At 46.5% G+C, this 374,781-nt stretch carries 336 protein-coding genes and 1 tRNA gene; 178 read left to right on the forward strand and 159 right to left on the reverse strand.

Annotated features, from left to right (window positions below; genetic code table 11):
• Nucleotides 1-524: 524 nt before the first annotated feature.
• Nucleotides 525-1,088 carry a hypothetical protein gene (locus tag ACQ4M5_RS04805; protein WP_430674469.1) on the reverse strand — a complete coding sequence of 188 codons (564 nt, stop codon included), beginning with the start codon at nt 1,086-1,088 and terminating at the stop codon, nt 525-527.
• A gap of 115 nt (nt 1,089-1,203) precedes the next feature.
• Here ACQ4M5_RS04805 and ACQ4M5_RS04810 point away from each other — a divergent pair, with 115 nt between their 5' ends.
• The 4 genes from ACQ4M5_RS04810 (at nt 1,204) to ACQ4M5_RS04825 (ending at nt 4,501) form a co-directional block, all read left to right on the forward strand.
• Nucleotides 1,204-1,359, forward strand: a complete 156-nt coding sequence (locus tag ACQ4M5_RS04810) for a hypothetical protein (RefSeq protein ID WP_430674470.1) — start codon at nt 1,204-1,206, stop codon at nt 1,357-1,359.
• A 100-nt stretch (nt 1,360-1,459) separates the two neighbouring features.
• Nucleotides 1,460-1,969 carry an Hsp20/alpha crystallin family protein gene (locus tag ACQ4M5_RS04815; RefSeq protein WP_430674471.1) on the forward strand — a complete coding sequence of 170 codons (510 nt, stop codon included), beginning with the start codon at nt 1,460-1,462 and terminating at the stop codon, nt 1,967-1,969.
• Between the two features lie 305 nt (nt 1,970-2,274).
• On the forward strand, nt 2,275-4,185 hold the full coding sequence (gene dnaK / locus ACQ4M5_RS04820; RefSeq protein WP_430674472.1) for a molecular chaperone DnaK: 1,911 nt from the start codon (nt 2,275-2,277) through the stop codon (nt 4,183-4,185).
• Between the two features lie 106 nt (nt 4,186-4,291).
• Entirely contained in the window at nt 4,292-4,501 is a 210-nt protein-coding gene (locus tag ACQ4M5_RS04825; protein ID WP_430674473.1) for a hypothetical protein, read from the forward strand.
• Nucleotides 4,502-4,544: 43 nt separating this feature from the next.
• On the opposite strand, the gene ACQ4M5_RS04830 is transcribed toward ACQ4M5_RS04825, so the two are convergent.
• From ACQ4M5_RS04830 to trmD, 4 genes are all read right to left on the reverse strand, one after another.
• Entirely contained in the window at nt 4,545-6,152 is a 1,608-nt protein-coding gene (locus tag ACQ4M5_RS04830) for an ATP-binding protein (protein WP_430674474.1), read from the reverse strand.
• A gap of 980 nt (nt 6,153-7,132) precedes the next feature.
• Nucleotides 7,133-7,366: a DUF6737 family protein gene (locus ACQ4M5_RS04835; RefSeq protein WP_430674475.1), complete on the reverse strand. Its 234-nt coding sequence runs from the start codon at nt 7,364-7,366 to the stop codon at nt 7,133-7,135.
• On the reverse strand, nt 7,363-8,304 hold the full coding sequence (locus tag ACQ4M5_RS04840) for a DUF1517 domain-containing protein (RefSeq protein WP_430674476.1): 942 nt from the start codon (nt 8,302-8,304) through the stop codon (nt 7,363-7,365). The genes ACQ4M5_RS04835 and ACQ4M5_RS04840 overlap by 4 nt, the downstream gene beginning before the upstream one ends.
• Nucleotides 8,301-9,026 carry a tRNA (guanosine(37)-N1)-methyltransferase TrmD gene (gene trmD / locus ACQ4M5_RS04845; protein WP_430674477.1) on the reverse strand — a complete coding sequence of 242 codons (726 nt, stop codon included), beginning with the start codon at nt 9,024-9,026 and terminating at the stop codon, nt 8,301-8,303. Before trmD ends, ACQ4M5_RS04840 begins: the two co-directional genes overlap by 4 nt.
• A gap of 209 nt (nt 9,027-9,235) precedes the next feature.
• Here trmD and ACQ4M5_RS04850 point away from each other — a divergent pair, with 209 nt between their 5' ends.
• The 4 genes from ACQ4M5_RS04850 to ACQ4M5_RS04865 all read left to right on the forward strand — a co-directional run bounded on the left by ACQ4M5_RS04850 (nt 9,236) and on the right by ACQ4M5_RS04865 (nt 13,922).
• On the forward strand, nt 9,236-10,078 hold the full coding sequence (locus tag ACQ4M5_RS04850; protein ID WP_430674478.1) for a cyanophycinase: 843 nt from the start codon (nt 9,236-9,238) through the stop codon (nt 10,076-10,078).
• Nucleotides 10,079-10,323: 245 nt separating this feature from the next.
• Nucleotides 10,324-13,026, forward strand: a complete 2,703-nt coding sequence (gene cphA, locus ACQ4M5_RS04855; RefSeq protein WP_430674479.1) for a cyanophycin synthetase — start codon at nt 10,324-10,326, stop codon at nt 13,024-13,026.
• A gap of 198 nt (nt 13,027-13,224) precedes the next feature.
• On the forward strand, nt 13,225-13,494 hold the full coding sequence (locus ACQ4M5_RS04860; protein ID WP_430674480.1) for a GlsB/YeaQ/YmgE family stress response membrane protein: 270 nt from the start codon (nt 13,225-13,227) through the stop codon (nt 13,492-13,494).
• 164 nt (nt 13,495-13,658) lie between these two features.
• Complete coding sequence (locus tag ACQ4M5_RS04865; RefSeq protein ID WP_430674481.1) at nt 13,659-13,922, forward strand: hypothetical protein; 264 nt, start codon at nt 13,659-13,661, stop codon at nt 13,920-13,922.
• A gap of 25 nt (nt 13,923-13,947) precedes the next feature.
• Here the strand turns inward: ACQ4M5_RS04865 and ACQ4M5_RS04870 are convergent, their stop codons facing one another.
• Nucleotides 13,948-14,895, reverse strand: coding sequence for a cation diffusion facilitator family transporter (locus tag ACQ4M5_RS04870; protein WP_430674482.1), 948 nt, complete (start codon nt 14,893-14,895; stop codon nt 13,948-13,950).
• A 49-nt stretch (nt 14,896-14,944) separates the two neighbouring features.
• On the opposite strand from ACQ4M5_RS04870, the gene ACQ4M5_RS04875 reads away from it, so the two are divergent.
• On the forward strand, nt 14,945-15,769 hold the full coding sequence (locus tag ACQ4M5_RS04875; protein WP_430674483.1) for a Cof-type HAD-IIB family hydrolase: 825 nt from the start codon (nt 14,945-14,947) through the stop codon (nt 15,767-15,769).
• Nucleotides 15,770-15,846: 77 nt separating this feature from the next.
• A complete protein-coding gene (gene ftsE, locus ACQ4M5_RS04880; protein WP_430674484.1) occupies nt 15,847-16,578 on the forward strand; it encodes a cell division ATP-binding protein FtsE in 732 nt (243 codons plus the stop codon).
• A gap of 24 nt (nt 16,579-16,602) precedes the next feature.
• Here ftsE and ACQ4M5_RS04885 read toward each other — a convergent pair whose 3' ends face one another.
• Entirely contained in the window at nt 16,603-16,794 is a 192-nt protein-coding gene (locus tag ACQ4M5_RS04885; RefSeq protein ID WP_430674485.1) for a DUF2949 domain-containing protein, read from the reverse strand.
• Between the two features lie 273 nt (nt 16,795-17,067).
• Here ACQ4M5_RS04885 and ACQ4M5_RS04890 point away from each other — a divergent pair, with 273 nt between their 5' ends.
• Nucleotides 17,068-17,967, forward strand: a complete 900-nt coding sequence (locus ACQ4M5_RS04890) for a glycoside hydrolase family 19 protein (RefSeq protein WP_430674486.1) — start codon at nt 17,068-17,070, stop codon at nt 17,965-17,967.
• Here ACQ4M5_RS04890 and ACQ4M5_RS04895 read toward each other — a convergent pair.
• A complete protein-coding gene (locus ACQ4M5_RS04895; RefSeq protein ID WP_430674487.1) occupies nt 17,964-18,800 on the reverse strand; it encodes a helix-turn-helix domain-containing protein in 837 nt (278 codons plus the stop codon). The two genes, ACQ4M5_RS04890 and ACQ4M5_RS04895, sit on opposite strands and share 4 nt — an antisense overlap.
• A gap of 176 nt (nt 18,801-18,976) precedes the next feature.
• Between ACQ4M5_RS04895 and ACQ4M5_RS04900 the strand changes: the two genes are divergently transcribed.
• Entirely contained in the window at nt 18,977-20,365 is a 1,389-nt protein-coding gene (locus ACQ4M5_RS04900; protein ID WP_430674488.1) for a DUF3370 domain-containing protein, read from the forward strand.
• 120 nt (nt 20,366-20,485) lie between these two features.
• Nucleotides 20,486-21,283, forward strand: a complete 798-nt coding sequence (locus ACQ4M5_RS04905; RefSeq protein WP_430674489.1) for a hypothetical protein — start codon at nt 20,486-20,488, stop codon at nt 21,281-21,283.
• Between the two features lie 383 nt (nt 21,284-21,666).
• On the opposite strand, the gene ACQ4M5_RS04910 is transcribed toward ACQ4M5_RS04905, so the two are convergent.
• On the reverse strand, nt 21,667-23,301 hold the full coding sequence (locus ACQ4M5_RS04910; protein WP_430674490.1) for a CTP synthase: 1,635 nt from the start codon (nt 23,299-23,301) through the stop codon (nt 21,667-21,669).
• A gap of 174 nt (nt 23,302-23,475) precedes the next feature.
• On the opposite strand from ACQ4M5_RS04910, the gene ACQ4M5_RS04915 reads away from it, so the two are divergent.
• Together ACQ4M5_RS04915 and ACQ4M5_RS04920 are read left to right on the forward strand one after the other, a co-directional pair.
• Nucleotides 23,476-25,218 (forward strand): N-acetylmuramoyl-L-alanine amidase, encoded by a 1,743-nt coding sequence (locus tag ACQ4M5_RS04915; RefSeq protein WP_430674491.1) that lies wholly within the window; start codon nt 23,476-23,478, stop codon nt 25,216-25,218.
• A gap of 109 nt (nt 25,219-25,327) precedes the next feature.
• Nucleotides 25,328-25,756, forward strand: a complete 429-nt coding sequence (locus ACQ4M5_RS04920; protein WP_430674492.1) for a hypothetical protein — start codon at nt 25,328-25,330, stop codon at nt 25,754-25,756.
• 219 nt (nt 25,757-25,975) lie between these two features.
• Here ACQ4M5_RS04920 and ACQ4M5_RS04925 read toward each other — a convergent pair whose 3' ends face one another.
• From ACQ4M5_RS04925 to ACQ4M5_RS04950, 6 genes are read right to left on the reverse strand one after another with little or no spacing between them, the layout of a single operon-like run.
• On the reverse strand, nt 25,976-27,478 hold the full coding sequence (locus tag ACQ4M5_RS04925) for a GMC oxidoreductase (RefSeq protein ID WP_430674493.1): 1,503 nt from the start codon (nt 27,476-27,478) through the stop codon (nt 25,976-25,978).
• Nucleotides 27,479-27,488: 10 nt separating this feature from the next.
• Nucleotides 27,489-28,100 (reverse strand): cytochrome c oxidase subunit 3, encoded by a 612-nt coding sequence (locus ACQ4M5_RS04930; RefSeq protein WP_430674494.1) that lies wholly within the window; start codon nt 28,098-28,100, stop codon nt 27,489-27,491.
• Nucleotides 28,097-29,785 (reverse strand): cytochrome c oxidase subunit I, encoded by a 1,689-nt coding sequence (gene ctaD, locus ACQ4M5_RS04935; RefSeq protein ID WP_430674495.1) that lies wholly within the window; start codon nt 29,783-29,785, stop codon nt 28,097-28,099. Before ctaD ends, ACQ4M5_RS04930 begins: the two co-directional genes overlap by 4 nt.
• Before the next feature lie 25 nt (nt 29,786-29,810).
• The gene (locus ACQ4M5_RS04940) at nt 29,811-30,749 is read right to left on the reverse strand and encodes a cytochrome c oxidase subunit II (protein ID WP_430674496.1); all 939 of its coding nucleotides are present in this window, start codon (nt 30,747-30,749) and stop codon (nt 29,811-29,813) included.
• 5 nt (nt 30,750-30,754) lie between these two features.
• Nucleotides 30,755-31,363: a DUF2231 domain-containing protein gene (locus ACQ4M5_RS04945; protein ID WP_430674497.1), complete on the reverse strand. Its 609-nt coding sequence runs from the start codon at nt 31,361-31,363 to the stop codon at nt 30,755-30,757.
• Complete coding sequence (locus ACQ4M5_RS04950; RefSeq protein WP_430674498.1) at nt 31,360-31,857, reverse strand: DUF2231 domain-containing protein; 498 nt, start codon at nt 31,855-31,857, stop codon at nt 31,360-31,362. Before ACQ4M5_RS04950 ends, ACQ4M5_RS04945 begins: the two co-directional genes overlap by 4 nt.
• 485 nt (nt 31,858-32,342) lie before the next feature.
• Between ACQ4M5_RS04950 and ACQ4M5_RS04955 the strand changes: the two genes are divergently transcribed.
• From ACQ4M5_RS04955 to ACQ4M5_RS04975, 5 genes are all read left to right on the forward strand, one after another.
• A complete protein-coding gene (locus ACQ4M5_RS04955; RefSeq protein ID WP_430674499.1) occupies nt 32,343-34,664 on the forward strand; it encodes an S-layer homology domain-containing protein in 2,322 nt (773 codons plus the stop codon).
• A gap of 135 nt (nt 34,665-34,799) precedes the next feature.
• Nucleotides 34,800-35,003, forward strand: a complete 204-nt coding sequence (locus ACQ4M5_RS04960) for a hypothetical protein (RefSeq protein WP_430674500.1) — start codon at nt 34,800-34,802, stop codon at nt 35,001-35,003.
• 104 nt (nt 35,004-35,107) lie between these two features.
• Nucleotides 35,108-35,416, forward strand: coding sequence for a hypothetical protein (locus ACQ4M5_RS04965; RefSeq protein ID WP_430674501.1), 309 nt, complete (start codon nt 35,108-35,110; stop codon nt 35,414-35,416).
• The gene (locus tag ACQ4M5_RS04970) at nt 35,340-35,702 is read left to right on the forward strand and encodes a hypothetical protein (RefSeq protein WP_430674502.1); all 363 of its coding nucleotides are present in this window, start codon (nt 35,340-35,342) and stop codon (nt 35,700-35,702) included. Before ACQ4M5_RS04965 ends, ACQ4M5_RS04970 begins: the two co-directional genes overlap by 77 nt.
• Before the next feature lie 337 nt (nt 35,703-36,039).
• Nucleotides 36,040-37,119 (forward strand): response regulator, encoded by a 1,080-nt coding sequence (locus tag ACQ4M5_RS04975; RefSeq protein WP_430674503.1) that lies wholly within the window; start codon nt 36,040-36,042, stop codon nt 37,117-37,119.
• 167 nt (nt 37,120-37,286) lie between these two features.
• Here ACQ4M5_RS04975 and ACQ4M5_RS04980 read toward each other — a convergent pair whose 3' ends face one another.
• The 11 genes from ACQ4M5_RS04980 to ACQ4M5_RS05030 all read right to left on the reverse strand — a co-directional run bounded on the left by ACQ4M5_RS04980 (nt 37,287) and on the right by ACQ4M5_RS05030 (nt 55,461).
• Complete coding sequence (locus ACQ4M5_RS04980; protein ID WP_430674504.1) at nt 37,287-39,002, reverse strand: mechanosensitive ion channel family protein; 1,716 nt, start codon at nt 39,000-39,002, stop codon at nt 37,287-37,289.
• The gene (locus ACQ4M5_RS04985) at nt 38,971-40,560 is read right to left on the reverse strand and encodes a cation:proton antiporter (protein ID WP_430674505.1); all 1,590 of its coding nucleotides are present in this window, start codon (nt 40,558-40,560) and stop codon (nt 38,971-38,973) included. The genes ACQ4M5_RS04980 and ACQ4M5_RS04985 overlap by 32 nt, the downstream gene beginning before the upstream one ends.
• Nucleotides 40,561-40,596: 36 nt before the next feature.
• Nucleotides 40,597-41,748, reverse strand: coding sequence for a hypothetical protein (locus tag ACQ4M5_RS04990; RefSeq protein ID WP_430674506.1), 1,152 nt, complete (start codon nt 41,746-41,748; stop codon nt 40,597-40,599).
• A gap of 42 nt (nt 41,749-41,790) precedes the next feature.
• Entirely contained in the window at nt 41,791-42,198 is a 408-nt protein-coding gene (locus tag ACQ4M5_RS04995) for a response regulator (protein WP_430674507.1), read from the reverse strand.
• Between the two features lie 351 nt (nt 42,199-42,549).
• A complete protein-coding gene (locus ACQ4M5_RS05000) occupies nt 42,550-42,933 on the reverse strand; it encodes a response regulator (RefSeq protein WP_430674508.1) in 384 nt (127 codons plus the stop codon).
• Nucleotides 42,934-42,937: 4 nt separating this feature from the next.
• Entirely contained in the window at nt 42,938-46,828 is a 3,891-nt protein-coding gene (locus ACQ4M5_RS05005) for a PAS domain S-box protein (RefSeq protein WP_430674509.1), read from the reverse strand.
• Nucleotides 46,829-47,490: 662 nt separating this feature from the next.
• Nucleotides 47,491-50,298, reverse strand: coding sequence for a cyclic nucleotide-binding domain-containing protein (locus tag ACQ4M5_RS05010; protein WP_430674510.1), 2,808 nt, complete (start codon nt 50,296-50,298; stop codon nt 47,491-47,493).
• An 11-nt stretch (nt 50,299-50,309) separates the two neighbouring features.
• Complete coding sequence (locus tag ACQ4M5_RS05015) at nt 50,310-50,654, reverse strand: META domain-containing protein (protein WP_430674511.1); 345 nt, start codon at nt 50,652-50,654, stop codon at nt 50,310-50,312.
• Between the two features lie 295 nt (nt 50,655-50,949).
• Nucleotides 50,950-53,685, reverse strand: a complete 2,736-nt coding sequence (locus tag ACQ4M5_RS05020; protein ID WP_430674512.1) for an MGH1-like glycoside hydrolase domain-containing protein — start codon at nt 53,683-53,685, stop codon at nt 50,950-50,952.
• Nucleotides 53,686-53,721: 36 nt separating this feature from the next.
• Nucleotides 53,722-54,297, reverse strand: a complete 576-nt coding sequence (locus ACQ4M5_RS05025) for an HdeD family acid-resistance protein (RefSeq protein WP_430674513.1) — start codon at nt 54,295-54,297, stop codon at nt 53,722-53,724.
• Nucleotides 54,298-54,516: 219 nt separating this feature from the next.
• A complete protein-coding gene (locus tag ACQ4M5_RS05030; RefSeq protein WP_430674514.1) occupies nt 54,517-55,461 on the reverse strand; it encodes a YihY/virulence factor BrkB family protein in 945 nt (314 codons plus the stop codon).
• Nucleotides 55,462-55,612: 151 nt separating this feature from the next.
• Between ACQ4M5_RS05030 and ACQ4M5_RS05035 the strand changes: the two genes are divergently transcribed.
• The 3 genes from ACQ4M5_RS05035 (at nt 55,613) to ACQ4M5_RS05045 (ending at nt 58,865) form a co-directional block, all read left to right on the forward strand.
• Entirely contained in the window at nt 55,613-56,713 is a 1,101-nt protein-coding gene (locus tag ACQ4M5_RS05035; protein WP_430674515.1) for a linear amide C-N hydrolase, read from the forward strand.
• A gap of 1 nt (nt 56,714) precedes the next feature.
• Nucleotides 56,715-58,385: an MFS transporter gene (locus ACQ4M5_RS05040; RefSeq protein ID WP_430674516.1), complete on the forward strand. Its 1,671-nt coding sequence runs from the start codon at nt 56,715-56,717 to the stop codon at nt 58,383-58,385.
• A 144-nt stretch (nt 58,386-58,529) separates the two neighbouring features.
• Nucleotides 58,530-58,865 (forward strand): c-type cytochrome, encoded by a 336-nt coding sequence (locus ACQ4M5_RS05045; RefSeq protein ID WP_430674517.1) that lies wholly within the window; start codon nt 58,530-58,532, stop codon nt 58,863-58,865.
• Between the two features lie 167 nt (nt 58,866-59,032).
• Here ACQ4M5_RS05045 and ACQ4M5_RS05050 read toward each other — a convergent pair whose 3' ends face one another.
• Nucleotides 59,033-62,233 (reverse strand): MFS transporter, encoded by a 3,201-nt coding sequence (locus ACQ4M5_RS05050; protein ID WP_430674518.1) that lies wholly within the window; start codon nt 62,231-62,233, stop codon nt 59,033-59,035.
• A gap of 190 nt (nt 62,234-62,423) precedes the next feature.
• Nucleotides 62,424-63,761, reverse strand: coding sequence for a UDP-N-acetylmuramoyl-tripeptide--D-alanyl-D-alanine ligase (locus ACQ4M5_RS05055; protein ID WP_430674519.1), 1,338 nt, complete (start codon nt 63,759-63,761; stop codon nt 62,424-62,426).
• 178 nt (nt 63,762-63,939) lie between these two features.
• On the opposite strand from ACQ4M5_RS05055, the gene ACQ4M5_RS05060 reads away from it, so the two are divergent.
• From ACQ4M5_RS05060 to ACQ4M5_RS05075, 4 genes are all read left to right on the forward strand, one after another.
• A tRNA-Leu gene (locus ACQ4M5_RS05060) sits at nt 63,940-64,020 on the forward strand.
• A gap of 113 nt (nt 64,021-64,133) precedes the next feature.
• Nucleotides 64,134-64,733, forward strand: a complete 600-nt coding sequence (locus ACQ4M5_RS05065) for an SMI1/KNR4 family protein (RefSeq protein ID WP_430674520.1) — start codon at nt 64,134-64,136, stop codon at nt 64,731-64,733.
• 123 nt (nt 64,734-64,856) lie between these two features.
• Entirely contained in the window at nt 64,857-65,015 is a 159-nt protein-coding gene (locus tag ACQ4M5_RS05070; protein ID WP_430674521.1) for a hypothetical protein, read from the forward strand.
• A 103-nt stretch (nt 65,016-65,118) separates the two neighbouring features.
• Nucleotides 65,119-65,244, forward strand: coding sequence for a hypothetical protein (locus ACQ4M5_RS05075; protein ID WP_430674523.1), 126 nt, complete (start codon nt 65,119-65,121; stop codon nt 65,242-65,244).
• A 307-nt stretch (nt 65,245-65,551) separates the two neighbouring features.
• On the opposite strand, the gene ACQ4M5_RS05080 is transcribed toward ACQ4M5_RS05075, so the two are convergent.
• On the reverse strand, nt 65,552-66,013 hold the full coding sequence (locus tag ACQ4M5_RS05080) for a DoxX family protein (RefSeq protein WP_430674524.1): 462 nt from the start codon (nt 66,011-66,013) through the stop codon (nt 65,552-65,554).
• 196 nt (nt 66,014-66,209) lie between these two features.
• Between ACQ4M5_RS05080 and ACQ4M5_RS05085 the strand changes: the two genes are divergently transcribed.
• From ACQ4M5_RS05085 to ACQ4M5_RS05105, 5 genes are all read left to right on the forward strand, one after another.
• Entirely contained in the window at nt 66,210-66,566 is a 357-nt protein-coding gene (locus tag ACQ4M5_RS05085; protein WP_430674525.1) for a DUF1257 domain-containing protein, read from the forward strand.
• Nucleotides 66,567-66,722: 156 nt separating this feature from the next.
• Nucleotides 66,723-68,045, forward strand: a complete 1,323-nt coding sequence (locus ACQ4M5_RS05090) for a hypothetical protein (protein ID WP_430674526.1) — start codon at nt 66,723-66,725, stop codon at nt 68,043-68,045.
• A gap of 3 nt (nt 68,046-68,048) precedes the next feature.
• Nucleotides 68,049-69,233 (forward strand): MFS transporter, encoded by a 1,185-nt coding sequence (locus tag ACQ4M5_RS05095; RefSeq protein ID WP_430674527.1) that lies wholly within the window; start codon nt 68,049-68,051, stop codon nt 69,231-69,233.
• A 390-nt stretch (nt 69,234-69,623) separates the two neighbouring features.
• Nucleotides 69,624-70,121 carry a sterol desaturase family protein gene (locus tag ACQ4M5_RS05100; RefSeq protein WP_430674528.1) on the forward strand — a complete coding sequence of 166 codons (498 nt, stop codon included), beginning with the start codon at nt 69,624-69,626 and terminating at the stop codon, nt 70,119-70,121.
• Nucleotides 70,122-70,148: 27 nt separating this feature from the next.
• The gene (locus tag ACQ4M5_RS05105) at nt 70,149-70,475 is read left to right on the forward strand and encodes a hypothetical protein (protein ID WP_430674529.1); all 327 of its coding nucleotides are present in this window, start codon (nt 70,149-70,151) and stop codon (nt 70,473-70,475) included.
• A gap of 51 nt (nt 70,476-70,526) precedes the next feature.
• Here the strand turns inward: ACQ4M5_RS05105 and ACQ4M5_RS05110 are convergent, their stop codons facing one another.
• Nucleotides 70,527-71,351, reverse strand: coding sequence for a bacteriorhodopsin (locus ACQ4M5_RS05110; protein WP_430674530.1), 825 nt, complete (start codon nt 71,349-71,351; stop codon nt 70,527-70,529).
• 283 nt (nt 71,352-71,634) lie between these two features.
• Here ACQ4M5_RS05110 and ACQ4M5_RS05115 point away from each other — a divergent pair, with 283 nt between their 5' ends.
• Nucleotides 71,635-72,636, forward strand: a complete 1,002-nt coding sequence (locus ACQ4M5_RS05115) for a TIGR00341 family protein (protein WP_430674531.1) — start codon at nt 71,635-71,637, stop codon at nt 72,634-72,636.
• A gap of 85 nt (nt 72,637-72,721) precedes the next feature.
• Nucleotides 72,722-74,011, forward strand: coding sequence for an APC family permease (locus tag ACQ4M5_RS05120; RefSeq protein ID WP_430674532.1), 1,290 nt, complete (start codon nt 72,722-72,724; stop codon nt 74,009-74,011).
• A gap of 316 nt (nt 74,012-74,327) precedes the next feature.
• On the opposite strand, the gene ACQ4M5_RS05125 is transcribed toward ACQ4M5_RS05120, so the two are convergent.
• Together ACQ4M5_RS05125 and nfi are read right to left on the reverse strand one after the other, a co-directional pair.
• Entirely contained in the window at nt 74,328-74,693 is a 366-nt protein-coding gene (locus tag ACQ4M5_RS05125; RefSeq protein WP_430674533.1) for a hypothetical protein, read from the reverse strand.
• Nucleotide 74,694: 1 nt separating this feature from the next.
• Entirely contained in the window at nt 74,695-75,354 is a 660-nt protein-coding gene (gene nfi / locus ACQ4M5_RS05130; protein ID WP_430674534.1) for a deoxyribonuclease V, read from the reverse strand.
• A 65-nt stretch (nt 75,355-75,419) separates the two neighbouring features.
• On the opposite strand from nfi, the gene ACQ4M5_RS05135 reads away from it, so the two are divergent.
• On the forward strand, nt 75,420-77,648 hold the full coding sequence (locus tag ACQ4M5_RS05135; protein ID WP_430674535.1) for a protein kinase domain-containing protein: 2,229 nt from the start codon (nt 75,420-75,422) through the stop codon (nt 77,646-77,648).
• Between the two features lie 2 nt (nt 77,649-77,650).
• On the opposite strand, the gene ACQ4M5_RS05140 is transcribed toward ACQ4M5_RS05135, so the two are convergent.
• The 4 genes from ACQ4M5_RS05140 to ACQ4M5_RS05155 form a co-directional block, all read right to left on the reverse strand.
• Entirely contained in the window at nt 77,651-78,004 is a 354-nt protein-coding gene (locus ACQ4M5_RS05140; RefSeq protein ID WP_430674536.1) for a hypothetical protein, read from the reverse strand.
• Nucleotides 78,005-78,279: 275 nt separating this feature from the next.
• Nucleotides 78,280-79,443 carry an AGE family epimerase/isomerase gene (locus tag ACQ4M5_RS05145; protein ID WP_430674537.1) on the reverse strand — a complete coding sequence of 388 codons (1,164 nt, stop codon included), beginning with the start codon at nt 79,441-79,443 and terminating at the stop codon, nt 78,280-78,282.
• A gap of 32 nt (nt 79,444-79,475) precedes the next feature.
• Complete coding sequence (locus ACQ4M5_RS05150; RefSeq protein WP_430674538.1) at nt 79,476-79,937, reverse strand: single-stranded DNA-binding protein; 462 nt, start codon at nt 79,935-79,937, stop codon at nt 79,476-79,478.
• A gap of 77 nt (nt 79,938-80,014) precedes the next feature.
• Entirely contained in the window at nt 80,015-82,558 is a 2,544-nt protein-coding gene (locus tag ACQ4M5_RS05155) for a sugar phosphate nucleotidyltransferase (RefSeq protein WP_430674539.1), read from the reverse strand.
• Between the two features lie 221 nt (nt 82,559-82,779).
• Between ACQ4M5_RS05155 and ACQ4M5_RS05160 the strand changes: the two genes are divergently transcribed.
• From ACQ4M5_RS05160 to ACQ4M5_RS05170, 3 genes are read left to right on the forward strand one after another with little or no spacing between them, the layout of a single operon-like run.
• A complete protein-coding gene (locus tag ACQ4M5_RS05160; protein ID WP_430674540.1) occupies nt 82,780-82,959 on the forward strand; it encodes a hypothetical protein in 180 nt (59 codons plus the stop codon).
• Between the two features lie 5 nt (nt 82,960-82,964).
• On the forward strand, nt 82,965-83,642 hold the full coding sequence (locus tag ACQ4M5_RS05165; RefSeq protein WP_430674541.1) for a class I SAM-dependent methyltransferase: 678 nt from the start codon (nt 82,965-82,967) through the stop codon (nt 83,640-83,642).
• 2 nt (nt 83,643-83,644) lie between these two features.
• Complete coding sequence (locus ACQ4M5_RS05170) at nt 83,645-84,460, forward strand: TlyA family RNA methyltransferase (RefSeq protein ID WP_430674542.1); 816 nt, start codon at nt 83,645-83,647, stop codon at nt 84,458-84,460.
• On the opposite strand, the gene ACQ4M5_RS05175 is transcribed toward ACQ4M5_RS05170, so the two are convergent.
• The 7 genes from ACQ4M5_RS05175 to ACQ4M5_RS05205 all read right to left on the reverse strand — a co-directional run bounded on the left by ACQ4M5_RS05175 (nt 84,449) and on the right by ACQ4M5_RS05205 (nt 90,955).
• A complete protein-coding gene (locus tag ACQ4M5_RS05175) occupies nt 84,449-85,552 on the reverse strand; it encodes a saccharopine dehydrogenase family protein (protein WP_430674544.1) in 1,104 nt (367 codons plus the stop codon). The genes ACQ4M5_RS05170 and ACQ4M5_RS05175 overlap by 12 nt on opposite strands.
• A 49-nt stretch (nt 85,553-85,601) precedes the next feature.
• Nucleotides 85,602-86,360 carry a tetratricopeptide repeat protein gene (locus ACQ4M5_RS05180; protein ID WP_430674545.1) on the reverse strand — a complete coding sequence of 253 codons (759 nt, stop codon included), beginning with the start codon at nt 86,358-86,360 and terminating at the stop codon, nt 85,602-85,604.
• A 57-nt stretch (nt 86,361-86,417) separates the two neighbouring features.
• Nucleotides 86,418-86,777 (reverse strand): hypothetical protein, encoded by a 360-nt coding sequence (locus tag ACQ4M5_RS05185; protein ID WP_430674546.1) that lies wholly within the window; start codon nt 86,775-86,777, stop codon nt 86,418-86,420.
• Nucleotides 86,778-86,870: 93 nt separating this feature from the next.
• On the reverse strand, nt 86,871-87,230 hold the full coding sequence (locus tag ACQ4M5_RS05190) for a DUF5615 family PIN-like protein (RefSeq protein WP_430674547.1): 360 nt from the start codon (nt 87,228-87,230) through the stop codon (nt 86,871-86,873).
• On the reverse strand, nt 87,214-87,465 hold the full coding sequence (locus ACQ4M5_RS05195; RefSeq protein ID WP_430674548.1) for a DUF433 domain-containing protein: 252 nt from the start codon (nt 87,463-87,465) through the stop codon (nt 87,214-87,216). The genes ACQ4M5_RS05190 and ACQ4M5_RS05195 overlap by 17 nt, the downstream gene beginning before the upstream one ends.
• A gap of 391 nt (nt 87,466-87,856) precedes the next feature.
• Complete coding sequence (ftsH, locus tag ACQ4M5_RS05200; protein ID WP_430674549.1) at nt 87,857-89,677, reverse strand: ATP-dependent zinc metalloprotease FtsH; 1,821 nt, start codon at nt 89,675-89,677, stop codon at nt 87,857-87,859.
• A 36-nt stretch (nt 89,678-89,713) separates the two neighbouring features.
• The gene (locus ACQ4M5_RS05205; RefSeq protein WP_430674550.1) at nt 89,714-90,955 is read right to left on the reverse strand and encodes an MFS transporter; all 1,242 of its coding nucleotides are present in this window, start codon (nt 90,953-90,955) and stop codon (nt 89,714-89,716) included.
• Between the two features lie 102 nt (nt 90,956-91,057).
• Between ACQ4M5_RS05205 and ACQ4M5_RS05210 the strand changes: the two genes are divergently transcribed.
• The 3 genes from ACQ4M5_RS05210 to ACQ4M5_RS05220 are packed head-to-tail and all read left to right on the forward strand — an operon-like array spanning nt 91,058 to nt 93,764.
• Nucleotides 91,058-92,866, forward strand: coding sequence for a proline--tRNA ligase (locus tag ACQ4M5_RS05210; RefSeq protein ID WP_430674551.1), 1,809 nt, complete (start codon nt 91,058-91,060; stop codon nt 92,864-92,866).
• Between the two features lie 2 nt (nt 92,867-92,868).
• A complete protein-coding gene (locus ACQ4M5_RS05215) occupies nt 92,869-93,435 on the forward strand; it encodes a hypothetical protein (protein ID WP_430674552.1) in 567 nt (188 codons plus the stop codon).
• Complete coding sequence (locus tag ACQ4M5_RS05220) at nt 93,423-93,764, forward strand: hypothetical protein (protein ID WP_430674553.1); 342 nt, start codon at nt 93,423-93,425, stop codon at nt 93,762-93,764. The genes ACQ4M5_RS05215 and ACQ4M5_RS05220 overlap by 13 nt, the downstream gene beginning before the upstream one ends.
• An 83-nt stretch (nt 93,765-93,847) precedes the next feature.
• Here ACQ4M5_RS05220 and ACQ4M5_RS05225 read toward each other — a convergent pair whose 3' ends face one another.
• Together ACQ4M5_RS05225 and ACQ4M5_RS05230 are read right to left on the reverse strand one after the other, a co-directional pair.
• Nucleotides 93,848-94,942, reverse strand: a complete 1,095-nt coding sequence (locus ACQ4M5_RS05225; protein WP_430674554.1) for an aldo/keto reductase — start codon at nt 94,940-94,942, stop codon at nt 93,848-93,850.
• A gap of 6 nt (nt 94,943-94,948) precedes the next feature.
• Nucleotides 94,949-95,455 carry a bifunctional nuclease family protein gene (locus tag ACQ4M5_RS05230; RefSeq protein ID WP_430674555.1) on the reverse strand — a complete coding sequence of 169 codons (507 nt, stop codon included), beginning with the start codon at nt 95,453-95,455 and terminating at the stop codon, nt 94,949-94,951.
• Nucleotides 95,456-95,806: 351 nt separating this feature from the next.
• On the opposite strand from ACQ4M5_RS05230, the gene ribE reads away from it, so the two are divergent.
• Nucleotides 95,807-96,469, forward strand: coding sequence for a riboflavin synthase (ribE, locus tag ACQ4M5_RS05235; protein WP_430674556.1), 663 nt, complete (start codon nt 95,807-95,809; stop codon nt 96,467-96,469).
• Here the strand turns inward: ribE and phoU are convergent.
• Nucleotides 96,466-97,137, reverse strand: a complete 672-nt coding sequence (gene phoU, locus ACQ4M5_RS05240; RefSeq protein WP_430674557.1) for a phosphate signaling complex protein PhoU — start codon at nt 97,135-97,137, stop codon at nt 96,466-96,468. The two genes, ribE and phoU, sit on opposite strands and share 4 nt — an antisense overlap.
• 214 nt (nt 97,138-97,351) lie before the next feature.
• Between phoU and ACQ4M5_RS05245 the strand changes: the two genes are divergently transcribed.
• From ACQ4M5_RS05245 to ACQ4M5_RS05255, 3 genes are read left to right on the forward strand one after another with little or no spacing between them, the layout of a single operon-like run.
• Nucleotides 97,352-98,116 carry a hypothetical protein gene (locus ACQ4M5_RS05245; protein WP_430674558.1) on the forward strand — a complete coding sequence of 255 codons (765 nt, stop codon included), beginning with the start codon at nt 97,352-97,354 and terminating at the stop codon, nt 98,114-98,116.
• Nucleotides 98,117-98,122: 6 nt separating this feature from the next.
• Nucleotides 98,123-98,803: a cysteine hydrolase family protein gene (locus ACQ4M5_RS05250; protein ID WP_430674559.1), complete on the forward strand. Its 681-nt coding sequence runs from the start codon at nt 98,123-98,125 to the stop codon at nt 98,801-98,803.
• A 33-nt stretch (nt 98,804-98,836) separates the two neighbouring features.
• A complete protein-coding gene (locus tag ACQ4M5_RS05255; RefSeq protein ID WP_430674560.1) occupies nt 98,837-99,226 on the forward strand; it encodes a DUF2887 domain-containing protein in 390 nt (129 codons plus the stop codon).
• Here ACQ4M5_RS05255 and aspS read toward each other — a convergent pair.
• Entirely contained in the window at nt 99,223-101,019 is a 1,797-nt protein-coding gene (gene aspS, locus ACQ4M5_RS05260) for an aspartate--tRNA ligase (RefSeq protein ID WP_430674561.1), read from the reverse strand. The genes ACQ4M5_RS05255 and aspS overlap by 4 nt on opposite strands.
• Nucleotides 101,020-101,159: 140 nt before the next feature.
• Here aspS and ACQ4M5_RS05265 point away from each other — a divergent pair, with 140 nt between their 5' ends.
• The 9 genes from ACQ4M5_RS05265 (at nt 101,160) to ACQ4M5_RS05305 (ending at nt 113,583) form a co-directional block, all read left to right on the forward strand.
• Nucleotides 101,160-102,407, forward strand: coding sequence for a metallophosphoesterase family protein (locus ACQ4M5_RS05265; RefSeq protein WP_430674799.1), 1,248 nt, complete (start codon nt 101,160-101,162; stop codon nt 102,405-102,407).
• Nucleotides 102,408-102,626: 219 nt separating this feature from the next.
• Nucleotides 102,627-104,069, forward strand: a complete 1,443-nt coding sequence (locus tag ACQ4M5_RS05270; protein WP_430674562.1) for a mechanosensitive ion channel domain-containing protein — start codon at nt 102,627-102,629, stop codon at nt 104,067-104,069.
• Between the two features lie 150 nt (nt 104,070-104,219).
• The gene (locus tag ACQ4M5_RS05275) at nt 104,220-104,708 is read left to right on the forward strand and encodes a chemotaxis protein CheW (RefSeq protein WP_430674563.1); all 489 of its coding nucleotides are present in this window, start codon (nt 104,220-104,222) and stop codon (nt 104,706-104,708) included.
• Complete coding sequence (locus tag ACQ4M5_RS05280; RefSeq protein WP_430674564.1) at nt 104,705-105,880, forward strand: CheR family methyltransferase; 1,176 nt, start codon at nt 104,705-104,707, stop codon at nt 105,878-105,880. The genes ACQ4M5_RS05275 and ACQ4M5_RS05280 overlap by 4 nt, the downstream gene beginning before the upstream one ends.
• A gap of 21 nt (nt 105,881-105,901) precedes the next feature.
• Nucleotides 105,902-107,434, forward strand: a complete 1,533-nt coding sequence (locus ACQ4M5_RS05285) for a HAMP domain-containing methyl-accepting chemotaxis protein (protein WP_430674565.1) — start codon at nt 105,902-105,904, stop codon at nt 107,432-107,434.
• A gap of 15 nt (nt 107,435-107,449) precedes the next feature.
• Nucleotides 107,450-108,196 carry a chemotaxis protein CheW gene (locus ACQ4M5_RS05290; protein WP_430674566.1) on the forward strand — a complete coding sequence of 249 codons (747 nt, stop codon included), beginning with the start codon at nt 107,450-107,452 and terminating at the stop codon, nt 108,194-108,196.
• 4 nt (nt 108,197-108,200) lie between these two features.
• Nucleotides 108,201-111,101 (forward strand): response regulator, encoded by a 2,901-nt coding sequence (locus ACQ4M5_RS05295; protein WP_430674567.1) that lies wholly within the window; start codon nt 108,201-108,203, stop codon nt 111,099-111,101.
• Entirely contained in the window at nt 111,098-112,057 is a 960-nt protein-coding gene (cheB, locus tag ACQ4M5_RS05300) for a chemotaxis-specific protein-glutamate methyltransferase CheB (RefSeq protein ID WP_430674568.1), read from the forward strand. Before ACQ4M5_RS05295 ends, cheB begins: the two co-directional genes overlap by 4 nt.
• A 5-nt stretch (nt 112,058-112,062) precedes the next feature.
• Nucleotides 112,063-113,583, forward strand: coding sequence for a response regulator (locus ACQ4M5_RS05305; protein WP_430674569.1), 1,521 nt, complete (start codon nt 112,063-112,065; stop codon nt 113,581-113,583).
• Nucleotides 113,584-114,067: 484 nt separating this feature from the next.
• Here the strand turns inward: ACQ4M5_RS05305 and ACQ4M5_RS05310 are convergent, their stop codons facing one another.
• The 6 genes from ACQ4M5_RS05310 to ACQ4M5_RS05335 form a co-directional block, all read right to left on the reverse strand.
• The gene (locus tag ACQ4M5_RS05310; protein ID WP_430674570.1) at nt 114,068-114,790 is read right to left on the reverse strand and encodes a sulfite exporter TauE/SafE family protein; all 723 of its coding nucleotides are present in this window, start codon (nt 114,788-114,790) and stop codon (nt 114,068-114,070) included.
• A gap of 8 nt (nt 114,791-114,798) precedes the next feature.
• Nucleotides 114,799-115,860 (reverse strand): YeiH family protein, encoded by a 1,062-nt coding sequence (locus ACQ4M5_RS05315; protein ID WP_430674571.1) that lies wholly within the window; start codon nt 115,858-115,860, stop codon nt 114,799-114,801.
• A gap of 73 nt (nt 115,861-115,933) precedes the next feature.
• Nucleotides 115,934-117,022, reverse strand: coding sequence for a P-loop NTPase (locus ACQ4M5_RS05320; protein ID WP_430674572.1), 1,089 nt, complete (start codon nt 117,020-117,022; stop codon nt 115,934-115,936).
• Nucleotides 117,015-117,983, reverse strand: a complete 969-nt coding sequence (locus ACQ4M5_RS05325; protein ID WP_430674573.1) for a HEAT repeat domain-containing protein — start codon at nt 117,981-117,983, stop codon at nt 117,015-117,017. The genes ACQ4M5_RS05320 and ACQ4M5_RS05325 overlap by 8 nt, the downstream gene beginning before the upstream one ends.
• Before the next feature lie 9 nt (nt 117,984-117,992).
• Entirely contained in the window at nt 117,993-118,220 is a 228-nt protein-coding gene (locus ACQ4M5_RS05330; RefSeq protein ID WP_190376825.1) for a 4Fe-4S dicluster domain-containing protein, read from the reverse strand.
• Between the two features lie 26 nt (nt 118,221-118,246).
• Nucleotides 118,247-119,950, reverse strand: coding sequence for a fumarate reductase/succinate dehydrogenase flavoprotein subunit (locus tag ACQ4M5_RS05335; protein WP_430674574.1), 1,704 nt, complete (start codon nt 119,948-119,950; stop codon nt 118,247-118,249).
• A 266-nt stretch (nt 119,951-120,216) separates the two neighbouring features.
• On the opposite strand from ACQ4M5_RS05335, the gene ACQ4M5_RS05340 reads away from it, so the two are divergent.
• Nucleotides 120,217-122,160, forward strand: a complete 1,944-nt coding sequence (locus ACQ4M5_RS05340; RefSeq protein ID WP_430674575.1) for a LysR family transcriptional regulator — start codon at nt 120,217-120,219, stop codon at nt 122,158-122,160.
• Between the two features lie 197 nt (nt 122,161-122,357).
• Here ACQ4M5_RS05340 and ACQ4M5_RS05345 read toward each other — a convergent pair whose 3' ends face one another.
• From ACQ4M5_RS05345 to ACQ4M5_RS05390, 10 genes are all read right to left on the reverse strand, one after another.
• The gene (locus tag ACQ4M5_RS05345) at nt 122,358-123,173 is read right to left on the reverse strand and encodes an ABC transporter ATP-binding protein (RefSeq protein WP_430674800.1); all 816 of its coding nucleotides are present in this window, start codon (nt 123,171-123,173) and stop codon (nt 122,358-122,360) included.
• Nucleotides 123,174-123,202: 29 nt separating this feature from the next.
• Nucleotides 123,203-124,081 (reverse strand): ABC transporter permease, encoded by an 879-nt coding sequence (locus ACQ4M5_RS05350; RefSeq protein WP_430674576.1) that lies wholly within the window; start codon nt 124,079-124,081, stop codon nt 123,203-123,205.
• A gap of 88 nt (nt 124,082-124,169) precedes the next feature.
• A complete protein-coding gene (locus tag ACQ4M5_RS05355) occupies nt 124,170-125,672 on the reverse strand; it encodes an ABC transporter substrate-binding protein (protein WP_430674577.1) in 1,503 nt (500 codons plus the stop codon).
• 546 nt (nt 125,673-126,218) lie between these two features.
• On the reverse strand, nt 126,219-128,396 hold the full coding sequence (locus ACQ4M5_RS05360; protein ID WP_430674578.1) for a GumC family protein: 2,178 nt from the start codon (nt 128,394-128,396) through the stop codon (nt 126,219-126,221).
• Nucleotides 128,397-128,429: 33 nt separating this feature from the next.
• The gene (locus ACQ4M5_RS05365) at nt 128,430-129,641 is read right to left on the reverse strand and encodes a polysaccharide biosynthesis/export family protein (RefSeq protein WP_430674579.1); all 1,212 of its coding nucleotides are present in this window, start codon (nt 129,639-129,641) and stop codon (nt 128,430-128,432) included.
• A gap of 245 nt (nt 129,642-129,886) precedes the next feature.
• Complete coding sequence (locus ACQ4M5_RS05370; protein WP_430674580.1) at nt 129,887-130,558, reverse strand: cyanoexosortase B system-associated protein; 672 nt, start codon at nt 130,556-130,558, stop codon at nt 129,887-129,889.
• On the reverse strand, nt 130,539-131,438 hold the full coding sequence (crtB, locus tag ACQ4M5_RS05375; protein ID WP_430674581.1) for a cyanoexosortase B: 900 nt from the start codon (nt 131,436-131,438) through the stop codon (nt 130,539-130,541). The genes ACQ4M5_RS05370 and crtB overlap by 20 nt, the downstream gene beginning before the upstream one ends.
• A 4-nt stretch (nt 131,439-131,442) precedes the next feature.
• Nucleotides 131,443-132,609: a DegT/DnrJ/EryC1/StrS family aminotransferase gene (locus ACQ4M5_RS05380; protein WP_430674582.1), complete on the reverse strand. Its 1,167-nt coding sequence runs from the start codon at nt 132,607-132,609 to the stop codon at nt 131,443-131,445.
• A gap of 106 nt (nt 132,610-132,715) precedes the next feature.
• Nucleotides 132,716-133,330: a DUF3611 family protein gene (locus ACQ4M5_RS05385; protein ID WP_430674583.1), complete on the reverse strand. Its 615-nt coding sequence runs from the start codon at nt 133,328-133,330 to the stop codon at nt 132,716-132,718.
• Nucleotides 133,331-133,414: 84 nt separating this feature from the next.
• Entirely contained in the window at nt 133,415-135,457 is a 2,043-nt protein-coding gene (locus ACQ4M5_RS05390; protein WP_430674584.1) for a sensor histidine kinase, read from the reverse strand.
• A 351-nt stretch (nt 135,458-135,808) separates the two neighbouring features.
• On the opposite strand from ACQ4M5_RS05390, the gene ACQ4M5_RS05395 reads away from it, so the two are divergent.
• Together ACQ4M5_RS05395 and ACQ4M5_RS05400 are read left to right on the forward strand one after the other, a co-directional pair.
• Nucleotides 135,809-137,002, forward strand: coding sequence for a GNAT family N-acetyltransferase (locus ACQ4M5_RS05395; RefSeq protein WP_430674585.1), 1,194 nt, complete (start codon nt 135,809-135,811; stop codon nt 137,000-137,002).
• A gap of 32 nt (nt 137,003-137,034) precedes the next feature.
• On the forward strand, nt 137,035-137,418 hold the full coding sequence (locus tag ACQ4M5_RS05400) for a DUF4346 domain-containing protein (RefSeq protein ID WP_430674586.1): 384 nt from the start codon (nt 137,035-137,037) through the stop codon (nt 137,416-137,418).
• A 561-nt stretch (nt 137,419-137,979) separates the two neighbouring features.
• Here ACQ4M5_RS05400 and ACQ4M5_RS05405 read toward each other — a convergent pair.
• Nucleotides 137,980-138,213 (reverse strand): photosystem II protein, Psb35-related, encoded by a 234-nt coding sequence (locus ACQ4M5_RS05405; RefSeq protein WP_430674587.1) that lies wholly within the window; start codon nt 138,211-138,213, stop codon nt 137,980-137,982.
• A 176-nt stretch (nt 138,214-138,389) separates the two neighbouring features.
• On the opposite strand from ACQ4M5_RS05405, the gene ACQ4M5_RS05410 reads away from it, so the two are divergent.
• The gene (locus ACQ4M5_RS05410) at nt 138,390-139,157 is read left to right on the forward strand and encodes a methyltransferase domain-containing protein (protein WP_430674588.1); all 768 of its coding nucleotides are present in this window, start codon (nt 138,390-138,392) and stop codon (nt 139,155-139,157) included.
• On the opposite strand, the gene ACQ4M5_RS05415 is transcribed toward ACQ4M5_RS05410, so the two are convergent.
• Nucleotides 139,154-140,242: a response regulator gene (locus tag ACQ4M5_RS05415; RefSeq protein WP_430674589.1), complete on the reverse strand. Its 1,089-nt coding sequence runs from the start codon at nt 140,240-140,242 to the stop codon at nt 139,154-139,156. The two genes, ACQ4M5_RS05410 and ACQ4M5_RS05415, sit on opposite strands and share 4 nt — an antisense overlap.
• A 14-nt stretch (nt 140,243-140,256) precedes the next feature.
• Here ACQ4M5_RS05415 and ACQ4M5_RS05420 point away from each other — a divergent pair, with 14 nt between their 5' ends.
• The 12 genes from ACQ4M5_RS05420 to ACQ4M5_RS05475 all read left to right on the forward strand — a co-directional run bounded on the left by ACQ4M5_RS05420 (nt 140,257) and on the right by ACQ4M5_RS05475 (nt 150,417).
• Nucleotides 140,257-141,333, forward strand: coding sequence for a hybrid sensor histidine kinase/response regulator (locus tag ACQ4M5_RS05420; protein ID WP_430674590.1), 1,077 nt, complete (start codon nt 140,257-140,259; stop codon nt 141,331-141,333).
• Nucleotides 141,334-141,558: 225 nt separating this feature from the next.
• Nucleotides 141,559-141,891 (forward strand): rhodanese-like domain-containing protein, encoded by a 333-nt coding sequence (locus ACQ4M5_RS05425; RefSeq protein WP_430674591.1) that lies wholly within the window; start codon nt 141,559-141,561, stop codon nt 141,889-141,891.
• A 104-nt stretch (nt 141,892-141,995) separates the two neighbouring features.
• A complete protein-coding gene (gene hrcA / locus ACQ4M5_RS05430; RefSeq protein WP_430674592.1) occupies nt 141,996-143,066 on the forward strand; it encodes a heat-inducible transcriptional repressor HrcA in 1,071 nt (356 codons plus the stop codon).
• A gap of 17 nt (nt 143,067-143,083) precedes the next feature.
• The gene (locus tag ACQ4M5_RS05435; RefSeq protein ID WP_430674593.1) at nt 143,084-143,314 is read left to right on the forward strand and encodes a type II toxin-antitoxin system Phd/YefM family antitoxin; all 231 of its coding nucleotides are present in this window, start codon (nt 143,084-143,086) and stop codon (nt 143,312-143,314) included.
• The gene (locus ACQ4M5_RS05440; RefSeq protein WP_430674594.1) at nt 143,311-143,694 is read left to right on the forward strand and encodes a type II toxin-antitoxin system VapC family toxin; all 384 of its coding nucleotides are present in this window, start codon (nt 143,311-143,313) and stop codon (nt 143,692-143,694) included. The genes ACQ4M5_RS05435 and ACQ4M5_RS05440 overlap by 4 nt, the downstream gene beginning before the upstream one ends.
• Complete coding sequence (locus ACQ4M5_RS05445) at nt 143,645-144,727, forward strand: helix-turn-helix domain-containing protein (protein WP_430674595.1); 1,083 nt, start codon at nt 143,645-143,647, stop codon at nt 144,725-144,727. Before ACQ4M5_RS05440 ends, ACQ4M5_RS05445 begins: the two co-directional genes overlap by 50 nt.
• Nucleotides 144,728-144,838: 111 nt before the next feature.
• Nucleotides 144,839-145,588 carry an SDR family NAD(P)-dependent oxidoreductase gene (locus ACQ4M5_RS05450; RefSeq protein ID WP_430674596.1) on the forward strand — a complete coding sequence of 250 codons (750 nt, stop codon included), beginning with the start codon at nt 144,839-144,841 and terminating at the stop codon, nt 145,586-145,588.
• Between the two features lie 37 nt (nt 145,589-145,625).
• Nucleotides 145,626-146,189, forward strand: coding sequence for a nuclear transport factor 2 family protein (locus ACQ4M5_RS05455; protein ID WP_430674597.1), 564 nt, complete (start codon nt 145,626-145,628; stop codon nt 146,187-146,189).
• A gap of 55 nt (nt 146,190-146,244) precedes the next feature.
• Nucleotides 146,245-147,537 carry a glutamate-5-semialdehyde dehydrogenase gene (locus ACQ4M5_RS05460; protein ID WP_430674598.1) on the forward strand — a complete coding sequence of 431 codons (1,293 nt, stop codon included), beginning with the start codon at nt 146,245-146,247 and terminating at the stop codon, nt 147,535-147,537.
• 255 nt (nt 147,538-147,792) lie between these two features.
• Nucleotides 147,793-148,461, forward strand: coding sequence for a pentapeptide repeat-containing protein (locus tag ACQ4M5_RS05465; RefSeq protein ID WP_430674599.1), 669 nt, complete (start codon nt 147,793-147,795; stop codon nt 148,459-148,461).
• A 40-nt stretch (nt 148,462-148,501) separates the two neighbouring features.
• Entirely contained in the window at nt 148,502-149,938 is a 1,437-nt protein-coding gene (locus ACQ4M5_RS05470) for an NCS2 family permease (RefSeq protein ID WP_430674600.1), read from the forward strand.
• Nucleotides 149,939-150,246: 308 nt separating this feature from the next.
• On the forward strand, nt 150,247-150,417 hold the full coding sequence (locus tag ACQ4M5_RS05475; RefSeq protein ID WP_430674601.1) for a hypothetical protein: 171 nt from the start codon (nt 150,247-150,249) through the stop codon (nt 150,415-150,417).
• Nucleotides 150,418-150,482: 65 nt separating this feature from the next.
• Here ACQ4M5_RS05475 and ACQ4M5_RS05480 read toward each other — a convergent pair whose 3' ends face one another.
• Entirely contained in the window at nt 150,483-153,338 is a 2,856-nt protein-coding gene (locus tag ACQ4M5_RS05480) for a filamentous hemagglutinin N-terminal domain-containing protein (protein WP_430674602.1), read from the reverse strand.
• A gap of 412 nt (nt 153,339-153,750) precedes the next feature.
• On the opposite strand from ACQ4M5_RS05480, the gene ACQ4M5_RS05485 reads away from it, so the two are divergent.
• Nucleotides 153,751-154,014 (forward strand): hypothetical protein, encoded by a 264-nt coding sequence (locus ACQ4M5_RS05485; RefSeq protein WP_430674603.1) that lies wholly within the window; start codon nt 153,751-153,753, stop codon nt 154,012-154,014.
• Nucleotides 154,015-154,114: 100 nt separating this feature from the next.
• Nucleotides 154,115-155,218, forward strand: a complete 1,104-nt coding sequence (locus ACQ4M5_RS05490) for a catalase family protein (protein WP_430674604.1) — start codon at nt 154,115-154,117, stop codon at nt 155,216-155,218.
• Nucleotides 155,219-155,312: 94 nt separating this feature from the next.
• Here the strand turns inward: ACQ4M5_RS05490 and ACQ4M5_RS05495 are convergent, their stop codons facing one another.
• Nucleotides 155,313-158,069, reverse strand: a complete 2,757-nt coding sequence (locus ACQ4M5_RS05495; RefSeq protein ID WP_430674606.1) for an AAA family ATPase — start codon at nt 158,067-158,069, stop codon at nt 155,313-155,315.
• 349 nt (nt 158,070-158,418) lie between these two features.
• On the opposite strand from ACQ4M5_RS05495, the gene ACQ4M5_RS05500 reads away from it, so the two are divergent.
• Together ACQ4M5_RS05500 and ACQ4M5_RS05505 are read left to right on the forward strand one after the other, a co-directional pair.
• A complete protein-coding gene (locus tag ACQ4M5_RS05500; protein ID WP_430674607.1) occupies nt 158,419-158,895 on the forward strand; it encodes a hypothetical protein in 477 nt (158 codons plus the stop codon).
• A gap of 45 nt (nt 158,896-158,940) precedes the next feature.
• Nucleotides 158,941-159,636 carry an AIM24 family protein gene (locus ACQ4M5_RS05505; protein ID WP_430674608.1) on the forward strand — a complete coding sequence of 232 codons (696 nt, stop codon included), beginning with the start codon at nt 158,941-158,943 and terminating at the stop codon, nt 159,634-159,636.
• Nucleotides 159,637-159,848: 212 nt separating this feature from the next.
• On the opposite strand, the gene glcF is transcribed toward ACQ4M5_RS05505, so the two are convergent.
• Together glcF and ACQ4M5_RS05515 are read right to left on the reverse strand one after the other, a co-directional pair.
• Nucleotides 159,849-161,183, reverse strand: coding sequence for a glycolate oxidase subunit GlcF (glcF, locus tag ACQ4M5_RS05510; protein ID WP_430674609.1), 1,335 nt, complete (start codon nt 161,181-161,183; stop codon nt 159,849-159,851).
• Between the two features lie 2 nt (nt 161,184-161,185).
• Nucleotides 161,186-162,481, reverse strand: a complete 1,296-nt coding sequence (locus ACQ4M5_RS05515; RefSeq protein WP_430674610.1) for an FAD-binding oxidoreductase — start codon at nt 162,479-162,481, stop codon at nt 161,186-161,188.
• Between the two features lie 355 nt (nt 162,482-162,836).
• Here ACQ4M5_RS05515 and ACQ4M5_RS05520 point away from each other — a divergent pair, with 355 nt between their 5' ends.
• The 3 genes from ACQ4M5_RS05520 to ACQ4M5_RS05530 are packed head-to-tail and all read left to right on the forward strand — an operon-like array spanning nt 162,837 to nt 167,621.
• The gene (locus tag ACQ4M5_RS05520) at nt 162,837-165,770 is read left to right on the forward strand and encodes a PAS domain S-box protein (RefSeq protein ID WP_430674611.1); all 2,934 of its coding nucleotides are present in this window, start codon (nt 162,837-162,839) and stop codon (nt 165,768-165,770) included.
• A gap of 5 nt (nt 165,771-165,775) precedes the next feature.
• Nucleotides 165,776-166,918, forward strand: coding sequence for a hybrid sensor histidine kinase/response regulator (locus ACQ4M5_RS05525; RefSeq protein ID WP_430674612.1), 1,143 nt, complete (start codon nt 165,776-165,778; stop codon nt 166,916-166,918).
• Entirely contained in the window at nt 166,896-167,621 is a 726-nt protein-coding gene (locus ACQ4M5_RS05530; RefSeq protein WP_430674613.1) for a response regulator transcription factor, read from the forward strand. Before ACQ4M5_RS05525 ends, ACQ4M5_RS05530 begins: the two co-directional genes overlap by 23 nt.
• A gap of 46 nt (nt 167,622-167,667) precedes the next feature.
• Here ACQ4M5_RS05530 and rpe read toward each other — a convergent pair whose 3' ends face one another.
• Nucleotides 167,668-168,363: a ribulose-phosphate 3-epimerase gene (gene rpe, locus ACQ4M5_RS05535; protein ID WP_430674614.1), complete on the reverse strand. Its 696-nt coding sequence runs from the start codon at nt 168,361-168,363 to the stop codon at nt 167,668-167,670.
• Between the two features lie 125 nt (nt 168,364-168,488).
• Between rpe and ACQ4M5_RS05540 the strand changes: the two genes are divergently transcribed.
• From ACQ4M5_RS05540 to trpA, 5 genes are all read left to right on the forward strand, one after another.
• Entirely contained in the window at nt 168,489-170,090 is a 1,602-nt protein-coding gene (locus ACQ4M5_RS05540; protein WP_430674615.1) for a S8 family serine peptidase, read from the forward strand.
• A 138-nt stretch (nt 170,091-170,228) separates the two neighbouring features.
• Nucleotides 170,229-171,485 carry a serpin family protein gene (locus ACQ4M5_RS05545; RefSeq protein ID WP_430674616.1) on the forward strand — a complete coding sequence of 419 codons (1,257 nt, stop codon included), beginning with the start codon at nt 170,229-170,231 and terminating at the stop codon, nt 171,483-171,485.
• A gap of 534 nt (nt 171,486-172,019) precedes the next feature.
• The gene (gene ndhL / locus ACQ4M5_RS05550; protein WP_430674617.1) at nt 172,020-172,232 is read left to right on the forward strand and encodes an NAD(P)H-quinone oxidoreductase subunit L; all 213 of its coding nucleotides are present in this window, start codon (nt 172,020-172,022) and stop codon (nt 172,230-172,232) included.
• 4 nt (nt 172,233-172,236) lie between these two features.
• Entirely contained in the window at nt 172,237-172,545 is a 309-nt protein-coding gene (locus tag ACQ4M5_RS05555) for a DUF3007 family protein (protein ID WP_430674618.1), read from the forward strand.
• Between the two features lie 57 nt (nt 172,546-172,602).
• Complete coding sequence (trpA, locus tag ACQ4M5_RS05560) at nt 172,603-173,403, forward strand: tryptophan synthase subunit alpha (RefSeq protein WP_430674619.1); 801 nt, start codon at nt 172,603-172,605, stop codon at nt 173,401-173,403.
• On the opposite strand, the gene ACQ4M5_RS05565 is transcribed toward trpA, so the two are convergent.
• From ACQ4M5_RS05565 to ACQ4M5_RS05590, 6 genes are all read right to left on the reverse strand, one after another.
• A complete protein-coding gene (locus ACQ4M5_RS05565; RefSeq protein WP_430674620.1) occupies nt 173,400-173,810 on the reverse strand; it encodes a type II toxin-antitoxin system VapC family toxin in 411 nt (136 codons plus the stop codon). The genes trpA and ACQ4M5_RS05565 overlap by 4 nt on opposite strands.
• On the reverse strand, nt 173,807-174,073 hold the full coding sequence (locus tag ACQ4M5_RS05570; RefSeq protein ID WP_430674621.1) for a hypothetical protein: 267 nt from the start codon (nt 174,071-174,073) through the stop codon (nt 173,807-173,809). The genes ACQ4M5_RS05565 and ACQ4M5_RS05570 overlap by 4 nt, the downstream gene beginning before the upstream one ends.
• 128 nt (nt 174,074-174,201) lie before the next feature.
• The gene (locus tag ACQ4M5_RS05575) at nt 174,202-174,531 is read right to left on the reverse strand and encodes a sensor histidine kinase (RefSeq protein ID WP_430674622.1); all 330 of its coding nucleotides are present in this window, start codon (nt 174,529-174,531) and stop codon (nt 174,202-174,204) included.
• On the reverse strand, nt 174,492-175,301 hold the full coding sequence (locus tag ACQ4M5_RS05580) for an endonuclease/exonuclease/phosphatase family protein (RefSeq protein ID WP_430674623.1): 810 nt from the start codon (nt 175,299-175,301) through the stop codon (nt 174,492-174,494). Before ACQ4M5_RS05580 ends, ACQ4M5_RS05575 begins: the two co-directional genes overlap by 40 nt.
• Before the next feature lie 116 nt (nt 175,302-175,417).
• Entirely contained in the window at nt 175,418-175,861 is a 444-nt protein-coding gene (locus ACQ4M5_RS05585) for a hypothetical protein (protein ID WP_430674624.1), read from the reverse strand.
• 90 nt (nt 175,862-175,951) lie between these two features.
• Entirely contained in the window at nt 175,952-177,418 is a 1,467-nt protein-coding gene (locus ACQ4M5_RS05590; protein WP_430674625.1) for a DUF2079 domain-containing protein, read from the reverse strand.
• A gap of 196 nt (nt 177,419-177,614) precedes the next feature.
• On the opposite strand from ACQ4M5_RS05590, the gene ACQ4M5_RS05595 reads away from it, so the two are divergent.
• Nucleotides 177,615-178,424, forward strand: a complete 810-nt coding sequence (locus tag ACQ4M5_RS05595; protein WP_430674626.1) for a mechanosensitive ion channel family protein — start codon at nt 177,615-177,617, stop codon at nt 178,422-178,424.
• On the opposite strand, the gene ACQ4M5_RS05600 is transcribed toward ACQ4M5_RS05595, so the two are convergent.
• The 3 genes from ACQ4M5_RS05600 to infC all read right to left on the reverse strand — a co-directional run bounded on the left by ACQ4M5_RS05600 (nt 178,408) and on the right by infC (nt 182,804).
• Complete coding sequence (locus ACQ4M5_RS05600) at nt 178,408-178,884, reverse strand: Crp/Fnr family transcriptional regulator (protein WP_430674627.1); 477 nt, start codon at nt 178,882-178,884, stop codon at nt 178,408-178,410. The genes ACQ4M5_RS05595 and ACQ4M5_RS05600 overlap by 17 nt on opposite strands.
• Before the next feature lie 24 nt (nt 178,885-178,908).
• Complete coding sequence (locus tag ACQ4M5_RS05605; RefSeq protein WP_430674628.1) at nt 178,909-181,938, reverse strand: HEAT repeat domain-containing protein; 3,030 nt, start codon at nt 181,936-181,938, stop codon at nt 178,909-178,911.
• Between the two features lie 338 nt (nt 181,939-182,276).
• On the reverse strand, nt 182,277-182,804 hold the full coding sequence (gene infC, locus ACQ4M5_RS05610; protein WP_430674629.1) for a translation initiation factor IF-3: 528 nt from the start codon (nt 182,802-182,804) through the stop codon (nt 182,277-182,279).
• Between the two features lie 164 nt (nt 182,805-182,968).
• Between infC and ACQ4M5_RS05615 the strand changes: the two genes are divergently transcribed.
• On the forward strand, nt 182,969-183,913 hold the full coding sequence (locus tag ACQ4M5_RS05615) for an alpha/beta fold hydrolase (protein ID WP_430674630.1): 945 nt from the start codon (nt 182,969-182,971) through the stop codon (nt 183,911-183,913).
• Nucleotides 183,910-184,440, forward strand: a complete 531-nt coding sequence (locus ACQ4M5_RS05620) for a hypothetical protein (RefSeq protein ID WP_430674631.1) — start codon at nt 183,910-183,912, stop codon at nt 184,438-184,440. The genes ACQ4M5_RS05615 and ACQ4M5_RS05620 overlap by 4 nt, the downstream gene beginning before the upstream one ends.
• 216 nt (nt 184,441-184,656) lie before the next feature.
• On the opposite strand, the gene ACQ4M5_RS05625 is transcribed toward ACQ4M5_RS05620, so the two are convergent.
• The 3 genes from ACQ4M5_RS05625 to ACQ4M5_RS05635 form a co-directional block, all read right to left on the reverse strand.
• Complete coding sequence (locus ACQ4M5_RS05625; RefSeq protein WP_430674632.1) at nt 184,657-185,022, reverse strand: response regulator; 366 nt, start codon at nt 185,020-185,022, stop codon at nt 184,657-184,659.
• A gap of 208 nt (nt 185,023-185,230) precedes the next feature.
• On the reverse strand, nt 185,231-187,951 hold the full coding sequence (locus tag ACQ4M5_RS05630) for a PAS domain S-box protein (protein ID WP_430674633.1): 2,721 nt from the start codon (nt 187,949-187,951) through the stop codon (nt 185,231-185,233).
• Nucleotides 187,952-187,971: 20 nt separating this feature from the next.
• Nucleotides 187,972-189,801, reverse strand: a complete 1,830-nt coding sequence (locus ACQ4M5_RS05635) for a response regulator (protein WP_430674634.1) — start codon at nt 189,799-189,801, stop codon at nt 187,972-187,974.
• A gap of 86 nt (nt 189,802-189,887) precedes the next feature.
• On the opposite strand from ACQ4M5_RS05635, the gene ACQ4M5_RS05640 reads away from it, so the two are divergent.
• The gene (locus ACQ4M5_RS05640) at nt 189,888-190,625 is read left to right on the forward strand and encodes an ABC transporter ATP-binding protein (protein ID WP_430674635.1); all 738 of its coding nucleotides are present in this window, start codon (nt 189,888-189,890) and stop codon (nt 190,623-190,625) included.
• Nucleotides 190,626-190,821: 196 nt separating this feature from the next.
• Here the strand turns inward: ACQ4M5_RS05640 and ACQ4M5_RS05645 are convergent, their stop codons facing one another.
• Nucleotides 190,822-191,295, reverse strand: coding sequence for a type II toxin-antitoxin system VapC family toxin (locus ACQ4M5_RS05645; protein ID WP_430674636.1), 474 nt, complete (start codon nt 191,293-191,295; stop codon nt 190,822-190,824).
• Nucleotide 191,296: 1 nt separating this feature from the next.
• Nucleotides 191,297-192,082: a hypothetical protein gene (locus tag ACQ4M5_RS05650; RefSeq protein WP_430674637.1), complete on the reverse strand. Its 786-nt coding sequence runs from the start codon at nt 192,080-192,082 to the stop codon at nt 191,297-191,299.
• Between the two features lie 313 nt (nt 192,083-192,395).
• Here ACQ4M5_RS05650 and ACQ4M5_RS05655 point away from each other — a divergent pair, with 313 nt between their 5' ends.
• The 6 genes from ACQ4M5_RS05655 (at nt 192,396) to ACQ4M5_RS05680 (ending at nt 196,898) form a co-directional block, all read left to right on the forward strand.
• Nucleotides 192,396-193,736: an adenylosuccinate synthase gene (locus ACQ4M5_RS05655; RefSeq protein WP_430674638.1), complete on the forward strand. Its 1,341-nt coding sequence runs from the start codon at nt 192,396-192,398 to the stop codon at nt 193,734-193,736.
• 19 nt (nt 193,737-193,755) lie between these two features.
• On the forward strand, nt 193,756-194,052 hold the full coding sequence (gene rplY, locus ACQ4M5_RS05660) for a 50S ribosomal protein L25 (RefSeq protein WP_430674639.1): 297 nt from the start codon (nt 193,756-193,758) through the stop codon (nt 194,050-194,052).
• A gap of 141 nt (nt 194,053-194,193) precedes the next feature.
• The gene (locus ACQ4M5_RS05665) at nt 194,194-194,565 is read left to right on the forward strand and encodes a DUF433 domain-containing protein (protein ID WP_430674640.1); all 372 of its coding nucleotides are present in this window, start codon (nt 194,194-194,196) and stop codon (nt 194,563-194,565) included.
• A gap of 2 nt (nt 194,566-194,567) precedes the next feature.
• Complete coding sequence (locus tag ACQ4M5_RS05670) at nt 194,568-194,957, forward strand: DUF5615 family PIN-like protein (protein ID WP_430674641.1); 390 nt, start codon at nt 194,568-194,570, stop codon at nt 194,955-194,957.
• Nucleotides 194,958-195,090: 133 nt separating this feature from the next.
• Nucleotides 195,091-196,584 (forward strand): AAA family ATPase, encoded by a 1,494-nt coding sequence (locus ACQ4M5_RS05675; protein ID WP_430674642.1) that lies wholly within the window; start codon nt 195,091-195,093, stop codon nt 196,582-196,584.
• Between the two features lie 29 nt (nt 196,585-196,613).
• On the forward strand, nt 196,614-196,898 hold the full coding sequence (locus ACQ4M5_RS05680) for a hypothetical protein (protein WP_430674643.1): 285 nt from the start codon (nt 196,614-196,616) through the stop codon (nt 196,896-196,898).
• On the opposite strand, the gene ACQ4M5_RS05685 is transcribed toward ACQ4M5_RS05680, so the two are convergent.
• Nucleotides 196,859-197,095 carry a hypothetical protein gene (locus ACQ4M5_RS05685; RefSeq protein WP_430674644.1) on the reverse strand — a complete coding sequence of 79 codons (237 nt, stop codon included), beginning with the start codon at nt 197,093-197,095 and terminating at the stop codon, nt 196,859-196,861. The genes ACQ4M5_RS05680 and ACQ4M5_RS05685 overlap by 40 nt on opposite strands.
• A gap of 103 nt (nt 197,096-197,198) precedes the next feature.
• Between ACQ4M5_RS05685 and ACQ4M5_RS05690 the strand changes: the two genes are divergently transcribed.
• From ACQ4M5_RS05690 to ACQ4M5_RS05725, 8 genes are all read left to right on the forward strand, one after another.
• Entirely contained in the window at nt 197,199-197,420 is a 222-nt protein-coding gene (locus ACQ4M5_RS05690) for a DUF2945 domain-containing protein (RefSeq protein ID WP_430674645.1), read from the forward strand.
• Complete coding sequence (locus ACQ4M5_RS05695; protein ID WP_430674646.1) at nt 197,420-197,767, forward strand: DUF3140 domain-containing protein; 348 nt, start codon at nt 197,420-197,422, stop codon at nt 197,765-197,767. Before ACQ4M5_RS05690 ends, ACQ4M5_RS05695 begins: the two co-directional genes overlap by 1 nt.
• 10 nt (nt 197,768-197,777) lie before the next feature.
• Entirely contained in the window at nt 197,778-198,848 is a 1,071-nt protein-coding gene (uvsE, locus tag ACQ4M5_RS05700; RefSeq protein WP_430674647.1) for a UV DNA damage repair endonuclease UvsE, read from the forward strand.
• 144 nt (nt 198,849-198,992) lie between these two features.
• Nucleotides 198,993-200,072, forward strand: a complete 1,080-nt coding sequence (locus ACQ4M5_RS05705) for a DHH family phosphoesterase (protein ID WP_430674648.1) — start codon at nt 198,993-198,995, stop codon at nt 200,070-200,072.
• Between the two features lie 102 nt (nt 200,073-200,174).
• Nucleotides 200,175-201,302 carry an iron-containing redox enzyme family protein gene (locus ACQ4M5_RS05710; RefSeq protein ID WP_430674649.1) on the forward strand — a complete coding sequence of 376 codons (1,128 nt, stop codon included), beginning with the start codon at nt 200,175-200,177 and terminating at the stop codon, nt 201,300-201,302.
• Between the two features lie 70 nt (nt 201,303-201,372).
• Nucleotides 201,373-202,131: an SAM-dependent methyltransferase gene (locus ACQ4M5_RS05715; RefSeq protein ID WP_430674650.1), complete on the forward strand. Its 759-nt coding sequence runs from the start codon at nt 201,373-201,375 to the stop codon at nt 202,129-202,131.
• Nucleotides 202,132-202,315: 184 nt separating this feature from the next.
• Nucleotides 202,316-203,122 (forward strand): glycosyltransferase family 2 protein, encoded by an 807-nt coding sequence (locus tag ACQ4M5_RS05720; protein ID WP_430674651.1) that lies wholly within the window; start codon nt 202,316-202,318, stop codon nt 203,120-203,122.
• A 53-nt stretch (nt 203,123-203,175) separates the two neighbouring features.
• Complete coding sequence (locus tag ACQ4M5_RS05725) at nt 203,176-204,183, forward strand: isochorismatase (RefSeq protein ID WP_430674652.1); 1,008 nt, start codon at nt 203,176-203,178, stop codon at nt 204,181-204,183.
• A 110-nt stretch (nt 204,184-204,293) separates the two neighbouring features.
• On the opposite strand, the gene ACQ4M5_RS05730 is transcribed toward ACQ4M5_RS05725, so the two are convergent.
• The 7 genes from ACQ4M5_RS05730 to cruF all read right to left on the reverse strand — a co-directional run bounded on the left by ACQ4M5_RS05730 (nt 204,294) and on the right by cruF (nt 213,558).
• Nucleotides 204,294-205,625, reverse strand: coding sequence for an acetamidase/formamidase family protein (locus tag ACQ4M5_RS05730; protein ID WP_430674653.1), 1,332 nt, complete (start codon nt 205,623-205,625; stop codon nt 204,294-204,296).
• Between the two features lie 70 nt (nt 205,626-205,695).
• Nucleotides 205,696-206,532, reverse strand: coding sequence for a DNA-formamidopyrimidine glycosylase (locus ACQ4M5_RS05735; protein WP_430674654.1), 837 nt, complete (start codon nt 206,530-206,532; stop codon nt 205,696-205,698).
• 21 nt (nt 206,533-206,553) lie between these two features.
• Nucleotides 206,554-209,697: a PAS domain-containing protein gene (locus tag ACQ4M5_RS05740; protein ID WP_430674655.1), complete on the reverse strand. Its 3,144-nt coding sequence runs from the start codon at nt 209,695-209,697 to the stop codon at nt 206,554-206,556.
• Between the two features lie 442 nt (nt 209,698-210,139).
• Nucleotides 210,140-210,430 (reverse strand): photosystem I reaction center subunit IV, encoded by a 291-nt coding sequence (locus ACQ4M5_RS05745; protein WP_430674656.1) that lies wholly within the window; start codon nt 210,428-210,430, stop codon nt 210,140-210,142.
• A gap of 145 nt (nt 210,431-210,575) precedes the next feature.
• Entirely contained in the window at nt 210,576-211,355 is a 780-nt protein-coding gene (locus tag ACQ4M5_RS05750) for a ZIP family metal transporter (protein ID WP_430674657.1), read from the reverse strand.
• Complete coding sequence (gene cruG / locus ACQ4M5_RS05755; protein ID WP_430674658.1) at nt 211,345-212,559, reverse strand: 2'-O-glycosyltransferase CruG; 1,215 nt, start codon at nt 212,557-212,559, stop codon at nt 211,345-211,347. Before cruG ends, ACQ4M5_RS05750 begins: the two co-directional genes overlap by 11 nt.
• Before the next feature lie 75 nt (nt 212,560-212,634).
• Complete coding sequence (gene cruF, locus ACQ4M5_RS05760) at nt 212,635-213,558, reverse strand: gamma-carotene 1'-hydroxylase CruF (protein ID WP_430674660.1); 924 nt, start codon at nt 213,556-213,558, stop codon at nt 212,635-212,637.
• A 528-nt stretch (nt 213,559-214,086) separates the two neighbouring features.
• Here cruF and ACQ4M5_RS05765 point away from each other — a divergent pair.
• The 3 genes from ACQ4M5_RS05765 to ACQ4M5_RS05775 all read left to right on the forward strand — a co-directional run bounded on the left by ACQ4M5_RS05765 (nt 214,087) and on the right by ACQ4M5_RS05775 (nt 217,188).
• A complete protein-coding gene (locus ACQ4M5_RS05765; RefSeq protein ID WP_430674661.1) occupies nt 214,087-215,094 on the forward strand; it encodes a permease in 1,008 nt (335 codons plus the stop codon).
• A 2-nt stretch (nt 215,095-215,096) separates the two neighbouring features.
• Nucleotides 215,097-215,861, forward strand: a complete 765-nt coding sequence (locus ACQ4M5_RS05770) for a TIGR03943 family putative permease subunit (protein ID WP_430674662.1) — start codon at nt 215,097-215,099, stop codon at nt 215,859-215,861.
• A 109-nt stretch (nt 215,862-215,970) separates the two neighbouring features.
• On the forward strand, nt 215,971-217,188 hold the full coding sequence (locus tag ACQ4M5_RS05775) for a glycoside hydrolase family 5 protein (protein WP_430674663.1): 1,218 nt from the start codon (nt 215,971-215,973) through the stop codon (nt 217,186-217,188).
• 243 nt (nt 217,189-217,431) lie between these two features.
• Here the strand turns inward: ACQ4M5_RS05775 and rpaB are convergent, their stop codons facing one another.
• A complete protein-coding gene (gene rpaB, locus ACQ4M5_RS05780; RefSeq protein ID WP_058997053.1) occupies nt 217,432-218,163 on the reverse strand; it encodes a response regulator transcription factor RpaB in 732 nt (243 codons plus the stop codon).
• A gap of 175 nt (nt 218,164-218,338) precedes the next feature.
• Between rpaB and radA the strand changes: the two genes are divergently transcribed.
• From radA to tftA, 9 genes are all read left to right on the forward strand, one after another.
• The gene (radA, locus tag ACQ4M5_RS05785; protein ID WP_430674664.1) at nt 218,339-219,823 is read left to right on the forward strand and encodes a DNA repair protein RadA; all 1,485 of its coding nucleotides are present in this window, start codon (nt 218,339-218,341) and stop codon (nt 219,821-219,823) included.
• Nucleotides 219,824-219,926: 103 nt separating this feature from the next.
• Nucleotides 219,927-220,277, forward strand: coding sequence for a hypothetical protein (locus ACQ4M5_RS05790; RefSeq protein ID WP_430674665.1), 351 nt, complete (start codon nt 219,927-219,929; stop codon nt 220,275-220,277).
• A 36-nt stretch (nt 220,278-220,313) separates the two neighbouring features.
• The gene (murJ, locus tag ACQ4M5_RS05795) at nt 220,314-221,990 is read left to right on the forward strand and encodes a murein biosynthesis integral membrane protein MurJ (RefSeq protein WP_430674666.1); all 1,677 of its coding nucleotides are present in this window, start codon (nt 220,314-220,316) and stop codon (nt 221,988-221,990) included.
• Nucleotides 221,987-222,418: a thiol-disulfide oxidoreductase DCC family protein gene (locus ACQ4M5_RS05800; RefSeq protein ID WP_430674667.1), complete on the forward strand. Its 432-nt coding sequence runs from the start codon at nt 221,987-221,989 to the stop codon at nt 222,416-222,418. The genes murJ and ACQ4M5_RS05800 overlap by 4 nt, the downstream gene beginning before the upstream one ends.
• 38 nt (nt 222,419-222,456) lie before the next feature.
• Entirely contained in the window at nt 222,457-222,747 is a 291-nt protein-coding gene (locus ACQ4M5_RS05805; protein WP_430674668.1) for a hypothetical protein, read from the forward strand.
• Nucleotides 222,722-222,976: a Txe/YoeB family addiction module toxin gene (locus ACQ4M5_RS05810; RefSeq protein ID WP_430674670.1), complete on the forward strand. Its 255-nt coding sequence runs from the start codon at nt 222,722-222,724 to the stop codon at nt 222,974-222,976. The genes ACQ4M5_RS05805 and ACQ4M5_RS05810 overlap by 26 nt, the downstream gene beginning before the upstream one ends.
• Nucleotides 222,977-223,017: 41 nt before the next feature.
• Nucleotides 223,018-223,449 (forward strand): MEKHLA domain-containing protein, encoded by a 432-nt coding sequence (locus ACQ4M5_RS05815; protein WP_430674671.1) that lies wholly within the window; start codon nt 223,018-223,020, stop codon nt 223,447-223,449.
• 55 nt (nt 223,450-223,504) lie between these two features.
• A complete protein-coding gene (locus tag ACQ4M5_RS05820; protein ID WP_430674672.1) occupies nt 223,505-224,830 on the forward strand; it encodes an alpha-amylase family glycosyl hydrolase in 1,326 nt (441 codons plus the stop codon).
• A 47-nt stretch (nt 224,831-224,877) separates the two neighbouring features.
• Nucleotides 224,878-226,227 (forward strand): hormogonium tapered terminus morphoprotein TftA, encoded by a 1,350-nt coding sequence (gene tftA, locus ACQ4M5_RS05825; protein ID WP_430674673.1) that lies wholly within the window; start codon nt 224,878-224,880, stop codon nt 226,225-226,227.
• A 55-nt stretch (nt 226,228-226,282) separates the two neighbouring features.
• Here the strand turns inward: tftA and ACQ4M5_RS05830 are convergent, their stop codons facing one another.
• Both ACQ4M5_RS05830 and ACQ4M5_RS05835 read right to left on the reverse strand, forming a co-directional pair.
• A complete protein-coding gene (locus tag ACQ4M5_RS05830) occupies nt 226,283-226,657 on the reverse strand; it encodes a c-type cytochrome (protein ID WP_430674674.1) in 375 nt (124 codons plus the stop codon).
• Nucleotides 226,658-226,712: 55 nt separating this feature from the next.
• Nucleotides 226,713-226,850, reverse strand: a complete 138-nt coding sequence (locus ACQ4M5_RS05835) for a hypothetical protein (protein WP_430674675.1) — start codon at nt 226,848-226,850, stop codon at nt 226,713-226,715.
• A gap of 41 nt (nt 226,851-226,891) precedes the next feature.
• On the opposite strand from ACQ4M5_RS05835, the gene petG reads away from it, so the two are divergent.
• The 3 genes from petG to ACQ4M5_RS05850 all read left to right on the forward strand — a co-directional run bounded on the left by petG (nt 226,892) and on the right by ACQ4M5_RS05850 (nt 228,675).
• Nucleotides 226,892-227,005 carry a cytochrome b6-f complex subunit V gene (gene petG, locus ACQ4M5_RS05840; protein ID WP_017286270.1) on the forward strand — a complete coding sequence of 38 codons (114 nt, stop codon included), beginning with the start codon at nt 226,892-226,894 and terminating at the stop codon, nt 227,003-227,005.
• A gap of 119 nt (nt 227,006-227,124) precedes the next feature.
• The gene (locus ACQ4M5_RS05845) at nt 227,125-227,829 is read left to right on the forward strand and encodes a DUF1361 domain-containing protein (protein ID WP_430674676.1); all 705 of its coding nucleotides are present in this window, start codon (nt 227,125-227,127) and stop codon (nt 227,827-227,829) included.
• A gap of 33 nt (nt 227,830-227,862) precedes the next feature.
• Entirely contained in the window at nt 227,863-228,675 is an 813-nt protein-coding gene (locus ACQ4M5_RS05850; protein ID WP_430674677.1) for a hypothetical protein, read from the forward strand.
• 19 nt (nt 228,676-228,694) lie between these two features.
• Here the strand turns inward: ACQ4M5_RS05850 and ACQ4M5_RS05855 are convergent, their stop codons facing one another.
• Nucleotides 228,695-228,943 carry a hypothetical protein gene (locus ACQ4M5_RS05855; protein ID WP_430674678.1) on the reverse strand — a complete coding sequence of 83 codons (249 nt, stop codon included), beginning with the start codon at nt 228,941-228,943 and terminating at the stop codon, nt 228,695-228,697.
• A 72-nt stretch (nt 228,944-229,015) separates the two neighbouring features.
• Here ACQ4M5_RS05855 and ACQ4M5_RS05860 point away from each other — a divergent pair, with 72 nt between their 5' ends.
• Nucleotides 229,016-229,216 (forward strand): DUF4926 domain-containing protein, encoded by a 201-nt coding sequence (locus ACQ4M5_RS05860; protein ID WP_430674679.1) that lies wholly within the window; start codon nt 229,016-229,018, stop codon nt 229,214-229,216.
• Nucleotides 229,217-229,359: 143 nt separating this feature from the next.
• Here the strand turns inward: ACQ4M5_RS05860 and ACQ4M5_RS05865 are convergent, their stop codons facing one another.
• The 4 genes from ACQ4M5_RS05865 to ndhC all read right to left on the reverse strand — a co-directional run bounded on the left by ACQ4M5_RS05865 (nt 229,360) and on the right by ndhC (nt 231,631).
• Nucleotides 229,360-229,860, reverse strand: coding sequence for a hypothetical protein (locus tag ACQ4M5_RS05865; RefSeq protein ID WP_430674680.1), 501 nt, complete (start codon nt 229,858-229,860; stop codon nt 229,360-229,362).
• A 181-nt stretch (nt 229,861-230,041) separates the two neighbouring features.
• Entirely contained in the window at nt 230,042-230,557 is a 516-nt protein-coding gene (locus ACQ4M5_RS05870; RefSeq protein ID WP_430674681.1) for an NAD(P)H-quinone oxidoreductase subunit J, read from the reverse strand.
• Nucleotides 230,550-231,278 (reverse strand): NADH dehydrogenase subunit K, encoded by a 729-nt coding sequence (locus tag ACQ4M5_RS05875; RefSeq protein WP_430674682.1) that lies wholly within the window; start codon nt 231,276-231,278, stop codon nt 230,550-230,552. Before ACQ4M5_RS05875 ends, ACQ4M5_RS05870 begins: the two co-directional genes overlap by 8 nt.
• Nucleotides 231,269-231,631, reverse strand: coding sequence for a photosynthetic/respiratory NAD(P)H-quinone oxidoreductase subunit C (gene ndhC / locus ACQ4M5_RS05880; RefSeq protein ID WP_068387027.1), 363 nt, complete (start codon nt 231,629-231,631; stop codon nt 231,269-231,271). The genes ACQ4M5_RS05875 and ndhC overlap by 10 nt, the downstream gene beginning before the upstream one ends.
• Before the next feature lie 290 nt (nt 231,632-231,921).
• Here ndhC and ACQ4M5_RS05885 point away from each other — a divergent pair, with 290 nt between their 5' ends.
• The 6 genes from ACQ4M5_RS05885 to ACQ4M5_RS05910 all read left to right on the forward strand — a co-directional run bounded on the left by ACQ4M5_RS05885 (nt 231,922) and on the right by ACQ4M5_RS05910 (nt 234,170).
• The gene (locus ACQ4M5_RS05885) at nt 231,922-232,299 is read left to right on the forward strand and encodes a rubredoxin (RefSeq protein WP_430674683.1); all 378 of its coding nucleotides are present in this window, start codon (nt 231,922-231,924) and stop codon (nt 232,297-232,299) included.
• A 41-nt stretch (nt 232,300-232,340) separates the two neighbouring features.
• Nucleotides 232,341-233,342, forward strand: coding sequence for a photosynthesis system II assembly factor Ycf48 (locus ACQ4M5_RS05890; protein WP_430674684.1), 1,002 nt, complete (start codon nt 232,341-232,343; stop codon nt 233,340-233,342).
• A 111-nt stretch (nt 233,343-233,453) separates the two neighbouring features.
• Entirely contained in the window at nt 233,454-233,714 is a 261-nt protein-coding gene (psbE, locus tag ACQ4M5_RS05895; protein WP_068387018.1) for a cytochrome b559 subunit alpha, read from the forward strand.
• 20 nt (nt 233,715-233,734) lie between these two features.
• Nucleotides 233,735-233,869 (forward strand): cytochrome b559 subunit beta, encoded by a 135-nt coding sequence (gene psbF, locus ACQ4M5_RS05900; protein WP_058999377.1) that lies wholly within the window; start codon nt 233,735-233,737, stop codon nt 233,867-233,869.
• 11 nt (nt 233,870-233,880) lie between these two features.
• Nucleotides 233,881-234,009 (forward strand): photosystem II reaction center protein L, encoded by a 129-nt coding sequence (locus ACQ4M5_RS05905; protein WP_430674685.1) that lies wholly within the window; start codon nt 233,881-233,883, stop codon nt 234,007-234,009.
• A gap of 41 nt (nt 234,010-234,050) precedes the next feature.
• Complete coding sequence (locus ACQ4M5_RS05910) at nt 234,051-234,170, forward strand: photosystem II reaction center protein J (RefSeq protein ID WP_068387016.1); 120 nt, start codon at nt 234,051-234,053, stop codon at nt 234,168-234,170.
• 82 nt (nt 234,171-234,252) lie between these two features.
• Here the strand turns inward: ACQ4M5_RS05910 and ACQ4M5_RS05915 are convergent, their stop codons facing one another.
• Together ACQ4M5_RS05915 and ACQ4M5_RS05920 are read right to left on the reverse strand one after the other, a co-directional pair.
• The gene (locus tag ACQ4M5_RS05915; protein ID WP_430674686.1) at nt 234,253-234,381 is read right to left on the reverse strand and encodes a photosystem I reaction center subunit VIII; all 129 of its coding nucleotides are present in this window, start codon (nt 234,379-234,381) and stop codon (nt 234,253-234,255) included.
• A 110-nt stretch (nt 234,382-234,491) separates the two neighbouring features.
• Nucleotides 234,492-234,707 (reverse strand): hypothetical protein, encoded by a 216-nt coding sequence (locus ACQ4M5_RS05920; protein ID WP_430674687.1) that lies wholly within the window; start codon nt 234,705-234,707, stop codon nt 234,492-234,494.
• A 91-nt stretch (nt 234,708-234,798) separates the two neighbouring features.
• Here ACQ4M5_RS05920 and ACQ4M5_RS05925 point away from each other — a divergent pair, with 91 nt between their 5' ends.
• Nucleotides 234,799-236,952, forward strand: coding sequence for an AAA family ATPase (locus tag ACQ4M5_RS05925; protein ID WP_430674688.1), 2,154 nt, complete (start codon nt 234,799-234,801; stop codon nt 236,950-236,952).
• Here the strand turns inward: ACQ4M5_RS05925 and ACQ4M5_RS05930 are convergent, their stop codons facing one another.
• From ACQ4M5_RS05930 to rppA, 8 genes are all read right to left on the reverse strand, one after another.
• Nucleotides 236,953-237,219, reverse strand: a complete 267-nt coding sequence (locus tag ACQ4M5_RS05930; RefSeq protein WP_430674689.1) for a Precorrin-3B methylase — start codon at nt 237,217-237,219, stop codon at nt 236,953-236,955.
• Nucleotides 237,220-237,531: 312 nt separating this feature from the next.
• Entirely contained in the window at nt 237,532-238,371 is an 840-nt protein-coding gene (locus tag ACQ4M5_RS05935) for a DUF2382 domain-containing protein (protein ID WP_430674690.1), read from the reverse strand.
• 117 nt (nt 238,372-238,488) lie between these two features.
• On the reverse strand, nt 238,489-239,841 hold the full coding sequence (locus ACQ4M5_RS05940; RefSeq protein WP_430674691.1) for a glycoside hydrolase 100 family protein: 1,353 nt from the start codon (nt 239,839-239,841) through the stop codon (nt 238,489-238,491).
• Nucleotides 239,842-239,862: 21 nt separating this feature from the next.
• Nucleotides 239,863-240,444 carry a fasciclin domain-containing protein gene (locus ACQ4M5_RS05945; RefSeq protein ID WP_430674692.1) on the reverse strand — a complete coding sequence of 194 codons (582 nt, stop codon included), beginning with the start codon at nt 240,442-240,444 and terminating at the stop codon, nt 239,863-239,865.
• A gap of 232 nt (nt 240,445-240,676) precedes the next feature.
• On the reverse strand, nt 240,677-241,306 hold the full coding sequence (locus ACQ4M5_RS05950) for an SAM-dependent methyltransferase (protein WP_430674693.1): 630 nt from the start codon (nt 241,304-241,306) through the stop codon (nt 240,677-240,679).
• A gap of 4 nt (nt 241,307-241,310) precedes the next feature.
• On the reverse strand, nt 241,311-242,657 hold the full coding sequence (locus ACQ4M5_RS05955; RefSeq protein ID WP_430674694.1) for an APC family permease: 1,347 nt from the start codon (nt 242,655-242,657) through the stop codon (nt 241,311-241,313).
• Between the two features lie 149 nt (nt 242,658-242,806).
• Nucleotides 242,807-244,072, reverse strand: coding sequence for a sensor histidine kinase (locus ACQ4M5_RS05960; RefSeq protein ID WP_430674695.1), 1,266 nt, complete (start codon nt 244,070-244,072; stop codon nt 242,807-242,809).
• A 5-nt stretch (nt 244,073-244,077) separates the two neighbouring features.
• A complete protein-coding gene (rppA, locus tag ACQ4M5_RS05965) occupies nt 244,078-244,752 on the reverse strand; it encodes a two-component system response regulator RppA (protein ID WP_430674696.1) in 675 nt (224 codons plus the stop codon).
• A gap of 62 nt (nt 244,753-244,814) precedes the next feature.
• Between rppA and ACQ4M5_RS05970 the strand changes: the two genes are divergently transcribed.
• On the forward strand, nt 244,815-245,270 hold the full coding sequence (locus tag ACQ4M5_RS05970) for a hypothetical protein (protein WP_430674697.1): 456 nt from the start codon (nt 244,815-244,817) through the stop codon (nt 245,268-245,270).
• Here the strand turns inward: ACQ4M5_RS05970 and ACQ4M5_RS05975 are convergent.
• Nucleotides 245,267-248,671: a UvrD-helicase domain-containing protein gene (locus ACQ4M5_RS05975; protein WP_430674698.1), complete on the reverse strand. Its 3,405-nt coding sequence runs from the start codon at nt 248,669-248,671 to the stop codon at nt 245,267-245,269. The two genes, ACQ4M5_RS05970 and ACQ4M5_RS05975, sit on opposite strands and share 4 nt — an antisense overlap.
• 158 nt (nt 248,672-248,829) lie before the next feature.
• Here ACQ4M5_RS05975 and ACQ4M5_RS05980 point away from each other — a divergent pair, with 158 nt between their 5' ends.
• The gene (locus tag ACQ4M5_RS05980; RefSeq protein WP_430674699.1) at nt 248,830-249,993 is read left to right on the forward strand and encodes an MFS transporter; all 1,164 of its coding nucleotides are present in this window, start codon (nt 248,830-248,832) and stop codon (nt 249,991-249,993) included.
• Nucleotides 249,994-250,289: 296 nt separating this feature from the next.
• Here the strand turns inward: ACQ4M5_RS05980 and ACQ4M5_RS05985 are convergent, their stop codons facing one another.
• Both ACQ4M5_RS05985 and ACQ4M5_RS05990 read right to left on the reverse strand, forming a co-directional pair.
• Nucleotides 250,290-250,937 carry a response regulator gene (locus ACQ4M5_RS05985; RefSeq protein WP_430674700.1) on the reverse strand — a complete coding sequence of 216 codons (648 nt, stop codon included), beginning with the start codon at nt 250,935-250,937 and terminating at the stop codon, nt 250,290-250,292.
• Entirely contained in the window at nt 250,934-252,373 is a 1,440-nt protein-coding gene (locus tag ACQ4M5_RS05990; RefSeq protein ID WP_430674701.1) for a sensor histidine kinase, read from the reverse strand. The genes ACQ4M5_RS05985 and ACQ4M5_RS05990 overlap by 4 nt, the downstream gene beginning before the upstream one ends.
• A gap of 356 nt (nt 252,374-252,729) precedes the next feature.
• Here ACQ4M5_RS05990 and ACQ4M5_RS05995 point away from each other — a divergent pair, with 356 nt between their 5' ends.
• Complete coding sequence (locus tag ACQ4M5_RS05995; RefSeq protein WP_430674702.1) at nt 252,730-253,137, forward strand: hypothetical protein; 408 nt, start codon at nt 252,730-252,732, stop codon at nt 253,135-253,137.
• A 56-nt stretch (nt 253,138-253,193) separates the two neighbouring features.
• Here ACQ4M5_RS05995 and ACQ4M5_RS06000 read toward each other — a convergent pair whose 3' ends face one another.
• Complete coding sequence (locus ACQ4M5_RS06000) at nt 253,194-253,358, reverse strand: tautomerase family protein (protein WP_430674801.1); 165 nt, start codon at nt 253,356-253,358, stop codon at nt 253,194-253,196.
• A 47-nt stretch (nt 253,359-253,405) separates the two neighbouring features.
• Between ACQ4M5_RS06000 and ACQ4M5_RS06005 the strand changes: the two genes are divergently transcribed.
• The 10 genes from ACQ4M5_RS06005 (at nt 253,406) to ACQ4M5_RS06050 (ending at nt 261,961) form a co-directional block, all read left to right on the forward strand.
• Nucleotides 253,406-254,056 carry a hypothetical protein gene (locus ACQ4M5_RS06005; RefSeq protein ID WP_430674703.1) on the forward strand — a complete coding sequence of 217 codons (651 nt, stop codon included), beginning with the start codon at nt 253,406-253,408 and terminating at the stop codon, nt 254,054-254,056.
• 1 nt (nt 254,057) lies between these two features.
• Nucleotides 254,058-254,684: a hypothetical protein gene (locus ACQ4M5_RS06010; RefSeq protein ID WP_430674704.1), complete on the forward strand. Its 627-nt coding sequence runs from the start codon at nt 254,058-254,060 to the stop codon at nt 254,682-254,684.
• Between the two features lie 138 nt (nt 254,685-254,822).
• Entirely contained in the window at nt 254,823-255,173 is a 351-nt protein-coding gene (locus tag ACQ4M5_RS06015; protein ID WP_430674705.1) for a hypothetical protein, read from the forward strand.
• Between the two features lie 22 nt (nt 255,174-255,195).
• Complete coding sequence (locus tag ACQ4M5_RS06020) at nt 255,196-255,504, forward strand: hypothetical protein (RefSeq protein ID WP_430674706.1); 309 nt, start codon at nt 255,196-255,198, stop codon at nt 255,502-255,504.
• Nucleotides 255,505-255,767: 263 nt separating this feature from the next.
• Entirely contained in the window at nt 255,768-256,067 is a 300-nt protein-coding gene (locus tag ACQ4M5_RS06025) for a hypothetical protein (RefSeq protein WP_430674707.1), read from the forward strand.
• A gap of 12 nt (nt 256,068-256,079) precedes the next feature.
• Entirely contained in the window at nt 256,080-256,919 is an 840-nt protein-coding gene (locus tag ACQ4M5_RS06030) for an ABC transporter permease (RefSeq protein WP_430674708.1), read from the forward strand.
• Between the two features lie 13 nt (nt 256,920-256,932).
• A complete protein-coding gene (locus ACQ4M5_RS06035; RefSeq protein WP_430674709.1) occupies nt 256,933-257,892 on the forward strand; it encodes an ABC transporter ATP-binding protein in 960 nt (319 codons plus the stop codon).
• A 16-nt stretch (nt 257,893-257,908) separates the two neighbouring features.
• Complete coding sequence (locus ACQ4M5_RS06040; RefSeq protein ID WP_430674710.1) at nt 257,909-259,339, forward strand: efflux RND transporter periplasmic adaptor subunit; 1,431 nt, start codon at nt 257,909-257,911, stop codon at nt 259,337-259,339.
• Nucleotides 259,340-259,342: 3 nt separating this feature from the next.
• Nucleotides 259,343-260,539, forward strand: coding sequence for an ABC transporter permease (locus ACQ4M5_RS06045; RefSeq protein WP_430674711.1), 1,197 nt, complete (start codon nt 259,343-259,345; stop codon nt 260,537-260,539).
• Between the two features lie 3 nt (nt 260,540-260,542).
• Nucleotides 260,543-261,961 carry a TolC family protein gene (locus ACQ4M5_RS06050; protein WP_430674712.1) on the forward strand — a complete coding sequence of 473 codons (1,419 nt, stop codon included), beginning with the start codon at nt 260,543-260,545 and terminating at the stop codon, nt 261,959-261,961.
• 46 nt (nt 261,962-262,007) lie between these two features.
• Here ACQ4M5_RS06050 and ACQ4M5_RS06055 read toward each other — a convergent pair whose 3' ends face one another.
• Entirely contained in the window at nt 262,008-262,130 is a 123-nt protein-coding gene (locus ACQ4M5_RS06055) for a hypothetical protein (protein WP_430674713.1), read from the reverse strand.
• A 377-nt stretch (nt 262,131-262,507) separates the two neighbouring features.
• On the opposite strand from ACQ4M5_RS06055, the gene ACQ4M5_RS06060 reads away from it, so the two are divergent.
• From ACQ4M5_RS06060 to ACQ4M5_RS06070, 3 genes are read left to right on the forward strand one after another with little or no spacing between them, the layout of a single operon-like run.
• Complete coding sequence (locus tag ACQ4M5_RS06060; protein ID WP_430674714.1) at nt 262,508-262,846, forward strand: phage holin family protein; 339 nt, start codon at nt 262,508-262,510, stop codon at nt 262,844-262,846.
• A 12-nt stretch (nt 262,847-262,858) separates the two neighbouring features.
• Nucleotides 262,859-264,196, forward strand: a complete 1,338-nt coding sequence (locus ACQ4M5_RS06065; RefSeq protein ID WP_430674715.1) for a ferredoxin reductase family protein — start codon at nt 262,859-262,861, stop codon at nt 264,194-264,196.
• Between the two features lie 15 nt (nt 264,197-264,211).
• Nucleotides 264,212-264,358 carry a hypothetical protein gene (locus ACQ4M5_RS06070; protein WP_430674716.1) on the forward strand — a complete coding sequence of 49 codons (147 nt, stop codon included), beginning with the start codon at nt 264,212-264,214 and terminating at the stop codon, nt 264,356-264,358.
• 446 nt (nt 264,359-264,804) lie between these two features.
• Here ACQ4M5_RS06070 and ACQ4M5_RS06075 read toward each other — a convergent pair whose 3' ends face one another.
• From ACQ4M5_RS06075 to ACQ4M5_RS06085, 3 genes are all read right to left on the reverse strand, one after another.
• Nucleotides 264,805-265,266, reverse strand: a complete 462-nt coding sequence (locus ACQ4M5_RS06075) for a hypothetical protein (RefSeq protein WP_430674717.1) — start codon at nt 265,264-265,266, stop codon at nt 264,805-264,807.
• Nucleotides 265,267-265,498: 232 nt separating this feature from the next.
• Nucleotides 265,499-266,239 (reverse strand): glycosyltransferase family 2 protein, encoded by a 741-nt coding sequence (locus ACQ4M5_RS06080; RefSeq protein ID WP_430674718.1) that lies wholly within the window; start codon nt 266,237-266,239, stop codon nt 265,499-265,501.
• Nucleotides 266,240-266,246: 7 nt separating this feature from the next.
• Entirely contained in the window at nt 266,247-266,810 is a 564-nt protein-coding gene (locus ACQ4M5_RS06085; RefSeq protein WP_430674719.1) for a class I SAM-dependent methyltransferase, read from the reverse strand.
• A gap of 788 nt (nt 266,811-267,598) precedes the next feature.
• Here ACQ4M5_RS06085 and ACQ4M5_RS06090 point away from each other — a divergent pair.
• The 5 genes from ACQ4M5_RS06090 to ACQ4M5_RS06110 all read left to right on the forward strand — a co-directional run bounded on the left by ACQ4M5_RS06090 (nt 267,599) and on the right by ACQ4M5_RS06110 (nt 275,422).
• Nucleotides 267,599-270,325, forward strand: coding sequence for an MGH1-like glycoside hydrolase domain-containing protein (locus ACQ4M5_RS06090; RefSeq protein WP_430674720.1), 2,727 nt, complete (start codon nt 267,599-267,601; stop codon nt 270,323-270,325).
• A gap of 323 nt (nt 270,326-270,648) precedes the next feature.
• Entirely contained in the window at nt 270,649-271,590 is a 942-nt protein-coding gene (locus ACQ4M5_RS06095) for an S-layer homology domain-containing protein (RefSeq protein ID WP_430674721.1), read from the forward strand.
• Nucleotides 271,591-271,725: 135 nt separating this feature from the next.
• A complete protein-coding gene (locus ACQ4M5_RS06100) occupies nt 271,726-273,000 on the forward strand; it encodes a TIGR00341 family protein (RefSeq protein ID WP_430674722.1) in 1,275 nt (424 codons plus the stop codon).
• An 87-nt stretch (nt 273,001-273,087) separates the two neighbouring features.
• Complete coding sequence (locus ACQ4M5_RS06105; RefSeq protein ID WP_430674723.1) at nt 273,088-274,101, forward strand: mechanosensitive ion channel family protein; 1,014 nt, start codon at nt 273,088-273,090, stop codon at nt 274,099-274,101.
• Entirely contained in the window at nt 274,079-275,422 is a 1,344-nt protein-coding gene (locus ACQ4M5_RS06110; RefSeq protein WP_430674724.1) for a DUF2254 domain-containing protein, read from the forward strand. Before ACQ4M5_RS06105 ends, ACQ4M5_RS06110 begins: the two co-directional genes overlap by 23 nt.
• Here the strand turns inward: ACQ4M5_RS06110 and ACQ4M5_RS06115 are convergent.
• The 7 genes from ACQ4M5_RS06115 to ACQ4M5_RS06145 form a co-directional block, all read right to left on the reverse strand.
• Nucleotides 275,381-277,240: a cation:proton antiporter gene (locus ACQ4M5_RS06115; RefSeq protein WP_430674725.1), complete on the reverse strand. Its 1,860-nt coding sequence runs from the start codon at nt 277,238-277,240 to the stop codon at nt 275,381-275,383. The genes ACQ4M5_RS06110 and ACQ4M5_RS06115 overlap by 42 nt on opposite strands.
• A gap of 19 nt (nt 277,241-277,259) precedes the next feature.
• Entirely contained in the window at nt 277,260-279,950 is a 2,691-nt protein-coding gene (locus tag ACQ4M5_RS06120) for an HAD-IC family P-type ATPase (RefSeq protein WP_430674726.1), read from the reverse strand.
• A 93-nt stretch (nt 279,951-280,043) separates the two neighbouring features.
• Nucleotides 280,044-280,418 carry a response regulator gene (locus ACQ4M5_RS06125; RefSeq protein ID WP_430674727.1) on the reverse strand — a complete coding sequence of 125 codons (375 nt, stop codon included), beginning with the start codon at nt 280,416-280,418 and terminating at the stop codon, nt 280,044-280,046.
• A gap of 166 nt (nt 280,419-280,584) precedes the next feature.
• Entirely contained in the window at nt 280,585-280,896 is a 312-nt protein-coding gene (locus ACQ4M5_RS06130; protein WP_430674729.1) for a winged helix-turn-helix domain-containing protein, read from the reverse strand.
• A gap of 168 nt (nt 280,897-281,064) precedes the next feature.
• Nucleotides 281,065-282,282 (reverse strand): AAA family ATPase, encoded by a 1,218-nt coding sequence (locus ACQ4M5_RS06135; protein ID WP_430674730.1) that lies wholly within the window; start codon nt 282,280-282,282, stop codon nt 281,065-281,067.
• A complete protein-coding gene (locus tag ACQ4M5_RS06140; protein ID WP_430674731.1) occupies nt 282,269-282,700 on the reverse strand; it encodes a hypothetical protein in 432 nt (143 codons plus the stop codon). Before ACQ4M5_RS06140 ends, ACQ4M5_RS06135 begins: the two co-directional genes overlap by 14 nt.
• A 17-nt stretch (nt 282,701-282,717) precedes the next feature.
• Nucleotides 282,718-283,544, reverse strand: a protein-coding gene (locus ACQ4M5_RS06145; protein WP_430674732.1) for an IS5 family transposase whose coding sequence is annotated in 2 segments (ribosomal slippage) — nt 282,718-283,157 and nt 283,157-283,544 — 828 coding nt in all. Because the reading frame shifts where the segments join, the coding sequence is not laid out codon by codon here.
• A 265-nt stretch (nt 283,545-283,809) separates the two neighbouring features.
• Here ACQ4M5_RS06145 and ACQ4M5_RS06150 point away from each other — a divergent pair.
• From ACQ4M5_RS06150 to ACQ4M5_RS06180, 7 genes are all read left to right on the forward strand, one after another.
• Entirely contained in the window at nt 283,810-285,375 is a 1,566-nt protein-coding gene (locus ACQ4M5_RS06150) for an ABC transporter substrate-binding protein (RefSeq protein ID WP_430674733.1), read from the forward strand.
• Between the two features lie 59 nt (nt 285,376-285,434).
• Nucleotides 285,435-289,064, forward strand: a complete 3,630-nt coding sequence (locus ACQ4M5_RS06155) for a Yip1 family protein (protein ID WP_430674734.1) — start codon at nt 285,435-285,437, stop codon at nt 289,062-289,064.
• A gap of 380 nt (nt 289,065-289,444) precedes the next feature.
• Complete coding sequence (locus ACQ4M5_RS06160; protein ID WP_430674735.1) at nt 289,445-290,569, forward strand: GNAT family N-acetyltransferase; 1,125 nt, start codon at nt 289,445-289,447, stop codon at nt 290,567-290,569.
• Complete coding sequence (locus ACQ4M5_RS06165; protein ID WP_430674736.1) at nt 290,566-291,516, forward strand: NAD-dependent epimerase/dehydratase family protein; 951 nt, start codon at nt 290,566-290,568, stop codon at nt 291,514-291,516. Before ACQ4M5_RS06160 ends, ACQ4M5_RS06165 begins: the two co-directional genes overlap by 4 nt.
• Nucleotides 291,517-291,658: 142 nt before the next feature.
• Nucleotides 291,659-293,488 (forward strand): malto-oligosyltrehalose trehalohydrolase, encoded by a 1,830-nt coding sequence (gene treZ / locus ACQ4M5_RS06170; RefSeq protein ID WP_430674737.1) that lies wholly within the window; start codon nt 291,659-291,661, stop codon nt 293,486-293,488.
• A 10-nt stretch (nt 293,489-293,498) separates the two neighbouring features.
• Nucleotides 293,499-296,255 (forward strand): malto-oligosyltrehalose synthase, encoded by a 2,757-nt coding sequence (treY, locus tag ACQ4M5_RS06175; RefSeq protein WP_430674738.1) that lies wholly within the window; start codon nt 293,499-293,501, stop codon nt 296,253-296,255.
• 51 nt (nt 296,256-296,306) lie between these two features.
• Nucleotides 296,307-297,656 (forward strand): anthranilate synthase component I, encoded by a 1,350-nt coding sequence (locus tag ACQ4M5_RS06180; RefSeq protein WP_430674739.1) that lies wholly within the window; start codon nt 296,307-296,309, stop codon nt 297,654-297,656.
• Here ACQ4M5_RS06180 and ACQ4M5_RS06185 read toward each other — a convergent pair.
• Nucleotides 297,653-299,041, reverse strand: a complete 1,389-nt coding sequence (locus ACQ4M5_RS06185; RefSeq protein ID WP_430674740.1) for a PQQ-binding-like beta-propeller repeat protein — start codon at nt 299,039-299,041, stop codon at nt 297,653-297,655. The two genes, ACQ4M5_RS06180 and ACQ4M5_RS06185, sit on opposite strands and share 4 nt — an antisense overlap.
• Nucleotides 299,042-299,477: 436 nt before the next feature.
• Between ACQ4M5_RS06185 and ACQ4M5_RS06190 the strand changes: the two genes are divergently transcribed.
• Nucleotides 299,478-299,966, forward strand: a complete 489-nt coding sequence (locus ACQ4M5_RS06190; RefSeq protein ID WP_430674741.1) for a hypothetical protein — start codon at nt 299,478-299,480, stop codon at nt 299,964-299,966.
• 127 nt (nt 299,967-300,093) lie between these two features.
• Entirely contained in the window at nt 300,094-301,203 is a 1,110-nt protein-coding gene (locus ACQ4M5_RS06195) for a tetratricopeptide repeat protein (RefSeq protein WP_430674742.1), read from the forward strand.
• 133 nt (nt 301,204-301,336) lie between these two features.
• Here ACQ4M5_RS06195 and ACQ4M5_RS06200 read toward each other — a convergent pair whose 3' ends face one another.
• Entirely contained in the window at nt 301,337-301,783 is a 447-nt protein-coding gene (locus ACQ4M5_RS06200) for a hypothetical protein (RefSeq protein ID WP_430674743.1), read from the reverse strand.
• 216 nt (nt 301,784-301,999) lie between these two features.
• Here ACQ4M5_RS06200 and ACQ4M5_RS06205 point away from each other — a divergent pair, with 216 nt between their 5' ends.
• From ACQ4M5_RS06205 to ACQ4M5_RS06230, 6 genes are all read left to right on the forward strand, one after another.
• A complete protein-coding gene (locus ACQ4M5_RS06205) occupies nt 302,000-302,398 on the forward strand; it encodes a VOC family protein (protein ID WP_430674744.1) in 399 nt (132 codons plus the stop codon).
• 100 nt (nt 302,399-302,498) lie between these two features.
• Nucleotides 302,499-303,602 carry a glutamate--cysteine ligase gene (locus ACQ4M5_RS06210; protein WP_430674745.1) on the forward strand — a complete coding sequence of 368 codons (1,104 nt, stop codon included), beginning with the start codon at nt 302,499-302,501 and terminating at the stop codon, nt 303,600-303,602.
• A 189-nt stretch (nt 303,603-303,791) separates the two neighbouring features.
• Nucleotides 303,792-304,748, forward strand: coding sequence for a sucrase ferredoxin (locus ACQ4M5_RS06215; protein WP_430674746.1), 957 nt, complete (start codon nt 303,792-303,794; stop codon nt 304,746-304,748).
• Nucleotides 304,749-305,268: 520 nt separating this feature from the next.
• A complete protein-coding gene (locus tag ACQ4M5_RS06220; protein ID WP_430674747.1) occupies nt 305,269-306,297 on the forward strand; it encodes a chlorophyll a/b binding light-harvesting protein in 1,029 nt (342 codons plus the stop codon).
• A gap of 88 nt (nt 306,298-306,385) precedes the next feature.
• A complete protein-coding gene (locus ACQ4M5_RS06225; RefSeq protein WP_430674748.1) occupies nt 306,386-306,697 on the forward strand; it encodes a hypothetical protein in 312 nt (103 codons plus the stop codon).
• 46 nt (nt 306,698-306,743) lie between these two features.
• On the forward strand, nt 306,744-307,295 hold the full coding sequence (locus ACQ4M5_RS06230; RefSeq protein ID WP_430674749.1) for a Crp/Fnr family transcriptional regulator: 552 nt from the start codon (nt 306,744-306,746) through the stop codon (nt 307,293-307,295).
• Here the strand turns inward: ACQ4M5_RS06230 and ACQ4M5_RS06235 are convergent.
• Nucleotides 307,254-307,934, reverse strand: a complete 681-nt coding sequence (locus ACQ4M5_RS06235; RefSeq protein ID WP_430674750.1) for a hypothetical protein — start codon at nt 307,932-307,934, stop codon at nt 307,254-307,256. The two genes, ACQ4M5_RS06230 and ACQ4M5_RS06235, sit on opposite strands and share 42 nt — an antisense overlap.
• 274 nt (nt 307,935-308,208) lie before the next feature.
• Here ACQ4M5_RS06235 and ACQ4M5_RS06240 point away from each other — a divergent pair, with 274 nt between their 5' ends.
• From ACQ4M5_RS06240 to ACQ4M5_RS06250, 3 genes are read left to right on the forward strand one after another with little or no spacing between them, the layout of a single operon-like run.
• The gene (locus ACQ4M5_RS06240; protein WP_430674751.1) at nt 308,209-309,255 is read left to right on the forward strand and encodes a Fe(3+) ABC transporter substrate-binding protein; all 1,047 of its coding nucleotides are present in this window, start codon (nt 308,209-308,211) and stop codon (nt 309,253-309,255) included.
• Nucleotides 309,255-309,908, forward strand: coding sequence for a MotA/TolQ/ExbB proton channel family protein (locus tag ACQ4M5_RS06245; RefSeq protein ID WP_430674752.1), 654 nt, complete (start codon nt 309,255-309,257; stop codon nt 309,906-309,908). Before ACQ4M5_RS06240 ends, ACQ4M5_RS06245 begins: the two co-directional genes overlap by 1 nt.
• On the forward strand, nt 309,898-310,305 hold the full coding sequence (locus tag ACQ4M5_RS06250) for an ExbD/TolR family protein (protein ID WP_430674753.1): 408 nt from the start codon (nt 309,898-309,900) through the stop codon (nt 310,303-310,305). The genes ACQ4M5_RS06245 and ACQ4M5_RS06250 overlap by 11 nt, the downstream gene beginning before the upstream one ends.
• A gap of 10 nt (nt 310,306-310,315) precedes the next feature.
• Here ACQ4M5_RS06250 and ACQ4M5_RS06255 read toward each other — a convergent pair whose 3' ends face one another.
• From ACQ4M5_RS06255 to ACQ4M5_RS06265, 3 genes are all read right to left on the reverse strand, one after another.
• Nucleotides 310,316-311,029: an Rpn family recombination-promoting nuclease/putative transposase gene (locus tag ACQ4M5_RS06255; protein WP_430674754.1), complete on the reverse strand. Its 714-nt coding sequence runs from the start codon at nt 311,027-311,029 to the stop codon at nt 310,316-310,318.
• 327 nt (nt 311,030-311,356) lie between these two features.
• Nucleotides 311,357-312,529, reverse strand: a complete 1,173-nt coding sequence (locus ACQ4M5_RS06260; protein WP_430674755.1) for a M20 family metallopeptidase — start codon at nt 312,527-312,529, stop codon at nt 311,357-311,359.
• A gap of 49 nt (nt 312,530-312,578) precedes the next feature.
• The gene (locus ACQ4M5_RS06265) at nt 312,579-314,144 is read right to left on the reverse strand and encodes a peptide ligase PGM1-related protein (RefSeq protein ID WP_430674756.1); all 1,566 of its coding nucleotides are present in this window, start codon (nt 314,142-314,144) and stop codon (nt 312,579-312,581) included.
• Between the two features lie 84 nt (nt 314,145-314,228).
• On the opposite strand from ACQ4M5_RS06265, the gene ACQ4M5_RS06270 reads away from it, so the two are divergent.
• Nucleotides 314,229-314,777 carry a 5-formyltetrahydrofolate cyclo-ligase gene (locus tag ACQ4M5_RS06270; protein ID WP_430674757.1) on the forward strand — a complete coding sequence of 183 codons (549 nt, stop codon included), beginning with the start codon at nt 314,229-314,231 and terminating at the stop codon, nt 314,775-314,777.
• 216 nt (nt 314,778-314,993) lie between these two features.
• Here ACQ4M5_RS06270 and ACQ4M5_RS06275 read toward each other — a convergent pair whose 3' ends face one another.
• Together ACQ4M5_RS06275 and ACQ4M5_RS06280 are read right to left on the reverse strand one after the other, a co-directional pair.
• A complete protein-coding gene (locus tag ACQ4M5_RS06275; RefSeq protein ID WP_430674758.1) occupies nt 314,994-315,326 on the reverse strand; it encodes a hypothetical protein in 333 nt (110 codons plus the stop codon).
• Nucleotides 315,327-315,426: 100 nt separating this feature from the next.
• Nucleotides 315,427-316,008, reverse strand: a complete 582-nt coding sequence (locus ACQ4M5_RS06280) for a hypothetical protein (RefSeq protein WP_430674759.1) — start codon at nt 316,006-316,008, stop codon at nt 315,427-315,429.
• 99 nt (nt 316,009-316,107) lie between these two features.
• On the opposite strand from ACQ4M5_RS06280, the gene ACQ4M5_RS06285 reads away from it, so the two are divergent.
• Nucleotides 316,108-317,847, forward strand: coding sequence for a hybrid sensor histidine kinase/response regulator (locus tag ACQ4M5_RS06285; RefSeq protein ID WP_430674760.1), 1,740 nt, complete (start codon nt 316,108-316,110; stop codon nt 317,845-317,847).
• Between the two features lie 468 nt (nt 317,848-318,315).
• Here ACQ4M5_RS06285 and ACQ4M5_RS06290 read toward each other — a convergent pair whose 3' ends face one another.
• Together ACQ4M5_RS06290 and ACQ4M5_RS06295 are read right to left on the reverse strand one after the other, a co-directional pair.
• On the reverse strand, nt 318,316-319,008 hold the full coding sequence (locus ACQ4M5_RS06290) for a glycoside hydrolase family 24 protein (protein WP_430674761.1): 693 nt from the start codon (nt 319,006-319,008) through the stop codon (nt 318,316-318,318).
• Nucleotides 319,009-319,054: 46 nt separating this feature from the next.
• Nucleotides 319,055-320,689, reverse strand: a complete 1,635-nt coding sequence (locus ACQ4M5_RS06295; protein WP_430674762.1) for a dipeptide ABC transporter ATP-binding protein — start codon at nt 320,687-320,689, stop codon at nt 319,055-319,057.
• Between the two features lie 251 nt (nt 320,690-320,940).
• Here ACQ4M5_RS06295 and ACQ4M5_RS06300 point away from each other — a divergent pair, with 251 nt between their 5' ends.
• Complete coding sequence (locus ACQ4M5_RS06300; RefSeq protein WP_430674763.1) at nt 320,941-321,150, forward strand: hypothetical protein; 210 nt, start codon at nt 320,941-320,943, stop codon at nt 321,148-321,150.
• A 5-nt stretch (nt 321,151-321,155) separates the two neighbouring features.
• Here the strand turns inward: ACQ4M5_RS06300 and ACQ4M5_RS06305 are convergent, their stop codons facing one another.
• Nucleotides 321,156-322,214 (reverse strand): hypothetical protein, encoded by a 1,059-nt coding sequence (locus ACQ4M5_RS06305; protein WP_430674764.1) that lies wholly within the window; start codon nt 322,212-322,214, stop codon nt 321,156-321,158.
• A gap of 869 nt (nt 322,215-323,083) precedes the next feature.
• On the opposite strand from ACQ4M5_RS06305, the gene ACQ4M5_RS06310 reads away from it, so the two are divergent.
• From ACQ4M5_RS06310 to ACQ4M5_RS06320, 3 genes are all read left to right on the forward strand, one after another.
• Nucleotides 323,084-324,334: an Lpg1974 family pore-forming outer membrane protein gene (locus ACQ4M5_RS06310; RefSeq protein ID WP_430674765.1), complete on the forward strand. Its 1,251-nt coding sequence runs from the start codon at nt 323,084-323,086 to the stop codon at nt 324,332-324,334.
• Between the two features lie 176 nt (nt 324,335-324,510).
• Nucleotides 324,511-325,305, forward strand: coding sequence for a peptidyl-prolyl cis-trans isomerase (locus ACQ4M5_RS06315; protein WP_430674766.1), 795 nt, complete (start codon nt 324,511-324,513; stop codon nt 325,303-325,305).
• Between the two features lie 338 nt (nt 325,306-325,643).
• A complete protein-coding gene (locus tag ACQ4M5_RS06320) occupies nt 325,644-339,758 on the forward strand; it encodes a DUF4347 domain-containing protein (protein ID WP_430674767.1) in 14,115 nt (4,704 codons plus the stop codon).
• Here the strand turns inward: ACQ4M5_RS06320 and ACQ4M5_RS06325 are convergent.
• Complete coding sequence (locus ACQ4M5_RS06325) at nt 339,742-341,127, reverse strand: MATE family efflux transporter (protein WP_430674768.1); 1,386 nt, start codon at nt 341,125-341,127, stop codon at nt 339,742-339,744. The genes ACQ4M5_RS06320 and ACQ4M5_RS06325 overlap by 17 nt on opposite strands.
• Before the next feature lie 506 nt (nt 341,128-341,633).
• On the opposite strand from ACQ4M5_RS06325, the gene ACQ4M5_RS06330 reads away from it, so the two are divergent.
• The 3 genes from ACQ4M5_RS06330 to ACQ4M5_RS06340 are packed head-to-tail and all read left to right on the forward strand — an operon-like array spanning nt 341,634 to nt 343,429.
• Nucleotides 341,634-342,536 carry a helix-turn-helix domain-containing protein gene (locus ACQ4M5_RS06330; protein ID WP_430674769.1) on the forward strand — a complete coding sequence of 301 codons (903 nt, stop codon included), beginning with the start codon at nt 341,634-341,636 and terminating at the stop codon, nt 342,534-342,536.
• A 54-nt stretch (nt 342,537-342,590) separates the two neighbouring features.
• Nucleotides 342,591-342,896: a hypothetical protein gene (locus ACQ4M5_RS06335; protein WP_430674770.1), complete on the forward strand. Its 306-nt coding sequence runs from the start codon at nt 342,591-342,593 to the stop codon at nt 342,894-342,896.
• On the forward strand, nt 342,893-343,429 hold the full coding sequence (locus ACQ4M5_RS06340) for an HNH endonuclease (protein ID WP_430674771.1): 537 nt from the start codon (nt 342,893-342,895) through the stop codon (nt 343,427-343,429). Before ACQ4M5_RS06335 ends, ACQ4M5_RS06340 begins: the two co-directional genes overlap by 4 nt.
• An 82-nt stretch (nt 343,430-343,511) precedes the next feature.
• Here the strand turns inward: ACQ4M5_RS06340 and ACQ4M5_RS06345 are convergent, their stop codons facing one another.
• The 13 genes from ACQ4M5_RS06345 to ACQ4M5_RS06405 all read right to left on the reverse strand — a co-directional run bounded on the left by ACQ4M5_RS06345 (nt 343,512) and on the right by ACQ4M5_RS06405 (nt 356,442).
• Nucleotides 343,512-345,467 carry a tetratricopeptide repeat protein gene (locus ACQ4M5_RS06345; protein WP_430674772.1) on the reverse strand — a complete coding sequence of 652 codons (1,956 nt, stop codon included), beginning with the start codon at nt 345,465-345,467 and terminating at the stop codon, nt 343,512-343,514.
• Between the two features lie 26 nt (nt 345,468-345,493).
• The gene (locus ACQ4M5_RS06350; RefSeq protein WP_430674773.1) at nt 345,494-346,789 is read right to left on the reverse strand and encodes an ATP-binding protein; all 1,296 of its coding nucleotides are present in this window, start codon (nt 346,787-346,789) and stop codon (nt 345,494-345,496) included.
• A 56-nt stretch (nt 346,790-346,845) separates the two neighbouring features.
• Nucleotides 346,846-347,802, reverse strand: a complete 957-nt coding sequence (locus ACQ4M5_RS06355) for a methylenetetrahydrofolate reductase (protein ID WP_430674774.1) — start codon at nt 347,800-347,802, stop codon at nt 346,846-346,848.
• Nucleotides 347,803-347,943: 141 nt separating this feature from the next.
• Entirely contained in the window at nt 347,944-348,954 is a 1,011-nt protein-coding gene (trpS, locus tag ACQ4M5_RS06360) for a tryptophan--tRNA ligase (protein WP_430674775.1), read from the reverse strand.
• A gap of 57 nt (nt 348,955-349,011) precedes the next feature.
• On the reverse strand, nt 349,012-349,596 hold the full coding sequence (locus ACQ4M5_RS06365; RefSeq protein WP_430674776.1) for a Uma2 family endonuclease: 585 nt from the start codon (nt 349,594-349,596) through the stop codon (nt 349,012-349,014).
• A gap of 42 nt (nt 349,597-349,638) precedes the next feature.
• Nucleotides 349,639-349,926, reverse strand: coding sequence for an MSMEG_0570 family nitrogen starvation response protein (locus ACQ4M5_RS06370; protein ID WP_430674777.1), 288 nt, complete (start codon nt 349,924-349,926; stop codon nt 349,639-349,641).
• Nucleotides 349,919-351,016, reverse strand: coding sequence for an MSMEG_0565 family glycosyltransferase (locus tag ACQ4M5_RS06375; protein ID WP_430674778.1), 1,098 nt, complete (start codon nt 351,014-351,016; stop codon nt 349,919-349,921). Before ACQ4M5_RS06375 ends, ACQ4M5_RS06370 begins: the two co-directional genes overlap by 8 nt.
• Nucleotides 351,013-351,972 carry a sll0787 family AIR synthase-like protein gene (locus ACQ4M5_RS06380; RefSeq protein WP_430674779.1) on the reverse strand — a complete coding sequence of 320 codons (960 nt, stop codon included), beginning with the start codon at nt 351,970-351,972 and terminating at the stop codon, nt 351,013-351,015. The genes ACQ4M5_RS06375 and ACQ4M5_RS06380 overlap by 4 nt, the downstream gene beginning before the upstream one ends.
• Nucleotides 351,972-352,457, reverse strand: coding sequence for an MSMEG_0567/Sll0786 family nitrogen starvation N-acetyltransferase (locus ACQ4M5_RS06385; protein ID WP_430674780.1), 486 nt, complete (start codon nt 352,455-352,457; stop codon nt 351,972-351,974). The genes ACQ4M5_RS06380 and ACQ4M5_RS06385 overlap by 1 nt, the downstream gene beginning before the upstream one ends.
• A 3-nt stretch (nt 352,458-352,460) precedes the next feature.
• Nucleotides 352,461-353,537 (reverse strand): MSMEG_0568 family radical SAM protein, encoded by a 1,077-nt coding sequence (locus ACQ4M5_RS06390; protein ID WP_430674781.1) that lies wholly within the window; start codon nt 353,535-353,537, stop codon nt 352,461-352,463.
• A 1-nt stretch (nt 353,538) separates the two neighbouring features.
• A complete protein-coding gene (locus tag ACQ4M5_RS06395; protein ID WP_430674782.1) occupies nt 353,539-354,519 on the reverse strand; it encodes a Nit6803 family nitrilase in 981 nt (326 codons plus the stop codon).
• Between the two features lie 6 nt (nt 354,520-354,525).
• Nucleotides 354,526-355,008 carry an MSMEG_0572/Sll0783 family nitrogen starvation response protein gene (locus ACQ4M5_RS06400; protein WP_430674783.1) on the reverse strand — a complete coding sequence of 161 codons (483 nt, stop codon included), beginning with the start codon at nt 355,006-355,008 and terminating at the stop codon, nt 354,526-354,528.
• Between the two features lie 165 nt (nt 355,009-355,173).
• Nucleotides 355,174-356,442 (reverse strand): MSMEG_0569 family flavin-dependent oxidoreductase, encoded by a 1,269-nt coding sequence (locus ACQ4M5_RS06405; RefSeq protein WP_430674784.1) that lies wholly within the window; start codon nt 356,440-356,442, stop codon nt 355,174-355,176.
• Between the two features lie 258 nt (nt 356,443-356,700).
• On the opposite strand from ACQ4M5_RS06405, the gene ACQ4M5_RS06410 reads away from it, so the two are divergent.
• Nucleotides 356,701-357,630, forward strand: a complete 930-nt coding sequence (locus ACQ4M5_RS06410) for an NAD-dependent epimerase/dehydratase family protein (protein ID WP_430674785.1) — start codon at nt 356,701-356,703, stop codon at nt 357,628-357,630.
• Between the two features lie 209 nt (nt 357,631-357,839).
• On the opposite strand, the gene ACQ4M5_RS06415 is transcribed toward ACQ4M5_RS06410, so the two are convergent.
• Nucleotides 357,840-358,907 carry a LuxR C-terminal-related transcriptional regulator gene (locus ACQ4M5_RS06415; RefSeq protein WP_430674786.1) on the reverse strand — a complete coding sequence of 356 codons (1,068 nt, stop codon included), beginning with the start codon at nt 358,905-358,907 and terminating at the stop codon, nt 357,840-357,842.
• 170 nt (nt 358,908-359,077) lie between these two features.
• Between ACQ4M5_RS06415 and trxA the strand changes: the two genes are divergently transcribed.
• Nucleotides 359,078-359,395 (forward strand): thioredoxin, encoded by a 318-nt coding sequence (gene trxA, locus ACQ4M5_RS06420; RefSeq protein ID WP_068379272.1) that lies wholly within the window; start codon nt 359,078-359,080, stop codon nt 359,393-359,395.
• Here trxA and ACQ4M5_RS06425 read toward each other — a convergent pair.
• A complete protein-coding gene (locus ACQ4M5_RS06425) occupies nt 359,392-364,389 on the reverse strand; it encodes a translocation/assembly module TamB domain-containing protein (protein ID WP_430674787.1) in 4,998 nt (1,665 codons plus the stop codon). The genes trxA and ACQ4M5_RS06425 overlap by 4 nt on opposite strands.
• A 169-nt stretch (nt 364,390-364,558) precedes the next feature.
• Here ACQ4M5_RS06425 and ACQ4M5_RS06430 point away from each other — a divergent pair, with 169 nt between their 5' ends.
• Both ACQ4M5_RS06430 and ACQ4M5_RS06435 read left to right on the forward strand, forming a co-directional pair.
• Nucleotides 364,559-364,927 carry a type II toxin-antitoxin system RelE/ParE family toxin gene (locus tag ACQ4M5_RS06430; RefSeq protein WP_430674788.1) on the forward strand — a complete coding sequence of 123 codons (369 nt, stop codon included), beginning with the start codon at nt 364,559-364,561 and terminating at the stop codon, nt 364,925-364,927.
• A gap of 4 nt (nt 364,928-364,931) precedes the next feature.
• The gene (locus ACQ4M5_RS06435) at nt 364,932-365,258 is read left to right on the forward strand and encodes a helix-turn-helix domain-containing protein (protein ID WP_430674789.1); all 327 of its coding nucleotides are present in this window, start codon (nt 364,932-364,934) and stop codon (nt 365,256-365,258) included.
• A 327-nt stretch (nt 365,259-365,585) separates the two neighbouring features.
• Here ACQ4M5_RS06435 and ACQ4M5_RS06440 read toward each other — a convergent pair whose 3' ends face one another.
• A complete protein-coding gene (locus ACQ4M5_RS06440; RefSeq protein ID WP_430674790.1) occupies nt 365,586-367,223 on the reverse strand; it encodes an acetolactate synthase large subunit in 1,638 nt (545 codons plus the stop codon).
• 109 nt (nt 367,224-367,332) lie between these two features.
• Nucleotides 367,333-368,700, reverse strand: a complete 1,368-nt coding sequence (locus tag ACQ4M5_RS06445) for an NAD-dependent succinate-semialdehyde dehydrogenase (RefSeq protein WP_430674791.1) — start codon at nt 368,698-368,700, stop codon at nt 367,333-367,335.
• 571 nt (nt 368,701-369,271) lie between these two features.
• On the opposite strand from ACQ4M5_RS06445, the gene ACQ4M5_RS06450 reads away from it, so the two are divergent.
• The gene (locus ACQ4M5_RS06450) at nt 369,272-369,679 is read left to right on the forward strand and encodes a response regulator (protein WP_430674792.1); all 408 of its coding nucleotides are present in this window, start codon (nt 369,272-369,274) and stop codon (nt 369,677-369,679) included.
• On the opposite strand, the gene ACQ4M5_RS06455 is transcribed toward ACQ4M5_RS06450, so the two are convergent.
• Together ACQ4M5_RS06455 and ACQ4M5_RS06460 are read right to left on the reverse strand one after the other, a co-directional pair.
• Complete coding sequence (locus tag ACQ4M5_RS06455) at nt 369,642-370,064, reverse strand: DUF2294 domain-containing protein (protein WP_430674793.1); 423 nt, start codon at nt 370,062-370,064, stop codon at nt 369,642-369,644. The two genes, ACQ4M5_RS06450 and ACQ4M5_RS06455, sit on opposite strands and share 38 nt — an antisense overlap.
• A 106-nt stretch (nt 370,065-370,170) precedes the next feature.
• Nucleotides 370,171-370,350, reverse strand: coding sequence for a hypothetical protein (locus tag ACQ4M5_RS06460; protein WP_068379294.1), 180 nt, complete (start codon nt 370,348-370,350; stop codon nt 370,171-370,173).
• Between the two features lie 128 nt (nt 370,351-370,478).
• Here ACQ4M5_RS06460 and ACQ4M5_RS06465 point away from each other — a divergent pair, with 128 nt between their 5' ends.
• Complete coding sequence (locus tag ACQ4M5_RS06465) at nt 370,479-371,000, forward strand: SRPBCC family protein (protein WP_430674794.1); 522 nt, start codon at nt 370,479-370,481, stop codon at nt 370,998-371,000.
• A 67-nt stretch (nt 371,001-371,067) separates the two neighbouring features.
• Here ACQ4M5_RS06465 and ACQ4M5_RS06470 read toward each other — a convergent pair whose 3' ends face one another.
• Nucleotides 371,068-371,694 (reverse strand): DUF4142 domain-containing protein, encoded by a 627-nt coding sequence (locus ACQ4M5_RS06470; RefSeq protein WP_430674795.1) that lies wholly within the window; start codon nt 371,692-371,694, stop codon nt 371,068-371,070.
• A gap of 143 nt (nt 371,695-371,837) precedes the next feature.
• A complete protein-coding gene (cysE, locus tag ACQ4M5_RS06475; RefSeq protein WP_430674796.1) occupies nt 371,838-372,584 on the reverse strand; it encodes a serine O-acetyltransferase in 747 nt (248 codons plus the stop codon).
• A gap of 129 nt (nt 372,585-372,713) precedes the next feature.
• Here cysE and lysS point away from each other — a divergent pair, with 129 nt between their 5' ends.
• Complete coding sequence (gene lysS / locus ACQ4M5_RS06480; protein ID WP_430674797.1) at nt 372,714-374,213, forward strand: lysine--tRNA ligase; 1,500 nt, start codon at nt 372,714-372,716, stop codon at nt 374,211-374,213.
• 252 nt (nt 374,214-374,465) lie between these two features.
• Here lysS and ACQ4M5_RS06485 read toward each other — a convergent pair whose 3' ends face one another.
• On the reverse strand, nt 374,466-374,636 hold the full coding sequence (locus ACQ4M5_RS06485) for a hypothetical protein (protein WP_430674798.1): 171 nt from the start codon (nt 374,634-374,636) through the stop codon (nt 374,466-374,468).
• Nucleotides 374,637-374,781 lie beyond the last annotated feature (145 nt).

The raw sequence follows: 374,781 nt of genomic DNA on the forward strand, positions 1-374,781 counted from the left end.
GAAGCCCACTAAACTGGGCTAAGAACTCCGTATTGCTCTCTTAGCCCGCTTCAGCGGGGTTTCTTCCATTAGCCCGGAAATGAATCTCCGGGCGGACTGGCAACGCAGCAAAGCCGCTTTTTATACTTTTCAAACACCCTCTTAGAAGTGCCCAACTTGATTTAGATGCAATTAACAAACTTTTCCGAACATCTGCGGATTCGATTTTCCATTCGGCTCACTCTGTCGAACCGACCTTATGGCTTGAACAATTTCCAGATCTCTTTTTCTGATAGGTAAAGCCTAAAACCAGAGCCAACGCAGAGCGCAATACTCCCATCCCAATCTAGTATCTTTTGTAGATCTTCATTAAAAAGAGCTTTCTGCAAAACTTTGGCAAATACAATCAGACCACCATTTGCCAAAGCAAGAACGACAAATTTTTCAGACTTCAACAAAGGGAGTTGATGGTTCTTTCTCCAAACTAGAACTGCTCCAGTCAATACAATAGTCAAGATAAACCAAACAAGCAGTTCCGTCCGCATCTAGAGATTCGATTTTATTTTGCCGAAGCCAATATACCACCCATAGATTGCAGCCAAGACCGCACCGCCGATCGCGCCGACTGCGACGAATGCGTTTCCAGCGAGCAGGTGAGCGATCGCGCCTCCAAGAAATGCGCCGCCTGCGGTCATCACGGCAATACGATCGCTTCTGTCCCAGAAGGTTTCTCTAGAATTGCTGGGCTGTGAATTAGGGTGCTGAAGCGTTTGGCGAGCGGCTGAGACTGGATCATCTGCTGTAACAATTTGGATAAATCTATCCCACGGGTCGGCTTCTCTTGGAAACACGATGTCAAGACTTTTTGCTCTTTCCTGTTGCTGATAATGCGTTTCAAGCTCGTTGTAGGCATCCTCGTAAAGCTTTTTCAGGTGAGAGTTCTGCTCGACAAGCTGACGGATTTCGTCGTTAATCCATGGACTGTTGTTTCTCAGAGTCGTCATCAGTTGATGAACTGCTTCCTGTAGAGATTGTGACAACGGTTGATCAAGCCTTGACAGTGCCAGGATGAAAGCTTTGGCAGGAGTGGGATCAGCATTTGTCATCATACGAGTGTACCTGTATGGATAAACCCTGCCCAGTGATAAGGGTGGTGTAGGGTTGTGTGTTTATTTTACTGAGTCTTTCTGAATAATCCGAATTTCGCTTTCGAGGTTGGCATAGATGTCTTCAGTTAAATACATTCAAGCATCGTTACGAACAGGAGAGCGCTCAATCCTTGAACCCGATCGCTTAATTCATCGGCAAACCCTATTGATCGAGCGGCAGACCGTACCTCATCCCGCTTCCGCTTATCGGCAACTACCCCTTACCCAGTAGGGTTTGCCCCAATGCGATCGCGCTCTATTCTTCTTAAAGTAGAAACATCAAGAGCGGACAAAACAAACCGCTAATCACTCCTCTCTCTTAAACACTGATTATGTTGACTTCTCCTCGTTTGACTCCTTGGCAAGAAATGGAATTAGCGCGTCGTCAGTTTAATCAACTCTTCAATGAACTGATGCCGACCCGTGAAGCACTGTGGACACCTGCGATCGAGTTCCACACCACCGAAGACGGTTTTACCGTTCGCGTTCAACTCCCTGGCATCAAAGCCGAAGACGTTGACGTGCAAGTTGGAAGAGATGCGATCGCAATCACTGGCGAACGTCAGTTTGATCAAACCGATGCCAAAGGATTTCGCTCTGAGTTCCGATATGGCAAGTTTAGCCGCGTGATTTCGCTGCCCGCTGCCATTCAGAACGATCAAGTCAAAGCTGAATTCCTAGACGGTATCTTGACGCTCACGCTACCCCGTTTGCAAGCGGTGAAGCCTGCGATCGTCAAATTGAACCTCACTGGAACGGATATGCCTGCGGTCGCTGCTCAAGAAGCGCCTCAGACCGAAGCTGCTCCTGAAGCAGACACCGCTGATCTCTGGAATAGCTAGAGATAAGAGTGGGGAGTAGGGGGTGGGGATTGCGATTTCAGTTCCTTTACGCGAACGATACCGCTTATCCTACTCCCCACTCCCCACTCCCAACCGTCCCCCAATCGGTTCGGTAGGTACGGTAAACACCCCTTCATGGAACGCATGAAGCCGAACAGTATATTAGGTAGGGGATTGAAGGATGCTTTGGTGGCACTGAGCAAGCTTACCCGTTTGAGTCCCGCCGCCCCGAACCGATTCTGGCACTGATGCCAGTCCCCTACCCTGAACAAAGCATTTGATAGTGATGGAGCCGAAGCACCAATATGGCAAAAGTTGTTGGAATTGACCTAGGAACGACAAACTCGTGTGTCGCTGTGATGGAAGGTGGGAAGCCCACTGTAATTGCGAATGCAGAAGGGTTTCGGACGACTCCTTCCGTGGTTGGATACGCGAAAAATGGCGATCGCTTAGTCGGTCAAATCGCGAAGCGCCAAGCCGTGATGAACCCAGAGAATACCTTTTACTCTGTGAAGCGGTTTATCGGTCGTCGATTTGATGAAATCACGCATGAAGCGACCGAAGTGGCGTACAAAGTCCTAAATGCGGGCGGTAATGTGAAACTTGACTGTACCGCACAAGGCAAACAGTTTGCACCGGAAGAGATTTCTGCTCAAGTCCTCCGCAAGCTGAAAGAAGATGCTAGTAAGTATCTGGGCGAAGATGTCACTCAAGCGGTGATCACAGTTCCCGCTTACTTTAATGACTCTCAGCGCCAAGCGACCAAGGACGCAGGTAAGATTGCAGGTCTCGAAGTGCTCCGAATTATCAACGAGCCGACTGCTGCATCGCTGGCTTACGGTTTGGATAAGAAGAGCAACGAAACGATCCTTGTCTTTGACTTGGGTGGTGGTACGTTCGATGTCTCGATCCTAGAAGTGGGCGACGGAGTGTTTGAAGTTCTTGCTACCTCTGGTGACACTCACTTGGGTGGTGACGACTTCGACAAGAAGATCGTAGACTTCCTTGCTGATGGTTTTGCTCGTGCAGAAGGCATTGACCTTCGCAAAGATAAGCAAGCCCTTCAGCGTTTAACCGAAGCTGCTGAGAAAGCGAAGATCGAGCTTTCCAACGTGACGCAAGCGGATATTAACTTACCGTTTATCACTGCAACCCAAGACGGTCCGAAGCACCTAGATACGACTCTGACCCGTCAGAAGTTTGAGGAATTGTGTGCAGATTTAATCGATCGATGCCGCATTCCCGTAGAATCCGCACTGCGTGACTCGAAACTCGACAAGAGCAAGATCGATGAAGTCGTCCTCGTCGGTGGTTCGACTCGGATTCCGGCAGTTAAGGAAGTTGTGAAGCGCGTTCTCGGCAAAGACCCGAACCAGACTGTGAACCCGGATGAAGTGGTTGCGGTCGGTGCTGCGATTCAAGCAGGTGTCTTGGCTGGAGAAGTGAAAGACATTCTCTTGCTCGACGTGACTCCGCTCTCCCTCGGTGTTGAAACCTTGGGTGGCGTGATGACCAAGATCATTCCTCGCAACACTACGATTCCGACCAAGAAGTCTGAAGTGTTCTCGACTGCGGTAGATGGACAAAGCAATGTAGAAATCCATGTGCTGCAAGGTGAGCGCGAAATGTCGAACGACAACAAGAGCCTCGGAACCTTCCGCTTGGATGGTATTCCTCCCGCTCCCCGTGGTGTTCCTCAAATCGAAGTGACCTTTGACATCGACGCGAATGGTATCTTGACCGTTTCTGCAAAAGATAAAGGGACTGGTAAGGAACAATCGATTAGCATCACAGGTGCTTCGACCTTGCCGAAGGATGATGTCGAGCGCATGGTTCGTGATGCGGAAGTGAATGCGACCGCAGACAAAGAACGCCGTGAGCGGATTGATCTGAAGAACCAAGCGGATTCGCTGGCATACCAAGCTGAGAAGCAAATCGGCGAATTGGGCGATAAAGTGCCTGAAGCTGACAAGACCAAGGTGGAAGGATTGGTTAAGGATTTGAGAGACGCGATCGCACAAGAAGACTTCGATCGGATCAAGACCTTACAAACCGATCTGCAACAATCGCTGTACGGCATTAGCCAAAACCTTTATCAGCAAGCGGGTGGCGGTGAAGCTCCGGGCGCTGATCCAGGTGCAAGTGCAGGTGGCGGTTCGACAGGTTCGACGGGTGGTGATGATGTGATTGACGCTGACTTCACTGAGTCGAAGTAAGTTCTAGTGGATTGAATGATTAGGCTGGTAGATTCCTTTGCTGGGTCTACCAGCTTTTTTGTTGAGTGAACCTTGTATAATTCAGAAGTAGCAACTGACTAAGCGTATGCAAGATTCTTCTCGTCGAATAGTGCCAGTTGTTAGCAAGATTAGTATGAGAGCGCCGAATCGAGATGTCGCTTATTGGCGCTCTCAATCCTGTCAAGCGAGAATCGATGCTCTAGAAGAGATCCGGCGTGAGTATCATCTTTGGAAATACGGTGAAGCTGAACCAAGACTTCAGAAAGTTTGTACGATCGTTAAACTGTCAAGTTGATACGGCAGTAATCGTGATTCATCACTTTCACCATTTGTCGAATTCATGATAATGCCGCAGGAATTTGAATCACGAATTGAGTTCCCTCTCGTTCGACGGAAAGACAGTCCAACGTGCCACAGTGTCTCTCAGTAATAATTTGATAGCTAATAGACAATCCCAGCCCAGTTCCCTTACCCACAGGTTTAGTGGTGAAGAATGGATCGAAAATTTTTTGTTTCACGGATTCAGAGATGCCAGAACCATTGTCAGCGATGACGATTTTCACTTGAGCTTGGTTATTGATATCGGTAGAAATCCGAATTTGACCCGGTTTGATTGCTGATTTTTGCTGCATCTCATCGATCGCCTCGATCGCATTGCTGAGCAGATTCATAAATACCTGATTCAAAGGCGCTGGATAGCACTCGATCGCTGGTAACTGACCATAGTTTTTGATGACCTCGATCGCAGGACGATCGGGCGTTGCTTTCAGGCGATGTTGCAACAGCATTAAAGTATTATCAATGCCTTCATGCAGATCGACCGCTTTAGCACCATCCTCGTCTAAGCGAGAAAAATTTCGTAAGGCTAGAACAAGATCTCGAATACGATCAGAACCAACTTGCATCGACTGAAGCACACGAGACAGATCTGCTGCCAGAAAATCAAGTTCTGCTTGTTCAAGTTCCTGTTGAAGTTCTTGCGGCGCGTGGGGGTAGTGCGATTGATAGGCTGCAATAATATTGAGTAGTTGTTGAGTGTATTCATCGACGTATTGCAAATTGCCGTGAATAAAATTCACCGGGTTATTGATTTCATGGGCAATTCCGGCAATCATTTGACCCAAACTCGCCATCTTCTCAGCCTGCACTTGCTGTATCTGGGTTTTGTTGAGTTCTTCAAGGGCACTTTCTAATTGTTGAGACTTTTGACGTGCCACCTGCTCAGAGTCTCGCAGTGAAGCTTCTGTCTGCTGTTGGAGTTGATACTGTTTTTGGATAATGGTGTCAGCCCGTTTGACAATCAAAAACAAAACCAGATACACGCCTCCCCAAATTGCGCCACTGATGAGAAAAACGAATTTTTGCGTCTTCTCCACTTCGGCAACGAGCGGCGTGACATCACTGTATAGCTCAAACACACCTTCGATCTGAGTCGTGCCATCTGCGGCTTTCAATTCTAAAGGAACATAACTCGAAATTAATTGACGATCAACGATTGTTCCAGTGATTGCATTCAACCTATTCCGGTGATCAAGTTTAGTAGCAACTTCTCCTGCAAGCCCTTGGCGAAAACCAGGACGATCCGAGTAGTCTTGTCCGATGTTGTCCTTCTCGGTGGAAAAGATTGTGCGCCCTTTCAAATCAAAAATTTTGATCTTAACAACGGATAAATTTTGGGTTTGATTCCGAACCGCATCATGGAGCCGTTGCGTTTCTGAATGGTGTTTGAGTTGCTCGTCGCTCAGGTTACTCGCAGAAAGCAAAAACGGTTTGAATTCTGACCACAAAGAGTTTGCAAAGCTGCGAGTGAGCATAATATTTTCATGTTCGCCAAACTTAATCAGATCGTCGGTTGCGTGCTGCCGATACATCATGCCGGATAATCCTGAGGCAGTACCAAGGGCAATCAAACTGGTGATTGAAAAGTAACGAAGGAGCTTGAACATCGACCCGCGATTTTTTATTACGACTATGCTTGTTAGATTTCCCCCATTTAGGGAAAAATCGTTGTCTAACGTAAGACTTCATCGCTAACCCCCTTATTTTTTTGCTTCGATCGTGTATCCGATCGCATGAATCACGCCTATAATCCAGCCAATTCTCTTGCTGCTTATAGTCTCTTCACTATGCTGAACGCTCATAAACTCGAATTGACTGCTGCGATCGCTCTCCCAACAAAATGCTAAATTGAGCGTACCGTTTCACCGCTTGTTCTATAAAAGCGTTCGGGCGGTAGGACAGCGCTTACCGAACCGTCTAGCGCGTTGAGCAAGATACCGTGTGAAGCATTCTGCTCGTCAAAAAATAATTTCACAGTTTGAACTCGTGGAGAACCGGGAGGGTCTCTTACGTTCAGATTTGCCTAAGCGACGGGAACTTCGCCACCTTTGGGTTGTAATTTGCGATCGCGGATGAAGTTGCTGTGAACTCCCAGAGTGCATTCGTGAACTCCTAGAGACAATCCGTCAACTCCCAAGGTCAGTCCGAGACTTCATGGAGCGCATTTATAAACTCCCTGAGTGCATTTGTAAACTCCCAAGGTCAATCCGTAACCTGCCAGAGTCAATCTGCAAACTCCTGAAGCAAATTTCTAAACTCCTGGAGAGAATCTGAGATCTCCCGAAGCGTATTTGTAAACTCCCGAAGCGATCGCAGAGGGAGAAATGCCGAAGAGGAGGAGAGATCGAGTTCAGTGCTTTTTCAAACAATCCAGGTTCTAAATGCGTATGTCCCTTGTGAACAGAGCGAATTGCTAAAGCCAGTTCATCTAGCTCTGTGTCTTTGAGCAAATAGGCTTTCGCATCCAAACGCATCTTTCGGCTTCTCCGATTACCTGCATAGCAGAATTCGACTCCAGCATACTTTTGAGTCCTTGACGAATAATAGGGTGGAGTTCTTTACGCGAGTCAACCGAAACGAAATTGCGCTACGAAGAAGATCGATCGTTCGCGGAGTCGTATAAACTTTCTGACATTGCCTTTGGATAGATGAGCAGGAAAAAACCCATCCAAGTTAGCACTGGAATTGAAACTACGATCGAGATCCAAATCGAGTGCAACAATACCCAACTGCCACTGATCAATCCTACGCCTGTAAGTAGAATCGACCAGGGCTGACACCACCAAGGTTTATACTCCCAAATGTTTGTCGAGTGTTTCATACTTGCAGCATTTCAGGATATTCCAACAACATCTCATCGTAGGTCAAACTATCGCTTTCTACTTGCGGTGTCCATTGCAGTTCAAACCGCATTAGATAATCAGGATTGAGACTGGAAAGTTGATAAAGCACATCTTTCAAAGCTTCAGTTGTGCGGATTTCAGAGAACAATGGCTTGTCGTCTGCGGTTCCAACTAGCAAAGTAACCACAATGTAAGAAGCGGGATCTTTGTCTGGATCAAGATCGAACTCTTTGTGTACGAGCTTACCGTTTGCATTCGTGAGTGTTTCTGTGGTGTATTTTGTGCGTTCCGCGATCGACAATTGACCAAACAATTTTTCCGCTTCATCGCGCGTTTTCACCGTCTTGGAACTTGCCTGAACATGACTCCAGTTTTCCGGCATTCTCAACAGGGCTAACGCTGCCTCTTGCAATTCTGCGTGAAGTCCTTCGAGTGTTTCTGTATCTGCTTCTTGAACGATCTCAGCGAGTTGAGGTTGAATGGCGCGACCTTCCGCTAATAATCCCACCTGAACTTTGGTCACAGTCACCGTATCATTCTCAAGTTCGCCGCCTTTCTTCTTACCACTCTTGAGCAGATACCAAACAAAGAAACCCGCTCCCCCAATCAGAATCAGTGCCACGATGAGCAAGACAATGCTGCCACCACCGTAGTAAGAGCCGCCATATCCACCGTAGTAAACTCCACCGCCAGACGATCGAGGCGCGACTGACCCACCCGAATCTGATCCACCGCTGCGACGAGAGCCACTCGAAGGACGACTAAATGACCCACCTCCGCTGCGTCCTCCACTGCGTCTCGCATACGCCGCAGAATCGAGCAGCATCTCAGACGATCGGAACGGCATCGGAATCTGGAGCGAGTTTAATAGAGCAGTACTCGCAAGGGTGGCACACAGAAGAGAGAACTTTTTCATGGTTGGGGATTAATCTCATCTTGATTATTTTGCCCGGTTTGCTTTAGCCAGCATTGGTACAAATCCGGACGGCGGAGACGGGTTCGCTCAATTTGTTGTCGAGTGCGCCATTGATCGATCGCGGCGTGATTGCCCGATCGTAGAACGGCTGGAACCTCTAATCCTCTAAACACAGGCGGACGAGTATATTGCGGATAATCGAGCAAACCCGCTTCAAAACTCTCGAATTTCAGCGAATCCTCTTTCCCGATCGCACCCGGCAACAGGCGAATCGTTCCATTTAATAATGCTAACGCTGGAATTTCTCCACAGGTCAGAACAAAATCCCCCAGCGAAACTTCCCGCGTGACCAAACTCATCACTCGCTCGTCGATTCCTTCGTAATGTCCGCAAATGATGACAATCTGATCGAAATTTGTCGAAAATTCTTTCAGCATCGATTGTTGCATCGGCTCCCCTTGCGGAGTTACAAAAATCACTTCGCGCCTGGGCAAGACGGGTAAAGATTCCACCGCAGCAAAAATCGGCTCTGGCTTGATCAACATGCCAACCCCGCCCCCGTAAGGCTCATCGTCTACGCGGCGATGTTTATCCACTGCAAAATCACGTGGATTCGTTAAGTGAACCTCAGCAATTTGTTTCGCCAACGCTTTCCCTAGCAGCCCAGATTTTAGGGGCGACTCAAAGAAATCGGGAAATAACGTCACAATATCGAAGCGCATGTTGATAAGAAAAAACAGAATAGCGTTAACAAAGAATTAATAATTTGGCATGATTGAAAGTCATAGAAAAGACGATCGCACAATTTCAATATCTGATGCCAACCTCACCCACTTGATCCTAAACTGAATTCTCGATCGTCAATCGCCCTCCGTTCTTATATTCTTCATCCTTCATGCTAGAGTCAGTCTTGCAATCGTTGAAACCGCAGATGCCTCAGTCCCTCAAGACCGCCATTATGGTGATTGGCGGCGCAGAAGATAAACTCCACGGTCGAGAAATTCTCCGTGACTTCTTTTGGCGTTGCGGAGGGAGTGATGCCCGAATCGCCATTATTCCATCCGCTTCGCGTGAACCCGTCGTGATTGGTGAACGTTACCAAACGATTTTTACGGAGATGGGCGCACAAGAAGTCAAGGTGCTGAATATTCTCGATCGCGCTCAGGGCGATTTGCCAGAACTGCAAGGCTATGTGAGTGAGTGTACGGGTGTATTTTTGACGGGAGGCGACCAGTTGCGGCTTTGTGGCTTGCTTTCGGATACGCCCGTGATGGATATTGTGCGATCGCGTGCCCAATCAGGAGAAATTACGCTTGCCGGAACCAGTGCGGGCGCGGCTGTCATGGGATATCACATGATTGCAGGCGGCGGGAGTGGAGAATCGCCCAATCATTCTCTCGTTGATATGACGCTAGGGTTGGGGATCATTCCAGATATTCTTGTGGATCAGCATTTTCACAATCGGAACCGGATGGCGCGGCTTATGAGCGCGATCGTGGCACATCCGACGCTGTTGGGAATTGGCATTGATGAGGATACCTGTGCGCTGTTTGAAGGCGATGGGATTCTTCAAGTGCTTGGAAAAGGAGCCGTGACAATTCTTGATCCAGGCGAAATGACCTACACGAATCAGGCAGAGATCGAAAAAACTGATCCGCTGTGTATGGGAAATTTGCGGCTGCATGTTTTAAGTGCGGGTTGTCGATTTGACTTACGAAAGCGATCGATGCTGATTCGGAATTCTCGGAAGTCACCCTTCTGGGATCGTGCATAGATAGATGTTTTGAAAGCAAGTCGATCGACAAGTCTAGTATCGTGCGGTTAGAAACCGTTTCGCATTGGTGTAATTTGACCTAAAATTGCGACCTTTGGAGGCAACAGTTCTTTACACAAACTGTTTACCATGAACAAATCCCCGCTCAGATTGCCGCTGAAACTAGGAAGTTGGTCTTGAGGCTAATTTCCTGATTTCGATTTTCGTGTTCTCATTCCCAGCCAGTATCCCCGAATTGAAGCTTTATGAAGATACTCAAAGTTCAAACGTTACGCGGTCCCAATTACTGGAGCATTCGTCGCCACAAAGTTGTTTTAATGCGCCTGGATTTGGAGGAACTAGCTGAGTCACCTTCTAATTTGATTCCTGGGTTCTATGAAGGCTTGGTCGAATTGTTGCCTTCTCTAGTCGATCATTTTTGCTCTCCGGGCTATCGAGGCGGATTCCTGGAGCGGATGCGGGAAGGCACGATGATGGGGCATATCATCGAACACGTGGCTTTAGAGCTACAAGAACTGTCAGGAATGCCTGTCGGGTTTGGTCGGACTCGTGAAACGGCTGAACCAGGGATTTACCAAGTCGCGATCGAATATATTCACGAAAAGGCTGGACGGTATGCTGCCAGAGCCGCTGTGAGAATTTGCCAAACGATCGTTGAAACCGGACATTATCCGAAAAATGAACTAGAGCAAGATTTGAAAGATCTGCTCGATATTGCAGCAGAATGTTCGTTAGGTCCAAGTACAGAAACGTTGGTGAAAGAAGCCGAATCGCGGAATATTCCCTGGATGGAACTGGGAGCGCGATCGATGATCCAACTCGGCTTTGGTGTGCATCAAAAGCGGATTCAAGCCACTTTGAGCAATCACACTGGAATTCTCGGAGTTGAGCTTGCTTCGGATAAAGAAGGCACAAAACAAATGCTGCGATCGGCGGGTGTGCCTGTTCCTCGTGGAACTGTTGTGAACTATCTGGATGAGTTGGAAGATGCGATCGAGGAAGTCGGCGGCTATCCGATCGTGATCAAACCGCTGAATGGCAATCATGGTCGCGGAATTACGATCAATATTACGAGTTGGCAGCAAGCAGAAGCAGCTTACGACGCAGCAAAAGAAGTTTCTCGATCGGTGATTATCGAGCGGTTCTATCAAGGACGCGATCACCGAGTTTTAGTGGTCAATGGAAAAGTCGTTGCGGTGGCTGAACGAGTTCCGGCTCATGTTGTTGGGAATGGTCGATCGACGATTCAAGAGTTGATCGATGAAACGAATGGTGATCCGCGTCGAGGAACAGGACACGATAATGTTTTGACGAAGATTGAACTCGATCGAACTTCTTGGGAGTTGTTAGAGCAGAAAGGATATGACTTAGAAACGGTGTTGCCTGAAGGTGAAATCTGTTATCTCAGAGCCACAGCGAACTTAAGTACGGGGGGAATTGCTATCGATCGAACTGATGTGATTCACCCTGAAAATATTTGGTTAGCTCAACGAGTTGTAAAAATCATTGGTTTAGACATTGCTGGAATTGATGTCGTGACGGATGACATCTCTAAGCCCTTACGCGAAATGGATGGCGTAATTGTTGAAGTGAATGCTGCTCCTGGCTTCCGAATGCACGTTTCACCGAGTGAAGGAATTCCTCGCAATGTTGCAGAACCTGTGATTGATATGTTGTTTCCACAGCGGAGCAATGGACGAATCCCGATCATTGCAATTACTGGAACGAATGGAAAAACAACCACGACTCGTTTAATTGCTCATTTGTTCAAGCAAACGAATCAAGTCGTCGGCTACACCACTACAGACGGAACTTACATTGGTGACTATCTAGTAGAACCAGGAGATAATACTGGACCTCAGAGCGCACAATTGATTCTGCAAGATCCCACCGTTGAAGTCGCAGTGCTGGAAAGTGCGAGAGGTGGAATTCTACGATCGGGTTTAGCGTTCAATGCTTGTGATGTCGGTGTCGTTCTGAACGTTGCAGCAGATCACTTAGGACTGGGCGATATTAATACGATCGATGAAATGGCGCGAGTCAAAAGCGTTGTGGCTGAATCTGCACTACCCAAAGGCTATGTGGTTCTGAATGCTGATGATCCGTTAGTGTCTGCAATGGCAAGTCGAGCGACCGCGCAGATTGCTTATTTCTCGATGAATCCAGAGAATGAATTGATTCGATCGCATACTCAGCGCGGTGGATTAGCAGCCGTTTACGAAAATGGCTATCTCTCGATTCTCAAAGGGGACTGGACGCTGAGAATTGAGCAAGCAATCCATGTTCCACTTACATTAGGTGGACGCGCTCCGTTTATGATTGCAAATGCCCTCGCAGCAAGTTTAGCGGCATTTGCTCAAGGAGTTCGGATCGAAGATATTCGCGCCGCATTGATGACTTTCCAAGCATCGAGCAAACAAACACCGGGACGAATGAATCTATTCAGCCTTGGACATTTCCACGTGCTGATCGATTACGCCCATAATCCGCATAGCTATCAAGCACTCGGTGGATTCGTCCAGAACTGGAAAGAAGGAGAGCGCATTGGTGTCATTGGTGCACCAGGCGATCGACGAGATGAAGATTTTGTGCTGTTGGGACAACTCTCATCTGAATTGTTCGATCGCATCATTATCAAAGAGGATGACGACAACCGAGGACGCGATCGCGGTAATACTGCAACATTCATCGAGCAAGGACTTCAGGCAACGAAACCAGAGGCTCGATATGAAACGATTCTGGATGAAACTACTGCAATTCAGACCGCATTAGATAGTGCAACTCCAGGAAGTTTAGTTGTGATCTTGCCGGAAAGTGTGACGAGAGCGATCAAGATCATTGAGGAGCGTAACGCAGTTCAGGTCATGACTCCGGTAGCAACGGTGAGCGGTATGAATCATACACGATCGCAGTTTGTTACTTCCCGCGAGGCAATTCCAACTCCATAAACGCATTCATTTGTAGAGACGCGATTGGCACAATTGCACGATCGCGTCTTCGCCCTCAGATTGTTAAATAAAAATTTTATTCATTTGACAAAGACAAAAGCAGCGGTATACTACCTCCGTACATAGAAAAAGTCGATCGACCCTTTCTTCACCGTCGATCGAATCAACCGAGGCTTATAAGCTCTAGGAGAGACGAGCATGAATATTCTTGCATGGGCTGTACTTGGAATTGTCGCAGGTGCGATCGCAAAACTGATCTATCCTGGACGGCAAGGCGGTGGCATCCTCAGCACGATGATCTTAGGCATCATCGGTTCATTCTTGGGAGGTAGCTTATTCACTCTGCTGACTCAGGGGACGATCAGTTTATCTGCTGCTGGATTTAACTTGCCTGGATTAGTCGTCGCTGTGATCGGAGCCATGATCGCAATCTTCTTGTGGGGACTCGTGACCCGTAGCGCTGCTTAAATTTCACTGAAAGACTTCTTCATTGTGTGTGCGGGATCGCCTAAACGGTTACTGTCATCAGGCAGAGACACGCTAGGCGATCCCTTCTTTTTAGTAGAGGTCAAGCCGTATGCACAGCGCGTATTCTGTAATTCATTAAGACGCGGAGTTAGAGAGAAGCAGCTATGACATACCTTGGACAGCATGTAGAAATTACAGAACAAGATGCAGGCTGGATTGGCATCTGGTGGCATGAAGGTGGAATGATTCAGCTTGGCTTTTTCTCGAATGCACCGGATGCTTGGCAAGCCGTCACTGAATTGATTCAGCGCGATTTAGCAGTTCGTTGCTTGCTTGGTGTGATTGATGAATGGCGCGATCGCGAAAAGATTGATGATGTCGAATATGCTTTGGGCGTGAACTCTCTAGTCGAATTCGTTCTAGCATAAAAGATTGATTTGGTATTAAATCAGATTAGCTCCAGTCGATTTCGCGATTCGATTGATCCGATCGCAGTTGTTCAAACGGATGCTGCAATTCGTCTTGCGCTTCTTCGATAAAAATCATCACTTGCACCGGACCATATCGATCGCGAATTGCACCTTCAATTTGCTCTACGATCCAATCACTCGCACCCAAAAATTCTGGATGCACCATCACGCGCATTTCGACAAAGACTTGCCGCCCTACAATTCCCCGCGATCGCACTTCATAACACTGTGTGACTCCTTGAACTTGCCGTACAATTTGCCAGATCGATTCAGGCGCGATCGCGACTTGTCGCACCATTAACGGAAGCTGCCAATTCAACACACGCCAGCAGCTTAATCCAGCAGTCAGCACCATTGCGATCGTCAAAAATGGATCGAACCACGCATAACCCGCCCAAATTCCAAACAATCCAAGCAATAGAAATCCGGTAAGCCAAGCATCTTGGAGAATGTGACGGGCGTTTAATTTCAGGACTGAATTATCGAGCGATCGCGAAACTTTTCGCTCAAATAATGCCAGTCCTAAACTAGCAGCAAACACGACTCCTAATAATCCAATGACAGACAATCGCATCCGAACTGCGGGAAGCGTCTGAAGTGTTGGATCGATCGCCAGTTGTCCGACTGCGACACTCAATAAACTCAATCCTGCAAATCCCAGTAATGCGACTAATAACAGTGCGAGTCCTGTTTCTAATCGTCCATGTCCCCAAACTTCCCGTCCTGATTGGCGATTGGGAGCCGAGATTGCAATCAAGCTCAAAACTGTACTAAAGCCATCGATCACCGTGTGCAGCGATTCCGCCACGATCGACAAAGATCTCGTTGCCCAAGCTGCACCTACTTTCACTACCAACATCAGCAGCGTTAGCCAAAGTGTCATCAGCAAAATCTGACGACTTACAGCTTTTTGATTTTTGACTTCAGCCATGACGCGCTCTTGAGGTAGAACGATGAAGAGGAATCATCGTAAAAAATTTATGCAACACTCTGAAATTCGATTATTGGTTCTGGACATTGACGGAACGATCGCAGGCAAATCTAATCATATCCGCGAACCTGTCTTAGCAGCGATCGCCAAAGCACAGAACCAAGGGATTCAAATCGCGATCGCGACCGGGCGTATGTATCGCTCTGCACTTCGATTTCATCAGGCAGTCCGCTCGACTTTGCCGCTCATTGCCTATCAAGGCGCATGGATTCAAGATCCGACGACTGGGGAAGTTCTACGTCGTTGGTCGGTTCCCAAAGCTCAGGTATCAGAACTGCTCGATTATTTTGAGCAACCGAAACTCCGTGAATTATTGTCAATTCATTTCTATATCAATGATGAGTTGTATGTTCGATCGATGACTCCAGACACGACCGCATACGCGCAACGGACTGGAATTGTCCCGATCGAGGTGGGGGATTTGCGATCGACTTTTCACATGGAAACGACGAAAGTTCTAGCGCTCAGCGATGATACAGAGTTGATCAATTCGATGCTGGGCACATTGCAGAAACAGTACACGCCTGCCGAATTGTATTTAACGAAATCAGTCGCGACTTTTTTTGAGGCGACCAATCCTGCTGCAAACAAAGGAACCGCTGTGAAATATCTAACAGAGGAATTATTGAATCTGAAACCAGAGAACGTGATGGCGATCGGGGATAACTTCAACGATTTGGAGATGATTCAGTATGCGGGAATTGGAATTGCAATGGGGAATGCGCCCCCAAGAGTTCAGGAAGTGGCTCAATGGGTGGCTCCTTCGGTTGAAGTAGACGGAGCGGCAACCGCGATCGAAAAGTTCTTATTCTGATCTACCGCAATTTCTCGGAGGGATCGAATCGGATTCCGGTGTAAAAGAAGGGGGTTGATTTCCCCGTGTCGATCGATATGGCTCAGGTTCTGAATCGTCCGTCTTCTGTCCCTACCCGTGATGATGCTCAATCTCAGTCTGTGGGGGCGCTAATTCAACTCCGTCAGGTCAGTAAAACTTATCCGAACGGGAGTTCCGCCCTCACAGGTGTTTCGCTCGATATCAATGGCGGCGATTTTTTGTTTATTACAGGACCTTCTGGCTCTGGGAAATCAACCCTTCTTAAATTGCTGTATGGTGCGGAACTGCCGTCAGAAGGAGAAATTTTAGTCGATCGACAAAATCCCGCTCGACTCAAAGGAAACCAACTCGCATTCCTGCGTCGTCGAATCGGTGTGGTTTTCCAGGATTACAAATTGATTCCGCGTCGAACGGTGGCAGAGAATGTCTCGTTTGTGTTGTGGGCGCAAGGGTATTCTCGTGCTGAGATTCAACGGCGTTTACAGCCAGCGCTCAAGATGGTGGGATTGGTTCACAAAGCGGAATCCTTTCCAGAAGAGCTTTCAGGGGGAGAACAGCAGCGAGTGAGTATTGCAAGAGCGATCGTCGCAACACCTCCGATTCTTCTAGCAGATGAGCCGACTGGAAATCTTGATCCTGATAATTCTTGGCAGGTGATAAAAATTCTGAAAAAGCTGAACCAGATTGGAATCACGGTTCTAGTAACGACACACGATGAGAATCTGATTCGGTTAGCTAATCATCCGGTTGTACAGATTCGGAATGGTCGGCTCTATCAAAGTCAATGACTGGGCACTGTCCCGGAGATAGACTTAGGCTTGTTCTAACCAATCGAAGATTTGATCCAGTTGGTTCAGCGTGACTAAGCCATATTGCCAAAGCACCATTGGAAGCGGAGCGAGTTCAGGCTGACTGTGCTTTACAGCGAGATCGATCGCAGAAGTTGGAAGCGCCAGTTCTTCCCGCAGGAATTGAATAAATTTCGATCGCTTTTTCGCTTCCATGTCGTCGCCCTGCGTTTATGAGAATCAATTTAACTTATGTAAACAAATTCCAGCAATCTCGTAATCATCCAAAAGTTTAAGATTTTTCTCTAGGACATGTGGCTTCTCTCTATCCTCAATAACACGGATGCGCTTTTTAAGAGCTTCATCAGTTGCCCCAAAATTACGCAACCGCTTCATCTTGCCCACTGGCTAACCTGAGTGAATGAAAGTTTCGCAAAGAGATTAAAACCTCTTGAAACTGATTGTTCATTTTTCCAAGGAGACCGCAAGATGACCTCACGATCGCAACTGATAATTTGGCGAAAACAAGCCGCCGATCGCCTTCAGACAATCATTCTGAGCGCGACAACGAATGATTTTCAGCCGAATGATGCTCACGCGGACACGTTATTGCGGCAGTTAAGTAATCTTCCTGCTCGTCCGGGCGATCGCGCTCCTTACCAAGGCAGTTTCCCGAATGAACCTGTGAGCGTGGCAAGACTCAAAACGGCAAATCGGCTCAGACAGTTGATTTTGAATATTCGAGCAGGAGAATACCAATCTCAGGATTACGCGATCGATACAGCGATCCGATCGATGTCCGCCTTGCCTGAGAGAACGACTCAAAATCCTTATGCTTCACTGTTTCGCCCAACAACGCTGCCAGATCTTACTGTCGATCGATTGTTAGAAATTGCGCCTCATGCCAGTCGTGCTCAAGTGACTTCTCTTTTGCCGCACCTCTTGCTGACGATGGGACTGTACGAGATCACGACTCCGATCCGTCAGGCTCATTTTCTGTCTCAACTGATTCACGAATCGGGTTCATTCAACTATCTCGAAGAGATTGATCCGGGTGATTATCTTGAAGGCAGAACTGATTTGGGCAATACCGAACCGGGTGACGGTCGCCGTTTCAAAGGTCGGGGATTGATTCAAATTACAGGTCGATCGAACTATCAAGCCTGTGGGGAAGCACTCGGAATTGATTTGATCGCGGCTCCGACGCGATTAGCAGAACATGACTTGGCGTGTTTTAGTGCGGGTTGGTTCTGGTCGAAAAATCAGCTCAATCCCCATGCCGATCGAGATAATGTTGAGCGAGTCACTCGAATTATCAATGGGGGTTTGAACGGATTTGACGATCGGAAATACTATCTTGCCGCTGCTAAAGGCGTTCTGAATGTCTAAGCTTGCGATCTGAACTGTTTTGGAGTCATTCCCACGGTTTTACGAAACTGAGCAGTGAAATGGCTCTGATTAGAAAATCCAACTTGATAAGCGATTTCTGCGGCGGAGAGTTTTGTCACCGAAAGAAGCATCTTAGCTCGATCGATTCGACGCTGTGTGATGTATCGGTGCGGTGGCTCTCCGATCGCACCTTTAAACGCTCGTGCAAAATGAAATTGACTCATTGGAATCAGAGCCGCAAGCGTCGCGATCGACAATTCATCCGCCAAATGTTCTTCGATGTAGTCTTTCAATTGGTTCAGCTTCAAGCCATCAAGAACTGTGACCTCGATCGGTTTAACTAAAACGCCTGTATGATTTCGGATCAGATGAACCGCTAAGAGATTTCGCAACGACTCCACATAGAGATTTCCAGCAATTCCGCCATTCAGAGCTTCCGCCTTTAACAGTTGTGCAATGTGCAGAATCGTCGGGTCTTGAAAGATCACTTTATGTTCTAGCTCAGAAGACAAATCGTGATCTTTGGCAATTTTTTCTAACAAATCGTGATCGAGATTGAGATTGACATATTCGCTTGGTTTTTTACGTCGATGCCAAACGAATTCTCGATCGCCATAAACAAAAACACTTCCAGCAGGTAGTCCAGTTGTTTGAGTTCTACCATCGACCGACCAAACCACCTCTTCATGCGGCAAAAATGCAACACTCAAGCCGTTTTTAGGCATCGCAAAATCAAAATCACCAACAGAATCTAGCCGCCCATATTCCACGGTTAATCCTTCCCAGTCTTGAGTCGAAATCGCTGCGGTCTGATTGGATTGAACAGGCTGCATAAATTCTTTCTTGAAATCAGATTAGGTGCTTCTATGCTACTTGAGAAAATTTGGATTCTTGGATTGTTTTGATACAAACAAAGATTGAAAAAACTGATGGTAACAGTAGGCTCGATCGACATTGCAATCCCACTAATCCGGTATGATCTTGACCGCTCCTGATTTTGCGTTTCTCTATGTTGTCGCTTCTTTCCAGTTTGATTTTGTCACAAGCTACCCCAACGCCTACACCTACACCAACTCCGACTCCTCAACCTCAAACGATCGTAGAACCTCAAGAAATGCGATCGCTTCCAGGTGAGTTAGATTCGGTCTTCGTCTTTAACAGCAACAGTCCTGAAGTCGTACAGAAGGAAGGAGTTCTACTCTCAACGTTTCCGCCTGCTGGTAAACAATTTCCTACCGCGCATCTCGATCAAGCCTTTTCAGGACGTTTTGACATTTTCGCGCATCATATCGCCAGAGCATTGACTCCAGAGGATTTGAGAACCCTGTATCTGGGAGTGATTGCCAATAATCCAGGTAAAGAGCCGATTACGATCGACATTCTTCAGGGAGCAAGCTATCTCAGCCAACCGGATGCCCCGTTTATTACACTGCCTTCTTCGGCTGGAAATGATGACGGGCAGACGTTTTCAGGTCCTGGAAGTCGTGCAGTCGGCGATGTCTTGCGCGGACTCAGACAAGACATTTTCCCGGCTCAGATTGTGATTCCACCCGGTGAAAGTCGAATGTTGATGAACTTACCGATTCCAGTGAAGACCTTAACGCCGCCTTTGAATGGTCGATCGACGTTAATGAGACTCCGCAGCACTGGAAAAGTTTATCTTGCCAGCTTGGGAATGTTCGCAAAGCAAAATCCTGATGGAACTGAGCGTGAACCGAATTTGCAAGAATGGGAAACATTGCTTGAAACGGCTGATGTTTCAGGTCCGAGAGACAAAACTCCAACGCCGATCGAGCAAACTCAAGGCAATTTCATTTACAGTCGTGTGGCGGGAGTTGCGGTTGGTTCTCAATGGAATGGACGCATTGTGGATCAAGGTCGCGATTTTCTCACGGTTCCTGAAGCTGGAAAAGGCTTCTCGTATGGATTAGCAACTTTGCATCGCGGCACATTAGGCACAGATCAAAATCAAAGTGCAAAACTGATTCGTCGCTATCCAGATACGGCTTATCAAGCTCATGGGAACTATGCGATTCAGTACAGTCTCACGATGCCGTTGGAGAATACTAGCAATCAGGATCGAACTGTTGTTGTCACTGTTGAAACACCATTGAAGCGGGAAGATACGGATCAAGGACTGCGATTTTTGCAACCACCGGGACCGCAGATGAACTTTCGAGGAACAGTGAGACTTAGATATAACGACGATCGAGGTTTACCTCAAACGAGTTATGTTCACTTGGTTCAACGGCGAGGACAACAAGGCGATCCATTGATCACGTTACAAATGAAACCTCAAGAACGGCGGCTTGTGCAGTTTGATTTTCTCTATCCACCTGATGCAACACCCCCGCAAGTCCTGACGGTGAAAACCTTGCAACAACCCGCACAGCCTTAACTTCTCAGGATTGGGGAAAAAGCTCGATCGAGGGTTTTTGCCCTTGAAGAGATGCTGAAGTTTCCCCAATTTCCATTGACAAGGCGTATTATGAATGAACTGTCAGCCTAGCCTGCGCTTATGCAAGACTTATTCTTATTTGCGTCAATCGGACTGATGACGGCTCTCGTATACGTCGTGAGGCAGTTTCGACAAGAGAAGAGCCAGCATACGATCGTGCAGCAGCGATTGAAAGAGGCGAGGGAAGCTGAACAGCTATCCGAGGAAATGATTCGGCAATTGGAGAGGGAGATTCACCAACTGAATCAGGATAAAGAGCTTCTGAAACAACAGTCTGAAAAACTCTACAAGGAAATTGAAGTAGAAATTGAAGTAGAGACTAAAGAATTGCGAGAGCAAGTCAGGCGATTAGAAGAAAGAATTCAGCAATTAGAACAAACGAATTGTCAATTAACTCAAGAGAATCAAGATTTAACGCTGAGTAAGCTTTCAGGAACAAAATCATCAGCAGTTTCAGAGCCAGATGGAGCGATCGTTTTAACTGCGACTGAGCGCGATTTATACCCAAATGAAAGGGGTGAAATTTTAGTAGAAGTTCTGAAAGATTCGCTGAGAAACGTGCGGGAGAATAGTCGAAGGCAGCACATTATCGCTGATATTGTCGCAAATAATTCGTTTGATTCTAATCGCGAAAAAATGAAGGCAGAACTTCAAGAGCTATTTCGAGATTACCGAGATATGAGTCGGGGAACCCGTAGAGCGCTTGAACGGATGGGATTTGAGATTGTTTCTGAGAGTAATCACTATAAGTTAATTTTTCAGAAAGATAATCGTTATATGGTGGCTTTTGCTAAGACAACTAGCGATTGGCGGGCGGGAAGAAATATTGTGGGTCATATTTCTAATTTGTTGCTTTAGGAAAAAATGCCCTCTTAGATAGTTCATCAAAGGGCATGACGAACTATCTAAGAGGTGTTTGAAAAGCAATCGTTCATCGCATTCACCCGCCCGGAAATGAATCTCCGGGCTAATCAGGGGAAGCCCACTGAACTGGGCTAAGGAGATTTATCGAAAACAAATTACCCGCTGTCTTCGGCTTCGCTCAGTCAGCTAGAGATCGCGCCCTGAGCGAAGCCGAAGGGCAGTCTTTCAAGCGGTAAGCTCTTTCGTAGAAATCTCCTAAGAACTTCGTGTTTTACTCCTAGTCCGCTTCAGCGGAGTTTCCTCCATTAGCCCGGAGATTCATTTCCGGGCGGATTCGCAACGCAGCAAAGCCGCTTTTTATCCTTCTTAAACATCCTCTAAGCTTCTACTGGCACTTTCGTTTCTGAAAGCTTCATTTCTCGATCGAGTGCCGCTTGGACAAATCCTCTAAACAAGGGATGCGGACTGCTCGGACGAGACTGAAACTCCGGATGAAACTGCGTTGCAATAAAGAATGGATGCCCCGGAAGTTCGATAATTTCCACCAATCGACCATCTGGAGAGGTTCCACTCACCACATAGCCCGATTCTAGAAACAGATTGCGGTAGGCATTGTTAAATTCATACCGATGCCGATGCCGCTCGTAAATCACCTCTTTGCCATACAGCGATAGGGTTAATGTGTTTGGAGTCAGACGGCAAGGATACAATCCTAAGCGCATCGTTCCACCCAAATCGACGACATCTTGCTGCTCTGGTAGAAGATTGATCACTGCATTCTTCGCTTCAGGAACGAACTCAGCACTGTGAGCACCTTCTAGATGTGCCACATTTCGCGCCCACTCAATCACTGAGCATTGCATTCCCAAACATAGTCCTAAGAAAGGAATATTGTGAGTTCGGGCATATTCGATCGCATTAATTTTTCCATCCACGCCCCGAATTCCAAATCCGCCTGGAACAACGATTCCATCTACATTCGCTAAGTAGTGTTCGGCTCCCTTTTCTTCGATTTCCTCAGAGTTGATCCAGCGAAGATTAAGAGCGCTTCCGGTTGCGATCGCAGCATGTTTCAAGGCTTCGACAACGGAAAGATACGCATCAGATAAACGGACGTATTTTCCAACGATCGCGATTTCAAGCTCTTGGGACGGTTGATACAATCGCTCGACTAACGTTTGCCATTGAGCCAAATTCGGTTCGCGTTGTTCGAGTTGTAAAAGGTCGATCGCTTGAGTTGCGAGTCCTTCTTTTTCCAGTCGTAGCGGCACTTCATAGATACTTGCAGCATCTTGGCAAGTGATCACACATTCTGCCGGAACATCACAGAACTCGGACATTTTCTCTTTCATGCCAGAGGGTAAAGCTCGATCGCTGCGACAGACGAGAATATCCGGTTGAATTCCAATCGATCGGAGTTCTTTCACCGAGTGTTGAGTTGGCTTGGTCTTCATTTCGCCCGCTGCTGGAATCCAAGGAATCAGCGTCACGTGCATATATAAAACATTCTGCCGTCCAACTTCTTTACGAAACTGGCGAATTGCTTCTAAGAATGGCAGCGATTCGATATCCCCAACTGTTCCACCAATTTCAGTGATCACAACATCTGGATTGGTATTTTGAGCAACCCGCAAGATTCGCTCTTTGATCTCGTTCGTAATATGTGGAATGACTTGAACCGTTCCGCCGTTGTAATCGCCTCGACGCTCTTTATTGATCACCGCTTGATAGATCGATCCAGTCGTGACACTATTCAAGCGCGACATCGAAGTATCAGTAAACCTTTCATAGTGTCCCAAATCGAGATCGGTTTCGGCTCCATCTTCGGTTACGAACACTTCACCATGTTGAAACGGACTCATCGTACCCGGATCAACATTGATGTAAGGATCAAGTTTGAGAATCGACACTGAGTAATCTCGTGACTTCAGCAATCGTCCGAGACTCGCGGCTACAATCCCTTTCCCAATGCTAGAAACAACGCCACCCGTAACGAACACAAATTTAGTCATATCCCCCGTGCCGACCTCATGCCAAAACTTTATCCGGTCTATTCTGCCACAGTAGCGCAAAGGTGAGGGGAGAATGTCCGGAGTTTCTCAAGGAATTAAAGGCAACTGTTGAAACATTTCTCGCGTCAATGCGAACGGGATGTGGTACGGTATCTTGTTATTTCAAGGGCGACGATGAAGCGATTCCTGAGCGCGTTAATTCTGGCGGTGTTGACAATGGGGCTGATTGTTACGGCAGCCTGGTCAAAACCTTCTTTGGGCGTGGTGTATCCGCCTCCTGATCACGAGACGATCGCAAAACAAATTTTCTTTATTGGTTCTGCTCCGCCGACAGGTCAAGTGACGATCAATGGCAAGCCGATTCCACGCAGCACAGGCGGGCATTTTGCTCCAAGTTTCCCGCTGCAATTGGGAGAAAATTTGTTCTCAATTCGCTATCAGGATCAAGAAGTCAAACTGAAAGTGACTCGGAATTCCGCTGAACCGCCCGCACCGACTGGAACGAATTTTGGTAAGGATTCGCTGACTCCTGCGAGTGATTTGGCTCGGTTGCCAGGAGAGCCGATTTGTTTAAGCGCGATCGCGGCTCCGAATCAGATGGTGAGTGCGAGAATTGCAGGTCAGGTTTTACCGCTCATGCCACAAACCGCGATCGCGAATCTGCCTGCAAACTCAGGGGTTTTAACCGGACTGGTTCAACCAACGAAGCCTGAATCGACTCAGTACGCGACTTGTATTCAGCCGCAATCGATCGGGAATTTGGGAAAAGTGACGTATCTTTTAGGCAGTAATAGCCAAGAGGCTCCTGGAAAACTTGTGATTCTCGATCCGGCTCGATTAGAAGTGGCTGAAGTCACCGCAGAACAAGGAACCGCTAGAACCGGAGCGAGTACAGATTTTTCGCGTCTGACTCCGTTGCCAAGAGGAACTAGGGCAACAATTACGGCTCGTGAAGGCGATTGGGTGCGGCTCGATTATGGTGGATGGATTCGATCGAGCGAAGTCAAAATCGTTCCTGGGGCAACTCCAGTTCGATCGATGATCCGTGGAATTACATCTCGACGATCGAAAGATTGGACGGAAGTATTATTCCCATTACAAACACCAGTGCCAATCACCGTACAACAGGATCAAAATCGATTTATTCTCACGCTTCACAATACAACCGCGCAAACCGATACGATTCGATTAAGTGATGATCCGGTGATTTCTAGATTGGATTGGGAACAAGTTGAACCTGGAAAGATCGAATATCGGTTTAATCTGAAATCGAATCAACAGTGGGGATATAAGCTCAGATACGAAGGAACAACACTTATTTTATCGCTAAAACATCCACCTAAAACAAAAACGAAATCACTGTCGGGAATCAAAATCTTGATTGATCCGGGACATGGTGGACCTGAAGATCTTGGTGCAAGGGGCGGAACGGGATATCCAGAGAAAGAAGTCGCGCTCATTACCAGCAAAAATCTGCGCGATGAACTGGTAAAACGAGGTGCAACGGTTGTGATGACTCGTGAAGCGGATATCGATTTAGGTCTCGCTGAACGAGTTAAGAAAATCAACGAGACGGAGCCAGCGATCGCACTTTCGGTTCACTACAATGCACTTCCGGATGATGGCGATGCAATCAATACAAAAGGCATTGCAATGTTTTGGTATCAAACTCAGGCGCATGATCTGGCGCTATTTCTGCATAACTATTTAGTAGAGAAGCTCGATCGACCTTCGTATGGCGTGTACTGGAATAATCTCGCGCTGACTCGTCCAACTACCGCTCCCTCTGTCTTGTTAGAGTTGGGATTCATAATCAATCCAACTGAGTTCGAGTGGATTACCAACCCGCAGGAACAAAAGAGACTTGCAGCAACTTTGGCGGATGGGGTCGCTGAGTGGCTTTCCCAGGCTCGATAAAGCTTTTGTAAATCTTATCAAAAGCGGCTTATTGGAGAATTTTCGGATGCTAACTTATAGGGGAATGTGTTAGATGCAACAGAGGTGGGATTGGATCGTGAGTAAACGGATGAGTCTCGTGTTAGCTGTTTTAATCTGTTTGCCTTTGGGATTACTCGTTGCTAAAAAGCTTCAAGCTCGGACTCCTGGAGTCGTTTCAGCTTGTCCTGATCAAGTCCTAGAACAGATTGCGAATCCGGCAAACGTGATTTATCCAGAGAAGGTTGTCGTTGAACCTTGGCAAGGTAGACACAATGTATTTGCAACCTTCAAAGTTCCGGACGGGTATAAAGCGAGCGATGTTGTTGTTGTGACAGTCAAAGGCTCACATCCTTACTGTGGGATTGTGATGCCTTATTCGCCTTCTGGAGTGTCGATCGATCAACGAGTGTTTGGCTGGTTTAGAACTCGCACTGCACTCTGGTTGTTTACCAAAGGGCAACTCAGCCAGTTAGAACAACCCGCAAATTGGAAGTTAGTCGTCGTCAAAAATTCTTGAGAGTATGTTTGGAAAGGGATCGTTCATCGCATCAATCGCCCCTCGAATGGAATTCGGGGCTATCGGAACAAAGTCTGTTGAAACAGGCTGAGGAGCACACTAAAAGCGCCTTTCAGTCCCCTTTAATGGACTTTGATCCGATAGACCGTGATTTTTAATCACGGGCGGAATGCAATCGTAACGAACAATTCTTCTATAATTCTCAAACATCCTCTGAGACTATTTCAATCGATCGATTAAATGATCTCCCACCCGTAACGCATTTGCAATCACCGTGAGTGCTGGACTAACACTGGCACTCGATGGGAAGAAGCTACTATCGACCACATAAAGGTTATCAACTTCATGAGCGCGACAGTTCAGATCGAGTACTGAAATTTGTGGATCTTCTCCAAATCGACAGGTTCCACATTGATGCGCCACGACTTGAATCGGCATGTTACTACGCGGATGTGCGATCCGATTGAACATTCCTGGCTGTAGCGACTCAACTTGCTTAAGCACATCAAACCAGCGATACACTAATCGATCGTGTGCTTCTGCATTACTCACGGTGTAGTCAATGTGCAATTTATCGCCCACAAATCGAATGCGATTCTCTGGATTCGGTAAGTCTTCAGTTTGCAGCCACCAACCGAGCGATCGAGTGGCTAATTGTCGAATTCCCACACCGGGTAGCAATCGTGAAATCGGCGAAAAGACAGGAGGCGCTTCGGTGAAAATGACATCTCGCAGAATGCCACCAGAGTTTTGCACGTGTCCCATCGGATAGTCATAGTCCTTGTCACCCCAGTAGAAATCATTCACGCTGACACTTCGTTGGAACAGTGCAGAGTTTGGATCGGCAGTCAGTTGAATCACAACGGATAGCTGCTGTTTCATCAAGTTGCGACCGACGAGATCAGAACTGTTTGCAATGCCTTTCGGATGCTTCTCGTTCTGCGATCGTATTAATAAAGCGGCTGAGTTAATTGCTCCACAAGAGAGAACAACAATGTTCCCTAAAAATAGATAAGACTGTTCACCAATTTTTGCTTGTACGGCTTTAATCGAGTTGCCTGAAGGATTAGTGTGCAAGCAAACAACCTGGGCAGAAGTTTTTAAGGTGACATTCTCGTATTTGATTGCAGGACTAATCCCAGTATCTTCTGCATCAGTTCGACCTTGCTCGTTTATCCCGATCGGTAAATAAGCAGGATGTAAGTCTTGCTTGGAGAGTCCATCTACAACAGTTTGAATGTGCGACTCATGTTCCACCGGAGCAAAGGGATAGTCTTCGCTGTGAGTGGGTTCGGTGGGGTCATCTCCAAGCTTGCCGTGAACTTGATAGAGCTTTTCGGCTTCGGTGTAGTACGGCTCGAAATCAGAATACTTTAAGCCCCACGCAGGAGAAACGCCGTTTTGGTGCTGAACCGTTTCAAAATCGCGATCGCGCAGTCGCATCAAAACGCCGCTATAAATTTTCGTATTGCCGCCAACACAATAGCTAGTCTGTGGATTAAATGGCTCCCCGTCCCGGTCGTACCATTGTTCTGGAGCATGAAACGTTTCTTTCTTAAAGAGTTCTGTTCCCTGAGCTTCCGAGCTTTCTCGAAGCGGGAAAACGCCTCGTTCTAAAACTAGAATCTTCTTCCCAGTAGGAGCCAGCTTACGCGCCAGAGTACCGCCACCCGCGCCCGTTCCAACAATAATCACGTCATAGTACTGATCATCGACAATCATTGCATTGCTCCTACTGCCAAACGTAGATTAGAACGTACAAGATAATCCAGATAACATCGACAAAGTGCCAAAACAATGATGTCGCTTCAACCCCGAAGTAACCACTATCATAGTTACCCGGAATAAACGATCGACCAAACATCACAGCTTGCAGCAAGATCCCAGTGAGAACATGCAAGCCGTGAAATCCGGTTAATAGATAAAACAGTCCACCAAATACACCAGAAGTAAATCCAAAACTGAGATTGCTCCATTCGATCGCTTGACCCACCAGGAAGTAGCCGCCCATTGCCATTGTTGCTAGGAGAAATGCTCGAAAGCCCCAGAGCTTTTTATCGTGCAAGTAGCATTCAGCCACATAGATCACAAAGCTACTAGATACCAGCACGAGTGTGTTGATCAATGGATCTTTAGTCTCTAGCTGTGTGACTCCAGGCGGATACCAATCGGTTGGATTGTTGGTTTTGAAAACGCTGTAACCCACAAAGAAACTGAGGAAAATCACACTCTCAGATAGCAGGAACACAATAAAGCCGAACTTACTATTTTCAGCGGCTTCATGTGCCTGTTCTTCACGGATGTTGGCTTCAACGGATTCAGAGATCGAACGTTCTGCGGTCATGTTGTAACTCCATCAGCGGGGACAATTTCAGACTGATTCTCGATTAACGGTTGATTCTTGCCGTACTGATAAGGCGGAGAGATGACCACCGGAATTTTTTCAAAGTTCTCAACCGGAGGGGGCGAAGTCGTGAACCATTCAAGCCCGATCGCTCTCCAAGGATTGTTCGGTGCTTTTTCGCCTTGAATCCAGGAACTGACTACATTGAGAATAAACGGTAGCACTGAAATGCCGAGCAGAAAGCCACCCAGACTTGCTAACACATTCCAAACTGCGAACTCTGGATCATACGATGCAACTCGTCGCGGCATTCCCATCAGTCCCGAAAAGTGCATCGGGAGAAAACAAAGTGTTGTACCAATAAAAGTCAGTGCAAAGTGAAGTTTTCCAAGTCCTTCGTAGTACATACGACCCGTCATTTTCGGGAACCAATGATAGAGTGCTGCATAGATGCCAAACACGATCGTGCCGTAAATCACATAATGAAAGTGCGCGACAACGAAATAAGTATTGTTCACGTGAATATCGATCGGGACTGATCCCAACATTACGCCCGTGATTCCAGCAAAGACGAAATTCGTAATTCCAGTCAGCGCGAACAACATTGATGTGGTTAATCTCAGCTTTCCGCCCCAAATCGTTGCAACCCAGCCAAAGATTTTAATTCCAGTCGGAACAGACACGAGCAGCGTCGTAAACATGAATAGAATCCGCATCCAGCCAGGTGTTCCGCTGGCATACATGTGATGCACCCAGACCACTCCACTGATAAACGTAATCAGAAGCGATGAAGTTGCGACGACTCGATAGCCAAATAATGGTTTTCTCGCATACACAGGCAGCACTTCTGAGAACACACCAAAGACCGGAAGCACCATCACATAAACAGCAGGATGCGAATAGAACCAAAAGAAGTGTTGATACAGAACTGGATTTCCGCCGCGCTCTGGGGCAAAGAAGCTTGTTCCTACCGTTAAATCGAACAATAACATCACGGCTCCAGCAGTCAAAGCAGGCAATCCGTAAAGCTGAATCAGTTGGGCAGCGAAGACTGACCAGACAAATGCAGGAGTTCGATACCAGGTCATTCCAGGAGCACGCATTCTTACGATCGTAGTCACAAAGTTCACGCCCCCCAAAATCGAGGACACCCCCGAAATTGCCACCGCTAGAATCCATAACACCTGACCATTGATCAGATTCCCGGTCGGATTCTGTAAGCTCACAGGCGGATATGCCCACCAGCCCGATTGCGAAGGACCACCCGGAACAAAAAAGCTGGCAATCATCAAAATTCCAACGATCGGGATCATCCAAAATGACACTGCATTCAGTCGTGGAAATGCCATATCTCGCGCCCCGATCATCAATGGCACAAGATAGTTGCTTAATCCGACTAGCACCGGAAACGTCCACATGAACAACATGATCGACCCGTGCATCGTGAACAATGCGTTATAGACTGTTCGATCGACCACATCTGCTTCTGGAGTAATCAATTCACCGCGCATTACCATCGATAGCAATCCACCGATCAAAAAGAAAACATACGCGGTCACAATGTACTGAATTCCAATGACCTTGTGATCAGTGCTAAAGCTAAAAAATCGTTTCCAGTTGTCGGGTGCGCCTGGGTAAGGTTGGCGACGTGCCACCTCGATCGCTTCAATCGGAACATTCGTCATAGTCAGTAATCCTAAGTGATTTCTTCTAAGTCGGAGAGCTAGTGGGTTCTTGTTTCGGCGCAAAATTCACTACAGGGGGCGGCGCAGGTTCAACCGTTTTCCAACCGTGTACAACGTTTCTTTGAGCAATCCGAGCATGTTCAACAGCAGCAGGATTGTACGCTTCGGTTGGGGTTTGATTTGCAGCAGTCGCGAGCCATCGATCGTAATCTTCTCTCGATTCAACGACGACATCTGCTTGATTTGATGCGAAGTACGTCCCGCTGTAAATCGAATCGCGCAGTCGATACTTTCCGGTCTGAATTGGCGTGAATTCAAAGTCGATCGTTTTAGTCGGGATCACATCTTGCTTGAGTCGAAAAGCAGGCACATAAAAGCCATGTAGCACATCTTCGGAATGCAAGCTCAGATGAATTCGATGATCGACTGGCAAATGCAGTTCGGTACTGGTGACTTGCTGATCCGGATAGCGGAAAATCCAAGCCCATTGTTTTGCTGTGACATCAATGGTTTCAGTTGGAAGTTGCGGCTTAACATCATCAAGCGGAACCGCGTAAGCTGATTGCATTTCCATTGGATTGTGCAAATGAACGAGTTCCATCGGACCCCGAATCGCCATTGCATCATAGATTTGATAGCTATAAGTTGCAATCCAGAGGACTAACAACAATGGAGCCGCTGTCCAAATAATCTCGATCGTAGTATTCCCTTCAATATGTGGACCGTCCGTAAAGTCATACTTTCCAGCCCGTTGAAACACCATAGAATACAGCACCACCAAGGAAATCCCTAGCAAAATAAACGTGCCGATCCCCGTCAAAATGCTAAACAGTTCATCATACAGCTTGGATTCTGCCGAAGCTTGAGGAGGAAACCAAGAATAAGCCTGTTTTGCCATCCAAAAACTTGCGATCGACAAAAACGCAACAAAAGCACTAATCGATAAAATCGGGCGCAGTTTCATAAGCTCTATAGTCTCAAATCGGGATTTTCGCCTGCTTTAATCAACTGATCTGCGGTGATATGAATGCCAAACTCGCCCCCTAAATGCGCTCCTAAAGTTCCCTGTAGAAACATCAACAGAAAGATGACCAGTCCCGCAGCAATGTAGCTCCACTGCACCTGTCGCGCCATATCTTTTCGCCAAACATAGCGTTGGAATCCCCGCCACACGGTCATCCCAACAATCAATGTTAGGAGCAATACACCGCCAATCCCATGCCAAACCATCGTTGGAAGTGCCTGCAATCCCCAAATGCTCTTAATCTCAGGAATCGGATCAGCCAGCAGCATTTCATAAAAGCCAGAAGCAACCGTGAAAAAGGTAATCACACCCGCCCCAAGCAGATTGTACCAACCGACATCAAACAATCCCGATCGCGTGACTGGAATCGCCAAATACTTGAACAATGCTTTATCTACTGGAAATAGCACCCCGACGATATCAAATGAGATCGCGACGATGAACAATCCCAGTGTTAAATGGACGAGATTTGGATGAATCGGAATAATGTAGGGCAAATGATTTGCGCCCAACTGATCCGCCATTTGATCCAACAGTTCAGTTTTAGTCGTCATAGTTCCCCTCCTCTGGTCGCTTCAACGACTGGAATGCTATGCAAGCCGTACACCCACACCAGCAAGTCACCAAAATAAGTCTGAACGAGTACAAGTCCCACGAGCACGACACTTGCAACCAAATAAGGAACCGGAAGCGGTTTATTCTGCGATCGAATCACATATCGCCATCCCGTCACCGCCGCTAAAATTCCCGACAGTGACCAACCTAGCAGCGTATGAAAATTGAGGGCTGAAACCGCAGCGGCATAAGGTTCTGCTAAACCCGCCTCAATCTGTCCAAAAATCACCGCAATGAAGATAGAAACGGTCGCAAACACCAAATTCCACCAACTGACCTCAGCGAGTTTGGGATTGCGAGTGAAGTAGCTGATGATGTCGCACACGAACGCAAACAGCACCATTGCAATGACGAAATGTACCACGATCGGATGAATCGTATCGGGGTACGGGAGATTATGCTCATTGAGCGGGGGCAGGAGAGAGTCAAACACGGGTTCTCAAAGGTACAACGACGACATTCAACTATGACTAACTTAGAGGACGATCGAGGGTTCCAAGAGCGCTCTACAGTAATGTTTTAATCTTTGATGCTCGGTCAAACTGCCTCAGACATTACAATCACCCGGAGTATATCTTAAGGAATAGATAGAAAAATCCATCTAGAGAAGGGCATGAAAAATTCCTCTATAGCGATCCTATTTGAGTCGTAAACAAAAGAGTGGGGGGTAGGGAGTAGGGAGTCAGGCATCAAAACGGGAGCAACACCCCACTCCCCACTCCCCACTTCTTCACAACCCTCCCTACTTCACAACTCACTTAGGATTGCTATATATTTTCTCTCTCTCAAACTTTTCTTACAGATTGATGCTCGATCGCAATCCCAATGAGTATCATGAATTACTTTTATTAACTTTCCTGGAATCTCACATCTATTCTCTGTTGCATTCGTAGATTACCTATCCCCGATCAAAACGTTATGGTTCAATCAGGCTCCCCCATTCTTTTTGTCAATCCGAGTAGCGGCAATGATAGTGCGAATGGCACTCAAGCATCTCCCCTGAAAACGATTACTCGTGCGCTTCAACAAGCCCGATCTGGAGCAACGATTCAACTGGCTTCCGGAACTTACGACACGAATAGCGGCGAAGTCTTTCCGCTGACCGTTCCCACAGGTGTAGCAATTATCGGAAATGAAGCCAGCAAAGGTAGCGGTATTCTGATTCAAGGGGGCGGAAACTATCTCAGTCCGAGTTGGGCAGGACAAAATGTCACGTTCCGACTCGAAACCAATGCTCAATTACGCGGTGTGACGGTCACGAATCCAAATCAGCGAGGAACTGGAGCTTGGGCAGAATCGACCGCTCCCTCGATCGCGAATTGTACTTTCACAAACTGTAAGCGCGAAGGCTTCTTTGCGACTGGAACTGCGAATCCGATTATTGCAGATTGCGTTTTTGTTCAAAATGATGCAAACGGCGCGACTTTTTCCCGCAACTCAAAAGGTGAATTTCGGCGAAATGTCTGTCAAAACACTGGATTTGGAATTGCGATCGGCGATAATGCTGCACCGCTGCTCATTGAGAACCAAATTCGTCAAAACCGCTCTGGTATCGTTCTCAGTAATGCCTCTCGTCCGGTCTTACGCGGAAATACGATCGAGCGAAATACCGAAAGTGGTGTCGTCGTTTTAGCCTCTAGCGCTCCAAATTTTGGCAGCAGTCAAGATCCTGGAAATAATATCATTCGCGATAATGGCGAAGTCGATCTACAAAATGCGACCAATCCACAAATTTCGATCGTATCGGTTGGCAATCAGTTAAATGCGTCGAGAGTTCAAGGTGCGGTCGATTTTATCGTCAGTCAAGTTCCGACTCCAACACCCACGCCAGTTCCGGCTCCAAGTCCCACACCCACACCAATTCCGGCTCCAAGCCCCACACCGACTCCAATTCCGGCTCCAAGCCCCACACCAATTCCGGCTCCCACACCGACTCCAGTTCCGGCTCCCACTCCTACACCAACTCCTTTACCGCCACCCATTCCAGTTCCGCTGCCGACACCAGTTCCGGCTCCCACTCCTACACCGACACCAGTTCCCGCCCCAACTCCCACGCCAACTCCCGCTCCAACCGCAGGATTAACCGATATTCGTGGACATTGGGCACAACCGTTTATCCAAGCCTTAGTCAGTCGGGATCTAATTACTGGATTCCCGGATAATACTTTCAAACCAGAGAATTCTTTAACTCGCGCTCAGTTTGCAGCGATCGTGGCAAAAACGTTTAATCTTCCACTGAAACAAGCTGCGACGAGATTCTCCGATGTGCCGTCTAACTTCTGGGCAGCCGAAGCAATTACAAAAGCGAATCGGATGGGCTTTATCACCGGATTTCCAGATGGAACATTCCGTCCAGGATTGAATCTGACTCGGACTCAAGCGATCGTCGCTTTAGTAAACGGTCTCGGACTGACTGGAGGAACACAGCAACTATTGGGACTCTATAGCGATCGCGCTCAGATCCCCAGTTTTGCCACCGAAAAAGTTGCCACTGCAACTCAACGCCGCTTGATCGTGAACTATCCGAATGTGTCGCAACTTAGACCATTACAGGAATTAACTCGTGCTGAAGTAACAACGTTTATCTATCAATCTTTAGTTGCGTTAAATCAGGCACAAACGATCGCATCGGCTTACATTGTCAATCCCGATACTGCGAATACTGCTTTCGCGGATGTGACGAACCATTGGGCAAAAGATTTCATTCTGGGCTTATCCGGTCAGAACTTTATCCAAGGATTTGCGGATGGAACCTTCAAGCCAGATGCACCAATGACTCGTGCCCAATATGCGACGTTGCTTGCTCGTGCCTTTAATCCCTCTCCCAGACGATCTGGAATTAGTTTCCCAGATGTGCCTGGAGACTTCTGGGCGAGAAATGCGATCGACCAAGCGTATCGTGCGGGATTCATTTCGGGCTTCCCGGATGGCAGCTTTAAGCCAAATCAGAATGTCACACGATTGCAGTTGGTACTGTCGCTGGTGAGTGGATTTAATCTATCTCCTGCAAGTCCGAATCTACTGGCAGTGTTAGACGATCGTAGTTCGATTCCTCAATCGTTCCAGGATCGGGTTGCTGCGGCAGTTCAAGCAGACATCGTAGTGAACTATCCGAATCAGAAACAGTTCAGTCCCAATCGAGAAGCGACTCGTGCGGATGTCTCGGCAATGGTCTATCAAACCTTGGTGCGAGATGGACGAGTTGCAGCCCTTGATTCTCCGTACATTGTGACGGCATAGAGAGAAGATACGAGCGGCGATCGTTTTTTGGATTGTCGCTCGTATTCAAGCTTTCAGAGTCATATTATCCTCATATTTTTCTGTCCTAGCCTGAATGCAAACGAGACAGAGTTCGATGATTCGGAGATTCGTATCATGTCTACCAATCCTCTGCTATATCAGGTGAACACTCGCGTCTGGATACAACTGCTCTCGAAACAATTAAACCGCTCTGCGACCTTAGACGACATTCCAGATGCCGCCTTGGATGAGATGGTTAGCTTGGGATTTGATTGGGTTTATTTTCTGGGAGTCTGGCAGATGGGAGACGCAGGACGAGCCGTTTTTTTAAGTGGTTGATTACCTTTCCACCAATGCAAATATACTACGAAGCCGTGCTAGAAACACAGGGTTTTAGACCCATTCTTCTGATAAACGATTATTGGTTGATCTGAGCGATACTGATGCTCGATTTTGTGCCAAATCACATGGCTCCGGATCATCCGTGGGTTACAGTCTCATCCAGATTTCTTTGTGCATGGACACTGCAACAACTGGGATTTGATTACACTTACGATAAGCGATTGTACGATCGATTACTTGAGCAACACGCTGAACCTGTTCGGAAGCATTTTTGGGCAGATTTGAACTATCAGAATCGATCGGCTCGATTTTTAGAAAATCATGGTGAGCCTCGTGCTGCTGGTGCTTTTGTTGTCTTGCTTACAGTCGCCCATTTTACGAACAGGAACTTGGCAACTTCTGAACTGTAGTCCTGCCTGGGATAGCAATCCAACCTGGAATGACTTGATTAGCTTTGCTTGGAAAGATGCAGCACAACACCGAATGTTAGTAATCGTGAACTATGCGCCTCATGCAAGTCAAGGTTACGTGACAATGCTCGATCGTGATTTAGCAGGTAAGTTCTATTCCCTAAAAGACTTAATGAGTTCAACAGTCTATGAGCGCTCTGGTGATAGCTTAGTTTCAGGTCTTTATTTTGATCTGCCTGCATGGAGCTATCACGTTTTTGAACTACAACCCCAAACAACACTGTAATTCTATACGAACTACTTTGGGAACGTAAGACTCTGATCTAAAACAACCGAACCCGTACTAAAACGACCACCATCGGTGCGAGCTATAAGCTTGAATCGATGGCTTTGCGATGCTTACTACTTAATAAAAATCTAGTGTTATTGAGCAGAATGTATTAAGCTACTGATGGTTTTGATTAACACAATGCAAACAATAGAAATACAGGGAACAGTCCGCTTTATTAAAAACTATTTTCTGCGATCGCACTTTCATTTCGAGAATCAAGGTGCAATCGCACTTTAAAGTCCTGTATCTATACACTTTCGGACAGAGCAATGCTTATTCAAGGAAGTGCGTAATGAAAATTCTTTTGATTGAAGACGATTATGATACAAGTCAATTGCTTGCAGTCACGCTCACCGCTCAACGATATGCGGTAGACGCGATCGCAGATGGTTCCTCTGGATTAGAGTTAGCTGCGAATTGGAATTATGATCTGATTTTGTTAGATGTATTACTCCCGAAATTAAGTGGGATCGAAGTCTGTCGTCAGTTGCGTCGGCAAGGCTGTCAGACTCCGATTCTGATGCTCACTGTTAAAGATGCAGACGAAGATATTATTACTGGATTAGATGCAGGTGCAGATGACTATGTAGCAAAATCCTGTGCCCCTGCTCAACTTCTCGCCAGAGTTCGCGCTCTGCTTCGTCGAAATGAAAATTCTGCTTCATCGCCCGTTCTAAGTTGGGGCGAACTTTGCCTTGATCCCGCTTTAGTTCAAGTCACTTATGAGCAAAACATCATTCCCTTACGTGCTAAAGAATATAGTTTGCTAGAACTGTTTCTGCGTCATCCTCAACACATTCTAAGTCGCAGTAGCATCATCGATCATCTTTGGTCGATCGATGAAACACCCGTTGAGGGATCAGTCACAAATCTAATCAAAGACTTGCGACAACGATTAAAAGCTGCGGGAATAAAAGGCAATTTAATTGAAACGGTGTACGGATTGGGATATCGCTTAAAGCCAGCACCCCAGACTGAAATACCTCATAAGGTAGATGCAAAAGCAAACAACTTATCTGCGAATCGAATTGTACAAGGTAAAGCCGCGATCGAGAAAATCACCGAGCGATTTCGCGTTTCCCTCGAACAACGGATTGCCGTACTAGAAGCTGCACAGCGATCGCTCCAGACGGATGGATTAACAATACAGCAACGATTAACAGCGCAAACGGAAGCGCATAAATTAGCAGGTGGCTTAGGAACATTTGGCTGTACTGAAGCTTCAAAGACTGCCCACGAGATCGAACAGTTGTTGGATCAAGTGAGCAATCAGGAGCAATCTGTGAGACAGTTCACTCGACTGCTGGAAAAGTTAAAGCAAGATCTGGTTGAGCCGCATCAATCTGAAATTGCTTCGACGCGACACCGATGAGGAAACTGAGAGCAAGTCAAATTCGCATCCTTGACTTAACTCTTGATCTAAATCACTTTGGAATTAGAAAGCCTGTCATCGTCTGCGACTTTAATTTGTTCATGCGATCGACAATCAACATACATAGAAGAAGTGAAAAAATATGAAGTCGGCAGGAACAATTCCCATCAATGATGTTGATTTTGAGTGTGAACTTGGAAGGTTGGGGCAGCGTAATCATCCGGCAAATAGTCGCTTGGAATCGTGGAATGATTGCCATCTCGGAGCGAGGTAAAAGCTGGAGAGAGGATCTCGATATCTGCTTGATTACAATAGTCCTGAATGTTCTGGTGGAGTTCTGAATAGACTACAGGCATTAGCTCAGGATGATCTGTATACACATTCAGTTCATAGCTCACATTGAAATCATTTAAAGCAGTCTGTAAAACAAAGGGCTGCGGGTCTGAAACAATCCCGATCGTAGCTTCTGCCGCTTGGATCAGGACTTCATGAATCTTGCGCCACGAGACATCATAACCCAGTGTTACCGTAGTGTGAAGGAGTAGATAGCGCTTCGGTTGGTGAGGTGCTGCATTCAGACGGGAAACCGCACTGAAGTTAATCACATTGCTATTGAGAACCGAAGCATTTGGAATCGTGATCACCTGTTGTTTGAACGTAACCAAGCGAGTGACAAATAAAGATTTCTCAACAACTTCGCCGATCGTTTCACCAATTCCAATAATGTCCCCGATACGGAAAGCACGAGTGTAGATCAAAATAATTCCTGCGATCGCATTTGTCACTGCTGATGATGATCCAAGCGTGACTAATGCACCTAAAAACAGAGAAATCCCCTGGAACGCAGGTGAGTTAAATCCGGGAAAATAAGGCGTAGCAACAATACAACCAATTACTACCAGCAGAATGGTTGCTAGACGATTGGTAGGCTGAATCCATTCAGGATAGAACCAGGAATAAACATCATCTCGTCCTAGTTCGAGGATAACCAGTTTGACAAATTGAATCGCGTAATACGTAAAAATAGCAATTAGCGCAATGATCACCAAATTTGGTAAGTATTGCACAAAGGTTGCAACAGTTTGATTTAAGCGATCGATAGTACTTTTCAGAACAGATCTACCGATCGACCTTGTGGCTGGAAATTGACTGAGCACAAAGGGAATGTAGACATACAAGCTTGTTAATATAATGATCAGGCGAAACAGCCCTAGTAAATTCGTCAGTAAATAGCTTGTTGCACCTGCACCAAGAAGCTGGAGATTTTGAAATCTCAGACTGAGTGCATTGTCCCGTTGTGCCGATTCGATTTTGAACAGCAGTCGAGACACCGATCGCTGAAGGAGTGCGAGAACTCCAATGAGGACGATCGTGCTGAAAACGATGAGTCCAATTCCTTGAATCAGCTTGTTCGCACTTCGTTCTTGTCGATATTGGGCGATCGCGGATTGAATAATCTGAGCTTTCTGAGTTGCAGTATCGGATCGAGAAGCGTCGCCCATTCGATCGCTCTCTCGCACCGTAAATAGCACCTTATCTCCAGTAATAATCACAGAGCCGCTGTCTTGTTCTTCCACACGAATCGACTGAGACGAAATCGATTCATCTTCTGCAACTCGAATTAAGCGATCGTTGACGGTTCTGGCGCGTTCTTCAGCCGATGCAACACCCGGAATCCCTTGCTTGAGTCGAAATAGTTCATTCTGGTCAAGCACAATCGGATAGCCATCGATCGGATTCCCGGTTGGAATTTCTGATTGAGCGGGAGATTGAGGCGCGATCGCAAAAAACACCAGCGCAAAGCTCACCATCACCCAAACTTGTACGCGCCTCAAATAGCGGACTGGAGCATTACGATAGTTCTTCGGCATTTGACTTTTCATCCCTTAGCTCTTGCTGAATTGGATCGAGTAGACCAGGAAGTTCCTGATTTAACCGACCCGATCGCACAAAATCAGTGTAAGTCGCAAGCTCGATCGCGAACAAGTCCCGCTGAAGTTGTTGAGCACCGATTTCTAGTAATTCTGGATCTTGCTGACAAAGTTTACTGCTTTCGTCTTGCAGGACGGCTAACTGTTGGCGCACTTCGGTTTCTTTTGCCTGATGAATTGTAGGCTCGATTCCAGCTTTAGAAGCGGGCTGTTGTAAGTATTCCAGCACTCGACATAATGCTGCTTGTCTGGAAATTAATTCGAGATAGCGATCGCGCAATGGACTAATCTCAATTAGCTTTAGCGCTTCTAGAACAGGTTTAGCGGTTGCACCTTGGAGCAGCGTTGTAAGAAAGACGACACCAGAAACAGCAACCAATACCGCTCGTCGATCGGGTAGACTATCGGGGACACTCAAAGCAAGCGCGAGTGATACCCCTCCACGCAAACCACTCCACCACAGCATCGTTTGAGTCTGCCAATCAATGTCCGACTGAGTAAGCCAGTTATTGAGAAAGGTCAAACCGTAAATCACAACTACCCGTGTCAACAGAACGGCGACGAAGGCAAGACCGACTAAGGCGAGATCGGGACCCAGCAAATCTAAGCGAAACTGAGCACCAATCAGCAAAAATAAGATCGAATTTGCAAAAAAGGCGACAAACTCCCAGAACTCACTTACAGAGATACGAGTGCGGGGATTCATCCCAATGCGAGAACCAAAATTTCCTAAAATCAACCCTGTCGCAACGACAGCAATGACACCAGAACCGCCCAGTTTTTCGGCGACGAGATAGGCAGAATAGGCGCAAACCAACGTCAAAGACTGTTCAACTAAGGGAAGATCAAATCGCTGCGTAATGTAAGAGATTCCAAAGCCTAGAAGCAATCCCACCAGTAATCCCACACCGACTACAGTTAGAAAATTTACCAGCAAATTTTGGGGATCAAAGCGATCGATTCCCAGTGCGATCCCCAACATCAGACTAAAGGCAACGACCGCAGTTCCATCATTGAACATACTCTCACCTTCAACCAAGGCTTTGAGTCGCGGAGGTGCGCCCAATTCCTTCAGTAAAGCGCTTACCGAAACGGGATCAGTCGCAGCTAAACACGCTCCCATCAGCAACGCAACAGGCAACGAAAACCCGCCCCACTGTGATAGCGGCAAAGCGATCCCCAAAATCGTGATCGCAACCCCGATCGTGGCATAAAGCGCGATCGGGAGCAGATCCCGTCTCAAATCTTTCCAACTCAAATTCCAAGCTGCCTCGAACAGTAACGGGGGCAGGAAAATCCATAAGATTAGCTCCGGGGAAGGCGTGAAAAACTGAACATTCAACAGCGCTAGACCGATCCCTGCGACCACTAACATCAAGGTATAAGGGAACTGTCGAAGCCAGGGAATCATTTGGGATAGGGTAGCAACGACGAGCGCAGCGGAGATAATGAGCAAAAATTGCTGGAGGTTTTCTTCGATCGCGATCGAGTGGGTGAGAGTGAGCAGCATTGAATAAAGTGAAGGTAAACAACAGTTTTATTCACGTTAAACCACGATCGAAAGCCCTACAAGCATCAGAGGAAGCAAAAGAAATCCACCCATCATGTAAGCAAACGCAATGAAACTGTTTTCGCTCGCTGCTGCTGCAAGTCGTTCGGAGGCAATCATTGGAAGTGGACGCAGAACGGGAAGCCCAAAAATTACGAACACACTGAAGAGATTAAAAAATAAATACACCAGTGCAATTTCTAGCGCAGGTACAACTTGAGTTCCTCGAATTGCAGTTGCAGCAATCAAAGAAGTGACTGTCGCGCCGAGATTCGCTCCCAATGTAAAAGGATAAATGGCTTTTAGACTAAATACACCTGCACTTGCAAAAGGAACCATTAAACTCGTTGCCACAGAAGCAGATTGTACTAAAATCGTGACAAACATACCTGTGAGCAATGCCGCGATCGAGCCTCGACCAAGAGCCGAATAGATAGCCCTAATCCGTCCTATCATCAATCGCTGTAAGATCTTGCGAATGAAATACAGTGAGCTACAAATTAAGCTGATTCCAATCAGCAGGTGTAAAAAACCGTTGAATGGTTCTGGAAAAAGTGCGGTCATTGCTCTGATCAAAGAGCGAGCCGGATAGGTGAGCAAACCGACAATATCAAAGTGATCTACAGTAGGATTGGGATTTCTGAACAGAAATTGAGTCGTTGCAATACTCAAACGCTCAAACGGATGGAACAGGACTTCTAGGGGAAAAAAGAGCAGCACAGCAAACAGGTTAAACAAATCTAGAACGGTTGCGGCTGAGAAAGCATTCCTAAACCCCTGTTCGTCCGAGGGATAACTCAGACTCACCATACCAGCAGTCACAGAGGTTCCAATGTTCGCGCCCATGACGATCGGAACTGCGGAAGACACAGGAAATCCACCCGCAACCAATCCCACTACGATCGCAGTTGTAGTCGAGGAAGATTGAACCAGTGTGGTTGCTAGAATGCCGCTCGTCAGTCCTACCAGGGGATGGTTTGCAAAAGCAAAAAGTTGTTCAATTCCACCCTCGATCGCGGCTCTAAATCCTGAACTAATATCCCCAACTCCAACAATTAGCAAATACACCAAAGCAAGAACCGTCAACCAACTCAGAACCGCTTCTTTTCTTGCAAACGTATGAGACGACCTCATCAACGATGGACGCATGGCGAACTCCTGGTGATTCTCTTGATCGATCTGAATGCTCGTTCAATCGATGTCTGTGAGATGCTTTCCCAGTCCAGATTGCTTTAGCAGACCTAAGATTTGTCCAGACAGTGTGTGGGGATTGAAAGGTTTTGCGATCGCTCCCGCAAATCCCATCGCCCGAAGTTGCTCGAATGTGAACCAACTGGCTCTCGCAGTAATGAGCAAAATCGGAATCGATCGGATCATCGAATCCTGTTTAAGCTGCTCACTAAAGATCAGAGCATCCGTTTCCGCAGTAGAAGCATCGAGCAGAATCACATCGGGCTGAAAGATTCCACACTGTTCTATTCCCTGTTGAATTGAACTAGAAACTGCCACTCGCCAGCCTCCTAACTCCCGCAGGCAGATCTCCAGAACCTCACGAATACTCGCTTCAGGTTCGATGAGCAAAATAGTTTTATCGGACATGAGATCTCTCCCTTGCATGAGCAGAGGGAAACAGGATTTAGTGGGCTTGAAATGGGAGTGCAGCATATCTCGCTCAAGACTTGTCCTAATACCAAATCGATTTTTAAGTGCGGTAGATCTTGGAAGCCCCCTAAATCCCCCACGAGTGGGAGACTTTGAAGGGTAAATGATTCTTAGAACTTGAGGAATTCATCTGGCTCTTAGTCCCCCAGAATGGGGGATTTAGGGGGCGAAGGATCTGTAGCTTGAATAAATCGATTTGGCATAACCTAGTTAAATTCAGGACTAATTGATCGACCACGTTAAGGCAAAAAGATATGGAAAAAATATGAAAAGGGTAGAAATCGCAGTTCAAATCGCCCACCCCAAGATGTTCCCCACCTCTTGCCAAATCAACATCGGATCAAAGGGTTTCGTAATCACACCCACAATGCTCAGTTCTGCAAATCGTTGTCGATCGCTAGGTAAAACTTTCGCAGTTAAAAGAATGATAGGAATCGCCTGAGTTTGAGCGTCCTGTTTCAGCACTTCACACACCTGATAACCATCAAAATCAGGCATCGAAATATCAAGCAAAATCGCGTCAGGAACCTTCGATCGAGCCAGCGCTATCCCTTCAGTTCCAGATGAAGCAGCGATCGATTGCCATCCCCCAAACTCTTCGAGCGAAATTTGCACAACAGCCCGAATATCATCTTCATCATCAATCACTAAAATTCGCTTAGTGTCTTTCATAAGATTACTTAGTGAACGGCAATACAAAGTAAAAAGTGCTTCCTTCGCCCAGCCGACTTTCGACCCAAATCTCTCCTGTATGCTCTTGCACAATCTTTTTACAGATTGCAAGTCCTAATCCTGTACCGCCTTTTTGCCGGGAATCAGAGACATCCACCTGTTGAAATTGCTCAAAAATCATCTCAAGCTTATCTTCGGGAATACCACGACCTTGATCTTTCACCATAAAGCAAAAGTGCGACGGGTCTTCGTGCTGTTCTGCATGAATCCAGACAGTGCTGCCTGAGTCAGAAAATTTAATCGCATTGCTCAATAAATTCGTGAGTGTTTGCACGATCGCATCAGGAGCAGCGACGATCGTAGCGGGAACGGAGGTAACAGACAGAGTAATGCTAGATTGGTCTGCGAGTGCCCGAACACTGTCGATCGCTTGCTGAATCAAATCGCTCACCTGACACGATTCCTTGATCAGCGGAACTTTGCCACTTTGCAATCGCTCCAGCGTCAGAATGTCATTTACGAGACGAACTAATCGATCGCTATTGTTTAGCGCAATTTTGAGCATTTGATCGGCTTGTGCGGGTCGATCGTGGAATACGCCTGATGCTAAAATTCCTAGCGCTCCCCGAATCGAAGTTAACGGAGTCCGGAGTTCGTGACTAACCACAGAGATAAATTCGTCTTTCATTCGATCTACCTTGAGTCGATCGCGGATGTCCTGAATATGCGCCACAACATAGAGAACTTTCCCGGTCTCATCTCGCAGCGGTGCAGTACTGAGCAGAACTGGAACAGCCTCGCCTTGTTTGGTGATGTAGCGTTTTTGCATCTGGAAGGTAGAAATTTCGCCGTTCAACATCTGTTGAAATCCCTGCCAATCCTCTTCTTTGTCGGCTGGATGAGTCAGGTCGCGAAAGGTTCGAGTGAGGAGTTCTTCTTCGGTGTATCCCATTAGATCACAGTAGGTGCGGTTGACTCTGACAAAACGCCCTGTCAGCGAAACTAGAGACATCCCAATGGGAGCACCGTTAAAGGCACGTCGGAAGCGTTCTTCACTTTCGCGTAGCGCAGTTTCAATTCGTTTGAGTTCTGTAATGTCGATCGAGGTTCCAAGCAGCCGATAAACCTGTCCTTGCTCATCACACAGCGGCTCAACTCGACTATCCAGATAGCGAATCGAACCGTCTGAATGTAAAACGCGCAGAGTGAGCGAATAAGGCATTCCTTGAGCGATCGCGGCATTGTTGCGGATTTGTACAATGTTTCGATCGTCCGGGTGTACCATTTGTAGAACTTCGTCATAGCTCGGATTACCGAGTGCTGGATCGCGCCCCCACTGCTGATAGGTCAGTTCTGACCACGTTCGCTTCTGAGTTGCAATATCCCACTCCCAGATCCCGATTTGAGCGACACGTTGAGCGATCGATAAACGAGCTTCACTTTGCTGCAAAGCCGCTTCGGATTGTTTACGATCGGTGATATCTAACACGGTTCCATAGAGTTTGAGACGCTGCTCCTGTTCAGCAAAAATCGGCTGACCTTTGCTGATTACGGTGCGAACTGTTCCATCGGGGCGATGAAATTGATGTTCAATCTCATAGGGAATGTTCTGCTCAATTGCTCGATCGACCGCCGTTTCGAGTCGCTCTGTGTCTTCAGCGAAAAGATTCATGGCACTCAGTTCGGCGCGAGAGGGAGCGCCTTGACTCGGATCAAGACCTACAATCCGAAATAGTTCTTCCGACCAGATCAGTTTTCCGGTGACTGGATCAAGCTCCCAGCTTCCCAGGTGCGAAATTTGTTGAGCTTGGAGCAGTCTCGCTTCGCTCTTTCTCAGTGCTTCTTCAGTCTTCTTCAGTTCGGTGATATCCCGTCCCACCATCTGAAATTCTTTAACGTCGCCCTGCTCATCAAACAAGAGTCGATCGCTCCATTGCATCCAGCGCACTTGACCCTTTGCTACATTCCGATTTTCCATCACTAGCATTGGATTTGCGCGGCTCAAAGTACTAATCCGCTGCATTACTTCTGGTCGATCGGCTTCATAGATCATTTGATAAAAGCTTTTCCCTAGAACCTCTTCAGGCTGAACATCAAAATAGCGACAGAAAGCACCATTGACAAACGTAAGTGTGGTATCAGGCAGCGATCGAGCAATCAGATCAATTTGATCTTCAACAATGGCACGATAGCGAGCTTCACTCTGCTCTAAGGCAAGCTCGATCGCTTTACGATCGCTGATATCGCGCTGCATCATAATGACCCGATCTTGCCCTTCTAAAGTCAGCACTTCAGCCGAGAGCAAAACGGTTTTAATGCTGCCTGATTTGGTGAGCACTTGCACTTCTAGGTTGCGAACACTGCGATGCTGAGTTAGCAATGCTTTGTATTGTTCACGCTGGTCAGGATTATGCCAAAACTGTAGATCTAACGCTGTTTTATCAAGAACTTCATCAGATAAGTAGCCAAAAAATTGCAAGAGACTATCATTCACTTCCAAAATTCGTCCTTCTGCAAAACTCGCGATCGCGGCAGGTTCGGGGCTAGTACGAAAGATAATGGTGAACTTTTCCTGGGAGTCTGCTAAAGCATTTCTAATGCGATCGAAGGAATCTTGCAATTGATCTGCCATTTGATTGTAAGTTTCAGACAGATCGTTTAGCTCTTCAATTCGGGAGTCTAGTGGAAGTCGTCGATCGAGATCTCCCTGTGCAATACTGCGGCTGACTTGTCTTAATTGAGCAAAGCGCTGAGTTAGCAACCGACCTGCTAACAGTCCAAGCGCGATCGCAGTTCCCAACGTGAGCAAGCAGAGTGTAATTGTAGTGCGTGTGTTGTTCTGAATCGCTGCAAGAAAATAAGACTCAGGAATCACTGAAATGATTCGCAAGTTCAAACCATACTGATCTCGAAATGGTGTGATTTGAATGTAGTGCTGTTCTGAACGATGACGAAATTCTAAGAGTTGGGATTGATCAGCGGTTGCCAGTGCATTCGGATGAGTTTGCAAATATTCACCGAGCGATCGCGTTAATTCATTCTGACTTTGAGCAACTTTGAACTGATAAAACTGGTTTGGCGCTTTGAGTTTATCACCGAACGTGTAAGGTTCCTCATTGGTCGAGGTTGCAATCAGAGAGCCATTTTCATCAGTAATTAGAACTTGTCCCGCTTGAGCGATCGCTAAACTTCGGAGAAATTTGCTCAGATAGTCTAGTCGGAGATGCACAGCAAACACGCCCAATAGTTTTCGCGTGGTGCGATCGTACACGGGCTGAGAGGCATCTAACGTGAGTGCATTCGAGTTGCCGTAGCGTGTAATCGGACTCCATCCCGCTTGACCTGTGGTGACGGCTCTTTGATAAAATGGTCGATCGCGCCGGATATCAAAGTTTTTCACCTCATGGACAAGCTTTTGGGGTTTGCCCTGCTCATTTAGCTCATAGACCCGCAGAGAGTCAGTTTGAGGCGGGTCAGCAGAGACTAGAAAGTAATTGGGAAATCGTTCGATCGCTCTAAGTCTGCCCTCTGGACTGATAAATAACGAGGCGGATATCTGCTCGAACTGTCGCAAGCGATTAAACAAAGCCGTTTCCAAAGCTGGAAGATCCTGCGGATTGAGATAGCCTTGATCTACCAGAGCGATATTTAAGCGATTGACCAATAGCGGGGTTTGGAGATAGTTCTTGAGTTCCTGTGCAACTTGTACATTTGTTTGCTGGATTAGTTGTTGCCCTAAAGTTTCGACTGCGGTTTGACCACTCAAATAGGATAAATACCCAACTAGCCAAGTTGCTCCCACGATAAGCAGCACAAACGGAACCGTCAACGCCAAACGTAGCGGAACGGGGGTTAGATAGCGTCGCACTTTCCACTGTGAGATTATTGTTAGCATTATCGGCATGGGAAGGACTTGGAAGATATTTGAAAAGTATAGAAAGATTCTTCACTGCGATTGCGTTCCGCCCGTGATTAGAAATCACGGTCTATCGGAGAAAGTCCACTAAAGGGGACTGAAAGGCAGTCGTCATCTACTCTTCAGTCTGTTTCAACAGACTTTGTTCCGATAGCCCCGAATTCCATTCGAGGGGCGATTCAGGCGATGAACGACCACATTTAAAACATCCTCTAAGAGGGTGTTTGAGAAGGATAAAAAGCGGCTTTGCTACGTTGCGAGTCCGCCCGGAAAAAATCTCCGGGCTAATGGAGGAAACCCCGCTGAAGCGGGCTAAGGGCGTAATACGGAGTTCTTAGCCCAGTTTAGTGGGCTTCCCTGATTAGCCCGGAGATTTATTTCCGGGCGGATGAATGCGATGAACGATTACTTCTCAAACATCCTCTTAGAGAGTGCTTTAAATATGGTCATTTACTAGACTTCCTACCTGAATGCCCTGGCGAATAGAATTCGCGGCACTACATATCTGTCTGCCAAAGGCAGACTAAGAAAAAAGGCTGTTAGTGTGTGGACGCGCACTTTGTTTGTGTAGCCCCGAATTCTATTCGGCAGGCGTTTTATCTATCCCTCATAAAACACCCTCTCAAAGAACACTCATTTTTTCAAGTTTGCGCTCCTAGTTTTACAAGTCGTTGAAGTTGACGACCTTCAAGATCTAAGAATCGTCGGGCAAAATTAACATCGCGCTCTAACAAATCGTCGAGAGCATCGACCGGAATTGCCAGAATTCGAGTCCGATCGCTTTCTGCCAAAATCGTATTTTCTAACGTGCTATGAGTTAATGCTTCGAGTTCATCCAAGATTTGTCCGGGATGCAATCGATCGACTTTGGTAGTGGTATCTCCATCTGTGCTTTGAATACTAGCCGCCCCTTCGATTAGCAGCAGCAATTCTCGGCAAGTATCGCCTGCTTCAGTGATTACATTCCCTGTCGTGAAGGTTTTCATCTCTGCACGATCGCCTAATGCAATCAGAGTTTCGATCTGAACTCGATCGAAGAAATCACTATTCGATAGATGCACTAACTTTTCGAGCGCAGGAAACTCCGTCAAAGCGGGGGAAGCTGAGGAAGAGAGTAACCGTTCTGCGGTGTCGCGTAGCAAAGCGGAAGACGAGTCACCCTGGATCGTTTGAGCCAGAGTTTGAGCGCGTTTGGAATCGAGTTGAGCGATCGCAAATAGGGCTGTTGATTGCAGCACCGGATTGTAGTGTTCTAACAATGTTTCGAGATGGCTAACTGTATCTTGTGTGGATACACTGCCATTCGGAGATTCTAGCGCTTGAGGCTGAATCAGGATCTCTACAATGCTGCGGCTTAGATAGGCTTGCCAAGGTCTCCGACTGACCAATTCGCGTGTGAATTGTGGGGACAGTTGTTTGAGCGATCGAGCAAGGGTGATCGCGCTCGGATGGTCTTTCAGCGCAACGAGAAGTTCTAGAATCGATCGCACAATCAGTTCCTGCTTAGTTTGAACTCCTTGGTGCAAAAGCTTCGAGATAGCAGGATGAGATTGCAGACTCGAATGATCTAGAGCGCGATCGCATTGATTCCAATCATTCAATCGAGCTAGTAACGATTCTGCTTTTTGAGTGTTGCCTGCATCAGGCGCAAATCCGCTCAGTACCCATTCCTCTTCTTGAGGAGTGATCGAATAGTCACGCCGCAGAGCACGAATCGCTTCTGATTCTTCAGTCGATGGCGTGAACTCTGTCGAACTAATTTGCTGCTGCAATCGGAGAAATCGCTCTAAAGATTTCTGGTAGCCTGTGAGACGAATTTGATTTTCCAGCGATCGCTGATAGTTAGGATTGAGCAATTCTGGATCTTCTACACCCAATTCTTCTAAAACTTCTCGGTGCTCATCATCAGAAATGCCTAACTCATGACGCATCTGTTGGAGAACTTCAAGACTACTAGAGGTGCTGACATAGCCTTCTTCTAATGCTTCTCGAACTACACCTTTGTAAGCTTCGTGCCGTTTCTCCTGGCTGAACCCTGGAAGAACTTTTGCCAGCACATAGACTTCATTCGTGTTCAGATCATCGAGCGATCGACCATCGAGATACTGAGAGACATTAATCTGTAATTTCTGAAGCTGCTTACGAAATCGGCTGGCTAGATTTTCTCGTGAATAGAGATCAGCGCTCCGTCGCCAAGATTTTTGCAGCCATAGAGTACTGAGAAAAACAATGCTCAGATCAAAGGCGTATTGCACCCAAATCGGAGTGAGTTGAAGTAATGGGCGACCTGCGAACAAGAAAAAGAAATTGAAAGCGATAAAGGTGCAAATCACAAAGATCCGATGTCGAATGAGATCGGGATCGGAGTTCTTATGATGTTGTCGATCGTATTGTTTAACTTGCCGCTCGATCCAGGCTCCCAAAAAATACCCGATCGCGCTAAATCCGCCCAAGACGAGCGGCACAGCAAAGAGCTTCGGAATATTTATCGGCTGCCCAAACAAATACAATCCAGGACTCATCAATGAGGCAAGCTGGTTTGGATCGCGGTTCCACACTCCCGAAAAATAATAGTCCCAGTTCCCCGCATACAGATAGTAGTAAACGAAGTAGCCCACGACTAAACCAACATAGCCATATCGAATGACTGCTTCTTCAGGATTGTTCAAGCCATTCCAATAAGTCCGCTCCGAATCAATATCAATACAAGGACTCTGACAAGCAACACAGGCACTTTGTTCATTGCCATCAGACTCCACCGTTCGACACATCGATTGTGTAATCCGCTGTTCGCTCATGTGTGCTTTACTTCCGAGCAATCCTCGCGGTTCACTAAAAATCGTTTGCACTGGAGCCATCGGACAAAAATATTGACACCAGGACTTACCGCCATAGTAGTAACCCACTGCGATCGCGGCTCCAATTGTAAACAAGAGCCACAGTCCGAGAACTAATCGATCGGCATTAAAGAATAGAATTCTTCCGCATAGTCCGATAAATAAATACCCAAATTGCACATAAGGATAGTTCTTTCCCAACCAAGAATCAGCAGGTACTTTCGCAATTTCATAGCGAACCTTACCCGTTTTCGCATTTTCCCGTTTGAACTGTCGCTGTTTCCCCAATCCCCTTGGAATCTGGGACAGAAACGACAGCGGACAAATCCGCCGCCAGAGTTCATGTCCAAACACTAGCAAAATAAAAATTCCAGACGGAACGATCGCACCCCAAAATAATGTTGCACCTAGAGGATAAGGCTGTTGTTCCACACATCTGCCTTGCACCTGAACACACTGATCTGTAATCCGCAATGGACTCCAGGTATGATCGGGATTTGTCAGCGCTGCCGTCCAAGGGTCATAGAACAAAGAAGCGATGACGAGGAGCCAACCGATCGTTAAAACCCATCGTACCCAGTGCATCCGGCGTTCAGGCAGTTGTGCGAACATAAAAATAACTCCTACCACATTGCTGGAACAGGTTGGGAGCCTTGCGAGACAAAGCGCAAAACACCTTCTCCCTGTTCAGTTTTATAAAAAATCGTTAATTGTCCTTGATCAACTTCGTACCGTTCCGCACCTTGCAGTGCAGCGAGAAACCTCATTTCTTGGCTCATTATAGGTTCTTCACAAGCCATAAAGGTAGAAGCAAGAGTACTAATCTTAACGGTTCCTGATTTTGCTTCATAGCCGCCAATCAATCGGTTACATCCTCCTGAGCCAAAGATTTGACCGTTTGAAAATTCTGCACTTAAGGGAATGTTACCCGCAGGCAGCATCGGCATCGGTGAGCTACCTGCGGTCATGTTCGCGGGTTACCTTGCAATTGGTCGAGCAGCGTTTGAAAATTTATCGTTTGTCGCATGAATCGCCCTCGAATGGAATTCGGGGCTATCGGAACAAAGTCTGTTGAAACAGACTGAAGAGTTTGCTATGAGAAGCTTTCAGTCCCCTTTAGTGGACTTTGATCCGATAGCCCGTGATTTCCAATCACGGGTGGACTGTAATCGAAGCGCAAGACTTTTTATGCTCTTCAAACACGCTCAAGAGCACCCCATAGATGCAACTGAGAACGACTGTAGAATCAGAACGATCGCAGTTCTAAACCCGGTACTTTTCCAGTTCTCCGGGTGCGATCGTATTCAGCACTGTTTCTGGTGTGAAGTAACCCAATCCTTGAATAATCCGAGCCACACAGCCCGTCCATCCCGTTTGGTGACTTGCTCCCACGCCTGCTCCGTCATCCCCATTGAAGTACTCATAGAACAGAATTAAGTCGCGCCAGTAGGGATCAGTCTGAAACTTCTTCGTACCGCCATAAACCGGACGACGACCAGATTCATCTTTGAGGAAGATACTCACAATTCGTTCACTGATACATTGCGTGATCTCAAACAGCGTTCTCTGATTTCCTGATCCAGTTGGGTACTCAATTTTGAAGTGATCGCCGTAGTAACTATAGAGTTGCAACAGCGATCGCAGTAGCAACAGATTCACAGGCATCCAGATCGGACCTCGCCAGTTCGAGTTTCCGCCAAACATTCCAGAAGTCGAATCACCGGGAACATATCCCACTTTGTACTCCTGCCCGTCGTGGTAGAAGCGATAGGGATTTTCCAAGTGATGACGCGATAAAGAACGAATGCCGTAGTCACTCAGGAACTCTGATTCATCCAACATATAGTGCAGAATGCGTCGGAGTTTATGCTCGTTCAAGACCGACAACATTAATCGATCGCGTTCACCAAACTGATTCGGTAGGTGGATGTTGTGCGTGAGTTCGGGATGCTGCATGATGAACTTCTGAGCAGCTTCTTTAAAGCGAGGAAGCTGATCAAAGGCTTGTTTTGGAAAGACTGCAACTGCCATCAGTGAGAGCAGACCGACGAGCGATCGTACTTTCAATCGAGTCGATTGACCATCCGGGAAGTGCAACACATCATAAAAGAATCCATCTTCTTCGTCCCAGAGTTCATCATGATTGTCGCCAATCCGATCCATTGCTCCAGCAATCCACATCGTATGTTCAAAGAACTTGATAGCAAAGTCTTCGTACAAGGGATCATGTAAAGCAAGCTCGATCGCAATCTGGAACATTCGCTGGCTAAAAAATGCCATCCAAGCGGTTCCATCGGCTTGATCTAGATGACCGCCAGTAGGCAGAGGCGCACTCCGATCGAACACTCCAATGTTATCTAAACCGAGGAAGCCACCTTGGAAAAGATTGTTACCACCTTCGTCTTTACGATTCACCCACCAGGTAAAGTTAATTACCAATTTTGAAAAGGCATATTTGAGAAAATCGATATCGCCTTTGCCGTTGTTGCGTTCTCGATCGCGAGTGTAAATTTCCCAAGTTGCAAACGCATGAACCGGAGGATTAACATCGCCAAAGTTCCACTCATACGCAGGAATTTGCCCATTCGGATGCAGATAGTCTTCTCGCAACATCAGCATCAATTGATCTTTGGCAAAATCGGGATCAATCAAGCTAATCGGAATCACATGAAAGGCTAAATCCCATGCTGCATACCAGGGATATTCCCACTTATCCGGCATCGAAACAATGTCATCATTCAGCATGTGGAACCAATCATTGTTCCGAATATGCTGACGCTCTCTGATAGTTGTCCAGGGAGTTACGCCTCGTTCTCTGAGCCACTGAGCGACATCATAGTAAAAGTATTGTTTTGTCCACATCATGCCCGCGAGAGCTTGACGCATCACATTTGCTCGATCGTCATCTTCCTGAACCGCAGGCGGGATTACAGTTGCATAAAATTCGTCTGCTTCCTTGATTCGTGCGGCAAAGGATTGCTCGAAACCAATTCCAAACGGATCGCCCATCTCAGTTGGATTGTATTTCGTCAGCCGCAAGCGAATGACTTTGGTTTCTCCAGGCTCGATCGACATTTCGTAGTGTGGTGCAACTTTCGTTCCCCCATGATGCGGATTCACAGCATCTTTCTGCCCATGCACAACGTAACTGTTGATTCCATCTTTCACATAAGGACTAGCATTTGTTGTACCAAACAGCCGTTCATTGTTTGTTTCGTTTTCAGTGAACAGCAGCGGAGCTACACCATCACAGTAGAAGTAGTAGTCACGCACATGCTTATCGAGTAGCGTATCGCTGATGTGAGCATGAACGACACTGTTCCCTGTTCCCTCGATTCGAGTCATCACAGGCTTTGCGCCACCATTTTCCCAAGACCAGGTATTCCGGAACCAGAGTGTGGGTAATAGATGAATCGGAGCCGCTTCAGGACCACGATTTGCAATGCTGATCCGAATTAAGATATCTTCAGCATCGCCCTTGGCGTATTCCACGAATACATCAAAATAGCGATCGTCATCAAAGATCCCGGTATCTAGCAATTCATACTCTAATTCGTAGCGATTCCGATTCCGATTCGTTTCAACCAGATCGGCGTAGGGAAATTCTGTTTGAGGATACTTGTATAAGTATTTCATGTACGAGTGTGTTGGCGTACTGTCAAGATAGAAATAGTACTCTTTCACATCCTCGCCATGATTACCTTCACTGTTAGTCAACCCGAACAATCGCTCTTTAATAATCGGATCTTGACCATTCCACAAAGCAAGCGCAAAACAAAGCAGATTGTGATTGTCCGTGATGCCGCCTAAACCATCTTCACTCCAGCGGTAGGCTCTCGATCGAGCATGATCATGTGGAAAATAATTCCAAGCGTTGCCATCAGAACTATAATCTTCGCGAACTGTTCCCCATTGGCGTTCGCTGAGATACGGTCCCCACTTGTACCAATCGACTTGACCTGTACGGTTTTGATCGAGTCTCTGATCTTCTGCTGTCATAGTTCTGCTCTGAATATTTGAGGGGTTTGCTAAAACTTATAGTGCTGATCGGGTCGCCGATCGTCGGATAGCTAGGGCGGCAACAAGCAGGGAAGTACCGCTCATCAGCAAGCTAATTCCCATGTATAGACCAATGAGCCAAATCGCGCTGGAGGGAAACCGATTCAGCACCATAATGCCGAGAATCAGGGTCACGATCCCGTTTAGTGCAACGAGCCAAGACATTCGATGCCCTGAACGATTGGTAAACGCCATGATGATCGTGTAGATCCCTTCAACAATAAATAGAATGCCGAATGTGAGGGTTAGTACCAACACTGCGGCTCTCAAATTAAACAGGATATAGCAGCCTGCAATGGCATAAGAAATACCAACCAATAGATTCAACCAAAATCCCCGAACAGGCTTCGACTGAAACGATTGAACAATCATGATTCCGCCGCTAATCAGCGTAATCCAACCAATTATTGAAGTGAAAAAGGCTGAAGCAATTCCTGGAAGCAGAATCGCAGCAATTCCAAGAATGATTAAAGCAATACTGAGGGCAATAACCCAACCCGTTGATTTTTTAACAACATTGGCATCAAGTTGAAGTTCTGGTGGACTAATCATAGGAACCTCGCTTCTAAAACGGTTGCAAACTGAACGCGATCGTGTTTTGAAATGAGTGCCGGGTAGTACTTTCAGCTTAGGACAATAAAATATGAAACTGATATGATCTGATCTAGCAGACTTCCTGCATGAATTCAAATGCCTGCCGGATAGAATTCGGGGATCATCCAAACAAACTGAATTGATTCGAGGGGTGGTTCATACGATGAACGATTACCTTTAAAGCACTTTCCTAGAAAGTTGATCCAAACCTTGATGGCGACGACTGCCAAAGGAATGAGCATACATATAGGAAAACACACAGCCGAATAGAAAGATTTGAGCCGTCAGAAAAATCCATAACAGCAAAATCATCACACCCCCGATCACCCCATAAGACAAGAAATGACTCCCGATCGAGATCACACTGTTGCTCACCAATTGTTGAAGTCCAACCAGTAAGAGCGCAACTAACAGCGCACTCAGCCAAACATCATTCCACGCAACATAAACTGTAGGCAGGATTTTGTAGAGAATGCAAAGCGCGATCGCTAAAATCAAAAACGATGATCCCGTTTGCAATCCTCTAGCTAATTGAGCTTCATCGATTTGAATCCAAGGGAGCACTTCCTGAAAGGTTGTGACCAGTTGCAAAATTGCTTTGATCACAATACTGGAAATCAGTGAAGCAAACAAAAGAAATCCCGTTCCAAACACTAATAGAAACGAAAATAGCTTATTCGACACAAAGAAAAGCACTGTTTTCGCGATCGATCCCGTTTCAGAAGCGCGACTCGGAGACTGCCAAATCTTATTCACAGAGCTTCTAAGAATGCTAAACACTGCACTCGCAGTCCACAGTAAAAAACTAAATCCAATAATTCCAGCGCCCACACTGTTCTGATTTAGCGAAATCACTGTTTCTCTAATTAGGTCATGAACTTCTGATGGTAAATATTGCCGCACTGCGACCTGCATCTCTTGAAATGCTTCTGTTCCAGGTGCAATCAGCCGACCCACAACACTAAGCAAAATCAGCAGTAACGGAAACAAAGAAAACAGCGAAAAATAGGACAGCGAAGCCGCCATTCCCGGACAGTTATCTTGATCCCACTTCAATCCGGTTCTGATGAGCAGTTGAGCAGGCTTAGAGGGAAGAACAGTCGATCGAAAATATCGCAACATAGAACAGGCTCACAGCATCAGGGGCGCGATCAATTCAATGATTGGATCATAGCTCTCAGATGGACTCATAGTAGGGTTGGTTAGCAATCATTAGATTTTTGTCACGAACGATCACTTTGACAAAGTTCGATGTAATCTTGGACTAAGTATCATGATTCATCTACGATCGATATCCATGCTGCAATTTGCATTCGATTTCCATCTGGATTTCAACACACTATTCGATAGTTTAACGGGATTAACGATGCTCCCCATCTTTCTAGGCTGTACACGGGCAGTCTACAAAGGATTAGACGGTTTAGTGATCACTGGACGAACAATGGATTGGCTCAATGATCTCAAGAGCAATCTCTGGGCTTTTCCACGCGGGATTGAGCGAGACGGGGCGGCGGGTGCAAACTCGATTCGCTGGGTCTCAAAATATGGCAGTGTGGGAGTTGCAGGATGGGACGCTGGCATCTCTGACGGACTGAACGAGCAGGGACTCTTTGCGAATCTGCTGTATCTCGTTGAGAGCGAGTACCCGACTCCTACACCTGATGATTCACGTCAGTCCTTATCTTTATCGCTCTGGGCACAGTATCTACTCGATAATTTCGCAACCGTAAAGGAAGCAGTCACCGCGATCGCACAAGAACCGTTTTACATTGTGCCTGTCACTTCACCCGATGGGAAGCCTGGAACAATCCATCTTTCTATTTCCGATACCTCCGGCGATTCAGCGATCTTTGAATACGTTGAAGGTAAGCTGATGATTCACCACGATCCGAACTATCAGGTGATGACGAACTCTCCGATTTATAGTCAGCAGCTTGCTTTGAATGAATACTGGCGATCGATTGGTGGAACAACGATGCTCCCTGGGACGAATCGAGCCTCTGATCGGTTTGTTCGAGCTTCGTTCTACATCAATGCAATTCCTAAAACGGCAGATGCGATCGAAGGTGTTGCAGGTGTATTTTCAGTGATCCGAAATGCGTCAGTGCCAATGGGAATTAGTACTCCTGATCAGCCAAATATTTCCTCAACCGTTTGGCGAACCGTTGCGGATCATAAAAATAAGCGCTATTTCTTCGAGTCGGTTCGTAGTCCGAATGTTTTCTGGGTCGAGCTAAACAATCTAGATTTCTCCGAAGGCAGTCCAGTGAAAAAGCTGACGCTCACAGATGGTGCAATCTTTGCAGGTGACACCTCAGATCAGTTTGAGCCGACAGAACCAATGAAGTTTTTACAGGTAACTCCCGCTGCATGAAATGAGTGAATCGATCGCACCAGAGCCAAAAATTTGGAGCCGCACTTCTCCGCTGCGGGTGATTAGTCTAACGGTTTGGATGGTTTCCCATAACATTGGAGTCTTGCCCGCGATTATGCCTGCGATCGTGCAAGAGTTTGATTCAAGTATTGGCTCGATTCAAACGGTGCTAGTTTTGTTTTCGCTCACGACTGCCGCGTTTGCGCCCACGACAGAAAACCTCTGCCGCTATTTTGGTCGAACTCCTGTGTTTCTAGCGGGATTGCTGCTGTATGGATTGGGAATTAGTTTGACGGCGCTGAGTTCGTCGATCGTGATTTTGGCACTTAGCTTTGCGGTGTTGACGGGTCTAGCTGCAACTCCGCTAGTCAGTACGCCCTGGACATTCGTCGATCTGATTTACCGAGGAAAGATTGGAGAGCAAGCTACAGTCGGATTGATTGTGGTCTCTACGCTGGGCAGTTTGATGGGATCGCTGCTCGGTGGATTTCTCGCGTCTCAGATTGGTTGGCGTTGGGCATTTTTACCCTCGATCGTTGCGCTGATTTTGATTTGGTTGCGACGACGAACACTGCCGAACATTAGTATTTATTGCCAACAACCGATCGATTGGATTGGTGGACTGCTCTCGTTCCTGGGATTGGGACTGATTCTGAGCGGAGTTAGTCTGGCAATGGAATTTGGCTGGTGGGAGCCGAAGCGAGTGTTTTCAATTGGGCACGTCGTTCTGCCACCGTTTCCGTTGTCGATCGTGCCGACTCTGATTGCTGTTGGATTGATTCTGCTGGGCTTTTTTGCCTTCTGGCAGCGACGACAAGCTAGAAAAGGAGAAGCTTCGATTTTACGAGCAGGCTTGTTACGAAAGCCCGGATTTGTGCTGGGAACGTTGGCAGCGATGATCCATACTCTGATTCTTGCCGGGGTGCAGTTTAATCTATTTCAGTATGTTCCTCTAACCCTAGCGCTTAACCCATACCGCACTGCTTTAACAATCATGCCGTTGAACATTACAAAGATTGTGGTCGTGATTGGAGCGCTGAAGTTCTTGAAACTGGCGAGCGACCGTCATGGAGAAACTGTATTTCAGCGGGTATCACCGAAGTCGATCGTGTTTACTGGAACAGTGCTTTTCGCAGTTGGAATCTTCATGCTGTATCACAGTTTGAGCCTTCGTGTGTCCTCGATCGATTTACTTCCTGGTTTGGTTGTCATGGGAATTGGCTCAGGTTTGTTTAGTCCTTACGTGAGTCGATTGACTTATTCAGCCGCAGAGAACGGCAAAATCGAGGGAACGGGCATCTACAATCCGGTTCAGAATTTAGGGAATTCGTTGGGCAGAGCTATCTTAGGAACATCACTAATCTTCTACACTTCGCGAGGGGTTGTAGATGGTGTGTCACAACAGTTAGGGCAGACGCTCAATCCCGTCGATCGGGTTCGATTGATTGCGACGCTGCAAGAAATGATTCAGACGCTTTCTCGTCGCGACTTGAATACTGCTGTTGTGAATCAAGTGCCTGCATCGGTCGTTCCTTTTCTTCGCCAAATTAGTCAAGAAGCAGCAACTTCAGGACTACAAACTTCTTTGTTGCTTGCGCTGGTGTTTACTGGACTCTGTTTTCTGCTTGCCACGACCTTACCTAAATATCCATCCCGTCAAGAGAACAAGTAACTAACTGTATAAGGAGATTTATCGAAAACAAATTACCCGCTGTCTTCGGCTTCGCTCAGTCAGCTAGAGATCGCGCCCTGAGCGAAGCCGAAGGGCAGTCTTTCAAGCGGTAAGCTCTTTCGTAGAAATCTCCTAAATGCCATAATGAATAGAATTTGCGGCTTGATGATGTTTAGAATTCTCGCGATCGTACTCTGTGCAGTTCTATTGTTTGCTTCACCCGCTTGGGCTGAATCTGCCCAATTATTTGAATTTCACTGCTCAGGCTGCCACGTCAACGGCGGTAACATTGTGCGGCGTGGTAAGACTCTGAGATTGAAAGCATTGGAGAAGAACGGATATGGAACGGTAGATACGATCGCAGAAATTATCACAAACGGGAAAGGCAATATGTCCGCCTACAGAGAGCGAATGAGTGAGACAGAAATTCGGGATTTGGCTCAGTATGTGCTCGATCGAGCAAACGAAAACTGGAAATAAAAAATAAAGCTCGATCGCACAATAGAAAATGAACCTATCATCAAATCGCAAAAACCCAGGTAGAAAACTCACTACCTGGGTTCTTTTCATCCTGCCTTCAAAGGTTTCTCTTCTTCAAAGTCCCTCAAAATGGGGGATTTAGGGGGCACAAGCCGCCCCAAACGAGCCTACCATCCAACCGCCAGCGCACCTGCTAATGCTGCTGCACCAGCCGACACTAAAGCCGTTCCAAACAACCACCAAGCCGCCGATTCTGCTGCTTTGCGAGTTTCTTCAGCTTGCTTCATTGCTTGCCGTCTGACTTCTTCTAAACGATGCTGAGTCTCACTTTGAATCCGTTCTGCCCGACGCAAGACCGACGTTCTCGCATTCTCCACTTGATCGACAATCCGATTCGCTTCCGCTTCAGAGATGTCATCACGAGAAGACAACAGCGCAACCACCGTATCGCGATTGAAGTGCCCTAAGCGATCGCGCAAGGCATCAAATCCAGCCTGCGGATCGTGGAACATTGTGCGAATATCAGTCCGAATGCTGTCATAGTTCAACTCCGGTCGATCGAGCGAATTCAGATAGTTGCGAATGCGATCGAGAATGCCATCAATCACACCTTGAATTCGATGTTGGATCGCGTGGATTTGTGCCATGAATTGTTCACGCACTGACAGCACTTGATCCACAATCCGGTTCGCTTCTTCTTCGCTCATGTCATTGCGTTGAGCCAGCAATGCCACGATCGTCGAACGATCAAAGTGCGATAAGCGATCTGTCAAACTCCCAAAGCCACCTCGTGGATCGCGTAAAAGCAGTTGCAAATCGCGCTTGATGCTATCAGGATCGAGTTCGTCCTTGTGCGTATTCCGCAGATAGTTCTCGAAAGTCGATTGGAAATTTTGCACTCGCTGTTGAGTTCTCGATGCCAAACGACGCGGAGAACGTACCACACTCCGAATGGAAGCTAACGTTTGATCGACTAATTGGTTTGCCTGAGCTTCGGTCAGATCAGGACGTTGTGCTAACAGTTTGATAAGGGTGTCGCGATCGACTTGGGATAGTCTTCTTCTTAAGCGATAAGCTCCTGCTTTCGGATCACTCAGCAAGACGTTGAGATCGCGTTTGATGCCTTCTGGATCAAGTTCGTCGCGGTGTGTGTTGCGAAGAATGTTCTCGATCGCAGAAGTGGCATGATCAACCTGATCTTTCGCGGTGTGAACTGCCATTTGAGGCGCGTGAAGAATGTTATGGCGAACATCTTCAAGCTGAGTCACAATGCGATCGGCTTCTTCAGGAGTCATGTCCTGACGTTGCGATAACAATTGCACAAAGGTATCGCGATCGAAATGACTCAGGCGCGACCGGAGTGCACTCGCTCCCGCTTGCGGATCATCGAGCAATGTGCGGAAATCGCGCTTGATGTCGTCTGGATTGAGTTCAGATTTGTTGGTGTTTCGCAGATACGATTCCACTCTCAGGCGTAACGCTTCTGCTTCAGAACGAACGCGATTTTGAGCTTCCTGAGCCGAATTGAGAACACGATCGCGAGTGCCTTCAAATTGGCTCACAATGCGATCGGCTTCTTCAGGAGTCATGTCCTGACGCTGCGACAACAATTGCACCAAAGTATCGTGATCGAAGTGACTTAAGCGATTCTTGAGAGCGTCGTAACCAGCTTCGGGGTCTTCGAGCAGCAGTGAAAGTTCTCGCTCGATCGCATCCGGGTTAAGTTCATCTTTGTGGGTGTTTCGCAGATAGTTCTCAACACGGCTCCGGACATCCGTTGTTTCTCCCTGTTCTTCAGCCAGTTGAACTTGACCGAGAATCGAGGTGCGAACGGTTTCGAGTTGATCTGCAATCTCAGCGACTCGTGCAGGCGGTAAGTCTCCACGTTGAGTTAAGAGACTGACAAAATCACCACGGGTCAGACGTTCGAGTTCCCGACGAACAGCACCTGGATCAGCTTCCGGATCGTAAAGTACTTCGCGGAATTCAGTGTCCAATGTTTCCCGGTTGAAGTGCCAAGCATAGGTATTCAGCAGATAGTTCTCGACATCGGATTTGATCGGACTAAAGTTAGAAGAGACTTTCTGAGTAGCTTGCTGTGCACCGGACATCACTTTATCGCGAGCCGTCTGAATCTGTCCGATGATCTTCTCAACATCGAGATCATGCAGGTCGGTACGTCCGACGACTGTTCCCATCAGAGTCGAGAAACCCATTTGCATGGCTCGATCGATTAAGCTCGGTGATTGACCTGGCTTCGATCCTTGTTGAGTCATCGTTGAGAACGCATCTCGCATTCCAGACATTTGGTCTTGCTGCGTGTTCTGCAACGTTTGACCCTGACGACGCAACTCCTCGGTCAATTGATCCAAACGACGATTCAGATCATTGACATTGACTTGCCCGGATTGAACAGTCTTCAGGTATTCAACCAATTCTTGAGTCGGATCTTTGCGTTGCTGATAGCGTCCGATCGTATCTTTCCACACGGCATCCAACTGATCGACTAATCGATTCGCATCGCGTTTGGATAAGTCAGTTCGTTCGCTGATCAACCGCAAGAAAGTATTACGATCGACATTCCGCAATCGTTCGATCACATCTGCGGGCGAACCTCCACCCATAATATTTTGCAGTTCTGGATCATTCACCAATCCTTCGAGTTCACGGCGGACTCGACCGAAATCCATTTGTGCTGGACGGAGCCGCTCAATGTAGTCTTCGAGAGAATCGCGAATATTGGCAGGATCGATCGCCGATCCCAATTCGCGTCGAACGGCTGCCGCTGCTGCTTCTGCGGTCGAAACCACTTGCTGATTTACCGCTCTAGCTCCGAATGCTGCGGTCGCGGTTCCCACTAATGATTGAAACCCAGAGGTTGCAGCATTGACGACTGAACCGACGAGCGATCCAACCGTACTCGAACTGACCCAAACGAGAATCGTGAAATATGCTGCCCAAATTACGAGACCGACGATCGCACCTAACCCCGCAGTCGTCAGTAAGCTCAATTTCACCGCTAATAGACAAGCGATGAACAGTGAAATCGTGACTGTAATCAATGTCCAGAGTCCGACCGCAAGCCCGATCTTTTTAATCGTTCCGCCACCATTACTACTGGAATGATGATGTGAACTGTGATGATCATCCGAGGAGTGTCCCAGATATGAGATACCCGCTGCTACGGATAGGTTTGTGAACAGTAATTGAAATGCAAACGCTAATACAATTCCTGAAATTAAAGCAACGAAAAATCGAGGACCAGAGAACACCAAAGCGGCTTCCTCCGGGGTTGTCACGCCTCGATTGATTGGAACTTGTGCCAGGATCTGACCGAGTTCCCATGTTAAATTTGCGACTTGACTCATAGAAATTCCCTCATCAGACTCCGCCCAACACAAGTAACTGTGTCAGTGAGGCTGTCATTTTGAAACACTACTTTAGATGCCAGAATCGCCTACCGATGGGGAGAGTATCATCTTTCGGAGGGGGTAGGGGGGATCGACTGAAAGTAGGAACTTCAAAGGAGTGGGGAGTGGGGGGTGGGGGGTGAGGTATTTATTTAGACGGAATGAGAGCGGTGACGACGCGATCGAGTCCAACAGCGCGAGAAGCTTTGAACAGTAGTCGATCCCCAGGTTGGATTAGGTGATTTAGTCGATCGATTACTTCTGTATACGTGGTAAAAGTTTCAGCAGGAATCGGAGAAGCAGCACATTTCATTGCTTTCGCTTCGTCAGGGTCAGCAAGGATGAGTAATCGATCGAGTTTCAAATCTTTGACTTGTTCTCCGACTTGGCGATGATATTGAATTGACCAATCGCCCAGTTCTTTCATCGTTCCAAGTACCGCAATTTTGCGATCGCCTTCGGTTTGCGCGAGTAATTTCAATGAAGCTAACATCGATTCCAATCCGGCGTTGTAGCTCTCATCCAAAATCACCACATCATTAGAGAGTTCATATCGTCTCGATCGTCCTCCCAGCAATTCAACTTCAACTCCCGAAGTCAGTTTAGAAGCGTCTAGATTTAATGCTTGAATCACTGCTAATGCTGCTAGAAAATTCAGCGCATTATGTTCACCGGGAAGTGGTAAGGGGAATTGATCATTTCCAACTTTCAGCGTTTCAGTATCGATTAACTGTCCTTGCAAATCGCCGCCTTGCAATCCATAAGTAATCGATTTCCCTTGCCAAACTGTTTTCGCCGTTTCGAGTAGCAAAGGATTATCGTGATTGAGAATTGCGACTGAATCCTTCGGCATCTCTTCTAAAAGTTCACATTTTGCTTGTGCGATCGCTTCTCTCGATCCCAATCTCCCAATATGCGCCGTTCCCACATTTGTAATCACGCTAATATCAGGACTTGCAATCTGAGAGAGCAGCGCAATTTCTCCTAACGCTCTCATTCCCATCTCAATCACAGCAAAATCATGATCAGAGTTCAATTCCAGTAGCGTTTTCGGAACTCCAATTTCGTTGTTGTAATTTGCCTGCGTTTTATGTACTTTTCCGTACTTTGATAAAACCGCTGCAATTAATTCTTTAGTTGTTGTTTTACCAACCGATCCAGTAATCGCAATAATCGGAATCTTAAACTGTTTGCGCCACCAATGCCCGATCGCTTGATACGCCTGTAACGTATCCGACACAATTAGTACAGGCAAATCACCCGCCTCAAACTGAGAATCGACAATTGCCGCGATCGCGCCTTGTTCGATTGCCGATCGTACAAAATCATGTCCATCAAATCGCTCACCCCGCAACGCCAGAAAAACCTCACCCAGTTGAATCGATCGCGTATCCGTTGTAATGCCTTTGGCATCCGATCCGAGTAGATTTTGAGAAGATGCCCCAAGAATTGCGATCAACTGATCTAACGTTGCGTGAAACGACATGAAAAATTCTCTGGAAATTGATAAGGTCTGCGTGTACCGCGTTTCAGTATACAGCCTCGGTCAAATCAGAATGAGGTGAAAAATCTGCGATCGACCCTGCAAAACTGACGAACTTCGCAATTCTGAAAAATCTTTGTCACGATTTCGCCACTTCTCTGCTATTCTGAATAAGGCTTAGGCGGATGTGGCGGAATTGGTATACGCGCACGCTTGAGGTGCGTGTGGCATTGCCTTGCGAGTTCGAGTCTCGCCATCCGCATATAGTTAGATGGGGAAGCTTACCACTTCCCCTTTTTGTTTTTAAAAGATATTGCAGGCTTTTTTGTGAATTAGTAGAACAAGTATACTGAATTTAATGATTCAGCTTGAAAAATGTCTACTCGCTTGGAAAGATGGAAAAGTTTGCTGGAACAGGTAGAAGTCAAATTAAATACACTAGCCTTTAATTTAACGACTCTCACTATTGTAAGCGCTGAAGATTTGGCAATATTTGAATCGCTTCTTAACATCATGCTCCCACTTGGATACAAAGAGTTCTGTCAAACATTTGGAGAGGGCTCCTTTGGGCAAGGTTTTATTTGCATTGACTGTCCAAACGTTGAACATTTCAAAATCCAAGCTAAATCAAACACAGAAATTATTGAAGCTTGCAAATCGTCGTTTCGAGAGGCTCCCCTTACTCAAGCGCTACTTAATCACGCCTATCTATTTGGATTGGGATCAGGAACACTACTCGTTTTTGATTTGAATACTTATGAATCTAATGATCGAAGCTATGACATATACGCGATCGACGAAAACGGCGACGCTCATCAAATCGGCAGAGATTTCTACAATTTTGTGACTAACTTTTGTCTCGGTACAGAATTAGAAACAAAGTTCCCCTTACTTGCCAGCACAACAATGGGATACGATCGCCAAGAACCCAGAAATCAATTCACTGCGACTCAATCAAAATGGGTGCTAGATTAAGCAAAAATTAGCGATCGTCGAAATTGAATTAAGTTGACATCAGGTATTTGTGACCTGATAACGATATCCCGGTGGACAACTTCCAATCTGAAAAATAGCAGCGCTTACTCGTCGAGCCATTGTATGCCTCTAAAGCGGTGGTGCGATCGCAATGGCAACGTCATTCCTACTGGAGCCGAACGCGCTGAAGCAGCAGAATCACGGGCTGAAGACGCTGAGGCGAAAGCGCAACGACTGGCAGAACAACTTCGATCGATGGGAATTGATCCAGACGAAATCTAAGAGAGCTAACGAATTATGAACAAATGTTGCAATAGGTAGATCTAAGCGTGAAACCTTAGACAGAGTTCGCTACGCTCTAAGATAGAGAAGGAGGAATCAATCCATGACGACTGTGCCTGACAGCATTAGCTTACTAGATTTATCAAAACTGTGGATTCAGAAAGCATTAGAAGAGATTGCAGCAGAAAATCAGCAGGCTGAAGAAGAGATCGAACTGGAAGAAGAGTAATCTTCACCTTAGAATTCAAAAAATTTGATGGTCTAGAACTGTAGATCTACAAGGCTGAAGAGGTTTTGCAGATTTACAGATCTAGACCATTCGCTTTAAGAGAGTGTTTGAAAAGTATCGTTGATTGCATGACTCGCCCCGGAATGAATTCGGGGCTAACAGAACAAAGTCCACTGAAGGGGACTAATAACAAGATTAGGTAAGGTCTTCAGTCCTTTTCAAAGGACTTCGCACCGATAGCCCCGACTTCCAGTCCGGGGCGAGATGGAACGAAGCGAGAAAGCTTTTTATGCTTTTCAAACCCGCTTTAAGAGCGATCTTTCGATAACAGATAATCGATCGAATAATTTCCGCCTCCTCCGATCGTATACAACAGATAGATCAGCAGATAAAGCGAAGCGGTTTCTAAAGGTCCAATATCCAATCCAGTCTTTTTCAGATGAAAGTAAACCGCGATTAACATTGTGAATGCGAGTGACACAGCACTAATTCGAGTGAGAAATCCAAAGATTAATAAAATCGACGAACCGATTTCCGCGAAGGCTGCACAGTAAGTAAAGAATACCGGAAACGGAAAGCCAATCACCGTCATCACATGATCCACAAAGCCCTGCACATCCGCCAACTTACTAAAGCCATTGTGAATCATCAAAGCGCCCACGACGACGCGCACCGTCAGCCAAGCCGCTTGAAAGGTCGGATTCGGGCTAAGGTCAGAGTGTAAAAGAGAAGAAAGAATCGATCGTTGCTGAGACTGTGTAACGGTCATTGTCGGTTTCTCGCATACAGTTCTTGAATTTTAACGAACAATCGAGGTCTGAAATCGTAACATAACTCAACCCCGGTTTTTAGGGTCTGCCATAAGATAAAAAAAGAAGTCTTTAGATAGACGGTCGCCGCAATCCGCTGCTGCTACCGTTAACGGATAAGTAAACATCACTCAATTTCAAGCAAGGGATAAACGTATGTCGCACTTTAGTACACTCCGCAGCAAGATCACCGATGGCGAACTGCTCAAAGCTTCGTTGCGCGACCTTGGTTTCACAGTTGAATCAAACACCGAAGTTCGTGGAATGGGTTGTCAGCGCGTCCATGCTGACATTGTTGCTGTATTGGATGGCAGCTATGACATTGGTTGGGTACATAACGAAGATGGTACATACAGCATCGTGGCGGATCTGTGGGGTGTTGCAAGAAAGCACAACCTTGCAGAACTCATGACCTCTGTGAACCAAAAATATGCGGTACAGCAAACTCTGAGTGCAGTTGCAAAACGCCCTGGTTTGCAAAATGCGAATATCCAAGTGAAGGTTCGCGGCTAATTGCCCAACTTTTAGAAATCACTATAATCCTTTACGGAGTCCTAGTTGCACTCCGTAAAGGATTATTTTTTGAGCAGCTCCAAAAAATCTATCTCAAGATGCTTCGGAGCTACTACGGGTAAAAGCTAATCTGTGCAAGGACGATCGAGGTAACTTATGGTAGATGCAATTTTGGCGAGATCGAATGAACTCAAACAAGCGCTGACGGATTTTGTCTATGATGCAGAAGGTGAGTTAGCGATCGCGTTTGAGAAATTTGTCGCGGACAGGTTAGCTCAATCACAATCGAAAGAGACTAAACACCGAGATACTGTGGTGGATATCTTTCTCACGCATGGACAGGTTGGCACGAAAACCCCGCTGGAATTGTTTATCGAACAAGAACCGGAATTATCAGAGAGCGATCGACAATTGCTCCTAAACTGGAAGCGCAACTTTTCAGGATTGTTCGCGATTCAAGAAATCTTGCCGGATGGTTTCAAAGTGATGAACTGGCTCACCACCAAAATGTATATTGTGAAGCCCAGTGACTTAGAAGCGATGTCGCGATTAAAGCAAGGAGAAATGCTAGTCACGCGAATTGCACCTGTAGAGGACTATTGGACGATTTTTAGTCCGTATGTGCAGTTTGGGAATTTAGGAAAACCAAAGTTAGCAGTCGCGATCGGCAATTTTCGTCAGAACTATAAATCTGATCTCTATGGGGATGCTCCTGAACTCTTAGAAGAAGCTTGGAAATCGGTAGAGCGCTATCACCAGGACTTTCTCGACTTTTTTGGGAGCGATCAAGTTACGATGTCGGGCTATCACTTGGGCAAAAAGATTGCTGAGTTTCAAGAATTTCTCACTCAGAGACGGATGGACGAGGTGGGACTTGATTCTAATAAATCGCTTGCAGAACTCGCTCAAGAGGCAGGAATGAGCGACGAAGAACTGACCGAAATGGCGGAAGCAATGGGACTCGATGCTGAATCTGCTGCCAAAATGGTTCAGAACAAAGCAGCGGCAAAAATGGTAACACCGCAAGTTGATCTACCGCCAGAGTTGAAAAAAGCTGAAGAAGTAACAGTTCTTGCACATCCGCGTTGGGGACAGATGTTGCTGACTACCTACACGCAGTTTGAATCAGTGTTAAACGCTGAAGATTGGAAATCTATCAAAGGTGCAGATAAGCTGATTCGGAAGTATCTTACTGATGCTGAAGTGAACTATTTTGTTTGGCATCGGTTAACAGAACAGTATCCGACTCAGTTAGAGAACTTGCTGCGATCGTTTCTCGATCGACCAGAGTTCACCCTTGAGAAAGATCTCGATCCACTGTTGCAGGAATACCATAAACTTTTAGTGCCTGAACTTCCAGACATTGCTAGTGTTCCGCTGCATTTGCATAATCTCTTCCAGGAAGCATTAGCAGAAGTGAGTAAAACCAAGGCAAAAGAGAAAGCAAAACAGCCATCAAAAGGATTCAAACGGGGTTAGATTGTGCGATTAAAGTCTCGAACCAACGATCGATTATGGATTGGTGTTGCTCTAATCTTCTACTCGTTCGTTGCGATCGGGATCGCTGAAGGGGGCTTGGGTGTTCTTCTACCCTCAATTCTTGAAACATACAATCTCACACCTGGAACAGTAACACTATTGTTCATTAGTCAAGTTACGGGATATGCGATCGCGGCAACGACGACAAGTTTACTGACGCATCGATTCGGATTAGCTCGAACAATGTTAATTGGTGCAATCTTGCTCACCAGTGCTTTGAGTCTTTATGCTTCAACAACTCATTGGACGGTGATGATTGCAACCGGATCATTGTTAGGATTTGGGATTGGACTGATCGATGCAGGTGGCAATACGTTTATTGCAAGTGATCAACGCAATGCGAATTTGATGGGATTGCTTCATGCGTTTTACGGTGTAGGAGCGCTTTCGGGTCCAGCATTAGCGACAACATTACTGACTTTTGGAGTTCAATGGCGGCAGATTTATGGCGTGATTTCGATTATTGTAAGTTTGTCGATCGTAGGATTACTCTGGGCTGTTTCGCATCGATACTCACCGTTACAGCAAAAATTCATCGGTGAAAACAGTGGTCGATCTAACCTTGCAGCAGCAGCGAAAAATCCGCTTGTGGTTGTTTCCGCGATTTTATTAGCAATCTATGTCGGAACTGAGGCAGGCATCGGAAACTGGGCATACACGGTACAGCACGTTAGCCGAGGAATTCCAACTCAGATTTCAGGCTACAGCGTTGCAGGCTATTGGGTTGGATTAACGATCGGGCGATTGAGCTTTGGACAATTAGTGAACCGACTAGGAGCCAATCGAACAATCACTTATTCTTTAGTATTACTAATGGTTGGATTGTTCATCTGGTGGCAAATTCCAGGTGCATGGCTAGTCTTGCCAGTGTTAGGATTTGCACTTGCAACAATTTTTCCCGCAATCATGTGGTTGACTCCGCAACGAGTCGATCGAGCAATTGTTCCAGCCGCGATCGGCATTCTTGCGAGTATGGGCAGTGTTGGAGCCGCGATCATTCCCACTGGAATTGGCTGGATTGCAGATCAGGTGGGGATTGGTGTGATTCCGGGACTGATGTTACCGTTCGCGATCGTCATGTTCGGTTTACATAGCTGGTTAAAAGCTCAGAGATCATCGATCGCTTAAGAATTTTGAATCTAATCCACTCGAACTTCTGCTCTAGTGATGGGTTGAGAATGTCCAAATTTGTGTAGTGGATGAACGCCGTTGAAAAACTCATTGGGAATCTATCCTATGAGTTTCATATTTTCTTGTTCTACTGTGATGGCACATTAATCTCTGCTGCGCCCTAGCTTTGCTAGTGGCAAAGGCAGCTTAGGTTTTCGAGTGGAATTCGGGACTACACAGACAAAGTACGCCACGCACTAACAGCCTTTTTTCTTAGTTCACGAAGGTGGACTTCGTTTGCATAGATCTTTTGTATAGATCTTTTGTATAGATTTTTTCTCGAATTTTGACACATTGCGGAATTCTTCGGCAGAATAGCAAGAGTTGTGAGGTCAGGAGAAGCAATCTGTGATCGAAAAAATTGGGATCGGAGTCGCGTGTTTTACGATCGCGTTTGTTCTCGCGAGTTTGGTCGAATATTGGGTGCACCGATTAATGCACAAGCCCTACAAATTAGGAGAACGGCATCGCGACCATCATCGACGCAATGAAGGACAAGGGGTGCTTTGGGAATTTTTCGACTATCTCAAAGGCACAGTTTTGATCATGGGACTGTTATTTTTTGTCTCATTTGAGGCGGGATTCGGATGGTTCTTGGGCGGATTAGTCTATGCTGCCTTCTCGTCTTATGCTCATCAACTTCAACACGAGAATCCGACAAAATGCTTTTGGATGAAGATGCCTGTGCATTATGTCCATCACAAGTACGGAATGTGGCATCACAACTTTGGACTAGCTGTGGATTGGTGGGATCATGTCTTTGGCACTTACAAGCCTGTTGACTGGCTGACTGAGCAAGAATTGAGCCAGCCCGATCGCAGTTATTTCCAACTCCGCTGGTGGTAATCAAAAACCGCGATCGCGAATGGTGAAATGCGATCGCAGTTTTTGATTTATGGAGATGTGGTTGGAGAAGCGGTTGGGCTAACGGTCGGGGAGACGGTAGGCGAAACAGTTGGGCTAACAGTAGGCGAAACAGTTGGGCTAACGGTAGGCGAAACAGTTGGACTGGTTTCTGTTGTTGTTCCCCCTGTGCCTGTTCCCCCTGTGCCTGTTCCCCCTGTGCCTGTTCCAGTTGTTCCACAAGCACTAAATAGCAGTGAGAAACTGAACAGCGATGCCGACAATGCAACTATCTTCTTCATAACTCCTCGTGTGAGTGAAAAAACGATTTATTTTTTGAAGCAAACTGATTGCTGACGTTATTCTGGTAGGCTCTGTTCTGGAGTACGTCTACCAAATTGTATAGATCTACACTCCTCTAGAACTAACCCGCGATCGTCTCCGCGATCGTCTCGGTTGCCAAAATAGCGGAATTGCATTCATAAAGCGCATCGTGCTACTGACAAATCGTTCTTCGGCACTTTCCGCTTCGCGATGTCCCAAGCTACGAAGACCATTCAAATCGAGAAAGCTAAACACCACTTTCGAGAAGAATGGCACTAAGCAAAATAGGAAAGTATCCACGTTTTGATCAAATAATCGTAATCCTGAAGGTCCTAAAATCCAGATCAACGGATAGCAAATCCAAGTAATCGTAAAGAAAGTAGTCAATCCATTGTAAAAGCGAGAGAGTTCCGCATCGCCTCTAGTCTTATCTTTAAGCGGTCCCCAAATCCCCCAAAGCACAACCAAGAACGCAACACAGCCGATCGTATACCAGAGATAGCGCACCCAAGGTACGTTTGAAAGATCTGCAATCAATCCGGTCACAATCACAATGACCTGAGTTGCCATCAATGAGAAGGTAAGTGTCCAATCTTTTGACTTATGATGGTGCATTGCTGTCCAGGATAAAGACAGTAATAGCAGCGGAGTGGTCACAATCCAATCTGCATATCGAGCAAAGTGCGTAATTTGTCCTGCAACTTCAATCTTCCCCATTTCCAGACCGTTGCCGCTGGTCGGTACAGTCATGAGCAAATACATCAACCCTGACCAGATTGGAATAAAAGTTGCAACAAAATACTCTAGTTTCGGAAGCCCTTTTGGATCGCGTCCTAGCAATGCAAAATAGATTGCACCGATCGACATTCCACCAATGTAAAGCCAGTGCCACAGGCTCTGCCAATCCATATCTCATTCCTCCAGTAAACTTTAGTTACGCAAATCCAAATATCAATTTGTCTAACCGTTCTTCGACAGAACTTAGCCGATCGCAAACAAGTGCGTGTTTTTAGCATTAGAAACGAAAGTGACAGAAAAGTGACGCGAAAAAACCAGGAATAACTGAAAAATCTATCTAAGGACTGAAAGCAGTTCTGAATGCTGGAAAAATCGAGTCCAAAGTCCTATCTGGAGTCAGATGAAAAAGAGCAAGTGTGCTGCTAACTTCTGTATGTTTTAGTTAGAGAGCATTGTGCTAGAAAACATTCGCGATCGCTTTAAAAAGTCTCGTCGCAATCGCCGCGAACCGACTCAGGTACAGCAGCTTGTGACAGATTTGCAAGTAGAGTCCAAGCTCGATGAAGTCTACATCCTGCTGATTGTGGGTTCTTGTGCGATCGCGACTTTTGGCTTGTTGTCGAACAGTGCCGCTGTGATCATTGGCGCGATGATTGTTGCTCCGTTAATGCTGCCAATTCGAGGATTGGCATTAGGCGCATTGATCGGAAATCTTTCTTTGTTCCGTCAAGGTGCAATTTCAGTGTTTGCAGGTACAGTTTTGGCGATGCTGATTTCCTGCCTGATTGGAATTTTGGTTCCACTCCCAAGCTATGGCAGTGAAGTGTTAGCACGTTCTGAACCAACCTTACTAGATTTAGGAGTTGCTGTAGCAGCGGGGGCAATTAGTGGATATGCCAAAGTTGAACCGAGGATTGCAGGAAGTTTGGCGGGAACTGCGATCGCGGTTGCCTTGATGCCTCCGGTGTGTGTGATTGGATTGGGATTAGCAGCAACCGATTGGTCACTCAGCTTGGGTGCAACTCTGCTATATGCGACAAATCTTCTGGGCATTACCTTGTCTTGTATGCTCACCTTTTTGATTGCTGGATATACTCGATTGCGTCATGCTCAACGCGCTTTGACTTGGGCGACCGTTTTGACTGTGCTTCTTTTGATTCCGCTGGGTGCAAGTTTTGCTCGATTGGTTCGACAGGCACAACTTCAACACGGTTTAGAGCAGGCTTTGTTAAATCGAACGGTGACATTTCAACGACTAGAATTGCTCAGAACTGAAGTGAACTGGCTTTCTAGTCCGCCAACGGTTCGCTTAAATGTCCGAGCGAGAGAGCCAGTCACACCAAAACAAGTTCAGCTTTTGGAAGAATTTATCAGTCGGGAAATGCGTCAACCATTTCGATTAATTTTTCAGGTAGGGCAAGTTCAGGAGGTTCGTAGTTCAAATGATTCAAATTGATAGATGGAATGTATTGTTAGATGCTTCACAAGCCTGAAGGGTTCAGCTTAAACTACTATTCGGACTTCAAATCAAGAGAAACCGAATGTCATCCACCAACACTCTAAAACGCCAAATTGGACTCGTTGGCGCGATCGCACTCGGTTTAGGATCAATCATTGGGACAGGAGTGTTTGTTAGCATCGGAATCGCGACCGGAATTGCAGGATCGGCAGTGATTGTTGCGATCGCACTTGCAGCAGGAGTGGCGATTTGTAATGGACTCAATAGCGCTCAACTGGCAGCAAGTCATCCAGTCAGCGGGGGTTCGTATGAGTATGGCTATCGATATTTGAATCCGCAGCTTGGATTTACAGCGGGTTGGATGTTTCTACTCGCAAAATCTGCTTCGGCTGCGACGGCTGCTTTGGGATTTGCAGGCTATTTATTGAATGTATTGGGCATTGAGAATAGTGCTTTGTTAGTTCCGATCGCGTTTAGTGCGATCGTCATTCTTACGCTGATAGTACTAGGGGGAATTCGTCGATCGAATGTGGTGAACATGGTGATTGTTGCGATCACATTGCTTTCACTGTTGTTCTTTGTGGTTGCAGGATTCCCGATCGTGCTTTCGACTCGATTTGCAAACTTCACGCCGTTTCTACCTGAGCAACCGATTCAAGCAATATTACAAGCGACTGCACTCATGTTTGTGGCTTATACCGGATACGGACGAATTGCCACAATGGGCGAAGAAGTTCGGGAACCTCAGCGAACGATTCCCCGCGCCATGCTCGTGACCTTGGTAATTACGATGTTGCTGTATGTCAGTGTTGCAGTCGTGGGAATTGGAGTAGTTGATGCAGCAGTTTTAGGCAATGTCACGAATCGCCAAGTTGCACCGCTCGAAGTCGCTGCTCGAAGCTTTGGAATTCCAGGAAGTAACTTAATCCTTGCTGTTGGAGCGATGACCGCAACATTGGGAGTGCTTCTGAACTTGATTTTGGGATTGTCTCGTGTGTTGTTTGCAATGGGTCGCCGTCGAGATATGCCGAGAATTGTAGCTCGATTGAGTGGTTCGGAAGCTTCACCAAACATTGCCATTATCGTGATGGGAAGTGCGATCGCGCTTTTAGTTCTCATTGGAGATGTAAGAGTTACTTGGTCATTTAGTGCTTTCTCAGTGCTGGTGTATTATGCGATTACGAATTTTGCAGCTTTACGAGTTCCCAAGCACGATCGACTTTATCCCAAGTGGATTGCTTGGATCGGATTGTTCGCCTGTCTCTTTCTCGCGTTTTGGGTCGAGCAACAGGTTTGGATGATTGGACTCGGCTTGATTGCGGTTGGCTTACTTTGGCAGGATTTGTTCCGCAAATTGAATCAAGTAACTTAGCTGCTCTCGGCGTTGTTGAACTTGTCGATCGATTTCTTGAGGACTATAGCTGTACCTACTTCAGTTAGGACACTTCATAAGAAGCCCCCCAGCCCCCAATTCTGGGGGAGCAAGAGTCTTAAGCCCCCAGAATTGGGGGTTTGGGGGCAACTCCGAGGATGTCCTAATCTAAACTTCTACTGCTATATTCTGAGGGCATTTTCGATTTTTCCCAAACAAAACCCCGTATCAGAACGGGGCAAAAGACGCAGTTAGGAGGTATCTGCTATTCACACTATCGAAGGAAATATTAAAACCTTCAGTTCTTAAGGCGTTCTTAACGTCCAAGGTTGGGAATCGGATCGCTCACGCCCCGAAACGATCGCGGTTTTCCACTTGCGACCCCAAACGCATCTCTCGGCGGCTTGAAGAAACTACAGACGACTTCAGCCGTTCCATCTTGCTCAAACAGTTCAAGAACTTTGTTGTCTTGAACGGTGATTTTCTTGCGGCAATCGTACACTTGCAGCGGTCGAACTTCGCCATCGACTTGAACTTGAGCGCGATATTCCCAATAGTTTTTTGCACTGCGCTTGATAGTAAGAATACAGATTTCTTGATTGTTCAACGTTCGACAAGGTGCAGCTTGAACTGGAAGTGCGATCGTAAGCAATAGAAGTATCAATATGAATAATTTTTTCATGTCAACCGCTGGCTAATTTATGAGCGTGTCTAGTGGTTTCGGGTAATCGATATTTTGTCGTGCAACCCATCACGTAAGCGATCGCACTTTTCAAACTAATTCGATGCCCGGAAGAAATATACAGCGGATTCGTCTTGATTCGAGTTCTCAGAACCGCTCCGATCGTGTCTTCTTTGTGCAGCAATGGAACCCAAGCCCCCCGCTCGTCTGGAACTTCAGAATAGGTTCCAATCAGACGAGATTTTGCCACCCCGATCGCAGGTAAATTCGTCAAAATTCCCAAGTGACAAGCAATTCCAAATCGTCTTGGATGCGCCAATCCTTGACCATCACAGAGTAGAAGATCAGGAATGATTTTCAGTTGTTCAAGTGCATCCAAAACCGCAGGCACTTCACGGAATGAGAGAAAGCCTGGAATGTAAGGAAAAGTTGTGGGACGACGAGCGATCGCACTTTCACAAAGCTGTAATTCGGGATAGCTCAGAACTGCGATCGCGGCTCTTGTGATCGCTCCGTCTTCCTCGAATCCAACATCGACTCCCGCGACATAATTGACCGCGCCGAATTGATCTTGGGTGATCACTTCTTGGCGGAGATCTTGTTGAATCACGATCGCGGCTTCTGCGGTGAGTGCCCATTCGTGTCGCGGTTCAATTTTCATGACTGTACTGTGTCCGAATTTAGCGATCGACCTACAATGCACTATTATCACTTCCCAGGGTTGCAATGCTAGGACGACTTCTTGATGCTCGGTACAAGATTATTCAAGCGCTAGGTTCTGGTGGCTTCGGGCAGACGTACATTGCAGAAGATACGCGCCGCCCTGGGAATCCGCGCTGTGTTCTAAAGCATCTGAGCTTTTCTTGTCAGGATGAGGCGATTTTGCGCCAAGTGCGTCGAATGTTTTATGCGGAAGCTGATACGTTAGAGAAATTGGGTCAGCATGATCAAATTCCACAGCTACTCGCATATTTTGAAGAAAATAACGAGTTCTATTTAGTTCAAGAATTCATTCAGGGACATTTGCTGAGTGATGAATTGAGCGGAGGTCAGAAGCTTTCAGAATCCCAAGTGATCGAACTGGTGGAGGATGTGACGCGCATTCTCGCTTTTGTGCATGAACATGGCGTGATTCATCGAGATTTGAAGCCAGAGAATTTGATTCGACGCGATCGAGACCAAAAACTGGTTCTAATCGATTTTGGAGCCGTGAAAACGATCATTGATACATCGCTTGCAGATACCGCTCCCCAAACTCAAATGAGTGTTCCGGTCTACACTTCGGGCTATGCTGCCAGTGAACAATGCTTAGGACGACCGAGGTTTAATAGCGATCTCTATTCGTTGGGAATGATTGCGATTCAGGCATTATCTGGAGTTCGCCCGTCTCAACTGGCAATTGATCCCCGAACTTATAGTGTCGTCTGGCGCGATCGCGCCAAAGTCAGTGATAATTTCGCTGCGATCTTGGAAAAGATGACGCAGTTTCATTTTAACGATCGCTATCAATCCACAGCCGAAGTATTGGAAGCGCTCGATCGAGTAAAATCTTCTGTCTTCACGCAAATTCCGCTTTCAAAAATCGAGCGTCCGCGTCCGCGTCGATCGAGAAAACGCTTCAAACTCGCAGCATTCGGTTTAGGAATTGCGTCGATCATAGGAGTTTCAGCCTGGACGCTCACTCGAAACAATCCATCACCTGAACCGATCGAGCAAACTTTACAGCCTGTCAGTGTGGGAGAACTCTCGCTAAATCCGCTCTCAACTGCACCTTTGAAGCAAGCTGGGATCGACAAAATGAGGAGCGGCAATTTTCCCGAAGCCGTGAAACTGTTCGAGAGAGCAAGACAAGCAGACAAAGCTGATCCCGAAACCTTGATCTATCTCAACAATGCTCGAATCGGGAAAGAGCAAGCTTATACGATCGCAGTTGTCGTTCCAATTCGCAATCAGCCGCAACCATCGATCGAAGTTTTGCGCGGAATTGCTCAGGCACAGGATCGAATCAACCGCACCAAAGCAATGAGATTGAGAATCGCGATCGCGTCCGATGATGCGAATCCTGAGTTAGCAACCGCGATCGCATCCCAACTGGTGAACGATCCCAATGTTCTTGGCGTGATCGGACATGGAACCAGCGACACAACGTATGCAGCAGGCAAAATTTATCAAGCAGGTGAGCTGGTCGCAATTTCTCCAGTCAGTTCTGCTAAAGACTTATCAGGCTTCAGCCAGTATGTATTCCGAACGATGCCAAGCGATGAACTTCCCGCAAAACGGCTTGCTGCGTACATGATGCAGAACTTGAAAAAGCGCAAAGTAGCAATCTTCTTCAATTCCAAAAATCGCTATAGTCGATCGCTGACTGATTCGTTCAAAGATGCGCTCTATTACGGTGATAAAGGGCAAGTCGTGGCAGAAATTGATCTCAGCGATCCCGCGATCGAGATTGCCGAGAGTGTAAATCAAGCAATCGAAAAAGGAGCCGAAGCGATTTTGCTGGCTCCAAATAGTGAATTACTCGATCGATCTCTACTTGTAATCAATGCGAATCGAAAACGCTTACCAATTCTTGCAGGAGACGCACTCTATTCCTCTCGCATCCTGACCGAATTGGGGAATTCATCCACTGGAATGATCGTTGCGATTCCCTCGGCTCAAACTCAACTTCAGAATTCACCCTTTGAGCAGCAAGCTCGATCGATGTGGGGCAGACCTGCACAATGGAGAGCGGCACTCGGCTATGATGCCACCCAAGCGATAATTGCCGCTCTGCAAAAAGCCCCAACCCGCAACGGCATTCGAGCGACTCTTTCGACCTCGAATTTTGCTGCGATCGGGGCTGTGAATTCAGTCCGATTTACGGAGAATGGCGATCGAGAAATGGCGATTACCCTAGTACGAGTCAGTTCAACAAAACCAGGGCAATTCGCATTTCGAGCGATCGACAAATAACCTTATCGCAGCGGTTGAACCACGGGTGCAGGTGCAACAGGCGCAGTTTGAGTTTGCAGCAATTGTTGACGACGTTTCAGGAAGTTCGCAGTTGCAGCATCCAAATTCTCTTGCTGTTGCTGACGGAGCAGTTCGGGGTCGAGTGTCGGATTCGAGACGCGCTGAATCAAATCCATCAAGCCGCCCGTTGGATTATCGCCCCGATTATTAAACAAGTTATTCAGCGAATCTTGAGATTGCGGATCGCGAAGTAAATCTGCACTGCTTGGGACTTGTTGGGCGTGAGACGGTTGCGTGATAGCAAATGCAATCCCTAATCCTGCGATCGCTCCGAATGCAAGCGCTTTTCTAGACATAACGGTGACTTCTCCAAGTGTGGCTGATCGTTATTCTGCCCGATTGATTTTCATTTTACCTACGACGGCTGATTTTGGGAATTTCTCCTGAGTGGGGTATTGCAGATAAGGCAATCAGCGATTTGACGGAATTGTTGCACTCACAAATCTGTCACAAGGCGGATAGAAAATATTTTGCAGCCATGAGAACGTATAGGGGTGTGAGGAGCAAACTTGCAAAACCCCTTGAAGTCGAAACACGGACAGACGCTCAAGGGGTTTTGTTTTGGGCAAAATCACGCTGCCAGTTTCTCGAATTCTTGCCAGCAGAGATAGAGCGATCGAGGAACGTGAAAACAGCCTTTCCATTTGCCGCCTTTCAGATTGAGTAACACGTCTCCACGTCGATCGAGATAGCCAAACCATTCGCCATATTCTGAATCTGCAAAGTGCGCCCAAGTATAGTCATGCACTTTCTCATACCAGTTCCAGCAGTCTTCGCGCCCAGTGAGCCGATATCCCATCAGCAGCGCGACCAAGGTTTCAACGTGAACCCACCAAAGTTTTTGATCCCACTCTAACTGTTGAGTCGGATAGCCTTTCACATCCAGGAAATAGTAGATTCCGCCGTATTCTTGATCCCAGGCGAATTTCAATGTGTTCAAAACAACATCAGTACACTGATTAATCAGATCAAGATTATTTGTTCGGTTCGCAATGTCCATCATGAACCACATTGCCTCAATCCCGTGTCCTGGATTGATTAGTCGCCCTTCAAAGCTATCAATATGTGACCCATCTGGAGCCACATTTTCGTAGAGTAAGTTTTCATCCAGAAAATCCGTCATCACTTCCTGAACGGTTGCCGTTAGTACTTGTTCGAGTGTTTCTTTTGGCAATAACCATTCCATCTCTAATGTGAGATTCGCGAGAATCATTGGAACGGATAACCCTTTCATCGATCGCGTTCCTGGATACGCTTTGTTATAGCTCCCTTTCGGATTGTCCTGTCGCCGCAATACGTTTTGATACGCCTGAAGCGCCACATCCCGCGCCCAATCTTGACTAGATGCCAGCGCAAACTGACTAAACGCCATTGCAGCGAAACAATCAGAGAAAATATTGTACGGCTGAATCAAAGGCGCACCGGAACGATCGAGCGAAAAATACCAGTTCCCCTCTGCATCTCGTCCATGTTTTGCTAAGAATTTCGCGCCGTGTTCTGCGATCGACACCCAATCCGATCGTTTCTCTAATCGGTTGCACAACATTGAAAACATCCAAACCTGGCGATTCTGCAACCAAATGAATTTATCCGTGTCGTACACCTTGCCTGTGCGATCGAGACATGTGAAATAACCGCCTTGATTGTCGATCGAATGATTTTCCCAAAAAGGCAACACGTTATTGAGGAGCGCAGTTTTGTACTGGTCTGCCAATTGTCGAAAATCGCGCTCCATATCGTGTTTCTCCTAAAAATCCGACCTTGATTCTAGAACGGAATGTCGTCTAATTCAGGTTGGGATTCGAGTGCGGGAGCCGCAGGCGCTTTCGTCGTTCGCTTTGGAGTCGATGTTGCAGGAGGCGGAGTGCTAGGAGCGCGAGTTGGAGCCGCAGCAGCGGGAGCGGTTACAGAACTTGAAATCGAAGTGCCATTCAGTGAATGAATCTTCTGGATCGTCAATTCTGCCTGCTTTTCCTTGAAGCCTTCCGGACGATCGACCGTGTTCATCGTCAGTCGACCTTCAAGAATCACTCGATCGCCTTCGTGATAATTTGCCTGAATCTCTTGAGCCAAATTGCCCCAACCCACGGCTTTGAGTTGAGTTGTAGGATCTTCAGGACGCAATCCAGCAAATTCGACGCGCATTTCAGCGATCGGGGTTTGATTATCTGAAGTAAATCGCAGTTGCGGTTCTTGAATGATGTCCGCTAACAAAATGATGCTGTTCATGAGCTTGTGAAAAGTGAGTGAACGTTATTCTACTGCCGATCGCTAATTTGTTACGAGCGGATTTGCTAATTTCTATTTTAGTACACGTGCTCTATTCTGGCTTCCTCAATGCCCTGTTCTTGATATACGAACTCTTGCACTTTCAGTCGATATTCGCGCAAAATCTCATCGACCCAACCGCGATTCGGACTGTTTGCATACACGTGAATCAGTGGCTCAGTCGCATCCGGTAAGATTAACACCCAGCTATCTCCTCGATCGGGATTAAAAATCTTCACCCCATCAAAGGTTTCCAGCATTTCTGCGGGATGACTTTCGACCAGATGCCGCATCAATGCCCCTTTCACCGTCCAAGGACAGCGCACCGAATAAGTTTTGTGCGAAACCCGTGGACATTCTGCCCGAATTTGCGCCAGGGTTCGATCTTGCAACGTCAGCATCTCGATCAGTTTCGCAATGCAGAACATCGCATCGAATCCAGGATGCAATTGCGGAAAAATAAAGCCCATTTCGCCACTGCCACCTAAAACCGTATTGCCGTGAGCGTGACAAGCTTCCATGAGTGCAGTTGGATTGGCTTTGGTACGGACGACTTTGCCATCATGACGGCGGGCAATTTGTTCGATCGCACTTGAGGCATGAACCGGAACCACGATCGTTCCTCGCGGATTTGCTGTCAGAATCATATCGACCATGAGCGCTGATAGCGTTTCGCCTCGAATTGGGCTACCCGTTTCATCTACCAAAATGAACTGTTCACCGTTGGCAGAGACTTGTACCCCAAAGGTGGCTTTGAGGGCTTCGACCACATGACCGAGTTGGTTTAAGAGTGATTCTCGATCGTTAACCGAGGGAGCCGTTTGCGTCAAACTCGCGTTCAAGACGACCGCATCACAGCCAAATTTCGCCAACAATTGCGGTAAGACTGCACCCGAAACCGCATAAGCGTAATCGATAATCACTTTCGAGCTACTGTGCTGAACGGCTTGAATGTTCAAATGTCGCTCGAATCCACGGCTATAGATTTCGGTTGCTTGATTCACCGCGACTACGCCACCAATTTCTTGGATCGGGGCACGACGAAAATCTTCTTTGAAAAATGCGCCTTCGATCTTTTTCTCGATCGATTTCGAGACATTAATCCCGTTGCGATCGAAGAATTCAATCAAAATATGATCCGATTTTTCTGGATGAATCCGAATGTGTAATCCACCCGCAACACCTAACGTTGGAACGACCGATCGAGATACTGGAATTGCCGTCGCTTCGAGGTTTTGCACATTAATTCCAACCGACATCAAGCCAGCAATCAGAGATCGAGAAACCATTCGCGAAATCGTTCTCTGATCCCGTGAAACGGTCACTTGCGATCCCGATTTTAACGTCGAACCATACGCCGCTCCGAGTTTCACCGCAAATTCTGGAATGATATCGACATTCGCTAATCCCGAAACGCCTCGCTGTCCAAACAAATTCCGATGCGCGGTATATCCCCAGATCAGATTCGTGTTCAGAGTCGCGCCAGCTTCCACATTCTTACTGGGCCACACCCGCACATTTGGACTGATCAGCGCTTCCTCGCCCACGGTTGAAAGCGGTCCCACAACTGCGCCTTCTAGAACGTGCGATCGTCGATCGATCCTCGCCCCACGCGCAATTACACAAGCCCGGAGATGCACTTCATCCCCGATCATTGCCCCATTCCAAATAATCGGACGCTTCAAATCAGCTTCAGCCCCAATCGTCACGTTATCCCCGATCGCGGTTCCAGCTTCGATCGTGACTCGTGATCCAATCCGGCAATTATTTCCAATAATCGCAGGCGTTTCAATTCGAGCAGACGAATCGATGTAGGTGTTTTCTCCCACCCATAATCCAGGCGATCGCTCTGTGTAATCGAACTCTAATTTCACCCGACGCGATAATCCTGCATACTGCGCTTCGCGATACGCATCTAAGTGCCCCACATCGCACCAGTAGCCCTCTGCAATGTAGCCATACATCGGTTCACCCTTATCGAGCAGCAGCGGGAAAAGATCTTTTGAAAAGTCCGCCTCTTCGTTTTCGGGCAAATACTTCAGCACATCCGGATCGAGAATATAAATTCCCGTATTGACCGTATCCGAAAAGATTTCACTACTCGAAGGCTTTTCGAGAAAGCGACGAATACGATACTCTTCATCGGTAATCACCACGCCGAATTCGATCGGGTTTTGTACACGAGTGAGAACCAGAGTCGCCTTCGAGCCTTTGCGGTAATGAAACTCGATCGCGGCACTCAGATCAAAATCCGTCACGCTATCGCCGCTAATCACCAAAAACGTATCGTCGAGCAATTCTGCGATATTTTTCACACAGCCTGCCGTTCCAAGAGGCTGATCTTCCTCTACGGCATACGTCATTTGGACTCCGAACTCGCTCCCGTCCTGAAAATAATCGCGCATCACATCCGGTAGATAATGCAGCGTAGCGATCACTTCTCGAATTTGGTGGCGTTTGAGCAGATCGATAATATGTTCCGCGATCGGGCGATTGAGAATTGGAACCATGGGTTTAGGCAGGTCACACGTGAGCGGTCTAAGTCGAGTTCCCGACCCCCCTGCCATTAACACTGCACGCATACAGTCTCCTTCTTACTTTCTCGATATTAGATCGCTCTTTACTTAATTTGACAGTGCAACCTTTGTTCGGACACTGAACCTCACAATTATTAGCAATCGCGGGAATGTGGGGAGTGGGGAGTGGGATGTGATATTTCGTTTCCCTACCCCCCACTCCCCACTCCCCCATCTCCGAATTTCGATTGCTAAAATTTGAACTATATCGATCGAAGGATGGTTGTATGGTCAAATTACTTCTGTTTGTCGCTTTGGCGGTTTATGTGGTTGGCGCTTATCGATTCTGGAAAGGATTTCGACGCACCAATTTCAGTCAAGGCAAAGTGTATTTAGCATTACTTTGGCCCGCTTTGATGTTTAATCGTTCTTACCGCCAAAACTTCACTCGCGCACTCAAAGGCTAAAACACTTGACTGTACAAGACTGGAATCCACAACTTGTGGCGATCGCCGATCGCTTTAACCGAGAATATCGCGGTGAAGCGATCGCGCTGCCCGAAGAAATTGAATCGATGCCCATTTTCCGAGAACGGGTGTCGGGACAACTCCAAGCCAAAACGACTTCTCCATTCTGGCAACTCGCTCAACCTCAGAAGAATCAACGCTGTCTCGATATTGGTTGCGGCGTTGGTTTTTTAATTTACAACTGGCGAGATTGGAATGCGTACTATTTCGGTCAAGATGTCAGCAAAGTTGCGTGTGATGCGATGAATGCTCGCGCTCCTCAACTGAATTCCAAACTGTTTAAGGGCGTGAAATTGGAAGCGGCTCATCAATTGGACTACGAGGCAAATCAGTTTGATTATGTGGTTTCAACTGGCGTGAGTTGTTATTCATCGATCGAGTATTGGAGCCAAGTAATCTCCGAAGTGAAACGAGTCCTCAAACCGGGTGGAGTGTTCATTTTCGACGTGCTTGATCCCGACGCGCCTCTATCTGAAAGTTGGGCAATTCTCGAAACTTACTTAGGAACAGAGGTTTTTCTTGAATCCCTCGAAGACTGGAAGAAACTCATTCAATCTGAAGGCGGCAAGATTGCGAAGACACTTCCTGGAGAGTTATTTCAGTTATACAAGGTGACGTTTTAACAATGCCTAAACAACGGCTTGATACACTGCTCGTCGATCGCGCTCTTTGCACTTCTCGCCAACAAGCTCAACGACTGATCCAGGCGGGTGAAGTTCGCGTTGCTCAACAGTTAATCGATAAGCCTGGAACTGAAGTCGAAATCAATGCCACGATCGATATTAAAGCGCGATCGCCCTTTGTTTCTCGTGGCGGTGAAAAGCTGAGTAAAGCCTTGCAGGAATTCTCGATCGAAGTTCGCGATCGAGTTTGTTTGGATGGGGGCATTTCAACAGGTGGCTTTACCGATTGTTTGCTGCAATCTGGTGCAAAACAAGTCTATGGGATTGATGTCGGGTATGGTCAAGTTGCTTGGAGTTTGCGCCAAGATCCACGGGTGATTTTGAGAGAACGAACAAACATTCGGCATCTTAAACCTGAAGAGTTGTACACCGATGATCAACCAATTCCAGATTTAGGTGTAGTCGATGTTTCGTTTATTTCACTCGCTAAAATCCTGCCTGCACTTTGGGAATTGTTGCAGCTACCGAAAGAAGTGATTTTGCTGGTAAAACCTCAGTTTGAAGTGGGACGCGATCGTATTGGGAAAAAAGGCGTTGTTCGCGATGTGAAAGATCAAACGGGCGCGATCGTGCAAGTTTTGGAATCTGCTCGATCGCTCGGTTGGTATTATCAAGGTCTCACTTGGTCGCCGCTCTTAGGTCCTGCTGGAAACATTGAATTTTTACTGTGGATGCGATCGAATCCTGAAACGACTACACCCGATTTCGATCAGATCAAACAATTGGTACAATCCGCCCAGAAAGCTTTACTCCATTAACTCTTGTTGAATTTCAATTCCTCGATTTTGCATCGCTTTATCAAACAAGTCTGTCGGTAACGCTTGCTCGATCGCCCAAACTCCAGGCTTTTTCAATTCCCCAGATAGCAACAATTCTGCAACTGTTCCGGTTCCAATTCCTGCTGAAACTGCCGTATCTGGATGGGTCAAGGTTGAAACACAGCGCATCGATCGACCCTCTTTTTCTCCAGTGACTTCTGATCGAATCGCCACACCAATGCCACTAAAGCGATCGCTTACATCGGTCATAGAGTGGCTGACATAAGATAGAAATTCAATCACTGCTTTTGTTTGCAATAATCGCGGATGCCACCAACGCGCCACACTCCAAGTGAGATAGTTATAAAACCTTGGAACCGTTGCAAATTTAGTAATGACAGTCTTTACCGGAAAAGTATCGGGCAGTGTAAAGGCTTCGGGCATATCAAACCAGTAAACGCCAACTTTGCCGTATTTCGGAAATTCTACGACTTCTCGATCGCTATACGGCTTCACTATCTGCCAATCCCCACCAATCCAAGCCTCAAACGGTCGCTGTAATCCGAGAAACGTCGTTCGCATCACAGTCACACCTGCGCCACCTGAACCCGCAACGACATAACTTAAATGAATTTTTTCCGCATGGTCTAACTGTTCAACATCACGCCGAACCATACTATTAGAAATACCAGGAAAAATTCCAGTGTTAATAATTGCGGTAACACCCGCAGATTCAGCATTCGATCGAAAAGCCAATGCCTTCCGAGTAAATGACGGATGATCACTGACATCGATATAGTTCACACCTTGATCAATGCAAGTTTGTAACACACTCGCATCACGATAGTGAAACGGTCCCGCACAGTGAATTACTAGATCAGATTGCGCGATCGCTTCTTTTAATCCCACTCCTGTAAACAAATCGATCGCGATAAATTTGACTCGTTCTCCCAGTTGCCGACTTGCCTCTGCTCCAGAGATTAAATTGCGTCCTGCGATCGTAATTTCTGCCGAAGTATGAGCAATCAAATCAGCGGCAACTTTGCTCCCGATGCGACCTGTACCACCGAGAATAAGAACTTGCTTTGTCATGAGAGAATCTGCGCGTTACGTTTCTGATTCTCATTGTAGAGCTAGGCTGTTAGCGAATTCCCGTCTGACTTTGCAATGCTTCATATTGCGCCTTGAAATACGGGTCAGAACTTTCTTTCATTGCTTCTTTTGCTACTTGAAATGCTTCGTTCAATCGTCCTAGCTGCCGCAAGGTTTCGATTTGATAGTATCTTGCCTGAGTCAGAGAATAAGGATCACGCTGAGCAGTTCCAATTGCGGCATTCAGCGATCGTAGTGCTTCTTCGTATCTTCCCAACCGATACTGCGCCATTCCAATGTCACTAAAGATATGAGCACTTTCTCGAACATACCGCAGATAAAATTCGAGAGATACGATCGCTTCTTCATACCGTCCAAGCTGCAAGAGTGCATCGCCTCGCTCATGTGCCAAATCCCGACAGTCCGGACGCAACTCATAAGCGCGATCGTAACTCTGAATTGCTTCCTCAAACCGTTGATGTTTCGCCAATGCCAGTCCGCGTTCGTGCCAGAGTCGAAACTCATTCGGATGCTGTTTCAAACCTTGATCGTAAACTGCGATCGCGCCTTCTAAGTCCTTTGCCTTCTCCAGTTGCTTCCCATATCCAAGCCATTGAAGCGGTTGCGTAAAGGGTAACGGCTGATAAGGATCAAGCTGAGATTTGGAGCGATTTTTCTGTAGAGATTGACTTGCGATCGCAATACTCAGAGCGATCGCGACAATGCTCCAACCGACAACGGGCGAACTTGGAGATATCGAAATCGGGGTCGAAGATGGCTCTGAGGTCGTGGAGAGGGGATTCGACATACGGCAGACTCACAAAGGTGAATCCAATTTAGCATTTCATTTCAGAGTGTCCAACCACTAGCGCATTAGGAGATAGTAAAACACAGCTTGAGAGAATATTACAAAACAGCCTCCACAAAGTAAGCAGGTGGTAATTGCTCCAATCATTAGCCCTTTGAGCGTTTCAGATTGTCGCTGTCGTCGGAGCCAGAGCGAGATTGGGAGTAAATGAATAATTTGCGAAAATCCGATTCCCCAAAAGAGCAACATACAGAGATTAAACAGTTGCTTCGCCCAAGGTAATGAAGGGGAATAGACAAGCTTACTTTGGAGCAATACAACTGTGATCAAATAATAAATTGCAGCAGCAACAATGTTGGAAGCAAATGCAATCAAAGCTCCCTGATTAACCGGATTTGGTGTATTTCTTCGAGACATAGATTATGTGTTGACAGTGTAGGAAGCGATCGCAAATTTACTACTGCTCTCCTCGATTTAGGTGACTGTACCTTGCTGATTCTTGTGTCCTTTTCAGGGATGAATCTGATTGATGTCGCCTGCGTCATTGATAGCAATTACAGTTCCAGTGGGAATCTGCGGGAGCAAGGAACTCAATTGCACAAACAGTGGTAATAGATGATTAGGGCGTGTACTACTTGAATCAAGAATAATAAGCCTTAGCGATCGCTGTATCCAGCTTTGTTGATAAATCAAATTTTTGTCAGCAGTGATGAAAATATCGAAGGGATGAGCTTCTGCTAGATCAAGAATCTCACGGTCTTTGAATCCTCGCCAGCCCATATCATCTACATTACTAACTAAGTATCCAGCTTCTACTAATGGACGTTTGAGTTTTTTGCTCAACAAATTCTCGTCAAGTAGAACCTGCACTGGCGTTGCGTTCCTGTTCGATTAGAGTTTTCGCAATAATTTCCAAGACTTGAATGGCTTGGGATTGTAGATATGGAAAGTCTTCAACAAATTCAGCAAGCCCGTTTTCACCCTCTAGATAATCGAAGAAGGTTTGGATTGGAACACGAGTTCCTATAAAAACAGGCATTCCACTCATAATCTCTGGGTCAGAATGAATCAGTCGATAGCGTTGTAGGGTGTCTTGAACTGCCATAAAAGAAAGGTGGATTATCCTACTGGACTGATTGTAATGGACGCAACTCCAATTTGATTCTGAGTCTGCGGTGAGTATGTCCAAAATTTTGCGTGGCTCTGGATTTCCCGCTTCGTTGCAGTCCGCCCGGAAATGGAATCTCCGGGCTAATGGGTGAAAGGAGGCTGAAGCCCCCTAAGAGTTCGATTTCAGCCCACTTTAGTGGGGTTCCCTCTATCAGCCCGGAGATTCATTTCCGGGCGGAATCGCGGGTAAACAAACACGTCAAAATTTACAAACCCTCTGCGGTAAGGCAAGTCAGAGTCTAACAACATCGTACTCTAAGAATCATGCTGCTTTTGTATGAGACGCGATCGCAAAATCCCTTCCCTCTTGCGATCGCACTCCCATCCTAGATTTTCTCCGGCATTTGCACCTGTGCCAAAATTCGCTGTAACTGTTCGCCTTCCAGCACTTCAGTTCCTAACAGAGTTTGAGTCGTCGATTCGAGTAGCAATAGATTGTGTCGCAGAATCGACAATGCCGTTGTATAGGATTGATCAATCGTTTGTTTGATCAATCGATCGATTTCCGAAGCCACTTCTGCACTAATCGATCGACGGGTACTGCCACTCTCAAGAAACTGGGATTGCTGAGTTTCAAATGCGATCGGTCCCAAGGTTTCACCCATTCCATACTGTGTGATTGCTCGTTCTGCCAGCGTGGTTGCTTTTTGAATATCATCACTTGCACCACTCGACACCTTACCAAAGACAATCTCTTCTGCTGCTCGTCCACCGAGTAGAGTTGCAATCTGTCCACGCAGTTCATCTTCGATTAGCAAAAATCGATCTTCTTCAGGAGATTGCAAGGTATAGCCTAAAGCACCCAATCCACGAGGCACGATCGAGATTTTTGTAACTTTGCTACCTCCCGGCATCAATGCACCAACTAGCGCATGACCAACTTCGTGATATGCAACCGTTTGACGCTCCAATGGAGAGAGAATTCGCGATCGCTTTTCCAATCCAGCAATCACACGCTCGATCGCTTCTCTAAAGTCTGCCATTAACACTGCTTGGCGATTTTGGCGGGCTGCCATCAATGCCGCTTCGTTGACCAAATTTGCTAAATCTGCACCTGCGAATCCTACCGTTTGAGCTGCGATCGCATTTAAATCAACATCTTCCCCCAATTTCACAGCACGAGAATGCACCCGTAAGATGGCTTCTCTACCGCTTTTATCAGGACGATCGACTAACACTTGTCGATCGAAGCGACCCGGACGACGCAATGCAGGATCGAGAATTTCAGGGCGATTAGTGGCTGCAATGAGAATGACCCCTTGATTGCCATTGAATCCATCCATTTCGGTCAATAGCTGATTCAAAGTTTGTTCACGTTCATCATTGCCATTGAAATTGGAATTACCGCGAGATTTCCCGATCGCATCCAATTCATCAATGAAAATAATGCAGGGAGCTTGCCGTTTCGCTTGCTGGAACAAATCCCGGACACGAGAAGCACCCACTCCCACATACAATTCAACAAACTCCGAACCTGACATGCTGAAGAATGGAACGCCTGCTTCTCCTGCAACCGCTTTCGCCAGCAAAGTTTTACCCGTTCCAGGAGGTCCAACTAGCAACACACCTTTCGGAATCTTTGCGCCAATTCTGCGGTACTTCTCACCGTTCTTCAGAAAATCGACAACTTCTTGCAATTCCTGTTTTGCTTCATCAACGCCCGCAACATCCGCGAACTTCATCCCAGTTTTGCCCTGACTGTAGACTCTCGCTTTGCTCTTACCAATTCCAGTGAGTCCACCAATTCCGCCGCCTGCTTGACTGAATTTTGTTAACCAAACAAGTACACCCGCCATCGCTCCCATCGAAAGCAATAATCCCAGGATGTTACCCGCAGAAACTCGCTCATCGACAAAAGAAATTCCTTGACTACGAAGTAAGTTCGGGAGATTGGCTTGAGAACGATCGCTAATCGTGTAGTAACGCTGTCCTCCAAATTCGGGCTTGAGACTATATTCGATGCGATCGACTTTAATCGTAACTTGTGCAATTTGTCGGGCTTGGACTTGTTGCAGAAATTCGCTGTAAGCAGCTTGAGAAATCGTGTTCATGCTTGTGGAGCGTTGATGAGGAACTGTTAGAAGGTGTGAGCTTCTGTGCTTATTTTCAAGGTTCAATTGTACGATCGACAGAGGCAGTAACCGCACGATCGACGCGGGTTTACCGTAACTCAGGTATGGCTCCTACGATTGTTTGAGACGGATTCCCGCTGCTTCAGAACTGAGATCCAATTTAAACAACTGCTTTGCAAAGAGCAATGCTGCCAAGATGCAAACTGTACCATTCAGCATCAATGTGCTAGAAGCACCGATTGCGGTTGCTAATGTTCCTGCTAACAACTGACCAAATGGTGCAATTCCTAAAAAAGACATCGTAAACAAGCTCATAATCCGTCCTCGTTTATCATCTTCCACGATCGTTTGCAGGACTGTGTTACTGGCAGAAATTTGCAGAATCGTTCCGAACCCAGTGAGCATCATTGCTGGAATAGACAACCAAACTTGTGTGGATAGTCCAAAGCAAATCAATCCGATTCCAGCGAGGATTGGCGCGATCGCAATCACTTGATTCAATCCAACAACCGTCGATCGAGTACTCATATAACCTCCGCCGATCAACGCTCCAATGCCTGATGCTGCAAGTAAAAATCCGAGCGTATGAGCATCGACACGCAAAACTTGAAGCGCCATCACTGGAGCAAGAATCGTATTCGACATCACCATCAGACTGAAGATCGCCATCAAGGTCAAAATCGATCGAATAGAAGTCGATCGAAACGCATAGTTAAATCCTTCTCGAATGCTTTGAAGTGGACGAGATTGATTCATTGATCGCGGCTGTGCTCTAATTTGCATCAGTAACAATCCAGCAATCACAGCAATGTAACTTAGTCCATCAATCAAGAAACAATAGCCTGCACCGACTCTGGCAATCACAATTCCTGCGATCGCGGGACCGAGTAATCGTCCGCCATTTACCATCGTGGAATTAAGCGCGATCGCACTTGCCAGATCTTCCCGACGCTCGATCATGTCTTTTACAAACGTTTGTCGAGTCGGAGCATCTACGACAGTTATCAATCCCTGAAGAAATCCCAAGCCCAACAACAGCCAAAGATTGATTGTTCCGCTCAAAGTAAAACCAGCCAATAACAGCGATTGCACCATTGAGAAGGCTTGAGTCGCGATTAATAAAGAACGTCGATCGAAGCGATCGGCAAGTAATCCTCCAAACGGAGCAAGAAAGAAATTCGGAACCTGCCCCATAAAGCCCACTAATCCCAAAACAAATGCTGACTCAGTTAATTGATACGCAACCCAAACCGTTGCCAATTGCGTCATCCAAGTTCCGATCAGTGAAATTCCTTGTCCTGCAAAAAATAGCCGATAATTTCTCGATCGTAGTGCCGGAAGCGTGAGTTTCATGACCAAAATGCCAGAGAATCTTGCCTTAATCTAAACCACCATAGATTTGTTCAACGAACCCTCTAGAATAAAGAATGTTTTTTCAAACGAAGGGCACGATCGATGCGGCTATCTCAGATGCTATTTGTCACGTTACGGGAAGATCCCGCCGAGGCAGAAATCCCTAGCCATAAGCTTTTGGTTAGAGCGGGATATATTCGGCGGATTGGTAGCGGGATTTATAGCTATTTGCCGCTGATGTGGCGCGTGTTGCAAAAGATTTCTCAAATCGTGCGCGAAGAAATGAATGCCACAGGCGCACAAGAATGTTTACTGCCTCAGTTGCAGCCTTCGGAATTGTGGAAAGAATCCGGTCGCTGGGACACGTATACCAAGGCAGAAGGAATTATGTTTGCGTTGGTCGATCGACAAGATCGCGAATTGGGTCTGGGTCCGACTCATGAGGAAGTGATTACGACGATCGCTCGTGACATGATTCGTTCCTATCGCCAATTGCCGCAAAATCTCTATCAAATTCAAACCAAATTCCGCGATGAAATTCGTCCTCGATTTGGCTTGATGCGCGGTCGAGAATTCATCATGAAAGATGCGTATTCTTTCGATGCTGATGAAGCTGGACTGAAAAAAACCTATGAAAAAATGCACGATGCCTACTGCAACATTCTTCGCAGAACAGGCTTAGAGTTTCGTGCGGTAGATGCCGATTCGGGTGCGATCGGCGGATCAGGATCTCAAGAATTCATGGTGCTGGCAGAAGCAGGAGAGGACGAAGTTCTCTACACCGAAGATGGCAAATATGCAGCGAATGTAGAGAAAGCGATCGCACTTCCATCCGATGTTGAGCGTTCACCGTTCACGAGTTACGAAAAGCGCGAAACTCCTGGAACCGAAACGATCGAGAAACTCTGCAAATTCTTTGAATGTTCTGCCACAAACGTTGTTAAAAATGTTCTCTATCAGGCGGTATTTGATAGTGGAATGACTGCATTAGTACTCGTTCACATCCGAGGCGATCAAGATGTAAACGATGTGAAATTGCAGAATGAACTGACTAAAATTGCCGATCGCTTTAACGCAAAGACAGTCATTTCTCTCACCGTTCCTGATGCCGAAGCTCAACAAAAATGGGCAGAAAAATCGTTACCTTTGGGTTACATCTCTCCCGGAATTTCGGATAGTTATATTCGATCGACAAAAGATATCTCTCCCAAATTTGTTCGCTTCTTGGATCAAACCGCAGCCGAGTTAGAGAACTTTGTCACAGGCTCAGACGAATCGGGTTATCACGTCGTTGGAGCAAACTGGGGCAAAGAATTCCAAAAACCGGATCTCGTTGTCGATGTACGAAAAGCGAGAGTGGGCGATCGCTCAATTCACGATCCGTCTCAAACGCTGAAAACTGCCAGAGGAATCGAAATCGGGCACATTTTCCAGCTCGGAACCAAGTACTCAGAAGCGATGAACGCAACCTATACCAATGAGCAAGGCGAAGAAATGCCTTTAGTCATGGGCTGTTATGGAATCGGAGTGTCGAGACTGGCTCAAGCCGCGATCGAGCAATCCTACGACAAAGATGGAATTGTTCTACCCGTTGCGATCGCGCCCTACCATGCGATCGTTGTGATTCCAAATGTGAACGATGCCGATCAAGTCAGCACCGCAGAAAAACTGTATGCCGAACTAAATCAAGCAGGAGTCGAAACTTTATTAGACGATCGCAATGAACGTGCAGGAGTCAAATTCAAAGATGCTGAACTGATTGGAATTCCTTACCGGATTGTGACTGGCAAATCGCTCAAAGATGGCAAAGTTGAAATGGTAGAGCGATCGACCAAAGCCGTTCAGGAAATTGCGATCGGTGATGTCGTTTCGACCTTGAAAGATGCGATCGCAAATGCAACTCGTCCGTAAAGATGGAAGCAAAACAACTTTCCTCGCTTCATCTTGATGACCTCCGCCAAGAGAAAGCAGAACGTCCTGGATGGTCTGTCACATTCGGGGCGATGTGTGCAGAAGCCGCAGCCTTTTGTCTAGAGGATCAGGGACATCAAAACTGCGTCCTGCTTCAAATTGACGGCATTCAATCGAGTGAAATTGAGCTTCATTGGACAGCGATCGACGATACCATTCGCCGATTTCAAGCTGATCAGGAAGTTACTACCGAGTACGGAGCTTACGGAATTGCCGCGCTCGTCATGCCATTCCTCACAGGGCTAACTGTGATTGAACGCTCTATTAAGGGTAAAAGTTTCGGGTTTGATTTCTGGCTAGGTTCCATCGCGGATTCAGAGTCGCTCTTTCAGCGAAAAGCGCGGCTGGAAGTGTCGGGGATTCGTCGGGGCACTGAAACGATGCTGCAATCCAGAGTTAAGATGAAACTAAAGCAAATTACTCCTTCAGATCCAGTCGCCCCTGAGTATGTGTCTATCGTCGAATTTAGTACACCTCGATCGCGGATTGTCGAAAAATGCAGGACGTAGAAACGCTCCATCAAGAGGCAATGGCTTTGGTAGACCAAGCAGTATTAGCCCGACAGCGCGGCGACTCCGCTCAGACTGCCGAGTTGACTAGAGCAGCATTTGAGAAAGAACGGGCAGCATCAAATTTAGTGGCAAATCAGTTTGAGTTAGAGCCAACGCGCTCTGTGTTGCATCGAAGTGCAGCGGTTTTGGCGTTAGAGTGTGATGAACTTAGAGAAGCAGAACGGCTAATCGGTCGAGCTTTAGCAGGTAATCCGCCAGATGATATTGCTAATGAGCTACGTGATTTGTTATTGGATGAAGTCTATTCGCATCGGCAAGCAATTTGAAACTCAACTTCAGCTTAGTGGAAAGCATTAGCATTCCAAGAATAAGAAGTGTGGCATGTGTATCCAATCCTCAAATAAAGGACTTAATCCTGCCACAATCGTCGTCCAGGTTTGCCGTTTAATCGATCGTGTGTCTCCCGCAATAATTTCGGAATATCCAATTTCTCTGGGCATTTCGGCAAACAATCGCCACAGTCCGTACAGCGATTTGCTTTGTTACCCGGAAACCAGTGCCCCGCATTCTCGAACATGCGATAGCGATATTCTCCAAACTGAGTCATATCATAAGCAGTGGCTAGATTTCTCAAGCGGAGAACTTCAGGAATGTGGATCGATTCGGGACAAGGTAAACAGGCAAAACATTGGCTGCATTGATCAGGATCGATCGCTGTTCTAGCATTCAATTTGTCGATCGCCCTTGCAATACTCAAGTCTTGATCCAAATCAGGAAATGCTAATTCTTCAGGCTTCGCGGCTCCAAAACTCAACGTCGTAATTCTTGAATCGTTCAATAAAAATCGATAATTGAACTCTAGCGGCGAAAATGGCGCACAGAGATCGATCAAAGTCTGCGGGGGTGTGTGAAGCATTCCCGCTTTGTCCGCAGGCGAAATAATGAAAACGCCCATATCTTTCTGATGAGCAAGCTCGATCGCGGGAGCATTCCGTTGAAAGAAGAACGAATAATGTAAATTGACGAATTCAAATAAATTGGTCTCGATCGCTGCCAAAATCAATTCGAGCGATCCATGTGTCGAAAAGCCGACATGTCGAACTCGTCCATCTGAGATCGCGTTCTTGATCGCTTTGATTGAGCCATTCTCAACCCAATCGAGATGTTCCCAAGTATTTAAGCCGTGAATCGCAAGACAATCGATCGAATCGACTTGAAGGCGCTGTAAAGATTCATCAATCCATTGATCAGTTTGTGCAGCATCTAAACTCGGTGGAAGTTTCGTCGTGAGAAAAATTTGATCGCGATTCACTGATCGCAATGCCATCCCCAAAAACTCCTCACTTTTTCCGTAGCCTCTTGCGGTTTCAATGTGATTAATTCCAAGCTCGATCGCTCGTTCGACGGTTTGCTGCATCACTTGAGAAGAGGCTAAACAGCGCATCGTACCGAGCGAAAAAATCGAGTAAGGAAGATTCGTCTGACCGAATCGACGATATTGCATTAGAAACTACTGCGCTTCCCCGCTGCTAAATCGTCCTCGTTGAATCAGTTCATCTGGGCTAAGGTTCGATAAGAACTCTCGGAAAGCTCGACGTTCGGCTTCATCCGCATCTCGATCGACCGGAATAGACGCATCCGCAACGACTTCTTCCATCACCCAAATGGGGCTATTCGTGCGGAGTGCAATCGCGATCGCATCACTGGGACGGGAATCAATTTCGCGACGGACATCACCTTGCATCACGATCAAAACTGCGTAGAACGTATTATCTTGTAAGGAGTGAATAATGACTTTCTCGACGGTCATCTGCCACGCTTCGAGAAAATTCACCATCAAATCATGAGTTAGCGGGCGTGGAGGCACTTGACCTTCCAAAACGCTAACGATCGCTTTTGCTTGATCGGGACCTATGTAGATGGGAAGCGCTCGTCGATCGGTTGCATCTTTGAGCAATACGATCGGGCTTCGAGTCTGCGCGTCTAACGCAATGCCCGCAACCTTCATTTCAATCATGGTGTAGCCTCTAGAACTCCGGAAGCATAGTAAGGGTGGGAGATATCGGTCATCAGGTGAACGTACCGATCGAATCCGGGAGCGGGATTGTGGTCGAGCGATGCCGTTACGGTCTGTTGATCTTGAACTTGATCCTAAATGATCTCTCTCAGAATTTGACAAAATAAAGAAGACTTCCCGATTTCATCATTTTTTCAAGAGGAATATGAAACAAGTCCAAAGCCATATTGTGATTTTAGACTGTAATCTGTCTAAGGTTGCATGTCTATCAGGATTCTCAAAAATTGATGAAGCCTAGATGGGGACGGTTATTCCCAATTCCAGATTGATTTGTAAAAAGGATTAAGACTCGTGTTTACAGGATTGGTTCAAACGGTGGGTCGCTTGGTGATTCTGAATCCTGAGCAGGTAAGAATTTCCGGGTCGCACATGACAGCGATTGTGCAGGGTTTGGAGCTTGGCGATAGTGTCGCGGTCGATGGCGTGTGTCTGACAGTGACGGAGATTTTAGAGGATGGATTTGTCGCGGATGTGTCTCCTGAGACGGTAAATCGGACGACTTTAGGACAATCAGCAAGCGGCGCGAAATCGGTCAATCTAGAAACTTCTCTAAGAGTCGGAAGCAAGCTTGGAGGGCATTTTGTTACCGGGCACGTCGATGGGATTGGCACGTTTGAATCTGCGACTCAGACCGCAACTTCTTGGGAAATTCTGTTTAAGACAGAAAGTGAACAGGTGGCGCGATATATTTTGCCGAAAGGAAGTATTTCGGTGAATGGGATTAGTTTGACGATCGCGAATTGTGCATCAGATGGATCATGGTTCACGGTAGCGGTGATTCCCCATACGTATGCCGAAACGAATTTGTCGGAGTTGAAGCCTGGAGATTGGGTAAATCTTGAGGGCGATATTTTAGGCAAGTATGTGGAAAAATTTTTGCGGGGGGGCAAACCTGGGACGGAAGTACCCGATCGTATTTCGACGGAGTTTCTAGCCGAACATGGTTATTTCTAACGCTTTCCAGTGACGATGTAAGCGACTCGCTTGCCAATATTCGCGGCGTGATCTGCCATGCGTTCTAAATGACGAATCACGAGAACCTGAAGCACGATCGGTTCGATCATTCCTTTTACATCCGACTGACGCGCTAACAGGTTGTACAACGTTTCATAATCCAAATCGACTGCATCATCACGCTGGCGGACATCTAAACCCGATTCAGCATTCAGATCGGACAGCGATTCCAAACTCAACGCCAACATTGCACGACATCGATCGAACATTTGGCGAATTTGTCCCATGTGTGGCGATTCGGGGTACGGAAATAATTGAATCGCAACATCCCCTAGATTTTGGGCATAGTCTCCGATGCGTTCTAGATCGCGAACTAACTGCATCAAGGCGCTGAGGAGTCTTAAATCTTGAGCTACTGGAGACTGAAGCGCGATCGTATTGACACAATCCAATTCGATCTGTTTGTAGAGTCGATCGATTTTCTTATCCAGTTTGCGAATTTGGTCGGCTGCTTCAAGATTTCGTTCAAATAATGCCTCTCGTGCCAGACAACAGGAGCGCTCCACTAACGCACCCATGCGGAGAACATCACGCTGAATCCGTTTAATCTGACGTTCAAACTGAACTCGAATCGGTTCTTGACCCTCTGGCACGTTTTTATAAAACATTGATTCTTAGACCGAGAAATCTGGGGAACGGGCAACGAACGTTTAACTATAACAACAGAACTTTGGGAAGTCAGGTGTTGTAAAAAACGTTTCTATGATTTTCATTTTAGTGCGATCGATTTCGGACAGGATCTAGTAACCTATAGACTTTCCAATCAAATTCCCTACCACTTCTAAAATAATGATCGCGAACCTTATCCCGACAAATTCTGCTATGTTTTCACCCGACGAGTCTTTCGCTGCTTATTCTCAAGGTCACAGCCTGTTTGCCCAACTCCGGAGCCGATTTCCTCAAGGAGCACTGGTATCGGAATTAGTTCAGATCCATGACGGGCAATTCGTGGTAAGAGCGATCGTTCAAGTCGGTACGACGACGATGGCGACCGGAATGGCTGCCGCTGACAAAATTGAAGTGGCAGAAGATCGGGCACGAGTTCGAGCAATGGAAGTGTTGGGAATTTCTCCCACCGGAGGCGCGACGACGTTTGATGTGTCGGCACGATCTGAACCCGAACCCAGAAAAGAAGTCGAACCGAGTGTCACGGCTGACATTTCTGAAATCTCGCTGCCTGCGGTGGAAACGTTAGTTCCAGATTTGCCGAAGAAAGCGACCCGCAAGAAGAAAGAAGAATCGATCGAACCGCCTTCTGTGCCTGATTTGTTATCGTTTCCTGGCTTAGATATGCCAGAGATTAAGTCTGCACCTGTAGAATTTACTCGTGAGCCAGTAGAATTTACACCTGACTTTGAGGACGATGAGGTTGAACCGCCTGCACCCGAACCGATCGATTTATCCGATGCGATCGCCCAAATCGGTACGGAAATCGAACGAATTGGCTGGACAAAGAAACAAGGAAGCACATATCTTCAAGACACCTACGGAAAGAAAACTCGTGCAGAACTTGATGAAGATGAACTGATCGAATTCTTGCACTATCTCAAAGCGTTACCGTCGAAAGGACAGGGAATTCCCTTCTAAACACTTATGCCATCCATTGCCGCACAGCCTTACGAGTACGAGCTACCCACCGAATCAGAAATTGCGCTCATTGTGATTGATATGCAGCGCGATTTCTTAGAAGCAGGCGGATTTGGGGAAGCCTTGGGAAATGATGTGAATCGCGCAAACGCGATCGTGCCCACGGTAAAGCGACTCCTCGAAGGCTGTCGAGCAATGAATCTGCCGATTTTTCACACTCAGGAAGGACATCGATCGGATTTATCCGACTGTCCCCAATCGAAGCTGAAACGGGGACGAGGAAACTTATCGATCGGTGATCCTGGCAAGCTTGGACGGATTCTAATCTTAGGAGAACCGGGTAACGAAATTATTCCAGAACTTGCACCACTTCCCGGAGAAGTCCTAATTCCAAAACCAGGAAAAGGTGCGTTCTACAACACTGATTTAGAAGTGCAATTGATTGCGCGGAATATTACGCATTTACTCATTGCAGGCGTGACGACTGAAGTTTGTGTTCAAACCACGATGCGAGAGGCAAACGATCGAGGATATGAATGTTTGCTGGTTGAGGATGCAACCGAGAGCTATTTCCCTGAATTTAAGCAAGCAACCTTAGAGATGGTACGGGCGCAAGGTGGAATTGTGGGCTGGACTGCGACAACTGATCAAGTGCTGGAAGGATTGCGATCGTTAAAAGAAAAATAGTACAATTGAATTAAGTTTTTCACAGGGCGTTTCATGCACCGAGATTCGATCTTTTACGCTTTGTTTCGCCAATCGCCCAGCTTACTCTTTGAATTTCTAGAAAATCCGCCTGAACAATTACAGCAATATCGTTTTGAATCTGTTGCGGTAAAAGAACCAAGATTTGAGATTGATGGCGTGTTCTTGCCTCCAGAATCCGATCCCCCTGGAACTGTCTTTTTTGCAGAAGTACAAATGCAGAAAGATGACAAACTCTACGAGCGGATGTTTGGGGAATCGATGCTCTACTTCTACCGCAATCGAGACTATTCCTCAGATTGGCAAGCGGTTGTTATAGACGGTGAAACAGTTTTCGCAAGTTTACAAGAGAAAATCGCCATTCACTTGAACAGCGATCGCTTGACCAATTCTCGCGCCAGTTAAGCTGTACCTAGTTTGGGCTTGAAAGTAGAAGCCACGTGCAACTCTTTCAATTGTTTATCATCGACGCTAGAAGGAGCACTTGTGAGTAAACAACGCGCCTGCTGCGTCTTCGGAAAGGCAATTACATCGCGGATTGACTCTTCACCGGAGAGCAACATCACCCACCGATCGATTCCATAAGCCAATCCCCCATGAGGCGGCGCACCATATTCAAATGCCTCTAACAAGAAGCCGAATTTGTTCTGCGCTTCCTCTTCAGAGATGCCGATCGTTTCAAACACCTTCGCTTGCAGTTCCGGTTGATGAATCCGCACACTGCCGCCCCCAACTTCAAAGCCGTTAAAGGCTAGGTCATAAGCTTGAGCACGAGCAGTTTTCAGATCGTCTACATCGTCTGGATGTGGGGCAGTGAACGGATGGTGCAAGGCTTCTAATCTTTTCTCGTCAGCATTCCACTCGAACATTGGAAAATCTACGACCCAAAGCAAATTCATCTTGTCCGGATCGATCATGCCGAGTTCATTGCCGAGATATTGACGTAAGCGATCGAGGGTTTTATTCACGGTCGCTGCATCGCCCGCCGCGAACAATAAGAGATGTCCCGGTTTGGCTTCGGTGCGCTTGAGAATTTCTTGTTTCTGAGCTTCGGAAAGATTATCTTTGATTGCGCCGATCGTATCGATCTCGCCATCTTCTCGAACGCGAATGTAAGCGAGTCCTCTGGCTCCCGCTTCGGAGGCTTCTTTGAACACATCGCCGCCGGGCTTGATTCGCACATTCGAGATGGCATCATTCCCGTTTGGAATCGGCAGAATTTTGACGAGTCCACCTTTTTTCACGGCATCGGAAAAGACTTTGAAACCAGAGTCTTCGACCACATCGGAAACATTGACTAGCTCTAATCCAAATCGGGTATCGGGCTTATCGCTACCGTACCGATCCATTGCTTCCGCGTAAGTTAACCGTGGGAACGGACGCGGAATTTCCACACCTTTGATTGTCTTGATCAGGTGACAAACTAAGCGCTCGTTCAGATCGAGAATTTCGTCTTGAGTCATGAAGCTCATTTCCATGTCAAGCTGCGTAAATTCAGGCTGACGTTCTGCCCGCAAATCTTCATCGCGGAAACAACGAGCAATTTGATAGTAGCGATCGAGTCCCGATACCATCAACAACTGCTTAAATAACTGCGGCGATTGCGGCAACGCATACCATTCACCTGCATTTACCCGTGAGGGAACGAGATAGTCTCTTGCACCTTCGGGAGTCGATCGAGTCAAAATCGGCGTTTCAACTTCGACGAATCCCTCACTGTCTTCAAGAAATCGCCGCATTGATTTAATCAACTGATGCCGCAGTTGAAGATTGCGACTCATGCGATCTCGTCTCAGATCTAAATAGCGATATTTCAGCCGCAGTTCCTCCCGTACCGATTCACTCTCAGCCGCAGACACTTGGAAGGGAAGCTGTTTACGAACGGCATTGAGAATTTCGATTTCGTCTGCGTAGATTTCAACTTCTCCGGTTGGAATCTTTGGATTGAGTGATTCATCCGGACGCTTAGTGACTCGTCCAACGATTTTGATCACATATTCGTTTCGCAGATCGCCTGCTGCTTTGTAAGAATTCGGAGTGCGATCGGGATCACTCACGACTTGAACAATGCCTTCACGATCGCGTAGATCAATAAAAATCACATACCCGTGGTCACGCCGCCGATCCACCCATCCATAGAGAGTGACCGTTTCACCAATATTGCTCGCTCGTAATTGACCACAGTACAGAGTACGCATATCGCTTTGAAAGTTAGGGCTGAAAATTTGAAAACCTCCTCATTATGCCGTATCCGTGGCACGATCGCATCGCCCTATTTTTAAGTCAGCACGATCGGGAAATTAGCAGTAAACTTGTTCTTGCTGATGTGGTCAAGACTATGCCGCGATTTCTTCATCTTGCTGATGTTCACTTAGGATTCGATCGCTACGACAGCAAAGAACGCACCAAGGATTTTTATTGGGCGTTTGAAGATGCGCTGCGAAAATATGCGATCGATACCGAAGTCGATTTTGTGATTATCGCGGGCGATTTATTTGAACACCGAATCATTCAGCCGAACATTCTCAACCAAGCTAAGGTCTGTTTTCAATTGTTGAGAGAAGCTGGAATTCCGACGATCGCGATCGAGGGCAATCACGATAATCGCCCTTACGGAACAGTGACGAACTGGCTGAAATATTTAGCTGAGGATGATTTAGTCATTTTGCTCGAACCCGATCGCGCTGAAGAAGGGATGGTGTATGAGCCGTGGGATGGAAAAGCGGGCGGCTACATTGATCTCGCTTGTGGGGTGCGAATCTTGGGATCGCGGTGGTATGGCGCTTCAGCACCGAGAGCGATCGAGCATTTGGCAGAAGCTATCCAACAACTTCCACCCAGTCCTGATCACACAGTAATGCTATTTCACCAAGGGCTAGAAGGTCAGATTGCAAGATATCAAGGAGCCATGCGCTACACAGATCTCCTTCCACTCAAAGAAGCAGGAGTCGATTATCTAGCACTTGGGCACATTCATAAGAGCTACACCGAGCAAGGTTGGATCTTTAACCCTGGATCAACTGAAGCGAATAGTGTTGAAGAAGCGAACTATGAACGCGGTGTATTTCTAGTTGAACTGAGCGAACAAGGAATTGATGCTCAATTGAAGACCGATTACTATCAACGTCCTTGGGTGCGATTGAAGCTCAAAGCACGAGGGCAAGAAAGCACTGAAGAGATTGAACAAAGCTCGATCGCGCTTGTACAATCTGTGATTCAATCTGGTGAACTTGATCCAGAGATTCAGCCAATGGTAGAACTCCGAATTGAGGGACAAGTGGGATTCGATCGCTTAGATCTCGACATTCGTACTCTCCAGCAGCATCTCAAACAGTTAAGTCAAGCCTTAGTGTTCCTGCTCAAATACGAAGCGGATGCGGTGGAATATGCGTCTCCACTTGCTGAAGATGCCAGTAGAACTCAGATCGAACAAGAAGTGTTCACGGACTTGCTAACGGCGCACAATCACTATAAGAATCGAGCTAACGAACTCGCCAAAGGATTGATTGGATTGAAAGAAATGCAGTTAGAAGCGCGATCGGAAGATGAGCTTTATCAATTCGTCGAGGAACTATTGGGAAATTAATCAAAGCTGCTCAGAGCAGATGGCGTTATGCCCAGAGTGCAGCGGCAATACGATCGCGTAGGTGAAACAGATCGCTCAGACCACTCCAACTCATCCTGAAACATCGCTCGAAACCTTGATAAAGTTCTTTGACTTAAAAGCGATCGTCGGTCAGCTTTCAGTGATTTGCAGCGAGTGAAATCAGGGAATTCTGGCAGAAAATCGTTTTCCCTGAACATCATGATCGACTCTATTCATTTCGCAATCCTTAGCGAAGATGCAAGCTTACCCGTTCTCGTGAACAACTTCTTAGGATTGTTCAATTTTACTTTGGTACAAATTGGAGGAATTCGACTTTCTTTTGCGGCTTTGGCGCTGCTCGTTCTCCAAATCGGATGTGTACTTATATTTTCGCGCGTCGTTAAGCAAGTCATCAAGAAGCGCATTCTCCCAGGATTTGGATTAGAGCTTGGCACTCGTGAATCCCTGTCTTCGTTGGCAAGCTACATTATCTCGATCGCTGGAGTTTTCTTAGTGATCGATTCTGCTGGAATTAACCTGAGTTCGCTGACGGTGTTTGCAGGCGCGATCGGGTTAGCAATCGGGATTGGCTTACAGAATTTAGCCAATAACTTTATCAGTGGCGTTATTTTGCTGCTAGAGCAACCGATTCGAGTGGGTGATTTTGTCGAAGTGGGAGCCATTCTCGGAACCGTCGAGCGAATTTCACTGCGATCGACGATGATTCGCACCGGAAACGGACTCACCGTATTCGTACCGAATAGTAGTCTTGCGAACAATAGCTTGATCAACTGGACACACCAAGATCCAACCTGCTGCATTTCAATTCAAATTGCAGTTGCAGACACGAATGATTCAATGCTGGTAACTGAAGCCTTGTTAGCCGCAGCTCATGAAGAACCGAACATTGTTGCTTCACCCAAGCCTTTAGTTTTTTTCAGAGGAATTGATAACGGTGCGTTTCAGTTTGAGATGGAATTTTGGATTACGCAACCCAGGCGCAGAAGTTCGATCAAAAGTGCTTTATTGTTTCTGGTGCAAGCAAAGTTCCGTGACTATGGCATCACTTATGCGAGCAATCGCATGATGATCAGTGTCGAGAATGCTCGTCAGATATCGGCTTCGATTCCTGTTGAAGAACTCGCCACGAATCAGAAAATAACGCGATCGACTGCGATCACTCTCAAAGAGTTACTTCGCAAAGTTAGCTACTTCGCCAACCTGAGCGATATTGAACTCAGACACATCATCGAAGAAGGCTACCAAAAGAAACTTCCATCTGGTGAAGTGATTTGCCGCGAGAATGATCCGGGGGACTCGTTCTACATCATTCTGTCTGGCTCAGTAGATGTGATTGTGGAATCGATCGGGAAGCATGTAGCAGTTCGCGAGGCTGGAGAGTTTATCGGGGAAATGTCTTTGTTGATGGGAACGCCGCGAACTGCAACCTTGCAAACATTAGAAGAAACAATGCTGTTTGTCGTCGATCGTGGGAATTTGCAAAGCTTACTTAGAAGACATCAAGAGTTAGCCGATCGAATTTCAGAAGAGTTAGTGCAGCGACAAGACACTTTAGAGCGTCTGGGCATTAAGGTGGGAAGCCAAGAAGAACCGCCACTGATTCAAATCCGCAACCGTATTCGATCGATTTTCGGCATCTAGCTTTAATCGGACGACTACGAGAAAATACCTCGATCTCCGAAGTGCCACGGAGAAATTCAGTTCCGCAAAACTACGATATTCTCCGAAGTGATACTGAGGAATTGAGCGAATTGATGTGTTTCTGATGAAGTAGACGTGGGAACACTGGCAGTGTCACAAATCAGAGGCATTGAGATGCTGCTGTTATTGTTCTCTGTGGGGCGAGATTCCTATGCGATCGAAAGTTCTCGTGTGGTTGAGGTCATTCCCAGTGTGCCACTGAGGAAGCTTCACCATGTGCCTCAGTATGTTGCAGGACTGTTGAATTATCGAGGCACGATCGCGCCCGTTGTCGATCTGTCTCATCTGATTCAAGGCGTATCAAGCCGATTTCAATTAAGTACGCGCATCATGATTGTGAAATCATCCGAAGAAACGGCGATGCCTTATCTGGGATTGCTTGCTGAACAAGTCATCCAAACGCTGGATAAGTCCAAAGCGGAGTTTGTGAACTCGAAAACGGTTCACATGAATGCGGCTCCGTATCTCGGTGGAATGATTCTAGATGAACGCGGTATGATTCAGCAGATTCATGTCGATCGACTTTTTGCCGACGTGCAGCAAATTTACTTTGCAGCAAGAGAGGCACAACTCCAATGAGCATGAGCGCGATCGCAACCCTACTGAGTCAAACGATCGGGATTGATGTTGAAATCATTGGAACCCGCAATCTTATGAGAGCGATTTCAACACAGTGTGATTCGACTGATATTGATGCTTATTTCAATGTCTTGTGTTCATCGCCACAAGCACTCGAAGCATTGATCGAACAGATTGTTATTCCAGAAACCTATTTTTTTCGCGATCGCAAGCCGTTCGAGTTTTTGATTGAATCGGTGCGATCGCGCTCTCTTAAAACCGTTCGGGTGTTAAGTGCACCTTGTTCGACCGGGGAAGAACCTTACTCGATCGCGATTTCACTGATTGAAGCAGGACTATCGATCGATTGTTTTAGCATTGATGCGATCGATATCAGTAAGGTTGCGATCGCTAAAGCAAAGCGAGGAATTTACGGCAAAAACTCATTTCGCGGTGAAGCTTGGATTGATCGCGATCGGTATTTTCGATCGACGAAAGAAGGGCATGAAATTGATCCTACAATTCGCAAAACCGTGAACTTCCGTCAGGGAAATCTCCTCACAGCATTCTCAAACGTTCAGCCTACCTATGATGTAATCTTCTGCCGTAACTTACTGATTTATTTAGAGCGTGCTGCCTGCACTCAAGTCTTCAACACATTAGAACAGTTATTGTTACCGAATGGATTGTTATTTGTCGGAGCATCAGAAACAGCGAAAGTACCAGGAAACCGATTTACATCAGTGCGGCAACCATTTACATTCGCGTTTCAGAAAACAGATCCAGCCACAAAACCGAGCCGTTCTGAGTGTACAGAAGTACAGCAAACTCTCGATCGAACAATTGTGAAACCGAGCATCATTCGATCAAGCCCTCGAAAACAAGCCGCGAATCCCACTGATCTAGAACTTGCTCGACAGTATGCAGATGTTGGACAAATTGAAGCCGCGATCGCGCATTGTCAGGCGCATCTACAGCGAGATTGTACCGATGCTGAAGTGTACACGCTCCTGGGAACCTTGCATCAGGTGAAAGCTGAAATAAATCATGCTGAACGCTATTTCCAAAAAGCGCTGTATCTCAATCCCAATCACTATGATGCTTTAGTTTCGCTTGCCTTGATCAAAGAGGGTCGCGGCGATCTCAGTGGTGCAAAGATCCTTCAACAACGCCTTGGAAAGTTAAACCCTTAGCTCTTTAAACACACAACAACCATGATTAACAGTTTCGCGAAAGACAAATCTCTGAAAGGTCGGATTATGAGCGCCTTTATTTTTATGGGCGTGTTAGTTCTGATCGTGTCCTTTGTCGGTCTTGTCAGCACGATCCGCCTCAGTAGCGGCATTGATACGCTGGGAAACAATAGCTTGCCGAGCTTGGTTGGACTGTGGAAAGTCAACGAAGGACAAACCCAAATTGAATCTTCAGAACGTGCTTTGTTAATTCCGGGTCTGAGTCCACAAGAACGCCAAACCGAATTCGATCGTATTAAAAGAGCATGGACACAGATTGATGAGGGCTTCAAGCAGTATGAAGCAACACCGCGCACCGACGAAGAAGAGCGAAACTATAAAAAGCTATTAGAAAACTGGAACCGATGGAAGTCTGACCACGAAGAATATGTCAAGCTGAGCCAGAATCTAGACAGCAGAACTACCCCAACTGATTCGGATGCTCCAAGACCAGATGTTTTAACCCAACTGCGCGATCGAGCTAGAGCAAACCGCGTTTCGTTTGAAGCTGCAACTGGAGCACTACTCGAATCGCTGAAAATCAATGAAGATGTTGCAGAACAAGCTGAGAAAATTGCGGCTCAAGATGTGAATCAAGCAAGGTCTTGGACTATTTTAGCCATGCTGCTTGGACCCGCGAGCGCCATTCTACTCGGACGTTATCTCGGTGCTGCTTTGATTCGTCGCTTACAGCAATCGGTCGTGCAAATCACGACATCTGCGACTCAGATTGCAGCATCGGGTAAAGAACTCGAAGCGACGGTTGCCGAACAGCTTGCTTCAACGAATGAAGTGACCGCAACGGCTCAAACGATCGCGTCTACCTCCAGACAGTTAGTGAGAACAATGGAGCAAGTCGCAGAAATGGCGCAAACAACCGCAGTCTCGGCGAATGATAGCCAAGATGAACTCGTGGAAATGGAAGACGTGATGCGGCATTTAACCGATGCGACCGCAGCGATTTCATCCAAGTTAGGGGTGATGAACGCAAAAGCGAACAATATCAATAACGTTGTTGTCACCATTACTAAAGTTGCGGATCAAACAAGCTTGCTATCGCTCAATGCTGCGATCGAAGCTGAAAAAGCGGGAGAGTACGGAGCCGGATTTGCGGTGGTAGCACGTGAGATTCGTCGTCTTGCCAATCAAACGGCTGTCGCAACCCTCGAAATCGAGCAAATCGTTAAAGATATGCAGTCAGCGGTTTCTGTGGGCGTGATGGAAATGGATAAATTCAACAAATCTGTGGGTGATAGTGCCGATCGCGTTAGCAAAATTGGCGATCAAGTGGCGAAAGTAATTCAGCAAGTCCAAAGTTTGCCGCCCCGGTTTGAGCAAGTCAGCCACAATATGGAAGCCCAATCGGAAAGTGCCTCGCAAATCAGTGAAGCAATGGAGCAACTCAGCCAAGCTTCTCATCAGACCGTAGATGCCCTGCGCGAAACCAATAGCGCGTTGGATCAACTCGATGATGCAGCACAAGGACTCCGCCGCGAAATTGCTCGTGCTCGTTAATCAAGGAAAACGATGATGCGCGACTTAGCTACTTCAACGAATCAATCAAACCCATGTGCCGAAGGCATCGAGCAAGCTCAACTGAATGATTGCTGGAATCGCATCGGGGTGATGGGCGATCGATCGTGCGATCGATTAACAACCGTGATGCATTGCTATGATTGTCCGGTTTATGCGGCGGCAGGAGATAGTTTACTCAAGCGCGAACCGCCACAGAACTATCTCGATGAGTGGGTTGATATTCTGACTGAGATGCCTGCGGATTCGGAAGATGCTGAAAGTGATGGCACGATCGTTCGGACAGTGGATGCCATTTCTGTGATCATTTTTCGCTTGGGGAGTGAGCGGCTTTCGCTACCTGTGCGAGTTTTGCAGGAAGTCACACCGCCCTGTGTGATTCAACCTGTCCCGCATCGCAGCAACGAACTGTTCCTTGGACTCGTCAACATTCGCGGAGAAACTGTACTTTGTGCTTCACTCAGTCATTTGCTCAACTTAGAATCGATCGATGATAATTCATCGAATTCTAGTCATACTAAGCGGATGATTCTGGCGGGGCAAGGTGACGAAAAATGGGTGTTTCCCGTAGATGAAGTGTACGGAGTGTTTCGCTTTCATTTGTCTGAACTCCGCGATGCGCCGATCGTGGTTGCAAAAGCGGCGGAAGCATACACACAGGGGATTGTCCATTGGCAGGGTCAGAAAGTGAACTATCTCGACTCTGAGTTACTGTTTTACACGCTAAACTATAAGATTCTGTAGTCGGATGAACACTTACTCAAAGCTGGAACTGTTTTGCCGCGAGGTTGAAACTCAGGTTGGCATTTTAACCGAATCGCTGTCGGTTCTCAAAACACAGCCAGAATCGATGCCGGACCTCGATCGCGCTAGTCGGGCGGTTCATGCCGTTTGGGGATCTGCACGACTGATCAAGCTGGATGCGATCGCTGAATTTGCGAATCTAATGCACCGAAGCTTGCTTGCGGCGCAACACAAAACAATGACGCTTTCGGGTGAGCAAATTGAGAATCTGCTACACGCGAGCCGCTTATTGCTGAATATGAGCAAAGCATCGATCGACGACCTCGATCGATGGTTGAGTGAGCATTCCTGGAATCTCAGCATGATTCAAAAAGCGCTAGAAGCAACTGCGGCATTGAGTCCTGCCGTTTCGGAGATCAAAGAGCCTGCACCTAATCCGCCATTGATTGAAGCGTCGAGTGCTGCGATTCCGACTCTACCCGATGAACAATCAGTAGAGAACTCTAATGTTTCACTTCCAGTAGAAACGACTGCCGCAACGCTCGAAGCTCCTCAACCCTTTGAAGCACCAATGCAAGTGAGTGTGGATAGTTCAATGATGGACTTGTTTCGATTGGAAGCAGAAGCTCAGGTTGCCATTCTGAATGAGGGTGTGCTGGCATTAGAGGACAATTCACAATCGGGACAAGCACTTGAAACGTTAATGCGGGCGGCTCATTCGCTTAAAGGTGCGGCTCGAATTGTGTCGCTTGATGCGATCGTCCAGATCGCTCATGTGATGGAGGATTGCTTTGTTGCGGCTCAACAAAACACAATTACGCTGAAACCGGATGATGTGGATGTATTGCTGCAAGCTGTCGATTTAATTCAAGGGATTAGCAAAGTTAGCAATTCAGAACTTTCCGCATGGTTGAGTAGTCATCATCAAGCATTTGAAACAACACAATCAGCGATCGCAGCAATTCTTGATCCAAGTATTCAAGTGACTCGATCGACAAATAGCAATCCAACACCTGAAACTATCAATTCAGCACAAACTAACTCAAGCAACAATCACTCAACGAACGGCAAAACCTTAGATTCTCAAGCAACGAACGGTTCGCAAACTGCTCCGAGCAAAGTTCAGGAACGTTCTGCAAGCACTGAGAATTTAGAGCAGGTTGCCCAAGATCGAGTCGTGCGCGTTAGTGCTGAAAACTTGAATCGCATCATGGGATTAGCGGGAGAGTCATTGATTGAAGCGAACTGGCTGCAACCGTATGCAGACTCGATGATGACACTCAAGCGACGATTAAGCGAACTTTCCCGGAGTCTAGAACAACTCCAAACCTCACTCGATCGCGGAGTTTACGACCAAGAAAGCAAAGAGCAACTCAAAGAAGCTCGACATCGTGAACAAGAGTGTTTTAGTTTTTTGAGCGATCGCTTAACCGAATTAGAACTATATGCCCAGCGCACAGCAAATCTTTCCGATCGACTGTATCGAGAAGTCATCTCCTCAAATATGCGTCCGTTTGCCGACGGAGTGCAAGGCTTTCCGCGCATGATTCGCGATTTAGCTCACAAGTTAAATAAGCAAGTCAAGCTAGAAATTGTTGGAAAATCAACACCCGTCGATCGTGACATTCTCAAAAAGCTCGAAGCACCGCTGACTCACATTCTCAGAAACGCGACTGATCATGGGATTGAATCACCCGAAGAACGTACCGCAGCAGGAAAATCCGCAGAAGGAACAATTCGCCTCGAAGCGTTTCATCGGGGTGGAATGTTAGCGATTACGATCGTCGATGATGGCAAAGGTATCAATCCAGAACAGTTGCGCTCCAAAGTAATCAACAAGAATCTAGCTACACCAGAAATGGCAGCACAACTCAGTGATGCCGAACTGTTCGAGTTTCTATTTCTGCCAGGATTTTCGACTGCAAAGCAAGTGACTGAAATTTCCGGGCGGGGTGTTGGTTTAGATATTGCGAAAAGCATGGCACAAGAAGTAGGTGGAACCGTTCGCGCTGCTTCTCAAGTCGGGAAAGGGACGAGCTTTCATTTTCAATTGCCGCTCACGTTATCAGTCGTCAGAACGTTGCTGGTTGAGATTTCTGGTAAACCTTACGCGATTCCGTTGGCTCGAATTGATCAGATTGTGACGGTAGAACGATCGCAAATTTCCGATGTGGAAAACCGCGAATACTTCACCCTAAATCAACAGCACATCGGTTTAATCGCGGCTCATCAAATTCTTGAATTGCCTGAACCCACTCCTCAAAGTGGATCGCTTTCGGTTGTGGTCGCGAGTGATCAATCGAATGCTTATGGACTGGTCGTTGATAAGTTTTTGGGTGAACGCGATTTAGTCGTGCGACCGCTTGATCCGCGTTTGGGGAAAGTGCCTGATATTAGTGCTACCTCGCTACTGGGAGACGGATCACCGATTCTCATTGTCGATGTCGCAGATATGCTGCGATCGATTGATACGTTGCTGACTTCTGGGCGACTGGCAAAAGTCAAAACAGAAGCAACGGATATGATTGTCGATCGACGCAAAAAGATCTTAGTCGTAGACGATTCGATCACGGTTCGAGAAATGGAGCGTAAACTGCTCGAAAATCGCGGCTATGACGTGGATGTTGCAGTGAATGGACTAGAAGGTTGGAATGCGATCCGAACGCATCATTATGACTTAGTAATCAGTGATATTGATATGCCGAGAATGAATGGTATTGAGCTAGTCAAGCAGATCAAAAATCATCCTCGATTACAATCGCTCCCTGTGATTATTGTGTCGTATCGCGATCGACCCGAAGACCGAATCGGCGGACTCGAAGCAGGAGCCGATTACTACCTCACCAAGAGCAGTTTTCATGACGATAGTTTGATCGATGCGGTTGTGAGCTTGGTAGGTCGATGATGAAAATTGCGATCGTGAATAGTTCAACCGATGAAATCACTACACTGAAACAAGTGCTAATTTCTCAGCATCAACTGATCTGGACAGCCAAGGATAGTACAGAAGCAATTACAAAATGTTTGCAATCCGCGCCCGATCTGATTTTGGTAGATGCACGACTCTCGCGAACCGCGATCGAGCAGATTCTAAAGAAAGCACCTTGTCGTACTCTCATGACCACTGTTAGTCAACAAAACATCTCAACCGTGTATGCTGCGATCGAGCAAGGTGCGATCGATGTGGTCGATTTATCGGATCTAAAGAACACCGGAGCAGATGAGCTTTTAGCTAAGGTTTCAAGAATCAGCAAGCGATTAAATTCACCGCACGAATTTAAACCAGCAACTAGAGGCGGAATGGTTCCACTCATTGCGATCGGCTCATCGACCGGAGGACCAAAAGCACTTGCCACAATTCTCGCCCAACTCCCCACAAACTTCAGAGCCGCGATCGTCATTGTGCAGCACGTCGATGCTCACTTTTCGGCTGGATTTGCCGACTGGCTGAGTCAGTATACTGCCTTACCCGTCCGGATTGCCGTCACCGGAGATCGCCCCACACGCGGAACCGTCTTGATTGCAGGCACGAACGATCATCTCTACCTCAAACCCGATCGAACGCTTGACTATACACCGCACCCGATCGACTATGCTTATCGCCCATCGGTTGATGTCTTTTTCAAAAGTGTCGCGCAACACTGGACTCGTCAAGGCATCGGGATTTTACTAACTGGGATGGGGCGCGACGGTGCAGCCGGACTACAAGCCCTCAGACGACAAAACTGGCAAACGATCGCTCAAAGCGAAGAAAGCTGTGTCGTGTATGGAATGCCAAAAGCCGCCGTTGAGTTAAATGCCGCGATCGATGTTCTGTCTCCAGAAGCAATTGCAACGACATTATCCACCCTAAAATTCTAATCGCTATGACTTCTTTAGATGAACAAATTACAGTGCTATTGATCGACGATCAATCCATTATTGCTGAAGCGATTCGGCGGATGTTAGCACCAGAAACAGACCTTGTATTTCATTATTGTAGCGACCCTACCGAGGCGCTTGATGTTGCCCAACAGTGTCAGCCGACGGTCATTCTGCAAGATCTCGTGATGCCACAAATGGAGGGATTGTTGCTCGTGCAATTTTTGCGATCGCACGATGCCCCAACCTGCCATACTCCATTAATTGTGCTATCAAGCAAAGAAGATCCAACGATTAAAGCCAAAGCATTTGAACTCGGTGCGAATGATTATTTAGTCAAACTACCTGATCCAAGAGAGCTAATTGCTCGCATTCGCTATCACTCTAGAGCCTACGTGAACTTTCTCAAGCGGCAAGAAGCAGAATCTTTGTTTAAAGCAGAAATTTTGCGGCAGTCAGCATACATTGAGCAGGTTGGCAAAGTCACGACAGCCGCTTCGGATGTTGAGCGCGATGCGTTTCAGCCCGACAAATTAACTGAAGTCGCCCAGCGTAGTGATGAGTTGGGTCAACTAGCAAGGGTCTTTACTCACATGGTCAACACCGTGAAAGCGCGGGAAAAAGAAATGATCGAGGCAAATTACAAGCTAGAGGAGTTACTCAAAGCCTGTGGTCGGTTTGTGCCGCACGAGTTTATGCGCTTTCTGCGTAGAGAAAGCATTATGGATGTGCAACTGGGCGATCATGTCAGCAAAACAATGGCAGTCATGTTCTCTGACATTCGATCGTTTACCACTATCTCCGAAGGAATGACCCCAAAAGAGAACTTTGGCTTTGTCAATGCTTATCTCAAACGGGTCAGCCCTGAAATTCGCAACAATCACGGCTTGATTGTCAAATTTTTAGGCGATGGCTTGATGGGAGTTTTTCCTGAAGGTGCAGACGACGCGATCGCGTCCGGAGTCGCAATGCTCAGAGCCGTCGAGCAGTACAACCAAAAACGTCAACAAGATGGCTGGCTCCCAATCAATGTTGGGATCGGAGTTCACGTTGGGCACATGATGTTGGGCATGGTCGGTGAGGAAAATCGAATGCAGGGCGATGCGTTCTCCGATACTGTCAACCTCACTGCACGACTAGAAGGACTCACTAAATTCTATGGTGTGTCGCTCTTAATCTCAGAGCAGGCACTCGAACACATGAGTCATCCTGAAGCGTATCAGATTCGATTTCTCGATCGTGCGATCGTTAAAGGACGCAATGAGCCGATCGGAGTGTATGAAATTCTCGATGCGGAAGTAGAAATGGTGCGATCGCTTAAACTGCAAACCCAAGCGGATTGGAAACAAGGATTAGAGCATTACCGGGCTGGAGATCTAATCAATGCGAAAGCTGATTTTGAGCGAGTCCTAGCTGTCAATGCTTTCGACAAGACAGCAAAACTTTATCTAGAGCGAATCGAGATTTTGACTGACCGTGGAATTCCTGAGCATTGGAACGGCGTATGGGCATTTGATGAGAAGTAATTGGCGGGATTAGTTAGCCTAAGCCAGAAGTCGAGTACATTGCCAAAGCCCACAAAACTTACGAATTTGGTTGCAAAGTTGTGCTGACCACCACGAACGCGAGCAATTGAATTGTGGCAATGCTGTCCAGCATGACAATCCATACGATAGCTTCACCCTGATTCCCGCAATCAATTCGCAACTTGTTTCGCGCTTAGATATAGCAGTAGAAGTTTGGATTAGGGCATCCTCGGAGTCGCCCCCAACCCCCAATTCTGGCAGGGCTAATTTAAGGTCAAAAAGAATATTCATAACTTTGATTTCTCGTTTCAGCATCATTTGAGGTTAAACGAAGTAAAAAGCTTCCAGGATTTCTCTGACAATCTTAAATTAGCCCTGCCAAACTTGGGGGTTGCTTTGGAATCGGACTTAGGCATTGTGAATAGCCTCCAGGGAGACAAGGTTCGTCTGGTCTGCAACCCTGATTCATGCAATAATGCTAAAGTCATAGCAAAAATATGCAGCCAACTACGACCAGTAAGCCAAAGATAATCTGATTGAACATGGGCTGCGGAATGATGCGATTAATTCTGCTACCGATATATATACCAATACTAATGCCAGGAACTGACCACAGAAATAAACGCCAAACGAGCGGAGTCCATAGTCCTGCAAGTCCATGACCTGCGATCGTAGCAATCCCTGAAAACAGAAAATAGCACTGCATCGTTGCCCGGAAATAAGTCGCTGACCAACGCCGCAGAACTCCATAAATTGCGATCGGTGGACCATTGGTATTGTACGCACCTCCTAAGATTCCTGCGACGAACCCAAAGAAAATTGCGTATCGCTCATGGTGAAGTTGAGGGAATTTAGGAGAAGCGAGATTATATAGCCCATACAGGATTAAGATGATCCCTAACCCAACCTTGATTAGTTTCTCAGGGGCGTACTGTAATAGCAGTAATCCAAAGGGAACTCCGATGATTGTGCCAATAATCAGTCTCCAGGCTGACTTTAGATCAACACTATCTTGATCGAAAACCAGAATGATTAAACTGATGATAAAACCAGTGAATGCAACAACAGGAGTCGCTGTTCGCAAACTCATGATCATCCCTAGCAGCGGCATTGCTAAAAGCGCATCGCCAAAACCGATCGCTGAACGAACTGAGGTGCAAACAAACAAGATTAAAGCGGTCGCGATCGTTAAAGCAGTGAGTTCCATGCAAACGATTAGTAAAACACTTGAATTAAAGCATAGCTAGAAATCGAAATAAACAACCAAGACAAAGCACCTAAATACAGAGGTTTTAGCCCAATCTTTTGAATCTGATTCAACCTTGTTTCTAAACCCATTGCTGCCATCGAGATTGTCAATAGAATTTGATTCAGTTGTCCAATAGTTATTTTTAAGGGTTGCGGGATTAAGTTTAAGCTATTGAGAAGAATCAGAAGCATAAAATAAACGACAAACCAAGGAATTGTTACCCGTGATTTTGGGTTAGAAGCTTTAGACATTGACCCAAGCATGAGGATCATTGGAGCTAACCAAAGCACTCGTGATAGTTTTGAAATTGTGGCGATTTCTCCGCTCACCGGACCCGCCTGAAAAGCTGCTGCGACTACTTGAGCGACTTCGTGAATCGAAACCCCGCACCATAGTCCAAATGCTTCTGGCGTTAGTTGCAATTGTCCAGATAGCAATGGATACAAAAGCATCGATATTGTTCCGAACAGCGTCACAATGGCGATCGCATAAGTCACATCTTCATCCACACTTTCAGTTGTTGTACTGGCTGCAATTACCGCAGAAGCACCACAAATTGATGTTCCCGCAGCAATGAGACGAGTCAAGCTAGAACTCACTCCCAATCGTTGTCCAATTCGACAGGTCAGCCAAAAGGTACTCAATAAGGTGATCACGATGATGCTTAATCCTGTGATCCCAACCGAGAGAACTTGTACTAGGCTGAGTTGAATGCCAAGCAGAATGACCGCAAACCGGAGAAGTCTCCTCATTGTGAAATGAATTCCCGCTTGGCATTTTGGTGCTACTCCAACTGTGTTTCGCACTAAAATTCCTAGCAGGATTGCTAAAATGAGTGGACTAAACAGATTGAATCCGGGAGCTAGTCGGAGTAGATAAGCGATCGCTGCCAAGCCGCAAGCAAGCAGTACTCCGGATTGAATTTGTGCTATGCCCGATTTTGCCTGTGCGATCGCCTGAGAAAAGAAATCACCTTGCAATATCTTTACGCCTGCTAATGGCTTAGCGCTATTTACTTTTTGTCGCATTATTCTAGTTCAACTAAGAATTCGCCTTGCTTTGAGTTTTTTCTAACAAAGCAAGGCTGTTATAGACTTCAAATCAGCACAGAACTGCGTCTTTCTTCGAGCAGAATGTTCTATCAAGTGCTGAAGCGATGTTGAGAAAGACTTGCCCGACAGATGAAGTCGGATCAGCCATTGTTAGGGGTTGTCCAGAATCGCCACCTGCACAAATTCGAGCCTCGATCGGGACTTGTCCGAGTAGGGAAACTTGAAGTTCTTCGGCTAACTGTTGTCCGCCACCGCTACCAAAAATTGGTGTAGGTTCGCCGCAGTGTCCACAGAGGAGATAACTCATGTTTTCGATGATGCCGAGAACCGGAATTCCGACTCGACGAAACATATGAATGCTACGGCGGACATCTGCGATCGCAACTTGCTGCGGTGTGGTGACGAGTAGGACTCCGCAAATCGGACTTTCTTGAACGATCGTAATTTGAGCGTCTCCTGTGCCCGGAGGTAAATCAATCAGCAGATAGTCCAAATCGCCCCATTCAACCTCATGGATGAATTGAGTAATGATTTTGTGCAGAACAGGACCGCGCCACGCTAGCGGATGATCTGGCTCTGCTAAAAGTCCAACCGACATAACTTTGATGCCGTGTGCTTCTAAAGGGATAAATCGTGTTCCTTCAGGAGTCTCGATCGTATTTACCTGCGAATGTCCCAAGCCCAGCATTTGAGGAATATTTGGACCATACACATCTGCATCAAGCAATCCGACTTTCGCACCTTGCAGACTTAGCGCGATCGCAAGATTCACAGAAGTTGTTGATTTTCCAACGCCACCTTTACCACTCGAAATCGCTAACGTTGTTCTCACACCTGGAATCGTGCAGAGTTGGATGTAAGCCTTTTTGCACCAAGTAAGTTGTGAGAGTACCGTCTCAATCTGTGATTTCAAATCGTGCTGATGTTTGCCAACATAGAGACGCAGATAAACATAGCGATCGACAACTCTAAGATTGCGAACCATTCCTAAACTCACAATGTTGTTGTTTAGAATCGGCTCAATGATGGTTTTGAGCAGTTCTATGACTTCTTGTTGACAAGCTTCGATAATCGGATCAGATGTAGGGGCTGGAGAGGATTCGTGAACTGTCTGAAAGGGCGATCGATGATTAGGCATTGGAGGGTTCTTGCAAAGCTTCTTGAATGGTCTGGATAGAGCGTTGAGCAAAGATACAAACATCGCGATCGGGATCATCCAGGGCTTGCTGCAACGGATTCAAGGCAGCTTTATTTTTCAAAATGCCAAGCGCGATCGCGGCATCTCGACGGACATCCGAATACTCATCCGTTAAGGCTTGAATAAACAAAGGAAGAGAGCGATTGTCTGGAATTTTCTGCAATGCTTGTAAGCTAAATTTACGAACTTGCCAATGATTGTCTTTTACGGCAGTTTCTAGAGATGCGATCGCGTTTTTGTCGGCATGAATCGCGAGAGATTTGGCTGCATTGCGTCGAACTTCCCAATCTGAATCGCTCGTGAGTGCTTCACACAGTCGAGGAACGACTTCTACATCGCTTAAATGTCCCAACGTTAAAGCCGTTGCTCGTCGAACACTTTCATCTGTATCGGACATCAGTGCTAATGCAGGCTGGCAGCGTTCGACTTGGTTGAGATAGCGTAATGTTGTGATCGCAGACTCTCTCAGGGCTGGATTGGGAGACTCAAAAAAGGGCAACACATACGGCAAGGATTGAGCATCATGAATCTTCCGCAGCAGAAATAGAACATTCAGTTGAAGATTCGGATCATCTTGTAGTAAGGCATCTAGCAATATTAAGAGATGATCAGGAGCAACCAATTCACCTAATGCCGATCGCGCTTCGTCTCGGATTTCTTCATCGGGCGAAGCCAAACATTCAATCAGAGCGGGAACTGCTGCGGGATTGGCAAACTCCCAAAGTGCCGTAACTGCTAACTTTTGGACTAATAAGCTCTCATCTTTTAGAGCTTCGATCAAAGGAGTAAGAGCCTCTTCATCCCCAAGATGCTGCAAGGTTTTAATCGCAACAAGCCGATCTTCAACTTGTGTCGATCGTAGCATTTCCAACCAGGGAGCCAGTTCAGAATTCGTTTCCATCACTCTCTCCTAGCGCAACAAGAACGGAATTTGAACAGTAATCGCATTGGTGGGACATTCCTTTTCACAAGGTAAGCAGAACCAACACTCGTCGTACTTCATGTAAGCTTTGCCTGTTTCGGGGTCTTTCGCTAAAACATCCAGTGGGCATACCTCAATGCAAGCCACACATTTTTCAAGACATTTTGATTCATCGACAATGACCGGAACATCGACTCTTTGAGTTGCTAAAGCCATAGCAATTTCACACTCTTCTAAACAACTTAGCGAACGGCAACATCATAGACTTCAGTTTCGACATCCACATCGACAATGTAAGGCTCGATCGGACGCTTGAATAGCACCATGTTTCCAGCATCATCCTTTTTCAGATGCACATGACAGAACCATTCATCATTGTTCTTTTCGGGATAGTCTACACGATAGTGATACAGTCCCCAGCGACTCTCACGGCGGAACAGTGAAGCTCTCGCTGCCATTTCTGCACAGTCCCGAATGAAGTGAACTTCCATGCAGCGCATTAATTCATGCGGATCACGAGCGCCCATTAGCTCTAACGTGTCGTGGTAGCGCACAAAGTTGCTGAGTCCAATCTCCATCCGATTCGCAGATTTGGGAGGCTGTAGATAGTCATTGACTAAGCGACGGAGCTTGTATTCAACCTGAGTGTGCGGGATTCCATTTCGTCGATCGAGCGGTGCATAAATTCTCGCTTTCTCGGCGGTAAGGAACTCTGGATCAGGATCAACGTGATCTAAGCTCTGACTGTACTCGACTGCATTTTCTCCAGCAATTCGCCCGAACACAAATGCACCGATCATGTAGTTATGCGGCACACTTGCCATATCACCTGCTGCGTAGAGTCCTGGAACTGAAGTTTCAGCCCTTTCATTCACCCAGACACCAGAAGCACTATGACCGCTGCATAGTCCAATCTCAGAAATGTTCATCTCAACTCCACTGGTGCGATAGTTCTCACCTCGCCCTTCATGGAATCTGCCCCGACTGGGACGCTCGTTTGACCACAAAATCGACTCAATTTCAGAGATAGTATTCTCATCTAAATGAGTCATCTTTAGCTGAATTGGACCTTTACCAGAGTTAAGCTCTTTCCACACTTCCAGCATCATTTGACCGCTCCAGTAGTCGCAGCTAATAAAGCGATGTCCTTGTGCATTTGCAGTGTAAGCACCAAACGGACTAGCAACATAAGCACACGCAGGTCCGTTGTAGTCTTTCATCAACGGATTGATCTGGAAACATTCGATGTTGCTTAGTTCTGCGCCTGCATGATACGCCATCGAGTAACCATCACCTGCATTCGTTGGGTTCTCATACGTTCCATATAGATAACCCGAAGCAGGTAAACCTAATCGTCCACAAGCTCCAGTACAGAGAATGACAGCCTTCGCTTGAATGACGACAAAATCACCATTGCGAACATCAAACCCCACTGCACCGATCGCACGTCCATCTCGAACTAAAACACGAGTTGCCATTACTCGGTTCGTGACTTGTGCTTTGTGACGCTTCACTTGACGCGCCAGAATCGTTTTTAGATCTTTTCCCTCTGGCATTGGCAAAACGTACTTACCGACTCGATGCACTTGTTTGAGGTCATAGTTGCCTTGAGCATCTTTTTGAAACTTTACGCCCCACTTTTCGAGTTCTTGAATCACAGAAAAGCCGAGTTTCCCAGTTTGATAAACGGCACTCTGATTGAGAATTCCATCATTGGCGATCGTAATTTCTCTCACATACTGTTCCGGAGTCGAATTGCCGGGAATCACAGCCGTATTCACGCCATCCATTCCCATTGCAATCGCGCCACTGCGACGGATATTTGCTTTTTCCAAAATTAGCACTTCACCATCGGGATTCGCTTGTTTCGCTTTGATGGCTGCCATTGTTCCAGCCGTTCCGCCCCCGATGACTAGCACATCCGTCTTCATCCATTGAGTATTCACCCAAAAAGCCTCCTGATTGATGGACAGAATTTTAGTTTCGCGCTGAAAACTGTCTCAAACACTACAGAAAAAATCAGCGAAACCGACTTGATTAGAAACATCTTTCTACAAGAGAAGTTCACTCAGCAGAAGAGGTCATCAAACCCGACTGTTTTCATTGTGCGGCACATTTTTGATTTTCCTTATTGCGGTATTTTATGAACTAATAAACGAATTGAATTAATCGACTGATATGATCAGCAAACACCCCATGAGGTTGTAAAGCGATGGAAGTTTATCAGATTCGAGTTTTTCTAGAAGTCGCTCGTCATTTGAGTTTTACTGAGGCTGCCGATGCGCTCAATCTAACTCAGCCAGCCGTAAGCGCTAAGATTAAATCATTAGAATCCGAATTAGGAACATCGCTGTTTTATCGCTTGGGTCGTAAGATCCAACTTACAGAAGTTGGCGAGTTTCTATTGGAAGAAGGGGCAAAACTGATTCAAGTTGAAAATCAGCTCATTCAAAAGATTGAAGATATTAAAAAAGGGAAATATGGCAGTCTAAAAATCGGCTGCACGATGGCACTTGCTGAAGGTTGGTTGCCAAAAATTGTGTTTGAATATCGACAGAAATATCCGAGCATTCAGGTTCAATGTCTCGTGTTTGAGTCAGCCGAATTGCTGTATCAAGCTATGACCAGCCAAAGTGTTGATGTCGGCATTTCTGATGTGAACTTTGAGGAATTCTCAGAGCTTTCAACAACTGCGATCGACACCATCTCCTATCATCTATTTGTTGCTCACAACCATCCACTCGCCAAACAAAGATGGTTGAGCTTAACCGACCTAAGAAAGTACCGATGGGCACTACTTCCTCCAGGTACACCGAGCCGTTTAGTTTTAGAATCCCGATTGTCAGAGCTAGGGCATTCGCTCGATCGATTTCTTCAGTTTGAAACGGTCGATACGATGAGTTTGATGCGAACTTACATGATGCAGGGGAACTATCTCGGATTTGCAACAAACTTCGACTTTCAGCCAGAGTGTGAGCTAGGCACCATGACTGCGATTCCACTTCAGGAATTCGCTCTATCTGGCTCAATGTATCTCGTCACACCTCGACGTTTAAGCCAGACGAATACAGCGAATTCCTCAAGTCGTCGATCGCGTAATCTTAATCCCACCCAAAAACTAATCAATCTACTAGAAGCAAAAAAAGCAACCTCGACTGTGGTTCGTTTACGCTCTCCGAGTTTCATTCGTCGTAGCACTTCCTCCCAACGTCCTGAAGTTCTCACGCTTTCCATAGGAGTTCAAAACAATACGATTCCTGCCATTACAGCAGGGCTAATCATGCAGCGACTCGGATTGCTCGAACATTTCTTACCAAAAGAAGGTCGCTATAGTTCGACTCAGTACCAAATTCAATGGCAAGATTTTTCCACCGGAGCACCGATCGTCGATGGACTGCGATCGCAACAATTAAACATCGGTGTTCTCGGAGACTATCCCTTGCTGCTCAGTGCCGAAATTGAGCAAAAGACTCGCCTGATTAGCTTTGTCTCAACTAACCCTGATGGTTCTTGCAATGCAGTTGTTGTCCCGAATCGTTCTCAGCTTCAAAGTGTCGATGACTTACGCGGACGAGCGATCGCGGTTCCATTGCGCTCTTCTGCACATGGAATGGTACTACGATCGCTCAATGCGACCAAGCTTTTAGATCAAGTTAACTTGCTTCCCTTCAAGCAACAAGCTGATCCGTTCGAGTTCTCTGAACAATACGCAGATAGTTACGCGCACTTTGCGCCATTTCACGAAATTGCTTGTCGTCGAGGACAGTTTCGCTACCTTGAAGGGTGCAATCCTGAAGCGTTACCTGCATTCTATGGTGTAGTTGTAGCAAGTGAGTTTGTAGAACAATATCCAGAAATTGCGATCGCTTATCTTCGAGCGTTATCCGCAGCACAATACTGGTACGACACAACGCCAGCCGCACCCTCTTTAGTTGCAAAATGGACGCATCTCGATCCAGAAATGATTGTTCAAATCCTAAGCAATTCGCACCAGAACAACCAGTCGGGACGCTTCTTTTCAGAGATGCAAATCCGCCCGGACTGGCTGAAATTACACATTGATCAATTGAGCCAGATTCCGGGCAACCAGAATTTACAAACAATCAACTTGAATCAATGGATTCAGCCAGAGTTTTTGCAGCACATTGGAGCTTAGTCTAATGTGAATTCGATGGATTCTTCGAGTGGCAAATTCTTCGGGGTTCGCCCCCTAAATCCCCCATTCTGGGGGACTTTGAATCTGAGGGATTACTCGAATTGGAGAACTTTGTTTCACTCAAAGTTCCCCAATTTTAGGGGATTTAGGGGGCTGAAGCCGACCCAAACGAAGCGATCACCTCTGTAGTACTCACGTTAATCCAACTCCATGCTTTTCAGCGTTTCTTCTCGAATCAATTCAAAGATCTCACGATTCAGTTGTAGAAACTCTGAGGAAAGCATGATATCAGTGTGTCTTGGTCGCTCTAGAAACACATCAACCGTTTGCTTAATTCGACCTGGACTAACCCCCATCACAAAAATGCGATCGCTCAAAAACACCGCTTCTTCAATGTCATGTGTCACAAAAATCACGGTTGCTTTCAACTCACTCCAGATATCCAGCAGGAGTTCCTGCATCATGTGTCGAGTCTGAGCATCCAACGCCGCAAACGGTTCATCCATCAACAGCACCGAAGGAGAGTTAACCAATGCCCGAATGATGCTTGCTCGTTGTTGCATTCCTCCCGATAGTTGATAAGGATAAGAATGACGATGCTTGTACAAACCCACGCGATTGAGATAGTAGTTTACAATCTCTTTGCGCTTTTCAGCAGGAATGCCTTGAATCTTCAACCCAAATTCCACATTTTGAAACGTGGTTTTCCAAGGCAAGAGCGAATACTGCTGAAACACAAATCCGCGATCGGCTCCCGGACGCACAACAGCTTTACGATCGACCATCACAGAACCCCGATGAGGCTTGATAAATCCTGCGATCGCGTTCAGAATAGTCGATTTTCCGCATCCTGATGGACCGAGTAAACAAACAAACTCACCTGGTTCGATCGTAAAGTTGATCGACTCTAGCACCGGAATTAGCTGCCCTTTTCGCTTAAAACAGATTGATAGATCTTCGACTTCCACAAGTCCTTTGAGTGCTTGTTGTGGAGTTCCTTGCTCGATTAACATTGCCACGATTGCTATCCTCTACATCCGAATTAGTTGGCGTTTCCTTTCTTCGTGATGCGCCAAGGCATTAATACATGAGTGAGACGATCGACCGCATAGGAACTCAGCGATCCCATCAGTCCGATCAGCAACATTCCCATCACGATCGGCGGATAGTTAGAAGTCACATAAGATTCCCAAGTCAGATAGCCAATTCCAAAGCGTCCCGCCAAAATCTCAGCCGTCACCAAACAAAACCAAGAATTGCCCATTCCAATGACTAATCCGCTTGCAATACTCGGCATTGCTCCCGGAATCACAATGTCTTTGAAGACGTGCCATTGTTGCGCCCCCAAGCATTGTCCAACGCGCAGTAATAGTAAATCCGTCCCTTCAACCCCTTTGATTGTACTAATCAAGATCGGAAAGAATGCACCGATAAACGTAATGTAGATCATTCCCGATTCTGCATCAGGAAACATTAGAATTGCGAGCGGAATCCAAGCCACAGCAGGAATTGGACGCAGAATTTCGAGCGGCAGAAACACAAGATCTTCAATCTTTTGAAACCAGCCGATCACAATTCCTAAACTAACCCCCAACAATACAGCGATCGCATATCCCAACAATACCCGCAGCACACTCGCTTGAAGATGCACCATTGGATTGTTCGAGAAAAACTTAACCGTTGCACCCAGCACTTCTAGAGGAGAAGGCAGAAATGCAAAGTTAATAAAGAATTGAAACTTAATTGCACAAAGAAATTGCCAAATTCCAAAAAACAGAACCAGTGAAAGAACTCGTAGTAACAGTCTGACTGGATTGAGCCGTGAAGTACTTTCTGATGTTTGAAATACCTGTGAAAACAGAAGACTCCCGCGATCGGCGATACTCGCTTTTGTCGATCGTCCAGAAGACGAGCTAGACATAAAAATGCCTCCAATCGGTGAATAGAACAGTTAGGAACACATTGTTTCACCTCCAGTGCATTCCTGACTGTATCAAAGCGCATCGAATTTATCGCACTGCTAAACTAGGCTGGGGTTCCTGTGCGTAAAACTCCTGTAAACCTCTAAATCCGACCACCTGAGCGCCACTCTGTTGAGCAAAGGTTTGAGCCTCTTTCTCAGTCAAGAATGCAGAAATCCCGTCATTCCCGCGAACAAAGAACGAATTCTCCGCAAACAGCTTCCACCCATTTGTGCGATCGTGAACAAAGATCGCGCTGATTGCCTGCTTTCCGTCTGCCTGAAGCTTTTTCAATGCCGTCATCATATTCTGAATCGAGGCATAGCTTCTCACTTTATCTTCACCCTTGATCCACAGTTGCGCCGCCAGTTTAGCATCCTGAATCGGTTGCTTCGTTTCCGCATCTTCACCTGTAATGACGAACTTATCTGCATCTGTCGCAGCTTGCTCATCGTTCATCCCCATTTCTTGCATCGCCTGTTTTAGATAGCTATCATCAATAAACTTGGTGACATCCTCAGTTTTGATATTGGCATCTAGTCGCCCTAATTGCTTTAAGGTCGTCACACTGTTATTCAGCGCATCCAGATTCGGCTGTCGAATGCTGGGATTAAGCCGCTGCAATCCAGAAGGACCTAGAAACATATACACCACTTCCTTCTCAACCCCAGACCATTGCTCGACCTTGGCAGCAACCGCTTCAGGCTGTTCGCGGAAGAGTTTATTCGCTTCGAGCAGTGCTTTCATGTATGCAACGACCACTTCTGGATATTGTTTTGCAAAGTCCGATCGCACAACCACACCATGAAACGTCGGAACACCAAGTTCTGCACCATCATAGATCTTACGAGCAAACCCTCTGAAGGGAAACAGTTCACCAAAAGGAACAAAGTTTGCATGAGCATCAATCTGATTGGTTCGCAAACTTGTTCCACCCACTTCCGGTGCTTGACTCACCAACTTCACATCCTTATCTGGCTCGATTCCCGCTCCCTTCAATGCCTTGAGCAACATTCCATGTGCAGCAGAACCAAACGGAACAGAAACTTGCTTCCCTTTCAAATCTGCCAGCGTTTTGACCGAACTATCCTTTGGAACTAGCACTGCATTTCCAGCACCAGATGCACTGTAGCCTAATGTGCCGATATAGAGTGTATTTACACCCCCACCTTTTTGCTGAAAAGTGGTCATGTTGATGGTCAGTGGAAAATCACCCATCATACCAATATCAATCTGATTGGCAAGCATTTTGTTTGTGATTGGAGGTCCTGAAGTATAGCTTGACCACTCGATTTTGTATTCCACGTTTTCATACTTACCCGTCTTAGGCAAGTATTTTTCAAGCAATTTCTCTTCGCGAATAACAGAGCCTCCGGTTGCTGTATTAATCACTTGATCTTGAGTGCCGATCGCAATCCGAATTACCTTTTTAGCACCTGTATTGCCTGATAAATTACTGGCTTGAGTATTAGAACACGCGGCGACGAAAGCAAATGATCCGAGCGACAAAGAAAGCAGAAAGCCTCGACGAGTCAACCTCCGTCTATTCATGCTTAAAATAGCTCCAACGCTTGTTTTGTATCTCTTATTTATTCAGTCTCAGCATCTCTCAACTGTAGGGAAGGATACAGATATTGGCTTTCCTTTCTTTCTATTCATAACGGGATCGATTGAATCCATAAAACAAATTGATGAGTTTATTTTGGCATTGGTTCGTAAGACCTTTTTGATTTAAGTTGATGTTATAAATATCTAAAATATGTTTATCTTTTAGGAAGAGTGTCTACTCGTTCAAAGTAGAAGATGCTCTCTTCTGTGGTTATTTATCTTCTAATTACCTCACATAAAAGTGCATTTTTTAGGAAATACATAAAACAATTCTTAAACTTATTTCAAAGGTTTGATTTCTCCATCAGTTCTAGTTGCCGCGTACCAACTGTTACAGTTAAGAATAGCGATCGCTGATAAGATTTCGCAGTGTAATGCTGTGATTCATTGCACAAATAAACTGAGCTTTGCGACTTCTGCGAAATTGACTCTCAAATCCTAATCTGTCCAACTCAGGTGAGATGGATGGAATTTGCAGAGCGTCCGGGTTTAGTTCCGATCTCTCATCACCACACTTTCCGTTTCCGTATTCGGATCAAATAACCACTGTTTCGCGTCATTCATCAGGGCTTCTTCAGCCGCACGTGGGAGTTGCACATCAACGCCGCTCATCACTGCACCCAGTAAGCGTAAACTTGCAGTTTCAGTAAGTTGATCGATCGCTTCTTCCAGCAAACTCCGCTGTGTCACACCCGGACGAGTCACCAGTACCATTCCATCGGTGAACGGTTCTAGAATCAACGCATCATTACACTGGCTCAACGGCGGAGAATCAAGAATTACCAAATCAAATCGTCCTCGTGCATCTTCCAGCAAGCGGCGCATTTCGCTCGATTCGAGTAAGGATGCCGCAGCCATTTGAGGACCGGGACTCGGCACAACATAAAGGTTTTCTACATCAGGAGCGAGTCGAATACAGTCGCTAATTTGCCCTAGATAACGCAGCGGTTCGAGTTGGCTATCTGGATCAAGCGTGAGATTCACTTGATGAGCGGCAGAAGACGATCGTAAATCCGCTTCGATCAATAACGTCCGTTTTCCAGCACGAGCAGACGCGATCGCTAAGTTATAAGCCGTGGTCGTTTTGCCTTCATTCTCGATCGTGCTAATCATCATGATCACGCGCAGATTCTTCGATTCGGTCAGGCGCAAATTACTTCGGAATCGCTCATAGTACTCTGCATAAGGGGAATCGGGTTTCACTAGAATCGGATTGTCATTGGGAATAAAGGATTTCACCAACGGCAGAATTCCGAGAATAGCAACATCTCTTTGGCGAATCGCTTCTCGTAAATCTTCTGCGGTGTAGATTGTGCCCTCCAGTGTATCGAGCAGGAAGATTACACCTGCGCCAACGACTAGACCTACGATCGCGCCCACAGCTAACGTAATCGGAATACTCTTTGGTGCTTTTACACCTGTAGGAGAAACGGTTGGTGATTGAGCTAATCCTAAGCTACTGACGATTTCAACTTCAGCCGCTCTCGCATCTACGAGCTTTTGCTGCATTTGATCGTAGAGATTCTTCTTCAGCTTGACTTGATCTTCTAAGCGAGTTCGTTCCAGTTGCTTGTTTGGAATGGTGGAGAACTGTTGTCGAAGCTCTTGTTCCGATCGCACAGTTGAAACAATCTGCTGCTCTAAGGATTCTTTCTGAGTTTGTAAGTTAACCAGTGTGTTTGCTAATTGTTGACGTGCTGGATCAAGACTACTATCCTGTCGCACATTTCCAATCAATGGAGCAACTTGACCATTTCCGCCAATCACTTCGGTTGCCCGTTTACGAATTTCTTCTTCGTAAGCTTGCTGTTGTTTTTGTAATGTCACCACTTGCGGATGTTCAGGACGCAAATCTTTGAGCAATACAGACATTTGCGATTCGATTTGCTGTAATTGAGCGCGGAGACTTGCAATAATCGGATCAGCACTCAACGCAGATGAAACATACGCTTGATTGGGGTCGAGTCCGAGCTTTTCTTCGATGCTACTAATCTGAGCATTGATGCCATCTAGCTGTAATCTTAGTTGTTGCTGTTGTTGTTGACTGCCTGCGATCGACTTAATGATATTGCCGTCCTGAGCCGCAAACAATTGAGGTCCTTCGGTGCGATCGTATTGTTCAAGCGTTCTCTCCGCATCAGAGAGTTCTTGCTTTACTTTGGGCAAGCGTTGTTCGATCGCGCTAATAATCGATCGGAGTCGTGCCGAATTGTTCAATCGACTTTGTTCGACTAATTGCCGAGACAGTTGACTAATCACCTCACCTGCACGTTTCTGATCGCCGTCTTTGTAAGTGACTTGTACTTCCGCTTTTTGAGCCGTTGCGTCTTTTGGATCACCGCCGCCTTTAATTCTGATCGTGGCTCCCTTCCTTAAAACATCAGGCTTCAGTCCAACTTCTTTGGCAACGCCTTCAATGACTTGATCGGTTAGCAGCGTATCTTCTGTGAAAGCTTCGACAGGTTGGCGCACTTGAGAACCGATCGTAGAAAAGGTAATCGGAGGCGCATTTGAAACTAAGGTAGATTCTGCAAGAAAACTGGGGGGTGGATCGGGTTGAATTGCCACCACGCCACCCGCACCAAAACCCACAGCGACTCCGGCTGGAATCAACCACTTGTAGCGATTAACAGCTAAGAAATAACGTTTTACGATCGATGGAACCATAAGAAAGCCCTGACTAAAAATAGAAGTAACTAACTACTCGCGCCCAGTGGGACCAAATAAGCTATCGGCTCCATTTCGGAGTTCACGGAAGAACAATAAGAAGCCGAGCACATCTCGGAACGGTTGCGTGAAAGTGTTGAGCGCATAAGTGATTCTGCCCACGAGATTTCGCCCGATCACAATCACGTCATTGTCTTCAAGCTGAATGTTCTGAGCCATATTGCCGCTGAGAATACTTCGAGCATCTATGTCGCGGGTAACGGCTTTTTTCTGAATTGGATCAAATCGAATGAGCGCAACTCGACGAAGATTGGCAGTATCAGGTCCAGGTCTTGCAGCAGTAAGCGCGTCTAGAAAAGTACTGCCATTTGGAAGTGAGAGTGTTCCAAGTCCGTTGCTTGCGTAGGTAAGCAGTCGAACATTGATCTGCGGTTTTACTAATGTCGATCGAGCCATTAAAGTTCGATCGTAGTTCTGTTCCTGTTCGGATAGTTTCGGAATGACAACGACATCACCATCTTGAAGTTTCAAATCTGGTAGTGGTGTTCCTTCTTGTAAGGGTGTGACTAAATCCAGCTTTTCTTCCAGCATCGAACCGTCTGATAAGGGACGCTTGACGATGACCGATCGCAAATCTGCCTGTCCGGTTGCGCCTCCTGCTAACAATAAAGCTGTAGAAGTTCGCGGGAGAGATAGCGTATACAGTCCGGGTTTCGCAATTTCGCCTGTGACTGTCACCAGAACCGGACGCTGACTGGTTAGCGCTACGAATACGACGGGATTAATCACAAAGCGATTCACACCTTGTCGAATCCGGTCTTGGGCTTGTGCGATCGTTAATCCCTGAAGCGGTACTTTGCCCAACAATGGAGCCGTAATATTGCCTTCTTGGTCGATCGTCGCTTGAAAGTTCAAATCAGTAAATCGCTGCACTTGAACCGAAATCGTGTCTCCTGCTCCCAAGCGATACAGCCCGAAAGAATTCACAGGAGGAACGGACGGATTAGGAGTATTTGGAACTTGCTGCGTCGTAGATTCACGGAGTCTTTGTCGTGCTTGCTCAATCAGTTCAAGAGGCGACAGACGAGATTGAATCGGTAAAGGCGCAGAAGGTTGAGCCGAAACGCTTCGGGCACTGAGCCAAATCGAACTCGCAGGAGCGATCGAATACACGCCCGCCATCAGCAGCGAGGTGATCCATCCGCGTGGAGCAGACCGGAGAAATTGCAATTCAACTAAACGCATGGGATAAGCAATCCGTATCAAGCGGGGTTTCTATAGCAGTGGAAATTTAGAGTAGGACATCCTCGGAGTTGCCCCCAAGCCCCCAGAATTGGGGGCTTAAGACTCTTGCTCCCCCAAACTTGGGGGCTGGGGGGCTTCTTAGAAGTGTCCTAACTGAAGTAGGTACTGCCATAGCTCAGGTGAGCTACATTGTATTGAGATGCACCCGAATGACATCCGAGTTTTCCGCCTCAGTATGCCCAAATTTACGAGTTAGAACGCAGAACTTGATTCGTCAAGGTGGATTGTACGGTTTGCACTAAGGATTCGAGTTTGCTCCGATGCAGTTCGATGTCGTCTAATGGCTCGATCGGCAAACTGATATTTACAGCAATCCAAGCGGCTCGACGGTTTTGCCATTGAAGAGCGCGATCGCGAATAAACCACCAAAACGGAGCCGGATGCCCACCATCTTCCCAGGCATACCACCGCATCACGGCATAAGTTTGTCTCGGTGTCCAAGCTCGAAGAAATTCAACGGTGATTGAACCGACTTGGATTTGGCGATGAGAATCGGTTTTGAGACTTTGAGCACCGTCGAGATCTGACCATTCCACTTGAGGTTGATCAATCGATCGAGCTTGCGGCAAAAATAAAACGGTTGCTTGAGTTTGCGTGGAATCTTGGAGATTTTCTAACATCCATTTGCGTTCACCGATCGAGACTGAAGTTTTCTCGATCGATTGCCAACCTGGAATTTCGATGCCCTCTTTTTTCAGTGCTTTCAACTGATTTAGAACGGTGACTTGTGGGGGAGCCTTCCATCGCCATTGACCCCCAGATAAGTAACCGGGCAATGCACCAAAGCAAATCAATCCAATCAGAATCAGCAGTAAGGCAACTTTGGGGAAGTTGGACTTAGCGAATGAGGTCAGCATCAGGGTTGGGGCTGGATGGTGCGAAAAACTTTTCCATCTGGTTTGACAGCACTATTAGTAAACCCAGCATCGCTGCCGAGTAGACATCTCCACCCCAACCATCGTGAAGTAAATGGAAGGCTGAGTCTTGTCCTGTACCGTGGAAGAACGCGAGTAATGTATTGCGGATGATGTTTGCAGTAACGCTAATAAAGATAGTTCCAAGCATGAAGACGATCGAGAAAGAGCGCGATCGTAGATTGTTGCTCCAGTACAAAATCATCAATGCAACATACAAGCTAGTAAATAGCATCTTCAATCCCGCACAGTATGGAGCCACTTCAACTAAGCGATCGTTGACAAAGAGATAGATGTTCTGAACCGTCACATTCATGCCAAACTGATTCAGAATAAAGCCTGCGGTTCCAGCAATAAAGCTTTGAAGTGGCATTGTATAAGGTGCAAGCAAATAAGGAATTTCGTTTGGTGTTGCAAGCGCGACTAACAATAACGGAAACCATTGCAGTTTGAATCCAGGTAAGCCTTTGAGCCAGAGACAAATTGCAGTCAGCAGAATCGGAAATGAAAGATTGACCGGATCAGGAAGTCCACTCAGATACATTACTCCAGCAATCAACATCAATCCAATGCTGATAAATCTAGCTGAACCAACCTGATCAGAGAGTCGAACCCAACGCTTGCGATTGTACCAAGCAATATTCGCTGCAAACGGTAGACCGATGATGCCATGACTAAAATATTCATGTTCAATGCTGATCGATTTTCTGATCCAACCGTCATACCAATGAACCAGCAAGGGAACATACAAAACCGCAAGCAATCCGAGGAGAACGACATCGCTCCAATGTCGATCGAGAAATGAAAAACGCCGAATGTGCATGACTTTAGACCGGAAGTTGAACAATAGCGGGAGTTGCGAGACTTTCTTCGATCGCGCCAACTACTTGAATGACTTGGGCTTCAGTCAAACCGGGATACATGGGCAATGAAATAATTTCCTCACACAAACTTTCAGCAACCGGAAAATCTCCTTTGCGATAGCCTAAATTTTTAAATGCTGGCTGTAAGTGACACGGTAACGGGTAGTGAATCCCAGTTTGAATGCCTTGAGCTTCGAGTCGTGCTTGTAAGGTTTCTCGATCGACCGTTTCCGATTTCAACACTCGCATCACATACAAGTGGTAGACATGACCTTTCCCGCTCTGGTTAAAAATCGGAACTAATCCACGCGACTGTAACGGCTTTAAGAGCGCATTGTACTGTTCTGCGATTTGAGCGCGATCGCGATTCCAACTCGGTAAATGCGGAAGTTTCACATTCAAAATCGCAGCCTGAATCGAATCTAGACGGCTATTTGTTCCAAGCTCAGTATGAAAATATTTACGAGGTGCGCCGTAGTTTCTGAGCGTTCGCAATTTAGCTGCGATCGCTTCATCTTTGGTAACGACGATTCCCCCATCGCCCAACGCGCCCAAATTCTTACTCGGATAAAAACTAAAGGCAGCCGCAAGCCCGATCGATCCGGCTCGAATGCCTTCGCGTTCAGCTAAATGAGCCTGTGCTGCATCTTCAAAAATAATCAATTCGTAAGTATGTGCCAAATCTCTCAGCAAACAAGGCGAGACCATTTGCCCATAAAGATGAACAGGTACGATCGCTCTTGTTCTCGGTGTAATCGCTCGTTCTGCCGCGACTAAATCAAGTAAAGCGGTCTTCGGATCGCAATCGACTAAAACCGGAGTAGCCCCGCAGCGTAAAACTCCGATCAGCGTTGCTACGAAAGTATTCGCAGGGAGAATCACCTCATCGCCGTGACCGATTCCACAGGCTTGTAAACCGAGCGCGATCGCATCTGTTCCACAAGCTACCCCAACCCCATGCGACACCCCACAGGCTTTAGAAAACGCCTGCTCGAACTCGTTCACCGACTGCCCCATGACATAATCGCCACGCTGAAGCACCCCGTGAATTGCCTGCTCGATTTGAGCTTGAATTGGTCGGTGGAGAGGAGCGAGATCGACGAAAGGAACAGGAGGAGTGATGCTCTGCATACTGAAGCCGCTAGATAAATAAGCCAGCCGGGTAGATTTCCCGAATCGTCAGAGGAGCCTGACGGGTTCAGAGTACCCAGAGCAACAGAGTTCAATTCCAGCGCATTTACTGACGCGAGAGCCAATTTACAGTCGCGACTGATGCGATCGTTCCGAGAAAATGCGCCGTCACCGCGAGCATACTCGACATGGCGATGAAGACATCTAGCGGACGAATGATTCGAGTGGGATCATAAATTGCGACTCCTTGCGGCTGAGAAATCGCTTTCGATAACAATACGCCTAACGCTGATCCGCCCCCTAAAATTCCCAACGCCATTCCGATAAAACCTGCAATGATACCCAGTCTCAACACTTGTACGATGTCGCTTTTTTTCGGATGTCGATCGACATTGGCATGACGCAATCGACGCGCAAAAAGTAACTGTCGAAACGCCAGAAATGCGGTGTAGAGGAGTACCCCAATTGCCGCGACTGCCCAAAATGTAGCAATTCCTAATCCGGGAGTTGTACTTGCGACATTAGGTTCTTGAGCACCGATCGCGCTATTGAAATTTCGTCCCGCGATCGCAAAGAGTAAGAGAACTCCAGCGGCGACTCCGAGACCAAGCTGAGTGACGATTCCTGACCATCCAATTAGCCGCAAAATTCGCCCAATTTGTCCTAACTTATGAACTAGAGAATCACTTTCTGGGGCTGGAAGTTGTGTATGAGGCTGCATCTTTGTTTCCTCGATCGACTATCTATCTCACACGCTATTAAAGCGAGTTAAAAGATTCGACTCTCTACAGAACGATCTCGAAAATCAGCCTCGCGTCCCCAACTCTTCAATCTTTCTCAACGGTTGTTCCTGTGTGACCTCAGTTCCATCTGTCTTAGTCTTCGGAAGTTCTGCCTTCTCTACCCAAGGGAGCCAGATTCGGAAGGTGCTGCCTTTGTCTGGAACTGACCAGAACGAGAGCGTTCCACCGTGCATTTCTGCGAGGCGCTTGGTGAGGGCAAGTCCTAATCCTGTCCCTTCATGTTTTCTTGTCATCGAAGAATCTATTTGCTGGAAGGGTCTGAATAGTAGATGCCAGCGATCTTTGGGAATGCCGATGCCTGAATCTTCAACCTCTAAGCAAAGGTAAGAAGTCTCTTGATTGATTGGACTCCGATCGGGTCTCACATCCTGAGCGAGTTGATAGCCATATCCGATTCGAGCCACGAGCGAAACTGTTCCACCCTCTGGAGTGAACTTCACTGCATTCGAGAGCAGATTGATCACCATCTGACTGACTCGTAATTTATCGAGTGAAACTCGATCGCACTCTGCATTAAAGTGAAACATCAACTTGAGCCGCTTCAAATCTGCGGTGGGCTGCACCATTTTGAGACATTCTTGGCAAAGATGCTGAATCTCGATCGGCTGTAAATTCAAATCCGCTTTGCCCGCTTCGATCTTTGCGAGATCGAGTAGATCATTAATGATTTGTAGTAGGTGTTTAGCGGATTTGTCGGCTTGATTGAGAAATTCCAGTTCTTCTTCGCGGCTGTCACAAAACCCATCTCGCACCAGTTGGATACAGCCAATGATGCCGTTTAGCGGAGTTCGCAGTTCGTGAGATGTGGTGGCAAGGAATTCACTTTTGACTTGGTTGGCAGATTGGGCTTCTTGCCAAGCGGCTTCGAGTTCACTGGCACGTTCTTCTAAACGTTCGACCATGTTATCGAGCGCTTCAGCTAGATAGTTGAGTTCTCGCACTTTGAAATTCTTGGGAGCGCGTTCTCCGTCAAGGCGTTTGCGGATTTTGAGGGCATATTCGCTTAATTGCTCGATCGGTCGTGCGAGATCGCGAGTCAGATATAAAGTCGCGAGTAGAATTGCCGTTAACAATCCGAGCGTGAGAATGATCAGAACTTGCTTGATATCGGCTAAACCATAGAGAGCACTATCGACTGAAGTTGCTGCTAACACCACCCAAGTCGAAGATTCACCGTTCTTGAGTGCCACTTGAATCGCGCTACCGCCTGCCAACCATTCCGCACCATTTTCCTCGAATAAAACCGGATCAAGCGATTCCTGTTGATTGGTGGCACGATCGCCAACTGTGCTATTTGCGATCGCGTTCTCAAACACTTGCTGAAGTTGTTGGGCGTTAGCTTCTTGGCGAATATTGCGTCCGATCCGTTCTGCGATCGGGTGAGCCAAAATTACGCCCGTGTCATCGATTACGACCGTGTAACCCGTAGTCATCGCATTGAGCGCAGGTTCGGGTTTAGAATAGAGCGAAGCTTGGACACTGAGTGCATATCGAGTTGTTTGATTGTTCGATCGAACCGTTACAGGAGCACTCAGCACAAGATTTAACTGATGATCCATCGACGCTTCAGCTCCAACTCGTGACGGTTGAGCGAGTGCAACTTGAATATTTTTCGGATTTGCTCCATCGGAAGCAGCAGGACTGTTCCAAGGATCAAGCGGGAATTGTGCGATCGGTTGACTGCCACACGTGCTGGCTTTGACTGTTCTTTCGCGAATGTTGATTAATTGAATGCACTGAAGCGAGATTGGGGAAGTGCGTTGAAGCTGCTCTAGAAAATCGTAGGTCGATTGAGGAGAGTCGGTTTGAAGCGCTGAAGAGGTTGTGGCGAGGGCGAGATTCGATCGAAGATTCGCGATCGAGGTTTGGAGAGATTCGGATTTACGAACGGCACTGGCAGTAAGGTTATGACGGGCGGTTTCGAGTAGACCAGAGCGGGCTTTTTTGTAGGCGACGACTTCACCCGTTAATAGCACCGGAATACTGAGCAGTAATAAGCGTCTCAGCAGGATACGGCGGAATGAAGATTGTCGTGACTTTGCCATAAGCCCTTGGTGACTGGGTGAGGGAACGAATCAGCAGAGTAGAGCAGGACTGATGATGAAAGTAACGCACAGAAAAACGAATCACTGAAAAGCTTACCGCGATCGCGGAATCACTAGATCAAACGCAGAAACATCAGATTATCGATATAAAACCATCAAGTTCATCCGCTAGATCAGTGATTTCGAGCGAATTTGCGCTAAAAATCTGTCTTTACTTTAGCCGTGATATCGACTTCTTGCCATTGTTGAAGAAATTTTTCTCAATCACCATACCCCGATCGGGGAATTTCACTCTCTTATGCCAGATTTGGGCAAATCTATTACGCTGTATGAAGCTACTAATCTCTGGTTATGGTTGAACAATTCCAGCCCCGCACGTCGATCGCTTGGATCAATAAGATTTCTGAAGTTCCGCAGGCTGCCTGGGATGCGTTGGCAATGCCGCTGAAAACGCCGTTCCTGGAGTGGGACTGGTTGCACAATATGGAGATTTCCGGCAGTACAACGGCTCGATCCGGTTGGATGCCGAATCATTTAACGGTTTGGCGCGATCGAGAACTGATCGCTGCGGCTCCTTTGTATATCAAAGGTCATAGTTACGGCGAATTTGTGTTTGACCATCAATGGGCAGATTTAGCCGATCGATTGGGCGTTCAGTATTACCCAAAATTATTAGGAATGTCGCCGTTTACACCCGCTGAAGGGTATCGATTTTTGATTGCACCCGGAGAAGATGAGGACGAACTCACTGAAATGATGGTGAGTGCGATCGATCATTTTTGTTCTCGCAATCGGATTTCGGGCTGTAATTTTCTCTATGTTGATCCCGAATGGCGACCCGTGATGGAACGACATGGATTTAGCTCTTGGCTGCACCATAATTTCATTTGGGCAAATCAGAATTATCAGACGTTTGATGATTATTTAAATGCGTTTAATGCCAATCAGCGTCGCAATATTAAACGGGAACGAAAAGCCGTAGTCAATGCAGGATTAGAATTCAAAGTGCTGACGGGGGATGACATTCCGCGATCGATGTTTCCGACGATGTACAACTTCTACAGCGATACTTGCGATAAGTTCGGCTGGTGGGGCAGTAAGTATCTGACGAAGAAATTCTTTGAGCAGCTTTATTCCAACTATCGGCATCGAGTCGTTTTCTTTGCCGCATACGCAGAAGGAAATGAGCATCATCCGATCGGGATGTCGTTTTGTTTGACGAAAGGCGATCGCTTATACGGTCGCTATTGGGGCTGTACTCAGGAAATTGACTGTTTACATTTTGATGCCTGTTACTATGCCCCGATCGAGTGGGGAATTCAAAACGGCATTCAATTGTTTGATCCGGGCGCAGGCGGTAGACATAAGAAGCGGCGGGGATTTCCAGCGACTCCAAATCATTCGTTGCATCGGTTTTATAACAGTCGGTTGTCTCAAATTCTGCGATCGCACATTGATCAAGTGAACGATCTCGAACAGCAAGAAATTGATGCAATTAATCAAGAATTGCCGTTTAAGCAACAAACGATCGACTTCAAAATCTAGAATGGTTCAGTTAGATCCATATTTCTGATGACATGACTCAAGCAGTTTTTGATCCGGTAATGTTCGATGATAAGTTGTCAAATCGCTTCATCGAACTTGATCCCAATGGTTACTTTATTATTTATGTCGATCGAGCTTCTCGGCTGATCTGTGCAGAACACTACACGAACACGATCAACGAGAAGGGATTGGCTTGTGACCCAGAGACGGGTGAGCCGCTTCCTTGTGGGGTTGAATTGAAGCGCAGACCGAGCAAGATTTTCAAGGGTCGGACGGCGAAGGAATTGTGTATCGAAATCTTTGAGAAGCCGGAAACTTGTTGTATTAGTCGGCTCGATCATGCGGCGTATTTGGGACGGGAATTTGTTCGGGCAGAACAGTGTTTGTTAAGCGATCGAGATTATATCCAGGATTAAAATTACAAATGCCCTGGCGAATAGAATTCGCGGCTATACAAACGAAGTCCGCAATGGCGGACTAAGAGGGTGTTTGAGGAGTATAAAAAGCGGCTTTGCTGCGTTGCGAGTTCGCCCGGAGATCAATCTCCGGGCTAATGGGGGGAACTCCGCTGAAGCGGACTGGCAGCATCACTCGGAGTTCCTAGCCCAGTTTAGGAGATTTCTACGAAAGAGCTTACCGCTTGAAAGACTGCCCTTCGGCTTCGCTCAGGGCGCGATCTCTAGCTGACTGAGCGAAGCCGAAGACAGCGGGTAATTTGTTTTCGATAAATCTCCTTAGTGGGCTTCCCCTGATTAGCCCGGAGATTCATTTCCGGGCGGGTGAGTGCGATGAGCGATTACTTCTTAAACACTCTCTAAGACAAGATGGCTGTTAGTGCGTGCAGACGCACTTTGTTTGTGTAGCCCCAAATTCCATTCGGTGAGCATCTTCGATTTTCAGAACAAGTTTAATAAAAAACCCCTTGCCAGTCACAGCAAAGGGCGAATCTAGAAGAGAGAAGTCAAGACTAAAAAACCTTATCTATTCGGCAAATTTGCACTCGCGTAGGCATCTGCTACATCAAAGGCAGGAATACGAGTGCTGTAATCGATCGAGGTTCCGGTGATCGATTTAGAGAGCATTTCAAACTTAGTCGATCGCCAGTTTCGAGCGTGGATCGGCTTGCTTTGTTCGCCCAGAAAGTACGTCATCGAACCCAGCAAAGCTACCGCGACCCAGCCAACCACAAACAGACTGATGAGAATGACCATCGGAACCTCCTGTAAAGTTCTGTTTCTTTCTGTAAACTAATGTAACAGAAGATTGCAAAATTATGCAAATTGCTCTTGGGTAGGGAAAACCGAACTTCTATCTTTTGTCAGATGTTAAAGAGCGTGACTTGGTTTAATCGTAGTTAAACCTTCACAAAATTGTCGTTGCTTAATCTATGGAACTCAGTCAGCAGCTTGTCCAGCTTTATCGTGAGGAAGCTCGATCGAAAGACCTCGACTTTCCTGAAAATCTCGAATCGTTTCCAATGCTGCGGCGGCGGATTGAAGCCTTCGACTTGTTCAAGCCTTATCTGGAAGGACAGCATCGATTTTTGGATTGGGGCTGTAAGAGTGCTGAGACGGCGTTTATGATTCGATCGCATCTCGCAGATGACAATATCGAAATTCACGGCTGTGATATTGAAGCGGGCGATTTTGGCATCTTTTCACAGCGATCGAACTTAATTTATTCGCAATTGACGCATCCGTATCATTTGCCCTACGAAGATAATTCTTTTGATGTGGTAATTAGTAGCGGCGTTTTAGAACACGTTGCAAATGATTTTGAATCGCTGAAAGAGCTTTATCGGATTCTGAAACCGAATGGCTATTTTCTCATTACATTTTTGCCCAATCATTTGTCGTATACGGAATTTCTCAATCGTAATTTCTTTAAGGTGGCTCCCCATCAGCGATTGTATTCTCTGTCAGAAATTCGACGAATGTTGCTACATACCGGATTCGTTCCAGTGAAATCTGGATATCACCAAGTATTGCCTTCGTTTTCATCATTTGGATACACGCCAGATTCGCCATTTGCAAAGGTCTTCACGCCGTTGTTGAGTCAGATTTATCGGTTGAATCATTTAGCCGAAAGAACCTGGTTGTTGAATCAATTTGCAGCGAATTTGTATGTAATTGCACAACGTCGATCGATGATCTAATTCGTTTGAAATCGTTTCTGTAATTGACGTACCCGTTCTAAACGATTTAAAACGCGATTCGTCAATTCATGCGGAATGATCGGATCGTGAACAAAATCATCGGCTCCCGCTGCAAATCCTTGATTGACCATCTCTGGATCGGTTGTCGCCATCATTAACACGATCGGCAACCAGTTCCAGCGGCGATCGCGTCGGATAACTTGACACAAAGCTAACCGATTTAATCCAGTGGCATCTGCGGCTAGAACTAATAAATTGGGCTGGGTGAGATCCAGTGTTTTGAGCAAAGCGGCAGGCTCGATCGATAATGCGATCGACAAACCACAAGGTTCTAGCAATTCTTTCATCGTTTCGGCTGGTTTTTGCTCTGCCACAATTAGGACGGTTGGATGCGTCGATCGAGTTGGGGTTAAATACGCAGGATTAAGCCGATATCCAACCCCATAAACAGTTTCAATCAAATCTCCTGCTCCCACCGCTTTAAGCTTTCGACGCAAGCCTTTCACGTGCGCTCGAACCGCTTCCTCGCTCGGCAAATCACAGTCGAGATTCCAAAGCTGTTCCAAAATCACACTATGTTTGTGAACCCAATCGCCGTGGCGCAAAAATAATTTCAGCAACAAGTATTCTTTGAGCGTCAGCGCGATCGTTTTTCCTGCAAATGTCGCCTGATGACGCTCTGGATCAAGCTGAAGATTGCCCCATTCCAACCGGGTCGAAGCAATGAATGAAGGGCGACGTAATAACGCTCTTAACCGCGCCAAGACTTCCTGAAATCCCACAGGCTTGATCAGATAATCATCGGCTCCCGCATCGAGTCCGATAATGCGATCGTCGATCGTGCTTTGTCCGGTGAGCAACAAAATCCGAACCTGCTGTCCTGCCTCTCGAATGCGTTGACACAATTCAACCCCATTCAATTTAGGCAACATCACATCAAGAATCACCGCATCATAGTTTACAAGTTGCAACCATTTCCAAGCCGTTTCCCCATCAGTTGCAATGTCTACGGCATAATGCTGTTTGAGAATTTGACTGAGTTGTTCAGAAAATTCGACATCATCTTCGACAAATAACAGACGCATTTTTTTGTATGCTGATGAGCGCGAACCAGACGGATTTAGATTGTATGTCGATCGTTAAAGTGTTGGTTATTTCAAAAGAACATTGGATTGGATTAGATCTGAAATATCGACTACAGCGTTTAGGCTATAAAACGATTGTTGCATCAGAGAATCTAACAGATTTGATGGTCGATGAACAGCCTGATTTAGTATTAATCGATCGACAAAAAATCGAAAGTAAAATTGTGGGCGCGATCGAGGTCGCTGAAATTCCGCTCGTGTGTTTTGATTCAGAAAATCAGTCTTGTGAAATGTCGATCGATTTGCCTTGTTTGACGAATCCCTATCAAGAAACAGTGCTCGATACTGTCATTCGTGAGACACTTCGCCAACATCAAACACAGGTTAAATTAGTTCAACAATTAAATTCTAATCAAAAACAAAGAGAGCTTTTACATACAGTCGATCACGAACTCCGAACGCCACTGAGTACGATGCTCATTACCTTAGATTGGATTGAACTGATGGAGCAAGAAGAACTTTCGGCTCGATCGCTGCAAAAACTCGATCATTTAGCGCTGGCTCGAAGTTCTGTACAACGAATGGCAGAATTTCTCGATCGAGCATCAATTTTTTGTCGCTGCCAATCTGGAAAACTATCACTAAAACCATCTTGGATTGATCTCTCTACATTCTGCAATGCGCTTATTTTTGAAGTTGAACAAATCTATGCTCATACAGAAATTCAATTCGCCAATTTGTCTTTGCGATCGATGATTGAATTCGATGAAATGATGCTGAGGCAGATTTTGCTGAATCTCCTCACGAATGCCATTAAATATTCTGGACGCGAAGTTTATTTCAACGTAAATTGTCGTGCAGATCAACTCATTTTCGAAGTTCAAGATCAGGGCATTGGAATTTCAGAGCGCGATCGAGAATTCATTTTCACGCCAATGTATCGAGGGTCTAACGTCGAAACGATTCCCGGTTCAGGAATGGGACTTGCGATCGTGCAGCAATTAGTTTCTGCTTGTGGTGGCAGCATCACCGTTGACAGTACACTCAATCAGGGAAGTACTTTTACTGTTGTGCTACCGTTGCAATCTTAGAGGGTGTTTGAAAAGCAATCGTTTATCACATTCACCCGCCCGGAAATAAATCTCCGGGCTAATCAGGGGAAGCCCACTAAACTGGGCTAAGAACTCCGAATTACGCTCTCAGTCCGCTTCAGCGGGGTTTCCTCCATTAGCCCGGAGATTTATTTCCGGGTGGACTCGCAACGCAGCAAAGCCGCTTTTTATACTTCTCAAACATCCTCTTAGCCAAATTAAATCATGTCTTTTTCTCAAATCACAGTTCAAGATCTCGCCCAATGTCTCGATCGTCCGAACATTCAATTTGTCGATGTGCGCGAACCTTGGGAAGTCGAAACTGCCTCCCTTCCAGCGTTTCAAAACTTGCCATTAAGTGAGTTTTCCGAATGGTCTGAGCAGATTCACAGCAAGCTTGATGCTGAAACAGAAACTTTAGTGCTGTGTCATCACGGAGTTCGATCGGCACAAATGTGTAACTGGCTCGTACAGCAAGGATTTACGAACGTTAAAAATATTTCAGGTGGAATTGATGCGTATTCCGCAATGGTCGATCGTTCGATCCCGCGTTATTAATCAATTCGTCGGTTTTGCTACGATGCGCGACCGAAATCTAAAGTAAAAATGAGGAAAGTGCTATCTTAGTCTCAATTCGATTAAAGCGCGATCGTCATTTCAAAATGTCAATAAATCCCCCTCTTAATAATCGTCAACAGCAAGTTCTCTGGGCAACCGTTCGACACTACATCGCCACAGCGGAACCTGTGGGATCGGGCGCGTTGGTGAAAGAATTCAACCTGAGTGTGAGTTCTGCCACGATTCGCAATGCAATGGGGCATTTAGAAAAGGTCGGACTTCTATTCCAGCCGCACACTTCAGCGGGTCGAGTGCCTTCCGACTCAGGCTATCGAATCTATGTCGATCAGTTAATTCAGCCGTCTCCCGGAGTCGCGATCCAATTCGAGCAGATTTTGAACGATCGCTTAAATTGGGACAAATGGAGCTTTGAAGCGGTGCTGAAAGGCGCGGCGCAGATTCTTTCAACTTTGAGCGGCTATATTGCGATCGTCACGATGCCCATGACGCATACGACGCAGTTAAAACATCTCCAGCTTGTCCCGATCGATGCGAATCGAGTCATGTTGATTGTTGTCACTGATACGTATGAGACTCAATCGGTACTGATGGAATTGCCGCCTGTTGCTGAGGAACCGGATGCAGAAATTGTCGATCGAGAGTTGAAAATTCTCTCGAACTTTTTATCGGAACAGCTACGTGGTCGATCGCTCTCGGAAATCCAAACCTTGGATTGGGGTGAGTTGGGGCGAGAGTTCGATCGTTATAGTTCCTTATTGACTTCGGTGCTGTCGGACTTACTGCATCGGTTAGCACAATCATCTGTTCCGTCTCAATTGATGATTAGCGGTGTTTCTGAAGTACTCAGACATCCAGAATTTTCAGAGCTAAATCAAGTCCAAATGATTCTGCATTTGTTGGAAGAAGAACAGGATCAGCTTATGCCATTGATTTTTGATCAACCCGATGCAGAAGGGCGACGAGTTTCGATTCGGATCGGCTCAGAAAATCCATTAGAGCCGATTCGGGCTTGTTCGTTAATTTCATCAACTTACAATCGTGGGACTGTTCCGGTTGGAAGTATTGGAGTTTTGGGACCGACTCGAATGCTGTATGAAGATACGATCGCGCTTGTGGAAGCTACTGCGGATTACCTTTCGGATATGCTGAGTTAGAATCACGAGGCGATTTTATGCAAAGTGTATCGATCGATGAACTTCAACGTGATCCGCTCAAGTACCTTCAACAAGTCGAAGCGGGTGAAACGCTGATGATTGTTCGGGAAGATTTAGCGATCGCAGAACTTAAACCCGTTCAAAAACAACTTAGACCTTTTGGTTTGTGTGCTGGAGAGTTTACGGTTCCAGATGATTTTGATGCACCTTTGCCAGAAGATATTCTCAGTGCATTTGAAGGTCAATGAAAATTCTGCTTGATACACATATTTTCCTATGGTTCATCAGTGGAGACAGTCAGTTAACGGTTTCTACACGCGATGCCATTCGTGATCCAGATAATGAAGTCTATTTGAGCGTTGTTTCCATTTGGGAAGTGATTGTCAAATATCAGTTAGGTAAATTGCCTTTACCCAGTCATCCTGCAACCTATCTACCACAGCAGCGAGAGGCACACCAGATTATAAACCTTGATTTGGGTGAAAGTAGCGTAATTCAGCTAGAAAACTTACCATCTCTACACCGCGATCCGTTTGATCGAATGTTGATTTGTCAAGCTTCATATCACAATTTAGTAATTGCAACTGTCGATCCAGCAATTCGCACCTATCCGATCACTACGATTTGATGACGATCGCGCTTGTGGAAGCGACTGCGGATTACCTTTCGGATATGCTGAGTTAAAACCATTGAGGCGATCTCATGCTGATGCACGAGAGCATTCATCGATCCAGTATGTCCGAGGTGGCAGTATGAGCAGCGAGAAGGGATTGATCGTTGATCTGCAAGAGAAATCGCTAACAGAGGAAGCCCACAGGCGAATTGTAGTAGATGCGCCTACGCAGTCCTTTTCGATGCAGAAAAGGTTCTACTTCGGTCAATATGACGAACCTTTTCTTGAAACTCCAGAGCATTCACATCCCCACCACGAAATTGTCATCTTGCATTTTGAAGAGGCTACGCCCGTCGAATTTGCTTTAGATGGAAAGGTTCAAGTCGCAAAGGTAACACACTCGACGACACTCTTTCCTGCTGCGCTCTCTCATCAAGCAAAATGTGATGCACAAAGCCGCTTTTCCATCCTGACGCTTGACCTGGCTCAAATCTCCTTGAGCGCTTACGAAGAGACTGAAGGGCGATCGATGGAATTGCAGCCGCAGTTGACACACTTCGACCCCGTAATCGGACACATTGAGCAGCTTTTAGAACTAGAAATGCAGAGCGCTCAATCCATCAACTTTCTTTACGTTGACTCTCTGATGACCGCACTTTCTGTTCACTTGCTCAAAAAATACACCGTGGAAAAACCCAGGTTAAGAGACAACTTTGGGAATGGATCGAGTTATCAGTTACGTCCCGCTGTGGACTATATGCACGAGCATCTTGAAGAAACTTTGTCATTGGAGCGAATCGCGCAGGTTGTTGGCATGAGCCGCTATCATTTCATTCGCTGCTTCAAGCAGGCAATTGGTATTTCGCCTCATCAATATTTGCTTCGACAGCGAGTCGATCGCGCCAAACAGCTTTTACAAAACTCTCAAATGCCCCTATCTGACATTGCAGATTCCTGTGGGTTTTCCAATCAGAGTCATTTCACAACCTCGTTCAAACAGCAGACGGGCGCTACCCCTCGACACTTTCGTCAATGTACACAGCAATAATTCGCAAAAACCGCAACTATTTGAAAGACTTCCTCCAGCGAATCTTCTAATCTGATTGGGCAAACCGCTAAAAGCAAGCTGCTTGAATCCATTGCTAGGAGTTGAAGCACGATGACAGGAAATCTAACAGACAAAGTTGTGATTGTGACAGGTGCATCATCTGGAATTGGTGAAGCAACCGCGATCGACCTTGCCGCATCGGGGGCAAAAGTGGCGCTTGCGGCTCGACGCGCTGATCGATTAGCAAGTTTGCGCCAAAAGATTCAAGACCAGGGTGGAACTGCGATCGCGATTGAGGCAGATGTAGCAGATGAAGCTCAAGTGCGAAACCTAGTCGAGCAAGTTCAGGCAGCTTGGGGACGGATCGACATTTTGATTAATAATGCAGGCGTGATGCTACTAGGACCGATTGATGGCGCAGATACAGAAAACTGGCGGCGCATGGTGAATGTCAATCTTTTGGGGCTAATGTACGCGACTCATGCCGTTTTACCGCTGATGAAATCGCAGCAGGCGGGTCATATTGTGAATGTTTCCTCAGTTGCAGGTCGAGTGGCTCAACCCTATGGAGCCGTGTATTGTGCGACTAAGTTCGCAGTGGGTGCATTTTCAGAGTCGCTACGTCAGCAGGTTTCTAGCCATAATATCCGCGTCACGATCGTTGAACCGGGTGTGGTTGCGACTGAGTTGGTACAGCACATTACTCATGCTGAGACAAAGAACATGGCAGAAGCGTTCTATGGATCGATGAAAACGCTGGAAAGCAAAGATATTGCAACCGCGATCGTGTATGCGTTATCTCAACCGGATTACGTTGCTGTTAATGAACTCTTGATTCGTCCCACTGCACAAGAGCGCTAGTTCTCTACTTTCATTCATACAACGAAGGAGAAATTGCATGACCTCACAAATGATGAGTCAACTGGTACTGCCGCAAGCCTTTTTCGATCGCAAACCTTTGATCACGGCTGACGGTAAAGCACTAACGTTAGAAGACCGATTACAGATGATGGAAATCCTTCACCGCTTTGAATGGTCGAGTGGGGCGCTTCATCAAGACGCAGTGTTTGACTTACTCACCGATGACATTGTTATCAATCATGGCATGGGATATGCCCAAGGAAAAGGAGCAATGGTAGGTCTAGCGATTCCGACGTATGGACTTCGCCACTTGTTTGCGAATCATGTTTTGTTTATGGATGAGCAGGGTCGTCCTTGTATCGTGGCTCATATGTTGGTGATTCAAGTGGTGTCAGAACAGCCTTTACCCACTGCTTTTCCTGCGATTTTGGATCAGGGAATGAATCGGTTCATTTTCCGTTACGAGGATGGGCAGTGGAAGATCTGTGAAATGATTTTTGAGCAGCATAAAATCGCTGACTACATTGGTGTTCCTGTCGCGATTCAGAAATCGATGGCGCAAACTGCGATCGCACGAAATCAAGATCGATCGCATGAATGATTTTCTGGAGCTTATCAATCTTCGGTATGATTGATGGGTTGCGTTTCGATCGATCATGACTGCTTTTACTGGAATTTCACTCACAACTTTGGCACAGCAAACACAGAAGGCGGCACGACAGCTTGCAGTAACATCAACCGAAATTCGGAATGATGCGATCGCGAAAATTGCCGATGCTTTAGAAGCGAATTCCAGTGAAATTCTTGCAGCAAACGCAGCAGATTGTGAGGCGGCAAAATTGGACGGAATTGCATCTGCGTTGTATGCCCGATTGAAGTTGGATGAGGCGAAACTGAAAAGTGCGATCGTCGGTGTGCGCGATGTTGGCAAGTTAGCTGATCCAATTGGAGCCGTCCAGATTCATCGCGAACTCGATGAGGGTCTAATCCTAAAACGAATTAGCTGTCCTCTAGGCGTTCTCGGTGTGATTTTTGAGGCGCGACCGGATGCAGTGATGCAGATTTCCAGCCTTGCGATCAAATCAGGAAATGGTGTTATTCTCAAAGGTGGGAAGGAAGCAATTCGATCGTGTGAAGCATTAGTTAAAGCAATTCATCAAGGACTTTCGCAAACAGAAATTGATCCGTCTGTGGTGCAACTTCTGACAACACGAGAGGAAACACTAGAGTTATTAAAACTCGATCAATCTGTGGATCTGATTATTCCACGCGGATCGAATTCGTTTGTGAAATTTGTCCAGGATAATACTCGGATTCCGGTGTTAGGTCATGCGGATGGAATTTGCCATTTGTATGTCGATCGAGCCGCTGATATTCCGAAAGCAATTCAGATCGCAGTCGATTCTAAAACGCATTATCCGGCTGCTTGTAATGCGATCGAGACTTTACTCGTACATTCTGCGATCGCGTCTGAATTTTTGCTCGAAGCCGCTCCTGCACTCCAAGCGAAGAATGTTGAACTCCGAGGCGATGAACGAACTCGTGAGATTTTGAACATTCCAGAAGTAACGGATTGGGCAGTTGAGTATAGTGATTTGATTTTGGCGATCAAGATTGTGGATTCGATCAAAGACGCGATCGCACATATCAACACTTACGGATCAAAGCATACTGATGCGATCGTGACTGAAGATGCCAAAACCGCACAGCAATTTATGAATCAAGTGGATGCTGCGGGTGTGTATCACAACTGTTCGACACGATTTGCAGATGGTTTTCGATATGGATTTGGAGCCGAAGTTGGCATTAGTACTCAAAAGATGCCGCCACGGGGTCCGGTGGGTTTAGAAGGATTAGTGACTTATAAGTATCAACTGGTTGGAAATGGTCAGATTGCAGCAACTTATTCGGGTGAAAATGCAAAACCATTTACGCATCGGGATCTATGATTAACCGCCTAGCGTTAATCCGAACTCAGGTCTTTGAGCGATCGCCTGGGTCAAGTTCTCTTTAGCAAGAGGCATGACTAATCAACGAAAGATATAAGCAATTCTGCTGAGTCAATCAACGAAAGTGAATCGGATTGACTTTATTTAGTTGAATCGCAGTCGAGACTTTCTTCAGATGTTTCCCTTGCGCTGAATTTCTACGATAAAGACAGTTCAGCAAAGCGCTTCCCCGCTCAACTAGCAAGGTGGTTAATCATGGCAATCATCAACGAAGAAATCAAGGCAAGGATTGAACAGCACCAGCGATGGATTCAGTCGAACGGGAAAGAAGGTGCGATCGCTGATCTGCGGAATGCTAACCTGAGTTTTACTAACTTGAGTTCTGTTGATTTGCGGAATGCCAACTTGCGGAACGCCAATTTGCATCATGCCGACCTAAGTTCTGCAAACTTAAGTTCTGCCAATTTGAGTTTTACCGATTTGAGTTCTGCAAACTTAAGTTCTGCTGATTTGCATCATGCCAACCTGAGTTTTGCAAATTTGAGTTTTACTAACTTGAGTTCTGCCAACTTGCATTCTGCCAACCTGAAATACGCTGACTTGAGTTCTGCCGACTTGGATTGTGCCAATTTGAGTGCTGCTGACTTGCACTATGCGATCGGAAATATGCGCGAGGTGAAATCGATCAACTTCGAGTTGGTTTCTGTCGTGTGGTACTGCGATGAAGGCGAAATCATGGTCTGTATGAGTAGTCAGCGGAAGAGTTTGCAAGAGTGGAAAACCCTCGATCGAGAGATTCCTGTCGTTCAAGACGGAGATCCAAATCGGTGGAGACACCTTGCGCCGATTCTGTGGCAACTGATTGAAGCTTCCCCGCCCGACAGAAGTATAAGGTTGTCGTCTAGCACTGTAGAGGCTTTCTGAAGAATCGAAATTTGCCCCCATCCTGTATCGGTATCTTTCCATGCTCAAGCAAAGAACTGTTCCCTTCAAACCAACGTTGTTATCATTACCAGAACAAATCAGCCAGTATTTCCAGTTTGAGCAGCTAGGCACAAACTATCGGACTGAATGGCTGGCGAGTCTTACCACGTTTATGGCGATCGCTCCAACGCTGGTGGTGAATGCTCATATTTTAGGTAATGCTGTGTTTCTAAAGCAGCCTGGAGACTTATTTGAGCAGATTGTAGTCGCACTTGCACTTTGTTCAGCAGTTGCCAGCTTTTTAGTGGGTGTTCTTGCAAACTATCCTTTTGCGGTGAGTGCGGGGACTGGGACAGCGGCGCTCTTTGCTTTCTCGATCGTGCTTGGCATGGGAATGAATTGGCGTTTAGCCTTCACCGCTGCGTTTGTACAAGGCATTCTATTCACTGTGCTTTCAGTAAGTCCCTTTCGTCGCACCCTAAACGATGCCATTCCCAATTCATTGAAGCAAGCAATGGTGGTCAGTTTAGGCTTATTCCTGTCCTACATTGCACTATCGGGAAAGGTTGCTTCTCCCCATCTAGGCGCAGGTATTATTGCCGCAGGGACGACAACCCCGACGATTTTAGGGAACTTGGAGCAGCCTGCTACATTAATTGCGATTTTTGGGATTCTGTTAACAATCCTACTGATGATTCGACGAGTTAAAGGGGCATTGTCGTTGGGCATCGTTGGCACTGCTTTGCTGGGGTGGAGTTGTGGTGTGGCTCCTTTCCCTCAGAGCATTTTCACCTTGCCGCACTTTCCACAGGAATTGATGGGACAAGCGATCGCTGGAGTGCAGTATCTTAGTTGGTCACAGTTAGGGAACTTTATTGCAGTGGTGTTTATTTTGCTATTTGTGTCGCTGTCAGATTCGATTAGCTCGCTGAATGTATTGGGGCATCAGATGAACCAATTGAACGCCGAGGGTGAATTGCGCCGTTCTCAACCTGCTCTGCTGGCTAACGGGTTGGGTACAGCCTTTGGAGCATTGATTGGGAGTACTCCTACGATGCCCTATGTACTCTCGGTAGCCGGAATTATTGAAGGGGGACGGAGTGGATTTGTCGCGATCGTCGTTGCCGCTCTATTTCTAATTTCGACCGTGTTTGCTCCACTATTTGCCGCTGTTCCTGCTTTTGCAACAACTCCAATGCTCGTCATAATCGGTGTGATGATGATGAGTGGTGTCCGCTCGATCGATTGGACTGATCTATCAGAAGCCATTCCAGCATTTTTAGTGATTTTGATCATGCCGCTGACGTTTTCGATCGCAGATGGAGTTGCAGCAGGATTGATTGCTCATGCAGTTGCAAAAGTAGCTCAGAGAGATGTGCAAAAACTGCGACCCTTTGCGGGTAACTCGAAGAGATCGAGCTTAATTTTGGCAGGTATTTCCGTGGCTTATTTCACGTTAATCACCTTGCAAACTTAGAGTTTTTACATCATCAGAGTACTTTAAATCCTGCAATTGACAAACGGCTTAAGTAATCCTGCTCAATTCATCAACGAAGGTTACTGCCATATTACTGCTCATCAAACATAAGGAGCTAAGTAGGAGAGCCAAATTAAACTACTCGTTGGGTTTGGGTTTCGACTGCGCTCAACCCTCGAAGAATCGGGTGTTGCGCGTTGAGCGGAGTCGAAACGCATCTTACGATTAATCTCACTCATCTACTTATCATGATTACTCGCTGCATGGTAGTTCTTTACTCTAATCAAAACCCAAACTAGGAGAAAGCGATGTCTCAAGAAACCCCATCTCGTCAAGATGCCTATCAAGCTGGATATCTGCGGGGCTTTGCCGGGAAACCATCTCAACCAGAAAAATTTCCAGGGCAAGAGGACGAATATCGCAGAGGTCATCGCAAAGGATCGCAAGAGGGATATCTGAATCAGATTAGACCGTTTTAGATAGATTGCTCAATGAACGATCGCGGATTGAGTTGAATGATGAATCACTCGGTGAATTGTTCAACTCAGTTCGATCGCACTGCACACAGAAGAGAGCGAAACACTTGCGACGTGCTACTTGGATAGGTTGCAACCAGATGAATGCTTCCGTCGGGTTGCTTGATCCAGCCTTGCGCTTCGACGATTTCTGGAACAGGTTGAGCAGTCGGAAGTGAAGATTGGCTTGGAGCGCGATCGTCAATCCAAACTCGATCGCTCATCAACGGTTGTCGCGGATCGTCGGGCAGTCCACCGCGACCCGTAATCGCAAACGAATTGCCTTCATCTGCTGGACAAGTGGAGGCAATCAATCCACTCGTGTCTTGTAGCTCTGCGGGTAACTGCACTAAACCTTGACTGGGATCTACATCGGGAGTATTCAGCACGATCGTCCCACTGATGCCAAATTGGGAACTCGCGGTAATGCTGCTCAATCCAGTAGTGGTACTCGACCGAGGCTCAATCCCGATGAGTCCTTGCGTGGTAATGCGAATGTTGCCGCCGCGACCTGTAAAGGCATTGGCGGAGATAATACTGTTTTCTTCAGGCACCGCAACAATGAAGTTGCTATTCAGGGTGATATTACCTCCATTGCCGCCCGCTTGAGCCGTTCCCGCATCGGTCGAGATTCGCCCTCCGTTCCGTAATAGCAATACGTCCTGCACGTCTAGACCAATGTTCCCGCCATCGGTACTAGCAGTTGCAGCAGAGATGAGACCCCGATCGATTCTCAGCGAGTTAGTCTGAATGTCGATATTGCCAGCAGATTTGGTGCTTTGACGATCGACGATCGTTCTTGCATCTTCGACAGTGAGACTCGCATTGTTTCCGACAGATAGCGAGAGCGTTTCAACACGAATACTGCCGACGCTTCCGGTTGCCGTTGGGGTGATTTGTTGACTAGAGACTAGTCCCCCGTCCCCAAGCAGGAGTTGTCTGGTGTTCAACGTGATCTCTCCAGCATTGCCGCTAGCCCTTGTGTTTGCGGTCAAGCGGCTGCCAAACTCACCATCTCTTGAGATTCCAATGACTTGGATTGAGTCAGTGGCATTCACAGTCAAATTTCCACCTGCCCCCTCACCAAAGGTAGCAGATGATACTTGTGCCCCATCACGGACGATGAGCGTTCCCGTTTCAATGTTGATATTCCCGGCATTGCCCCGACTGTCAGCATCAGAATACAAGCCGCTGGGAGATTGAGCATCTGCCGACTCTCCAATGAGTTGAATTGAGTCAGTCGCTTTCACCGTCAAAGTTCCGCCTTCTCCTTCACCAAAGGTACCAACTGATACTTGCGCCCCACCGCGGACGATGAGCGTTCCCGTTTCAATGCTTAAATTCCCGGCATCGCCACGACCTGAGGTATCGGTAAACAAGTTGCTGCCAAACTGACCGTCTGCCGAGGTTCCAATCAGTTGGATTGAGTCAGTCGCTTTCACGGTCAAATTCCCGCCTGCTCCTTCACCAAAGGTTCCCGATCCGGCTCGTGCCCCATCGCGAACGATGAGCGTTCCCGTTTCAATGCTTAAATTCCCGGCATCGCCACGACTACCAGGATTAGTTTGAGCATACAAGCCGCTGCCAAACCGAGCATCTGTCGGCTCTCCAACGAGTTGAATCGAGTCCGTGGCTTTGACGGTCAAATTCCCCCCTGCTCCTTCACCAAAGGTACTAGCTGATACTATTGCCCCATCGCGGACGATGAGCGTTCCCGTTTCAATGCTTAAATTCCCGGCATCGCCACGACTTTCAGTTCGAGCATACAAGCCGCTGAAAAATTGACCATCTGCCGACTCTCCAACGAGTTGAATCGAGTCCGTGGCTTTGACGGTCAAAGTTCCGCCTGCTCCTTCACCAAAGATACTAGCTGCTATTTGTGATCCGTTAGTCAGGAACAGCGATCGCGCATTAATCACTACGTCTCCACCCTTCCCGATCCCGCCAGCAGCAATTAAATTTTCAATAAATGATTCGTCTCGCAGTGTGACATTTTCTGCCGCTTGAATAGTAATTCTGCCAGCTTGGGCTTGTGCCGATCCTAACCCTTCGCCAATTCCCGCTCGAAGACGACTGCCTGCACTCATGTCGAGATTCCGTGCCGAGATCGCAATCTCACCCCCGCCACCCGCCGTAACATCGACTGAAGCACCATTTGTCAGCACTACATTGCCTCGTGCAAGGGAATCAGGAAAACTCAAACTACCATCGGAGTTTGATACAACGGTTCCCGCTTCTGAAATACCGCCTAATGCGATTCGTCCTCCGGGTGCGAGTAATTGCCCACCGTCGATTGCCACATCACCACCGACTAGAGCTAAGGTTTGCCCATTCGGAACTTGTAAAATTGCACCTTGCGATCGCACTTCCCCCGATCGATTTTCATACTGCAACCCAATCGGGGCACTAATCGTGAGCAAGGGTGGAGACTGAGGATTGCTGGCACTGAACTCAAACTCATTATCAAACTTTAGACTCTCTGCGGTACTTGCTAGAAATGATCCACCAATTTCTAAACGAGCATTTGCACCGAATAGAATCCCGTTGGGATTGATTAGGAATAAATTTGCAGTTCCGTTTGCTCGAATCAATCCGTCAATGTTAGAAACATTACTTCCAGTAACACGAGTAATGATGTTTGTGATATTCGGAGCATTGTTAAAGGAGGCGCTACTGCCTGTCGGGATTGAGAACTGTTGGAAGCTGTGAAAGAGATTATTGCCACGGGTTGCGCCCCCCTCGATTTGAATGTTGGGATCGCCAGAAATTTGCGATCGCTCTCCTACAGGCAAGGTCAGATCCGGCACGACTTGAGCAATACTGCGATCGCTCAGTCCAACTCCGAACATTAGCGCCAATCCCAACATCCAAGCTTGAGTTTTCACAGGTGCATCCTCAATGATGTGCTTCAATCCGACTCCAATGCGTACCTGTGGTGATTCAAGCAGATTCGATCGAGATTAACAACACCTTTGCCGCTCAATGAGTTGGAATATGAGATTTTGTATGAGATTTATAGATATCAGAATTCTAGAGAAAACGCCAAGATGATCAGCAAGCAAACAAAAGCGCAAAAGCGAATCACAACAGCTTTGTGCAGAACCCTTCTTTGGGAAACTCAAATTGAGGCTCAAGTGGCAGAGTTTCTCGCAACTGAACGCCAACTGGCGGAATGCGCCTGAATCCAGATTTAGCGACACTACTCTACCGATCGATGACCACAGTTCTGCCTAACTACAGACCAAGCGGCTGCATCCAGTGCGTTAAGCTTTACAAAAGTTTATAACAACGCCTTTTATGACTCCGAATTTGTTAGAAGCAACCCATGAATACTGGCATAAACTGAATGAACTCGAAGCCTCTTACCAACGTGGGGAAATCACGCTTGAAGAAGTGGATGCCAAAGTTGAAGAATTGATGACAGAGTTGGGACGATCGCGACGAGCAGCGTTCAGCTATTTCTTCAGCAGTGTTCGTCGATTGTGGCAGGAGCAGCGAGAGACGATCGTGGGTGTTTTGGGATTGGGCGTTTTGACTTACGGGTGGGTGGTTGCTCATTAAACGACTCGCAAATTTCCGACGCAAGGAGGATGAAGAAAATAAGCACAGTCACGAATGATCAAACAGTAACCGTTTGAATTCGTTCCAGGCTTCTTATTGAATGCTCACCTCAAATCAATACGTTCGCTACTCCCCCGCTGTCGAAGTCAGGCAACCAGACGAAGATCGACTGATCCGCCAAATCCTCGACTCCGTTGCTCGGCAAGGACAAAAAGTATTCGACAAACATCGTCATGCAATGCGCGGCGCTCATGCGAAAAGTCATGGCGGACTGAAGGGGGAACTGCAAATTTACGACCACTTACCCACTCATCTGGCTCAAGGGCTGTTTCGCGAACCCCGCACTTATCCGGTGATGATTCGGTTCTCCAGTGTTCCGGGCGATATTCTGCCGGATAGTCTTTCAACCTATCGCGGCATAGGAATTAAAGTCATTGGTGTCGAAGAACCGAAGCTTCTCGCGACTGAACCTGGTGCGGTAACTCAAGATTTTCTGATGATTAACAGTCCGATTTTTCCATCCGGGAATCTGGCTCGCTTTCTGCCTGAACAGTTGCTTCAGGAAAAGGTTGTAGTGAGTGCCCCAGAAGAGGCGCAACAACTCTTGGGAATGGCTGCCCGTACCGTAAATGCAGTCACTCAAACCGTCGGTATCCCTCTCTATCCGACTGCGCTGGGAATTACGCAACCAGAGACGCATATCTTAGGAGAGACATACTATACCTCTGCTGCTCTACGGTATGGAGACTACATTGCCAAGTTAAGTGCAGTTCCCGTATCGACCAGTCTTCAGCCGCTTCAAGGTCAACGAATTGAGATGGAGAATGCTTCGACGCTGCGCGATTTGATTGTCGAGTTCTTCCGCAGACAGTCGGCTGAATATGAATTGCGGGTTCAACTGTGTACTAATCTAGAGACAATGCCGATCGAAGATTCTTCGGTGCGTTGGTCAGAGCAGGATAGTCCTTATCAAGCGATCGCTAAACTTACGATTGGGATGCAGGAAGCCTACAGTCCCGCCCGTCAGGTGTACGTGGACGATGTACTGTCTTTTAGCCCCTGGCATACGATCGCCGCGCATCAACCGCTTGGTTCAATTCAGCGGCTTCGCAGAGAGGTGTATGAGGCTTCGAGTCGTTACCGCCATGACATGAACCAACAGCCCAAGGGCGAGCCACGCAATATTGAGGAGATGCCCGATTAGAAAGAACGACAATCCTGCAAAGTTCAACTGGCTTGTGTTAACAATAATCTGAACGGTTTTTTGACCGAGAAAATCTAGTGCATTGTTGTGATTATTACGCCTCACGCTCGACTAGGATGACGTTCTCGGTGACTTTCTCAAAGGTATCGTCGTGACTGATGACGAAGAGTTGACGGAAGGATTTAATGTTTGCGATCGCATCAGCTAAACTTTCCCGCCTTGGTCGATCCATGTTCGTAGTTGGCTCATCAAAGAAAGCAATATTGATATCTGCAAGTACTTTCAGCAATGCTAATCGGACTGCTAAAGCAGCACACATTTGCTCTCCACCCGATAGATTGATAAATCTGCGGGAATGTGCACCTTCTTGCACCATGATTTCATAGTCACGTGTCCATTGCAGAGCGACATTCGGACGGTTTAATAGTTCTCGGAATAAGCGATCGGCTTCATGAGAAATCGTCTGCACATAGCGTTCGGTGATTCTCGGTGCAGCTTCTTTGTAGGATCTTCGAGCAAATTTGATGAATCGTTCTGTTTTTTGTTTCTGTTTGAGTTGGGTTTGAGCTTCGGTACGTTTTTGCTGTGTTACTTGTAGCTTGTCGAGTCGAGTTTGGCATTCTGCTAGACGCTGAACCTCGATCGGTAATTTGGTGCTGAGCGAAATCTTTTGGCGATTAGCTTCTTGATAGTCTGCATTGATCCGTTTAACTTCTTCTGGATCGTAGGTTTCTTCGAGTTGTGCTTTCTGATCGGTTAATGTTTTCAGTTGCGCTTGGTATTGTTCTAATTGTGCGATCGCGGTTTCGAGTTGCGTTTTTCGCCCTTTGTAATCATTCGCAGATTTTTGATGTTCGAGATAGATTTGATAGTCTGATCTGTAGCGATCGCGTAAATTTTGCTGTTCTTGAATTTGCTCTGCTAAGTTCTCAAACGCTTTCAAAGCTTCGTCAATTTTGCCGATCGCGTCTTGTGCTGTATTGAGTTCAGCTTGTAATAGAGCGCGTTCTGTGTCGAGATTGGCTAAAGTCTTCAGATCGCGAGTGAGATAACGACTGCGATCGCGAGGATTTTCCAAAGCTTCTAATTGCTCTGTAGTTTGTGCTAATTGGGTTTGAAGTTCGGGTTCTGCAATGAGTTGAGATTGATGTTCAGCAATGAGCGATCGTAGTTCTGCAACTTCAGCATCAAGCCTTTCCTCTTGGTCAAATTTGGCATCAAGTCCGCGATATTGAGATTCATGATCTCGATAGGTTTTAAGCTGAATTTGAGTTTCTTTGAGTGATTGTTTTAATCGATCGACGACGGTTTGCTGCGATAGATCATCGAGAATTCCTTGAAGGTCTTGCATCAAATGATCATTCAGCTTTGAACTATTTTCGAGTGTAGCTAGTACTGCTTCTAGTCGAGGCTGCCAAAGGGGTGTCGCTTGTTGTAGTTCTTTTAAGGTTGTTGTTGCAGCTTGAATCTGTTTCGTTTGAATATCTTCGCGCTTCTGGGCTTGTACTAGAATTTGTCGAAGATCTGCCTCAAATTGAGTGGCAGCTTCGATTCGGCTTAGTTGCTGTTGGTAGCGCTGTTGTAGTTCTTCAAGCTGAGGAATTTGTTTGACGATCGCGCCCAATTCTTCTAAGCGTTCAATTTCAGCACTTAGTTGTTGTTGACTGTCTTGAAGCTGTGCGAGTCGTTTTTGATCACGTTGAATGGTTTGTCTCCAGCTTTGACACGATTGAAGCTGCTCATTGAATTGTCTCTGTTGTTGCTCTAGTTCAGATTGTTGTTTAATTAACGGTTCTAATTGTTTGAGATCTGCTTCAAGCTGCGATCGACGTTCTTCTTTCTGAGCTAACACCGCAAACTTTGATTCAGAGGTGCTTAGAGCATTGGCACGTTTTGTTCGATCGCGCATTAGTTGTTCTTGCTGCGATCGCTGTTGATCCAATTCTCGAAGTGCTTCCTCTGCTTTCAGATAAGCTTGATAACTATCACGCCGCTCTGTGCAGATTTTGACAGATTTTTCAGCCGCTTCTAGCTCAGTTCTAAGGCGTTCTAGATTGAGTTCATCAGAGCGAATTCGACTTGAAAGCGATTCAAGATTTGCCGTTAGCTGAAGCACTTGAGCCGCGATTTCACTGTACTTCTCTTGATCGGATTTTAGTCGATCGTATTGTTCTTCCCATTGTTTCAGATCAGTCTGAATCTGCTGAATTGTGCTGCTAAGAGTTGCTTTTTGCTGACTGAGTTCATCCCACTCTAGTAGCAATTCATCATACTGCTGGATGTCCCGCTCTAGCTTCTCAGATTGAGCTTTCGCAAACTTTTCTAAGTCCCCTAGCTCCTTATAAACCTTTTTGTATTCCTCGACTTTTAGAATCGGATCAAAGACTTTCTTGCGTTCTTCCGCAGTTCCAAGAAAATCAACGGTAAATGTCCCTTGTGGAACCCCGATCGTATTCCGAAACAACTGTGCTAGGTTCGTTCCTGCTGGCACTCCTAAATGCTCTCGCAACCAAGGTAGAACATCCTCTTTTTTGGTGTAGTTCAGCTTTTCGCCAATCTCTGGATCAAAGATCGTATAGCTCGATCGAGTACAGCGACTAATCTCATACGTCCGCTGATCTCGACTCGAAATGAAGCTCACTCGTACTTGGGCACTATTCGCCCCATTCCGAATCAAATCCTCTTTCGTGTACGCGCCCGAATAGTCAAATAGCACCCATGCGATCGCTTCAAGAATGCTCGTTTTTCCCGCACCATTCTCGCCACAAATTGCATTCGTCCCCGGTTGGAACGAAAAAGCGCGATCGCTATGAAACTTGAAGTTTTTGAGGCTAACTGAAAGAATTTCCATACGTTGATTCTACGGCAGATCAGATGTTCTGATCCACAATCGGGAATGGAAACGATTCTAACGTCGATCGCTGCATTCGAGCCGACACCGACTCATTTATTTTCGGTCTAGCATTTTGCCTCGAATTTCCACCTGTAGGACTGTCCACATTGAAATGCGATCGCGCTTCATTTCATATAGATCTAAAGGAAATTGAATGTTCCTGAACTATAGCAATCCAATTTGAGTTGCAAAATTCGGGAAAGCCCCCAAACCCCCAATTCTGGGGGCTAAGAGTCTTGTTCCCCCAAACTTGGGGGCTAGGGGGCTAGATCAACCATACGCCTTACAACTAATTTAGGATTGCTATATGTGGAAAATCATTGCTGGAGTGTTGCTTTCACTGGGAGTGGGAGCCGCGATCGTCCTCAAACTAATCAATAATGCTGTCGCCGAATTTTACTCACCTGGATTCATATCGAATTCAGTTTCCGATGCTCGTTCTCGTGGTGTATTGATTGCTCAACCGCGCCTCGAAAGCAATGTAATTCGCTGGAAAGGGTCTGAATACGCGATCCGAAGCGCATGGATTGAACAAGCCACACGCATCAAATACGACTGGATTTTTTTCGAGCGAGTGATTCCGACAGGATATCGGTTAGTTTTAGCGATCGACAGAACCGGAAACCCTCCTGGTGAAAGCTTTCTCTACTTCATGGATGGACTGGTTTGCAATGATTCGATTCAGATCAACGCAACACGACCTGAAGATCCATTACTGATGTATGGGGAATTTTCAGCAGAGATTCCAGAGTCGATCAACTGTATGATCCGTAATCCAAATTGAATTGCTTGTGTTTGAATAACGTATCCAAGCTACCAGTGATTTGTTATGGCTCAATACTCGATCGATGAATTTATCAGTGCCTCGGCTCAAAGAGATCGGGGACAAGGCACATTCGAGCTAGAAAGTCCGCATTTATTAGAAGTCAAGCTGAATGGTCGCGTCTGGTCAAAGGTGGGCGCAATGATCGGCTACTTAGGCAACGTCAACTTCAAGCGGGAAGGCGTTCTCGAACACGGCATCGGCAACTTGATGAAAAAGATGGTGTCTGGCGAAGGAATGTCGCTGATGAAGATGGAAGGCAATGGGCGCATTTATTTGGCAGATTCAGGCAAGCGAGTGCACATTCTGAATTTGAACAATGACACGTTTTTTGTAAATGGTAACGATGTCCTAGCGATGGAAGACAGCATCAAATGGGAAATCAAGCTGATGCGACGAATTGCTGGCATGGTTGCAGGAGGATTGTTCAACGTTCGCGTATCAGGAACAGGAATGGTTGCAATCACAACCCACTATGAACCTTTAACCTTAGCGGTGAAGCCCGGTGTCCCTGTCTTTACTGATCCAAATGCCACGATCGCTTGGTCGGGATCGCTAGAACCCGAAATTGTGACCAATTTCACGGTTGGAACCTTTTTAGGTCGTGGCAGTGGAGAAGCGATTCAGTTAAAGTTCCAGGGCAATGGATGGGTTGTACTGCAACCTTACGAGGAAGTGTATAGTGTCGAAAGTGGAAGCTAAGAGGATGCTTTGAAGGTAATCGTTCATCGCCTGAACCGCCCCTCGAATAGAATTCGGGGCTATCGGAACAAAGTCTGTTGAAACAGACTGAAAAGACTACTACAACTTGCTTTCAGTCCCCTTTAGTGGACTTTGTACCGATAGACCGTGATTTCCAATCACGGGCGGAATGCAACCGAAGCGAAGGACTTTCTATACTTTTCAAACATCCTCTAATGATTCTCTAACTGAATTCCACGAATCGAATAGTCCAGCAATTGCATCGGATGTAGAACAGGTACAGATTTTCCTTGCAGTTTCAAATGGCGGGAGATCTGTACATAACATCCAATGTTTGCAGAAGCAATCACACTCGCGCCTGTATTCGTTAGGTTTTCTACTTTCTGCTGTCCCAATTCGTTCGCTACTTCTGGCTGAAGAATATTGTAGATTCCCGCACTCCCACAACAAAGCGCTGCATCGACAGGTTCTCGTAGTTTCACACCTGGGATTTTCCGCAACAATTGACGCGGTTGAACACTAATTTTCTGACCATGCAACATGTGACACGCATCTTGATAAACCATTGTTAAAGGCTTGTCTTGCAGCGGTGATAATTTTGCGGTTAATCCCACTTCAGCTAAGAATTCTTGAACATCTCGAACCTTACGAACAAAGGCTTCTGCTTTCTCGCGATAGTTCGGATCGTCTTGCAAAATGTGACCATACTCTTTCAAGGTATGACCACAACCTGAAGCATTGATTAAGACAAAATCGGCTCCAGTTTTATCAAAGGTATCGATCGTTTGTCGTGCGAATTGTTTAGCTTGTTCTTCTTGTCCTTGGTGATGGGATAAAGCACCACAACAGCCTTGAACTTGGGGAACGACGACTTCGCAACCATTGGCAGTGAGTACCCGCACCGTTGCATCATTGACATCTGGATTGAACAATCGTTGAACACAGCCTAGAAGCATTGCGACGCGATAGCGCTTTTCTCCTTGAGCAGGAATCAGTGCAGGAATTGAATCAGTGAAAGCTTTAGAAGGAATCTCTGGCAGAATCGCTTCCATTGCGGAGAGTTGAGGCGCGATCGCATTTAAAAATCCCATTGACCTCACAATTTTTTGAAGCCCCGATTTCTGATACAAGCCCAACGGACGCAACAGAGTTCGCATTCGATCGGGATATGGAAACACCGAGAAAATGAACTGTCGTAATAGTTTTTGAGCCAGCGATCGAGGTTCTTTCCGTTCGATCTGCGGACGAGTGGCAGCAATTAACTTGTCGTACTGCACTCCAGAGGGACAAGTCGTGACACACGCTAAACAACCTAAACAAGAATCGAAATGTTGTACTGTTGCCGGATTCAGCGGAATTTCACCTTCGTTGATGCCGTCCATCAAATAGATGCGTCCTCTGGGCGAATCCATCTCTTTCCCGATCACGCGGTAGCTCGGACAAGTCGATAAACAAAAGCCACAATGCACACAAGAATCGATCAGTTTTGGATCGGGAGGATTGTGAGCATCAAAGCCTGGATTGGTTGCTGGGTCAGAGGTTTGCATTTCTAAATTCCGCCTACAAAACGGTGAGGACTGAGTAAATTTTGAGGGTCAAATTGGGATTTGATTCGCTGCATGAAACCGAGCGCATTTCCAGAGTATCCCCAGACTTCTAGCTGTTGTTTGAACTCGATCGAGGCTTGCAACACCGAGAGATATCCACCTGTCGCTTCACAAATCGATCGTACTTCTAGAAGTTGAGTCGATCGAGCTTCTGAAATGCTCAATCGTCCAATGCCGCTTCCTGCATGAATCAGAACTTCCGCAGCGGGTAACAGTGCAGAAATTTGATCCAGCACCGAAACCGCTTCAGTGGGCTTTACTCCTATTTTGCAAACGATCGAGTCACTTTGGACAGATGAATTGATTTGATTTGTGAGGCGTTGCCATAGATCCGAATCGGCTGGCTCAGAAGTCTTTAAATTCAAAGCTTTTCCAACTTCGGTCAATCGTGCAATCTGTTGTTCAACACTTTCTGCAATGCTTTGGAATCGAACGAGCAAGCTAGAAGAGTTTGGCAATTCTAATACTGATGAGATTGATTCTGATAACAAATCAACACTTACAGGCGTTAATGCTGAACTTAATAGAGTCTGAGTCGCTTGCTCTAATGAATCTAAATCACCGCTGAGAATGATCGATCGAGAAACAGCAGGAATCGGATAGACCCGAACTGTAGCTTGCGCCAAAATCCCCAAAGTCCCATACGATCCGGTAAGTAGCTTCATTAAATCGTAACCCGCCACGTTTTTTACGACTCGTCCGCCTGCTTTGACGATCTCACCATCCGATCGCACAAATGTAATTCCCAACAACATATCGCGAACGCTGTTGTAACGATGTCTGAGCGATCCAGAATCCGCCGTTGCAATTACGCCTCCTAAAGTTGCACGATCGCTAAAAATTGGATCGATCGCGCAAAACTGCCCCGCTTTTCCGACGATCGATTGAAGTTCAGCAAACGAAATTCCTGCTTCAGCCGTCACAGTTAAATCGCCTTCAGCATGTTCAATTAAGCGATCGAGCTTTTCGGTACTCACAACCAAAGCGACTGAATCGATTACGCCACCCCAGTGCAACTTCGTCGCATGACCACAAGGAAGAATCTGCCACCGATTGCGATGAGCACAAGACACGATCGCGCTTAATTCCTCAACGGTCGAAGGAGACACCCACGCAACTCGATCGGGGTGAATCAGCGATCGACTTAATTGCGCTTGCTGAAATTCTGTCAGTGAATCCCACGTCCGTATCGGTACGGGCGCGATCGCGGATTCGAGCGTTTGAAAAAGAGTTGGCATCCGTAAAAATGGGGCAGACAACACAGAAATTGGGAAATCTCTTAGTTAGAAATAATGAGAGATTTATGAAAACATTTCGATCCAGATCCTATTATCTAGGGAATAATGCGCTTATGTTCAAGGCGAAAGGTAATCATGAGCATTGATATAGCAGTAGAAGTTTAGAGTAGGACATCCTCGGAGTTGCCCCCAAACCCCCAATTCTGGGGGCTTAAGACTCTTGCTCCCCCAAACTTGGGGGCTGGGGGGCTTCCTCGAAGTGCCCTAACTAGAGTAGGTACTGCTATAGAAGCGCAGAGTTTCTCTGTCTCCTACAGTCTCATGATTTCCTCTTTTTTACCTACAGCGACGATCGATGCAACAGATAGACGCGCCGCCCAGTCTAGTCCAACTCCAAACGCTTCTTAGTCAGTGCGATTCTGAAGCGTCTCAAGCTGCTTTTTCAGAGCTACAGGCAACGATTTCTGCTCTGCAACAAGAACTTCAAGCAGAACGATCGGCTCGACAACAAGCCGAGAATAATCAATTGCTCTTACAAATGACGATCGAGGGAGCAGTAGACGGCATTCTCGCGATCGATCAACAAGGAAATATCCTCAGTGCCAATCAACAATTTCGCCAGCAGTGGAATGTTCAAGAGCCTGTCCCCCTTCACGAGTCACAGCTTCTAGAACAAACCACTCCGATGCTCGTCGAACCTGATCAACTCCGAAATCAAGTCAAACTCGAATCGGAACATCCCAGGCTTGAAGGTCACAACGTTTTCCAACTCAAAGACGGGCGGATTCTAGAGCGATTTTCTAAACCCTTATGGCACAACCACGAGATTCGCGGTCGGGTGATTAGTATTCGCGATATCACCGAACAAACCCGCGCTCAGAAGAATCTCGCTGCCAGTGAGAAATTATTACGCACCGTTGTTACTAATACTCCGACGATTCTTTATGCGATCGATCAAAACGGCATTTACACGCTTTCTGAAGGGAAAGGTCTGGAAACACTGGGATGGAAGGCGGGCGCATTAGTTGGAAGATCGGTCTACGAATTTTACCGGGATTATCCGCAAATTATTCGAGACATCGATCGCGTTTTGGCAGGAGAAGAACATCGATCGATTCTCGAATTTCAAGGCGTTTTCTATGACAATCGCGCCACTCCGATTCGCAATTCTGATGGTGAAGTGATCGGCATGATTGGCGTTGCAACCGATGTAACCGCTCAACGACAAGCCGAAATCGAGCTACAGGAAACCAAACAAGATTTGGCGATTCGAGTTGAACTGAGAACCGTTGAACTGAAAGCGGCAAATGCGAAATTGCAGAAAGAAGTTGCCCAGCGAAGAGCGATCGAACAAAGTTTGCGAGATAAACAAAGCTGTCTGCAAATCCTCAATCAAATTTCGCAAGGGGTCACAGCCGGATTATCGGTGAATGACTTGATCAAATTAACGATCGATCAAACCGCTGCTCGGTTTACAAATGTTCGAGTGCTATACGGGGTCATCGACAATCGCCACTTTAACGCAATCTATTCGGCTCAACCTGCGGATATGCCTGCGATGAACGGAATTATCGAAGGACTATATCTGACTCCGCAGTATTTCGAGATCATTCAGCGACACGAACCTGCCTTAATTGAAGATGTCTTACAAGAGCCTGCCTTTGCGCCGATGGTGGGCGATATGTTGAGACGTAGAACTCGTGCGATCGCAATGGTCACAGTTCAACATTCAGCAGATCAGATCGGAATTTTGGCGCTGAACGCACCCTATCCAAAACGTTGGTCAACTTGCGAAGTCGAAACGATTCAAGAATTGGCAGATTATTTGTCGATCGTGCTGCAAAAAGTCCGGGCACAAGAAGAACGGTACAAAGCAGAAGAACGTCTGAAATTATTTGAATCCGTGGTTGTGAATGGAAACGATGGCGTGATTATCACCGATACAAATCTGGAAGACCCAAAGATTAGTTATGTGAACGCTGCATTTGTGCGAATGTCCGGGTACACCGCAGGAGAAGTGATTGGGAAAACGCCTCGAATTCTGCAAGGTGAAAAAACAGATCGATCGCAACTTGCTAAAGTTCGGACAGCGGTGCGAGAAGGACGATCGGCTCAAGTTGAACTAATGAATTATCACAAAGATGGCTCTGAATATTGGGTGGATTTAAACGTCGTTCCAATTTCAGATTCGCATGGAAATCTTACTCATTTTGTTGCACTACAGCGCGATATTACTGATCGAAAATGGTCAGAAAAAGCGTTGATTACGACTCAAGCACGATTGAAATATCTGCTGTCTTCGAGTCCTTCAGTCATTTATACCTGTCAACCGAATCGGAATCGTGCTTGTACATTTGTCAGCGAAAATATTACACAGCAATTCGGCTATGAGATTTGGCAATATCTCAAAGATCCACATTTTTGGATCGACCACATTCACCCGGAAGATTTATCGATCGTACTCGAACATGTCGATCGCTTACTAAAAGCTGGAGAAGCCACTTGTGAATACCGATTTTTACATCAAGATGGCTCTTATCGCTGGCTACGTGACAGCATGAAGCTGCTAAATGATCAATCGATCGAGGTAATTGGCTCTGTCATCGATATCAGCGATCGTAAGTGGGCAGAAGATCAAATTCGCGCCTCACTTGAAGAAAAAGAAGTGATGTTGAAAGAAATTCACCACCGTGTGAAAAATAACCTGCAAGTTGTATCAAGTTTACTCAAATTACAAGCAGGTTACATTCAAGATAAACGCATCGTTGAAGTATTTAAAGAAAGCCAAAATAGAGTCAGCGCGATGGCATTGATTCATGAGAAGCTATACCAGTCTGAAGATCTCGCAAAAACTCACTTTTCAGAGTATATTCAAAGCTTAACAACTGCTCTATTCCGCTCTTATTCGGCAAATTCTCGTGCTATTCAACTTCACTTAAATGTTCAGGATGTGAGATTGAGCATTGATACCGCGATCCCCTGCGGATTAATCATCAACGAACTCGTCTCCAACTCTTTGAAATACGCCTTTCCCAGTGGCGAAACAGGCTCAATTTATATTGAGTTACACGCTCAAGAAGAGCCACTATTCGATCGTATTCACTACTCACTAATCGTAGGTGATAACGGTCGTGGATTCCCCCCAGAACTCGATTTCCGAAATACGAAATCGCTTGGTTTACAGTTGGTCTGTACACTCATTCGACAGCTACGAGGGGAAATAGACCTCAGTAGTAAATCAGGAGTCTGTTTTACAATCACGTTCTGCGAACAAAAGATCAGGGTTTAAATGTTATGTCTACTGCCAGAGTGCTCGTCGTCGAAGACGAAAGTATTATCGCGCTAGATATCCAAACGAGCTTACAAAATGCCGGATATCAAGTTGTGTCGATCGCGACTTGTGCTGAGGAAGCACTAAACGATACAGCCGTACTGCAACCAGATTTAATATTAATGGATATTCGGTTGCGAGGCGAAATGGATGGCGTAGAAACTGCTGAACAAATTCGTCAAACTTGGCAACTTCCCGTAATTTTTCTGACTGCTCATGCGGATGAAAATACATTATTAAGAGCGAAAAAGACTCAGCCATTCGGCTATATTCTAAAGCCTTTTGAGGATCGAGAATTAATCACAATGATTGAAATTGCCCTATCTCGTCATAAGGCAGAATCTCTGATTAAAACTGCGCTGAGAAAAGAAAAAGAAATCAACGAATTAAAATCACGGTTTGTCTCGGTTGTTTCTCACGAATTTCGCAATCCTTTGAATACAATTTTGTTTTCAACTGAGCTACTTCAACGATACGGCAATCAAATTTCAGATCAAAAGAAAGAGACTTATCTTGAACGCATTCAAGGTTCAGTCAAACGCATGAATGAGCTTTTATCCGATGTTTTAACGGTTGGAGAAACTGAAGCCGGAAAGCTGCAATTCAGTCCTCAGCCACTTGATGTGATTCGATTTTGCAAAGAACTGGTTGATGAATTTCACTTAAGCGATCGAGGAAAAAGCCAGATCAATTTCTCGTTCCGCCAAACTTCAGATCAGGATCGCCCCTCACTTTCCTTACTCGACGAACGCTTATTGCGCCACATTTTAACGAACTTACTCTCGAATGCCCTGAAGTATTCACCTAGCGGCGATCCGATCGAATTCAAGCTGAATTTAAGCGATCGAACTGCAATCTTTCGGATTCAAGATCACGGCATCGGAATTCCTAAAGCCGATCAAATTGATCTTTTCCAATCTTTTCATCGGGCAAGAAACGCCAAGACGATACCCGGAACCGGATTGGGCTTATCGATCGTCAAACAATGCGTCGATTTACATGGGGGTACGATCACTGTGGAAAGTGAGGAAAATCAGGGAACTCTATTCACTGTCACGCTACCGTTAAATAGGCAGTCCACGGATGAAAACAATTCTCGTAATTGAAGATGAGCAAACGGTTCGAGAGTCGATCTTGGATTTACTAGAAGCTGAAGGCTTTCATGGAATTGGTGGAGAAAACGGTAATGCTGGAGTGCAACTGGCACACGAGTATCATCCTGATCTGATTCTCTGCGACGTGACGATGCCAGATCTCGACGGTTTTTCTGTGCTCGCCCAACTCCGCAAGTCTCCTGATACGGCTGGAATTCCTTTCATTTTTCTCTCCGCCCGCAGCACTAAATCCGACCAGCGACAAGGCATGGAACTCGGTGCGGACGATTATTTGACGAAGCCTTGTACTGCAACAGATTTGCTTGGAGCGGTGTCGGGTCGATTGGCAAAATATGAGGCGTTAGCAGAACGGTTAGCCAAAAAAGTAGAGGCAACCAGAGCGGAAAAACCGGAAATCAGTACGGATTCAACTCAAAGCGAAGTGCTGCCGATGTCTGGAACGCGAGATGGGTTGCTGAATCACTTTTACCAGGAGCTTCGCAATCCGCTTTCGACAATCAATATGACGCTGCATTTACTGAAATTGGAGCGCATTGGACATGAATCGACGATCGCAACAGTGCAGCGGGAATACAGTCGCGAATTGGCGATTTTGCAAGAGGTGTTCAAGCTTCAGGAATATTTGATGCCAGAAAGCGCTGAACTGCTGCGAGATTGCAATTTGGTGCGATTGATGAGCGAGGAAAGGGTTTAAAGAAAAGAGCGATCGCAGTTTTGCGATCGCTCTTTCTTGAGTTTGATTAAACCGTTGCTAATTCTGGGGTCGGACGCTTGCTATTCCGAATTCCTTCGATCGCAGTTGCATAATCCGGGGCATTGAACACCGCTGAACCTGCCACGATCGCATTCGCACCCGCTTCAATTACTTGCCAGGTGTTATTCGCTTTCAAGCCACCATCCACTTCAATCCACGGATCAAGTCCACGCTCATCGCACATTTGGCGCAGCTTGCGAATCTTCGGCAACACTCCAGGAATAAAGCTCTGTCCACCGAATCCAGGGTTGACGCTCATAATTAGAACCAGATCACACAGTTCCAAAACGTAATCGATCAGTTCCAAGGGGCTACCCGGATTGAGCACGACACCCGCTTTTTTGCCGTATTCCTTAATTTGTCCCAAAGTCCGGTGCAAGTGGGGCGAAGCATTATGTTCTGCGTGAACGTAGATGTGATCGGCTCCCGCTTTGGCAAAATCACCGACATACTTTTCAGGCTCTACAATCATCAAGTGAACATCGAGCGGCTTTTGGGTCACGGGGCGAATCGCCTCCACGATCAAAGGACCGATCGTAATGTTCGGGACAAACCGACCATCCATGACATCGACGTGAATCCAATCGGCTCCAGCAGCATCAACAGCGCGAATTTCGTCGCCTAACCGACTAAAATCAGCAGAAAGAATCGAAGGTGCAATGACGATCGGTTTATTGGACATGACGGTTAGTTCCCCTTGGAAAGCATGAGAATTTGTGATCAGTTTAACAAATTGTGAAGGATTTCTCTCAGTTTTCGGTCAGGGTTTGAACAAATCTTAGGAATTTATACTCAAAGGTGTGGCAGATGAAGTGGTGGGTTGGATTGAGCGGCATATTCGTGGCAGTGACAGCACAAGCGATGCCTGTCGCGGAATCATCGATCGGGAAAGAAGGAATCGACGCGCTGCGACTTCAGCAGGCTCCGTACAATCTAACGGGGAGGAAGATCGCGATCGGGCAAGTCGAAATCGGACGACCTCCGCAATTTGGCATCGATAAAGCTGCAAATACGAATCAGGTGGTTACGCTCACTCGCGTCTTTTTCCGCAATCAGCCCGCCAAAACCAATACGAATCTAGACACTCATGCGGCTCAAGTTGCAAGTGTGATGATCGGAGACAGTAAAGCAGTCCGGGGAGTGGCTCCAGATGCGCGATTGTTTTCTTCTGCGGCGGCAACTCCTCAACGCAGTGGACAATCTGAAGAATGTTTAGCATCTCAGCAGATCGCATTACAGAATGGCGGCGATGTGCGAGCGATCAATTTCAGCTTTGGTGAATCGTTGCAGCAAGATCCACGTCCGAATGCTCGATTAGATGGAAATGCGCTACTAACTCAATGTATTGATTGGTTGGCGACCAAGTACAATTCGCTGTTCATCATCGCAGGCAACCAAGGGAAAGGTGGCATTCCAATCCCGACCGATAACTATAACGGCATGGTAATTTCCTTTACGCGCCGAGTCAGAGAGGACTATTCAAAGATCGATTTCTCAAATATTGGCGATACGAATCCGCGAATTTTCAAGCGCAATGACGGAATCGAAACCAGTTTAGGCAATCGTCGATCGCTCTCTCTCACGGCTCCCGGCAGCAAAATCAATGTTGCCAATCTCAAAGGAGAGCAAACCACCTCGATCGGGTCAAGTTTCGCCGCTCCACACGTGACCGCAACCGTGGCATTGTTACAGGAATTTGGCGATCGACAACTCCGCACCAGTTGTAAAGGCGGCTGTAAATTGCCCTGGACAACCGATGCCCGCAGACACGAAGTAATGAAAGCAGTTTTGATGAATTCGGCTGACAAACTTCAGGACAAAGGAGACGGTCGCTTGCTCGGAATGTCACGCACGATTTTCGAGAAAGACAACAAAACCTGGATTGATTCTGATGCTTATAAAAATCGCAAAATTCCCTTAAACATTCAAATGGGTGCGGGTCAATTGAATGCGTTCCGGGCATATCAACAATTTAGCGCGGGACAACGGAAGCCAGGTAAAGCCGTTCCCGCGATCGGATGGAACTATGACAAGATTGGGACTAATCAAACGGTGCAAGATTACATCATCGATCGACCTTTATTGCAAGGCAGCTACGTTTCCGCGACGTTGACTTGGGATCGACTGGTGGAATTGAACGATCGCAACAAGAACGGCAATTTTGATGTTGGGGAATCATTTCGCGATCGAGGCTTGAACAAACTCGATCTCTATCTCATGCGAGCAGAAGACACGGATATTCGCAAAAGTATCTGGTCATCTGTTAGCGACATCGATAGTATTCAGCACATCTTTTACCCAGTTCCCGCCACCGGACGTTATAAGATTCGAGTCGTTTTCCGTCAGCAAGTGAATGCGCCAATACAATCTTATGGTCTAGCTTGGTGGTCGGCTCCGTCTCAAAAATAGTAACGCGCTCCTACGCAATCTTGAAGTTGACTAATGTAGTTAGTACATAGCGTGTTCATCGATACACGATTGAGGTCAAACACTGGTTGGAATTGGTCAATGTTTTGGTCAATTCCCAACTTTTTTGGAGAGAGGAGTATGAAAACAATCCAATGGAAACGATCGGGAATTGCTTTATTTGCGATCGTGCTTGCAGTTGGCGCAATTTCTTGTTCGGGTTCTGCCAATTCACAAAACCCAAAACCAGAGATCAAAAATAATCAAATCGCTCAACCAGTCCAACCTGTGAATCCAAAAATTGTGGAAGCAAATACGAGATTCGGGTTCAAATTATTTTCTGAAATTCTCAAGAAAGAAGGAAAAGAAAACGTTTTTGTGTCGCCTTCAAGTGTTGCGATCGCGCTTTCAATGGCGTATAACGGCGCAAGCGGTGAAACCAAGACTGCAATGGCAAGAGCGCTCGAATTTCAAGGCATGACGCTTGAAGAAGTTAACCAAGCACATCGCAATTTAAAGGCAGCATTAGAGAAAGCTGATCCAAAAGTACAACTCTCGATCGCGAATTCACTTTGGGCAAGACAAGGTGTTTCTTTTAATCCGAGTTTTCTCGATCGTAATGCCAAATTCTACGATGCCAAAGTGAAATCTCTCGATTTCGATCAACCTGCTGCGGTTGAAGAAATCAACGGATGGGTGAAAGAAAGTACGAATGGCAAAATTTCAAAAATTGTCGATCGTATTAATTCCAACGATGTGATGTTTCTGATGAATGCGATCTATTTCAAAGGGAAATGGACAAACGAATTCAACAAAAGCAATACAGAAAATCGCCCATTCGCATTAGTCAATGGCTCGAAGAAACAAGTGCCTTTAATGAAGCAAAAAGGCAAATATCGCTATCTCGAAACCAGTCAATTTCAAGCGATTAGTCTTCCTTACGGTGATGAACGTTTGAGTATGTATGTCTTCTTACCAAAGACCAATCTTGCTGCTTTTCAAAAGTCTTTAACGGCTCAAAATTGGCAGACTTGGATGAAGCAATTTAGCACTCGTGAAGGGCAGATTCAATTGCCTCGATTCAAGATGGAATACGATGTCGAACTGAAAGAAGCGCTTTCTGCTCTCGGAATGAGAATCGCTTTTGAAGACACAGCAGATTTCTCCGGACTCAGCAAAGGAACGAAGATCGATCACGTCAAACATAAGACTTTCGTTGAAGTGAATGAAGAAGGCACAGAAGCGGCTGCGGTAACTTCGATCGGGATTGTGCCAACTTCTGTCCAAATTCCACAAGAACCGTTCAGAATGATTGTCGATCGACCATTTTTCTCTGCAATTCGCGACAATCAAACAGGCGAAATTTTGTTTATGGGATCGATCGTCAATCCGGAATAAAAGAAGTGCGATCGCCAATTCAAAAACGATCGCACTTCTTTTATTTCTTAATGGGGGCGAAGGGACTTGAACCCTTACAACCTTGCGGTCAACGGATTTTCTTACTACTGTAGTTTTCACTACCGCACGTCTGCACGTTTGTAGTCTGGACTATGCCTTCACCTTTTAGCGAAATAAACGCCAGTCAGGTGGGAGCCGTCTAGTCTCTACACTTTCTTTGAATCGAAGATTCAAAGCTTAGCTCGGCGTTGGCAGATGAAAGCGTTCGCCGAATTTGACTCCATTCACACAGAGCATTTCTGCTCAGGTGCTCAAATCACTAAGTCCGTAGCGTCTACCATTCCGCCACGCCCCCAAGATTTAATGTTCTGAATTTCAGCCATGAAATCAGAAGCTTAACCAGAATATCACTAGAATTGCAGGATAGGTATAGAAATTTGTAAAAAGATCGTCGATCGAATTTCACTGCACAATTTCAAGAACGCGATCGCGCGGAAGCGATAGGATAGAGGAGTTGATATCCGGTTGGAACGCATGGACGTAGCACTTCTATACCTCGCTCTGGGCGGCGCTTACCTTGTGGTTGTGCCGTTAATCATCTTTTTCTACCTCAAGTCGCGCTGGTATGTGGCAAGCTCGATCGAGCGCGGATTCATGTATTTCATGGTGTTCCTTTACTTTCCAGGAATGCTCCTACTTGCACCGTTCTTGAATTTCAGACCGAAAGCGCGGCAGATTGAAGCTTAAAAAAATGCGACGAATTGACGCGATCGGGATTACGTTTGGTGTGTTTTTGGCTGGCGGGCTTGCGTTTCTGGTACTTCAGGGCGCAGGTCTCGACAGTATTAGCGCGGGAATTTGGAGTCAGTTGCTCCTAGTCGGCGGCTTGATTGGCTGGTTGGCGAGTTACCTGTTTCGGGTCGTGTCGAAGAATATGACCTACAATCAGCAGCTTCGAGAGTATGAGGAAGCGGTGTTGCAGAAGCGCTTGGAAGAATTGACTCCCGAAGAATTGGAGAAGCTTCAGGCAGAGATTGAACAGGAAAAGCAAGGTTCTTAGGATCTCGTGCCCGGATTTGCAGTAATCTACTGAAGTTGCGTTTTTTCAAGAATCGAAATGGCTTCAGTGTCGGAATGTTTTGAGCGACTGCGGGATCAAGGTCGGTGCGCGTTGATTCCTTTTTTGACTGCCGGAGATCCGGATTTGGAGACGACCGCTCAGGCGTTGCAGATTCTCGATCGCTCTGGAGCCGATTTGATCGAGTTGGGCGTTCCGTATTCTGATCCCCTGGCAGATGGTCCTGTGATTCAAGCAGCGGCGACTCGATCGCTTTCAAACGGAACTCGATTAGATGATGTCTTGCAACTGGTGAAGCAAGTTTCGCCGAATTTACGATCGCCAATCATTCTCTTCACTTATTACAATCCGATTCTGAATCGCGGTATTGAAACCTTTTTGAAAGAAATCTCCGAAGCAGGAGCGAAAGGTTTAGTGGTTCCAGACCTACCCCTAGAAGAAGCTGAAACGCTGTTACGTCCGGCAAAAGAGTTTGGCATTGATTTAACGCTATTAGTTGCGCCAACCAGTCCAGCCGAGCGGATTGCAGCGATCGCTCAACAGTCTCAAGGATTCATCTATCTCGTGAGTACAACGGGTGTCACGGGAATGCGATCGCAAATGGAATCGCGTGTCAAAGATTTAATTGCAGAATTGCGGCAAGTGACCGATAAAGCGATCGGCGTTGGATTTGGAATTTCGCAACCGGAACAAGCGCGGCAAGTGATGAACTGGGGAGCAGATGCGGCGATCGTCGGAAGCGCGTTTGTAAAGCGATTATCTGAAGGAACGCCTGCTGAGGGATTGAAAGCGATCGAGGAATTCTGTCAGACGTTGAGAAGTGCGATCGCAGCGGATTAAGTTACCGCTTGAATGAGTGCAGTGGGTGTAAAAATCTGAATCGTCGCTTGAGCGAAATCTTGGGTATCGCGAGTCACAATGCCATCAAGCTGATTCTCGATCGCTGTTGCATACTGAATTGCATCCTCAAAATCGGGAAATCCAAGTGATAGAGCTATTGCGATCACGGCTTGATCAACCGTTGCAATCTGACAAATTCTCGATAGTTTCCTCAAAAATTCCAATGTCCAAATATGACCTTGAGTTTTACGAATGATGTAGTACAAATCGCTGTATGTTGTTGCAGAAATAAACCCTTCTGCACGTCCTTGCTCAATGAGCGCGAAGGCACGATCGCTATCCTGAAAAAATGGCTGTCGTTGAAGCGCAATATCGATCAAAACATTCGTGTCTACTAAAACTTTCAAAGATCGTATTTCTCCTTAAGGGCCTCCCATCGTGCTTCATCTTCATCAAAATTCTCTGGGATCGGTTGAGCAGTCTTCCACAACTCTCGAAAAGCTTGGGTCTGAGGTTCGCTTGAATTTGCCGAAATTTGATTTTGGATATTTACGGGTTGCTGAGTCGGTAGTAAAAAAATCTCAACATCCCCAGGAGGAAGATCGATCGCTTCTGTGATCACCAACTGTCCATTGGCATCCACTTTTCCTTTGAGTTTGTAAGCTGACATAGTAACTCTCCGTGACTGGATTAGTTCGAGTGTACAGAAAATTTCGGGGGTTTGAGCGGAGGAATTTTGCCGATCGTTGAGAAGTGCGGTCACGCTCGCGTGAGCCAACAGCACCGCATCAGATTAACTCAACTTAGCGGCAATGTGAAATAGAATGCTGTTCCTTGATCAGAACTTTCTATGTTGATTGTTCCGCCATGAGCTTCTATCACTTGGCGACAGATATACAATCCGAGTCCTAATCCTGGTGAGTATTGAGTTTGCTTTCCAGGGGTATAGGGTTCAAAGATTGTTTTTTGCTGAGTTGCAGAAATTCCAATCCCATTGTCTTGAACTATCACCTTTAACAGTCTTGCACCCTGAATTGCTCTCAGTGTGAGCAATAAACCTGGTGGATTATGAACGATCGCATTATCAATTAGATTGTTAAAAACACGAGCAATTTGCTGAACATCCACCTCGACAAGTGGTAGATCAGTCGAAAGCTGAGAAGTTCGGAATAGTAAGGAGACCAGGGCGTGAGATTGAAATCACCTAAAAGAATTCGGGGTTGTTGCTGTTGTTGTTGCAAATAACTTCTAAGTTCAGCAAGAAGAGCATTGCGTCGCTTGAAAGTACTGGGTTTGACAGGAACAGAGGGATGCACTGAAATTAACTGAACTATCTTTTGATTGATGTTTAAAGACGTAACTAGAGCAGAACCATTCTTGAAGCCTTTGCGCTCAGGGGAAATCAGTGGAAATCGGCTAAAGAGAGTTAAACCGCCGCCAGAAGTCCGATAGGAAAAAGGAAGGCTCTTTAATCGTTGGGATAGTTCTGTTTTTGCTTCAGCACTACTTTCTTGAATTGCAGCAATGTCAGGCTTAACTGTCTGAATTGCATTGGCGATCGCATCCCATTGATTATTCGCAACATTGATGTTGAACGTTAAGACTCGAATGGAATTGCCCGAACTTTGCTGAGAATGAGGCAAGTACCAAGGAACAATCCAAGCACTATTAAAAGCGAACAATCCTAGAGACAGATAGAGCAAGACTTGAGTGCGGAATTTTCGGATTTTGCAGATTAGGCTAACGATCGCAATTCCACCTGCAAGCAACAGATAATACACTCGAAAATGGCTGAATAATTCCAGAGGATAGCTTCGCCAAAACAGGCTCCCGATCGACAAAATTGCGATCGTGCTCAAGACGATCGCTAGAACTGCTCTAATGATTCGCTCACTCATGTTGCTTCACGCTTTGATTTAAGACGTGCTACAACTGCAATTCATCCGATTCCGACAGAAAAAAAGGCACCCGATTGGATGCCACGATGAACTCTTAGAATGATGAACTCATTGGTCTATGCACCTTGACGATTTCCGCGTTGTCCTCGCTGACTGCGTTGCTGTTGAAGCTGATCCCGCTGTTGTTGGGTCAAAACTTCGCGCTCGATCCGTTCCCGCGATGCCTGCATTCTTTGGCGAATCTGGGTTCTTTGCGCCTCAGTCAAATTCAGCGATCGCATTGCGCCCTTCTTGTCTCCACTCTGAATCGCTGCATTATATTGAGTGCGTTGTTCAGCGGTTAGAACTTCGTTGACGATCGCATTCCGAGTTTGTTCGCGAATGGTTCGCATTTGTTGTTTCTGAGCATCAGTGAGATTCAGGCGATTGGCTCGTTCACGCTTTGGTTGCTGTTGAGTTTGCTGCGCTAACAATCCTGAAGGACGAGCTTGAACAGCAAACGGCGCTGCAACCATCAGAAGGGCAATTGCTCCGGGAAGAATCAGTGAAAATTTTCTCATTACATCAATCAAAATGGGACAGTTGAAGCCAAACAAACAAGCTTCGGGAGATTAGACCGGAGTGCGATCGCAAAGGTTCAATTGGGTTGATTACTTTCTTAAGAACAAATAGATATCGTCGCGCTGATATCTGAGATTAAAGCGATCGTCTGCCCGAACCTGTTGCAGAACTTGATTTAAGAACTCTAGAGGAGCCGTATATTCTGAGTTGGTTCGACGCACATCGAGCAAGACAGCTTCGTAATTCGGAATCGTTGTTAAGTCGAGAGCTTTCGCTGCATCAAACGCGATCGTAATCGTATTAATATTGGGTCGATGACTCAGGTGCGGAGCAACATCCATCACGGTTAAGACACTCGCTGAAGGTGGAACTAGCGCGACCGCTTCTCGTTTTGCCCGCCAGTTATCAAACATTGGGAAGTATTCATACGATCGACTTACGGCTGAGAAAAAGATGAATCCTGTGAGCAAACACAGCAAGATTAACCGTTTCTTCCGTATCCATCCCTGATTCAGTTTGAATGCTGTAATCACCGTCATGACAACAAACGGCAACACAGGCAGCGAATATTGAAACACTAAGCTTTTCTGTGGAGCAGAAATACTGAGCAAATTTAGAGAAATACAAGGAATAGCACCAATTAGCGGCACGATCGATTGAGGAGACAAAGCCCAGACGATCGGTAAAGTTAACTGAATCAAATACTTGATATTGGCACGTGATACGAGTTGATCAATTACTAACCAAGGTTTTGTAACAGCAGTAATCGCGACTTCCGAGAATGAATTTCCTAAGTCCCCATAGCGATAGAGATGGCGACCGATTTCTGCCGAATTTCCTCCGAAGTGCGGAATGATGATTTGAGTTGAAACCACAAACCAGAGCAGACCTGCGACGATCGCAATCAATCCATAGTTGCGACGATGTTCAAATTTCCAGAGCCAAATGCCCATTGCAAAGACAGTGAGTGAAAGAACCGCTTTGCAGCTTAGAATCAGCGCGATCGCGAAACTGAAGAGCCAAATTTTTCGAGTTTGCGCCGCCCAAATTGCCCAAAGAAACGCTGGAATCGCGATCGATTCTGGGTGAAAATGAAACTGATTTTTGCTGAACAAAACCGGATACAACAAATAGGTCAAGATCACCCATTTCGACTGTGAGACCGTCAATCCTGCGTGTTGAGCTAACTTCCAGGCTGGAATGATCCCGCTGGCTAGTGCGATCGCTTGCACAGCGAGTAACCAATTTGTACTTGGATAAATCTTATAGAGCAATGCCAACGGATACAGAATCAATGCTGCATGATCCCCCAACACATGAAAGCCCATATATGACGAGATCGGCTCTAATCCTTGGCTGATAAGATAGACGGCTTGATCGAAAATTCCCATGTCCCAAGCCGAGGACAGAAATATCAGATGCTTGAAACTGCTGGTGAGAAAGAAAAGAATCGAAACCGCGATCGCGAGATACAGGGCAGCATTAATCGGCTGGCTATGGAAATCTAATGCTTTGTTTACACGAGTCGAAACGCGAGTCGGGATGAAGTCCAGCATATCTCCAGATACATTCACTCAACAGCAATCGAGCTTACTTCTACCACTTGAGAACAAAATGAAAATCTTCACAAAGGGGGATTTCTTCTGAAATGCAATCTTAAAATCTCCGTAAAACGCGATACACTAATTGCCTTTGGAACTGCCCCAATTTTAGGTGTATCTCTAAATTCGGGAACAACAAGGAGGAGATTTCATGTTCATCATTAGCACTCAATCTGCGAATCTGTTGAGTCAAAATATCAATCATCTAATGCTGCAACGGAATCTAGTCGATCTCGCTCTTCAAGCCTTACCAAAGATAGTTTGGGCGATCGTGATTCTTTTGTTCACTCGCTGGGCAGCCAATATCATTCGCCCGATCGGGTTTCGTCTACTCAAATACGCAGAGCCAACCCTGCAAAAGTTTTTGATTCAGGTTGGCTCGATTTTGGTGTGGATGGCAGGAAGTGTTGCGGCTCTGAATGCACTTGGATTGCAGACCACTACGATCGTAACGGTGATTGGTGCGGCGGGTTTGGCGATCGGTCTTGCACTGCAAAACAGTTTGTCTCACTTTGCGGCTGGCGTGATGCTCGTGAGCTTTCGACCGTTTGAAGTGGGGGACGTGATCGAAGGAGCAGGCGTGTCTGGAACCGTGGACAGTATTGGATTGTTTTCGACCACGATCGTTTCTTCCGATAATGTTCGGATCACGGTTCCAAACAGCAATTTATTTAGTGGAACGCTAAAGAACAATACAATCATGGGCACTCGAAGAGTCGATTTGCAGATTGATATTGGCGATCGAGACATTGAATCTACAATCACACATTTACTATCTCTCGTTCAGCCGCATCCCTTAGTACTCCGAGAACCCAGACCGATTTGCCATGTAGAATCGATCACCGCAGAAACGACGATTCTCTATCTGCGTCCGTGGTGTGCAGCAACGCATCATGAACAAGTACGATCGGAGATTTTGCAACTCGTGAAAGAAGCACTGAAATCTAACGAATCTGTGTGATCGGTTCACCTTTGAGTAGACGGATTTCTTGTTCTTTCGCTTTAATTTCCTTGTTCATATCGCGCACCCGACCGGAAAGGATCTTGATCAGATTCAGAGCGATTCCGGGCGTTTCATCCACTGCCTCGTAGAGTTGCTGCTGAGTTAACACAAGACATTCACAAGGCTCGATCGCGGTTACAGATGCCGATCGCGGTTCTGAATCAAACAGGGACATTTCGCCAAAGAAGTCGCCTCGTTTGCAGAATGCCAAATCTCGACTGCCATTGTGAACGCGAACCGCACCTTTCGAGATTACATATAGCGATCGACCTTGTTGACCTTCAACTAAAATTGGCTCTCGTACCGCATACGATCGTTCTTCCATAATCGATGCCAATCGTACTAAGAAATCGTCGCGCAGTTCCTTAAAGATATCGACTCTGCGGATCAACAATAATCGTTCAAAACTGTTTAACATAGCTTCCCTCACAGACTGACAGAGTTAGTTCAAACTAGGACGTTGGAAAAAGACGACATTAGAAGATGGCTCTGGTGAAGTCATCCCTAACTGTTGCATCATCTGTTTCACTTGCTTAGAAACAATCGGATCACGGTCATTCTGATACTTCAGCAATACGCGCTTTATCCTATCTGGATGTTCTTGAGCAATGTAGCTGATAACAGCTTCTCGAACATAGCCTCTTGGGTGTTTCAAGCTGGCTCCAGTTGCGGCTTCATCTAGCTTCCAACGAGCGCGTTTTGCTAAGTGGAAACAACAGGCTAATGCCCAATCTGAGATGAAATGTCGCAGTTCTAGAAGATGATTTAATCGATCGTTCGGCTGCATCGGAGTGTAAGGTGCAAGGCTGGATAGACTTTGGAGCTTATCCATTGGCAATTCTCGATCGAGGACTCCGAGCAGTGCGCGTTTGTTTGCAATGTCCAAGGTACTATCAAGAATTTCTAATCCTTGTGCGATCGCGGCTCTCGATTCGGATTGGAAGTTAAATTCTGCGACTCGAATCGACCCGATCGGATAAAGAAATTTCATCAGCAAGAACAATCGCTCGATACTATCAGCAGGCAAGATTGCTAATGCTGACTGAAGCGAAGTTGTTTCATCACAGCGAATTCGCTCAAAGATCAAATCCGTCGAAGCAGCATAGATTTGACCCATGAACATTAACTCTTGATCAATCAGTTGTTCGATTCCTTGTCGTCCTAACTGTTCTGAAACCGCTTCGATTCCCTGTTCATTGGGGATTTTGAGCAAGATTCGGAGCAGTAACCGTCGATTGGTTCCCCAAGAAGTTAGCAAGCGAGAAATGAGAAGATCGATCGCTTCTGGTGTTCCAATTTGTCCGATCGCGCTAAATGCTTCACTCCGAACTAGCGGCGGACGCTCGATATCATCCGCAATCCAAATCAGCTTCGGTAAGACTTCATTGCCTAATCGAACTAACGCAGATTTCGCAGCTTCACGAGTGGGACGAACATATAAACCACTGAGAAGATAGCGGTAGAACTCTTCTGATCGAGTCGCTGCGATCGCTTCTAACGTGGCACACTTTACCTCGATCGACGGATCTTTCAATAGCTCTGCTACATAAGGTTTCAACCATAATCGAAGTCCTTGCAGATGAACTGCTCCACCGAGCGCCCGACACCCGATCACTCGTTCCTGGGTTTGCTTATGTTTTAACATCGCTTGCAACACATACGTTGCTTCTGCTTTCTCTGAAATTGTTCCTTGCCGCAGAATTAACGACGCTGCGGTTGCTCTCACGATCGAAGGATGATTTGATTTGAGATAGTGCCGTAGTTCACTAATCGAAGCCGTTTCTTCAGTTAGCCAAATGTATCTCAACGCGACTGCCATCACTTCCGGAGTAGGACGTTGAGAACATAGAGCTTTAACCGGATTGAGAAAAGCAGGATTCGGATGATTTAGCATTACTTCAATGCTTTTGTACTGCAATTCGGGTGTTAACTTAGCAAGCAGCGGGACGAGAACTTCACCTGCATTTTTGCCATCAATCTCACTCAGAAATTCGATGCAGGCACGTTTATCTTCATCGGCTCCGGGCTTTTCTAAAGTCTCGATCGTTCTTTGCCTCAAAGCTTTCATATCGACATCCGAAGTACTCAGTTGCCCGCGCCCCGCATTCAGCACTAATAGATTGAGATACTCTTTTTTGAGAAATACGATCGTGACTAACCACCCGATCGCAAACAAGATCATGATCCCGAAACTGAGATTTTGCTCTACGACTCCCATTCCATTCAAGCTCAGTTTCACCAGTCCCAAAAGCATAACTCCAGTCAGGGCAGTCGAAATGGGTTCTGCAATTCCTCGAACCTTTGCCTGTTCTCGATTTCGTAAGTGATCTGGAACCGAGTAGAACAAGAATGGAACACTCCCTGTAAGCAAAGTGTAATGCAGCAATTCATAAAGAAATCGCATCACGAGAATACTGACGAAAACTGGAGAAATGCCCGTAATCGAAATGCCAATGAATGCGATGATGATCATCGGCATCAACATGAGCGATCGAAATACTCCAACGCGATCGAGAACGCGACTAGAGAATGACCACTGCATGATCAATTCACAGACTCCCATCGCCCCGTTAAACACACCGAGAAATCCCGCGATATCGCCTTGTCCTAACCGCGATGAGATTTCAGAGTGTTGTCCAAGCTGCGTGAGAAACTGAAACTCAATCAGAAGGAGAAACACTTGCGCCAACGCAAAGAAAATCTGCAACAGAGACATATATCGCTGCATTTGTCCCTGAAGTCGAGTTCCAGAATTTTCAGCGGTAACTCCTTCTCGTCGCCGTCGCACCTCTGGAAAGAACTGCTGATACAGATGGCTCAGTCCGCCTAAAATGACTGCTCCAGACAGCATAAATCCAAAAGCGATCAGTAGAACTTGAGAGACCGCCACCTCACGCGGGAACAGTCCGAGCACAAAGGGAAGCGAAAATCCTCCTGCAACATCAGCCACCAGAATTCCGCTGCTGATCAGAGGATAGGTACGTTTGATTTCTCGAATATTGAAAAGCTGATTTGCTGTGATCGACGCATTCAAATCATTGAGAACGTGACTGGCTTCGAGCCAAAGCTGCATCGCAAAGACAACAATTTGCAGCACATAAAATTGACCAAAACTCTCTCCGAATGCACCCGATAAACCGAGAGAGAAGAAAGGAAGCGGAGACGCGAGCAGAACTGCGATCGCAACAATCACTGCTCTCAGCGGCAACACTCTCTGAAGTTCCGAATACAACCAACTCAGCCCAATCTTGATCGCCGCACTGACAATGTAGATCAACGGCAGATTTGCTGCGCCGAACTGGGAGAGAAACATCTCAACTGAACAGGCTTCGAGCCAGATCAACCCGGTTGAAGTGAAAGTGTAGAAGGCAAACATCCAAAACGTGCGATTGCCTTCACCAGAGCGGAGATTGATCCAGCGGAGAAAGGGGTTTTCTCCGGATTTGTCGGGAGCTTGATTTGTCGAAACCATGAGGAGGGCTGTTCTAGGTTGAATCGATGCACACGATTCCAAAACTTGCTGTGATCGATCGAATATAGCCGTACTTATTTCAGTTAGGACACTTCGAGCCAGCCCCCCAGCCCCCAAGTTTGGGGGAGCAAGAGTCTTAAGCCCCCAGAATTGGGGGTTTGGGGGCGACTCCGAGGAGGTCCTAATCTAAACTTCTACTGCTATAAATCAGAAATCGTACAAGCAGTCTCTAGAGGAATCCTCCCTAAGATGCCCAAGAGATTCCACGTCCAACACAAGCAAAAAGGACAGCGAGACTTGATCCCACTGTCCTTAGATTTAGTAAATGCAGATTTGGCTTATTTCTTCGGAGCCAAGAGCATCATCATATTACGCCCTTCTTTTTTCGGGGCTTGTTGCACTTCGGCAATTTCTTGGAGGTCGCCCGCCATCCGTTTCAGCAAGGTTTCCGCAAGATCACTGTGCTGGATCTCTCGTCCTCGGAACATGATCGTCGCTTTGACTTTATCTCCAGCTTTGAGGAAGCGTTCGGCTTGATTGATTCGCACATTGTAATCGTGTTCTTCAATCTTGTAGCGCATCTTGACTTCCTTCACGTCCACGGTATGCTGCTTTTTCTTCGCTTCTTTGGCTTTCTTTTCCTGCTCGAATTTGTGCTTACCGTAGTCGATGATTTTGACGACAGGGGGATCAGCCTTGTCGCTGACGAGAACGAGATCAAGTTCCTTTTCGTCTGCCATCGTTTGCGCTTCTCGCGAGGTCATGATTCCAAGCTGAGAGCCGTCAGCATCGATGACACGAACTTTCGGAAACCGAATCCGTTCGTTGATCACGGGCATATCTCGATTGGGTCTTTTTTCTATCACAAGCACCTGTGTTGTAAGTGAATAAGGGCGACAATGAAGAGACTAAAATCATTGTCGGGTTGTCTGTATCGCCATTCTACTCAGTTTGGCGAAATTTCTCTCTACTTTGTTACGTAAATTCTAAAGCAGGGATCGGGATTTGGGGATTCGGAGAACCGATTAAAATGAATAAACAGAGTGATATCGGTGAAATTGTGGTAGACGCTTTACCTTGGCGGCAACGAATTGGCAGTCAGCGCGATTGGATGTGGCGCGGTTGGCAGACGCGATATACGTATTTGCGATCGCAGAAATCCGAGAGTGATCCCCCGCTGATGTTGATTCACGGGTTCGGAGCTTCGATCGGTCATTGGCGGCATAATGTCTCGGTTCTGAGTCAGCATCATACGGTTTATGCGCTGGATCTGTTGGGATTTGGGGCATCGGAAAAAGCGATCGCACCGTATAACGTGGTGCTGTGGATCGAGCAGGTTCACGATTTTTGGCTGACTTTTGTGCGAGAGCCTGTGGTTTTGATCGGAAATTCGATCGGCTCAATGGTTTGTTTGGCGGCGGCGAAGGCGTATCCCGAAATGGTTAAAGGGGTTGTAATGCTGAATTTGCCGGATTCTTCGGTGTTAGATACACCAGAATGGGCGGGGACAGCGGTGAAAGTGTTTCGACCGATCGCGGCGGTGGGAAAAAGTGTTTTCACGTTTCCACTGATTTTTAACCCGTTCTTTCGAGTGCTGAGAAGTTCGAGTCTGATTCGATTGTGGGCGCGGCAGGCTTATACAAATTCGGACAGTATTAGCGATGAATTAGTCGAAATCTTGTCGATTCCAGCCCGCGATCGAGGAGCGGTGAAGGCACTGCGATCGATGGTGACGACTCCGAAAATTACAGAGTACAGAGCGCGATCGATTTTGCCTACGATCAAGATTCCAATGCTGTTGTTCTGGGGCAAGCAGGATAAGTTTGTGCCGCCGAGTTTGGCTGAATCTTGTGTCAAGCTCAATCCGAAATTGGAGTTAGTAGAAGTTGAGAATGCAGGGCATTGTCCGCACGATGAACAGCCCGAAATCGTGAATCGTAAAATTCTAAGTTGGATTGAGGAGTGTGTGAGATGACCGATACGTTTCGGATTTCGCCTTTGATTCGGATTACGTTGCTAAGTTTATATATTGCGTTAACGACTCCGCTTCCGTTTTTGGCAGAGGCGACGGATGCTCCGGTTCCAAGCCGTTGGCTTTGGGTTGGAATTGCGATCGGCTTTGTGATTCTGTTCGGGGCATTGAGTGAGCGTGTGATTGTAAATGATGAGGGAATTCAAGTGGCTTATCCAGCTTGGGTTCCATTTCGTAAAGGTTGGCAGCTTGCTTGGTCTGAAGTGAAAGCGTTGAAGCCTCGATCGACGGGACAAGGCGGATTAGTTTACTATTTCCTCAGCAAATCGGGAGAAGGTTATCTCTTACCGATGCGGATGGTAGGATTTGCGCGATTCGTCGATCGAGTTCAGAAAGAAACGGGGATTGATACAACGGATGTAAAACCGTTAGCACAGCCTTGGATGTATTTGATTTTGCTAGGGTTCACGGTGTTGTTGCTGTTGATTGATGCTTGGACGGTTTCAACAGCGATCGGGCTTGGACTGTGAATCTTGGCGTGTTTGTTCATCCGATAGCTCGCCCGGAAATGAATCTCCGGGCTAATGAAGGGAACCCCACTGAAGTGGACTAAAACCGCGTTCTGAGGGGGCTTCAGCCTCCTTTCTCCTATTAGCCCGGAGATTCATTTCCGGGCGGACTCTATCGCAGCGACAGACCTTTAGCAACACAAAATTTTGAACCTACTCACCAAAATTTGAGAGGATTCATTCCCAATGTAGAATGGCACGAATTTGAGCCGCCAGCGATTTAGCTTTGAATGGCTTTACGATCCAGCCTCTAATGCCCTGTTTCAAAAGCTGTTCAGATGGACTCGCCTTTGCAGTTAATAGAATCGTTGGGATATCACAGGTCTGTTGATTCACCTGCAATTGTTCAAACGTCATTGCACCATCCATCGTTGGCATCATCATATCAAGCAAAATTGCATCGGGCTGATGCAGGTAAGCGATCGTTAGTCCTTCTTGTCCGGATGCTGCGGTGAGCACGTTCCAATCTGTCACCGCAATCAGACTAAACCGGATAATATCGCGGATACCCGCATCGTCATCAATCACTAGAATTTGTTTCATTGTTTTGTAAGAGGGTGTTTGGGAAGGATAAAAAGCGGCTTTGCTGCGTTGCGAGTCCGCCCGGAAATGAATCTCCGGGCTAATGGAAGAAACCCCGCTGAAGCGGGCTAAGAGAGTAATACGGAGTTCTTAGCCCAGTTTAGTGGGCTTCCCCCGATCAGCCCGGAGATTCATTTCCGGGCGGGTGAATGCGATCAACGATGACTTCTCAAACACCCTGTAAGAAATGAAGTGGTATCCGGAAAACAAAGCAGGTCCCAATCCCGATCGTACTTTCTGCCCAGATTTGTCCTCCATGCTGCTCAACAATGCTTCGACAAATTGCCAGTCCTAACCCCGTTCCGCCTTTTTGCCGAGCATCAGACACATCGAGTTGATGGAATCGATCGAAGATTTTTTCCAGTTGATCTGCTGCAATTCCTCGACCTCGATCGCGCACCTGAACTAACACCGATTGATCTTCTACTTGAGCAATTAAATCCACCTGTTCACCTGTGGGTGAGAATTTGATCGCATTGCTTAGTAGATTGGTGAGGACTTGAATTAAGCGATCGCGATCTGCATCGATTTGAACAGGCAAGGGCGACACGAAAAGAAAAACCTCAGCTTGATCTGCAAGCATCTGCATTTGATCGATCGAATCGGTCATGATTTCTGCTAGATCACAGAACTGAATCGAGAGGCTGATTTTGCCTGATTTTAGGCGTTCGAGGTCGAGAATATCATTCACTAATCGAACTAAGCGATCGGCTCCTTCTGCGGCGATTTTGATGGTTCTTTGTTCCCATTCAGAGCCAGGCTCGATCAAACCTTCTGAGAGTAAATTCAAGGCTCCGTAAATTGAAGTTAATGGGGTTCTGAGTTCATGACTGACGATCGAGACAAACTCATCTTTCAATCGGGCAATTTCCGCCCGTTCTGTAATGTCGGTGCAGATTCCACAAACCATTTGCGGCACACCTTGATCATCGAAGATCGGGAATCGAACTGAAAGCGCAGTATGAACCAGACCATCTGCATAGAGAACTTCTTCCTCAGACTCGATCGGATGTCCTGCTTCGAGTACAGCCTGATTGCAGCGATTGAAAGTAGCCGCAAGATCGGGCGGAAAAACTTCATCGATCGTTTTACCAATAAAGTCCTTTTGAGAGCGATTAAAAACGCGATCGTGCTGCTGATTTACCAGCAAGATCTTACCTTTCGTATCGACGAGATAAATCACGGCTGGACTGTTCTGAATCACAGCTTCTAACAATGCCTGACTTTCTCGCAGCGCTTTGGTGCGTTCTTCTACACGAGCTTCTAACAGCGCATGTGACTGTCGAAGGGCAAGCTCGATTTGTTTGCGATCGGTGGTGTCCTGGAAAAAGACTACTAAGCCATCTGAAGACGGATAAATTCGGTTTTCAAACCACCGATCCCACGGCGGATAATAGTCTTCGAGTTGGATGACCATCTGTTCTAACATTGCACGATGGTAAACATGGTAGAACTTTTGCCCTATCCCCTCCGGGAACTCCTCCCAGATATGTTTTCCGATCAGATCTTCAGGACGACGATCGAGCATTTCTCCTGCTTTGCGATTGACGTAGGTATAGTGCCAATTCGCGTCGAGTGCAACAAATCCATCGGTGACGCTCTCTAGAATGCTGGTGACTTGCTGACGGGCAGTTTGCGCTTCGAGATAGGCAAATTGTTCTCGTTGGAGTGCGAATCGAAGCTGAGTTTCTGTGGCTTTTAGCTCAGTAATATCGGTGATCGTTCCCACGTAACCAACGATTTCTCCGATTGAATTCCTTTCGGCTACGGCTTGCCCATACACCCAGGTGATTGTGCCATCTGGACGCTGAAATCGATAGTTTTGTTGAAACGGGCGATGCTCTTGCGCCGATCGATACCATTCTTCAAAAATTCTTTGTCGATCGCCTGCATACAAAGCACTCACCCAACCTTCGCGCATCGCCTCTGAGATCGAGACTCCGGCGATTTCACTCCAACGATCGTTGACATAGAGACAATTCCCGATCGCATCAGTGTGAAAAATTCCGACGGGTGAAGCTTCAGTTAAAGTTTGATACCGCTGCCGACTCCTTTGCAGCACGATTTCCATCTGTTTGCGCTCATCAATATCAATGACGGTTCCAGTCATGCGAATGGGTTTCCCAAATTCGTCGTAGAACGCCTTTCCTCTGCCTGCGATCCAGTGAACGCTGCCGTTTTTCCAGATGACACGATATTCGCAGTGGTAAGTGGTGCGATCGCGAATTGCTTTCTCGACTGCTTGATTTAGAGTAGTTCGATCGTCGGGATGTAAGCGATCGTCGAATGTTTCGTATCGTCCATCAAAGGTATTCGGAGCCAGCCCAAAAAGCTGTTCGTGTCCACTTGACCAAGTAATTTGTCCTGTGATCATGTCCCAGTCCCAAATCCCCATTTGCGAAGCTTCTAGAGCTAATAGAAGACGAGCTTCACTGATTTCACGATCGCGAATTTGTTCTCGGAGTGAAATGTTTGCTTCATCGAGTTGGCGGGTTCGCCGATCGACTCTGGAATACAGTTGATCGCAGGTTTGACGCAGTGTTTGAGTGATGCGATCGCCGTTCAGCTTTTTGTTTCCTTGCAATATAACAAGCAATACGATCGCCAAAATTTCTAAAACAACTTGTAAAAAGCTATTGGGAACAACATCAACATCAAAAGGAAAAACGAATACATAGATTAAATACGTGATTCCAATAGAAGCACTGATTAGCCCAGATTGAATCCCTTTCAGGCTAGAACAAAGAGAGATAACTACAATAATGAGCAGAAAAGGAATTGCGGTGAAATTTTCAAAATAGCGTAATCCTTCAGTCAATAGAATCAATCCAGCGATCGCGGCTCCGCCAGTCCAAGAAGGAAGCGATCGCGCAAAGGATGGAGTTAACATAAGCACCTCGAACAAGATATTTAGCGAGCCGCTTGAGCGACACATTGGCGTAGAAGCTGAACTCGCTCCAACCGATTCAATACCCGCGCCACCAGTTCTGATTCAACAATCGGCTTCCGCACATAATCATCTGCTCCAGCACTAAACACTTGAGCAATCGTTTGCTCATCCGAATGTGCCGATAAAAACAGAATGGGGAGCGCGTCCCAACGTCGATCGTTGCGGATGACTTGACAAAGTTCGATGCCATTAACAGTCGGCATTTCGATGTTCAGGATCAGTAAGTCAGGATTGACTTGTTCTAACAAGTGCCAAACTTGTTCGGATTGATCAACCAGAGTGAGATGAAAACCCCAAGGCTGTAGGATCGTGCGGAGAAAGTCCAGCACTTGAGGATCATCATCGACAATCATCAACGTGGTTTGTATTTGATTTAATTGTTGCAGCACATGGCAGACATTGCCCATCACCTGACTGGATGAAATCGGCTTTTGTAAGAAACTGCGTCCGCCTAATCGTGCTACACGAATACGATCGCTAAAGGCATCACTCGCCGTAAAAACAATCACTGGAATCTCAGGCTGATTCTCAGAAAGCTCCGTCAATAAGCTAAAGCCATCTTCATCAGGAAAGCTCAGATCTAGCAAAATTACATCGGGCGATCGCGTTCTCAAAATCTCTCGTGCTTCTGCTACACTCGTCGCGCCTTCTGCTTGAATTGTCCAGGGATCACAACAAAATCTTTGACTCACTGTCGTTAATTGCTCGATTAGTGCAACATCATCATCTACGATCAACAACCGAGCGACGAGATTTTCACCAGTGTGAACTTCTAGCGGAGGTGAAGGATCGATCGTTGTTTTTAGCAAAGTCGTTTTTAGTGCAGCTACTTTTTGGCGCAACATTGGAATTTTTGTACGATCGCCCTCGGTACAAATTGTTTTCAACTGTTGCTCGATTTGGCTCGATAAAGCTGATCCAGTGTCAATCCCGAAACTTCCAAGTGAGCCAATCAGCGTATGAACTTCTCTAAACGCTTGCTGTTCGAGGTCAGGACTAAGCGTTTTTGACTCGATCGCATCGACCGCTTGTTCGAGAATGGCAACACGATCGAGATACTTTTGAGAATGTTCCTGCCAAGCAAACGAAAACTCAGGCTCGATCAACTCTTTTGCGGTTTCTAGGGCTTGAATCTTTAAGCGATAGCCAAATCCGTAAATCGTCTCAATGAATTCATCAATTCCCACTTTTCTAAGCTTTTGCCGCACACTTTTAATCTGTGCCCGAACTGCATTTTCTGTCGGCGTTTCATCGATCGACCAAAGATGCTCCATCAGAGCTTGATGGCTAAAAATTCGCTGCTGATTTCGGACAAAAAGCTCCAGCAAACTGTACTCTTTGCGGCTGAGAGACAGCGGAATTTCATCGTAAGTAAACTCACAAACATTCGGATCGAGCACTAACTTGCCCCAGGTCAGAATCGGCATCGGTAATCGACCCCGACGCAGCAAAACTTTGATTCGTACCAGCAATTCTTCGATCGCGATCGGCTTGACCAAGTAATCGTCTGCCCCCGCATTCAGCCCTTGGAGCTTGCTCGTTCCATCCGCCGTGAGAATCAGAACCGGAATTACATTTTTTGCACTCTTACGAAGTCGCTGGCAGAATTGAATTCCATCCAGTTTCGGCAACCGTAAATCGAGCAGAATCAAATCATACTCAGATGCTTGTAAGAAGTCCCAAGCCACCTCACCGTCTTCAGCGAGATCAATACAGTAGTTCTGTGCTGTCAGGAGTTCTCGCAAATTTTTAGCAAAGATCTCGTTATCTTCTACAATCAGAATCTTCACTTTGAGATCCTACGGTTGAGGGCTTCAGAATAGTTTATCAGCGAGAATAAACATAGAGTACGATCGTCTTCATAAGAATTAATTAGATGCTAATTCGGTTAGAGCAAGTCAGCTTTACGACGGGAAGGATCACCAAAAAGGGCACTCCAATTGCAGGGTATGAAGTTCTGCAAAATCTTTCATTTGAGGTGAAAAAAGGCGATCGGATTGCGATCGTAGGAGCCTCCGGTTCTGGAAAAACAACGTTGCTCAAGCTCTTAAACCGATTGCTCGAACCGAGTGCAGGAACAATTCAGTTTGAAGGCAAACCGTATTCGGAAATTCCAGTGCTGCAACTAAGACAGCAAATTCTCTTTGTTGCTCAAGAGCCGAAACTGTTCGGAATGACGGTCAGAGAAGCTTTGAGCTATCCGCTGAAACTGAGAAAGTGGAAAGATAGTGAACAGCGAATTAATAACATTACTGAGCGAATGAACATTCCGCGAGAATGGCTCGATCGATCTGAGCTAGAGCTTTCCACGGGAGAACGACAATGGATCGCGATCGCACGTGCTTTAATCTGTCAGCCGACGGTGTTGTTACTGGATGAACCGATCGCGAATTTAGATGCGAATCGGAGTGAAGCACTGCTGAGAATTTTGATGCAGGTCGATTCAACAGTTTTAGTCGTGACGCATCAGTTTGAATGGGCAGAACGATTCGGGGAGCGGGTTTTGCAGTTGCAGCGGGGGCGATTGATTCGGGACGATCATCGGGTCGATTGGCAAGAAGTAAAACGATCAATCTCACAAGTAGAAGCCGAAGAAGCGGCAGAATGGGATTGATTTTGACGCGGTAGAATTCGAGATTACAGCAGTTCCAAATTCAAAATCTTGTACTACCTCGTGATCTCTGCATCCCTTGATCTGTCATCAATTGATTGAGAATAGAGTCAAGAATTACGAGAGAAGTGACGAGAAAAGCCCTATTCAGGTTTGAATTTAGAATTGCTGGAATAGAGTCGTGCAAGTTGGGACTGAATCACAAGATGTCTTCCAAAGACATCTGCTTTTCAATACTAGGTAGAGACTTCACATCAATATAGTCCTGAGCAAATTTCTTAAGTCCATCATCTTCGCTGTATATACAACTGGCTCCTCTTGCAAGTGCAATAGCCGTAATCATGTAATCAGCTTTCATCTCAGCCCTTGATATTTCCCCTCTAGGCTGCCTCTTGTCATGCCATATTCTGGCAAAGTGCAGGGATGCTTGCGTATCAAAAGGCGGAACAATAAACCGACGGTGCATCAATTCGCTTACAGCGCTATGCAGCCTTGGCTCTAACGCACATAGCATTTCTGCAACAACAATTGACGGAACTATTACGTTGATTCCGTCCTCTTCACACTTGCTGATTAAATTCTTCGCTTTGGCTATTTTATCTTCCTGTCCAACAGTTGCTTTCCCTCTGACACCCCAGATTAGTATGTGTGTATCGAAACAAACTGAATTCATCCTATGCCTCCGAGAGTCCGTAGCGTATTTCGGAGACAAAAGAATCTACGTCATCAATCTTGTCAAAAGCATCGCCAATTAGGTGAGATAGTTCCTCAAAAGCCTGCAACATTGGAACTTCTTCATAGCTAGAAATGCCAGTTACATAAAAATCTTCGATCTCTAGGGTTTCAGTATTCCATTCCGCAAAACCACGTAATTCCACTTTTGTGTAGAGTCTAATACCTGCTTCTTTAGCTACCAATTTACTGGTGCTACAGTAGATAATCTTACTATCTAGGGTCTTAAATTGAATTTTAGGCTCTGAACCACCTACACGGGTTATTTCTCCGTATATCGCTGTTTCTCCAGATAATGGGTAGACATCAGGTATTTTGGTTTCTGGAGTCAAAACTGCCAGAGATTCTAAATTACCGTTCTGCGTTAGAAATTCGGCATTGCATTGATGTCGCTTCGTGAAAGCAGACAGCTTTCTCAGAGAGTTGATTGCGCTACTAGGCAGTACGCCAAAATCATTTTCTGCAATTGATTGCGTGATACGACGGGTTGCAGGCAAGGTTAATTCCACGAGGTTTGGAGAGAATTCTAGCCCAATACTGCCCTGCCGAATACCCTTCAATCCGACAACTACAACCTCTTTCTTGAGTTCTGGGTAGTCACGAATTACCACAGACGCAATCATATCCTCAACAGATTCGATCACCTCTGCAATCTCCTTAGAGCGAATCTTGCCTGGGGATATGCCTTCGCCAGTTAATAGAATTTCGACAGTTATATCGTGAGCCATACAACGACTTCACCGCCTCATTGCTATAGGACGATCCCTTTATAATAACATAATTCTAGGAAGATCACATTTACTAGTGCAAAACTTCAGCAATTCCAAATTCAAACCTGAATAGGGCTTTTCTCGTCACTTCTCTCGCAATTCTTGACTCTATTCTCAATCAATTAATGACAGATCAAGGGATGCAGAGATCACAAGGTAGTACAAAGTTTTAGATTTAAAATTGCGATCAAAATTTACGATCGCATTGACACAAATCACCTCACATGAGGATAATGGGAGTTTGTTGAAAACTCTAGACTCCTGAAATCCCTTGGCTAACGTAGTTGTTATAGGTGCCCAGTGGGGCGATGAAGGTAAAGGCAAAATCACCGATTTGCTCAGTAAATCGGCGGATGTCGTGGTTCGCTATCAAGGCGGTGTCAATGCTGGGCACACGGTGGTTGTCAAGGATCAAACCTTTAAGCTCCATTTGATTCCGTCCGGAATTCTGTATCCCGAAACCGAGTGTATTATCGGTTGCGGAACCGTGATCGATCCAAAAGTATTGCTCCAAGAATTGGATCAGCTTGAAGCGCTCGGTATTTCGAGTGAGAACTTGCTGATTTCGGAAACGGCTCATGTGACGATGCCGTATCACCGTTTGATTGATAAAGCCGCAGAAGAACAGCGCGGCAATCACAAGATCGGGACGACCGGGCGTGGAATTGGTCCAACTTACGCGGACAAGTCAGAGCGGACGGGCGTTCGGATCGTTGACTTGATGAATCCAGAGGGATTTCGCGAACAGTTGGAATGGACGATCGCACAAAAGAACGTCATTCTCGAAAAGCTTTACAATCTGCCGCCGTTAGATGCGGAGGAAGTCTTCACCGAATACATGGGCTATGCCGATCGCTTACGTCCCCATGTTGTGGATAGTTCGCTGAAGATTTACGATGCGATTCGCCGCAAGCGGAATGTCCTGTTTGAAGGCGCACAAGGAACGCTGCTCGATTTGGATCACGGCACTTATCCGTATGTGACTTCCTCGAATCCGGTATCGGGCGGGGCTTGTGTGGGAACGGGAATTGGTCCGACGGTGATCGATCGAGTCATCGGAGTGGCGAAAGCGTATACGACTCGTGTGGGAGAAGGACCGTTTCCGACCGAATTACATGAAGAAATGGGCGCATTGTTGTGCGATCGAGGAGCCGAATTTGGAACCACGACCGGAAGACAGCGGCGCTGTGGCTGGTTTGATGCAGTGATTGGACGGTACGCCGTTCGCATCAATGGTCTGGACTGTCTAGCGATTACGAAGCTAGATGTCTTAGACGCAATGGACGAAATCAAAGTATGTGTTGCTTACGAAATCGATGGGCAGCGCTGCGAAGATTTTCCGAGTAATTCGCGCTTGTTTGCTCGATGCAAGCCGATTTACGAAACGATGCCGGGATGGAAGCGATCCACTGAAGAGTGTCGATCGCTCGACGATTTGCCAGTCGAAGCGCTTGATTATCTCAAGTTTTTGGCAGAATTAATGGACGTGCCGATCGCGATTGTTTCTTTAGGTGCAAAACGCGATCAAACCATTATTGTCGAAGATCCCATTCACGGTCCGAAACGGGCACTGTTGTACACCAACGAAACGCCCCAACCCGCTAACGTTTAGTGATTTTTAGGTTTATCTTATGCCGTTCTCGATCGAAGCTCAAAAACGTCCTGAAGGAACTAAGCCGAATGCGCTCCGTCGCGATGGCAAAATTCCTGCAACTCTGTACGGTCACAATGGTGCAGAATCGATTCACCTTGTTGTGGATGCGAAACAAGCTGGGTTCTTAGTCCGTGATGCTGCCCCGAATAAGTCAGTTGTTGAAGTCAGCATTCCGGAGTTGTCTTGGAATGGTAAGACTGTAATGCGTGAAGTTCAGACCCATCCTTGGAAGGGTTCGCTGTATCACATCAGCTTCTTTGCTCAAAAAGGCTAGTCTTTGCGGCTTGCTGATGACTTTGATGTATATAAAGCTAGGGACTTTTCTCTAGCTTTTTTGATGTCATTTTTTCTGCGGAGTCGTGATCTTGAAGGCAAGGCTAGAATATGGACACAAGGTTGAAACAAGGTCAAAGAAATGACTTGGACTACAAATCGGCAAGCAGAAATTATCCGGACAGAGCGCGGGCTAACGATCGCAGGCACTCGCACAAGTCTTTATGATGTGATTGATCTGCTGAAAGCCGATTACCCTCCCAAGCTGATCCGTGACACGTTTAACCTTACGGATGCACAAATTGCTTCGGCTTTATCCTACATTGCGGCAAACCAAGTTCAGGTTGAGGCTGAATATCAGGAAGTTCTGCAAACTAGAGAGGAAATTCGTCAGTACTGGGAAGATCGAAACCGCGATCGCCTAGCTCATATTGCAGCAACTCCTCATAAACCTGGACAAGAAGCGTTCTGGACAAAGCTTGAGGAACAGAAAACGAAACGTGCTCCAGAGTAATCATGTTCCTAGTTGACTACAATCTGGATGGTTATGCGCTTATTTTTCTCGGCATCTTAACAAAAGGCGGTTGGCTAGAATTCGCACCTGTTCAATTTGTGACGTTTAGGGAAGCTGGACTCGCAATAGACAGTAACGATCGTACAGTCTGGCGCTACGCTCAAGAACACGAGATGATGATCCTGACTGCCAACCGAAACATGAAAGGTGAAGATTCACTAGAACAAGTGATGCGCGAAGAGAATACCGAAGACTCGTTTCCAGTGTTAACCATTAGCAATCTCGATCGTCTCAGTGAAGCGGATTATCGAGAACGTTGTGCTGAACGCTTGATTGAGATCGCTGTAGACATTGATAGATACAAAGGGGTTGGTCGGCTATTCATCCCATGATTCTGTTAGTCGCGTCTGAGTGCGCCTGGTTAAAGCTGCTGCAAGAGATTTGGAGTTTGTGACTGCTTACTGACCGATCTGATGTATATAAAGCTAGGGAGAGATCCCTGGCTTTTTTAATTTGAGTAAGTTTATGACGAATACGACTCTTCCCCCGATCGTTGAAGCGCTTCTCGATCCGGCAGTATATGATCATCCGGTTCAAGGCTCGATCGAGTTAATTCAGACGCACGTTTCCTATGTTTTTCTCACCGGGGACTATGTTTATAAGCTGAAAAAGCCCGTGAATTTCGGTTTCTTGGACTATTCGACATTAGAAAAGCGGAAGTTTTACTGCGAGGAAGAACTGCGGCTGAATAAACGGGGCGCGGCTGAATTGTATTTGGGAATTGTGCCGATCGCACAAGAGGGTGACAAGTTCGTTCTGGGCGGAACGGGTGAAGTTGTTGATTATGTAGTGAAAATGGAGCAGTTCCCACAAGAGACGCTGCTCAGTGCAATGTACGATCGAGGTGAACTGACAGAGCAGCATTTGATCGATTTAGCAAAAGTGTTGGCAGCATTCCACAAGTCAGCACCCACGAATGATTACATTCTTAGTTTTGGGGAAGTGTCGCAGATTCGACAAGCGATCGACGAAAACTATGATCAAACCGTCGGATATATTGGCGTTGCTCAGACTCAAGAACAATTTGATCAAACGAAAACTTACACTGATAAGCTCTTTACTGAAAGTGAATCATTGTTCAAGAGCCGAGTAGAACAGCGATTCATCCGGGAATGTCATGGTGATGTTCACCTAAGAAACATCTGTTTTTGGAACAATAAGATTTTACTGTTCGATTGCATTGAGTTTAATGAGCCTTTCCGCTTCGTCGATACGATGTTCGATATTGCTTACATCATCATGGATTTTGATGCTCGGAACCGTTCTGATCTAAGTAATTTGTTCTTGAATGCGTATCTCGAACAATCTGGAGACTGGGAAGGCTTGCAAGTTCTGCCGCTCTACAACAGTCGTCAATCGTATGTTCGAGCAAAGGTAACATCATTCTTGCTCAGTGATCCGACTGTTCCGGAGACAGTCAAAGAAGAGTCGAAGGAAACTGCAAGCCGTTACTATCGATTGTCCTATGAATATACCAAGCCAAAACAAGGCAAGATCATTTTGATGTCTGGACTATCGGGATCAGGAAAGAGTACGGTTGCTTCAAAACTTGCTCGTGAATCGGGAGCGATTCAAATTCGTTCTGATGCAGTTCGGAAACATTTAGGTGGAATTGCATTGGATGAGAAAGGTGATCAGTCGTTGTACAGTGCGGAGATGACACAGAAAACATACGATCGATTACTCAATCTCGGCACTACGCTGGCATCTCAGGGATATACCGTGATTTTGGATGCGAAATACGATCGACAAGCTTTACGTACTCCAGTAATTGAGCAAGCACAGGCGAAGGGAATTCCGGTTGAGATTTTGTACTGTGAAGCATCTGAAGAAGTATTGCGCGATCGACTTGCTCAACGTCAAGGTGACATTTCGGATGCTGATCTTGATGTTTTAGCTAAACAGTCGTTTGAAGCATTCACCGAAGCAGAGAAGCCTTTGGTTAAACCTGTGAGCTAAATTAGAGGGGCAGAGCTTTTTGCCCCTTGATGAAACCATCAGAGTTATTGCATGACGGAATTCAGATTGAAGAGGTTGACGGATTAAACCTCTTCAGATTTACGCCTGCACTGCAAGCGCGATCGGGTGAGCTACTAGAACAAAAGAAACTGCGATCGCTTTCTCCAGAAGAACAAGCAGAGTTAGACAGCATTTCAGAACTCTCTGATATCTTCAGCTATGCGAACTATTTATTAATCGGTGCTACGGTTGGAATATCACCGCCACCCGTTAACTATCCGATCGAAAATAGTTCTTCAGCGGATGAGGGATGAATCGCGATCGCACTATCAATCTCAGCTTTCGCAATCCCTTTCTTCATCGCTAAACTAAATCCTTGAATAATCTCCGCATCTTCCCCGACCCCGTGGATTCCTAAAATGCGATCGTCAAAAGTCACATACTTCACAACGCTCTGAAGCTTCTGCTTGATTAACGTCGAATGTAAGTTAAGACTACGCTTGATTTCCACTATCGAAAGAAAGGTTTACAGGCTGTGAAGGGCAACCACAGATAGAGGATAGCAAGCATTCAGACCGCTACGATCGATTTCAATGTTCTGACAGCAAGACTTTATGAGTGAGCAATTGAAAAAGGGAGACTCTGTAGAGTGGAATACCTCTGGTGGTAAAACGGAAGGCAAAATTAAAGAAATTATCACCGAGCCAACCGATTTTAAGGGACATCATTTTGAAGCATCGAAAGAGAATCCTGAGTATTTAGTCGAAAGTTCAAAGAGTGGAAAAGATGCCATTCATAAAGAAGAACAATTGAAAAAAACGAAGGAGAAAAATTAATGGCTCAACATACTGCGACTCAGAATCAGGAGACTCTCAAGGAGTTTCAAGAAGCAGTGAATATGTCCGCGAAAGAATTAGAAGCTTGGCTAAAAACTGAGGAATCGCTAGCGGTTGGAATGAAAAGTAGCGAGGATGCGGAATCAACCGGACACCAATCGGGTCGAAGAACCGTTGAGCTTTTACATAAGAAAAAATCAGATTACGATGAGTCAGACTTCAATCACATGAGACGAGTCGTAAGCTATGTTCATCGGCATTTGGCGGAAAAACCTGATGGCGATATCGAACATACTCGGTGGCGGTATTCGCTCAAAAATTGGGGACATGAACCGCTAAAAAATTAGTAATTTTTGAATGCGATCGCACTTTTTAGCGATCGCAATGTCCAACTTTATAAATGAAACGATTATGACCCCTGAACTTGGATTGGTGTGTATCTCTGCGTCGAAAACGGTGCGATTCAAAACGATTACACGCAAGCGGTTATTACAGTTTGATTTGGTCGAGCAGGAACGATTGTTGCGCGAATTGTACGCGGAGAATTTGCGACGATTGGGTGTAGCGATCGAGTTCTGTGCGGCGAATAAAATTGGACTGTATCGATTAAGTTCGGGGTTATTTCCGTTTGCGGATGATCCGATGGGAGCCGCAATTTTAGACGAGTTTGCAGGAGGAATGGGACTAATCGGAGAACAATCGAGACAACTTAACGTTCGATTAGTTCTGCACCCGGATCAGTTTGTGGTGTTGAGTTCTGATCGTCCTGAAGTCATTGAAAATAGCATCAAGATTTTAACGATGCACGCTCGAACCTTTGATTTATTGGGATTACCGCGATCGCCTTGGGCATTGATGAACATTCACGGTGGAAAGGGCGATCGAGCAGAGCGATTGATCGAATCGATTCAGAACTTACCGGAAAATATTCGATCGCGGCTTACCTTAGAGAATGATGAATACACTTACGGATCAGAGCAAATTGCTGAAGTCTGCAAGGCAGCGGGCGTTCCGCACTTGTTTGATGCTCACCACCATGTGATTCATGAAAAGGTTGAGAGCTATGAAGATGAGAGCGTGATTCGGGCGTTTGAAATTGCTCGATCGACTTGGGAGAATCCGGATTGGCAAGTGGTTCACATTTCTAATGGGGCTGAAACCTTTTTGGATCAGAAACATAGTGAATACATTACAGTGATGCCGAGTTGCTATCGGCAAGCTCCTTGGATTGAGATTGAAGCAAAACAGAAGGAGTTTGCAATTCAGAAGCTACAGGCAGAATGGTTGTATTCAGATTTGAATGTATTGCCGCCTGTGGTGGTTGAGACTGAGGAGCAGAAGGAGGAAGAGATTCAGGTTGAGGCAGTGACTCCATCAACTCAGGATGAGGAACCTTCGGATTTGATGGAGCAGGCGGTTTCGGTGTAGTTGGGGATTGTTCGATTCGTTGTCGATCGCTTCAGGTTGTTAGAAGTTATTTGCTTCGTTGCTCACCCGCCCCGGAATGAATTCGGGGCTAACAGAACAAAGTCCACTGAAGGGGACTGAAGAACTTAAATTTTGGAATGAGTTATGGCTTTTACAATAGATGCTACTGTTGGAACTCCGAATCAAGAAGCTGCAATTCAGGCTTTTAAGCAGTTCGTTTCGCAGATGTCGCATTCTTCGAGAATTGTTGCTGTTCATGATTCGGATGCGGATGGAGTTACGGCGGGAGTCGTTTGGCAACGAGTATTTGAGCGATCGGGATTTGCTTCAGTGCATCGCGTGATTCCCGATCGAGAACGCAATGCTTGGACTCCGAACAATCGGGCGATTATTCAATCCGCAAATCCGGCTTATCTCTTTGTGATGGACTTAGGCAGCCGTTCGGAGCCTGTGATTTCTGGTGTTCCAACTTGCTTTATTGATCATCATCATCCCGAAGGTGTCCCTGAGGGCGATACTTTGATTAGTGCTTACAATTGGGAGCCGATACCAAATACTTCGCTAATCATTTGGGAATTAGGGAAAACGATCGCGGATATTTCCGATCTTGATTGGATTGCCGCGATCGGGACTTTGAGTGATTTAGGCGATCGCGCTCCTTTTGAACTATTAACCACTGCAAAACGTAAGTACACCGCGAAGTATCTCAAAGAAGCAACTGCTTTAATTAATGCTTCTCGACGAGCTTCGCACTATGATCCTGAAGTAGCAGCGCGAGCATTGTTGAATCATCCAAATCCGAAAGCATTAGTCAATTCGGATAGTGCGGATGTGCAACAACTACGATCGGCAAGAGAGGAAGTTAAACTTGCACTCGATGAAGCTCGAAAAGCGGCTCCAGTATTTTCTGGCAATGTAGCTTTACTCCGCATGAATTCGCCCTGTCAAATTCACCCGTTGATTGCTCAGAGTTGGCGCGGTCGGTTGCCGAAATTAGTTGTAATTGCTGCTAACGAGGGCTACATGCCGGGACGAGTAAACTTTGCGGCTCGATCGAATAGCGTTAACGTGCTTGAATTTCTGCGGAGTCAACAGATTTCGGCAGGCGAAGGAAGTTACGGACATGGACACGATCGAGCATCAGGCGGGAGTTTGAGCATCGAACTTTGGAATGAATTGTTAGCAAAACTAGGCTTCCCAGAGACAGTCTTTGCAAAATCGTAAAACTACTCCTATGGAATGATCGATCTCTCTCTAAGGTAGATGCAACTTTAAGTTTGAATAAACGAGCATAGAGATGAAAATCGAGTCATCCCTGAAAGATAAATGTACGGTAGTCTAGTCGCTCCTCTGCCAACCCAATTGATGCCAGAGGCAATCGAATCCATTGTTAAAAGTAATCCTTACTATAAGGCGGAACAAACGTTTAGTGGACTGATCGAAGCTGAGAACTTAGATCAGCGACTCAATGAGTTTGAAGAGCAGATTCGGTACTTTGAAACCGCGCTGACCTTTGCACTCAAAGAAGCTTACGATCAGCCCAAAGGTTCGGATGCAGCACACCTTTTCTTGCAGCGTATTCTGTATAGAATCAATCGCTTGAACCTCTTTTGGTATGACGATTTGACGCATTATGCAAATGAGCGATCGACATATTTACAAAAGGTTCGCAACGAAATCGAAGCCGCTTGGCAAGCTTGGGAATTGAAGCAGATTGATACTGAGGCTTATCACTCAGTAGATATCAAACAGGCATTGCTCGATCGATATCAAGCCGATCTCGATCCTGAACTCTCTGAAGAAGCGATCTATCTTCGTAAAGAGATGCCATTTGAGGGATATCGCTATCTTCTAGCAATTACTTCTTTTGATGGATTAGTCGAAGCAAGCCGTTTATCTCGAATTCTAGGTGGTGCTGCGAATGAAGTTCAAGCCACTTTAACGAAAGTACTGCTCGAAGAATACGGAAATGGTCGTTTGTCGCGGAAACATTCCACCTTTTTCGCGAAGATGATGACCGAATTGAGCCTTAGCACTCAGCCTGAAGCATATTTTGATCTGGTTCCCTGGGAAGCTTTAGCAACCACGAATCATAACTTCTTGCTAACAGAGTGTAAGCGTCATTTTCTGCGCTACAACGGCGGATTAGCTTATTTTGAAGTAGCAGGTCCTTCAGCCTATCGGAACTATCTTGCTGCGGCACAGAGACTTCAATTATCTGAGGGTGCAATGGGGTATTGGGACTTGCACATCAAAGAAGACGAAAGACACGGACGCTGGATGATCGAAAACGTGACGTTGCCTTTGGTTGATATGTATCCGCAACAGGCTTGGCAGTTGTTGTTGGGCTATGACCAAGAGAAACTCATGGGCGATCGAGCCGGAGCCGCGATCGTATCAATGATCCGTCATGGTGTTGAAACTGAATCGCTTCCGACGATTGTGCTGAATTAGTCGAGCATTTGGGGCAGTTATGGTGACTGCCCTTCATCATTTGTGATTTGAAATTATAGAGGATAGTACCTTGACTGGGACATTAATTAGACCGACGCAAACAGTTACCGAAACTGAAGTATTTTTCTGCCCTGAAGAGTCGCATTTCTATTCGCATTGTTTAGAGCGATTGGTATTTTCGCAGTGTCAGGATTCGCGTTTGATCGTTGAATTTGGTTCAGGAGATGGCAGTCCGGTGATTAATTCACTGGTGCGCGCTGCAAGGCAGATCCCGGAGGGATCGCGCTGTAATGATGTGATTCATGGTTTTGAACTGAATCCCTCTGCGTATGATGTGGCGCAATCGAGAATCGAAAAGTGCAATCTGCACGATCGATATGTGTTGCACAATAAATCATTTTTTGATGCAGCACCGACCGATGCAGATTGTCTGATTGCAAATCCGCCTTACATTCCTGCTCCGGACAATCAGATTCGGATGCCGCTGTTGCATGGTGGTGTGGATGGTGCAACGTTGACCAACAAGTTGCTAACTCTGAACTATCCGCGTGTGATGGTGCTAGTGTCGAGCTACTCGAATCCATTAGGAACACTCGAATGTGCTGCTGAACAGGACTATGCGGTTTCAGATTTTATGGTGACACCCTTGCAGTTTGGTTGCTATAGCTCTGAGCCAAAAGTGAGAAACTGGATTGCTAAGTTGCGGGACAACGGGCAAGCGTTTTATTCAGATAACATTTACTTCCTTGCGGGTGTTCTGTTCGAGCATTCTAGTGTTGCATCTGTGGATATTGCAGATGAGCTAGTTCGTGTGATGACTGCGCTATAATTCTCGCTTTCGTTGCTGTCCCGCCCGTGATTAAAAATCACGGTCTAGCTGTGCGAAGTCCACTAAAGGGACTGAGCACTACCAGATCTCTAGTCTGTTTCAACAGACTTCGCACCGTTAGCCCCGAATTTCATTCCGGGGCGGAACAGAAACGCAGCTAGAAGCTAACAATTTTTCCATTGATATGTCCAAAGTAGATATTTTAATTCCCACCTACAATCGTGCTTCTGCATTAGCAGTAACCTTAACCAGTCTGATTGCACAAAGCTTTCAAGACTTCAATGTGATTGTTTCAGATCAAACCGATGATCCAAATACGATCGCATCAAATCTAGTGCAAACTCCGATTCGAGTTTTGAGATCGCACGATCACAAAGTCCAAATTCATCACCATCTCCCTCGTCGCGGACTAGCAGAACAAAGACAGTTCTTACTTGATCAAGCAACTGCTCCTTATGTTCTGTTTATTGATGATGATCTGATTCTCGAACCCTTTGTGCTTGAACAATTCGTGAACGCGATCGAACAAGAAAACTGTGGCTTTGTCGGCAGTGGACTCATCGGATTAAGTTTTGCTCAAGACATTCGACCGCATGAACAAGCGATCGAGTTTTGGGATAGTCCAGTGCAACCGGAAAAGCTCCAGCCTGGAATGCCTGAGTGGGAGCGCTGGAAATTGCACAATGCAGCGAATCTATACCACATTCAGCGATCGCACAACATCACCCCAGATCAGCCGCGTAAGTACAAAGTAGCTTGGATCGGTGGCTGCGTAATGTACAACACTGAGAAACTGCGGGATGTCGGTGGCTTCAATTTTTGGAAAGATTTACCAGAAAATCACTGCGGCGAAGATGTGTTCGTACAGCAGCGAGTGATGGCGAAATATGGCGGCTGTGGAGTGCTTCCGTCGGGAGCATATCACCAGGAATTGCCAACAACAGTTGTCGATCGTACTTACAACGCTCCTATTGTGCTGGCGATTCACTGAGCCATTTTTGAAAAATGCTTCTACGATCGAAGAAGATGAGTTGAGCCTAACGTATGATTCCTGAATTCTTCGATCGTGCTTCTGTCGGTTCTGTTTGGCGGGTTCCTTATCAAGAACGAGCAGTAGAAGCAGAACAATGGGCGAAACAGCATAGAATTCTGCCTGCCAATACCGATCGAGTTCGAGTTTGTCTTTTAGCGATCGATGTGCAGAATACGTTCTGTATTCCCGATTTTGAATTATTTGTGGGTGGTCGATCGGGAACGGGAGCCGTTGAAGATAACATTCGATTGTGTGAGTTTATCTATCGCAATTTAGGCAGCATTACTGAAATTGCGCCAACGATGGATACTCACACCGCAATGCAGATTTTTCATCCGATCTTTTGGATTAATGAAGCTGGAGAGCATCCAGTTCCCGCTGCGACGTTGATTCCTTATGAGGCAGTTCAGAAAGGCGAATGGCGCGTCAATCCAGCCGTTGCAGCTAGTCTGAAAACGGACTATGACACGCTGAACAATCATGCACTGCACTATACCAAGCAGCTAACCGACGAAGGGAAGTATCCATTAACAGTGTGGCCCTATCACTCGATGTTAGGTGGAATTGGTCATGCGATCGTGTCTGCTGTCGAAGAAGCGATGTTCTTTCACTGTATTGCGCGTAAGAGTCAGACCAGCTTTGAAATCAAAGGAAGTCATCCACTGACTGAAAACTATTCGGTGTTAAGTCCTGAAGTTTTGACGACTGTTGGCGGCGAACTGTTAGCACAGAAAAACAGTCAATTGATTGATAAGTTGCTTAAATTTGATGCAGTCGTGATTGCAGGTCAGGCAAAAAGTCATTGTGTCGCTTGGACGATCGATGATTTGCTCACAGAAATTCAAGCCTATGACTCTAGCCTGACTCAGAAAGTTTACCTGCTCGAAGATTGCACTTCTCCGGTTGTCGTTCCGGGCGTAGTCGATTACACCGAACAAGCCGATCGAGCATTTGCTCGATTTGCTGAAGCTGGAATGCACTTAGTGAAATCGACGGATGCGATTTCCGATTGGTTATAACGCAAATTCGATGATTTCTGTGCAATTCAGTCTCGCCCCGGAATGAATTCGGGGCGGGGCAGTGCAATGAACGGCGGGATTTTATTAAGTGGCAGATCCCTAACGTCCTGTTAAGCTTTCTTCACCCAAACCGATCGAGGCATCAGACTATGAATTGTTCTCGCACCCGGTTCAATGCGTCCGAGTCGTGCATCCATCGCCAAACTCGCCAGAGAATAACTATCTAACATCGATAGTTTCTTCAGTTGCGAAACTCGCTCGATCATTTGCAGTGAAGCCGCATTCATCGCCTTCTGCACATCTGCATCAGTGGCAACCGTGACATAACTATCGCGAGTGTCCTGAGTTGGATTTGCAGGAAGTTTCGGGCTGGCTTTCTTTGGCAACATACAATAAACGCCTTTCAACTGATTGACGATTTCAGCGACTCGACAATCCCCGTAGTCATTCATGAACTGTTGAGCTTCTTTGCTGGAAATCCGCTTCCAGTCAGAGACAAACTTAACTGTCTGCTCAACGAGCATATCGACCGCTTTGTTCATATCCCGATCGTATCCCATCGTAATCCAATGCGTCGGCGTTTCAATGCGCGGGAACGTGAGTGGCGTTTTCTTCAAAACTTCGACGGTTAAATTCAATTCACTAAACGCACCCTCGATCGCAGTTAAGTTAATCTCTCCATTCCCTTGTGCGATGTGAGAATCACCCGACCACAACAAAGCACCATCAACAAACACAGGTAAATAAATCGTGGTTCCCTGCACCAATTCGCGACAGTCTAAGTTACCGCCATAAGCTCCCGGTGGAACGGTACTATACTGACCGCTTTCTGCTCGTGCTACTCCAATAATTCCAGGGAACGGACGCACCGGAAGTTCAATTCCCGGCAAGAACTCTGTTACACCTCGACCGAGATCGAGATAGAAATGCTTCACCTGCGCTTCAGCGAACTTGTCTGGGAACTGTCCGAGCTTCAGACTGCCAGGAAGGTTCCAATTCGCGCCATAGCTGCGGGGAACAATTCGATTGATGCGAATCTTCAGCACATCACCGGGCATTGCACCTTCAACGAAGATGGGACCTGTGACGGAATGCGGACCTCGACCGGGGAAATCAGTCCGAAGTTTGGTAATTTGTTCGATCGATAATCCCGGCAAAACCTGATTCAGTGATGCCATCATCGTTTCCATAACGACGGTATCACCCGATTTAATCCGAGCGCGAGGCGGTTCTGCATTGTTAAACCAACCCCATTGAACGGTTTCATCGGTTGCAGGCAATAGATACACGCCGCCTTGATATTGACCGACAAAACCTTGGCGTAGAGCATTGATCTCAGGACGCTTAGTCGGTTGATTGTCTTGGGCATTCGCTTTAGAAAACATAGAGACAGCAGCAGCACTCGCAGCACTACCAATAAGAAAATCTCGACGCTTAGACATACGGAAAATTACGGATCAGAACGGAATTTATTATTTCTTACGGATTCGTTCTGAAATGTGACAAGCGTTACTATTTTTGAGGTTGGCAGTTCGGACAGTAGTGCGCCGATCGACCTGCTAATTTGATCCGCTCAATGGTTGTCTCACAAGTTCGACACTGATCGCCATCTCGCCCATACACCCAAGCAATCCCGCCATAGTTACCATTCACCCCCGATACATCCCGAAAATCACTAAAACTCGTGCCTCGTGCAGCAATACTATCTTTTAAAACTCGGATTACATTTTTTCGGAGTTTGGAAGTTTGCTCGATCGATAATTCCGTACACAGTGTTTCAGGATGAATCCCAGTTAAAAACAATGCTTCATCTGCATAGATATTTCCAATCCCTGCAACTAAAGCTTGATCCAGCAAAGCATTCTTAATCGGGCGTTTGCGGTTCTTCAATTGCTCATAGAAATAGAGATCTGAGAAATCTTCCGAAAATGGTTCATGTCCCAATCGCTGTAAGCCTGTAATGATCGTTTTCGGATCAACATCGCCCACAACGTGCCACATCTGTCCAAATGTGCGTTGATCAACGAATCGAAGTTCTCGATCGTGATTAAAAAACAATCTAACTCGCGTATGTTTCTGCAACGCTTCGGATTGTTTCATCCATAAAAGCTGTCCGGTCATTCGCAAATGCACACCGAGCCAGCCGATCGGATCGAGTTTCGCTAAAAGATACTTTCCGTATCGCTGCCATTCGGCGATCGACAATCCTTTCAAACTAAGAATAAATTGATCGGCACTTGGATAAGCAACAGTACGATCGAGTAACACTTCACCACCGACGATCGGCTGATTTAATGTCACTTGATTTAGACCTAATCGGACGGTTTCGACTTCAGGCAGTTCAGGCACAGCAACTTGATCCTTAAAACTCTATTGTCGCGTTAAAGACTTCACCGCAGCAATTAAACGATCAGGTTCAATCGGCTTCGAGAGGTGCATCTGAAATCCCGACTCGATCGCAGCAATCCGATCTTCCTGTCGAGCAAACGCTGTCAAAGCAACCGCTGGAATAGTTCCACCTCGATCGGGAGAGAGTGATCGAACCTTTTGAATCAGCGCATATCCGTCTTCATTCGGCATTCCAATATCGCTAATTAACACCGTTGGCGGCGATTGCTCGATTTGCTGAATGGCTTCACGACTAGATGCCGCAGCGGTGACGGTTGCTCCAGAAATCTCTAGAGCCGTGACTAAAAATTCGCGGGTGTCTAACTCATCATCTACGACTAAAACGCGCACACCATCAAGTGAAACATCATTGTCGATCGACAGTGTTAAGTCCCGAATGCCCGATCGAGCAGGATTGTTCTTAAGCAACGGAAGCTCCACGATAAACGTTGAACCTTTCCCTTCTCCCAAACTTTCGACTCGCACTGTTCCATTGTGCATTTCGACTAAGTTGCGAACGATCGCCAGTCCTAATCCTAATCCGCCCGTAGTTCGAGTCGTCACATTCTCCGCTTGACGGAAGCGATCAAAGACATACGGCAAAAAGTCCGAACTAATTCCTTTCCCAGTATCAATCACGCGAATTTGAGCATGAGAATCGGTTTGCGATAGTTCAACTTTGACGATTCCTGATTCGGGTGTGAACTTCACTGCATTGGTCAGCAAATTCCAAACCACCTGTTGCAGTCGATCGAGATCACCGGATACGATTGCGCTATCCGTTTCTATTCGTGATTCGAGATCAATTTGTTTGATATCCGCACTTGGTCGAACCGTGTCGATCGCAGCTTCAATCACTTGTACTAAATCCACCGATCTCAAATTCAGCCGCACTTTCCCGCGAATGATTCGAGAAATATCGAGCAAATCTTCGATCAATTGTGTTTGAGCTTCAGCATTCCGCTCGATCACCTGGATTGCTTTTTCCTGCATCGATTCGTTTAGTTTTCCGGCTCGAATTAATTTCGTCCAACCTAACATTGCATTCAGCGGAGAACGCAATTCATGAGATACGATCGCTAAAAACTCGTCTTTCATTCGACTCGCTGCTTCCGCTTCCGATCGTGCAGTTTGAGCTTCTGCCAATAGTTGAGCGCGTTCGATTTCAATCTGTTTTTGGTCGTGAATATCCGTACAAGTCCCAAACCATCGAACAATCCGACCCTGCTTGTTTCTCAGTGGTTGTCCCTGTCCCAAAAACCAGCGATATACCCCATCAAAACGACGGAAGCGATATTCGATCTCATAAAATTCGCCATCGCGCACCGCTGACATCCAGCGTTCCTGCGTGGAAGTGCGATCGTCAGGATGAATAATTTCCAACCAATCCAGCTTCGACAATTCGGCTTCAGTTTTCCCGGTGTATTCACAAAACTGCCGATTGGCATACTCGTTTTGTCCATCAGAATTGGTGACCCAGACAAACTGAGGAATCAGATCTGCCAAAGCCCGATACCGCGCTTCACTTTCGGTTAAAGCCGTTTCTGCCAATTTACGATCGTGAATATCGGTAATAGTTGCAATCCATTGCTCGACTTGTCCAGTCGCATCAATCGTCGGAACCCCATGTGTCAGATGCCAACGGTACTCTCCATCGAATCGACGGAAGCGAAATTCGACGAGATAGGGAATACGATCGCGCTTTGCAATTTCCCACTTTGTGCGACACAGTTCTCGATCGCCGGGATGCACGACTGTTTCCCAATCCTCAGCCGCTTCTAAAAAGGTGATGCCGCAGTAATCCCGCCAGCGATCGTTCGCGAACTGAGCTTCACCCTTACCATCTGTCACCCAAATAATTTGATGAATCGAATTCGCAAGCGTTTTGTACTGCCGTTCGCTTTCTTGCAGCGCAATTTCACTATATTTAGCATCGGTAATATCTTGATTCGTCCCAATCAACCGCACCGGATTACCATCAGCATCCAGAAATAACTTGCTTTGAGTTCTCAACCAATGAATCGTTCCATCGGGATACACGACTCGAAACTCTTGGGTATATCCGCGCTTCTCGTTCAGTGCCTCAGTTACACACTGCTTTACAGTCTCTCGATCGTCTGGATGAACACAATTCAGATAGGCTTCATACGTTCCATCAAAATCGCCCGGAACCAATCCAAAGAGACGCTCATTATCGCCTGCCCACGTGACTCGATCGTGTTGGACATCCCAATCCCAAATCCCTAGCCCCGTTGCTTCCAAAGCTAATCTCAGACGTTCCTCGCTCTCTTGTAACCGCGCTTCAATCTCTCGACGTTCCGTAATATCGAGAAAAGCTCCGATCGACCCTGTAATTTCATGCTGAGGGTTCCGAATCGGAGCCGCATAAGACAAAAGATGGCGCACCGTTCCATTCGGCTGCACAATCTCAAATTCCGTATCTCGCACCTCTACGCCTAAGCGGGCTGCAAGCTGCATCGGTAAATCTTCAGCCGCAAGCTCTTGTCCGTTCCGCATCACCCGAAAAGCGGGCTGTTCTCCATCTGGGGCACTTTTTGAAATATTGCGACCAGGACTGACTTCTAGCATTTGTCGCAGGTAAACATTGTGTCGCATCTGAGCGCAACTCGGATCGATCGCAATCCCAATTCCAACAGGTGCAAGTTCAATCAGAGTTTGCAGTTCAGTCACCGTTGCGCTTAATTCTCGATTCAGTTGTTCAACGGCTGGATCAGATTGCCTCGAAACTAGCGCTTGATCGATTGTCGATCGCAATAGTTCAGGACAAAGTTCTTCTTTAATCAAACAATCCTGAGCGCCCCGTTTCATCGCCTGCACGACTTGAGGCAATGCTGCATTTGATTCCGCTAGAAGAATGATCGCAGGCATCTGATCTTGTTGTGCTTGTAATCGATCGAGAAATGCGATCGCATCCATATCAGCCAGCGAAACATTCAGCAGCACCACGTCGGGAGAGCAGTTGAGGCAATACTCTAGCCCAACTTCACCGGATTCCGATGCCAAAATCTTGTATGAGTGATTAAAGTTCTGAGTCAAATCCTGTCGATAACTTTCTTGATCAGCAGAATCCGAATCGAGGATCAAAACAATAGTCGATCGCTGCATTTGTTAAATTTACGTTATATCTAGCTTGGGAACGACTGAAGGAAATGTACGTTGCTGCCGTTGCGAGAGCAAATCATTTTTTTCAGTGAAATTTGATGGGGCGCTGTGTCTGAGCGAAAAGCACTTTTAACTTAGTTTCCGCCAGAAACAATGCTCTAGAAATCAGTGTTTCTTCATCCTATCAATCTATAGCAATCCTGAGTGAGTTGTGAAGTAGGGAGGATTGTGAAGAAGTGGGGAGTGGGGAGTGGGGTGTTGCTCCCGTTTTGATTTCTTACTCCCTACTCCCTACCCCCCACTCTTTCTAATGTTTACGACTCAAATAGGATCGCTATATTTGATCAATGTCCAATCTCCAACACCTAACACCCCAGACCTAAAAAAATCGAGCCAGTCCCAACAGAAGAAAAGGACTGGCTCTACTCTAATTATCGCAGAGATTTTATTCTTCTGCTTTCTTTGCCGCAGGTTTCGCCGCAGGTTTTGCACCAGCCGCAGGAGCCGCCGCCGCTTTCTTCGCGGGTGGCTCAACTTCTTCGAGTTCGCTCAATGAGAAGTTGTTGGTGTTGACACCGCCCGATTGACCGCTGTAGCCCGTGTAGTTGACCTTCTCAAACCGCACAATCACCGGATATTTGATGCCGCTTTGGTCGATCGAGGCAACCGTACCGACATCACGATACCAGTAGGACTCTTTCCGCAGAATGCGAACTTTTGAACCACGTTGAACCATGATTGTTCTCTTCCTTTTGTTCTGAAAATTAACGAACCCGGATCGATGCAAAAGACAGATGATGCCGCGTCAATTTTCCCCAATTTACTACGGGAGTTGAACCGGAATGCGATCGCTGTTACGAGTTGAAACATTCTGAAATAAATCAGCCCAAGGTCACATCCAAAAACAGCATCAACACAAATCCAATCATCACTCCCAGAGTTGCTTGCTTTTCAGTTCCCAAGCTGTGCGACTCTGGGATAATTTCATCGCTAATTACAAACAGCATCGCTCCCGCCGCAAATGCCATTCCCCAAGGAAGTACGATCGATGCAACTGAAACGACTCCTGCTCCAATTACGCCGCCGATCGGTTCTGCAAGTCCCGTCAATAGTGCCACTCCAAACACATTCCGTCTGCGATATCCCTGGGCTAAAAGTGCGATCGCGACGACCAATCCTTCTGGAAAATTCTGCAATCCAATTCCAACAGTCAGAGCAATCCCATTTGCAACATCGCCACCCCCGAATCCAACTCCAACCGCCAAGCCTTCAGGAAAATTGTGCAGCGTAATCGCAATCACAAACAGCCACACTTGCCGCAATCGACTTGCATTCGATCCTTCTGCGCCTTTGATGAAATGTTCGTGCGGAAAATAGCGGTTTGCAAGCCAAAGAAACGCGCCACCGAGCAGAATACCAAGAACCACGATCGACGCAGCCGAAAGCTGATTTTGTGTCAGTTTCTCCGCCGCTTCAATCCCTGGAATCACTAGAGAAAAAGAAGTTGCCGCCAACATCACACCTGCTCCAAATCCAAGCAGCGCTCCTTGAGTTTGCGGCGTAATTTCTTTGATGAAAAAGATCGGGAGTGCGCCTGCTCCAGTCGCCAATCCCGCAACTAAACTACCCGCCAAGCCTAACAGCGTGACATTATCCGCCATAAGTTCGACCTCGCCAGCTTTTCGGCTTTCGAGTAGACGATAAGAAAATCCGGAACACTGCCGCCGGATCAGCTAACGGCGAGAACCAGAACAGCCAAGCGCCTTTTGCAGAAGAGCGATCGTAGGATTGCAATACCGCTGCATTCAATCCAATTCGCATCGCCACCAATGCACCATTCAATCCCAGTGCGATCAGTGCAGGTAACGTGGTATTTCCAAATCCAACAATCCAAGCGCTAAAAATCAGCAACGGTAACGGTAACGCTTGCACCAAGATCAAAAATATCAAATCGCCCCAAACTTGAGCAGAAGTAGCTGCATCTTTAAGATCAAGCGATCGACCCCATTCATTCCAAGTTTCCGCCATGCCTTCGTACATTCTGACTTTGAGAATGTTCGCCCCGTCGAGAAATCCGACTTTCGCACCCGTCGCGGCAATATTGCGAACCAAAGTGACATCATCACAGAATGAGCCTTTCGCGCTCGTATATCCGCCAACTTTTTCGAGTATCGATCGACGACAAAAGAAACATTGCCCATTCGCCATTACTCGTTCCGCCGAACTTCCGATTTCTCCCGCTGCTCCAAATCGATACACCAGAGTCATCAATAAAGCAGGCTGAAGCCAAAATTCGCCCGGATATTTGAGAATAAATCTCGGTGATAGCGTGATCAAGTCATAGCCTTCAGTCGTCGCAGTTTCGAGCAAGCTACAGACTAAACTCGGATGCGGAATCGTATCGGCATCCATTCCCAGAATCCACTCGCTATCTGGAGAACTGGCTAGAAATCCGTTATGCAATGCCCACGGACGACCGACCCAATCTGAAGGCAGCGGATCATCATTCATCAATCGAAATCTTGGATCAGTCTCTTGTGCAGCTTTGACGAGTTCCGGGGTTTTATCCGTCGATCGACTATCCACGATCGTAATTTCCCGCACCTCATAGGTTTGGCGAGTTAGCCCTTCAAGACACGGAGAAATGCGATCGGCTTCATTCAACGTTGGAACAACCACACTCACCGCCCCAAAGAACGCAGTCTTGGGCAACTGAGGCTGAAGGGGAGGACGACGCACCGCACCTTTAAGCAATCGTGATAGTAAAATTGCCGCTGCTGGAATCTGAATAACCAGCAACCCAAAGAAAAAGATATCCTGAAATGCAAAAGCCTGGGAATCGATTAACCCCAGGCAACTCGTCATGAAGTTCGTCAAGCCTCTAACCCCTTGTGTGATTGATCAAAAAGGGGCGATCGATACTCGATCGCCCCTACTCTCTTATTTCTGAGAAATCCCGACCGAAACGGTAGGAACATCGCGCGCAACCGAACCGGACAAAGAAGACTCCATCCCTTGACTGGATTTGCTCATCCACCAAAGTCCGATCGCTGGCACAACACCCAACACAACGCTCATGCAAGTCGGAATCAAATACCGCGCATCCAATTCCGTCACCGTGATAATCGCCCCAAACGCAAAGTTAATCAGATAAACCACCAAAGGCACTGTCAACTGAGCGCGAGTCAGATTTAACGGCTTGCTTCCCCAGAACAACGAAGCCACAAACATAAACAGCGCTCCAGTTCCGAGCCAGCCACTTACGTTCCGATACGGCATTCCAAAGAACTCACCCACTTCACCAAACTCCCAGAACGGGTATGGAGCCTGACTCATCGCCGGATCGAGAACGAAATCCCAAGCCGTCAAAAGAACTGATCCCAGCGCGATCGCACCCATTAACCGCGCCCAAACTGGCAACTTCAAACTTTCCAATCCGGTTCGTGCCAGCACATAACAGCACAACCCCACATAAAACCACGACAGCGGAATCGTAAACGGCACAAGACCTGCGATCTTATAGCCCAATCCGCTCAAATATCCATAAGCCCCGAATGGGAAGCCCGTACTCGTTCCGAGCAGTTCACTCCCCAAAGACAAAATCACCGCAGGCAACATAAACGTGAGCCAGTGCCTTATTCCGAGCGTGCGGTAAGCATAAAGAGCCACCGTGATTGCGCCCAAAAGAATATACCCCACCCCACCATTTGCCATGCTCCAGCCGAATGCAGTTTGCCCGATCGTGGGAAGAGCCGCGATAAATTCTGGATTAGGCAGCACCAGCAATAATCCTGCTAATCCAAAAGCCAGCGCCAAAGAATGTCCCGTCAAACACAGGCGCTCCACAGTAACCAGATGCTTCATACCGTTTCCTCAGAAAATATGGCACTCAATTTTTGCCTGACTATACAGTTTACAAATCTTGAGGGTCATTCTGGCGTTTTCAACGATGCTTTTTTAAGATTTACGCGAAAATTGCCGTTTTTTACTTCGATATCATTTTTTACTCCGATATCATTTTTTACTCCGATATCAAATGGTGTTTGAGAAGTAGTCGTTGATCGCATTCACCCGCCCGGAAATAAATCTCCGGGCTGATCGGGGAAGCCCACTAAACTGGGCTAAGAACTCCGAATTGCGCTCCTAGCCCGCTTCAGCGGGGTTTCCTCCATTAGCCCGGAGATTCATTTCCGGGCGGACTGGCAACGCAGCAAAGCCGCTTTCCATACTTCTCAAACGCCCTCTAAAACAGCCCGATCGAGCCAAATTTTCCTGAATAGCTCTATCTTAGGGTGGAAGATCAAGAGACTTCCGATTTTTCTTTTGACCATTCATTTTCACCGTTTCCGCTTCCCTGCTATGATCCCCTCAATCTCGTCACAATCGGACTGAATGGCTCAGATTAACAGTGCGTTCACGCTCTTTATGAGTTTGATGGTCGAGGCAATGCCCTTTTTGCTCCTTGGGGTGTTGTTCTCTGGCTTGCTGCAATTTTTTGTCGATGAACGAAAGCTAGTGGCAATTTTGCCCAAGAATGCGTTCCTCGGTGCGTTTGTCGGGAGTTGTATCGGGTTTCTGTTTCCGGTGTGTGAATGCGGAAATGTCCCGGTTGCACGTCGATTGATGCTGCAAGGTGCGCCTACTTCGGTGGCGATCGGCTTTTTATTAGCGGCTCCGACGATTAATCCGATCGTATTTTGGGCGACCTGGACAGCGTTTCGTGATCAGCCCGAAATTGTGTTTTTTCGCATCGGCTTTTCGCTGGTGATTGCAACGATTATTGGCTGGGTGTTTAGCGTTCAGAAAGATGTCCGCCCGTTGGTTCAAAACAGTGTTTCTGCCTATCTTTCTCGCAAACAGGAAGCGCCCAAATCTTCGGCTTCTCCGTTACTACAGTCGGGAACTTACTTTCTCGGACAATCGACAAAACCGCTGATTACTGACCCGATCGAGCTTCAAGCCGCAATGGGTGGAGTCATTACGAAACCGATTGATTATCGGCTGAGAATGTTGCTCGAAAACACGATTCAGGAAACACGGGAATTGGGCGGAGTCTTGGTGATGGGAAGTGCGATCGCGGCAATTCTCCAAGTCTTTGTTCCAAGAGAAGTGATTCTTGGCTTAGGTCAGGATAATGTCACCTCGATTTTGGCGATGTTGCTACTGGCAGCAGTCGTTTCGATTTGTTCTACTGTTGATTCATTTTTCGCGCTGTCATTTGCATCGACTTTCACAAGCGGGTCATTAATCGCGTTTCTCGTGTTTGGTCCGATGATCGATCTCAAAGGTGTGGGATTGATGTTGTCGGTGTTTAAATGGAGAGCGATTCTGTACATCTTCGGATTGGCAGGTCTATTAACGTTCTTGTTCTGTTTGTTCGTGAATTTGTATATCAGTTGATAATGTCTAGAATTCCTTGGCGTGTTGTATCTCCGTGGCTGGATCTGTTAGCAATGACAGCTTGGGGATTGGTTATTCTGAAGTTTTGGCTGACGAATGAACTCTTTTTGCTGATCCATCCGAACTACAAGATTTTGACGATCGCGGCAGGGTTCGTATTGCTGATTATTAGCGGCATCAAAGGCTTTTGGATTTGGAAAGCGAGTCGAAATGCGCGACCTGTCACAAGCGATTTGCCGCACATTACGCTGTTTCCACCTGGATGGAGCAGTGCTTTATTGCTGGTAGTCGCGATCGCAGGTTTAGTCATTACGCCGCGTCCATTTGCAAGTCAGACCGCTATCGATCGAGGCGTGAATGATTCGATTACGCTGACACGAGTTAGACCGCAGACGTTTCGCGCTTCGGCTCGGACTGAAGATAAGAGTTTGATTGATTGGATTCGGACGCTTCAGGTGTATCCGGAACCCGATGCGTACACCGGACAAAAGGCGAAATTGCAAGGATTCGTAGTCGTCACTCCAGAAATTCCAGAACAGTACTTCTTGCTGACTCGGTTTGTAATTACGTGCTGTGCAGCGGATGTGTACCCGGTGAGACTGCCTGTGAAATTAACTCAGGGAACGAGAGCCGATTACAAGGTCGATTCTTGGCTGGAAGTCGAAGGGCAAATGATCACGGAAACGCTGGCAGGGAAGCGACAATTAGTGGTTCAGGCGAATTCACTGAAGCCGATTCCAGAGCCGAAGAATCCTTACGACTACTAATGTGAAGAGTTCGTGAGATATTGGCATCGATCGCGAAAAATTGCCACTTTTGTCTGAGTCGCCCGTCAGGGCTGGAAGAGTATGGTAAGACGATACCCCTGCTGCTTCTATGATGAGACTCTATTCCCGCATCCGCCAGATTCTCCAGCGATCGACGTTTTACCTTGTATTTCTGTTGTCGATCGCGAGTGTGACTTTTCTAAGTACGATTTCTCCCGCTCAATTACCGATCGCTCAAAAAATGGAAATCCAGCCGCCGCTCTCGACTCGTGGAGCAGATATCATCGATGCAAAACAGCGATCGATCTTATTACGGGGCGTAAATTGGTTTGGAATGGAGACGGAAACTCAAGCTCCACATGGACTTTGGGCAAGAGATTACAAAGAAATGCTCTCTCAGATCAAAAGTCTGGGATACAACGTAATTCGGTTGCCCTATTCGGTTCAAGCGCTTCGAGGCAATGAAATCAGCGGCGTGAATTTCGAGATTGGCAGTAATCGAGAATTGCAGGGAAAAAAGCCGATCGAGGTCATGGATGCCGTGATCCAAGAAGCGGGACGGCAAGGATTAATGATTCTGCTTGATAATCATCGATTGAACAATCAGCGAATCCCTGAACTTTGGTATGGCGATGGATTTACTGAGGAAGACTGGATCGGAACCTGGACGATGTTGGCGGAACGATACAAAAATCAGCCGAATGTGATCGGAGCCGATTTGAAGAACGAGCCGCATGGACGGGCGAGTTGGGGAACAGGCGATCGAGCAACCGATTGGAGACTTGCAGCAGAACGCGCAGGAGAAGCGATCTTAAAAATAAATCCGAACTGGTTGATCGTTGTTGAAGGGGTTGAATCGAATGTGCCAGGTCAACAACTGAAACGGCATTGGATGGGTGGAAATCTTGAAGGTGTGAAGCGGTTTCCAGTGAGATTGTCGATCAAAAATCGCGTCGTTTACTCCCCGCACGAATATGGGCAAGGTGTCTATAATCAGCCTTGGTTTAGCGCGATCGACTTTCCGCGAAATCTCAGCACTCGTTGGGAAAAAGGCTTCTTCTACATCGCACGACAAAAGATTGCGCCGATTTTTGTCGGGGAATTTGGTGGGCGGCAGGTCGATGAAAACTCTAATGAAGGACGTTGGCAGCGTCGATTCGTTCAGTATCTCAGCGAGAATCAGTTGGGATTTGCCTACTGGAGTTGGAATCCCAACAGCGGTGATACTGGAGGAATTTTGCTGGATGATTGGATTGCAATTGACCAACCTAAACAAGAATTGCTCAATCAGTTGTTACCCGCTCAGACCATGCAGGCAACGCGGTAGAGGAAACCTGGCGAATGAATTCGCGGCTAGACAGACAAAGTGTACGCAGTTACACTAACAGCCATCAACCAAAATTAGTCCGCTTAGGGCGGACTTCGTTTGTATAGCCCCGAATTCTATTCGGATTAGGGCGGACTTCGTTTGTATAGCCCCGAATTCTATTCGGAGGGCATTCGCAAGACGATCGATTTATGCCACTGGCAATTGCAAAATGATCGATCTACTCTAATGACATCCGCAAGCTTATTCCACTTCACCCGGTTCGAGAATGCGCTGGAACAGATAGCCCGTTCCACGAGCCGTGAGAATCAATTCTGGATTGCTTGGATCATCTTCAAGTTTGGCGCGGAGTCGGGAAATGTGAACATCTACCACGCGAGTATCCACATGACGCTCCGGAGTGTAGCCCCACACTTCTTGAAGAATCTCCGATCGAGAAAATGGCTCTCCCGATCGACTCACCAACAATTCGAGCAAGCTAAATTCCATTCCAGTCAACCGAATCCGCTCGTCGCCTTTATAGACTTGGCGCTTATTCGTATCGATGCGGATACTGTTGATGTGAATCACACCAGAGCTTGGAATTCCGGTCACACCCGTTTTATCAACGCGGCGCAGAACCGATCGAATTCGTGCTTCGAGTTCTTTCGGAGAGAACGGTTTCACGACATAATCATCGGCTCCGAGTTCGAGTCCAGTGATACGATCGGCAACATCGCCCAGCGCCGTCAGCATAATAATCGGCACATCCGACTCTTTGCGAAGTTCTTGACAAACTCCGTAACCATCGAGTTTCGGCATCATCACATCAAGAACCACCAGATCTGGATCGGCATTGCGGAAAGTGTCGAGGGCTTCTTCACCGTCTGCTGCTGTCACCACATCGTACCCGATCATTGAGAGACGAGTTTCTAGAATGCGGCGAATGCTGGCTTCATCGTCAACAACCAGAATCTTTTCTTTATGACTTTCCACGATTTGTAATGCTCCTTGAAGTCAAATCCGTAGTCGTTAATTTTTTCAACTTTTATTATGGAGATAGTAGCTCACTTTTTAATTCTCAGGCTACCAAAACCTGATTATGGCTGAGCTTCAGGCTTTCTTAAGCTTTACGAAAGTTAACAGACAACTTATTTCTTAATTTTTGCGAATGCCCAAAGTACGATCGACGTTTGTTTGTAATGAGTGCGGGGCGGAATTTTCTCAACATTTCGGTCGCTGTCCGTCTTGTTCGACGTGGAATTCCCTGGAAGAACAAGTGTCGCGTCCGGCTACACCCCCCGCTGCTGCTATGGCTCAGGTCACACGGTTACGCGGTACAAAAAGCCGAACTTCGGATGCTCCTGCAAGACCGATCGCGTCAATGAAATTGAACGAGATTTCGGATCAAGCTCAAGATCGGTTAGCTTCGGGATATGTAGAACTCGATCGCGTTTTGGGTGGCGGAATCGTACCCGGATCACTCGTTCTGATTGGGGGCGATCCAGGGATTGGTAAATCAACGCTGCTGCTCCAGACCGCGAATCGGTTGGCGACTCGATATCGAACGCTGTATGTGTGTGCGGAAGAATCAGGACGACAGGTAAAGTTACGGGCACAGCGGCTCGGAGTCGGAAAGCAGGCGAACACCGAGGAAACGGAACTCTTAGAGCACTCTGAAGAAGAGGGCAGTCTTCATCTGTTGCCAGAGATTGATCTGGATACGATTTTGACTGAGTTGGAAGCGCTCAAGCCCAGAGTCGCAATTATCGATAGTATTCAGGCGTTGTATTACAGTGCACTCACTTCGGCTCCTGGATCGGTTTCACAGGTGCGAGAATGTACTTCGGTTCTGATGCAAGTGGCGAAACGGCAGAATATTACGCTGTTCATTGTCGGGCACGTCACCAAAGAAGGCGCGATCGCTGGTCCAAAAGTGCTCGAACACTTGGTCGATACGGTGCTGTATTTTGAAGGCGATCGATTCGCCAGCCATCGATTATTACGATCGGTAAAAAACCGTTTCGGTGCAACTCACGAGATCGGCGTATTTGAGATGGTCGATCAAGGTTTGCAAGAAGTTCTCAACCCGTCAGAACTGTTCTTAGGCAGCCGAGAAGAAGCATCTTCGGGAACAGCAACGATCGTCGCTTGTGAGGGAACTCGTCCGATTGTGGTTGAATTGCAAGCCTTGGTAAGCGCAACCAGTTACAGTTCGCCACGTCGATCGACAACTGGAATCGAGCACAACCGACTTTTACAAATTCTGGCAGTGCTAGAGAAACGAGTCGGAATTCCGTTATCAAAGCTCGATGCCTATGTCGCGTCATCAGGTGGCTTGAGTGTGGGTGAACCTGCGGCGGATTTAGGAGTCGCGGTGGCGGTGGCGGCGAGTTTTCGCGATCGTATCGTTGATCCTTACACCGTCCTGATCGGAGAAGTCGGTTTAGGTGGACAAGTTCGACCTGTTTCTCAAACCGAATTGCGATTGAAAGAAGCGGCGAAACTTGGGTTTAAGAAAGCGATCGTGCCTAAAGGTGCGAGTTACGGTGATGTGGGAATGGAAGTGATTCCAGTTGCACGAGTGTTAGATGCGATTAGTGTGGCGCTGGCAGGAAGTCGAGCAAGACCGACCGAAGAACACGAAGAGGAATAAGTGCGATCGTGAGTTAAAAGCTGTATGCAGTCTCTGAAGCGATTTGTTTGGAGGCTGCTTTTTCCATATCAGACTAAAATTTAGCTAGAGAGTACAGAAATCTATGGCGCAAGCAACGTTAAATCAAATTTTGAATCAGCTAGACACGCTTGAGCCAGAAGAACTAGAGCAACTAACTCAAGCCATTCATCAACGCCTGTCCGAGCAGAAAAAGGAAAAGACCAATCAGCAAGTCGCTGACCTTATTCCAGCAAATCAAGATTGTCCAGCCTGGTCGCCCTATGATGCTTTTGAAGCCGCAGAAATTATGCTGAAAGCACTACAGGACGCGAATACTCAAGAAGAATCTTTTTGGCTCCAATCAACTCAAAGCTCCCTAGACGCAATTTGGGACAACGAAGAAGATGATATCTATGCTCAGCTCCTTGAAACAGGAGAGCAGACGAATGGCTGAGTTTTCATCCCATTGGATTGCTCACAAAATGCTTAAATGGGTGAAGCCAATTTTGCCGTAATCATCGTGACTGAGACTAAGCCTAAACGTTCACTTGCAGGCATCGCTGGAATTGTCGCGATCGCAACCCTACTCAGCAAAGTTGCCGGACTGCTTCGAGAACAATTGATCGCCTTTGCCTTTGGAGTGGGAGTGGTAAGAGCGGCTTACGATACTTCTACAATTCTTCCAAGCTTCTTCTTAATTCTGCTGGGTGGCATCAATGGACCGTTTCACAGTGCGATGGTGAGCGCATTGGCAAAACGCAGGAAAGAAGAATCTGCACCGCTGGTTGAAGCGATTTCGACGTTAATTGGCAGCATTTTCTTAGTTGTCGCGATCGTCGTTTTCGTTTTCGCACCGTTTTTTATCGATTTATTAGCAAGTGGCTTGCGGCAGGCTCCTCCAGGTCTAGATCCAGTAGAAATCGCCACTCGTTTACAAACTAGAGAAATCGCGATTCAACAGTTGCGGATCATGGCTCCGATCGCTTGGTTTGCAGGCATGATCGGAATTGGATTTGGTGCGTTAAATGCAGCCGATCAGTATTGGTTGCCTTCAATCAGTCCATTGATTTCTAGCGTGACATTGCTTGTTGGATTGGGAGTTTTTCTGCTGACTTCAGGAACACCTGCAACGAATCCGAACTATGCAATTACGGGTGGAATTGTTTTAGCGGCTGCAACGCTCTTAGGAACGTTCTTTCAATGGATCGTTCAGTTTTGGGCACAGCGGCAATCTGGATTGGGTCGGTTTCGCGTGCGGTTTGTTTGGAATGATCCAGGCGTTCAAGAAGTGTTTCGGGTGATGGGTCCAGCTTTGTTTTCGTCTGGAATGCTGCAAATTAACGTGGTGACAGATTTAACGTTTGCATCATTACTACCGAATGCGGTGGAAGCGATTCCGAGTTTGACTTACGCGAATTTTCTAGTCCAAACGCCGTTGGGAATTCTCTCGAATATGATCCTCGTGCCGTTTTTACCTATATTTTCTAGATTGACTGATCCTGGACAGGTGGATCAGTTGAAAGCCCGAATTCGGCAGGGCATGTTGATTACTGCGATCGCAATGTTGCCCTTAAGTGCATTAATCATTTCATTAGCTACGCCGATCGTTCGAGTTGTTTATGAACGTGGAGCATTCAATCCTGAAGCGACTCAATTAGTTGCCTCTGTATTGATGGCTTACGCAGTTGGAATGTTTGTTTATCTCGGTCGCGATGTTTTGGTGCGAGTGTTTTACGCGCTTGGAGATGGTGACACTCCTTTCAAAATTAGTATAGTTAATATCTTCCTCAATGCGTTCTTTGACTTTCTGTTTTACAGACCGTTTGGCATTGTTGGAATTGTTTTAGCAACCGTGAGCGTTAATATTTTTTCAGTATTGGCGTTATTGTATTTCTTGAATCGTAGATTAAATGGATTGCCGTTACTTGAATGGAGCTATCCGATCGGTGGACTGACAGCAAGTAGCATTCTGGCTGGAACTGCAAGTTGGTTTATTTCCAATGCGATCGCAAATCTTTCCGGTCTAAACGGCTTTTTTCTTGCACTTGCACAAATGACGATCGCAGGCTCGATCGGGCTTGGAATCTTCGTGCTCCTAGCAAATCAGCTAAAATTACCAGAAGTAGACCAGTTTAGCGATCGTATTCTCCAACGCTTCCGCCGATGAAACCTTACACTGTGATTTATGACGGGCACTGTAATCTGTGCTCGAATCTCGTTCAACTTCTCGAAAACATTGACAAAGGCGAACGTTTCCAATATCTGCCGATGCAAGATGAGACGGGATTAGCGCAATTCGGCGTTACGGCTCAAGATTGCGAGATGGGAATGATTTTAATTGACAATGCGAAACCCGATCGTAGATGGCAAGGTAGTGAGGCGGCTGAGGAAATCGGTAAGCTACTCCCAGTAGGAAATGTCTTCGTCACCGCTTATCGGAATTTGCCGGGGATGAAATGGGTGGGCGATCGTGTGTATGAGCAAGTTCGCGACAATCGGTATGCGTTGTTTGGTCGTCGATCGAGTACCTATCAAACCGCTTATCCTGCCTGTGATAGTTCTTGTGAGCAATATTTCTCCAAACAGACTGATTGATTAGAAAATTTTGGCTCTAAGTTACACTGAGGCTAATCTTGCAGCAGCATGGGGCGTTAATTGTGTTGAATGGGATAAAGCAACGGGCAGTGGTTGGTAAGGATGGAAAGATTGAGATTCAAAATTCGGAATTTGCAGAAGGGACTGTGGTTGAAGTGATTGTTTTGGTTGAACAAGATCAGACCGAAATGGATGAAACGGAGTATCTTCTCTCCACTAAAGCGAATCGCGATCAATTGATGTCTGCGATTCAAACTCTTAAAACAAAAACTGACCTGATCACTTTCACGCCAGAGGAATGGAATGAGGAATATAACATTCCTTCCTGAAGCGTTTGAACAATTCAACAACTGGGCAGCACAGGATAAGAAAATTCATCGCAAGATTATCACGCTGATCAATGACATTTTACGTGAACCTTTTACAGGGCTTGGTAAGCCCGAACCTCTCAAATATGAACTGAATGGATATTGGTCGCGCCGAATTACAGATGAACATCGGCTAGTTTACGAAGTGACGGACACGCAAATCATTATTCTGAGTTGTCAGTTTCACTAGGCTAACTAATACGATAGGTATGGTAAGCAGGTCACGAATTTATGCGCTCTGATTGGCAAATTCAAAACGCTCAGCAATTGATTAGTAGTTTCTATCATTGGACAGGGAAAACGCTAATCGAAACACCTGAAGCATTGTTTGAAGCTCCGTTTGTAGTGGTTTCACATGGAACGGAACCAGATCCAGTTTTTAACTATGGCAATCGACAAGCGTTAACGCTGTGGGAAATGGACTGGGAAACGTTTACGCGAACACCGTCGAGATTGTCAGCGGAACCGATTAGTCAAGAAGAGCGATCGCGTCTTTTAACAGAAGCGAGCACGAAAGGCTATATCAGCGATTATCGTGGCATTCGGATTTCTAGCACCGGAAAACGATTTTGGATTGAAGATGTCATTCTCTGGACGGTGTTAGATGAACTGGGGCAGCCTTGTGGACAGGCGGCAACCTTCGCAAGTTGGACATTTATTTGACGATCGAGAAGGATCTGTTACTCTTGGGTAGTTCAGTCTACCGAAGGAGTAAACCATGCCGAATGTGACCCTTCACGCTTTCAACTGGCGCTACACAGACATTCTCGAAAACCTGGAATCGATTCGTGAGGCTGGATACGGTGCAATCTTGATTCCGCCACCGCTGTATTCTGACCCAAAAGGCGATCAATGGTGGCAACGCTATCAACCCAAAGACTATCGAGTGCTACTGTCTCATCTCGGTGGCAAGCGCGATCTGGAACGATTGATTGAAGCCTGTCACGGTGGAAGTTCCAGAATTCAAGTCTATGCAGATCTCGTGATCAATCACATGGCAAATGAAGCCAGAGACGATCGCTTTAATTTTCCCGGTGAAGCTGAACTGGCAAGATACAAAGCTGAACCTGCATTGTTTGAAGAGAATCGATTGTATGGCGATTTGAGTGAAGGACTCTTTTCGCCGTGGGACTTCAATCAAGCAGGAGAAATCGAAGGCGGCGAATGGAGCGATCGAGGAGCCGTTCAATACCAAAATCTCTCAGGACTGCCCGACCTCAAAGATTCAGACTGGGTGCTGAAACAACAGCATTTAATGGTGCAAGCTCTAGTCGAAATGGGATTTGATGGATTCCGAATTGATGCCATCAAACATATAACCGAGCGCATGATCGATAGTCTTGCGGACACTGCGGGGTTTCGAGAATTGTTTTGGTTTGGCGAAGTTTTGACTGGAAGCGATCAAGACGAAGCAATTTTCCTCGATCCTTTCCTGCGCGAAACTTGGATGTCCGCTTACGATTTTCCCTTATTCCAAACGATTCGAGAAGCTTTCAGCTTGGGTGGCTCACTCCGATCGCTCTCGAATCCAGAATCTCAAAAGAATGCCCTTCCCTGGAATCGAGCCGTTACATTTGTTGTGAATCACGATATTCCGCATAATGACGGCTTTCGATCGTGGTTGCTCGATTCCCAAGACGAACATTTAGCCTATGCGTATATGCTGGGTCGCGATGGTGGAGTGCCATTAATCTATTCCGATCACAACGAATCAAAACATTCAGCAGATCGCGATCGCTGGCTTGATGTCTACAAGCGTCCCGATCTCGTTTCGATGATTCAATTCCACAACGCCGTACACGGACTACCGATGCAGGTTCTATTCGAGAGCGATGTCTTGCTCGTCTTCCGACGTGGCGAAAAAGGCATCGTAGCGATCAACAAAAGTGGTGAAAATCAGTGGGCAGAATTCAGCACATGGGGCTTAAATAATCCAGGAAAATACCGCGATCTGATTCATCCGCATGAGATTAATTTATCTGGAAACACCTTCTCTCTCTGGGTTCCGCCCCGCACCGCTCAAATGTGGTTAGCCACTTCTTGAAAACGAGATAAAATTGCCTCTGACTCCGTATGTAATTCGTAAAGCTGATGGGACGTATCTTTATCTCTGCCGGACATGGAAGCCGTGTCAATGGAATCACCGATCCGGGGGCGGTTGTTGCCGGAACCACCGAAGCGAGAGAAATGATTCTCACCCGCGATCTCGTGGTCACAGAACTACGATCGAGGGGTGTTGAAGTCCTATCAGTGCCCGACAATCTCAATGCGACTCAAGCGATTAGCTGGATCAATTCCCGCGCCCGTCCCGATGATGTCGCTCTCGAAATTCGAGCGGATGCGTTTACGAATCCTGCGGTCAGAGGCGCAACAGTTTACTTTATTGCCAATAACGATCAGCGTCGTCGCAATGCAGAACAGTTACTGCTGGCTCTGATTCGTCGCGTTCCCCAGTTGCCCAGTCGAGGCGCTAGACCCGATACGGATACTGGGCTTGGAAGTTTACCGTTTACGCGCCAAATTGTTTGCGGCTCGCTCTTGATGACCGTGGGATTTCTAACGAATCCAGACGATCGCTTTATTATTCAAAATCAGCGTCGAGATGTGGCACTCGGAATTGCAGATGGATTAGTTGCTTGGGTGCGTGGAACTGCTTTACCGCCCGTTCCAAACAATCCGGTTTACCCCGAAATCAATATCAACATCAACGGGCAAGTCTACGGCGAGAAAGGCATTTTAGTAAATGGCAACGCTTATATTCCGATCGATTTAACCGATCGATTAGGACTCGATTTATCCAAACAGCCGAATATCCGCCGACTCAATTACCGCCAAGTGGTATTTATCAAAGCGGTCGATTTGCGAGACTATACGATCGCAGTCGGTTGGGATGCTCAGACGCGAACAGTGTTACTCCGATCGATTCTAAAAGTCTGCCCAGGAGCGCTCGATCGGATTATGGGCAACGGCAATACAACCTCTGTCCAGTTGATCATGTTCCTCAAGAGCAACAACGAGGCAGCATTATCCCAGTTTCCGCAGATTGCAGATTTGTACCGACAAGAAGGCTCGATCGAAGGTGTGAACTACGATATTGCCTTTAGCCAAATGCTGCTCGAAACGAACTATCTCAGATTTGGCGGCGAGATTCAAGCCTCCCAAAACAACTTTGCGGGATTAGGGGATGTCGGCGGCGGACCGCAAGGCGCAAGTTTTCCGAATGCTCAGATTGGAGTGAGAGCGCATATCCAATTACTGAAAGCGTATGCCAGTACAGAACCCTTAGTGCAAGAAGTGGTCGCGCCTCGATTTCGATTTGTGACACGGGGAATTGCGCCGCTCGTGGAGCAACTCAGTGGGCGATGGTCAGCCGATCCGCAATATGGAACGAAGATTACAGCAATTCTGCGGCGTTATTACGAAATGGCGCAAATTTTGTGAAGCTGAAAATCGCTGCGGTTTCTAACCACAGAGAATTACCTCGAACTCTGGCTCACTACAAACTCTCTAAATATTCCAGCAAATCCGCCATCTCTTGCGGACTCGGCTGGAATTTTGGCATCGGAGGCGTTTGTCCGCTGATCACCTGCTCGATTAGCCGAACGCTAGATTTCCGACTTGAAACATTTTTCAAACTCGGTCCCACTTTGCCATCTGCCATGATTCCATGACAACCTGCACAATTAATCTGAAAAATCGCATGACCTTGCACTGAGTCCCCTTGAAGCGACAAAACTTCTTGCACATAGGGATCAGCGCGATGGAATTGAGTAGCGCCGACAATTGACAGCACGATCGCAAAAGAAACAATTAGCACGATCGTGAGTAATTTTTGGAGCGACCCTTCAGATTTAACAAGCTGCTGGTTCAAAAGAGGATTCTATGAAAGGACTGTAAAATTTGTTCATTCATATACTAAACAGACTTTAACAAATTTCGGGAACTCCTGCCGAAGTAAATTCTGCAATTTTGCCTAAGAAGTTCTTGTATTTCAACGTCTTGCCCGTCTTGCTCGACTGGGAAGCGACAAGAACGGCTAAGATATTAGATAACGATACCTTCATGATTTAAGTTTCAAAATCTTACAAACCGAGGAGATTCAATCATGGTCGAACCCATTTTGCTAGGCATTGTCCTAGGTCTTGTGCCCGTTACTTTAGCAGGTCTGTTTGTTGCTGCTTACACCCAATACCGTCGCGGCAACCAATTGAACCTCTAAGTTTCTCAACCGACGAACTGCCCCAGAGAGTGTCTTTCTGGGGTTATTTTTTTGCGTCAATGTCATACAGAAGACAAACGAGGCGATTAGATTTGCAACAAAAGCATGAGGAATAAAAGATGGTGGATTTTTCACTCCGATCGCTGATTCGCGACGCGCTTCGTACCGTGTATCACAACGCCGATTGGATGGGCTGGAATTTATTTTTAGCGATCGTTCCTTTAGTCCTGAGTGTGTTCCTCTTCCGCCGCCTGCAATTCGGAAATTCGACGGTGACTTCAAGCCCGATCGAACATCGTCATCGTTCTCCGTTCTGGTGGATTGGTGTGGCAACCTTCGTCGCGTTCCTGCCCAATGCACCCTACATTCTGACGGATATCATTCATTTTGTGCGCTGGGTACGTGAAGGGGCATCAGCTTGGACAGTAGGGTTAGTCTATGTTCCGTTGTTTTTCCTGTTCCTCTCCGCTGGATTTGAAGCGTATGTGATGTCACTTCTGAATATAGGACATTACTTGAAGCAGCGAGGATTGAAAAGATACGTTTTTGCGACTGAATTAACGTTGCATGGACTGAGTGCGATCGGGATTTATCTCGGTCGTTTTTTACGTTTCAACAGTTGGAATTTGCTCACGCATTGGAACGATGTTGTAGGCAGGGTATTTGAAGGCTTGTTTACCAAAGATTCGCTTTTGACGATCGCGATTACATTTTTAATTCTTACAGTACTTTATGCGCTCTTAAAACCCGTTCATTTCGCGCTTTCCGACTACTGGAGATTTCGCCCGAAGAACCGACAAGATTTCGTAATTCCGAATTCCTAATCTGTAGTTAGATCCAGTGATGGATTTACTACGATGATGAGCATTCGAGCGATTGCTTTAGTGGGTTTAGGAGTATTGGGACTTGCGCCTTTACCTGTTCAAGCCGAACAAATCAAAAGAACAGAACAGCAAGGAACTGTCAAAGCTGAATTGTCGTATGAGAAGGTTCTAAGAGACGGCATTCCACAAACAGAAAATGTCCGATTGCGAATTCTGAGAGAGGGGCGATTGGTTTTTGATCAAGCACCTACTATGAATGAATACGATCGACCCCTGATCGAGTTTCAGGACGATCGCGGTTTTGTTGTTCGCGATTTGAACGGTGACAAAGATTCTGAAGTGATTGCAGATATGTTCACGGGTGGAGCGCATTGCTGTCGATATTCGCTGATTTATCAATACGATCGCGATCGCCAGAGATACAGTGAGACGCACATGAAATGGGGGAATTTGGGCTATCAACTGCGGGATCTCGATCGAGATGGCAAGTTAGAGTTTTACAGTGCTGACGATCGATTTGCCTATGCCTTCACAAGCTATGCTGCTTCAGCGTTTCCGATCCAGATTTGGCGCTTTAAGGATGGCGAAATGAGCGATATCACTCGCCAATATCCCAAAGAAATCTACGCTGATGCGTATCGACTCTGGCAGCTTTATCAGAAAATCCGAACCGAAGAAGACGCTGAAGTGAAGGGCGTTCTGGCGGCGTATTTAGCGGATAAATATCTGCTGGGTCAGCAAGAAGACGGCTGGAATCGGTTACGAGTGGTTTATCAGGAAAGCGATCGAGAAGCGTTTTTCGGCAGTCTGCGAAAATTCTTGAAAGAGACGGGTTACGCAAATTAAGGCAACAGTTCAAAATCCGCTACTGGGATGACTGTTTCCATGTCCATCCTTGAGTGGTGAGATTGTGGTGCAGGATTTCTTCAGATTGTGTGGCAAGATCTGGCGATCCGGCAAAAAGCCCAATTAAAGGATCTTTTCCAGTTTCTTTCGACTGAGTTTTTATGTCTCTAGTGCTTTGCATTTGTTGAATGTGTTCGATCAGTTGCGATCGCGCTTCGGCTGTGAGTTGAGCAATGCCGCTCAAAACCTGCTGAAATAGAGGACTCATGCGGGTTCTCCATGAGGGTTAATTTGATTGTAATTTGGAGAGTATTGCGATCGCCCATTCACAATCAAAAATATGAAACTCTTAGACGTTGTTGCACTTACCAAAGATCTACCAGAACAGAGCCTTTACCAAGGACAAGTTGGGACGATCGTTGAGGTTTATGATCCTGAAAACTTTGAGGTCGAATTCGTTGATCTTCAAGGAAAAACTTATGCCGTAGAAACTTTGAATGTGAATCAAGTGATACAGCTTCACTATCAGCCGATTTCTTAATCGACAAAATAACCCCAAACCCAAAGCAGCATTCTTCAATCCGCGCAAAGTTCCTAAGTTTTCCCTGCTCGATGCTCAACCATTGCCTCGGCTGTTAGGTTTGGTGATGAATTTGGCGATCGAGCAAGAAGCTCATCAGTTGTTCAGGTTACTGGCAGATTTAGCCAGTTGCCTACTTCGTTTGCAAGCCACTTCACATCTGCTTCTGATACGACACCAACTTCATCTGATGAAATTCTATATTTCTGCTGGTCTGTCCAAATTATAAGTTCAGGATTAGTTACGTCAATCTCACGACCATCCGTTCGTTCAATTATCCTCGTCGAGCGCCCTGTAAGCTCCACCTTATAGATCGCTGATGTTGGACTGGGAGGTTGATACTTGGACGACCAAGGTGTTTCATGCACTACATAAATTTGAAGTTGATCAATATGAAGTCGCGTAGATTCAAAAAAAGCATGGAGTAAACCTCTTATGGAGCCTTTGAAGAGATACAGAAACGGAAGTGAAAACATTACAATTTGCAGCTTATCTTCCCAGTACGCCCAATACAAAAGAAAGGCAAACATAAGAACAGGGAAACCGGTAATCAAGACCAAGACAATAAAGATCATGACACCAGAAGGAGGGATCGTGATTTCCAAAACGTCAGGGTTGACGGTTAGCAGGACTCTGCTAACCTCTGGCTTTTTAGGCAAATGTGACATTTTTTAAGAAGCAGACAGATTTTTAGTCATGGTCTAGAAAGAAATGTAATTCCTTGATCTTCCCTCAAACTACCCAATAAAAAATGCTCCCCTAGAAACCAGAGAAGCATTTTTCAATTTAGTAAGCGTCTTGCAGTTCGTAGAAGTCGTGGGAGATGTAATCCTTGCGGAGTGGGTAGCCTACCCAGTCTTCCGGCATCAGCAAGCGTTTCAAGTTCGGGTGTCCTTCAAACACAATCCCGTACATATCAAAAGTTTCTCGCTCCTGCCAGTCTGCGCCTTTCCAAATCCAGAACACAGACGGCACTCTCGGATCTTCACGCGGCAAGTACACTTTCAACCGCACTTCATCCGGTCGATCGGCGTTGTCGGACAATTTGATCAGGTGATAGAAACTCACCAACTGATCACCAGGACCCAAATCATAGCCGCCCTGACACTGAAGACAGTTAAATCCATTTGCATGAAGCGCGGTCGAAAAGGGGATCAGCAACTCCGGCTCGACTTTGATGATCTCGACTCCACTGGCATCAACGCCCATGAATTCGTGATCAAAACCGTTTTGGGTGAGCCACTTCGAGGTTTTGCCCGCTTCAACGATCGTTGTTTCGGTCGCTTGTTTTTCTTCAGCCACGATCGACGTTCTCCTTTTCCGCTTCCAAAACCGCAGGCACTTCGAGACCCAATGCTGCCGCGAGTTCACGGGGTGGAGCAATCCGGGTTTCAGCTTGCAGATACTTACCATCGTGAACCAATGGTGCAGGCTGCATATTGTGCGTTGTGCTGTAGTAGCGGTGGGTTTGCAGCAGTTGACCGCGTTCTTGAATCGATTCGTTTGAGATCTTCTTGCGGAGCTTGATGATCGCATCGACGATCGCTTCAGGGCGAGGCGGGCAACCCGGCAGATAAATATCGACCGGAATCAGTTTATCCACGCCGCGCACCGCAGTGGTCGAATCCACGCTGAACATTCCGCCAGTAATGGTGCAAGCACCCATCGCGATCACATATTTCGGTTCGGGCATTTGCTCGTAGAGACGCACCAAAGCCGGAGCCATTTTCATCGTGATCGTACCTGCGGTGATGATCAGATCAGCCTGACGAGGAGACGATCGAGGAACGAGTCCAAAGCGATCGAAGTCAAACCGAGAACCAATTAACGCCGCAAATTCGATAAAGCAGCAAGCCGTTCCAAAGAGAAGGGGCCAAAGACTCGATAATCTTGCCCAGTTGTACAAGTCGTCAACCGTCGTCAAAATGACGTTTTCAGATAATTCTTGCGTCACACCCGGACGCTCGATCGGATTGATAATCGCACTGCCGTTAACAGCAGGTGCTTCTGGATTCATGACCATTCCAAAGCTCCTTTGCGCCAAGCGTAGACCAGACCGACAACTAGAATTGCAATAAAGATCAGGGCTTCAATAAACGCCAGCAATCCGAGACGGTTGAAGGCGACAGCCCAAGGGTACAGAAACACCGTTTCTACATCAAAGATCACGAACACGAGCGCGAACATGTAGTAGCGAATGTTGAACTGAATCCATGCACCCCCGATCGGTTCCATCCCCGATTCATAAGTGGTACGGCGTTCAGGTCCTCGACGGCTAGGGCGAACTAGCTTAGAAGCCAGGAGTGCCAGAACCGGAACCAAACTGCAAATCAGCAGGAAGCCTAAAAGATATTCATAGCCGCTTAGGACATACACAGGTATTCGCCGCCTCTCGTTCTACAAAAATGGACTGGTTACGTTTGCTTCACACTCATTATTATAGTGCGCTGCAATTTATCATGGTGCGCTGAAAGACTTACCAAATCAAGGATTACTTACAATTGGTTCTAAATCGAAGCCATTGAGCAAAATCTATCGAGATTTGGCACAGTTCTGAGAAAAGTATATGTCGATCGATGAAATTATTAGACGTTTGAGAAGGATCTCATAATGTCATAATAATTAACGAACACTTTAAGGTTTGGGTCACTCCCTGACATTTTGCCATGAGTACCGAAGCTGTCGATCCCCAAGAAAATGCGGTGGAAACTGAGGTTAAGCCGCTCGATCCGAAAGATCTCGATCGTCATGAATGTGCAGCTTGTGGGTATACCTACGAGCCAACCAAAGGCGACGATCGCAATGGTATTGCCGCTGGAGTTGCGTTTGAGGATTTGCCGCTGATCTGGAAATGCCCAGTGTGCAGCGCTCCGAAAAAGCGATTTCAGAATGTCGGACCGCTGAATGCCCCCTCTGGATTTAAGCAAAATCTGAGTTATGGGTTCGGGGTGAACACGATGACCCCAGGGCAAAAGAACCTTCTGATTTTTGGCGGACTGATTTTAGGATTTATTTTCTTCTTAAGTCTTTACGGTTTGCAGTAGTGCAACGGAATTGAACCCTTTATTTACTGAGATCAAGTGCGATGTATCGGATTTTGAGAGCCTGGAAACAGTTTGTGATTTTGTTGGCGGTTGTCTTCCTGGCGACTGGCTGTAAGGGGTTTTTGCCCGCTGTTGCAAATAATCCGTGGCAGGTGGTTGAGCTACCTGTTGAGGAGAATATGCTCGACATCGGCTTTGCGGATCAGCAACACGGCTGGATGGTCGGAACGAATTCGGCGCTGCTCGAAACCACGAATGGCGGTAAGACCTGGCAACAGAAAGTTTTAGATCTGGGTGAACAGAAGTATCGTCTCACTTCCGTGAATTTCTCAGGAAATGATGGTTGGATTGCGGGTCAGCCTTCGATTCTCTTGCACACTGATGATGGTGGAAAGTCTTGGGCGCGGTTGCCGTTGAGCACCAAGCTCCCTGGATCGCCAGAGAAGATTGTTGCGATCGGGGATGATCAAGCGGAGATGACGACCGATGTGGGTGCAATTTATCGCACGACTGACGGTGGGAAGAATTGGAAAGCGCTAGTGTCTGAAGCGTTTGGGGTGATGCGGAGTATCGATCGGACTTCTGATGGCAAGTACATCGCCGTTTCTTCTACCGGGAACTTCTTCTCAACTTGGGAACCAGGTCAAAACGTTTGGCAGCCTTTCAACCGCAACAGTTCGCGCAAGCTGCAAAACATGGGATTTGCTCCTGATGGTCATTTGTGGATGTTAGCGAGAGGGGGACAAATTCAGTTCACCGCTTCAGACAGTCCCGAAGATTGGTTAGATCCTCAAAATCCTGAGTTCTCAACGAGTTGGGGACTGTTAGATTTGGCGTATCGCACCCCTGAAGAACTTTGGGTTGTGGGTGGAAGCGGCAATCTATTGGCGAGTTTTGATGGCGGTAAAACTTGGCAGAAAGACCGCGATGTTGAGAACATTCCAGCGAACCTTTACAGGATTGTTTTTCTTGACTCGAAGACTGGGTTCATCATGGGTCAGCGCGGGACTTTATTGAAGTACGAACCCACACAGACCGCTTAATTTCAGAGTACGGGGGATCAATTTTCAAGGATTCACTTGTGAGGCGTATCTCCCGTCCCGTATGATACAGATAAGGCTTTTGTTCGTTGACTTCTGGAGAGAGAGTTAAACATGGCAGGTACTACTGGTGAGCGCCCGTTTGGGGACATTGTTACAAGCATTCGCTATTGGATTATTCACAGCATCACGATTCCTGCATTGTTTATTGCAGGTTGGTTGTTTGTGAGCACTGGATTGGCTTACGACGTGTTCGGAACCCCTCGTCCGAATGAATACTATCCGACTGCACGCCAAGAACAATTGCCGATCGTGAGCAATCGTTCTGAAGCGAAACAACAAGTGGATAAGTTTACTTCCGAGATTGGCAAGTAGTTTTACGAGGTTAACAAACAATGACAAGCAACACTCCGAACGAACCGATTTCATATCCGATTTTTACTGTCCGCTGGTTGGCTGTGCATACTTTGGCGGTTCCGGCGATCTTTTTCATTGGCGCGATCGCATCAATGCAATTTATTCAACGATAGGAGCTTGAATCATGGCTGGCATTAAAGGTTCTTCAAACCCAAACAAGCAGCCCGTTGAACTCAACCGGACTTCGCTGTATTTGGGTCTTTTGCTGATTTTCACGCTGGGAATTTTGTTCTCTAGCTACTTCTTTAACTAAGGTTCGATTGTTCAGCTTGCGTATTTTAGGAGGATAGGACTGTGCAGACTGGTGGAAGAATTCCTTTGTGGTTAGTGGCAACGGTCGCTGGCTTGGGCGCGATCGGTGTATTGGGACTGTTCTTTTACGGTTCTTATACGAGTGTGGGTTCGTCGCTGTAAGCCGAACTTTACAGATGAAGAAAGCCGCCTAATGCAAGATTGGGCGGCTTTTAGTTTTGCTAATGCGTTTGGAACTAGAGGCTTAGATGCCTGTTGGATCTTCGCGTTCGATGTACAAGAACAGCAAGCCCATGACGACCGTGGGAAGTAACCAGGTGACAACGGGAATGAGAATCCAGGGCAGATATGAAGCTGCGTATGAACCTGTCATAAGAAAAGTTTCCTATTCGTTAGATGATTCCATTTGTGAATGTACCTGTGAACGGTGACACGGATCTGAGGTTTCTCAAGATTCTTAACATTTCGAGGGGTACGGATATCTCAAAAACGTCTGTAATCTTGCACACTAAAACCATCGATCAACGGTAATGCAAGACCACATCCCCAACGTTTCAGTGATGGACCTTCTTTCGGAAACCAATCGATCGACCAATCTTGCCAAGGAATCTCTAAGGGTTCTTGCAGAACATAGACCGTTCCTGCTGGAACCGCGTACCGTCCTCGCGACAGTCGTTTTGGCTGATGGGCAGAACGCACTTTGTTTCCTTGTTCATCGAGTCGATCGCCTAATCGATATAAGCTCTGATGTTCTTATCGTACCTTCTGCGCTAGGATTTGTTTCGCAAAGTTGTCTGCTCGAACTGTGAACACTGATGCTCCCCTTGCTGCTCGAATGCGCCCCAGGACGATCGATGAATTCGTGGGGCAAAGTGCGATCGTCGGTCATGGACGCTTATTACGTCGCGCGATTCAAGCGGATCAACTCTCTTCACTGATTTTCTATGGTCCACCTGGAACCGGAAAGACGACTTTAGCTCAAATCATCGCCAACACAACACAAGCTCATTTCATTGCGATTAATGCAGTTTTGGCTGGAATTAAAGATATCCGAGATGCGATCGCAGTGGCTCAGGAACACAGACAACACTCGAATCAGCGAACGATTCTATTCGTCGATGAAGTGCATCGATTTAACAAATCACAACAAGATGCACTGTTACCTTGGGTTGAAAATGGTACGGTGATTCTGATTGGTGCAACGACTGAGAATCCTTATTTTGAGGTGAACAAAGCGTTGGTTAGTCGATCGCGATTGTTCCAACTTAAGCCTTTAGTTGCTGAAGACTTAAAGCAAGTTCTTGAACAAGCCTTGCACGACTCAGAACGGGGTTATGGAACGCGGAACATTCAGATCGATTCAGACGCGATCGAGCATTTGATCAATGTTGCGAATGGGGATGCGCGATCGTTGTTAAATGCGTTGGAACTTGCGGTTGAAACGACACCACCGGATAAAGGAACAATTCGGATTACTTTGGCGATCGCAGAAGAATCGATTCAACAAAGAGCCGTTCTCTATGACAAAGAAGGCGATGTTCATTTCGATATCATTAGTGCTTTTATTAAAAGCTTGCGAGGATCTGATCCGGATGCAGCACTCTATTGGTTAGCACGAATGGTTTATGCAGGTGAAGATCCGCGTTTTATCTTTCGACGGATGCTGATTCTAGCAGGTGAAGATGTTGGACTGGCTGATCCGAATGCGATCGTCGTTGTGAATGCTTGCGCTGCGGCGTTCGATCGAGTAGGAATGCCTGAAGGACGTTATCCACTCGCACAGGCAGCCCTCTATCTTGCAACTGCACCAAAATCGAACAGTGTGATGGGCTTTTTTGATGCGCTGTCTGCGATTGAGCGGGAACGTGAGTCGGAAGTTCCCTTGCATCTGCGCGATCCGAATCGCGATCGAGAAGGCTTTGGACATGGTGCAGGCTATCTCTATCCTCATGCCTATCGAGAACATTGGGTTGCACAGCAATATCTACCCAGTAGCTTACAGGGACAAATGTTTTATCAACCGTCAGAGCAAGGATTTGAAGCGACCATTCGAGACAAAGTACAGCGCGATCGAGAAGCGCAATTGGCAGCTTTCGTCGATGAACTGTCTGAACAATTAACGATGAGTCCAGCAAACTCTAGTGTCGATCGCTGGTTAGCTCGTTCTCTGAGTCAAGTCGGAGAAAAGCTGGGTACAGTTCGCGATCGCATTTTCACGCTGGCACAACCGCAACGACATCATCTCATTCTTGATCTCAATGCAGGGAGTGGGTTACTAACTTGGGAAGCGACTCGCCAAGTGCCTGAAGGTGGAGTGTATAGCTACGTCCGAACCGAGAAAGAATTCGCTGCGTTGAATGAGCAAATTCAATCATTGCCAGAATTGCGTCGTCCGATCGTGGTTCAAGATTTACCTCGATCGCTAAAGTTCGATCGCATTCTTGGACGCAATGCGCTTTATGCTGAATCTGATAAAGCCAGCATAATTCAATTGTTAGCAACATTACTTAGTTCAGAGGGTCGAATTGTTCTAGCAGAGTCGCTTTCGAGTGCTGCACAGCGATTGTATCGACTTGCTGATCCAAATTGGGTGAAGCCGAAATTATACGATCGTTGGAAACAAGCAGAAGAAGCAATCTATTCTGCTTCAGATAATCCAAAACTGAATTGGACAGTTCAAGACTTGCAGCAGTATTTTGAACAGGCAGTCTTTGAGGTTGAGATCGAGACTGAAGATAATCAAACCGAGATGTATTTGTCGCAATCATTGTTCGATCGATGGTTTACTCAAAATGTCGATCGAACAACTTACGTAGACCAACTATCGCAGCATCTAACAGCCGCAGAGATTACTCAAATTCAGCAACTTTTCTCAACTCATCTACTCAATCGAACTGTACTTTGGAACAGTAGTACGGTTTGGATTCAAGGAACGCTCTTTTGACTATTTTGGTTTGCGCTTTGATTTAGGAGGTGTACGATGTTCTCCAAAGTATTTCTCACTCCGGTAACGTAGCCAAACCCGTAACTCTTGTGGAATCTGATCTTTTTGCTCTTTTGTCAGAGTGTTATAAAGTGCTAGTGCCCGTTCTCGCTCTCCGCGACACGCAGCATTTTTGTGAGCATCCCAATAGCTTCGAGCCACTCGAATCCGCCGACAGACTTCCTTGATCAGTGCCTCTCCAGATAAAGGCTCCTCTTGCTTTGCCATACTTCGATCATTAGGTTTCACCCTCCATCTTAGAGCACGTTTGAAAAGTATAAAAAGCTTCCTCGCTTCGTTCCATCTCGCCCCGGACTGGAAGTCGGGGCTAACGCTGCGAAGTCCTCTTAGAGGACTGAAGACCATATCTAGTCCGGGTATTAGTCCCCTTCAGTGGACTTCGTTCTATTAGCCCCGACTTCCAGTCCGGGGGCGGGTGATGCAATAAACGGTACTTCTCAAACACCCTCTTAATGCCATAAGAAAAGGCTTGCACCATCCCTCATGCAAGCCTCGATCGATCTGGAGCGAACACAGCAACTAACGTTCTACAGTGGGTCTTCCCTGAGTGTTAATGTCCAGCTCTTCCCGCCGAATCGTTTCTTCTGTCGTGACAGTATCTTGCTCCACTTCTTTTCTCACCCGAACCTCTTCGCGGACAAAGGCTTCCTTGCGAATGTCAGGCGTTTCTTCGTACAGATCCACATGCGCGACTTGTTGATCATGAAAAGCTTCGTTCGCGTTCACAGCAGAGGCTTGAGTTGGCGCACTCCGCTCAATCACCACGCGCTCCTTCTCCACCGGAACAGTCGCACGAGCAGTCACAGTTTCAACATGCTTACCGATCGAGACTTCTCCGGTTTTCTGACGTTTTTTATCTGCTAGCAACCGTTCTTCGTAGAGCTTCAATCCTTGGTGATTACGATCGCTTAAATCATACAAATCCGCATCTTGCTCGTATCGGTAATTGTCTTGAGTTCGAGCAGGTTGATTGGAAATGGAAGCGACACCCGCAGGACGATAGACATTGCGAACTTGCTCTTCGTAGTTGTAATCAACTTTATCCAGTTCATCAAAGTTCGGCAGATCTTCGACTTGCTGTTTGGTCATAGTGTTGGCATAGATGCGCTTGTCATCGTAGTCAATGCTACTAAGACCAACCGGAAGCAGAACTCTCTTACCAAAGACCCAGAAGCCAGTATCCACGACGAAGTAGCGAATTCTTCCATCTGCGGTATCCACTAAGATATCGGACACGGAGCCAACTTTGTCATTCCCATCAGCATAGACGCTGAACTGTTTCAGATTATCGATGTCAAAGCTGCTATCCGATGTGTCGCGATAGTTTGAATAGAGTTCATCAAATTTCATGAGTGCCATGTTCTTTTCCTCCAATGTTAAAAATGTCTGGTCTGCAACCTTACAAGGTGCGTTGCACTATCTTTAGTGTTCAAACCAAATGTGACTGAGATGTGACAAGCTCAAAAAAATCGCAAATTAACCATCAAAACTCAATAGATTTAGATGATTTGCATCCGTCACAAATTCCTGTGCTGCGATCAATGCGGCAATGCTCCAGGTTTGGTATAATCGCGCCTCTTTTCCAATCAAGCGACCCGATCGACCATCGTAATATTCTGGATAGCAATCGTGACTGAGCCGCTGTTCTGCAAGCTCGATCGCACGTTTCGCCAAATCCATTCGACCTGTTTTCTGAGCCGCTGCCACGAACGCCCAGAGCAAAACTGCCCAATTGCCGCCATTGTGATAAGACCAAGGCGAATTTTTGGGATCACAGCCTGTCGTTACACGCCATTCTTCACCCACGATCGCGGGATAGCAAATTTTCACAGGCATGTAGCCGATCAGATCTTGCCAGCGATGCTCGAATAAATTCATGATGCTTTGGGCTTCTTGCTCACTTGCAAGCGAAAATACGATCGACAATAGATTCCCATAAGCGAAGAAGCGAAAATCAATCCGTCCAGGTCCCAAATTTCCCGCCAAATATCCACCTGTATCGGGCAACCAATCTGTAAGCCATGTTGGAATCGACTCTGGATAGATATTGAACTTGTTCGCAATGTTCTCGCCGTACTGATCCACTTCAAATCGATAGATCTGATTTAGCCGCTCTAAATCTATCCAATAGTACTCGCGGACATGATAGTGCAGTGTTTCCAACCGATGATCGACTGCTTTGAGATAGCGTTCTTCTTCAGGTAAAAGATATTCTTGTGCTACTCGTAGCCCAGCATAGAACAATACCTGAATTTCGAGCGGATGACCATACACGCCCATACGTCGATCGATCATAAACGCTCCATCAGGTACAAGCAGCGTCGGAAATAATGAGAACCGATTTGCAAAGCAGACATCAAGAATCAGCTTGATTCCGGTTTGAAATTCAGGCTGATTCGCAAGATCGCGATCGCTTGTTGCTCTAATGTATGCCCGAAGTAAGATCAGCCACCAGAAACAAGCATCAACCGGGGGAACTCTTGCGATCGCGGCTTCTCCAAAATCTGCTTCTAACCGTTCTTGTCCGTTTTCATGAACGACTTTAAAGCTTGCAGGCATCAACCCTGCCTCGACTTCAAAGCAATCCATTGTTTTCGACTGGCTCTGAAGATGCAGCGCTTCGATCAGAAAGTTCCGAACAATGTCTGTCTTTCCTTGCATCAAAAATACTAATGCAGCGGGCACAAAATCGCGAACAAAACATTGATCATAGTTCAGGGCTTCAACGCTCGGATCTTGTGCCGCGATCGTGCCAATCGGTTGATCTCGATAGTACAGGATTGACTGTTCGAGAAGTTTGCTCGTTTCGTCGAGAATGGTTTGTTGCATAGCGACCTGGGACAGCACAATCTATAGATTTACATTGGGCGGGAGAATGATGCGATCGACAATATGCACGACTCCATTTGCTCCTAATAAGTCTGGTTGAATGACTTGAGCATCATTGATTCGGACTTGCTGCCCATCGATTTGGAGGTTCACCGGGCTACCTGCTTGAGTTTGAATTTGACCGGATTGTAGTTGGCTTGCGGTTAAGCTACCCGGAACAACGTGATTGGTTAGAATTTGGCGCAACAAGGCTCGATTTTCATCACGAAGTAATCGTTCGCGGGTTGCAGCAGGAATCGCAGCGAAGGCTTGATCTGAAGGTGCAAAAATCGTGTAAGGACCTCCTTGCTCCAATGTGTCGCCCAAATCGGCTTCATCAATCACATTAGATAAGGTGCTTAGCGAAGGATTGTTTTCGATGAGGTCTGCTACGCTCTGAGCATTAGCGGGAGTTTGAGCATTGGGAGCGGGAGAAACCGGAGTGGTTGCTTCTGGGGCAGGTTGGGTTGTCGTTGGAGCTTGTGCCGTTGGTTGAGAAGTACAAGCAGCAGCGATCGGTAATAAGATTGCACTCAGAGCAATTCCTGTGATAGTTCTTTTCATGATAAATCTCCAAAAAATGAGTTTGTGAATTTTGGTTTGATCGTTTACCTGCCATCCCGCCCGGAAATAAATCTCCGGGCTAATTGAGGGAACCCCTCTGAAGAGGGCTAAGATTGCGATCTGAGGGGGCTTCAGCCTCCTTTCTTCCATTAGCCCGGAGCGTTTACCTCCGGGCGGACTCAATCGCAGCGACAGTTCCTCGTCAACATAAAATTTGGATACAGTAGTGAATCTACTGTTTTAAGTTTGCAGGCACGTTTTCTGGAACTGTCCAGTAATAGATTGTTCGTCCATCGACGTTCTCGACCCGTTCAGGCTTCCAGTCGCCCATATCAAACGCATGAGAGACAATCCGCGTTCCAGGTCTCAGTTCACTCAATAGCTTAGGACGCAGGCGCAAATTAACATCAGGCAAAAGATAGAGTGTGACAACCGTTGCCTCTCTCAAGTCAGTTTGGAACAAGTCCTGCTGGCGAAATTCAACGCGATCGGTAACATTTGCCTGCTGTGCATTCTGATTGGCTTCCTGCACTCGCACCGGATTGATATCCACGCCGACCGCTCTTTTTGCATTAAATTGCCGAACAGCAGCAATTGGAATTCGACCATCTCCACTGCCCAGATCGTAAACTACATCATTGCTGTTTACCTTGGCAATTTGCAGCATTCGATCGACCACTGCTTCAGGAGTTGGAACATAAGGAACATCTGGAGCACGTTCAGGGGCTTGAGTTTGGGTTTGCGCCGCTGATGGACTGGTTTGAGCATCCGCTTGAAAGTCTCGCTGTTGAGTACAACCGACTCCAACTCCAGCAATACTCGCACTAACAACTAAACCCGTAATTAAACGCTTGAATTGCATATTTCTAACTCCTACGTGAACGTTGAGACCAATACATAAACGGAATTCCTAGTGCAACCACAATCACACCCGCGATCGCACTAATTCCCGTGTAAACCAAGCTGGAATACAGCAGATAACCACAAACCGCACAAAACAATAGCGGTGTAATCGGGTAAAACGGAACTTGAAAGGGACGCAACCGATAGGGTTCTCGAATTCTCAGCAAAATGAGCGAGATACCACTCAATAGAAAGAAGAACCAAAACACCGGAGCCGTATAATCGACCATTGCTTCAAAACCATTGCGGGTCAGCGTTCCCATCAGAATCAGGAGAAGCGCGATCGCACTTTGAACAATGAAGCCAGTCATCGGCGTTCCAGATTGAGTCCGCCAGCGTCCTAAGAATTGAAACAAAGGAACATCTTGTCCAAACGCATAGTTTGTTCTAGCTCCAGTAAAAATCGACGCATTCAATGAACCTAAAGCGGTTGCAGCAATCAATACACTGATTAGAACGGCTCCCGGTTCTCCAAGTGCTTGCCGCATTAGATCCGCAGCGATCGCCTTTGATTGCGCCATTCCAGACAGACCCAATCCTCGGAGATAAGCAACATTGATCAACAAATACAATGCGGTGATGATGCCAATACTCCAAAGCAGCGATCGCACAATATTCCGACGAGGATGGCGAATTTCAGCGGAGATATAAGCTGCTTCGTTCCAACCACCATAAGATAGTAGAACAAACAGCAAGGCTGAACCCCAATGATTCGAGGTCGGAATCGCTTGCATAGCTTGATTGGGAGACGCAAACAGCAAGCCCAATACAATCACAGCAAGCAGTCCTACAATCGTAATTACTGTGAGTAAGTTTTGAATTTGTTTGCCTTGTCGAATGCCAACAAGATTAAAACTGGTCAGAAGCGCGATCGCACTCACCGCATAGATCGAATTAGAAAACGCTCCGAGAGGCAACAATTGAGAACCATAATCGCCAAACACAAAAGCGAGTAACGCAATTGATCCGGTTTGAACCACAGTCATTCGTGCCCAAGCAAATAGGAATGCTACCTGCTGTCCAAAGGCTCGTTTGAGGTATTCATAGTTCCCGCCAACGTGCGGATAAGTCGTCGCGAGTTCGGCATAGCATAAGGCTCCACTAAAAGAAACAACGCCACCAATGATCCAGATCAAAATGACCATTGAAGAATTGCTGCTATTTGCTGCGACCAGGGCAGGGGTTTCAAAAATTCCTGCTCCGATCACAACACCGACAATAATTGCGATCGCATCTGTTAATGATAAGAGTGGCTGTTTTAGCACCGGGTTACTGATATTCGCTCCACTCGGAATGTCCAATTTCGTCACGATCGCACCTCAAACAGGATTCAGGGAAAAGGGATTGCTAATAACTCCACTTGAATTCGCTTCTGTGATTGTTTCTAGAATCGAAGACAAATGTGACGTGAAAATGACAAATTCCATTTCCAAATCCAAATACCTCTCTAGACTGATTCTCATTGAGGCAGTGTGATTTGAAAAATCGAACCTTGCCCTAGTTGACTTTGTACTGTGAGCGTACCACCATGTGCAGCAATAATTTGCTGTGTGATTGCGAGTCCTAATCCAGTTCCGCCCGTTTCTTTGCAGCGAGATGTATTTACTCGGTAAAATCGCTCAAAGATATGCGGTAAATCCGTTTCCGAGATTCCAATTCCAGTATCTTCAACTTGAACGATCGCTTGTCGAAAATGAGTGAACAGTCGCACTGTTACGCTTCCACCTGGAGGAGTATACTTGCAAGCATTGATAATTAGATTTACAATCGCTTGCTGCAAAAGTTCTCGATCGACCTTCACAATCACCGCGTGTTTTGGAAGTTCAAGATTTAGTGAGATGAATTGAGCAGCGGTTTGAATTGTCGATCGACTAACCAATTTTTGCAATTCAGCTACTAGATCAACCGATTGCAGAGTATCTGAAGAGAGCCGACCAGAGCGACGAGCCAAAAAGAGCAAATTATTGATTAAAATCGACATTGATTTTGCAATTTCAGCAATTTTTTCTAACCGCTGATGCTTGCGTTCTGTAGCACTTTGTGGGGCAAGAATTCCAACTTGAGCATTACTCAAAATCGCTGCTAGGGGCGTTCTCAATTCATGAGAAGCATCGGCTGTAAAGCGTTCCAAATGAGCATAAGCCTCTTGAATCGGTCTCATTGCTAGTCCACCTAAAGCCCATCCTGCAACAGCAATGACAATCAGTGCAATTAACACACAAATCAAAGTCAACCATAAATCCTGCTGTAATTCTTGCTTGACTTGAGTGAGCGGGATAGCAATTTGCAGATATCCAATGCGTTGTCCCCGAAGTTGTACAGGCATTGTGACTTGCCGGACTAGAATCGGTTGATTTTCTAAAACGCCTGCCCCGATCGTGAGTGTTTGAAACTCTGGTACATCTTTTAGAGGGTCAGTCGTTGCCGTTCCAAAGAACTGTCGTAGTCTGCCATCTGGACTGTACCAACGAGCATAGACAGCATCGCTATTCACCGGAATCGGTAAATCACCCAGATAAGGAACATTGCTTAAATCGAGGCGAGATTGTCGATCGTACTGCACCGTTGCAGCCATCAATTGCGCTTTTTTGTAGAGTAACTGATCGACACTTCGCAATCGCTCGATCGCGCTGAGATAGTATTGCACCCCTGCAAACGTAATCAAAATACTGCCCATCGAAAGCGTGAACCAACCAGCAAGATTCTGACGACTGCGAGTAAACATAGAAACTACGATTTAGCAATCAAACGATATCCCATGCCATAAACGGTTTCAAGCCACTCTGCTGCATTGAGCACTTCTAACCGCTGTCGTAATCGTCTTACTAATGCTGTAATTGCATTACTTTCTGGCTCATCACCCCACTCCCACAAAGCTTGTTCTAACTGGTCACGGCTTACCACTTGGCGCGGATGACGCAATAGATATTCCAACAGTTGAAACTCACGAGTCGATAGCTGAATCGATGTTTCTCCCCGCCCTACAATCAGCGTGGTTAAGTTCAGCACTAAATCTTCAAGCTGCAAACTTTCCTCCTGCCAGAGCGGAGAGCGTCGTCCTAATGCTCGAACTCGTGCCAGTAGTTCAAACACGTCCACAGGCTTCACTAAGTAGTCATCGGCTCCCGCATCTAGCCCGGTGATTTTATCGATCGTTGTATCTCTTGCCGTCAGGATCAGAACTGGGGAAGTCTTCCCTGATTTCCGATAGTTCCGACAGAGATCAATGCCACTCAACTCTGGTAGCATCCAATCGAGGATCAATAGATCATATTGTCGCTGTGACAATACCCACTGAGCGAGTTCACCATTCTGAATCGCATCAACAATATGTCCCACCTCTGACAATGCAGCATGAAGCGGCTCAAGTTGTTCAGGATCGTCTTCGACCAATAGAATTCGCATGATTGCTCAACTAGATTTTCCATCTCTCAAAATAGAGTGATCTTTATCAATGAACGTCCTGCTTGCGTAGGATTTCAAACGGATTGGTAAACAGTACGATCGAGCCGAAATTAGCAAGAGAATTTATGCAGCGACTTTATCGCATCTTCCAGACGGTTGAATTAAATCGAGTAAAGTTTTGGCTGCCCCTTCCCTTAGTCGGCATCTCGATTTGGTTTGGGGGAAGTGCGATCGCACGTCAGGTTCTACACACATCTTATACCAGTCCAAACCAACTCCAAGCCGATACGCAACTCGAAATGAAGCTTTCAGTTGCAGTACTTGTGATCAATGCGGAGATAAATCAGCGTCAAAATACGACTGAGGTTTCAATTAAAACGACCGATTCTAATTTGAAGAAGCTAGAGTACGAATTTCCTGTCACCGAACCGAGAAAGATCGAAGATGCGATCGCGCAGGAGATCGGCTTGCCCGTCCAAGAAGTCAGAAAACTCGTCCGCTATCGAATCATAGATTAATCAACCGAAGTCAAAGCGCGATCAGCGATCGATAAAATCTTCCGCTTCATTCCCGTCAAGTTATCAAACCGAATTGCCAAGGTCGCTTTACTTCCTGTGCCAAAGATATTGGTAATTTCTCCAATTCCAAACTGACTGTGCATGACTCGATCGCCCACACTCCAATCAGTGTCCGCATTTTGAACGACAGGAGCAGCAGGCTTGGTTGTAAACTTCTTAGGAATCGATGATTTCATGTTGCTTTCCAACAACTCTTTCGGCATCTCACCTAAGAACAGTGAAGGACTAGCAGGTTCGCGATTTCCATACAAACGGCGTTCACGAGCGTAAGAGATAAACAAACGTTCTTGGGCGCGAGTAATGCCAACATAACATAGACGGCGCTCTTCCTCGATCGCAGCGGGATCATCCAGCGATCGATAGCTCGGAAATAGTCCCTGCTCCAAACCCACTAAGAACACCACTGGAAACTCTAAGCCTTTCGAGGAGTGCAATGTCATCAGGGAAACCTTACTCGATTCCTCTTCTACATCATCCAAATCCGAAGCCAAAGACGCATTTGCAAGGAAACCAATCAAGCTCTTATCATCTTCGCTTTCTTCCTCGAATTGCAGCACAGCATTGTACAACTCTTGTACGTTCTGTAAGCGATCTTCGGCTTCATCTGTGCCCTGAGCTTTTAGATCAGCAATGTAGCCAGAATCTTCTAAAACACCTTGTACCAGTTCAGAAGCGCTAATCGCGTCAATCTGCGATCGCCATTTCTTGATAATGTTCGCAAACTGAATCACCCCTTTTGAAGACCGTCCTGCCAACGTCTTGATCGAGGTGTCATCGCTGAGAATATCCCAGAGCGGCACACCGAGTTCAGTAGCGGCTTTTTGAAGACCGTCGATCGTGGTTTTTCCCACTCCCCGACGCGGCGTATTGATCACCCGTAAGAGACTGAGCGTATCGGCAGGATTCGCGATCGCTCTCAAGTAAGCCAAAACATCTTTAATTTCTTTCCGGTCATAGAATCGCAAACCGCCCACGACTTTGTAAGGCACGCCCCAACGAACTAGAATTTCTTCAAATGCCCGCGATTGAGCATTCGTCCGATACAAGATTGCAAATTTGCCCCAATGCAAATCAGAGTTCATCGACTCTAATCGGCGCATTTGTTGGATAACAAATTCTGCTTCTTCAATCTCATCTTGAGCGCGATAACAGAAGTTTGGTTCGCCATTTCCGCGAGTCGGCTTGAGGATTTTATCGATACGCTCGGTATTATTTTCGATGAGTTCATTCGCGAGTTGGAGAATGTTTTCTGTCGATCGATAGTTCTCTTCTAATTTCACCATCGTCCGCGTATCATCATCCGACAATCCATCGCCAAAGTCCTGTTGGAATCCCATCAAAATAGTGAAATCTGCCATTCGGAATGAGTAGATAGAATTGTGAACCAGCATTCCATCTGCAACGTAAGTATGAGCAGTATCTACCTCCAAGTCATACACATCCCCGTCATACTCCACTTGGGTCACTTCATCGATCGTTGCCTCCTGAAGTTGTCCATCTACCGAAATCAAAACTTTCATGCCGGGATGGAGATGTGACAAGGGCATAAAGTCATACACAACTCCACTCACTAACGCTCGTCGTCGGATTTCGAGACCGCCTGCTTCAGAAATAGTGTGTGCCATTGAAATTGCTTCGCGATACGAAACCCGCGCAGTTTCTAACCGATAGCTCCCAGATTTCTTACCAGGTCTCACCCGAAATCCTGCCGATTTTAATCTTTCTGCAATATCAACTCGCTCCGTCGTATTCCATTGCAGTCGGTGATAACTTGCAGACAGACAACGCTCTGTTCGAGGAGTGCCAAACATCACGAGATTTAGCGTTTGACGGCGTAGTCCATTCTGGGGACGATAATGCGGAAATTCTGGATGCAGCCAGAGATCCTGCATTAATCGATTCGCATTCGTGATCGTATCGATCTCTTGATAAAGCCGAAAAATCCATTCCTCGTTCATGCGTAACTGGCGATCATCCCCGTGAAACAGAACCATCGGGAGACCGTACTGCGCGGCGAAGTAGGCTTCGTAAAATCTGGCTTCCTCGTAGGAAGAAGTTACCTTGAGAATCCAAATTTTATCGGCGTGTTCTTGAGCCACACGCACCTTGAACCCCAGTTCGTCTTCACCCCGATGATTTTGCCGCAAGCTCTGAGTTAGCCCAACCCGATAGCCACGATCGGCTCGATACATCAAGTAAACGTAGTACCCATCGCGATAAGGTGTATTTCTAGCCAGCACAATATGATGAGGCGTTCCTCGTAAGACACGATCGCTAACTCGAATTTGCCACATTGATCCGCGATAATACCCTCGCTTGACATGGCGAACAATATGTGAATTCAAGGAAGTTTGACCGCTTGGAGATAAGACTTCATCCCCGATTTTGATCTGGTCGATCGAGGTCGTTCCATGCGGCGTTAAAATTTGCGTTTCGGGTGGCAAGCACTGATCGGCATCGCCCACTACGAATACAGATCGATGTTCCCACTCATCAAATCGACTTGCTGATTCTCCATTCGTTACTAATAGCTGAATCAGATCATATTGAGTCCGATTCGTATCTTGATATTCGTCTACGAGAATGTGTCTGAATCGCTTGTGCCAATAGGCTCGAATCTGCTCATTCTGCCGAAATAGCTGAACAGGAATCCAGATCAAATCATCGAAATCAACCGCATTATTTTCAGCGAGTTTATCTTGATAAACGCTGTAAACGTTCGCAATCACTTTTCCTCTAAAATTCGATTGCTCTTTCTCGTAATCTCGTGGGGAAAGTCCTTTATTCTTCGCATTACTAATTGCAAATCGAACCGATCGCGGATCGAACTTTTTCTCATCAATATTCAACTGATTAATGATGATATCCTTCACCAAGCTTTGAGCATCCGACTCATCAAAAATCGAGAACGATCGAGTCCATTTCCGTCCCTTTTCGTCCTGAAATTTCTCGATATCAAAGCGCAAAATTCGACAACAGAGCGCGTGAAAGGTTCCAATCCAGAGATCCTTCGTAATTGTCTTGTAAATGTGCGATCGTAGTTTCGTCTGAACATGACCCGGCAACGATTCCAACGGCTTCCCATGTTCGCTCAATGCCTGCTGTTCCGCAAACAATCGCTCAATCCGATCTTTCATCTCCCTAGCGGCTTTGTTCGTGAATGTCACCGCCAAGATATTCTCTGGATCAACCCGATGCTTCAGCACCAGATTGGCGATGCGATACGTCAATGCCCTAGTCTTTCCTGAACCCGCACCAGCAATCACCAGCAACGGACCACAAAAATGCTGGACGGCTTGTTTTTGAGACGGATTAAGATGGCTCAGAAAATCAACAGTCATAAGAGATACGATCGACTCCATAGATAGGGTATCTTATCGCAGCTTGGAGCGTGGCGAAAAATTAGTACGTATCACCGCCCCAACTCACCGAACTTTCTACCATAAGACACAAGAATTCTTTACAAATTCGGATTAATTTATGAGGTCCCTTTTCAACGTTGGATAAGTTGCGTCCTTCATTTCTCAGAGATCGACTTACTTGGCTGACTTATGCGCTGGCGGCTTTCTTTTCGTATCTCCAAGCCGCGATCGGTCCACTCATGCTGTTTCTGCGAAATGAATTGCAGATTAGTTATACGATCGCAGGTCTTCATTTTAGTGCTTTTGCTCTAGGGTTGATTCTGGCGGGATTCATCAGTGTTCGGATTACTCAAAGCTTGGGGCGAAAAGGGGTCTTATGGGGTAGTGCTGCGGGAATGGCGATCGCGGCTGGACTATTAGCCCTGAGTTATCAAGTTTCTCTGACGATCGCCAGCACATTTCTGATGGGATTGCTGGGTGCTTTGCTGCAAATTACGATTCAAGCCATTATTTCCGATTGGCATTTAACTGATCGTGCGATCGCGTTTACTGAAATGAATGTTGCCGCCAGCCTAAGTGCAAGTTTAGTTCCTTTATTGATTGGCAGCTTTTCTCAAACTGCTTTAGGATGGCGAAGCGCTTTATGGGTTGCTGCGATCGCGCTTATTTTCATTTTTTGGCAAGGTCAAAGAATTGCAATTCCTAATCTTGAAACTATCGCAGACAAAACATCAACAAATCAGAAATTGCCGTTTTCATTTTGGCTGTATTGGACTGTCATGTTCTTTGGCGTATCGATCGAATACTGCCTATTTTATTGGGGAGCAGATTTTCTAGAATCCGTTGTGGGATTAATCAGAAGTGATGCCGCTAGTACAATGAGCCTGTATGTTCTTTCGGGATTTATTGGGCGAATTGTTGGAAGTCGTCTCACGCGCACTATCAAGAGCGAATCCTTGTTGTTAAGTGCGATCGCAATTTCCGCGATCGGTTTTCCATTGTTCTGGCTTGCTTCAATTCCTTCACTCAGTATCTTAGGGTTACTCATTGCCGGATTTGGTGTCGCAAACTTCTATCCATTGATTCTTTCTGCTGCAATCAGTACAGTTCCAAATCAATCTGATGCAGCAACCGCTCGGTTGTCGATCGCAACTGGAACCGCTGTGTTTACTGCTCCATTCCTATTAGGCTGGATTGCTGACCAGATTACTCTTAGACGCGCATTTGGGTTAGTGATTGTATTGTTAATTACGATCGCGTTTATTTCACAATTTGCCAATCATTCAAATCGCCATCGATAATAGGAAAAAACAATACAGGTCAATCGCGATGCTGACTGATCCTTATCCAGCGACAGGAAAGACAGGATTCGTTCCAGTTGCCACGCGATGAATTATTGAACGTTCTAATGCTTGGATGGAACGGTGCAAGAGTCTGGTGAAGAACTTTGAGCGTACTTTGGATCATGCGAGGGCAAAGATCAATCTCTGCTTTATCTGGTTGATGCTAAAGCGCTTGGCGAAAGCATAAGATCCCAAATGGATTCTATAGAATTGGCGGAATCTTGCGGAGCAAAGTTGAAGGAATCCTATTTTCGTTACGATCGCAGCAAAGAAGCGGAGTGAGCAAACACGGCAGCTTGAGTACGATCGCGTAAATTCAATCGACCCAAGATGCTCGTCACATGGTTCTTCACGGTTTTCTCAGTAATGCACAAGATCTCCGCAATCTCATGGTTACTTGCTCCTGTTGCAATCAAGCTGAGGACTTCGCGTTCTCGTGGTGTGAGCAGCGCTAAACTCTCAGACTGCGGTGAAGCATGAGACTGAGGCGGCGAGTAGGACACCACTTTTTTCATCAATCCCGGTGCAAGCTGGGTGTACCCTTTGTGAGCAGAACGGAGAGCGGTTGCTAAATCTTCCGCAGGCGTATCCTTGAGCAGATAGCCGATCGCCCCATGTTGAATCGCCTGAGCAACATAGGCATCATCATCGAAGGTCGTGAAGATGACGACTTTGATTTGAGGATCGCGATCGCAGATAATTTGAGTTGCAGTTACGCCATCCATCACAGGCATCCGCACATCCATCAGAATCAGATCTGGCTGAAGCTGCCCTGCTTGATCAACGGCTTGCTGCCCATTTTCGGCTTCTCCGACCACTTGAAAGTCTGGTTGCATCTCCAACAGTCGGCGCAATCCCTGACGCAGAATGATTTGATCTTCAACTAAGAGGAGGCGAATCATAGGAGAACTTGAGGGAGAGGAAACATCGCGCACACTTTGCAGCCTGCTCCCGGAGCGCTGATAATTTGGAATGTTCCGCCTAAGCTTTCGGCGCGTTCTTGCATTCCTCGTAATCCGAATCCGGTCGCATTTTGCTCGATCTGGAACCCTCGACCATTATCCTCGATTTGAAGCGAAAGCACACAACTTTTTGCGGTGGGTTCTAGCTTTAAGCTAATGCTGACTTGAGTGGCTTCACTGTATTTCTGAATGTTAGTGAATGCCTCTTCGACAATGCGGTAAGCAGCGATTTGAATGCTAGTGGGAACTGCTGTTCGTAGTTCTATTTTGACCGTTGGAATTAAGCCTGTAGCGCGATCGAAGTTTTGAACGAGGGTCGCGATCGCTTCCTCTAGCGATCGACCTTCCATCGGATCAGAGCGCAGTAATCGAATCGATTGCCGGAGTTCGTTTAGCGCCTCTGAAGAGATTTGGCGGCTTTGGTCGAGAAATAGTTTGGCTTCTTGCGGATTCGCCTCTAAGGAAAGTGCAGCATTTTGCAGCAAGACATTCTGTGTGGTCAATAGATGCCCTAGAGAATCATGAATGTCTCGCGCAATTCGGGTGCGTTCTTGCAGCGTCGCTTGATCTTCAATCTGAATTGAGTATTGATAGAGTTGTTCGTGCGCCTGTGCCAGCTTGCGTCGTCCATTGCGCTCATTCACGACTGAATTGACGAGAAGCAGCACAAAGAGCAGAATTAGCCCAAATGAAAGCAAGCTATCTGTTAAGAAGAACAGAATAAAATCTTGCAAATATCCAAAGAACTGATTCACCTGCTCTGGACTAAATTCAACATTGATGCGTGCGCCACCGTTGGGTAGAAACGTTAGCCAGCGTTCAGCAAATGTTATTTCGCCCCTGTTTCGGATGGCTGGATGCAGAACAATCCAAATCAGTAAGAACGGAAACAAAGTGATTGGGTAGATGCACCACATTAGACCTGCCATAATCCAGCGATCGCGCTTGCCAAACATCAAACAACTGCGGAGTAGCACAGTCAGCAGTAGCGGTGAGAGGGATTCAAGTCCCCAGCCTTGGATGGTTGCGATCGCACCGATGAGAAGTAATGCGATCGAGGTATAGATCCACTTGCCGAGTCGGGTTGTGGGCAGTCCGAATCCCATTAATCCAAACGCCACTAAGAGACTCAAAATCGCGATCGTATCTGTTGGCTTGATGCTAACTTGCACAAAGTAGTCCGACCCATTCCAGAACGATGGCTTCCCCCAAGTGTAGGTTTTCCCATCCCAAAGCGCAGGCTGCAACCAAGTCGGAAAGCCGAAGATTTTGAACGAGGAGAGTCCAAGCAGAATCCACTCTAAATACAACAACAGCCGAAAGGGATGCGGTTGTAAGTGCAGCCAAGATTTGATCACAGAAAGTCGCTTGAGCATCGGAGTCGAAGTGGAGAACTTGCCCTTCTTGTATCACATTCCCGATTATTTGTGCTTGGGACTCTAGTCCTAGATTGCGATCGCGTCTAGGACTGTAGACCTATGAGCAAAATAGGACTTGCGCCTCATGTGGTTTGCGCTTACTCGATCGTAGATTTGAGTTGTTCTGATGTCAAAGGATCAATCACAGTGAAAACATGGACTCTGGTGCTGCTACTTATCGCCATCTAATCTGGATACCCATGTCAGCAATTGAGTCATGTTCCTTGGATTGACCGAATCGCGTTCTCTTGTTTTGTTGTTTCCGTCAAGGGAAGGGAATGCTGCAAACCTACTTAAACTCAGGAAATACGACGATGTTGAAATCTCTGTTATCAATTTCGCTAGTTGCCGCAACCACAGTTACATTGATCAACTTCCCTATTGCCAAGGCTACCGCAAACTCGCGCGAAACTTGCAGTCAAAACAGCGAAAGCGATGGACAGTTCTATAGGGATACAGGAGTTACAGCTTTGACCCGCGAAGGAGCAATTAGTAGGCTCCGCAGAGCAGAGTTCCATTTTGCTTGTTCAAAGAATGAGGAGAAGTTAGCTGAAGTACGCACGATTTTGGGGAATGTGAATCAAATTGATTTTGCTAAAAATCGGCGCGTTCGTTTAGAACAGTTGAGGGCATTTATGGCAGCAGTAAAAGAGGCTGGACATGAACATGCCATTCCTGACATCCAAGCGCGAATCAAGGCGATTGAGAGCTTGCGGGACTAACCATTTCATCTAGTTTGAATCATGATCCTCAATGGGATCAGGTTGAATTACTATCTCTACTGTTGCTGTTGTTCTTTCCAATCATCGGTTAAGAGACCAGAAAAGCCCCAGTTTTCCTCAGCGATCTCCTGGATAACAATGTGGGTATGCTCTGGTTTCTTGCCCAGAATGCGAACGAGTGAAGCAGTCGAGCAAGTCAGGACTTCAGCCTCATGCCTGATCTGTCTTCGCTGCTTACAGTAGAACTATCCAAAACAAGGAGATATCTATGAATCGTAGATTACGGATTGCAGTGATGGGAACTATCTTAGTCACTAGCATGACGGTTCCTAATGTGGTGATGGCTCGATCGGTGAATCGCGATTCGCCTAATAATTGGCGCACCAACTCCATCATCAATTTTCAAGAAACGCTGATTCCACGGGGCACACGCATTGCCGTTCAGTATGACAAAGATCAAATTTTTGTCGCACCTTCAGAACGTTTACCCCTCACTTTAACTGTTCGCGATAATGTAGTTCGCAACAATCGCGTTGTGATTCCCGCAGGCACTCGAATCGAAGGAGAATTACGCCCCTCTGGCGATGGGAGTCGATTTGTGACTCGAACGATCGTATTTCAAAATGGTCAACGATTCGCGATTAATGCTCGTTCTCCGATCGTGACTCGTCGAGAAACAGTACGCCAAAATCCCAGACTGGGCAGAGTGTTGACGGGTGCAGGCATTGGAGCGGCAGCAGCAGCGATTTTGGCAGGGATTACGGGCGATCGTAAGATCGATGCCCTAGAAGTTCTTGGGGGAGCCGCGATCGGGGGTGCAGGTAGTTTTGCGATCGGTCGAAATCAAGCTGAGGTGATTTCGATTCGACCGAATGAAGATTTAACGCTCGAACTTCGCTCTGATTTGGCACTTCGTTGATATGAATCGCAAAGTTGTGATTGGACTTTGGTGTGGCGCGATGATTGTGGCTACAATCGGGGCTTCTAGATTGGCAATGAGTCAATCCTCTAGAGCCACTGATTCAGCAATTACGATTAACTTGACACAGATTGTTCGGAAACTACGAGGATGGCGGAATGAAGGATCGTTGTCTGTGCAACAGCGATCGCAACTCAAACAAACTCAGCAGAATGTGCGATCGCGAGTCACCCGACTGCTGAAGAATCAGCCACTTCTAGTTCTGAGAATGCTAGTCAAGTCGCCCCAAGAAGCGAAACGAATGTTAGCAGATTTCTCATCGGAATCACCGCTCACGCTCGGTCAAGAGTTTCATGGAATTCAGTTGACGAGTCAGCAAGCGATTCAAATTCGGCAAGCACGAGAACGACTGAGAGAGGGCTTCGATCGACAAGTGCGGAACTATCCAGCGCTTCCGATCTGGCTGATTGTCTTGCCTGATATTCAAGCCGATCGACTTTATGAGCAAACGTTAGCAGCATCGGTCAAAACCTATGTTGATGACGTGACCAAAGTGCTGTCAATCGAACAGCAGCAACTTTGGCAGCAGAATTGGCTACAAGTCGAAAGCCGCCTAGCTGAACAGTAGGTCTTAAGTCCTAGACGAGACAGAATCTAGGTCTTAAGTCCCAAACAAAAGTCAGGACTTGCGACTCAGGCGCTTTTCTACCACCAAGCTTAAAGTTAAAACATGACTGAGAACGCACTACTAACTAGGAGAAGCTTAATGCAGTCTGATGCGCCTCACTCTGATGACTCTACTTCAGATGCCCAGCAATGGGAAGAGGTTCGGCAGATGTTTCGAGCAGCAGGAGTTCCTTTAAGTTCTGATCAAGAGAGTCAATGGCAGCAGGCGAACCAGTGCCTTAAAACTAGCCTAGAACAAGAGTTTCAAGATAACTTTCTTTGCTTGTTTCTGAGGCTTTTTGTGATGACGCTCTTGCCCAGTGCAGTTCTCAACATTGTGGGAGCCGCACTTCTAGGAGATGCGATCGTGGACTATTTCAGAACAATGCAGGAAATTCTCACCCCTGAACAATGGCAAGTGTGGGAGCAAACTTTTCATCGCAATCAGTAACATCATTTTGGAGTCAAGCACAATGATCGGACGAATCATTTTAGCAGTCATCTTTGGCACGATTGGAACGGGAATCGGGTTTGGAGTCGGGGCGGGTTATCGCAGTGTTACAACCTTGGTCACGCAAACCGCAGCAGGAATGTGTAACACGGTGGATACTGCGGCAAATCAAGGATTGATCACGCCCGCGCAAGCTCTGGAAATCGGTAAAGTAGTTGTCAAACAAACTCCAAAAGAGCAAGCAAGCAATGTTAGCAAGGTGTTTGGCACTGATGCGTCGAAGGCTGGAGAAGCTTGTAAACAGTTTCAGAACGGTTTGCAACAGGTCTAAGTAGGTGGGCTGAATTAATTTGAAGATCACTCGCTTCGTTCTATGTCGCCCCGGATTGAAATCGGGGCTAACAGTGCGAAGTCCCCTTCAGGGACTAAGAGCTAATCAGGACAGGCTCTTCAGTGGGTTTCAACCCACTTCGCACTGTTAGCCCGAACTTCTAGTTCAGGGCGAGTCAGCAACGAAGCGAGAGAATTTGCCGGACTTAGGTTTAATTGTGTCTATCTACTTAGTTTATTCAATTAATCTACGGAGTACAACAAATGAAAACACTTGCAGCAATTTTTGTTCCCGCTTTGGTTGGTGTCCTAATTGGCGGAGGCGCAGGTTACTTTTGGATTGGCACGAAAGGTCAAGAGACTGGAAGATTAGCGGGAACTTGTCTCGCGGTTGATGCGGCTGTCACAGCTAAAGTTCTCACACCAGATCAAGCTGAAAAACTCGGTGCAGCACTGGGGACTAAAAACAATCTTCAAGCGGCTCAAGATCTACTCAAAAGTAGTGAGAGTCCAAAAGAGGGCTGTCGCCGCGCTCTTCAAGGAATTGTTCAAGCTGCAAAGTAACTAGGGTGTACTATGCTTTCTAGACCTATTCAATCTGAATCGACTCCTTTTTTGTTGGGCTTCGTGCCATTTTTTCGGAAAGAAATTCAAGAGTGGAAACAGCAGAAACAAGCTGCGATCGCAGTTCTCCTACTCATTCCTTTTCTCCTAAGTCTTGCTGGAATTGTCTTGATTAAGTTAGCACAAATGTCAGGTGTATCAGCGATCGCAGCTGATGGGGATCATCTCACGCTTTCAGCAACTTCGACAAGCAATCCGCTTTGGCTCGGTGTCGTCTCTGTCTTACTCTCGATTGGACTCATCCCGAATGAGCTAACGTCTGGAACGCTATCTTGGAATCTAACGAAACCACTCTCTCGGCTCTCTTTTCTGTTGGGCAAATGGTCAGGGAATGTTTTGATGATCTGGCTAGTTGCAGTTGTTCTCGCGAATGTTGTGACGCTGCTTATGGCGCTGATTGGAGTGGGTGCTGGTACTTTTTCGATTCCAGTTGTTCTAGCTAGAAATCTGTTTGCATTATTACCGATCGCATTTTGGGTTCTATTCTGCCTGTTTGCTGGAATGTTCTTGAAAGATCAAGCTGCGATCGGTGCGTTTGCCCTAGTTCTTGCTGCGATCGGTACAGGACTTGCAAGCGCTCAAGGTTTGGCGAGTACCTTTGGAATTCAGCTGAGTCAGAACAATCAGGCTTGGTTTGATGCGATCGCAACCTACTATCCAACCAATGTAATTGATGGTTTTCTGACCGCAGACAACACGATCAACTTCTTGAAGCTTTCAATCTATCTGGTCTACATGGCTTTGATGTTCGTCGCAACTTACTCGATGTTCGATCGCAAAGAGTTCTCCTAATTACTACAAATCTATGTCTACCGCCATTTCAATTCGCAATCTGACCAAGCAATACGGTAAGCTCACGGTTCTCAACAATCTTTCTCTTGATGTCCCGCATGGCTCAATTTTCGGATTCCTGGGACCGAATGGAGCCGGAAAAAGTACCACGATTCGTATTCTTGTCGGACTCAGCCGAGCTACAAGCGGCAGTGCAAGTGTGAATGGAGTTCCGGTCACATCATCTGGATTGCATCGTCGCCATCTTGGTTATATCGCTCAAGAGCCAAAATTCTACGGCTGGATGACGGGGCGAGAAGTTCTAGAATATGCTGCCAGCTATCACTTCAAAGATGGCGTGTCTAAGCAACGGATTGATAGTTTACTCGATCGAGTCGGAATTGCCGATGCGGGTAATCGAGCGTGTCGAACTTATTCGGGGGGAATGCGACAGCGACTAGGAATTGCTCAGGCATTGATTGGAAAGCCTGCGATCGTGATTCTGGATGAACCTGTTTCGGCAATGGACCCGATCGGACGAGCAGAAGTTCTAGAACTGATGCGAGATTTGCGAGGAGAAACAACGGTTTTTTACTCGACCCACATTCTAGAGGACGTGCAGCGATTAAGTGACTATGTTGCAATTCTCGATCGGGGTACATTGATCACAACTGCACCCACTCGACATCTACTCAGTAGCTTCAATCGCGGAACACTGCGAGTCACATTTGCAAACTCAAATCGCCACATTGTAATGGCACTCAAAGACATTCCAGGTGTGATTGATTGTTCACTCACAGAGCAGTATGAAAATCTCATGGTCTATGCTGTACAGGCGAAAGAAGATGCTGTGCCTCAAGTACAGCTTGCAATTACGCATCTTGCATCAGAACGTGATCTGCCGCTAATCACGAATGAATTGCTCAAGATGGATCTCGAAACAGTATTTCTACAACTACTTGGCGCACAAACTCACAAGCTACATGCAGCATAATCTCTTCCATCGTCTCATGTCTACCGATAATCCAATCAGCCCAACGATTGAGAAAAGCAAACCCACTCAACAAAAACGAAAAGGCTTATGGCTGCTCGTTACCGGAAGTCTTCTAGTGGGAGGAGGTTGGTATGCTTATACCCAGATGAATCGAACGAGTAGTAATGCTGCAATTCCAGTCTCTATCATGCCTGCAATGCAAGGTAATGTCGAAAATAGTGTAACTGAAAGCGGCACGATCGAACTTGGTGGACAGCAAGTTCTCAAAGCTCCGAGTGAAGTCACCGTTGAGCGAGTGAATGTTAAAGAAGGACAACGAGTTCGCAAAGGTCAAGCGCTCGTGATGCTGAGAAATCGGCAAGCCCAAGATCAACTAAAAGACCAACTCGCTGAAAATGCCAAAGCAGAACTTGATTTGTCTCAAACTCGTGCGAAAGTTGCGGATGCCGCCCAAAAGTTACAGCAAGCAAAAGATGATCCGGATTTAGCTAGAAGTCGGGAAAAGGTTGCAGAGGTGCAAGTTCAGGTAAAAGCGGCTGAAACTCGGTTCAAAGAATCTCAAGCACTGTTGCAAAAAGGATTTATTTCAGCGACCGAACTTCAAACGGATAAAACTGCACTTGATACCGCAAAATCATCGCTAAGAGATGCAGAGATTGCAGCATTCAAAGCACAACGGGAACATCAAAATAAAGTCGCTACGGCTCAATCCGCGCTTGATGATGCTCAAATCACATTAGACAAAGCTGAAATTGATATTCAGAAAGGACGTGAGAAGATAGAAGGACTACAGCGACAACTCAGCGATCGAGTAGTCACTTCTTCGATCGATGGCATTGTTCTGAAAGTCAATGTCAGAAATGGCGACGGCATCAAAACCGAAAGCCCAATTTTATCACTTGGTGATCCAACTCAAGAAACGATTCGGATTCAACTCACAACGCTCAATGCTGCAAAAGTGCAAGTGCGGCAACCTGCTAGAGTCAGCTTGATCGGACCTCAGATGCAGCAGTTTACAGGTCGAGTCGTGAGCTTATCCCCTCAAGCAACGGTTCCAGGGGCGCAACTGGGCGATGCTGCGAGTGTTCAACCTGGACAGCAAGCAAAAGTCGAAGCGAGAATTGCACTCGATAAGCCGAGTAATACATTGATTCCGGGTAGTTCTGTGAGTGTCGAAGTCATCACTGAACAACGTCAGAATGTAATTTTTGTTGCCCCTGAAGCGGTTCAGCGAACGGAAGAACCTCCGTTTGTCTGGCTGAAGGACAAAAACAATCGAGCGAAGAAACAAGCAATCCAAATTGGTTTACAAGGATTGCAAGGCATTGAAGTCACACAAGGATTAAACGCAGGGGATGAAGTGGTTATTCCACAGCCCAATAATCAGATTCAGGCTGGAAGCTTACTCAATACTGATCCTCAACCTGTTCCTTCTCCTTCACCGTGAACTATGGCGCTGTCAATTGCTGAACTCCTGAAAATGACTTGGAGGTCGATTCTCACAGATCTGATTCGCTCTGGACTAACGACGATCGGCGTTTTTATGGGTGTTGCTGCGGTTAGTGCCACGTTAAACGTGCAATCGATTACCAATGCTCAAATCGACCAGAAGCTATCAGAACGTGAGAAACCGTTTATCACTCCTTCAGTCTATCCGACTGATTTCTCGCTACCGCCACCAAAGTTTGAAGAAGCGGACATCAGAGCGATCAAAGAGGCAATTCCAATCATTCGATCGATTAGCCTTGTCGGAACTGTTGGAGGAGTTGCAAGTGTTCAATTTGAAGATAAAGAAGTTCAGCAGTTAGATGTCCGGAGTGTGTCTCTGAACTATCTCGACACGACCGGGCGCAGAATGCTTCAGGGGCGATTCTTCGATCGCGCTGATTTTGAGCAGTATCGTCCAGTTGTGATTATCGATGAGAAACTAGCAACAACCTTGTTTCAAGGGCAAAATTCTTTACGACAATCAATCTATGCGGGTGGAACTCGGCTGACGATTATCGGCGTGACTGAAACCAAAACGGATGCAACCGGAGTACAAACACAAGGGACACTCTGGCTGAATGACAATTTTGCTGCGATCGCACAAGGAGACGCAAGATTCACTGCCTTACAAATTAGTCCTCATACGCTCGAACAAATCCCCGAACTACGTCAGCGTCTTGAACAGTTCTTGATACAGCGCTATCCCCAAATGAGTGTTTATCTAAACGATAATGCAACCGATTTATTGAAGGAAAAAGAAACGCAAGCAATTACAGCGCGATCGCTACTCGTCATCGGTTTGATTGCCCTAACGATTAGCGGAGTCGGAATTGCGAATATTACGATCGCAGCAGTGATTGAGCGTACTAAAGAGATTGGAATTCGTCGGGCGATCGGGGCAACGCAATCTGAAGTCATGCTGCAATTTGTGATGGAGGCAGTGGTATTGAGTGTAATTGGAGGGGTGGGTGCGATCGCTGCAACTCATAGTCTTACTCAAGTTGCTACAACCACGATCGTTAAAGTTCCCTACCAATTCTCGATTCAGAATGCTGCTCTAGCAATGGGATCGGCTGTCGTTGTTGGCGTTGGTTCTAGCTTTTTACCAGCCTTGCGAACTGCAAAAATTGACATTATCAAATCTCTAAGGAGCGAGTAGCTAATGTTTTCTAGAGTGACGCTTTTAGTAGTTCTTCTTTGGTGTGTTCCAGCAGTGGCTCAGTCGCCGAGAACAGTGAATCTAACCTTGCCAGAGATCATCACACTTCTGTTGCAGAACAATCTCGATTTGAAAAATGCAACACTCGATCGCATTGTGCAACGTCAACAACTGCGGGAAGCAGAAAGCGCCTTCACGCCCAGAATCGAACCCAAGCTAGAAGTTCGCATGAATCAAAGCTTATCGAACAATGGCATTTCTAATTCTTCTAGTATGGATCAACGCGCTCAAGTGGTTGGAACAATGCGAACACCACTAGGAACAACAATGTCTGTCACTGCTTCTCCCTTCGACTCAAGCCAGCGTTTTGGAATCACGATCTCCCAACCGTTACTTCGAGGATTTGGCTCGATCAATCGCATTCCGATTCAACAAGCAAGATTGACCGAGAACAGGAATCAGCTTGCTTTGCGTCAAACGTTATCGAATCAAATTACTCAAGCGGGTACGGCTTATCGAACACTAGCGCGATCGCAAGAACAACTCAGAATCCAGCGTCTTTCCTTCGAGAGCCAGCGTCAGCAAGCAGAATTTACTAAAGTGCTAGTTGATGCAGGCAGACGACCGCGATCGGCATTAGTCGATATTGAAGCAAACATTGCTGTGACACAAACTCAGTTAGTTAATGCTGAAAACACAGTGAAACAAGCTCAGTCGGATTTACTTCAGCTACTCAATCTGAATGAACCATTGAACATCGTAGTTCCACAAAGTGCCATTGATGAATTCAAATCTGACTCACCCATTGCGAACTCAATGCTTTCTCAATCATCTGAAACATTGCTAAATCTAGCCTATGCTCAACGTCCTGACTATTTACAGGCACTTCTCGATAGCCAATCTTCGGAACTCAATCAACGAGTTGCAGCCGATAATCAACGCTGGAGCTTGAATCTTGAGGGCAGTATGAATATGGGGAATAGTTCGCAGGCAGCAGGCGCGATCGTTCTCAGTCGTGTCTTAAACGATCCTGCGCTTGAAACCGCATTTCAGCAAAGCCGAGTCGATGTATTGAAACAGCAGAACAATCTAACGCAACTGCGAGAATCGATCAAAATTGAAGTCGAGAGTCGATTGCGCGATGTTAGTGCAGCCCGCGATCGCATCACGTCTGCTCGACAAGCTAGAGAACTCGCTGAACAACGACTCGCAAACGCAAACGAGCGATTCCGACTTGGACGAGGCACAGATATTTTTGAGGTAATTTCACTTCAGAACAGTGTCGTTACGGCTCAAAATGATGAGGTCAATGCCCGAATCGAACTGCTAGATACAATCTCGCGTCTAGAACAAGCTCTTGGTGTCACGTTGGATAGTTGGGAAACTACAATTAACGAGAGTAAGCTTCTTCAGGTTCAATGAGGAAAATATTTCAATATCTTGAATGTCTCACTCACTCATTCAAGCATTAATCTTGCTCCAAATTTTTGGCACAACGCGATAAATATTCTTGGAACTGCGATCGCTCTTGTTGACTAAATCCCGCGAACACTTTTGCTTCGATTGCAACCGCTTGAGGCGAATTCTGCAACGTTACTCTCCATCGGCATGACCTGGGGACGCGCCACACTCGTCCTATTGTTAACCGTTGGAATGTGTATGGCTTCGGGCAGCGTAGCATTATGAAAGCTGCAATCGGCTGATCCGGCAGATATTTTCTGAGGTTACTACTCAATGTTTCAACAAACTGAGCGATCGCATTTTAGTCTGATCTTTTTACCCGTAGTCACTATGTTTCTAGCTGATGTTGAACTCCGTTCTGCTGGCTTTTCTCAGCACCAAATCTTGCTTTGTCTTGTAGGAGTGACTGAATTTTTCAAGCACAGCTAGGGTTGTCATTTTTGAGTCACAATTCTCCAAGAAAGTAAGGTTAGCTCGTTCCATTTCTTGCACTAAGGGGGGCTTTCAATGGCTGACATTCTCCTGACTTGGCTTGTGACCACTGTTAGCTTTTTGATCATTGCTCGACTTCCGATCGGGGTTGAGCTTGATAATTTTGGCAAAGCTGCGCTGGCTGCTGCTGTGTTCGGAATACTCAATGCGCTGCTGCGACCTGTTCTCGTTTTCTTTGGCTTTCCGTTTATCCTGATAACGCTAGGGCTATTTTTATTTGTTCTCAATGCAATTATTTTTGGAGTTGCAGCCGCGATCGTAAATGGATTTCGGTTGCGCTATGGGTTTTGGAGTGCCTTGCTCGGTTCGATCGCGTTATCGATCGTGAATTCCGTTCTTCTATCTTTGATTTGAGGAGTTTGAAGAATGCGAAACTTATTGATGCACAGTCCGATTGTCGTTGCACTTTGCTGGATTATTACATTTCTGTTTTTCACCGTTCTACCACTGTTAGTTTTGTTGATCTATCCACCGCCTGCGGGACGGGGATTCTGGACAGAGTTTTCAGTTGCACTAGGATTCATTGGTCTTGCATTGATGGCATTGCAGTTTGCGCTTACGGCGAGGGTGAATCGGATTGAAGCCTCTTACGGAATTGATCTAATTCTGTCGTTTCATCGCTATACCTCGTTTGTAGCGTTTGTCATGGTGTTAGTGCATCCGCTGATTTTGTTTTGGGTGCAGCCAGATACCATTCAATTGTTGAACTTTCCTGAAGCGCCTTGGCGAGCAAGAATGGCAGTGTTAGGAACCGTTGCGTTCATTGCATTGATTGTCACGACGATTTGGCGCAAGCCCTTGAAGATTCCTTATGAACCCTGGCGACTATCGCATTCAATTTTGTCGGTGTTAGCAGTCGGATTGGGACTAGGGCATGCTTTGGGGGTTAGGAACTATTTGGGATTGTTTTGGAAAGCAGTGTTGTGGGCAGCGATCGCACTCGTCGCACTTTGGTTGATTGTTTATATTCGCTTGGTTAAACCGTGGCTGATGACAAAGAAGCCGTTTCTGGTAGAAGAAGTGAGACCTGAGCGTGGCGATGTTTGGACGCTGGCACTGCGCCCGATCGGGCATGAAGGATTCCACTTTCAGCCCGGACAGTTTGCTTGGATTACGCTCAACATCACGCCGTTTAGTATGCGAGAGCATCCGTTCTCAATGTCATCGAGCGGACAACATTCAGAGCGATTAGAATTTGGCATTAAAGCAGTGGGGGACTTTACCAGTAAGGTGAAAGACTACAAGCCCGGAACGAAGGCTTATTTAGATGGTCCCTACGGGGTTTTTACTACCGATCGCTATGAGGATTCAGCAGGATTTATCTTAGTTGCTGGCGGAATTGGGATTACTCCGATCATGAGCATGCTGGTCACTGCGGCGGAGCGAGGGGACGATCGCCCTTACACGCTGATTTACTCAAACAAAACTTGGGATAGCATTACCTATCGAGAAGCGATCGAGGAGTTGAAGGACCGATTGGATTTGACGGTAATTCATGTTCTGCGGGAGCCTCCGGAGGATTGGGAAGGAGAAACCGGATATGTGGATCAGGAATTGCTCTCGCGCTATGTTCCTGCTCGTCGAGGCACGCGCCATTATTTCATTTGCGCTTCACCGAAGATGATGGAGCAAGTCGAGCAAGCATTTCGCGATCTTGATGTTCCCATAACGAATGTCCATTTAGAGCATTACAACTTAGCTTAAAGAGGAGGATCAAGAATGCGCTACAACATCATGCTGCAACTCGTGAGCTTTCTAACGCTGGTTTTACTAGGGACGGCAGCTTTTTTTGCTTGGATGCAGAATCGTCCTACGATCGAGCAAAGTCCTAACGCGAAAGAGAACGCTGGATTACTTGAAGTCTAGCAAACAGCATTAGAGGGTGTTTGAGAAGTCATCGTTGATCGCATTCGCCCGCCCGGAAATGAATCTCCGGGCTAATCGTGGGAAGCCCACTCAACTGGGCTAAGAACTCCGCATTACTCTCTCAGCCCGCTTCAGCGGGGTTTCCTCCATTAGCCCGGAGATTCATTTCCGGGCGGACTGGCAACGCAGCAAAGCCGCTTTTTATACTTCTCAAACACCCTCTTAGAGCAACTTCAGTTGATTAGACTTGCTTTGAAAATAGAGTTTCATGCGTGAGTGTGACCGTAATTTCGGTCATGTCGTCTCTTGCGCGAATGTCTTAGCAAAATGTCTTAGCAAATAGAATTCGACAAAAGCCGCCGAACGCAGGTTAAGAAAATGGCTGTGAGTTCGTGTTCGGCGGACTTCGTTTGTGTCACTGCGAATTCCATTCGCTTGGGCATCCATCATGTACTGCGATCGAAGATTAATTTGGTATCACCTGCCGTCTCAGTCAGAATGATTTGATTATTCTGACTCACTGATGTTGCGATAGGGAGCCATCCAATACCCTGCGATTTCCTGAGCAGGCGACTGTTTTTTAAGCGTTGACCAAACTGCTCGATCTCCTCTGGAAATGAGTCTAACCAATCGCGATCGACTAGATAAATGACGGGTGCTGCTAGAACTGCTTGCACACAGCGCCAACACCGGAAAAAATTCTGATCGTGAGGGGTGCAACTGGTTCGTTCGGGAGCCACAATGCACATCAAGTAAGATGCCCAGTACTCTCCAATAAAGCCAGCTTCCCCCAGATTAGCAATGGGCTGGGGCATGGAAAGTCGGGATTGTGATTTCTCAATTGCAAACACATAGCTAGGCAAGCTCAAACTTCCTAGTAACACCGTTAGCACGAACAAGGCTGTCACTCGTCTGACTGAGGATGGGCAACAAACTCCCTAAACGGTTTTGCCCCCAGTAGTACAGATCTTCAGGAAGTCGCAGATCATACGCCATCATCGCATGAACAGCTTGGTCTGAATCAAAATGGCGCTAAAAATCCAGCAAAGGATCGAAAAGACAGAGCGAAAATCAGCACGATTAACGCATAAAGCAGAACTGACTGAACCCTAGATTTAGCCATACTGATTTAGGTTTTAGCTACAATTTCAAAGCGGTGTTTAACGCTGGAGAACTTGCCTTCTCAGCAATTTGAGCAAACAAATTATACTTCACGATGCAAAAGACTGCTCTCAATCCATCTTTCCAACCAATTTTCTTGCCTTCCTGGTAGGTTCGTCCATAGTACGAAATTCCCACCTCATAAATGCGGCACCCAGTCTGGGCAATTTTCGCCGTAATTTCTGGCTCGAAACCAAATCGATTCTCTTCGATCTTGATCGACTGAATTACCTCTCGACGGAACACTTTGTAGCAAGTTTCCATGTCGGTTAAATTAATGTTTGTCAGCATATTTGAAAGGAGCGTCAAACCTCGATTCACCACCATGTGCCAGAAGTAGACGACGCGATGCGGCTGGCTGCCCACAAACCGAGAACCAAACACCACGTCTGCTTTACCCTCAACGATCGGCTTCAAGAGAAGGGGAAATTCTTGCGGATCATATTCAAGATCGGCATCTTGAACAATCACCACATCTCCTGTCGCAGCTTTAAACCCTGTGCGGAGTGCAGCCCCTTTACCCTGATTCCGAGTGTGATAGATAACTTGCTCAACTTGCGGCTCGATCGCACATCTCAGGAGTTCTCTCGTGCCGTCGGTGGAACCATCATCCACAACAATGATTTCTAGTGATTCGATTGGAGAAGCTTTCACCGCTTTCACGACTTGCACAATCGTACTGCGTTCATTGAAACAGGGAATTACAACGGATAGTTTCATCGAATGATTAGCTCCGCTTTGCAACTAAACAAAAATTGTTCATACCAAACTGAAAGTACTGGTGCTGGAAGAATTGAAACGGAGCTTCTTTCAACATGACGTGCTGTAGCGTTTGACGATCGTAGTACCGCTTATGATCCCGAATTTCTGCTTCGTCTACAATTTTGAGACGATACGCCAAAAACTCTAGGACAGGTTTTGCCCGGACAGAGGGAACGGTAAGGATTAGCTTTCCAGAATCTTTGAGAACTCGATAAACCTCTTGCAAAATCGGGGTTTCATGTTCAATGTGTTCTAGAACAGCTAACATTGTCACGACATCAAAACTCTGATCCGGAAAAGGCAATTCGTGATCGAGCTTGAGGGGAATCGTTTCGATATTCCCAGTCTTAGCTGGAGAAACTTTGAAATCAACTCCAACGCCGTAGTCAATTCGAGGGGCGATCGCTTTTAACAAAGTAGCAGATCGACCGCAGCCAATGTCCAGCACTCTAGCATCCGATGGAATCTGAGAGACAATTCGCCTCAGCCTCAGCCATCGTAACAACGGCTCTAATAGTATTTCAGACATGACATTAGTAAAAATGTTGACTACGAATCAGTAGATGTAGAGAGGAGCTATGACATCTTTACATTAGCGTTCGTTTAGGTATAGAGGATAGCGGTAAACTACGAGCGAACCGTCATGCTAAAGATAGAGGTACAATTTGCGGAGTTGCGAATATTTATGCCTTGAGATGCAGAATAGCTATCTCCGGAGCCGTACTAATCTAAAAATTGGTACTGCACGAGTTTTCTCACCTCCTGAACTGGAAGCCTGATTTCCTGAACGATCTCACAACAAATTAACAGCGTTCTTGACTCATTCCAAAGGGATATTTACGCTCATTTCCTCGCCTTGTCACTTTCGAGTCACATTTGCAGTTGACGCTAAAAATAAGAATTTGAACACGATCGCATTTAATAGTGCAGTCTCGATCGCAATTTGAGCATTTTTTGACAATTTATCCCTACTGCCCGCGAGGTTCTAATCATGAACGCAAGGTTTTATAAACAAGTTTTTTCAGTCCTGAGTTTAACAGTTGATATTGCTAGTGTCAGTCAGTGCAGGCGTTTCTGACTTGGCTTGTCGGTGGCTTTGTTTCCTTAATTGGGGCGTTCTGCTATGCCGAGTTAGCCCTAGTCAGCTTGGGACGAACTTCGTTTGTCTAGTTCCGCGAATTCTATTTGCCCAAGCATTCACACAAGAGGGCTATTGATAGTGAATTAACGCTACACGCCGATTTTCGCGCATGGTCAGTCATAACGCAAGCTCTTATTCGTCAACCTACGATCGCACCTGAAAGCGGAGAGGAAATCATGACAGCAGAAGAAAGACGACTGGAAGAAGACCGGACTCGCAAAGCTTACTGGCGGCGATGGGGACCGTACTTAAGCGATCGTCAGTGGGGTACAGTCCGAGAAGACTATAGTGCTGACGGTTCAGCTTGGGATCATTTTCCGCATGAACAAGCGCGATCGCGGGCTTACCGTTGGGGCGAGGATGGTATTGCTGGAATTTCGGATAATCATCAGCGATTGTGCTTTGCGATCGCGCTTTGGAACGAGGAAGATCCCATCCTCAAAGAACGCTTATTTGGCTTAACAGGACCTGAAGGCAACCACGGCGAAGATGTCAAAGAGTCCTACTTTTATCTGGACAATACGCCGAGTCATGCCTACATGAAGTATCTCTACAAGTATCCGCACGCTGCTTTTCCTTACACTCAACTTGTGCAGGAGAATCAACAGCGGAGCTATCACGACCCAGAGTTTGAGTTAGCAGATACAGGCATCTTTACTGAGAATCGCTACTTTGATCTTTATGTCGAATATGCGAAAGCAGCAGACGAAGATATTTTGATTCGGATTACTGCTATCAATCGCGGAGCAGAGTCAAAAACGCTGCATCTACTACCGACCTTATGGTTTCGCAATACCTGGTCGTGGGAGCAAACTAGCCAAAAGCCCCAACTACAGCAACGTCAAAGCAATGGATCGATCGCGACGGTTAGTGCATCGCATCCAACTTTGGGGAATCGATGGCTGTACTGTCAAGCGGCTGATGCGCTTTTGTTTACTGAAAATGAAACCAACTATCATCGATTGTTCGGTGCTGAAAACTCGTCGCCCTATGTCAAAGATGGCATTCATGATTGCATTGTGCAGGGCAAAACGGAAGCCGTTAACCCACAACAAACCGGAACGAAGGCTGCGGCGCATTACAAACTAACGCTTGATCCTCAACAGGTTGAAACTATTTACCTCCGTTTGACCCATCATGCTACGTTAGCTGATCCCTTCGATGAATCGTTTGAAGCGGTCTTTGCTCAACGTCAACAAGAAGCAGATGAGTTTTACCAGCGCATTACACCCGATCGTCTCTCTGTTGATGCTCGCAATATTCAGAGACAGGCATTTGCAGGATTACTCTGGACGAAACAGTACTATCATTACGTGATGGAAGATTGGCTCAAGGGCGATCCAACTCAACCGCAGCCGCACCGCCACAACGCCCGCAATCAAGAATGGATTCATCTGTTTAATGATGACATCCTTTCGATGCCGGACAAGTGGGAGTTTCCGTGGTTCGCCGCTTGGGATTTAGCTTTCCACTGTGTTCCGTTGGCTATGATCGATCCAGATTTCGCTAAGCGCCAACTCGATCGCTTAACGCGGGAATGGTATATGCACCCAAATGGTCAAATTCCAGCGTATGAGTGGCACTTCAGTGATGTGAATCCGCCTGTTCATGCGTGGGGAACTTGGCGAGTCTATCAGATTGAAAAATCGCTCTATGGTCGCGCCGATACTGATTTTCTAGAGCGAGTTTTTCAAAAACTACTGCTGAACTTTACCTGGTGGGTGAATCAAAAGGATCACAATGGCAACAATGTATTTGAGGGAGGATTTCTCGGTTTAGATAACATTGGCATCTTCGATCGCAGTTCTGAACTGCCTACTGGAGGCTATCTCGAACAAGCTGACGGAACAAGCTGGATGGGGATGTACTGTCTGAATATGTTAGCGATCGCATTAGAACTCTCAAAAACCAATCCGACTTACGAAGACATTGCTAGCAAATTCTTTGAGCATTTCCTCTACATTGCAGATGCGATGAATCACATTGGTGAGAGTAGCGTTTCTCTGTGGGATGACGAAGATCAGTTTTACTATGATGTGTTGCATCTGCCGAACAATGATTGGCATCGCTTAAAGGTTCGATCGATGGTTGGATTAGTGCCGCTATTTGCAGCCGAAATTCTAGAACCGTCTATGTTAGAGCAATTTCATAGCTTTAAGAAACGATTTGAATGGTTCATCGAGAACCGCCCGAATCTACAACGGAACATTGCTGCTTTAGAAACGCCTGGAGATCACGATCGACGGTTGCTTGCGATCGTTTCTCCCCACAAACGGTTGAAGTCCATTCTGAAACGATTGCTGAATGAATCTGAGTTTTTGAGTCCTTACGGCATTCGTTCCGCCTCTAAGTTCCATGCTGAACATCCCTACACCTTCGATGTTGATGGACAACGGCATGAAGTCCGCTATGAACCTGCTGAATCTACAAGCGGTATGTTTGGTGGTAACTCTAACTGGCGCGGACCGATCTGGTTTCCGATGAACTTTCTGCTGATTGAATCCTTGCAGAAGTTCGATCGCTATCTAGGAGAGGACTTCAAAGTAGAATGTCCAACGGGTTCAGGGCAATGGATGACGCTAGGAGAAGTCGCGGCAGAACTTTCTCGCCGCTTGATTCGCATTTTTTCGATGGATGAACACCACAATCGCCCAGTTCACGCCCAGACTGATCTCTTCCGCAATTCTCATTGGCAGCATTTACTCCTGTTTTACGAGTATTTCAATGGTGATACTGGAGCGGGACTCGGTGCCAATCACCAAACTGGATGGACTGGACTGGTCGCAACGCTGATTCATCTTTGTGCAGGCGGCGATCCCTTAGCTTCCGAACCGTCTCGATCGAGTCAATCTATCTCGACATCCAAATTAGAAGTCATTGCTTCAACAGACTGCAAGGTTTAGAACTACAATCACCCTTTTACCAGGCTTGTCACTTCTAAATCACATTTGCTTTCAACACTAAAGATAGTGCTAGGCACAATCCCCTCGAAACAGTGAAGAGCAAATCGTTTAAACATGGAGAAAACTATCATGGCGCTACTGAAATTTGAAGGATTCCATTTCGACTATCGCAACACCGCAGCCTCGGACGGACCTGATATCGATGACCTGAAGAACTTTAGTGTTTACGCCTCCTTGCTTGGCGATTAAACATTAGCGATCGCTCTAAGCATGACTCTTCTCTCTACAAAACTGTAAGTTGTATTAGGTTATGGAGAATTAAAATGATTCATTGTTCCGATCGATTTCTTTTTGCAACCGCTGGAGTCGTAGTTGTTGCAGGAACCACGATTATTGCCGCTCTGGAACATCCCGTTAATGCTCAAAACGCCGCTCCGAACTTTCCCGATACCCAAAATCACTGGGCACAACCGTTTATTCAAGCATTAGCAGCCCGCAATATTGTTAGTGGCTATCCCGATGGGACGTTTCGCCCAGAGCAAGCTGTCAGACGGGATGAATTTTCCTCGATCGTGAAACGCGCCTTTAATCAACCCGCAGAACGACAGATTGAAAGCGGCAGCACTTTCCAGGATGTTCCCCAAGGCTACTGGGCAGAAGATGCAATCCGGGAAGCCTATCAAACAGGCTTTGTTTCTGGAAACCCTAACGGTGATTTCCGTCCCCGCCAGCCGATTAGTCGTGCAGATGCACTTGTCGCACTATCGCGTAATCTACCGCTACAGAACGCCGCTCAACCCGGAAACCCTCAATCCACCAGCACAGCACCTCCTGCCCAAACGCCTCAACAGCGACGCGCGGCTCGCCCTCAAATGTTACCTCTAGCAGCAACTACATTGCTTCAGCCGTTCATTACCCCAGTTGCTCAAGCACGAGCCGCCATTCAACCAGGGACTCAATCCCCTGCACAGGCTCAGTCTCCGCAGAATAACCAGCAGGCAGCAGGGGTGCGTCCAGCATCAGAAGTCGTGCAATATTATCAGGATGCCGATCGCATTCCTGCTGATGCGGTAGATGCGGTGGCGGAAGCGACCCGCGCCAGAGTGGTTGTGAATCATCCCGATACACGAGTTCTAAACCCAACGCAACCGACGACACGAGGAGCAATGGCAGCGTTTATCCATCAGGCATTGGTAAGCCAAGGCGCAATTCAACCGCTTGATGATAGTACACAAGCATCGCAGTACATTGTTCAGCAACGCTAGCGATCGTCTCTTGGATCAAATCTGCCGGAAGAAGCGCGTCAGCTTCTTCCCTTTTGTGTACTTTTAAGGATATGGCGATCGTCTCCTAGCGAACTAGAAAAGGAATCAGCAGATAAAGCGGTTTCAGGGTTTACCATGCGTCAATTGATTATTCAAGTTCCACGAGGGCGGGGCAAAGCGGTTTCCCAAATTGCTGAATCTTGTGATGCAGTAAACATCATTCAGACTGAAGCGCAAAGTCTTGATCAGCCCACTGATCTGCTGATTGTTTATGTCTCTAATCGCCAAGTTGAAGCGCTACTTGCCAAACTTCAAGAGCTATCAGAGGTTCAAATCACGCTCTTACCTAGTGGAGTCATTGCCTTACGCCCTCCTGAGTCTGAAACATCGCAGCAGGTCAAAAACGTAACCTCTCGCAGTCCGATCGAGGTTTTCCTATCAGGATTGCAAAGCGTCGGATCATGGCGTAGTTTTCTCGCTTATGCTGCCGTTGCGGGGATCGTCGTTTGGATTGGACTGTACACGAATACGAGCTATCTTCTAGTTGCGGCGATGTTAATTGCGCCGTTTGCAGGTCCCGCGATGAATAGCGCGATCGCAACTGCACGCGGAGATTTACAGCTACTAGGACGTAGTATTCTCCGGTACGTTGCAGCCTTAAGCGTCACGATTGCGATCGCGTTTCTGCTCAGTGTCATTCTGCAACAGCAAATTCCGACATCATTGATGCTTGATAATAGCCAGATTTCAGCCGTCGCAGTTCTCATTCCATTAGCAGCGGGAGCAGCCGGAGCGCTGAATTTAGTGCAGTCCGAGCGCAGTAGTTTAGTGTCTGGAGCAGCAGCCGGAATGTTAGTTGCCGCCTCGCTTGCTCCTCCCGCTGGAATTGTTGGTATGTCAAGCGCGATCGGGCGATGGGACATGACCGTGAGCGGACTTTTCTTACTGGTGTTGCAACTGTTCGGGATTCATCTATCAGCGACGTTAATTTTTCGCCTCTATGGACTGTCTTCTCAAGGGAGCCGCTATTCACGGGGAAAACGGCGAGTTTTTCCGATCGCATTAACTGTATCTCTTATTTCACTGGCTACAATTCTGCTTTGGCAGTTTTGGAATTCACCGGAGTTTGAGCGATCGAGCCGCGCTCAACGAGCAAACGCAGAAGTGCAACAAGCGATCGAGCAAGCTGAATTTGTCCAACTGGTTGAAGCAAATGTGCGGTTTACTCGTGCAGAAATCGCAGGGCAGAATACATTGCTTGTTGAAGTGTATGTTCAACGTCAGGCAGACAGCGCTCTTTCAGACCAGCAGATTCGCGATCGCTTAACGCAAACCATCCAAAGTCGCATACTGAATCAAGGATTTAATGTCACTCCGCTTGTCAGTGTCACCGTGTTAAATCCTCCCTGAGTCGTGACACACCTTTTCTGGAGATAGACGTTATTCTGAGCGATTTCTTCTAAACTCGGCACGAACGATGCGCCTAAAAACAGTCCTATGAGTGTCGAGCTAACAGCGGTCTGGAACCAGCTTGAGTCAATGGTGCGGGGCTTTCTCGCCTCGCTTCCTAACTTAGCGATCGCAATTGTTGTCTTCTTTATCTTCTTCTTTACTGCTAGAGCCATGAAGCGGACGGTGCGACGAGCAACCGAAAACCGCCGACGTGCCCGCAACTTAGGATTAGTTTTGGGACGCTTAGCGCAAGGAGTAACAATTCTGATTGGCTTGTTCGTAGCATTGTCGATCGTTGTTCCAACCTTTAGAGCAGGCGATTTGGTGCAATTGCTTGGAATCAGCGGGGTTGCGATCGGCTTTGCGTTTCGGGATATCCTTCAGAACTTTCTATCAGGAATTTTGATTCTCTTAACTGAACCGTTTCAGATCGGGGATCAGATTGTGTTTAAGAACTTTGAGGGAACCGTCGAGAACATTGAAACTCGTGCAACCACGATTAGAACTTATGACAATCGCCGCATTGTGATCCCGAACTCTGAACTGTTCACGAATTCGGTGACGGTGAACACTGCCTTTGAAAATCGCCGCATGGAATATGATGTCGGAATTGGTTACAGTGACGACATCGAACAAGCGAAACACCTAATTTACCAAGCATTAGAAGAGATCGATGAGGTGCTGCGTGATCCGGCACCCGATGTGTTAGTCATGGAACTTGCAGGAAGTAGCGTGAACATTCGAGTGCGCTGGTGGATTAATCCACCCCGTCGAATTGATGATTTGCGATCGCGCGATCAAGTCCTCACAGGGATCAAGCAGAAACTAACCGCGAATGGAATTGATTTGCCTTTTCCCACGCAGCAAATTCTCTTTCACGATCAGACCGAAGACACCGATGGCGATCGCACTCGACAGCGAGAAGGATGGCCCGCTGGACAGAAACAAGCTCCTCGCGCTCGCAGCATTAGCGGGGCACTCCGAACATTAGCAGAGCGTAGCGTTCAGCAGAACGGTCATCCATCTTCAAATCACCATGAAAAACACCAAGCTGAGTAAGTATTGGGACACTTTACAATCGAGCTACTGGTTTCTTCCATCGCTCGTTTTAATTGCTGCGATCGCACTCGCTTTCACAATGCTTCATCTCGATCGTACAAGCGAGTCAGGAACAACCGAGCTTTGGTGGCTTTATACAGGCGGACCGGATGGTGCGAGGGCTGTATTATCTGCGATTGCGGGATCGATGATCACCGTTGCAGGAACCGCATTTTCGATCACGATCGTTGCTCTACAACTTGCTGCTTCTAATTTCGGACCGCGTTTGCTGCGAAATTTCATGCAGGATATTGGCAATCAGCTTGTCTTAGGAACCTTTATTGGAACCTTTATTTATTGTCTATTAGTGTTGAGAACCATTCAAGGTGAGGACTATTCGCCGTTTGTTCCTCAGATAGCGGTTACAGTTGGCGTGGTGCTTGCCATTATCAGCACAGGTGTTTTAATCTATTTCATTCACCATGCTTCGACGATCATTCAAGTTTCGCAAGTACTTATCAATGTAAGTGATGATCTCGATCGCGCGATCGATCGACTTTACCCAGAGCGAATTGGACAACATCCGCCGCGACAAGTCGGAGAACTTCCCCATCAGTTCGAGCAGCAATCTGCACCGATTAAAGCAATAAAAAAAGGATACTTACAAGCGATCGACGATGAGGAACTCATGCAACTTGCTTGTGAAGCTGACGTTGTGTTCTGCATTAAAACAAGACCCGGAAAGTACGTGATTCCGACCACTTCGCTAGTTCTGGTTTACCCACACTCCCGCCTTTCCCCGAAACTCGTCAAACAAATTCAGAAAGCTTTTATCTTCGGCAACGAACGAACGGAACAACAAGACATTGCCTTTCCGATCGAGCAACTCGTTGAAATCGCATTAAGAGCGCTTTCTCCTGCGGTCAATGATCCATTCACAGCAATTCGCTGCATCGATCACCTTAGTGCAGGGTTAAGCCGATTAGCACAGCGAGACATTCCTTCTCGTTACCGCTACGATGACCATCAAACGCTGCGAATTATTGCAGAGCCAACGACTTTTGAAGCTCTGATCGATCGCGCTTTTAATCAAATTCGGCAGTCCTCACAATCGGATGCTGCGGTCACGATTCGATTGCTCGAAGCGATCGCGCTGATCGCTACTTATGTCGAAACTGCAAAACGAAGAGCGGTCTTACGTCGTCATGCTCAAATGATTTGGCGAGGGAGTCAGAGTGGACTGTCTGAAGAATGCGATCGCAATGATGTAGAGCAACGGTATCAACAAGTTTTATCAGCATTAGATGCTGAAGCAAACGAATCCGAATTGAGACAACTCTGATGTAGATTTGTGCAGCAAGCCGATGATACGATCGCCCGCTTGCCATGTTTCATTAGCAAGAACAATCCGCAAATTTTGGTCTCGTTCGATTAACAATGGCAGTAACTCGTTCGAGGCGATCAAGGATTGTAATTGCGTTTGTTGCTGTGCAAAAGTTGGCGATCGTAGAACAATTTCGACAAGCTGTGTTTCATTCTGATCGAGCAAATCATTCCATACCTCTAGAGAAATCTGGGGAGTAAAAGCAACCTGAATTTCTGGCGCGATCGCGCTGAGACTCTTTCCATCTTCTAGCGCCGACTGAACCAAAATAGCAATCAAATCGGGGCGAAAGCGTTCCGAAGCGCGTTGAGCTAAAATTCCGTTCAGCGCTGGACTCCCGGTTAAAGCGAGAAACGAATTAAACGAAGAGATTCCTTCTGCTTCTAGCTCTTCTAAATTTAAGCGATCGCTCAACATCGGAATGTCACTCGATGAATCTGAAGTTGCTTCACTCGCCTGAGAATTAATCAAAACGACGGTTTCACCTTTTTGCTGAAGCAACTGCGCCAACAATCGCGCCAATGAATGCTCACCCACAATCACGGTTCTCACTTGCTCCGCCCGCAGACCGAGCCACTGTGCAACCCAACCTGCTGTCAGTCCCTGAACAAAGACAGTCATGAGAATCGTGAGAAACACTAACGCTTTAAGTGCATCACCGCCATTCATTCCTTGATTGCTTAGAGAAATTGCAAACAATGATGCCATTGAAGCTGCCACAATGCCACGCGGCGCAATCCAGGACAGAAAAAATCGCTGTTGCCAGCTAAAGCCACGATTCCAAGTCGAAATCAAAACATTAATCGGACGAACGATCAGCATCAGTGCTAAAACTGCGAGAATGCCTTCCTGCCCCAAATCAAACAGAGTCTCGATCGATAAGTCAGCCGCAAGCAGAATAAATAGCACTGAGTTTGCCAAAATCCCTAACTGTTCATTAAACTGCCGCAGTAACCGCTCGTCTGGTAGATCAGCCGCTCGAATGACGATCCCCATCACTACCACGGCTAGTAATCCTGACTCACTTCGTAATGCTTGCGCTAAACTAAACGCGCCCCAAACTGCCGCCAATACCACAAGATTCTTTAATTCTTGAGGTAGAACCTTGGATTGTTTGAGCAACAAGCTGAGCAAACCACCAGAGATGAAGCCGATCGCAACTCCGATCCCCAAGCGCAGAACTAATCCTTTCAACAGCATCAATGGAATCGCTGTATCAATGAAAACGAGCGGGACTGCCTTCTGACTCAGCACAATGTTGAGCGTAATCACTGCAAGAATGGCTCCGATCGGGTCAATCAGAATGCCTTCCCCTTCTAACAGTGTTGCAACTCGTCGTTCTGCACCCACTAGCTTCAATAAAGGCGTAACTACAGTAGGTCCAGTCACAACCACTAAAGACGCATAAAGAAATGCGATCGCCCACTGAAAATCAGCAATGAAATGAGCCGCAACCGCACCACCGAGTAGCGTCATCAAAACGCCGATCGTGATCAAATTGCGAAGGCTAACCGAAACGCTGCTAAGGTCACGAATCTGTAAATTCAGTCCTCCATCGAATAGAATTAGCGCGATCGAGAACGAAATAATAACTTCCAGCCCATTACCCAATACAGAGGGTTCGAGCCATTGCACTCCACTCGACCCCAGAGCAAGACCAAACACTAATAAAACAACAATACTAGGAATCTGCAAGTATCGAGCGACCACCTGAGCGCCAATGCCAACCCCAACGGTAGTGCTAATCAAAACTGTGGTCGTTAAAGAGTCTTCCATTCCCCTCCCTTCAGAGCAGCTAATCAAATCGATCGATACGATTCACCAGTAGCGCAACTGGAATCATAGGAAGAGTCGGCAGCAGACAGAGCAACCATTGATTTAAACTCAGTGGTGCAGTTCCAAACAACCCATTCATCACGCTCCATTGACTAAAGATAATCTGTAAGATCACCGCGCCCGCAATTCCAATCATAATGGCACGAGTTTCTTTAAAAGAAATAGTTCTCCTGCCTCGCAGTTTAGCAATTAGCGCAGTTCCTAGCTGGCTAATACTGAGCAAGTAAATAATTCTGCCTGCTACCAGTGCTTGAATTGCCATTGTTCGTGCTAGCGGCAAATTGCCTGTACTCTGCCGCACCCATTCAAACATGCCGAAGATTAAAATCCAGTTAAACACTGAGATCGCTAGAATTCTATAGACTAGCGATCGAGAGAGCAAGGGTTCACGAGGATTCCGAGGCGATCGCTGCATTACGCCATCCGATTTGGGATCAAACGCCAGCGGAACTGTCATCGCGATCGAGTTCACCATATTCAGCCACAGCACTTGTAGCGATAGAATCGGTAGATCTCTAGCAAACAACGCGCTGATCAAGATGGTCATGGATTCACCGCCATTCACGGGGAGAATAAACGCGATCGCTTTTCGCAAATTCTGATAAACCGTTCGCCCTTCTTCGACCGCAGCTTCGATCGAAGCAAAGTTATCATCGGTGAGCAACATATCTGCGGCTTCTCGCGCCACATCAGTTCCCGCGCCTGCCATTGCAATGCCAATATCGGCTTTCCGCAATGCGGGCGCATCATTCACACCGTCGCCCGTCATCGCCACAATTTCACCTCTAGACTGTAACGCTTCGACTAAGCGTAACTTCTGCGCTGGAGCGACACGAGCAAAAACAACACTCTCTGTCACCGCTTGCGAAAGTTCTGCATCGTTCATTTGAGCTAACTGCTGCCCGTCGTACGCCTTAGCTTGAGCCGCCCGTTGCAGTCCGATCCGTTCTGCGATCGCTTTTGCAGTTGTGACATGGTCGCCCGTGATCATCTTGACTTGAATACCCGCCGACTGACAGGAATGCACTGCCGCGATCGCCTCGGTTCGAGGCGGATCAATCATGCCCTGTAAGCCCAGAAAAACCAATCCTGTCTTAATATCATCATGATCGATCGTCTGCTGAGATTGAGGCACTGTTTTCCTTGCAAATGCCAACACCCGCAAGCCCTTTTTTGCCATCCGTTCGACTTGTTGTTTTACTTGATTTTGATCGATCGAACATCGTGCCAGAATTGCTTCTACTGAACCTTTCACATAGATGACGTGCGCTTCCTCTGGTGTATCATGCAGCGTCGCCATGTACTGAAACTCAGATTCAAAAGGAATCGAATCAATCCGAGGAAGAAATTGTGCGATCGAGGCGGGATAGAAGTCTGCTTTGTTCGCTGCTGCAATCAATGCCCCTTCGGTTGGATCACCAATCACAAGCCAGCGATTATGATCTTCTTCTAGATGCGAATCGTTACACGCTAAACCTGCAACCAGACAGTCTCGTAACTCAGACCCGATCTGTGTGGGATTGCCCGCCGAGTCTGTGATTTCGCCAATGGGACTGTAGCCTATTCCACTCACTTGGTAGCATTGTCCCCCTGCATAAATTTCTTGAACCGTCATCTGGTTCTCAGTCAGAGTGCCAGTTTTATCTGAACAAATGACCGTTGCACCGCCCAATGTTTCCACCGCAGGTAGTTTTCGCACGATCGCGTGTCGTCGCGCCATTCGGTTTACTCCGATCGCTAACGTCACAGTGACCACCGCAGGCAATCCTTCTGGAATGGCACTCACCGCCAGCGCCACCGCTGCTTCAAACATTCCAGCTAACGATTGACCCTGACCCACTCCAACCGCCAATGTCAGGGCGGCTAACGCCAGAATAATGTAGAGCAAAGTATGGCTGAATTTGGCGAACTTACGAGTTAATGGAGTACTGAGATCGGTTTGACTACTCAGCGATCGCGAAATCTGCCCAATCTCCGTCTCGTTTGCAGTTGCGACGACAATCCCACTGCCTTGCCCAAACGTGACGTAACTCCCCGCATAAGCCATGTTTAAGCGTTCTGCGAGTGGAGTTTTGGGTTGTAGCGGCTCCACCAGTTTCTCAACCGGAACCGATTCTCCAGTTAAGCCTGATTCATCAATTTGAAGATTGCGGATGTTGATTAAGCGCAAATCTGCCGGAACTTTATCACCCGAAACAAGCAGCACTAGATCACCTGGAACAAGCTGCTGAGAAGGAATGCGCTGTTTAGTATTATCTCGAATCACAGTAGCTTCAGTTGTGACCGCTTTCGCGAGAGCCGCGATCGCGCCTTCTGCTTTCGATTCCTGCACAAATCCAATGATAGCGTTGATGATTGTAACGCCCCAAATCACTGCTGCATTTGTCCATGATCCAAGAAACGCTTTGATTGCACCCGCAACAATCAGAATGTAGAGCAATGCTTGATTAAACTGAAGCAAAAATCTCAACCAAACAGGCTTTCCAGGTTTAACTGTAAGTTCATTTAACCCGTATTGCTCTTGATTCCGGCGCACTTGTTCAAGAGACAATCCTGCTTTAACGTCACTGTCAAACTGTTCAACGACTTCTGAAGCCGTTAGTTCATGATGAGGACGAGACGAAGACTGGGAGATTGCTGTCGAAGTCATAGTTCTAGTCGTGCAACACGATGCAGTGTAGTAATCTTTTAACAATAGAGAATTAAGCTGTGCATCACCTAAACGACGCAGAAAAATTAATGTCTAAACTTTAGAACTTTGTGCAAGCTGTTGTGCGATCGTGTTCAGCATTTCCGTAGGATAGAACGGTTTTGTCATGTAAACGGCATTGAGCTTGTGAACAATCCGGCGATAACTCTCCTCTTCTGCACTCGTACAGATAATGACAGGCAATGATGCCGTTGCACTATCTAGCCTGAGTTGTCGTAACACTTCTAGCCCATTGAGTCCAGGCATATCAATGTCTGAAATCACTAAGTCCGGTTGATATTCTTTGATTTTATTCAGTCCTGACCGTCCATCTGCTGCACAAACAACTTCATAGCCTTGTAGAGCTAGCACACTGCACAGCAAATCCTGACTGAGAATATTGTCTTCTAGCACAAGAATTTTGATCATTGTCGGCAATCAATGAATAAAAAGAATTCCCGACCCTTCCGAGGACTCTAAAGAATCGGGACAAGGTGAGAAATTTAAGGAATCAGAAACGATGAAACGGGTAGACGCATTGCTCGAAGCGTTTTCCAGGCAGTGTTTGTTTGATCCAATTAGTATCACAGAGGTGTTAGAAAACTGGGGGCAGATCGGAGGGATTTCGGGGGGATTCATCAAGCTGCTTCATCCGGTAGCCTAAACCATGCACTGTTTCAATGAGATCATCCGATGCGCCAACGTTTCGTAGTTTTTGCCGCAAGGTTCGGATGTGCGTTTTCACGGCTTCTTCAGTGGGAGATTCATCGATCGACAAAGCAGGATCAAGCTTGAACGATCGGAATAAAAACGGCAGTCCAGCCTCCGAGATCGAGGCAATTAACGAAATCGCAAACAAACTATAGCAGTAGAAGTTTAGATTAGGACATCCTCGAAGTTGCCCCAAACCTCCAACTCTCTACCCTGTGCACACAAGTCAGCTTAAACTACAAATAATCGAATTTCAGCGAGAAGACGGATGGAGAACCCAATTCTGAGAACAGGGCAGTCTGGCTTCTCTGATCTCACCCTTACCAAGGGTGAGATCACGAGTTCAATTCTCGTCACGGGCTTTCTAAACAAAGCGATGGTTAAATTCGCACATTAGATCAACTCTTCCTTTTCGCAGCATGGCTGGATCGAGTCGTTCAGTGGTATTGCAAGTCATTAACACGACTAATTTTTGCTCTAACTCGAAATTGCCAACACTGACTACGCTTTGATAGAGTGTCCCATCAAGCAAGCTTAGGATATGTTCGGTCTTATTGCTGGCTTGAGCAATTTCAGTCGATCGATCTTGTGCCAGGTTGTCAGCTTCGTTGATGATCAGACAAATTTTCTCTAGATAGCTCGGTGGTACAAAATTCTCAACGGCATCATGATCCAAGATAAAGATTACGTAACCGAGTGGGACGAGAACTTCTTTTGCGATCGCTTGTGTCCACGCAGTTTTTCCTGTTCCTGGATCACCATGCACCAAGACTGCTAATCGATGCTGATTCATTACGGTTTGCTGTACCGTATCACTAAAAGCTTGAATTTCTGGCGGGAAATCGCGGATCGTGAACTGGGCATGAATTTGTCCGACTCGGCTTTGATAACCGCTCAACATTACGGCAAGTCCGTAAGTTGACTTCTGAATCAAAGGAGCCATGTTTTTCGCCATCAATGTCCAGTAGCGTCGTCCTCGATCGACATAATCGATCTGTAACCAGACTTCGTGTGCTGCCCAATACGCATAAGCGGTACTCACAACGTCAAGGCGATCCCAACTGTCGAAGCGATCGACGGGGAAGTAAAAAGAGCGATCGAGATAGCTTTGAGTGATTAGATCGGGTCGTCCTAGAACGGCTAAAGTTTGACGGATGGTCGTTTCTTGTAAACGACTTAGAACATAGTCGATCGGAATATTGTTGCGGCTGACGATCTGACGAATTGGCGTTTCAACACTGAGGCTGTCTCGATAGCGATAGTCAGGATAAGGTGGATCAGGCGTGAGATAGTTCCACACTTGATCAATCTCGCCGCGTGTGTAGGACGAGAACACATTGATCATATTTGCCCACCACGCTTGATGATTGCGTCCGAGCGCATCTGCGATCGTGCTGACGGCTCCCATCATGCGGCGGTTTAATTCTTCAGAATCGTTTTGAGCAAGCTGGAGAAAATATCCCCAGTCAAAGTCGCGATTTAAGGGTCGCCACCCTGCTGCCAGTAGGCTTTGTCCTTTCTGCTGGTTTTGATTGTTGTTGTATTGATTGAACGGATTAAAGTGAAAGTCAAAGTCTTGCATAGTTCAAAGATTTCAGATTAGGTTCAATCCAGCGAGAACGGGCTTCTGGGGAGAAAATTAAATCACGACTGTAGTACTCGAACAATACGATCGGATTAGAATAATCATTCATTAACTGGTTCGTTAAGCTCAGTAAAGAATCATGAACATTAACAGAGTCGAGATAGTTTTGAATCAGGTGAATCCAAAATCGCGTAATGGTCTCGTGATAGCCAGTGGTAGGAGTTGATTCAACGACATGAGCTTGATTATAACGTTGGATTCCGAAACGGATTTGATCGGGTGCGGTTAGCGGTTGATCGATCAGATACCACAACGCTACGGTGAGATGGGCGGAATGTGTCCAGTGCGATCGCGCTAAGGTGCAGTTCTCAAAGGCTTGAACCAATTTGAGAATTTCATTTTCGGCTGCATACATTAGACCTCCTGCACGAATCAAATTGGATGAGCAAGCTCATAGTTCAGCAAGCCTGCGATCAAGTTGAACCGTAGCCCAAATCGCCTGCGACGGTTACGGTAGCGCTCCGATAAGATGCGAAAAATCTTCAACTTGCGAAAGGTATGCTCCACCGTGATACGAACTTGCGCTAATTGTCGATTAAACTGACGTTCTTGCTTGGAGAGCGGACGCTTGCGCGATTTTTTGTAGGGCGTACAACTGTAAGCATGAAGTCTGGCGATGCCTTGATAGCCTCGGTCTGCCACCCAGAGTTGCTCAAGTTGGGTCGGCAACTGCGAGTCCTTGAACAAGCGGAAATCATGCTTGCGCCCTTTGCCAAATGCGGTGCAGACAATTTGACCGCTGAAATAGTCTACGACGACTTGCGCTTTTAGTGTGTGCCATTTTTGCTTACCACTGTAGTAAGGTCGCTGTTTTTTTTTGGACGTTCAATCGGACTTTCGCTGACATCAACTAACAGGAGGTTCCACCCTGCATCAGGCGAGTGCAGCGCCTTCTTGCCCGGAAGCCGAAATTCGCCCGACCGAATCAAACTGTTCTCAACTTTCCGCACAATGCGCCCCACGGTCGTTTCATGAATCCCCCAACTTTGTCCGATGTGGAACTGAGTCCGATACTCGCGCCAATATTCCATCGCAATCAAGAGTTGATCTTCGACTCCAAACTTGCCTTGTCCGCCTCGTTTGCCTTTTCGGATCAGCTTGGGTTTGAGAATTTCAACCATTTTCTCGAAGGTTTCACGCTTCACTCCGCACTTGCGTTTGAACGATTTTGGTGGCAGGTGTTGAATGCGATCGTACATTTGATCAGTCTCCTGAGTGGCATCTAGTCCTCTTTTCAGGAGTTCAAATCTGTGATCAGGATTCGTGCAGGAGGTCTATTAATTTGATTACCAATATACTACACTTATAATACAAGACCTGTCAAAGAAGCGAACAGTTTTGACAAAATCCGAAACGATCGCAGCAAGCTTGGTAAAATCTGCGATCGAACATGCGATCGAGAGATGAAAGGCAATGGTGAAGTTCCGAGGGTGGAGATCGATATTAATTGCAATATTTTGTGCAGTGATTGTTGCGAATTGTAGCCCACAAAATTCGACCAATTCTGCTCCGGGCGTATTAGTTTATGCTGCGAGTGGACAACCGACGAACTTAGAACCAGGTAACGTCACAGATGGAAATTCGCTGATTGTTCATAACCAAATCTACAATCGTTTGATTCAGTTTAAGCCTGGAACGACTGAGTTAAAGCCGAGTTTGGCGACTTCTTGGAATGCGTCTAAAGATGGCAGAACTTGGACATTTAAGCTACGGAATGGTGTGAAATTTCATGATGGTGCAGATTTTAATGCCAATGCAGTGAAGTTTAATGTCGATCGCTGGTGGGATAAGGACAATCCAAACGGCTTTCGGAATGCAGGGAAGAGCTATGAAATTTGGGGACAGATCTTTGGGGGGTATAAAGGGGAACCGAATTCGTTAGTTCAGACTGTTCGAGTGGTAGATAATTCGACAATTCAGTTTGTGTTGAAACAACCGTTTGCAGCATTTCCAACCGCGATCGCATCCGCATATTTTGGAATGGCAAGTCCAACTGCGATTCAAAAAGCAGGCGCGAACTATGGAACGCCCGCAGGTGGAGCAGTCGGAACGGGGGCATTTGTGTTCAGAAACTGGCAAAGTGGCGATCGCATTACGCTTGAACGGAATCCGAACTATTGGAAGCCCGATTTACCAAAGTCGAATCAGTTAGTTATGCGGTTTGTTCAAGATTCGGGGGCGAGACTGGCTCAAGTGAGAGCAGGACAGATTGATTTCACAGTTGAATTGGCTCCCGATCAGAAAGCAGAAATTGAACAGGATCAGAGTCTAACTGTTGCGAATCGTCCCTCGTTTAATGTAGGTTATTTAGCATTAAATCCGAGCTTCAAAGAATTATCGGATGTGAGAGTGAGACAAGCGATCGCACATGCGATTAATAAACAATCGATCGTGCAAGCTTTTTGGAAGGGTTCTGCTCAAACAACTCCTCATTTTGTGCCGCCTTCACTCGATTGGGCAACCTCTCCGAAGCTACAGGACTATGAGTACAATCCACAGAGAGCAAGAGATTTACTCAAACAAGCAGGCTTTCCGAATGGATTCGAGATTGATCTTTGGTATATGCCTGTTGCGCGACCTTACTTTCCAACTCCGAAACCGATCTCGGAAGCATTTGCAGCCGATTTACAAGCTGTTGGAATTCGTGCCAACTTGAAAACACAAGATTGGGCAGCTTATCTTGCGAATCGGAATAAGAAACCAGGCTATCCCATGTTTATGCTCGGTTGGACTGGGGACTATGGCGATCCTGATACGTTTTACTATCCACATTTTGGTCCGGGTAGCACAACCGATTTAGGCGGATGGAGAAACGATCGAGTGATTCAACTACTCAATCAAGCGAGAGCGATCAGCGATCGAGCCGCAAGAGCAAAACTTTATGCTGAAGTCGATCAAATTATTCATCGAGAAGCGGTGAGATTGTCGATCGTCCATTCTGATCCGTTGCTCGTTCAGCGAAAGAATATTACTGGCTGGACACCTAGCCCATTAGGAACAGAACCGTTTGAGGCGATCGTGAAACAATAGATACTTGAAATTCATCCCTGTTTTTTGTGTGATAGAGAGAGTTCGATCGGAGCCACATTATGAACCCTGCAATCGATCAATGGCGAGAACTCATCGGAGGAGCGTTTGCACTGCAATTCGATACTTTTCGGGAGGTAGCAACGCTTTCGGGTGGGCTTTGGTTTGCTTTGACCGTGGTGACACTGGCGGGATTATCTTTATCGATCTCACAGAGTATTGTTTTATTTGTCAGTCGAGTTAAACCTGGAAGATTTATCTTTTGCTTGCTGATTCATGCGGTCCTGTTCACGGTTGGATTCATCTTTCTCACACTGAGTACTTGGTTACTAGGATTCTTGCCTGGATCGCCCCGGTTGCCATTGATAGCACTGATTAAAGTGCTTGGATTAGGATATGCACCTTTATTATTTAGTTTTTTAGGCGCATTACCTTATTTGGGCTATCCGATCGGGAATTTGCTCTCGGTTTGGAACTTGTTGGCAATGGTTGTCGGATATGCTGCGATCGCTCAAATGCCATTAAGTTCAGCGTTTGTTTATATTGCGCTGGGATGGTTTGTGAAGCAGAACTTGGAAGGAACGATCGGACAACCGATCGCACAATTGGGCAGTCAAATTGTCGATCGAGTCGCTGGAGTGACTTTAGCAGATACTCGTCAGGAGTTGAAAGCTCAGATTTCAGCCGGAGTTCAACCGAGAACAATGCCTGAAGTTCAACAATTGATTCAAGCTTCAGGTCGATCGGCTCCAGAAGCGGCTCGTTCTGTGGCTCAAAGCATTTCTCGATCGAGTACAACTCCGCTGAAGGTGAAACAGCAAATTGATTCTCGCGATCGTATTGTTCAGGCTAAACATCGATTTCGGGGATTTCTACCTCGTCTGAAACTAGCAGTAAGTCTGTTGGCAATGGCGATCGTATTTATCTTGATCTTGGTGTTGCTGCGTCCGATTCGAGATGGGTTATTTGGTTGGTATACGAATCTCAGGGGAATTTGGCGGCTGACCTTTGATTTCTTTTGGATTAGTGTGGTCGCGCTCGTCTTTGCTGGAATTCTTGCACCTTTGGAATCATTGGGCTGGTGGGCAGGATGGTACGGCGATCAAGGAATCATTTTGCCTTCAGCGACTCAGCGAACTCAGACGAATCGGGAAGTCGATCGATATGTTGTTTACTTAGATGGGATTGCTCAATCGGGCAGTGAATACACACCGGATATTGAGGAATTTTTAGCAGCATTAAAACCTGCACTACCAGACGGAGTGGAATTTGTGCAGGGATTGATGATGTATTCGGTGTTGAATCGACCCTTGATCGAAGATCGTCCGTTAGCTTTCCTGTGGCGGTTGGCGGACAGAGTGCGATGGGCAAATCCAACAGCAGTATTGGGACTGCTCGTGAACATTCGCAATGTGATTATTGTGGCAGTGTCTTCTGATAAGCGATATGGTCCAATTTACAATCAGGGCATTGCTCAGGTGATTTTTGATGGATTAATCGATCGAGGATATGAGCCTGGAGTTCCAATCACATTAATCGGCTATAGTGGCGGCGGAGAAATGTCGGTCGCGGCGGCTCCGTATTTAAAGCGATCGACTGGAGCGACGATCGATGTAATTTCGATCGGCGGTGTGATGAGTGCCAATCATAACCTACTAAAGTTAGAGCAGCTTTATCACATCATTGGCGACAAAGACACTGTAGAAAAGATTGGTCCTGTGATGTTTCCGGGACGCTGGAAGCTGTTTCTGCTGTCGTATTGGAACCGAGCAAAGCGCAAAGGTAAGATTACAATCCTGTCTGCTGGATCTGTAGGGCATCAGGTTCCCGGCGGTTATATGGACCCGATCGCGAAACTTCCCGATGGACGATCGCATCTCCAACAAACGGTCGAGATGATTCTGCAAATTCTCAGAGGTGAAGCTTTTAGAGCGGATCAATCGATTCCGAAACAAACGAGCCATTATGCTCTGTATCGATCGGCAGCGTTTAATCGTCCTGAATACTATCCGATTCAATCGATCGGAGATCACTATCAACCGATCGGGAAATGGATGGGACGATTGATCTTGCCAAAACAGGAGGAACGGTTTCACGGTGTGTTTTTTGAAGTGCATTATGCACCCGATAGCAACCTGATTGGAAGAACTATCAAACTTTGCTGGTCAACTGCTCCTGAAGTTCGGAAGCGCGTCAAAGCTGTGACGAAAGATGTTCACTTCAGTGCAGACGCGGAATTTAGCAGTAAATTTGGTGGTGCGGTTCATCCCGATCGTATTAATCACTGGAAACAAGTCAACCCGCTCGAATCATTAGCAGGATCGCATCCAGTTGATGACATCGTTGTGAAGCTAACTGATCCGGTTGAAGTCCGAGAAGATAAGCTTTGCATTAGTTCCACACCGATTCAAATCACGGGACGATTCTATGCGTTAGTTCAGTTCGTGTTACCGATTAGTGGAACCGATCAATTTCAGGTGATTCACTTCGATCGAACTTCTCGACAGTTCAATGGTGAGTCGGAAGTGATGCGCTTACCAGAAGTAGTCTTTGCTAAAAGCTATGGAAGCTATCCTTCGACTACGCGAGACATTGAACATTCTCCATACAATGAGACTGGATGGTATGTGTATGGTGCGAAAGATGCAGAAGGAATGTTTGTTGTAAATGCGATCGCGCCTCGTGCATTGTTCCAACTTCAGCCCGAAAAAGTTACCTTTGGTCGTCGATCGGCGTTTAACTATGTTCGGTTTGGAGCCTGGAAGAATGCAGCAAAAGAGAAAGGTAAACTCTCCTCGGTGCTATGTAGTTCTCGTCGTTCAGCAGATGGAATCGAAGCTGCTATTCAAGATTGGAAAATTGGGGATAAAGCTTTGTTGCTGCATACTTATGGTGGAATTGGTGGAAACAACAAAGAACCCGCTGCTGGAACACCAATCTTTTTCGGACATTTTGCTTATGGCACTGCTGAAGTCGTGTATGAACCGTTAGCAGATGAGCCGAGATTTGAAATTAACTATTACCAGGTGTACACCCAGAACACAGATGGATTAGTTGCAGGAATCTTGCATTGGTCGCGGTATTTAGGCGATCGACAATTTGGTTGGCTAGGTACTCGTCCGGTTTGCGACATTTTGATCAAACTTGATGCGTTTACAGAACCTTATCAAATCGGTAACAGTGCTCTTTCTCCGCTAGATTTGATGATGCGTCAGCTTGAGGGAATGACCGCTCGTTATCGGACTGGAGATGGAACAGGCGGAACGTTTGTTGGACCTGCAAACAATTGTTCCCAAGACTCGAATCAGGCTTTGTTTGCGAGTATTCAAGGGATTGAACGAATTTTGCAAAACAATCCTGAAGTGGTTGTGTTCCTACTCCGGCAAGAAGAAGAACGGTATCGAACTTTACGAGTGTTAGGAGAAGATTTAGAAAGTGCATTGCAACCGCTTGGAGGTCCTCGATCGGATTGGCAAAACAATGAATATAACTTAGGCAGCACGCTTGAAGATGATCCGCTGCGAAATTTGTGGATTGGATTAGGCAGTTGGCGCACGATGTTCCCGCGTAAAGCGAGTGATACGATCGCGGAAACGTTCATTAAGTATGGTGCTTCTGTGTGGGTGCTACGAACGAATCAGATCGGCGGGTATGACCCTGACATTGCCCCGATCGCCCCGACAACGTTCTAAGGAGATTTATCGAAAACAAATTACCCGCTGTCTTCGGCTTCGCTCAGTCAGCTAGAGATCGCGCCCTGAGCGAAGCCGAAGGGCAGTCTTTCAAGCGGTAAGCTCTTTCGTAGAAATCTCCTAAGAGGATGTTTGAGAAGGATAAGAGGATGCTTCGCTTCGGTTACAGTTCGCCCGTGATTGGAAATCACGGTCTATCGGAAAAAGTCCACTGAAGAGGACTGAAAGCCAATGGGAGCCGCCTCTTCAGTCTGTTTCAATAGACTTGGTTCCGATAGCCCCGAATTCATTCGAGGGGCGATTGATGCGACGAAAGATGACTTTTCAAACACCCTCTAACTCCTGATATAGTCAGCATGAAACAAATAGATGAATAGACGATGCCAACATTTGAGGTTTTTCCGATTACGTCTGTGACCGAACAGGAAATGTTTATTAATGTTCCGTGGGTGGTTTATGCCAATGACCCGAATTGGGTTCCACCGCTTCGGAGTGATGTAGAGAAGAAGTTTCAGCCTGAGAATCCGTTTTTTCAATATGGAAGGCTGAAACAATTTATTGCAATTTCTCGTGGAACTGCGATCGGGAGAATTGTTGCAGCGGTCAACGATCGATTAATTGAACGCGAAGGAAAAGCGATCGGAATTTTCGGATTTTTTGAATGTATCGATGATTTTGATGTCGCAAAGGCTTTATTTGATGCGGCGGAAAACTGGTTACGATCGCAAGAGATTACCGAAATTCGAGGTCCGATCGATTTATCAACACACAATAATTGTCTATTCCTAGCAGATGGCTTTGACTCACCGCCAATGATCATGATGCCGTACAATCCAGCCTACTATCTAACCTTTATGGAGCAATTAGGTTGGACGAAGGCGAAAGATGCGTATGCCTATGATTTTCCTTTGGATAAACCGCTTTCTCCAGAGTTTGAAAAAGGCTATCGAATTGCTTGCAAATCAGGCGTTACGTTTCGACCTTTGAGAACGAAAGGAGAAGAGTTTGAAGAGGATTGTGTGAGCTTATATAACCTTTTCAATAAGGCATTTGCAAATAATTGGAGTTCGACTCCTCGAACCTTAGAAGAGTTCTTAGATGAAGCTCGATCGCTGCAAGAATTAGTCGATCCCGATGTCTTTCCGATCGCAGAATATAACGGTGAAATGATCGGATTTTGGATGGGATTGCCCGACTATAATATTCCGCTGAAATATGTAAATGGTCGATTGAATTGGATAGGAATTCTCAAGTTTCTTTGGTATCGTCGGCAGATTAATCAAGGTCGAGTTATCGCAATTTGTTCGCTTCCAGAATTTCAAAGAAAATTAGTGCCGTTGGGATTGATTTATCTCGGATTACAAGGCGGAATCAAAAAAGGAAAACCGTACAAGCGGGCAGAACTCTCTTGGGTTTACGAGGACAATAATCGATCGCGTAAATTAATCGAGACAGCGGGCGGTAAAATCTACAAAACCTATCGGATGTACGAAAAAACCCTATGAGAGCATTAGTCACCGGAGCCAATGGATTCACCGGATCGCATTTAGTGAAAGCACTATTAAACCGAGGCGATTCGGTCGTTGGATTTGTTCGTAAATCTAGTAATCTCGATCGACTATCCAATTGCTCGATCGATTATGCTTACGGAGACATTACCGATCGTGCTGCTCTCACTGAAGCGATGCGCGGTGTTGATGTTATTTTCCACACTGCTGCTTATGTTGAACTTGGAATCGTCAACGCCGCAGAAATGGAGCGCGTTAATGTCGAAGGAACTCGCGCTGTGTTAGAAGCGGCAAAAGCAGCGAACGTTCCAAAAATGATTTATTGCAGCACGATCGGGATTTTCGGTGACACTCAAGGCAAAGCGATCGATGAAGCGTTCCAACGAACACAGAAAGATTTTTCTTCAGCTTACGATCGCACAAAATATCAAGCTCAACAGTTAGTCGATCAAACTAAAGAATTGTCGATCGTTAGTGTGATGCCTTCTGGAATCTTTGGCAGCGATGATCCCCACTTTAAACCTGTGCTCAATGCCTTTCTCAGTGGTCGGCTCAAAGTTTGGGCAGGTGGCGGGCGGATCACTGGAATTGTTCACGTTGATGATTTAGCAGAAGCCATGATTTTGGCAGTTGATCGAGGAAAATCTGGCGACTACTACATCATTTCCGCAGGCGACATGACCACGAGAGAAATGTTTGAAGTATTCAGCCGCGAAACGGGAATTTCTCCACCTCGTGAAGCTCCAAAACCATTAGTGCGATTGGTCGCTAACATTCTTGATCCGATTGGTAGAATTTCAGGATGGCAACCTCCGATCGACAATGAACGAGCGCATTATGTTTACGATCGCTGTGTCCGAGTTGATGCCACCAAAGCGAGAAAAGAACTCGGTTGGAATCCTCGATCGCCAGAAGATACATTAAAATCTTTGGTTCGTTCGTAATTTCTTGCCGCTGAAAAATCTCTACCTTGCTACTCCCACTTGAGATAGATAAGCCAATCAATCTGATTCGGGTACTGTGACAGCAAGCCACTGGTTTCACAAAGGAACTGCGGCTTGAACCTTCACACGCATCAGAAATTCTATGAAAGTAGGGGCTTGGTATTTAGGCGACGGTCGCGCTGAATTTACAGTCTGGGCACCGCGATCGCAGAATGTCACATTGGAATTACCCGATCGCTCGATCGAACTCACTCAGAAAGATCAAGGCTATTGGAGTACGATCGTTTCGGATATCAAGCCAGGAACGCAGTATCGTTACCGTTTGGATGATCAGTCTTATCCCGATCCCGCTTCATTGTTTCAACCGCTCGGAGTGCATGAAGCATCAGCACTGGTCGATCACGATTTTGAATGGCAAGACTCCGATTGGTCGGGAATTGCGCTCGAAGACATGGTGATCTATGAATTGCATGTTGGAACTTTTACAGCAGAAGGAACATTCGAGGCAATCATTCCGAGACTGCAAACACTAAAAGAATTGGGAATTACAGCGATCGAACTAATGCCGATCGCACAGTTTCCAGGTGATAGCAAAACCGATGATCCGAAAGCTTATCGGAATTGGGGCTACGATGGCACTTATCCTTATGCCGCACAGAATTCTTATGGTGGAGTCCTGGGACTAAAGAAACTTGTAGATGCTTGTCACCAGCACAGACTGTCTGTGGTTTTAGATGTGGTGTACAACCATTTCGGACCTGAAGGAACATACATTCATCAGTTTGGCGACTACTTTACCGAGACTTACAAAACGCCTTGGGGCAAAGCGATTAACTATGATGATGCTCATAGTCATTGTGTTCGGAGCTATTTTCTAGAGAATGCACTGTATTGGCTGCGCGACTTTCACATTGATGCGCTGAGATTGGATGCGGTTCAGGCTATCTATGATTTAGGGGCGCGGCACTTTCTGTCAGAATTAGTCGATCGAGTCGATGAACTATCGCAGCAGCAAAATCGGAAGCTGTATCTGATTGCAGAAAGTGATCTCAATGATCCAAAGCTAATTCGACCCAAGAAAGCAAACGGATATGGCTTAGATGCTCAGTGGAGCGATGATTTTCATCATGCTTTACACGCACTGTTGACCGGAACAAACATTGGCTACTATCAAGACTTTGGAGGCTGCGAAGATTTAGCCAAAGCTTACCGCGATACGTTTGTTTACGACTGGAAGTATGCCCCGCATCGTCAAAGATTTCATGGTACATCTGCGCTAGATTGTCCGATGTCTCAGTTCGTGGTCTGTATTCAGAACCACGATCAAATTGGCAATCAAATGAAGGGCGAACGTTTATCGCAGTTAATTTCATTTGAAGGGTTAAAACTAGCAGCAGGAGCAGTGATTCTTTCGCCTTACATTCCCTTGTTATTTATGGGCGAAGAATACGGTGAAGAAGTGCCATTTACCTATTTTGTCAGCCATTCTGATCCAGAGTTAATTCGGATGGTTCAGCAAGGTAGAAAGCAAGAGTTTAAACACTTCCATTACGACGGTGAACCGCCTGATCCAGAAGCAAAAGAAACCTTCCAATCCTGTATTTTGCAGTGGGAAAGACATCAGGAAGGAAAGCACAAAACATTGTGGCGGTTTTATCAGAAATTGCTCGAAATGCGTCGATCGATGCCTGCGTTGGTGAATCGCGATCGTAATTCGATTTCGGCTTGTGCAGAAGAAGAAAAGAAACTGCTTTGGGTTGAGCGATCGAGTGCAGAACAAACGTTATTAACGCTGATGAGTTTCAATCAATCTGAGCAATCGTTTGAATTCCCTGAAGGACGCTGGGACAAAGTGTTTGATTCATCCGAAGAACAGTGGATGGGCAAAGGTGCGATCGCTCCAGAGAAAGGATCGCATGGCGAGGCTGGACAAGTGAATGCACAAAGTTTTGTGATTTATGAACGGAAATAATTGAGGATTTATGAGAACTCCAGTCACCACTTATCGAATTCAATTCCATCAGGGATTTCCGTTTGAATCTGCGACTAAAATTGTTGGATATTTATCAAAGCTTGGAATTTCTGATTTGTATGCTTCGCCCATTTTTAAGGCGAAAGCGGGGAGTACTCACGGATATGATGTTGTTGATCCGACTCAGCTTAATCCTGAATTGGGAACCTCCGAAGTTTTTGAGCAATTGATTCAGAAATTACAACATCATCAGATAGGCTGGGTGCAAGATATTGTGCCGAATCACATGTCCTACGATCGAGATAATCTCTATTTGATGGATGTGCTCGAAAATGGTCTAGATTCGGATTATGTTCAGTTCTTTGATTTAGCCTGGAATTCTCCCTTTAGAGGCAGTCAAGCTCCGATTTTGGCTCCATTATTAGGCGATTTCTACGGATCTTGTCTGGAGAATGGTGACATTCAACTTCAATACAGTCAAGACGGATTAACGGTTAATTACTACGCGCTTCGAGTGCCTTTAAGACTAGAATCTTATTCAATTTTTCTGACTCATGATTTAGGGAAACTTTCAAAAACTTTAGGAAGGCGACATCCTGATTTTGTCAAACTGCTTGCTGTTCTTTATATGCTGCGAAGTTTGCCAACCGAATCGGGTGGAAAACAGAGAAAAGACCAAGCTGAATTTGTGAAAGGCTTGCTTTGGGAATTGCACGAAGGAAATCCTGAGGTCAAAGCGTTTATTGATGACAATATCAAATTCTTTAATGGAGAAGCAGGAAAGCCGCAGAGTGTAGATTGGTTAGATAAGCTGTTATCTGAGCAGTTTTTCCGATTATCTTATTGGAAAGTTGGAGCCGAAGAAATCAATTACCGTAGATTCTTCACGGTGAACGAATTGATTTCTGTGAGAATTGAAGATTTTAAGGTTTTCAATCATACGCATGAGCTAATTGCTCAATTGATCAAAGAAGGTAAAGTTACCGGGTTAAGAATCGATCATATTGACGGATTATCGAATCCAAAACAATATTTGCAACGATTACAAGAGAAAGTAGGCGATGCTTATATTGTTGCCGAAAAGATTCTTCAGCCTGGAGAAGATTTACCAAAGGACTGGGGTATTCAAGGAACTTCAGGATACGATTATTTGAATTACCTCAATAGCGTTTTCTGCGATGTCGAAAATGAGCAAAAATTCGACGAAATTTATCAACAGATTCAAGGTCGATCGATTCCTTTTGAAGAAGTCGTTTTAGACAAGAAACATCTAATTCTTGACAAGAACCTAGCAGGCGATTTAGACAATTTAGCAACCTTGCTGAAAGACATTTCGCAAAAAGATCGCTACGGAAATGATTTCACCATTAATGGCTTAAAACGTGCGATCGCTGAAGTCCTCGTCCAATTTTCAATCTATCGAACTTATACGACTGAAGAAGGAATTTCAGAATGCGATCGCAATTACATTAAAACTGCGATCGAAACCGCCCGCGAAAATGCTCCATTCTCCCAAAAAGAACTCGACTTCATCGAAAAACTCCTGCTCCTAGAGTACGATGATGGGCTTACCCCTTCAGATAAAGAACGCTGGCTCTATTTCGTGATGCGGATTCAGCAATACACTGGACCGCTGATGGCGAAGGGCGTTGAAGATACTGCATTCTTCGTTTACAACCGATTAATCTCACTTAATGAAGTCGGTGGCGACCCAGGGCGATTTGGAATTAGCACAACTGAGTTTCACCAATTTAATCAGTATCGCCAACAGAATTGGAACGTTGCGATGAATGCAACTTCTACACACGATACAAAGCGCGGTGAAGATACTCGCGCCAGAATTAATGTACTTTCTGAAATCCCTAATGAATGGCGATCGCAAGTCCAAAAATGGCGCGAGATCAATCAGAAATACAAGACTCAGTATCGCAAAGCCTTGATGCCAAGTGCGAATGATGAGTATGCGCTCTATCAGAATATGATCGGGGCTTATCCGTTCCAGGATAATGAAATGGAAGAGTTTGTCGATCGGATTGAGCAATATGCAATCAAATCGATTCGAGAAGCAAAAGTGCATACTGCTTGGCTGCGTCCGAATGGCGATTATGAAGAGGCTTGCACCAAGTTTGTTCGAGCAATTCTGAAAGATGAACAATTCCTAGCTGAGTTCATTCCTTTTCAGAAAAAGATTGCTCACTATGGTGTGTTCAATTCTTTATCCCAAACTTTGATTAAAGCTACTTCTCCTGGTATTCCTGATTTTTATCAAGGAACGGAACTTTGGGATTTAAGTTTAGTTGATCCAGATAATCGTCGTCCGGTTGATTTTTCCCAACGTGAAGCGTTTCTTGATGCGATTCAATCTGTGACTCCTTCAGCATTGATGCCAAAATTGTTAGAGAAGCTGCAGGATGGGCAAATCAAGCTATTCCTGACCGTTCAAGCGCTGAAAGTTCGGAACCAGTTTAAGTCTGTCTTTCTCAGTGGCGAGTACATTCCGCTCGAAGCAACAGGCAAATTTAAGGATCACATCATTGCGTTTGCTCGGAAAGATGGAAATCAAATGGTTGTCTCGATCGCGCCTCGATTTTTCACCCGAATCATTCAACCCGATCAACTCCCGATCGGGGAAATTTGGGAAGATACTGAGATCGAGCTTCCGGCATCCGGTTGGAAAGATGCGATTTCTGAGACTGAACACTCTGGAACTACGATCGCGCTTAAAGATGCGCTGAAAAACTTCCCAGTGGCATTGCTAACACGCTAAATTGGAGCCGTACATCGTAGGATATTAGCTTACGAATGTGCGGTTTTCCTTATGTCTTTGCTTCCTTGGATTTGGCGATCGCTGCCCTTACAACATAAAACAGGTTCCGATGTTTTCGCTGCATTGTTTTTGCAGGATGACATTGCAACTCTGTTAGAGAGTCCTTATCCTGCATCTCCTGACTATCCGCAGTTAGGACGCTTCTCAATTTGTGCAGGTCAACCGAGAGCAAATCAAGTTTGGACACCTGCGATCGGTGAAATTCTACCGTTTCTCGATCGACTCATCCATTCATCAACTTCTGAAGCCCCAGAACATCTGCCGTTTACAGGCGGTTGGCTCGGATGGTTAGGCTACGATCTCGCTTGGGAAATCGAGCGGCTTCCCTATCTGAAGGAGGAGACTTTACCGTTTCCGGTAGCATTTTGGTACGAGCCAGAATGCTTTGCTGTATTAGATCACGAACAACAAATTTTATGGTTGGCTGCAAGCAGTGAACATCAGCTAGATCAGCTTGAAAAACAGCTATCCAACACAGTTCGAGCAGCAGTGAAAAGTTCTGCGTTTCAAACTCGATTTTGCATGGAGCAAGCCGATTACGAAGCGATCGTACTCAAAGCAAAACAACACATCCGGGCAGGCGATATCTTTCAAGCCAATCTATCTCTCAGATTTGAAGCAAAAACGGAAGCGGAGAGTTGGGCAATTTACCGATCGCTGCAATCCATCAATCCATCTCCGTTTGCAAGCTATTGGAAAACGCCTTGGGGCAATGTGATTAGCTGTTCTCCGGAGCGATTGGTAAAACTTGAAAATAGCATTGCTGAAACGCGCCCGATCGCTGGAACTCGTCCGCGTGGAACGACACCGGAACACGATCGACAACTTGCTAAAGAACTGCTAGATAACACCAAAGAACAAGCAGAACATATCATGCTTGTGGATCTAGAACGCAATGATTTAGGACGAGTGTGTGAATGGGGAACAGTGCAAGTTGATGAATTACTAGCCATTGAGCATTACAGTCACGTGATGCACTTAGTGAGTAATGTGGTTGGAACAGTACGATCCGAGTTTAATTCAATTGATGTGATTCGCGCTTTGTTTCCGGGTGGAACGATTACCGGATGTCCGAAAGTTCGCTGTATGGAGATTATTGAAACACTAGAACCTGTGCGGCGTAGCTTGTTTTATGGTTCTTGTGGATATCTCGATCGACGTGGAAATCTCGATCTCAACATTCTGATCCGAACCTTGCTCTATGCGAAAGATGGAGATAGCGCGATCGTATGGGGACAAGTCGGAGCGGGAATTGTAGCCGATAGCGATCCAGAACGCGAATGGTTTGAATCACTGCAAAAAGCACGAGCACAACTCGCGGCATTAGGGCAGAACAGCTAGGGTTTTGGTTCGATACTTGGGTTCAAATACCAATCGCGATTCAGGCTCAACAACCAAAGCTGCCATTGTGGAACCGCATCCAGCACAAAGACTTTATCTTGATCAGTTGCAACAGTCGCTCTAAATGAATCCATGTACGGCAAATCTTGAGAACTAAACAATGCTTTGCTCCAGAGCAATTTCCCAGTTTGTCGATCGAGCGCGATCGCTTGTAGTTGGGATTGAACTCGCCTGAATGTGAGAAATTGACGATCGGCGATCGCACCTGGCACTTCGGCGGAGTGCTGATTCGGACTGACTAAAGTTTGCCATTGAATCTGTCCAGTTTGCGCTGAGAGAGATACGATCGTACTTGATTTCTCTTTTGGTCGTTTGCAAGTGATGTAGACCGATTCAGCATCGACTCGCCAAGACCAAACAAAGTCCGTACATTTAAGCTGATTGTCTACTTTTTTCCAAAGGACTCGCCCTGTTTCCAAGTCCAATCCAATTAGCTGATTGCCTACTTTAACGTCCGAATTCTTAAAATCGAACACAGGATCAGTACTAATCTGTATTGTTTGACCAACCGCTTGCAGATTGTTGATCGCGCCGCTAATCGGAACCCGATATCGAATTTGTCCTGTGTCTAGATTGTAAGCAGTAAGCGTTGCCTGTCCACTTGGAAGAAAGCTATCCTTACCTGAAGGAATCAACCCCGATGTTTCGAGAAAAACACTGCGATTTGCCATTGTGATTCGATTGCTCGTACTTTCTAACTTGTCAAACGCAATCGCAGTTTGACGGATCAATTTTCCTGTTTCTGGATCAATCACCTGAAGCAAGTTCTGATTCCGTTCTAACTGCAATACTGCCAGCGTTTGTTCTGTTGCGGCAATTCCCAACCCAAATCGTAAGGGTTGATCGTTCGCATTCAACCAGGGACGTTTGATCGACCAGCGGATCTCCCCGGTTCTCGGATCAAGCGATCGCAGTTCCTCACCCATCTGTGCATAAACCGCATTCGGTTGCAGATCGAGCGAGTAGGTGGAAGCAAACCAATATCCAATTCTGTCAGCATCGTCCACAGGAGAGTTTAGTTGTGTCGTCCAAAGCGGATTGCCGGACTGAGCATCAAACGCACTAATCCGATAAGTATTCGATGATCGTTGTTCAGGCTGACTCGATTCGGCTGAACCTAAGACGACTGTGCCATTGGATGCGATCGCGCCCCGACTGTAAAAATCTTTCTCAGATCGGAGGGGTCGAAACCATTGAATCTTGCCTGTATTCGTATCCAGCGCTAAAAGGGTTGCCGATCTCCGTTGTCCCACATGAACTGTCCAAACTCCACCCGTGATCAGTGCGATTCCAAGAACGAGCTTATACTGCCAATGTTTGAGCATTAAGGGAAGCCCTAATCTGACACTTCGGTTCTAACCCAAAAGCAACTCAGAAACAAGGTTATTCACGATTGCGGCTCCCTCCTATCACTGGCGATAGATTAACTCTAATTTGCCAGGGAACAAAAACTGAGTCGTCCTCGTCTCTGAGTTTCATAATCTTGTTTATCGATCTAGAGCCTTATACCAAATCAATCTGTCGTTGCTATAGATCCTTCGCCCCCTAAATCCCCCAATTCTGGGGAACTTTGATTCTGATTCTTGTTCCCCCAAACTTGCGGGTTAGGGGGCTTGCCGAATCTGTAGCACTCAAAAATCAATTTGGTATTACTGCAAAATCTAGTAAAAGAGTAACTCACTCGATATAATTCAAGAAGAGGTGCAGTCCGTTCGCTGTCAATGGTTTAAGCCGGTCTGAACATAAGAAAGGATAACGGTTATGAATTTTAGAGATCCGAAATCCGGAACGCTGCGCCAGTTCGTTGTAATAGGAGTGACTGTAATCAATACTTTTGCAGTTCTGAGCCTTCCTACTGCGATCCGAGCGGAAGACTCTCGGAGTTGCACCACAGCACTCTTCAAAGCCCAAAATCAACTCAGCGCGAATCGAAAGGTAGAAACTGCAATTCGGATTCGTGATGTTTCCAAGACTTACCGAGATTCCCCCTCTGACCGCCCCATGAACTATGTGTTTATTCTCAGCGGAGCGGATGCCGATACCGTCATGAAATCGCCTCAACGTCTTAAAGCACCAGCGACGGATGTCATTCAAAACTGTCGCTCTGTTGGAATGGTAAGTTTTGCGTTGTCGGCTTCAGGTTGGTATCATTCCGTTGGAATCATGCCTGGAAGAAAATTTGACTTCTTTAAATGCTTTGAAGCCGATCGCCCAACCCAAATTGTCTGGGGAGAACAATATTGCACATGAGGGTGGGAGGGCAAAATCTGTAGTTATGGGCTTGGTAGAGTCATGATGAGTCACTTTCGAGTTGGAGAATGAGACGATGAGTAATGTTGATTGTGACCGTAACCGAGTTTGGATAAGAAGAGGGGTTATGGTGCCAGGTTTGATTCTGGGCTTGTCAGCGATGCTGATCGTGCCCTCGGAAGTTTCTCACGGAGTACCAGCGATCGCGCAAGCTGAACGGACGGGTGAGATTGATCGTGCGATCGCGCAAGGGGTCAAGCTGTATGAGGAAGGGAGCGCGGAATCGTTGAGAAAAGCGATCGTTGTGTTCGAGAAAGCTCTACAACTCAGTCGATCTGCAAAGGCTTCTGATAAACAAGCACGATCGTCACTCTACTTAGGAAGCATCTACAGCGACTTGAACGAGAATCAGAAGGCATTGGATTACTACAATCAAGCCTTACCGCTCTATCGCGCCGTGGGCGACCGTCGTGGAGAAGCAACGACGCTGGACAGTATCGGGTTTGTCTACGTCTTCTTGGGACAGCACTCAGAAGCATTGAAGTATCACAACCGAGCCTTACCGCTCCAGCGTGCCGTAGGAAACCGTCGTGGAGAAGCAACGGCACTAAATAATATTGGGCTTGTCTACAGCGTCTTGGGACGGCACTCAGAAGCATTGAAGTACTACAATCAAGCCTTACCGCTTCATCGTACCGTAGGAAACCGTCGTGGAGAAGCAACGGTACTAAATAATATTGGGGATGTCTACGACTCTTTGGGACAGCAGTCAGAAGCGTTGAAGCATTATAATCAAGCCTTACCGCTCCATCGTGCTGTGGGCGACCGTCGTGGAGAAGCAGTGACCCTGAGCAGTATCGGGCTTGTCTATGACTCCTTGAAACAGCAGTCAGAAGCATTGAAGTACTACAACCGAGCCTTACCGCTCCATCGTGCCGTGGGCGACCGTCGTGGAGAAGCAGTGACTCTGAACAATATTGGGTTTGTCTACAGCTCTCTAGGACAGAAGCCGGAAGCATTGAAGTATTACAATCAAGCCTTACTGCTTCATCGTGCCGTAGGAAACCGCCATGAAGAAGCAAAAGCACTAAATAATATCGGGTTCATCTACAGCTCTCTAGGACAGAAGCCGGAAGCATTGAAGTATTACAATCAAGCCTTACTGCTTCATCGTGCCGTAGGAAACCGTGATGGAGAAACAGAGATCCTGAACAATATTAGAGCTATTGGAAGGTAGGAGGTCACGGAGAAGAGTACAACCATTCAGGCTAATGCTAAACCTTGAGAGCACATTTAGAATTTTTCCACCTAAATAGACGATCGAAGACCGCAAGGCAGTTATGTACTGGGTCTGCTCAAAGTCCTTGAATTCAATGAAATGGCAAGAGTATTAGTTTCGTCAATCTGCGATCGTCTAAATCAACGAATAATTTAGAGATGTCCAAAGTTTGCCATTGGATCTGTCCAGTTTTAGACGAGAGAGACATGGTTGTGGTTGAAGCTTGATTGTTCTGGCGACGATAACAGTTGAGGTAGAGTGATTCAGCATCAACCCAACTCCGATAAGTATCCGATGATCGTTGTTCAGGCTGACTCGATTCGGCTGAACCTAAGATAACTGTTCCGTTTGATGCGATCGCGCCCCGACTGTAAAAATCTTTCTCAGATCGGAGGGGTCGAAACCATTGAATCTTGCCTGTATTCGTATCCAGCGCTAAAAGGGTTGCCGATCGCTGTTGTCCAGTGTGAACAATCAAAGTTCCACTAGCGATCAGTGCGATTCCAAGAACGAGCTTATATTGCCAATATTTCAGCATCAAGATCAAACCTAACTTGATGCTTTGGTTCTAACGCAGATTGGGTCGAGGAACAAGTCTATCAATAGAGTTCATGCTGTAATTCAAGATCTACTTGCAATTCGTCCAAGAGTATCTTACTCTTAATTGAGAATAAATGTCATCTTGACTGGCAATATTACCTGAATTACCCTGAAACTCTGGTAGCTGTTTGTGACCGTAATTGGAGAAACCTAAATGAGCGCTCAGTTCAAGCACATTATGCTGATGGTGGAGGACGTTTTATCGACTGCAAACTTCTTTCATCAAGGCTTAGGGCTTCCGATCAAAATTGCAACGAGATCTTGGGCAGAGTTAGAAGCCGACAGCACAATCATCGCGCTTCATGCTTCCCCAGAAAAACCATTCCTCATTAGCTCCCCAGTTCTGAGTTTTCACGTCGCGGATATTTACACCACGATCGAAGACTTAGAAACAATGGGGGCAAAGCTCGAAGGTCAAGTGAGACAACCTGCTTTTGGTAAAGTTGCAGCAATTCGGACTCCAGATGGTCATCTCTTGAGCCTACTTCAGCCTGTCGATGATAGTCAGCTAAGAGCTTTGCTTCAGAAGACCACAGAATTAGAAAATCACTAACCGCAAAAGCAAGTCATTCTTCATTTCAAAGTTGCAAGATGCACGAACTAGCCAGATGTAGTTGTTTGCCGCATGTCGAATTTTTAGCGAGGATTGAGTCATGTTTCAGTTTGGCATTGAGCATGAAGTTGCTTTTCTAAATCAGGAAGAGAAATTTGCTGACTTCTCCTGCACAAGTTTTGCCCAGTTTAATCAAATCATTGAAGCACTGCCAACCTATGCAGAAGACTACACTGCTTTGCGAATTGGTGATGCTGGAATTAAGAAAAAACGCTGGTATATTGAAGGGTTTGAGCGGTTCCAAGATTCAGAAAAAGTGATTGATTGTCTGCCAAAGGGGATTGAGATCAGAACAACGGTGCATTCTGGCATTGATGGTGCGATCGCGGAACTGTCCGATAGTTTTAGTCTGTTGAGAAAGGTTGCGGCTCAGTTTGGATTTACTCCTGTTCTGATTAGCTTTAACCCCTTTCACACCGAGTTTGCGCCAAATCCGCCACTAACCGAGTACGAGATTCAGCGACGACAAGCCTCGCCTGAAAAGCAGACTGCTAATATTCCGATGCTGACTTATGGACCTGATTTGAATCTCTCATTTGCTGGATTGACGACTGCACAACTGATCGATATTGGTCGGAAGCTCACGTTTTATAGTCCTTATGTCATTCCGTTTAGCTTTAGTTCGCCGTTTCGAGGGTGCGATCGCTGGCATGGACTTTCAGCCCGAACTTTTGAGCGAACAGGAGCTAGACCTGCAACAATGGTATTTCTAGAAAGGCAGGAAGACTTGATTAAAAGCAATCCTTCTCTCACAAAGATTGCTCGTCTCTCAGCAGAAGTTGGCAGAATTGAATTCAAAGCCTTTGATAGCTGTGACGATTTTAAGTTGTACGGGGCGCTTTTGGCGTTGCTAAAAGGGCTAGTACTTGATCAATCACTTCTCGGTCGTGCGACAGTACCAGATCAAAATTTGCATCAGCGTTCTGCGATCGCAGGGTTCGATGATCCGCATATTGTTCTCAATGCAACACAAGTTTTAGATGCGGTTGAAATTGCTTTGAGTCGCGATCGCGACTTAGAGAAAGTGGGTCTCTTGAGAACAATGCTAGAAACAGGCAGAACAAGAGCGCATCAGCTCATTCATGCTTTTACTCGTCTTGGTAGTATTGAAGACGCTCTCAAACAGTCATACCTAGATAAATGAGAATGACTTGCATTAAGAGCTAGATTAACGCATAATCTTTTTTAAGGGTTGATTTAGATCAGCATCAGGTAGCTATTCCCGATCTCTGGAAGTGTCACTGATGCTGAAGGTTTCTGGTGCAGAGAAAAATTTCAGTTTGATTTAGTCGCGTTGTTAGGAGCAATAACGGACCAGATGTTCTGTGCAAAAATGTCTCACGAGTCTGGCGAAGAGTTGATTGGAAGCGCCCCAAATTCTTCGATGTATGTCTTGATTGAATGTCCTTTACCGTGGGCATCCAAGGCGATCGACTCTAAGAAAATTCCACTCAATCTCAGAGAAACGATTCAAAAAATTCGTAGTATTGACCGCAGTATTCGTTTTCTGCTGTTTCTAGGAGAATCACGAGTGCGATCGCGGGTCATGGTTTTTCGTAAGGTCTTACCCAGTGGATATCACAAACGGGAGTTTGAACTAGAAAGCATTGATCAAGTTGCGCCTCTATTAGAGCAACATCTCAACCCAACTGGATTAGAGATTGAGTGTTATCCTAGCGATACTCAAGACGTTTTTGTATGTACTCACGGGAGTCACGACAAATGCTGCGCTAAATTCGGCTATCCCTTCTATCGTCAAGCTCTCAAGCTTGTGGATCAATTTCAACTCAGCAATACTCGATTTTGGCAAGTAAGCCATATCGGAGGACATCGGTTTGCGCCAACGATCGTAACCTTCCCAGACGGGCGGTACTATGGCGCACTTGATGAAACTAGCTTGAGTGCAATTTTGCAGCGCAGTGGTGATATTCAGTGTTTAAATCGGGTTTATCGAGGGTGGGGAATTTTACCTGCACCGATTCAGGTGATGGAACGAGAGATTGCATTGCAACGAGGTTGGGACTGGTTTCAGTATCAAGTTCACTACAGAATTTTAGAGCCGGAATTGATGCACGTTGAGCTTCGATGCGAGAAACCGGGAGATGAAACAATCGTGTATACAGCAAGAATTATTGAAGCAGAATCTCAAATGATCCTGAGTTCTTGCAATAGCAATCAGCCTACCCAAGTCAGAAAGTTTGCTGTTGAAAATCTGCAATTTGTTGATCAACGATCGCACTGGGCAGACTATCGGAAACAGACGCAGGAGACAGTTTTTCAGCTACTTTGAATCAATAGCGACGGCGGTAAAGTAACTAGATAAACAAAGAAGAACTGCTCTAGCCGGAACCTCGATCGCTCCTATTCAACATAGTAAGTTCACTAGAGGTTAGAACGCGATCGTCAGACCAACGGTAATTCTGTTTTGACATTCGATACTCTTATCTAATCTGAGAAGATTCTCAATAATTTGTAGGCACGTCGTTATGATGTGACGATAGATCAGCATTGTTGGCTGATCTATCGTCACATCAGTAGTAGAGCATTTTCGCTTTCCTGTTCGATTAGAACTCTGAATCTTTTTTAGATTTGAACATAATTCTAGGGTTCATCGTAACATTATTTAATAGGAATTTTTTGCAGCAATAATGCTAAACTCTGTTTTAAGCTTATTGAGATTTATAGTCAATAACTGGCGCAAGAAAAAGCAAAACACAGAACGTAATTTGAAGAACGCTTAGAAGGGCGCTTAGTTAAACAATCCATTTCTTAAAAGCTTCAGCAAATTCTAACTAGGAGAAAAATAAACGATGCAAAGTTACGGAAATCCAGAAGTCGAATACGATTGGTGGGCGGGGAATGCCCGATTTGCGAATCTATCGGGCTTATTCATTGCTGCTCATGTTGCCCAAGCTGCACTCATTACCTTTTGGGCAGGTGCGTTTACTTTGTTTGAACTCTCTCGATATTCGCCAGAGATTCCAATGGGCGCACAAGGACTCATTCTTCTTCCTCATCTTGCAACACTGGGTTTAGGAGTCGGTAAAGGTGGACAGATTGTTGATACTTATCCTTACTTTGTGGTTGGAGCAGTTCATTTGATTTCCTCGGCAGTTCTGGGAGCAGGTGCATTGTTTCACACCTTCAGAGCGCCACAAGACTTGAAAGAAGCAACCGGACAGGCTCGGAAGTTCCATTTTGAATGGGAAAAGCCTGAATCCCTCGGATTTATCCTGGGGCATCACCTCTTATTTCTAGGTGCAGGGGCATTGTTGCTCGTTGCGAAAGCGATGTTCTGTGGTGGACTCTATGATTCAACGATTCAAGCTGTCCGAACGGTGACTAGCCCAACGTTAGATCCCGTTGTGATCTTTGGGTATCAGACCCACTTTGCAAGCGTGAACAATCTAGAGGATCTAGTCGGCGGTCACATCTATGTTGGTCTGATGCTAATCATTGGTGGAATTTGGCATATCCTCGTCCCACCGCTGAAATGGGCGAGGAACCTGTTGATTTTTTCTGGTGAAGCAATCCTGTCTTATTCACTCGGCGGAATTGCACTTGCAGGATTTGTTGCCGCTTACTTCTGTGCAGTCAACACTCTGGCTTATCCGGTTGAGTTTTATGGTCCTGCACTCGAAGTTAAGCTCGGCATCACGCCTTACTTTGCTGATACTGTAAAGCTGCCAATGGGCGCTCATACTCCCCGTGCTTGGTTAGCAAATGCTCATTTCTTCTTAGCGTTCTTCTTCTTGCAAGGGCATCTCTGGCATGCACTCCGCGCAATGGGATTTGACTTCAAACGAGTTGAGAAAGCATTAAACTCGGTGCAAGTGTAGCAATTCACGATCGATTGATGGGAGAGGAAAATTTCTCTTCCATCAATCGAGCCATTTCTTTTGCCTCCCCACAATTTCCTACCAAACCATGAGCTATTTCGTTCAACTCTGCCAGATCTTTCTCTGCTGCTTTTGCATCTTTGGACTATTGGCGGTCTTTCTCTTTAGTCTGAGTTGGGCAGGACAAGACGGGGTAAAGCGCTTAAGACGATTGCACCGGATTCCTTGTAGTCGCTGCGCTTACTTTACAGGCGATTACAACCTCAAATGCACCGTTCGACCCTGCGAAGCACTGACTGAAGATGCAATTCATTGTTTAGACTTTGAACCTCACCCTGCAATTCAACCTATTTCTAAACGTAAGAAAAATGCTCCTCACTCTTTCATCCGCTCCCACTAAACCCCATTCGGAAGAACAATATACCTCATTGCAACATTGCAGTAGTGTGAATTACCCCCGATCGTTCCGGCATCGAGAACAATTGCCCTTTACCCCAAACAGTTTGTGGAAGATCGAATCGGGCTATGCGCGAACGATGACTTGGAATGCTGAAGGTGCGATCGCAGCATTGGGAATTTGGGGAACTGGAGACGTGATCGGACACTGCCTATCGAACATTGAGCCTTATCAGATTGAATGTTTGGGTCCTGTTGTAGCCAGGGAAGTTGCGATCTCGAACAATTGTACTCGCTTGCTGTTATCTCACATTCAGCAGATAGAGCAATTGCTAAATCTTGCAAATATTCAGCAGGCATCGGCTCGTTTAATCGGTCTTTTGGAATGGTTAGCGCAGCGATTTGGTCGGCTCGAATCGCACGGATATTTGATTGATATACCGCTGACTCATCAATCGATCGCGGAACTAATTGGCACAACTAGAGTAACTGTGACTCGCACCCTAAGTGAGCTAGAACGTGCAGGAAAAATTCAGCGACTTCGACAGCACCGCATTCTCTTACAATCCTGTGAGCGTAGTGATCTGGCTATGAGAAAGTAAATCAGCGTTGCGGACATAAGCGGTTCCGCGATCGCTCCAAATCATGTGCAGATAGTACTGCTTCACCCCATCTTTTGATACTTCATACACTCGAAAGCCAGTATCTTGATCTAATTCCTTCTGTGTCAAGGTAAAGCCTTGTTGTTCAAGCTGCTGCTCCAGTGTTCTCGCGATCGTTCTGCCTTGTGAATCTGCTATCTGCCAGCATCCTACTTGACCCTTACAGCCTGGAACCGCTCCTGCAATTTGCAGCCCATCAGTCGGAGAGGGACTAGGCGATGGCGTGATTGAAGGTGAAGGAGAGGGACTGATCGAAGGTGAAGGCTGAGTCGTTGGCTGTGGTGTGGGTTGGACTTGAACAGAAGGCTGAGGAGTCGGAGGAGCAGGGGTTGGGACTGAGCGCGGTGGGGGAGTTCTTTGAGCTTTGGGAGTCGGTTGCGGTTTTGGAGTGGGGATCGCACTGGTTGGGGACTGTGTAGGCGATGGCTTTGGTAAATTTACGACGTTGACAGAATCGGAATCTGGCTTCTGAGCTTCACTCTCTGTTGAGGGAATAGGAATTGCGAATAACAATCCGTGCAACCCAATCGAGATCGGGAGCATGTGCCATAGCGTAATCGAGGGCAATTTGAAAACCATAACGTGCGATCGAGAAGCCTGACCTTCAGCATTGGGATTAATTCTCGCTTATTGTAAGACAAAGCTTGGAATTATTGTCAACTGAATTAGCCTAATTTCTTAGAAATTAGGCGGAATAGGCGATGAATTATAGTATTCAGATCGATTCACTCAACTTTAAATAGATTTTACTTGACATGAGTTCCAGATCCTTCTACGTTTCTTAATAGAAATTGGTTTCAATAGTGGATTGGACGGCAAGAACCGTCGGTTTTAGAAAACTGAATGGAGTGTTATGACGATTAAACGACGGACTTTCCTGGCTTCAGGCGCAGCAATGGCGGCAGTCGCCTCTCATCAGCTTGTCAGGATGAAATCATCTAATGCTGCGGGCGTAGTAAACTTGTATTCTGCGCGTCATTATGACAGCGATAACGCAATCTACGAAGGCTTCCAGAAGAAAACGGGCATCAAAGTCAACTTAGTGGAAGCGGATGCCGACAAGCTGATTGAGCGAATCAAAAGCGAAGGAGCAAACAGCCCCGCAGATGTTTTGATCACGGTCGATGCAGGTCGGTTATGGCGTGCCCAAGAAGCTGGATTATTTCAGCCTGTAGACTCTAGCGTGTTGAAATCTGCGATCCCTGCCAGCTTACGGGAGCCAAACGGACTGTGGTATGGATTCACTCGACGGGCGCGAGTCATCATGTACAACAAAGATCGCGTCAAGCCTTCGGAGCTTTCGACCTACGAAGATTTGGCAGATCCGAAATGGAAGGGACGGATCATCACACGATCGTCGAGTCATGTCTACAACCAATCGCTCACAGGATCGATTCTGGCAGCGCACGGGAATCAAAAAACCGAGGAATGGGTGAAAGGTTTGGTGTCAAACTTTGCCCGTTCGCCTGAAGGAAATGATACGGCTCAGATTAAATCGATCGCCGCAGGATTGGGAGATTTGACACTGGTGAACACGTACTATCTCCCTCGTCTCGCAAAATCGAACAAATCAGAAGAAAAAGAAATTGCGTCAAAAATTGGTGTCTTTTTCCCGAATCAAAAAGATCGAGGAACTCACATCAACATCTGTGGCGGTGGTGTCCTCAAAACCGCGCCCAACAGAGCGGCTGCAATTCAATTTCTGGAGTACCTCGCAAGCAAGGAGGCACAGCAAATTTTTGCGGAAAGCAACAATGAATATCCAGCCATTTCGGGTGTTCCGATCGATGCTGTGTTAGCCAGCTATGGAACATTCAAATCTGATAATCTGAGTGCAGCGATCTATGGTCGCAACAATGCAGAAGCACTCAAAATCATGGACCGGGCAGGCTGGAAGTAATGTCAACGCTGTTTGATTTAGTCGCAAAAGGTGGACCTGTGATGATTCCCATGACAGGTCTATCGATGCTAACGATCGCTTGTGCGCTAGAACGCGCTTGGTTCTGGTGGACGGTGTTGAGCGGTGAAGACCGTTTAGCGCATCGCATTTTAGCGGCGGCTGAATCTGACCTAAATCATGCGCGATCGATTGCCGAATCTCACACCGAAATTGCGATCGCGCGTTTTTTGTACTCGGCGCTAAAGCTCGATCGTCCAGAGCCAGAAACACTGCGATTAGCACTAGAGTCAGCCAGCGACAAAGAACTTGCCAGAATGCACAAAGGAGACAAACTGCTCGAAACTGTGATTGCAATGGCTCCTTTGTTGGGATTGTTAGGAACCGTGACGGGACTGATCATCACGTTCTTTAATCTCAGAATTGGGGGTGCTGGAAGTGCAGTGGATACCTCTAAAGCTGCGTTGGGAATTGCAGAAGCACTGATCACGACTGCTGCTGGCATGATTGTTGCGATCGTTGCTCTAGCGATTTTCCGGTTGTGTGTCACCCTGCAAGCCAAACAGATGGATTACTTTGCAGAGATTGGGAGTGAACTAGAGCTAATCTATCGACAGGTTTGGTACAAGCGAGGAAGTATCAGCGATGAGATCTAAGTCAAGACAAAGCGGATCATCAATGCCAGAAGTGAACTTGGTTCCGATGATGGATGTGATTATGACGATTCTCACGTTCTTCATCATCGTGTCGATGACTTTGACCAATTTTCAATCGGTGGATGTCGCTTTGCCGAGTTCGAGATCCGGGGTGAATCGAGAACGACCGACCGATCCACTGATTGTGGGCTTAAATCAACAGCAGCAGATTTTGTTGCAGGGCAGTCCCGCCACTCGCGAACAGTTAACCCAAACGATTCAGACCTATCTAGCTCAGAATCCTAAAGGTGTCGTTGTGCTGAAAGCTGATAAGCAATTGCCTTACGAGGAAGTGATCCAAGTGCTTGGAACGCTGAAAGAGCTAGGCGGCGATCGCGTCTCGTTAGCGATCGAGTAATTTACCGCACTTATTTCTGCGGAACAAATCGCTGAATTGTCTCAGTCGAGAGATTCAGATGGGATGCGATTTGCTCGATCGACATACCGTTTTCGAGAAGTAAAGGGACTACTTTTCCTAGCATTTCTGCACGTTCTGTTTCTCGCCCTTCTTGTGCGGCTTCTTGATATACGCGAGTGTGCTTTAAATCCCCAAGTCCTAACATTGCTTCAACCCTCCGAGAATCTAACTCTGGAAATTTATAAACAAAGATCGTCTCCACTAATTCTATAAAATTTCTCTGGATCGTCAAATCTTCAACCTCTTGCCGAACACGATTAATCAGCAACCGTCCCTTTGCCGGAGCCTGTTTCTGTTTCACTACGAGCAGTTGCAAGAGTTCTAAACCCAACGTATGCTCTCTTACTTCTAGTGGCAATCGGTTCAGGTAGAGGCGTTGCAGTCTAGGATTGTTGTCATATTCTGAGTAACAGGCTGGTAAACCTGGATCGAAGCGTTTTTCGGTAAAGATTACAACAGCTTGCCAAGGATGAGCAGGTTGATAGTCTTTGAGATAGAGATGAATTTCACCAAAGAAACGGTAGTAAAAGTTATCTTCCTCTCGATAGGCTTGAGCTTCGACAAAATAGATGGGGAACTGGCGAAGGCGAAGGGGCGGCATAAAAATGCCATCAATACGGAAGGCAGTTTGTTTGACTTCTTGAGAGGTAAAGGCATAAGTCACAGTGCGTGGATCGGTTTCGCCAATTAAGGAGATTTCTACGAAAGAGCTTACCGCTTGAAAGACTGCCCTTCGGCTTCGCTCAGGGCGCGATCTCTAGCTGACTGAGCGAAGCCGAAGACAGCGGGTAATTTGTTTTCGATAAATCTCCTAAGTCAAAAAACGCACTGGGAAAAGTTTGAAAGATGCGGAAGAAAAGAGAATCAGTTTTCATGCGATCCTTTGAAATCTCGCGAGGTAATCGCGATTGCACAGAGAAAATCAAGCGTACCATAGGGTTACGCTACTTCTCAGATACCGCATGAGTCGCGTATCGTGCGCGATCGAGGATTAAAGTTGCCAATAGCGATAAGCCGCGCAAGCCATTGTCACGACACCCGTGACGATCGCAGTTTCATCGACTTCAAATTGCGGATGATGCAGCGGATAGTTTTTACGATCGGCAAATCCCACTCCTAATCGGAACATACTGCCCGGTGCGTGTTGCAGATAGCAAGAGAAATCCTCTGCGCCTAAAGACGGCTCTGGAATGATTTGAATGCTCTCATTACCCCAAACCTCTCGTGCTGATGTTTCTAGCAAATTCGTTAGCTTTGGATCATTTTGTACTGAAGGTGTTCCGCGTCGATAGCTCATGTGATACTTCGCGTCATACATCTGGCAAATGTTCGACACAATGTTTTCGATCCAAGCTGGAAGCATTTCATTTGTTTCGGGATGAAGCGATCGAACTGTTCCCGACATTGTGACTTGATCCGCGATCACATTCGGAGCACGTCCACCGCTAATTTTGCCAATGGTTAGAACAACCGGGCGTAATGGATTCTGAGTTCGGCTAATCGCTTGTTGCAAGGCTGTGATCACCTGAGACGCGATCCAAATTGCATCGATCGCTTCATGTGGACGTGCTCCATGTCCCGATTCGCCCATGATCGTCAGTTCCAAATCATCCGCCGCAGCCGTTAAAGCACCATGGCGAATCCCAATTTTTCCAGCCTGAATACTCGGAAACACATGCACCGAAAGAATCGAATTCACATCGGTCATGGCTCCATCTTCGACCATCCATTGTGCACCTTGAGCAATTTCCTCCGCAGGCTGAAACAAGAAGCGAATTCGACCTGGCAACGGCACTCCAAGCTGAGAAAGCACCATTGCAGTTCCCAGTCCCACAGTCGTATGCACATCATGTCCACAAGCGTGCATGATTCCAGGCTTGCGTGAGGAAAATTCCAGGTCAGTTCGCTCTTGAATCGGGAGCGCATCCATGTCCGTCCGAATTGCCAACAATCGCGAATCGTCGCCGCCTTCGAGTTCGCCCACGACCCCGACTTTCCCGATCGCTTCTTTCACATGCAGTCCACAAGATGAGAGGACACCTGCAACATAAGCTGCTGTTTGATGTTCTTGTCCACTCAGTTCAGGGTGGCTGTGCAAATGGCGACGGATTTCGATCAGGCGCGGAGCAAGCGAAAGGGCGAGATCTTTGATGCGGTCTTTCATGATTCAAGGCTTCGATCGTACTTTTCCAATGATAGGACTTCTGAAACAATCAGTAGCCGCTATTCCATCGCATTGTAGAAGGATAACCACATTCGGAGGTGCGAGTTTCATCGTCGATCGCTTTCACAACTCGACGATATAAATCCTCTGCTTGCTGCGGTGAGTTGCCAATGCTGGTTAGTCCGAGCTTGCCAAACTCAGATAAACATCCCATCAAGTGAAAGACCGTTCCCGTTTCTGTACTCGAATCGAAGTGTAATCCATAGTGCGCGATGATATCCATCAAATCATTGGGCAATAATCCACAGTATTGTGGTTTCTGTAAGTTATCTGTTGCCATATAGTATTTCGGTCGTCCGTGTTGGCTGTAAAATAAGCCGCTCGATAGATCATATCGACCATTGGTAAGGAATTTCAGCGTCATAAACGGGTGTGTTGTTCCACCTTTTCGCAAGTTAATCTCGATCGCATGAAATTCCCATTGCTCATCGCGTTTGACAGCAATAAAATCAACTCCAAATCGTTCGAGTGCGCCTTTTTTCGATAACGCTCGCCCGACTTGCAAGCTCAAATCTTGAATTCGCATTCGATACGCTTCATTAGCCGGAAAACGACAGCCGAGATAAATCTGTCCACTTGGTCCACCTAGAATTTGATCGTGTGTGGAAAGAATTTCAACTTCGCCGTCGGGAGTCACACGACCTTGAACACTGGGGGAAAGTTTGTGATCGCCTTCGATGAATGCTTCTGCGATCGCGCCGAGTTCTGGAATCCGATCGCCGTAATTTTCCCAAGTTTCAGTTTTCGCCTCGAATTTGAGATCAGCAAAGCGATCGTAAATCTTTGCCACTCGTTGTTCATGCGAAATGATTCCAGGCTTAAATCCGTCTAAAGGTCGCAAATCCAACAGCGCATTTCCTTCACCAGAAAAGCCTTCGTTTAATTTAACTACGACTCGTTGTAACTCCGGATTACGTTCCCATAATTCGGCGGCTACAACTGCGAGATCTTTTGCATTCCAAACGAGTTCACTTCCGTCTGGATGGGGCACTCCACTTTCTGCAAAAATCTGCCGACTGCCGCTTTTTGTCCCCCAATTTAACAACGCTGGATCAAGTGCGTATAACGGTAAATTTAATTGAATTGATAAATCTCGCTCAACCGTTGTGGAGTTGTAGCAGATCATATAAGCGCGATCAGGATTCACAGCTTGTCGAATACGATCGAGCAATCTTGGACGATCTAAAATCTTTTGGCTTAATGGTTTGAGTGATGAATCGTAAGTAGATAGTAAAAGTAAGCGATCGCGGGCATGGGAAAATGGAATTCCCGGCAATAGTTGAAGATAATAATCAATCACGCTCGGATGAATCGGCTGAGAAGTCACATAAACTAGCCGAGTTCTAGGATTGCGGAGTCGAATCAGAGAAAATAATAGTCGTTCTTCATAATGGAGAAAGCCTTCGATCTTCATTAATTCACGCTGATCGATGCTCAGAGAGGGAATGACAATAATATCGGCTTCACTGGTATCAAACTCGGTGACATTGCGCCAGCGATCGCGCAATTGGTTTTGGAGATGCTGAAACTGAACGGTCGGGTCAAGCACGTTCATAGAAGTAGGTTCCGCGATCGACATATATTTGCAATCATATCCACTGAAAATACGCCAAAGTGGAATTAGTAATGAACGGTAAAAATGTATAAATCAGACTTGCGGAAACTCTATCTTCAGAAACGTCGATCGCTCTCTCTTGAGGAATGGGAGTCGAATAGTAAACGAATCTGTGATCACCTTAAAGCCTGTGAGTTCTTCAATTCTGCAAAAACCGTTCTCTCGTATTGCAGTTTTCGCCAAGAACCTGATTTACATGAACTGCTGACAATTCCAAAAGTTTGGGGATTGCCTCGATGTGTTGAAAAAGATTTGATTTGGCATCAATGGACACCCGGAGCATTGCGATCGGGAAAATTTGGTATTCAAGAACCCGATCCAGATAGTCCCTTGATTGTGAGTGAACAAGTGGATTTGATCTTAGTTCCTTGTGTGATGTGCGATCGACGTGGATATCGTCTGGGTTATGGTGGCGGATTCTACGATCGAATGCTCAGCAAACCTGAATGGCAAGGAAAAACAACGATCGGGATTCTGTTTGATTTCGCGGTTGTGAATGAATTAGTAAATGATTCCTGGGATCAGCCCTTAAATGCAATCTGTACAGAATCGGGGTTAATCCCAAGAATTTAAGAGGGTGTTTGAGAAGGATAAAAAGCGGCTTTGCTGCGTTGCCAGTTCGCCCGGAAATGAATCTCCGGGCTAATGGAAGAAACCCCGCTGAAGCGGGCTAAGAGCGTAATGCGGAGTTCTTAGCCCAGTTTAGTGGGCTTCCCCTGATTAGCCCGGAGATTCATTTCCAGGCGGGTAAATGCAATGAACGATGACTTCTCAAACATCTTCTAACGACTAATCATCGTCATCGTCGTCATCATCATCATCATCATCTCTGCGTGACCGATAGCGATCGTCATCATCATCATCGTCGTCTCTACGCGACCGATAGCGATCGTCATCATCATCGTCGTCGTCTCTACGCGATCGATAGCGATCGTCATCATCATCATCTCTGCGTGATCGATAGCGATCGTCATCATCATCATCTCTGCGCGACCGATAGCGATCGTCATCGTCATCGCGAGATCTTTCCCGATCCTCATTGGACTTGAGCGGATTTAATCCCTGTAATCCCTTTTGAATGTTCTCGAACAAATTATCTGGTTGTCTGTCTTTGTCGCCCATACGAACCTCAAAGAATGAACCTTAGTTCTGAGCATAGCAATCTTATCGATTAAGCAAATACACAATCTCAAGCCAGTTTCCGATTGAGCATCGACAGCGATCAATCGTTCAAGTACTTCTGAAGAAACCAACCTTTCAACGCGCTACCCACAGCAACCGTAACGAACACACTCACGAACATACTGTAGAAGACGAAAGGAATTCCAGCAAAGCCGATCACCCACGACAACCAACTGAGCACAAACCATTGAGTCCTCAGAACTTTCAGATTTGAATGAACTCGATCGCGCTGTCGAATCAGTAAAAATTGTGCTGCTCCCAAAACCAATCCACCCAGCACAGCCAAAACAGAGAAGCTTATACCCAAAAATAGAACTCCTTGTCCTTCGAGAGCACCCGTAATCGCAAATACTGTCAGATCATGCAGCAACATCACTAAAATGCCAGTTGCACTGGTGACAAGAAACCATCGAACTGCGAATCGCCGATCTCGAAATCGCCAAAATAGCGCCGCTGCTTGTAACCCTCCTAACAGCAACCAGTATGCAGAATAAACCAGAAGCGATATCCCAACCTCAGAAGATGCGGGATGCCAATTGTTCGGGCGTGACCAAAACACACTCGCAACGATTCCTAAACAGAGTGGACTGATTAAGCTCCAAACCAAAATAAATAGATTCATAGAAATTTGCTCGATCGTTAAATCCGCCTTAATAGGAATGTCGTTCCCAAGTTAACAAATGATAATAAAGCCTGAAGTTATTCAAATGATGAAAATCTTGTGAACGGAGACGAGTTTATCGAGCAAATTCAGGACGTGCAGAAGCAGGTCGAAGAATTACAGCAAGATGCTGAACAATTGCCCTTACCGCAAAAAAGTCGGCTGACTGAATCTTTGGAGCGTTTAACCACAGCGTTAAGAGATTTGCAAGTCGCTGAAGAGGCGATTCAATTACTCCTGTCTGCCGTTCAACAATCACGAGACTCGATCGTGATTACAAACGCTCATCTCAATTCACCCGGACCTGAGATCGTGTATGTCAATCCTGCTTTCACCGAGATGACAGGCTACGATGCTCACGAAGTTTTGGGCAAAAGTCCTCGGATGCTGCAAGGAAAACATACAGAACGAGCCGTTTTAGATGCGTTGAGGCGAAATATTGCTCAGGGCAAGCCGTTTCATGGTGAAGCGATTAACTATCACAAAGATGGGAGTGAATTTTACGTTGAATGGAACATCACACCGATTCGGAACAATCAGCAGAAAATTACTCACTATGTGGCAATTCAGAGAGATATTAGCGATCGCAAACGCTTAGAGAAAGAGCGCGAACGGTTACTGTCTCAAGAGAAAGCTGCTCGTGATGCCGCAGAGATAGCAAATCGATCGAAAGATGAATTTCTTGCCACGCTCTCTCACGAGTTGAGAACTCCGCTCACTCCGATTCTTGGCTGGTCGAAAGTTCTCCGAACTCAAGAACTCTCTGAAGACCGACTTCAACAAGCACTAGAAACGATCGAAGAAAATGCTCGACGACAAGCTCAATTGGTTGATGATCTGCTTGATTTAGCTCGAATTGTTCGTGGCAAGATGACGCTGAATTTTGCTTCTGTTTCTTTGATTGAAGTGATTGTGGCTGCATTAGAAACAGTTCGACTCGCAGCCGAAGCAAAAACGATTCAAATCGAAACGAATTTAGATGCAACCTTGTCGGCTGTGATGGGAGATGCAGGACGATTGCAGCAAGTGGTTTGGAATTTGATCTCGAATGCAATTAAATTTACGCCTGTTGAAGGTCGGATTACTGTGTCTCTGTCGAAAGCCGATCGATTTGCTCAAATCCAAATCAGTGATACCGGACAAGGGATCAATTCTGAATTTTTGCCGTATGTTTTCGATCTCTTTCGTCAGGAAGATAGTTCGATTACCCGTCAATTCGGAGGATTAGGTTTAGGATTATCTTTGTGTCGTCAATTGGTCGAAGCGCATGGTGGCACGATTTGGGCAGAGAGCGCAGGAATTGGACAGGGAGCAACGTTTACCGTTCAACTGCCGTTAATGACGGAGAAAATCGCTCAGAAACAGCCCGTGTTTGAAGTCGTCCAACCCAGTCTAAATGGGGTGCGAGTGCTGATTGTAGAAGATGATTTTTCGACCTTACAATTTCTAGCTTTTATTATTGAGCAGCAAGGCGCGATCGTGACTCCTGTTTCTTCTGCTCAAGCTGCTTTAGAAGAATTGAAGCGATCGCAGTTTGATGTCTTACTCAGTGATATTGGAATGCAGGGAATGGATGGGTTTGCTTTGCTGCATCACGTCCGAACATTTGCGAAAGATTTACCTGCGGGAGCTTCGCTGTTGCCAGCAATCGCGCTCACTGCTTATGCAACCCAACGCAATCGAGAACAAGCGTTAGAAGTGGGGTACAACGAGCATTTGGCAAAACCGATCGATCCAGAGAAATTGATTGAAGCGATCGCACGTGTTCTTCAATCAATTCCCATAGATTCCGGCGATTGAATTCGTCAAGGCAGAAGATGATTGAATTCATGATGCCAAGAGGATGTTTGAAAAGGAATCGTTTGCTGCATCGCCCGCCCCGGAATAGAATTCGGGGCTAACTGTGCGAAGTCCCGCTCCGGGGACTAAAACAGCCGATTAAGAGTTCTTTCAGTCCCCTTCAGTGGACTTCGTTCTGTTAGCCCCGAATTCATTCCGGGGCGGGTCAGCGCAATCAATGAATACCTTTAAAACACGCTCTAAGAGGGTGTTTGAGAAGTAATCGTTGATCGCATTCACCCGCCCGGAAATGAATCTCCGGGCTAATCGGGGGAAGCCCACTGAACTGGGCTAAGAACTCCGAATGATTCTCCCAGCCCGCTTCAGCGGGGTTTCTTCCATTAGCCCGGAGATTCATTTCCGGGCGGACTGGCAACGCAGCAAAGCCGCTTTTTATACTTTTCAAACACCCTCTAAAGCCCGATCGCATTAATTCTTCCCTAATTCCTGCTGCAAAATCTTCCGATAAATGTTCGGTAATTCATCGCTCATCGAATTGGTTTCAATCCCATATCCCAAACTTGTCCAAGTCGGAGACAGCATTTTCAAAACGGTTTTAATCTTTCCATCTTTCAACAATTGCCGAATATCTGTCCCCCAAGCATTTGCATCACTCAACCAGCGATACACGACTTCATCCTGGAATTGCGGCTCGAAACTATAATTACGCCACATGAAAAATCCATTCGGATCGGGATGATATCGTCTCGCCTTTTCTTCCCAAGTGGTTGTGATGAATTGATAACGTCCTGCGGCAGTTGTACAATTCCCCATGTTCGGACCATTGACGATCGTAATACAGCGATCGGGATGCTGACTCAAATTCTCAACGCGAGAGCCACCATACACTACTGTGTAAGGATTTCGTACATTTGACTCACTCGCTGAAATCGTTCGCATCAAGGCTCGAATGTAAGGATCGCCGCCTTGCATCACTAAAGGTGCATTCGCTCCTCGTTCCGCGCTATCGAAATTGAAGAACGAGGAACGTTTCCCCTGCATGTGACCAATGATCAGCACGATCGCTAAAACAATCATGCTGCGAACCAGCCAAGAACCGACATTCTGTTCAAGTGGATCAACTTTTGGGGTTTCTGGCTTTTTGGAATTCGTTTTTGTCATACAACAAATCACGCACTGTGCAGCATTCTAGCTTCGATTTTGCCAATCAGCCTGTCATTTTATTCAATAACGGTGCAGCCCCTAACAAAGATTGAGTATACGGATGTTTGGGATGTTTGAATACGGCTTGAGTTTCACCCAGTTCAACGATTTTGCCACCGTTCATCACGGCAATACGATCGCAGAAATATCGCGCTACCCACAAATCATGAGTGATGAAGAGATACGTCAGATCGAATTCTTTTTTCAAGTCTTGCATCAGTTGTAGAACTTGAGTTTGAACGGTTGCATCGAGCATACTGACAGGCTCATCACAAATGACTAATCGAGGACGAGTAATCAACGCACGAGCGATCGCGACTCGCTGTTGTTGTCCACCTGAAAGTTCTCCAGGATAGCGATCGTAGAATGATTCCACAGGCGTTAATCCCACTCGTTCTAAAACGTATTCCACTTCTTGCTTCGCTTTTTCAGGCGTTGAAAGTTGATGAATTAACAACGGATCAGCGATACTTTCGCCGATCGTCATTCTGGGATTTAAACAAGCATGAGGATCTTGAAAAATCATCTGAATTTGTCGCCGCTGTTGTTGTAATTGGTCGCGGTTCAGTTGGGTGAGATTCTGCCCCAAAAATTCTACTTTGCCCCCAGTTGGTTTCAGCAGTTGGAGAATCGTGCGCGATAAAGTGCTTTTCCCACAGCCCGATTCACCCACGAGTCCAAGCGTTTCACCAGGATACAGTTCTAGATCAATTCCATCGACAGCGCGAATTGTTCGATCGTTCTTATCAAACAGTTTTGAAATGAAGTTCGACTCGATCGTATAGTGCTGTTTGAGTTCCGATAACTTCAGAATCGGGGCAACATCGGGACGATCCGTAGAAACGATCGCATCAGAATCTTTTTGTAGAAGTAATGCTGAATTCAGTAAGGTTTGCGTGTAAGAATGCTGCGGATTGCGAAATACGGATTCGGTTGAACCTGCTTCGATGATTTCACCGTCATACATCACTGCAATACGATCGCAATATTCCGCGATCATTGCCAAATCGTGTGAAATCAGAATTAGCGCCATATTTCGCTCACTACAAAGGCGCGTCAACTCCTTGAGAATTTGCGCCGAAACCGTGACATCTAAACTGGTCGTCGGTTCATCCGCTACGATTAACTTTGGATTCAATAAGAGAGCAAGCGCGATCGCAACTCTTTGACGCATTCCTCCACTAAATTCATGTGGATACTGTGACCAGCGATTTTCTGGAATGTTGACTGCCTTTAGAGTGTCGATCGCTCTTTGTTTTGCTGCTTTGGTGGATAAATTCGGTTCATGCGACTTCAAAGTTTCGAGACAATGATCACCGATCGTCATTAATGGATCGAGTCGAGTCATCGGATCTTGAAAAATTAGTGCGACTGCTTCACCCCGAAACTTTTGAAGCTCGTTTGGAGATAGATCGAAGACGGATTTTCCTTCAAACTTGACTCGTCCTTCGATCTGAGCCGCATCAGACAATAATCGCATCGCTGCTCGTCCAAGCGTTGACTTTCCACAACCAGACTCACCGACTAATCCAAGTCGTTCCCCAGGTTGCAACACAAACGAGACATTTTTAACGACTTGAGACTGTCCAGCCCGATATGCAACAGACAGATTTTCAACGGAAAACAGCGGCTCGTTCATGAAGTTTGGCGATCGCGATTTTTGACTGCAACTACTTTATCTCAATATCTGAATTCCTTGAATTTGGGTAGACGCTATTTGATTTTGTCAGTGCTCAACTCAATAACGGTAATGCAAAATCAAATAATGCTTATGTCCAATTGATTTCGGCATAAGCAAAACTTAATCATAAAGTCCCTAACTCGATTTTGCACATCCAAAATCAAATAATGAGAGTCTTTAATTCGATTTCGCACATCCAAAATCAAATAATGAAAGTCCTTAATTCGATTTTGCACATCCAAAATCAAACATTGGAAGTTCAAAATCTGATTCAGTACATCCAAAATCAAATAACGGAAGTTCTCAACTTGATGCAAGACGTGCAAAATCAAGGAACGAACTTCGCTAAATTAATTTCGGAGATACTGAATCGAGTTTTGAAGGTTGCAAACTCTGAGAAAGCGATGGAGACCTTTTAATCTCATTAACAAGATTTAAACATTAACTTCCAAGCGATTTTTTCAACGATCGTATTCACACCCTCGTGATGAAGCTCGATCGGTTGCTTCTTTAATCTCCGCAATTCCGTCATCGCCTTACGAGTGACTGCATGACTCGTATCATCCGTCAGCAATAACACCACGTCAGCCGTCTGAATTTGCTGAACTGCCTGATCCACAATCAATAAGCCATCTTCGACCGTAGACCACACAAAATAAACCTTTGGCAATTTCTCCTTCACATAAGTCCGCGTCGTCGTGTGTCCCCCAAATACAACCACCTTGCCGCGCAGATGAGTATAAGATTCTTTTTCTTCCTTTTCGTCTATGGGAGAATCAGGCTTTGATTTCTTCTCAACAATCGGTCGTGGCTCAGGTTGCGATTGTGACCAGAGCTTGCGAGCATGAGCATCCATAATCTTCAGCTTTTGAATTGCTGTGCCCTGAATCGTAATCGGCTTCTCGCTGAGTTCCTGAACTCGGTTGTATAAAAACTCCACCACTTCATCTAAGCGATCGACCCCTTTCAAATCTTCTCGATAGTGATAAACATCCATCGCTAAGTACGACGCATCGTAGTAGCTCGTTTGCTCACGAATGCGATCGAGTAATTGCTCTGCGGTTTCATGCCGTTCTTGTGCCAGTCGTTCCGCTTGATGTTTGCTCATTTGCGCTTCGTATTCGCGTTGAGCTTGTTCTTCCCGCCGCTCCTCAATCACCTGTTTAATCACATCAATCTCTGTCGAGCTTTCACCGTTATCCGCTAGAGATTGACGGGCTTCGATTAAACGACGCGATAACTCCGGGAGATCATTCTGGATTTGAATGCGATAGTGCCGAATCGCGGATGTTAAGTATTCATAAGTTGCCTTCGCTTGTGTATCCCCCTCTAAGATGCCTTTCTCATCAAAGCCGCGTTTGAGTTCTTCAAGTCGGGCACAGTATTGCTCTAATCGCTGCTGAATTTCTTGGCGCGTATCCATTAAGCGCAGCGTTTCATGAGAGACAGATTCAAGATCATCGATCGATAGAAATGATTGCATCGGAGTTGCCTTTATGAAGTAAATGAAGCAGTTTATTGATCTGGATGACTCGAATCGGAGAGTCTAGAATCCAGAACAGATGTGGAATAGAAGCACTTTGTTTAGATTTAGTTTGCCCATTGTACTGTTTGTTTAATAGATTGCGCCCATGCGTATGACAAACGATAAGGATACGTACTAGATTACAAAAAATCTGGCTGTTAATCTTCAAAAGGTTTGTCAATTCTGGCGCATTTGTTCATCCGTAGACTCGCCCGGAAATGAATCTCCGGGCTAATTGAGGGAACCCCACTGAAGTGGGCTGAAATTGCACTCTTAGAGGATGTTTGAAAAGTCATCGTTCATCGCCTGAATCGCCCCTCGAATGGAATTCGGGGCTATCGGAACAAAGTCTGTTGAAACAGACTGAAGAGTAGATGACGATTGGCTTTCAGTCCCCTTTAGTGGACTTTCTCCGATAGACCGTGATTTCCAATCACGGGCGGAACGCAATTGCAGCGAAGAGTCTTTCTATACTTTTCAAACACCCTCTTAGGGTGCTTCAGCATCCTTTCCCTCATTAGCCCGGAGCGTTTACCTCCGGGCGGACTGCATCGCAGCGACAGTTCCTCATCAACATTAGGGCTATGTTCCAATCATTTTGCATCGCTTTCTAATAGTCACAAGAAAAATTACTCTTTCTAATTTTTCTTACTCTAAGTATTTTCCGTAACTGCTTCTACTGAAACCGGATTTACGATCGCGCTTATCTTTCGGTGTTATCGCTTATGCTGATTCGGTCTAGAACCTGTAATGTTCACTTGTGATATTCGCTACTTGTGGATATCAGTGCGGCTTGCACAAATCCCCCAACCGTGTGGAGTTCCCTTGTGAAACATTACACTTTCGGCTGTCTTGCTCTATTGGTCGCTCTGGCGACTCCCGCGATCGCAGGTGAACCGATCACAACTCAGCAGTTACTTAAAGACCAAACATCTCAAGCCAAAGCATCGGCTCTCACACCCGTTCCCGTGTCGCGTCCTGAATCGATGCCGCCTGTTCCTACATTTACACAAGCACCTGTACAAGCGCCCGCTGGCACTTCCGTCCGCGAACAAGAACTGCTAGAGAAATTACGTCAATTAGAGCAAAGACAACAACAATTAGAGCAAGAACTGAGTACACTCCGACAGCAAATAACATCCGGTCAAAATAGCGCGATCGTAGCGAAACCAGAACCAACTCGACAGCAAATCGAACTTTCAGCCGAAGTGTTATTTTTACAACCGAGAACGAGCAATCTGATGGACTTTGCCATCCTCGATCCGGCGGCTGCGTTGGCAGTGAGTGGCGAAGTCGTGAGAGTAAACTATGACGATGTTCCTGCATTGCGTGTCGGTTTAGCTTACCGTCCAGAGAATACAAACTGGGAAGTTGCTGCTTCTCATGCGTTCTTCACGACTGAAGGGCAACAAAGTGCAACTCGATCGCCGTCTGGATTTCTCTTTTCAACTTTGACGCATCCGTTCCAAAACGATTCAGCCAATACCGCAGATGCCACCGCTAGATTGGGTTATCGCGCTACAGATGTGGAAGTTGCTTACAAGCTGAATGTGAATCCAAGTTTAGGATTGCGATTGTTTAGCGGCGTGAGATTTTCTGATGTTGAGCAGGAAATGACAGTTGCTTACAACGGGCGAGATTTCAATCAAGCGATCGCACGAAGCAGGAATGAATTTACGGGGTTTGGTCCTCGGTTGGGTGCACAGCTTGATCTGAAACTTGCCTCTGATTTGAAACTATTTGGTCGGGGTGCAGGATCGCTCTTGCTCGGTAATAAGTTTACGTTTTACGAAGAGACCGATAACAATGGAACTGATTTAGTGGCTCGATTCGATCCGGGAAGTCGCCAGCAAATGGTTCCAGGATTGGAACTAGCGTTGGGATTGACTTGGCAACCGAAAATTGGTCGTCGATCGAATCTCAATTTCAGCATTGGTTATGAGTATCAACATCTATTTAATGTGTCTGATTCGATTCGATTTGTAGACTCTGCCAGCCCAGGTGTCTTTACCCAGAGCAAAAATGATTTGAGCTTGCAAGGACTGTTCTTTTTGTTTGGTATCTCGTCTGAGTTCTAGTTTGTCCGCATTGCTACTCAATGACAGATAGAGCGTGGTGAAAAACCAGTGAAACTACGAGTCAACTTAGGGATTAGTCAGTATAGTTTTAGACATAGTTGCCCGAACCATATCTTCTCCAGCACAACGCTTGAGTAAGAATTGCTACGAATTACCCTTCACTTTTCTAGAGCATCATGACAGATTTTGATTCTACAGCTTTGTTAACGATCGATAATGCTTCTCTATCGCTTGGAACTGTCCTGCGATACTACCAGCTTTCCGGTCGCTTGCTTCCTTGGATTCGCGACATTGTTGAACAGCACATCATCTTTACTGAGATTCAGCAGCGGGATGATCTAAACGTGACGTTAGCAGAAGTTGAACAAGCTGCGGTCGAAGTTCGAGTGCAGCAAAAATTAATGGATGCAACCACTTTTCAGCAATGGTTGGACAGTCAAGGCATGAACTATGATTTGTTTCAGAATCGGATTATTTTGAATCTGAAGCTAGAAAAGCTCAAATCAAAGATTGCTGCCCCGAATTTACAAGCCTTATTTGATGAGCAGAGATCTCTGTTAGATCAAGTCGAAGTGACCTGTATTGTATTTGCCGAAGAAGCTCACGCGCATCAGTTCAAAGCCCAAGTTTCAACCAGTCAAGACTTCGATCGAGTGGTGAGCGAATATACGATCGCCGATCCGCTCAAAGTCAGTGTGATGAAGAGTGCAATTCGGTTTGGTCAACTGCCTGAAGACGTGCGAGGAACCTTACGCAATGCAAGGGTGGGTGAGTTAGTTGAACCTCTCCACATGGAGCAACGCTGGTGTGTGTTCCGAGTAGAACAATTCTTGCCTGCAACGCTTGAAGGAGCGATTCAAAAATCTCTCGAAGATCGATTGTTCCAACAGTGGTTGGTCGAGAAGGCGCAGGAAGTGAATGTGAAGTTGGGTGCATCGACTGAAACTCCTTCTGTGCTTGCTGCTGCATAGAATTTTGTTTCTTGAATTCTGATTTGTGTGACCTCTGAGAGGGTGTTTGAGAAGTAATCGTTGATCGCATTCACCCGCCCGGAAATGAATCTCCGGGCTAATCAGGGGAAGCCCGCTGAAGCGGGCTAAGAACTCCGAATTACGCTCTTAGCCCGCTTCAGCGGGGTTTCTTCCATTAGCCCGGAGATTGATCTCCGGGCGAACTCGCAACGCAGCAAAGCCGCTTTTTATGCTTCTCAAACACCCTCTGAGCATCAATTGATCTCTCAGAGGCACAGCTTTCGCGTGTTCAAAATTTGGCTTTATTCAATTTTCCCAGAGATACAGGAGTATACGTCGTGGAACTCAATCGAGCAAATCGCTTGCAATCCTCATTGTTAGCAGAACAAAGCTTATTAGGATCGAATCAACCTTCTCCTTTGAGCATTCCACTGAGTAGCACTCTTGTCTCTGGGCAGTTTGCTCGATCGTATCGTTCATCTGCTGAACCTCGATCGCTGGTGATCGTCGATGGTGCATTCGCAACCGATGAACAACTCCTAAAAGCGATCAACTCAGATCAAGAAGTGATCATTCTCGATCCTTCTCAGAACGGTATCGATCAAATTAGTAGCATTCTGACTCAATATCAGAGCCTTGAAGCGCTGCACATCATCTCACATGGAAATGCAGGATTGTTGCAGCTTGGATCAACTGAACTGAATCTCGAAACGCTCGATCGATATTCTGCACAGTTAACAAGCTGGCAGAATGCGTTGGCTCCTGATGCGGATGTTCTGCTCTATGCGTGTAATGCTGCGTTGGGATCACAGGGAAGCTTATTCATTCAGCGGTTGAGCCAAATTATTGGAGCAGACATCGCCGCTTCAGATGATCTGACTGGTAGTTCTAACGGAGATTGGACGCTTGAGGTTAGCACTGGAGACATTGCTGCAAAATTAGCGATCGACGCTAATGCAATTTACGATTCAACTCTGGCGGCAATTTCATCAGATGTTGTGCAAGGACTTAAGACCGGATTGCAGCAGTTTGCAATCTGGAGCGATCGCGTTGAAACCCTCTCAGCATTCACCGGAAAGATCCCGGTTGTGGGTGAATCGATCGCAGAAGTAATCGATATTAGTTCCTTGCTCAAAAATCAGTTAGTCGATCCGCTGGTGAACTATCTGGATACAGATGCGACTCCAACCGTTGATGAACTGACCAATCGCATTAGAACACTGAGTGCAACCGTTGGAGATCTCACATTCACGCTCGATCCGAATTCGATTGCAAGTGCCCTATTAGGCAGAGATTTGAGCTTTAGTTTGAAGTTTGAAGCAACTCGCACGATCGCGGCTGATTTCGATTTGGGAGAGCAAGCGACGACTGATTTTGGCGTGAAGCTAGATGGCTCGACCTCAGTTAATTTGACTGGAAAGGTTGTCTTTGATTTTACGTTTGGCTATGACATGACGAGTGGATTAGCGCCTTCAGAAGCGTTCTACGTCAAATTCAATGAACTTTCTGCAAGCGCGATCGCACAAGCAAATAATCTGAATGTTGGCTTAGAAGTTGGCTTCCTTGGTGCAGCGATAAATAATGGCAGTTTGTCTCTGAATGCCAATCTTGATGTAGACTTCAACGATCCAAATGCTGACAGTAAGTTGACGCTGGATGAATTGCAGGAAACGTCAATTACAACCCTTGTAGCACTCACGCCTACAGGTACGTTAAACGTTAATCTTCCGATTTCAGCCCAGTTTGCAGGATTGTCGATCGCAGGAACACCGACTCTTACAATCTCCGACGCGAACGTATTCACAGGCGACCTGCCAAGCGTTAATGTTCAGAACTTTGCCGAACTTCTGAAGTTCAAGCAGCTTACTCCTGCCGATGTAGTAAGTCTAATTCGGCAAATCGGCGGCGCACTGCAAAACATTTCAGCAGGATTAAATCCAGAGGGGGGCATTCCGTTCCTCAAAGAAGGCATTGATACTGTTGTTGATTTCACCCAGATTATTGATGATCTCACCAGCGGATTCTCTGAGTTCAACACGATTCAGGAGCTAGTTGATGAACTTGTTCGATTAACAGGATTGGACAAAGCGGGCATTGATGCGAAATATGATGCTGCAAAGAACGCGATCACGTTCAACATTGAGAAGAGCGCAGAATTTGAAAAAACCGTCGAATTCGACTTTAGCAAAGACATCGATCTTTCGATCGCGACTTTGAATCTTGCGGGAGGTGCAACGGGCAAATTTAGCGCGAATGCAGGCTTTGAGTTAGGAATCGGAATCAGTCTCGATTTACCAGGAAATGGAGCAGGCTTTAGTGAGCGATTGTTCTTCACCTCAAACAGTCGCATTTTTGCAGATGCAACCATTAGTGCTGATGACATCAATCTCTCCGCAGCGATCTCGATTCTAGAAATTGGAATTGCGAATGGAACGGCATCTTTAGGGTTAGATGCTTCGATGGGTCTAAAAGATCCAACCGCAAATGATTTAGGAATTACGTTAAACGATTTGCTGAACAATGCGGGTTCCTTAAGCGCGATCGTTGATCCAAGCTTCACCGTATCAGGCAATGTAATTTTACCGATCGCAATTGAAGGACTATCCGATTTTGGTCTAGAACTCGGAACACAGCCCCAACTCGAACTTGGATTCACGCTTGATCCATTAGCAAAAACGCTCGATACGACTGCGACTGCTCAAGGATTTAATGAAATTGTCGATCGCTTCAAGAATTTCTCAGCCAAAGATGTGTTGAGACTGGTCGGTAAAGCGATCGATTTCCTGCTCGATGAAGATGTTAAAGCACTCAATACAAAGCTGCCATTAGTTAATCAATCGTTGAATGAATTACTAGGCTTCCTTGACCCGATTCAGCAAGCTTACGGCGAAATTAAGGATAAGCTCGAAGGTATTAAATCGCTACTGTCTACTAAAATCACTGCAATTCGGACAGAACTAGCCAAACCAGATTTTACAAACTCACTTTCTGAGAACGAAAGCGATCGACTATCTCAAGCTCTAAGTCGATTAGAAGCCGCAATTCAAAGAATCCCAACTGGTGTCGATGCTTTGGGAGAAATTCCCGCTCCAGTCATTAGCCAGATGGGAGAAGTTCGCCGACTGTTAAACAGCTTGCCAACCACAGTCGATAAAACAGCAATCAAAGCTGCATTTAACGGATTCGTAGCAGAGATTCCCTCCGCACAAACGATCGCGAAGTTTATCTTTGAAGCATTTGGCTTTGATTTTCCAGAATTTGGAGTTGCCGTTACAGATGTTCGTGATGATTTAAATACTGCGATCGACGCTTTAACAGGAGTAGATACCTCTGAGCTAGAAGATGCTTTGGCACTGATGAATCAAGGGATCAGTCAAAGCAATCCATTCACAATGACGCAAGCGTTTAATGGATTGAAAGCTGCGATTAAAACGCTGTCTAGTAGCTTATCGACTAATGATCTCAACACGCTGAATACAGTTTTAGCAGACTTCTCGAAAGCGGTTCCTCAAAGATTCTCATTGTCGTTTAGTGACGATGGAGAACTGCTCTTTGGCTTTGACTATGACATTGCTCAATTCCAGAAGACAGACATTCCCCTCAACTTCTCCTTAGAGGATCAAGGCGTATCAATTCCGATCGACTTCCGCACCGAAGGAAAGATTGATATGTTCTTGGGCGCGAGTTTGAGTCTTGGATTTGGCTTAGAATTTCTCACGACTTCTCCGTTTGTTCAACCGTTTATTCAAGCTTCGACTGGACTGGAATTGTATGCCAAATTCAATGTTGCTAACTTTGGTGCAACGGTTGGAATTGGCGGCGTTGAGGCAAGTTTAGGCAACGGTGAAGGAACGCTTTCACTGCAAGATGGTAATGATCCTGCGAAATTCAAAGTCGGGTTAAAAGATCCCAACAGCGATGGCAAGATTCTATTCTCGGAATTAGGACTCAATAGTATTGAGTTCACGACCGAAGGCAGAATTGATGTAAATTTACCGATCGCGCTTGTAGGTGTAGAAGTTGGTGAGGTCATTGCTGAAGTTCCTGACCTCAAAGATTTTAGTACTTTCAAACTCGAAACCAGTGGACTTCTGAACAGTCTTTCAACAGGCAAGCTGGACTTAAACACACTGTTAACTGGAATTGATCTCTTCTTAGCGGTGTTGCAGAAAGGGCTTGAAGGCGATGTCCTGACGCGATTACCGATCGTTGGAAAAAATCTCGATCTTGGTGGTGCAGGTTCATTTATCAAAGACTTGCGCGAAGAGTTCCTGGCTCCACTGCGCGAATTTGTTCAAACCGGACCGACTCAGATTGAAGAAGCCATTCAGAAAATCATTTACGACAATCTCAATCCGCTGGGCATTCTCATTCTCACGGACGATAACAATGATGGCGCGATCGACTTCAAAGATGTCGCTGTATCCGTAGACATCAACACTGGAGAATTAACGATCGATTTCCGCATCGGTGGAACAAGCACCTTTGAAACAGATTTTGATCTTGGTTTAGAAGCCTTTGTCTTTGACTTCAAAACATCAGGTGGCGTTGAACTATCTCTCGGCTATGAACTACAACTTGGATTTGGCATCAATCTGACAGACGGTTTCTTCTTGAGAGTCCCCCAAAACGAAGCCGACTTTAAGTTCGATCTCGGAGTCAACCTGAAGAATGGAACTACAATCTCGGCTGATCTCTTCGTCTTGAATGTTGCTGCGACTAACAAATTCCTGAGCGAAGCTGCTGACGACAAAGACTATAACCGAGACGGTGATAAAACCGATGAATTCCAAACCGGGATCAATGGTGAAATTGGATTTGATCTGGTTGATCCGAATGATGATGGTAAGTTGCTGCTGTCAGAACTACGAGGAGTTAAAGTTGCAGCAACATTGAACACGAGTGCTGTTGTTTCACTCAATCTGCAAGCGGGTGTTGGTCAGGCGGATAGTCCTTTACCAAAAATCAGTGCGGATCTCTTTGTTGAATGGTCATTCGAGAAAGGATTTGGAGCCGCTGCTGGTACAGGTGAATCCAAAGCACCGATCGTATCTCTAAACAATTTGGGCTTAGATTTGGGCGACTTTATGACCCGCGCAATTAAGCCATTGCTTCAGAACGTGAATGATTATTTGAAGCCAATTCGCCCCGTGTTGGATCTGATGGAGAAAGAGCTTCCGGGAATCTCTGATCTATCGAAAATGGTGGGGCGTGGACCTGTCACCTTTATTGATGCAATTCGGCTCTTTGGTCGGGGCGGAAATACGATCGCGAAATGGTTAGAAATTGTTCGATCGATTGATTCCTTTATCCAAGAATCCGCCGAAACCGAAGGCAATATCTTTATCAATTTCGGTGACTTCGACTTCACTCAAGACTTACGAAAACCAGGTGAAATCGAACTCAACAGCGGCAGCTTCAGAGGTGGAGTGTCTAGTGTTGATGATTCACTCAATCGCCTCAATCGAGGGACGACGGGCACAGGTACGGGTACGCCTGGAGCGATCGACAAACTCAAAGGATTGTTTGGTAGACTTCGCCAGATCGGTCTTGACTTCCCACTCTTGAGCAATCCCGCAAATGTTCTAGGTCTATTCACTGGAAAAACCGTAGATCTCGTCACCTGGAAGATTCCAGAACTCAAAGCAGAACTCTCCTTCTCTCAAAGCTTTGGTCCGCTGATTCCACCGATTCCATTGTTCGCCAACATTGGAGGAAGCTTAGGAATTGCCGCCAACTTCTCGATCGGCTTTGACACTCGTGGCATTCAGCAAGGAAACTTCCTCAACGGCTTCTATTTTGGCGATCGAGCAAATGTATTTAGTGGTACAGATATTGCAGAAGTCTCTCTATTTGCAACCTTTACCGCAGGTGCTTCACTGTCCGCCGTTGTTGCTCAAGCGGGAGTCGAAGGCGGCATCCGGGCAAACATTGGCGCAAACTGGAACGATCCAAATGATGATGGCAAAGTCTATCTCGATGAATTGCTCTCAACCCCGATCGAGTGTGTCTTTGATCTGTCTGGCTCTCTGAATGCCTTCCTTCGAGCTTACGGACGAATTGGAATTGATACCTTCCTCTTCGGCTTTATCACCTTGTTTGAAGCTGACATTACGATCGTGGATGTCACCTTATTCGACTTCAACCTGAGTTGTGAAGAGCGAGCAAAACCGCCGATTCTGGCAGAAGTCGAAAATGGTGTGTTGAAACTGAACATGGGCGATCGAGCTTCACGACGTGGTGAAGGTCAAACGGATGGCGATGAGAACTTCACCTTAAAGCAGCTTGAACCCGGCAAGATTGAAGTGACCTTTGCAGGTCATACACAAGTTTACAGCGGCGTAACTTCGATCGAAGGGAATGGTGGAGCAGGTAATGATGCCATTCTGCTAGATGATTCAGTCACAGTGAACGCCACACTCAGAGGCGGTGACGGAACTGATCGACTTAGAGGCGGTTCTGGCAACGATAGTATCTTTGGCGGTTTAGGTAATGATCAACTTACGGGCGGTGCAGGCAACGACACGATCGAAGGTGAGGACGGAAACGATCAATTAATTGGCGGAGCAGGTGAAGATACGCTGCGAGGTGGAGCAGGCAACGACAATCTTTCTGGTGATACAGGCTCGAATGATAGCGCGATCGCATTCAAAGATATTCTCGATGGTGGAGCGGGTAACGATAACATTCGAGGTGATGCTGGAGACGATGAAATCACAGGCGGTGCAGGTCTGGATATCCTCTTCGGGGGGCGTGGCAATGATACCTTACGCGGTGGCGATGATAATGACTTGATCGAAGGGGGTGCAGGTGCAGATCAACTCTTCGGAGAGGCGGGAGATGATGCCCTGTACGGAGATTCCACGACTGCTCCAGATGCCGCTCAAGATGGCGATGATGTAATGCGAGGTGGTAGTGGCAACGATACGATCGAAGATCTCACAGGTAACAATCAACTGTTCGGTGATGATGGTGATGATCAGCTAAAAGCAGGTAGCGGAAATGACTATCTAGAAGGCGGTACAGGTAGCGATAAACTCTGGGCTGGTAGTGGTGGCGATCGGCTAATCGGAGGTAGCAGTACTGCAACTGCCGGAACTTTAGATGGCAGTGATGAACTGTACGGAGAAGCGGGCAATGATATCGTGATCGGTGATCATGGCTCGATCGCGAACAACGGTACAGTCACTCTGATTGGTGGAGCGGGAGCCGATAAGCTCTATGGTGCAGAGGGCAATGATGTCATGTTCGGTCAAGGGGGCGATGACTTGATCGAAGGTGCAGCAGGTAATGATGCACTGTTCGGCGGTCAAGGCACAGATACCTTACGCTCTCAAGAAGGAGATGACTATCTTGAAGGGGGAGCAGGGAGCGACATTATCAATGCTGGTATTGGTAATGATCTAGTTGTGGGTGGTTCTTCAACCTATCTGCCTGAAGGTGGCGCAGATGGCAATGATACGATTACTGCCGCAGAAGGTAATGATATTGTCTTGGGCGATGATGCTCGTGTGCTGAATAGTACGGGTCAAGCGGTCATCTCGATCGCACAAATGAGCACGATCGAAACCGCTGGCGGCACTGGAAATGATACGGTTTTTGGCGGTGTTGGTAATGACATTATCTTTGGGGGTGGCGGTGCAGATAACCTGATTGGTGATGCCGATGGAATCAGTGGCGATGACATCATTGTTGGGGATGAAGGTAGCTGGAGTGCAACCCAAATTCGTGCGATCGCAGGTTCCGGTGGTGCAGACACAATCACGGGCAGCGGTGGTAATGATATTCTTCTCGGTGGCGATGGTAACGATACGATTTCAGGTGATTTAGGTGAAGATATCTTACTCGGTGATAACGGTCAAGTCACACGCACTCAAGCAGGTGCAGTCACGCGAATTCAGACCACAAGTGCAAATAGTGGCGGCAATGATACGTTATCCGGTAATGATAATGCCGATGTAATTCTGGGTGGCTCTGGTGACGATACGATCGTAGGTGGAACCGATGATGCGATCGACATTCTGCTTGGTGACAATGGCGCGGTTGTTCGAGCAGACGGTAGCCCAGAAGCGAATGATATTTTCTCGACTGATGAAAGCATTGGAGGTCAAGATACAATCACAGGCGGTTTAGGCAATGATGTGATTGTGGGCGGTGCAGGAAGCGACCAGCTATCCGGTAACGAAGGTATTGATATCGTGATCGGTGACAGCGGTTACATTACTCGGAATGCAACCAATAGCATTGAAAGCATTGAAACTCGTGTGTCTACTCAAGGAGGCGATGACACGATCGCAGGCAATGATGGCGATGACATTCTGATTGGTGGAGCCGCAAACGATACAATCAATGGCAATGCAGGCTTAGATATTCTGGTCGGAGATGGAGCGCGAGTTACTTTAGCAAATGGAACGATTCTAAGAGTTGCAACGGCTGAATCAACCGCAGGCGGTAACGATACGCTGAAAGGAGATGAAGGTGCAGCAATTATTCTTGGGGGTACAGGCAACGATACGATCGAAGTAAGTACCGAGAACATCAATGATATTCTCCTGGGTGATAACGGTGTGGTTGTCTTTGCAGATGGTAGCCGAAGAGCGAATGATATCTATTCAACCGATGCAGAAGAGGGTGGTACTGATACGATCGCAGGTGGACTGGGCGATGACATTATCATTGGGGGCGCAGGCGGTACAGATCAACCCGGTGTAGGGGGTGATGTACTGCTAGGGGGTGAAGGTGATGACATTGTAATAGGTGATCATGGCTCTATCACCCGCAACAGTTCAGAGGTCATTGAAAGAATTGAGTCACTTCTCCCAGATCAAGGAGGCGATGACACGATCGAAGGAAATGAGGGCAATGATGTCATTTTTGGCGGATTTGGAAATGATGAGATCACAGGCAATACGGGCGACGATGTGATCTTGGGTGATAACGGCATTCTCGACTATCTTGCAAATAACAATAGCTCGATCGCAATTAGAACCAGCGATACAAGCTTAGGTGGAAATGACACGATCGCAGGTAACGAAGGCGATGATCTTATTTTTGGTGGTGCAGAAAATGATACTCTCTTCGGAAATCTTGGTGAAGATATCTTGTTTGGGGATCATGGTCTCGTTAACATCGATGGCAACACCAACGAGATTGATTTAATCAGCTCAGAAAGCCAAGAGCTAGGCGGAAATGATGTCATTCAAGGTAATGAAGAGGACGATCGTATTCTCGGTGGTGCGGGCGATGATAACATTCAAGGCAATGCTGGCAATGATGATATCTTCGGTGACAATGGTGAGTTCGCTTACATTCCAGACCAGCCAGAACGCGAATTCATTCTCAGCAATGCTCTTGAAGTAGAGGGCAATGATGTTATTGCCGGAGATGACGGAGACGATCATATTCTCGGTGGTGCGGGTGATGATGTGATCACAGGCAACCTCGGACAAGACACGATTCTGGGTGATAACGGTATCGTGTACTACGGAGTTGAAGAGGACGATGGACTGCGTGATTTTGTGTTCACGTTCGCTTCAGAGATTGGCGGCAATGATGTGATTAGTGGTGATGAAGACAACGATCGTATTCTCGGTGGTGCGGGCGACGATGAGATTCAAGGCAACGCAGGCGAAGATATCATTCTCGGTGACACTGGATCTTTGAGCTATAGAATCGAGCAAAACACACCGATTCTTACCACGATTCAGACAGACTCACCAGAGCTTGGTGGCAATGATGTGATTAGTGGTGATGAAGACAACGATCGCATTCTCGGCGGTTCAGGAAATGATGTGATTGAAGGAAACACCGGAGACGACATCATTCTCGGCGACAATGGAATCCTGCCTTATCAAGTGGTGAACGGTAACAATGTTCTAACCAACATCACGACGACTGATTCTGAGATTGGTGGCGATGATACGATCGAAGGAAATGAAGGCGACGATCGTATTCTCGGCGGTTCCGGAAATGATGTGATTCAAGGCAACACCGGAGACGACATCATTCTCGGTGACAATGGAATCCTGCCTTATCAAGTGGTGAACGGGAACAATGTTCTAACCAACATCACGACGACTGATTCTGAGATTGGTGGCAATGATACGATCGAAGGGAATGAGGGCGACGATCGTATTCTCGGCGGATCTGGAAATGATGTGATTCAAGGCAACACAGGCGAAGATATCATTCTGGGTGATAACGGTGTTCTTGCTTATCTGAGCGACCAGAATCCGAACACGTTAGATACGATCGAGGTTCTTTCCCCAGAAGTTGGCGGAGATGACCTCATCTCAGGCAATGAAGAGGACGATATTATCATTGCGGGAGCAGGTAACGATCGTGTCACTGGAGATGCTGGAAACGATGTTCTGGCAGGTGATAACGCGCAAATCATCTTAGAGACTAACAAGATTCGTCTATTTACTAGCACCTCTCCAGAACTTGGTGGCGATGACACTATCTTTGGTGGAGATGGAGTTGATCTGATTCTGGGTGGATTTGCTCAGGATCGTCTCTACGGAGATGCAGGCAACGATCGCATCCTAGGAGATAACGGTCGATTTGACTTTGCATTCGCAGGCGATCAAATGATTGCTGCCGATAGTGATTTATCAACCCTGGACATCGTTACTACAACTGATCCGAACTTGGGCGGAAATGACATCCTCTTTGGGGGTACAGGCGAAGATCAACTACTGGGCGGTACGGGTGAAGATTTTATCGCGGGAGATAACGGCATTGATCCGAACATTCTGGCATCTGGAGAATGGTCGATCGCAGGTCAAGGTGATTTTAATAACGATGGACGAGAAGATTTCGTCTGGCGCAATCGAATTCGCGGTGATGTTGCAGTCTGGTTGATGAACGGTAAGACAGTGCTGGATGTTGCGATCGTGGCTCCGGGTATACCGTTGAATTGGACGATCGAAGGCGTTCAAGATCTAAACAATGATGGCAAGTCGGATCTCATCTGGCGGGATCAAGTTCAAGGTGGCGTTGCGGTCTGGCTGATGGATGGAAGGCGTGCGATCGATGGCTCATTAGTGCCGAGCATTCCGCTCAACTGGTCGATCGCTGGAATTCAAGACCTGAACAATGATGGCAAAGCGGATTTAATCTGGCGCGAACAGTTCCAAGGCGGCGTTGCAGTCTGGTTAATGGATGGTAAGAATGTCATTGATGGTTCACTCGTGCCAAGTATTCCGCTCAACTGGTCGATCGCACATATCGGTGATTTGAACAATGATGGTAAAGCAGATTTAATCTGGCGTGAACGGTTCCAAGGCGGTGTCGTTGTCTGGTTGATGGATGGTAAGAACGTTATTGATGGTTCACTCGTTTCCACTGTTCCAATTAACTGGACGATCGAGAAAGTGGGTGATTTGAACAATGATGGCAAGGTTGATTTAATCTGGCGTGATCAAATTCAAGGGGGCGTTGCTGTCTGGTTAATGGATGGTAAGAACGTCATTGATGGTTCACTGGTTCCAAGCATTCCGCTCAATTGGACGATCGAGAAAGTGGGCGACTTGAACAATGATGGCAAGGTTGATTTAATCTGGCGCGAACAGTTCCAAGGGGGTGTCGCAGTCTGGTTAATGGACGGCAAGAATGTGATCAATGGTTCATTGATTCCGAGCATTCCATTAAATTGGTCAATCCAGAGCGTTGGAGATTTGGATAAAGATGGCAAAGTAGACATCTTCTGGCGTGAGCGCAGTGGGGATGCGTCGATCTGGATGATGGACGGAATCAATGTTAAAGATGCTGCTTTCTTTAGTGAACGATTGAGCGCTACATCTGATAATGCTATTGCATCTGATGACTTATTAATGGGTGATCATGGCATTGTTTACCAAGCACTACAACGCGATCGCAATTACATTTCGATCAATACTCAAGCCTCTGAGGGTGGCGGGAATGATACGCTCTACGGCGATCAAGGCGATGATATTCTGCTCGGTCAGCAAGGCAATGATGATCTAAACGGCAATGAGGGCGAAGACGATATGATCGGCGGTCACAATGTGATCGGCGGCGCAGATGGTGACGATCGGATGGATGGTGGCGCGGCGGCTGATGTGATGATCGGGGACAATGGCACGATCACTCGTCGATTGGTCAATGGTACTTGGCAGCGATATGTTGCACCGTTTAATAGTGTGATTCGCGATGTGACTCGATTTGATGATGTCGATCGTATTGGTGGTAATGACACGATGAGCGGCGGTTCTGGAGATGACATCATTCAAGGACAACGCGGAGACGATCGCATTGATGGCGGTGCAGGCGATGATGAGCTATACGGTCAGCTTGGAAATGACTTTATTACAGGCAGCGACGGTCAGGATACGATCTTGGGCGATGTTGGTCTCATTTCCCGTGACTACAATCCTGATGGTACAGCGAGAGTGAATTTGAATGGTTCATGGCATCGAGATGTGATTCTGACTGATGTGGGTGGACTGATGGGAATTGTGAACGGAACACAGCCTGAACAGTTCCAGAATCCCGATTTGCTCTTGCTTGCAGGTGAATATGATGCGGCAGGTAACAAAGTTCTAGAAGCAGGTCAGTGGAAGTTATCGACTTATCAAGTGTCTCTGTTTGCAGATGGCAATGATGCACTGGATGGCGGTAACGGAGAAGATTCTATCTTCGGTCAGCGCGGCAATGATGTGATTCAAGGTGGATTCGGAAACGACTACATCGAAGGAAATGCAGGCAACGATCGCATTGATGATCAAAGCGGCGATGACTTCATTATTGGTGATGATACGGTCAATCTGATGCCATTTAATGCAGAGCTTCCGACTGTGACTCGTGGTATTCACTTGATCGAACAATCGGTGAATCTGAACTTAGAGTTAGGACTGTTTGGAACAATTGTCACTCCGAATATGACGCTGACTCCGAAGCCGTTCTATGGATTGCTGCCAACTTTAACGCGATCGCAGTCTCTCAAGCGGGATAATTCACCGACTCCAATCATTGATGTGCTGCGACGTGCAAATGGCAACACATTGAAGCCCTTTGTTTCAGTGATTCCGAATGCCGTTGATCATCTAGATCTCTTAGCAGGTAACGATACGATCGTAGCGGGTGCTGGTTTCGATACGGTCGTTGGCGATCACTACATGAATACGGTTCCATTAAGAACTGGAATTAGCTCGATCGACCAAGGCTTTGATTTGATGACTCGATCGCTGTATCACTTGATGTATGACTTGCAGAGCTTAGAACTCGCGATCACGGGTCGAAGTGGAGCACAACCGCAAGAACTCACCGTCGGTAGTGATGTCATTGATGGCGGTGACGATCGCGATTTAGTCATGAGCGATAACGGAGTTGTCTTAAGCGGAATGGTTGTGAAGTCTCCATCTGATGCGGCAACTCTAAGCCAGCAGCTTCTTGACTTACAGCAAGTTCTGACCGCGTTTAATACAACTGTGAATGCTGTTTCTGCTCCACTTGGAGGAACAACGACTCAGCCTTACACATTCGCGATCGGTAACGATATCGTGAGCGGTGGCGGTGGAGATGACAAACTGTTCGCAGATGATTCACTGATTCTCGAACCGATCTTCCGTAATCCGAACTATGTTCGAGGATCATTCTGGAACTATTCACTGATCGGAGCAGATAAACCTGCACGAGCCGATTTGCGTCAGTTCAATCTGAAGGTTGGTAATGATGAGATGAGCGGTGGAGAAGGTAACGATCTGATGGTTGCGGGTTACAGTAACTTGATTCTGCCATTAGTCGATCGAGCACCGCAAACGAATGCTGAACGGGTTCAACTCCAGCGAGATTTAGAACTCTTGTCTGAGGATGCGAAGGTCTTTATTCGTGACCTTAACACGACGACTCACGGAATTAACTATCCGAGCGCAAATCATTCTCACACCTTGATTACGGGTAACGATCGAATGAATGGCGATCGTGGTGACGATATCATGGTCGGTGACAATATCACCATGATGCTCCCAGTCATCAATCGCCAACTCGATCTGAACTTTGAATTGAATAAGAGCTTCTTTGATTATGGCGATGAAGAATACAATTTCCTTCAGGTCATGCCGCATCAATACAATTTCATCTATCGGACTCCCGGTTCTGCACTGACGCAACTTGCCGAAGATACAATTCTGGGTGGCGATGGCAATGACATTCTCTTTGGTTTGAGAGGCATTGATCGGATTGGGGGCGATGAGGGTAATGACTACCTGTTTGGTGGTGAGGAAAATGATGGACTCGATGGCGGTACAGGAACAAATGTTGTTCGTACCACCAACCCAAGTGCAGCAGATCTAATTGTCATTAATCCAACGATTCGGACACTTCTACAAAACTTGCTGAGTCCAACCTTCCAAAGAACCATCATCGAACTCGATCAATCAAAGAATGATTTATCGATCGATGGAGATCTGCAAATCAACTTCCCGGATTAAGCGCTTTTCGCTGGGCGATCAATCTCAAAAATCGCCCAGTGAATAAGACAGCCACGACTGCGATCGCGATCGATTGCCCGATCCACAATCCCTGGCTTCCCATTCCCAGTTGAAAGCTCAATAGATATCCGATCGACAAGCCCACACCCCAAAAGCCAAGAACGTTTAGAAGCATTGGAATTCGAGTGTCTTGTAAGCCTTGTAGACAGCCATAAACTGCTTTTTGCAAGCCATCTAGCACTTGAGCGATCGCAGCAATAAACAAGAGCGGCAACGCCAAAGACACAATCTCTGCATTGTTCGGATTTTGCACATTTAAGTAGATGCCGATGATTTGCTTCGGAAATACGAGGAATACGATCGACATTCCCAACATTACGATCGTAGTCAAACCCAAACTGACTCCAGCAGCTTGCCGAATACCGAGAATGTCTTTCCGTCCCAACCATTGTCCCACTCTTACCGTAGTCGCAAAAGAAATTCCCAGCGGAATCATAAAGATCACGGTCAGCGTTTGAAACACAATTTGATGGGCTGCCAAAGCTGCGGTTCCAAGCGTTCCCATCCAAAGCATAATCACCATGAAAAATCCGGTTTCCAGTCCTGCAAAAATCCCGATCGGCACTCCAACCCAGGCAACTTCTCGAAGGATCTTGGGGCGGATTTGATGCAAATTTTGAAAGATGCGATAGTTCCTCAGCTTCGGATGCAGGAAGATATACAACGCCAATGCAAGGAACATTCCCCACAGTGCGAGTACACTTGCTACTGCTAATCCTGCAAGTCCCATCTGCGGAAAGCCAAACTTCCCAAACCCCAAGATATAGTTCCAAACAATGTTAAATGCAGTTCCAGTGATCACAATAATCATGATCGGACGTGCTTGAGAGAGCGCGGAAACCGTTGCGCGTAATGCTGCAAATCCGACTGCCGGAAACAATCCCCACAGCATAATATCGAGATAAGTATTGGCAAGCCGAATCGTCGTTTCTGTTTGCCCCGTATGAATCATCCATCGATCGAGATGTCCTGTCACGATCATCATCGGAATGGTCACGATCAGCGCCAACCAAAGTCCCTGACGTGCAATCTGCTGAATCCGCGTCTGTTGCCCTGCTCCAAATGCTTCTGCAATCAAAGGACTCACACCCATGACCATGCTGCTCGTAGTTACCATAATCGACAGATAGATAATCGATGCCAGTCCACCTCCTGCTAAAACATCGACTCCCATTCTCCCCATCATGATTGTGTCTGCGAATCCGGTTGCCGATTGAGCAACTTGAGCACTCGCCAGCGGAACCGCCAATTTCAAAAACTCTCTAATTTCAGTTTGAATCCGTAGATTACGGATCAGAGCCATCACCATTGTTTACCTTCCTCGATTCCCTGACTTTCTAACCTAGCGTTTATTTGATCGAACTTCCTTTCTCATTCGGCATAAAAAAGATTGATCCAACCAGAAACAAAGTTCCTTCTGAGAGATGAAGCAGTGACACCAACGAAAATCGGCTAATAACCTCAGAAGCAGCATCAACCATGAATAAGAGGATGTTTGAGAAGTTATCGTTTATCGCATTCACCCGCCCGGAAATGAATCTCCGGGCTGATCGGGGGAAGCCCACTAAACTGGGCTAAGAACTCCGTATGACTCTCTTAGCCCGCTTCAGCGGGGTTTCCTCCATTAGCCCGGAGATTCATTTCCGGGCGAACTTGCAACGCAGCAAAGCCGCTTTTTATCCTTCTCAAACACCCTCTAAGCCTGAACCAATCACAAACAGCCAACTTGCGATCGAAATTCGTTTTTCCATAATGTGAAATGAATCCACTACAATTACAACTTAAGGAAAAGAAAAGATTTGGACTATCTGAATCTTGCGCGATCGTCAAATTCTTGCTGTCATTTTGAAAAATATGGCAAACTGCGCCCTCAACTCTAATTTGCTGATTCCAATCGTGTCGAGTGAATCGCTCGGCTGGAAGCCCTTGATCGTTGAAGAATTTCAGCAACCACCTGGAAGCATGGAAATTCCAAAAACTGATGCAGGTCATTTGATCGCGCTGTGCTTGTCTTCCCGTCCGTATCGCCTTCATCAAGTAATTGGCGATCGTCGTTATGTTGGACTTTATTCAAAAGGCGATATTTCAATTGCTCCGACTGATATTCCGGGTAGCTACTGTGCGGAAGGCGAAGATCATTATCTTGCAGTTCAAATTCCAGCAGAATTCCTCAAATCACTTGCCCAAGAGATCGAACTTGATTCTGATCAAATCGAGCTTGTGACCGAGTTTCAAGTTCGCGATCGACAATTAGAGCAAACATTAATGTTACTTCGAGCAGAACTGCATCAAGGTGGCGGCTCTCAATTGTATGTTGAATCGCTGGCGAATGTCTTAGCTGTGAATCTACTTCGGGAGTATTCGAGCATTCAGCCGCGAATTTCAGTGTATCAAGGGGGATTGAGCGATCGCAAAATTCTACAAATTTCAGACTATGTCCAGGCTCATCTAGATCAAGAGATCAAACTTGCTAACTTAGCGACTGTTGCTGGAATGAGTCAGTTTCACTTTAGCCGAATGTTCAAGCAATCGATGGGAATGACACCACATCAATACGTACTGCAACAAAGAGTAGAGCGGGCAAAACAGTTGTTAAAAGGAACGAAGATGTCGATCGCAGAAATCGCCTTACACTGTGGATTCAATAGCCAGAGTCATTTAGGGAAAGCTTTTCGAGATGCGATCGGCATGACTCCAAGCGGCTATCGAAAACATTGATCGCCTCAATCAAAGACACAGTATGATGGAATTCAGACATCGAAGGCATTTTGTATGATCTCAGATGAACTCGGAAGACAATTACACGATCGCTCTACTCGCGGTGAAATTCTGAGTGTGCTAGAAGAACAGCAGCTAAACGCTTGGTATGACTATCAAGACCAGATCGAGAGTAAGTTAATTTTGTCTTCATTTGTCCCCAGTCGGAATTTGTCAGAGCTGCAAACTCAGATTGATGATTCATTAAGACAGTTGGAAGCGGTTATCGATCGAATTCAGCAAGTTTCAGCCGAGAATACTGCACTGAAACAAGAAGTAGTGGAATTGCGGCAGCAGCTATCAATTCCCCGCTCTGCATGATTTCAGCAGAACTTCGAGAACAAGTTCGACAGCGAGCGAATTGCGCTTGTGAGTTTTGTGGCGTTTCAGAAACAGATATTGGAGCAAAACTGACGATCGATCATTTTCAACCGCAATCTAGAGAAGGTGCTGATACACTCAACAATCTGGTTTATGCGTGTGTATCGTGTAATCAGTACAAGCAGGATTATTGGGCTACAGATGAATCGTCACCTCGACTATGGAATCCGCGTGAAGAGACTTTTTCGGCACATTTTATTGAACTAGAGGACGGACAACTTTTTACATTAACGGAGACAGGCGAATTTACTTGCAAACGCCTTCGACTCAACCGTCCGCCTTTGGTGGCGCATCGATCGATGCGCCATCGCAAAATTGAGGAAACTCGATTGCTAGAACGCTATCGAAACTTGGTGATTCTTCTAACACAGTCAAATGATCAATTGGCTGATTTGGTGGCGGAGCAGCAAGAGCTTTTGAGAGAACAAAGAAATCTATTACAAGCTCTACTCAGGAAGCAAGATCAAAGATAAGTCATCTAAGGATACGAGTTATGAGCCTCTATTCTATTAATGAAGTCCCCTCTACTTCTTCGTTCTCTAAGCAATAGATCTCTCACAAAGGCTTTTCTTCATCTTGATGAGAAATCGTTGCACTCACCTCATCGACGAACTCGGTGACAGCTTGTACCAACGGTTTCGGTAGATGGTTGCGAAACCATCGATAAACATACAGTAACGTTAAACCATTCACTTTTTTCTCAGTAAACAGCTCTTCTTGTAATTCATTCAGATATTCTAAAGCGCGATTTTTTACCTCTTTTGGAGCTTCTGCAACCACTTGAGCGCGTAATTCGTTAAAGTCTTGCTGCAATGAACTGAGGTCCACTTGCTTAGTAGAAACTTCCGCGATCGAGGAAATGTACCCCGCATCCTGACTCACACTCGTAATTGGAATCACTTTTAGCTGATCTGCATATCGCTTCTCACGCTGAATCTGATCCAGCAATCGCTTCACGTGAGTGTTGTCAGGCTCCATCGCATAGGCTTCTTCTAATTGTGCGATCGCATCATCGTGTTCACCTAAGCTATGTAGCTCTTCTGCATGGTTATACAGAGCTTCGACATAGTTATCTCTCACTCGAACTGCATCGACTAGGTAAGCTCGTTTATAGTACTTCAGAGCTTGGGGAAACTGTCGCATTTCAGCTAAGCTATCTGCAAGTTCAAACAAGGCTTCAAAGTGGTTTGGATTGAGTCTGAGTGCTTCATTGAGTAAGCTGATCAACTTAGGCGTTGTCCCTCGAAGTCTAGCAACTCTGACTGTTTCGTATAAAGTCTGTGCTTTGAGATCAAGATCTTCGAGTTCCCTTAGTTCGCGGCGGATCGGATGCCGTTGAACGAGCCAGCGACGGACAAGCTCGATCGACACTCGATAGGTTGAAACACTGGGCGGAATTGACTCACGCCGCTCTCTCGGACGAATTCCAGAACGGTTTCCGGTGGTTCTGAGAAATCGCCAATCGACCAAATTATTTAGACCTTTGCGAATGGATTCTGTAAGTTCAACACCACATTCCCGCAATAGTTCTAAAGGTTCAACTTCGCTAAAATCTAAGCTTGAAAGTTCTGGATATTCGACCTGACGAGCACGAGGAACTTCAGCCGCAGCCGAGAAAACAACTCGCTCCGGAAGTGGGATTCCTTCCCAGAACCAGCCTAAACCCCCTTCACCAAGCTCGATCGCACGTTCTGTATTGGCTCTGACATCCGATCGCGTAATTCTCCAGCGGTCTTCATTCCGAGCATGCGTGAACAATGCAAAACAAATCACCTGTGTGAAATAAGGATGTCCTGCTGAGAGTTCGAGAATCGCATCGATCGCATCTAAGTCGTACTCTAACAATCCTTTTGCAGGAATGGTAATTAACTGTTCTGCACTTCGTCGATCGAGCAATCCGACTTCCTGATGCGGTGATTCCCGGAACAAGCTCAACATCACAGGCAAATCATCTAACTGCCTGCCCACAACTGGAATTAAATATAAATTCGGAGATTCATAAACTCCTGCTTGTAAGTACTTAAACAAATGTTCCGCAGCGTCATCAACTTCTTGATTGTGCAGTGAATCAAATTCGTCGAGCAGCAACACAATATTTTCGACTGCTAATTCTCTTCGCAAATCAGGAATGAACTTTCGCAAGAACAATCGAGGATCGTGCTGAAAATCCTTAATCGACGGCAATTTAATTCGAGCCTTGAGACAGTCATATTGTTGCAACGTATCTCGTGCTAATTCATACAGCACTTCACCGAGAGATTTCCGACTATCTCCTTCCAGCGACAAGGGCACAAAAGCGAAATTTTTCAGGTCAATCGATCGGGGAATTTGCGCCAAGACTGAGGATTTTCCAATCCGCCGTTGTCCGTGGAGCAGAATTACCTGTGATCCTTGAAGCAGACTGTCCGTAATGAACTCAAACAAGCGATCGCGTCCGAAAAAGCGATCGGGTTCCGTAATCGGACGACCAATAATATACGGATTTCTTCGTTGCTCGATCGAGTAACTCATAAAGCTAAGTGCTGAAACCGCTCAAACTAAACGAATCCAGTAGACAGTGCAGAAGTTAGTTTACCCAACCAAACCAAAATCGTCGGCACTTCTTCTTTGTGTTGCCATAGCCAGCGAATTGCGTCTGTCACCGTTTCCGCTTGCCGACGGCTCATCAAATTCAAGAAGGTGCGTTGCCTTGATTGAAGGCTTTCTTCATCACTGTTTTCAATTTCCTTAATGACCCACCACTCCATCAATGAGGACGCAAAGCGATAGTGCTTTTTACCCTCGCGTAATTGGCAGACGACAACCCCACGTTCTTCGAGATCCCTTAATTCTCGCTCTTTTTGGCTGAAAATAACATCCGTATCCCCAAGGTCATAACGTTTCTTCAGTAACCGTCCTTTGAGATGCGTCAGTGCCAAAAGCATCATCAGGGTTTGTTCGATGTCGTTGGAAAACGTCCAGTTATCCTCGAAATAATGCTCGGTTGCCCGTCGAAATTCCTCAGCAAAGGCATCGGGATCAGGGAGTCGATTGGCACGAAATTCGCGAAATAAAAGATAGCCCGCCACTTGCAGTAAAGCAGGACTGCCGCCCGCAATATCTCGAATGCCTTCTCGGAGGGATGGCGTAAGTGGCAATCCCCCTAGAAGCGCAGCAGCATCCGTCTCACTAAACGGTTTGAGTGGCTGAAAAAGGTAATGATTGTACCAGGGAGATTCGCCAGGTTTAAGTTTGATTCCAGCTTCATTCAAACGGCGAAGAGACGTAACGATGCTGGCAAAGTGTTGGCTTTCTTGGGAGTGAGAAGCGAGATTTCGACACTCGCTGAGAAAATTGGCGGCATCTTCTTCGGTATAGTCCGCGTTTGCCTGGAGTGCAACATCGTAATCATCGACGAGTAGGAGCAGGAATTTTTCTTTTTTGCCTAAGAGTCGGAGAATCGATCGAAGATTATCTTTGCTTGCAGTCAACCGCTCCAGATATTTCTCAACTTCTCGCTGAATTTCCGGTTCATCGGTCAGCGCATCTTTGAGCACGAGAAAAACCTCGTTCCAAAAATTCGCAGCGGTAAACGGGGTTACTCCAAGACAACTCAACAGTACAATCACAGCTTTGGCTGGATCGTGTCCGCGAAATTTCCAGGTTTGTGGAGCCGCGATCATTTGTAGAAACGACGTTTTCCCGATGCCAGAGCCGCCCCAAATCGCTAAATGTCCCCGACTGAAAATCTGATCGAATGCGGTTTCGATCTCGTTCGTTCGCCCGACAAAGAGCAGCGGCGAGACGGGTTTTCCAGGGACATAGGGATTTCTCAAGAACGGGGATTCGGTCATGGCAACTTAAATCACGATCGTACAAATTCGATCGTAGCCAGATTTTTCCAAATCGTTCAGGCTTTTCCAACTTCTACAAGAGTTCGATCGATGGTTGGAATTCCTGCCAAATCCAAGATTTCAGGAATCAAATCTTCGCGCTTGACCGCCATCATGTGCACGCCTTGACAAAGTTCTTTCGCCAATTTCACTTGTTCAGCCGCGATTTGGACTCCTTCTTGAAGGGGATCAGCCGCTTTTTCTAATCGATCGATAATATGCTCCGGAATGTTCACACCCGGAACCGCTCGATTGATAAACCGGGCATTCTTCGCGGATTTGAGCAGGAAAATTCCTGCCAGGATAGGCTTGCCATGATCGTTTGCAACCTGCGTCATGAACTTGTCTAAGCGCTCAAAATCCGTAATCAACTGACTCTGAAAGAATTGCGCTCCCGCTGCCACTTTTCGCTCAAATCGCTTCTGTAATCCTGACCAACTGCCACACTGCGGATCGACTGCGGCTCCGACAAATAGATCAGTTTCGCCATCGGTGAGCGTTTTATCATTCCAATCATTTCCGCCGTTCAGCTTTGCAATCATCTGCAACAGACGAACCGATTCAAGTTCAAACACTGCCTTTGCTTCAGGATGATCGCCAGCCTTAACCGGATCGCCTGTGAGCGCGAGAACGTTCCGAATTCCTAACGCATGAGCACCGAGGAGATCTGCTTGAAGCCCGATCGCATTTCGATCGCGACAGGCGACTTGATAAATCGGCTCAATCCCTTGCTGCAATAGTAGCGCCGCCGAAACCAGTGAAGACATCCGCATGACTGCCCGACTGCCATCGGTAATATTCACGCCGTGAACCCGTCCTCTTAGCAGGTGCGCCATTTGCAGCATGTGAGTCGGATCAGTCCCTTTCGGGGGCGCGACTTCTGCGGTGACGAGAAATTCGCCTCGTCTGGCGGCAGTCCGGAGGGCGGATAAAGGAGCGTGACCGAGGGGATTCGAGAATTGCGGATAGGTCATGAGCGATCGCACATTTAAGGACTTCTTGGTTTAGGGTATCGGGAAATGCGAAGAAAGTTGAAGTCACTTACCGAAACCTTTACAGAGAAAGCAGTAATTTCGCGCTCTGTAAGAAGGAATTCGTATTTCTACGGGTCGCTTCTAGGTGGGCAAGGTATAACCCATTGCTTTCTTCGCTTTGGTTAGGGTTCGATTCGCGACTTCGGAAGCTTTTTCTCGTCCCGATCGTAGAACCGATTCTAGATAACCCTGGTCGGCTCGAATCGCGTGATATTTTTCCTGGATCGGTTTGAGAGCCGCGATCGTCGTTTCTGTAAATAGCGGTTTGAACTGTCCCCAGCCCATATCCTGACATTCGGCAGCGACTTCATCTTTTGTTTTACCTGACAAAATCATATAAAGCGTCAGTAGATTGGTACATTCTGGACGTTCGGGATCGCCAAATGTTAAGCCCCGAATTGGATCAGTCTTACAACGCTTGATTTTGTTCTGAATCACATCAGGCGGATCGAGCAGATTGATCCGGCTCAGTTCAGAGGGATCAGATTTCGACATTTTCTTCGTGCCGTCCGTCAAACTCATGACTCGTGCGCCATCTGGGGGAATCAGCGCATCAGGACGTTTGAGAACTGGAGCATCGGGAGTCGTGAATTTGAAATTAAAGCGATCGACAATATCGCGAGTCAGTTCTAAATGTTGCCGCTGATCTTCGCCCACGGGAACTTTATCAGGTTCATACAGCAAAATATCTGCTGCCATCAGTACCGGATAAGTGAGCAATCCAGTTCCAACATCCTGACCTTGTTTGACCCGTTTTTCCTTGAACTGAATCATGTCTTCGAGCCAGTTCAGCGGCGTGATGCAATTCAGCAACCAGGTAAATTCTGTGTGTGCTGGAACGTGAGATTGTACAAAAATCGTCGTATGTTCCAAATCCAGTCCACAAGCGAGATAGAGCGCAGCGACTTCATACGTATTTTCGGCTAAGGTTGTGCGATCGTGCGGAACAGTAATCGCGTGGAGGTCAGCCAAAAAGAAATAGTTTTCGTACTGGCTCTGTCCATCGACCCAGTTGCGAATGGCTCCCAAATAGTTGCCGAGATGAAGATTTCCGGTGGTTTGAACGCCAGAAAGAACTCGCTGCTTAGTCATACCGTTTTGTGAATCGCCTGTGATTTTCTCTTTTGCCCATCATAGATGAGGAGGCGACTATCTCCGCCCGATTTGCTTAAAGAAGTTCTGCACAAGAGCACGAAATCCAGGAAGGAGCGGCGAGGTGATTTCGTCTTGAGCTTTGTAAGTTGCTACTCGTTTAAGGGTCACATTTTCGCGGCGATAGACTTCGACTTGCTGAAGTTCGCGGCTGACAATCCAATATTCTTCAACGCCTTGAGAGGAATAGAGTTTGAGTTTTGCTTCTCGATCGCGTCTTTCGTTCGTCGTACCCGGTGACAAGACTTCGATGATTAATTCTGGTGAAGCAGTGAAATGTCCAGCTTCGTCGATGATTTGATTTAAGCGATCGACACTCACCCAAACGAGATCTGGAATCACACTATCCGCTTCACTAAAAATCACGCCAGGAGTCGGGAACGCTTCGCCTAATCCAGTTTCATCTGACCAATCTTGCAATTCGTTACAGATGTTCCGAATCACAGATTGATGTCTAATATGTGGCGCTCTCGTCACAAATAATTCTCCATCTATGATTTCATAGCGCTTCCATTCGTCGTTAGAAAGAAGTTCGAGGTCGGCTGTCGTCCAGCGGATTCGCTCAGGCAGAGTTTGACTCATGACAATTTTCCGCAGCTTTTATCTTTCAATTTTCGCGCACTTTTACTCAATGAAGCCGATTACACGCACTTTTGGATTTGGAAGATGGGTGTATTGTTTTGATTTTTCCTCGATTTCGTGCAGTTGACCGAGAGCGAGTCCACAAGGTCTACCGTATTTGGCTTCAACTCGATCGCTGGCAATTTTCAAAGCCGTTCTCGATCGCTCTACAAAGTCGTCTAACTCGTAGTCAGTATTCGGGCTGAAGTACTCTTTTACAATTAGGGAAGGCGAATAGCACGAGTCTTGTGCGCCATCAGACCAGCGGATTTGGAAACGAATTTCAGGCATAGAGCAAGGTTTGATAATGGTGGATATGTTGTTTAGCAGAAGTTTCCCAACTGTATCGGGAAAGAATTGATTGACTTTGCTGATGGAGCGAATCGGCAAACTGAAACACGGAACACATGGCTTGGGCAATTCCATCGACTGAGTAAGGATCAACAAAGAGCGCTTGTTGATTGTTCAAAAACTCAGTAAATGGCGCTTGATTAGAAGTAATCACAGGCAATCCGCTTGCGATCGCTTCGAGAATCACTAAGCCCCATCCTTCTTTGATCGATGGAAAGACAAACGCATCTGCACTTCGATACAGGGCGGGAAGTTCTGCATCAGGAAGAATTCCAGGCAAAATCAGTGCATTTTCTAAGTTTAAGGTTTTAGCGATCGTAAAAAACTCTTCTCGATACGATTGATAATCGAACAATGTTGCGCCACCTGCAATAATCAATCGTGCATTCGGAAATCGATCGCGAACTTGGTGGAACGCTTGCAATAATCGAATTGAATTTTTACGCGGTTCGATGCCGCCAATCGTGAGGTAAAGTGGCGAACCCTCGAAGTTCAAAGATGAGCCATTGGATGAAAATCGGTTCAAATTTACGCCGTTGATCACTCGTGGCGCAGTGATTTGGTAGTGTTGTTGTAGCTCGGATTGGACTTGGTTGCTCACACAGAGACAGAGAGAAGCTTCACGAATCGATCGATCTTGGCAGTGTTGTAGATAGATGCTGCTGTAGTCTTCGATGTGGTGAACGGTTCGGACGAAGTGTGGAATTTTTCCTTGCTTTAATAATGCTAGTAAGGCATTGGCGGCAATACAGTCTTGTGCGTGGTAACAGTCAAAAAAATCGTAAAGCTCTAGATAGTTAACAAGTTCTTGTATGCGTTGATGGATCAATTGATCCATCTCATTAGAGGCAGGTTTTGCAGGAACTAACTCGACTTGACAAGACAACGGATAATCGAAGCCTTTTCCATCTTTGTCGAGTGCAAATACGGTGACTGAATGCCCTAGATGATGAATGGCTTCTGCGAGTTCTAAAGTATGAATTACGCTACCTCGTGGTTTTGTAGAGTAGGTTAACAGCGCAATTTTCATTTTGAAAAGCCTGTAAGTTTCTGCTCAGACAAATCCCAAAAATCGATCGAGGTTCCATTCGATCGCAATTCCAATTTCGATCCTGCTTCGATTGTTCCAACGACCTCACAAACGAGATCTTGCTGCCGAAAATGTGCCTGAACCATCTCTGCATTATCAGGATATACACTCAGCAAAAAACCGTAACTTGGGAAGCTAACAAGCCATCGATCGAGCGTTAAACTATCCGGACAAGGAACGCGATCAAGATCCAAAACCGCGCCACAATTCGAGGCTTCTAGCAACATCAACAAGGTTCCAATAATGCCGCCATTGCTAATATCTTTCCCTGCATTGCACAATCCTGATGCTGCTAAAGTTGGCAAGATCGATAAGTTCGATCGTAGCTGAATCGGATTAGCTTTCGTCGCAGCATTCCAGAATGGATACTTTGGATGTGGTTCTCCCCGAAAATCAGTTGCAATTAACAACAAATCTCCAGGTTGAGCATCAAAGCTAGTAATTAAGTGCTTCGATCGACCTAGAATCGCCACCGAAAGCGCCGTATAAGAACTATGACAATTTGTATGACCGCCCACGATCGGAACATTGTATGCGGCGGATGCAGCTTTCATTCCCTCCCATAGTAAATTAACTTGTGAATCGACTGCTTGATTAGACTTGCTCCAGAGCGTATCGACAACCGCGATCGGTGTTCCACCCATCGCATAGACATCACTGACATTCACCATGATTGCAGACCATCCTGCAAACCAAGGCTCCTCTTCGACAAACTTCGGTAACATTCCTTCGGCAGCAAACAGTAGATAACCATCTCGATCGGGAATTGCTGCACAATCATCACCCAATCGCACTCCAGTGTTACTCAAATTCAAAGCGTGAGCCGCTGTTTGAATGTCTTGTTTCTGGAGTAAACTGAGCGATCGCTGAAGTTGTTCAGCCAATTCCGATAACATTACGATGCCTCTTTCAATTGCAACATAGGACGCGGCTCAGTTCCAGGTGGATAAAAGTTCAAATCCGCTTCCATTCGATGATGAGGTCGATCGCAGATAATTAGTTCTTCCTGAGATTCCCAGTGAAGCCGCTGAAAGAATCGCACGTTTTGAAGTTGAACGGTTGCAAGAAAGCGATCGCATCCCCAAGTATTTGCTGTTGTGACCGCTTTGTAGATTAGTCCTTTACCAATCTGCCAACCCTTACGATAGTCTGCATGAGTTCCCAAACGTCCACCGTACCAGATTCGTGGCTGGAGTTCATAGATTCTGACTACACCCACTACTTTGGATTCGTGCAGTGCAATGATCGGATAGGCAATGTTATCGATCTCATCTACATCATTTTCAAAGAGTTGTTGTTCCTCCGTGAAGATCGATCGACGTAATTCAAAATACGCCTCGATTTCAGACTGAGACTTTGCAAGCTTGAACTGATAAGACATAGATTACGATTCAAAATTTGACAGTGCTGAACAAGCTCCACATTTTGCACACCCCGCTTTGATCTCAGTCGAAGATAAATTCGATCGCTTAATCATGGTTCCAACTTGTTCATACAGCGCAAACATAAACTCACTGGTTGGTGCTGGATAGCCTTCAAGCGGTGTTCCAGTAATTGGCACAAACGGCACAACAAACGGATACACCCCTAAATTGATTAAGCGATCGCACATTTCTACTAGCGTTTCTAAACTGTCCCCTAGCCCTGCAAGTAAATAAGTACTCACCTGACCCCAACCAAACACTTTCACAGCCGCTTCAAATGCCTGATAGTAATAGTCCAACGGCACAGAAGCTTTTCCTGGCATAATTCGCGATCGCACTTCTGGATCTGCCGCTTCTAAGTGCATTCCCAAACTATCAACACCCGCGACTTTCATGCGATCGAACCAGATAAAATCATCCGGTGGCTCACATTGCGCTTGAATCGGTAAGTCTACTCTCGCCTTGATCGCCGCTGCACATTCGGTCAGATATGCTGCACCTCGATCGCTGGTGTTTGGTGTTCCTGTGGTCATGACCATGTGTTTAACACCATCTAATCGCACCGCAGCCTCAGCCACTTCCGCGAGTTGAGCAGGTGTCTTTCTGGCGATCGTCTTACCCGCAGAAAGGGATTGTCCGATCGCACAAAATTGACAAGCTGTTTCCGCATCACTGTAGCGCATACAGGTTTGTAGAACAGTCGTTGCTAACACATCGCGACTGTGCAGGAGAGCAATTTTCCAGTAAGGAACACCTTCTGTCGTGGTCAAATTGTAGAACTTCGGTTGCTGAGGAAAGCTAATCGGAGTAAGTGGCTCTCCACGGAGTTCTAGAACTTGAGCAGTTTGATCAATGCCATAGGGTGAAGTGGCTGCTGGAGTGTTAAAGACAGGAACCATAATCGTTGTGCCCTCGATCGTGATTGCCTTATGGTCTGACGGTCCTGCGCCTCCTTTGCGTCCAGTCGCACCAATGCTTGGATCAACTAGCTTTAATCCTTGAGATTGCAGATCCGTGATGAGCTGTTGTTTGTTCATATTAAGGATCAGGAATAAGGATTGACATTTGTTCTGACGATCGCACCTCGATCTCTTCTTTCAAAACCGTTTGCGGCTCAAAATTTGCCTTTAGCTGAAGTAGCTCAGGGCGGGAATAGTGCCCGACTGAATCCATCATCCGCTTGCGTTTGGTGATTAAAGAGAAATCGAGATCTGCGATCGCAATTCCCTCTCCTTCAGTAATCGGAGAACAAAGATGATTGCCTTCAGGACTAATAATGGCGGTATTACAACCTCCACTTAGCACTTTCTGAAGCTTCTCATCAGGCGTAATCTGAGCAACTTGCTCTGGAGATAGCCAACCCGTCGCATTCACCACAAAGCACCCTGCTTCTAAAGCATGATGACGAATGGTAACTTCGATTTGATCAGTGAAAATCTGACCGACCATTGAACCGGGAAACTGAGAACAGTGAATCTGCTCATGTTGTGCCATCAATGCAAACCGAGCGAGTGGATTGTAATGCTCCCAGCAAGCTAATGCGCCGACTCTTCCGACAGCAGTATCGATCGCTCTCAACCCCGAACCGTCTCCCTGCCCCCAAACCATACGCTCATGGTAAGTTGGCGTAATTTTCCGACGCTTCAGCAACAATGTGCCATCCGCGTCGTACACAAGCTGCGTGTTATAGAGCGATCCATTGTCTCGCTCATTCACACCCACTACGACAACAACGCCATACGATCGAGCAGCACGACTAATCGCATCCGTGACTGGACTGGGAACCGTTACCGCTTCCTCGTACAGCCGCATGTGCTCCTTACCCATCAACACCGGAGGCTGAATAAAAGAGAAGTAAGGATAGTACGGAATAAACGTTTCAGGAAAGACGACTAATTGCGCTCCTTCCTTGGCAGCAGACGCGATCGCATCTAATACTTTTTCCGTAGTTCCATCCCGACTAAACAGGACGGGGCTAAGTTGTACCGCCGCTGCTCGAACAATATTGGCATCTGTCATTGTGGTTTAAAGTGTCCAAGTGTCGAGGATAAATGCGCCATCTTTACGGTGCATCAACACCAAATCCAAAACATCTAATGGATTGATTGGACGAATTCCAGGAGTCAGTGAGGGTTCACCATGTCCGTAGAGAGCTTGCAGGGCGAATCGGCAGGCATACACTTTTCCACCTTCCGCCATGAACTTACTAAGCTGATCATTAAAGTTCTGATGTCCAGGGAAAGCAGAATCACCGAGCTTCGGAAATCCGCGCTGTACGCCGAGTGTGACACCAGGACCATATAGCAAAATTGAAGTCTCAAAGCCTTTCCGCAACAGGCGAGTGGCTTGGAGTAAGTTCACAAAACCGATCGAGCCTTCAAACGCGACCGTATGAAACGTAACTAAAGCTTTTTCACCTGGCTCAGCTTTGACATCTGGAAACACTTTCTCTTCGTAATCAACGAAAAAGTCTCCAACTTGATGGGCAGGAGCAGTAATCTCAGGCATGACGCTCTCCTCTGGTGAGTTTGCTGCTCAGATTAGTTGGGATTGCAGCAAAGCTTTTGTAGTGTCGGATACAGTTTTTTTAGGTCTAACAATAGTGTTAGGAAGCACGATCGATTCTGGTAATTCTATCTAAGAATCATAAAGTTACCTATTGAAATCGATAGGCTATGATCCCAATAGAAATTCATTGACCACGCTCCAAGCGCTATCTTGAGAAACTTTCTTTCTAGCAGAGATATAGTCTGCTAGATATTGAGCATCTCTAGCAATTCCAGAAAAGCGACCCGATCCCCAGGTGTAGAGCCAAGGTAAACCTAGAAAATACAATCCCCAAACGGGAGTTACACCGCGTTCATGTCCGGGATAGCCTTTCCCATCAAAGACAGGAACTTCGATCCAGCGGAAATCGGATTGATAGCCTGTACACCAAACAATTGCTTCAATGTTCTGATAATCAAGCGATCGAGGTTCTCCAATCGGCTCCCAAACCGGATGATACGGCGGTTCTATTGGCGCTTCGATCTGATTCTGTTCGATGAATGTATCAATCGTTTTCTTAATGCTTTCAGAAACGGCATCGGCGTGATCTAAGTTCTGTTTGAGATTGTTCTCAAACTCGATCGATGTTCCTTTCACACTTTTTACTCTGCCATAAAGCTGCATTCCTTCTAGTGCAAAGTGGCGCAAATCAATCTCTCGTCCACCATCGCGACCGGTGACATAGTGATTGGCTTTGCTCCTCACCGTTTCTTTCTGAGGATGATCCTCGATCGATAAATCATAGTAGCCCATCTGATCCAACCAATCGACTACATCTTTGCCCCGGTAGCGTCTCGGTGTTCGTGGAGCACTGCCAACAGATAAATGTACAGTCTTTCCAGCAAGATGCAAATCTTCTGCAATTTGACAGCCGGATTGTCCCGTTCCGATTACCAGAACATTGTTCGGCAAAGACTCTGGATTCTTGTACTCAGACGAATGAATTTGCTGAATCCTGTCAGGAAACCGCTCTAAAAGACTAGGAATTCTTGGTAGATGATAGCTTCCCGCAGCAATGACGACTTGATCTGCTGTGAACAATCCGATCGTGGTTGTCAGTTCAAAGCGATCGTCGTGTTGTCGAACTTTGAGAACTTCCACACCTTCACGGATTGGAGGATCAAAAGAGGCTGCATAGCTTTTGATGTAATCGACGATCGCATCTTTTTCCATGAATCCATGCGGCTCACGTCCTGGGTACGGATAGCCCGGAAGCTGACACTGCCAATTTGGAGTCACCAGGCAAAACGTATCCCAGCGTTTTTCTTTCCAGGAATAAGCGATCGTATGTTTTTCAAAGATCAGATGATCAATCCCTTTTTCTTTGAGACAGTAGCTCATTGATAAGCCAGATTGACCACCACCAACAATAATGACCGGGTAATGAGTTTGCATTGTAAAAATCCGTAACACTGATTGCAGCGTAACCGGGAATGAATGTGTGCTGTTGTAATTCTTACTACCGAGCTTCTCAATTAGCAAGTACACAAGCAGCAAAAACGACCCCTGATTTTGCTTCTACCGAACGGATGATGCATCGGGAAAGCGTTGCGGATAGGCTACGTATGCGTCAAATTTAGCCCCTATCTTTCAGACGCAATATAGAAGTTTTTACGATCGTTTCTCAGCCAAAAAATTCCTAGAGAATCTATTATGTGTGCTCTGCCCTGTTCTCTCTCAAGTAAGAAAGTTTTAGTGACTGGAGCAAGTGGTTTTATTGGTCGTTCTCTTTGTCAACGACTTTGTCATCATCAAGCTCAAGTCTTTGGCGTGTCAAGGTTTCCACAGGAATCGACTGGCGCAGTTCGATGGATGCAGGCAGATGTCACAAGCTTAGAAGAGATGCAGCGAATTATCGCTCAAGTGAAGCCTGATATTCTGTTTCATTTAGCGGCGGATTCGTCTGCTTCTCGCAGTTTAGAGGCGGTTCGATCGACGTTACAAGGCAATTTGGTCAGTACTGTTAATTTGCTGACTCTGATGGCTGAAATGGGTGGGCGAGTGGTCTTAGCAGGATCGCTTGAAGAACCGGATCAAGGAGAATTCCCGATCGCATCTTCTCCGTATGCGGCAGCAAAATGGGCAAGTTCAGTCTATGCCCAAATGTTTCAAGAGTTGTATCAATTGTCGATCGTCAGAGCGCGATTGTTTATGGTCTATGGTCCTGGACAGATGAACTTTAAGAAGCTGATTCCGTATGTGACATCAGCTTTATTGAATGGGGAAGCGCCGCAGTTATCTAGCGGGCAACGGTTAATTGATTGGATCTACATAGATGATGTGGTGGATGGATTGATCGCGGCTGCACAATCTTCAGAAGATGGATTGTTTGAATTTGGTTCTGGAACACTCACTTCAATTACTGAGGTAGTTCACCAGTTGAATCGAATGATTAATCCGAGCATTCAACCGATGTTTGGGGCATTGTCCGATCGACCAATGGAACAAGTCAGAGTCGCGAATCTTGCGGCTTCAATGTCAAAGCTCAATTGGAGACCCAAGGTTTCTCTAGAAGAAGGATTAGCGCGAACTGTCGAATGGTATAGACATTACCATCAAGCCACACTGCGATCGTGCGCCTAAGAGGGTGTTTGAAAAGTATAAAAAGCGGCTTTGCTGCGTTGCCAGTCCGCCCGGAGATCAATCTCCGGGCTAATGGAGGAAACCCCGCTGAAGCAGGCTAAGAGCGTAATACGGAGTTCTTAGCCCAGTTCAGTGGGCTTCCCCTGATTAGCCCGGAGATTCATGTCCGGGCGGGTGAATGCGATAAACGATCACTTCTCAAACACCCTCTAAATCCAACCTTGCACGATCGCAGAATAAATCGCTTGATATCGCGTTCGAGCCTTTAATTTGCTCATCACATTGTTCAAGTGAAATTTAACTGTACTTTCACTAATGATTAATTGATCTGCAATGTCTCGATCGCGAAATCCTTGCGTTAACAATCGTAGAATTTCAGTTTCTCGCTCAGATAACACTGAGGATTCGTGCATCGAGACTTTCAGCAAAATTTGAATTGCATTACGATCGGGACTCGGTTGGATTTGTAGCGCATTCGGAAACATACGATCGCACAATTGTTTGAGTTCATCTAAAGAATCAATCCTGGGTGCGATCGCATCTAAAGAGACAAAATCATCTCCATACATCAACTTCCCGTAAGTACAGTTGATCGTTTCTAACATCTCAGCCACTTTCAGAAAGCCATACACGATCGAAGGGGAAAGCGGTTTCTCTGTTCCGACTAGCGTAAATCGCGCCTGTTTTAACACTGCGACTAATTGATCAGATAACATCCATTCGCTAAATCGCGGTTGTGGAGTTGAGGACTGTTGTTGCTGATGTTTGATAGCTGTATCTAATGCGATCGTAACAATCGTGCATAACGTTTGCAGCACTTCAAGGAAAGCAGGCTCTAAAGGGCGACAGCTAAACATCACCAACACACCCAAAACGCGATCGTTCGCGATCAATGGATAGCCCGCAAATCCGCAGATGTTATTCTCGATCGCCCAGTCTCGATCGCCCACCCACGATTCCGCAGGCAGATTATTGCTCAAAAACGACACCCGATTCAGCGCAATTTTCCCCACTTTGTAAGCACCCAGCGGCACTCGTCCAAACTTACCATCGGTTCGAGTGGATAAGCCCGAAGATGCCACCAATTTCAGTACAGACTGATCCGGTTCTAACAGCCACAATCGTGACATTGCACCCGAAAATTTCTCCACTAAACCAGAAGTCACCGATCGCGCAATCTCTTCTGGCACAAGACAGCCCGAAAAGCCTTGAGCAATCTCATTGACCTGCTGGAGATCAAATAAAATTCGATTCGGATCGGCAGTAAACTCAGCCATAGACCCTCTCGATTTCAGTAGCGTGACTCACCGTAGCGTGATTTCCGAACCAAAACTGATCCTTTGCGAACGATTTTAAACAGGATTAACAATTCTCTATTTGATCGATTGAGACGATTTTCATTTCACGCGCTAGTGTTGAAGAATACGATATCGGAGACTCCGCTAAAATGGCAACGAAACAGCAGTTTAACAGTTTTGAGGAACTGATTTCCGGCTCTCAAACGCCCATCCTCGTAGACTTCTACGCGACTTGGTGTGGTCCTTGCCAAATGATGTCTGGCTTTCTCGATCTAGTGAAGGATAGCCTCCAAGATCAAATGAAAATTGTCAAGATCGATGTAGACAAGTATCCGGAAATTGCCAGCCAATACGATATTTCGGCACTTCCGACTTTGGTACTGTTCAAAGAAGCAAAACCTGTCGATCGTATTGAAGGTGTCCTGAGACCGCAACAACTCATCGATCGGGTTCAGCCGTTTCTCTAAAATCTGAACTCGTACTCGAATACCCCTTGACTATCGCCAGAGAAGTTGGTTGAGCCACGGAACAGGAAGTTTTCGTTAAATCGATAGCGAATCCCGAACTGAGTCGGCTGATCTGCCGTTAACACTCGCAACACCGATGCCGATAAGTTGCCAGTGATATCGAACCCAACTTCAGCAGCGAGTCCGAGGGTCGAACTGCGCTGTTGACCTCGATCGAGCAAGGTTGGAAATAATCGAAAATCACTCAGACCGAGTGCATTTCCAATAAAGCCCTGAATGTTGGTCAACAGCGCTGATCCCGCCAAGTTTGCAATGCCTAAAGCACTATCACCGCGTCCTAGAGTATTCACAAATCCGCCACCAATCAGAGAAACAATCTCATTGCGGCTCCGACTCGGACTGCTCGTGAGTTCTAAGTTCTCGAACAGTTGACTAGCAGGTCCGGCTACTCTTGCCTGAACTCGCACCGTTCGGAGTGAGCCGAGATTTGCAACCGCAACCGAATCATCAATAAACTCTGCACTTCCAGGAGCAGCAATTCGGCTGCGAGTCACTTCAGGAACCGAAGCAATTAAGCGCACATCCAGCACTGGATCAAGCCCTCGATCGCGCTGGAAAATCGCAGTCTGTGGATAGCCTCGCTCTAGTACAAACTGGGTCGTAAATAAGTTAACTTGTCCACTTCTAAGACGAATCGTTCCTTCAGGTTGCGGCGCGTCGATCGTTCCGTTCACATTCAAATCACCGAAAGCGACGAAGTTAATCAGCGGCGCACGAACAATCTGAACTCGATCGCCCAAAACCAGCCTTAAATTGTTAAGTCTCACGACAGGCTGAATTCCGGTTGGTGCAGTACTTGGGGTTGTTGGTGTTCCACCTGCGGCTTCGGTATCTGGAAGTTGAATCTGTCCGTCTGCAAGTTGAACTTGTCCGCCGATTTCGGGAACCAGTGCGGTTCCGGTGACAGTTACATTTCCCGTGACTCCACCTTGATACAGTCCTCTACGATCGATACGAATGCGATCGAGATTAATCACTAAGGGATTGTTCGGGTCAGCATCCGCCGCCACAAGAATCGGTAACACTCCTTTGGCAGTAACTTGTCCGTTCTCGAACTGTCCTTGTACACCCTGAACATCAATGCGATCGCGGTTGAACACGATCGATCCATTGATGTTTCTTAACGGGGCTTGGAGTGCAGTCGCTTCGATCGTCGCACCATTCAGGTTGATTGCACCGACTACTTCTGGGCGTAGTAAAGTTCCTGAAACATTGAGCTTCACATCCCCTTGACCGCCCCGCCAAGCAAGTTGCGGCACAAACAAATTCAGAATAGAGAGTCCTTCGTTTCTCACATCCACATTCAGACTGATCTCATTGCTTGTGGGTCGAACACTCTCTGGTAAGAGTTGATACGGAAAACTGCCATCAATTCGGACAGGTTCATTCGGTGCAGTAGCAAGTGCAATATTGCTACCAAAATTCAGTCGAGCATTGTTATAAGTAAAGTTGCCTGTAGCAGTTTCAACAGGTGTAGCATCAAGGAAACCATCAATCACTTGAATCTGTCCGACGACAGAAGGATTCGTGCGAGTCCCGCTAATGGTGACGGTGGAATTGAGTTTGCCATCAATACCGAGAGGCAATGGATAAAAGCGATCGATTTGTTCGATCGGTAAGTTCTGTGCGGTTAACTGTCCGAATTGCGTCTCACCACCGAACTGTCCAGTTAAGTTAATCTGAGAGCTACCAGATTGAATTCTCAATGGTTCTAAGCTGACGACTCCATTGTTTACACTACCCAAAGCAATCACAGATTCAGCCGTAAGAATGCGATCGTTCACAGGCTGCAATTGTCCATTCACCAATCGAATCTGAGCTTGATATGGACGATATTCAACATTCTGCGCTCTCAAGTCAAAATCAGCTTGAACCCCTTCTGAAAGTGAAGCGCTGACTGTAATTTCACCCCCAAAGTTACCGCGCACATCTGCGGTTTGAGGAATTCGATTTTCTGCGATCGCTTGATTGTTCAGTCGCAGTAACGTATTAATCTCTGCAAATCGCCGCAGTTGATCGAGTAAAGAAGCTTGTGGATCACCGACTGGAACTGGATTGAGTGCATTAGCGCGATCGTATGTGGGAGCTTGTGCGCCACGAGTAAAATCTTGCAGATCAAAGAACTGTAAACCACCCAGTACATCCTCGATTCTGCCTTGTGCGATCGTGATTTTGCCATTGAATCTCGGATCAGATCTCAGATCAACATTGCCTGAAAGCGTGTACTTGCTCTGTCCGCTTGTCAGTGTTGTATCCCTAAATTCAAAGACATTGTTCCGATTCACAAAAGCGGTCGTGGCAGTATCAGCTTGGAATGTTCCAATTCGCAGATTTTGTACCGTTGCATTGCCATCAATCACACGCAACTGATCGAGATCAATACTCAGATTGCCTGCTAATGTTCCACCGACTCTACTAAATTGGGAGAGATTCACACCTGGAAGAACAAAACCATCGATCGGGAATTGCTGAATTGCAACTTGGAATACGTTGCCTCTGGTCTGTCCAACTAAGGTGGCTTCGTCGCGTTGAACGAGTAGCGATCGAGGTCTAAAGTTTGGTTCTAAGTTCAATGCGATCCGATCTTGAGCACCCCGAACATTCAGATCGAAGCCTTGAGGCAGTAAGCTTAAGTTCCCACTCAGTACCGGATCAAAGACAATTCCATTGAGCGATAGTCCGCGAACAATAACATTGCTAACGACTCTTGGCTGATTCGGTGTTCCGGTGACACGCCCCGTTAAATCGACTGTGCCGGAAAGCTGAGTCACCGGAGGACTAGGAATTGGTAAGTTTGCCAGCGCGTATCCGTTGGCTTGAATTGCCAAATCAAGACCTGTAATTTGTGGTGTTCCGCTGACATCTGCTAAGATTGCGCCACTTGCTCGAAATCCTTGTGCGGTAGCTTGTGGAATGTTCAACCGCTGACCATCCCAATTGATCTGTGCGGTTAAAGGTTGATCAATCAGAGCAATCCCTTGAGACAATCTCACCTGTCCATCGGCTCGAATTGCTTCTGGTCGGAGTGCATTCAACGCGCCCGCCAGTCGAACATTCCCGCTCAAATCACCGCGCAATTCAGGCGAGAATTGATTGAGTGCAATGCCAGCAATTTCGGTATCTGCTTGAAAACGTCCTGCGATCGCATTAAAGTTCGCATTGATAAAACTATTTCCATTCGTGAGTCGCGCTTGTCCTCGCGCTTGAACATTCTCTAGTCCTGGCGCAGTCAATGATCCTGCTACTTCTGCGTTTCCATTGATCAAGCCTTGAACTTGTGGCGCAAATTGACTTGCCCGAACATTAGAAGCTTGAACGGTTCCTTGCCAACGTTGCCCGATCGTTCTTCCTTGAGCCGTGAGCGTTCCACCTGCCACTTGAAACACTGCATTTCGTAAAATCGCATTGCCACCCGTGACCACAACTTCACCTGTCCCCGGATAAGTTGCTTCTGGAGCTTGGAACTGCGCGATCGTTTGCACTTGATCCAATCGTCCAATGATTTGTCCTCGTGCATTCACGCGCCCGATCGTAACGGGTAAATCTCCAGCATTATACAGTTGTGCGATCGCATCTCCCGGAACATTCTGAGCTTGATAATTAATCGCGATCGACTGTGGCACATCCAAATCTATGTTGCCATTTGCAACAATGGTTCCACCGACTTGAGGTGTAGCGCGAATGTTCGTGAGTGCTAAGTTTGATGTCTCTGTATCGAGTCGAAAATCAGTACTCGCTTGAGTCAAATTCACTCGATCGACTCTTGCTGTTCTGGTATTGCGAACCCGACCTGTAATAATCGGGCTTTCTGCTTCGCCTGTCACTCGGACATCTGCGGTGGCTTCTCCAGTTGCATCAAACGGAAGATCAACATTGAACGTATCAAAAAAATCCCCAACCTGAAACGTTTTTGCATTGATCGCCAGATTGTAGCCTTTCTCAGTATCAATCTTTCCGTTTGCAGTCAGCGGAATCTTTCCAAGCTGCGATCGCACGTTATCCAAAGTAATCAACGTATCATCGATTTGCAAGTTACCCGATGACCTAGAGAATTCTGGCTGTAGCTGCGGAATCTGAACTGTCACATCTTTGAAATCGGCTGTTCCTTTGACGACTGGACGTTGATCCGGTCTAAGTTGAACATTCACATTCCCATTAGTTCGACCTTGCTTTAGATTGATCGGTAGCTTCACCAATCGATCGATTTCTACAGCTAAAAGATCGCGTCCTCGAATGTTCAGATTAGAGTTCAGACCGTCTTTAACAAGCGTCTCTCCTTTAAGGTCGATCGCACCTTGCTTGGTCGATTCACCATTGACATCATAGGCAATCCGTCGATTGTTATCAAAGAAATTTGCTGCCCCTGCAACCTGCCGGAATGTAACTGGAATTCTCTGCTGTCCTGGCTTTGGAAACGCATCTAATTCTAAATTACCGTCTCTAAATCGAATCCGATCTAGCTCAGTTCTAATCAATCCCTCTTGTTCTTGAGCTTTAATCTGTGTTTTAACCCAAACCCCATCTTTTTCCTGATCTAAATACACATCTGGCTGGAGCAATGTGATGTCTAGATTCAACGTGCGGGTGAGCAATAATTGTAACAAGTTAAAGTTCACTTCCACGCCTTCAACCGAAGCGCGATCGCGATCGTTTGGAGTTGCTGGAACCGAACTTTTCCCAAACCGCAAACTCGTTAATGAAAAGCCTTCGACCTGTCCGAGATCCACAGGTCGATCGAGCAATTCGCTCAAATTTCGTTCGATCAGCGGCGCGAGATCGTTCTGTACGAATTTTGACCCGTACCAGACTCCTGCACCGAGTCCTAACGCGCTGAGAATTGCGATCGGGACTCCGACGCGACCGAGCAGGACAAGCCACAAACGACGACGGGTGGGAGTTTCGGGACGATTGTTCGGGTCGGGGGATTGAGTCATCGGCTTGAATTCCGAGAGAAAGCCAATCTACCATTACCACACCCGCGAAACTCTAGTGCAAAGAATTTGACAAAAACTAGCGATAAGGATGATTTCGCGCTCAACTTCAAAAGGCGCACTTTGTACATTTCATGTTGAACAATTATGCTAAAACTGGCATATTAGACGGATGAATGTGAAATCGATCGAATGGATTGCCAGTTCTTTAGACGACCTGAAAAGTTTTCCTGAAGATGTACAGCAAATGATGGGCTTTGCTCTATATCAAGCTCAGTGTGGTGAAAAACATCCTGATGCTAAACCGCTAAAGGGATTCAAAGGAGCAACAACGCTCGAAATTGTTGAAGACTTTGACGGAGATACCTATCGTGCCGTCTACACCGTCAAATTTGAAGGAGTTGTGTATGTGCTACACGCTTTTCAGAAGAAATCTAAGCACAGAATTGTAACCCCCAAACAAGACATTGAATTGATCGAGCGTCGATTAAAGCGTGCAAAAGAACATTACGAGCAAACCTACAAACAAGTTCAGGAGTAGCAGGATGAATGAAGAAATGCAAGTTCACTCAAGCTCTGGTAATGTTTTTGCGGATTTGGAATTAGCAAACTCTGACGAGCTATTGGTGAAAGCAGAGTTAGTCCGTCAGATCAGCCAAGTCATTTCAGCAAAAAATCTCACTCAAACTGAAACAGCGAAACTGCTTGGAATTGATCAGCCAAAAGTCTCTGCGCTCTTGCGGGGTAAGCTGTCCGGTTTCTCAACAGAACGGCTTTTTCGATTTCTCAATTTGCTAGGAAGCGATGTAGAAATTCGTGTAATACACACAACATCGAACAGTGAGGCACACACAAAAGTTGTAAGTGCTTAGAGAGTAGACTTCCTGCATGAATCGAAAATGCCCCCTGAATTCCATTCGCCAGGGCATTCATGCAGGAAGTCTAGTGTTTGAGAAGTAATTGTCTATCGCATTCACCCGCCCGGAAATGAATCTCCGGGCTAATCAGGGGAAGCCCACTAAACTGGGCTAAGAACTCTAAATTGCGCTCCAGTCCGCTTCAGCGGGGTTTTCTCCATTAGCCCGGAGATTCATTTCCGGGCGGACTCGCGACGCAGCAAAGCCGCTTTTTATCCTTCTCAAACACCCTCTTAGGCTGAACAGCGATCGTAAATTCTTGATCGCTGTTCAACTCAAACTTTAAATCGAACAACTCAAGTCGCCTGCTCTTTGGGTGAAGCGCAAATTCTCTCGGTAGTCCACTGGGCAATCAATCACGGCTGGAACATCTTGATCGAGTGCTTCTTTCAAGGTTGGAATGAGTTCAGCAACCGATTGCACTCGATAGCCTTTTAAGCCCATGCTTTCCGCAAATTTGACGAAATCAGGATTGCCAAACTTGATAAACGAAGAGTGTCCGAAATGGTTTTCTTGCTTCCACTCGATCAAGCCGTAGCCTCCGTCATTAAAGATGATCGTCACAAAAGCAGTTCCAACTCTCAGCGCGGTTTCTAGCTCTTGACAGTTCATCATGAAGCCACCATCCCCTGTAACAGCCACAATCTTACGATCGGGATGTACCAATTTCGCTGCGATCGCACCTGGAATCGCAATTCCCATCGCTGCAAATCCATTCGAGATGATGCAAGTATTCGGACGATGACAGTGATAATGTCGAGCCATCCACATCTTATGAGCACCGACATCAGAAATTACAATGTCATCGGCTCCCATCACTTGCCGTAAGTCGTAAATTAGCTTCTGAGGCTTGATCGGGAATCCTTCATCGTTCGCATATTGAGAATAGTCACTGCGAATCTCAGGACGCAAAGTGAGCGCGTGAGGATCAGGTTTGCCATCTCGATCGCAGCGATACAAAATCTCTTGAAGTGAGTCAGAAATTTCACCCACAACTTCTGCGATCGGCATATAGCTACTATCCACTTCAGCGGGTGTACTGCCGATATGAATCACTGGAATTTTGCCTTCTGGATTCCATTTCTTCGGTGAGTATTCGATCAAGTCATACCCGATCGCGATGACTAAATCAGCTTGATCAAATCCACAGCTAATGTAGTCTCGTTGCTGTAGTCCAACTGCCCACAGTGCTAAGGGATGCGGGTAAGGAATCACACCTTTACCCATAAACGTATTGGCGACTGGAATGTTTAATCGAGTCGCGAACTTAGTCAACATCTCACTCGCATCACCGCGAATTGCACCATTTCCAACCAAGATCAAAGGATTCTCTGCATCATTGATCGCAGCAGCAGCTTTCTCGATACTGCGGAAAGAAGCAAAGGATTTTTCAATGTTGTCACAGTTTAAAGGTCTACCTTCGACAGGCATTGCTGCGATGTTCTCAGGAAGATCAATATGAACGGCTCCAGGCTTTTCAGTTTGGGCAATCTTGAAGGCTTTGCGAACAATTTCTGCGGTGTTACTGGGTCTCACGATCTGAGCATTCCACTTGGTCACAGGCGCAAACATGGCGACGAGATCAAGATATTGATGCGATTCGATGTGCATCCGATCGGTTCCGACTTGTCCCGTAATGGCAACTAATGGAGCACGATCGAGGTTTGCATCTGCTACCCCGGTCATCAGATTCGTTGCACCCGGACCTAGTGTAGATAAACACACTCCAGCTCTTCCAGTGAGTCGTCCATAGACATCTGCCATGAATGCTGCACCTTGTTCGTGTCGGGTGGTAATGAATCGGATCGATGAACTTTGTAGAGCTTCCAAAACGTGCAGGTTTTCTTCTCCCGGTAGACCAAAGATATATTCCACACCTTCTGCTTCCAAACATCGGACTAATAGTTCTGCGGTATTCATGCTTGTCTCCTGGGATAGGGAATTGTCCGTATAGTAATAGCTCAGAATTTGCGAATTAGAAAACGTTTTTATTGATGAATTGAATGTTGAATTTGGGCATGGATCGCTGCTATTTCACCCAAACGGTTTTAACATTGACGAACTCTAGAATGCCTTCGCGTCCGAGTTCTCGCCCGAAGCCCGATCGCTTAATTCCGCCAAACGGCAATTTCAGATCAGACTTCACCATGCCATTAATAAACACTGATCCAGATTCAATTTCCTGAATCAATCGATCGCGTTCTGTTTCGTCCTGTGTCCAAGCACTCGCACCCAGTCCAAACGGAGAATCATTCGCACGAGCGATCGCACTTTCCAAATCAGGCACTCGGAACACTAAAGCAACGGGACCAAAAAACTCGTCATACTCTGCTAAACAGCCCTTGGGAATCTCAGACAAAATTGTGGGTGGATAGAAATTACCCGGTCGATCGCGAATCGGTTCACCTCCGATCAGAACTTTCGCACCTTGTTGAATCGAAGTCTGAACTTGCTGATCTAAGTCTTTCAGAATTCCCGCAGTGGCAAGTGGTCCAATGTCAGTTTCCGGTAACATTGGATCGCCGATTTTCAGGGCTTTGTATTGTTCGACCAAGCGATCGACAAACTGATCAGCAATTTCATCAGCAACAATAAATCGTTTCGCAGCAATACAAGACTGTCCATTGTTAATCATTCGGGCGGTGACGGCTGTTTTTACTGCCTGTTCGAGATCGGCACTTGGCATCACAATAAAAGGATCACTACCACCGAGTTCGAGCACGACTTTCTTAATGTGCTTTCCTGCGATCGAGGCTAAACTTGCTCCAGCGGGTTCACTTCCGGTTAAAGTCGCAGCTTTTACTCGATCGTCTTCTACAATCGCTGCGACTTTATCGGCTCCCACTAACAAAGTTTGAAATGCTCCAGTCGGAAAGCCAGCACGAGTAAAAACTTCTTCGATCGCGAGGGCGGACTGTGGCACATTTGAGGCGTGTTTGAGTAAGCCAACATTCCCTGCCATCAGTGCGGGAGCAGCGAACCGGAACACTTGCCAAAATGGGAAATTCCAGGGCATCACGGCTAGAATTACGCCCAAGGGTTGATAGCGTACAAAGCTTGATGATGCTTCGGTTTGTATTGGCACATCTACGAGAAAGGTTGCTGCCTGCTCTGCGTAGAAGCGACACACCGAAGCCGACTTTTCCACTTCCGCGATCGCAGCTTTGATCGGTTTGCCCATTTCCAGCGTGATCAAAGCTCCGAAGCGATCTCGCTCTTGTTCTAGAATGTTCGCGGCTGCCAAAAGCCATTCCGCACGTTGCGACATTGAAATCGATCGATACTTCAAAAACTGCGAATGAGCTATTTCGATCCGAGTCTCGATTTCAGCATCCGAGAGCGCATCAAACGTTTTGACGGTTTCTCCGGTCACAGGGTTGATTGTTGCGATCGCCATCCCTCTACCTCTTTCTCAAAAAATAAACAGCACAATTGCAGCGATCGAGAGGTCGCTATCACAATTGGCTGAAGTGGTAATTTTTTCACAACTAAAATAAAAACGCGCAGCTTGCGACGTTATTCCAACTCAATGCTTCTACTTCTAATTTTGACAACGATCGTACAGAACGGCGAATAAACTATGATTAAGATTGTGAATGTAGCTACTCATAGTTTGATTAATTTACTTGGACAAACTAAGCCACAAAGATAAATGTTAGTGACAAAATAGCAAAATCTTGCAAAAAGCTTAAGGTTCTTTGGTAAGCGTAGATACAAATTCAGAATCCGATACGATAAGAATTAATACCAGACCTGCGATCGAGTCAAATTATTGCTTAAGCATGACGATGGAAGATTGTGGGCAGCGTGGAAAAACCCTACAAATAAACTTAAATTTGGCTATACTGACTGGGTAGTGAATACAAACCAGATTGAGGGCGCTCGGATGTACCGCCTTTGACAATGCTTTGTCCAGTCTTACAGTGCCTTGAGTGTTACGAAAGCCTTGAGTTGGACTTAGTTTTGAAATGAATTGGGAAGGCTCCTTGAATAAACCGATCGTGCTCGCAGTGGACGATAATCTCGATAATCTAGTACTGCTCGAATTTCAGCTTGCCGCTGTGACGGATTGCGCGGTCGTGACGGCAACAACCGGAGAAGCAGCACTGCATCTCGCAGAATACAGTCAGCCTGATTTAATTTTGCTAGATATTCAACTACCCGACATTAGTGGAGTTGAAGTGGCTCAACGCCTGAGACAATCCCCGACAACGAATCGTATTCCGATCGTCGCTTTAACCGCACTTGCCAGAAATGAAGATCGCGATCGTATCCTCAATTCTGGCTGTAACGACTATCTGACCAAGCCCTACGAGCTAGATGATTTGCAAGCTGTCGTTACTCATCATCTGTCGCTGCCATGTTCTCCTCTCTAGAGCGACGGGATTGAGACTCACGTAATTGCGGTGCTTCTTCTAAAACGACGATCGTTCCAGTGCGTCCTGTATCAAAAGTCGCATCACTGAGAATATCAATCACTTTCACACCAACAATCTCTTCGATCATGGCTTGTAGCTGAGGATGAAGTGCTTTATCGAGATCGTTGTGAACTTTCTCTGCCAAGTCTTCTTGTCCCGTTTCAAGCAGTAACTGTTCCGGTTTGGTGATTGAATCTTCCAGCACAATGATCACTTTGCCATCTGCAATATGGCATTGAACGCGGCTGGGCTGGTGTCCGAGTTGGGTTCGATAAAAAGCTTGTACTCTCTGGGATAAGGTGCGCTCCAATTGCCCGCGAGTCGGTAAAGCAGTCGAGGTCATAATAGTTAAGTCATATAGATTACCACGTTGCTATTATTGCGACCTCGCTTTAGGTTCTAATCTCCCCAGAGAAATGTTTCTGCTGTAAGATTCTCAGCTTTTAGAGTTAGCGAACTTCGATCAATCCGTTCACAATGGTGAGGACGATCGACAATCCAATCAGTATCCAAAGCACGAATCCCGGTACAAATGCAAACAGTCCAATTCCGCGTAGAATCCATACGATCGCGGTTAAAGCAAGAACGACAACATACACAACGGCTCTAGAGTTATTCGGCTGATTCATAACCATCTTTATCCAATCGGGTCGATCCCACTATAGACAGACTTTTTAGAATCTTCATCAGTTAAAAACAGTTGTTTGACCGAATGCCTGCTATCTTTACGGGTGATTGGTGTGAGGAGTGACTGAAAATGCTGACATTAATTTCTGAAACGGCTGCTTTGATGCAAGGCGAAATTGTTCTGAGTACGCGATCGCATTCCGCTTGGGGTGGAGCGGTGACGGCAAAAATGTATTTACCGATCGCGCTTCCGTCGGTGTGGCAACAAGTGACCGATTATCCGCGCTGGGTGCAATATTTCCCGGATGTGACAAAAAGCGAGATTCGGCAGGTCTTGGAACAATCTGGTATCAAACGAATTTATCAAGCAGCAAGTAAGGCGTTTCTGATTTTCACGGCTCAGGTCGATATCACACTGAGAGTGTTAGAGACTCAAAATCAGCGAGTTCAATTTTTCCTAGAATCCGGTAGTTTCAGCGATTTTCAAGCCGATTTACAACTACAACCGCATGGCGATGGAACGATTCTGACTTATTCCGTACAAGCGACTCCCACGATTCCAGTTCCAAGTTTCTTGATCGAGCAAGCGATCCGACTCGATCTGCCTACAAATTTACGACAAATGCGATCGGTCATCTGTACGGGACGATAATCGCGATCGTTGTAAAAACCCGACCTTGACAATCGCCACGATCGGGGTTGGTTCAATTTAAAAGTGCTTATTGTGCGCGGGGAGCGGTCGAAGGCACTGCTGCTTCGTTATACCGCCGTGGCACTTGAGCAAAACGATAGTTCGTTAACTGACTTGCGATCGTAAAGTGCTGATTAATAAGCGGTAATCCTTGATTCGCAAGCGCAATCAAGCTGGGATTCCGACCAAATGCCGCTTCACGTTGGAATAGAGATGCCGCCTCTAAGTGAGCATTCACCCCTTCATCCAAATACGCCGAATCAAACTGTGCTCCTGACAGTTGCGAGAACCGTTGCATAATTGCTTGATACTTCGGACCTGGAGCCGTCGGCAATGTTACTCGAAGACGAGGAGCAATCCGCTGCAACTGTTGTGCATTGTTTTGTTGTTCTGCAATCTCAGCTTGAGCAAACTGGCGTACTGATTGATTGTTCGATTTTTTCAGTGCTTCCTGACCCAGCATGATGTTTGCTAGTCCAAACTGTGCCGCTTCATTCACAAACGCAATATCAACCGCATTCGCCTGATTTGCTGGAACAATCGGAAGAAGACGGGGTGACTGTTGAGCATTCACCTGCGAAAAAAACGAACCCCCGATCGCGAAACACAACCCCACGATCGCAGAAATTGCCACAATAAAATACTTTTTGAACATGAAAACTGTCCTATTTTTACGAAGAGAATGAGCGTGAATTGGGGGAAATTCCACAAAATCCCACAAAATTCCACAGTTGCTCTGTTCTCAATGTTCGTCTCTGGGATGACAGTTTCCTCTCTCTCAAGAAGTGTTCAGAAGGCTTAGATTCCAGATCCGTCTAAGAATTCGTCGATCACACGATCGCGGATTCGACACGCTTCTCCTTCGGGTTTCGCCTCCGCTGCTGGCATCGCATAACAAGCCGCTAACGAATCACGAGTTTGCAAGATTTGAAGCTGCTGTTCTAACGACTCGATTCGATCGACTAATGCCCGAATCACTTGTGCTTCAGAGTCCGGTAATCGTCCATGTTCTAACGGTTCAACGCGCTCACCCGCTCGATACACAATTCGTCCTGGAACGCCCACAACCGTGCAATCCGACGGAACATCCCGCAAGACAACCGATCCCGCCCCAATGCGAACATTGTTTCCGAGTTGAATGTTTCCTAAAACCTTCGCGCCCGCGCCCACGATGACATTTTCGCCCAGCGTGGGATGGCGTTTTCCACATTCTTTCCCAGTTCCACCAAGCGTCACACCTTGGTAAATCAAAGCGTAATCTCCAATAATCGCGGTTTCTCCAATCACCACGCCCATGCCGTGATCGATAAAAACTCCTTGACCGATCGTAGCTCCAGGGTGAATCTCAATTCCGGTCAGAAATCGAGCAATCTGTGAAATCAGTCTTGGCACAAATGGCATCCCCACTTTGAACAGCCAGTGAGCAATCCGATGAAACATCAAAGCCTGCAACCCCGGATAGCAGAACAAGACTTCCATCCAGTTGCGGGCGGCAGGGTCACGATCGAAAATAATTTTGAAGTCAGCAATCAGGCTTTTCAGCACAGTGGCATCCCTATGTGGCGTGATAAGACCAAAACTTATCTTAGCGTGTCAAGTGAATCGAGGTCATCCGCATTGGAATTTCAACAAACCCCCTATAATTAAAGACTGCAATTCTCTCTCTTGCTACTCATGTCAGACGAACTCCGCCAAACTCGAATCGAGAAAGTTGACCAACTCAAACAGTTGGGGATCAATCCTTATGCCTACCGCTGGGAATCGACTCATTCAGCGGCGGAATTGCAGAATAAATTTGCGGAGTTGCCGAACGGTGAGGAAGATCCGACCGAAGTCGCGATCGCAGGTCGCGTCATGCTTCGCCGCTTCCTCGGAAAGTTAGCCTTTTTCACAATTCAAGACGAAACCGGAACGATTCAGCTTTACCTCGAAAAGAAGCGCATTCAAGAACACATGGGCGAAACTGCCTTTAAGCAGCTTGATAAACTTTGTGATGCAGGCGATTTTCTAGGGGTAAAGGGCACGATCAAACGCACCGATAAAGGCGAATTGTCGGTGTACGTGAAAGAGTACACAATGCTCACAAAATCACTGTTGCCGTTACCGGATAAGTGGCATGGTCTAACCGATGTTGCAAAACGGTATCGTCAACGCTATGTCGATTTGATTGTGAATCCTGAAGTGCGCGATACTTTCCGCAAACGGGCATTGATTACGGCTGGAATTCGCCGCTATTTGGATGAGCAGGGCTTTATCGAGATTGAAACACCTGTGTTGATGAGTGAAGCGGGTGGAGCCGATGCGCGTCCGTTTATCACGTATCACAACACGTTAGATATGCAGCTTTATCTACGGATTGCAACAGAACTGCACCTAAAGCGGCTGATTGTGGGGGGATTTGAGAAAGTCTTTGAACTTGGTCGCATCTTCAGAAACGAAGGAATCTCGACGCGGCACAATCCAGAATTTACAACGATCGAGCTTTATCAAGCTTACGCCGACTATCACGACATGATGAATCTCACCGAGGCAATCATCACGAACGTGGCACAGAAAGTTCTCGGAACACTCAAAATAAACTATCAAGGCGAAGAGGTTGATCTCACTCCACCTTGGCGACGAGTCACAATGCACGAAGTTGTCCAGGAAAAAACAGGAATCGATTTTGCTCAATTTACCGATTTAGAGCAAGCAAAAGAAGCCGCGAAGAAAGCTGGACTTCAAAACATTGAGGATTGTTCGTCGATCGGTAAACTTTTGAACGAAGCTTTTGAGCAAACCGTTGAAACGACATTGATTCAACCGACGTTTATTCTGGATTACCCAGTTGAGATTTCTCCGCTGGCAAAACCACATCGATCGAAGCCTGGACTCGTCGAACGCTTTGAACTCTTCATGGTTGGACGAGAGACTGCGAATAGTTTCTCAGAGTTAACTGATCCTTTAGATCAACGCGATCGCCTAGAAGCCCAAGCCGCCAGAAAAGCCGCTGGAGACCTCGAAGCGCATGGAGTCGATGAAGATTTTCTGACCGCTCTAGAGTATGGAATGCCGCCGACTGGAGGATTGGGAATCGGTATCGATCGACTAGTCATGCTCTTAACCGATTCCGCCAGTATTCGCGATGTGATTGCATTCCCGCTTCTCAAACCAGAAAAGCCAGAAGAGGAATAGATTCAAATTGGAGCTTTGCAAAATAGAATTTGTGGCTGACTCAATCGCGACAAGTGTTCCACACTCATCTTGGTTGCTATAGCGCACGTCTGATACTCTTGGCATAATTTCTGATTGCGCTACTGCGGGTGCGAATTTGCCTAATGTAATCTGACATTTGCGGACTACAAACCGAGAGCCGTCGCAGATTGAACGTTGCTGCCTTCGTTGAAAATTCACACTAGGCGCATCTTCAAGATGTCAAAGTGCCATTCAATCCCACGTGACTCCGACATCGCTAGGCAATGCGTTCACTCGAATGCGGTTTAGATTACCGCAGCCTGGATGATGAGTCCATCGCTCACAAGCGCATCTATTGCCGCTGCCGAGTTTCCGATTGACATACTCACCGGGCTGAAGCCACGGTGATTCTTGACGCTTCACCGACTGACGCTACCGAGGTAAGTAGGAGAGCCAAATTAAACCGCTCGTTGGGTTTGGGTTTCGACTGCGCTCAACCCTCGAAGAATCGGGTGTTGCGCGTTGAGCGGAGTCGAAACGCATCTTACGATTAATCTCACCCATCTAC

It is taken from the genome of Leptolyngbya sp. AN10, from assembly GCF_050565645.1.
Classification (GTDB): Bacteria; Cyanobacteriota; Cyanobacteriia; order Leptolyngbyales; family Leptolyngbyaceae; genus Leptolyngbya.

Bases quoted from the DNA above. Each gene is read 5' to 3' on its own strand.
- ACQ4M5_RS04805 (WP_430674469.1), bottom strand. From the start codon at position 1,088: ATGATGACAAATGCTGATCCCACTCCTGCCAAAGCTTTCATCCTGGCA.
- ACQ4M5_RS04810 (WP_430674470.1), top strand. From the start codon at position 1,204: ATGTCTTCAGTTAAATACATTCAAGCATCGTTACGAACAGGAGAGCGC.
- ACQ4M5_RS04815 (WP_430674471.1), top strand. From the start codon at position 1,460: ATGTTGACTTCTCCTCGTTTGACTCCTTGGCAAGAAATGGAATTAGCG.
- dnaK (WP_430674472.1), top strand. From the start codon at position 2,275: ATGGCAAAAGTTGTTGGAATTGACCTAGGAACGACAAACTCGTGTGTC.
- ACQ4M5_RS04825 (WP_430674473.1), top strand. From the start codon at position 4,292: ATGCAAGATTCTTCTCGTCGAATAGTGCCAGTTGTTAGCAAGATTAGT.
- ACQ4M5_RS04830 (WP_430674474.1), bottom strand. From the start codon at position 6,152: ATGTTCAAGCTCCTTCGTTACTTTTCAATCACCAGTTTGATTGCCCTT.
- ACQ4M5_RS04835 (WP_430674475.1), bottom strand. From the start codon at position 7,366: ATGAAACACTCGACAAACATTTGGGAGTATAAACCTTGGTGGTGTCAG.
- ACQ4M5_RS04840 (WP_430674476.1), bottom strand. From the start codon at position 8,304: ATGAAAAAGTTCTCTCTTCTGTGTGCCACCCTTGCGAGTACTGCTCTA.
- trmD (WP_430674477.1), bottom strand. From the start codon at position 9,026: ATGCGCTTCGATATTGTGACGTTATTTCCCGATTTCTTTGAGTCGCCC.
- ACQ4M5_RS04850 (WP_430674478.1), top strand. From the start codon at position 9,236: ATGCCTCAGTCCCTCAAGACCGCCATTATGGTGATTGGCGGCGCAGAA.
- cphA (WP_430674479.1), top strand. From the start codon at position 10,324: ATGAAGATACTCAAAGTTCAAACGTTACGCGGTCCCAATTACTGGAGC.
- ACQ4M5_RS04860 (WP_430674480.1), top strand. From the start codon at position 13,225: ATGAATATTCTTGCATGGGCTGTACTTGGAATTGTCGCAGGTGCGATC.
- ACQ4M5_RS04865 (WP_430674481.1), top strand. From the start codon at position 13,659: ATGACATACCTTGGACAGCATGTAGAAATTACAGAACAAGATGCAGGC.
- ACQ4M5_RS04870 (WP_430674482.1), bottom strand. From the start codon at position 14,895: ATGGCTGAAGTCAAAAATCAAAAAGCTGTAAGTCGTCAGATTTTGCTG.
- ACQ4M5_RS04875 (WP_430674483.1), top strand. From the start codon at position 14,945: ATGCAACACTCTGAAATTCGATTATTGGTTCTGGACATTGACGGAACG.
- ftsE (WP_430674484.1), top strand. From the start codon at position 15,847: ATGGCTCAGGTTCTGAATCGTCCGTCTTCTGTCCCTACCCGTGATGAT.
- ACQ4M5_RS04885 (WP_430674485.1), bottom strand. From the start codon at position 16,794: ATGGAAGCGAAAAAGCGATCGAAATTTATTCAATTCCTGCGGGAAGAA.
- ACQ4M5_RS04890 (WP_430674486.1), top strand. From the start codon at position 17,068: ATGACCTCACGATCGCAACTGATAATTTGGCGAAAACAAGCCGCCGAT.
- ACQ4M5_RS04895 (WP_430674487.1), bottom strand. From the start codon at position 18,800: ATGCAGCCTGTTCAATCCAATCAGACCGCAGCGATTTCGACTCAAGAC.
- ACQ4M5_RS04900 (WP_430674488.1), top strand. From the start codon at position 18,977: ATGTTGTCGCTTCTTTCCAGTTTGATTTTGTCACAAGCTACCCCAACG.
- ACQ4M5_RS04905 (WP_430674489.1), top strand. From the start codon at position 20,486: ATGCAAGACTTATTCTTATTTGCGTCAATCGGACTGATGACGGCTCTC.
- ACQ4M5_RS04910 (WP_430674490.1), bottom strand. From the start codon at position 23,301: ATGACTAAATTTGTGTTCGTTACGGGTGGCGTTGTTTCTAGCATTGGG.
- ACQ4M5_RS04915 (WP_430674491.1), top strand. From the start codon at position 23,476: ATGAAGCGATTCCTGAGCGCGTTAATTCTGGCGGTGTTGACAATGGGG.
- ACQ4M5_RS04920 (WP_430674492.1), top strand. From the start codon at position 25,328: ATGAGTCTCGTGTTAGCTGTTTTAATCTGTTTGCCTTTGGGATTACTC.
- ACQ4M5_RS04925 (WP_430674493.1), bottom strand. From the start codon at position 27,478: ATGATTGTCGATGATCAGTACTATGACGTGATTATTGTTGGAACGGGC.
- ACQ4M5_RS04930 (WP_430674494.1), bottom strand. From the start codon at position 28,100: ATGACCGCAGAACGTTCGATCTCTGAATCCGTTGAAGCCAACATCCGT.
- ctaD (WP_430674495.1), bottom strand. From the start codon at position 29,785: ATGACGAATGTTCCGATTGAAGCGATCGAGGTGGCACGTCGCCAACCT.
- ACQ4M5_RS04940 (WP_430674496.1), bottom strand. From the start codon at position 30,749: ATGAAACTGCGCCCGATTTTATCGATTAGTGCTTTTGTTGCGTTTTTG.
- ACQ4M5_RS04945 (WP_430674497.1), bottom strand. From the start codon at position 31,363: ATGACGACTAAAACTGAACTGTTGGATCAAATGGCGGATCAGTTGGGC.
- ACQ4M5_RS04955 (WP_430674499.1), top strand. From the start codon at position 32,343: ATGGTTCAATCAGGCTCCCCCATTCTTTTTGTCAATCCGAGTAGCGGC.
- ACQ4M5_RS04960 (WP_430674500.1), top strand. From the start codon at position 34,800: ATGTCTACCAATCCTCTGCTATATCAGGTGAACACTCGCGTCTGGATA.
- ACQ4M5_RS04965 (WP_430674501.1), top strand. From the start codon at position 35,108: ATGCTCGATTTTGTGCCAAATCACATGGCTCCGGATCATCCGTGGGTT.
- ACQ4M5_RS04975 (WP_430674503.1), top strand. From the start codon at position 36,040: ATGAAAATTCTTTTGATTGAAGACGATTATGATACAAGTCAATTGCTT.
- ACQ4M5_RS04980 (WP_430674504.1), bottom strand. From the start codon at position 39,002: ATGAAAAGTCAAATGCCGAAGAACTATCGTAATGCTCCAGTCCGCTAT.
- ACQ4M5_RS04985 (WP_430674505.1), bottom strand. From the start codon at position 40,560: ATGCTGCTCACTCTCACCCACTCGATCGCGATCGAAGAAAACCTCCAG.
- ACQ4M5_RS04990 (WP_430674506.1), bottom strand. From the start codon at position 41,748: ATGCGTCCATCGTTGATGAGGTCGTCTCATACGTTTGCAAGAAAAGAA.
- ACQ4M5_RS04995 (WP_430674507.1), bottom strand. From the start codon at position 42,198: ATGTCCGATAAAACTATTTTGCTCATCGAACCTGAAGCGAGTATTCGT.
- ACQ4M5_RS05000 (WP_430674508.1), bottom strand. From the start codon at position 42,933: ATGAAAGACACTAAGCGAATTTTAGTGATTGATGATGAAGATGATATT.
- ACQ4M5_RS05005 (WP_430674509.1), bottom strand. From the start codon at position 46,828: ATGCTAACAATAATCTCACAGTGGAAAGTGCGACGCTATCTAACCCCC.
- ACQ4M5_RS05010 (WP_430674510.1), bottom strand. From the start codon at position 50,298: ATGTTCGCACAACTGCCTGAACGCCGGATGCACTGGGTACGATGGGTT.
- ACQ4M5_RS05015 (WP_430674511.1), bottom strand. From the start codon at position 50,654: ATGACCGCAGGTAGCTCACCGATGCCGATGCTGCCTGCGGGTAACATT.
- ACQ4M5_RS05020 (WP_430674512.1), bottom strand. From the start codon at position 53,685: ATGACAGCAGAAGATCAGAGACTCGATCAAAACCGTACAGGTCAAGTC.
- ACQ4M5_RS05025 (WP_430674513.1), bottom strand. From the start codon at position 54,297: ATGATTAGTCCACCAGAACTTCAACTTGATGCCAATGTTGTTAAAAAA.
- ACQ4M5_RS05030 (WP_430674514.1), bottom strand. From the start codon at position 55,461: ATGTTGCGATATTTTCGATCGACTGTTCTTCCCTCTAAGCCTGCTCAA.
- ACQ4M5_RS05035 (WP_430674515.1), top strand. From the start codon at position 55,613: ATGATTCATCTACGATCGATATCCATGCTGCAATTTGCATTCGATTTC.
- ACQ4M5_RS05040 (WP_430674516.1), top strand. From the start codon at position 56,715: ATGAGTGAATCGATCGCACCAGAGCCAAAAATTTGGAGCCGCACTTCT.
- ACQ4M5_RS05045 (WP_430674517.1), top strand. From the start codon at position 58,530: ATGAATAGAATTTGCGGCTTGATGATGTTTAGAATTCTCGCGATCGTA.
- ACQ4M5_RS05050 (WP_430674518.1), bottom strand. From the start codon at position 62,233: ATGAGTCAAGTCGCAAATTTAACATGGGAACTCGGTCAGATCCTGGCA.
- ACQ4M5_RS05055 (WP_430674519.1), bottom strand. From the start codon at position 63,761: ATGTCGTTTCACGCAACGTTAGATCAGTTGATCGCAATTCTTGGGGCA.
- ACQ4M5_RS05065 (WP_430674520.1), top strand. From the start codon at position 64,134: ATGTCTACTCGCTTGGAAAGATGGAAAAGTTTGCTGGAACAGGTAGAA.
- ACQ4M5_RS05070 (WP_430674521.1), top strand. From the start codon at position 64,857: ATGCCTCTAAAGCGGTGGTGCGATCGCAATGGCAACGTCATTCCTACT.
- ACQ4M5_RS05075 (WP_430674523.1), top strand. From the start codon at position 65,119: ATGACGACTGTGCCTGACAGCATTAGCTTACTAGATTTATCAAAACTG.
- ACQ4M5_RS05080 (WP_430674524.1), bottom strand. From the start codon at position 66,013: ATGACCGTTACACAGTCTCAGCAACGATCGATTCTTTCTTCTCTTTTA.
- ACQ4M5_RS05085 (WP_430674525.1), top strand. From the start codon at position 66,210: ATGTCGCACTTTAGTACACTCCGCAGCAAGATCACCGATGGCGAACTG.
- ACQ4M5_RS05090 (WP_430674526.1), top strand. From the start codon at position 66,723: ATGGTAGATGCAATTTTGGCGAGATCGAATGAACTCAAACAAGCGCTG.
- ACQ4M5_RS05105 (WP_430674529.1), top strand. From the start codon at position 70,149: ATGCGATCGCAGTTTTTGATTTATGGAGATGTGGTTGGAGAAGCGGTT.
- ACQ4M5_RS05110 (WP_430674530.1), bottom strand. From the start codon at position 71,351: ATGGATTGGCAGAGCCTGTGGCACTGGCTTTACATTGGTGGAATGTCG.
- ACQ4M5_RS05120 (WP_430674532.1), top strand. From the start codon at position 72,722: ATGTCATCCACCAACACTCTAAAACGCCAAATTGGACTCGTTGGCGCG.
- ACQ4M5_RS05125 (WP_430674533.1), bottom strand. From the start codon at position 74,693: ATGAAAAAATTATTCATATTGATACTTCTATTGCTTACGATCGCACTT.
- nfi (WP_430674534.1), bottom strand. From the start codon at position 75,354: ATGAAAATTGAACCGCGACACGAATGGGCACTCACCGCAGAAGCCGCG.
- ACQ4M5_RS05135 (WP_430674535.1), top strand. From the start codon at position 75,420: ATGCTAGGACGACTTCTTGATGCTCGGTACAAGATTATTCAAGCGCTA.
- ACQ4M5_RS05140 (WP_430674536.1), bottom strand. From the start codon at position 78,004: ATGTCTAGAAAAGCGCTTGCATTCGGAGCGATCGCAGGATTAGGGATT.
- ACQ4M5_RS05145 (WP_430674537.1), bottom strand. From the start codon at position 79,443: ATGGAGCGCGATTTTCGACAATTGGCAGACCAGTACAAAACTGCGCTC.
- ACQ4M5_RS05150 (WP_430674538.1), bottom strand. From the start codon at position 79,937: ATGAACAGCATCATTTTGTTAGCGGACATCATTCAAGAACCGCAACTG.
- ACQ4M5_RS05155 (WP_430674539.1), bottom strand. From the start codon at position 82,558: ATGCGTGCAGTGTTAATGGCAGGGGGGTCGGGAACTCGACTTAGACCG.
- ACQ4M5_RS05160 (WP_430674540.1), top strand. From the start codon at position 82,780: ATGGTCAAATTACTTCTGTTTGTCGCTTTGGCGGTTTATGTGGTTGGC.
- ACQ4M5_RS05170 (WP_430674542.1), top strand. From the start codon at position 83,645: ATGCCTAAACAACGGCTTGATACACTGCTCGTCGATCGCGCTCTTTGC.
- ACQ4M5_RS05175 (WP_430674544.1), bottom strand. From the start codon at position 85,552: ATGACAAAGCAAGTTCTTATTCTCGGTGGTACAGGTCGCATCGGGAGC.
- ACQ4M5_RS05180 (WP_430674545.1), bottom strand. From the start codon at position 86,360: ATGTCGAATCCCCTCTCCACGACCTCAGAGCCATCTTCGACCCCGATT.
- ACQ4M5_RS05185 (WP_430674546.1), bottom strand. From the start codon at position 86,777: ATGTCTCGAAGAAATACACCAAATCCGGTTAATCAGGGAGCTTTGATT.
- ACQ4M5_RS05195 (WP_430674548.1), bottom strand. From the start codon at position 87,465: ATGGCAGTTCAAGACACCCTACAACGCTATCGACTGATTCATTCTGAC.
- ACQ4M5_RS05205 (WP_430674550.1), bottom strand. From the start codon at position 90,955: ATGAAACTCACGCTTCCGGCACTACGATCGAGAAATTATCGGCTATTT.
- ACQ4M5_RS05210 (WP_430674551.1), top strand. From the start codon at position 91,058: ATGCGGCTATCTCAGATGCTATTTGTCACGTTACGGGAAGATCCCGCC.
- ACQ4M5_RS05215 (WP_430674552.1), top strand. From the start codon at position 92,869: ATGGAAGCAAAACAACTTTCCTCGCTTCATCTTGATGACCTCCGCCAA.
- ACQ4M5_RS05220 (WP_430674553.1), top strand. From the start codon at position 93,423: ATGCAGGACGTAGAAACGCTCCATCAAGAGGCAATGGCTTTGGTAGAC.
- ACQ4M5_RS05225 (WP_430674554.1), bottom strand. From the start codon at position 94,942: ATGCAATATCGTCGATTCGGTCAGACGAATCTTCCTTACTCGATTTTT.
- ACQ4M5_RS05230 (WP_430674555.1), bottom strand. From the start codon at position 95,455: ATGATTGAAATGAAGGTTGCGGGCATTGCGTTAGACGCGCAGACTCGA.
- phoU (WP_430674557.1), bottom strand. From the start codon at position 97,137: ATGTTTTATAAAAACGTGCCAGAGGGTCAAGAACCGATTCGAGTTCAG.
- ACQ4M5_RS05245 (WP_430674558.1), top strand. From the start codon at position 97,352: ATGTTTTCACCCGACGAGTCTTTCGCTGCTTATTCTCAAGGTCACAGC.
- ACQ4M5_RS05250 (WP_430674559.1), top strand. From the start codon at position 98,123: ATGCCATCCATTGCCGCACAGCCTTACGAGTACGAGCTACCCACCGAA.
- ACQ4M5_RS05255 (WP_430674560.1), top strand. From the start codon at position 98,837: ATGCACCGAGATTCGATCTTTTACGCTTTGTTTCGCCAATCGCCCAGC.
- aspS (WP_430674561.1), bottom strand. From the start codon at position 101,019: ATGCGTACTCTGTACTGTGGTCAATTACGAGCGAGCAATATTGGTGAA.
- ACQ4M5_RS05265 (WP_430674799.1), top strand. From the start codon at position 101,160: ATGCCGCGATTTCTTCATCTTGCTGATGTTCACTTAGGATTCGATCGC.
- ACQ4M5_RS05270 (WP_430674562.1), top strand. From the start codon at position 102,627: ATGATCGACTCTATTCATTTCGCAATCCTTAGCGAAGATGCAAGCTTA.
- ACQ4M5_RS05280 (WP_430674564.1), top strand. From the start codon at position 104,705: ATGAGCATGAGCGCGATCGCAACCCTACTGAGTCAAACGATCGGGATT.
- ACQ4M5_RS05285 (WP_430674565.1), top strand. From the start codon at position 105,902: ATGATTAACAGTTTCGCGAAAGACAAATCTCTGAAAGGTCGGATTATG.
- ACQ4M5_RS05290 (WP_430674566.1), top strand. From the start codon at position 107,450: ATGCGCGACTTAGCTACTTCAACGAATCAATCAAACCCATGTGCCGAA.
- ACQ4M5_RS05295 (WP_430674567.1), top strand. From the start codon at position 108,201: ATGAACACTTACTCAAAGCTGGAACTGTTTTGCCGCGAGGTTGAAACT.
- cheB (WP_430674568.1), top strand. From the start codon at position 111,098: ATGATGAAAATTGCGATCGTGAATAGTTCAACCGATGAAATCACTACA.
- ACQ4M5_RS05305 (WP_430674569.1), top strand. From the start codon at position 112,063: ATGACTTCTTTAGATGAACAAATTACAGTGCTATTGATCGACGATCAA.
- ACQ4M5_RS05310 (WP_430674570.1), bottom strand. From the start codon at position 114,790: ATGGAACTCACTGCTTTAACGATCGCGACCGCTTTAATCTTGTTTGTT.
- ACQ4M5_RS05315 (WP_430674571.1), bottom strand. From the start codon at position 115,860: ATGCGACAAAAAGTAAATAGCGCTAAGCCATTAGCAGGCGTAAAGATA.
- ACQ4M5_RS05320 (WP_430674572.1), bottom strand. From the start codon at position 117,022: ATGCCTAATCATCGATCGCCCTTTCAGACAGTTCACGAATCCTCTCCA.
- ACQ4M5_RS05325 (WP_430674573.1), bottom strand. From the start codon at position 117,983: ATGGAAACGAATTCTGAACTGGCTCCCTGGTTGGAAATGCTACGATCG.
- ACQ4M5_RS05330 (WP_190376825.1), bottom strand. From the start codon at position 118,220: ATGGCTTTAGCAACTCAAAGAGTCGATGTTCCGGTCATTGTCGATGAA.
- ACQ4M5_RS05340 (WP_430674575.1), top strand. From the start codon at position 120,217: ATGGAAGTTTATCAGATTCGAGTTTTTCTAGAAGTCGCTCGTCATTTG.
- ACQ4M5_RS05345 (WP_430674800.1), bottom strand. From the start codon at position 123,173: ATGTTAATCGAGCAAGGAACTCCACAACAAGCACTCAAAGGACTTGTG.
- ACQ4M5_RS05350 (WP_430674576.1), bottom strand. From the start codon at position 124,081: ATGTCTAGCTCGTCTTCTGGACGATCGACAAAAGCGAGTATCGCCGAT.
- ACQ4M5_RS05355 (WP_430674577.1), bottom strand. From the start codon at position 125,672: ATGAATAGACGGAGGTTGACTCGTCGAGGCTTTCTGCTTTCTTTGTCG.
- ACQ4M5_RS05360 (WP_430674578.1), bottom strand. From the start codon at position 128,396: ATGGTTCCATCGATCGTAAAACGTTATTTCTTAGCTGTTAATCGCTAC.
- ACQ4M5_RS05365 (WP_430674579.1), bottom strand. From the start codon at position 129,641: ATGCGTTTAGTTGAATTGCAATTTCTCCGGTCTGCTCCACGCGGATGG.
- ACQ4M5_RS05370 (WP_430674580.1), bottom strand. From the start codon at position 130,558: ATGCTGACCTCATTCGCTAAGTCCAACTTCCCCAAAGTTGCCTTACTG.
- crtB (WP_430674581.1), bottom strand. From the start codon at position 131,438: ATGCACATTCGGCGTTTTTCATTTCTCGATCGACATTGGAGCGATGTC.
- ACQ4M5_RS05380 (WP_430674582.1), bottom strand. From the start codon at position 132,609: ATGCAGAGCATCACTCCTCCTGTTCCTTTCGTCGATCTCGCTCCTCTC.
- ACQ4M5_RS05385 (WP_430674583.1), bottom strand. From the start codon at position 133,330: ATGCAGCCTCATACACAACTTCCAGCCCCAGAAAGTGATTCTCTAGTT.
- ACQ4M5_RS05390 (WP_430674584.1), bottom strand. From the start codon at position 135,457: ATGGCAAAGTCACGACAATCTTCATTCCGCCGTATCCTGCTGAGACGC.
- ACQ4M5_RS05395 (WP_430674585.1), top strand. From the start codon at position 135,809: ATGGTTGAACAATTCCAGCCCCGCACGTCGATCGCTTGGATCAATAAG.
- ACQ4M5_RS05400 (WP_430674586.1), top strand. From the start codon at position 137,035: ATGACTCAAGCAGTTTTTGATCCGGTAATGTTCGATGATAAGTTGTCA.
- ACQ4M5_RS05405 (WP_430674587.1), bottom strand. From the start codon at position 138,213: ATGGTCATTCTCATCAGTCTGTTTGTGGTTGGCTGGGTCGCGGTAGCT.
- ACQ4M5_RS05410 (WP_430674588.1), top strand. From the start codon at position 138,390: ATGGAACTCAGTCAGCAGCTTGTCCAGCTTTATCGTGAGGAAGCTCGA.
- ACQ4M5_RS05415 (WP_430674589.1), bottom strand. From the start codon at position 140,242: ATGCGTCTGTTATTTGTCGAAGATGATGTCGAATTTTCTGAACAACTC.
- ACQ4M5_RS05420 (WP_430674590.1), top strand. From the start codon at position 140,257: ATGAGCGCGAACCAGACGGATTTAGATTGTATGTCGATCGTTAAAGTG.
- ACQ4M5_RS05425 (WP_430674591.1), top strand. From the start codon at position 141,559: ATGTCTTTTTCTCAAATCACAGTTCAAGATCTCGCCCAATGTCTCGAT.
- hrcA (WP_430674592.1), top strand. From the start codon at position 141,996: ATGTCAATAAATCCCCCTCTTAATAATCGTCAACAGCAAGTTCTCTGG.
- ACQ4M5_RS05435 (WP_430674593.1), top strand. From the start codon at position 143,084: ATGCAAAGTGTATCGATCGATGAACTTCAACGTGATCCGCTCAAGTAC.
- ACQ4M5_RS05440 (WP_430674594.1), top strand. From the start codon at position 143,311: ATGAAAATTCTGCTTGATACACATATTTTCCTATGGTTCATCAGTGGA.
- ACQ4M5_RS05450 (WP_430674596.1), top strand. From the start codon at position 144,839: ATGACAGGAAATCTAACAGACAAAGTTGTGATTGTGACAGGTGCATCA.
- ACQ4M5_RS05455 (WP_430674597.1), top strand. From the start codon at position 145,626: ATGACCTCACAAATGATGAGTCAACTGGTACTGCCGCAAGCCTTTTTC.
- ACQ4M5_RS05460 (WP_430674598.1), top strand. From the start codon at position 146,245: ATGACTGCTTTTACTGGAATTTCACTCACAACTTTGGCACAGCAAACA.
- ACQ4M5_RS05465 (WP_430674599.1), top strand. From the start codon at position 147,793: ATGGCAATCATCAACGAAGAAATCAAGGCAAGGATTGAACAGCACCAG.
- ACQ4M5_RS05470 (WP_430674600.1), top strand. From the start codon at position 148,502: ATGCTCAAGCAAAGAACTGTTCCCTTCAAACCAACGTTGTTATCATTA.
- ACQ4M5_RS05475 (WP_430674601.1), top strand. From the start codon at position 150,247: ATGTCTCAAGAAACCCCATCTCGTCAAGATGCCTATCAAGCTGGATAT.
- ACQ4M5_RS05485 (WP_430674603.1), top strand. From the start codon at position 153,751: ATGACTCCGAATTTGTTAGAAGCAACCCATGAATACTGGCATAAACTG.
- ACQ4M5_RS05490 (WP_430674604.1), top strand. From the start codon at position 154,115: ATGCTCACCTCAAATCAATACGTTCGCTACTCCCCCGCTGTCGAAGTC.
- ACQ4M5_RS05495 (WP_430674606.1), bottom strand. From the start codon at position 158,069: ATGGAAATTCTTTCAGTTAGCCTCAAAAACTTCAAGTTTCATAGCGAT.
- ACQ4M5_RS05500 (WP_430674607.1), top strand. From the start codon at position 158,419: ATGTGGAAAATCATTGCTGGAGTGTTGCTTTCACTGGGAGTGGGAGCC.
- ACQ4M5_RS05505 (WP_430674608.1), top strand. From the start codon at position 158,941: ATGGCTCAATACTCGATCGATGAATTTATCAGTGCCTCGGCTCAAAGA.
- glcF (WP_430674609.1), bottom strand. From the start codon at position 161,183: ATGCAAACCTCTGACCCAGCAACCAATCCAGGCTTTGATGCTCACAAT.
- ACQ4M5_RS05515 (WP_430674610.1), bottom strand. From the start codon at position 162,481: ATGCCAACTCTTTTTCAAACGCTCGAATCCGCGATCGCGCCCGTACCG.
- ACQ4M5_RS05520 (WP_430674611.1), top strand. From the start codon at position 162,837: ATGCAACAGATAGACGCGCCGCCCAGTCTAGTCCAACTCCAAACGCTT.
- ACQ4M5_RS05525 (WP_430674612.1), top strand. From the start codon at position 165,776: ATGTCTACTGCCAGAGTGCTCGTCGTCGAAGACGAAAGTATTATCGCG.
- ACQ4M5_RS05530 (WP_430674613.1), top strand. From the start codon at position 166,896: ATGAAAACAATTCTCGTAATTGAAGATGAGCAAACGGTTCGAGAGTCG.
- rpe (WP_430674614.1), bottom strand. From the start codon at position 168,363: ATGTCCAATAAACCGATCGTCATTGCACCTTCGATTCTTTCTGCTGAT.
- ACQ4M5_RS05540 (WP_430674615.1), top strand. From the start codon at position 168,489: ATGAAGTGGTGGGTTGGATTGAGCGGCATATTCGTGGCAGTGACAGCA.
- ACQ4M5_RS05545 (WP_430674616.1), top strand. From the start codon at position 170,229: ATGAAAACAATCCAATGGAAACGATCGGGAATTGCTTTATTTGCGATC.
- ndhL (WP_430674617.1), top strand. From the start codon at position 172,020: ATGGACGTAGCACTTCTATACCTCGCTCTGGGCGGCGCTTACCTTGTG.
- ACQ4M5_RS05555 (WP_430674618.1), top strand. From the start codon at position 172,237: ATGCGACGAATTGACGCGATCGGGATTACGTTTGGTGTGTTTTTGGCT.
- trpA (WP_430674619.1), top strand. From the start codon at position 172,603: ATGGCTTCAGTGTCGGAATGTTTTGAGCGACTGCGGGATCAAGGTCGG.
- ACQ4M5_RS05570 (WP_430674621.1), bottom strand. From the start codon at position 174,073: ATGTCAGCTTACAAACTCAAAGGAAAAGTGGATGCCAATGGACAGTTG.
- ACQ4M5_RS05580 (WP_430674623.1), bottom strand. From the start codon at position 175,301: ATGAGTGAGCGAATCATTAGAGCAGTTCTAGCGATCGTCTTGAGCACG.
- ACQ4M5_RS05585 (WP_430674624.1), bottom strand. From the start codon at position 175,861: ATGAGAAAATTTTCACTGATTCTTCCCGGAGCAATTGCCCTTCTGATG.
- ACQ4M5_RS05590 (WP_430674625.1), bottom strand. From the start codon at position 177,418: ATGCTGGACTTCATCCCGACTCGCGTTTCGACTCGTGTAAACAAAGCA.
- ACQ4M5_RS05595 (WP_430674626.1), top strand. From the start codon at position 177,615: ATGTTCATCATTAGCACTCAATCTGCGAATCTGTTGAGTCAAAATATC.
- ACQ4M5_RS05600 (WP_430674627.1), bottom strand. From the start codon at position 178,884: ATGTTAAACAGTTTTGAACGATTATTGTTGATCCGCAGAGTCGATATC.
- ACQ4M5_RS05605 (WP_430674628.1), bottom strand. From the start codon at position 181,938: ATGGTTTCGACAAATCAAGCTCCCGACAAATCCGGAGAAAACCCCTTT.
- ACQ4M5_RS05615 (WP_430674630.1), top strand. From the start codon at position 182,969: ATGAATAAACAGAGTGATATCGGTGAAATTGTGGTAGACGCTTTACCT.
- ACQ4M5_RS05620 (WP_430674631.1), top strand. From the start codon at position 183,910: ATGACCGATACGTTTCGGATTTCGCCTTTGATTCGGATTACGTTGCTA.
- ACQ4M5_RS05625 (WP_430674632.1), bottom strand. From the start codon at position 185,022: ATGAAACAAATTCTAGTGATTGATGACGATGCGGGTATCCGCGATATT.
- ACQ4M5_RS05630 (WP_430674633.1), bottom strand. From the start codon at position 187,951: ATGTTAACTCCATCCTTTGCGCGATCGCTTCCTTCTTGGACTGGCGGA.
- ACQ4M5_RS05640 (WP_430674635.1), top strand. From the start codon at position 189,888: ATGCTAATTCGGTTAGAGCAAGTCAGCTTTACGACGGGAAGGATCACC.
- ACQ4M5_RS05645 (WP_430674636.1), bottom strand. From the start codon at position 191,295: ATGAATTCAGTTTGTTTCGATACACACATACTAATCTGGGGTGTCAGA.
- ACQ4M5_RS05650 (WP_430674637.1), bottom strand. From the start codon at position 192,082: ATGGCTCACGATATAACTGTCGAAATTCTATTAACTGGCGAAGGCATA.
- rplY (WP_430674639.1), top strand. From the start codon at position 193,756: ATGCCGTTCTCGATCGAAGCTCAAAAACGTCCTGAAGGAACTAAGCCG.
- ACQ4M5_RS05665 (WP_430674640.1), top strand. From the start codon at position 194,194: ATGACTTGGACTACAAATCGGCAAGCAGAAATTATCCGGACAGAGCGC.
- ACQ4M5_RS05670 (WP_430674641.1), top strand. From the start codon at position 194,568: ATGTTCCTAGTTGACTACAATCTGGATGGTTATGCGCTTATTTTTCTC.
- ACQ4M5_RS05675 (WP_430674642.1), top strand. From the start codon at position 195,091: ATGACGAATACGACTCTTCCCCCGATCGTTGAAGCGCTTCTCGATCCG.
- ACQ4M5_RS05680 (WP_430674643.1), top strand. From the start codon at position 196,614: ATGAAACCATCAGAGTTATTGCATGACGGAATTCAGATTGAAGAGGTT.
- ACQ4M5_RS05690 (WP_430674645.1), top strand. From the start codon at position 197,199: ATGAGTGAGCAATTGAAAAAGGGAGACTCTGTAGAGTGGAATACCTCT.
- ACQ4M5_RS05695 (WP_430674646.1), top strand. From the start codon at position 197,420: ATGGCTCAACATACTGCGACTCAGAATCAGGAGACTCTCAAGGAGTTT.
- uvsE (WP_430674647.1), top strand. From the start codon at position 197,778: ATGCGATCGCACTTTTTAGCGATCGCAATGTCCAACTTTATAAATGAA.
- ACQ4M5_RS05705 (WP_430674648.1), top strand. From the start codon at position 198,993: ATGGCTTTTACAATAGATGCTACTGTTGGAACTCCGAATCAAGAAGCT.
- ACQ4M5_RS05710 (WP_430674649.1), top strand. From the start codon at position 200,175: ATGTACGGTAGTCTAGTCGCTCCTCTGCCAACCCAATTGATGCCAGAG.
- ACQ4M5_RS05720 (WP_430674651.1), top strand. From the start codon at position 202,316: ATGTCCAAAGTAGATATTTTAATTCCCACCTACAATCGTGCTTCTGCA.
- ACQ4M5_RS05725 (WP_430674652.1), top strand. From the start codon at position 203,176: ATGATTCCTGAATTCTTCGATCGTGCTTCTGTCGGTTCTGTTTGGCGG.
- ACQ4M5_RS05730 (WP_430674653.1), bottom strand. From the start codon at position 205,625: ATGTCTAAGCGTCGAGATTTTCTTATTGGTAGTGCTGCGAGTGCTGCT.
- ACQ4M5_RS05740 (WP_430674655.1), bottom strand. From the start codon at position 209,697: ATGCAGCGATCGACTATTGTTTTGATCCTCGATTCGGATTCTGCTGAT.
- ACQ4M5_RS05745 (WP_430674656.1), bottom strand. From the start codon at position 210,430: ATGGTTCAACGTGGTTCAAAAGTTCGCATTCTGCGGAAAGAGTCCTAC.
- ACQ4M5_RS05750 (WP_430674657.1), bottom strand. From the start codon at position 211,355: ATGGCGGATAATGTCACGCTGTTAGGCTTGGCGGGTAGTTTAGTTGCG.
- cruG (WP_430674658.1), bottom strand. From the start codon at position 212,559: ATGACGAGTTGCCTGGGGTTAATCGATTCCCAGGCTTTTGCATTTCAG.
- cruF (WP_430674660.1), bottom strand. From the start codon at position 213,558: ATGAAGCATCTGGTTACTGTGGAGCGCCTGTGTTTGACGGGACATTCT.
- ACQ4M5_RS05765 (WP_430674661.1), top strand. From the start codon at position 214,087: ATGGCTCAGATTAACAGTGCGTTCACGCTCTTTATGAGTTTGATGGTC.
- ACQ4M5_RS05770 (WP_430674662.1), top strand. From the start codon at position 215,097: ATGTCTAGAATTCCTTGGCGTGTTGTATCTCCGTGGCTGGATCTGTTA.
- ACQ4M5_RS05775 (WP_430674663.1), top strand. From the start codon at position 215,971: ATGATGAGACTCTATTCCCGCATCCGCCAGATTCTCCAGCGATCGACG.
- radA (WP_430674664.1), top strand. From the start codon at position 218,339: ATGCCCAAAGTACGATCGACGTTTGTTTGTAATGAGTGCGGGGCGGAA.
- ACQ4M5_RS05790 (WP_430674665.1), top strand. From the start codon at position 219,927: ATGGCGCAAGCAACGTTAAATCAAATTTTGAATCAGCTAGACACGCTT.
- murJ (WP_430674666.1), top strand. From the start codon at position 220,314: ATGGGTGAAGCCAATTTTGCCGTAATCATCGTGACTGAGACTAAGCCT.
- ACQ4M5_RS05800 (WP_430674667.1), top strand. From the start codon at position 221,987: ATGAAACCTTACACTGTGATTTATGACGGGCACTGTAATCTGTGCTCG.
- ACQ4M5_RS05810 (WP_430674670.1), top strand. From the start codon at position 222,722: ATGAGGAATATAACATTCCTTCCTGAAGCGTTTGAACAATTCAACAAC.
- ACQ4M5_RS05815 (WP_430674671.1), top strand. From the start codon at position 223,018: ATGCGCTCTGATTGGCAAATTCAAAACGCTCAGCAATTGATTAGTAGT.
- ACQ4M5_RS05820 (WP_430674672.1), top strand. From the start codon at position 223,505: ATGCCGAATGTGACCCTTCACGCTTTCAACTGGCGCTACACAGACATT.
- tftA (WP_430674673.1), top strand. From the start codon at position 224,878: ATGGGACGTATCTTTATCTCTGCCGGACATGGAAGCCGTGTCAATGGA.
- ACQ4M5_RS05835 (WP_430674675.1), bottom strand. From the start codon at position 226,850: ATGAAGGTATCGTTATCTAATATCTTAGCCGTTCTTGTCGCTTCCCAG.
- petG (WP_017286270.1), top strand. From the start codon at position 226,892: ATGGTCGAACCCATTTTGCTAGGCATTGTCCTAGGTCTTGTGCCCGTT.
- ACQ4M5_RS05845 (WP_430674676.1), top strand. From the start codon at position 227,125: ATGGTGGATTTTTCACTCCGATCGCTGATTCGCGACGCGCTTCGTACC.
- ACQ4M5_RS05850 (WP_430674677.1), top strand. From the start codon at position 227,863: ATGATGAGCATTCGAGCGATTGCTTTAGTGGGTTTAGGAGTATTGGGA.
- ACQ4M5_RS05855 (WP_430674678.1), bottom strand. From the start codon at position 228,943: ATGAGTCCTCTATTTCAGCAGGTTTTGAGCGGCATTGCTCAACTCACA.
- ACQ4M5_RS05860 (WP_430674679.1), top strand. From the start codon at position 229,016: ATGAAACTCTTAGACGTTGTTGCACTTACCAAAGATCTACCAGAACAG.
- ACQ4M5_RS05875 (WP_430674682.1), bottom strand. From the start codon at position 231,278: ATGGTCATGAATCCAGAAGCACCTGCTGTTAACGGCAGTGCGATTATC.
- ACQ4M5_RS05885 (WP_430674683.1), top strand. From the start codon at position 231,922: ATGAGTACCGAAGCTGTCGATCCCCAAGAAAATGCGGTGGAAACTGAG.
- ACQ4M5_RS05890 (WP_430674684.1), top strand. From the start codon at position 232,341: ATGTATCGGATTTTGAGAGCCTGGAAACAGTTTGTGATTTTGTTGGCG.
- psbE (WP_068387018.1), top strand. From the start codon at position 233,454: ATGGCAGGTACTACTGGTGAGCGCCCGTTTGGGGACATTGTTACAAGC.
- psbF (WP_058999377.1), top strand. From the start codon at position 233,735: ATGACAAGCAACACTCCGAACGAACCGATTTCATATCCGATTTTTACT.
- ACQ4M5_RS05905 (WP_430674685.1), top strand. From the start codon at position 233,881: ATGGCTGGCATTAAAGGTTCTTCAAACCCAAACAAGCAGCCCGTTGAA.
- ACQ4M5_RS05915 (WP_430674686.1), bottom strand. From the start codon at position 234,381: ATGACAGGTTCATACGCAGCTTCATATCTGCCCTGGATTCTCATTCCC.
- ACQ4M5_RS05930 (WP_430674689.1), bottom strand. From the start codon at position 237,219: ATGGCAAAGCAAGAGGAGCCTTTATCTGGAGAGGCACTGATCAAGGAA.
- ACQ4M5_RS05935 (WP_430674690.1), bottom strand. From the start codon at position 238,371: ATGGCACTCATGAAATTTGATGAACTCTATTCAAACTATCGCGACACA.
- ACQ4M5_RS05940 (WP_430674691.1), bottom strand. From the start codon at position 239,841: ATGCAACAAACCATTCTCGACGAAACGAGCAAACTTCTCGAACAGTCA.
- ACQ4M5_RS05945 (WP_430674692.1), bottom strand. From the start codon at position 240,444: ATGAAAAGAACTATCACAGGAATTGCTCTGAGTGCAATCTTATTACCG.
- ACQ4M5_RS05950 (WP_430674693.1), bottom strand. From the start codon at position 241,306: ATGCAATTCAAGCGTTTAATTACGGGTTTAGTTGTTAGTGCGAGTATT.
- ACQ4M5_RS05960 (WP_430674695.1), bottom strand. From the start codon at position 244,072: ATGTTTACTCGCAGTCGTCAGAATCTTGCTGGTTGGTTCACGCTTTCG.
- rppA (WP_430674696.1), bottom strand. From the start codon at position 244,752: ATGCGAATTCTATTGGTCGAAGACGATCCTGAACAACTTGAGCCGCTT.
- ACQ4M5_RS05975 (WP_430674698.1), bottom strand. From the start codon at position 248,671: ATGACTGTTGATTTTCTGAGCCATCTTAATCCGTCTCAAAAACAAGCC.
- ACQ4M5_RS05985 (WP_430674700.1), bottom strand. From the start codon at position 250,937: ATGATTCGCCTCCTCTTAGTTGAAGATCAAATCATTCTGCGTCAGGGA.
- ACQ4M5_RS05990 (WP_430674701.1), bottom strand. From the start codon at position 252,373: ATGCTCAAGCGACTTTCTGTGATCAAATCTTGGCTGCACTTACAACCG.
- ACQ4M5_RS05995 (WP_430674702.1), top strand. From the start codon at position 252,730: ATGTTGAAATCTCTGTTATCAATTTCGCTAGTTGCCGCAACCACAGTT.
- ACQ4M5_RS06005 (WP_430674703.1), top strand. From the start codon at position 253,406: ATGAATCGTAGATTACGGATTGCAGTGATGGGAACTATCTTAGTCACT.
- ACQ4M5_RS06010 (WP_430674704.1), top strand. From the start codon at position 254,058: ATGAATCGCAAAGTTGTGATTGGACTTTGGTGTGGCGCGATGATTGTG.
- ACQ4M5_RS06015 (WP_430674705.1), top strand. From the start codon at position 254,823: ATGCAGTCTGATGCGCCTCACTCTGATGACTCTACTTCAGATGCCCAG.
- ACQ4M5_RS06020 (WP_430674706.1), top strand. From the start codon at position 255,196: ATGATCGGACGAATCATTTTAGCAGTCATCTTTGGCACGATTGGAACG.
- ACQ4M5_RS06025 (WP_430674707.1), top strand. From the start codon at position 255,768: ATGAAAACACTTGCAGCAATTTTTGTTCCCGCTTTGGTTGGTGTCCTA.
- ACQ4M5_RS06030 (WP_430674708.1), top strand. From the start codon at position 256,080: ATGCTTTCTAGACCTATTCAATCTGAATCGACTCCTTTTTTGTTGGGC.
- ACQ4M5_RS06035 (WP_430674709.1), top strand. From the start codon at position 256,933: ATGTCTACCGCCATTTCAATTCGCAATCTGACCAAGCAATACGGTAAG.
- ACQ4M5_RS06040 (WP_430674710.1), top strand. From the start codon at position 257,909: ATGTCTACCGATAATCCAATCAGCCCAACGATTGAGAAAAGCAAACCC.
- ACQ4M5_RS06045 (WP_430674711.1), top strand. From the start codon at position 259,343: ATGGCGCTGTCAATTGCTGAACTCCTGAAAATGACTTGGAGGTCGATT.
- ACQ4M5_RS06050 (WP_430674712.1), top strand. From the start codon at position 260,543: ATGTTTTCTAGAGTGACGCTTTTAGTAGTTCTTCTTTGGTGTGTTCCA.
- ACQ4M5_RS06060 (WP_430674714.1), top strand. From the start codon at position 262,508: ATGGCTGACATTCTCCTGACTTGGCTTGTGACCACTGTTAGCTTTTTG.
- ACQ4M5_RS06065 (WP_430674715.1), top strand. From the start codon at position 262,859: ATGCGAAACTTATTGATGCACAGTCCGATTGTCGTTGCACTTTGCTGG.
- ACQ4M5_RS06070 (WP_430674716.1), top strand. From the start codon at position 264,212: ATGCGCTACAACATCATGCTGCAACTCGTGAGCTTTCTAACGCTGGTT.
- ACQ4M5_RS06080 (WP_430674718.1), bottom strand. From the start codon at position 266,239: ATGAAACTATCCGTTGTAATTCCCTGTTTCAATGAACGCAGTACGATT.
- ACQ4M5_RS06085 (WP_430674719.1), bottom strand. From the start codon at position 266,810: ATGTCTGAAATACTATTAGAGCCGTTGTTACGATGGCTGAGGCTGAGG.
- ACQ4M5_RS06090 (WP_430674720.1), top strand. From the start codon at position 267,599: ATGACAGCAGAAGAAAGACGACTGGAAGAAGACCGGACTCGCAAAGCT.
- ACQ4M5_RS06095 (WP_430674721.1), top strand. From the start codon at position 270,649: ATGATTCATTGTTCCGATCGATTTCTTTTTGCAACCGCTGGAGTCGTA.
- ACQ4M5_RS06100 (WP_430674722.1), top strand. From the start codon at position 271,726: ATGCGTCAATTGATTATTCAAGTTCCACGAGGGCGGGGCAAAGCGGTT.
- ACQ4M5_RS06105 (WP_430674723.1), top strand. From the start codon at position 273,088: ATGAGTGTCGAGCTAACAGCGGTCTGGAACCAGCTTGAGTCAATGGTG.
- ACQ4M5_RS06110 (WP_430674724.1), top strand. From the start codon at position 274,079: ATGAAAAACACCAAGCTGAGTAAGTATTGGGACACTTTACAATCGAGC.
- ACQ4M5_RS06115 (WP_430674725.1), bottom strand. From the start codon at position 277,240: ATGGAAGACTCTTTAACGACCACAGTTTTGATTAGCACTACCGTTGGG.
- ACQ4M5_RS06120 (WP_430674726.1), bottom strand. From the start codon at position 279,950: ATGACTTCGACAGCAATCTCCCAGTCTTCGTCTCGTCCTCATCATGAA.
- ACQ4M5_RS06125 (WP_430674727.1), bottom strand. From the start codon at position 280,418: ATGATCAAAATTCTTGTGCTAGAAGACAATATTCTCAGTCAGGATTTG.
- ACQ4M5_RS06135 (WP_430674730.1), bottom strand. From the start codon at position 282,282: ATGCAAGACTTTGACTTTCACTTTAATCCGTTCAATCAATACAACAAC.
- ACQ4M5_RS06140 (WP_430674731.1), bottom strand. From the start codon at position 282,700: ATGTATGCAGCCGAAAATGAAATTCTCAAATTGGTTCAAGCCTTTGAG.
- ACQ4M5_RS06155 (WP_430674734.1), top strand. From the start codon at position 285,435: ATGAACCCTGCAATCGATCAATGGCGAGAACTCATCGGAGGAGCGTTT.
- ACQ4M5_RS06160 (WP_430674735.1), top strand. From the start codon at position 289,445: ATGCCAACATTTGAGGTTTTTCCGATTACGTCTGTGACCGAACAGGAA.
- ACQ4M5_RS06165 (WP_430674736.1), top strand. From the start codon at position 290,566: ATGAGAGCATTAGTCACCGGAGCCAATGGATTCACCGGATCGCATTTA.
- treZ (WP_430674737.1), top strand. From the start codon at position 291,659: ATGAAAGTAGGGGCTTGGTATTTAGGCGACGGTCGCGCTGAATTTACA.
- treY (WP_430674738.1), top strand. From the start codon at position 293,499: ATGAGAACTCCAGTCACCACTTATCGAATTCAATTCCATCAGGGATTT.
- ACQ4M5_RS06180 (WP_430674739.1), top strand. From the start codon at position 296,307: ATGTCTTTGCTTCCTTGGATTTGGCGATCGCTGCCCTTACAACATAAA.
- ACQ4M5_RS06185 (WP_430674740.1), bottom strand. From the start codon at position 299,041: ATGCTCAAACATTGGCAGTATAAGCTCGTTCTTGGAATCGCACTGATC.
- ACQ4M5_RS06190 (WP_430674741.1), top strand. From the start codon at position 299,478: ATGAATTTTAGAGATCCGAAATCCGGAACGCTGCGCCAGTTCGTTGTA.
- ACQ4M5_RS06195 (WP_430674742.1), top strand. From the start codon at position 300,094: ATGGTGCCAGGTTTGATTCTGGGCTTGTCAGCGATGCTGATCGTGCCC.
- ACQ4M5_RS06200 (WP_430674743.1), bottom strand. From the start codon at position 301,783: ATGCTGAAATATTGGCAATATAAGCTCGTTCTTGGAATCGCACTGATC.
- ACQ4M5_RS06205 (WP_430674744.1), top strand. From the start codon at position 302,000: ATGAGCGCTCAGTTCAAGCACATTATGCTGATGGTGGAGGACGTTTTA.
- ACQ4M5_RS06210 (WP_430674745.1), top strand. From the start codon at position 302,499: ATGTTTCAGTTTGGCATTGAGCATGAAGTTGCTTTTCTAAATCAGGAA.
- ACQ4M5_RS06215 (WP_430674746.1), top strand. From the start codon at position 303,792: ATGTCTCACGAGTCTGGCGAAGAGTTGATTGGAAGCGCCCCAAATTCT.
- ACQ4M5_RS06220 (WP_430674747.1), top strand. From the start codon at position 305,269: ATGCAAAGTTACGGAAATCCAGAAGTCGAATACGATTGGTGGGCGGGG.
- ACQ4M5_RS06225 (WP_430674748.1), top strand. From the start codon at position 306,386: ATGAGCTATTTCGTTCAACTCTGCCAGATCTTTCTCTGCTGCTTTTGC.
- ACQ4M5_RS06235 (WP_430674750.1), bottom strand. From the start codon at position 307,934: ATGGTTTTCAAATTGCCCTCGATTACGCTATGGCACATGCTCCCGATC.
- ACQ4M5_RS06240 (WP_430674751.1), top strand. From the start codon at position 308,209: ATGACGATTAAACGACGGACTTTCCTGGCTTCAGGCGCAGCAATGGCG.
- ACQ4M5_RS06245 (WP_430674752.1), top strand. From the start codon at position 309,255: ATGTCAACGCTGTTTGATTTAGTCGCAAAAGGTGGACCTGTGATGATT.
- ACQ4M5_RS06250 (WP_430674753.1), top strand. From the start codon at position 309,898: ATGAGATCTAAGTCAAGACAAAGCGGATCATCAATGCCAGAAGTGAAC.
- ACQ4M5_RS06260 (WP_430674755.1), bottom strand. From the start codon at position 312,529: ATGAAAGACCGCATCAAAGATCTCGCCCTTTCGCTTGCTCCGCGCCTG.
- ACQ4M5_RS06265 (WP_430674756.1), bottom strand. From the start codon at position 314,144: ATGAACGTGCTTGACCCGACCGTTCAGTTTCAGCATCTCCAAAACCAA.
- ACQ4M5_RS06270 (WP_430674757.1), top strand. From the start codon at position 314,229: ATGTATAAATCAGACTTGCGGAAACTCTATCTTCAGAAACGTCGATCG.
- ACQ4M5_RS06275 (WP_430674758.1), bottom strand. From the start codon at position 315,326: ATGGGCGACAAAGACAGACAACCAGATAATTTGTTCGAGAACATTCAA.
- ACQ4M5_RS06280 (WP_430674759.1), bottom strand. From the start codon at position 316,008: ATGAATCTATTTATTTTGGTTTGGAGCTTAATCAGTCCACTCTGTTTA.
- ACQ4M5_RS06290 (WP_430674761.1), bottom strand. From the start codon at position 319,008: ATGACAAAAACGAATTCCAAAAAGCCAGAAACCCCAAAAGTTGATCCA.
- ACQ4M5_RS06295 (WP_430674762.1), bottom strand. From the start codon at position 320,689: ATGAACGAGCCGCTGTTTTCCGTTGAAAATCTGTCTGTTGCATATCGG.
- ACQ4M5_RS06300 (WP_430674763.1), top strand. From the start codon at position 320,941: ATGAAAGTCCTTAATTCGATTTTGCACATCCAAAATCAAACATTGGAA.
- ACQ4M5_RS06305 (WP_430674764.1), bottom strand. From the start codon at position 322,214: ATGCAATCATTTCTATCGATCGATGATCTTGAATCTGTCTCTCATGAA.
- ACQ4M5_RS06315 (WP_430674766.1), top strand. From the start codon at position 324,511: ATGACAGATTTTGATTCTACAGCTTTGTTAACGATCGATAATGCTTCT.
- ACQ4M5_RS06325 (WP_430674768.1), bottom strand. From the start codon at position 341,127: ATGGTGATGGCTCTGATCCGTAATCTACGGATTCAAACTGAAATTAGA.
- ACQ4M5_RS06335 (WP_430674770.1), top strand. From the start codon at position 342,591: ATGATCTCAGATGAACTCGGAAGACAATTACACGATCGCTCTACTCGC.
- ACQ4M5_RS06340 (WP_430674771.1), top strand. From the start codon at position 342,893: ATGATTTCAGCAGAACTTCGAGAACAAGTTCGACAGCGAGCGAATTGC.
- ACQ4M5_RS06345 (WP_430674772.1), bottom strand. From the start codon at position 345,467: ATGAGTTACTCGATCGAGCAACGAAGAAATCCGTATATTATTGGTCGT.
- ACQ4M5_RS06350 (WP_430674773.1), bottom strand. From the start codon at position 346,789: ATGACCGAATCCCCGTTCTTGAGAAATCCCTATGTCCCTGGAAAACCC.
- ACQ4M5_RS06355 (WP_430674774.1), bottom strand. From the start codon at position 347,802: ATGACCTATCCGCAATTCTCGAATCCCCTCGGTCACGCTCCTTTATCC.
- trpS (WP_430674775.1), bottom strand. From the start codon at position 348,954: ATGACTAAGCAGCGAGTTCTTTCTGGCGTTCAAACCACCGGAAATCTT.
- ACQ4M5_RS06365 (WP_430674776.1), bottom strand. From the start codon at position 349,596: ATGAGTCAAACTCTGCCTGAGCGAATCCGCTGGACGACAGCCGACCTC.
- ACQ4M5_RS06370 (WP_430674777.1), bottom strand. From the start codon at position 349,926: ATGCCTGAAATTCGTTTCCAAATCCGCTGGTCTGATGGCGCACAAGAC.
- ACQ4M5_RS06375 (WP_430674778.1), bottom strand. From the start codon at position 351,016: ATGAAAATTGCGCTGTTAACCTACTCTACAAAACCACGAGGTAGCGTA.
- ACQ4M5_RS06380 (WP_430674779.1), bottom strand. From the start codon at position 351,972: ATGTTATCGGAATTGGCTGAACAACTTCAGCGATCGCTCAGTTTACTC.
- ACQ4M5_RS06385 (WP_430674780.1), bottom strand. From the start codon at position 352,457: ATGTCTTATCAGTTCAAGCTTGCAAAGTCTCAGTCTGAAATCGAGGCG.
- ACQ4M5_RS06390 (WP_430674781.1), bottom strand. From the start codon at position 353,537: ATGAACAAACAACAGCTCATCACGGATCTGCAATCTCAAGGATTAAAG.
- ACQ4M5_RS06395 (WP_430674782.1), bottom strand. From the start codon at position 354,519: ATGACAGATGCCAATATTGTTCGAGCAGCGGCGGTACAACTTAGCCCC.
- ACQ4M5_RS06400 (WP_430674783.1), bottom strand. From the start codon at position 355,008: ATGCCTGAGATTACTGCTCCTGCCCATCAAGTTGGAGACTTTTTCGTT.
- ACQ4M5_RS06405 (WP_430674784.1), bottom strand. From the start codon at position 356,442: ATGCAAACTCATTACCCGGTCATTATTGTTGGTGGTGGTCAATCTGGC.
- ACQ4M5_RS06410 (WP_430674785.1), top strand. From the start codon at position 356,701: ATGTGTGCTCTGCCCTGTTCTCTCTCAAGTAAGAAAGTTTTAGTGACT.
- ACQ4M5_RS06415 (WP_430674786.1), bottom strand. From the start codon at position 358,907: ATGGCTGAGTTTACTGCCGATCCGAATCGAATTTTATTTGATCTCCAG.
- trxA (WP_068379272.1), top strand. From the start codon at position 359,078: ATGGCAACGAAACAGCAGTTTAACAGTTTTGAGGAACTGATTTCCGGC.
- ACQ4M5_RS06425 (WP_430674787.1), bottom strand. From the start codon at position 364,389: ATGACTCAATCCCCCGACCCGAACAATCGTCCCGAAACTCCCACCCGT.
- ACQ4M5_RS06430 (WP_430674788.1), top strand. From the start codon at position 364,559: ATGAATGTGAAATCGATCGAATGGATTGCCAGTTCTTTAGACGACCTG.
- ACQ4M5_RS06435 (WP_430674789.1), top strand. From the start codon at position 364,932: ATGAATGAAGAAATGCAAGTTCACTCAAGCTCTGGTAATGTTTTTGCG.
- ACQ4M5_RS06440 (WP_430674790.1), bottom strand. From the start codon at position 367,223: ATGAATACCGCAGAACTATTAGTCCGATGTTTGGAAGCAGAAGGTGTG.
- ACQ4M5_RS06445 (WP_430674791.1), bottom strand. From the start codon at position 368,700: ATGGCGATCGCAACAATCAACCCTGTGACCGGAGAAACCGTCAAAACG.
- ACQ4M5_RS06450 (WP_430674792.1), top strand. From the start codon at position 369,272: ATGAATTGGGAAGGCTCCTTGAATAAACCGATCGTGCTCGCAGTGGAC.
- ACQ4M5_RS06455 (WP_430674793.1), bottom strand. From the start codon at position 370,064: ATGACCTCGACTGCTTTACCGACTCGCGGGCAATTGGAGCGCACCTTA.
- ACQ4M5_RS06460 (WP_068379294.1), bottom strand. From the start codon at position 370,350: ATGAATCAGCCGAATAACTCTAGAGCCGTTGTGTATGTTGTCGTTCTT.
- ACQ4M5_RS06465 (WP_430674794.1), top strand. From the start codon at position 370,479: ATGCTGACATTAATTTCTGAAACGGCTGCTTTGATGCAAGGCGAAATT.
- ACQ4M5_RS06470 (WP_430674795.1), bottom strand. From the start codon at position 371,694: ATGTTCAAAAAGTATTTTATTGTGGCAATTTCTGCGATCGTGGGGTTG.
- lysS (WP_430674797.1), top strand. From the start codon at position 372,714: ATGTCAGACGAACTCCGCCAAACTCGAATCGAGAAAGTTGACCAACTC.